Raw genomic sequence first — 461,373 nt, 5'->3', positions numbered from 1 at the left:
TTTTATATACTCCAAATGGTTTTGATGAAGAATATTTAATTGAAAATAATATAAAAGTTAAAAGATTTGAAGAAAAAGAAAATATAATGATCATCATTGGAAGAATAGGAACAGAGTAAAAAAACAATGAAATACTTTTAAAAGAGAAAAAATAATGAAAAAATATAGAATTTATTAAAGAATAGAACATTAACATAGTAGCTCATAGACTTATAACATTAAAAAATTGTGATAGAATATTTGTTATAAATAATGGAGAAATAGAAAGAATAGTAAAATCAATAGAAGAATTATAGAAAGTAAATAATAATGAAAAAAATTTTTTCTTATAACCAAAACAATAGTTATGGTTGAAGAAGTAAAGTTTAAGGATAAGGGACACTTTAACTTTTAAAAAGAAAAAATGGAAAATCCAATATCAAAAAAAGTAAGAAAAACAGTTTCTAAAAAATATTAAAGTGCTAAAAAGGGGAAAAAATTATGAAAAAAATATTGAGATTATTTTTGGTAGGAGTTTTGAGTATAGTTTTTATTTCATGTGGAAGTAAGTCAGAAGAAAAAGAAATAACAGTTTATTCTTCATTTGAAGAAAATTATATTTCAGAATATATTCAAGCTTTTAATGAAGAATATCCAGAAATAAAAATAAATTTAATTAGGGATTCTAGTGGAATTATTGCAGCTAAAGTAGAAGCAGAAAAAAATAATACACAAGCTGATGTTTTATGGGGAGTAGCTACCACAGGATTATTAATAAATCAAGAATCTTTTGAACCTTTTAACTATGATGTTAACAATATTGAATCTAAGTTTATAGACAAAGAAAGTAAAAATCCAAGATGGGTAGGGATAAGTGCATGGATGACAGCATTTAGCTATAATACTAAAGAGGGTAAAGATAAAGAAATACCTATTCCTAGAAGCTATGAAGATTTAATAAATCCAAAATATAGAGGAGAAATTATCATGTCTAATCCATCTTCTTCAGGAACAGGTTTTTTGACAGTTTCAGCATGGATTCAATTAATGGGAGAAGAGAAAGCTTGGGAATATATGGATAAATTAAATGAGAATATAAAAATGTATGTTCATTCAGGAAGTGCACCTACAAAAATGGCTTCTCAGGGAGAGATTGTTATTGGAATAGGAATGGGATTTGAAAGTTTGAGAGAGGAAAAAGAAGGGTTACCTATAAATACTATTTTTCCCTTAGAAGGTTCAGGCTGGGAAATGGAAATAGTAAGTATAATGAAAAAACCTAAAATAAAAGAAGAAGCTAAAATATTTGCTCAATGGGCAATATCTGAAAGAGCTATGAAGTTATATGCTCAAAATAGAGGATTTGTTACTGATAAAAGAATAGTCCTGGTAGTAAAAGGATATCCTGAAGATATTAACAAACAAATGATAGCCAATAATTTATTATGGGCTTCAGAAAATAGAGAAAGAATATTGAAAGAATGGGAAAAAAGATATGGTAAAGGGGAATAAATTAGAGATTAAAAAAATTACTTAAGAATATCAGATTTGTAATAGAATTTACAAAAGTATAAAAAATCAAATCCAGAAAGACCTAAAAATCTTCTGGATTTTTTATATTGCAACCATCAATTGACAGAAAATAAAATACACTTGGTTGAGTGCAACTGATAGTTGTGGTAAAATATGAATATATAAAGCACATATGCAAGGGGGAAAATTATGAAACTGTTTGTAAAAATACAACAATTGAGGAAGCAGAATGGTATGTCACAGGAGAAGCTGGCACAGTTACTGGGAGTTTCAAGGCAGTCAGTTTCTAAATGGGAATCAGGACAGTCACTTCCAGAGATAGATAAAATAATACAGTTGAGTAATATTTTTGAAGTAACAACTGATTATTTATTAAAAGATGTAGCAGAAGAAAAATGTATTGATATATTAAGGAAAGAAAAAGAAAAGGATGTATTAGCTCATCATACTAGTTTAATGTTTAAAGTTGGATTTACAATGTTTTCAGTTGGGGTGGTAGCTATAGCAGTATTTTGGATACTGTCTATAGTCTATCCTACATATAGAGTAATGTGGGATGGAACACTGTTGACTGGATTTTCTGGTTTTTTGATATTGCATGAAGTAACACCTATTTTCATATTCTTTTGTGTAGTTGGAACAATAGGATTAGGGACGATGTTATTTGAAAAGAAGAAAAAGAAAGTAAAAGCCTAGGGGAGGAAAGATGAAAGAGATATTGAAACCATATTATGATTTAGATGAAGTATTTGAGAGTGAAAAATTTAAGATTGTGAACATAGGAGAGTTAAATGTAACATCTGGAAAGATAATATGCTGTGATCCTCTAGTAAGTTTGGTAAATGGTGAAGGAGAAGTTTTTGTAGAAGAGGTTCCTTCTGGAAAATATCCAGTAATTTTAGCAGTATTAGATGATAAAGACTGGGGAATTAGATATATGGGAGCAAGGCTTAATATATCTAATGAGAAAGCTGAGTATTATCAATTAGCTCTTCAAAAAAATGATGATATTTCAGAATTAAGTAGAGAAAATAAAGAATTTTTTGGATTTTTTATAGATGCTGGGATGGGATGTTTTGCAGATGTAGAAGCAGCAAAATTAACAGTGGAATTTACAAAGAAATTAGAAGAAGATTCAGATTTTGATAATATGTATGATGATTATTTTGCTTATTTATTAGAAGAGAGTTACAAAAAATATCCAGATTATCAAAGAGATGGTGGAGACTTTTTAAATTGGACTATTCCTGGAACTGATAAAAATGTTGTTATATTTGCTAGTGGATGGGGAGATGGAGTGTATCCTTGTTATTGGGGATATGATAGAAATGGAAAAATATGTTCTCTTACAATAAGCTTTATAGAGCCTAGTGAATTGGAAGAAGATGAGGATGAAGAAGAATAGAAAAATTTAAATTTGTTTTAGATATTGTAAAAATGGTATAATATTTCAACAGAGTTAAATTTTGAAAGAGAAATTTCAATATATAGGAGGGATTTGATGGCTGCTAAAGGAACTATTGAAAAAGAATTATCGTATATAATGGGAATACCAAGTTCAACAGAAGATATAGGAACATATGATGATTTAATTAAGAGATTAGAAGAAAATAGAGAATTTAGAGTAAAAGTTTTAAAAAATGATACAGAAAAATTTTTAAGAGTGGATTATAAAGATGAACAGTATATTGTTCAAATATTAATAGAAGAATTTGAAGTACCAGAACTTTTTACAGTGGCACATCAGATTAATGAAACAGATTATAATAAAATAATGGAAAGTAAACTGGGAGTGACAACTATTGTAGAGTTTGGAGAATCAAATATTGATTCCTATCATCTTCAATTAAAATTAATATCAGCTATGATGCCAAATCTTTTAGGAATAATGGATTTTTCTTCACAAAAACTATTATCAGGAAGATGGGCAAAAATGGCAGCAGAGAGCTATATTCAACCAGCACCTGAATATATTTATACTATCCAAGCTATAAATGATGATGATGGAAGTGTATGGCTTCATACTCATGGACTTAGAAGATGTGGTTCATTAGAATTAGAAATTTAGGCTCAAATACTGAAAGCTATCAAGATCATGGAACTGTAATACAGATGATTGCTAAAAATATAGTTACTAACAGGTATCTTGAAGAAGAAAAAGAGCCTTTCTATATAGGAGAAGGGATAGTTGGTACCTGGGTATCTTTGGAAGAAGTTTTGGATGGTTATCCAGCAGAGAGTCTGGGTGGAAGTGCTGGAAGAGATGATGAACATGGAGAGACAGCTGTATTATATGTTTATCTGACAGAGGAAGATTACAAGAATGGAAAATATACACATATATCAGCAGCAAATGAGACTATGCAGAATAATCCAGTTTATTTCATTTCTGATGAGGAAACAGCAAGAATGAAAGGATTGGCATTAGAAAGATGGGAATATTTTGCAGATGCTGTTACTAATCCAGAAAATAATGGATTGATAAAATTTGGAATACTAGTGGATGAACAGTATAGAACAGAGGGAGATGCTAATTTAGAGCATCTGTGGTTTCATATAGAAGGAATAGATGGAGATAATATAAGAGGAACTCTTATTAATCAGCCATATTATATAGCTAACCTTAATGAAGAAGATAAAATGACAATCAATAAGTCAGAGCTTACAGATTGGATAATATATACACCATTTGCAGAGATAACTCCAGATAAAGTGTATCTGCTTGATGAAAGAAAAAAATATTTTAATTAATATTCATAAAACGAGAATAACTAGAAAAGCTAGATTGGATTTTATCTGGTAAGTTATTCTCGTTTTTCTATTAAACAGATAAAGTATAAAAAAATTTAATAGAATGGAAGAAAGAAAATATAAAATTATATAACAAGATTTCAAAATTTTTGATATAATTATAAGGTAAAGATAATATGCAGGAGGAAAAATGTGCTTAGAAGATTAAAAGCTTTTATCTTATTTTTGAATCTTATTGGGATAGGGGCTACTATTTACTATAAAATGTATATGCTTACTTGGTTTACTTTCATTTTATTTTTTTATTTTTTGTATGTTTTTCTAAAAAGAGAAGAAATGGAAACAACTAATTTTTTTAATAAAAGAGCATTGCTCTCATCAAATATAATATTATTCTGCTTTATGCTTATACTTTTTAGATTAATACAAGTACAGATATTTGATAATGCCATGTATGTGGAAAAAGTGAATAATCAAACAATGACTATAAATAAAAATTCAGGAAATAGAGGAAGCATATATGATGCTAATGGAAAAAGTCTGGCTTTTAATAAAAGTATTTATGATTTAATAATAGATCCAAGCAGAGTATACGAAAAACCAGAGATATTAAAAGCGTTTGATGAAATAGCTAAAAAATCATATATAAAAATAAATAATAAAAAGTTTTTAGACGAATTGGATGAAGGCTATAAAACTAAAAAGAAATATAAGATTATAGCTAAAAATCTTGATGAAATAGAAAAAGCTGAAATTGATGAAATATTAAAAAAATATAAGTTGAATACTAATGAGATGTTTTATAGAAAAAATATAGAAAGAACTTACTATAAGAAAGATATATACAGCGATCTAGTAGGTCTTATTGGGTATACTGCAACTTCAAAAGATATAAAAACTGGTGTATTTGGAATAGAAAAGCAATATGAAAAATATCTTAAGGAAAAAACTATTGAGAGAAAAAATCCATATACTAGAAATAGAGGAATAAGGATACCTACATCAAAAGATGAAATAAGAACAAGTTTAAATGGAAGAAATGTTTATATGACAATAGATAATGATCTTCAATTTATACTTAATGATGAAGTTAAGAAAAAATTTGAGTCATCAAAATCAGATGAAGCATATGGAATAATTATGGATCCAAATACTGGAAAAATATTGGCAACTGCTGCATATACAAGAAAAAGAAGAGCATTGAGAAATCCAGTTTTTCAAGATCAGTTTGAACCAGGATCAACATTTAAACCTATTATAGTAGCTTCAGCTCTCAATGAAGGACTTATAAAAAGAAATACTAAATTTGATGTAAAAGATGGAACAATAAGAAAATATAACCATACAATAAAAGAAAGCAGCAGAAGTACTAAAGGAATACTAACAACAGAAGAAGTATTGAAAAAATCAAGTAATGTTGGAATGGTATTAATAGGAGATACATTTACTGAAAAAATTTATGAAGATTATTTAAGAAGCTTTGGACTGTATGAAAGAACAGGAATAGATTTCCCTGCTGAAATAAAACCATATACTACTCCATACAGAAGATGGGATAAACTTAAAAAAAGTACAATGTCTTTTGGGCAGGGAATAGTAATGAGTCCAATACAGCTGGCAACAGCTTTTTCTGCTGTTATAAATGGAGGAGTTTTATATAAACCATATTTAGTAGAAAAAATAACAGATGATAATAATGTTGTAATAAGAAGAAATCTTCCTACACCAGTAAGGCAGGTAATCTCTCCAGAAATTTCAAGAGAAATGAGAGATATACTGGAAAATGTAGTAAGAGATGGAACTGCTAAAAGAGGAGATGTAGAAGGATACAGAGTAGGAGGAAAAACTGGAACTGCACAGTTGAGTACAAAAGGTGGATATTTAAAGAGTGAGTATCTTGCTTCTTTTATAGGATTCTTTCCAGCAGATAAACCTAAGTATGTAGTACTTGTAATGTTTATGAAGCCTAAAGGAGAAACTATATTTGAAAAATATGGTGGAGCAACAGCTGCCCCAGTATTTGGAGAAATAGTAAGAAGGATAACAAAAAATAAAAATATTTTATCTCAGGATATTGCGAAAATATCTGAAATTAAAAATTTTGAAAGTATGAAACGTAATAATGAAGAAGTGAAAATAGAAATGCCTGATCTTACAGGATTAAGTCCTAAAGATGTAATTTATATATTTAAGAATGCAGATATAGATGTAAGAATTAAAGGAAAAGGTTTGGTAGAGAGCCAAAAACCAAAAGCAGGAACATCATTGGAAGGTGTAACTAGTATAGAGGTACAATTGAAATAGGAGTGAGTCATGAGATATTATAAAATATATGTAGATAACACCCAGTCCCTTTATACTTATTCAGATGAAAATGAAGAATATGAGATAGGAGATAGAGTGGTTGTTTCCTTTAGAAACAGGGATAAATCAGGCTTGATAATAGCTGAAGATAAAGCTGAAAATATAACATTCAAGGTTCTCCCTATAAAATCTAGGTTAGAAAATGAAATAAAATTATCTGAAAATTTTATAAAGCTTCTTAGATGGATAAAGACTTATTATATGAGCAGTTATGAGCAGGTAATAAATGCAGCTGTTCCAAGTGATTTAAAAGTTAAATATGACTCAATATATGTTTTAGAAGATATTAGAAATATTTTTCAAGATGGAGCAGAGGATATCTATTCAAAAGAATTAATAAAATTTTTTAAAGAAAGAATAACTATAACTAAGGCTACACTTAATAAAAAATTTACAAAAGAAGTTATAAATGAAATGATTGGGGATACTGTACTTTTTAATGAAAAAGGCAGTGTTAAATTAAACTATGATTTTGATTTTTCAATTTTGAAGAAAAATTTTGAAGAAGTTGTAATATATTTTCGAGGAAAAGAAGAAGTTCAAAAGAAAAACTTAGAAGTTAAATTTCCAAAAGAACTGATAAATAAATTAATTAAAGAAAAACTTTTGATTTTGAAAAAAAATATAAAAGAAGATGAAAGCCAAAGAGAACTGCAGGAAATATCTGATGAAGTATCAGAAAAAAATGTAGTTCTTAATGAGGAACAGGAAAGAGCTAAAAATATTATAAAAGATGGAGATAATAAATATTATCTTTTAAAAGGGATCACAGGTTCTGGAAAGACAGAGGTATATATTGAGCTTATAAAAGAAGCTTTTAAAAAAGGAAAAGGAAGCATATTTCTTGTTCCTGAAATATCTCTTACTCCACAGATGATCAATAGATTTAAAAATGAATTTAGAGAAAATATTGCTATACTTCATAGTAAACTTACTAATAAAGAGAGAGCTGATGAATGGTATAATATATATGCAGGAAATAAAAAAATAGTTCTAGGGGTAAGATCAGCTATCTTTGCTCCTGTGGAAAATTTAGAATATATTATATTGGATGAAGAACATGAAAATACATATAAACAAGATAGTAACCCAAGATATAATGCCAAATATGTAGCTATAAAAAAAGCTGAACTAGAAGGAGCAAAATTGATTTTAGGATCAGCTACTCCATCAATAGAAAGTTCTTACTATGCTGAAAAAGGTATTTATACACTGGTAACTATGGAGTCAAGATATAATAATTCTGTACTGCCAGAAATAGAAATAATAGATATGAAAAAGGAAGAGGACTTGTATTTCAGTAAAAAACTTTTAGAAGAGATGAAAACAACTCTTTTAAAAGGAGAACAGATAATATTGCTGCTTAATAGAAAGGGATATTCTACATACATTCAATGTAAGGACTGCGGCCATGTAGAGGAATGTTCTCACTGTTCTATAAAAAGCAGTTACTATGCAAGTCAAGGAATATTGAAATGTAATTATTGTGGTCAGACAAGGAGATATACAGGTCACTGCAGTGAATGTGGAAGTACTAATCTTATTCATAGTGGAAAAGGTGTAGAGAGAGTAGAAGAGGAAGTAAAAAAATACTTTGATGTAAAAATAATACGGGTGGATTCTGAAAGTTCTAAAAATAAAGACTTCTATGAAAAAATGTATTTTGACTTTTTAGGTGGGAAATATGATATAATGATAGGGACACAAATGATATCAAAGGGACTTCATTTTCCTAATGTAACTTTAGTGGGAGTTATAAATGCTGATACAATTTTGAACTTCCCTGATTTCAGAGCAGGAGAGAAAACTTTTCAGCTGGTAACACAGGTATCTGGAAGAGCAGGAAGAGGAGATAAAAAAGGAAAAGTTATAGTTCAAACTTATCAACCTGAAAATTATACTTTTAGAACAATAGAAAAAAGTGACTATAATGGATTTTATTCAGAAGAGATTTCAAATAGGGAATTACTTGAATATCCACCTTTTTCTAAAACTATTAATATTGGAATATCTTCTAAAAAAGAGAAAGAGCTGGAAATATTTGTCAAAGAATTTTTCAAAAGTATAGAAGATGAAAATGTAGAAATGTATGGTCCTATGAAAAGTCTTGTATATAGAGTGAAAGATAGATTTAGATATAATATTTTTATAAAGGGAAGCAAAAAGAATATAAGTATGTTTAAAAGAAAACTAAATAAAAAACTGATAGATTATAAAAAATCAGATGATTTTAGAATAGTTGTTGATGTAGATCCAATAAATTTAATTTAACAATAGAGGTGAGAAGAAAAAGTGATATACGAAATAAAAAAATATGGTGATCCAGTACTTAGGGAAAAAACTGTAGAAGTAGAAACTGTAGATGACAATATAAGAGAAATATTGCAGGATATGGCAGAAACTATGTATGATAAAAAAGGAGTGGGACTTGCAGCTCCTCAAATAGGAATCAGTAAAAGAATGTTGGTATTAGACTGGTCGGGAGAAGGAGAGGCTCTTAGAAAAGTGGTGAATCCTGTAATTACTCCATTGACTGAAGAGAAAATAGATTGGGAAGAAGGATGTTTAAGTATTCCTGGAATATATAAAAAAGTTGAAAGAGTAGCAAAAATAAGAGTTGACTACTTAAATGAAAAAGGTGAAAAGGTAACTGAAGAGCTGGAAGGTTTTCCTGCAATAGTTATGCAGCATGAATTTGATCACTTGGAGGCTGTATTATTTGTAGATAGAATATCTCCTATGGCTAAGAGAATGGTAACTAAAAAATTACAGGCACTTAAAAAAGAAACTTTAAAAGGGCCAAATGCTGAATAAGGAGCTGCAATATGGCAGTAGATAAAGGAAAATGGAGTTGTTGGATAATACTTGCTATAGTACTCTATGTATTCGTACCACAAATATATAGGAGTTATATAAAAGTAAACAAGCTAAAAAGTGAAAAAAAACAGCTTTTAAAAAAAATAGAACTGGAGAAAAATAAAATAGAAGAGTATAATAAACGTATCGAGGAACTTAAGGATGAATTTCATAGAGAGAAAATTTCCCGTGATGAACTACAGATGGTCAAAGAGGGAGAAGAAATCTATAGGTTGATCAACAAAAAGTAGGAGGAGAGATGAAAAGAGAATTAGCACTGGAATTTGCCAGAGTAACAGAAGCAGCAGCATTAGCAGCTTACAAATGGGTTGGAAGAGGAAATAAAGAGGCAGCTGACCAAGCAGCGGTAGATGCAATGAGAACTATGCTGAACAGAATAGCTATTGATGGAGAAATAGTAATAGGAGAAGGAGAAATTGATGAAGCTCCTATGCTTTATATAGGTGAAAAAGTTGGTAGAGCTTATCACAAATATGAAGAGGATGGAGAACCAGAAGATGATTACTGTTCACCAGTAGATATAGCTGTAGACCCTGTAGAAGGAACAAGGATGACTGCTCAAGGACAAGCTAATGCTATAACTGTTTTGGCTGTTGCAAATAAAGGAAGTTTCTTGAAAGCTCCAGATATGTATATGGAAAAATTAATAGTTGGACCAGAAGCAAAAGGTGCTATAGATTTAAATAAACCTTTAATGGAAAATATTCATAATGTTGCAAAAGCATTAAATAAAGAATTAAATGAACTTATGATTGTGGTTCTTGATAAACCAAGACATACTCAAATTATAAAAGATCTTCAAAAACTTGGAATCAAAGTTTATGCTCTTCCTGATGGAGATGTAGCTGGTTCCATTCTGACTTGTATAGTTGACTCTGATGTGGATATGCTTTATGGTATAGGAGGAGCTCCAGAAGGAGTTATTTCTGCTGCTGTAATAAGAGCTTTAGGTGGGGATATGCAAGCTAGATTAAAATTAAGAAGTGAAGTAAAAGGTGTAACTCTTGAAAATGATAAAATATCTAATTTTGAAAAAAGCAGATGTGAAAGTATGGGGCTTACAGTTGGACAAGTTCTTACAATGAGTGATCTTGTAAAAGATGATGAAGTTATATTCTCAGCAACTGGAATAACTGGTGGAGATCTTTTAGAGGGAATTAAAAGAAAAGGAAGTATTGCCAGAACACAAACTCTTGTAGTAAGAGGAAAAAGTAAAACAGTAAGATATATAAACTCAGTTCATAACTTAGATTTTAAAGATGATAAAATAACTCATTTAGTAAAATAAATAAAAATTATAAAGACTGTTCCTAATAAAAGGAGCAGTTTTTTTATGAAAATGAAAAAATATAGATAATGGTTGAAAAGGGAGAAAAGTCGTTAAAAATAAGAGAAAAGAACTTAGACTCTAAGATGATATGTGATTAAAAAATGCTTCATTTTTATAAACAGTTGAGGAAAATATGAAAGAATATTTCAATGAAAATAAGAAAATAAGGACTTTTTACAATATGCATGATTGTGATATAACAGTTTTGTCTTGAAACAGTTGCTAATATTCAGTTTTTATACTAAACTTATATCAAGAAGGAAAGGAATAAAGCAGGACAAGAAAAAATTACATCATAAACTTTCTGAACACCACTGATAATATAGAACATAATTAAATAGTATATAAATTTTTCTTAATGAAAAGAAAAAATAACTATAGAGTAAAAAAATTCAGGAGGTGCGTTAATGTTTGAAAGTTTAATTGGCTCAATTAAAAATATGGTACTTTCATTAAATGGGTTGTTATGGGGGAAGCTCATAACAGTAAATGTTGGAGAAACGATAGTGGAGCTTAGTCTTTTGGTAGTTATTCTTATCCCAATAGGGTTATACTTTACAGTGAGAACAAAATTTCTCCCATTTAGAATGTTTCCAGAAATGATAAAGTGTGTGCTGGAACCTAAAAGCTCCACAGATAAAGATTCTATATCTGGACTGCAGGCCTTATTCATAGCTACAGCTTCAAGAGTAGGAATGGGAAATCTGGCTGGAGTGGTAGCAGCAATATCCTTTGGTGGACCTGGAGCAATATTCTGGATGTGGCTGGCTGCATTAATAGGTGCTTCAAGCGCATTTATAGAATCAACTTTAGCTCAGATATATAAAGAGAAAGATCCATTATATGGAGGATTCAGAGGTGGACCTGCATACTTTATGGATAGAATGAGAATAATAACTTGGATAAAAGAAGAAGATGAGTTCGTTGATAATATAAAGGGAACTTCTAAGTATGTATCAGCAGATGGAAAAAAATATTATACTAGAGGGACTAGATTCAGACTTTTAGGAGTATTATTTGCACTTTCTGGATTACTTTGCTGGGCAGGAATAAGTCAAGTTATTGCTAACTCAGTAAGTCAATCATTTGCAAATGCTTTCAACTTTCCACCATTATATACAACAATAGCTTTAGTAGTTATATCAGGAATAGTGTTATTCAAAAATGCAGGAATAGTAGATGTACTTAATAAAGTAGTTCCAGCAATGGCAATACTGTATTTCTCAGTAACATTGTTTATAATAATAAAGAATATAGGGCTTTTACCTCAAATGTTTGAAAATATATTTGTACAGGCTTTTGGGTTTAGACAGGCAGTAGCAGGAGGATTTGGAGCTATATTGATGCAGGGAGTAAAAAGAGGATTGTTTTCTAATGAAGCTGGTTCAGGGTCAGCTCCATGTGCGGCAGCAGCAGCAGATGTTGCTCATCCAGTTAAACAGGGATTAATTCAAGCTTTAGGAGTATTTATAGATACATTGTTAATATGCAGCTGTTCAGCTTTCATAATGCTTCTTGCACCTGAAAGTGTAACAAAAGGACTAATGGGAATGGATCTTTTACAAGCAGCAATGAATCATCACATAGGACAGGCAGGAGTCATATTCATAGCAGTAATATTGTTCTTATTCAGTTTCAGTACTTTCCTTGGAATAATGTTCTATGCAAGAGGGAATGTAGCTTATGTTTTTGGAGATAACTGGAAATCACAGAACTTGTATAAAATATTTGCACTAGGAATGCTTTTTGCAGGAGGACTTGCACAATATACATTTGTATGGGAACTAGGAGATTTAGGAGTAGGACTTATGACAGTCTTTAATATGATGGCAATAATACCATTATCAGGGCAGGTAATAGAATCATTAAAAGATTATGAACTTAACTTTATGAACAAGAAAGATGTAAAAGTAGAAATAACAGAAGAAACAGTAGAGATACAGGAAACAATTTAAGAGATGAAAAATAGTTTATAAACAGATAAAATAAAATATCATATATCAAATGAGGAGGAAAATATTATGGAAAAAAGAAAATTTATGCCAGAGCCTTTTAAAATCAAAATGGTAGAACACATGGGAACTTTAGATAAAGAGGCAAGAAAAGTTGCAGTAAAAGAGGCTGGATATAATACTTTCTTATTGAGATCAGAAGATTGCTATATAGATCTTTTAACTGACTCAGGAACTAATGCAATGAGTGACAGACAATGGGCTGGACTTATGCTTGGAGATGAGGCATATGCTGGAAGTAGAAACTTCTTCCATTTGCAAGATGTAGTAAGAGAATATTTCGGATTTAAATATTTAGTTCCTACACATCAAGGTAGAGGAGCAGAAAATATTTTATCTACTTTAATGATTAAACCAGGAGATTATGTACCAGGAAATATGTATTTTACAACAACTAGATTTCATCAGGAAAGAAATGGTGCTATATTTAGAGATGTTATCATAGATGAAGCACATGATCCAGCAGCTGATTTGCCATTCAAAGGAAATGTAGATCTTAAAAAATTCCAAGCATTGATAGATGAAGTTGGAGGAGAAAAAATTCCTTATATCTGTCTTGCAGTAACAGTTAACCTGGCAGGAGGACAACCAGTATCAATGGCTAATATCAAAGCTGTATCTGAATTAGCTCACAAACATGGAATAAAAGTAATGTATGATGCAACTAGATGTGTTGAAAATGCCTATTTTATAAAAGAAAGAGAAGAAGGATATCAAGATAAAACTATAAAAGAAATAGTTCATGAAATGTTCTCATATGGAGATGGATGTACAATGTCTGGTAAAAAGGACTGTATAACTAATATTGGAGGATTCCTATGTATGAATGACCATGATCTATATGTAAGAGCAACAGGAATGGTAGTTCAATTTGAAGGAATGCCATCATATGGAGGACTTGCAGGAAGAGATATGGAGGCAATGGCAATAGGTATAACAGAATCAGTTCAATATGAATATATCAGTTATAGAGTAAATCAAATTAGATATCTTGGAGAGAAATTAGAAGCAGCAGGAGTGCCAATGGTAAAACCATTTGGAGGACATGCAATATTTGTAGATGCAAGAGCATTTTTAGATCATTTAACACAGGATGAATTCCCAGCGCAATCACTAGCAGCAGCATTGTATGAAACGTCAGGAGTAAGAACAATGGAAAGAGGAATCATATCAGCAGGAAGAGATGTAGTAACAGGAAAAGATCATCACCCTAAATTAGAAACAATCAGATTGACTATACCAAGAAGAGTATATACATATGCACACTTAGATTTTGTAGCTGATGCAGTTATTGATCTATATAACAGAAGAAAGGACATCAGTGGATTGAAATGGGATTATGAGCCAAAAGTATTAAGATTCTTTACTGGAACATTTAAAACTATCAACCCTGAATTAATAAAAGGATACTAAGATCACCCTGTATATTATGATATGGAAATTAAGGAGAGAGAGCCAAAAAGCTCTCTCTTTTAATATTTAAAAATCACAATGAATTAAAATATCCTTCATAATTTCTACTCCCTCTTCTAATTCTTCTAAAGAGGGAGAAATAAAACTCAATCTTATTTTACCAGAGGATCGTTTATCATGGTAAAAAATATTTCCTGGAAGGATAGAAACACCTCTTAATTTACATTTGTGATAAAATTTTTCTTCATTTATGTAATCAGCTAATTGTAACCAGATAAAAAATCCACCTTTAGATTTATTTAATATTGTTATATGAGGAACTCCAGATAATAATTCAAGTACTTTATGATGTTTAGCCTTAAATATTTTTTTTAAATTTTTTACATGATTATCAAGGTATTTATCAGCTATAAAATATTCTAATACTTTTTGATTGAGTCCAGAAGTGCTGTGATCTAAACTATACTTAGTTAAAATGGCTTTTTGCATAATAGCAGGAGGCAAGATCATATATGCAAGACCAATAGCAGGCATAAGAAGTTTTGAATAAGTTTTAATATAAATAACTTTTTCATTGCCGCTCTGATCCAATACTTTTAATGGTTCTACCCTTTTTGTATAATAAAATTCAGAAAAACAATCATCTTCAATAATATAAAAATTGTATTCATGAGCAAGTTTTAAAAGTTTTTTCTTTTTTTCTTCTGACCAACTTATGCCAGTAGGATTTTGGAAATTAGTCATTATGTATACAAAGTGAATTCTCTCTTTTTTTAAAACTTTTTCAAATTCTATTAGATTCCAACCATCATTTTTTAAATCAAAAGTTTTTATATTACACATATCTTTTAATAGATTTAAGGCGTTAGGGTATGTAGGGCTAGAAATAGCAACAGTTTTTAAAGAGGAACCACTAAAAGTTTTTAGTAAGATAACCAAAGATTGTTGAGTTCCTGATGTAATCATTATATTATCTTTATTAACGAAAATATCTTTTTCTTCCAAATGATCTGCTAAAAGGCTACGAAGACTTTCCAAGCCTTGTACATCCTGATATCCTAGCAGAGATGAACCATAGTTTTTCAAAGCTTTATCTATTAATTTTTGATATATTTTATCTGGAAAATAATCATTTGGAGGGCTTCCATTAGAAAAATTTATTCCTTCAGTATTAGTTTGACCAAAATGAAAACTTTCCATTATAGGGACTAATTCTTTGCTGATAGAAAGGTTTGAATGTTCCTTTATAAAAAATCCTTTTCCTTTTTCAGAAAAAATATATCCATCTCTTTCCAACATTTTAAATACTTTTAAAACTGTATTAATATTTGTATTATATTTTATTCCAATTTGTCTGATAGAATAAAATTTAGAATTGGGAGCATTTTTCTTTATTATTTCTGATTTAAGATTTTCATATAGCTGTATATAATAACTTACATCAATATTAGTATTTTTAGTCATTACTTTCTCCCTTTGGTTAAAAAATATAGAAAATTAAATAAGACAAAACTAAACCTATAATAAATTATATGATTTTTTTTATAAAAAAGCAATTACTATATAATAAAAGCTTAGCAATAAAGATACTAAATGAGGTAGAAATATAAATTGAACTAATAATATAAAAAAAGATGTTTGGAGATTCTATTTGTGATATAATATAGAAAATTGAGAGTAAAGGAGAGAAAAATAGATGCTGTTTTATGAAGATTTTGTAAAAAGTGTAAACGCTAAAAATAATATAGAGATGAAAGGAATTGAAAAGTTTTCTTTGGAGGTAAAAAGAATAGTTTCAGGAGCAGGAATAGGAATTCCTTTGATATTAGCAGGGCTTTTTCAGGGATATTTAGCAACTATAGAAAATGTAAAAGTTATGCCAGTTGTATTTGCATTAGTTTTCTTATTTCTAGGAATAAAGCAATTAAAAACTACTTTTTCATATAAAGTTGCAGTAGATACAGAAAAGAAAATATTAACTGGAGAGAAATTGAAATTATCATTAGATAATATAGAGAGCTGTACATTGGCAGAAACAAAAATAGGAAAAAATCTGCAGGTAGTTTTAGATATTATTACACTGGATAGAAAACAGATAATTATACCTCTATATATGAAAAATAAAGAGAGATTTGTTTTGGTTATGAGATCTCTTTTAAACGAGAAATTTTTTATAAAAAAGTAAAAAAAATATTTGACATAAAATGCAGATTATGGTATTATAATTCTTGTCTGCGGGAATAGCTCAGTTGGTAGAGCGTCAGCCTTCCAAGCTGAATGTCGCGAGTTCGACCCTCGTTTCCCGCTCCAGATGCGCCATTAGCTCAGTTGGTAGAGCATCTGACTCTTAATCAGGCGGTCACAGGTTCAAGTCCTGTATGACGCACCATAGAGATGCCCCGTTCGTTCAGTGGTAAGGACATCAGATTTTCACTCTGGCAACAGGGGTTCGATTCCCCTACGGGGTACCACCATAACCAAAAAGGTCGCATAGCTCAGTTGGGAGAGCACCTGCCTTACAAGCAGGGGGTCATAGGTTCAAGTCCTATTGTGACCACCAATTTAATAACAATAGTGGGGGTGTAGCTCAGTTGGTTAGAGCGCCTGCCTGTCACGCAGGAGGTCGCGAGTTCGACCCTCGTCACTCCCGCCATTATTATATATGCCGCTTTAGCTCATCTGGTAGAGCAACTGACTTGTAATCAGTAGGTGATTGGTTCGATTCCGATAAGCGGCACCACTAGTAAAACTAAATAGATATGCGAGGATGGCGGAATTGGCAGACGCGCTAGACTTAGGATCTAGTGTTCCAGACGTGAGAGTTCAAGTCTCTCTCTTCGCACCAAAATTAGTATACTTTTTTACTTTAAATAGATTTTAAATTTTAGCAGTTTGCTTGAAATTAAATCTATTTTTTTTATATTCACAACTTAAACATATTAGAAAGATATATCCTATCATTTATTCATAGAATGAAAAAGTTTATCTTAGAACTTTATATAAAAAAAGAATAAATAGATTTTCTTTAAGGAGAGTACTCTAAAGGAAGTCTATTTTTGTTATATAAACAAAAAAGCTCCCAGAAGAGCCTCTTTGTTTGTAGTAGTAATTTTTAAGTTAAGAAAGGTTAAAAAAATTATATGAATATAAGATAATCATATAATACCACAAATAATTTGAAAAGCAAATATTTTTATAAAGAATTATGAAATAAATTAAAAGAGAATAAAAAATAATAAGAATGTAAGAGAGAATTTAATCTTGCTATTTTTTTTGAAATATAGTATTATAGTGAAGTCTATTTTCATTGAGATGCATTGTATTTCACAATTATTTGAATAATGATATTTTAAATAGATTTTCTATCTAAGGTAATCTCTCGGTGGTAAATCTATTTTTTATTTCTTTAAATAATAAATAAAAAGAAAAAGTATATAAAAGCAGAATAAAGAGAATAGTAGATTTTTATATTATTGTATATGAATGGTATAGTAATTTAAGGAATATTGTATAGTTTAATTAGAGCTTGGGGGGAGTTATGAAAAAAATTATATTATTTTTTATATTTATATTGAATTTTTCTATTTTTGCAGAAAATCAAGTAATAATAGAGGGTGGAATAGTAAAATATGATAATCATAGTCATGTGGTAGGAATTTTTGCCAGTAGAGAAGAGGCAATTCAAATATTTAAAGACAGAGTTGAATATTTTGCCAAAGAATATGAAATTGTTAAGAGTGAAAAATTTACAGATGAAAATGGAGATGGAAAAATAACTATATTGATTCATAAAGAGAAGAAAGACCTTCAATGTTTTGTAATGTTAGAAGGAAAAAAGGTCATCTATGGAAATATGATTCCAGCAGGAGATTGTGCTATAATAAAAAAATATCTAAATTAAAAAAAGTCTGATTATTTAAATCGGACTTTTTTTAATTTACATAACATCTATATATTAAATGTTATTGAATACTGTCATATTCTTTTAAAAAACCATTAAGCTTTTTCTTAATACGTTGAATGCTGTTATCTACTGATTTAGGTTCTCTTCCAGTTTTTTTAGCTATTTCTGTATAAGTCATTTCAGAAAGCATATATTCAAATATTTCATTTTCCATTTTACTCAGGTTATTTTTTAAATATTGGTTTAAAAGCCTGAATCTTTCTTTACTAAGATATATTTCTTCTGGATTATAAAAATTAAAAGACTTTGTTTCATAAGCTATATTTGAGTTATCTTCAGTTTCAGGGCTATACATAGCCATATTTAAAATTTTGTTTTTACCAGAATTAGAACTTTTAATAGCTGTTATTATTTGACGTTTTATACATAAAATAGCAAAAGTAGTAAAAGATGCATTTTTAGTTTCATCATAAGCATTTATAGCCTTTAAAAGACCTATCATTGCTTCTTGAAGAACATCTTCTTTATCTCCACCATAGAAAAAGTAATTTTTTGTTTTTAATTGGAGAATGCTCTTGAAAGAAGAGAATATTTCCTGTATAGCGCTTTCATTACCAGCTTTAGCATTTTTGATTGTTTGTGAATTTATCATTTTTACCTCCTTGAAAATAAAAATAAATTTATTTTTTAGAAACTAAGATAAATTTGTATTCTAAGTTGTTAAAATAAAATCTATATAATATTTCTTTATAAGATTATTATAGCAACAAAATGTAATGATAACAAATTGAAAATTTCTATAAAAAAGAAAAAAGTACATTAAAATGATTTCAAAATATTAATTAATGATGCTTAGAGAAAAAAAGAGAAAAAATATTAATTTTAGCTTTTTTTTCGTTTCTAAACATGGTGAATATATTATGAACCAAGTATATTTAAAAATAATTTCTAAAAAGTCAAAAAATAATAAAATAACAAAAATAAAAATAAAAAAAGATGATAAAATACACCTGTTATTTAATTTGAGGAGAATATTTATAAAATAAAAAAACTTTTCTTTACAGGAAAACAAAGAAAAGTTTTTGAAAAAATCAATTATAAAATTTGATAAGACATATTTCAGAAGAACTTCCTATTCTTATAGGAGGACCCCAAGTTCCATACCCTGATGAAACAAGAATGTTACTGTCAGATATTTTTTTATATCCATAATCTATCAGAAAAATTTTTTTTGTGAAAAGGTTTCCAGGAAAGAATTGTCCTTTGTGAGTATGACCTGATACCTGTAAATCTATCTTATTTTCTACAGTTTCTTCAATAGTATCAGGAGTATGCTGGATTAATATGACAGGCTTATCTGAATGTTCACCTATAATATCTTTAAGAGGTTTTTTTGAAAAATTATCTCTCCCTGCTATGTATATTTCATTATTAACAAGTATTTTTTCATCTCTAAGGACAGTAACTCCTTCTGCTGTTAAAGTTTCAGTAAGAAGTGCAGCTTTTTTTCCATAAATATCATGATTACCTAAGGCAAAATATATTCCATATTTTGTTTTTATATCACTTAGCTCCTTAAGCATATTTTTTTCCATAACAGGTTCTAGATTCATATCTATAAGATCCCCTGCTATTAATACAATATCAGGATTAAGAGAATTTATAATATTTTTCATCTTTATAAAAGAGGAATTTCCGTTTATATAACCAAGATGAATATCAGAAACTAAAACAATATTGAGAGGTTCCATATCATAATTTTTATCAAGTTTGATATCATATTCTTTGACAATAGTGTGATGTTTAAAGAAAGTACCAGCTACTAAAATAATAGGAACTAATATTAAAGAAACTTTATAAAGATTTAAATTTAATTTATATCTGAAAATCATAGTAAAGATAGAGGCAAAAATAAATAATATTGAAGTATATATTAAAAATGCCAGATAATAATAAATAATGTAAGATACAAATTTATTGAGAGAATAAGAAAAATAAGATCCAAAAAATCTATATAAATAAAAAAGAAGTGCTAATGATAAAAAGAATATAAGGAAAAAAAATTTTTTATCATTTGGAACAACATATTTTAAGGTCTTTCTTATAACAAAAAAATTAAGTAAAAAGAAAAAAGTAGAAAATACTAAAAAAAAGTAATTCATTATCATCTCCAATTATAAAGTAGTTTTTTATATTATAAATTAAAATCTTAATATCTCAAAGAAAAAAATGTAAAAGAGTACTAAGAAAGCTGGTGAAAAAGAAAATAGAAATTTGTGTTTAAAAATAGAGATTTTTTCTGATAAGAATATTTATATAAAAAATAGTCTAGATTTTATAGAAAATTCTTATTATAATATATGGATAAAGTTTCAATAAAAAAGGAGAGTAAAAATGTTGATAAATAGAAAAGAAAAGTTGCTCATAGGCTCTTCAGTTTGCATCATTGGTTTAGGTATACTTTTGTATATATCCAAAGAAAAGATAATGGAAAAATTATCAAATAGCCCAAGTCTAGTGATGACATATAAAGAAAGCCAGAGTAAAAAATTAAAAAAAGAAATAGAAAAAAAGATTAATGACAAAAATTTTAATTCAATAATGAACAGATTATCAATGGAAAAACTGGAAATACTGAAAGAAAGTTTAGCCTTTCCAGAAGTAGTAGATGCATTAAACTCAAAAGATAAAAATAAATATAATTCAGATAAATATTTTTCTCCAGATATAACTCAGGAAGATGCTGTGAGAATCGCAAATATAGGTAAGGGATTTGGAGAAATAGAAGTTCTTTCAGTAGAATTTAAAAATTATTTGGAAAAAGAGTATCCAAATTTTAATTATAATGAAATAAATAAAAATGAAAATAAGATACCAGATATTTTAAAAATAAAAGATAAAGTTTTGAAATTGTTTCCAGATAAGGAAATGGCAGATATTATAAAAACTTTAGATGGAGAACAGCTAAATAAAATTAATAATATAATAGCTGGAAATGCTGAAGTAGTTTCTCTTATGGAATTTAAAGAAGAAGATATAAATAATTTTAAAAAATGTGAAGAAGACTTTTTTAATTCAAGACTTATATTAGATGATATGAAAAAAGTTGTGGTTACAAGTAAAGGAATTGATGAAATAACTCTTGTGTCACCAAAATTAAAAGAAATTGTAGATCAACATTTGAAAAATATAGATTATAAAAAAATGTCATCTTTTGGAGAATTTTACCTTTTAGATAAAAACAGCGATATAGAGCTTGAAAAACAATACAGAGAAAAATATTATACTTTTGACAGTCCTTTTATAAAATTAAATCCTTATGGAAGAACTCCCCTTTCAGCAATAGTAAAAATAGAAAATGAAGCTGTTGGAAAAGAGGTAACAATAACTATTGAAGGAAAAGAAGGAAGTCCAGATTATATTTACAAAACAAAAGTGAAATCTAATGGAGAAATTCCAATAATAGGATTATACCCTAAAGCTGTAAATAAAGTATCTTTAAAAATGGTTAACAATGGAGCTTTAAAAACTAAGAATATTGTAATAGAAACATCATTGATTGATGACAGTCTTCCAGCAGTTGTAATAGAAAAGAAAGTAGATGGAAGTATAGAGCAGGGAATGAATCTTGTATCTTTTAATACAAAAGATGAGTCACTTCCATTTATATTTGATTCAAATGCAAATATTAGGTATCTATTAATAGTTTCTCCAGTTATAAAAAAATCTCTTCTTGATAGAAATGAAAAGGGAAATTGGGAAGCGGTAGATGACAATCTTATTTTTGAATTTGATATGCTGGGGAAAATAGTAAATATTCAAGATAATAACAGAATAAAATTAGATGAAAACTGGAAAAATGGAGTGCTGTTTAGAAATAATCAATATCTTCCAAAGAAGAATAATATTCTTATAGTTTATGGATTTAGCGATAAAGCTTATCCTAGTGGGGTTTTTTCTGAGATAGGAAAAGATAGTGGAAATGAGCTTTTTAAAGCAAGACTTTACTATGATAAAAATAGCTTTGAAGACAACAGTATATTATCAGGAAAAAGAATAGAGCTTTTTCAAGAATAAAGGGAGATAAAAAATGGAACAGGAAAAAAGTACAACGTTAAAATTAATATATACAGTATTATTAGGAATAATATTTTTATTATGCAGATACTTCTTCATTTTTGAAATAGGGATACCTATTTATTCTTTAGGGGTATTTACATTTATTATTGTAGGATTATATATTACTGATAATATGGAATTTAAAAGATATCACTATAGCAATAAAAGATTTGTGATAATATTAATACTAAATTTTGTGGCATTTTTTATATGGTTTATTGATATATGGGATTTTTCAATAATACCATTTATTCTTATTTTTACAGCATCTCAAATATTAATAAGTACAATAATAAGTATAATTACTTTTGAAATAAAAAAAGTAACTACTTATGGTAACGGAGAAATGAGAAAAAGGATAGTAGAAAGCCTTTCTAAATTCTCAGAATATGAATATATTGATGAAAGTAAAAGAGAAGGATCACTTACAGAATTTATAAAGAATAATGGGATATCTATTTTGATACTTACTAAATTAAAGCTTACAAAAGAGGAAATAAAAGAAGTATTAGACTTAAAACTTTCAGGAATAGAAGTAAAGAGTTATTCTGATTATATGCTTGAAAATGAGGAAAAAATAGATGTGGAATTTATAGATGAAGAATGGCTTCTTCAGGCGTATGGATTTAAAATCCTTCATAGTCAAGTACAAAATAGAGTAAAAAAAGTATTTGATTTGGGGATGGCAGTAGCTATTGGAGTGATAACTCTTCCAATAATGGCAATAGCAGCAATTATTGTAAGATTGGAAAGTCCAGGGCCTATTATTTATAGCCAAGACAGAGTTGGAGAAAATGGAAAAGAATTTAAAGTACATAAATTCAGAAGTATGAGAAATGATGCAGAAAAAGATGGAGCAAAATGGGCACAGCAAAATGACCCAAGAGTTACAAAATTTGGAAATATAATGAGAAAAACAAGAATAGATGAACTTCCTCAGCTTCTTAATGTCATTAAAGGAGAAATGAGCTTTATTGGACCTAGACCTGAAAGAATGGTTTTTATTAAAGAACTTGAAAAACAGATACCATATTATAATTTAAGACATATGGTAAAACCAGGATTAACAGGTTGGGCACAGGTAATGTATCCATATGGTGCAAGTGTAGAAGATGCTAGAAGAAAACTTGAATATGATCTTTACTATATAAAACATCATAGTCTTTATTTAGATATAGTAATTATGCTTCTTACATTAAAAACAGTAATTTTTGGAAAAGGAAGATAATATGATTACAATTTTTACACCTTCGTACAATAGAAAAGATACACTTCCAAGACTTTATGAAAGCCTTAAAAGACAGACTGCAAAAGAGTTTCAATGGGTAGTAGTAGATGATGGATCTAATGATGAAACAGGAAAGCTTATAGCTGATTTTATAAATGAAGGAGTTATAGATATTATCTATGAATATCAGAAAAATAGTGGGAAAATGAGAGCTGTCAATCGTGGAGTACAGTTAGCACAGAGAGAATATTTCTTCATAGTAGACAGCGATGACTATATTACTGATAATTGCATAGAAACTATTATAAAAGAAGCTAAAGAACTTCCAGAAAGACTTGGAGGAATGATATTCAGAAAGATAGATATGGTAAGTGGAAAAGTTACAGGAAAACCTTATCCAAAATACAGGATAGATTCTTCTCCAATAGAAATAGTCTATAAGTTAGGAATAGATGGAGATAAAGCAGAAGTTTTTAAAACAGATATTCTTAAAAATAATCCATTTAAAGAATTTGAAGGAGAAAAATTTATTCCAGAAGCTAGTGTATGGGTTAAAATAGGAGAAAAGTATAAAATGAGATATATAGATGAGGGAATATATTTCTTTGAGTACTTGGAAGATGGTTATACTAAAAACTTTAATTCTCTTATGAAAAAAAACCCAAAGGGATTTGAATTTTATTATAAAGAGATGTTGAAATATAATATCCCATTTGTTAATAAAATCAAATTTATAATAAGGCTTGTTCAAAGTAAATATTACAAACTTATAGGAGGAAATAAATGAAAATACTTCATATAATAACCTCTTTAGAATTGGGAGGAGCAGAGAAACTTCTCACAGAACTGCTTCCAGCTCAAAAAAAATTAGGACATGATGTTGAACTCATGATATTAAGTGATATAGATGCAGTATTTAAAAAAGACTTAGAAGAGAAAGGGATAGAAATATATATATCTAAATACAATTCTAAAAAATCTCCACTGAATATTTTTGAAATAAATAAAAAAATTAAAAGAGAAAATTATGATATAGTCCATGTGCATCTGGTTCATGCTCAATATTGGACTAGAATGGCACGACTGCTGGATGATAATAAAAATAGAAAATATCTCACAACAGAGCACAGTACTTCTAACAGAAGAAGAAGCAATAAAATTTTAGGTATGATAGATAAATTTATTTTTAATGGATATGATGAAATAGTAAGTATATCTCATGCTACAGAAAACAGTCTGTATGACTGGGTAGGAGGAGAAAAGGAAAAGTACGCAGTTATTTCCAATGGAATAGATTTAAGTATATTTGAAAATTCTGTGGCTGTTCCAAGAGATGAACTTGGAATGGAAAAAGAAGATGTAATTTTAATGATGGTTTCAAGATTTCATCAGTCAAAGAATCAAAAAGGGGCAGCTGAAGCTTTGGAATACCTTTCTGAAAGGTATAAAATGATATTTGTTGGAGATGGAATCTTAGAAGAAGATGTAAAGAGCTATGTAAATGGAAAAAAACTAGAATCAAGAGTAAAATTTTTAGGAAAGAGAAAGGATATTCCTAAACTTTTAAAAACAGCAGATATAATTATTCAGTTTTCATTTTTTGAAGGATTTGGTATGACTGCAGTAGAGGGAATGGCATCAGGGAAGCCTGTAATAGCAAGTGATGTACCTGGATTGGCTGATGTAGTAGAAGGAGGAGGGATTATATGCCCAAATGATTCTAAAGAATTAGCTGAAGTAATATTAAGTTTGGAAGATAAAAAATTATACGATCATACAGTTGAGATGTGCTTGAGAAAAAGTAAAAAATACAGCATAGAAAATAGTGCAGAAGAATATATAAAATTATATAGGGAGATTTTAGAAAGATAAATGATGATATATTTTATAATATTAGGAATTTTAGGCATAGGCAGTTTGGTTGATATATCAGATTTAAATGAAAGAGTAAAAAAAGCATTGTACATTCTTTCAATATTGATATTGGTTGTATTCTTTGGAACAAGAGGTTATCTAGGTTATGACTGGTATTCATATAAACCTAATTTTGAAAAAACTGATGATATTTTACAGGTTCTTTCTGGAAACTATAAAAATATATTTTATTCAGGATATGAGATTGGATTTCAATTATATTCAAGTGTAATAAAGACTTTTTCATCTAATTATCTGATTTTTAATTTCGTAAATACAGCAACTGATTTTCTTTTGATATATTTTATATTTAAGAGATATTCAAAATATCCAATATTTGTATTATTTCTATATTTTGGAATACATGGAATAGCTTTGGAAATAGATATGATGAGAAATATAAAAAGTATACTGCTATTTTTATGTTCAATAGAATATATTGAAGACAGAAAACCAATAGTATTTATTGCTTTGAATATGCTGGGAATGATGTTTCACAGTAGCTCTTTAATATATTTTCCAATGTATTTTATACTGAATATAAAATGGAATAGAAAATTTATACTGGGACTTTTTGTTCTAGGAAATATTTACTATGTTTCAAATGTTAGATTAATAATTAATGGAGTAAGAATGTTTGGGAGCTATCTTCCAGGAGGAATAGGGCAGAAAATAGTTGGATATCTTTCTATAATACCAGGAGATTTTCCATTAGGATTCTCGCTTTTTTATGCTGAAAGAATAGTAATATTTTTATTAGTATATTTTGCAAGTTACCAATTAATGAGTAAAAGATATGGAAATATATTTTTAAACAGTACTTATATATCTGTATTTATGTTTTTATTTACTTCTGAACTTTCAGTTATATCATTGAGATTTGGAATACTTTTTGTTTATTCTTATTGGTTTGTAATACCTATGCTCATAGAGAGAGCCATGGCTCCTGCTGTAAAAATAGGAATTGTTGTCATAGCAGCTCTTATATGCTGTTTTAGAATAAATAATCAATTAAGTTTTATTGGAAATAAAGATATTTATATCTATGAAAATATATTTTTGAAACATAGAAGTGCTGCTGAGAAATGGCAGAAAATAGAGGATGCAGCAAAATATAAAGATGAAGGACATGGAAAAGAAATATCACTGCTATTTTAAGATTACTAAAGGATGGAAATATGAAGATACTTTTTGTAGCTAACTATATGTGGGACATATATATTTTTAGGGGAGGATTATTAAAAGCATTAATTGCTGATGGTCATGAAGTAGTGGCAGTAGCTCCAGATAATGGAAGAATAGATATGGAAAAAGCTATTCCAGGCCTAAAATCTGTATCTATCACTCTTAATAAAAGAGGGATAAATCCTATGGAAGACATGAAATTGACATATGATTTGTATAAACTATATAAAAAAGAAAAACCTGATATTATATTTCACTACACAATTAAACCTAATATATATGGAACGATAGCTGCTAGAATGGCTAAGAAGAAATCAGTAGCAATCTTGACTGGATTGGGGTATTCCTTTGTAAAAGGAGGGCTTATTTCAAAGGTAGCAATTGCTTTGTATAGATTTTCATTGAAGTTTTCAAAGGAGATATGGGTTTTAAATTCAGATGATAAAGAAACTCTTATTGAAAATAAAATTGGAAACAGAGAGAAAGTATTTATACTTCCAGGAGAAGGAACAGATTGTGAAAGGTTCAGACCATTGTCTATGGAAAGAAAAGATAGCAAAACTATATTTCTCATGGTAGCCAGAGCTTTCTTTGATAAAGGATTCAGAGAGTATGAAGAAGCTGCAAGAATATTGAGAAAAAAATATGGAGATAAAGTTGAATTTCAATTTTTAGGAGCATTGGGAGGAGAAGCTGTATCTGGAATTACTGAAGAATATATGAATAAGCTTCAGGAGGAAAAAGTCATAAATTATCTGGGAACAGTAGATTATCCTGAAAATGTAATAAAAGAGATAGATTGTCTGGTCCTTCCATCATATAGAGAAGGAATATCAAAAGTCCTAATGGAAGGTGCAGCTATGGAGAGGCCTATAATAGCTACAAATGTCACAGGATGTAAAGAGATAGTGGATGATGGAGAGAATGGCTATCTGGTAAATGTAAGGGACAGCAGGGATCTTGCTGAAAAAATAGAAAAATTCATTCACTTGTCTAAAGAAGAGAGAGAAGGAATGGGTAAAAAAGGTAGAGAAAAAATATTAAAAGAATTTGATGAGAAAATAATAATAGATATTTATAGAGATAAGATTTCAAAACTATAGAAGGAGAAAAGGATGGAGCTTAGTATAATTGTTCCTATATATAATGTAGAAGATTATCTGGAAGAATGTCTGGAGAGTTTGTACAATATAAAAAATATAGAACTGGAAATAATACTGGTAAATGATGGATCAAAAGACAACAGTTTTAAGATTATGGAAAAATTTAAAGATATATATCCTGAAAAAACTGTTTTGATAAATAAGAAAAATGGTGGACTTTCATCTGCAAGAAATACAGGGATGAAAGCTGCTGTTGGAGAATATATATCATTTATAGACAGTGATGATTTTATAGATGCTGATGAATTTGAAAGGTTTTTTAAAGAGGGGAAAAAAGATAAATTAGATGTTATAGTAGGAAATATGAGATATTATATTCCTGAAAAAACAGGAGCTCCTCTATTTAGGTCAGAAGTGGTAAAAAACAGTGGAATATTAAAAGGTGTTGATTTCTTCTGGGAACTTTTTCAAAAGCCTAAGTGTTTTAGAGAAGAAGTTGTAGATGATATATACAGAAGAGAGTTTTTATTAAAAAATAATATCTGGTTTAATGAAAATATTGTCCATGAAGACAGCGAGTTTACTCCTTTAGTGTATTTGAAAGCTGAGAAAGTCAGATATATAGACAGGGCATTTTATTTTTATAGACAGAGAACTGGAAGTATAATGAATAAAGTTTCAGAAAAAAGTATAGTTTCATTAGAGAGTATATGTGAAAGATTTTTTGATGAATATAAAAAGCTGGATTCTGTAAAGGGAAAAGACGGACTGTCTGCACTTATACTCAGTTTCTACTCTGTAGTTGTATATAAAAGATATAATGGAGCAGGGGATTGGAAAAGAGCTCATAAGAGATATAAGGAGCTTTACAAGGGTTTAAAAAATAGTAAAAAATTTGAATTTGAAGAATTTCTTTTGTCTTTTTCAGTTTTTATACCTAATACACTCAGAAAAATTTTAGGAAAACAGATAACAAATGTTCAGAAAATACCAAAATTCTAAGGGAAAGGAGAATGTATGATACCTAAAAAATTACATTATATATGGCTGGGAAATAATTCAAAGCCAAACTTGATGGATATATGTATCAACTCTTGGAGGGAAAAACTTCCAGATTATGAAATCATAGAATGGAATGAAAGTAATTTAGACTTTGAAAATGAAATAAACAATAATACTTTTTTAAAAGAGTGTTTAGATAGAAAGTTATGGGCTTTCTTATCTGATTATTTCAGAATGAAAGTTCTTTATGAAAATGGAGGTATTTATTTAGATACTGATATGCAGATTATAAAAAATTTAGATGAGTTTTTGAAAGATGATTTTTTTATTGGATTAGAAAGTGAAGATATGATAAGTGCAGGAATAATAGGGGCAGTCCCACATCATGAAGTGGTAAAAGATATATTGGATTTTTACAAAGAAGATATATGGAATGAGCCTATCTACACAATTCCAGCTATAATTACAAGAGTGCTGAAGAAAAAATATTCTTTTGAATTAAAAGATGAAATAATAAATATTAAAGATGGAAGTATAAAAATGTATCCATCTAATTATTTTTATCCTTATCATTTTACAGAGGAATTTCAATATTCTAACATAACTGAAAAAACTCATGGGATTCACTGGTGGGGGAAAAGCTGGGGAAAAAAGAAAGATTTAAAAAAACTGTATTTTCTTGAATTTAAACATTTTAAAGGAATTAAAAAAGTATTAGTAAATATTCTTATTTATACAAGAGTATTAAAATTTGTTAAAGAATGGAAAATATTGAAAATAGCTAATAAAAAAATTAATTTTTAGAGGAATGGAAAATGAATAGATTAAAAAATTTACTAGAAGATAAACTGGTAAGAAATTTTCTCAATGTATTCAGTGGAGATGCTATTGGATCAGTGCTTTCTATTATTTCTATATCTTTTATTACCAAGGGTATAGGTATGGAAAAATATGGATTTATTGTGTTGATACAAGGAATAACTTCATTGGTTGATGGAATATTTAATTTCCAGTCTTGGCAGGGATTCATTAAATTCTTTCCAGCAGCAAAAGGAAAAGAAGAAGAAATGAAAAAGCTTATAAAGTTTAGTTATATTTTGGATATAGTCACTGCTATAATTGCTTTTATTATTTTGAATTCAGCTGGAATACTTATAAAAAAAATATATAATTTTACTCCACAGGAAATGTTTTTATTGATGATATTTTCTGTCTATATAATTTTTAATATTCAAGGAACTCCTATTGGAATATTAAGGAGTTTTGATAGATTTGATATGTTGAGGAACCAAAGGGTAGTCACATCAATATATAATTTTATTATGTTGGGAGCAGGATTTTATTTTAAATTAAATTTATCTTATTTTGTTTTTGTATATCTTTCATCAAATATTTTAAATGGAATATTAATAAATATTCTTGCTTTGATAATTTTAAAGAAAAAAAATCTTCTTGGTTTTGCCTTTGTGAAATCAAGTTTTAATAAAGAACTCTTTAAATTTACATGTCTGACAAATATAAATTCAAGTATGGATATACCTGTACAGTATTTTGATAATCTTCTCATAGGAAAAATGCTGTCATTGGAGCAACTAGGAATATATAAAATCTGTAAAACTGTAGCCATAGTGCTTGATAAGATTGGAACACCAATTTATCAAACTTTGTATCCATATTTTTGTGAAACTATTGCAAGAAAAGATGTTAAAGAAGTATTTAGAAAATTTTTAAAAGTATCTGCACTCCTTTTAGGAGTCTGTACTGTGATGGTTGTGGGTTTGAATGTAATAGGATTTTATTTCTTTTCTAAATTTTTTAGTGAACTTGTATTAAATTATAAATTTGAAATAAATCTATATATTTTAATGAAATCTTTAGGAACAGTCTTTATTGCAGTACACCCACTTTTCCTTTCTTTAGGATATATAAAAGTGGAAACAAGAATAATATTCATAGCTAATTTGGTATATATAGCAGTGCTTTTTCCATTGATAAAAAGTTCTGGATTAAGTGGAGTCATAGCAGCATATGGAGTACAGGTAGTACTGATTGTTGGAATGAAAATGTGGTATATTCTTTCTAAAAGAGAAAAAATATCTTTTGAAAATCAGGATCAAGATATGAATAATGATTATTATAATTAAAATAAAGGATTAGTTCAAATAAAATTTAAGAATAAAAATGATTTTTTTTAGTTATAGCTTTGCTACAGTAGATATATAGTCTATTAATTTTGCTTACACCTCTAAATCGGCAAACTCACTGCGTTCAGACAGTATCGATTTTGACGAGGTGTTTCACTTCATTAATAACAACATTATCTCTAATTTTCGCAAAGCTATAACTAATATAGTCTTAAAGTAAAGACATTATTAAAAAGTTAGATTAAATTTTAGAAGTTTGGAAATTAGAAAGGTTCTAAATTTATATCTCAGCTAAGTTATAACTTACAAGATTTAAAAAATTAGAAAATTATTTTAGAGAAAAAGGAAGAGTAACATGTATAATAGTTCCTTTTCCTAATTCACTTTTTATTTCCAAATCTCCATTCAACACTTCTATTATACTTTTAACTATTGGCATTCCCAATCCATGACTTCCCATATTTCTGCTTCTTGCTTTATCTACTCTGAAGAATCTATCAAAAATATGTTCAAGATTTTCCTTACTTATTCCAATACCATGATCTTTGATAGTTACTGTAATATTTTTACTGTGTACAATAGAAATATCAATAGGATTTTCCAATCCATATTTAACAGCATTTTCTATTAGATTGAGAAAAAGCTGTTTTACAAGGTCAGAGTCAGAATATATTACTGCATTCTGAGAGGTAAAATTTATCTCTTGTTTTGGATAAGCTACTTTTAGGTGTCCTATTATATCTTCTAAAATTTTTGCTAGATGTATTTCTTTACAATCAAGACTATCTTTATTATCTTTAGCTAGAAATAAAAGTTTAGTAACCAGTGCATTCATATTTTTAGTTTCATCTTCAATAGAATCTAAAGATTCCATCAAAATATTTTTATCAGAAGCACCCCATCTTTTTATCAAATCTACATATCCTCCAATTATAAATATAGGAGTTTTTAATTCATGAGAAGCACTGTTAACAAAGTCTATTTGAGCATCAGTCTGATTCTTTAATCTTCTAAGCATATTTTTATAAGATTGAATAATGGAAATAAATTCAATAAAATTATTTTCTGTTTTTACATCAGTATCCAAAGAATCAAGATTGATTTTATTTGTTATTTCTTGAATGTTTCTTAAAGGAGGAATAAATTTATTGTAGAATTTTTTTGATATATAGATACCAATAACTAAAGTGAGGACAATCCATACACCTGCTATCCCTATAGCTCTAAAAAATATAAGCTTATCTCCCTTTAGATCTTTTATTATTTTTAAATCAATAGGATCAATTCCATCAATGTAAATTGTTCTATGAAGAGATTGATAATCATAGAAACCTATATTTTGTATTTCATCCTGATCTTTTAATTGTAATTCTTTTGGATAGATTTCACTGTTAGAGTATATTTTTCCCTGATAGGTGAATATAACAAAAACGTTATCTATTTTAGGACATTCTTCTAAAGCTCCTTTGAATAGTTCATCTATAGGAATATTTTTTTCTAATTTTTCACTAAATTCGTTTAATTCATAGTCTATGAATATGCTTGTTGTCGTTATATCTGCACTTGAAACTTTTATCATATATGAAGCAAATATATACAGAAGACCAAGACATGAAAAAGAGAATATAAATACAAGAATATAATAGCTTTTTTGGAGTTCATCTGATAATTTTTTCATCTCTAACCTCTCTTATCACTTTCTTTTTTTAATACATATCCAAAACCTCTTACTGTATGAATAAATTTATTTTCATTATAATCAATTTTTTTTCTTAAGGCATTGATATAGACATCTACAATTTTTTCCTCACCCATATAATCATATCCCCACACTTCATTAAGTATTTTTTCACGTGATACAACTAATTCTTTATTTAATAAAAGATAATGAAAAAGATTATACTCAGTTTTAGTGAGAGAAATTTCTTTTTCATTTTTGTATAGAGCATTAGTTTTAAGATCTAATTTTAATATATCATAATATATGTAATCTGTGTTAGTAAAATTAGATTTATTTCTTAAAGCAACCCTTATTCTTGCAAATAACTCTTCAATTTCAAAAGGTTTAGTAAGATAATCATCAGCTCCCATATCTAAAAGTTCTACTTTGTTAAGAATCTGATCTTTTGCAGTAAGAACTATAATTGGAATATCAGAAGTTTTTCTTATTATCTTGCAAACTTCTTCTCCAGAAAGTTTTGGCATCATAAGATCAAGAAGAATAAGATCATAGAAATTGCTTTTAAATTTTGCTAATCCCTCTTCTCCGTCCTGAGCAGTATCAACTGAATATTTTTCATGTTCCAGCTCTAATTGCAGATATCTTCTTATTTTCTTTTCATCTTCTATTATTAAAATATTTTTCAATGTTATGCACCTCATTTAAAATTATTAAATATATTCTATCACTAAAAAGTTAAGATTAAGTAAAAAAATATAAAAAAAAGTATTTGAAAATTGTTGAAAAAATAATTATTTATTTTAACCAAATTTTTACTTTTTAATTTTATTATTGAGATGAATAAAGAAACAAGGAGGAATTAAAAAATGGAAAGAATTTCAGTTATTGCCCCTGTATATAATGAGAAAGAAAATATAAAAAGATTTATAGAAAAGGTAGAGATAGCTTTGAAGAAAAGATTTGATTCTTATGAAATTATATTAATAGATGATGGGAGTACAGACGGGAGCAAAGAATTATTGGATAGGGAGGCAGAAAGAAACGGACATGTGAAAGTATATCATTTTACAAAAAATAATGGACAAACAGCAGCCTTAGCAGCAGGATTTAAAGTATGTACAGGAGATTTTGTAGTAACTATGGATTCAGATCTTCAGACTGATCCAGAAGATATCTATATACTTCTTGCATATATCAATGAATATGACATGGTAAATGGAAGAAGAGCTACAAGAGAAGATGGAATAAATAAAAAAATATCATCACTTATTGGAAATGGAATGAGAAATCTCATAACAGGGGATAATATAAAAGATACTGGATGCCCTCTTAAATTATTTAAAAAAGAAGTTGTAGAAACTTTTTACCTATATGAGGGGATGCATAGATTTCTTCCTACACTTTCTAAAATTAATGGATTTAAAGTGATAGAAGTGCCAGTAAGACACTATGACAGAGAATATGGACAATCAAAGTATGGAGTTTTCAATAGACTTTTCAAAGGATTAAAAGATGCCTTTGCAGTTAGATGGATGAAAAAAAGAAGACTTTCATATGAATTTGAAAAAGGAGAATAAGATGAACAGATTTTTAAATTGGGATTTCTTTATAATAATTGGAATGATAGGACAGGTATTTTTTTCAATGAGATTTATTGTGCAGTGGATAGCTAGTGAAAGAGCTGGGAAAAGTGTTATTCCATTTTCTTTCTGGATATTCAGTTTGGGAGGAAGTTCACTTTTATTAATCTATGCAATATACAGAAGAGATCCTGTGTTTATTCTTGGGCAGGCACCTAATCTGTTTATTTATTCAAGGAACATATATTTAATAAAGAAAAAAGGGAGTTAATAAAATGTCAAAAGAAGACAGAAAGTATATATTGATTATTTTTTTCTTGTCAATCTTGTCTTTTTTTTCAAATTTATGGGTAAAAAGTGCAGATTTGATGGAGGCAAGAAATTTCATAACAGCCAGAGAAATGGTACAGAGTGGCAACTGGATGATACCAACATTAAATGGAAGTTTAAGATTTGAAAAACCTCCACTTCCTACTTGGATAACAGCTGGAATGATGAAAATATTTCACAATACAACTGATGAATATTTGCTTAGAATACCAGTAGCAGTGATTTCTGTAATACTTATTTTTCTTATTTATTATCTCGTAAAATTGTTTACTGAAAAAAGTTTTTACAGCTTTATAACATCTTTTGTTGCACTTTCTACTTTTATGATAATCAAGACAGGAAATGAAAATAGCTGGGATATATACAGTTATGTATTTGCTTTTGGAGCAGTAGTTTTTCTGGTATCAGGAATGAAAAAGGAAAAGACAGTAGATTTTATTATAAGTGGTATATTTTTGGCAGCTTCTGTATTGAGTAAAGGACCAGTAGCTCTCTATGGAATAATTCTTCCATTTTTTATTGCCTATGGATATATTTATGGAATGGAAAAGTACAAGAAAAATTGGAAAGGAATTCTGATAGTGTTTGGAACTGGACTTGTTCTTTCGGGTATATGGCCAGTTTTGATGTTATTAAATTATAGAGGGACATTTTTAAATGTAATGGAAAAAGAAAAAGATACATGGACATCAAAGCATACTCAAGGAATATTATTCTATTTAGATTACTTTGTATATATGGGAATATGGATATTTTTTTCAGTATTTGGAATGATAAAAAAATGGAGCAGAGAAAGAACAGAAGATAAAAAATTTTTTGATTTTGCATTTATGTGGAATCTGCTGGTATTGGTACTTTTATCTTTGGTTAAAATGAAGAAAAAAAGATATGGAATACCAATATATATAACTTCAAGTTTAATGATTGGTTCTATATGCAGCTACTACTATCAAAAAGGATGGAATGAACTAAGAAAATCTGACAGAATACTTTTTAATATTCAAAATGTTTTTATATGGATAGTATCCTTAGGAATTCCAATATTTCTTTTCATAGGTGGTTATTTGAGAAAAAATATTTCACTTGGATATGTGTTTCTTGTGCTGGCAATGCTGATACCATTTTACTGTTGGATGTATCTTGGAAAAGAAAAGAATATGAGAATAAAAAATATAATATTAGGAAGTGGAATATTAATGCTTATAGCAAATAACAGTACCAACTGGTTTATTGAAAGAGAACTGAGAGAAAAAAGTGATAAAAACATTCCTAAAATAAGAATGGCAAAGAAGATGCATATTGAATGGGATATCTATTCAGAAGATTTTGAAATAGAAGATGTGTGGAATATGGGAAAAAGCATAAATAAGCTTGATGATAAAACAATATTAAAGGATGAGTTTGTTCTCTTGGAAAATCATGAATTGGACAGAGAAAGATTTAAGGATTATTTTGTAGTAGATGAAAAAATATTTACTAGAGGGAAAAATGATAATACAAAATTATTTTATTTAGAAAAATTGGAGGATACAGATGAAAATATTAGTAACAGGAGCAGTGGGATTCATAGGGTCGCATTTAATAGAGAGATTGCTGAAAGAAAATCACAAAGTGATAGGTATAGATAATTTTGATGAATATTATTCTTTGGATATAAAATGCAGAAATGTCTTAGAGTCTATAGAAAAAAGAGGAGAGCTAGCTTCTGTACTGAAATTAAAAAATAGAGAGGAGAAAATTGCATATCTTATAAAAATCACTTCAAGTGAAGACTACAAACTTTATTATTCTGATATAAGAGATAAAAAGAATTTAGAGGAAATTTTTAAAAAAGAAAAACCTGAGTTTGTAATTAATCTGGCAGGTTTAGCAGGAGTAAGACCTTCTTTAGAAAAGCCTTTAGAATATGAAGAGGTTAATGTCAGGGGAACTATGAATATTCTTGAAATATGTAAAAAATTAGGAATAAAAAAATTCATACAGGCTTCATCATCATCTGTATATGGAAATAATAAAAAGGCTCCTTTTAAAGAAACAGACATTGTAGATTTTGCTATTTCTCCATATGCAGCAACTAAGAAGAGCTGTGAAGTAATAGGGCATGTATATCATAAATTATATAACATAGATATGTTTCAATTAAGGTTTTTCACTGTATATGGTGAAAGGCAAAGACCAGATCTTGCAATTTATAAGTTCACAAAAATGATACTTGAAGGTGAAAAAATTCCTTTTTATGGAGATGGAAATACATTTAGAGATTATACATATATAAAAGATATTATACAGGGAATACAAAAATCTATTGATTATTTAAGGAGTAATTCTAATGTTTATGAAATATTGAATCTTGGTGAATCTAATACAGTATCTTTAAAAGAAATGGTAGAAACAATAGAGAATGAACTTAAAATAGAAGCAAAAATAAATAAACTTCCTATGCAGATGGGAGATGTAGATAAGACTTATGCAGATATTAAAAAAGCAAGAGAATTAATAGGATACAATCCAGAAACAGAGTTTAAAGAGGGAATAAAAAAGTTTGTTAAATGGTTTAAGGAAAATAATTAGAAAACAGAGGAGAGGATTATGAATATTGCAGTAATAGGGACAGGATATGTTGGACTTGTTCAAGGGGTAATAATGGCAGAATTTGGAGCTAAAGTAATATGTATGGATATAGATGAACATAAAATAGAAACATTAAAAGAAGGAAAAGTACCCATATATGAACCTGGACTTCAAGAACTTTTAATGAAAAATATAAAAGGGAAAAGAATCGAATTTACAACAGATATGGAATATGCTGTAAAAAATTCAGAAGTCATATTTATAGCTGTGGGAACACCTCCTGCTTTAGATGGTTCAGCTGACTTGCATTATGTACTGGATGTAGCAGCCAATATTGGAAAATATATAGACGAATATAAAGTTATTGTAGATAAATCAACAGTTCCTGTAGGAACTGGAAAAAAAGTAAGAGATAATATTCAAAAGGAACTAGATAAAAGAGGAGAAAATATAGAATTTGATATAGTTTCTAATCCAGAATTTTTAAGAGAAGGGAAAGCAGTTGGAGATTGCTTGAGACCAGACAGAATAGTAATAGGTTATGAAACTGAAAAAGCAAAGGAGATAATGAAAAAAGTATATGATGTACTCTTTATAAACGAAACTCCCTTTATATTTACTAACATAGAAACAGCAGAGATGATAAAGTATGCATCAAATGCTTTTCTTGCAGTAAAGATTTCATTTATTAATGAAATAGCTCTCTTATCTGAAAAAGTAGGTTCTAATTCACAGGAAATAGCAAGGGCAATGGGAATGGATGGAAGAATATCACCCAAATTTTTACATTGTGGACCTGGATATGGAGGTTCATGTTTTCCAAAAGATACAAAAGCTATTGTGGATATAGCTAATAAATATGGAGAGGAGATGTTTGTGATAAAAGCTGCTATTGAAGCAAATGAAAAACAAAAAAGAAAGATGGTAGATAAAATAATCAGTAAGATGAATGGAGTAAAAGGGAAAATAATTGGAATACTGGATCTTTCTTTTAAACCTGATACAGATGATATGAGAGAAGCTCCAAGTATAGATATAATAAGAGGACTTGTAAAAAATGGAGCAAAAATACATGCTTACTGCCCAGAAGGAATAAAAGAAGCAAGATGGAGATTAGCAGATATAGAAAAAAATATAATATACTGTGCAGATGAATATTCAGTAGCTAATGATGTAGATGGTATTGTTTTGCTGACTGAATGGAATCAATTTAGAGGAATGAATATGGACAACATTAAGGACAGAATGAAAGATAACTTTTATTTTGATATGAGAAATGTTTATACAAAAGATAGAAAAGTAAGAGAGATTTTTAAATATTATCCTATAGGACAAAATTAATTAAAAAAGCGAAGCAAACCCAAAAGGAAAGCTTCGTTATTTTTTATTTCTTAGGAAATTATAATTTGATAAATTTGTTGAAAAAATAAAAAATGTTAATTATTTTGTATTCATATTAGATATATTAATTGAATAAGATTAAAATTGACAGCACAAAAAAGCTGATTGTTAATCAGCTATTTAGCGATATTCTTTCCAGCAAATGGAGCCTGTATGTATATTAAAATATGATATTTTTTTAACTTTCATTCTGGTATTACATTTAAAACAATAAAAAGGATTTACTCCAAAAGCTTTCCATATTTCAAGCTGATAAAAAGTAAAATTGGAATATTTAGAGACATATTTTCTCATGAATTTCATGATGTTTTTAAGTTCTGATTTAATATTTCTAGAATAGATTCCAAAGCGCCTAATCATTTTGAAATGTTTAGGGGGAATGTGAATAATTAATTTGGAAAGAAATGTTTCTGCATCTAAAGTAAGCTCAATTCTTTGTTTATCATCAGCAAGACTTTCATAATAGAAAGTAACCTTATTATCATAAAAATCAATAATTTTATATTCTGCGATAGGAGCTCTTGCTAGATATCTGCCAATATATTTAATTGCATAAATATTATTATTTAAATCATTTTTTGCAACATTGAAAAAGAATCTTGTATTTTTGCGATAAAGGTAGTTAGCAGCAGCATAAGCTTTAGCTTTAATTTCAGGCTTGTCATAATTTCCAGATTTAACAATATCAATAACCATTTTTTTCCATTGTCCAGCAATGGAATTGACATGAAAATATTTTTTTTCAAGAAATTGGTAGTTTTTATTGAAACCACCTAAAGTAACAATAGCATGAATATGAGGGTTCCATTTAAGATCGCGTCCAAAGGTGTGAATAACAGTAATCAATCCATAATGAATGATATCTGAGTTAGTAAAGTATTTAGAAGAATATTTTGAAATTTTATGAATTCTTTGATTTTTTGCTTTAATGTTATGAAATTGATATTTAAAAACATCATTAACAGCATAAGCAAGCTTAGTTAAAAGATCTCTATCATAGAAGAAAAACATTCTAAGTTCTTCAGGAATAGTAAAAAGGACACTTCTATGTTTAACATCAATAAGAGAAGCGGAAGTTTTTTCAGTTCAAACAGCAGAATAACGTTTACCGCAGGAAGGACAAAATCTAGATTTACAAGTAACTTTAATTTTATGCGCATCATGACAATTAGGGCATTGAAGAGAGAGAAAAGATTTATCAATAGAACAAGCTAAGAATTTTTGAATAGTCTGTTTAACATCCTCAAAATGCTCATTTTTAAAATATTTCTTGATTTTACCTAAAAGATTTGTTATATTGATTTTAGAGATAATATGTTTGATTTGCATGTATGTCTCCTTTGTATAATTAGGGTGGTAACTATATTATACAAAAAAGAGAGCTGAGTAAAACATTTTTTTAAATGTTACTCAGCTTTTTTTATTAATTAATTTTAAAGAAATAATTCCATTTCATTGTCATTTTCCTTGAAGCCTAAAGATTTATATATCTCTTTTCCAGCTTCACTGGAGTTTAGCCATAGCTTTTTTATAGTTGAGTTTTTTGAAAAGGCTATTATTTCAGTTATAAGTTTTGAAGCAGCACCTTTTTTTCTAAATTCAGGAAGAGTGTATACATTTAATATATAACCTTCAAGTCCAACAGGATTTTGAAAATATGGTATTCTGCAAAAGATACACATAGAAGCCACAGCGACTATTCTGTCATTTATTTTGGCGAACCAGCAGAACAGATCTTTATCTATATGGGTAGTATAGTAAGTTCCAGTTTCTTTTACTAATTCATCAATTTCACTGTTTTCATCTATTTCTCCAAGTTCTTTAAATAAAGAAACTCTCATATTGATAAAATTTTCTTTATCATTTATGGTGCTTTTATATATTTCCATAAGCTCTCCTTATGAAGCAGAAATTATTTGTTGATAATTTTTTATATATCAGTAAAAATTAGAATTTATGTAAATTGTCCTTAATTTTATTTTAGTATATTTTATAAGTATTAATATTTTTAAATCTTTTGCTATTCCAGCAACAGTTATATTAATAGTCCAACATTATAAATTTTCTAAATAAGACAGCATAATATCTACTGGATCAATAATAGGATAATTACTTAGTTCCTGCATTTCTTTTTTTAAATATGGAAAATGTGTACAAGCGAGCAGAACAATCCTATTTTTATTTTCAGGTAAAGAGTTAAAAAAGTTAAAGAGTTTAGGTAAAGCACTCTCTTTTAGAATTTGTTCTTTATCTTGTAAATTTTCGATATTATGAACTAGATTTAAGTATCCTATTGAAAGAACTGATATTTCTGGATTTGCACTTTTTAAAACAGCTTCTACTTTTTGAGTTGCTATACTATTAGCTGCTAATAAAAGAATATCAGAATGTTTTAATCCAATTTTTTGATAACTGTCTAAAGGAGAAATAATAGGAATTTTTGTTTTTTCTTTCAATAGAGGAATATTGAGTGCTGAACTTAGAGAATTACAATAAATAAATAGGGCAGCAGCTCCTTTGTTTTTAGCTTCTTCAATTTTTTTTAAAACAATTGAAAATAACTTCTTTTGAGAAAGAAATTGTATTGCATCCTGTTCTTTTGATGTTCTGGAAATTGGACATGGAATTGCTGAAAATCCTCTTTTTTCTAATAAAATAACTCCCATTTGTGTATCAATAGGCGTTCCTGCCATAACAGCTATTTTCATAAATGCCTCCATATCAAAAAATTGATCCAAAAAATATTTGGACAATTTTTTATTAAAGTACAAAAGTAAATTTAACCAATTTATTAAAACACAATAGGTTAAAATATTTTGTATTCTAGTTTAAAGAAAGTAAGAGTCACCCATGCGACTTACTTAGAGTAAATTAACTGAAAACATTTCTTTATAATAACAGGAACAAGAGCATACAATAATATGCAAATATATTAGACTTTATAATATTGAGAAATATTTTCCAGCTTTCATAGTATTTTATATATGTTTATAAGCTTTTCTTATGAAGCAGAAATTATTTGCTGATAATTTTTTTATCTATTTTATTTATATCTTTAACTCCTGTAAGAATCATAGCTTGTATAAGCTGTCCTTTAAGTGTATCAAATATAGTTTTTACTCCTTCTTGTCTTCCTCCAATAGATCCCCAAGTAAGAGGTCTTCCTATAAGCACACCCTTAGCTCCAAGAGCCATATATTTAAGGATATCTACTCCTTCTCTTACAGAACCGTCAACAAGTACATTGATTTTACCTCCAACAGCTTTTACTATATCTTCTATTACATCACAAGGGGCAAGTGTTTCATTAAGTACTCTTCCTCCATGGTTAGAAACAACAATGGTATCTACTCCAGCTTCTACACAAAGTTTAGCTTCATCTACACTAAGTATACCTTTTATCATAAATGGAAGTTTAGTTGAAGCAACAAGTTCTTTTATTTCTTCGAAAGATTTTGGTCCTACAGGTTGCCCGAAAAGCTTCATAGTAATAAGTCCAGCTCCATCAACATCTACACCTACAGCAATGGCTCCAGCTTCCTCAGCTAATCTTATTCTTTTAATTATTTCTTCATTGCTTCTAGGCTTGATAACAGCAACTCCCATACCACCATTGGCTTTTATAGCTTCTAATCCAGCAATATAGCAGCTAGCATCTCCTGTATCTCCAATCATTCCAATAGTACCAGCGTCAATAGCTCCTCCTATTACATCAAGACAGTATTCTTCTTCTGTAACTCCCCCTCCCATGTTGAATTTAGTTCCAGTTATAGGAGCTCCAAGGCATGGAAATGAAAGTTCTTTTCCCAAAAGATTAGTAGTTAAAATCGGGTCAGTTGCATCATGAATTGTTCTCATTACGACTTTTATATTTTTCAATTTTAAATATGAGTTTTTAAAAGATTCTCCTGTTCCAGTTCCACCCATTCCTGGCACTTTCCCGGAACACCAAACACCATCACAAATTTTGCATAAATTACAAAAACCTTTCATTTTTTCCCTTGCATTTTCCTTAACAGTTTTAATATCCACACTAAAACCCCCTTATAATTCTAAATTTCCACTACTCTTTTATCTTATACCATACTTGCCTTATTGTCAATTAGATATGAAAATTTTCGTTTTTTTGGAATTTTAAGAAATAAAAGATATTGACAAAAAGTGTAAAATAAAGTAGTCTATTGATAATAAGAATAAATTTTTTATACAATTAATTTTTAGATAAGAGGGTGGAAAGAAACATGGCAAGTAAAACTGTTGAAATCAAAAATGAAACTGGACTACACACTAGACCAGGAAATGAATTTGTAAGTTTAGCTAAAACATTTTCTTCTCAAATTGAAGTAGAAAATGAAGCAGGAAAAAGAGTTAAGGGAACTTCATTGTTAAAATTACTTTCATTAGGAGTTAAAAAAGGTACTAAAATAACTGTACATGCTGAAGGAGATGACGCTGATACAGCTGTAGAACAATTAGCTCACCTTCTTGAAAATTTAAAAGACTAGGTTTTGTGGAAGGTACTGTATAAGTGCCTTCTATTTTTTTGACTAATTGTAATTATTGATAAAATGAATGAAGAAAGGGAAATGGTATGAGTAGACAAATAAAGGGTATTGATGCATCACCTGGTATTGCAATAGGAAAAATATTTTTATATCAGGAAAAAGAGCTTGTTATTGAAGAAGGGAAAACTTCTAATCCAGAAACTGAAAAAGAAAAACTGTTAGCTGGAAGAGAAAAATCAAAAGAACAATTATTAGTAATAAGAGATAAAACTGCAAAAAAACTAGGAGAAGATAAAGCGGCAATATTTGATGGGCATATCACACTTCTGGAAGATGAAGATCTTTTTGATGAAGTAACTGAAATCATAGAAGATGAAGGGATAAATGCAGAAGCAGCACTTCAAAGAGGGATAGATGATTATTGTGAAATGTTGTCTAACTTAGAAGATGAATATTTAAGAGAAAGAGCAGCAGACCTTAGAGATATTGGAAAAAGATGGCTTTACAACACAGCAGGAATGGAAATATTAGATTTAAGTTCACTTCCTCCTAATACAGTTGTAGCAGCAAAAGATCTTACTCCATCTGATACTGCTCAAATAGATTTAAATAATGTAGTAGCATTTATCACTGAAATTGGTGGAAAAACTGCTCACTCATCTATCATGGCTAGATCATTGGAATTGCCAGCAGTTGTGGGTACTGGGAATATATGTTCTGTTGTAAAAAGTGGAGAAACTGTAATAGTTGATGCATTAAAAGGAGATATTATACTAGATCCTTCAGCAGAAGAAATAGCAAAATATGAAGCTAAAAAAGCAGAATATTTTGAAGAAAAAGAACTTTTAAAACAGCTAAAAGATAAAGAAGCTATATCAAAAGATGGAATAAAAGTTGGAGCTTGGGCTAATATAGGTTCTCCTAAAGATGTGGATGGAGTACTTAGAAATGGTGGAACAGGAATTGGACTATACAGAACTGAGTTCTTATTTATGAATAATGACAGATTCCCAACAGAAGAAGAGCAGTTTGAAGCATATAAAGCTGTTGCTGAAAAAATGGAAGGAAAACCAGTTACAATTAGAACTATGGATATAGGTGGAGATAAATCTCTTCCATATATGCAGCTTCCAAAAGAGGAAAATCCATTCTTAGGATGGAGAGCTATAAGAGTATGTCTGGACAGACCTGAAATTCTTAAAACTCAATTCAGAGCATTATTAAGAGCATCAGCTTTTGGACATATCAAAATCATGCTTCCTATGATAATGGACATAACAGAAATCAGAAGATCAAAAGTTATCCTTGAAGAATGTAAAGCTGAATTAATAGCTGAGGGAGCTAAGTTTGATGAAAATATAGCTTTAGGAATAATGGTGGAAACTCCTGCTGTTGCCTTCAGAGCTAGAAACTTTGCTGAAGAGGTAGACTTCTTCTCAATAGGGACTAATGACTTAACACAATATACACTGGCAGTAGATAGAGGAAATGAAAATATTTCTCACTTGTATGATACATACAATCCAACTGTATTGGAAGCTATAAGACTTTCAATAAAAGGTGCTCATGAAGCTGGAATATCTATTTCTATGTGTGGAGAATTTGCTGGAGATGAAAAAGCAACTGCCCTTTTATTCGGAATGGGACTTGATTCATTCTCAATGTCAGCTATATCTGTACCAAGAATTAAGAAAAATATAATGTCTTTAGATAAGAAAAAATGTGAAGCTCTTGTAGAAGAAGTTATGGCATTAAATACATCTGAAGAGATTTTAGAAGTTATTAAAAAGTTTAATAAAGAAAACTTAAAATAATTTATATAAAATATGGGGAACTTATTAGTTCCCCATATTTGTTATTTAAAATCAGAATTATTTTGTTTGGATAGCCATAAGCCAATAGTGATTATTGTTCCAATCAAAAGTACCAGACTCTGTCATCTTAGCTTTCTTTGTATGAGCAGCATAAGAACGCGGATTGATCTGATTGATAAATGTAACCATATAAGGAAAACGATTAGCCATACTTTCAAGAGAAAGAGCAAAAAGTTTTTCAAATATACCTGTACCACGATATCTTTTATCTATACAGACAGGTCCATATTGATAAGAATTTTTGGCTGTCAGTGTTTCTCCATTTAACTTAAATTCCTCAAGATGTTCAATCATATGTGTAAACAATGGCCAAGGCTGCCAGAATTTCCAGCTTCCTGCAAGGGCAAATCCCACAATCTTATCATCATCTGCTGCTACTGTAATACCTTTTTCATTTTCCATTAAATTGTGTAATTGTTCTTTAGTAATGTTAGTAGTTACAAATCCATTTTTCTTTTCTTCTTCTGGGATTGAATTCATATGATAAGCTTTCAGTAGATCCAACAGTCCATCTAAATCATTAGGTACTGCATAACGAATTTCCATTTAAGATTACCTCCATTTAATAAAAATATTTAATTTTTAGATTTATGTAAATTTTTGAATTGAGAAACAATTGTATCAACTAAGATGTCAGCACTTTCTTTTCTAAGTGAAGAAACTCTTCCATGATAGATATAGTAAATAAGGTATGACCATACTACTTCATATCCTCCTTTGAGAAATTCTTCATAAGTGGGAAAGTAACCATTGCAGCCATTGGTATATCCACCAAGATATATATGATTATTTTTTAGTTTTTTTACAGTTTCTAAAGCTGTTTCACACATTATTTCCTCTGGTATACCACAAAAACAGCCATTATTTAAGATAAAGTATTGTATTTCAATGTCTGTATATTGCTCAGTAATTTTGCTGTTATTCAGTTTTTTAACTTCTTCCAACCAGCTGCTTCCATCTATTCCAGCTTCTTCTTTTGCTTCTATAAGAATTTTATTAGCTTTTTCAAGAGAAGGAACATCAGAATAGAATCTTTTTATTTTAGAAAACATCTTTATTCTATATATTTCTTCTGGAACAATGGAGTGGATAATTTTATCAATACCATTATATAATTCATAGACAGTTTTATTTATCATTTCTATTGCTTCGAAAGGAGGAATATTTTTATTTGATTGTACTAAAGATGCCTCATATGAATAAATTTCAAGAAAATCACTGTTTTTTTGTCTATATAGAGGTCTAACATTTCCAGAAGCTCCCTGAGTTATCATAATATTACAATTATATTTTTCTTTTAAAAATTTTCTTGCAGCTCCAAAATAGTCAGCAGAAATAAAGTAATTATCACTGCTTAAAATATTTGCATGGGCTGTAACTCTTAAAAGAATAAGTTTTGTATCTCCACTCTTGGAATCACTTATTTTTAATATTCCAGCTCTTTTATCTAAAATATTTTTTTCTCCTCTTCTGTTCTCTCCTATATTTGTTTCAAAACTTCCCCAGATTGCTTTTACAACATTCATATCAGCAGTTGCTTCATTTACAGCTTCAAGAGTTTTGCAGCAGATAAAATCAAAATAAGAGCGTTCTATCCCATTATTTGGAGCTGAGTGAGTATGTGAAAAGCATATCATTATTTTGTCTCTTGTAATTTTTAGAAATTTTCCTACAATATCTCGAAGATAATTAGAATCCTCAATAGTAAATCCAATACTGTCTATAGTGATGACACATGAATATTCATTATCATAACTAAATAATGCACATTGAGTATAGAGTTTGTCTAGAATTCCTTTAGATAAATTATCTGCTCTGTAAAAACCTATCATTGTTATAGGGCATTCAGGAGTAATATCCCTTTCTCCATATCCTATTTTCATTTGAAATCCTCCTGTTTTTTCTTAAAGAATAACAAATAAAAAAAGGAAAAACAATGTTATAAATGGTTCTGTAATATAAAGTATAAAGAAACTAAGACTTGGTTATTAAGTATTGGAAAATACTTAGATATATTTTATTATAAATTTATGTTCTGATTATTAAAAATCCTTTCATAAATTCAGTGTTATTATGAGCTTCATAGACAGTTTGAATCTCTGCATCTGTACATCCAATTAAGATTTTAATTTCTGAATCTTTTTTCTTTAAATCAATAGTGCATATTATTCCGTTTATTTTTTGAGCTGGATCAGTTCCTCTCCATATATCAATTCCTTCATTGTCTAAAGAAGTGGTATCAGATAAATAACCATAATCTATTTTATAAGTAAAATCTGCATATTTGGGATGAATGCTACCTTTGGGTCTGTCAATTATTATTGTTGAATTAGAAACTAAAGAATCAAGAGCATTCCAAAAATCTTTATCATACTTCATCTTAACCACCTATAATTATATTATAAATATTTTTGTGAATACTTATTTCTTATAAATTATTTTTCTTATAGCAGAAATAGAAAGATAGTATTTTTCAGCAAGAATTGAAGTGGATATTCCACTATGATATTCTTCAGTTATCTTTTTATTTCTTTCTTCTATTTCTTTTTTATAACCAGATACTTCTCCCCATTTTTTATGTTTTTCTTTTTTTACAGGGATATATATGTAATTTCCTTGAGTATATTTTTGAAGTTCTTCTATTAAATGATTTGGTAATATTATATCTGCATTTATATATTTCATTCTGGTTTCACTCCTTAGTTTTTTTTAATTCTAAGTTACAGAACCAGTATATCCAGTAAATTTTACTCTATGCAAATACCATTGGAAGCACTGATTCTGCATAGAGTAAAACAATATTTCTTCTTTCTGTTTTCATTATTTTCACCACCTCTTATAATGTTTATTCATGATTCTATTATATTTTAAAATTATAAGTCAGGCAAGTAAAATAAAAAAAACGCTTCTTAAATTTTAAGAAGCGTTAAATACAAGTGGTGCCTAGAAATGGATTCGAACCATCGACCGTACGGGTATGAACCGTATGCTCTAGCCAACTGAGCTATCTAGGCATGGTGGAGATAAGCGGGATCGAACCGCTGACCTACGCAGTGCAAGTGCGTCGCTCTCCCAACTGAGCTATATCCCCAGTATTTTGGAGCGGGAAACGAGGGTCGAACTCGCGACATTCAGCTTGGAAGGCTGACGCTCTACCAACTGAGCTATTCCCGCTTGACACAAGAATTATGATATCATAAAAGATATTTTCTGTCAATAATTTTTTTGATATTTTTTAGCTCAAATTTAAGTATAAAAAATAAAAAAAACACTTCTTAAAATAAGAAGTGTTGAATACAAATGGTGCCTAGAAATGGATTCGAACCATCGACCGTACGGGTATGAACCGTATGCTCTAGCCAACTGAGCTATCTAGGCATTGGTGGAGATAAGCGGGATCGAACCGCTGACCTACGCAGTGCAAGTGCGTCGCTCTCCCAACTGAGCTATATCCCCAAATGTTCAAAAGCTGGAAGGAAAGATCAAACTTACTATATTTAGATTGAAAGAATGACAATTTTCATCTAAATCATTCCTGCTTGACACAAGAATTATAATACCATATATTTTCTTTTTGTGCAACACTTTTTTTAAAAAACTAAATATTTTTAAAATCTGAAACTATATTTTTAAGAGTATTAATAGCATAAGTGATATCTTCTTCTGTATTAAAGTACCCAAAAGAAAATCTAACTCCTCCATTTTCTCCAGAGTGCATAGACTCATGAGCCAAAGGAGCACAGTGAATACCTGCTCTGGTAAGTATGCCATATTCTTCATCAAGATAGGCAGCAAGATCTCCAGAATCTACACCTTTTATATTGATTGTAACTACTGGGCCTCTTTTTTCTGGACCATAAATTATTATTTCTTCCATATCTTTTAAACCTTCTATAAATTTTTTAGTAAGATTATTTTCATGCTTTCTTATATTTTCTAAACCAACAGAATTAAGGAAATCTATTCCTGCTGCAAGACTCACTATACCAGGAGTGTTGAGAGTCCCAGCTTCAAGAACTTCTGGCATAGAAAGAGGCTGTCTTTTCATTTTCGAGAAACTGCCAGTACCTCCTTCAATTATTGGAGAAATTTTAATTTCATCTCTGATATATATTCCTCCAGTTCCCTGTATTCCAAATAAAGATTTATGACCAGTAAAACAAAGTACATCTATTTTTAATTTTTCTACATCTATATCTAAAAAACCAGCACTTTGTGAAACATCAACTATTGTTAAAATATTTCTTTTTCTTGCCTCGGCAGTGATTGGAAGCAAGTCAATTATAGCACCAGTGACATTAGACATATGAGTAAGAATAACTGCCTTTGTTTCAGAAGTCATAGCATTTATAACATTTTCAGAATGAATATTTCCGTCTTCAGAAGGAGAAATAATAGATATACGAGCATTGTTTTCATCTTTTTCATAAAAAACTGGTCTTAAAACAGAATTATGTTCAAGAGAAGTAGTAATTATGTGAGAATTTTTTGGAATAATGCCCTTTACTGCAAAATTTAAAGCATATGTTGAATTATAAGTAAAAGCTATCTGAAGTGGATTTTTAATATTAAAAAGGGCAGCTATTTTTTCTCTTGTTTCATAGATGGCTTTAGAAGCTTCAACGGCCATTCTATGACCTCCTCTTCCAGGATTAGCACCATAAAATCTGATAGCTTTTTCAAAACTTTTATAAACAGATTCAGGTTTAGGGAAAGAAGTCGCAGAATTGTCAAAATAATAAACTTTTTTATCTATGATAATCATCTCCATGAGTAATTGAATTATTTTTAATATTATATCATTATAAAAAAGAAAATGGAAATTATAATAAAGAAAAGGAAAAGGTTGTTTCAGATTGAATAATAAAAGAAAACATACATTAAGTGAGGGGATGTATTATGAAAAAAATAATAATAGTAGGAGGAGTAGCTGCTGGAATGAGTGCTGCTTCAAAAGCCAAAAGAGAGAAAAAAGACCTTGAAATAACAGTATATGAAATGACAGATATAATTTCTTGGGGAAGCTGTGGACTTCCATATTATGTAGGAAATTTTTATGATGATTCTCAAAGAATGATTGCTAAACCTTTAGAACAATTTCAAAAAGAGGGAATAATAGTTAAAATGGGACATGAGGTTATTGGAGTAGATAGTGAGAAAAAAGAGGTGTCAGTAAAAAATAAGGCAACTGGAGAAATATTCAATGATAAATATGATGAATTGATAATTACTACTGGAGCTTCTGCAGTAAAACCACCAATAAAAAATATAGAGCTGGAAAATGTATTTACATTAAAAGAATTTAGTGATGGGATAATTCTAAAAAAAGCAATGATGAAAGAAGAAAATAAAAAAGTAGTGATAATAGGAGCGGGTTATATAGGGTTAGAGGCAGCAGAAGCAGCTGTTAATTTAAAAAAAGAAGTAAGAATAATTCAATTGGGAGACAGAGTTATACCAGGTAGTTTTGATAAGGAAATAACTGATATAATGGAAGCTGAATTAAGAGGACATAAAGATGTAATTTTAAATTTAGATGAAGCTGTTTCTGAATTTGAAGGAAAAGATGGAAAAATTTCTGGAGTAAAAACTAATAAAGGTTCTTATCCTGCTGATATAGTTATTTTAGCAACAGGAGTAAGACCTAATACAAAATTTTTAGAGGGAACAGGAATTGAAACTTTAAAAAATGGAGCTATAATTATAGATGGCAGAGGAAGAAGCAGTATAAAAGGTATTTATGCTGCAGGAGATTGTGCAACAGTTTATCACAAGATAAAGAAAGAAAATGTATATATTCCATTAGCTACTACTTCAAATAAAATAGGAAGAGTAGTGGGAGAAAATCTTGCTGGAAAAGATAAAGAGTTTGAAGGAACATTAGGTTCAGCTGCAATAAAAGTATTAGACTTAGAAGCTGGAAGAACTGGTATATCATCAGATGAAGCTGAAAAAATGGGAATAAATTATAAATCTGTATTTGTACATGATAAAAATCAAACTTCTTATTATCCAGGACAGGAAGATATTTTTGTAAAACTTATATATGATGCAGATACTAAAAAAATCTTAGGAGGGCAGCTTATTGGAAAAAAAGGAGCTGTTTTAAGAGTAGATGTGCTAGCAGCAGCAATAGATAAAGGAATGACAACAGAAGAACTTGCTTACTTAGATTTATGCTATGCTCCACCATTTTCACTTACTTGGGATCCTTTAAATGTTGCTGGAAATCTAGCTAAATAAGTATATATAAAAGACAAAGCTGTCATAGATCAGTAACTACTAATTTATAACAGCTTTTTTTATTTCATAATATCCATTATAATAAACTTTGATACAAAATTTGATATATCATTATCATCTTAAAATTTGATTTTTTCTTTTAAAAATGTTATAATTTGTATATAGGATATAGTTATCATTTTTGAACTTTAATTCAAATTAGAAGGGATGGTGATGTGAGATAAAGAATATATTCTTTAGCAGAGTAACGCCTAAAAATGGATCAATATTATATCTTTGCTATGGCAAACCAAAACTTGGTTTGATGGTTATTAAAAATGATTCTAATGAATATTATATAACTGTAAATGAGCTTTTTTTTACTATTTTAAATCCTCAAAATATACCTGATAATGAGATTTTTGGAAATATAATTATATATAGTGATGATAAAATTTATAAATTATTTTATATGATAATTTATGAAAAATTTTTAGACAATACAAGTTTAGCTCTTTTTATCTAAAATTAATTTTTTGTAGGTGTAATTTTATTTTTTTCTTTAAAACGAATAAAATATACATTTTAAGATTCTAATTGACTTTTATTGTGTTTTTTGTTAAAATAATTAAAAGTTCTACCCCCAGTAGTTCTTTTAAAAATCTATCATCTGAATTAATATTTTAGATGACTGCCTATTTTAGCCCACATGGGCTTTTTTTGTAAACTAACATTTTTGTTTTGGTTTTCCTTCATATCTTTTTCTGTATTCAGCAATTTCTTTTTCTAGTCTTTCCAGTCTATCTTCATCTTCACGAGATTTGTCATACTCTTCATCAATATAGTGATTTATTATTTTTGCAAAACTTTCTCCAGCTTCTATTTCTTTTTTTAAAGTAGTAAATTCATAGTCATCTGGAACAAGTTTTAATCCAGCTTCTATAGCTTCAAAAGCCTTTTCTTTTTCATTAAATTTATAATACATTTTTGCTAAAAGCAGCCATCCCCAAGGATATTCAGGATCATTTTCAACAGCTTGTTTGCAGTATTTCAGTGCTAGATCATATTTTTTTAAAAAGAGAAGAGATGAAGCATAACGGTAGCACCAAACTCCCTTTTTTTCTCCCTGCTGCTCAACTCTTTTCAATAATCTTTCAGCTTTTAAATATGCAGGATAAGTATCATAATTAATATAGGCATAAGAAAGCCATAAAACCGCTTCAAGATCATTTTTCATTTCTTCCTCTGTATAAAGTCCTTTGTCTATTCCAGAATATACAGTTTTTAAAATATCTTCAAGATAGTCCATTTGCTCTAAAATATTTATTGTTTCTTGTGACAATATACTTTTCATAAGCTCCTCCTATTTAGATATGCTTTATAATAATCATATTCTACTATATTTAATAGTTGCATTCAACCGATTTCACTTTATATTTTGTCAAATTTAAGTTGCAAATAAAAAAACAGCTGCTTTTTGATGGCAGCTGTTAACGATTGAAATTAAATTTTAGCAAAGTGTTCTATTATATTGTAAATATGATCTGTTGCTCTTCTATAGTAGTTTAAAATATCCATATATCCAGTACTTAATTTAGAAGGCATTATATCATTATTTGTGGCTTCATTGGCAAAATGCTCATTTCTTGCTTCTTTATAAAGATTTTTTATAGCAGTATATTTTTTAATAGAAACAATAAATAATTCTTTGTTATTTGTATCATAAGCTTTGTTTATATCATCAAAGAAATCGAAAACCATACTATTGAGTTTTTGAAGAGTTTCTTTTTTTATGCTGGTAAGCTGAATATCATCAGTTTTTAATCTTTTTAAACCATTAGATACTCTGGCAAGGTAATCACTGATGGTTTCATACTCATCACATGTGATAAGATTTCCCCTTGTTTGCTCTACATAAGATGCTTGTAATCCTTTATTAAGAATAGAGAAATTTGCATCTGATACTTCTTTTTCATAGAGGTCAAGTTTATATTCAATTTCATTTATTTCTTCACAATATGTTTCTAGTTTGGAATCATCATAATAAAGTTCTTCCAGTTTAAAGAAAACTTCTTTAATATTAGAAGCCATAGCCAATACTTCAGTTTTAGTTTGACTAATAATAACACTAGGAAGAGTTACCATCAGAGAACTTAAACGAGTTACTTTTACAATACCATTATCATCATCCTTAACAATTTTACATAGGAACTTAGCAAGATATCCAATAAATGGAATAAATAAAATGACATTGACTATATTGAAAATTGTATGTGCAGTAGCTATTGCAGTAGACATATTTACAGCAGGATCGGAAAAATTTTCTAATAATTTTAAATATGGTTTGAATAAAATTGTTGCCCAAATAACTCCAACTATATTAATAAGAGTATGAGCATAAGCAGCTCTTTTAGCATTAGAGTTTGCTCCAATAGAAGCAAATAATGCAGTAACAGTAGTACCAACATTTTCTCCAAGTACAAGTGCTACAGCAGTAGGGTAATCAATAAGTCCTTGTACAGCCAAAGTTATAGTAATTCCCAGAGTAGCAGCTGAAGATTGGACAACACCAGTAAGAAGAGCACCAACAAGTGCCACTTTTATAACTCCTAAGAATGTATGTGCTTTGAATGAGTGAAATAATTCTATAAATTCAGGAAGTGTTCTCAGCGGACTTAATCCTGTGCTCATTAATTCAAGTCCTAAAAAGATAAATCCAAATCCCATTATTGTAAGAGCTCTTGTTCTGCTTTTTTCACCTTTTAGAAACATAAATGTGATGGCAGCAAATCCAACTATTGGCAGTCCATATTTACCAATGTTAAGGGCTAACAGCCAACCAGTAATAGTAGTTCCAACATTGGCTCCAAGAATAACTCCAAGTCCTTGCTGAAGAGTAAGAAGGGAAGCGTTTATAAAACCTATTGTCATAACAGTGCTTACTGATGAAGATTGTGCCATTCCTGTTACAAATATCCCCATAATGATAGCCATTATTCTGTTAGTAGTAAGAGCTGCCAGAGTTTTTTTCAATTTTTCTCCAGCTATTTTCTGCATTCCAGAAGACATATTTTCCATACCATAAAGGAAAAGGCCCAGTCCTCCTACCACCTTAAAAAAGACGTCTAAATACATTAATTTCCTCCTGAATTATTTAAATTTTTTATTTAACATAAGTCTAATGTAAAAATCATGTAAAAAAAATTTCAAGGATATCATAACATATTTTCTAAGATTCTTCAATTATACTCTTATTTATTTTTAATTTTAGCAGTTTTTTCGAAAAAGTTTTGGAAATTCTAGATAAAATATTTTAAAATATTCTCAACTATGGTATAATTAAGGATGTGATTTTTAATTAACATAATATTTAAGGAGAGGTATTGAAAATATTATAAAAAATATTAATTAAAACAGAAAATAGATCAAAAGTGGAGGTAAAAAAAGATTGGGAAAAAAAGATATTAAAATTGAAAATATCAATAAGAGCTATGATGGAGTTCAAGTATTAAAGAACATCAATTTAAATATAGAAGATGGAGAATTTTTCTCTATTTTGGGACCTTCAGGATGTGGAAAAACTACACTTTTAAGAATGATTGCTGGATTCATAGAACCTGACAGTGGAGCTATTTATCTGGGAGATGAAGATATAATATCACTTCCTCCTAATAAAAGAAATGTAAATACCATATTTCAGAAATATGCTTTATTTCCGCATTTAAGTGTATATGAAAATGTAGCATTTCCTCTAAGAATAAAAAAATTGGATGAAGCAACTATTGATGAAGAAGTAAAGAAATTTATTAAAATGGTGGGGCTGAGTGAACATATATATAAAAAACCAAATCAATTATCTGGAGGACAGCAACAGAGAGTTTCTATTGCTAGAGCTTTGATAAATAAACCAGGAGTACTTCTTTTGGATGAACCATTATCCGCTCTTGATGCTAAACTAAGACAAAATCTTTTGATAGAATTGGATACTATTCATGATGAAGTAGGAATAACATTTATTTTTATTACACATGACCAGCAGGAGGCACTTTCCATCTCTGACAGAATTGCTGTAATGAATGAAGGAAAGGTTCTGCAAGTAGGAACACCAGCAGAAGTATATGAAGCTCCTGCAGATTCTTTTGTAGCAGATTTCATAGGAGAAAATAATTTCTTTGATGGAAAAATAAAATCTATACAAGATGAAACATATGCAACTCTTGTAAATGATGATTTAGGAGAGCTTATTTTTGAAATGGATAAGCCAGCAAAAGTAGGAGATTATGTACAAGTATCGATAAGACCTGAAAAGATAAAATTATCTAAAACTATGCCTAAAAAATTACACGAAAATTATAATATATTGAAAGTATATGTAGATGAAGTTATCTATTCTGGATTTCAAAGTAAATACTTTGTGTGGCTGAATAATGATAAAAAAAATCCATTTAAAGTTTTTAAACAGCATGCTGTATATTTTGATGATAATGATGAAGGAGCTATTTGGTGGGATGAAGATGCTTACATATCTTGGGATGCAGATGATGGATTTTTAGTAGAGGTGAGAGCTGGTGAAGAAAAATAAACTAGGAACTTTGTATACTCTGCCAATAACTATATGGCTCATAATTTTCTTTATGATACCAATGGTTATTGTACTGGCATATGCTTTTTTGAAAAAAGGAACTTATGGAGGAGTAGAGTTAGAATTATCTACTGCTAGTTTTTATATCTTTACAGACAGAGTATTTCTGACTATACTTCTAAAAACTATATATATATCTGTAATGGTAACTATGTTTACGGTTCTTTTGTCTATACCTACATCTTACTACATAGCTAGATCTAAGTATAAAAAAGAGCTTCTGTTTCTAGTAATTGTACCATTTTGGACAAATTTTCTAATAAGAATATATGCATGGATAGCACTTCTTGGGAATAATGGATTCCTTAATTCTATTCTTATGAAACTGGGAATAATAAATGAGCCATTGCAGTTTCTTTACAATACAGGAGCTGTAATAGTAATATCAGTATATACAAGTCTGCCTTTTGCTATACTTCCTCTTTATGCAGTAATAGAAAAATTTGATTTTTCTTTAATGGAAGCTGCAAGAGATTTAGGAGCTACAAATGGACAGGCATTTTTCAAAATATTTATGCCTAATATAAAACCAGGAATAATAACAGCAGTTCTATTTACATTTATTCCTACATTGGGTTCTTATGCTGTTCCAAAATTAGTTGGAGGAACACAGGCTACTATGTTGGGAAATATAATAGCACAGCACTTAACAGTTACTAGAAACTGGCCTTTAGCATCAACTATATCAGGTGCTTTGATACTGGTAACATCTATTGCAATACTTATTTTTATGAAATTAAGCAATAGAAAGATGAGACTTGATGAAGGAGTTGGTGAAAATGAATAAGAGAAGAACTTCATTATTTTTCTTTTTACTTTCAATGCTGTTTTTCTATCTTCCATTGCTTATATTGATTGTTTACTCTTTCAATGAAGGAAAATCTATGGTTTGGAAGGGATTTTCTTTAAAATGGTATGAAGAGCTTTTTATGTATTCAGATAACATTTGGAAAGCATTTAGATACAGTGTATTTATAGCTGTATTGTCAGGGATAATTTCTACAGTGATAGGAACACTGGGAGCTATTGGACTTCAATGGTATGACTTTAAAGGCAAGAAAGCATTGCAGCTTTTAACTTATATTCCATTGGTGATACCTGAGATAATACTTGGAGTGTCACTTTTGATTTTATTTGCTACAATAAAATTTGAACTTGGTTTAACAACTATATTTATAGCACATACAACTTTCAATATACCTTTTGTGCTTTTTATTATTTTATCAAGATTAGAAGAGTTTGACTATTCAATAGTTGAAGCAGCTTATGATCTTGGAGCTACAGAGCTTCAAACTTTGAGAAAAGTAATAATACCAGCTATTCTTCCAGGAATAGTATCTGGATTTTTAATATCTGTTACTCTGTCTTTTGATGATTTTGTAACTACTTTTTTTGTGGCAGGGCCAGGATCTTCTACCCTCCCATTAAGAATATATTCTATGATTAGATTGGGAGTTTCACCAGTTATAAACGCACTTTCTGTATTATTAATAGGAATATCAATAATATTAACTTTGTCTACAAAAAGTTTACAAAAATATTTTGTTAAATAATTAGACTTGTAATAACATATGAAAGTATAGTATAATTATAACAGAGAATATAGAGAATAGTAATTACATTCAAATTACAGGAGGATTATAGACTGATATGAAAAATATATTTAAATTTTTATTAATGGGACTAATTTTTGTGAGTGCAGTTTCTTGTTCAAGTTTGAAAAAAATGATTAATAGTCAGGAAGTTGCAAGATACAATGATGTAAGAGCTACGTTTGTAACAACACAAGGGGAAATAAATTTTTATCTTTATCCAGAAGCAGCACCTATTACTGTTGCTAACTTTATTAATCTGGCTAAAAGAGGTTATTATGATAATACTAAAATACATCGTGCTGTAGAGAACTTTGTTGTTCAAGGTGGAGATCCTACTGAAACTGGAACTGGTGGACCAGGGTATTTTATTCCTGATGAAATAGTTAACTGGCTAGATTTCTTTCAACAAGGTATGCTTGCTATGGCTAATGCAGGACCTAATACAGGTGGATCACAATATTTCATGACTTTATATCCTGCTGAATGGTTAAATGGAAAACATACTATATTTGGTGAATACATAAGTGATTCTGATTTTGAAAAAATAAGAAAACTTGAAGTTGGAGATGTTATTAAAGAGATAAAATTCAGTGGAGATGTTGATCTTATCCTTTCATTACATAAAGATCAAGTTGATGAATGGAATGCAATATTAGATAAAGAATATCCAAACTTAAAACAATATCCTGTAAAAGATATTTCAACTTATGGGGGAAAAGTTGCTGAGTATAGAGAAGAATTAGAAAATATATATACTAGAAAAAATGATGATGCAGGAGAAGATAAAGAATATTTTATACCAAGATTAATAAGAGCTACTGAGAAAAAAATAAAAGGTGTGGTTTCTTCTGATGAAGAATCAACAGAATTCTAATAGTTAATATTGAATTAAAAGGTAACTTCTATAGAGATATAGAAATTACCTTTTTTTATTTTTTGGATAATAAATTCAAGTTAAACAAACTATATTTAAACAATTTGTTTTTTTTATAGATATATAACAAAGTATTATAGTTGCATAAAAAACGTTTAAAATTAGAAATAAAGAATATAATTGTAAAAAATAGCGAATTTGATAAAAAATTGATTATATGTTATAAATTAGATAAGAATGTAACTATTGTAGAAATTAAATTATTTTTAAAAAAGGAAGTGGAGAAATGGGCTATTTTATATCTAATGAAAAATTTGACCAGATTATCAATAAGATGAGAGAGGAGTATAGAATATATGCTCCAAAAAGATTTGAAGGTCAAGGAAGATATTCTGATACTGATGTAATAAGATATGATGAAATAAACTCAGTTAAAGAAATTATTTATGATGTTAAGTCAACTTATGCAGCCAAGGAAGTTTTTATGCCTCTTAATCAGACTATTATGTATTTTATTGAGGGAAAATATACAGAAAGTCAATTGAAAGATGAAAGAGATATCCTTATATTTGCAAGAGCTTGTGACATTAATGCAATAAAAAGATTTGATGATATCTATTTAAAAAATGGTAACTACGAAGATCCTTATTATAAGAGAATAAGAGAAAAAACAAAATTCATTCTTATGGAATGCCCAGCTAATGGATGGGATACATGTTTCTGTGTTTCTATGGAAACTAATAAAGCAGAAGAATATGTATTTGGAGTAAAATTCCTAGAAGAAGGAATAATGCTGGAAAATAAAGAGAATGAATTTAATGAATATTTTAGTGAAAATGAAAAAAATGATTTTGCTGTGACTCCAGTATCTCAAAATCAAAGAGAGGTAAGAATTCCAGAGATTAATTCCAAAGAAATAGAAAATAAGATAAAAACTTTAGATATGTGGAAAGAGTATGATAAAAGATGTTTGGAATGTGGAAGCTGTACAGTAGCTTGTTCAACTTGTACATGTTTCACAACATATGATATAAATTATTCTTCAGATACAGATGCAGGAGAAAGAAGGAGAATGCATGCCTCATGTCATATAGATGGATTTACATCTATAGCTGGGGGACATTCCTTTAGAAATACTCCAGGGGATAAAATGAGATTTAAAGTTTTACATAAAATACATGATCACAAAGCTCTCTTTAAAGAGTATCAGATGTGTGTAGGATGTGGTAGATGCGATGAAAGATGTCCAGTAGGTATCTCTTTTATTCATGCTGTTAATAGATTAGCTCAAGAGGTTGACAAACTTAATAAGGAGGTAAAATAAAATGGAAAATATTTTATTGCCTGAACCACATAAAATTTTAAATATAACAAAAATGACTGATTTAGAATGGTTGTTTCGTGTAGAATATAAAGATGTATCTAAAGTTCAATTTGGGCAATTTATGCAGATTTCTCTTCCTAAAGTAGGAGAATGTCCAATTTCTATAACAAATTTTTCTATTGAAGAAAACTGGTTAGAATTTCTTATAAGAAAAGTAGGAATTGTAACAGATGAACTTTTTAAATTAAAACCTGGATCTATTATGCCTATGAGAGGTCCTTATGGAAAAGGATTTAATTTGGAAAACTATAAAGGAAAAAATGTAATTGTTGTAACTGGAGGTTCTGGTCTTGCCCCTATTAGAAGTTTTATAAACTATATATATAAAAATTCTGAAACAGTAAAATCTTTAGAGCTTCTATTCGGATTTAAAGATATGGAATCTGTGTTGTTTAAAGAAGATCTTTTAAATTGGAGAGAGAAGTTTCAACTAACTTTAACTGTTGATAAAGGGTGTGGTATAGATGGAGAATGTGTTGGATTAGTAACTGAATATGTTCCACAATTACAGCTTTTATGTAAAGATTTTAATGATTTAGAAATAATAATTGTTGGTCCTCCTGTAATGATGAAATATACAGCTCTTGAATTTAAAAAAATAGGAATTCCTGATGAAAATATTTGGCTTTCGTTTGAAAGAAAAATGTCTTGTGCAGTTGGGAAATGTGGTCACTGCAGAATAGATGAAACTTATGTGTGTCTGGAAGGACCTGTATTTAATTATTCAAAAGCTAAAAATTTAGTTGATTAATTTTGAGGAGGAATAATCATGAAACATGATATGAATATAAATAAATTGAAGTTAAACTGTTTCCGCCAATCTAAAGTACCTGGAGAATTTATGCTTCAAATGCGTGTACCTGGAGGGCTTGTTAAGGCAAAATATTTGAGTACAATTCAATATATTGCAGAAACTTGGGGAAATGGGACTTTCCACTTAGGAATGAGACAGACATTAAATGCTCCTGGAATAAAATATGAAAGTATTCCTGAAGTAAATAAATATCTGGAAGAGTACATCAAAGATATTGAAGTAGAAATGTGTAATGTTGATATGGATGTCAATGAAGCTGGGTATCCAACAATAGGAGCAAGAAATATAATGGCTTGTATAGGTAATTCTCATTGTATAAAAGCAAATATAAATACTTTTGAGTTAGCTAAGAAAATAGAAAAAGAGATATTTCCAAGTCATTATCATATAAAAATAGCGATAGCAGGATGTCCTAATGATTGTGCTAAAGGACATTTCAATGACTTTGGTATACTTGGAGTTACAAAACCAATCTATCTGAAAGATAGATGTATTGGGTGTGGAAGATGTGTAAAAGTATGTGAACATGCAGCTACAAGAGTACTTAAATTAGTAAATAATAAGATAGAAAAAGACAGCTGCTGCTGTGTAGGGTGTGGAGAATGTGTAGAAGCATGTCCAGCTTCAGCATGGGTAAGACCTACTAAAAAATTGTATAGAGTACTAATTGGAGGAAGGACAGGAAAACAATATCCAAGAATGGGAAAAATGTTTTTAAACTGGGTTACAGAAGATGTAGTAATAAAAGTAATCCAAAACTGGCAAAACTTCTCAGCTAATGTTCTTCATCATAAACCAGTATATCTCCATGGTGGACATCTTATTGACAGAGCAGGATATGCAAAATTTAAAGATTTAATACTAAAAGATGTAGAATTAAATCCAGAAGCATTAGTAGCACAAAGAGTTTTATGGGCTGAAACAGAGTATAGAGCTAATATAAATCTAAGAGCTGTTAAAGATATTCCAAGTCCTGGAGAGGATTATACTAAATAAATAAAAAATGAAAAAGTTTTAGAACTGTATTAAAAGTTTTAAAACTTTTTTTATTTTTAGAGATAAAATATAAAAATTTAATAAAGTGTTTAAAGGAATTAGAAGAGGTTAATAGTAATAGAATAATATTGGATATAAAAATAATCTAAAATTTGTTTTAAAAGTATAGGTTGAGAATAGATTATTTTTATCATTCACATAAAATAAGATTATACACTTAATAACATATGTAATTGTAAAAAATATTCATATTAGAAAAATTGTATCTTACAAATAAGTAATGTTATATAAACTTAATAAAGGAGGAAAATAATATGAAAGATCTAGTAGATATTAAAGATATAAATGGCAAAGAATATTCATTTACTCAAAGTGGTAAAAAAACTTATTTAAAAGCATGGGCTTCTTGGTGTCCAATTTGTTTATCAGGTTTAGAAGAATTAAATGAAATGAGTAAAAATACAACAGAATTTGAGATAGCAACTATAGTTTTTCCAGGAAAGAATGGAGAAAAGGAAACAAAAGAGTTTAAAGAATGGTATAATTCTTTAGAATATAAAAATATTAAAGTACTTATTGATGAGCAAGGTCAGTTATTAAAAATAGTAGATATAAAAGCTTATCCTACATCAATATTTATAAATGAAAAAGGGGAAATAGAAAAATATTATCCTGGACAGCTTTCAAAAGTAGATATAGAAAAAGCTTTAAATATTAAAAATAAAATAACTATAGAAAATACAATAGAAGTAAATAAGAAAATGATAAAAGATTCAGAAAACATCAAAGAAATATATTTGGCAGGAGGATGTTTCTGGGGTGTAGAAGCCTATATGAAAAGAATATATGGTGTAGTAAATGCTGTACCTGGATATGCTAATGGAAAAATGGAAAATCCAAAATATGAAGATGTAGTATATAGAAATACAGGACATGCAGAAACAGTCCAAGTAACTTATGATGCAGATAAAATAAATCTTTCAACTTTGTTAAAGTATTACTTTAAGATTATTGATCCAACTACTTTAAATCAGCAAGGAAATGACAGAGGAAGTCAATATAGAACAGGAATATATTTTTTAAATGAAGATGATAAAAAAATAATAGATCAGGAATTAAAAGAATTACAAAAAGTATACACAAATAAAATTGTAGTGGAATCTGAAAGTTTAAAAAACTTTTTTGCAGCAGAAGATTATCATCAAGATTACTTAAAGAAAAATCCAAATGGTTATTGTCATATTGATCTTTCGAAAGCCAGTGAAATTATAATTGATAAAAATAGATATCCTAAATTAGATGAACAAGAATTAAGAGAAAAATTAACAGCACAACAATATAATATTACTCAAAATGCAAACACAGAAATGTCATTTTCAAATGAATACTGGAATTTTTTTGAAGATGGAATATATATTGATGTTACAACAGGAGAGCCTCTATTTTCTTCAAAGGATAAATATAATTCAATGTGTGGCTGGCCAAGTTTTACTAAACCAATAATTCCAGATGTTGTAACATATCATGAAGATAAAAGTTTTAATATGGTTAGAACAGAAGTAAAAAGCAGGTCAGGGGAAGCTCATTTAGGACATGTTTTCAATGATGGACCTAAAGATAAAGGGGGATTAAGATTTTGTATAAATAGTGCATCTATAAAATTTATACCTTTATCAGACATGGAGGCAGAAGGATATGGGTATTTAATTCCCCTAGTAAAATAAGTAGAGATAAAGAATAAACTTTTAATTAAAAATAGAAGTGAAATATTTGACTGACTTTAAATCTTTCAATAATAAAAAAGGTGACAAGCAAAATATAATTTTGACTTTTTGTCACCTTTAATATATTATTTATCTCTATTATATTCTTCAAGAGCTCTTTTTAAAACTATCATAGCATTTTCAATATCATCTACATTAGTACAAAAGGATAGTCTTACTTCTTGCTCTCCTTTACCTTCTGTCTTATAGAATCCAGGTCCCGGAGCTATAAGAAGAGTCTTGTTTTCATAAGAATAATCTGTAAGAAGCCATTTAGCAAATTTTTCAGCATTATCTACTGGAAGTTTTGCAAAGATATAGAAAGCTCCTTCAGGTTTAGAACAGACAACACCAGGTATTTTAGAAAGATAACCATAAATAAGATCTCTTCTGCTCTTATATTTTAATTTAACATCTTCTAAATAGTTATCCATAGTATTTATCAAGTTAGCAGCTGCATGCTGTTCTATAGTAGATACACAAAGTCTAGCCTGACAGAATTTCAAGATATAATTCATAAGATCATGATTTTTACTTGCAATAAGTCCTATTCTAGCTCCACAAGCACTATAGTGTTTTGAGATACTATCTACTAATACCACTCTGTCCTTAAGATCTTCAAACTGCATAACAGATGTATATGGAGTATCATCATATACAAATTGTCTGTAAACTTCATCAGCTATGATATATAAATCATATTTCTTAGCTATTTCTCCAATCATTTTTATTTCTTCTTCTGTGTATATAGTTCCAGTAGGATTTACAGGATTAGAAAACATTATAGCTCTAGTAGTAGGAGTAATCAATGCTTCTATTTCCTCTCTTGAAGGTAAATGAAAGTTATTTTCTATTGTAGTAGGAATAGGTTTTACATTTGCTCCTGAAAAAATAGAAAAACTTGAGTAATTTGAATAAAAAGGCTCTGGAACTAAAATTTCATCTCCTTCATTACAAATTGACATAAGTGTAAAAAGGATAGCTTCACTTCCACCTTGAGTGATAAGAATATCTTCTTTTTCAAGATTTATACCACTAGCTTTGTAGCTCTTTACAAAACTTTCGATAAGCTGAGGGATTCCCCTGGAATCAGAATAAGTAACGATTTTTTCCTTGTAGCTATGAAGCCCTTCAAAGAAAGAATCAGGAGTAACTATATTAGGCTGCCCAATGTTAAGCTTATATACTTTAATTCCTTTTTTAGATGCTTCATCCGCAAGGGGAATCAACTTTCTTATTGGTGAAAAATTCATGTCTAAAGCTCTTGTTGATATATTCATATTATCCCCTCCATCATATATATTTTTTATTTTAGTTAACTTTTTCATTTTATCATATTTATGAAAAAAATACTATTAAAATTAATAAATGGAAGAAAATTTTTTCAAAATCCTTGGAATAATCTCAACTAAATAAAAAAAATTGACCAGAAAATTCTCTGGTCAATAGGCATATATCATATATATTTAACTAAGCCTTTTGCTTATCTTTTTTAAATATACCATTTAAGATGAGAGCAAGAGCTCCATCTCCAACAACATTACAAGCAGTACCAAAACTATCTTGAAGAGCAAATATAGTAAGCATTAAAGCAACTCCATTTTCATCAAACCCCAGTACAGAGATGATGATACCAAGAGAAGCCATAACAGTTCCACCAGGAACTCCAGGTGCTCCTACAGCAAAAATTCCTAAAAGAATTATGAACAGAACCATTGTTCCAAATGCGGGAAGATGTCCATATAATACTTGAGAAACTGTCATTACAAAGAATACCTCTGTAAGAACAGAACCACATAAATGTACAGTAGCTCCCAATGGGATAGCAAAGTCTGCTATATCTTCATCTAAAGCACCAGATTTTTTAGCACAGCTCAATGCTACTGGAAGTGTGGCAGCAGAAGACATAGTTCCTACAGCTGTTAAATAAGCTGGTCCATAGAATTTCAAAAGACTGAATGGATTTTTTCCAGAAACAGCTCCTCCAATAGAGTAAAGAACTGTAAGCCAGATAAAATGTCCAATAAGAACTATTATAACTACTTTTAAGAAAACTGGAAGTTGTTTAGTAATTCCACCTTCATATGCAAGTGTAGCAAAAGTAGAAGCAATAAAGAATGGAAGTATGGGTATAATAATCATATAAACTATTTTAAGCATAATATTATTAAACTCGTCTAAAAGTCTTTCAAAGTTTTCAGATTGTGTCCAAACAACAGCAAGACCTAAGAAAAGAGCTAGAACTAAAGCAGTCATAACTGTGAATGGAGGTGGAATTTCCACTTTGAAAATAAGTTCAGGAAGATGTTTTAATCCCTCTACATTTGGAACTATATGCATTTTAGGTATAAGGATAAATCCTGCTACCATTGAAAATAATGCAGCTCCTACAGATGAAAAGTATGCAAGCATAAGCATAAGTCCAAGCATTTTGCTGGCATTAGATTTCATTTTAGTTATAGCTGGAGCTATAAATCCTAAAATAATTAGTGGAACAGTAAATGATATTAGCTGCCCAAGAATAAATTTAATAGATTGAATCACACCAATGACAGTTTCATTACAGTATAATCCAACTACTAATCCAATCCCTACTCCAAGGATCAATTTTAAAATCAGACTATCTTTGATTTTTCCCATGATATTCTCCTTTATAAATATTATTTTATAACAAAAACGCCAATAAAAAGAATATGTTGTATTGTTTTTGTTTGTCATAATTAAGATATCATATTTTATAGTAAAAATCAAATAAAATTTATTTAAAATATACTTTAAATGAAAGTATTTATAAAAAATGTGTGTTATATTTATAAAAGTTATTATTAAATGATATTTTTAATTAGAGGTAGGAGAAAATTAATATATGCTGTATATACCTTTAAATAAAAAAAGAGAGTCTGAAAAATCTCAGATCTCTCTTTTGAAAAAAGTTATAATTATGATTATTTTTTATATTTAATAAATTTAGATATTTGAATAATTAAAGTTGGAATGAATGCTAATCCATATATGTATAATAAATCATTAATATCTAAAGGTGCTACTTGGAATATTGAGTGGAAAACTGGGAAAATAAGAATTCCATTCAATAGTATAAACCCGATAACAAAAGCTGCTATAGAAAACATATTAGAAAATAATCCTAATCCGATTATAGAGCTTCCTCCTCTACAGTTAAATCCATGGAATAATCTAGCTAAACATAGAACACTAAAAGCCATTGTACTTCCTTTCAGAGTATTTCCACCTTGATATCCCATATAGAAAGCCAGCATTACAAATATAGCAATTAATAATCCTTCAATAAGTATTTTTCCAGCAAGTTCTTTTGTAAGAATAGGTTCCTTTGGATCACGAGGTTTTTCTGTAAGAACATCTCCATGAGAAGGTTCCATTCCAATAGCAATAGCTGGCAAGCTATCAGTAAGAAGGTTGATAAACAATAGATGTACTGGAGCAAAAATTACAGGAAGACCTGCAAGAGATGAATACAATACAGCTAGAATACCAGCAGTATTACCTGACAGAAGGAATCTTATTGAATTTTTAATATTAGAATAAATGTTTCTACCAGTAGTTACAGCTTTTACTATTGTAGAGAAGTTATCATCAGTAAGAATCATTGAAGCTGCATCTTTTGAAACTTCAGTTCCTGTGATACCCATAGCAATACCTATATCAGCTCTTTTTAATGCAGGAGCATCATTCACTCCATCTCCAGTCATAGCACATATTTTACCTAATGTCTGCCATGCTGTTACTATTCTTATTTTATGTTCTGGAGAAACTCTTGCATAGACAGAAGTAGAAGCAACTTTATTGATAAGTTCCTCTTCACTCATTTTTTCAACTTCAATACCTTCAAGTACATTATCTCCATCCTGATAAATTCCTATTTCTTTAGCAATAGTTGTAGCAGTAATTTTATGATCTCCTGTTATCATTACAGGTTTTATTCCAGCCATAATACATTTTTCAACAGCTGCCTTAGATTCTTCTCTAGGAGGATCAATCATTCCAACAAGTCCAATGAATATAAATTTATCTTCATCTTCTCTAGTGATTTCTCTTTTCTTATCCAATACTTTATAAGCAAAAGTCAATACTCTCAAACCAGTTTCAGCAAACATAGTGTTGATATTTTCTATATTTTCAATATCAGATTTAGTAATTTCTCTCACTTCATTATGAACAAGAATATGAGTAGTTTTAGGAAGAATTGAGTCTAAAGCCCCTTTAGTAAGCATTAATATCTCATTATCAATTTCATGAACTGTACTCATAAGTTTTCTGTCTGAATCAAATGGGATTTCTGAAATACGAGGATATTTTTCTTTTAATTCTTTACTGTTCATATTATAATTTATTTCAGAAAGATTTATCAGAGCAATTTCTGTAGGATCTCCTATTTCACTTGTAGCATCATTACATAGGATACTTTCCTTCAGTATAAGAGATTCTCCAGTATCTTGTATATTCATTCCTTTTTCATTGTAGACTTTGTTATTTATATATACCTGTTTTACAGTCATTTTGTTTTGTGTAAGAGTTCCAGTTTTATCAGAACATATTACAGAAACACAACCAAGGGACTCAACAGATTTTAGATTTTTTATAATAGCATTCTCTTTAGAAAGTTTTTGTGTACCAAGAGCCAGAACTATAGTAACAATAGAACTTAGAGCTTCTGGTATAGCAGCTACAGCAAGAGCCACAGCAAACATCAGAGAATCAAGCATTTTTACTCCATGAAATACATTTATTGCAAATACAATTATACAAAGAATGATTATTCCTATTGAAAGTTTTTTACCAAAATTATCAAGAGATACTTGAAGTGGTGTAGATTTTTCTTTTGTAGCCTCTAGAAGAGAAGCAATTTTTCCAAGTTCAGTTTTCATTCCTGTAGAGGTAACTATGACAATACCTCTTCCATAACTTACCAGACTTCCAGAAAAGACCATATTTTTTTGATCTCCAAGAGCAAGTTCTCCATCAGCCATTATATCACTTGTTTTTTCTACACTTTCAGATTCTCCAGTAAGAGAGCTTTCATTTACCAGAAGGGAGAAGCTTTCAATAATTCTTCCATCTGCTGGAACTAAGTCCCCTGCTTCAATGAAGACAATATCTCCAGGAACAAGATATTTAGATAATATTTCTACCTTTTCCCCATCTCTTAAAACTTTTGATTTAGGAGCTGAAAGACTTTTTAGACTACTGATAGACTCCTCAGCTTTCAGATGCTGTACAGTTCCAAGTATAGCATTAATAATGATAACAACTAAAATAACAATAGTACTTTCTTCATTACCTGAAATAAGAGAAATAATAGAAGCTATAATAAGAATGATAACTAAAAAATCTTTGAACTGAGAAATAAATACAGTAAAAGTACTTAGTTTCTTTTCTTCATTAAGCTGATTATACCCATATTTTTCGATAGAAGTTTCTACCTGACCAGTTGTGAGTCCCTTTTCATTTGAATTGAACTCTTTTAAGATTTCATCTTTCGATTTTGAAAAATAATTTTTCATGACACCCTCCATAAGACTATATATTAATATTCCTTAAATTATTATCAATTCCTGCTTTTACATAAAAAAAAGACTTCCAATACAGAGAATTGATAATCAATAATCTCTGTATTAAAAGTCTTGTTACCTTTAAGATAGGTATATAGTACCAGATAGTCTTATAGACTTCGTGATGTTGATACTATAATTTTCAACTACTCCCTTTTAATACTTATATACAGATCATATACTAAAAAAATACTTTTGTCAATAGAGAAAGAAATAATAATTTATCTTCCCCAAGTATCAGTATTTTTATTCCATGATGAAGCTATTTCTGCTTCTTCTTCAGTAAGATATTTTTCTTCTCTAGCTAATTCAAGAAGAGCAGAGAAGTTTGATAATGATTCCCATGGAATATTATTATCAGCAAAGTTTTTAAATGCTTTGTCAAATTCATAAGAGAATATAGCAACAACTTCAACAGAAGCAGCACCTTCATTTCTTGCAGCTTCCACAGCTTTGATAGAACTTCCTCCTGTAGAAATAAGATCTTCAATAACTATTACTTTTTTACCAACAAAGTCAGCACCTTCAATTTGTCTTCCAGCACCATGTGCTTTCTTTTCTCCTCTGATATAACTCATAGGTTTATTCATTTCCCAAGCTATAAATGCAGCCCAAGGAATACCAGCAGTAGCAGTACCAGCTACTACATCGAAATCTTTTTCAGATAATTTTTTTACAAATTCCTTAACAACAACTTTTCTTTCTGTAGAATATCCTATTATTTTTCTGTTATCACAGTATATAGGACTTTTGATACCAGATACAAATGTAAATGGTTCTTTTACATTTAACTTTACTGCTCCTGTTTGTAATAATGATTTAGCTACTTCTTTTGCTCTACTCATAATATTTTACTTCCCTCCCATATAATCCATTAAATTTACCATTTGAATAAACTATTTGACCTCTTAATATAGTTGTTAAAACTTTTCCACCTTTATTACGATTTTCATAAGGAGTCCATCCTGCTTTTGTTATTACTTTATCATTCCTTACAGGAGAATTATCAGTTATATCTATAATTACAAGATCTCCATCATAACCAATAGCTATTTTACCTTTATTTTTTATTTTAAAGATATCAGCAGGTTTACTGCACATTACTTCTATAAGTCTTTTTAAAGTTATCTTTCTATCTTTTACTCCATTGAGCATTATTTCAAGAGAATTTTCTACACTTGGAACTCCAAAAGTAAGTTTTGCAAGTTTTTCTTCAATAAGATGCGGAGCATGATCTGTACCAATAGTATCAAGAGTACCATCAGCAAGTGCAGCCCAAAGAGCATCATTATCAGATTTTTCTTTCAGTTCAGGCTTCATTCTAAGAAGAAGCTGGCTTCTTTCTGTTTTATTTACATCATCTGTATTCAGGAAAAGATGATGAGGAGTAACTTCACCAAATACCTTTGCTCCTCTTGCTTTAGCAGCTTTTAAAAGTTCTACTTCACTTGCTTTAGATAAGTGGCAAAGATAAAGTTCTTTGTCATACTTCTCACAAAATTCAATAGCCTTTGCTACCATTTCCTCTTCTGCATGTACAGATATTATTTTTGATTCTCTGAATATATTTTCAACCGTTTTTTCATCATCTATAAGCATATCCCCAGTAGACATATTAAGAAATATTTTAGTAGATGCTGTTTCATTTATTATATCTTTAATTTCACTGCTGTTATCTTTTTTACTTCCTCCAAAATGGAATCCATAATCAACATATGCTCTTCCTTTCATAAGGGCTTTTTTATCAGCAAGAGCCTCTTTTGTAACAGTTACTGGAATAGTATTAGGCATGTCTACAAATGTGGTTACTCCCCCTCTGGCACAGGCCATACTTCCAGTAGTAAAATCTTCTTTTTGAGTAAGACCAGGATCTCTCATGTGAGTGTGAACATCTACTATACCAGGAAGGACATATTTCTCTTCTGCATCTATTATTTCTTCAGCAGGAGCAGAGATATTCTTTTCTATTTTAGTGATAACTCCATTTTCAATCAATATATCAGTGATGATATCTTTTCCATCTTTATCAATGATTTTGCAGTTTTTGACTAACATAGTCCAGCCTCTTTCATTCCCTCTTCAATTTCAGCAGCTACTAATTTAGCAGCATTTGCTGGGTCTTCATTTTTAGTTATAGGTCTTCCAATAACTAAGAAGTCACATCCATTTACTATTGCATCTTTTGGAGTCATAATTCTTTCCTGATCATTTGTTGCTGACCATCTAGGTCTAACACCTGGACATACAGTTTTAAAATCATTTCCACAAGCTTCTTTTATAAGTTTAGCTTCCCAAGGAGAGCATACTACTCCATCAAGTCCAGCAGTTTTTCCTAATTTAGCCCAATTTAATGCTAATTCTGCTAGAGATAATTTAGAGTGAAAAGTTTCTTCTACATCTTCAGCAGAAAGACTTGTAAGAACAGTAACTCCAATAACTATATTATCAGGATTTACAGATTTTACTTCTTCAACAACTTTTGACATCATTTTTTTTCCACCACTTGCATGTACATTAAACATAAATACATTTTGTTTAGCAGCAAAAACTGAAGCCATTGCTGTTGTATTTGGAATATCATGGAATTTAAGATCAAGAAATATTTTTTTACCTTTAGAAGCAAGATAATCTATCATTTCACCTTTTGAGTTTAAGAAAAGTTCAAGACCTACTTTATAGAAAGTAGCTCCATCACCAATTTTTTCAACTAAATTTTTAGCAGCTTCCATAGTAGGAAAGTCAAGTGCTATTATCATTCTATCTTTTGCGTTCATTTTTCCCTCCAGAGTTTTTGTTTTTATTATCTGTGTGCTATACCAACTAATTCATTTATATTTTCAATATTATTTTCTTCACAATATTTTTGTAATCCTTCAGCTACTTCTACAGGAAGAACAGGATTAAAGAATATACCAGTTCCAAGTGATACCATAGAAGCTCCAGCCATTATGAATTCAAGAGCATCCTCTGTACTAGAAATTCCCCCCATACCAACTATTGGAATATTTACAGCTTTATATACTTGATATACCATTCTTAAAGCTACAGGCTTAACTGCAGGTCCTGAAAATCCACCAAAAGTATTTCCCAGCAAAGGTTTTTTAGTTTTCAAATCAATAGCCATTCCTAAAAGAGTATTGATAAGAGATACAGCATCTGCTCCATTTTCTTCTACAACTTTAGCTATATATGCAATATCAGTAACATTAGGAGATAATTTTACTACAAGAGGTTTAGTAGTTACTTTTCTTACTTCTCTTGTAACTCTTCCTGCAACTTCTGGATTAGCTCCAAAAGCCATTCCCCCATCTTTTACATTTGGACAAGATATATTCAGTTCTATTATATCCACTTCTTTTATTTTTTCTACTCTTTTAGCTATTTCTATATATTCCTCAACAGTTTTTCCATTGATATTTGCTATTATATTAGTAGTGATGCCAGCTTCTTTCATATCCTTTAAGATATGAGTTTCAAAATAATCAATCCCAGGGTTTTCAAGTCCAACACAATTGAGCATACCACCAGGAGTCTCTGCTATTCTTGTCCCATAATTACCATCTCTAGGCTCCATAGTAAGCCCTTTTACAACTATTCCACCAAGCACATTTGGATCAAAATAATCTATATATTCAAGTCCGAATCCAAAACATCCAGATGATGTGACAATAGGATTCTTAAAATCGACACCTAAGAATTTAGTTTCCAGTCTATTCATTTTTTTCCTCCAGATTAAATATTAATTACCACAACAAGTTTCTGTTCTTTCAGCAGGTTCAAGATCTACAATAGTTTCAGATTTGAAAACAGGGCCATCATGACATACTTTTTTCATTCCTTCTTTAGTTTTGATAGAACATCCTACACAAGCTTTTACTCCACAAGCCATTCTTTCTTCTAAAGATATTTCACATTCTGTATTATATTTTGATGAAGTTTTTGCCACTGCTTCCATCATTTTATGAGGACCACAAGTGAAAACCATATCGAATTTTTTGCTGTTCATAAGTTCTTCCATTTTAACTATAACAGTTCCCTTAGTACCAGCTGAACCATCATCAGTAGTTACATGAAGGTCTGTGTTATCAAAGTTGAAATTAGAGAGAATTTCAACAGCATCAGCATTTCTTCCTCCTGCTATTAAAGTTACTTCATTATTTTTCTTTAACATTTCTACAAGAAGCTTCATAGGAGCCATTCCCATTCCACCACCTACTACCAGAAGTTTTTTATCTATCATATCAGTAGAAAATCCATGACCAAGAGGACCTTGAATATTTATAGTTTCTCCAGCTTTCATTTCAGCAAATTCTTTTGTTCCCCCACCTTTTACTTCATAGTAAAATTCAAGTTCCATTTTATTTTTATCTACATAATGCAGACTTATTGGTCTTCTTAGTATATGAAGTTTATTTTTACATTGAATCATAAAGAACTGTCCAGCTTTTGATGCTGGAATGCTTTTTTCAGCTTTTAATCTCATAAGATAATTTTGTCCTGCAATATTCTTATTTTCTAAAATCAGACAATCTTCTAAAAACATTTTTCCTCCTACAAACTATATATTAAATTATTTTATTTCCTTACCACAATAGTAGCAGAATTTCCCATAATCCTTTACTATTACTTTATTAGGTGTTTCTTCAAAATGAGTCACACATTTATGATTAGAACATACAACTTTATCATTTGATACTACATTTTTTTCTTCTTTAACAGTAGCAGTGGATTTCTTTGCTCCCAGTGCAAGAGCATACATAGCTTCTCTTACTGGTACTCCATTAGCAGCCTGTTTAAAGTAAAGAGCATGTTTTGTATCATCTAAGTTCACACTTATCTCATCAACTCTAGGTAAAGGATGCATAACTATCATATGATCCTGACATTTTCCAAGTATTGTTTCCTTAGATATTTTATATACTCCACTGACTTTATTAAATTCTTCAATATCTTCAAATCTTTCTTTTTGTATTCTTGTCATATACAGAACATCTATTTCAGAAAGAATAGGCTCGTATTCAGAGTAGATATGATACTTCATTCCTTTTTCATCAAGTTCTTTTGTGATATATTCAGGTATCTGGATAGAATCTGGAGCTACAAAATAAAATTCGGCATCAAACATTTCTAAAGCTTTAGTAAGTGAATGGACTGTTCTTCCATATTTAAGATCTCCAACAAAAGCTATTTTTACACCTTCTATTTTCCCTAATTCTTTTTTTATTGTAAAAAGATCTAAGAGTGTCTGGCTTGGGTGTTCATTAGAACCATCACCAGCATTAATTACAGGATTTTTAGAAACTTCAGAAGCAAACTTAGGACCACCTTCTATGTTATGTCTCATAACAATAATATCAGAATATGCTTCTACCATTTTTACTGTATCTCTCAGAGATTCTCCTTTTTTTACAGAAGTAGCATCTGGAGAGTCAAAACCTAGAACCTTTCCACCAATTCTATATGCAGCAGATGTAAAAGATAATCTTGTTCTAGTAGATGGTTCAAAGAAAAGACTTCCTACTATTTTTCCATCTATTAAATTAGGTTCTGGTTTTTCAGATAATTCAAGAGCTAAATCTAGAACTTCTAAAACTTCCTCTTTTGTCAAATCTTTTATTGAGATAAAATCTTTCATATTACCTACCCTCCCATGAATATAAATAACATAAAAAAGGGAACGAAAATCACAAAATGATGTGAGTTCCATTCCCTATAATAAAAATGTTTTTTAAAATATTTAAAAATAGAAAAATAAAATAAAAGAAACCTAAGATAAAAATTGATATATTCAATTTATCATCAAATATCTTCATATATCTATGTCCTCCTTATATTTTTCTATATCTTGATTATGATATCACACTTTTTAGAAAAATTCAAGAGGAAATTTATGTTATTTTTTTAAAATTTCTATTAATTCAGCTTTATACTTAGCAAGGTTATTAACAAGGTCTTTTATTTGTTCATTGCTGAGCTTTACAGTATTTTCTGTAGTGGGAACAAATTTAAACTCTTCAGTAAGAGCAGTTTCAGTAACTGGGAACATATAGTTCTTTTTAGGAACCAGACTTTGAAACTCTTTACTGAGAATATATTCCATAAATTTTTTAGCTCCCTCTTTTGTTTCTTTTTTATTTACCAGAGATGCCCCCTCTAAATACATAAAAGTTCCATCTTCTAAAAGAAAACTGCTGAATCTGCTTTGTTCTTCATCTTGTGAAAAGAAAAGATTACTTGTAGCATATCCAACCATCATAGGAGCTTCTCCAGCTGTAAATTTAGCAAATGCTTCACTCCAACCAGGTTCAGCAGTATAGATGGCAGGTTTTAGAGCAGTCCAGAAATTTTTCCAGTTTTCTCCATATAGAGCTATACTCCACAGAAGAGCTTCTTCTCCTGTAGATGAAGTAGCAGGATTTTCAACTAAGAGCTGTTTCTCTAATTTTCCAAGTTCTGTAAGATTTTTTGGAGGAACAGGAATTTTCTTTGTGTCATAATTTATAGCAAGAAGTCCATAGTCAAAAGGAGTTACATATCCCTCTTTGTCCATTATAAAATTATTGCTTTTTATGTTAGAAATATTTTTAGGAATATAAGAAATAATAAGATTTTCTTTTTTTGCTATTTCAGTACTCAAAGAAGTCAGCCCAATAACTACATCAGCTTTAGGATTTTTTTCTTCAAGCTTAAGTCTTGATACAAGTCCATCAATAGATATGAATTTAATATCTACTCCAGTTTTTTCTTTAAATATTGGGGCAAAAGTTTTTCCTATCCACTTTGTAGAACTAGGACCATAAATTACTATTTCTTCTGAAAAAGAAGAAATAGATAGTAGTAAAAATAAAGATAAAATAAATTTTTTCATAACATCCTCCTAAAAATTTTGAGAGCAATAAAAAAAGCTGTCTGAAATAGATAAATAGACAACTTAAAACATTTCCTACGTTGGCATTATCCAAATCAGGTTTAACGGTCGAAATAAAATTTCCTCTCAGCTTTTCAGCTCCCGTATGATAATATTTTCTTAATATATATAAACTAAAGATACATTTGAATATAAAGTTTGTCAAATAACTACTTTATATTTTTTAACCTTTGATGTATAATCTAATATATCATATAAAAAATAAAAAGTAAAAGAATTTAAGGAGGATTTTATGAAAAAAATACTACTAATGATATTTTTTGCTGTTTCAATGTCAGCTTTTGCTGTAGATGGATACTTAAGAGTGGGAGCAATAACTGAAACTAATTCTTATAATCATGAAAGTGGATCTTTTGAAAATTATGCACCAACTTTTGGTTTTGAAGCAACTCAAGATTTTCTTCTTGCAGATTTAGGAGCAGGGATAGCATATAATGGAAAAACTGGAGGTACTGATATAGGAACAGTTCCAGTATATCTTGTAGCAAGATGGAATCTTCTTCCAGTATTTTTTGAACCATATATTGTTTTAAAAGCAGGAAGAGTGCTTATGACAAATGAAAGTGTAAGAAATTCAAGCCCTGATGGAAAAGGTTATATAGCTGGAGGATTTGGAGTAGATTTTATGCCATTCCAAGCAGAGCTTCTTTATTCTGAAACAAAAATAGATGGAGATAGAAGAGGATCAGATAGATTGAAACAATTATCTTTAGTTTTTGGATATAGAATATTCTAATCTGGAGGAAAAAATGTATAGAACAGAAATAAAGCTGAAAAGAGTGCCTATGGATGAATTGAAAAAAGATTTCTGTGACAGAGAGAAATTTGAAAAATTTTGTAGAGAATGCAGAAATTATGGAAGCACATGGTCATGTCCTCCTTATAACTTTGAGGTAGAAGATTATCTGAAAGGTTACAAGTATATATACCTTGTAGGTGTTAAAATTATTTTTGATGAAAAGACTTTAGAAGAAATAAATACAAAAGAAAAAATAAATGACTATACTACAGAAACTCTTAAATATATGAAAAATAAAATAATGACAGAGCTTTTGAGAGTGGAGAAAAGGTATGGAGGAAGTAAAAGTCTTTCAGCTGGAGGGTGTAAAATCTGTGATGACTGTTCTAGAAAAAATAATATTCAATGCCAGCACCCTGATATGATGAGATATTCTCTTGAATCAATGGGATTTGATGTAGGAGGAATTTCAAGTGAACTATTGGATTATGAATTGAGATGGGCAACAGAAACTCGTCTGCCTGAATATTTTTCTTTGGTGACAGGACTTATGACTAAAAGTGAAATTGAGGGATTTGAAAAGGAATTTAATATATAATTGAAAAATATTAAAAGATTTTGAGTTCATGAAATATCTAGAAAGAAAGATTCTAAATTCATGAACTCTTTTATTAAGAAAATATAGATTTAAAAATATAAAATAAATATTGATAAAAATAATTAAGAAGTTTTGAAATTATTTAGCAATTATGATTAATGCATCAATTTGAATTAAAAAAGAAAAAGTTAAAGAAAAAAGCTGCCAACTGCAGAGAACTCAAGTTCGCTAGAGATAGACAACTTTTTTATTAAAACTTATATTATTTTTATAACTGCAGATTGATTTTAATCAAACCATGAATCTACATCAGATTTAAGAATTTTTTTATTTGCTGCATCAATATCAAATTCATATTCTAATCCATCATGTACAAATTCTACCTCATAAACATATAAAGCAGGTCTATAATCATCTTCCTGATCTAATTTAATTTTAAAATATTTTACCTCACTTTCTTTGATCCCAACTGCTGAAAGTGCTGTCTGTTTTGCTTCTTCTGGACTTATTAATTTTATTCCATTATTAATAGCTTGATTTTGGATAAGGTTCATTTCAACTTCTCTAGCTCTTTTTTTATGTAATGAATCACTTGCAAAAGCCCCTGTTCCAACTAACATCATAAGTACAGCTGTAGATAATAATAGAGTTTTAATTCCCTTTTTTCCTTGGTTTAAATTTTCTTTTAAAATATTCACATTTAGTTTTTTCATATTTTTCTCCTTTTACCTATTTGATTTATACTTTGATTATATAGCTCAATTATGAAAGGAACATTAAAATTTTAATTTTTTTTTATATTTTTATTGGAAAAAATAAAGTGAATATACTTCCAGTGCCAAGAGTACTTTCAACTTCTGTATAGCCTTTATGCTTTTCAATAATCCACATAACCATTGATAATCCCAATCCCATACTTCCATTTTCCTGATTTGTTCTTGATTGATCTACCTGATAGAATCTATCCCATATTTTATTTAAATTTTCTTTACTTATTCCAATTCCATTATCTTTTATTTTTATGGCAATATAACTGTTTTTTTCATAAATTTCTATAGAAACATAACCATTTTCTTTTCCATAAATAATGGCATTTTGTATGACATTTTGAACGGCACGGCTGAAAAGCATTTTATCTACATAATACTCATGTACAGTTAGTTTATTTATCATATTTACAGCAATTTTTTTTGATTCTGCAGTAAATTGAATATCTTTTATAATATCTTCCATCAATTGTGGAATATTTGTTTTTTCATAATTTAATTGGATTTTTCCTTGTTCTGCTCTTGAGAAAAATAGAAGCTGATTAATGAGAGCAGACATTTTATTTACTTGATAATTTATACTTTCTATAGATTCTATTACTTCTTCAAATGAAGTTCCATGCTGGAGAACATATTCGCTTTCAGCCATAATAACAGCAACAGGAGTTCTTAATTCATGAGAAACATCTGATGTAAATTGTTTTTCTTTTTCAAAACTTTTTTCTAGTTTTTCAAGCATATTATCTACAGTCTTTCCCAGCATTGATATTTCATCTCTTCCATCAGGCAAACCTATTCTCAAATAAAGTTTGTTGCCCTCACTTATTTTCTGAGCAGTTTCTTGAATTTTTTTTACTGGGAGGAAAGCTTTTTTAGTAATAAAATATCCTATAAGACTTGATAAAATTACTAATACAGGGAGTAAAACAAAAGCTGCTCCAATAATGATTTTACTAAGCTGCATTATTTGGATATTGGGAACAACACCTCTTATCCAGAAAATATTATCATATTCATCTTTAATTTTTTTATCATATATATAAAATATTTCTCCATCTTTTTTCATTGATTGGACACGTCCTGATTCCAATGGAAAAGAAATAGGAAATTTATCTGGGATGCTTCCTTCAATATATTCCAATTGGATATTATATTTTAAAAGATAAACTCCATCATCATAAAAGTCAAAATCATCACCTTCTTCAATATCTTCAGCAGCATCTTCAACTACTTTTACAAGCTCATGTTTTTGATTATTAAGAATAGACATATCAGTAAATTCAACTATTATTCCAAGTATAGCTGTTACAAGTCCTATCATAAATAAGGTATACCATAAAGTAATTTTGGCACGAATAGTCAGAAATTTCATAGATTTTTCTCCTTGTCTTTAATCATATATCCTACTCCTCTTACTGTATGGATTAATTTATTTTCATAATCTTTATCAATTTTAATTCTGAGATAACGAATATAAACATCAATCATATTAGAAGCTCCTTGATAGTCATAGTTCCATATATGGGTTTCTAGTTTTTCTCGAGACAGAACAATTCCAGAATTTTGCATCATGTATTCTAAAATAGCAAATTCTTTTGCTGACAATTCGATAAAATTATTATTTCGTTTAACTGTATGTGCATTAACATCAAGAATTAAATCAGCAATCTGCAGTTGATTGCTGACTTTGCCATGACTTCTTCGAATCATTACTCTAATCCGTGCCATAAGTTCTTCAAAATGAAAAGGCTTTACAAGATAATCATCAGCACCAAGATCCAATCCTTTTACTCTGTCTTCTAGAGCATCTTTAGCTGTAAGAAATAGAACAGGAACAGAATTTCCTTCATAACGAATTTCTTTGAGTACCTCATATCCATTTTTCTGAGGCATCATAATATCCATAATAATAATATCATATGAAGTTGATTTTATATAATTCAGTGCTTCTTCTCCATCATAACATGAATCTACACTATAACCTTCAACTTTAAGTTTTTTACTGATAATACGATTCATATATTTTTCATCTTCAACAACTAGAGCTCTCATAATTTTCTCCTTTCCAGTATCAATACATTTTTTAATAGTATACAGTAAAAAAATGAAAAATACATTAAAATATACTTTTTATAAATAAAAAATATAGCTAAAATAATTATAGATAGAAATTTTTAATTGGGTAAGGAAATTTATTGATAAATAATTTTAGAAATATTAAAAATAATTTTATAAAATGGTATAATTAAATTAACAAAGTTAAAAATTAAAGAAAATTTGTTATAATTTTTTAGGAAAAAAATAGGTATATTATTTGTTGGTTGTGACTTACTTAAAAATAAAAAGTCAAAAAAATATTTTTCACTTAAAGGAAATAGGGAAAAATTTATCAAAATTTTAGAAAAATATGAGATTATAGTCAGACATTAAATAAAAATATAGATCCGCTAAAAAATGAGAATTGAAAGAAAAAATAGTTATTTGAAGATAAAGATTAATCGAAATAAAAATATTAAAAAATTTTAAAAAAAATAGAACATAATTATGGTAATTTATTATTAAGAAAGAACCGATTAAAAGAAACATCAGAAGAAATTCTGATGTTTTTTGTTTACTATTTTATTTTATTAATATTTCACTTTTTTAATTATATCTATATAAAATTATAGAATAGTGTGATAATATATCTTTACATAAAAAAAATTAATAATAATATTTAAAATTAGTTTATAAAGAGTATTAATAACTAAAAAATATAATTATATTATTATTAAAAAATTATAGGAGTGGAAAATGATTTTATCAACAGAAAAAAATGAAACAACAACAAATGCAATTAAAGTGAAGGGAGTATATAAGGAGGGGTATGGATTTATAGCAAAAAAGATAATGAAAGACAGAAGTTTAAATGTTATATCTAAAGCTATTTATGCTTATATATGCAGTTATACAGGAAAAGGACATAGCGCCTTTCCATCACAAAAATTGATATCTGCAGATCTAGGAATAAATAAAGGAACATTAGTAAAATATATTAAAGAATTGAAAGACAATGGGTATATAACTGTAATACAGCATAAAGAAAAAGGGAAGTTTGCACAAAATCTATATACTATAAATATTTTGCCGTATATGGTTTTACCATGTATGGCGACAACCGATATGGAAACTGCCAGATACGGTCAAAAGGACACTAATAATAACAATATAAATAATAACATAAAGATAAATAATATAATATACACAGAGAATCAAAATGAAATAATTGCAGAAGAAACAGAAGTTAAAAAAGAAAAAATGAAAGATATACCTGTAGAAATACAGCAGATATTAAAAAAATACAGAGATTTAGGACTGCCAGATTTTAAATATCCTCCAGAGAACTATATTATCTTAAAAGCATATAGGGAGTTGGGAATTGCAAAGCTGTATGAAGCACTGACATTGATGGCTCAATCTGAATTTGTAAAAAACAATATGAGTATAAATGCAATATTTAAAATTGAAAATCTTAAAAAAGCCCTCAATGGAAATTTTAAAGATAAAGCAAATAGAACAAAGAATACCTATGAGAACAAGAAAGAGTTTGAAAGACCAGCATATGAGAATACTACAGGGGACTTTATAAAAGACTTGCTCAATGGAGCAAATGGAGGAAAATAAGATGATAAAATGTCAATTTTGCGGGAAAGAGTATATGAAAAATCCATATAAGTATATGGATTCCCTTCCAGAGATTTTTAAAAAGAATCTGGAATATATACCAGCCTGTAATTGTCTGGAAGAAAATAAAACAAAGGAACTGGAGGAATTGGAAAGGAAGAGGATGCAGGAATGTATGAAAAACAAGATGAAAAAGTGTAAGGATATTTCTGTGACGGATGAAAAATTCACAAGAAGCAGATTTGAAAGCGCTGATATGAAAAATGATTATATGCAGCTGTCAAAAAGATATGCAGAGAGCTTTATTAGCAAGGACAAAAGAGAGGGAATGCTCCTGTATGGAGGAGTAGGAACAGGAAAGACATTTGCAAGTGCCTGTATAGCTAATTATCTCATGGAAAGAGGGAAGACTGTATTGGTAATTAATCTAGGACTGTATTTTAACAAACTGACTATGGAGTGGGGAGAAGCTGAGAAAGTAGTTCTGGAGCAGACAGAAAAATGCGACTTGATGATTATTGATGATTTCGGCAGTGAAAAAGGACTAGATAGAAATCAGACAGGATGGAGGGCTGAAAAGATATACAATCTCATTGATGGGAGATATAGAAGCGAGAAGCCCCTTATAATTTCAACAAATTTGAATTTCAGTGCAGATGAGGGAAAATGCGAGTTAAGTGAGAAATTCTCTACACAAGGGCAGAACAGGATAAGAGACAGAATAATAGATATGTGTTTTCCAGTAGAAGTAACAGGGAAGAGCAGAAGGGGAATGACCCAGAAGAGATTTGCAGAATTTATATCTTAAAAAATTCAAGAGGAAAAATGGGAAGAGAGTATACAAAAGAAAAACAAAGGGATATAAACCTAAAAGGAGAAGTGCAAAATGACTAGAGAAGATTATATGTGTCAAAAATTAGGAAGTCTTTCAAATTTTGATAAACTGCTGGTAGAGAAAATGGTGGAGCAACTTGGAGAATGGGCAACAATAGAGGAAGTAGCCAAGTATTTTAAAAGACATAAAAATACTATTTATGACAAAGTGGAAGGGGGAGAAGTTCTCAATAGAAGAATTGGAAATAAAATTTTAATTTATACAAGGAGCTTGATTTTTTTGATGGAATAATTTTGAGAGCTTCACAATTTGTAACAAATTGTAACAATTCGTCACTGTTTAATTGCTGTCATCCAGAGTATCATATACCTATGGAAACAACAAAAACATAGGAGGTAACAAAATGGCATCAGAAGAAAATCAAGTAATTTTAACAGTGGTACAAAAGGAAATTGTAAAGGTGGAAAATGCAATTAAGAGAGAAAAGGCTATATTGAAAAATATAGATGACATCACAGCAACTTTGGAGCATATAGGAGAATTAGTGGAGGCGGGAACAGCATTCCCAGAAAATTCAGCATATGAATCATACAGTGACTGGCAGGAAAGCGCAGAGAAAGAAATTAAGTCTTACAACACTTCACTGGGAACAATAGACAAGTACAGAAGTTTACTTGCAGCATACAGCTTTTATGTAAAAAATAATACACCAGAAGCATAGTAGAAGCTAGGAATCAGGAAAGGAGGAGCAAGTATAAAAACACTAGTACTTAAATTCTTAAAATACTTTATCTACAAATGGCTAGGGACTAAAACAGTGGAAAATATCTTGATAACTGCTATAGGAGAACTTGTGGAAAGAACTGAAAGCAAGGTAGATGGCAAGATATACGAAGCTGTATTTGGAAAACTGGAAGGGGAGAAAAGTGAATGAGAATGGAGAAATATATTTCAAGATAGTAACAACCATCATAACATTTCTTCTGGCCTATCACAAATATATCCTTTCACTCTTTGAAAAGAAAGTGGATAAAACAGACTGCGAGAAAGAAAGAATCTTTGCTGAGAAATTCAGAAAGGAGAATATAAAAACCCTTGCAGATGGAATAAACAGGATAGAAGAGAGAATGACAAGGATAGAGGAACAGTTGATAAAACAGAATAGAAGCTGAAAGAAAAAATAAAATGCAGAGAGTAAAATCTCTGTATTTTTTTATATTACAAAAAATTTTACTCAGTAAATAAAATAAAGAATGACAAAAATAAAGAGGGATTTTCTTATAGTTCTTCTTTATGTATAAATGCGAACCTTTTTAAGAAAAATTTCAAGCATACAAAATTAACTATAACATTCTTAATTCCTAATAAAAAAATGTATATTCTTAATGAGTATATAATATCTTTCTTAATGAATAATGTCAAGATTTTTTTTGAAAAAAAACAACTGGTATAAAGTAAAGTTCTTCAAAATAAACGTTCTTTTAATATAAAATTACAAAAATATTTTTGCAAGTGTTCGCATTTATACATAAACGAGAACACTTTAAAAAACGTGGAATAGAGAAAATAATAGAGAGGGGGAAAGATGAGGGAGAAAGATTTTTTAAGACTCTATGTAGATTTATATAGAGAAAAAGGTGAAAAAATAGCATCAGCAAAAGTAGCAAAACAGAAAATAGATTCTATATGGGAAACCCTTATAGAATCGCTTTTAAAAGAGAAAAAAGTAATTTTTAAGGGAATTGGAAAGTTTGAATTAAGAGAAACTAACCCAAGGAGAGTTGTTCTTCCATTTAAAAAGAAAGGGGAAAGTAGTTATATGCTTGAAAAGAAAATGATACCTCCAAAAAAAATAATAAAATTTGCTGCTGGGGATAATTTAAAAAAACTGCTTAATGAAAAGGAATGTGAAAGCTAATGAATAAAAAAAGTTTTATTAATGAATATAGAAAAAAAACTTCTCATAATGGAGAAATAAAAAATTTAAAAGAAGCTAGAATGGATTTAGAAGTTTTTTTTGAAACTTTAAAAGTTGGTTTATTAAAAGATGGAGAAGTAAAATTACAAAAAAAGGGAAAATTTAAAATATTACAAAAAAAGGAGAGGGTCATAAGTAATCCATCAACTAGAGAAAGAATGACAATAACTCCACCTAAAACAGTAAAATTTGTTATAGCTAAAAATATAATAAAGAAAATAAATGAAATGTCTAAATAATTTTAATTAAAGGAGAAAGAAATATGAAGAAATTTATTTTGTCAGTTATACCATGCTGTATTTTTTTTGTAAGTTGCTCAAGTCAAAATATAAATAAAGATGATCCCAGATATATACTAGAGCAGAGAAGAAAAGCCTATATGGAAACATCTAAAGAGAAAGAGGCAAAAACTATGACATATCAAGAAAAAAATGAACAACTAATGAATGAAATAAGAGGAAAGATAGATTAATAAGTACACATAAAAGGAGAAAAAATAGAAAATGTCAATGAAAATATTTAAGAGAATTATTTGTGTTTTTATACTTGGAGTAATAATGGTGGGATGTGATTCAACTAAGGATACTTCAGTGAAAAAAGAAGAAAAAATAACTTTAACAGATAAAGAAAAACAACTGGATAAAGATGAAATAGCGAAAATACTAGTGTATAAAGCATTAGTGATAGAAGCTGATAATGCGCAATATACACCAGAAGAGATAGAGAGTATAAAAAAGGCTCAGGAAAATCTAAAGGTTAATTACTTTGTAGAGAGAGAACTGAAATCAAAAACTGCTGTAACAGATAAAGAAGTACAAGATTATTATGAGAAAAATAAAGAAAGATATAACAGCAAGACATTAGAAGAGACACTTCCACTTTTGTATCAGAATTTAGCAAATGAAAAATTTACAAAAGCTCAAGTAGATTACTATAATTCTGTGATTGAAAAATATAAACTCAATGATATTTTAAAAGCAGAAGGAATCATAAAAGATGAAAAAGTAAATAAAGAAGAAGTAAAAAAAGATGAAAAAGCAAAAGATGAAAAAATAATGAAAGAAGAAGTAAAAGAAGAAAAAATAAAAAGTGAAAAAGTAGAAGAAGAAAATAAAAGTAATTAGCAAATGGAGGAAATGTCTATGAAAAAAGCAGTGTTAGCTTCTTTATTACTTTCTTTAATATTGATAGGATGTTCAAATCAAAACAGCAGACCAAGTGCAGAAAATATGGATCAAAATAGGCAGAGATTACTAAACCTGGCAATGGAAAAGAATAAATTAAAAGAACAAGAGAAGTTAAGAGAACAAGAAAAAATAAAAGAGCAGGAAAGACTAAAAGCTCAAGAAAGAGCAAGGGAAGAAGAAAAGTTAAAGGAACAAGAAAAAATAAGAGCACAAGAGAAGCTAAAAGAGCAGGAGAAATTAAGGGAACAAGAAAGAATAAAAGAAGAAAAAAGATTGAGAGAAGAAGCGAAGCTGAAAGAGGAAGCAAGACTTAAAAAAATGACAAAAGAAGAACTGTTTGAAGAGTTGAATAAAATGAATAAAGAACTTGGAAATAAGAATATAGGGGAAGAGAGAAGAAAAGAAATAATAGAGAAATTAAATTTACTAGAAGAACTTAATAAAAAATAAACTTTGGAGGGATTTATGAAAAAACTATTAGTACTAGGAACAATTGTATTATCAGCATCAATGATGGGAGCAGAAGTGGATAATCTTGAAGCGCGTTTCAAAGGTTTGGAACAGGAATACAATCTATTGATACAAAAAGAGCAGGAAAAATTTAATACAGAGAAAAAGATAGCAGAAGCAGCACAATCAACTTTGGCTAAACAAAGAGAAATATACAATCAATTATCAGAAAAAGTAGCAAAATTAAATCAAATGAAAGATGTGAAATTCTATAAAGAGCAATATGGAGAGCTTGCATCAAAATATCAAGCAGCTTTAAAAGATTTAGAAGCGCAAATGAAAGAGCAGGAAAATATAATTAATAGATTTAGACAATTAGAAGCATTAAAAACAAATAAAAGTAAATAAAAAAATATTTTAAATCAAAGGAGAAAGAATTATGCAAATTAAAAAAAGTATATTATTGGGATTAGGCGCAATATTAATATCAGCAAATCTAGCAGCAGCAGATATGACATTAGACAGTAAATTCTCACAACTTGAGGCAGAACTGAAGATGCTGGAGCAGAAGGAAAATGAGAGATTCAAGCAGGAAGAAATGATAGCAAAAACAGCACAGGAGAATTTGAATTTATTAACGACATTAAAAGGGAAGAGTAATGAAAGAACTCAAATGCTTATGAATATGGAAGGAAAAAGTATTTACAATGAAGAAGTAAAAAAAATATTAAAGCAATACCAAGTATTTGTAAGCGATATAGATAAACAGGTAAAAATAGAAGAGAGAAAAGTATTCGAATTTAACCAATTAAAAAGTTTAAGATAAACATTAAGTATTGAAAAGGTATTGTGCTCTTATTTCACAATGCCTTTATTTTTTATAAAAGCTTTATAAAAAACTAATCAATAATAAAGAAACAGAGGGAGGATTTATGAAAAAAATAATTGCAGGCATTTTTCTTTTGTCTATATTAGGAACAAGTCTTCATGCGCAAGAAATAAGTGAAAAAGAAGGAATGAAAGTTTTGGAAGAGATAAGAAGAGAGATAAAGGCAGAGGAAAGGGCAAAACAGAAAGCTATTGAAGATGCAAAGAAGGCAGAGGAAGAAGCTGAGAAAGCAAGAATTGCTGCTGCAAAGGAAGAAGAGAGAAAAGGGAAGAAAATAATTGAAGATATAAGAAGAAATCAGAATGAATCACTTGAGGAAAAAGTATTTAGAAGTGAGAATACACCTGAAGCAAGAATGGCAGCAGCAAAAGAAGCACTAAAAATAGGAAAAGACAGAATGACATTCTTAAGGGAAGAGGAAGAAGAAATCATGAAATTAGAAGAGGCAATAGGAATAAATCCAAATGAAAAAAGAGTATTCTTAAGTCAGAAATATGATGAAGTATATGATGAATTTGATTCTAATAACAGCGAGATTGAACTTCTATTACATGAAAATGAGAAGCTTAATGAATACTTGAGCAGACTAGATAAGATGGAACAAAAAATAAGAATAGGAAACTAAGGGGGAAAGATATATGAGAAAAGGCGATATTGAAAAATCTCTAAAAAGATTTCTAAAAAGAAAAGTGAGTTATTCTCTTGCACTCTTAATATCTTTCATGATAATAGGAGGAATATCATTAGGAGCAGAAATAACAGCAGAGGAGATACAGGAAAGTAAGGGAGATCTTTTAAGCAGAATACAAACAGAGCGGGAAGAAATAAAAAGAAAAATAGTAGAAAATGAGAGATTAATAAAAGAATACAACTCAAACTTTGTGGAACTTGTAAGAAAGGGAGATTTTTACTCTAAGCCTTTATTCAACAGTACACAAGTTTTTTTCAGCTATCAGCATTTAGATAGTGGAAAAATGAAAGATGTAACAGATAAAGAGTTTTCAGAAACAATAGATGCAATAAACAAGCATTATGAAACAAGAAGTGGAAGAAGTATATTAAAATCTACAGGAAACATAGGAAAAGATAAATTGATAGCAGGAAATGGAGTGGCTGTAGATACTGAGGTATTTAGAGAAACAATAGAAGTAGGAGCAAATATCAAACCAGTAGTGCCAGTACTTCCTGAAATAAATAAAGTAATTAATGTTTCAATAGGAATACCACAAATTACAGGAGTACCAAATATAACACCTAGTAGTCCAAACTCACCTACAGCTCCTCCTTCAATTATAACACCAACAATTAATGTGACTACACCTGGAGCAGTTGCCTCAATAAATGTAACAGCACCAACAGTAACAACACCAACAACACCAGCAGAAAAAAATATAACAGTAAGTGCCCCTACAGCACCTGGAGGATATGAGCCAACTATGATAAATCCTCCAAAAGCTCCTTCAATACAAGTAATAGTTCCAATAAATATTTCAACTCCATCAATAGCTGGAAGTGGAGCAAATCCGAGTGTACAATACTTCTGGTGGGATGGAAATGATGGAGTAATATCTCAAATAAGTTTAAAATCTGGAGAATATATTATAAATGGAAATTCAGGAAATTATAGTGTAGGAGTAACAGGTTATGATGCAGAAGCATTTTCTGGAACATCTCCTCAAGGTAGTAAACCAACAGATGGAACATATACTGTAAATGAAGATTTTTTTCATACTTTATTAAATGTACCATATTCATATTATGGAGAAAATGTAAAAATAACTTTTAATTCAAATAATGCTAAACTTATTGATCTTGAAACTGAGGGAATAGTAAATGGTAATTTAGATGATAGAGTTGCAGAAGGGCTAATAACTTCAGCAACACGTGATAGATTGAGAGAGTATCAGACATATACTGGAATTAAAGGCGAGGATAATACGGAGCTTTTATTTGTTAATAAAGGTAAAGTAGAAATAAATGGAACAAATTCGGCGTATTTTTTTACAACATCACATACAGATGGCGGACTTAGAACAAATTATTTAGATAATGAAGGAACAATTATAGTTAATGGAGATAAATCAGCTGTATATATGCATTCTCCAGATACACAACAATCCAAAGCATATATTTATTCAAATGGCCCAACTGGAAAGATATATGTAGATGGAGTAGGAGCTTCATTAATGCAATGGGTTTATAGTAATTTAGATGCTAATGAAGCTGCATTTGTAAATGAAGGAACTGCTGAAATAAGAGGAGCAGAGGCAATTGCTTTATATATGTCAGATAATAAGCAGTTTAAAAATGGACATGCAGCATATATAAAAAAACCAATCGAATTATTAGGAGATAAAAGTATTGGTTTAGTTGCACAAAATACCAATATAACAAATGAAAAAAATATAGTGAAGTTCAGTATTGGAAAGAAAAAACAAACTATAGCAAAAGGGAATTCTGTAAATAATATTTTTGTAGACAGAGAAAATGATCCTAATTTAGTAGAGCAAGCTATTGGAATACTGATGGACAATTTAAGTACAACAAAAACAGCAGCCCAAATAGAAATAGGAGAGTATTCATATGGGGGAATAGGAATATTTGCAAATAACGGAACAATTGAAATTTTAAAACCATATGGAGTTCCAGCAGAAAACAGTAGTATAAAAATATCTGGTGGAGAAGGAAATATTGGAATAATTGCTCAAGGGGGAGATGTAAAGTTTGAAGGAGATATTTTAATAGAAAATGGAAAAAACAACCAGATAGCAATTGCACAAAATGGGAAAAAAATAACTATAAATGGTAATGCGACAGCTGGAGATAATACTAAGAAAATTGAGGATAGTGTTGCCCTATATGCTAAAGACAGTGGAACAGCAATAAATATAGCAGAAGATAAATTAAGTTTGAATTTGTCAGGGGATAGTATTGCAATATATTCAACTGATAATGGAGAAATAACAGCTAATAGAAGTTCACTAGATCATTCAGAGACTGGATTTGGTGGTGGAATAATTGAACCAACAGCACCAGTAAATATTTATGTTGAAGGAACTACTGTATCAGGTTTAGTTAAAGGAGTAGGATTATTTGCTAACAATGGTGGAAAAATAAATACTAAAAACACATATGTAAAAGTAAAAGATGGGTCTGTTGGAATTGCATCTATTGGAAGTAATTCTAATGTAGATATAACAAATGGAATTGTAGATTATGAAGGAAATGGATATGCAGTCTACTCTGATGGGGTAGGAACTGTTAATTTAACAGATGGAGAAATAATTCTGAGAGGAAAAGCCACAGCTCTTGAATTAGATTTAAATAACGATTCTTCTCCTAATCCAATAACTTTGACTGGAGCTAAGATTGTAGTAATGTCTAATGATGCAGTAGGAGTTAATCTTAAAAATATAGGAGCTTTAAATATAGGAACACTTAAAACAGATATAGAAGCTAAATTAGGTGGAGTAAATATAGTTGCTGGAACAGATGGAAATCAAGTATTTGATAAATATAAAATAGCAGCTGTAGATGGAGGAACTTTAAACATTAATGCTCATATGAATAAATCAGATACTGATACAACTTCAACAGGGTTCTTTTACTATAGAAGATTTTTAGGTCAAAGACTTAATCTAAATGTTTTAGCTAATATAGAAGTAAAATCAGAAATTAATAGCTCTGATGCAGAAGCAAATTTTAAAGGACAGGTAGTTGGGCTTGAAATGAATTCAAGTAAATCAGCAGCAAGTGCAACAGATGCTCAGATAAATCTTGCAGCAGGGTCTAAAGTAATAGCAGATAGAACAGATACAGGTGTAGGAGCTATTGGTCTTTACATGAACTTTGGTAAAATAGATATTACAGCAGGTGCTGGAGTGGAAGTTGAAAAAGGGGCGAATACAGTTAATGACAAAGCAGTGGGAGTATATGCCGTAAATGGAAGTAAAGTTGATAATGCTGGAAATATAGAAGTAAAAGGAAATCAATCCATAGGTATTTTGGGAATGGCATATAGAGAAGATGATGAAGGAAATATACTAACAAATGAATTTGGAACTGGAGGCATTTTTGCTGAACAAGGGAAAGTAACTATTACAAATACAGGTAATATTGCTCTTGATGGAATAGGAACAATAGGAATCTATGCTAACAATAACAACACTGGCAGAGCAGCTGCAGATAATGTAGTAACTAATGATACTTTAGGAACAATAACAGTAGGAGATTCAGATAATTTTACTGCAGCTATAGGAATCTATGGAAAGAAAGCTACAATTGCAAATAAAGGAAATATAACAGTAGGAAGTGGCGGAGTAGCTATCTATGCAACAGAAGGAAGTAATGTTACAAAACTTGGAACATTAAAACTTGGTTCAGATGGAATAGGAGTAATGCTTGATGGAACATCAACTCTTGAAGCTACTACTGTTACTTTAGAAAGCAAAGAAAATACAGTGGATATTAATGGAAAAACAGGTATTTTCTATAAAGGTTCATCAACTGGAAGTGACAGCCAAGATATAGACTTAGATATAAATGCCTCAAATTTTGTAAAAGGAACAGCTATATATGTACAAGATATGAATGTCACTTCTTCTGGATCTTTAACAGTTGGAACAGAAGGAATAGGTATTTTTGTTGCAAAGACAGGAGCTGGGCCAGTAATAAGCAGAATAGGAACAAATCAGGGAACAATTGAACTTGAAGCAAATGAAAAAGCAATAGGGATGTATGGAAAAGATACAACCATCGCCAATGAAACAGGTAATGGAATAATTAATGTTGGGAATTCTTCTCAAATAGGAATGTATGCAGATGGAGCTAATGGTAAAGCAATAAATAAAGGAACAATTAAGCTAAAAGTAGATGGAGCTACAGGAATCTATGTTAAATCTGGAGCAACAGCTGAACTTGATACTAACAATAATATAGTATTTGATGGGAAATCAAGTATAGGAGTCTATGCAGAAGGTGCAAAAGTAAACTTCAAAGATAATTTGACTTTTGCAAATAATAATGAAAATAAAAATATCTATGTATATGGAAAAGATTCTGCTGTAGAAATTACTGATGGTAAAACAGTAACAGTAAATGGAATGGGAACTCCAACAACACTTGGAAATAAAACAGTAGGAATATATCTAGAAAATGCTGGAACAGGAAGTACAGTTAAAGGAACAGGAGAACTTAAGGTTGAAAATGGAGCAATAGGAATTTATTCTAAAGGAAATAATAGTTTAGATGTAAAAGTAACAGCGACTGGAGATAAAACTACAGGAGTATTCATAGATGGAGAATCAAAAATAAAAGGAACTGTTACAGCGACAGGAAATACAACATCAGGAGCAATAGGAGTATATGGAAGTGGAGGAGCTGTAAATATAGATACAGAACTTACTCTAAATATAGGAACTGTCAGTACAACTAACAAAGGAACAGGAATGTACCTTACAGATGGTGCATATGCAACTGGAGGAAAAATAACTGTAAATAATTCTTCAACTGGTAATAATATAGGAGTGTATTATAGTAAAGGAACTGCATCAGGACCTGTAACAAATAGATCTGAGATTGAACTTACAGGAAAAAATGGTGTAGGAATATATGCAGCAGATGGAATAACTTTAGTAAATAATTCTGACATTACATCAACAGCTGGGCAGAGTGACAGTATAGCTTCATATATAGGAGGAGGTTCTCAACTGACTTCAACAGGAATTATCACAATGAATGATAATGACAGTATAGGAATCTATGTAGAAGAAGGTAAAGGAATCAACTCAGGAACTATTACAATGAATGGGGCAGCAAGCGCATCAAGTAAATCAGTTGTAGGAATGATAGCTAAAGCTGTTGCAGGAAAAACAGCAACAATAGAAAATACAACTGGTGGCACAATAACAGCAGGTGCTAATCTTGGAATGTATGTAGGAGAAGATGGAACTAGTATAGGAATAAATGCAGGAAATATAAATGTAACATCAGGAACTGGAGTATTTGTAAAAGGAACAAGTGCAGGATTTAATGGTGCTGGTGGAACAATAAGTATAACTGGAAGTGGTACAGGTATCATTCTTGAAGGAACAGGAGCAGGAAAAATAACAAATGCAGGAACTATAGCTCTTGCTGCTGGTTCAGTAGGAGTATATGGAAAAAGCGGTGCAAAAATAGACTTCCCAGTTACTATTAATGGAACAGGGGGAACTGGAATATATGCTGAGAGTGGAACAGTAGTATCTGGAACTATAAATGCTGGAAATTCAAAAGATACTGTTGCAGTTTATCTTGCAGATGATACAGCTAGTGTAAATGGAGCAGTAATAACAGCTGGTGAAGTTACAAATATAGCTACTGGATCAGCTATAGGATTATACCTTGGTGGATCATCATCAAATCATACGGTAGGAAATTCTACAATAAATGCTTCTGCATCAGGAGCAGTTGGTATATATACAGAAGATGGAAATAGAATAGAGTATTCATCAACAACAAATGTAAAAAATGGAGCAGTAGGAATCTATTTAAAAGATCTAGGAACTACACTTAATGCTAATGCTGGAACTATTAATATAACAGGAAATGGAATAGGAGTATATGCTGGAACAGGTACTATTGCTAATTTAGGAACAACAGGAAATCTAACAGTAAACTTTAATGGAAATGGCGGAATACTTTCATATAATGATGGAGGTACAGTAAATCTTGGAGCTAATATAGTTATAGGAAGTGGAGCAGGAACACTAGCAGCAACAAAGGATGGAAGTCTTTCTAATTCAGGAACTATTACAGTAGGAAATGGATCAGCAGGGTTACTTGGAGAGTACAGTGGTGGAAGTGGATATAGCGTAAAAAATGATGTATCAGGAGTTATAAATGTACAGACTGGTGGTTTTGGACTAGCAGCAACAAAAGATGAAAATACTGCTGTAGGAAATTATGCTATTGTAGAGAATAATGGGGAAATAAATGTAAGTGGAAAAGATGCAGTAGGTATGTATAACGAGGTTGGAGATATTACTAATACATCAATTATAAATGTAACTGACAATGGTATAGGAATGTATCTGAAGGGTCAAGGAAATATTGATGTTGGAACTTTAAATGTTACAAAAGGTGTTGGATATGTAATTGAAGGAACATCTTTAGGAACACCATCAGGAACAATAACCCTTCATACTGGTGATAAAGATAATTATTCTATTGGAGGATATTATTTAAATACTTTAGGAACTATAAATCTTCCAACAATAACAGATGCTGACTATTCAATTAAGGCTGCTATTAAGGGTGGAACAAATACAGTCAATGGGGCAATATCAGTTACAGGAGGACAGAATAAAGTAGGAATCTTAACTTCAGATTCTACTACTGCATTAGGAGCTATAACTGTAGGAGGAAAAGAAAATATTGGAGTATTGGGAACAGGAAGCAATTTAAGCATAACTTCAATAACTGTACAGAATTCAAGTCTTACTGCTACAGAAGATATGTCTGTGGGAGTGGTACTGAATGGTGGAAGCTATAACGGAACTGGAAATGTTCTTGTTGGAAATAATGGAATAGGGCTATATGCTACTGGTATGCAAAATGGAAACATAAACTATACTGGAGGAAGTCTTCAAGTAGGAAATTCAGCTTTAGGATTCTATGGTGAAGGAACTAAGGAATTAAGTGTAAGTACTACTGGAATAACAATTGGAGATAACAATTCTATAGGAGTATATGCTAAAGGAATGAATACATCAGTAACAGGAGATATAGCAGTTGGCACAAATACAAGTATAGGTATTGTAAGTGAAGGAAATGGTAATGTAACACAGAATGGAGATATAATTATTGCTGATAAGGGAAATGGAAAAGATGATAAAGGTTCAGTTGGAATCTACAAATTGAATGGAGGAGGAATTATAGAAACAACAATGAATACCACTTTCAATGTAGGAGTCAGCGGATATGGAATCTTTGTGAAGCAAAATGCAGGACAGAAAGCATCACAGTCAGCAACAATTAACAATAAAGCAAATATGACATTAGGAATGGCAGCAGTAGGAATCTATTCTAGTGGAACAAATACAGTAAATAATAGTGGAACAATAACTGTAGGGAAAACAAATATAAATGGAGAGCCTAATAATAAAGAAAAACATCTAAACTCAGTAGGTATATATGTAACAAATGGAACTACAGTAAATAATACTGGAACTATAAATGTAAAAGAGGATTTTTCAGTAGGTATTTATGGAAGTGGAGAAGGAACACATATTACAAATGCATCAGGAGCAACTATCAATGTTGATAAAGGTGGAGTAGGAATCCTAGTACAAAATGGAGCTGTAGCTGTCAATGCAGGGACTATCAATTTAGGAAATGTAGATAGTGATTATGGAGCAATAACAGTAGGAATGGCAGCATATAACACTGCAGAAATAATTAATAATGGAGTTATTAAGGTAGATAAAGGTGCAGGAATGGTAGTAGGAATAAATGCAAAATTCCAAAATAATGGATATATAGAGGTAAAAAATGGAGTAGGAATAGAAGGTCAAGGAATTCTTGAAAATACAGGAAATATTGTAGTTATACCTGGATATTCAGGGACAAAAGTTGAAACTACAGGTGTAGGAAGTGCAGAAGTAGGAAGTATAAAAATTGACTCAAATGGAGATATACATATTAATGGTAATTACATAGGAAAAGGTGGAACAATTTCAACAGTAGGAAATCTGGTAGTAAATGGAGCATATGTAGATGTAACAACAGGAATGCCAGTATTCAATGCAGGAAACATAAGTGGAGAAGTAAATATTCTTCCAAACTTTGCACTAACAGGAAATGGAATCACATATGTAATACAGAATTTTGTAAATGCAGTAGCAGGAGCATTGGATGAAACAAAGTTTACTCCTATAACATCACCTCTATTTATTGCAAAAGTGACAGGAGATGGAGATCTTACTATTGCAAAAAGACCATATGCAGATTTGACAATAGGAACACAGTTTGATGCATTGGATAAAGGACTTGATAATATTCTTGCTAACAGTGGAGGAATAGGAAAAGATGCAGAGATATTAAAAGGATTGAATGCATACTTGGAAGGGCTTTCTGCAGATCAATTTGAAGGAGAAACATCTAGAAAACTTGCAGAAACAAGAGGAGACATCTATTCAACTATTCAAGGAAGAATGCAGGATATCAACAGAGCATTTGATAACTCTTTCTATGAGCTTGAATCATCATACAATCTAACTAAAGACAGCAGTAAGTATAGTGTAATCTATACTGATGGAGATTATAAAGATCCAACTTTAGGAATAGAAGATTATGATTACAAGATAATGGGTCTTCTTTACATGAAAGAAAAAGAAGGAACAGAGTATGGAAGCAAATATGGATATACACTAGGATTTACAGGATCGAGATTTGAATTTGAAAATGATTCAAAAGAGGATGTATATTCATTGAGAGCAGGAGTACATAGAGTTAAAAATCTAAGTGAAGAACATAAAGTATCATGGTTATCAAGAATAGAACTAGGATACAACAGACATATAGCTGAGAGAAAGCTTAATCTTCATGAAACATTTGAGAATAAGGGAGAGTACAATACTTACTCTGTAGCACTTGATAACAGAATAACAAAAGTTATCTATACAGATTTATCAAGGGAATTGGATATATATGCAGATTTAGATTTAGAGTATGGAAAAGTAGATGGTTTTACAGAAAGCGCAGGAAGCAATGGCGGACTTGAAGTACAGATTAAAGATAATGACTACTTAAGCGCACAACTGGGAGCAGGAGTGAAAGCATCCCAAAGAATCTATGCAGGAAATGATGTATCAGTAAAAGTAACAGCAGATGTAAAGTATGCATATGAACTTGGAGATAACTATGATGGAAACAAAGCAAGACTAAAAATGGAGGAGAAGGATACTACAGCTTGATTACTCAGATGAAAGAGAAGGAAAACTGATAGGAAAAGTAGGACTAACAGTGGAGAAAGCCAACTATATGGGAGTAACATTTGAAGTAGAGGCAGCAGATGAAGGAAACAGAGAAGATTCATCAGTAAAATATGGAGTAAGATTCAATTACAAATTCTAGTAATTAAAATAGTATGAGATCATTGAAAAATGGTCTCATACTTAAAAATAACAAAAAAAAGGGAAATAAATACTATGGATAAAGAGAAGATTATAGAATTTTTAATGACATGCAACAGAACTTACTTGATAGCAGTAGTTTTATTTTTCCTCATTTTCCTTATTTGCCTTTTAAATTTTATAAGAAACTATATCTCAGTAAGGAAATTAAAAAAAAACAGAAAGGAATAAAATTTTATTATAAATTTTTAGGAAATATTTACTGGTTAAGAGGAGAAATATTAAATAAAAGATATTTAGAATTAAAATATTTAAATTCAGTTGAAAGTAAAGAAGAAGCAAATGTAGTAATTCTACTGGAAAAAGTTTTAGAAAACAGCACTGGACTTATAAGCATCTATATAGAAAATTCAAAAGTTATTTTAAAAAGACTAAAGTTAAATAACGAACAATTAAAAGAAGTATTGGAAAACATACCATATACATTGGTAGAGAATGATGAAATAACAAAAGAAGAGAGTAATAGTTAAATAAATGAAAATTGAGCATAAAATGCTGGATTTAAAAGATAAAAAATATATAAAAGAATAAAAATATAATATAAATTGTTTATGTATTTTCCATAATTATAAAAAATATATAACTTAAGATAAATATTTAAAAAAATAAAAAATTGATATATTTGAAGATAGAGAAAAAATTCTTAAAATAAAGAATATATAGCAAAGTAAAGCTATTTTAAATTTTTTATCTCTCTATACTATTCAAAAACCAGTTTAATTATATAAACTTCCCCTCCAAATCAATCTCTATCTTTATTTATCAATTTTATTTTCCTATATATTATTGATTATGTGAAATAATGACATAATATGACAATGATTTTAATTTATATTATATTTTATCAAAACTAAAACTTAATAGAAATATTATTTACTCTTTATTTCTTAACTTTTTATGAAAGCTATATTTAATCAAGAGTAGAAATAGTTGAGAATATATAAATAAATTTATTGGAAAAAGTATTTAAAATGAAAATATAATTGCAATAAAAATAACAGGAGTAAAACCAGTTTTGAAATAGACAGAGAATTGTAAATTTGAAGAACTTTAGAAATATAGTTAAATGATAATGAAATATTTCTAAATCAGAAATTTGATGAAATATATTACAAGTTTAAATCTAGTAGTAGTAAAAGTCCGAGGGGGAAAAGATATATGAAAAAAATTGATATTGAAAAGTCTTTAAAAAGATTTTTGAAGAGAAAAGTAAGTTATTCGTTATCACTTTTGATAGTTTTCATGATAACAGGAGGAATATCAATAGGGGCAGAAATAACAGCAGAGGAGATACAGGAAAGTAAGGGAGATCTTTTAAGCAGAATACAAACAGAGCGGGAAGAAATAAAGAGAAAAATAGCAGAAAATGAGAGATTAATAAAAGAATACAATTCAAACTTTGTGGAACTTGTAAGAAAGGGAGATTTTTACTCTAAGCCTTTATTCAACAGCACACAAGTTTTTTTCAGCTATCAGCATTTAGATAGTGGAAAAATGAAAGATGTAACAGAAAAAGAGTTTTCAGAAACGATAGATGCAATAAACAAGCATTATGGAACAAGAAGTGGAAGAAGCATATTAAAGTCTACAGGAAATATAGGAAAAGATATGCTGATGGCAGGAAATGGAGTGGCTGTAGATACAAGTACATTTAGGGAAACAATAGAAGTAGGAGCAAATATCAAACCAGTAGAACCAGTATTGCCACAAATTAATCCAAATGTATCAGTAAATGTATCAGCACCAGAAGTAGTTTTGGGAGATTTACCAGAACCATTGACTCCAACAGCTCCAAAATTGCCAGTAGTTGGCGTACCAGGAGTAAATATTCCTTCAACACCTGGAGTAATAGAAGTTCCTATAACTATAACACAAAACAATCAAATAACAATAACAACACCAGATATAAAGACTCCAGTTTTAGTTCCACCAGAAGTTAATATAACTCCTGTGAAGATAAGTGTATCACTAAATGTAAAGACACCTGAGTCAATAACTTCTCCAGCTCCTGAAGAACCAGATAGAGTTTTAAATATAGTAGAACCAGATGCAAGTCCATTTTCAGATTTTGCATGGGCATGGATGAGTGGTACTAATCCAGTAGCTAATACTAATCCCTCAAGTTCTAGTGACCTTTCATTAGGAGATAATATTAATGTTACAGGGGGAACATTTTGGTCTGGAGTTACAACTGAGGGAGTAATAACTAATACAGCAGGATATACAGGGGCTGCACAAGATTCATATAGAGGACAGACTGCTTCTGGCTTTGATGGTGCTAGAAATTATGATAAAAGGCACTTAAGTATAATTAATTCATATAATGGAAGATGGACTGGGTTATCTGGAAATAGAATAACTGGCGGGACTTTCTATGTAGCAGGAAATGTTAATGGGATATCAGATGGAGCTCCAGCTACAGGAACAGAAGCATTTCATCTAGTGGCGGATGTTCATTTGGAAAATGTAACTGCCAACCTATATGGTAAAGCTGCCTTTATAAATGCTGAAGCTTTTAGAGGTGGTCAGACTACAATGAAAAATGTAACAATAAATGTGCTAAGAGATGAAAATACAGTTTTTCATCTGAAAGGAAGTGGCCCAGCTCAAGAAAATAAAAATTTTGGAGGAGAACAATTTGCTACAAAATTTGCAGGAAATGCAAATATTACTATTGATACTAAGACAAATAGTGTTTATGCAGTAAGAAATTTTGCTGGTGGATTAAAAATAGAAAATACAGGAAAGATTATATTTAATGGAGCATCTAATATAGGAGTTTCATTTCTTACATGGGTTCCTGATAAATCAAAGTATATAACAAAACCAGGAGCAGGCTCATTAGGAGAAGGATCAGTGGAAGCTTATATTCCTTATGTTAAGCTAGACCCTTCAAAACCCATGGAAATGTATGGAGATGAAAATGTTGGAATCTTTTTCAATAAAAAAATATCAGGATATGATGTGGGAATTCATCAGGGATATTTTGATTTATATTTTAATATTGGAACACAATTGAATTCAACAGGAGAGGCTACACAAATAGCTGGAGGACAACTTGAAAAAGATGGATATACAAATACAACTGTTGATGGAAATGTAGGTGTCTATGCTATATCAGGGCAAAGAGATGGAGTAGATGTTACCCAACTGTCAAATATATCATATTTTACAAATGACCCTATTCATAATTTAATAATGGATAAATTTGATATAAAGTTTGGAAAATATTCTAAAAATGGATTTATGTTCCTTGCTAAAAATGGAACTGTTATAGACATACAAGGAATAAAAACTACCACTTTTTCTGATGGAATAAATGGAACAAGTACATCAGAAGCTGATACAGGAATGGGAACTATTATTGCCTTTGCAGAAGGAAAATGGACAGCTGCAGGAACATCATTAGCTGGAAATAATTTAGAAGGAAAACCTACTGAAATAATAGTGGATAAAAACCTCAATATGATGAGTAAAGAAGGAATAGCATTTTTCGCAAAAGATGGAGGATTAATCACTGTAAAAAAAGCTGCTGAGGGATATGGATATGGCTCTATAATAGGTTATGCAGATAATGGAACTGTAAAAATCAATGCAGATATAAAAGCTATAGATAGTGGAGTAACTACTGAAAATAAAAAGTATAATAATATCGGAGGATATGCTATTGCAAATGGAACTATTACAGTAACAGGAAATGCAGAAATAAATGGATTGGGAGCTTTTGCAAATGGAGCAAATGCTAAAGTTTATTTAAGAGGAACAGGAAATAAGATAAAAACAGGAGTCAGTGGCGGGCTTGCAAGTCTTAAAGGTGGATATGTAGAATTTGGTGGGGGAACTATTGAACATAAGGATATTAAAGCAGGAGATCACTATCAAAAACTTCCTTTCTTTGCAGATGATACTTCAAAGATAAACTTTACAGGGGCAACTACAATAACAATGTATAATGGAGCAGTGTTTTCTGGAGAGAGAGATGACTATGCAAGTGAAGCAGGAACTTCAGCAAAATATAATGGTATGGGTAATGTTACAATAAGTCTGCAAAATAATGGAATTAATCTAGGTGTATTTAAAAATCAAAATATAACATGGAATGGAGAAACAGGATATCTAGGACATTTAGCAACTATTCCTAAAGTTGCAGCTATTCAAGAAAATGGGCACTGGTATAATAGTTATCTTGAAGGTGGAACAATGGTAATAGCTCAAAATATAGATTTAGATGCTAAGTCTGAAGGAGATACAAAAGGAGAAGATGCCTTTAATGATATTGGAATGGAAAGAGAACAAATAACTATTAATTCTGGTATTGAAATAACTTCTATCAATGGTAATGGATTAGTGCTTGGGTCAAATGTGACTGCTAATACTAGTGGAAAAAATAGTGATTCTGGATATATAAATAATGGTGAAATAAAAATAAGTGGAGGAAATCAAGCAGGGATATATGTAAGTTATGGACATATACAAAATAATGGTCTTATAGAAACTGATGGTGGAAGTGGAGCTGTAGGAGTAAATGGAAGTAAAATAGAAAATACAGCTACGGGAACTATTAATATTGGAACTGCTGAAACTGCAAATGGAGTAGGAATAGTTGGATTAGCAACAAAAATAAAACCTGATGGGAGTCCAGATACTCCTGAATCATATGGAACAGATGGTGGGGATACAACTACTAAAGTTTTAGAGATTTCTAACAAGGGAGATATAATTGTAAAAGGAACTTCAGGAGTGGGTATTTATGCTGAAAATAATGTAGCTTCTGTAGGAAAAGATAGAGCTTTTGTTGAAAATACAGGAAGTATAACAGTTGGAAATTCAGGAGTTTCTGCTGCAGTTGGAATTTATGGGAATAAATCTATAATTTCAAATACTGGTAATATTACAGTTGGAAGTGGTGGAGTAGCAATATATGCAACAAATAATAGTGAAATAACAGCACTTGGAACATTAAATCTTGGTTCTGGTGGAATAGGAGTAATGGTTGATGGAACATCAACTATTACAGCAGTAGCAGTTACTTTGGAAAATAATGAAGATACAGCTAAAACAGGTATTTTTTACAATGGATCAGATACTGGAATTGATGATAAAACTATAAATTTGGATATAGATGCATCTGAATTTAAAAAGGGGACAGCAATATATGTAAAAAATATGAATATTACATCTTCTGGTAATTTAAAAGTGGGTGGAAATGGAGTAGGTATTTTTATAGATGGAACTGTAAATAATAAAGCAAAAAATACAGGAACTATTGAGCTTACATCTGGTAAAAATGGTGCTGTAGGTATGTACACTACAACTGCTAATATTATTAATGATGCAACAGCAGGAATAATTGATGTTAATGATTTTTCTCAAATAGGAATGTATGCAGAAGGAGCTAGTGCTAAGGCAATAAATACTGGAAAAATTAATTTAAAAGCAAATAGTTCTACAGGAATTTATGTAAAATCAGGAGCAATAGCTGAAATTGCTGGAAATGGCATAACATTTGATGGAAATTCAAGTGTAGGAGTTTATGCTGAAGGCGCAGAAGTAAAATTTACAGATAATGTAAAATTTACAAGTGATAATATAAATAAAAATATCTATGTATATGGAAAAAATTCTGATGTAAAAATAGGAATAGGTAAAAAGGTAGAAGTAGATGGAGTTAATTCTACAGACGCTTCAGGAAATAAAACAGTAGGAATATATCTTGAAAGGACTGCAGATGGTACTGGAAGTACATTTACAGGGGATAAATATACAGAGGGGCAATTAAGTGTCATAAATGAAGCAATAGGAATATATTCTAATGGAAATAACACTTTAGAAGATATAAATATAACAGCAACTGGAGATAAAACAACAGGAGTATATATAGCTGGAGAATCAACTGTATCTGGAATTGTAACAGCTAGAGGAACAAATTCTGTAGGAGCAGTTGGTGTATATGGAAGTGGAGGGGCTGTAACTATAGGAACAGGAGGTCTTACTTTAAATACAGATACTGGTAAGGGAATAGGAATGTATCTTACAAATGGTGCTTCTACAGCTGGAGGAACAATAACTGTAAATAATACAGTAACTGATGTTAATAATATAGGATTATATTATAGTGTTGGAAATGCAACAAATAGTTCAGCTATTTCTCTCATAGGAAGTAAAAGTATAGGAATATATGCAGGAGAGGGGATAACTCTTACTAATAGTGCTGATATAACATCAACAGCAGGAAAAACTGAAAATATTGGTTCATATGTAGGAGGAGATTCAAAACTAACTTCAACTGGAAATATCACAATGGCTGATAATGACAGTATAGGGATATATGTAGAAGAAGGTAAGGGAACCAACTCAGGAACTATTACAATGAGTGGAACAGCTAGTGCCCAAGATAAAACAGTTGTAGGAATGGTTGCTAAAGCTGGTACAGGAAAAATAGCAATAATAGAAAATATATCTGAAAAAGAGATAATAGCAGGAGCTAATCTAGGAATGTATATAGCAGGAACAGGAACAAGTTCGGGTAAAAATACAGGAAAAATAACTACAACTACAGGAACAGGAGTATATGTAGATGGTGCTACTAACAGTTTTGATGGAACTGGTGGAACTATTACATCAGGAGGAGTAGGGATATCTCTAAATGGAACAGCTGCAGGACAAATAAAAACTGGAACATTAGATATAAAGCCAGATGGAGTTGGTGTATATGGAAATAATGCCAAAATAGATTTTGCAGTAAATGTAGAAGGAGAAGGAGCAGTAGGAGTTGCTGCCAAGGGACATTCAGTGATATCAAAAGATGTAACAACAGGAGTAGGTTCTGTAGGAGTATACCTTCTTGATGATACAGTTACATTTGAGAATGTAAATATAGAAACAGGAAATAATAAAGAAGAAACTACCAGTGGAGCAAATGATGGCAAAACATCAGTAGGAATTCTTTTAAATGCTGCTGGAGCATATACACTGGATAAAGTAAATATAAATGCAAAAAATGGAGTAGGAGTATATTTAGAAGATAGTACAAAACCTAATTCTGGAATAAAGACTCTTACACATAATGGAAAGATAACCATTGGAAATAATGGAGTAGGAATATATGTAAATAAAGGAAATATTCTTACAACAAAAACAACAGTTCTTGATATAAATGGAGGAACGGGAATATATTTAGATGGAGGTACAGCCAATCTAGGAACAACTGCAGAGAAACTTACATTTAATTTTTTAAATGGAGGAATAGGAGTATTTAACAGTGGTGGAACTCTTAATCTTGGAAGTAATTTTGTTGTAGAAGGATTAGGAACACTTATAGCAACTTCAAATGGAGACTTAACTTCAGCTGGTAATTTAGATGTAGGAGAAAAATCAACAGGGCTTCTGGGAACATATGACAATAAAACTATAGTGGCAAAAAGTATAAAAAATAATGGAGGGACACTAACAGTTCATAGTGGAGGAATAGGGCTTGCAGCAGTGAAAGGAACAAGTAATCCATTAGCAGCAGTTACAATAATAAATGATGGGATTATTAATGTAAGTGGAAAATCAAGTATAGATCCTTTTACGCCTTCTATAGGAATATATACAGATGTAGCTGATATAGTGAGTACAAAAAATATTAATGTAGGAGATAAGGGAATAGGAATATATTCAAACTATAATGCAGTATCTACATCAATACAAAATAATGAGATGACTATAACAGGAACAGAAGGAATAGGAGTATATCTGAAAGGGAGCATACATGATCTTTCAGTGAATAATATAACTTCAACTACTGCAGGAAATACAGGATTAGTTCTTGATGGAGTCACTTCAAACATAAATGCAGGAACTATTGCTTTAGGAAATGAAAGTGTAGGAGTAATGGCAACAGGAACAACTTCTTCTACAATAGATGGAAGTATTACAGTAGGAGATTCAGGTGCAGGTAAGAGTGCAATAGGAGTAGTAGCAAAAGATTCTAATATAATTTTAGCAGGAACAACAGCAATTACAGCTGGGGATAAAGGAATAGGAGTGTATGCTGAAGGAACTGGAACAGTTACAGTTACTGATACTGGAAATATAACAGTAGGTACAAATGGAATATATATGTATTCCAAAGGAACTGTATTGAATTTTACAGGAGATATCACAGCTGATAATCAAATAGGAATAGTAGCAGAAGGAGGAAGTGTAACTGCGAATGGAACTTCAACTATAATAGCTAAAGGTGGTGGAATAGGAGTATATGTACAAAACACAGCTCCATCATTTATAACAACATCAATTACAGTTCAAAATGGAATTGCTGAAACAGCTTTTGATCCAGCTAAATACTCTATAGGGGTTTATTATGATAGTGTAGCATCAATAGGAATAATGCCAACAATTACACAAATAGGAAACTATACAATAGGTGCAGTATTAAATAATTCAACAGGAAATATATCTAGTACAATTTCTCTTGGAGGAGCTGGAACAGCTAATCAAGTAGGAATAATGGCGAAAGGAAGTTCTAATCTTACTATAGGTGGAATATCTGTAGCTGGAGGAGACAACAATATTGGTATATATGGAGAAAATAGTACAATAAAAGTTACAGGAAATATATCAGTAGATGCACCAAGTTCATTAAATGCAGATGATCCAATGAAATACTCATCAATTGGAGTATTTTTAGATAGAGGAACATATACAGGAACTACAGGGAATCTTTCAGTAGGAAACAGCAGCATAGGAATCTATGGAAAAAATATGACTGGAAATATTAGCCAAAGTGGAACAACTATGAATGTAGGAGATAATGGAGTAGGTATCTATGGTTCAGGAAGTGGAGATATTGCTTTAACAATGTCAACAGGAATAACTCTTGGAAATAACAATTCTATAGGAGTATATGCTAAAGAAGGAATGAATGCATTAGTAACAGGAGATATGGCAGTTGGTACAAATACAAGTATAGGTATTGTAAGTGAAGGAAATGGTAATGTAACACATAATGGAAATATGATTATTGCAGACAAAGGAACTGGGGAAGGAGATACAGGGTCAGTAGGAATATATAAACTGAATGGAACAGGAACTATAACAACTACAGCAGGAAATGACTGGACTGTAGGAAACAGTGGATATGGAATTTATGTGCAGCAAGTTATAATTACTAAAGATGCAGGTGGAAATATAATTTCATCAACTGTGACTTCTAATTCTGCTACAATTAATAACAATGTTAATATGGATTTGGGAATGGCAGCAGTAGGAATCTACTCAAATGGAAAAAATATAGTAACAAATACAGGAAATATAACTGTAGGAGAAACAAATGTAAATGGAAACCATGATGATGCAACAAAACATGAAAATTCAGTAGGTATATATATTGGAGAAGGAACTGTGGCAACAAGTTCAGGAACAATAACAGTAAATCATGATCATTCAGTAGGAGTATATGGAACAGGAATTGAAACTAAGTTTACAAATACTGGAACAATAAATATAGATAATGGAGGAGTAGGAATCCTTGTAAGAGATGGAGCAGTAGCTGTCAATGCAGCAGGAGCCAATATTAATCTTGGAGGAACACTTGCAGACTGTGGAGCGATAACAGTAGGGATGGCAGCCTATAATGGTGCTAGAATAGAAAATTATGGGGATATAACTGTAAATGCAGGTGTTGGAATGCTTGTAGGAAATGGAGCAACATTTTTTAATGGTGGAACAATAACAGTAAATAATGGAGTAGGAATAGAAGGAATTGGAAATACAGTAAATGCAGGACATATTGTAGTAAATGGTGGAACAGGAACACAGTTAGCAGGATTAGCTAATGCACAAATGGGGTCTGTAGAAATTACTTCAGATGGAAGTATTAAAATCAATGGAAATTATGTTTCTGCAGGAGGAACACTTACAACAGACGGAAATCTGATAATAAATGGTGCGTATGTAGATGTAACAACAGGAGTACCTTTGTTTAATGCTCATAGTGTAAGTGGAGAAGTAAACATTCTTCCAAACTTTGCATCAACAGGAAATGGAATCACATATGAAATAAAAGATTTTGTAAATACAGCAACAGGAGTAATAACTGGAACAAAACTTACACCAGTAACATCACCTCTATTTGTAGCAAAAATGACAGATGGTGGAGATCTCATTATTGTAAAAAGACCATATGCTGATATCACAATAGGAGAGCAGTTTGATGCACTAGATAAAGGATTGGATAATATTCTTGCCAACAGTAATGGAATAGGTAGGGATGCAGAAATATTAAAAAATTTAAATGCATATCTTAATGAATTTGGTGGAGACCAATTTGGAGAGGAAGCTTCTAGAAAACTTGCAGAAGCAAGAGGAGATATCTATTCAACTATTCAGGGAAGAATGCAGGATATCAACAGAGCATTTGATAACTCTTTCTATGAGCTTGAATCATCATACAATCTAACTAAAGACAGCAGTAAGTATAGTGTAATCTATACTGATGGAGACTACAAAGATCCAACTTTAGGAATAGAAGATTATGATTACAAGATAATGGGTCTTCTTTACATGAAAGAAAAAGAAGGAACAGAGTATGGAAGCAAATACGGATATACACTAGGATTTACAGGATCGAAATTTGAATTTGAAAATGATTCAAAAGAGGATGTGTATTCATTGAGAGCAGGAGTACATAGAGTTAAAAATCTAAGTGAAGAACATAAAGTATCATGGCTGTCAAGAATAGAACTAGGATATAACAGACATATAGCTGAGAGAAAGCTTAACCTTCATGAAACATTTGAGAATAAGGGAGAGTACAATACTTACTCTGTAGCACTTGATAACAGAATAACAAAAGTTATCTATACAGATTTATCAAGGGAATTGGATATATATGCAGATTTAGATTTAGAGTATGGAAAAGTAGATGGTTTTACAGAAAGCGCAGGAAGCAATGGCGGACTTGAAGTACAGATTAAAGATAATGACTACTTAAGCGCACAACTGGGAGCAGGAGTGAAAGCATCCCAAAGAATCTATGCAGGAAATGATGTATCAGTAAAAGTAACAGCAGATGTAAAGTATGCATATGAACTTGGAGATAACTATGATGGAAACAAAGCAAGACTAAAAAATGGAGGAGAAGGATACTACAGCTTGATTACTCCAGATGAAAGAGAAGGAAAACTGATAGGAAAAGTAGGACTAACAGTGGAGAAAGCCAACTATATGGGAGTAACATTTGAAGTAGAGGCAGCAGATGAAGGAAACAGAGAAGATTCATCAGTAAAATATGGAGTAAGATTCAATTACAAATTCTAGTATTAAAATATTATAAAAAAAGTTTTTTAACAAAGAGAAATAAAAAAATCATAATAACTTGGAGGAGATAACAATGATTAAATTAACAAAAAAAGAATTGGAAACTTTAGGAGAAAATAAGGATGCTATTGCACAGCTTTTAGTAAGAAAAGCTATCCTTGCAGAAATGGAAAAGAAAGAATATACAGAGGAGGAAAAAAAGTATCTTGAGGAAATGAAACTTAATATGGAAATAGAATTCTATCTTAATTCAATAGCGCAGAAAACAGTAAAAATATATGATTACGAGTTATTAGAAGTATATAAAAATAATACAGAAATATTAAAAGATAAGAATACAGTAGAAGTATATCCACAACTTCAACAGGCATTATTTAATCAAAAACTAGGTGAAGAAAAGGTAAAAGTAATAAATGAATTAGTAGAAAAATATAAAATAAATGATACTTTAAAAGAATATATAAAGGTAGAAGATCCAAAGAAAAAAGAAGAGAACAAATAAGGAGGAAAGAAAATGAAAAAGATGTTAATAGGATGTATATTAGTAGTATCAGCAATATCATATTCAGCAACAGATGTAATGTCAACACTGGAACAGCTTGAACTCAATCTTCAAAAATTAGAGGCAGAAGAAAAAGCAATGTACAATCAAAGAAAAGCTGAAGCAGAAGAAGCAGAGAGAACACTAGCTTCACAAAGAAAAGTATATTCAGAAATAGTAGAAAAGGAAAAAATAATTCAAAATGTAAAAGAGAATAGATTTTATAAAGCACAATATCAAGAATTAGCAAAAAAATATGGACAGGCTAAAAAAGAACTAGAAGCAGATATGAAAAAACAGGAAGAAATAATTAGTATATTTGAAGCAATAAAATAAAAAATAATACTATAATTGAAGAAAATCAGCTGCCTATTGGCAGCTATTTTTTGCAATCGCATTAATAGAACAAAATAATAAAAGATTATAAATATAAAATTTAAAAAAGAATGGTTTTAAATTAAAAAAATTAGTAAAATAAATTTATAACAGCACTTAAAAACTAGTAAAAAAATTAAAAAAATGAATTAAAAATCTCTTTATTAAGAAATTATAAATAAATTTTAAAGGAGAAAATATTGGATAATACAGGTTTTTATGAAAAAAAGAAGAAAGAAATAATTAAGTTTAATAGTTTCAACATCTGGGAAAATAAAGAATATGAAGAATTTAAATCTAAAAATAAAGTAACACTGATTGGAAAATATAATATGGTTCTTGAAAAAAAATCATATTATTTTTTTGATGAATTAGAAGATGTTAATAAAAATAAAATAACTCTTTTAACTACTGAAGAAACTAGAAAGGATTTAAAAAATGGAGAAAATTATGAAATGACAGGAATATTGAAAGTATTTCCTGATAGATATTCTGTAAAATTAAAATTATACACTCAAATGAAATTAATTAAGGCTAAAAAAATTGAAAGTGCTGAAGAATATCCAGATTTCTTAAGTGCTATTCGATTAAAAGAAAGTTTACTTAAAATCAAAGCTAAGGAAAATAAAAAAGAAATTGATATAATTTATTCAAAATTAGAGAAAAAGGAAAAAGTAAGATTTTTAATTATAACAAGCTTAAAGGGAAATAATGGAACTAATGACACTGATATAATGAATGATCTTTATAAAAATGGAAATTATAAAAATGAAATTCAAAAGTTTTTTGGTTTTACACCAGTTGGTGATGAAAATATAATAAGAACTTCCTTCAATGATTATGAATTTATGAAAGAATATGAACTTGTAAAAGAAATTGAAAAAAAAATTAGTGAAGCTCAGAAACAAAATATTTCATATGATTACTTAGTTTTCATTAAAGGTGGAGGAAGTAAGATGAAACTTTTTGATGATATAGATTTTTGTAATGAAATAGTAAAATTAAATATTCCATTTATAACAGCTTTGGGGCATTCAGATGATAATTCTAGATTGTTGTGTCAATTAGCTGATATAGATTGCCAAACTCCTTCATATTTAGGACAGGATCTCATAAAAATAATAAATATTACTAAAAATAAACTAGAAAATAAAAATAATAAAATTATAAATGAAAGAATAGGAGAAGAGAGACAGAATAAAAAAGTAAAAGGGCTAGAGGAGAAAGTAAGAAAATTAAATTTAAAATTTGTAATATCTTTGTTTATTATAATATTTTTACTAGGATATATAGTTTTTTCTACCTTTTTTATGAAACAAAATATAGATATACCAACAACTCTTCCTAAAAAAATTTCAACAAAAAAATTGGTTTATTCAGAAGATGAGGTATTTACAGTATTGTTATGGAAAGGATATAAAGGAGAAAAAGCTATATATGCTTTTCAAAAAGATAATAAAATGCAGCAAACTGGAAAAGTTAATGAAGCACTATTAAAAAAATTAGGAATAAAAATAAAGTATAATGAATAAATTTTAAAATAAAAGAAAAAAGAGAAAGTTCTTCCTATATTTTCATAATTGAAGCAAAACTCACTTTCTTGATTTTTTTAACAAATTTTTTTGTTTTCAGATTTTTTCTTAAAGATAGTTTTATAATATCTTAAACTATTTCTTGTGCTGAAAGAAAAATGGAATATATACAGTATCCTTATTTTATGCTATACTGAATATATAACTAGTGAGAAATTTAGAGTCTTAAAGTAAATAATACCTACTTTAGATATCTAAAAATATTTAAAATATCAAAAAAAGAGAAAAATAAAATTGAGCTGAGAGGAACAAAGAAATTCTATCTTAGCTCTTTTCTTATACTTTTTAAAATATTAAATTTTTAATTGATTCATAAGATCTAGGGGGCTTTTATGAAAAATATTCAAAGACATTTCATTCTTGTAATTATGGTAGTTGTATGTGTTATTTTATGGAATCAAATTGTAGTTATGAAATACGGAACAACTCTTCCAACATATTTGAAGTATTCATCACCTATTACAGAAAAAGAAAGGGATTATTTGAAATTTCATAGCCCAATTAGGTTGGGAAGTGATATTACTGCCCCTCCAATTTCCTATTATGATAATACTGCAGGGGAGTATGCTGGATTGATTGTTGATTATGTAAACTTTTTGTCAATTGAAACAGCAACACCTATTACTATAAATATGTATACTTTTTATAATTTAATGGAAGCTTTGAGAGAGCATAAGATTGATGTGGGAGATATGTTTCCCAGTGAAAGCAGAGCAAAGGAATTTAATTTTTCTATCCCAATATATCGATTAAAAACTGTTGTTATTTCTCCAAAAGATGGGAGTAATATATTAGATATTATGGAATTGTCAGGGAAAAAGGTAGCAATTCCAAAAGGAGATTTAGCAGCAGAATATATCAATAATTTTTTAAAAGAAGAAAGAAAACCAATGGTTCAATTTGTTTTAGTAAATGATACAAAAACAGTTTTGGAACTTTTACAGCAAGGGATTGTTGATGCTGCAATTGGAGATGAAGTTGTTATTTCTACCTATTGGAAAGAGTATAATGTTTATGAAACTCAGAAATATAATGTGATTCTTTTATATGAAAAGGATGTAGTATTGGCAGTAAATAAAGATTCTGATTTATTGCTGTCCATACTTAATAAGGGTATTTTACAGATGAAAAAAAATCATATAGTGCCAAAGGTTCAACAGAAATGGTTTGGAATTTCTGAATCTATAAGAGGAGAAAAGAGGGAACTGGAATCATTTATCAATATTGCAATTATTTTGCTCATTTGTTTAATAGGCCTTTATATATGGAATTATTTTCTGAAAAGAAGAGTGTTGGAGAAAACAAAAGAAATTGAAGAAAATAAGAAAAATATCAGTATGATATTGAATAATCTGGACATAGCTCTGTTTATTATCAATGAAGCTTGTGTAGTGATAGAATGTAATCGTGCCTCTTTGACTTTGCTTTCTCAGAGTAGGAAGGATGTAGTGGAAAAAAGTCTTTTTGAATTCTCTTTTTTATCTGAATTATTGGAAATATCAAAATATCCTCAATGGAAGGAAGATCTTAGTCTTAAATTTAGAAATACATTAAAAAATAGATGTTATGAAGTTAAACTTTCTCCTTATATTTCAAGAGAAGAAAAACTTAGAATTTTAAGTATAGAAGATATAACAGAAAAACTTATTATAGAGAGAAAGCTTCATCAAGAAAATAAAATGATAACCATAGGTCAGATATCAGCTGGTTTGGCACATGAAATCAGAAACCCTCTGGGAACAATAAGGAATGGAATTTATCTTATTAAAATGAAAGTATCTAATAAATCACAGGAAAAAGCTATAAGTATGATGGAAAATTCAATTCAAAGAGTTAATAATCTGATTGAACATTTACTTAGATTTTCAAGAACAGCATCTGATAAATGTACTCAAGAAAACATTGAAACAATAGTAAGTAATATAATGACTTTAATGGAAACAAAATTAAAAGCTAAAAAAATCAAGTACCATGTCAACTTAGAGGGAAACCCTATGGTAACTTTAAATGCAGAAGCTGTTAATATTATTTTGATTAACCTTATTGAAAATGCAATTGATGCTTTTTCAATTACCAAAGATGATAATTTGATACAAATCTCTATTTCTTCTGCAGAGGATTCTCTTCACTTTTTAATTGAAGATAATGGAGTGGGAATATCAGAGGAGGGACTTCCTTATATTTTTGATCCTTTTTATACAACAAAAGGAGAAGGATATGGTACAGGGCTTGGGCTATATCTTGTATATAATGAAGTCAAAAAATATAATGGAGATATCTCTGTTGAAAGTCAATATGGGATGGGCACAAAGTTTTTTATTTCTATTCATTTTTAAAAAGGAGAATTAGATGCTTGCAGATTATAAAATTTTAATTGTAGATGATGAAGCAGATTATAGAGAGATGTTTTCTCTAATATTAGAGGAGAAGGGGTATTATGTTTATATGGCTTCCTGTATTGCAGAAGCAAGAGAAATCATCAAGGACCATAAAATTGACATGGTAGTAACAGATTTGATTATGAAAAATGAAACAGGGATAGAACTTCTTCACTGGATAAAAGATTATGATACTGAGGTAGGAGTTATTATTGTTACTGCATATGGAACAGTTGAAACAGCAGTTCAGGCAATTCAGAGTGGAGCATATAATTATTTTATTAAAAGCAATGATCCAGGTACTTTACTTCTGGATATTGAGAGGTTTTTACAGTTAAAGCAGCTCAAATTAGAAAATAGTTTACTAAAAAATCAAAATAAGGAAATATCTTTGCTTGAATCAAATAATACTGATATGCAAAATATATTAGATATATGTAAAAAAGTTGCTAGAAGTAATATATCTGTTTTAATTCTTGGGGAATCTGGAGTTGGAAAAGAAGTAATAGCTAGATATATACATGAAAAAAGTGAAAGAAATACTTTTCCATTTGTTCCAGTCAATTGTCAGGAATATTCAGAAGGAGTTCTTGAATCAGAGTTGTTTGGACATGAAAAAGGTTCTTTTACAGGAGCAATTAAACAAAAAATAGGAAAATTTGAAGAGGCCAGCCATGGAACATTGTTTCTTGATGAAATTGCAGATGTTTCAATGAATACACAGGTAAAGCTCTTAAGAGTACTGGAAGATAAAAAAATAGAGCGTGTTGGTGGAAGTAAAAAAATGGATGTCAATATCAGATTGATTTCAGCAACTAACAAAAATATTTATGAAGCTGTTAAGAGTGGAATTCTTCGAGAAGATTTTTTATACAGAATTAATGGAATTGTTATCCATGTTCCTCCTCTTCGGGAGAGACCAGAAGATATTGAAAGTTTTATTCATTTTTTTGTTAAAAAATTTGAAATGGAGTTGAAGAAAAAAATAGAATATATAGATGAAGAAACTATGAATTTTTTAAAAAACTATCATTATCCAGGGAATATCAGAGAATTAAAAAATATAATTGAACGTTTGATAGTTTTAGCAGAAGGTTCTGTTATATATTTTAAGAATGCAAAAAGATATCTGCAGCACACAGAAGAAGATGGAAGTCTACATTCTTATGAAAATTTGCGAGATGCAAGAAACCAATTTGAAATGGAATTTATACGTTCTAAAATCAGAGAGTGCAAAGGAAATTTATCTAAGGCTGCAGCTGCCTTGGATATCAGCAAACGTCAGTTAAATAATAAAATTTTAGAATATAATCTTAGAGAATGGATTCAATCTCTTAAAGAGTAATACTTCTTTCTTTGATACATAAAATATAATTTAAAAAATTTCAAATTCAATTCAAAAGAGAAAATTTATATTGCAAAAGTGTTTCATAGATCTAAAAATATTATTTTTTAAAGAATAAAGAAACAGGAAATATATTTCTCAAGTTGGGAAATATATTTCCTGTTTTTAATTAAATTTAATTGTATTTTCTCTGCTGTTTAAAGTAAAACATATCTTTTCTTATTGGCATAGTAATTGCTATATATTATATCAAATATCATGAAAATAAAGGGGGAAAGATATGAGGATAGCAAGAAAACCTAAAATTTGGGAGGCTTTGGTTCCTATTGTAGGAATGGCAGTAATCATTGTTTATTCTATGCTTGTATTAAAAGTAGATCCACATATTCCTATTGTAATTTCAACTATTCTTGCAGGAGCCATGGCATTGAAAGTAGGATGCAGCTGGCTTGAAATAAGAAGTGGAATGATTGAAAGTGTTTATAGAGCTGTAGAAGCTTTGATTATTGTTATGATTGTGGGAATGTTGATTGGTTCATGGGTTTTAGCAGGTTCTGTTCCAGCAATGATTTTTTATGGATTGGAATTGATTTCTCCAAAGTTTTTTCTGCCTACAGGATGTATTTTATGTGCAATTGTATCTGTTGCAACTGGAAGTGCTTGGACTTCTGGAGGGACAATAGGGGTAGCTCTTATGGGAATTGGAACAGGTCTTGGAATTAATCCTGCACTAACAGCAGGAATGGTTATTTCAGGAGCATATTTTGGAGATAAGATTTCTCCTCTATCAGACAGCACCAATGTTGCTGCTGCTACTGCAGAAACTGACTTATATTTACATGTAAGATCAATGATGTATACAACTGTTCCAAGTTTTTTAATAGCACTTTTGCTGTATCTGATTATAGGATTAAGATATGATACTTCATCAATAAATTTAGAGAATATAAGCTTAATAAAAGATGCACTTTCTACTACTTTTGTTATTAGCCCTTGGCTATTAATACCTCCAATAGTAGTATTGATAACAGCTGTAAAGAAGGTTCCTGCTATTCCTTCTCTGCTACTTGCAACAACAGTTGGAAGTATACTTGCCATGATTTTTCAGAAAGCAAGTCTTGTGGATGTTTTGAATGTTTTGCAAAATGGATATGTAGGGGAAACTAATGTAGAGATTGTAAATAAGCTGCTTACTAGGGGTGGAGTCAATGGAATGTTATGGACAATTTCTCTTATAATTTTTGCTCTATGTTTTGGAGGTATTCTGGAAAAGGCAAAATTTACTGAGGTAATTTTGGAAAAAGTAATAAAATATATTCATTCAGTTGGAAGCCTTGTAGCTACAACTATTGTGACTGGAATTTTGTGTGATTTTGTTCTTACAGATCAATATCTAGCAAATATTATTCCAGGAAGAATGTATTATAAAGTTTATGATGACATGGGACTGGAAAGATATTATCTATCTAGAACATTGGAGGATGGAGGTTCGCTTTGGTCTCCTATGTTTCCATGGAATGGTTGTGGAGCATATCAATCTGCTACTTTAGGTGTTTCTACTTTTGCTTATTTTCCTTATGCCTTTTTAAGTTTAATAAATCCAATTGTTTCTATTATTATGGCATACTTAGGAATAGCAGTATTCAGAAAGAAACTTCAAGATCAAGATGTTGAAGTTATTGATGTAGAAAATTTAAATGAACTAGATGCAATCAGAAATAAAATGGAATAAAAGAATAACTGGGGGAGTATTCATATATTCTTTAACTGCATCCCTTTCTACTATTAAAAGCTTAGGGATGCAGTTATATTTAAAAAGTTAAATGATTTTAATTAAAAAAACTTTGTAAGATATGTATTTATTTTCATTATAGTTAAAAAATATAGGACTAAAGATGCTTTAATTAATGGTTTAATCGGAATAAAAAAGCAGTTACTAGAGTTTTCTATAAAACAGAATATTAATCTTAGATAGTTGGCTGAGTATAGAATATTTTGAAAGAAATTGTAAATAAATATAAAAGTTATTTTTTAATTTTATTGTATATTTCTTTTCCTGTTTTTGTATTACATAAACCACCTTTGCAAGTACATTTTAATTCGTTAGGAAGCATTTTTCCAACTTCATACATTGCAGTAATGACTTCGTCTAAAGGAATAACTGCATCATAACCGCATTTTATCATATTAGCTGATGAAACCGCATTTATAGAAGCTAAAACATTTCTGCTTATACAAGGAACTTCAGTTAAGCCTCCTACAGGGTCACAAATTAATCCCAGCAGATTTTGCAGTGCCAATGAAGCTGCAGAAAAACATTCTTCAATATTTCCATCTAATAATTCAATAATTCCAGCTGCTGCCATACAGCTTGCTGCCCCATTTTCTGCCTGACATCCAGCAACTTCTGCGCTAAAAGTAGATTGATTAGCAATAAAGACACCAATAAGACCTGATGTTAACAGTGCTTTTATAATTTTATCTTCTTCAGCATTTATTTTTTCTCCACAATAAACAATTGTAGCAGGAATTACACCACAAGAACCAGCTGTAGGAGCAGCAACTATGATATTATGTTTACAATTATTTTCCATAGTTTTAACTGCTGAAAGCATAATTTTATTTAAAACCCCCATGTCAATTATATTTTCATTTTTTAATTTATCTTCTATTTTAGCAGAATTATTAGAAAGTATTTGAAATTCAGTATTTTTATCATTAATATCTATTAATAAAGATTTTTTCATAAAAAATAATATGTTTTTCATTTTTTCTACAATGTCATTTTTTGAAATATTACTTATACTACATTCATATCTGATTGCGAGCTCCCACAGATTTAAATTTTCACTTTTATTGTATTCAATAGCTTCTGCGGCATTAAAAAATAGTGGTATGTTTTCTTTGTTTAGTGCTACAGGCAAAATAACATCTGCTGTTCTATAAAAAATAATTCTATTATCATTTTTTAAATATTTAATTTTATTTTCAATTTCACTATTAATTATTAATATTTCAAAAAGAATTGTACTGTTTTTTTCCTGTAAATAATAATGATCTGGAGAAAGAATTTTTTTAATTTCTTGAATTAATGAATTTTCTTTTGTAGAAATATAAATTTTTTTATTTTCACCAGTTATTGATATGTCAAAATCATCCATATTAATTATTTCAAACATTCCCCCACCAGTAGAACGGGTAATAATTTTCATATCTAATTTTTTGTTTCTATATATTCTAATTTCAGCTTCATTGGGATGGTTCATTCCTAAATCTTCTGATTTAAAAGTTATTTTAAGATTACTTTCTTCAGCTATTTTTAAAGCGTGCTTTAGTCTTATATCATCAGGAGAAAATCCTAAAAGTCCTCCAACAAAACCATAATCTGTTCCTTGACCTTTGTAAGTACTGGGATAAGAACCATTTTTTTCAAATATAATTTCAGCTTCTTCTATATCATTTCCATATAAAATTCTTATCATTTTACCAATTCTTGCACATCCAGCAGTATGAGAACTTGAAGGTCCTGTCATTATAGGTCCTAAAACATCATTAAAGATGCTGTGATATTTTTTCATGTGTTCCCCCTTCTAAAAAATAGATGTTTTATTCATCTCTTTTTATGATTTTAACTTCTCCAGTATCTCCATCCATTTCTATAAAATCACCAGTTTTTATTAAAGAAAATAAATCTATGTCATCAGGAAAATCAGCAATAGTAGGAATTGATAAAACAGCTGAAGCTACTCCTGATCTTGAATCTATTTTAGAAAACAGCCAACCTGAAGGTTTAAAACCAGAAACTGCAGCAGAGTGAAAATGCCCAGACCATCCAGTAGATCCTTTTCCATATGGTAATATTAATATTTTTTTATCAATACATTTTCCTTTTTCAATATTTGAATCTTCTATTATTATCCCAGTTTTATCATCAACTCCTGCCCAACCTTGAATACTGTCAGGACATACTATTGCTTCTCCAGAAGCTTTTCCAGGAAATGCAGGTCTTCCCTTTAGAATAATTTCTTTCATATTAATCCCACCATCCTTTTATTGCAGCATCAATACATTTTTCAGTAGTTCCATAAAATATTTTTATATTTTTTAAATCACTGTGTAAATAGTGAGCTTGTTTTGCACCATCTGTTACAAATCCTGTTTTTACATTATCAAAAATAGTACGTCCACAAACTAGAGGACAAGAACTGTTTAAAAGATGCCCTCCTGCATTTTCAATAATTTCTGTATAACCATTAATATCAGCAAGTTTTTGAATAGCTAAATCTGTCCAGACCTGTAAAGAAACATTTTCATTGACTTTTTTATTTTTTAATAAATCTGCCACTTTTTTAATCTCATCTAAAGCATAATGTGGACATCCTAATACAACCATTTGTACAGCTTCACTACCTTCATCACATATTGTAGATAAAGCATCATCATACATTTTTTGAGTTATTGCAAAAGTTCCAAGAGGAGTATGTCCATTTAGGGCAGCTTCTAAAGTTGGAGCTTCAGCTGTACATCCAACAATATGGCATATTTCACATCCACTTGTAGTAGCAAGTGAAGCAAAGAGTCGTTTTAATTTATTGAGATTAGGATGTTTAAAATTTCCTGTTACAACAGGACGAGCATTTCCTGGTAATATTTTTCCTAAGATAATTCCAATTATATCCCAATCATATTCAGTATCACTTTTACATTGGATTTCAAAAATATGAGTGGCATGTCTATTTTCTAGTATATGATTCCCCCATTTTGGAGTTCTTCCACATATGGCAGACCAAGTTGAAGCCTCTAAACCATCTGCATTTCCACATGCTCCAAAAACAGAATTGCACATTAGGATATTACTTGATTCAGTTGAGACAAAATGTTCTCCTCTTATTGGAATCCATCCGCTTAGATATGGAGTACAAGAACCAACAATATTGACTCCTTTTGGTCTTGTGATTTGCAGATATTTTTTATTCTTTTCAAAAACTTCTTTTGATATATTTATAGGTTCATAACAATAATAATCACATCCACTGCAGCAGGTTTGGATAAAACATTCATCAGAGAAATCACCAATTTCATATATTTTATCATCACTACATAACATCATTTTTGAGAAGACTTCATTATAATCATCTGACTTTATAACATCTAGATAAGGATGAGCCCCATAATATACAGTAGCCTTTGTAACTTCGCATAATTCTTCAGCATTTAATACTTTTGCATATTCAATAATTTTTTCTAAAGCTTTTTGTTTAAAAGCACCCATTTCTCCATTCAGCATTTTTTTTTCGTAATCAGTTAATTTAAGCATTTTCTTCATCTCCTTAATTGTATTTTATAGATAACCAAATAGTTTTGGCAGGAATAGCCCAAAAGCAGGGATATAAGTAGTCAAAATTAAAGTAGGAAACCATGCAAAACAAATCAATGCTATATCTGGTCCCAGCATTTCTTTAACTTCTGCTTTGGAGATCCTTCCAGCTAAATATAATAATGGAGCTGTAGGGGGTGTTACATTTCCCATACCTATATTAACTCCAAGAATTGCTGCAAAATGTATAGGGCTGACTCCTAAAGCTACAATAACAGGAAGTAAAATAGGTGCTGCTAAAATAGTTGCTGAGCAGTCATCCATAATCATACCTAAAATTATCATAAATAAATTAATCATGATGAGAATGATTACTTTTTTTTCAGAAATGGATGTTAAAAATTGTAAAATCATATTTGGTAGATTTTCACTTACATATAGCCTGCTTAAAATCATAACAGAAAAAAGCATAGCCATAATGACTCCAGCAGTTTCTCCAGCTTGGATAAGAGCTGTTTTAAATGTTATTTTATCTATTTTTTTATAATAAAAAGCTCCAACCGGAACAGCGTATATTACAGATAAAGCTGCTGCTTCTGTAGCTGTTAATATTCCGCAATAAATAGAGCCTAAAATAATAACTGGCATTAATAAAGCAGGAACAGCACTATCATTTTTCTTTTTAAAATTCTTGTTTGTATTTATGTTTTCAACTACTTTATCGTAAACTTTTATGTTTGGATTTTTCTTAGCATACCAGCAATTAACCAAGCTTATAAGAATAATTAATAAAATTCCTGGTAAAACTGTTGCTAAAAAACATGCAAGAACTGACTGTCCACTTGACCATGCATATAAAATCATTAACATTGATGGGGGAATTAAAATTCCAAGAACTCCAGAACTTGCTAACAAAGCTCCTATTAATCCTTCAGGATATCCATTTCTTTTTAATCTTGGAGTCATTATAGAACCTATACAAGATAAAGTTGCAGATGAACTTCCAGAAACAGCTCCAAAAACAGCACAAGATACTACAGCAACTATTCCAAGGCTTCCTTTAACTTTTCCTACACGTTTTTCAACAGTTCCTATTAATTTTTCTCCAATTCCACCATTATCCATGATCGAACCTGCAAGAACAAATAATGGGATTGTAAGCAATAGAATAGAATTTATTTTATTATAACCATAAACCATTAAAAAAGATGGATCATAGTCACCTAAAAAACAAATACTTCCAGCAGAGGCTAAAAATGCTAATGGGATAGGCATTCCTATAATTAACATAATTAATAAAATTATTAAAGCAACAGCAATTATCATATATATTTCACCTCACTATAATCTTATGAAGAAAAAGTTTTTAAATTTTTAAAGTTATTTATTACATCTCTTATCAGGTATATATCCCATATAAAGAATGAAATAAAAATAGGAATTTGACCTATTATATTAGGTAATTTAAAAACATTAGATGCTGCTCCCATATCAGCAGACCATGAAACATATTTATAGCACCAAAAAGTGACAATAACTGCTATAAATAGAGCTATTAGATTTTTAATTAGGCTGAAAATTTGTAAAGTCTTTTGATTTTTGATAAAAATACTTAACATATTAGCATCAATATGGGAATTTTTTTTTGCTGCAACAGCACTTCCAGTAAAATATAACCAAAATGATATAAACAAAATTATTTCTTCAGAGCCATAAAAGTCAATTTTAAAAATGTAACGCATCATAGCACCAATAAAAATAAGTAAACACACTGCAATACCTGTAATGATAAGTATTATATTTTCTATATTTTCTAGGAAATTATCTAATTTTTTAAGCATATTTCCTCCTTTATAAAATGAAGATATAAAAATCTTTATTTTAAATTTATAATAAATTTATTTAAACAGTATAGATTAGTAGTTTTTTAATTGGCAAATTGATGTACTTTATTTTGTGAATTAGGTAGAAAGTAGAATGAGGATATATTTAGTAGAAAAATTTTATGAATGTTAAGTTTAAAAAAATAATTATTATACTTTTATCTGGCAAAACTTTTATAGACTATAGTCTTAAAATATATTTTTGATTTAATTATGTATACTGGGCTTGAATCTATTAATTTTAGCCTTAATTTTAATAATTCTGTATTGAATATTATTATTTTAGAACAAACCCAGCAGCATAAGTTTTTAATTAAAAACTATTGTAGATTATTAATAATTTTAGAATATTAAATTTATTTTTACTCCATGCTTTTCAAAAGATTGTCCATAAATTTTTTAGATGTATGTTTTGTAAGTTTTGGCCATACTTTTTCTCTAATAGTTTTAGCAAAATTAGCTCTTTCTTCATCACTGAATTTAATAACTTTTATTCCAGCATCTTCCATAAGCTTCATATATTTTTCTTCATCTGTTTTAGCAAGAACAAGACTTTCCTTACATTTATTTTGAATAATTTTTGTAATTGCTGCTTGATCTTCTGGAAGAAGAGAATTAAATTTATTTTCATTCATAAAAATTTGAGTAGCTTCTTGAGTCATTTGATAGTGATAATAATATTTTATAACATCACGGAAATATAGGTAGTTTAAATTAGGAGGTCCTCCTACCCAACCATTAACTGTACCAGTCTGCATAGAAGTATAAGTATCAGAATATGCAATAGTAGATGTTCTAAAACCTAATTCTTTAGCAGGTAATGCAAAGTTATCAAGGCCAGGAATACGAACAATAACATCTTTTTCTTTTCCAGGGATAGCTGGATCTTTTATTTCTTTAGTTACACCTATACCAGAAAATCCTTCACAGTAAAAACCAAAACTATGTAAACCTAATTTTTTAGCACTTTCAGATACAGTTTTAAATAGATAATTATCTGGGGCGTAAGCCTTTTCCAATTCTTCATAATTAGAACCTAAATAGGGAAGCATAGCTCCAGACATTTTAGGGTCATAGGTTTCAACAGCTGTAATATGAGCCATATCTATTGTTCCCATCATAGTTTCTTCGAATATACTAGTATAATCCCCCAAAGAGCTGTCTGTATAAAGTTCTACTTTCACTCTTCCTTCAGTCGCTTTATTTATTTCTTCGCATATTTCTCTGTCAGCATTTGAAGCTGTTGAGTCACTTGGATGTTGATTTGCGAATTTTAAAACAACTGGTTTAAAATTACCTGTATCTTTTGCATAAGTAAGAGAGCCTAAAATAAAAAAGCCAGTTAAAAAAATTGATACTGCATTTTTGAATTTCATTTTTTACCTCCTTGATATTTTAATAAAAGCACTTTAGTCATTAATAGTGAGTTCCATTTTCATAAAAAAGATTTCCTGGAAATTCACTATAATTAACTTGAATAAAATCATATCCTTTTGTTTTAAAAAAATTAGTTATTTCCATTGCTAATTTATCACATATTTCTTGAGGACGAGGCATCCAGTATATTTCTGCAATTATAATATTTTTTTCTTTACCAGAAATATATTCTATAGGATTATAAAAAACTTTAATATAATCAATAGAAGTATTAGAGATATTGGAAATGATATTAGTTAAGTTGCTGGAAAAGTCTATAATTTTTTCTTTGGAAATTCCACTTATTTTAAGATGTGGCATAGCAACCTCCTTTTTTATTATTATAAAATAAATTTTTATATATATAAAATCTTTTATAATTTATTAATACTATTAAAAATACAAAAAGTCAAGTAAATTAACTATTTTTTTATAAAACGAACATTTTAATATTGACAAAACGCTAAAAAATTTTTATATATATAAAATTTTTCTTTTTATTTTTAAAAGTATTTTTGGAATATAAAAAAATTAAAATGTGATATAATATATTTGAATAATTATAACAATATTAAAAAGGGGTAAAAAATGGATGAAAAAATAGGCGCTCTTTTAAAAAGAATAAGAAAACAACATAAAACTACATTGCAGGAACTGGCTTTTAAATCTGGGCTATCAATAAGTTATTTAAGCTTATTGGAAAGAGGTCTTAATAGTCCTACAATTGAAAGCTTGAATAAAATTTGTCAATGCCTTGGAATAACCCTTACGGATTTGCTTTTAAACTTAAATTCTGAAAAGCTTTTAGTTGAAAAAAAGGATAGAAGAATTATATTTGATAATGAAGGAGTACGTTATGAAACAATAACTGAAGGAAATAGGCATATGAAAGGGACTGCAATGATAGTATCAGACAAAGTTCTCCATATTTCAGAATCTCATATAGCAGATGAAATTGGATATATGGTACAAGGAGTTTTAGAGTTGAATTTAAAAGGAGTTATTTATGAGATGCATCCTGGTGATACAATTTATATACCTGCAAATACAAAGCACTCTTTTAAAAAATTAAGTGATGATGAATCCATAAGTATTTGGGTATATCACAATGTAGCTTTAGAAAGTGTACCAACTGTTTTTAAATAAAAATATATAAACAGGATGTAACAAAGAAATTAGGAAATAATATCATAGGGGATAAAAAAAGCTGCTCATCAGCAGCCATTTTTTATCTTTCTATTCCATCTCTAGCCATTATCCCTATATTATAATAATGTTTTATCTCTTTCATTTCAGTAACCAAATCAGCACGATCTATAATTATCTGTGGAGCATATCTTCCTGTAAGAACAAGCTCAACATTTTCAGGTTTTAATTCCATAAGAGCTAATATTTCATCTTCACTTACTAAACCAAAGAAATGAGCTACACAGATTTCATCTAAAATTACAAGTTCATAATCTCCACAAATAAGGGCTTCTTTAGCTCTTTTCAATCCAGCTTTAGCTTTGTCTATATCTATTTGTTGTACATGTTCTTTAGAAATTATACAATTTTCTGTTCCAAATCGTTCTATGATGATATTGTCTAATTTTGCAAATGTTCTGAGTTCTCCATACTCCTGTCCTTTCATAAACTGTCCTATGTAGACATGATATCCATTTCCAAGTGCTCTTACAGCCAAACCAAGAGCAGCAGTAGTTTTCCCCTTTCCGTTTCCTGTATATATTTGAGTGTATCTTTTCATAATAATTCCTCCTTTGGAAAAAGCTATATAGAAAATCTGCATATTTAAAGAATATCACAAAAAAGAAGACATAACAAGGGATTATATTGTTTTGACTTTTTGGAGGATAAATTATATAATTTTTCTATATAAGTCTTTAAAAAGGAGTGATGAAAATGACTAGAGAGAAATATTTTAAAGATTTAAAAAAGAGAATAGATGAGATTTATTTAGATTTCCATAAATCAGGAAAAGAAAAATTGGTGGAGCTTGAGGAAATAAAAAAGATACTTTTAGATGAAAGTGTAAGAGATGAATACTATGAAGATTTAAAAAAATATATCGAAATAAAACTTGAATCAATTGGAGTTTTATAAGAAGATGGAGCAGATGAAGGAAGTAAAACTCTAGCAATAGAAACAGATTCTAAGTCATTTGATTATGTAGCAGGAAAAACAGGAGTAGACCTTAAAAAAGTAATACCTCATGAAAAAGGTAAGAGTACACTATACAAAAATATTAGACAGAGCAGAAATATTAGATGGAGCAGATGAAGAATATATTACAGGAAGATTTAAAGGTGGAAACGACTTTGACATCTTAGTAGCTCATAAGAATGAACACAGCATAGAATTAAATGCTAAATATGCTCTTGAATTAGAAAATGGAATACTATTTGATATAAAAGGAACTTACTCAGTAGAAAGAGATTCTCATAATAATTCTGGCAAGAACAGAACTAAAGGAGAATGTATAGCAGGAGTTGGATTAGGGTATAAGTTTTAGAACGAGATATAAGGATTTCAAAAAATATAAAAAATTGTACAAAGTAAGATAGAATATATTTTAACTCATGTAACTTTAGAAATAAAATTACATGGGTTTTTTAGTAATAAAATTTCTAGAATGAATAATAAATCTTTTAATTATATATTTGTTGTAAAATATGTCCTATTATTGAATGATTAAGGTCAGGGTGTAGGATTTCTTTTTTTGATATAAAATTTCTTTGCTCATCACAAACATGTATGTAGATCCTATTTGAATTATTTTTTAATTTTTTATATAGAAAATTAATTATTTGCTCATTTAATTTTATTGGCATGCAAAATAAAAGCTCTTTATTTTTGTCAAAAACAGATAGAATTATATTTTTTTTACATTGTGATAAGGATAATTCCCAAAATATAAATTGAGTCATTTTAAATTTTAATGCATATTCTTTTGTTAGAGAAATGTATAAGTATAAGTCTTGAAACCCATTTTCGTGTATATTTAATTTAATTCCTTTGGATATTTCAGTAAAATTCTTAGAAGTATTTGAGTTTCTATCATATTCATATTCAGTATATATGTCTGTAATAATGTCAAAAACTATTTTAAATGAATCAATATTCATGCTATCAAATGGGGGAGTTTTTTCTAAGATATAGTTAGAAAATTGATTTTTAGATAATGCTAAATTATTTCCATTCTTCTTTTGCATAATTTCTGATTTATTTTCAATATCTGTATTAATAATAAAAACTTTATTATCAATAATATAGTTAGATTCTATATTGCTTGAAATTGGATGATATATATTTTGTATAATTTTATGTTGCCCAGTTTTCATATCAAATTCATTAGCTAAATATAATCTCCTACCATCACCATCTTCTTTTTTTATATCTTCATCTAAATATAAATTTTCTGTACTGATTAAAGGAGTATTTTTTCTATGATCTGGAACAGGAAGTATCATGGAGAAAACACTATTTCCATGATTAATATATTTTTTATTTATATAATTTTTATTTATGCTTTCATCATCAGAATCAAATAAAAATATTTTCAAAGCTTCATTATCAAAAATTGATACACTATTACAAAGTTTTTCTAAGGTTTTATTTCCCATATTCAATTCTTCGTATTCAAAAAAATCTATTTTCAAATTTCTATATTGTCCTTTTTCTTGAAATGTATTTAATGCATTTTTCAGATATTTCCAATCAGTTTTTCCTTCTGTTATGATTAAATTTTTATTATTGTTTTTTAACTCTAAAAATCTGTCATCAATATTTGGTGAAAAAAGCTTTAAAAAAATCTCTATATCTCCTTCAGGTCTTTTTAATAAGAGTTTTATTTCATCTTCATCAATGGTACTTTCTGTTTGAATAATTTCTTCATTTGATAATACTAATTTATCTTCATCATATCTTCCATATATAAAAATACTACTATCATCACTCTGAACAAATGATACTTTAAATTTTGTATAAACACTTGAAATATAGTTATTATTTTTAAAAAAACATGTATTATGAAATTTGATATATACCCATTTACCTTTCAAGTTATTTATCCAATTTATTGCTTCCTTTAAGCTAATATATTCCATTCTTATATCTTTTGGATATAAATTGTAATTTTTCATTATTAAACCTCCAGCTTTTATTATATAAAAATCTATTTTAATTGTACTATCGCATTGGAGCAATATCAAAATATTATTTTTATATTTTGTTTTAAAATCATCAAAAATTATTGATATAAACTTAAAAAATATTTAGTTTTATTTGCAGAATAGATGTTTAAAAAATTTCTAAGAAGTTAGGAAGTATCAGTATGGTGTGTTATAAGCTTTAAATATAAAATTTGGCAGCAAAAAAATATGATATAATATCACACAATATAAGGGAATAACCTTGTAAAAAGAATAATAAAACCTGGGAATTACGATAGTTCTTCGTTTGTTTTAAGAAAAAAACTTTACTGAATAGTCAAGTTTTTTTAATCAGAATACAAATTTTAAAGAAAAAATGAAAGAAGGCAGAAATCGATCTGCCCTCTTTTTTTAATAGATTGCTTCTTGTTTAATTATCTTATTATATGCAAGAATTACTTTGCTCCATTTATCAAATTTATTTTTTACAACATCTAATGTAAGTCTTTCTTCAGATAGTGCAATCAAGTGGAACAAAACAAAACCAGCTGTATCTGCCCAGTGAATATGATAATCTTTTAAATCAAAGTTGAAAAATGTTTCTGTTAATTTATCTTTTATTTCCTTTGCTGAATAGTCAGGAGAGTGATAATCTACATTAATGAGTTCTTCTCCCCAGATATTAGAGGATAATTTCCATCTGTACATAGATTTTTGCTCTATCTTGATAGTATAGTAATCTTTTTCCTGCCAATCCGTAAATCTCACTTCAAATTCTTTTGTCATAGCCATAACACCACCTCCTGTTATTATTTTATATACTTCATAAAGCATCTTCTGTCAATTAGAAATTTAGAGATAATTGGTATAATAAAAGAGAAAATATTCCTCTAAATACTTCTTAAAAATATAAAAATAAATTTATCAAGTATTTTATTTTTGATAAAAAATATTTTAAATATTCTTTTGAATTTTTTGAAGAAGAATAAAAAATATACATAGATTTATTACAATATATTTGTATAATATTGTTAATTAAATACAATAAGAAGATGGCAAAGGAAATTAAAAATGGATTTTTTCCATCAAAAGAACTTCAAGAAGATATATTGAAGAGATATATTGCAAGGGGAAGAAAAAAAGGGTTTATATTTTTGAGAAAAAGAGGTATTATATATAAGGGGAAATTGTCTATATATAGTTTAGTGATGAAAGGAAAATTGATGGATATAAATGAGAAAATATCTCTAAGTGTGAGAGAAATAATGAAACTAGAAATAGAAGAAGCTGGAGGAAATGAGGTATTTTTTAGAGGTATTCCAGATGAAAATGGAATAGTCACAGAAGTAGAAGTACTTGCAAGGGGAAATAAATATTCTGTACCAGCTATAATCAAAGCTATGAAAAAAGGAGAGGTTTTAATTCATAATCACCCCTCTGGTTTTTTATACCCATCTGATGCAGATGTGGAAATTGCTTCTATGTATTCCAACAGAATGGCAGGAGCATCATATATAGTAAATAATGGGCTTACAGATATCTATATAATTGTAGAACTTTTTTCTGACAGTAATGTAAAAATAGATATAGAGCCATATTTTGAAAAAACAGGACTGTTATCTCAAACTTTCAAAGGTTTTGAATATAGAGATGAACAGCTGCATATGGCTAAACATATAGAGGCTGGTTTAAATAATGAGAAGAAAGTAATAGTGGAAGCTGGAACTGGAACTGGAAAAACTTTAGCTTATCTTATTCCCAGTGTAGAATGGGCCATAAAGAATAAGAAGAGAGTAGTGATATCAACTAATACAATAAATCTTCAAGAACAGCTTTTAAATAAAGATATCCCCATAGCTAAAAAAGTAGTACAAGGAGATTTTAGATATATCCTTGTAAAAGGAAGAGGGAACTATCTTTGTAATAGAAAATATTTTAATCTGGCTTTAGGAGAGAATGTAAATTTTGAAGAGTTTTCAAATTCACAAAAGACTCAGTTTAAAGAAATAATAAGCTGGGGAAAGAAAACCGAAAAGGGGGACAAATCAGAGCTTCCTTTTGAGGTGGATAATAGTGTATGGGAACTATTTCAAAGTGAAACAGATATTTGTGCAGGAGCAAAGTGTCCATATAAAGGAGAGTGTTTTTTCTTAAAATCTCGTGAAGAGAAGAAAAATGCAGATATACTTATAACAAATCATCATATGTATTTTTCAGATTTAGCTATTAGAAAAGAGATAGGATTTAATACTGAATACTCAATACTTCCAGAATATGGATTGGTAGTATTTGATGAGGCTCATAATATAGAAAAAGTAGCAAGAGATTATTTTTCTTATGAGGCATCAAAATATAGTTTTACAAAAATAATGAATCAGATATTTGCAACAGAAGGAAAGAAAAAAAATACAGGAAGTCTGGATATATTATTAAATTATATAAAGAGCACCTCTCTAGACAGCAGAAGTATTCTGGAAAAAGAAATTAAAGATATAAAAATAAAACATAAATCTCTGTTTTTAGAGGGAAGAGAATATTTCAACCATATAATAGAAGTATTTTCAAAAGGGCAGATGGGAACATTTACCTTTAGAGCAAAGAAGGAAGAGATGGAAAATTCTCCTTTTCTTAGTAGTCTTATAGATTTTAGAGAAAAATTTACTTCTGAATATAATTCATATATGAGAAAAGTAAGAAGCTTAATAAAGGAAATAAGAGATGAAGAAGATGAACAGGGAACTATAAATGATTTTATAAAGTATACAGACAGACTGGAAAACTTTTTCAATAATTTTAGATTTATAAATGATTTTGATGATGAGGAATTTATCTACTGGATAGAAGTCAACAGCAGAAAAAGTAATTCTAAGCTTGTAGCTACACCTCTTAAAATAGATAATGAACTTCAAAAAAATCTATATATCAATTTAAAGCAGATAATATTTACATCTGCTACTATTGCTATTGGAAGCGATTTTTCTTATTTTAAGGAATCAATAGGTTTAGAAGAAGATACTCTGGATAAAGTAATACATTCTCCATTTGATTATGACAAGCAAATGAAGGTATATATACCAGATGATATTCCTAATCCATCTGATAGAGACTTTGTAGATGAAATTTCAGAGTTTTTAAAAGCTTTATTAATAAAGTCTAAAGGAAAAACTTTTGTTTTATTTACTTCATATTCAGCATTGAATTATGTTTATTATTTATTGAGAGAGGATTTGGAAGCTAATGGAATAGAATTATTTATACATGGGATGGCACCAAGAACTCATTTAGTAAATATGTATGTGAATGGGCGAAATCCTGTTCTTTTTGGAACTGATTCTTTTTGGGAAGGGGTAGATATCAAAGGAAAGCAATTAAGTTCAGTAATAATAGTAAAACTTCCTTTTAAAGTTCCTAGTGATCCTGTAACTGAAGCTATAATAGAAAATATAACAGCTCAAGGGAAAAATTCTTTTATAGAATATCAAATTCCAGAGGCTGTAATAAAGTTCAAACAGGGAATAGGAAGATTAATAAGAAGTAAGACAGACTATGGAACTGTCACTATATTGGATAACAGAGTTATTAATAAAAGGTATGGGAAATATTTTATGGAGTCTATTCCAACTAGAAACATTAAAGTTGTTGGGAAATCAGCTATATTAAAAGATATGGAAGCTGACATTAAAGGTGGTTACAATGAAAAAATTTAATTTATTTGGCTTGAAATTTATGTTTGAAATAAAGAGGAGCGATAGAAATGACGCAGAAATATATTCAAGTTCATACAGTTTAAGAGAAAAGATTCTGTATCTTACTCTTATAATGTTTGTTCTTGCTTTTAGTTCAAAGATATCTTTATTGTCACGTAATAATAACTATAAAGTAGGAGATGTGGTAATTTCAGATATATATGCTCCTAAAACTATAGTTTTTAGGGATCAAACTGCTAAAGAAAAAATAGTGGAAGAGATGATACTGAAAGCAGGAAAAGAATATATTTATTCAGCAGATGCAGGAAGAATATATCTTGAAACTTTTGATGATTTTTTTAATGATATATACTCAATGAAGGAAAAAGATCATAATGAGGTAGATTTTAAAAGTCTGGAAAAAAATACTGGAAGAAAAATATCTGAAAATATGATACAAGAAATACTTCGTTTAAATGTAAATGATATAAAAAAATTACAGAAGGAAACAAGAAGTTTTCTTGAAGGACTTTATGAGAATGGAATTGTACAGGAAAAATCAATTATTAAGTATAATCCTCCTTATGATGAAAGAGTGAAAAAACTGCCAGAACTAAAAAAACAGGTAGTTGAAACATTTGCAACACCTAATTTTATCTATGATGAAGATAAAACTAAAAGATCACTTCAAGAGAAAGTATCTCAGATAAATGATCAGTATATAGAGATCAAAGCAGGAACTTTGGTAGGTAAAAAAGGTGAAATTCTTAATGAGAGAAGAATAAAGATTTTAGAAGCATGTGGTGTTTATTCTTATAAGAAGAGTACAGTTATAATACTTGCAAACCTTACTTATCTCTCTATAATATCTACACTGTTTTATACAGTAATATTTAATAAACATAAAAAAGAGATATTGAATAAAAATTACTATAGAAGTGTTTTCTTGATAATAACAGCAGTTTTCTTGGTATTCAGATTTATAAATAATGATTTGATTTATCTGGTACCTGTTGATACAGCACTATTTTTATTAATCTTGCTGACAAATTCAAGATATGCAACATTGATGTTTTCATTTATGATGCTGTTCTTACTACCAATTATTGACTATGATCTCATATTCCTTGTGGTATATGTGGCTTCTTTGTCTTTTGGAGCATATCTGGTAAAGAAAGTGAATACAAGAGCAGGACTAATAGCAGTAGGGATTCAGCTTTCAGTGTTAAAAATAGCTTTGTTCTTCCTTCTTAGTGCATTCTCACAGGTGGAAACATTTGGAGCTGCTCTAAAATCAGGAGAAATGGTACTGTCAGGATTAATTTCAGGAATGATAACAATAGCTCTTTTGCCTTATTTTGAAAAGACATTTAATATACTTACTCTTTTTAAATTATTAGAGCTGGGAGATTTGTCACATCCATTGTTAAAGAAACTGTCTATGGAAGCTCCAGGAACATTCCATCATTCAATGATGGTGGCAACTTTGTCTGAAAATGCAGCAACAGCAGTTGGAGCAAATGCAATTTTTACCAGAGTAGCTTCATATTATCATGACATAGGTAAGTGTAAAAGACCAAAATTCTATGTAGAAAATCAACAGAATGGAGAAAACCCTCATAATAAAGTATCACCATTTATGAGTAATCTGATAATAACATCTCATACAAAAGATGGAGCAGAAATGGCAAAACAATATCAGATACCTAAAGAAATAAGGGATATAATGTATGAACATCAGGGAACTACATTTCTTGCATATTTTTATAATAAAGCAAAAAGTTTGGATCCAAGCGTAACTAAAGAGGAATTTAGATATAGTGGACCTAAACCAAGAACTAAAGAATCAGCTATCATTATGCTGGCAGACTCTATAGAAGCAGCTGTGAGATCAATAGATGATAAAACACCAAGAGCTATGGAAGAAATGATTAGAAAAATAATAAATAGTAAAATAGAAGATAATCAGCTTTCAGAAGCAGATTTAACATTTAAAGAGATAGAAATAATTATACAGACATTTATAAAATCTCTTGTAAGTATACATCATGTAAGAATAAAATATCCAGGTCAAAAATAATCAAATTGAAAATATAAGGAGAAAAGTATGGATTTAGTTGTGGATATGTCACTAGAAATAGAAGGATATAGTAATCTTGTTAATGAAGAAGAGATGAAAAAATATATAAAAGAAGCTCTTGAAAGTGAATTTGAAAGCGATAGACCAGTGTATCTCTCACTTCTTTTTACAGGAAATGATGAGATTCAAGTGATTAATAAACAATATAGAGGAAAAGATCAGCCTACAGATGTAATATCTTTTGCTTATCATGAAACAGAAGATTTTGACATTGGTCCTTATGATACTCTTGGAGATATAGTTATCTCTATGGAAAGAGTAGAAGAACAGGCAGCAGAATATAATCACTCTCTAAAAAGAGAATTATACTATGTATTGACTCATGGATTGCTTCATCTATTGGGATATGATCATATAGAGGAAGATGATAAAAAAGAGATGCGTACAAGAGAAGAGGAAATTCTTGGACAATTCGGTTATACAAGAGAGATGTGATATTATGAATAATGACTGGAAAAAAAAGGGAGTGACGGAAAGTTTTAATGTTGCTTTTGAAGGTTTATTTGAAGCTATAAGAAGTGAAAGACATATGAAGTTTCACTGTTTTTGTACAATAATAGTTCTTATACTTTCGTTATTTTTAGATTTGGGAAAATATGAAACTCTCTCTTTAATAATAAGTATAAGCTTGATGTGGGTAGCTGAACTTTTTAATACAGCAATAGAAAGCTGTGTTGATATGGTAACAAAAGAATATCATCCATTAGCTAAAAGAGCAAAAGATATAGCTGCAAGTGCTGTACTGGTTACAGCACTTAATGCCCTTCTTGTAGGATATATAATTTTTGAAAAGAAGATAACATTTCAGTTGAGAAATGCTTTCTATATATTTAAAAATTCATATCAGCATACAGCTCTTTCTATTTTTGTTCTTGTAATAATAATTGTAATATGTATGAAGCTTTTATTTAAAAAAGGAACTCCTTTGAGAGGAGGAATTCCAAGTGGACACAGTGCCCTTGCCAGTTCTATTTTTACAATAATCACATTTTTAACAAATAACCCTAAAATATTTTTTCTTTCTTTAATATTGGTAGTGCTTGTAATGCATTCAAGAATAGAAGGAAAAATACATACTCTTTTTGAAACTGTAATAGGGGCTCTTTTAGGATGGGGAATTACTTACTTAATATTATTACTTTTAAAAATGTAGGTGGTAAATATGCATACAGCAAAAGAATATATCATGCTCAGCATTTTATCTTATTGTAATTTCAATGAATCTGAATACGGAAAAACTATTCTTGAAATTTTTTATCAGGATACAGCAAAGAGCATTTTTAATGGAACATTTATTATACTGGAGCCTAAATATGATAGATTCTTTTTGGACTACTTTAAAGATATTTTAAATGATTGGAAGGTTTATTATGTAGATAACAGGACAGCACAAAATCCTTCATCTACAAATACAGGATTTTATTCTGTTGTATTTAAAAAACAAGATGATTATGTAATATCTTTCAGAGGAAGTGAAAAATATCCTCTTGAGGATGCTTATAAAGATTTCATAGAAACAGATCTTGCTCTAGGATTAGGAAAGATTCCCCAACAGTTTTATGAAGGGGTGGAAGTATATTATAAACTTATAAAAGATTTTAAAATACCTCATGATAAAATTTCTTTAACAGGACATTCTTTAGGTGGAGGAATAGCTCAATATGTTGTACTTATGGTAGATAAGTATTCCAAATATATTCCAAGAACATATATTTGGAATGGAGTGGGAATAAATAGAGATGGAATTATCTCAGTGTTGGATTTTATAGATTTGGATAGAATATTAGCAGAGAATACAGATTTAACTTTGGAAGAACGGGAAAAATTTAAAGAATTTGCACCTTCATATTTAGAATTTTTATCAAAAGAATTGAAAAAAATAGGTGCTATAAAAGATGGTAAGACAAGTCTAGTAAATAGATATGATGATGTCTATTTTAACATAGATGAAACTTTTGTAAAAAATCTTCTTAAAACAACAAATCTGGAAAAATGTTTTATGAAGCTGCCTCTATCAAGGAGAAGAGAACTATTACTTGAAAAGAATTTTTTTGATGGAGTGTTTCAGCTTGATAATATGGGTGAACTGTTGGAAAAGGCTGAAAAATTTATAGAAAGAGTAAGGAATAATACTGTTTATGAAAGCAGAGTATTTAATTTTGGACATTCTAAAGACCTTACCAATTCATTATTTAAACATGTAGGAGCTTCCTATCTTGTGGATAATAATTTTCATAAAAGAACATTTAAAAAATATAATTTTTTAAACAATCTTTTGTTATTGACAAAATCTATACAGGATCATCATTTTGAAGATGTATTTCTTCCTTTTTTAGAAGATGTTGGAGAAAATATTGGGAGTTTTTCAAATAGATTAAGTTTAAATTTTATAGCTAGTGCTATAAGAAAACTTATTACTATGGAGTATTGTCTGGCTAAAGAATTTTTGGCTGATTATTACAGTATGGTTAATATAAATGAACAAAATTTTACCAGATTAAAAAATCAAATGATACATGGTCTAGAAAATATGGGGGCTGAGCTTCCATATAAGAAACATATTATCAATCAGATAAATGAAATGGATATAAATACTTTTTCTAAAACTTGGGAAAAAACAAAGGCAAAACTTCCTAGTCCTTACAAACTTCAAGATATTTTTGATGTCTTTGTATTTGAACCATATTAATAAATAAAAATATTTTGTAACTTTAGGAGGATTTTTTTATGAAGTTTATTATTATCCTGTTATTTTCTTTGTTAATCTCTGCATGTAATGGAACTAAATCAGAAATTAATGTGAATAAAGAAGAAGCAAAAATTGAAAAGACATTGAAAGTAGCCTTTGGATATAAACCACGTTCTTTTGATCCACACAAACATACAGATAGTTCTACTTTAGCTGTTACAAAACAGATATACAGCAATCTTTTTTCACTTGATGAAAATGGTGAGTTAGTTCCTGAGCTTGTAGAAAAATATGAAACTTTACCAGATAATTCTATTATCCTTACTTTGAAAAAGGGAATATTTTTTCAAGATGGAAAGGAAATGAAAGCTGAAGATGTAGCAGCAAGTTTAAAAAGAAACTTAAATATACCAATATCAAAAGTATTAGTGGAATCTATTAAAGATTTGCAAGTATTAGACGACTACAGACTGAAAATAATTCAAAGTAATGCTCCAACAATTCTTCTTCATAACTTTGCTCATTCTTCAATAGCAATAGTAAAGGAAGTACCAGCTAATGAAGAGGGAATAAACATAGTAGGAACTGGAGCCTATAGAATAAAAAAATGGGGAATAGGAGAAAAGGTGGAATTAGAAGCTTTTGATAAATTCTTCATGGGTGAACCTAAAATTAAAAATCTGATATTTATGACTATTCCAGAAAATTCTAATAGATTGATAGCTCTTGAAACAGGAGAGATAGATATAGCATATGATATATCTTCAACTGATGTTAAAGGACTTTTAAAAGATGATAAGCTTAAACTTGTAAGCAAGTCTTCTTTAGGAACAGATTTTATATCTATAAATACTAAGAAAATAACAGATAAAAGAGTAAGACAGGCAATAGAATTAGGAGTAAATAAAGAGGACATATCTACAGCTGTTTTTGAAGGAATGACAGAGTTAGCTCCATCACTTTTAGCTCCAAGTGTGTTTGGTTATGATAAAAATGTAAAATTGAAACCTTATGATCCTGAGAAGGCTAAGGAACTTTTAAAAGAAGCTGGATATGAAAATGGACTTAAATTAGAATTATGGATATATGAAGAACCAACAAGAATGCAGATGGCACAGGTTATTCAATCTAATTTAAAAGAGATAGGAATAGATATTTCAATACAAGTACTGGAACTTTCTTCGTTTCTGCAGTTTACTGCAAATGGACAACATGACATGCTGATAGGTTTATGGTATGTGAGTACAGGAGATGCTGACTATGGATATTATCCTCTTCTCCATTCAACTTCTGCTGGAGCAGTTGGAAATAGAAGTTTCTTTTCTAATGAAAAATTTGATAATCTTTTAGATGAAGCTAGAGTAACATCATCAGTAGAAAAAAGAGAAAAAAATTATGGAGAGGCACAGGAGATAATATCAGAAGAAGTACCTCTTTTCCCATTGGATTATAAAGTTTATATTATAGGTATGAATAAAAAGGTAGATGGTTTTATATTCAATGCTAATGGGAATCATATTCTTTATAAAACAGATATCATAGAAGAATCAAAATAAAAAGTCAATAGATTAAAAATGAATCAAAAAAAATTATAATACTTGTGTTATTGTATAATTTATAGATATAAATGGAGAAAAAATAGATAAAATTAAAATTTTAAAAGAATTGATTAATTTTAGATAAAAAATTTTAAATATTTCAATAGAAAAATAATCTTTAAGATAGATAAACAGTTCTTTTATTAATAGAAATGTTAAAAATTTGGTCATTATACATTAAAAATAATCCATAACATAAATTTTATATATCTTCTTATTGCAAATAAAAAAACATTATGTTACTATTAAATTAAAGCTACAATAAAACTCAATTTATCAGAATCTGAGTTTTTACACTTGATGAATGAATGGAGGAATAAGATTATGGCAAAAAAAATAGTTTTAGCAGGAGCATGTCGTACAGCAATAGGATCTATGGGCGGAGCATTAAGCGGAGTTGCAGCAGCAGATTTAGGTGCACTAGTTATAAAAGAAGCTTTAAACAGAGCAGGGGTTCCTGCTGAGAAAGTAGATCATGTATACATGGGATGCGTAATTCAAGCAGGGTTAGGGCAAAACATAGCCCGTCAATCTTCTCTAAAGGCAGGGTTACCAATAGAAACTCCTGCAGTAACAATCAATGTAGTTTGTGGTTCAGGATTAAATGCAGTAAATATGGCAGCAGCAATGATTCAAGCTGGAGAAGCTGATATTGTTGTAGCTGGAGGAACTGAAAATATGTCAGCAGCTCCTTATTTATTAAATAAAGCTCGTTTTGGATACCGTTTAGGAAATGGAGAAATAGTTGACTCTATGGTAAATGATGCTTTATGGGATGCATTCAATAATTATCATATGGGAGTAACAGCAGAAAATATTTGTGATCAATGGGGATTAACTAGAGAACAATTAGATGAATTCGCAGCAGCAAGTCAACAAAAAGCTGTAAAAGCTCAGGAAGAAGGAAAATTTGATGCAGAAATAGTTCCAGTAGTTATAAAAGGTAAAAAAGGAGATACAGTAGTTACTAAAGATGAAGGACCAAGAGCTGGGACTACAGCTGAAGGAATTGCTAAATTAAAACCTGCATTCAAAAAAGATGGAATGGTTACAGCAGCTAATGCTTCAAGTATCAATGATGGTGCAGCAGCAATAGTTGTAATGAGTGAAGAAAAAGCTAAAGAACTTGGAGTAACTCCAATGGCTACTTGGGTAGCTGGAGCTCTAGGTGGAGTAGATCCAAAAATCATGGGAATTGGACCAGTAGCTTCTACTAAAAAAGTATTAGCAAAAACTGGAATGACAATAAATGATTTTGATTTAATTGAAGCTAATGAAGCTTTCGCAGCTCAATCACTTGCAGTAGGACATGATCTTGGATTTGATACAGCTAAACTAAATGTAAATGGAGGAGCTATTGCTCTAGGGCATCCAGTTGGAGCTTCAGGGTGTCGTATCCTTGTAACACTTCTTCATGAAATGGCTAAACGTGATGCTAAAACTGGTCTTGCTACACTTTGTATTGGTGGTGGAATGGGATGTTCTACTATTGTTAAGAGAGACTAGTCTTATTCTTAAATTAAAATATAACATTCAATTTTAAATAAGTGGATAAGGGCTTGAGTACGCTCTTATCCTAATTTAATGAAATTATGGGAGGTTTGTTTAATGAATTATATTACATATGAACAAGAAGGATTTGTAGGAATCATAACTATCAATCGTCCAAAAGCTCTAAATGCACTTAATAGTGAAGTTTTAAAAGAATTAGATGCTTGCTTAGACGGAGTAGACTTAGAAGCAACTAGAGCTCTTATACTTACTGGAGCTGGAGAAAAATCATTTGTTGCTGGTGCTGATATTGGAGAAATGAGTACTTTAACTAAGGCTGAAGGAGAAGCTTTTGGAAAAATAGGAAATGATGTTTTCAGAAAACTAGAAACTTTCCCTATTCCAGTTATAGCTGCTATAAATGGATTTGCACTTGGTGGAGGATGTGAAATTTCTATGAGCTGTGATATCAGAATTTGCTCTGATAATGCATTATTTGGACAGCCAGAAGTAGGATTAGGAATCACTCCAGGATTTGGAGGAACTCAAAGACTTGCTCGTATCATAGGTGTAGGAAAAGCTAAAGAAATGATATATGCTGCAACTAATGTAAAAGCTGATGAAGCTTTAAGAATTGGATTAGTAAATGCTGTATATCCTTTAGAAGAATTAATACCAGCAGCTAAAAAATTAGCTGGAAAAATAGCTAAAAATGCTCCTATCGCAGTTCGTGCTTGTAAAAAAGCTATAAATGAAGGATTAGATGTAGATATGGATAAAGCAATAGTTATTGAAGAAAAATTATTTGGAAGCTGTTTTGAAAGTGAAGATCAAAAAGAAGGAATGGCAGCATTCTTAGAAAAAAGAAAAGTAGAAGGATTCAAAAATAAATAGTTATAACTAAAGTCTTTAATTTTCAATTATAGAGTATATCTATACATAATTTAATTGAATTAAATATAATCGATATTAGGAGGATGTAATTATGAAAGTAGGAATAATCGGAGCAGGAACAATGGGATCAGGTATTGCACAAGCTTTTGCACAAACTGAAGGGTATTCAGTAGCTCTTTGCGATATCAATGAAGAATTTGCAGCAAAAGGAAAAGCTAAAATAGCTAAAGGATTTGAAAAAAGAGTAGCTAAAGGGAAAATGGAACAAGCAGCAGCAGATGCTATCCTAGCTAAAATAACTACTGGAACAAAAGAAATCTGTGGAGATTGCGATTTAATAATTGAAGCTGCAATTGAAAATATGGCTATTAAAAAACAAACATTTAAAGAATTACAAGCTATTTGTAAAGCAGATGCTATGTTCGCTACAAACACTTCTTCTCTATCAATAACTGAAATTGGTGCAGGATTAGACAGACCAGTTATTGGAATGCACTTCTTTAACCCAGCTCCAGTAATGAAACTTGTTGAAGTTATTGCAGGATTAAATACTCCAGCTGAAATGGTAGAAAAAGTAAAAGCTATATCTGAAGAAATTGGAAAAACTCCAGTTCAAGTAGAAGAAGCTGCAGGATTTGTAGTAAATAGAGTATTAATCCCTATGATCAACGAAGCTGTTGGAATCTATGCTGAAGGTGTTGCATCTGTAGAAGGAATCGATGCTGCTATGAAACTAGGAGCTAATCACCCAATGGGACCTCTAGCTCTAGGAGATTTAATTGGACTAGATGTATGTCTTGCTATTATGGAAGTTCTTCAATCTGAAACTGGTGACTCTAAATACAGACCTCATCCATTATTAAGAAAAATGGTTAGAGGTGGAAAACTTGGACAAAAAACTGGTGTAGGATTCTACGATTATACTAAATAATTAAATATAAATAAAAATGGCTCTGATTTTCAGAGCCATTTTTTTGTTAAAGCTATTTTTCTTCAAAATAACCTTTGTTATTATTTTTAGAAATATACAGGGCCTCATCAGCTTCCCTTAACATGCTTTCAAAAGTAGAGTTTTTATTATACCAAGAAAGACCTATTGACATAGAAATAACTCCGCTGCTACCATCAGGAAAATAAATTTTATTCTCTTTGAGATAAATATAAAAATTCTCAAGTATTTTTTTAACTTCATCTTTACTTGAAATACTATAAATAAATATGCAAAATTCATCTCCTGAGCGTCTGGCTACAATTCCTTTTTTTTCACAAAGTTTTGATAAAAAATATGCAGTTTCTTTTAAATATGTATCTCCATAGTCATGGCCATAGGTATCATTAACATCTTTGAAATTGTCTAAATCTATCATTAACATAGCCGCTGTAATTAATGGCCTATTTTTAATTATATTTTTTACCATCTCAGAAAAGCATTTATGATTCATTAACTTTGTAAGTGGGTCATGATCTCGTTCATATTGAATTTTTCTTTTATCCAATATTTCTTCTGTTACATCAGAAACTATTCCAAATAAGCTGTTAGAATTAAGAATTATATTTATTCTCACCCATTTTTGAGGATTTGAATTAATTAAATAAATATGATTTCCTTCATAAGGTTTCTCCATTAATAGATTTATTTTTTTTAGAAATATCGTTTTATCAGAATTAAATTCTTGTATCTCTTCTTTAGAGAAAGAGAGGATACTAGGAAGTTTTTCAGTTATGAAAAGATCATTAGATACTCCATGTTTATACTCAAAGACTCCAATAGGGAAGTCAACAGAGTTTAAAATATTAATAACTTTAGTATTAGCTTCTAAAATCCTGCTTACCATTTTATTTATTTCAGAACTTAACTTTTTAAATTCTCTATTTCCTTCAATATTAACTTCAGTATTGAGATTTCCAGCTGTTATTTCTTCAAGAGAAGAGATAATTTTGTTAATACCATTTATAATTTGGGTTTTAAGCAAAAGATTAATCATAAATATTACTATAAAGAAAATAAAAGTAAAAAATATAATAACAATAGAAATCTGCTTAAAACGTTCACGGTAAAGAGCATTTTCTTTTTGTCCAATTCCAAGCAGAAGATTATCATATTGTTTTATGAAATAATATTTTTTGATATTTCCTTCTATTGTAAAAAAGCATCCTTTTTCTAATGTTCTAGTATAATCAACGGGAAATCCAAGATTAAACATAGTATTTCCAAGATATTTTTTTTCTGAATGGGCAACAATTACACCAGTTTTTGCATCAACTGCAAATAGAGAACTTTCTATTTCAACAGGAAGATGAGAAAATATGTATTGAAGTTCATTTTGTTTCATTGCTTCCAATTGACGCTTAGGGGAAATACCAACTTGAACAAAACCAGGAGCATCTCTTCTTCCAGCTCCAACATATTTAAAAAGTTTTTTTTCTATTCCATTAGGCTGTACTTCCTGTGCAAAAGTAATAGTTGGATTGTCTATAAGTTTTAAAAATTCCTCAGTCTGTTTAGTACTTCTGAAATCCATACCAACATAAGAAACTATAGTACTATATTCTAAAATTCCATCTTTATTAATAACATGGAGTTCATCAACAGAAAGAAGGTTTTTAATATTTTGTAATTCTTTTGAACTTTGTAAAATGCTGGGATTTTTTTCTATTATATAGGCAAATGTTTTTGCTTTGGTAATATAATTATTATCTAGCATTTCATTTAATTCAGTTAAAGATTTTTTATTATTTTCTATAGTAAGAGCTATTTGATTTAATTTTAAAATTGAATTTTCTTTCATTCTATTTTGCGCATTGTGGTTTTGCAGAATATAGCTCACAGTTATCATAGAAATTATAGCTGCAGCCATAACTAATGATAAATATTTTATAAAAATTTTTTGCATTGAATCTCCCCTTGAAATTTAATGAAAGAGTGTTAATTGAATAAAGATGTTTTATAAAATATAGATATAAATAATAAAATAATATTATTTTTATCCAATTATATAACTTTATTAAAAAAAACGCAATACAAATTTGATTTAAAGGTAATAATTAGTAAAAAATAAAAAAAGACATAGAAAAAAGAAAAAAATAATAAATTTTATCCAATTAAGAATTATTATTTGGTATTGACAAGAATGAAAAGATGAGGTATATAGGTTATTAATAAAGGGTTAACTACAAAATAAAAAGGAGGGAAAGAATGGGGAAAAAAAGTTTTTTTAGTTTAATATTTTCTTTACTGCTGATATTGAGTGATACAATATTTTCAGCAGAAGCTGTTTTTAAGCCTGGAAAGTATCTAGGAAGTTCTGAAGGATATGGAGGGCCTGTAAAAGTAGAAGTAACTACATCAAAAGATAGAATTGAAAGTGTAGTTATTGTAGAACATAAAGAAAGCAAAGGGATAAGTGATCATGCTATTGAAAGTCTTCCAAAAGAAATTGTAGATAATCAGAGTATTTCTGTAGATTATGTAGCTGGAGCATCAAAATCGAGTAAGGCTATAATAGAAGCAACTAAAGAAGCATTAAAATTTTCTGGAGTATCTATAGCTGCTATATCTAAACCAGTTACAAAAAAAGTTGTGGAAAATATAATATTGGATAAAGAAGCAGAAGTAATAGTAGTAGGAGCAGGAGGTGCAGGGCTTGCAGCAGGGGTATCCGCTTATGAAAATGGTGCTAAATCAGTTATAATACTTGAAAAAATGCCAATAATAGGTGGAAATACTGTTAGAGCTGGTGGAGCTTATAATGCTGTTAATCCTAAAAAACAAAAAGCACAAGGAATAGAAGATTCAATTGATAAACATTTTACTCAAACTTATGAGGGTGGAAATAAAGTTGCTAATCAAAAATTAGTCAGAACTCTTGTAGAAAATGCTATGAGTGGAGTAGACTGGCTTGAGGGATTAGGAATGAAATGGAATGAAAAAATCGGTTCAGTTGTAGGTTCAATGTGGCCAAGAACTAATCAGGCAACTGACCCATTAGGAACAGGGTATATAAATACTCTTGAGAAAGCATTTTTACAACATGGAGGAAAAATATATACAAATACTAAAGTTATGGGAATAATAAAAAAAGATAATAGAGTAATTGGAGTAACTGCTGTGGGAGCAGATGGAAAAGAAGCAGAATTTATTGGTAAGAAAGGAATAATTCTTGCAAGCGGAGGTTATGCTGCTAACAGTGAAATGGTTCGTGAATTTTTATCTGATGGAGTATATACAAAAGATAAACTTCCAGCTGGAATAGAAAATACAAATCATCCAGGAGCAACTGGAGAGGTTATAAAAATGGCTTTGGATGCTGGAGCTGATGTTATAGATATGAAACATATTCAATTGCTTCCAATGCCAGCAGATAGATTTGGACCAACTATTAATGTAGAAAATGTTATTTTCGTTAATAAGGATGGAAATCGTTATGTAAGAGAAGATGGAAGAAGAGATGAAATAAGTTTGGCTACATTTGCTCAAAAAGATGGTCAATATTATATGATAAATGATTCTAAAATAATACCTCCAGACAGAAAAACTACTTCTGCTGAGGATTTAGATGAGCTTATTAGAAAAAATACAGTGGTTGAAGCTGCAACACTTGAAGAACTAGCAAAAAAAATAAATGTTCCAGCAGATGCACTAATTACAACTGTAAAAAAATTTAATGAATCTGTTGATAAAAAATCAGATGAATTTGGAAGAGATATATGGGAAAATAAAATAGATAAAGGACCTTTCTATGCAACATTACGTTTCCCTGCACTACATCATACTATGGGTGGAGTAAAAATAAATGAAAATGCAGAGGTAATAGGAAAAGATGGAAAGGCTGTTCCTGGATTGTTTGCAGCTGGAGAAGTTACTGGTGGAATACACGGTGCTAACAGACTTGGTGGAAATGCTATAGCTGATATCATTGTTTTTGGAAGAATTGCTGGGAAAAATGCTGCTAATGCAAAATAACAACTGAATAAAAAATTTAGATTAGTGGGTAACAAAAAAACTAGATTAAATTTTAGAAATTCGGAAATTAGAAAGATTTGTGAGTTCTTTCTACTGGAAAAGTTTTAAAATTATATTTCTATTTATAAGTTACCCACTTTCATATGCTTATTTTTGAAAATATTTATACTATTAAAATAAAAAATAAAAAAATACTTTAATTTTTTTTGGAAATATACTATACTTATCTTACAGAATATTTTTATCTATATATAAGCTCAAAATTTATTAATTTATAAAATGGAGGAATCAAATGGAAAAAGTTTATCAAGGAAAGACTAAAGATGTCTACAAATTAGAAAATGGAAATTTCTTACTTGAATTTAAAGATGACTGTACAGGAAAAGATGGAGTATTTGATCCAGGGGAAAACTCAGTAGGATTAAAAATAGAAGGAATAGGAAAAGCTAACTTGAAGATGTCTGTTCACTTTTTTGAAATATTGAATAAGGCAGGAGTAAAAACTCATTATATATCTGCTAATGTAGAAAAAGGAACTATGGAGGTAGTACCAGCAAGACCTTTTGGAAAAGGACTTGAAGTAATATGCCGTTTTAAAGCTGTAGGAAGTTTCTATCGTCGTTATAATGAATATGTAACAGAAGGTGGAGATTTACCTGCTTATGTAGAAACTACATTTAAAAATGATGCTTTAGGAGATCCTCTTGTAACTAAAGATGGATTAGTAGTTCTTAATGTAATGACTTCTGAGCAGTATGATTCAATGAAAGAAAGAACACAATTGATTTCTACAATAGTAAGAGATACTTTAGCTGAAAAAGGACTTGATCTTTATGATATTAAATTTGAGTTTGGAATAGATAAAGATGGAGAAGTTATACTTATAGATGAAATAGCTTCTGGAAATATGCGTGTATATAAAGCAGGGAAAATAGTTGATCCTATGGATTTAACAGAAATGGTATTTGCATAAAATAAATTAAAGAATGGGCAGTATGTTAGATTAAGTTTTATCTAGCAAGCTGCCCATTTTATATATTTAGAAATTATAAATTTAAAAATAATAAAGAAGCAAAACATGTTAAGAAAAAATAAAAAATCACAGATATTTCTGTGATAAAAAGAATATTAAATTAAACCTCAAAGAAGTAATATATCATATTTTTCATAAAAAAATACAATTAATTTAAAGCTGTCTGTTAATTTATTTAGTTCCAATTTTTTTAAAATAGGTGAATAAATAAATCGTTAAAAGGTAAGAAAGCCGCTCCTATAAGATTAGAAAAATCACCATATTTTGAAAATTCCAGAATTGATTTATCTTCAAAAAATATATTATTAAAAACTTTTTTTTCAAGAGATTCTTTTATATAATGACTATAGTTTGAAATAAGACCTCCAATAATAACTCTATCTAAGTCTAATAAAAATAATAAATTCCTTATACCAGAAGCAAGATAATCAGTATATTTCTCCAATATCCCTTTACCCTTTTCAGTATCTGCTAAATTCTTAGAAAAAATTTCAATAAAACTTAGATTAGAAAGATTAAATTCTTTTTCAAAAGCTTTTACCAGTGCTCTATTTGAACAATACATCTCAAGACACCCTTCATTTCCACAGTTACATTTCTTTCCATGATTTTCTACAGTAAAGTGTCCAAATTCTCCAGCTTTTGAAGAATGTCCTTTGTAAAGATTACCATCAATTACTATTCCGGCTCCCACTCCAGAATCTATAGAAATAAAAACAATATTCTGTTCTTTTAAAGTTCTATTCAGAAAGAACTCTCCAATAGCTCCTGCATTAGCTTCATTTATTAGGTATATTGGAAGTGAAAAGGTATTTTCAATTATTTCCATATTTTTTTCAAATAAGTTAAAGTTTGTTCCTATTTTTAATATTTTACTTTTATTATCAACTATACCTGAAAGAGAAATCCCTATTCCTGTTATTAGATTTTGATAAGGAAAATTTTTTAAAAATAACTTAAGCTCTTCCATAATATAAAAAACAAAATTTTCATCATTAAAAAAATTTTTTATAATAACAGTTTTTTTTATTTCATCTCCATTTAAATTTATTAATATAAAACTTACTGAAGAAAGTTCTATTTTAATACCAATAGAATAAAAAGAATTAGGATTATATTCATAAAGACTTGCTTTTCTTTTTATATTATTATCAGAATAACCCTTATCAATAACAATTTTTTTATCTAGCAAAAGATTTATTATTTTTGCAACAGTTGGAAAACTAATATCCAATGAATCAGCAATTTCTTTTTTTGTAAAAAATTTATTTTGAGAAATAAATTGATAAACTCTGTTTATATTTTTCATTTTTTCTTTTTTTTGATAAATAACATCTTTCATAAAGATGATTTCCCCCTTTCCTTAAAAATATATACAGATTAATTAAAGCATATTTTATAATTCAATCTGTATAATATAATTTAACATCTTTTAAATTTAAGTCAATTTAATTAAAAATATTAAAAACATATATATAATAATGTGTTATTTCAGTTTGAAAGCAACTGTTTTAATTTAAAATAAATTTAATATTGACAAAATACAAAAAATATTTTAATATTATATTAAAATAAATTTAAGTCAATTTAATTAATGGAGGATAAAAATGGAATTTTTCAAAGAGATAGGAAAAATAAAATATGAAGGAAAGGAAACTAAAAATGAATTGGCCTTTAGGTATTATAATCCTGATGAAATAATACTTGGTAAGCCAATGAAAGAACATTTAAAATTTGGAATGTCGTATTGGCATACATTAACTGCTGCTGGGAATGATCAATTTGGTGAAGGAACAATTGTAAGAGAGTGGGATTCCCTAGAACCTATGGAAAGAGCAAAAGCAAGAGTGAAAGCTGGATTTGAAATTATGGAAAAATTAGGAATGGAATATTTTTGTTTTCATGATAGAGATATAGCACCAGAAGCTGATACTTTAGCTGAATATCAAAAAAATCTTGATGAGATTGTAGATTTAATTGAAATTGAAATGAAAAGAACAGGAATAAAACTTTTATGGGGAACAACAAATATGTTCAGTCACCCAAGATTTGTTCATGGAGCAGCAACTTCATGTAATGCAGATGTATTTGCATTAGGAGCTGCACAAGTAAAAAAAGCTCTTGAAATTACTCATAGATTGAATGGAGAAGGATATGTTTTCTGGGGAGGAAGAGAAGGGTATGAAACTCTTTTAAATACAGATATGAAATTAGAACTTGATAACCTTGCAAAAATGCTTGGGATGGCAAAAGACTATGCAAATAAAATTGGTTTTAAAGGACAATTCTATATTGAACCAAAGCCAAAAGAACCAACTAAACATCAGTATGATTTCGATTCTGCAACAGTAATAGGTTTTTTAAAGACTTATAATCTTGATAAAGATTTTAAGTTAAATATAGAAGCTAATCATGCAACTCTTGCATATCATACATTTCAGCATGAATTACGTTTTGCAAGAATAAATGGGATGCTTGGAAGTGTAGATGCAAATATGGGAGATATGCTTTTAGGATGGGATACTGATCAATTTCCAACAAATATATATGATGCAGTTCTTGCTATGTATGAAATTTTAAAAGATGGAGGATTTAAAACAGGAGGACTTAACTTTGATGCAAAAATAAGAAGAGCTTCAATAGAGCTAGATGATATTTTCTATGCTTATATTGCAGGAATGGATACATTTGCCAAAGGTCTAAGAGTAGCTGCAAAATTAATAGAAGATAATGTTTTTGAAAATATAATAGAAAAAAGATATGCAAGCTATAAAGAAGGAATAGGAAAAGAGATAATTGAAGGAAAAGTAGGACTAAAAGAATTGGCAGACTATGCTTTAAAATTGGATGGAATTAAAAATAAATCAGGAAGACAGGAAAAGTTAGAAACAATCTTAAATAATTATATTTTTGATTAGGAGGTTTGTTTGATGTATATAGGAATAGATTTAGGAACATCCTCTGTAAAACTTCTTTTAATGGAAAAAAATGGGAATGTTATAAAAACAATAAGTAAAGATTACCCATTGAATTTTGTAAAAGAAACATGGATAGAGCAAAATCCTGAATATTGGTTTAACAGTGTTTATGATGGATTAAAAGAAATAATAATAGGTTATGAAAAATCTATACTTGCTTTAAGTTTTAGTGGACAGATGCATGGACTTGTTCTACTAGACAATGAAGATAGGATAATAAGACCTGCAATACTATGGTGCGACCAGAGAACAGAAAAAGAATGTATTTATTTAAATGAGCATATAGGAAGAAAAAAATTGCTGGAAAATACAGGAAATATAGCTCTTACAGGTTTCACCCTTCCAAAAATTCTATGGATGAAAGAAAATGAACCTGAGAATTTTTTAAAAATTTCAAAAGTAATGCTTCCAAAAGATTATATAGCATATAGGCTAAGTGGGGTTTTTGCAACAGATGTGAGTGATGCTTCAGGAATGTTGCTGTTAGATGTAAAAAATAGAAAATGGTCTGCTGAAATGATAAAAATCTCAGGATTGAAAGAAGAAAATTTTGCAAAGATATATGAATCTCATAAAAATATAGGATGTATAAAAAAAGAATTTTCAGAAAAATTAGGACTGAATGAAAATGTAAAAATTATAATTGGAGGTGGAGATCAAGCAATAGGAGCTATTGGTGTGGGAGTAGTAAATGATGATTATATTTCTGTTGCTTTGGGAACATCTGGAGTGGTTTTTGCAAATAATTCAGAATATATTCATGATAAAAAGGGAAGACTTCATTCTTTTTGTCATGCAAGTGGCAGATATCATCAAATGGGAGTGATTTTATCTGCTGCCTCATGTTTGAAATGGTGGGCAGAAGAAATAAATAAAACATCTGATTATGAAACTCTTATAAAAGAAGCAGAAAAATCAGAAGCTAAAGATTTATACTTTCTGCCATATCTGGTTGGAGAGAGAACTCCTCACAATGATGTAAATGTAAGAGGGTCATTTATAGGTCTTAATATAAACCATAAAATAGGAGATATGACAAAGGCATTATTGGAAGGGGTGGCTTTTGCTCTCAGGGATTCTTATGAAATTTTAAAAGAAATGAATATAAAATCTAAAACTATAAGATTAAGTGGAGGTGGAGCAAGGAATATTCTTTGGAGAGAGATTATATGTAATGTTTTCAATTTAAAAACAGAAGTAGTAAATTCATTGGAAGGACCTGCATTTGGTGCAGCAATAATAGCAGCAGTAGGAGATGGAGTTTACAAAGATGTTGATGAGGCATGCAGCACTATTATTAAACCTTTGGAAATGCTTTATCCAAGTGATGAGATGGTAAAAAATTATAATGAAAAATATAGCCAATTTAAAAAACTTTATCCAATATTAAAAGAATTTTATAATTAATAAGGAGGGAAATATGAAGAAAAAACCTAGTTTTATTGAAGCAGTGATTCCTATAATATCAATGGTTCTGTTATTAGGAATAGGGTATGGGGTTTATGGACTTAGAGCAGAGATATTAATGCTGATTTCAGCAGGGATAGCAGGTGTTATAGCTTATAGACTTGGATATACATGGGATGATATGATGAACTCTATTGTCGGGAAATTATCTAAAACAATGCCTGCAATTTTGATTTTAATAATAGTTGGAGTTTTGATAGGAAGTTGGATGATTGGTGGAACAATACCAATGATGGTTTATTATGGATTGAAAATAATTAATCCTAAATTAATAGTAATTACTTCTTTTTTAGTTACATCTTTTGTTTCTATATGTACAGGAACATCATGGGGGTCAGCAGGAACAATTGGAGTTGCATTAATAGGAGTTGCTGCTGGAATGGGAATACCTCTTCCAATAGTTGCAGGAGCAATAGTTTCAGGAGCGTATTTTGGAGATAAAATGTCACCATTATCAGATACAACCAATCTTGCCCCAATAGCTGCTGGAACTACTTTATATGAACATATAGGCCATATGGTTTTCACAACAGGGCCAGCATTTATACTAGCTGGAATAGTGTATATTATAGCAGGATTTAAAATGCCAGCAGTAGCCATGGCAACACCAGAAAAAGTAGAAATTATCTTAAAAACATTGGATCAAATGTTTAAATGGAACCCACTTGTAATACTGCCTCCAATAATTGTTTTATATGGATCAATAAAAAAGAAACCTACTATACCAGTAATGCTTATTTCAAGTTGTATAGCATTATTTAACGCTATTATTTTTCAAGGATTTACTTTACAGCAGGCTTTTGAAGCAACAATCAGTGGATTTAATATTTCTATGATGAATAATATTGATACAGCCAATATAATTTCAGATATTCCGAGATTATTAAATAGAGGTGGAATGAATTCTATGCTTGGAACAGTTTTAATAGCATTCTGTGCTTATGGCTTTGCTGGGATTATTGCTGTAAATGGATCATTAGATATAGTTCTTGAAAGACTAATGAAAAATGTTAAATCAACAGGAAGTTTAATATTAGTAACATTAATTTCTTGTTTTACTGCAGTATGTGTAACTTCTAATGGTCAATTGTCGATTTTAATACCAGGAGAAATGTTAAGAAACAGTTACATTGCTAGAAAACTGCATCCTAAGAATCTTTCAAGATCATTAGAAGATGGTGCGACAGTAATTGAACCATTAGTTCCATGGACAGCAGCAGGAGTTTATATGGCAACAACTTTAGGTGTACCTACATTAGAATATCTACCATGGGCAATTTTATGTTATTCTGGATGGATATTTGCTGTAATTTGGGGTTATACTGGAAAGTTTATAGCTAAATTAGATGAGAAAAGTCCTATTTATCAAGACTATTTAAAAGAACAACAGTCTAATATATAGGAGTAAAATATGAAAGAATTTGATGAGATAATAAATAGATATGAAACTAATTGTGCAAAATGGGATGGATGCAGAGAGATATGTGGAAAGGATGTAATGCAGCTGGCAGTAGCAGATATGGATTTTAGGTCTCCAAAAGAAATACTAAATGTCATGCATAAAATTGTAGAACATGGAATATTTGGATATACAATTTTATCTAAAAAATATTATCAGTCTGTAATTAATTGGTATAAAAAAAGGCATAATTGGAATATTTCTGAAGAATGGATTATGTACTCACCAAGAGTTGGAATAGGTACCAGTCTTATAATTCAAAATATGACAAAGAAAGGGGATGGAATTATACTACAAACACCTGCTTATCCAACATTAAGGGATGTAGTTGTAAAAAATAAAAGAAATTTAATTGAAAATCCTTTAATTTTAAAAAATGGAAAATATAAATTAGATTTAAGTAATTTGGAAAAGCAGATTGATAAAAACACTAAAATATTCATTTTATGTAATCCTCACAACCCTACAGGAAGAGTATTTACATTAGATGAATTACAGGAAATTGTAAACTTTTGTAAAAAACATAATTTAATAATACTTGCTGATGAAATTCACAGTGATTTAGTATTTAAACCTAATAAACATATTCCTGTAGCTAGTATAAGAGAAGCACAGGAAATAAGTATAATATGCACTTCTATTACAAAAACATTTAATGTTCCAGGAGTTATTACTTCTAATCTGATAATTCCTAATGAAAAAATAAGAAATGAAGTAAAAGAAATATTAGATGTAGCAGTGATCCATAATCCAAATATTTTTGCTGCAGCAATAACAGAAGCAGCATATAATGAATGTGATTATTGGCTGGATGAAGTGTTAGAGTATGTCCATTCAAATAAGATTTATTTAAAAGAATATTTAAAAAAACATATTCCTAAATTGAAATTAATAGACTCTGAAGGAACCTATCTTTCTTGGATAGACTATAGAGATTTAAAAGTAAGTGGTGAAGAATTAAAAAAATTATTTATTGAAAAGGCAGGAGTAAATGTTTACATGGGAGAACATTTTGGAGATTCAGGTAAGGGATTTATAAGAGTGAATCTGGCAACTCCCAAATCTAATATAGAGAAATTTTTAATAAATATAAATGAAACTTTAAAAGAAAAATAAAGTGAATCTTAGCAATTTACCTCAAGATATGTTAGTTTTATGAGAAATATTTTTAATTTAATGAAAAAATATTTCACATATAAAAAAGATAATTAAGAATTTATACTAATAAAAGTTGTAAAAAATTAATAAGTCTATTCTGAATTATCTAAAAAAGATAATATTATTAAAAAAATTAAAAATCTGCTTTTATTTTTTCGGAGAATATGTTAAAATAATTATGGTCCATTGTACAAGAAGATGTGTCTCTTTTGTAGCTTAACTTAAACAAATTAAAATTACTTCTTGTCATCACTAGGTTGACATTTTGTTTAATTTATGATATCATCTTATGGAAAAATATAATTTTTAAAATTTCTAGGAGGTTTTTAATTTGGCACATTCAAGATCAGCTAAAAAGAGAATATTAGTAGCAGAGAGAAACAGAGAAAGAAATCAAGCAGTAAAATCTAGAGTTAAAACTATGACTAAAAAAGTTTTAACAACTGTAGATACTAAAGATTTAGAAGCTTCAAAAACAGCTTTATCAGTAGCTTATAAAGAGTTAGATAAAGCAGTAAGCAAAGGAATCATGAAGAAAAACACAGCATCTAGAAAGAAAGCAAGATTAGCTGCTAAAGTAAACGCACTATAATTACTAGTATGTTTGAGGATATCCAGATGTGGATATCCTTTTTTCTTTATAAAAAATATTCAGAAGGAGCAGAGAATGATAAAATTAATTGTATTAGATGTAGATGGAACTTTAACTAATGGTAAGCTCTATATGGATGATAAAGATAATAGCTTGAAAGGGTTTGATGTAAAAGATGGATTTGCAATAGCTCAATGGATAAAGTATGGAGGAATTACTGCTATTATCACTGGAAAGACTTCTGTAATAGTAAAAAGAAGAGCAGAGGAATTGGGAATACAGGAATTAGTACAGGGAGCTGGAAATAAGGTAGCTGAATTAAAAAAGATATTAGATAAATACAAGATAACACTAGAGGAAACTGCTTATATGGGTGACGATATAAATGATTTAGGAGTTATGTCTGTTGTGGGAATGTCAGCAGCTCCTAAAAATGCAGTAAAAGAAGTTTTGGACAGAGTAAACTTTATCTCTTCAAAAAATGGTGGAGATGGGGCAGTAAGAGAATTTTTTGAAAAGATAATGAAAGAAAATGGTATGTGGGAAAAAGTAGTAGAAAAATATCTTAATGAAGGAAAATAAAAAATGGAGTATAAATAAAAACAGAACTCAATGGAGAGTTCTGTTTTTTAATATCTTTAAATTTATTTTTAAGCTGTTATAACATCCAAGTGCGAGAATTTTTCACAAAGTTCTTTGTAATTTTGTTTTAAGTATTTGAATTCTTCTTTTAGCTCCTTAGAAGCATTTTCAACTGATACAAGGCTTTTTACATCTTTACCACATTCTTTTACTATATTAGAGAAAAGAACATAAAGGAAAGCTAATGTGGTAGCTTTTATACCATTGAAGTCTATAACAACACTATCTCCTTTTTTGATTTTCCTAGCAACCATAGAACACAATTGTAGAGCTTTCTTAGGAGATACAAGGACAGAAGTTTCAAAAATTTTGCTTAATACAAGATTCATGATAGAACCCTCCTTTGTTATTATTATAATAAATCTTCCCTCACCTATATTATATATAGAAATTATAAAAAAGTCAAACTATAAAAATATATACTTTACTATAAAATAATATCTTTGTCCTAATCTGGGTAAACAGCTTTTCCCTTTAACTTACCATCTGGATGATAATATTTCCAAGTACCAGAAGGAACACCATTTTTAAAATATCCTTGTACTTGAAGATTTCCATTTTCATGATAAAGAAAATATTCACCATTGTCATTTCCGTTGATATAAGAAGTTTGCATAACCTTTAAACCATTTTCTTGATAAATAACATATTTTCCGTTTAATTTTCCATTTTTCCAGTTCTCTATAGATTTTAAAGCTCCATTAGGAAAAAAAGTTACCCACTTTCCATCAGGCTTTCCATCAGTGTAATAGTTTCTATCTTTTTTATCTATTACCTTTCCTGTAAAAGGGGTATCTTCATTAAAATAATATGTAATACCATTTTCTTCTCTCATTCTTGAAGTATCTGCTGTTTTAGGAGCAGAAAAACTAACTAAAGATATTGCTAAAAGCATTGATAAAATTAAAGTTTTTTTCATTATCGATCACCTACTCTTCTATTTTACCGTGTTTTTAAAAAAAATCAATAGATATTTGCATTGAAATAAAAAAAATAAAGTGGTAGACTAAAAGGAAGATAGTCAATTTATTGAAATGGAGGTATAAAAATGAGTTTAGAGATAATAGAAAAGATAGAAAAAATTTATTCAAAGACAGTAAATCTTGTTAGTGAAGGTGATTTAAGACTTTGTGAATATATTTCAGATAAAAATAAAGTATTTATTGAAAAAATGATGGAAAAAAATTCTTTTACAGGAAAGAAAGGAGAAAAATTAGAGGTTTCATTTTTAGAAGGAGATTCTTTAATAACAATATTATTTTTAGGAATAGGAAAAAAAGAAAATATAAATAGAGATGTTATGAGAGATGTAATATATAATGGATTAAAAAATATAAATGGAGATATTCTTATTGGCAGTGAAGACAGTGACTTAATAGATCTTGAAATAATTGGAGAAGTGACAGAACATATAGACTATAAGTTTGATAAGTATATGAGTGAGAAAAAAGATAAAAAATTAAATCTATATTATTTTATAGAAAAAAATAACATTGATATTATTGAAGGAAAAGAATTAGGAAAAATAGTTAATATAGTAAGAGATCTAATAAATGAACCAGCCTGTGTAATAACTCCAGAAAAATTAGCAGAAGAAGCAGAGAAATTAGGTAAAGAATTTGGATTTGAAATAGAAATACTTGATGAAAAAGAAGCTGAAAAATTAGGGATGAAAGCATTTTTAGCTGTAGGAAGAGCATCTGTCAATAGACCAAAAGTTATTATAATGAGATATAAAGGAGATGCAGAAAGCAAAAAGAGAATAGGATTGGTAGGGAAAGGACTTACTTATGATACTGGAGGACTTTCTTTGAAACCTACTTCAAGTATGCTTGATATGAAAACAGATATGGGTGGAGCAGCTACTGTAATAGGAACTATGTGTGCTCTTAGTAAAATGAAAATAAAGAAAAATGTTACTGCAGTAATAGCAGCTTGTGAAAATGCAATAGGTTCTAATGCTTATAGACCAGGAGATATTATTGGAAGTATGAATGGAAAAACAATAGAGATAACTAATACAGATGCAGAAGGAAGACTAACTTTGGCTGACGCTTTAACTTATATAATAAGAAAAGAAAATGTAGATGAGGTAATAGATGCAGCTACTTTAACAGGAGCAATAATGGTAGCTCTTGGAGATAATGTAACTGGAGTATTTTCAAATTCAGATGAAAACTATAAAAAGTTGGAAAGTGCTGGAAAATATTGGGGAGAAAAATACTGGCAGATGCCTATTTTTGAAGAATATAAAGAAATAATAAAATCAGATGCAGCAGATTTAAAAAATAGTGCAGGAAAATTAGCAGGGTCAATTACAGCAGCTAAATTTTTACAGGAGTTTATAGAAGATAAACCTTGGATGCATCTAGATATAGCAGGAACAGCATTTAGTGAAAAAAATGGAAAGTATTTTAAAAAGGGAGCAACTGGTCAAGTAGTCAGAACATTATATTCATATATAAAAGGATAAAAAAGTATTTAACAACAAAAGATAAATATGATATAATGAAAAAAATATCTAAATATAAAATAAAAATATGCAATATATTGTGGGAACTTTGGAGGAAAGGATGGAAAATAGTTATTCTTTGCAGCTTATGATTGTCATTACATTAATGATGGTCTATAAGATTTCGTTTATGATTTAAAAATGTAAAAAGGAAGAAACAAGAAGGAAAGAAATCCTGTTTTGTATCTTCCTTTTTCTTTTATTTATTTTACATAAAATAAATTTAAATTGCTAAAAGTGAAAATATAAAAAATGTAAAAATTATATTAACCTGTATGGAATAGATGAAACTTTTTCTCCTGAATGATAAATAACACTTCTTAATATGGATAGTATCTGCTCCTTTAGAACTTTTTTAAAATTAGGAGGATAATAGCCAGTTTTAGCTTTTTTTAGAGCTTCTTTTTGGATATCGTTAGGGGAAACAAGAGGATAAAAACCAATTACAAAACAACTTAGTATTTCTAAAAATTTTCTGATTTGAACTTCTTCTAAGCTTGGAAATGCAGTTTTTATAATTTTTATAAATTTAATTTGACAGTAACTAAGTTCTTCTTTGAATTGTATAAGTTTTTCTTCAGAAGCATTTTTTTCAAGATTAGTATATAAGATTGAAAATAGTTTCAAAAATCTATTTTGTTTTTCTATTTCTTTAGCTAATATTTCAGAAAATTCATCAGTTTTTTTTGAAAAATCTCTATTTATTTTTATTTTTAATTCAACTAATAATTTATTGAATTCATCTATAGTGACTAATAAATATATTTCTTCTTTAGAAGAGATATATTTATAAAGATTTCCTCTTGTAAAATTAGTTCCCTTAGCAATGTCAGCTAAAGTAATTTCATGAAAATCATGAATATCAAATAACTTAATAGCAGCATCTTTTATTTGCTGAATTCTAATTTTTCTCTGTTCTTCAGTTTTAACTCTTTCAAAATCCATTTTACGCTCCTTAAAGTATTTTAAATTTCATTATAATTATAACATATATTTTAAATTTTAAAAAAATATGTTTGTTATTAATACGAATGGTATATATTTTATATGATATAATTGCTAAAAAATCATAATTATCCTTGAAATAAAAAAAATTATGTGTTATTATAAAACAACTAAGTAACACGGTGTTACTTATAAAATGAAAAAAGGAGATTTTTAATTATGAAAGATTTGTGGCATGGAAGATTTGATAGTAATGAAGAGATTGACTTGAGAATTTGGCAAATTGTTAAACCTTTTGATAATGTTAGCAAAGAATATGGAATCTGCCTTGTAGGATATGATACAGATGATGGAATAAAAAGAAATCAAGGAAGAATAGGCGCTGAAAAAGGATCTAATGCAATAAGAAAAGCTATGCAATCTTTCCCAATAGTGGAGAATTTAAGGATTTATGATTACCAAAACTTAAAAAATAAAGTTCTAGAGGAAGCACAAAAAGAGTATTCATTAAAAATTTATAATGTTATAAAGAAAGAACTTTTTCCAATAGGACTGGGTGGAGGACATGATATAGCTTTTGCTTCTTATAGTGGAATTAGAAAAGCTTATCCTGACAAAAAAATAGGAATTATAAATTTTGATACACATTTAGATATGAGATCTTATGATAATGGAGCTACTTCTGGGACTTCATTTAAGCAGATATTAGATAGTGATAAGAATGTAAAGTATTCAATAGTTGGTTTTAAAAAACAGGGAAATACTAAAAGATTAATAGATACAGCTAAAAGTTATAATGTATTAATTTTGGATGAAGAAAATGATGAAAAATTTATAAATGATGAATTAAAAAAATATCTTGCAGATACAGATATTCTATATGTAACTTTCTGTATGGATGTGTTTAATGCTTCTGATGCTCCAGGAGTTTCAGCTCCAACAATAATGGGTCTTGACCCTAAAAAAGGAAAAAGAATTTTAAGGGAAATTATGAAGAGTAAAAAAGTTGTATGTGTAGATTTTGCAGAAGTAAATCCAGAATATGATATAGATAGTAGAACTGCAAAACTTGCAGGAAGTCTTATATATGATATTATGAATAATTTAGCAAAATAATAAAATATGAAATTTAGGAGGAAAAATATGGAATTTAGTTTGAATGATTTAGGAGTACTTTTTAAATTTGATATGGTTGGAACAATAGCAATGGGATTAATATCTCTTTATATTGGAAGAAAACTAAAGGAAAGACTTTCATTTCTTGATAGATTTGGAATACCAGCAGCAGTTTTAGGAGGATTATTATTTGCTCTCATTCATTTATTAATGAGAACTATTCATATTGGAAGCATTACCTATGATACAACACTTCAAACACCTTTTATGGTAGTTTTCTTTACGACTATTGGGTTAGGTTCTTCAATTGAGGGATTAAAAAAAGGTGGGAAATTATTAATAATATTTTGGCTTTTAAGTGGAGTTATGACTTTTATGCAGACAGTTATTGGAGTAGGAGTTGCTAAAGCAACTGGGATCAATCCATTACTAGGAGTTTTAGCAGGGTCAGTATCAATGTCTGGTGGACATGGGTCAGCAGGAGCTTTTGGACAAACAGTGGAAGGATTAGGGGTAACAGGAGCATTAACAGTTGCACTTTCTGCTGCAACATTTGGTCTTGTAGCTGGAGGACTTTTAGGCTCACCTCTTGCTATACATTTAATAAAGAAATTTGATTTAAAACCTAAAGATGTTGTTAATGAAGATGAAGTTGGAATAAAAATTGATATAGAAAAAAGAGAAATAAATCTTAATTCAATGCTGCAGCATATATTGATGCTGTCAATTATAATGACAATAGGAATTTCTTTAAGCGGACTTTTAAAAAGTAAGCTGGGAATAGCTCTTCCTTCATATGTAGGAGCTATGTTCTGTGCTATTATCTTTAATAATCTTAATTTAAAAGCTAAATGGGTTGATATTGATAGAAATCTTGTAAATATATTGGGAGAAGCTTCTCTTAACATATTTTTATCTATGGCCTTAATATCATTAAAATTGTGGGAACTTGCAGCACTTGCAATACCAATGGTTATAATATTAGGTTGTCAGGTAATATTTATGTGGCTATATACAAGATTCATAGTATTTAAAGCAATGGGAAGCGATTATGATGCAGCAGTTATGGTTTCAGGAATGTGTGGTTCTGGATTGGGAGCAACAACAAATGCTATGATAAATATGGGAGAGGTAAGTGGAAAATATGGATACACAGTTAATCCCTATTTAGTAGTCCCATTGACAGGAGCTTTTCTAATAGATATTTTTCAAATGCCAGTTATACTAACAGCAATTAATCTCTTTAAATAGAATATTTTTAGTTTCATACATCCTTAGGTTTTTAATGATACCTAAGGATGTATTTTTAATTTTTATTTTTTAGGATATAATATCATTTGAGTACATCTAAAAAGTGCAATTTTCTTTCCAGTTGCCTCATCTGTAACAACTGCATCCCATACTTGAGTGGTTTTTCCAAGATGCTGAGCAGTAGCAGTACAGCAGATTCTCCCTTTTGTAGTAGTTCCAAGATGGTTGCTTTTCAATTCAATAGTTGTTAAACTTTCTGCTCCCTCTGGAAGATGAGCAAAAGAAGCATATCCACAAGTAGTATCAGCTAAAGTAATAACAGTTGCAGCATGAAGATAACCATTTGGCGCAATATGATATGGTTTTATAGCCAATCTGCTTCTTAAAAACTTTTCTTTTAATTCAAGAATTTCAACTCCCATAAATTCAGGTAAGAATCCTTTTCCTTTTTCATTTAATATTTCTATAGTTATATTTTTGTTTAAATTACACATTTGTTCTTTGGCCTCCCTATTTAAAGTTCATTTTCATCTTTTACATTTGCAATTTTAATAATCTCTAGGATTATTGCAATTATCATCAGCCAGTACATATTAGAGTATAGCAAATTAAAAAATGGTAAATTTATAAATTCATAAAATAACCACGAAGCATGCATATTCCCAAGAATAAAGAGAGATATACTTAAAAAATTAAAAATAAGATAGATTATCATTAAGATATTTTTTCTGAAGATTAATATTCTTAATAGAGTTGATATAAATCTGAAAATATTTGAAAGTAAAAGTGAATAACTGAAAGAAGGGATTATCAAAGAGAATATAATGAAAATAAAACCTTCTGATTTTCTTCTTCTAATTCCATATAATCCTATCAACATATTTAAAAGTAGTCCTCTAACTCTACTGATATTTCTTAAAATATCAGCTATAAAAGGAGAACCTAAAGAAATTCTTCCATTATAAAGTATACTACGAATAGGTTCAGCTTTAAAGAAGAAATAAAAAAATATTGAGATGATAAGATAAGAAATTAAAATAAACATTCCCTCTTTACCAATGCTCAAAGCTTCTTTTTTTGAATTATAAGAGTTATTCTCATAATCATCTTCATTTCCTTTACTAAAAACTGCAAAATCTATTATGAATATAATTATACTCAAAATAGCTGCTTCTAAAATTATAATTAACTGCATTTCTTTCCCCTTTCAATAAAAACAAAGCAGAAATTATTTTTAATATTTTGCAATATTTTTCTGCTTATATTTTAGTTTAACATAAAAAATAGTTTAAAAACAAATAAAATATTTTCTAAAAATCTTACAATATTTATTTTCTATCTATAAATTTAAAAAGAAATAGTATATATTTATTTGAAATTTGATGGAGAAATAAATTTCATATAAAACTCAATAACTTTTTGAATTTTTATTCTTAATGGAATAGAATTATTACAATAAAAAATTTATTAAATATTAAAGAAAAAAATCGTTTTAAAAATAAAATGCGAATATTTAAGAATGGAAGATTAAAAGGAAAAAGTTTAGTATCCACTTCTGAAAATATTGATGAAATTGGTGTTTCTACCGTTAAGCTAAAATCCGGTAATGGGAGGACCATTAATGGTTTTTTGCTTACATCAGAAGATATTTATCTTTTAGAAGATAATAAAAGAATAGAAGACATAAATAATACACACACATAGGAGAAATGAAAAAAGTAATTAAGAAAAAAGAAAGAAATGTAAATAATGCACTTTCAGAAAAAGGTACAGGGAATATCTCTGTATTTTTTTATATTACAAAGAATTTTTTCAGATAGTCTCTAAAAGAAATTTTATAAAAAGTTCCTTTGAAATTGAAAATATTGAGAATTTAGCAGTAGAAAAAGGGTATAAAAAAAGTTCTCTTTTATACATAAAAGAGAACACTAACTATTTTCTTGTTGCTAAAAAACCTTTAATCCATGTTTTAGCTACTTGATATCTATGATAGATAATACCTTAAATTTAATAAAAAGTCAATGTTTAATCTGCAAATAATATTCTTTAAAATTGAAAAATATTAGCAAGTACACCTTTATGTATAAATACGAACATTTATTGAATATGATTATGAAGTTTTTATATGGATTTGAGAAAATTATACAGTATTTTTTTAAAAAATAGAATTAAATTTCATGGAGGGGAAAATGATAGAAAAAATTATGAAATCAATAAAAAGTGGGAATAAAAAAACGGGAAGAAATATAACGATAGGGACAGTAGTGGGAATGCTTTTATCATGTACAGCAGTAATGGGAGCAGATAAATATCTGTGGATAAAAGAAAATGGAGAAACAGTAAAATTTAATACAGTAGCTACTACTGATGCTGAAGGAACTGGGGGAAACTGGAATGAGGAACATCCATATGATGATGAAAATATTTGGAATGCAGATACTAAAACTTATATAAATAATATGACATTATTATCAACTGGAATTAATATAACAACAGATGGATATGCAAGGAATGCAAGTTGTGCCTTAAAATTGAGTGGTGATTTAGGTGGAGTTATAAATAATAGTTTAATAATGGGAGCAGATATAAGTAATGTTGTTAGAGAAAGCAGTGGAATTTATATTTATAATTCCAGTAATGTAGAAACTATAACGAATAATGGCTTAATTGCTGCATCAGCTGGAGGTAGTGCTGGAATTTATAATTTTAGTGCTGTGGAAACTTTGACTAACACTGGTTCGATAATGGGGACAGGACAAACAGGAGGGTATGGAATTCGTACTCTAAATATCCCAATTTCTCCAGCTTCTCTAGCTAACTTAACAAATACTGGTTTAATAGCAGGAGTAACTTCAGGAAGTGATGGAATTGGAGTTGCTTATATAAATGCCAATATGGAAGTCTTAACAAATTCTGGGTTAATAAAAGGAACAGGAAGTGAAAAAGGTTGGGGGATTTTAATTGGAGGACTGGGAGGAACAAGTGGTTCAATAGTAAATAATGGTTTAATAACAGGAACAGGAGGAAGTGATGGTTTTGGAATTGCTAATAGAGCTAGGGGAACTCTGGAAACTATGACAAATACAGGAGTTATTTATGGGAAAAAATTTGCTGTAGATAATGATAATGCAACAATAACATCTTTAAATAACTATGGAATATTAGCAGCACAAACGTCAGCGGTTATAAGCCTTTATGGAACACAAACATTAAATAATTATGGATTGATGTTTAAAGGATATAGTGGAAATTATACAGCAAAAGATGATACTGATTATGGAAAATTTGGAACAACTACTGAAATAAATAGATATACAGTAATAAATACAAAAGCAGAAGGAACGAATAAAGACAAGATAACAGGGACTGAAAGTCTAGAGCTTGAAAATGGAGGATTAACATATAATGATTCTATTGGAAATCCTCAAACAGAAAATGTTTCTTTAGATAAGAAATATATTTTAAATGGAATAACAGATACATTGCTTGTATCAATAGGAGATAATAAATTTAATAATTCAGTAATCAATGCTTATGAAACAGCAGTAAAATTTGATACAGCTGGAGGAATACTTACTTTAACAGGAACAATAGTAAATGGTGGAGCAGATGGAATAAGTGATACTGTAACAGGAAGTGATAATGAAGATACTTTAACGTTGCAAAGTGGAAATATAGTTAATGGAAATATAAGTATGGAAAATGGAAATGATATCTTTGTTATTGGCAGTGGAGCAACAATTAATGGTAACACAAATATGGGAGATAATGATGATATCCTTACAGTAGAAGCGGAAAGCATTATCAATGGAACTCTTAATGGTGGAATGGGAAGAGACACTCTTAATTTTGATTCACCAATAACAAGAGATGCAGCTAATGGTGGAATAAATATTTATCATAACATATCAGGATTTGAAAATATGAATACAAATACAAATGTAACTCTATTTGAAAAAACTGTTAAAGATGATGGAAGTGTGGGAGATTTAACAGTAACAGATGCAGAAAATATAACAATAGGAGCAGATGGGATACTTACTTTAAGAATAGATATAAGTAAGTTAGGTACTTTAGGGGATGCAAGTAAGATTGTAGGTCATGCACTGTATGGAAATACAGGAATAATAAAATCTGAAACTGGAGGAAAACTTCTGCTTGCTGTCAATGGAGCAGGAAATGAAAGTATAATAAGTTTTGGGGGTACTAAGTTAGATAACAGCTTAATAACAGGAAGTAGAGGAAATTTTGATACTACATCAAAACTTCATACTATAGAAAGTATAGATGGAGCAAATAATGAAGTAAAGGTTGTTGCCAGATGGATTATACCAGAAATATTTAAATACAAACAGCTTAATAAAATATATCATGGAATACTTTCAGTAGATGGATTAGGAAATTTTATTGTAGATGATGATGAGAGATTATCAACATTCATAGGATACTTAAATGATATCTATGCAGGAAATCCATATTCATATTCTAGTGAGTTATCAAGAAAATCTGCTGGAATGTTCAGAGATATAGTTACTGAAAATATTTTCAAACCAGAAGCAAATAAATGGATGATTTATGGTGGACTTACTCATGTAGATGGTGGAACAAAAGATACATATTATGGAAAAGGATATTACACATATGACATAGGAAGTTCAGATATGGACGCAGATACAAAAATCACTGGAGCATATATGCTTGGAGAGTATGGAGTATCTGATACACTAACTTCTGGAGTAGTAATTGGAGGAAATAAATTAAAATCTGACTTGTCTAATGGATCGAAAGTAGATGGAAGCGCATTGTATCTTGGAGCATATGCTAAAAAGTATATTGGAAATCTAAAAGTAACAGCAGGAACAGGATTCCAGTACGGAGATTATGACGCAGACAGGATGATAATAAATAAAGTGGCTTTTGATGAAACAAAATCAGTAATGAAATATTCAGATAATTACAATGATATGACATATGATATTTATTTGAATGGAAGATATTCACTTAATATTGGAGAAAATCTATTCCTAGAACCTTATGGAACATTGTCATATACATATATAGATCAAGATGGTGCAGATGAAGGAAATCAAACTCTAGCAATAGAAACAGATTCAAAATCATTTGACTATACAGTAGGAAAAGTAGGGTTAGACTTGAAGAAAGTTATACCTCATGAAAAAGGAAAAAGTACACTTTCAGCAGGAGTAAGCTACACAAGAATACTTGATGGAGCAGATGAGGAGTTTATCACAGGAAGATTTAAAGGTGGAAGGGACTTTGATATACTGGTTGCTCATAAAAATGAACATAGTATAGGACTAAATGCAAAATATGCTATTGAACTTGAAAATGGAGTACTATTTGATGTAAAGGGAACTTATGCAGTAGAAAGAGATTCACATAACGGAGCAGGAAAAAACAAGGCTAAAGGGGAATGGATAGTAGGAGCAGGATTAGGGTATAAGTTCTAAAGGTTACAAAGTGAAAGGGGCTATTTTAAATTTGCAACAGCCCCTTTTTTAGTATATAAAAAACAAACTTTTCATTTTTATAAATCTTAGACTTATTATTAAAAATCAATTTATATTTTGATAAGTTTTCTGTATTTATTTTCATTCTAATTGCTTAACTATCTTTTTTTCTGAGATTTTTTTCATTTTTTACAACGCATTTCTCATAAATTTCAATTTTGTAATCAAGTCTATTAAGTGTTTGCTTCATTTCATCTATTCTTCCAGCCAGTAGTTTTCTCTGTTCAGTTAAAATTTCTTTACGAGCTTCTATAGTTTTTTCACCTTGTTGAAATAGTCCAACATATTCGATTAATGCTTCAACAGGAAGTCCAGCACCTCTCATACATTTGATAAATTCTATCCAGTTGCATTCATTTTCACCATAATCACGGATTCCTCCCTTTGTTCGTGGAACTGAAGGAATTAAACCTATACGTTCATAATAACGCAATGTATCAATAGTCAATTCAAATTTTTTACTTACCTCTGCAATTGTCATATTATTACCTCCTATTAATAATAGTTTAGCACCTAGAGTTAACTTTAGGTCAAGATTTTTTTATTTTTTATTTCTATGAATTAAAAAATATAGTAAATAGAAAAGAATTACAGCAAAGAATAAAAAAGAATTTTAAAAATAGAAATTATGTAAAATTTTATAATTTAAAGAAAGCTGGTAAAAAAATAAACAGCTTTAGCTCTATGGAATATAGAACTTCAGCTGTTTAAAAATTTTATATTATTTAAAATTTTTATCTGTTTAGACTTTAAATCTTTATTTTATTGTTCAGCAGGAACAGGGTCCTTGCATACATCTACCCATTCTCCTTGAGTTATACTTTCCAACATATCAACAGGAACTTTAACAGCAGAATGATCAGAACCTCCAGCAGGATAAACTATTTCAAATTCTTTTAAAGTCTTATCAAGATAGACTTTTAAAGGTCTTTTTAATCCAAATGGACAAACTCCTCCAATAGGATGACCAGTAGCTTCCAGTACTTCATCATGAGGAATCATAGTAGCTTTTTCTTTAAATTTATCCTTAAATTTTCTGTTGTCAAGTCTTGCTCCACCTTTGGTAAGAATAAGGATATACTCTCCACTTTTTAATTTGTATCCCATTGTTTTAGCAATTTGATCTTCTTCCACTCCCCAAGTTGCAGCAGCAGTCTTTACAGTTGCAGTATCTCCTTCTGTTTCTTCAACTTTTAAGGGAAGATTGTTGTCTTCAAAAAATTTTTTTACACTTTCAACGCTCATAACTATCATCTCCTTAATTTTAACTATGAGTATACCAAAAAAAAAGAAAAATTTAAAGTTATTTTTCACAAATTTCTAAAGGAAGATTATCAGGATCTCTAAAAAAAGTATATTTTTTACCAGTTATTTCATCTGTTTTTATAGGTTCAGTAACTATATTTTTTTCATTTAGATATTTTACAGAATTTTCAATATCATCTACCTCAAAAGCAAGATGTCTTAATCCCCTAGCTTCTGGTGAAGTTATTCTTTCAGGAGGGGCTGGAAAAGAGAAAAGTTCAATTTGATATTCTCCAGCTATTTCAAGATCAAGTTTATATGATTTTCTTTCACTTCTATATGTTTCGTTTAGAATTTTAAATCCTAAAATATTTACATAAAAATCTTTAGATTTTTTATAGTTTGAACAGATAATTGCTATATGATGAATTTTATTAATAAGCATAAATTCTCCTATTTGTTAAAATTAAAATCTGTCTGTCTTAAAGCTTCATATAAAATGATAGCAGCAGAGTTGGAAAGGTTTAGAGAACGTCCCATGTCTATCATTGGAATAGTAATGCAGTGATCAGCATTTTTATTTAATATCTCTTCTGGGATTCCTCTTGATTCAGGACCAAACATAACAAAATCATTTCTTCCAAATTTTATATCTGTATATTTCTGCTTTGTTTTAGTAGTTGCATAATATATTATGGCATTAGGATTTCCAGTTATAAAGTCCTCATAAGATTCCCATACTTTTAAATCAACAAGATGCCAGTAATCAAGTCCAGCTCTTTTTAATTGCTTTTCATCTAAAGAAAATCCAAGAGGTTTGATTAAATGCAGAGTTGTATTAGTAAGTACAGCACTTCTTCCTATATTTCCTGTATTATATGGTATTTCAGGGTATAATAAAACTATATTCAATTTGTTTCCTCCTAAATAAAATATTTACCAGTAGATTATACACCAAAGAATGAAAATAGTGTATCCCTTTTTAAAGATATCTGATAAAAGAGAAATATGTGCTTTTTTGGAAGAGGAAACACCTATAATATGTTGTTATTGATAATTTAGGTAGACAAAATTAGTGAAACTGAAGTATAATTAAAGATATGGTATGAATTCTATTGAGAATTTAAGGAGGAAAACTGAAAAATGATGAATATAAAAACATTTTACTTAGGTTCAATGATGGCAAATTGCTATCTAACTTGGAACGATGACAAAAATGCTTATCTTTTTGATTGTGGTGGAGAAAATATAGATAAAATAATAACTTTTTTGAAAGTTAATGGACTTACATTGAAATATTTAGTTCTTACACATGGGCATGGTGATCACATTGCTGGAATAAATAGATTGATAGAAGAATATCCAAATGTTGAAGTATACATAGGGAAAGAAGATGCAGCTTGTCTTACTGAACCAGAATTGAATTTGATGAGATATATTACAGGAGTAAATTTTGTTTTTAATGGAGAATTCCATACAGTAAAAGAAGGAGATATGGTAGGAGAATTTAAAGTTTTAGATACTCCAGGTCATACAATTGGGTCAAAAAGTTTTTATTGCTCAGAAGCGAAAATGCTGATTTCTGGAGATACTATGTTTAGAAGAAGTTATGGAAGATATGACTTGCCTACAAGCAGTGGAGAAATGCTTTTTAACAGCCTTGCAAAATTATGCAGACTTCCTAGTGATACAAAAGTATATAGTGGACATAGTGATGAAACATCTATAGGAGAGGAAAAAGAATTTCTATCTATGCAGGGAATAATCTAAAGACTAAGGAGGTTATTTATATGAATGAAAAAATATATGATGTTATAATAATTGGTGGTGGACCAGCAGGTCTTACAGCAGGGATATATATAGGAAGGTCAAAACTGAATACATTAATAATTGAAAATGAAGGTATAGGAAGTCTTCTTATGGCTCATAAGATAGACAACTATCCAGGATTTCCAGAAGGTATATCTGGAAAAGAACTTTATGCTTTGATGAAAAAACAGGCTGAAAAATTTGGAGCTAAATTCCTAAATGCAACTCTTTTAGGTTTTGATGTGTATTCAGATACTGAAAGTAAAATAGTAAAAACAGATAAAGGTAATTTTAAAGCAAAAGTTGTAATAATAGCAACAGGAACTGGAAAAAATGGAAATAAAAAATTAAAGGGAGAAGAGGAATTTTTAGGAAAGGGAGTATCATATTGTGCTACTTGCGATGGAGCTTTTACTAAAAATCTAAATGTATCTCTATTAGGTCAGGGAGAAGAAGTTGCAGAGGAAGCACTTTTCCTTACAAAATTTTCTAAAACTATAAAAATATTTGTGAATGAAAAAGAATTTAAATGCCATAAGGACACTTTAGATGCTTTGACTGCTTCTGGAAAAGTGGAGATAATAACAGATGCAAAACTTCTTGAAATAAAAGGTGGAGAATATGTAGAGGAGCTTGTAATAGAAAAAGATGGAGAGATAAAAAATTACCCATCTGACTTTGCATTTCTTTACTTAGGAACTAAAAATAATACAGAGATGTATGGAGAATTTGCTCAATTAGATAACCAAGGTAATATTATAACAAAAGATGGATTGAAGACTAATGTAGAAGGAATGTATGCAATAGGAGATATAAGATCAGGAGTGGTGAGACAAGTTACAACTGCTGTTGCTGATGGGACTATTGCTGCTATGGAAGCTATTAAGGAAATTCTAAAAAAGAAATAAAAAAAGAGGAAATTTAAAAAAAGTCTGGTATCTTATAATAAGCTGAAATGTAGTCCTGAATAGGATTTTAAAAAAGGAGCTGATTGCATATGAGAAAGACATTCATACTAGATACCAATATACTTATTCATGATCCTTATTGTATTTATAATTTTAGAGGTAATGATGTTATTCTGCCTATCTATGTTATAGAAGAGATAGATAAGCTTAAAAGAAATCAGAATACAGCTATTCAAGCTAGACTAGCTTCAAGAGTTCTAGATGAAATTAGAAAAGAGGGAAGTCTTTTCAAAGGTGTAGAACTAAAAAATGATATATTTTTTAGAGTTGAAATAAAAAATGATATGAAACTTCTTCCAGAAGTTTTAAAAAAAGATGTTGTAGATAATTATATTATTTCAGTTACATTGGGAATAAAGAAAGAAAATCCAGATAAAAGAGTTATAATAGTAACAAAAGATATAAATATGAGAATAAAAGCTGATGCTTTAGGATTGGAAGTAGAAGATTACTCAACAGATAAAGTTGATTATACAGAGTTATATGATGGATTTTTTGAAGTAGAAGTTGACAGTAAAACTTTTGGACAATATGAAAAAAATGGCAAGATGGATTTTGCAGATTTAGGGAGAGAGGATATTGTTCCTACTCCAAACTGTTTCTTTAAATTAAATTGCAAGGGAAATATACTTACTGGAAGATATGAGAATGGAAAAATTAAAAAGTTTCTTCTTGGAGATAGTAGTGCATGGGGACTTAGAGCTAGAAATGATGAGCAAAGATTTGCTATGGATCTTTTAATGGATGAAAATATAAAGATAGTTACTCTTGTAGGAGGAGCTGGAACAGGAAAGACACTTCTAGCAATAGCAACAGGACTTGAATTAGTAGTTGAAAGAAAAAAATATAAAAAATTATTAATAGCAAGACCTATAATTCCTATGGGTAAAGATCTTGGATATTTACCAGGAAGTGAAAAAGAAAAATTAAAACCATGGATGCAGCCTATTTTTGATAACATAGATTTTTTAAGTGAAGCTAAAGATGATAAAACTGGAGAAAAAGTTGTAGAAGGCTTGGAAGCTATGGGGATATTGAAAATAGAGGCATTGACATATATCAGAGGAAGAAGTATACCAAGAGGACTTATCATAGTTGATGAGGCACAAAATCTTACTCCATTGGAAATAAAAACTATAGTTACAAGAGCAGGAGAAAATACTAAGATGATCTTTACTGGTGATCCTCAGCAGATAGATAATCCTTATCTTGACTCTAATACAAATGGTTTGACATATTTAGCTGACAGACTGAAAGGTGAAGAAATTGTAGGACATGTTACTTTGAAAAAAGGTGAAAGATCAAAACTTGCTGAAATAGCAGCAAAATTATTATAGAATAAATATAAAATATTAGGGCAGTCAATTTGACTGCCTTTTCCTTTATCTTAATTATTTAAGAATAAAAAGACACTTAAAAATCAATATTTTTTTAAGACAAATTTATAATTCTATTGTATAATTACTACATATATAAAAAAGTTTCAGGAGGAAAAAATGACTAGTGATTGCCGAGAGATACTGAGATTTTTAAATTGTAAGTATGAAATATTTGAAAACGAAGAAGACAGCAGTGTAATAATGGACAGATATAAAGAATTGAAAGAGATAGGAAGGAAAGAAAATTTCACTCCATTGGTAATAGTTCCAAATGACATATTAGCAGAGACTCTTAGTTTTGTATATGAAGATTATGATGTAGAAGAATCCCAAAAAGGTATAGAAGAATTTCGCGAAAAAGCTTTAGAAGAAGCTGAAAGTATAGATGTAGCTGAATTTTTGAAAGAACGTTTTGATGAATACAGTGATATGCATGATAAAGATGATGTAACTGGAAATTTTAAGTACAGTGAGCCATCTAATGAGTTTATAACATTTGCAGAAGCTAATGGAATTCCATTTCCAGAAGTTGTAATAGTAAAAATACCTGAAAGTGAACCTTGGAAAGCAGCAGTATGGCTTCCTATGGGTGGGTTTAATGACTGTCCAACACCAGCAGAACAGGCAGCAGTATTTAAATTTTGGTATGAAAAATATGGTGTTGTGCCAGGAGCAGTGACATATGATAATTGGGAACTGTATGTAGATGAACCTTTAAAAGAAAATGGGGAACTTGAAGAATTAGCAGAAGAGCAGTTTGCTTTTTGTTATGATATAGTTATGCAGGGATGTGGGGATATTCGCTCTCTTGCAAGCTGTTTAAGAAATTCTCATGTGTGGTATTTCTGGTGGGATTAAAATAAAAGTTTATACTTTAATATTTTAACTATCTGTGATATAATTTATTGTATTTAATATAAGAGAAGAAGTTTAGGAGGAGAGCTATGGAAACATTATTTACAATAATGCTTTTTATATTTGCGATAGCGCTTATAATATTAGTGCTTATACAGCCTGATAGGAGCCACGGAATGTCAGCAAGCATGGGAATGGGAGCTTCAAATACTGTGTTTGGAATATCAAAAGACGGTGGGCCTTTAGCTAAGGCAACTCAAGTAGTTGCGGTACTATTTATTGTCAGTGCACTTTTATTATACTTAGTAAAATAGAAGGAAGAGGCGTATTGTTATATCAATACGCTTTTTTTGTCAAAAAATAAAATGGTTGTGATGAGATGAATCTATTTGAAAGTAACTATGATAAAATAAAACCTTTGGCCCTAAGACTTAGACCTACCAGTTTAGATGACTTTATAGGTCAGGAAAAAATATTGGGAAAAGGTGGAGTTTTAAGAAAATTAATAGAGAAACAGAGCATATCAAATTCTATTTTTTTTGGACCTCCAGGATGTGGGAAAAGTTCATTGGGAGAGATAATTTCTAAAACTCTGGACAGTAACTTTGAAACTCTAAATGCAACAGTTGCCAGTCTTAATGATTTGCGTGAGATTGTAGAGAAAGCCAAGAAAAATCTTGAATTTTATGGAAAAAAAACTATCCTGTTTTTAGACGAGATACATAGATTCAACAAACTTCAGCAGGATGCACTTCTTTCTTATTGTGAGTCAGGAATACTGACTCTTATAGGAGCTACTACAGAGAATCCTTATTACAGTCTAAACAATGCCTTGTTATCAAGAGTAATGATATTTGAATTTAAGCCTTTGAGCAGAGAGAATATCAAACAGATACTTGAAAGAGGGGTTAAATATATAGGGCTGGAAGAAAAGATATCCAAAGAAATAATAGAGTGTATACTGGATATTTCACAAGGGGACAGCAGAATAGCAATAAATTACTTGGAGCTTTATCAGAATAGCTGTATGGACTTAGAAGATAATGAAGTATTAGAAATATTCAGACAAAGGCAATCTTCATATCATAAAGCAGAAGATAAATATAATCTCATTTCTGCTTTGATTAAGAGCATGAGAGGGAGTGATCCAGATGCAGCTCTTTACTGGTTAGGGCGTCTTTTACATGGAGGAGAAGATCCAAGATATATAGCAAGAAGAGTAATGATACATGCCAGTGAAGATATAGGAATGGCAAATCCTGAAGCCATGCTTGTAGCCAGCAGTGCAATGGCAGCGAGTGAGAAAATAGGTATGCCAGAAGTAAAGATAATACTTGCTCAGGCAGTAATATATCTTTCTATATCTACAAAGAGTAATTCATGCTACATGGGAATAAATAAAGCAATGGAAGATATTGAAAAAGGTGATATGGAAACAGTTCCTTTGACTATATGCCATAATGCAAAAGGATACAAATATCCTCATGACTATACAGGAAACTTTGTAAAACAGAATTATACTGCTAAAAAAAGAGAGTACTATATACCAGGGGATAATAAAAATGAGAAACTTATAAAAGAAAAAATGGAAAAACTATGGGGAAAATAATATAAGAGGTGAGAATAATGAAGCTTATTAAAGCTGTTAGAGGAACTAGAGATATCTATGGAGAAGAAGCAGTAAAATATACATATATATCTAAAATGGCTCAGGAAGTATTTGAAAGTTATGGGTATACATATATAAAAACTCCTATATTTGAAGAAACTGATCTATTCAAAAGAGGAATTGGAGAAGGAACTGATGTTGTAGAGAAAGAGATGTATACATTCAAAGACAGAGGAGAAAGAAGTATAACTCTAAGACCAGAAAATACTGCATCAGTAGTAAGATCATATCTTGAAAATGGTATCTATGGAAAAGAAGATGTAACAAGATATTATTATAATGGATCAATGTTCAGGTATGAGAGGCCACAAGCTGGAAGGCAGAGAGAATTCAATCAGATAGGAGTAGAAGTATTAGGAGAAAGTTCTCCTATATTAGATGCAGAAGTAATAGCAATGAGTTATACACTTCTCGAAAAATTAGGAATAAGCGATCTCGAAGTTCATATTAACTCAGTTGGAACAACAGCTTCTCGTACACAGTACAGAGAGAAACTGTTAAATTTCCTTAATCCTATTAAAGAGGAGCTATGTGAAGACTGCCAAATGAGAATGGAGAAAAATCCTCTAAGAGTTCTTGACTGTAAAATAGAAAAATGTAAAGAGCTTACAAAAGAAGCTCCTAGTATAATAGACTCTCTTACAGAAGAGGAGAGAGCTCATTATGAAGAAGTAAAAAAATATCTTGATATTTTTGGAATAAAATATGTTGAAGATTCAAAATTAGTAAGAGGGCTTGATTATTATTCAAGTACAGTTTATGAAATAGTTACTAACAAACTTGGAGCACAGGGAACTGTGTTAGGAGGAGGAAGATATGATAATCTTCTGAAACAGTTAGGAGATAAAGATATACCAGCAGTAGGGTTTGCCGCTGGAGTGGAGAGAATGATGATGTTACTGGAAGAATATCCTAGCAATAGTCCTGATGTATATGTAGCATGGCTTGGAGATGAAGTTAAAGATTTTGGTATTAAAATAACTAAGGTATTGAGAGATGCAGGAATAAAAACTTTTGTAGATTTTAATTCTAAAGGAATGAAATCACACATGAAAAAAGCTGATAAGCTGGGAGTAAAATATTGCATAATAGCTGGAGAAGATGAAATTAATAAAGGAACAGTTCTTTTAAAAGATTTTACTAATAGAACTCAGGAAGAATTATCATTTGAAAAAGCAATGGAAATAATTAAAGAATCTAGATAGAGGAAAAATTTTAAGGAGAGGATAGTTATGATTTATAAAACTCATAATTTAGGTGAATTGAGAAAAGAAAATATAGGACAGGAAGTTATTCTTTCTGGTTGGGTAGACACAAAGAGAGACCTTGGAGGATTGACTTTTGTGGATATGAGAGATAGAGAAGGAAAAACACAAGTTATCTTTGATATAGATGTAGCTCCAAAAGAAGTAGTTGAACAAGCTCAAAAACTTAAAAATGAATCAGTTATAAGAATAGTTGGAGAAGTAAAAGAAAGACAAAGTAAAAATCCAAATATGCCTACAGGGGATATAGAAATTTTTGCTAAGGAGCTTACAGTATTAAACAGCTGTGATGTTCTTCCTTTCCAAATTTCAGGAATAGATGATAATCTTAATGAAAATATCAGATTGAAATATAGGTACCTTGATATCAGAAGATCAAGGATGCTTCATAACCTTAAAATGAGACATAAAATGATTATGGCAATAAGAAACTATATGGATAAAGAAGGATTCTTAGATATAGACACTCCTTTGCTTACAAAATCTACTCCAGAAGGAGCTAGAGATTTCTTAGTTCCATGCAGAATAAGTCCAGGGGATTTTTATGCACTTCCTCAATCACCACAATTATTTAAACAATTATTAATGATTGGTGGAATAGAAAGATATTTCCAATTAGCTAAATGTTTCAGAGATGAAGATCTTAGAGCAGACAGACAATTTGAATTTGTACAATTGGATATTGAGATGTCTTTTGTGACTATGGATGATGTAATGAGAACTATTGAAGGGCTTGCTAAAGATGTATTTACTGCAATTACTGGGGAAGAGGTTAACTATACTTTCCAAAAAATGCCTTATGCAGAAGCAATGTCGAGATTTGGTTCTGATAAACCAGATATTAGATTTGGTGTAGAACTTAAAGATTTAACTGAAATAGTAAGAAATTCTGGATTCAAAGCTTTCCAAGAAACGGCAGCAAATGGTGGAATAATAAAAGCTGTAGTTGCACCTCAGGGAGCAGAGAGATTCTCTAGAAAAATAATTGGAGAATATGAAGAGCATGCTAAGAGATATTTTGGTGCTAAAGGAATGGCTTACATCAAAATAACTGAAGAAGGTATAAATTCTCCAATAGCTAAATTCCTTTCAGAAAATGAAATGAAAGCTATTGTAGAAACAACAGGAGCTGTAAAAGGAGATATCATCCTTATTATAGCTGACAAAGCAAAAATAGTATATGGAGCTTTAGGAGCTATCAGAACTAGAATAGGAAAAGAGTTTAATCTTATTAATCCTGATGAATTTAAGTTTCTATGGGTAGTAGATTTCCCTATGTTCCAATATGACGAAGAAGAACAAAGATATAAAGCTGAACATCACCCATTCACTTCAATAAAAGATGAAGATTTAAATGCTTTCTTAAATGGACAAACTGAAAATATCAGAACTAATACATATGATATGGTACTTAATGGGTTTGAAATAGGTGGAGGTTCTATCAGAATATTCAATCCAGAAATTCAATCTAAAGTATTTGACAGATTAGGGCTTACACCTGAAGAAGCTAAAACTAAGTTTGGATTCTTCTTAGATGCATTTAAATATGGAGCACCACCTCATGGAGGACTTGCATTTGGATTAGATAGATGGCTGATGGTAATGCTTAAAGAAAATTCAATAAGAGATGTTATTCCATTCCCTAAAACAAATAAAGGGCAATGTCTGATGACAGAAGCTCCTGGTGGGGTAGATGAAGGGCAGTTGGAAGAATTATACCTAAAGAGTACTTATGTAGAAGAAAAAAATCAATAATTATAGAAAAAACGAATTATTGGATAAAAAAGAACTTTAAAATGTTGAAAAAAAAATAAAATAATGATATAATTCCATTATAAGAATAAATGTTTCTGACCTACTCGCTATTTTCACGAGGTTTTGGGCCTAATGTCGTCATGGGGTTGGCGCTGTATATAGTAACTCAGCAAAGTCACGATCATCTTAAAGCTTAAGTTGTTTTACGGACTCTGTATGCTATATATATCTGACTGCCACTTTTGGTTTTGGCGACTAAAACCGTACTGAAGGCGGTAGGTTGGAGTTATTCTTTTGGGACTTTATGTCCCTTTTTTATTTGATTAATATTTTGAAGGCAAGTAAATAAAATGCGAGGTGGAATAGTGCTTATCATAGATAGAGAGATAGCAAAAATTTTTGAAAATACAATAAAAAAATTATATAGTGAAAAAGAAACAAAAAAAGTAGAAATATCAGTTGCTACAAATGAGAAATATGGAGATTTCCAAACAAATTTTGCAATGATGAATTCTAAAATAATCGGAAAAAAACCAAGAGATATAGCTCAAGAGGTTCTTGATAATCTTGAAGAAAATAATGTTATAGAAAAATTAGAAATAGCAGGACCCGGATTTATCAATATATTTTTAAAAAGTGAATATCTAGGAGAGCTTTTAAAAAAATCAAGAACAGAGGAATATGATTTTTCTTTCTTAAACAGAGATGGAGATGTAATAATAGATTTTTCTTCTCCCAATATAGCTAAGAGAATGCATATAGGGCATTTAAGATCAACAATAATAGGAGATTCTATTACAAGAATTTATAAATATTTAGGATACCATATGATAGCTGATAATCATATAGGTGACTGGGGAACACAGTTTGGGAAACTTATCATTGGATACAGAAGATGGCTGAATAAAGAAGCTTACAAGGAAAATCCTATTGAAGAGTTAGAAAGAGTTTATGTAGAGTTTTCTAAGCTGGCTGAAACTGATCCAGAGCTTGAAGAGGAAGCAAGACTTGAACTAAAAAAACTTCAAGATGGAGATGCAGAAAATTTTGCTCTATGGAAAGAATTTATAAAAGTATCATTAGATGAGTATGATAAACTTTATAAAAGATTAGATGTTCATTTTGATACATACTATGGAGAATCTTTCTATCATCCTATGATGCAGGGGGTAGTGGAAGAACTTGTAGAAAAAGGATTAGCAGTAGAAGATGATGGGGCAAAGGTTGTATTTTTCCCAGAAGAAGAAAATCTTTTTCCATGTATAGTACAGAAAAAAGATGGAGCCTTCCTTTATTCAACATCTGATATAGCCACTATTAAATTTAAAAGAGATACTTATAAAATAAATAAACTTATATATCTTACAGATGAAAGACAGCAGGACCATTTTAAGCAATTCTTCAGAATTACAGATATGCTTGGATGGAATGTGGAAAAACATCACATTTGGTTTGGTATAATGAGATTTGCTGATGGAGTATTTTCAACTAGAAAAGGAAATGTAATAAGACTTGAACAACTTCTGGATGAAGGAAAAAAGAGAGCTTATGACATAGTACAAGAGAAAAATCCTAATCTATCAGAGGAAGAAAAAGATCAAATTGCAGAAATAGTTGGAGTAGGAGCAATAAAATATGCTGATCTTTCTCAGAACAGACAAAGTCCTATTATATTTGAATGGGATAAAATATTGACTTTTGAAGGAAATACAGCTCCTTATCTTCAATATTCTTATGCAAGAATCCAATCTATATTAAGAAGGGCTGAAAGCGAAGGGAAAATTATAAATTATGATAAAGAGATAAAAATAGAAGATAAACTGGAAAGAGCATTAGCAGATCATATAGCAGCATTCCCAATGGCTGTATTGAAAGCTTCTGAAACATTTAAGCCTAATATAATTGCAGATTACCTATTTGAACTTTCTAAGAAATTTAATAGTTTCTATAACAGCTGTCCAATCTTAAACCAAGAAGATGATATTTTATATTCAAGGGCACTTATAGCTAAGATAACAGGAGAAACTATTAAAGATGGGTTATCTTTGCTTGGAATAAAAACTTTAGACAGAATGTAGAGAGAATTCTATAAACTTGATTTACTTTTCTATTTTTAAAATAGAAGGTGTTTTGAAAAAAAAAGAAATGGCTTAGAATTAAAATCTAAGTCATTTTTTTGTACTGATAAAAGAAAAAAAGGTTAAAAATGTAAAGAATGTTGTTTTTGTGATATAATAAGAATAGAAGAGAATTGTTGTACAGAAAAAATTAAATTCTAAGGATTAAAAAATATCAAATAAAAAGTATGGTGAAGGTATGGGGAAAAATAAAATTGTAATAGTAACTGGATTAAGCGGAGCAGGAAAAACAACAGCATTAAATACTATGGAAGATATGGGATATTATGTTGTTGATAATCTTCCCTGTGAAGTAGGAAGTTTTTTTATTAATACTTCTATTGAAAAATTAGGATTAGGGATAGATATACGTTCGTTTAAAAAGGCAGATGAGCTTTTTCATCTCTTAGATGAAATGAAAAAAGCAGATATTGATTATTCCCTTATTTTTATTGAAGCTTCTGAAGAAATCATACTTAATAGATATAACCTAACTAGAAGAAAACACCCATTAGAAGCTGATACACTTTTAGAAAGTATTCAAAAAGAAAGAGAGATAATGTTTTCTATAAGAGAGGCAGCAACTGGGATAATAGATACAAGTTATATAAAACCTAAAGAGCTGTCAGAGAGAGTTAAAGAAATATTGATGGTAGATGGAGAAACAAAAGATATAAATATCCATGTACAGTCATTTGGATTTAAATATGGGATTCCTATTGATCTTGATCTTCTTTTTGATGTGAGATTTCTTCCTAACCCATACTATGTAGAAGAATTAAAAGAGAAAACAGGGGAAGATGAAGCAGTGTCTTCTTATGTAATGGGATATAATGTATCACAGGAATTTGCTTCAAGACTTTTAGATTTGATGGAATTTCTGATCCCTAATTATATAAAAGAAGGAAAGAAGCACTTGACTATAGGTATAGGATGCAGTGGAGGTAAACATCGTTCAGTAACTTTAGCTTCTTTATTATACAAAGAACTTTCTAAAAAAGATAAACTGAATGTATATATCAGCCATAGAGAGAAAGAGAGAGGAAATTGGTAGAAAGTAAAATAGATATTAAAAAGATAGATATACCTGAAAATCCAGGAGTATATCTAATGAAAAAAAATGGTAAAATAATTTATGTAGGAAAAGCTAAAAATTTAAAAAATAGAGTGTCTTCATATTTCAATAGAGAGCATGAAAGTGAAAAAACTAGAGAATTAGTAAAAAATATAGAAGATATAGAATTTATCATATGTAATAGTGAAATAGATGCCTTTGTCCTTGAAAATAACCTTATAAAAAAGTATAGCCCTAAATATAATATAGCTTTAAAAGATGAAAAGACATATCCATATATAAGAATCAGCAGAGAAACATTTCCAAATATTAAGATGATCAGGACTACAAGGGCGCTTGATACTAAGACTGGAATGTATTTTGGTCCATATCCTCAAGGGGGATGGAATCTGAAAAAAAATATTATAAAAATATTTAAAATCAGAGACTGCAACAGAGATATGAATAAAGTATATACAAGACCATGTCTTAAATACTTTATGAAGATGTGTCCTGGACCATGTACTTACAAAAATATAAAAGAAGAATATGATGAACTTGTCAATGGGGCTAAGCAGCTTTTAAAAGGACAGGGAAGAAGTGTAATAGAAGAATTAAAAAATAAAATGGAAAAGGCTTCTGAAGACATGAAGTTTGAAGAAGCAATAATGTATAGAGAGCAGATAAAAGAAATAGAAAATACTGTAAATAATCAAGTAACTGAATATGGAAAAGAATTGGATGAGGATATATTCAACATAAAAGAAGAAAATAACAGAGTATTTCTTTGTGTCTTAAATGTGAGAGATGGTAAAATTTTGGGAAAAATCTCGACAAATATAGATTTAAAAGATAAAATATATGAAAACATACTTGAAGTAGTTGTAATGGCATTTTATAATAAACATCCGATACCTCAAAATATAGTGTTTTCAAGTGAATATGAAAATGAAAGCAGGAGAATACTTGAAGCTTTAGAAAAGGTTAAAAATAAAAAAATAGAATTCTTTTTTCCAAAAATTAAAAGCAGAAGAAAAGAACTTTTGGAAATGGGAGAACTTAATCTGACAAGAGATATAGAAAACTATTACAGAAAGAAATCTGTTGTAGAAGAAGGGCTTTACAAGCTGTATACCACTTTAGAATTAAAAAGATATCCTAGAAAAATTGAGTGTTTTGATATATCTAACATCCAAGGAAAAGATGCAGTTGCTTCAATGAGTGTATCAGTAGAAGGTAAAGCTTCAAAACAGGACTACAGAAAATTTAAAATTACTTGTAAAGATACACCAGATGACTTTGCAATGATGAGAGAAGTAATAACAAGACGTTATGGAAAACTTCCAGAAAATGAATTTCCAGATATAATACTTATAGATGGAGGTTTAGGACAGATAAATGCTGCTGGAGAAGTTTTTAGAGAATTGGGTAAGGATGGTATATCAGATCTTCTCAGCTTAGCTAAAAGAGATGAAGAAGTATATAAATATGGAGAAAATATACCATATGTTTTTTCAAAGGATCAAGAAGCATTGAAAATATTTCAAAGAGTAAGAGATGAGGCACATAGGTTTGGTATAACATATCATAGAAAGCTTAGAAGCAAAAGAGTTCTCTCTTCTGAATTAGACGAAGTAGAAGGTATAGGAGAAAAGAGAAAAGCTATTCTTTTAAAAGAATTTGGATCAGTATCAAAAATAGTAAAAGAAGATGTAGAAACGCTTTCAAGGTTTGTACCTAGAAATGTTGCTGAGAATATTTTGGAAAAATTAAGAAAAAAGTAAACTGGAGGAAATGATGAAGAGAAATGCTTTTGCAGTATTTTTACTAGCTATGTTGCTGTTAGCTGGATGTCAAAAACTTGTTGCAAGGAGAGATGAAAGTCAAGTTGTAGAATTTGCAAACAAAATGCCAAAAGGAGAATATACGCTTAAAATATACAGACTTGATTATCCAGAAACACCTTCAGACAGAGATGCTTTTTATGAAAAATTCAGCATTCTTATGTCAAAGATGGTAGCTCATAACAAAGACATAAATCTGATAATACCTTTTGAGTTGTACCAAGATATAAAAAATATAGGAAAAAGAGATGTTAGAGAGGCAGAAAAAATTTATTATAAACCTGCTTCTGAACTGACAGAGGATGAAAAAGAATTTATATCTTCAAAAATAAATGTAGATTATCCAGAAAATGCAGGGATTTTTCAGGAATACCTAAATAAACAGGTATATTACTGGCTAAGTTACTTAAAGAGAGAAAATGATTACAATCCTGCCAACTATTATACAGAACTTGATAAGATGAAAATGGTAGAAGAAATATATGAAAATAGAAAAATGATATCAAAAACTTTTGAGCCAATAGAAAATGATTTTATCATAGAGGTTAATAGCTCTAATATAGAGGAAGCTGGAAAAACTGGACTTCCGCTATATACAGACAACACTTTTGAAAAAGAGGAGAGTATTTTATCTCCAGTAATTATTTTGAAAAAAGCTATTTGGGAAACGCTTATATCTGATAAAATAGTTCTGACTGAGGGAATGATTACTGAAAATATAAAAGATTATGAATTTGGAGTACGTATCATAAATATTGCTGATCCAACATCACTTGTGGAGAATCTGGAGAGTGAAGAAAAAGGGTTAAAAATAAAAGATTTGAAAAATTTTAAAGTAATAAAACCTAAAGAAGTAATTTTAAAAAAAGCAAGTGTTAAGGAAAATGAAAGAGGAAGAGATATTTTAAAGATTGAAAATGGGAACACTCAATGGAGGATCAATTAATGTTATATATATTTTTTCTGATTCTGTTGTTAATACTATTTTTTTATGTTTTAAAAAGACAGGAGAAGGAACATTTTGGAGATATAATCAGGATACTTACAAGCCTGAGAGCTAAGAAAGATATAGAGGACATTCCAGATATACTAAAAGATGAATATACAGAAACATTGAACAAAATAATTAAACAGGAATTAGAATTGGAAAATTCCATAGAGGAATTAAGAGAATACAGAAAAGAGCTGGAAGTTACATATGATGCACTTGTTACAAAATCAACTCAGTTGGAATATAGTAATCACATACTGGAGAGAAGGGTTGAAAACTTGTCTAATTTGAATTCTCTTTCCAGAGCAGTGCTTTCTATACTCGAAGTAGATAAAATTATTAATATAATTCTTGATGCATATTTTGTACTTACAGGAGCAAAGAGAATATCCCTTTATCTTTGGGAAAATGGTAAATTGAAAAATAAAAGAATAAAGGGAGCAATAAAATTTAAAGGGGAAATTTCGTACCCAGAAGAGATATTGAAAGAATATACAAGAAATGATTTTAAGAAAATATATGAAGAGCTGTCAGTAGGATTTGCAGTACAAAAGGACGAAGTAGTTGTTATTTCACCTCTGGTAGTAAAGGGTAAAGAACTCGGAGTTATTTATGTCATTGAAGATAAAAATAAGCTTATTGATTTAGATGAAGAAACTATATCGGCTCTTGTGATACAAGTTTCCATAGCAATAAATAATGCTCAGATATATTCTGATCTTATTGTTAAAGAAAGAATGTCAAATGAGTTGGAAGTTGCAGCAAGAATTCAAAAGAAAATACTTCCAGAAGATATTGATGAAGTTTTTGGACTGGAGATTGCAAATTACTTTGAACCTGCAAAAGAGATAGGTGGAGATTATTATGACTACACTATTCTTGATAACGATACTTTCTCTATAACAATAGCAGATGTAAGTGGTAAAGGGGTTCCAGCAGCATTTCTTATGGCCTTAGGAAGATCAGTATTAAAAACTTTAACAATAACAGGTGACACAGGGCCAGATGAAAATCTGAATGAGTTGAACAGAATAATATATCCAGATATAACAGAAGATATGTTTATTACAATGATGCACAGTAAATATAATAAAAATACAAAAACTCTGCATTACTCAAATGCAGGACATAATCCTTTAGTAATATACAGAGCAGAAACTGATACTGTGGAACTTCATACAGTAAAAGGGGTTGCAATTGGATTTTTGAAGGAATATAAATATAAACAAGGTGAAATTAAATTAAGTAAGGGAGATATAGTAATCTTCTATACAGATGGAATAAATGAAGCAGAAAATAAAAATAAAGATATGTTTGGTATAAATAAACTTAAAGAAGTAGTTTATCAAAATAAATTAAAAAGACCTGAAGAGATAAAAACAGCTATTCTTGAAGAATTAAATAAATTCAGAGGAGACTACGAACAGGTTGATGATTTGACATTTGTTATACTTAAAAATAATTTTTAAGAAAGGTGATAAAATTGGCAGAAAGAGTTAGCATAGGAGGGCAGGCAGTCATTGAAGGTGTAATGATGAGAAGTCCTGAATGGCTGGCAACAGCAGTAAGAAAACCCTCAGGAGAAATAGTATATAAGAAAATAAAAGTAGGTGGAAAAAGAAATAAACTTGCAAAAATACCTTTTGTGAGAGGGGCAGTGACTTTATTTGATGCTTTGGTATTAGGTATAAAAGAACTTACATTCTCTGCAAATCAGTCAGAAGAAGAAGAGGAAAAACAACTATCACAAAAAGAAGCAGTAATGACAACAGTGGTATCGTTGGGGCTAGGAATAGGGTTATTTGTAGTATTCCCATCTCTTATCAGCAGTTTTGTTTTTGCAGATAATAGAATATATTCTAATTTACTAGAAGCAGTATTAAGACTTGCATTTTTTGTTTTTTATATATGGGTAATATCATTTTCAAAAGATGTAAAAAGAGTGTATGAATATCATGGAGCAGAGCATAAATCTATTTATGCTTATGAAAATAAAATGGAACTTACACCAGAAAATGCAAAAGGATTTACAACACTTCACCCAAGATGTGGGACAAGTTTTCTATTGATAGTAATGCTTATATCAATTATTGTATTTTCATGTATGGATTTTATACTGCCAGTTCCAGCAAATGGAATAGAAAGAATAATAATAAAAGTAGTATTAAGAGTAATATTAATGCCCCTTATAGCTGGAATATCTTATGAAATACAGAGATATAGCAGTAATCATTTAGATAAAATATGGGTGAGAGCTTTAGCATTCCCAGGGTTATCTCTACAAAGAATTACCACAAAAGAACCTGATTTATCGCAATTAGAAGTTGCTATTGTAGCAATAAAGGCTGCTTTGGGTGAAGAAGTAGAAAATGCTACTGAAGTTGAAGGATAAGACAAAGAAAAATTATTGTTATTATGCAACTAGTATGATATAATTATGAGGTATAGTGTGCAAAAATCAGTATATAAATTTACTTATAGAACCATAGGAGACTAAAATGAGACTAAAGAATGAAATTGAATATGTATTTAGAATACTACTGTATTTAACAATAAATGGAGAGAATAGAATTATATCCTCAAATGAAATTTCAGAGAAGGAAGAAATTCCTCATTTATTTAGTTTGAGAATACTTAAAAAATTAGAGAAAGCTGATCTTGTTATAATTTTCAAAGGTGCTAAAGGTGGGTATAAATTGAAAAAAGACAGCAGTGAAATAACTTTAAAAGATGCAATAGAATCAATTGAAGGTGATATCTGTATCAAAGATTGTTTAGAATCCCCAGAAAGCTGTACTTTAAGAAAAGGAAACTGTGGAGTGCATAGAGTATTAAAAGATATAGAATCTCAATTTATATCTAGATTACAAGATGTAAACTTTAGAGATTTAGCAGATGGAAAGTATTAATAAAAAATCAGAAACAAAGGCTGGCTAAATTTGGTCAGCCTTGTTTTACATTAGGAGATAAGTATATGAGATATGGAAAATTAATTTATGAAATAGGAATAGATAAAAGAGGAAAGTTTGTAGAAAGACCAAATAGATTTGTGGCAAATATTAAACTTGCAGATAATAACATTGTAACATGCCATGTTCATGATTCAGGAAGGATAAGAGAGCTTCTTTTTCTGGGTAACAGTGTGGGGATAAAAAAAGCTAAAGATGGAAGCGAAAGAAAAACTCAATGGGATGTAATATCAGCATTATCAGATGATAAAGAAGATATTTTAATTAATTCATCTTATCACAGGTATATATCGGAAAAGTTTTTAAGAGACAAAAGCTTATCTCCCTTTGAAGATTATACTAATATAAAAGCTGAAGTAAAATATGGAGATAGTCGTATAGATTATCTTATTGAAAAAGATAATAAAAAAATCTGGGTAGAAGTAAAAGGAGTTTCACTTTCATTAAATAAAAAGGCAATGTTCCCAGATGCTCCAAGTACAAGGGCTCAAAAACATTTAAAAGAATTGATCAAATTAAAAGAAAGTGGAGATAGAGCAGCAGTGCTTCTTCTTGTTTTTAGAGAAGCAGATACTTTCAGACCTAAATGGGAAACTGATCCGAAATTTTCAGAATTATTCTATGAAGCTATGGAGAAAGGAGTAGAAATATATCCAGTTCAATTTTTTTTGAAAGATGGAAAGATAATGTATGAGAAAAAAGAAATTAAAATACTCTCAAAAGAAGAAAGATAGAGTTAAAAGATGACTTTTTATATTCATATGAAGAAATAAAAAAATTATTAAATATTGTATTAAAAAGCATTTTATAGGAATGTTTTTCTTGATTTAATCACTTAAAAAGGTTATAGTTAAGGTAAGAAGTAAATAGGAGGTATTTTCAATGAATAATTATAAATTTATACATCATAAAGAATGTGAATTTTTTCCATGTCATGAAATAAAGAATATAGAAGACTTCAACTGTATGTTCTGCTACTGTCCTTTATATATGATGGGAGAAGAATGTGGAGGAAATTTTAAATATACTCCTCATGGAATAAAAGATTGTTCAAACTGTACTCTTCCTCATATTAAAGAGGTTGGATATGCTCATATTCAAAAGAAGATGCTTGATGTAATAGAAAGAGTACAGAATGAATATTTAGAAAAGAAAAAGAAAGAAGACAAATAGTAAAAAAATTGATAAATAAAATAAAAACAGTATTTTCAACAACTAAATTGTAGAGAATACATTAGCTTATTGGGAAGAAAGTAATAAAGGTGACTATTCAATATAGGTGGTAATATGAATCTGGGAAACTTAAAAACAGAAAGTGTGTATAAAGCTTTTTTGAATTTGGGAAAAATGTTAAAAAAAGATGAATATGCATATTCAGAAAAGCTAAAAATGTTAGAAGATTTAAAGAAAGAATGCGATATTTCTTTGCTTAATGTAATTATATTAAATGAAAGAAAAGAGATTAGAAGTGATTTTTTTTGGAATGATTGTGATATAAACAATACTACAATGAAAAAATTTTTATATAATAATCTTTTTAAGTTATTTGAAGAGTCTATGAAGGCTAAAGAGTATCTTTTCTTGGATAGTAATGAAAAAATATATAAGATAAAAAATACAGCACAAAATAGCTTTATGTTTCTTCCTGTAAAAAATATTCAGGAAGATTTTTGCATTGGTGGAATACTGGTTGGAAGAAAAAAAGAAAATGGAAATTGGACTAAAGAAGAAACTACCTTATTAAAAACCTTTTCTTTAATTATGGAGATATATTATACAAGTAAATTAAAATATGATAAATTTTTTATACAATCTTGGATATTCAATGAAATTTTGGATAACATGAATACAAATCTTTATGTAACAGATATAAAAAATGATAAAATATTATTTATGAATAAAAAGATGAAAGAAAGCTATAATATTGCTGAACCAGAAGGAGAAAAGTGTTGGAAAATTCTCCAGAAAGGTATGAGCAAGAGATGTGATTTCTGTCCTATACCAAAGCTTCTAGAAAAAAAGGATGAACAATCAAGTATGATATGGAGAGAAAATGGAGCTATAACAGGAAAAACATATGAAAATTATGACAGTTTAATAAGATGGATAGATGGTTCTATCGTCCATTTTCAAGAATCTACTGATATAACTGATACAATTGCTTTGAAGCAAAATGTTATTCAAGATATTTTATGCAATGATGCTTTGAACTGGAGAGCTGGAAAAGTTGAAATGGCTAAATCTATTCAGGAAGCTAAGAAAAATAAGAAGAGTTTAGTAGTAGCTTCTGTAGATATGGATGACTTGAAAATGATCAATGAAAAATATGGTCATAATGAAGGGGATTTAGCAATTATAGAAACTATAAAAATGATAAAAAGCTATCTAAACAAGAAAGAATTTATATTTAGATTAGAAGGAGATAATTTTATAGTTGTTTTTGAAGATAGAAGTGAAAAAGAAGTCATAAAACTGCTGTTTGGATGTATAGATAAATTAAAAATAAAGAAGAAAGAACTGAAAAAAGAATTTGAGTTTTCTTTCTGTTTTGGAACTGTAGAAACTAAGCCTGAAGAAGAAATTTTTGAAAATGATGTTATAGCAAAAGCTGACAAAAAACTTTATTTTCAAAAATTGAAATATCATAAAAATAAAATAGATGATTCTGGTGAAATAAACAATACTAAATTTGCCATAACTGAAAAAGATTTTATATATGATAAGGACCTTTTATATGAAGCTTTAGTAATGAGTACAGATGATTTTATTTATATATGTAATATGAAAACAGGTAGATTTAAATATACCCCTGCAATGGTAGAAATGTTTAATCTTCCTTCTGAAATAGTCCAAGATCCAATTTATCTCTGGAAAAATATAGTTCATGAAGATGATTGGGAAAAATTTTATCAATCTAATATGGAGATAGGAGAAGATCAGACAGATTATCATCTTGTAGAATTTAGAGCTAAAAATAAAGATGGAGAATATGTATGGCTTAAATGCAGAGGGCATTTAATGCGTGATGAAGTTGGAAAACCAAGTATTTTTGCTGGGATAATGACATTACTGGGAAAACAAAATAAAATTGATATTGTAACAAGATTATTAAATATAAATGAGTTTTCTAAATCTTTTGAAGAAAAAGTTAAAAATTATGCTGTGGAAACTATTGGAATGATGATTTTAGGAATAGATGATTTCAAACAGGTAAATGAAATGTATGATAGAGAATTTGGAGATGGAATTTTAAAAATGACAGCTCAGATAATTCAGTCATCTCTTCCAAGAAATGCTTTAGCTTATAGATTGGATGGAGATCAATTTGGTATTTTAGTAGAAAATACAGATCAAGATGAACTGCAGAATATATATGATAAAATAAAAATGAAATTTTCTCGTCAGCAGCTTTTTGAAAGATCAAAAACATTTGTAACCATTTCTGCAGGATGTTCTCTTTATCCACAAGATGGAAATAAATATCAAGAATTATATAAATATACAGACTATTCATTGCAATATGCAAAAAAGAGTGGAAAAGATAGAATAGTATTTTTCTCTAATGAGATATTGGAGCATAAATCGCGTTTCTTAGAAATACTTCGTCATATCAGAGAAAGTATAGAAAATGGATTTGAAGGATTTGAAGTATACTATCAACCACAGGTATTTTCTAAAACTACAGAACTAAAAGGTGTAGAAGCTTTGTTAAGATGGAAATGTGAAAAGTTTGGGAGTGTTTCTCCTAATGAATTTATTCCAATATTAGAAGAAAGCGGCTTAATAATCCCAGTTGGTAAATGGGTAATGAAAGAAGCTGCAAAGGCTTGTAAGGAAATGTTGAAATATAATAAAGATATCACTGTGAGTGTAAATTGTTCCTTTATACAACTTTTAGATGAAAATTTTTTAAATGATGTAAAAACTATAATTACAGAAGAAAAGATTCCACCTGAAAATATTATTTTGGAATTGACAGAAAGCTGTATAATTAAGAGTATTGAAACATTGCATGAAATGTACAGTCAAATGAAAGATATTGGAATAAAAACAGCAATGGATGATTTTGGAACGGGATATTCTTCACTTGGTATACTAAAACAGGTTCCTGCTAATATAGTAAAAATAGATCGTGCTTTTGTAAAGGATATACTAAAAAGTAGATTTGATATCACTTTTATTGAGTTTATTACAAGAATTTGTCATGCAGTAAATATTAAAGTATGTCTAGAGGGAATTGAAACTAAAGAGGAATTTGATCTTGTAAGTAATTTAAAAATAGATTATATACAAGGATATTATTTTGGAAAACCTCAGCCCAAAAACAATATATTTGAAAATTTTTTAATTGATAGGAATTGATATTAAGATCAAGAAGTTGCTGTTTTATAAAAATAAAAAAACAAAAGCTGGCTAAAAATAATATTTAGTCAGCTTTTTTCATAGGATTATCTTAAATATAGTACTATAATCCATTTTCTCTTTCCAGTCTACTTGAGATTTTTTCGTTTTCTAGATATACTTCATTTAATTCTGTGTATATCTTTTGATAATTATCAGCTAGTTTTTCTTTTTCATCTTCACAATTACTTGCTTTAAGTTTGATTTTGATTTCTTCGATTTGTTCTTCAAGTTCTTTGATTAGATTAAGATTTTTTTCTGTCATAAAATATCACTCCTTTAAAAAATAAAATTAATAAATTTCTTAAAAACTAAATGAAATTTATTTTTTATCATTTTACTTTTTAAAAACAAAATTGTCAAGATATTTTTTACAAGCATTTAAATATTTGTTTTTAAACCATTCTCGTAGACTTAGAGGTTCTAATATCTCAATTTCGTCCAAAAAGTATGTAAAGTATCTTTTAGCCTTTTCTTCCGAGCATTGAAATTCATAAAAATTCTCTTTTTTAGAGATAATTTCAGGACGATTTAATTTTACTTCTTTTAAAATTTTTTCTCCTTCTGGAGTTAAAATAGCTTTTATCTTTTTTCCTTGTGAAAGGAAAGGATCAAAATCTTGTATCACTTTTTCTACAAATTTCATATCTTCCCAAATTTTTCTTTCTTTAGTAATAAAAATAGTATCTATATTACTGATTCTATAGTTTCTATATTTTTCTTCTTCCATATCATAGCAAAAAAGATAATTAGATAGCTCCAGCTTAGAACTTCCAATATAGAAAGGCAGTACAGAAGTTATTCTTTTATCTTTAAAATGTATTTTTATAAGTTTTTTATCTTTTATTGCTGATTCTATTCTTTCTATTATAGAATGAAAGATAAAAAGTTCTCTGTTCTTCCTTGATTGATTAGCATATTTATAAATAAGTTTTCTTATGAAATCTGCCTCTACCTGTATATTTTTTTCCATTAAAAAATCATAATATGTACTCAAATTTTTTTTATTTAAATTAAATTGTATGATAGTTTTTTCTCCATCAAAGAAAAAACTATCATTTATTTTTTCATTTTTCATATATTCAAATATATAATTCAGAAGATAGTTTTTTGTTATTTTAAAATTATCTAGATCAGACTCAATTATTTCCATGACTTGCTTTAGGAGAGTTATTCTTATTTTTTTTTCCATTATCTAAAACCTGCTTTCTATTTTTTAGTATTATAAAATATTTTATCATAAAAAATCTCAATAATACATAGTACTTTAAATATTTGGAATTTTGTGATATATTTGAATGTAGAGAAATTTTTTAAAAGTATAAAAAGGAGCTACTTAAAATCGTGAAAAACTTTATTAAAAATATAAAAGAAAAAATCTTAAGAGTGGTAAAAAGATGATTGAGGGGGAAGGGTATGAATTTAAATAAAGGTTATTTTGTAATAGGGACAGATACAGGTATTGGGAAAACCTATGTGAGTACTCTTCTTTATCAGGGAGTAAAGAAAATAAATGGAGGGTACTACAAACCAGTTCAAAGCGGAGCTTTTGAAATGTTAGGGAAATTGATTTCTCCAGATGTGGAATTTTTATGTGAGTATAATAAAATACCATATGATACAGATATGACAACATATTTATTAAGAGCTGAAGTATCTCCACATTTAGCTGCTGAATTAGATAAAGTAGAAGTAAAACCAGAAAAAATAAAAAAACATTGGGAAAAGCTGTGTAAAAAATATGATACTTTAATTGTAGAAGGAGCAGGTGGACTTTTTGTTCCAATAGTTAGAGGAAAATATTATATGTATGATTTAATAAAAACATTGAATATACCAGTGATAGTAGTTACTGGAAATCGTGTAGGAAGTATAAATCATACAATGCTTACAGTAAATGCTCTGCAGAACATGGGAATAAAAATACAAGGCTTTATATTTAATTCTATAGAAAGATCATATGACAGAACTGGTTACGAAGAAGATAACAGAGAGATTGTGATGCATATGAGTGGAATAGAAAATTATTTATTATTAAAATATGGGCAAGAGGCAATAGATCAAATGGATCTTTTAAAGTTTTTAGAAGCAGAGGCAAAGTAATTTATTTTAAAAAGAGAAATAACAAATAAAGAGAAGAGGCCGAAGAAAAAATTCTTTTAAGCCTCTTTATTTATAATAAAATAAAATTAAATTGTTGTATAATAGTATTGACTAAGTAGAATAAAATAAGTTTTAGGAGGGATTATGAAAGAATTCACAGAAAAGCACCATGCTTTCATAGCAGCTTCATTTTATAAAGAACTTGTAGAAATTTATGGAGAACAAGGGGAGCAAGCTTTTATTATGGCAACACAGCGTTATGCTGAACAAAGAGGTTCTAGAATGGCTCAAAGAGCAATAAGAGATAATAAGCAACTTACATTTGCTGTATACAGAGAATATGGAGAATGGATAAGTAGTGAAACATTAAAAAGAGAAGGAGCAATTAATCAAGTTGAGGAAGTAACATACTCTCCAGACTATGAAATAAAAATATTACAATGTCCTTGGGCAGAACAATTTAAAAAAATGAACTTAGATAAAGCAGGAATTGTTTATTGTAGTCATTTAGATAAGGCCATTGTGAGGGGATTTAATCCATATTTAATTTTTGAAGTTCCACAGAGTATGTATGAACATGAGTGTTGTATTCAAATTATGAAAGGAGCTGATTTTAAAAAAGAACAGAAATTTATAAGAAGTCTGGAAAATATAAAAAAATTTGATTATCATTGTGGACATTGTTATAAAACTTTTAAAGATATAACAACAGCTATTTTTAAAATAAATGGAGAAGAAATAGCTTTGAAAGTTTTAAAAAATTTTGCTGAAGAATATGGAGAGGAAATGGCAGAGGTACTGCTTTCTTATTTAAATATAGATTTTAATTTAATCTAAAATATAATTATAAATGGGCTGTTGCAAATTAGTGAGTTATAAACTAATTTGTATAGCCTCTTTTATTTTACATAAAAAAAGGGCTGTTTTAAATTTGCAGCAGCCCCTTTTCCAGCCTTTATGCAATCTTTTCTTTTAAATCTGCTGTTTGATAATATTTTTTCCATTTATGACGATATACAATGAAAATAATGATAGCCTCTATTATCCATTGAAGAGCTGTTATCTTCCAAAAATAAGTGACAGAACTTCTTCTTAAATAAATAAAGTAATACACAAGAGGAAGTCTTCTAACCCAGTTTGTAAATAAAACTATTTTGAATGGAGTCTTGCTATCTCCAGTACCTTTCAAAGCTCCCCCTAATACCATTGAGATGGCTATAGGGATCTGTTCAATTGAAGCAAGCATCAGACAGACAGTCCCCAGAGCTATAACTTCAGTTTCACTGCTCTTTATAAAAAGAGAAATGAGTTTTTCTGGAAAGATAAGAAATATTATAGAAAAGAATCCCATGATACCAGAAGCGAGGTATATAGAATAATTTATATATGTTTTAGCCTTGACATAATCTTTTTGACCTATAGAATATCCTGTAAGAGATGTGCATGCTATGGCAAATCCCCAGCCAGGCATAAAAGAGATACTTTCAATTGTAATAGCTATCTGATTAGAAGCAAATGATAAGCTCCCAAGAGTCATAATAATAGCTACATTTATCAATTTATTTATACTAAAAGCCCCTTCCTGTAGAGAAGAAGGAATTGTTAATCTCACTAGTTCTTTAAAATATTCTTTATTAAATGGAGCTAATGGACTTAATTTAAATGGTATTTTCTTTAATTGGCTCAATGTGAATAATAGGCCACATACATTTCCAATAACAGTAGCAATAGCTCCTCCTACGACTCCTAGTTCTGGAGCACCAAATTTACCAAATATAAGAATATAATCAAGAGATAAATTTACTATATTTACTATTATAGCTGTATAGAGAGGTGTTTTAGTATTTTTGCATCCTCTGAATATTCCATTGAATGTATTTGTTGTCATATTGCACATTACAGCAATAGAGCATATTCTCATATATTTAGTTGCAAGAGATAAAATATCTTTTTCAGCTCCTACAATTGTTAAGATTTTCTGGGGGAAAAGAAAGAATATTCCACCCATTAAAAAGGCAAATATGAGTCCCAACCTTAAAGCAATATCAGAAGTCAATCTTGCTTTTTCATAGTTTTTTCCACCAATAGCCCTTGAGATTATTGAAGTAATAGAAATTGATAATCCCATAGCCACAATTATATTTGAAAATGTGTACATTACCTCTGAACTAAGTCCAACAGCTGAAACTCCAAGCTGTCCACTATGTTTTCCAACCATTATGGTATCAAGTACCCATATCATCATATAAAGAATCATTTCCCCAACTGCTGGAAGAGCTAGTCTTAAAATTTCCAGTATTATTTTTAACATATATTCTCCTCAATCATGAATTTTTTACATTTGTTGTATACTTCATCATTGACTACGGCAATTATTTTTACACCTTCTCCTTCATATTCTTCTTCTTGAATTATAGAATTTCTATGAAGAAAAGCTCCCATAGAAGTATCACTGTAAGGTATTAAGTAAGTACATTTTCTAGTAGTTTGTGGTAAAAGAGATACAGTCATCTGTAAGAATTCATCAATATTTTTATTTTCTTTAGCACTAATTTCTATCATTTGATATCTGCTGAATTTTTCTTTTATGGCAGCTATCTGTTCTGATGAAGCCATTTCAAATTTATTTAATGCAAGGAAAGAAGGTTTTTCCAAAGCATTTAATTCCCCTAACACTTTTTCAACAGCTAAAATTTGTTCTGGAGCAGTTTCACTTGATACATCTACAACATGGATGATTAAGTCAGAAAAACTTACTTCTTCAAGAGTAGATTTAAAAGCTTCTACAAGATCATGAGGAAGTTTTCTTACAAATCCAACTGTATCAGTAAGAGAAGCTACTCTTTTATCAGGAAGAACTATTGCTCTTGTAGTAATATCCAAAGTAGCAAAAAGCATATTTTCAGCAAAAACAGCTTCTTTTTTAGAAGTATTGTCAGCTGCATACATATCTACAAGGAGATTTCTAAGAGTAGATTTTCCAACATTTGTATACCCAACTAAAGAGATTTTTGGTATACCAGATTCATCTCTTTTTTCTCTTTGGGTTACTCTAGTTTTTCTTATTTTTTCTAATTCCTGTTTTAAATCATATATAGTTTCTCTTATTCTTCTTTTATCAATTTCAAGTTTCTTTTCTCCAGGTCCTTTAGTACCTACTCCACCACCAGTTCTAGACATTGTAGAACCAAACCCCAAAAGTCTGCTGCTTCTATATTTAAGCTGTGCAAGTTCTACCTGTATTTTTGCTTCTCTGGTTCTGGCTCTTGTAGCAAATATTTCAAGAATAAGAATAGTTCTGTCAATAACTTTACAGCTTGTAAGTTCTTCTAAATTCCTTACCTGCATACCACTTAGCTCTTCATCAAAAATGATAAGATTAGCTTTTTTTAATTGTTTAAAAACAGCAAGTTCTTGTGCTTTTCCTGGTCCAATAAAGTAGCATGGATCGATTCTTGTTTTTTTCTGGAAAAATTTAGCTACAACTTTAACATTACATGCTCTGGCTAATTCAGCTAGTTCATCAAGACTTTCATTATCATCTAAACCTACAAGAATCGCATATTCATCATCATTTTCACTAATTTCTCTCTTTCTAAGAAATCCTTCTATCTCTTCAATTTTAGAAAGAAAATCATAATTTACAACTTCTTCTACTGAGAGAGGTCCTAGAACTTCATGAGAAAGATCATTGCCATCTATACTGCAAAATCCAATGCTCATTCCTGTTATATAATCTTCATTTATTCCAATAGCAACTATACAGTCTAATTTTAATTTTGTAAGAGCGGATATATCTATATTAGAAAGACTAGAACTTCCACTAGGATGAGTATGAATAACTCTTACCCCACTCAATCTTTTTTCCTGGACATTCAAAAAAGGAAGCTGTACGCTGCTGCTATCTCCAATGGATATTTCAGTAACATTTCCTTTTCTGTCAATAGCAATATTAATTTCTCTGTTTATTCTGCTGCTCACTGAAGCTATAAGAGCAAGCATTTCTGGTTCTATTATTTTATTTTTTTCAACTGTTATATCATGAAGAGAATCCAATTCATTTAAAATAAAATCCTTGATTCCATCTGTATTTCCTTTTATCATAAAAATCACTCCGTTTTATCTCTATATTTAGCAACATATTATATCATAATTTTATTAAAAGTGAAAATTACTCATTTATCTCTTTAAAAAATAAATTTTTATTTTATTAAAAGCATGCTTCAATGTATTGAAAATACAGAGATATATAATTGGAATATGTTTCAAATATAAAAATTTTATCTTATTTTCGGAATAAAGAGTTGATTAAAAGATAAAATTATGGTATATATTCTAATAGAGAAAAATCACTAAAATTTAATGAGGTGGAAAAAATGAAAAAACTCGGTTTACTACCAAAACTTATTGTAGGTTTGATAGCAGGTATCATTGTAGGTAAAATAGGATTTATTCCATTACTAAGAGTTATGCTTACATTTAATGGATTATTTGGAAACTTTTTACAGTTTGTAATTCCATTAATAATCTTAGGATTTGTAGCACCTGGTATTGGAGATTTAGGTAAAAAAGCTGGAAAACTATTAGCAGTTACTACAGTTCTTGCATATGGTTCAACAATCGTATCTGGATCATTAGCATTTTTTACAAATTCTATCTTGCTTAAAAAGATACTTCCAACAGGAGCTGCTTTAGTAGAAGGAAGCCATCCAGAAGCAGGACTTTTAAGTGGTTATTTAACAGTTGAAATGCCTCCAATCATGGGAGTTATGACAGCATTGTTAATGGCATTCATCATAGGTATTGGAATTGCAGTAGTTGAAGGAACAACTCTTAAAAACCTTATGAATGAAGTACAGACAATAGTTGAAAAAATAATAACAAATATTATTATTCCATTCTTGCCTCTATACATAGCAGGTATCTTTGCAAATATGACTTATGCTGGAGAAATAGTAAAAATCATGTCAGTATTTGCAAAAGTATTTGGAATAATTATAATTCTTCACTTTGTTATCCTATTGGTTCAATATACAATAGCTGGAACTTTAGCAGGAGCTAATCCATTATTATTAATAAGAAAAATGCTTCCTGCATATTTCACAGCAATTGGAACTCAGTCATCTGCAGCAACTATTCCAGTTACTCTTAACCAAACTAAAGAAAATGGAGTAAATGAAGGGATCGCAGACTTTACAATCCCATTATGCGCTACTATCCATCTATCAGGAAGTACAATAACACTTGTAAGCTGTTCAATGGCAGTAATGATGTTAAATGGAATGCCTATCACATTTTCAGGAATGTTTGGATTTATTCTTATGCTGGGAGTAACAATGGTAGCAGCACCAGGAGTACCAGGTGGAGCAGTAATGGCAGCACTTGGATTATTAGAAAGTATGCTTGGATTTGGTCCAGAACTTACATCTTTAATGATTGCTCTATATTTAACTCAAGACAGTTTTGGAACTGCTTGTAATGTAACTGGAGATGGGGCTATATCTATAATGGTTAATAAAATTGCTGGATTTAAATTAATTCCTCCTACTAAAGAAAAAATATAAAAGTATCAGAATGGCTGCTGATATTCAGAAATAGTAGAAGAGAAAATATAACATTAGAATAAAATAGGGGTAAATTATGGAGAGTGGATAATATTCCACTCTCTTTTTATATAAAATTAATTCTTAATGTAAAAATATTTTACTTTTTATAAAATTTTATGTTTATCAAAAAATGGGTAAATGTGTTATAATAGTATATAAGGGAAAAATTAGTTTTAAGAATAGGAGGTTAAAAAATGAATGATATCATATTGACGGTGGAAAATTTTGGATTAACTATAAAAAACAGAAAAGTTCTGGAAAATATTTCTTTCAATATTGAAAGAGGGGATTATCTTGCTATTGGTGGAGTTCCAGGTTCTGGTAAAAGTAGTCTGATAAAAGGGCTGTTAGGGTTAGTAAATGCTGGAATAACTGGAAATATATCTTATCATAATATAGGGAAAGGTGAGGTTAGTTATATACCACAAAATATAATGCAGTTAAAGGAAGAGTTTCCAGGAACTGCAAGAGAAATTGTTGCTATTGGAATGATTTCTAGAAAAAGAGGAAGATGTTTAGAAGATGGTGACTGGGAAAAAGTAGATGAACTTTTAAAACTTTTTAATTTATATGAATTAAAAGATAAAAAAATAAATAAACTTACAGCACTTCAGCAATTAAAAATAAATGCGGCAAAACATCTTATTACTGAGCCTAAATTGATATATATAGATAATCCAAGTTCAGCTCTTGATTTAAAGAGTAAAATAGATTTTTATAGTACAATAAAAAGAATATGTGATGAAAAAGAGATTACAGTTATTTTCATAACTCATAATATAAAAGAGATATCTAATTTTGCAAATAAACTTCTGTTTTTAAGAAGAAAAGAGAAAACTTTCTATTTTGGAGATTGCAAAGATTTTATAAAAGATAAAGAATAATGAGGGATAAACATGAAAAAAACAATAATAGCTCTATTTATGATGCTTTTTTTTATTACAGCAGTATATTCAAAAGATACTGTCAAATTTACATCTCCTAATGGTCTGCCAGCTCTTAGTGTGGTGAAAATGATAAATGATAATAAAGAAATATCTGGTAAGAAAATAGAATATAAACTGGAAAAGATTTCTGAATCTCTTGTAATGAATTTTTTTAAAAAAGAGAGTGATATTGGAATAGTACCCTCTAATCTTGCAGGTCAACTATATAATAAAAATCTTAATTATAAAATAATTGGAACTGTTGGATGGGGTTCTTTTTATGTGATAAGCAGAGAAAATCTAGAGGATATAAAAGATTTAAAAGGAAAAGAAATATATACTATTGGAAAAGGGCTGACACCAGATATTATGCTGCAAACTATATTAGAAGAAAATGGAATCAATCCAACTAAAGATTTAAAAATAAATTATTTATCAGGTGGAAATGAGCTTGCTCCTTTATATCTTGCTGGAAAAGTAAATATAGCAATGGTTTCAGAACCTGTTTTAAGTAAAATAATGTCAAAAGATAATAAGACTAAAATCAACTTTAATATGAATGATGAATGGAAAAAAATTTTTAAAAACAATACAGGATTTCCTCAATCTACTCTGATTGCAACAGAAGAACTTGTGGAAGAAGATCCAGAGTTTGTATCAAAATTTATAACTGAACTGAAAAATAGTATAGAATTTATCTATAGTGAAAATTCAGATAAAGAAAAATATATAGCTGAATCAAAAATAACTATAGATATAAGTATTTTAAATGAAGTAATAAAAAGGGCGAATATAAAATTTGTACCAGCTAATGATAGTAAAGAAGTATATAAATTATATTTTGAAAAGATAGAAAAGACAAACAGTAAGGCAATTGGAGGAAAAATTCCAGATGAGAAAATATTTATGTCAAAGTAGATGGATGCTTATCTCTCCTTTATTGTTTATAGCTGTATGGGAAATTATATCAAGAATAATAGGAAATGATTTGATATTTCCAAGTATACCAAGTATTTTCAAAGCATTCATAGATATAATAAAAGGAAAAGAGTTTTTATTAATAATTTTCCATACTTTAAAGAGAACTGTGGTAAGTATAGGTATATCATTAATAATAGGAATTTTATGTAGTATTCTTTCATACAGATATAAGTTTTTTTATATTTTATTTTTTCCATTTTTTTCATTTCTAAAATCTATTCCTACAATAGCTGTAATAATACTAGTTCTTATTTGGAGCAATGTAGAAGTTGTCCCAATAATAACTGGAATAATGATACTTCTTCCATTAATATATGAAAATATACTTGGAGGTATAGATTCAATAGACAGGGATTTATTAAAAATGGCAGATATATATAAAGTGGCAAAAATGGATATCCTAAAAGGAATATATATTCCAGGAGTATATTATTTTTCATCATCTGGAATACCTGCTTTGATAGCTTTAACTTTAAAAGTAGTTATAGCAGGAGAAGTTTTATCACAAGGTTCTCTTTCTATTGGGGGAGAAATATTTATGGGGAAAATATATTTAGAAAGTCCTTCTATTTTTGCATGGATAATTATTGTTATTTTGATAAATTTTTTCTTGGATATATCTTTAAAGAAAATAAATACAGAACTTACAAAATGGAGGAAACTGTAATGAAGCTTATGAATATAGTTAAATCCTATGGAAATAAAAAAGTACTGGATGGAATAACTTTAGATATTGAAGAAGGAAAAGTTACTGCTATACTAGGAGAATCAGGTTCAGGAAAAAGTACTCTTCTTAATATAATAGCTGGGAAAATAAAAGACTTTAAAGGGGAAATAATTTTTGAAGCTGAAAATAAAAATGGGATGTCATATATATTTCAGGAAGATACTCTTATTCCTTGGAAAACTGTTTATGATAATTTAGAATTTGTATTAAAGAAAAAAATATCAAAAGAAGAAATCAACTTGAGAATAAAAAAATATCTTGAAATGGTTGGTTTAAATGGAATAGAAGGAGAATATCCCAATTCTCTTAGTGGTGGAATGAAAAGAAGAGTAGGAATAGCAAGAGCTTTTTCTTTTCCTTCAAGTTATCTTTTTATGGATGAGCCATTTGAATTTTTAGATATAAAAATAAAAAATGAAATAATGGAGTATTTTATAAAACTTCAAAATCTGGAAAATAAAACAGTAATTTTTATAACTCATGATATAGAATCTGCTGTTTCTTTGGGAGAAAAGATAGTAGTATTTAGTAATAAACCAACAAAAATAAAAAAAATATTTAAAAATCCTTATCCAAAAGAAAAAAATAAAGAAAAAAAAGAAAAATTAAAAGTTGAAATAGAAAAATTATTCTTGTAATTATTTAAAATTAAAGATATAATACAGGATAGTATTGTTTAAGGAGAGATAGAATTTATGATAAAAATAGGAAAAAGACAAAAAATGATCATCAATAATTTTGCAAGTGTAGGAGCATATTTACATGGTGGAACTGATGATGATAAGGATAATATACTTCTTCCAAATAATGAATTAGAAGGAAGAGATCTTAAAGAAGGAGATGAAGTAGAAGTACTGATATATATGGATTCAGAAGATAGACCAGTAGCTACTTTTAGAAAAACTGAAGCTTTAGTTGGAAATTTAGCAAAATTAGAAGTAACAGATATTCATCCAACTTTAGGTGCTTTTATGGATTGGGGATTAAAAAAAGAACTTCTTCTTCCAAAAAGTCAGCAGGTAGGAAAAGTAGAAATAGGAAAAAAATATCTTGTAGGAATATATGAAGATAGCAAAGGAAGACTTTCTGCTACTATGAAAATATATAATTTTCTTCTTCCCTCAACTGAAATGCAGAAAAATGATATAGTAAGTGGAACTGTTTATGGAATTAATTCTGAGATAGGAGTCTTTGTAGCTGTAGAAGATAGATATTTTGGACTTATACCTAAAAATGAATACTTCAAAGACTATAAAGTTGGAGATGTAATAGAAGCAAGAGTAATAAGAGTGAGAGAAGATGGAAAAATCGATCTTACTCCAAGAGAACTTGCATATATTCAAATGGACAAAGATGCAGAACTTGTATATGAAAAAATGAGACTTCTTGGAGATAGCTTTGGATTTACTGATAAAAGTAATCCTGAAGAAATTATTAATTATTTTAATATGAGTAAAAAAGCATTCAAAAGAGCAGTTGGAAACCTATTGAAAAACGGAAAAATTGAAAAGAATGAAAATGGATATTTCAAAATAAAAAAAGAAAAAAAAGAGTCAGAAGAATAGCAAAAGTTATATAAAGTTTTGGGAAATCTATTACAGAAATCTCAAAACTTTTTTATATAAAAAATAATTTTAGCAACTAACAGGTTTACATATGTACATACATGGTTAAACATCTGAATTAAAGAATAATATAAACGTTTGAAAAAGTGTGATGGAATTTATTAATTTTTTTTAATTTTCATATAAGGAGGCAAAATAAAATTATATTAAAAATTTTGTTGATTCAGCTTTATAACAGTAATAGAAAACTATATTATTCTTTTTTATAATTAGAAGTAAAAAAGAAATAAAAAAAATAGCAATCAAAATATTTTGTTTTGAAGAATTAAAATAGAAATCATATAAAAAATATATTATTCTTTTCTTTTTAGTTAGTATATAGTAATGAAGTATCAAGAACAACTTAAGATTTTCAAGGAGGAAAGATGATAGGATTAATTTTAATGATTCTTGCTTTTGCAGGAATGTGGAAAACTTTTGAAAAGGCTGGAATGGAAGGATGGAAAGGTATTGTTCCTGTTTATAACATGTATCTTTTAATCACTGAGATTGCAAAAAAACCATGGTGGTATCTATTACTATTATTTGTGCCAATTGCAAATATAGTTATCATGATTATTGTTAGTATTGAAATTGCTAAAGCATTTGGAAAAGGGACAGGATTTGGAGTAGGACTTGCTCTGCTTTCATTTGTATTCTATCCATTATTAGGATTTGGAGATGCAGTATATACAGAGCTTGGGACAGTTGTAGAAACTGCTGCTGATTCAGAAGAAAAAAATGAAAAACTAGATTACGATCTATAGTAACATTCTGGGGGGAATAATATAGATGCAGATTAAAATATATCTTTATAGACATATTTTAATCTGTGTAATTATAGTCATAAAAAGAGCCTGACAAAAATAAGAAATGTTTCTTATTTTATAACAGGCTCTTTAAATTATAATTTATTTGGTTTTTCAATGAGAATATTTTTTTCATTCTCATAAGTGACAAACCCAGGTTTACTGCCTTTAGGCTTGTTTATATATCTTTTCTTAGTATAATCTACACTGATTTTATCTCCAGCAGAACTTTTAGAAAAATATGCTGCTACTTCGGCACCCTTTAAAAGTATTTCTTCTGTGATTTCATTTGCTTTTATAATTACATGAGAACCTGGAATATTTTTAGAATGCAGCCATATATCTTCTTTAGAAGCAATTTTAAAAGTTAAGTTATCATTTTCAATGTTGTTTCTTCCATAAAGTATCTTGAAGTTTTTAAATTCGAGCACTCCATATCCAATTTCCTTTACTTGTTTTTTCCTATTTCCCTTTTTCTGCTGTACTTTTATGTACCCCTGAGATATGAGCTCTTCTTGTATAAGCTTTAGATTATCTGTACTAGGACTATTATCTATAAAAAGTTTGATACTATTTAAATAATCCAAATCTTCATTTATTTCCAGAAACCTTCTTTTATTAGCTTCCATACCTCTTTTTAATTTGTTATATTTCTTATAAAGTTTTTCCAGATTTTCTTGCGGAGTTATCTGTGGATCAAGAGAAATAGATATTTCTCTATTATTATAAAAATCATAAGTTTCAAGAGAACTCATTCCTCTTTTAAGAGAATAAATAGATGCAGCAAGAATATCTCCTTGTTCCTTATATTTTATAAAATCCTGTTTCTCTATTACTTCTTCCTCTAGAAGAGAAAGTATTCTCATATTTTTTTTTATTCTTTTATTTATATTATCAAGAAGCTGAGTTTTTAATGTATCAAAACTACTGGATAGATTTTCTGAACTTATATAGAAATTTATAACTTCTCTAAAACTGTCAAAAGAAACTACCTCATCATATTCTTTTCCTTTAGGAACAATATTAAGGACACTTCCAAGAACTATTCTTCCTTTGTTCAAGAAAATTTTTGGCTGAGATGGAGTATTCAACAGATGAGTAAAACTATTAAAATCAGTTATATTTTGAACAGTTAATTTTCCCAATCCTTCTATATTCTTTAAAAGAGAATTTTCATTTTTAAATTTATTAAATTCTTCTTCTGTAATATTTAAAGGAGAGATTTTTTCTTCAATAACAGGCTGTTCATATTTTAACCCAGGAAAAAGAGCCCTTAAACGGTTTTCTTCCAGAGAAAATCGTTTAAGTAAATCAATTATTTTATCTTCTTCATCTGTAAAAATAAAGTTTGAATATTTTCCCATTATTTCAAAATATATAGAGTAATTTTTTATTTCACCAAGTTCATTTATTTTGGCAAACTTAAAACATAATATTCTATCAAATCCTAATTGCTGAACATCAGTTAGCATAGCATTGAGCAGATGTTTTCTCATGTTTGCAGCAAGACCAGTGGTGTTTTCCAAGATGCTTTCTTTAGAATCTGCAATATAGCAGATAGGAAAAGAAGGGTTACAAGAAAATACAAGTTCAGTTTTTCCAAAATAGATAGATAAAGAAACTTCTGTATTTTTTGTTATCTTGTTTATTTTTTTTCCTGAAAGATTTTCTCTCAGTTCATCTTTTATTTTATTCAATGATATACCATCAATGTAAAACATTATTATCTCCTATTGAGCTTTTATTCGTTCTTTATACCAATTAAGTTTTTAGCATCAAGGATGTCTAAAACTAAAAGATCTCCATCTGTTTTTTTCAAGATAAAGTTTTCTTTATCATTACTTTCCATTATTTCAAGTACAGTAAAGTTTTCGATACCATGACTTGCAAAGAAATTTTGTACAATTGGAGTTCCCTTTATTTCCACTACAGAAACTTTTGTCCCTACTGGAAATTCAGTGATAAGAAGAGGTTTGAAATAATCTGTTTTTCCTCTTAGGGCATTTAAAATTACTTCAAAAACTTCAATAAAATGAGTAAGGTCTTTGTCAGCAATATCTTCAGTAAGTGTAGACATTATCATTTTATGATAATTATTATGATATGCTAAAGCTTTAGCTCCCTTAGGAGTTAAAGATACAAAAACTTTTCTTCTGTCAGAGTTTGATCTTACTCTGGCAATAAATCCTTTTTCTGTAAGTTTAGAAACAGCTACTGTAGCAGTTCCCATAGTTATACCAATTCTTTCAGCCAGTTCATTCATAGTAAGAGAATCTTGTCCAATAGCTTCTATTAGATGAAGTTCAGTATGAGTAAGGCACTTTATACCTCTTTTAAGAGCCATATCTTCTGTTTTAAAAAATAATTTGTAAAAATCTTCTAATACTTCATTAACTTTTTTTATGTTTTCATTCATAAAATTAACCTCTCTTTAAAGAATTTATTCTTTCTTCATAATCCCCAGAAAAAACATATGAACCAGCAACAAAAATATTTGCTCCAGCTTCAATACATTTTCCAATAGTGTCAGCTGTAATTCCACCATCAACTTGAATATCCACATTTTTACTAAGTTCTCTTACATCTTTTATTTTATCTATTGCACTGTTAATAAACTTTTGTCCTCCAAAACCTGGATTAACACTCATAACCAATACCATGTCTATGTCATCAACAACATATTTAAGAACATCTACAGGGGTAGAAGGATTAAGAGATACACCAGCTTTTATTCCATGGGCTTTTATTTGTTGAATAACTCTGTGAAGATGTACTGTAGATTCAGCATGTACAGTAATTATGTCAGCTCCAGCTTTAACAAAATCATCAATATATCTTTCTGGTTTTTCAATCATTAGATGTACATCAAATATAAGTTTAGTTTTATTTCTTATAGCTTTTATAACAGGAGCTCCAAAAGTTATATTAGGAACAAACATCCCATCCATAACGTCTATATGAACATAATCAGCCCCAGCTTTATCTATTGCTGTTACTTCTTCTCCAAGTCTGCTGAAATCAGCTGACAGGATAGAAGGAGCTATCTTAATATCATTATTCATACCTATTCCACCTCTCACTTTTTAATTTTTCATATGTTTTTTTATAGAAATCATATCTTACAGGAGAAATTTCTCCATTAGTAACCATATCTTTAATTATACAATTTGGTTCGTTCAAATGCAAACAATTATAAAATTTGCAATTTTTATCAGTTTTGAACTCAGGGAATAATGAAATTAATTCCTGAACATCTTTTATGTAAGGTAGTTCTACAGATGAAAATCCAGGAGTGTCTATTATGAAGCCTCCACCTGGAAGAGGGAGAAGATTAGTATCTTTAGTTGTGTGTTTTCCCCTTCTTAATCTTTTACTTGTTTCACCAGTTTCAAGAACTTTGGCATTTTGTAAAAGATTTATAATACTTGACTTTCCTACACCACTGGGACCTCCAAAAGCAGTTATTCTATTTTGAATAAAAGCTTTTAACTGGTCTATACCAATATTTTCTCTTTCTGAAATGAGGAAATAAGGTATTTCCAGTTTCTTAAGAAAATCCAGATTTCTTTTGATTTCTTCAATTTCATCTTGGGAAAGCAGATCAATTTTATTTACAACAATTATTGGATCTATTTTATAATAAAAGCTGTTAAGAATAAGAGTATTGAGTCTTTCATAGTCAATTACTGGGTCCTTTCCAGCGAACTGAATGACAATATAGTCTATATTTGCAACTAAAGGTCTTTCTAAAAGGTTTTTTCTTTTTTCTACTTTAGTTATAGAATTATCTTCTGAAAACTCAACAATATCTCCTACTACACAATTATGTTTATTATCTTTTCTTTTTAGAATTCCTCTCAATTTACATTCATACACTTTTTCATTAGATTTTACATAATAAAATCCTTGTATTTTGTTTATGACTATTCCTCTAATTTTTTATTCCTCCTCAAAGCATATTACTCGTTTTCCTTATTTACAGTTATATCAATAACTGTACCAGCTGAAACTCTTCTTCCAGCTAAAACACTTGTTTCAATAACTAAATCTTTTTCTATCTCTGGAAGAGATACATAAGTTATTTTACCAATTAAAAGAGAACTCGCTGTAAGAATTTCTTTAGCTTGGTTTATCTCTACACCTATGATATCAGGAACTCTTACATCCATAAGCTGTTCAGAACCATTGATAAGAAAAGATATTTTTTGTCCTCTTCTAAGAAGTGTACCAGTTGCAGGATCAGTTGATATAACCTCATTATATGCAATGTTAGCTTTTGTAGTGGCTACTCTGTCTATGATAAGCCCTTTTTGTTCAGCAATAGCTTTAGCATCCAGAAAATTCATTCCCTTTAATTCAGGAACTTCTACAAGAGCCTCTCCTTTACTTATCCATACTTTGATGTTTCTATTTTTCTTTACAATGTTTCCAGATTCTGGTTCTTGAAGAAATATCTCCCCAACAGGAAGTTCAGAAAATTCTTCACCCATATTTCTGATATTCAGTTCGTTATTTTCCAACATTTTTTCAGCTTCAGCCAAAGTTAGAGTTTTTAAATCTGGAACAGAATAGAAAGTTTCATTAAAGTATATTTTTTCAAATATCTTGAATGAAAAGAAAGCTATCAAAACAATAGCTGTTACAGTAAGAAAAGAGAAACATATTGACTTTTTATTCATTATTCCTCCTTGAAAATTTAATCCCATATTAATATATATAGATACTATTTGATAATAACATAAGAAGCACAAAATATCAATAATTACTTGATAAATGCTGGAGTAAATGTTAAAATACAGTGAATGATTTTGTTTTAAGATATATGCTTTGGGCATAGGATTTTAGGAGGAGAGAAGATTGGATTATACAATTGAAACATTGATACCAAGAGAAGCAGTGGAAAAAAGGATAAAGGAACTTGCTTCTGAAATAGAAAAAGATTACAAAGGCAGAGAGGTAATAGTTTTAGGATTATTGAAGGGCTCTGTTATTTTTATGAGTGATCTTATAAAGGAGATAGATATACCATTAGTAATAGATTTTATGAGTGTATCGAGTTATGGGAACGGAACTGACAGTACAGGAGTAGTAAAAATCTTAAAAGATACAGATTTTGAGTTAAAAGGAAAAGAAATATTGATTATAGAAGATATTATTGATACTGGTCTTACTCTAAAATATGTAAGAGAGTTTATAGAATCTAAAGGAACAAAAAGTGTTGCAATTTGTACTCTTCTTGATAAACCAAGTAGAAGAAAGGTAGATATCAAAGGGGATTATGTTGGATTTGAAATTCCTGATGAATTTGTAGTAGGATATGGTTTAGATTATGCTCAGCATCATAGAAATCTGCCATATGTAGGAATGGTAGTAAAAAAATAGATGGAGGAAAGGATGTCCTTTAAGCATAAAAAGAAGTTTGGTCAGAATTTTCTTACTGATCAAAAAGAAGTTTTAAGAAAAATATTGGAAGTATCAGCTGTAAATGAAAATGATACTGTATTGGAAATAGGTCCAGGAGAAGGAGCACTCACAGCATTGCTTCTAGATACAGCTAAAAAAGTTGTTACAGTTGAGATAGACAGAGATTTAGAAAAAATATTAAGAAAGAAATTTGATGGGAATCCTAAATATACTCTTGTAATGAATGATGTCTTAGAAACTGATTTAAAAGAGTATGTAGAAGCTGGAACGAAAGTTGTTGCAAATATTCCATATTATATAACTTCACCAATTATAAACAAACTTATTGAAAATAGAGATGTAATAGATGAAATATATATAATGGTTCAAAAAGAAGTTGCAGAAAGAATTTGTGCTAAAAAAGGCAAGGAAAGAAGTGTTCTTACTCTTGCAGTAGAATATTTTGGAGAGGCTGAATATCTGTTTACTATACCTAAAGAGGCATTTACACCTATTCCTAAAGTAGATTCTGCTTTTATGTCTATAAAACTTTATAAAGATGATAAATATAAAAAGCTTATAGAGGAAGATTTGTTTTTCAAATATGTAAAGGCAGCTTTTGCCAATAAAAGAAAAAATCTATTGAATAATTTTACTGCTTTAGGAATGTCAAAGGATGAGTTGAGAGTAGTTTTAGATGAAGCTGGTATCAAAGAAACTGAGAGGGCAGAAAATCTTACTATAGAAAATTTTATAAATTTAATAGCCGTATTTGAAAAAAAATAAAGTGAGTAAAATGAGGGTAAAATGAGAGTTAGAAAATAGTGGAAGCTTGCCCTCATTTTAGCTTTTAAATTGGAGGAAAAATGCTGGGAAGTTATGAATATCTGATTCAAAGCAGAAAAGAAGATATAGATTTCATTAATAAGATAATGGAAGCTTATGAAGGAGCTGGAGTTGTAAGAACTGTAGATCCTCATAAAGGGCTTATTAATATAATTACTACTTATGATTTTAAAGATTTTGTAAAAGAAATTATTGAGGATTTAGATAAGAATGAAGTAGTTGCTGAAATAGTGGAAGAGGGTCCTTGGAAAGGATCTTTATATATCAATAAATAGAATATAATGGAGGATGAAAAATGGAAAAATTAGAAAAACTTATAAGTTACATCATAAAAGAATTAGTAGACACTAAAGAAGAAGTAAGAATAGATTATGATGCTATAGATGATACTATTATCTTTAAAGTAAGTGTAGCTAAAGGAGAAATGGGGAAAATAATAGGTAAAAATGGACTTACAGCTAATGCAATAAGAGGAGTTATGCAGGCAGCTGGAGTAAAAGATAAATTAAATGTAAATGTAGAATTTTTAGATTAGGAGGGGTAATGGAACTTTTAACAGTTGGTAAGATTTCTGGAACACATCACTTAAAGGGAGCAGTTAAGATAATAGCTAATATAGGAGATGCTGAAATTCTTGAAGGAAATAGAGTAATAGTAGAACTTCCTGGAGGAGAACAGAAAATATTTACTGTAACAAGTGTAAATCCTTTAGTTGGGAATAAATGGGTGGCAGAATTTCAGGAAATAACTAATAAAACAGAAGCTGGAAAATTAAAAAATTCACTTATAAAAATTAGAAGAGAACTATTGGGAATTGGAGAAGATGAATATCTTTTAAATGACCTTTTAGATATGAAAGCTGTAGATGCTGATAATGGAGATATACTTGGGAAAATAACTGATATATTTGAAACAGCAGCTCATGATATTTTGGTGATTGAGGGAGAAAATACAGAAATAATGGTTCCTGATGTAGATGAGTTTGTAAAGAAAATAGATTTTGATAAAAGAGAAATCTTTATTCATCTTATAGAAGGAATGAAAGAAGTAAAAGGTCAAAAATTAAAACAAGATGATGGGATAGATGAAGAGCTTGAGGAAAATGAGGAGAAATAGATGAAGATCAATATTTTGACTCTGTTTCCTGAGATGTTTTCTGGATTCAAAAGTGAGAGCATAATAGGAAGAGCTATTGAGAAAGGCAGTCTTGAAATAAATATAATAGATATTAGAGATTTCTGTTATGATAAGCATAAGCAAGCTGATGATACTCCTTTTGGAGGAGGAGCAGGGATGGTAATGAAACCTGAACCTCTTATGAGAGCATTGGAAACAACAGCTGGAAAAGTGATATATACTTCCCCTCAAGGAGTAAAGTTTGATCAGCAGCTGGCTGTAGAGCTTGCTCAGGAAAAAGAGATAACAATAATAGCAGGACATTATGAAGGAATAGATGAAAGAGTAATTGAAAAGAATGTAGACATGGAAATATCTATAGGAGATTTTGTTCTTACAGGAGGAGAATTACCAGCTATGGTAATGACTGATTGTATTGCAAGACTTATCCCAGGAGTTATAAAAAAGGAATCCTATGAGAATGACTCTTTTTTTAATGGATTATTAGATTATCCTCATTATACAAGACCTGCTGAATATGAAGGAATGGAAGTTCCAGAAATACTGCTGTCAGGACATCATAAGAATATAGAACTTTGGAGACTTAAACAGAGTCTTAAAAGAACATATTTAAGAAGAAGTGATTTACTAGAGAAAAGAGAGTTCAGCAAAATAGAGAAAAAACTTCTGGCTGAGATAAAAGCAGAGCTTGGAAAGGAACAAAAATGATATATAAATTAAAAAATCTTGTCCCTAAAATAGGGAAAAATAACTATATAGCAGACAGTGCAACTATTATTGGAAATGTAGAAACAGGAGATAATGTTTCTATATGGTTTTCAGCTGTACTGCGAGCAGATATGAGCAAAATAACTATTGGAGATAATTCCAATGTTCAGGATAATTCAACTCTTCATGGAGATACAGAATTTCCTACTACTATTGGAAAAGGAGTAACTATTGGGCATAACTGTGTAGTTCATGGATGTACTGTGGGAGATAATTCTATAATAGGAATGGGAAGTCAGATACTCAATGGGAGCATTATTCCTAAAAACTGCATTGTATCAGCAGGCTCAGTAGTAAACAGCAAGTTAAAAGCAGAAGAGGGAGACCTTATAGCAGGTGTTCCAGCTAAAGTTATTAAGAAATTATCTGAAAAGAATTGGGAATATTTAACTTATGCAAAAGAGGTATATCTTACAGAGATAAAAAAATATTCAGAAGACTTGGAAGAAATAATTATAAATGAAAAAGACTAGATTTTAATAAGAAAATCAAGAAAAGAGGATTGAGTAATAAATGAGAGAAAAAATTTATCTAGGGTTAGTTCATTATCCTGTATATAATAAAAATAATGATGTGGTATGTACTTCAGTTACAAATTTTGATATTCATGATATATCAAGAAGCTGTAGAACTTATGATATAAAAGGTTATCGTCTGATAGTTCCAGTGGATGCTCAAAAAATGCTTACAGAAAGAATAATTGGATACTGGCAGGAAGGTACTGGAGGACAATATAATAAAGATAGAGAAAATGCTTTTGCTATAACAAGAGTAATGGACAGTATAGAGAAAACTATCAAAGAAATTGAAGAAAAAGAAGGACAGAAACCAGTTATAATAACTACATCTGCCAGAATATTTTCTAATACAATAGGGTATAAAGCACTTTCAGAAAAAATATTTGAAGATGACAGACCATATCTTCTATTATTTGGAACAGGATGGGGTCTTACAGATGAAATAATGGATATGTCAGATTATATTCTTGAACCTATAAGAGGAAATACTAAATATAATCATCTTTCTGTAAGAGCAGCAGTGGCTATTATTTTAGATAGATTATTAGGAGAAAATTAATAGATAAATTCTGGAGGTAAGATGAATAGAAATGAGATCAGAATAAAACCTCAGGACAGCATTTTCAGACAGATGGGAATAAACTCTGTAGATATTAAAGAGATAATTTTCAGTGAAAGAAATAAGAAAATGAAGTTTATGTGTTCCGTTCCATGCGTAAAAGACCTCTGTGAACTTGATATAATCTATGAAAATATAAAAAAGAATTTTGGAAAAGAGTTAGAAGTAGATTTTAGAGTAGAATATACAGAGAAAGAAATGATGAAGGAAGAGCTGATAGTTATAGTGGAAAGAGCCATAACTAGACTTAAAGCAAGAAATGCTATTTCTAAATCTTTTCTTTATTTTTATAGAATAAAAATAGAAGAGGCTGCTGTAGATATTGAACTTAATGAAAAAACAGCAATTGAAATTCTTATGAGTTCTGGAATAGATGATAGGCTTGAAGAGATATTGGAAAATTATGGAATATATAATTTTAAGGTTAAATTTATACTAGGAGATTTTTCTAAAGAATTAACAGAAGTAGAGAAGCAAAAACAAAAAGATATAATAACTTTATCAGCTAAAATAGATTCAGATAATTCTAAAGCAGCAGCATCAAAGCCTCAGAAATCAAATGAGGTTTTTGTTAAACAAGGATTCTCAAAACAGGGATATACAAGCAACAAAACAAAAGAAATTAAAGGAAACTCTATTTCTATTGAAGAATTTGGAGAACTTTATGAAGATGAACTCTGTATAGTTGAAGGAGAAATATTCTCTCTTGAGAGCAGAGATGTCAAAAATGATAAAGTTATAATGACAATAAGAATAACTGATGAAAGAAGCTCTTTAACAACAAAAGTATTTCTGGATAAAAATAAAAAACTTGAAGTAGCTATTGGAGATTTTGTTAAAATCAGTGGAAAAAAACAAATTGATAAATTTTCTGATAATGAAGAGATAATAATGATAAATTCTATCAATAAATTAGAAAAAGTAAAAACTCAAAAAACAGACAATGCTTCAGAAAAAATGGTAGAACTTCATACACACAGCAAAATGAGTGAGATGGTGGGAGTAGAAGATATCTCAGACCTCATAAAACAGGCAATAGCATATGGACATAAGGCCATGGCTATAACAGACTATGCTGTAGTGCATTCCTTTCCATTTGCATATAAGGCTGCTAAAGGAAAAGATTTCAAAGCTATCCTTGGATGTGAAATGTATATGGTAAATGATAATGCTGAAATGGTAAGAAGCAGTAAAGATATATTGATAGAAGAAGAAAGCTTTGTAGTTTTTGACTTGGAAACTATGGGACTTAATTCACATGAGCATGAGATAATAGAAATAGGAGCTGTAAAGCTTCAGGGAACAAGAATAGTAGAAAGATATTCTCAATTAGTAAATCCTAGAAAACCTATTCCTAAAAAGATACAGGAACTTACAAATATATCTCAGGATATGGTGGATAATATGCCAACAATAGAAGAAGTACTTCCTAAGTTTATGGAATTTGTTGGAAATTCTACAATGGTAGCACATAATGCTCCCTTTGATATGGGATTTATAAGAAGAGATGTCAAAAAGTTTATGGGGTATGATTATAAGCCAGCAGTAATAGATACATTGCAGATGGCTAGAGATTTGTATCCTGAACTTAAAGCATATGGATTGAAAAATCTGAATAAGGTATTGGGATTATCACTGGATAATCACCATAGAGCTGTTGATGACTCTCAGGCAACTGCTAATATGTTTATTATATTTATTGAAAAATATATGGAGAAGGGGATAACTAATCTTAATGAAATAACAGGAGCTCTTCCAATAAATGTAAAAAAACAAGATACAGCTAATATAATAGTACTGGTAAAAAACCTTCAAGGGCTTCATAATATGTATAGACTGGTATCAGAGGCTCATGTTGACTACTATGGAAATAAGAAACCAAGAGTTTTAAAATCACATATAGAAAAATATAGGGAAGGTTTGATAATAGGAAGTTCTCTTTCTTCACATTTTATGAATGATGGAGAATTATCTAACTATTATATGAGATATGATTATGAAAAAATAGAAAAAAATATAGATTTTTATGATTATATAGAACTTCTTCCAAGAGGAGCATATTCAGAATTATATGAAGATGATGGAACTGGAACTATTTCATCTTTTACAATGATTGAAGATATGAACAAATATTTTTATAATTTAGCTAAAGAAAGAGGAAAATTAGTAACAGCAAGTTCTAATGTACACTATATAAATGAAACTGACAGTAAAATAAGAAGTATTCTTCTCTATGGAAGCGGAAGTGTCTATAGAGCTAATCAATATAAAACAGACAACAAATTCTATTTTAGAACTACAGAAGAACTTATAGATGAATTTGATTATATGGGAAAAGATATTGCAAAGGAAATAGTAGTATCAGGAACAAATGCTATAGCTGATATGACAGAAGTTATAAAGCCAGTTCCAGATGGGTTCTATCCTCCTAAAATAGATAATGCTGAAAATATAGTAAAAGAGATGACATATGAAAAAGCATATAGAATATATGGAAATCCTCTTCCAGAAATAGTTAAAGCAAGATTAGAAAGAGAACTTGGAGCTATTATAGGTAATGGCTTTTCAGTACTTTATCTTTCAGCTCAAAAACTTGTTAAAAAATCACTGGATAATGGATATCTAGTTGGGTCCAGAGGATCAGTGGGTTCTTCTCTAGTTGCTTATATGATGGATATTACAGAAGTTAACGCTCTTTATCCACATTATATATGTACAAATCCAGAATGTAAAAATTCTGAATTTATAGAAAGAGAAGGAGTAGGAATTGACCTTCCAGAAAAGATATGTCCTAAGTGTGGGCAATTATATAAAAGAGATGGATATTCAATTCCATTTGAAGTATTTATGGGATTTAATGGAGAAAAGGTACCAGATATTGACCTTAACTTCTCAGGGGAATATCAGTCTGAAATTCATAGATATTGTGAACAGCTTTTCGGAAAAGAAAATGTATTTAAAGCTGGAACTATATCTACACTGGCAGAAAAAAATGCTGAAGGTTATGTAAGAAAATATTTTGAAGAGCATGAAATAAAAGGAAACAGAGCAGAAATAATCAGGCTTGCCAAAAAATGTGAAGGAGCTAAAAAAACTACTGGACAGCATCCTGGAGGAATGGTTGTAGTCCCAAGAGATCATTCCATATATGAATTTTGTCCTGTACAAAAACCAGCAAATGATGAAAAAAATGATTCTATCACTACACACTTTGACTATCATGTAATGGACGAACAGTTAGTAAAACTGGATATACTAGGACATGACGATCCTACTACCATAAAAATGCTTCAGGAGTATACAGGGGTAGATATTTACACTATTCCTATTGCTGATCCAGAAACATTAAAAATATTTTCAGGAACTGAATCTTTAGGAATTACTCCTGAGGATATAAATTCAGTAGTTGGAACTTTTGGAGTGCCAGAGTTTGGAACACCATTTGTTAGACAAATGCTGATAGATACTATGCCAAAAACTTTTGCTGAGCTTGTAAGGATATCAGGGTTGTCGCATGGTACTGATGTCTGGTTGAATAATGCTCAGGAGTTTATAAGACAGAAAAAAGCAACACTTTCTCAAGTAATAACAGTACGGGATGATATAATGAACTATCTTATTGACCAAGGACTTGAAAAAGGAACGGCATTTAAAATAATGGAGTTTGTAAGAAAAGGAAAACCTTCAAAAGATCCAGAAGGATGGGAAAAATTCTCAAATGAAATGAAAGAGCATGATGTTGCTGAATGGTATATAGAATCATGCAGAAGAATAAAATATATGTTCCCTAAGGGACATGCAGTTGCTTATGTTATGATGGCTATGAGAATAGCCTATTTCAAAGTACACTATCCTTTAGCTTTCTATGCAGCATATTTATCAAGAAAAGCTGAAGACTTTGACTATGAGATAATGAGTGACCCTAAAACAGCAAAAGAACATCTGGCAACATTAAGCAAAGAACCAAAACTTGATGTAAAGAAAAAAGCCGAAATGGCAATATGTGAAATTATAGTAGAAATGTATGCCAGAGGATATGAATTTCTTCCAATAGATGTATATACATCTGATGGATTTAAATTTACAATAGAAGATGGAAAGATAAGAATTCCTCTTATAGCTCTGAATGGATTAGGTGGAGCAGTAATAGAAAATCTGATAAAAGAAAGAGAAATAAGTAAATTTTTATCTTATGAAGATCTTAAAAGAAGAACAAAGATATCACAGACAATAATTGAAAAACTTAAATCTATAAATGCAGTAGATTCATTGAGTGAGACAAATCAGATATCCTTGTTTTAGGAGGAAAAATGTTAATTGAGAAAAAAGAAACCATGGGAGCAATACTTGTGTGTCTTGCAGCTACACTCTGGGGATTTGATTCTATAGTGCTGACACCAAGGCTATTCAAATTGAGTGTACCTTATGTGGTTTTTATGCTGCACCTTCTTCCTTTCATAGGAATGACTTTGATATTTGGAAAAGATGAAATAAAAAATGTAAAAAAATTAGATAAAAGAGATTTAATGTTTTTCTTTCTAGTAGCCTTATTTGGAGGAAGTTTAGGAACTCTTTCAATAGTAAAAGCTCTATTTCTAGTAAATTTTCATCACCTTACTGTAGTTACACTTTTACAAAAATTACAGCCTGTTTTTGCTATTATATTAGCAAGGATGATATTGAAAGAAAGAGAGGGAAAAGGATTCTTATTCTGGGCAGTGATGGCTCTTATAGGAGGATATCTTCTTACATTCCAATTTAATATGCCTCAGATGGTATATAATGGAAATATGCTGTTAGCATGTTTATATGCTTTATTAGCAGCGTTTTCTTTTGGTAGTGCTACTGTATTTGGAAAAAGAATTTTAAAAAATGCATCTTTTAGAACAGCTCTATATCTCAGATATGGATTAACAACTTTTATAATGTTCTTTATAGCTTCTTTTAATGGGAGTCTTGGTTATATAAGTCATACTACTCCTACTCAATGGATTATATTTATTGTAATAGGACTTACAAGCGGAAGTGGAGCAATACTTTTGTATTATAGAGGTCTTAGATATATCAAGGCCAATGTAGCAACAATGTGTGAGCTATGTTTTCCTGTATCAAGCATATTATTTGACTATATATTTAACAGAAATGTTCTGTCAATGATTCAAATATTAAGTGCAGTATTAATGCTCTATTCCATCTATAAAATAACTAAAAATAGAGTAAATGAGTAAAAAAATATAAAATGATTTGTAAATTTTTAAAAGTTATGGTATAAAGAATATAGCTAAAAAATTAAGGAGGAATTATAATGACTAAAAAAGAGTTTATTGATTTATATTTTGAAAAAGGGGAATTCGCAACTAAAATTGATGCTGAGAAAAAAGCTGCAGCTTTTTTAGCAGTTATTGAAGAAGGTTTAGTAAATGGAGAAGATGTTACTTTCCTAGGATTCGGAAAATTTGAAGTTAACGAAAGAGCTGCTAGAACTTGCAGAAATCCACAAACTGGTAAAGAAATGGAAGTTGAAGCTAAAAAAGTAGTAAAATTCAAGGCTGGAAAAGGGTTATCTGAAAAAGTAAATCAATAATTCCTAAATTAATTTAAATGTAAAAGTGGAGAAGCTGTTTATCAGTATCTTCACTTTTTTATTTTCATATACAGTAAAAAAATATGATATTTTCACATTAAAAATGTTGAAAATTCGAAAGAAAAGTTCTATAATATAGACATAAAGAGTTGATTGATTATCAATTTAAAAGTAAAAATAAAATTTTATTGCAAAAAAAAATTAAAAGAAATTATCAAAATTAAACTCATAATATAAGGGGGAATAATCATGGCAGTAACATTAGAAACCATCAAGAAAGCAAAACAAACTATTGAGCATTCAATTAAAAGAACACCATTAATAGAATGTCCTACTTTAGAAAAAGCACTTGGTGGTAAAGTATTGTTCAAGCTAGAAAATCTTCAAAAGACAGGATCATTTAAAGTAAGAGGAGCTCTAAACAGAATAGCTAACCTTACAGAAGAAGAAAAGAAAAAAGGTGTTATTGCATCATCAGCAGGAAATCACGCACAGGGAATAGCTTTGGGAGCAACAGCACAAGGAATAAAATCAACAATAGTAATGCCTGAAACTGCACCAATAGCAAAAGTGGCAGCAACAAAAGGCTATGGAGCGGAAGTAGTATTATGTGGAACTGTATATGATGATGCTTTTGCGAAAGCATGTGAAATTCAAAAAGAAACAGGAGCAATATTCCTACATCCATTTGATGATGACTATGTAATTTCAGGGCAAGGAACTATAGGATTAGAAATATTAGAAGATGCAATTGATATAGATACAGTACTAGTACCAATTGGAGGGGGAGGAATTCTTGCAGGAATAGCAACAGCAATAAAATCAATCAATCCATCAGTAAGAATCATAGGAGTAGAATCAGCAAATGCCGCATCAATGACAGAAGCTTTGGCAAAGGGAGAATGTTGTGAAGTATGCGCAACACCAACAATAGCAGATGGAATAGCAGTAAAAAAAGTAGGATGCAAAACTCTTGAACTTGTAAAACAATATGTAGATGAAGTAGTAACAGTAACAGAAGATGAAATAGCAAGAGCAATATTATTCTTAATGGAAAAAAGCAAAGTAGTGGCTGAAGGAGCAGGGGCAACACCTTTAGCAGCAATTTTGGCAGGAAAAGTTGACTGTAAAGGTAAAAAGACATGTGCAGTAGTGTCTGGAGGAAATATAGATGTAAATCTTATAGAAAGAGTATTGAACAGAGCTTTAATCAATGCAGGAAGAAGATATGAATTCAAAGTAAAAGTACATGACAGATTTGGAGAAACAGAAAAATTATTAAGTTTGATTACAGAAAACAGAGCCAATATTCTATTTATAACACAAAGTATGTATAATGTTGAATTAGGAATAACAATGCAGGAAGTAACATTGGTAATAGAATGCAGTGATATGACACATAGAGATGCAGTAAGAGCTAAAATAATAGAGGCTGGATATGAAATTTATTAGTATTCAAAAATAGTTAGTATTGAAAAAAAATGATAATTGAAGTAGAATATCTATTATGAAGTTGTTTGGAGGAGAAAGATGAAAAAGATAATAGGAGTATTAATGATTCTTGTATTTTCTATCTCTTATGGAAAATATGAGTATCCTTTTCAAAATCCATATATGGCAACTATACTAGGAAGTTCTACTTTAATGATAAATGGAGTGAGTGAATCTGTTCCAACTAAAGTATATAAAACTAAACTTCCTGGTAGTATAGAAGTGCCAGAGAATTTATGGTATAATGATAAGTTTGAATTTTCTTTAGTTCCACAGAAAGGAAAAGCACCATTGATATTTCTTTTAGCAGGAACAGGATCAGATTATCATGCAGCAAGAATGGTATTTTTTCAAAGAATATTTTATGATGCTGGGTATAGTGTAATATCAATTACCTCCCCAATGCATTCCAATTTTATTATCAATGCATCTAGTAACAGAATGCCTGGAATGATAATGGATGATGGAAAAGATATTTATAATGTTATGAAAGAAACATATAAAATTGTAAAGGATAAAATAAATGTTTCTGATTTCTATGTTGTAGGTTATAGTTTAGGTGCTACTGAAGCAGCAGTAGTTTCTTATATTGATGAAACAGAAAAAGCATTTAACTTTAAGAGAGTATTTATGATCAATCCTGCAGTGGATATCTATGAATCAGCAGTAAAACTTGATAAAACTTTGGATGTACCTACAGAAGGAAAAGTTGAGAATTTAGAGAAACTTATTAATAAGGTATTTAATAAACTTTCAGATTCTTTAAAAAATGGTTATACAGAGATAACAGAAGAGCTTATCTATAGCATGTTTGCAAAAGATCAGATGTCTGATGAAGAAATGGGAGAACTGATAGGGCTTGTGTTTAGACTAACAGCTATTGATATTAATTATGTAACTGATTTAATAAATAACAGAAAAGTTTATGTAGACAAACCAGTTGGAAAGTTCACAAATATGTTTCCATATTTTGAAAAAATAGATTTTGCAGGATTTGAAGACTATATGTATAGACTTGCCTATCCTTATTTTAATGAAAAAATGGGTGGTGGGGTAAGCCTTGAGGAGCTTTTACAACACACAAAACTCCATCAAATAAAAGATTATTTAAAAAATACTGATAAAATAGCAGTAGTGACAAATAGAGATGAGATTATATTAGGAGAAAGGGATTTTGAATTCCTAGAGGATACTTTCAATAAAAGATTAATAATATATCCTTATGGAGGTCATTGTGGAAATATGTATTACAAAACTAATGTAGATGTAATGCTTAAGTTTCTAAAGGAGGGAGTACTTGACTATGAGAACTAAGAAAAAATTTATTATACTCCTTATGATGATTTCAGTTTTTACATTTTCTTTTGCTGATATAAATGAAAAACCAAAAACTAAAAATGATAATGGTGAAATAGCAGAATATTTTGGTGTATATGACCCATGGGAGCCTTTAAACAGAAGAATATATTATTTTAATTATACTTTTGATAAGTATGTATTTTTACCAGTAGTAGATGCTTACAATCTTGTAACACCTACTTTTGCACAAAAAGGAATAAAGAATTTTTTTAGGAATACACAAAATATAACAATAACTGGAAATTCCCTACTGCAATTTAAGATAAAAAAAGCTATGAGGGCAATAGGAAGATTTTCAATAAATACTGCATTAGGAGCAGGAGGATTATTTGATACAGCTTCTTCTTTGGGAATGCCTAAACCATATGAAGACTTTGGACTTACTCTAGCTCATTATGGTGTAGGAGAGGGACCATATTTGATTCTTCCTTTCTTAGGGCCAAGCAATTTGAGAGATGCAGTAGGAACAGGAGTAAATGCAGTAGCTTTAGGAGCTTTAGATCCTTATGAAGCAGCTGATCTATTTGATATAGACAGTCCAGAAGTATTTGCACTTAATTCAGTGGACAAAAGAAAAAATACAAAATTTAGATATTATGCAAGTGGGTCACCATTTGAATATGAATATCTAAGATTCTTCTACAAAAAATATAGAAAGTTGCAATCAGAAACAGGAGTACAAGTTTTTTAAAAAAAGAAAAATGGAGGATATTAAATGGATTTACAAAAAAAAGTGTTGGACTATAAGGAAGAAGTTATAAAAGGGATACAAGGTGCTGTACAGATAAAAAGTGTTCAGGAACCTGCAAAAGAAGGGAAACCTTTTGGTGATGGTCCAGCAGAAGCTTTACAATATTTCTTAGACCTGGGAAAAGAGTTAGGATTTAAAGTTGAAAATTTTGACAACTATGCTGGTACTATAGAATTTGGTGAAGGTGAAGAAACAGTAGGGATACTAGGACATGTGGATGTGGTACCTGAAGGTGAAGGATGGACTTATCCTCCATACAGTGCAACTATAGCTGATGGGAAAATTTTTGGAAGAGGAACATTAGATGATAAAGGACCTTCTATGGTTTGCCTTTATGCTATGAAAGCAATAAAAGATTCTGGAGTTAAATTAAATAGAAAAATAAGAATGATAATAGGAGCTAATGAGGAAACTGGAAGTCTTTGCATGGAGCATTATTTTAATACATTGAAAATGCCTCAGCCTACATTGGCATTTACACCTGATTCAAGTTTTCCAGTAACATTTGCTGAAAAAGGAATAGTTCGTGTAAAACTTTCAAATTCTTATAAAACTTTAAATGATGTAGCTATAAAGGGTGGAAATGCATATAATTCAGTTCCTGATAGAGCAGAGGCAGTTCTTCCTGTAGAGTTTATTGATGGGCTTGCAGAAAAAGTTGTTCCTTTCAATGAAGGAAAAGAATATAAAGTAGAAGTTGAAGTAAAAGATGGAAGATATCATGTAACTTCTTTGGGAAAATCTTCACATGCAGCTAGACCAGCAGAAGGATATAATTCTATCAGTGCATTATTTACATTTTTAGGAACAGTAGATATTAAAAATGAAGAGTTAAAAGAATTGGTAGAATTCTTTAAAGAATACATAAAAATGGAAAATAATGGGGCTTCTTTTGGAATAGATTTTAAAGATGAAGAGAGTGGAAGCCTTACTCTTAATCTAGGAAAAATGTCCCTTGAAAATGGAAAATTAGAATTATGTATAGACATGAGATGCCCAGTTCTTGTACCTAATACAAATGTTATTGATACATTAAAAGAAAAAACTGCTGGGAAAATGGAACTTGAAGTAACTGGAAATTCAGCTCCTCTATATGTAGCTAAGGACAGCTTCCTTGTATCTACTCTTATGGATATTTACAAAGAAATAACTGGTGATGTAGATGCTCAGCCAGTAGCTATTGGTGGAGGAACTTATGCAAGAGAGGTAACTAATGGGGTTGCTTTTGGAGCTCTTCTATCATCACAAGAAAATAATATGCACCAAAAAAATGAATATCTTGAAATTGATAAAATAGATACATGGTTAAAAATATATGTGGAAGCTATTTATAGACTTGCAAAATAAAAAAAAGGAAAAAGACTGGTAAAAAAGTATATTTTCTAGTATGATATTATGGTAATGAAATATAATATAGACTAAGGAGATATACAAATTATGGACTGGAAAAAGTTAACTATTGAAGATAAAGAAACAATAGATGAATTTACTAAGGGAAAATTTTCAACTTGTGATTATAACTTTACAAATCTTTTTTTATGGAGTCAGGGGGAGAATCTTCATTACAAAATAGAAAACAATGTATTAGTTATACATGGAACATTTGTAAATGATGAATACTGTTTCATGCCTGTTCCTAAAGATGATAGTGCAATAGGAGCAATGAAAGATATAGTAAGAGATTTACTTCAAAACAATAAAAAAATAGTACTTGTTCCTGAGGAATGGAAAGAAAAACTTGAAGATACCTTTATACTTGAAGAGAGAAGAGATAGTTATGATTATGTTTATTCTATAGAGAGCCTGGCTTATTTAAAAGGAAGAAAATATGCTAAAAAGAAAAATAGAGTACATAATTTTACAAAAAGTTATGATTATAAATATGAGTCAATAAATTCTGAAAATATAGATGAAGTTATATATTTCCAAAGTAACTGGTGCCATGACAAAGAATGTGAAGATATTCCAGTATTAAAAAATGAAAATATGGGAATACTGAATCTGCTTCATAATTTTAATATACTTGGAATAAAAGGCGGAATGCTGAAAGTAGATGGAAATATAGTAGCTTATACACTAGGTGAAGCTATAAATGATGAATATGTAGTGATACATATTGAAAAAGGTTTAAATAACTATACTGGAAGCTACCAGATGATAAATATGACTTTCTTAGAAAAAGAGTTTACAGATTATAAATATGTAAACAGAGAAGATGATTTTGGAGATGAGGGGCTGAGAGAAGCAAAAGAATCTTACCATCCATTGGAACTTCTAAAAAAATATGAAATAACTGGAATAAAATAAAATATTGGCTGAGACTTAGAAATAGGTCTCAGTTTTTATATATATAATTTTTTATTTTTATACAAAATAAATATATAAACAAGAAAATTTAAGAGTAAAATATACCTTTAAATATGATATAATATAAATAATTATGAAGGAGGATTTTATGGGACAAAAATATGAATTAGATTTTTTAAATGAGAATGATATAAAACTTTTAATAAAAGAGTCTGAAAAAAAAGCTGAAGATAAAAAATTGGTAAGAGAAATATTGGAAAAAGCTATTGAGGCTAAAGGTATTACTGATGAAGAAGCAGCTGTTCTGTTAAGTATAAATAATCCTAAACTTCTTGAAGAGATTTTTGAAACTGCAAGAAAAATAAAAGAGAAAATATATGGAAAAAGAATAGTAATGTTTGCACCTCTTTATATAAGTAACTATTGTGTAAATAATTGTGAGTATTGTGGATATAAACATGATAATGGTGAATTGAGCAGAAAAAAATTAAATAGAGAAGACTTAATAGAGGAAGTAAAATCATTAGAAAAATTAGGACATAAAAGAATAGCTTTGGAAGCTGGAGAAGACCCTCTTAATTGTTCTTTAGATTATGTATTGGAATGTATAAAAGACATATACTCGATAAAATTTAAAAATGGAAGCATTAGAAGGATAAATGTAAATATTGCTGCTACAACAGTTGAAAATTATAAAAGACTGAAAGAAGCAGAAATAGGAACATATATATTATTCCAAGAAACATACCATAAACCTACATATGAGAGGGTACACTTAAATGGACCTAAAAGAGATTATGAATATCATACAACAGCCATGTTCAGAGCAAGGGAAGCTGGAATAGATGATGTCGGTATAGGAGTTTTATATGGCTTATATGACTTTAAATATGAAACTATATCTATGATAAGATATGCTAATGCTCTGGAAAGAATAACAGGAGTAGGACCCCATACGATATCTGTCCCAAGACTTAGAGCAGCAGAAAATGTATCCTTGAAAGATTATCCATATCTTGTATCAGATGAGGACTTTAAAAAGCTGGTAGCAGTACTAAGACTTGCTGTACCATATACAGGACTTATTCTTTCTACTAGAGAGGAAGCTGAACTAAGGGATGAAACAATTAAATTGGGAATATCTCAAGTAAGCAGTGGATCATGTACTGGAGTAGGAGGATATTCTGAAAGAGAAAAAGATACTAAAGAAAAACCACAATTTGAACTTGGGGATGACAGGTCACCTTTAGAAATGATAGAAAGCCTAATGAAAGGAGGATATGTACCAAGTTATTGTACAGCATGCTATAGAAATGGACGTACAGGAGACAGATTTATGGAAATAGCAAAAAGCGGACAAATAAATGTAATGTGTGAAGCAAACGCTCTAATGACTCTGAAGGAATTTTTAATAGACTATGCAAATGACAGATTGAGAGAAATAGGAGATAGAGTTATAATGGAAACTCTAAGTAAAATGCCTGATGAAAATTTTAAAAATAAAATAAAAGAAAATTTAAAAGCTATAGAAAATGGAGTTAGAGATATAAATGTATAAATAAAATAAAAGCTGATCAAAGAATGAATTTCTTTTTATCCTTTGATCAGCTTTATTTTTTAATGTTATAATATAGATAACATTAAAATTTTTCTTGTAAAAAATTTGTAAACTCATTAAGATTTTCAGTACTTTCTATAGAAGCAAAAGCTAGACTTCCAAGGGTATTCCATTCAGAAGGACTAAGCTTAATCTCTTCAGTTTTAGCTTTTTCGTCAACTAGATTAAAGAAAGCATTCAGATTTTCTTTAAGTTCTTTGTCAAGCTCTTGTCTTTTTTTCAAATTTTCAAATAGATTCTGAATTTCTTTTTTTAGTAAGCAATTTTGCACTTTTAACTTCTCCTTTAAAAAAAATTTACATGATATTATCATATTTTTTTTTGAATATGTCAATAGATTTTTCATAATCAGTAAATTCGACTAAATACTTTTCAAAAATAAAATTTAGTTAAATTTAGTTAAATAAAATTATATTTCATTTAACTATTTTGAAATAAAAACTTTTTAAGTTTGAAGAATTCTTTTAGATGAGAACTTAATTTGTTATTGACTAATAAAAATTAATTCTATATTATATATAATAAGTAAGAGCATCGGAGGAATTTCATGGAAAGATTTTTTGATATGTTTGTACTAAAGTTAGGAATATGCGTGAATATACTTGGAGTGATATTTGTTTTGGTAGTTCTTAATGAAAAATCAAGAGATTCCATGCTGATAGTGACATATGTATCATGTTTAAGAAATATCTTGATATTTACTAGATGGATAGAGGATGACAGATTTGTATTAAAGTATTATATTCCTTGTGTCATAGCAGATTTTTCTTTAGAAATGCTGATTAGGATATTCATGGAAACTTTTTTGATTAATAAAGAGATGAAAGAAGCTATGTGGATAGTTATAATAATGGGAATAGGAATGTCTTTTGCAGGAGCATATTTTTACCAGTTTTTTAAATTAAAATCATATAAATATAATTAATTATAATTTAATTTCAATATAAAAACCTCCTGAAATTAATCATTTGAGGAGGCCTATTTTACTATAATAAAATCATAAATTGTTCTGCTATGAGTTCACCGTTTTTATAAATCCCTTTCCATTTCAAACTTCCATTTTCATAATATGTCTTCCATTCTCCAGTTCCCAAACCATTGTCATATTCTTTTTCAGATTCTAATTTTCCATTATAATAATATGTTTTCCATTCTCCATGTGGTTTACCATCTTTGTATATTCCTTTTAAAGCTAAATTTCCATTAGGATGATATTTTGTGAATAAATTATTTGGAAGTCCATTTTTAAATTCAGTATTAATATTTAAATTTCCATTTTGATAATAAGTTTTGAAATGGCCATCTTCTATATTGTTTTTATAATTTCCTTCTAATTGAATCTTTCCATTTTCATAATAGATTTTTTCTAATCCATTTTTTGTTCCATCTTTATAAGATGTAACTTTTTTTAACTGTCCATTGCTATATTTTTCTGTAAGTATACCAGAAAAGTGATTACTTATTCCCAAAACACTTTCTTTTTTATAAAATGATGTAGAGTTTTGGGGTACTGGTGTATCGTATTTTTCATTATTACAGCTCCATAAGAAAAATATTGCTGAAATTAATAATAATATTTTTTTCATAGATTCTTCCCCCTTTTATAAGTATTGCATTTTATTATAACATAAATATGAGAAAAATTATAAAAATATATATAAAAATTAGCTTTTTAGACGAGAAATGATATATGTTTTTTGTGCATATAAATAAAAAAATAAAATTAAGAATACTAATTTTCTTGTTAAACTTTTAATTTTGACATTTATAGAAAAAAGCTTATAATATAAACAAAAAGAATATAAAAATAACTTTTTTAGTGAATTATAAAAAAATTATTTTAGGAGGTACCAAATGTGGAATACTTTAAATAGATATGTATTGATAGTAGGAATATTATTTCATATAGTTGGAACAGTTTTTTTTACTGGAGTAATACTTGATGGAAATAAATACTTATTACAGATAATTCAATATACTTCTTTAAGTAAAAGTGTAATAATTTTCAATCATTGGATAGGTGATGACAGATATAAATTTAAATACTATTTTTTATATTTTATTTTAAATTTTACTGCTTTAATTTCCTCAGGAGTATTTATAAAAGTCATTATAAGTCCTAATGTAAAAAATGTAATGTTTCTAACTCTTGTTATATTTTTAATTGGTTTTGTTCTTACATTAGTTAATGCCTTTTTATATCAGTATTTTAAATTAAAATCATATAAGTATAATTAATATATTTATAATTTAGGAAATATAAATATATAGTAAAATTTTATATTAGTTTTTTATGCTAATCATCTCAATAATTTGACAAAGAAATAAAAAAATTATATCATAAAATATAGTTTTTATTTCTATAAAGCGTGTATCTTTATAAAATTTAATATTGCAAAATAGATAAAATGAGGAGGGAAGTATGAAGAAAGTGCTGTTTTTATCTCTATTTTTATCACTGCTGAGTTCGTGTGCTAATATTGATGAAAGAGGTTTTTATACTGATGGGGAAAATGTAAGAAAGCATAAAGTGACAAAAACATACTATGATCCAAATGGATATGATATAGACAATCATGATAAAGATGGGTATGACCCAGATGGATATGATCATGATGGTTATACAAAGGAAGACTATAAAAAAATATTAAAATCTAAAAAGAAGTAATAAAAAACTGATGAGAGGAGAAAAAATCTCCTCTTTAACTTTTTATAAATTAATTTTGAAAAAAGATAAGAGAGAGTTAAACAGTATAATATAATTAGAAAATTAATATATTTAAAAATAAATAGAAGTAATTCAAATGAAGAAAGGAGAAGGATTATTATGATAGAAACTGGAAATGTAACAATGGCTTTTACTCTCACTTTATTAGCTGGGCTAGCTATGGGGGGAGGAAGCATTATTTCTTTTATAGGGAAGAATACAAATAAAAAATTTCTTTCAGCCTCATTGGGATTTGCAAGTGGAGTAATGATATATGTTGCATTTGTAGAAATTTTTATGGAGTCAAGAGAATCTTTAGTTGAGGTTTATGGAGGGAGCAAAGGGTTATGGGTGGCAGTTATTTCATTTTTTCTTGGGATGATTTTTATGGTTCTTACAGAAAAATTTTGTCTGAAAGAAAATCAGGAAGAGAATGAAGAAAAATCTGTATATAGAATGGGAGTAATGACAGCTATCGCAATAGGAATTCATAATTTTCCAGAGGGAATGGCAATTTTTACCTCTGTATTAAAGACTCCAGCTTTAGGTTTTTCTGTAGCAACAGCTATTGCAATACATAATATCTCAGTAGGTATAGCTGTTTCAGCACCTATATACTATGCAACTGGAAGCAGAAAAAAAGCTTTTATTTTTTCTCTTATTTCAGGATTAGTAGAACCATTGGGAGCTTTAGCAGGATATGTTCTTTTTAAAAGCTATTTAAATGAGAAAGTATTTGGAATATTATTAGCAGCAGTGGCAGGAATTATGGTTTATATAGCATTAGATGAACTTCTTCCATCAGCACAGAATGATGAGAATCATCACATAGCTACTTACAGTATGATTTCTGGAATGATAGTTATGGCAGTTAGTTTAATGGTAATTTAGAAGGGAAACTTTTATTAGAATAATAAATTTTATAAGATATATGGATGACTAAAAAGTTAGATTAAATTCCAATTAATTACTTAGTTAGTAATTAATTATTAATGGAAATATTGTAATCTTTGTATTCTTTTTATGAGTTATCCATTTTTTTATTACATAAAATTAAAATAATGTGTTAATATATAAGAGGTAAGATAAAATATATTTATAAGGAATAATATATTAACAAAAATAATAATCTTATTTTTAAGATATTGAGATATTAAAAGATAACAGGAGGGAAAAGATATGGCAAAAAGGATATCAATTTATAACTATAAAGAGAAAATAGGAAAAACCACTTCAGCATATTATATGGCAAAAGCTCTTTCGGAGGAAGGAAAGAGAGTCTTGATGATAGATGCAGACCCACAATGCAGTTTGACGAAATTATCTTTAGATTTAAATAATGATAGTTTGAAAGAAACAGTTGTTGATTTACATAAAGCAGTTTTAAAAGCCTTTGAAGGTCAGCCTATACCAATAACTGCTGTACCTCCTCAAATGATTTCTAATACCTTGTTTTTAATTCCTGGTAGTAATGAAATACTAAAATTGGAAGTCACACTTTCTTTTGCCCATAAAAAAGATAATAATATGAAGATATTTGGAAATATAGCTGGAGCATTTAATGAATTTTTTAATAAAATGGAAGAAGAGTATAATTTAGATTATATTATAATAGATTTTCCATCTACTATGAAAGAAATAAGTAAAAATTTATTGATGGTATCAGATTATATAGCTATACCTACAATAATTGATTTATTTATGAATGATACTTTTATACTTTTAATTAAAGAGTTTCATGATTTGAATGAATTAAGAAATAATATGCTTAGTAAATATAGTGATTCATATTATTCTTTCCCAGATAAACAGCCTAAATTTATTGGATTTATAAAACAGGATTATTTATTTGATAAAAAAATAGAAAATAAAAATGTAAAAGAAATAAGTATGTTCACAAGAAATATAAAAATAATTGGAATGCTTTTGGAGAATGGAAAATTAGGTGCTAATGATTATATTTTATCTCAAATCCCAAATTTAACTAAAAATAAAGAGCTGTTTAATATTTTTATAAAAGAGATGGCTGAAAGAATAATTAGTTTAGAATAGAAAAATAAAATAAACACACATAATATATCTAAGAGTATGATTCTTTTAGAATTATTTAAAATACATAATGAAAAAATGAGAGTTTATAGATGAAAAGGTGTAAATAATTTATTATTTACACCTTTTAGGTTTAAAATTAAACTAATTTATTTCTGAATAACCAAACAGCAAGAGGTAAAGTCACTGCTGCAACTACAGCCATAGGTATAAAATTATGAGCAATTTGGGCTAAGCTACTGCCTTCCAGATAAATTCTTCTTATGGCTTCTACTCCAAAACGTAAGGGATTAGCATAAGTAGCAATTTGAAGAATTCTAGGCATATTATGTATAGGAGTTGCTAATCCAGATAATAAAACCATTGGCATTATAAGAACAAAAGTGTATACCATAACTTGCTGCATACTATTTGAAACAGCTGAAATAGACAAACCTATTCCAATACAGCTGGTCATAAATATAAAAACAGTAAAGTATAGGGTGAATATCGAGCCACTCATAGGTATTTTAAACCAAAATACACAGATAACTATAATAAATGTTACTTGAAGCATTCCTATAATCATTGGTGGAACAGCCTTACCTATCAAAATCTCAATTGAAGAAAGTGGAGTAACTAACAATTGGTCAAAAGTTCCCTGCTCTCTTTCTCTGGCAACTGATAAACCAGCAAGCATCAATGTCTGTATCAAGCTTAAAGTTGCTATCATTCCTGGAAGAAAACTCCATCTTGTTATAAGATTGGGATTATACCATGATCTTGTTTTTATATTGATCAGTTGTTTTCCTCCATTTCTTTCATTATTAAATTCTGCAACAATATCATTAATGTATCCTGATGCTACAGCTGCTGTCATAGTGTTACGACCATCTGTAATTACTTGAATTGGAGCTGACTCTCCCTTTGACAATTTTTTTTCAAAATCAGAATCAATATTTATTACCAACATTGCTTTATCAGAATCAATACTCTGAGCTATTTCGTTAGAATTCATTAAAGTCTGTACTCGCTTGAAAACATTTGTTCCATCAAGCTTTGAAATAAATTCAATAGAAGTTTTACTTTTACTATTATCAAGATAAGCATAGGGAACTTTATCAAGGTTATATGTTGCTGCATATCCAAATAAAAAACTTTGTATAATAACTGGAATAAAAAGTACTGTTCTTGTAGCAGGATCCTTCAAAGTGGTCAAAAGTTCTTTTTTACATATACTTTTTAATTTTAATAAAAATGTCATAAAGTTATTCATATACCATCTACTCCTATTCAAGGCTTTTTTTAGTTACTTTCAATGCTAAAGAAATAAAGAATACTGCATAAAAAAATAATATTATGCAGTTTTTATAAATCAAATGCCAATTATTTCCAGCAAGGAAAAGTGATTTAAGTAGTTCTAAATAATATGTTGCAGGTAATATTTGTCCAACATTACGAATAAAAGCGGGAACACTACGTAAATCATATAAAAATCCTGTTAACATCATAGCAGGTAAAAAACTTACAAGTAAAGCTAACTGACTGGCTAGAAATTGATTTTTTGTAATAGAAGATATTGTAAGTCCCATTCCCAAAGTTACAAGTAAATAGAGCATGGAGCACAATATTATAATAGCCAGAGAACCATAGATAGGAACTTCAAATAGAAAACGTGCTGCTATAAGACAAAAAATAAATCCAACCATAGCTACGCAAAAATATGGAACCATTTTTGATAATAATATTTCCAATGGTTTTACAGGGGAAATAAACAAAGATTCCAATGTTCCTCGTTCCCACTCTCGTGCCATAACTAAGGAAGTTAAAAAAACTCCAACAATAGTTATTATAAGAACTATAAGCCCAGGAATAAAATACCAAATACTTGAATTTGCATCATTGAACCACATTCTATTTTCAACAGTTATATTTCCAATAGAGGAATCATTTATAAATTTAGATATATTTAATGCTTCCCATTGCTTTATAGAACCTTCAATATATCCTTTTACAAGTGTAGCAGTGCTGGAATCTACCCCATACAAAATTAATTGTATTGAACTTTCCTGTCTATATAAACTTTCTGAAAAATCAGAAGGAATCCTTAAGATTGCATCAACATGTCGCTCATCTATCATTTTTTCTGCTTCATGCATAGATGTTACATAAGTTGGTGAAAAATATTCCGAACCATTTAAAAAGCTTAAAACATTATAAGTTGTGGGGGAGGTATCTTCAAGAACTACTGCTATAGGAACATTTTTTACATCAAGTGATACTCCATAACCTATGATAAATATTAAAAGAATAGGTAAAAATATTCCAATTAAAATACTGCTGTTATCACGAATCAATTGACGGAATTCTTTGGTTACCAATGCAGTAAGACGTTTTATAAAACCATTTTTACTCATAACATTCTCCTTAATTAATCTATTTGTGCCTTTGAACGATTTTGTTCAACTATCTCAATAAAAGCCTGATTCATTGTTTTTATATTTTCACCAGCATTTTTCCGTATATCTTCTGGAGCACCAATTACCAGCATTTTCCCCTGATCCTGTATCATAATACGATCACAGTATTCAGCTTCTTCCATAAAGTGTGTAGTGATAATTATTGTAGTTCCACCTGCAGCCAGAGATGTTATCTGGCGCCAAAAAGTACGCCTTGCTAGAGGATCAATACCACTTGTAGGCTCATCAAGAAAAAGAATTTTAGGCTCATGTAAAAGTGCTACAGCCATGGATAAACGCTGTTTGAATCCTCCAGGAAGATCACCACTAGGTTTAGTTTCTTGACCTATCAGACCAAACTGTTTTTTTACTTCTTCCATTCTATTTTCTAATTCTTCTCCTTTTAAACCATAAACACCACCAAAAAACATTAAATTTTCATCTACAGTTAAGTTTGAATACAAAGAAAATTTTTGTGCAACATATCCAATATTTGTTCTGGCTTGAGTTCTTGATTTTCGTAGATTAACACCTGCTACAGATAAAAATCCACTTGTTGAAGGCAATAAACCACACAGCATTCTAAATGTAGTTGTTTTGCCTGCTCCATTTGGACCTAATAATCCAAATATTTCTCCTTTATATACCTGAAAGGAAGTATTAGCTACAGCTGTAAAATCTCCAAATTTTCGCACAAGATTTTTGACTTCTATATCTACCTGACTTGATATTTCAAATTTATCTGAAAATTTTATAGGGAAGATTTTTTTTTCTGTTTGTGTATGTTTACTTTCATAATCGTGTAATAAAATCATAAAGCCATCTTCTAAAGTGGAATTAACTTTTTGAATTTCTATATTAGCTTCAATTTCTTTTATATTATTGAAAGCTTCATCTGATTGAGTAATGAATCTTACCTCTCCCCCTTCTGGAACAGCATCAACAATATTTTTTTTATCATCAAGTAATTTTGTTTGCAAGATACGAGAAGGCATTCCAGCTGGAGGCTGAATTTTATAACATCTGTTTTCTCCTATCAAGGCTAGTTCTTTAGGCGTTCCTGTAGCTAATATACTGCTTTTATGTATCACTATTACCTTATGACAAAGTTCAGCTTCATCCATATAAGCTGTATTTACTAAAACTGTAAGATTTTCATCTTTAACAAGATTTTTTAAAATTTCCCATAATTCTCTTCTAGAAAGAGGGTCAACTCCTACTGTTGGTTCATCTAATAATAAAAGTTCTGGAGAACGAACCAGCGTACATGCTAATCCCAGTTTTTGTTTCATTCCTCCTGATAATTTTCCTGCCTGTCTTTTAGTAAATTCTTCTAATCCTGTCATCTTTAAAAGGCGTTCAAAACGTTTATCACGTACATCTTTAGGAACTCCATATAAATCAGCATAAAGATTAAGATTTTCTTGAATACTCAAATCTTCATAAAGTCCAAAACGCTGAGGCATGTAACTTATTCTATCCTGAATTCCCTGGGGATTTTCTTTTGTATTTATTCCAAGTACTGTTATATTCCCTTCACTTGGCATCATGAGTCCACATACCAGACGCATAAAAGTTGTTTTCCCTGCTCCATCTGGCCCAATTAATGCAGTAAGTTTTCCTGCTGGAACTTCTATATTAATATCTGTAAGTGCATCTACTTTTTTCTTTCCTGGCTTAACGATAAAATGTTTATACAAATTTTCTGAAATAACTACATTTTCATTATTCATAAAAGTTACTCCTTGGTATTCATATTTATAGTATCAATTTTTACTGTGGCAGGCATACCCATACGCAATATATCTTCTTTATCATCTACATATATTCTAATTTCATATAGTAAAGAGGTTCTTAATTCTTGAGCCTGAACTGTTTTAGGAGTAAATTCAGCAACTGAAGAAACAAAACCAATCTGTCCATTTATTGATTTATTTGGATAGCTATCAATAGAAACTGCAACATTCATTCCTGGTTTAATAAAACCAAGTTGTGTTTCCTGAATATATGCTCGTACCCATTTTTTATCATTTAATGCTAAAAGATATGTAGCACGTTGTGGAGAAGCCATATCTCCTGGCTCTTGTAAACGTGAACGTACAACTGCATCACTTGGTGCTATCAACTGAGTTTGACTTAGTAGATATTCTTGTATTGCTAGTTCTGCCTTTAATGTTTTCAGTTGAGCTTCAGCTTCAGCAATATCTTCAACACGAGGGCCAATACTTGCTAATTGATAGCCTTCATATGCTTCCTTCACTTGAGCTGTAGTTATTTTAACTCTTGATTCTGCATCATCTTTCTCCTGCCTGCTTATTGAACGACCAGCAGAATTATTATAAGCATTTTGAATTCTTTGCAACTGTATTTTTGCATTTTTTGCTTCTGCCTCTGCTCCATTTAATTTGGCTAATTTTTGTGATATTTCTTCAGGTCTTGAACCATTTTTTAAACGTAATACTGCATTTTCCTGTACTTCTATTTGTGCCTTGTTTTTTTCTATTTGAAGCTTTAAACTTCTAGTATCTAAAGTTGCCAAAACATCACCTTTTTTTACAGGATCCCCTTCTTCTACATACATTTTTTCTATTCTTTCACTGGCATTAAAAGCTAAAGCAATTTGTCTGATATCAACATTTCCATATAATACTACATTTTCATCTTTCTTTATTTTATTATATATACATCCTCCACTAAAAATTACTAAAATGAGGATTATTAATAAAACTATTTTATAATTACTTTTTAAAGTTGAAAGAATTTTTTCTTTATTCATTACCTTGACCTCCTAATAAAAAATGCTCTATTCTAGGTTATTTCACTTGTTCTGAAGTTAATGGTTCCCAGCCACCACCTAATGCTTTAAATAAACTAACTAAATTTGAAATTTTCTGTCCTTTACTTATTGCATATTGATCTTCTAATGAGAGCAATGCTCTTTGTGCATCAAGAACATTTTGAAAATCAATCAATCCATTGTTATATTTTTCCTGTGATATCTCTAAAGCAAGTGATGCTGTTTGAACTCCTTCTTTTAGAGAAATATTTTTTTCTGTTTCCTGGTTTATTGCTGTTAATGAATTTCTTACTTCAGCTACAGCATTTAATATTGTATTTTCATAAGCTGCAAGATATTGTTCCTCTCTAGCAGTTTGTACTTTAATATTTTTTCTTATGGCACCTGCATGAAAAATTGGTAAACTAATTTGAGGACCAATTGAAAATCCTTTACTTCCAGCAGACAACAGTGAACCACTACTGATACTTTCTAAGCCTATTGAGCCAAATAATATCAATTTTGGTTTTAAATCAGTTTTTGCTGACTTTGTACGAGCAATTTGAGCTTCTAACTGGTATTCAGCTGCTTGTATATCAGGTCTTTGTCTTAAAGTTTCAGCAGGAATTCCTACATATATCGTTTCATTTATATTTGGGAGAGATTTTTTCTCTATTAGTTTTTTTTCAAGACTTCCTGGTAGTTGTCCTGTAAGAACTGCTAAATTATTTAATGTTTCTTCTATACTTATTTTAATAGTAGGAATAGTAGATTTAGTTTGGCTTGCTGTATACTTAGCCTGATTTAATGCCAATCCATCTATTAATCCATTATTATATTTAGACTGCAATAATTGAACGGTATCTTCTTGTAAAGCTAGATTTGCTTCAGCTATTGATAATCGTTCCTGTAAAGTTCTTAGAGATAGATAATTAATTGCCACCTCTGAAGTTAAAGTCACCCATGCTGAATGAAGCTGGGCATGTTGTGTCTGTAAATCAGCTGTTGCAGCTTCTATTTTATACTGATTTCCACCAAAAATGTCAATTTCCCATGAAGCATCTATTCCTAATTTATAAACATTAGCTATTCCACTTGGGTTTGGAGAATTATCAGATGTTTTTTTTCTTTCCCAGCCATTATTACTATCAAGCCATGGAAGCAACTTTGCTTGGCTTATTCCTAATGCTGCTCTTGCTTCATTAACTCTTGCTCTCGCTTCCTGTAAACTTTTATTATTATTTAAGGATAAATTTATAAGCTGAGTGAGGGTATCATCTTCTAAAACTAACCACCAATTAGATAAGACATTTAAGGAAAGGTTTTTTTGAATTTCATTATCAGAATATGAATTTTCATATTTTGATGATAATTCTGTCCATTTATGTTGTTTTGACTGAGAAAATTTTTCTGATGTAGTTGATTGAGAATTACTACAAGAAACAGTCAGCAGAATTATTGGTACATAGTAGAGTATTTTTTTGATTTGTTTTCCCATGAGGTCACCTTCCATTTTTTTATTCAAAATAAAATTTAATTGCTGAGATTAAAAAAAGTTAGAGTATCCTTTATAATATAATTTTAAATATACCATCCTAATTAAATTTTTTATCACATAGCAAAAATTATTTTTATTTTTTCAAATTAATAATCTTATTCTTTAAATACAATGCATCTTATGAAATACCTTTATTTTTTTATTATTTTTATAGTAAAGTAAATTAAAATGTTATTAATTATGAAGCTGTCCTCATAAATAGATCTTGATTTTACTGATAAAATTAAATAATTGGTGCAAAATAACAAAAAAATTAACATGAGGTTTTAAGAAATGGAAACAGTATATTCTACAATATAAAAAATGGCTACCAGCAGGCAGCCATTTTTTATTAGTTAAATAATTCCTTTAGTTTATTGTAATCTTCTAGTAAAATTTCAGAATTTTCATTAAAGTCATACTCTAATACAATATTAGCAGAAGGAGTATATACTTTTATTAATTCAACCATATCAAAATAATTAATTTTTCCATGAGAAATTGGTTTATGTTCATCATGTAATCCATTATTATTATGAAAGTGATATCCTAATATGTTATTTTTTAATTTTTTTATTAATTCATTAATATTCCATCTGTTTAAATAAGCATGCCCAATATCAATCAAACATTTATAATTATTTTTTAATATCATATCTTCATATTCTTCTTGTGAGAATACCATATTTTTACCTATTCCTACATTTTCAATGACTACATCAATGTCATATTTTATTCCTAATTTTACTAATGAGTCAATTTTTTCTGAAATTTTATTTTTTAATTCCTCATCTATTTTCTGAGAAGGAATTCCTTCGTTACTGTGTAAAACCATAAAAGAAGGATTATACTTTTTCGAAAGCTTGAAACTTTCTTCATAACTATATAAAGTTTTTTCCAATGAATCCTTTGTCATGTCTGCTAAATTACATTTTCTGAAAGGACCATGAAAAGAAATTGATTTAAATTCATAGTTTTCAAGAATTTCCAGCATTTTCTTTGTGTAATCTTCATCTAATGGTTCAATAAAAAATTCTAAGTTTTCTATTTTATTTTTTCTTAAAAACTCTAATATATCCTTAGAACTTTTTTTATAAAATATCAAATCACTGATATGCACTAAATTTTTGTTCAATATTTTATCCTCCTTAACTTTCTATTTAACTCAATAAATTTGGTAAAAACAGTACTATATCAGGAATATAAGTCAATATAAATAATACCAGTAACAGAGCTATAATAAAAGGTGTTATTTCTTTCATAAATTCTTCTAATTTTATATTTAATAATGAACATGTTAGAAACATCATTGAGCCAAATGGAGGAGTTACTCCACCAATCATGATATTAACTACCATTACTATTCCAAGATGCAGTGGATCAATTCCTAATTTTAAAGCAGCAGGAATCAACAAAGGAGCTAAGATTATCATTGCTGCTCCACCATCTATAAACATACCTACAAAAAGAAGTATTAAATTAATTAATAATAATAAAGACCATGGACTTGTACTGAATTCCAATAGGATATTAGTTAATTTAAAGGGTATTCTCTCCCAGCTTAAATAAGCTCCAAATACATTTGCTGCAATAATAATAAACATTACTGTACTTGTTCCATAAACAGTTTCTTTTAGAATTTCAGGAAACTTTGTCAATTTTAATTCTTTGTATATGAAGATACCAATTAATGTTGTAATTACCACAGCTATTGCTCCAGCTTCAGTAGGAGTGAAGATTCCAATTCTCATACCTAATATTATTACAAAAGGCAGAATTAATGCCCATATAGATTCTTTAAATTGTTTGAAAACTTCTTGCAGAGATGCTCTTTTTTCTCTTACAGGAACATATTTTCTCTTTTTAGATATAATAGCAACAGTTATCATAAGAGAAATTGCTATTAATGCCCCTGGAACATATCCTGCTATAAACATTTTTGTAACAGAAACATTAGAAAGCAAAGCGTATATTATTAATACAATTCCTGGAGGAATAATTGGACTTACTATAGAAGAGGCTGCTGTTATTGCAGCTGAAAACCCTTTTGAATATCCTCTGTTTACCATTTCAGGAACTAAAACTTTACACTGCATAGCAGCATCAGCATTAGCAGAACCTGAAATTCCACCCATTAGAACACTTAATAATATGTTAACTTGAGCAAGTCCTCCAGTTAAATGTCCAGTCAAAACTTCTGCCATTCCCATTAGTCTTTTACTTATACCAGAATAGTTCATAATTGACCCTGCCATTATAAAAAATGGTATTGCTAACAGTGGAAATGATTCAGCACTTCTTATAAAATGCTGCATTATTAAATCCAGATCCATACTTGTATCTAAAAATCCAAAGAAGAATAATGTAGCTCCCATTAAAGCGAAACATATTGGAATATTTAAAAAGAAGAAAATAAATAATATTAAAATAGGTAAGAAACTATACATTTTCATCTCCTTTTTTTCCTAATATGGTTTTTATATTTTTAAAAATTTCCAGAATGGAATATACAAAGATTAATCCAAAGCCTATGATTAATGAAGAATTAACATACATAGATGAAATTCCTAATACAGCAGTAGGCTTTACCCTAGAAATTATTGTAAATTTTAAACTTAAACAGAAAAAAGTTCCATTCATTAACATTACTATTATATTGATTAGTAATTCAACATAAATTTTAAACTTTTCAGGTAATGATTGAGTTAAGATATCAATTCCCATATGCATTTTTTTTCTATAGCAGCTAGCTCCTCCTACAAATACTGACCATATAAAGCATATTGTTGCTATTTCTTCAGCACTCTTTATAGGAGAATTGAAAAAGTATCTCATTCCAACATTTAAAATTACTATAATTATAGTAAAACTTAAAAATGTACAAGATATCAGATCATCTATATAAATTTTCTTCATGTCTTTCTCCTATACTATTTTTTTATCTCATTTTGAATTTTTTCATATATATCTGGTGAGAATCCTGGGAACTCATCAAATACTTTTTTTGCTCTTTTTTGGAATTCTTCTAAATTAACTTCATTTAAAATCATACCATTTTTAACTATATCTTTTTTGAAGTCTTCATCTAGTTCATACATTTTTTTATTGTTATCTATAGCAGCTTGTGTAATTTCTTCTTGAATAACTTTTCTTTGTTCATCAGTAAATGAATCCCAAACTTTAGTTGAAATATATACTCCTCCAGTTCCTAAAAAGTGTCCACTTAAAGCAACATTTTTTCTCAAATCATAAAGTTTACTATTTGACATAAAAGAAAAAGTAGTTTCAGTTCCATCAATAACTTTTTGCTGTAATGCACTTACAGTTTCACTCCATGGCATTGCCACTGGATTAGCTCCTAGAGCATTAAATGTATCTATCCACAATTTACTTGCTGGAACTCTAAGTTTAAGCCCTTTTAAATCTTCGGGATTAGTTATAACTTTATCAGTAACTATGTGTCTGAATCCAAAAATAAAATCTAAAGATAGTACTTTTATTCCTTTTTCTTCAGCTTGTTTCTCCAATTGTTTTACAAAATCACTGCCTGTAACATTTGTATAATCTTCATATGTTGTATATAACATTGGTCCTACTAATGCTGTAAAATCAGGAACATAATCACCAATATAGCTAGGATCAACTACAGAAATAAAGTCACTTCCTCTTAAAACCTGCTCAATGGCATCTTTGTATGAAGGTAATTCTCCATTTGGATAAACTTGTAATTCTATTTGTCCTTTTAGTCTTTCATTAATTTTATCTGCGGCCTGTGAAATATAAATATGTGTAGGTTCATTAGTTTGAAAAACATGACTTACTTTGATAACCCTAACTTTCTTTTCTTCTTTCTTACCACAACCTGCAATTAAAAATAAAATCCCCAACATTAAAAAAAATGCTAGTCTAAAATAATTCTTCTTTCCTTTCATCTAACCCTCCTAAAGTATTTTTATTTATTTCATAGGTTTATTTGACAAACCTTAAAATACCTATTTAGCCTTTATATTTAAAACACTCCCTCGTTCTATAACTCTAATTTCGGTATTTTCAATAACTCCTTGCTCCCCTTTTAAAATATTCATTAATTTTACTAATGCTTTTTCTGCAATAAAATCATCTAAATGATTTATACTGGTTATTTTTGGAGTAGTATATTCACAAAGTTCCATGTTGTCATAACCGATTATTGAAACTTTTTTAGGAACATCTATTCCATGTTTTGCTAAAGCTCTCATAGCTCCTAAAGCGATATAATCATTTCCTGCAAAGATAGCAGTATAATCAAAAGCTTTATTTTTCTTAATGTATTCATCAATTATTTTATATGAGCTTTCTTGGGTAAATTTTCCAGATATAATCTTTTGTTTTTCTATATTATTGTCTTTTAAGCACTTTAAATAACCTCTAGCTCTTTTAATTGAGGTTTTCCTTCTTATTTCTCCTGTGAGATGTAAAATATTTTCATGACCATTTTCAATAAGATATTGAGTAGCTTTATATCCTCCTTCAAAATGGTTTGGATTAATTACAGAAACTGTAGAATTAGCTATATTCTTTTCATAGTCTAAAAGGACTATTTTATTTTTGGAATTTATTAGATTTTCTATTTCCTTGAATTTCTTTCCCCCAGAGATAACAAGAGCTCCATCTATAATTCCATTGGCAAATATTTTTTCCCAAGTAGTTCCTTTTTTATTGATATACGAAACTAATACTAGATAACCTAGATTTTCTGCTGCATCAATAATCTTTGATATTAGTTCAGAATAGTATAGAGATTCAGATATTTTTTTGTAATTTTTTTCATTTGTACTAGATTTTCCAGTATAAACAAGCAATCCAATAATTCCAGATTTTTTACCAGCTAATTTTTGTGCAGATAAATTTGGATAATATCCATTTTCCTCTATAACCTTTAGAACTTTTTCTTTTGTTTCAGGTGAAATATCTGGATAATTATTTATAACTCTTGATACTGTACTTCTAGAAACTCCTGCAAGTTGGGCTATAATTTTACTATTAATTTTTTTCACCTCTTAAATTATTGACTTATAATAAAATTTACTAACGCGCGTTCGGAACTTTATATTCAAACTATATAATTTTTTTTAGTGTTAGTCAATTTTAAAAATTATATCTTTGTAATATTTTTTATATATTTTTATAATATTTTTTATTGAAAGAGTACACTAAAACCATTTTTAGAATAAAGATATTTAGAAATATAATGAGAATTAAAAGAAAAAGCCAAAAATTTATTAAAATTTCTGGCTTTCTATTTAAAAAAATTATTAAGTTTAAATTTGTTTAAAACTATTTCCTCTAACATCTACAGGGATGCTTTTTACTGCATTACCATCTTTCATAACTGTATAATAGCTGCATAAATTAGCTGTAGAGCAAGAGTGGTTTGGAATAATTTCTATTTTGTCTCCCACTTTTAAATTAGTTTCTCCATGGATATGAAGTTTTCCAACTTCTTCTGACAGAGAGGCAACTATTGCCTCAGGATGCCCAATTACAGTTCCAAAACCTACTATAGAACTATTTCCATGAGCTCCTTGATCTAGACCTAAACATTTAGCACCAGCATCACATATAAATAAATCTTCTTTAGGATGAGAAATTATTGTAGTATATACAGTTAAAGCACAATCTTTTATTTCAGCTTTTTTTATAGATAACTGAATAGTATCTAAAAATACATAATTTCCTGGATGAAATACATTTATATTTTTATCTTTTACAGCTTCACTGAATGTCGGAGTTGAACCACTTGTTATATATTCAAGCTCATAGCCTGCATCATTCATATATTTTTTAGCAGCAGCTATAGTCTGACATTCATCAGCAATATATTTAGGAACTTCATTTTCACAAGTTGCAGAATATACATGACCAGGATGAGTAGATAAGCCTCTAAGTTTTAAACCTTTCATATCTTTTAATTTATCTGCAAATTCAACAATCTTATCTACAGGTAATCCAAAACGATGCAGACCACTATCAACTATAATTGTATAACCTACAACTACACCAGCTGCAATAGCCATATCATTTATCATTTTAGCAGCTTCTAAATTGTCCAGTCTCACTATGAAATCACTTTTTTTAGTAAGTTCTATTATCCTTTTAATACTTTCTTTGCTGGCTGCTGGATATGCATACATTATCTTTTTCAAACCTATTCTACAGCAAGCTTCAGCTTCATCTAATGTTCCACACAAAGCCCCAGTTGCCCCAGCCTCTATCTGAAGTTTTAAAAGCTCCATACTTTTGTGAGTCTTTATCATAGGCCATAATTCTTTTCCATTGTCATTGCACATCTTTTGATATGTTTTAATATTGTTTTCTAATGCATCTAAATTTAGTAGAATCACTGGAGTTTTAAGATTTTCTTTTTTCATAATTTAATCCCCCTTATTTTAAATGAGTTTCTAAAAATTTTTCCATATCTTCTTTTGGGACCATTCTTCCACCAGTTGCCCAGCAGATATGATAAGCATTTTCTATATTTTTTCCAATTTTCTGTTCAATATAGTTTTTTGTTTCTTCATACTTTAATAAAGACACTGGGCCTTCAAAAGCAGCACATGATGATGGTTCTATTCTTATATTTTCTGATTCATTCAGGCATCTTAAATAGTCATAAAGCTTGTAGTCTTCTACAGTAAATTCTCCACTTAGAATAGAATCCATCATTCTTCCTACAAGTCCAGAAGGTCTTGCAACTGCAAGTCCATCAGCATGTGTTATTCCATTTATCCCAATGTCACGAACACTGATTTGCTCATGAAGTCCACTTTCCATTCCTAAAACCATGCAAGGAGCTAAAGTTGGCTCAACAAAGAAAATATATGCATTTTCTTTAAAGATTCTTTTTAAACCATAAGCAACTCCTCCAGGAGCTCCTCCTACACCACATGGAATATGCACTAATAGAGGATGCTCACTATCAATCATTATATTTTTTTCATCTAATTGTTTTTTTAATCTTGAAGCTGCAACAGTATATCCTAAGAATAGATTTAATGATTTTTCATCATCTACAAAATAGCTTTTAGGATCTGCATCTGAATTTTTTCTTCCTTCTTCAACAGCTTTTCCATAGTCATCTGTATATTCAACAACTTTTACACCTTTTGATCTCAGCATATCTTTTTTCCATTGTTTTGCATCAGCTGACATATGAACAATAACTTCAAATCCTAAAGCTGCACTTGTTATTCCAATGCTTAAACCTAGATTACCAGTTGATCCTACTTGAATTTTATATCCTGAGAAGAATTTTTTAAACTTTTCATCTGCTAAAATTGAATAATCATCATTAATAGAAAGCATTCCAGCTTCAATGGCTAATTCCTCAGCATACTTTAAAACTTCATAAACTCCACCTCTAGCTTTTATTGAACCAGCTACAGGAAGATGACTGTCCATTTTTAAATATAGTTTTCCAGGAATTGAAGTATTATATTTTTTTTCTAAATCTTTCTGCATTGAGAATATTGGTTCTAGTGGAGATTCTATTATTCCATTTGTATCTTCTGTTTCAGGAAAAGATTTTTTTATAAATGGAGCAAATCTCTCTAAACGCTCTTCAGCATCTCTTAAATCATCATCAGAAAGAGGAAGATTTTTTTCATATTCATTGTATGGAATTTCTTTTTTATTAATCCATCCTATCTCTTCTCTATCTGCTAATTTTTTAATAACAATATCATTTTTTATTAATTCTTCTGTGTTCATTTTATTCTCCTTTGATCATTAAATATATTTTAATTTTATTATGTATTTTACAAGAAAATCATTTTTAATATTATAACACAAATTAGTGCTGTAACAGATTGAAAAACACTTATTATTGGAAATACTTTATAAGCAATTTCAGGTTTCATTCCTGATGTAGAAGTAACTACCCAGAAGAAATCGTCATTTCCGTGGAATACCATGAATCCTCCAGCTGCACATGCCAACATTGCTATAACCAGACCTATTGGAGAATTAAATCCAAGAACATCTACCAATGGTAATAACATTGAAGCTGCTGTAATCATTCCTACAGTACCTGAACCAATTGCAGTTCTAAAGATAGCACCAATTATATATGGAACTATTATTCCTATTGATATTCCAGAGAATAGACTTACTACTATCTCTTGAAGATTAGACAGTTTTAGAATAGTAGCAAAAGCCCCACCTGCTCCGACGATTAAAACAATTTGTCCAGCAGTTTTTAATGCTTCTCCAAATATTCCCTCAAATGTCCAAACTTCTTTATCTTCAGGATGAACAGACTTGTATGTGAAGAACGCAATTATCAATCCTATAAAAAGAGCAACTATTGTCTGACCTAAAGAATCAATAATATTATACACCATTCCTTTGCCTAAAGGAGAAGATTCTAAAGTTGCAACAGTTCTCAACAACATTAAAAATATTGGTAATAAAATAGGTAAGAAACTCATAAGAGGAGTAGGAAGTTTTCTTCCCCCATTCTCTTCTATTATTTTACTTGCTTCTTCTATTTCAGGTAAGAAATGATATTTTTTTCCAAAGAATCTACCTGCTAAGATAGCAACAAGTGTAACAGGAATAGAAACTAACATTCCAAGTAAAATAACTAATCCTAAATTAGATCCTAAGATTCCTGCAACTGCTAATGGGCCAGGTGTAGGAGGAACCAGCATATGTGTAGCATGTAATCCCATTGCCAGAGCTACTGCCATTGTTGTCATACTTGTTCCTGTGTCTTTACTCATTCTTTTAGCAAGTGGTGATAATAGAACAAATGCTGAATCACAGAATACAGGAATAGATACAAAATAACCAGTAACAGCTAATCCAATATCTGCATTTTTCTTTCCAGTGATTTTTAAAATTGTTTCAGCCATTGTTTCTGCTGCTCCACTATGTTCTAGCAGAGCTCCCATAACAGTTCCTATTGCAATAACTACTCCAATTCCAGCAATAGTTTCCCCTAATCCTCCAGAATAAGCTCCAATGATAGCTGGAATTGAATGTCCTGAAATAATTCCAAAAAAGAAAGCACTGATGCTTAAAGCGAAAAATGGATGTAATTTCACCTTAACTGTTAGTATTATCAATAATATTATTGATAATGCTATTGTTACAATAACAAATGTTGAACCCATAAAAAATACCTCCTACTTTTTTTATTATATGTTGCTTTATATAAGTTCTTTTAAATAAAGAAATTTATTACCTTGATATATAAAAAATAATTAGTAATAATATATTTTTTGTTTTTTAAGTTAATGAAATTAAATTTTTATGAAATATTTTTTTAGATGCAATAAATAAATTTTTGAATTTATTAAGTATTAATTAATTTTATATATAATAAAAATTTTATTTCCGAATATAATGTATATTAAACAGTCTATATGTTTTTATATTTGATTGAATTATACTTTATAAAAAATAATATGTCAATAAAAAATTAAATATAATTAAATTTAATTATATTTAATTAAATGACGCTGAATAAAACATAGTAGAGAAAATTTTTTAAATAGTATATAATTGTAATATATTAAAATAAGAAAGGATTAAAAATGGATAAAGAAATAAATGTAGGAGCCATAATTAAAAGAATTAGAATAGAAAAAGGATTGCTGTTAAAAGATGTTGCTGAGAAATGTGAAATTTCTTCCTCTATGCTTAGCCAGATCGAAAAAGGAAATGCTAATCCTTCTTTAAATACAATAAAATCAATTGCACAAGCTTTGGAAATTCCCTTATTTAAATTTTTTATAGAACCTGAAAAAGAGGATATAAGCATTAATATTTTAAAAAAAGAGGACAGAAAAATAATAAATACTAAAAAGGTAAGATATGAGCTTTTGTCTCCTGAAGGGCCTACTAATATTGAATGTATGAAAATGATTTTTACTGAAAAGAATGCTGAAACTTCAATAGAGCCAATGGCACATAAAGGAGAAGAGATAGCACTCCTTCTAAGTGGTAAAGTAAAAATTACTATTGGAAATCAGTCTTGTGAAATGGAACCAGGGGATTCAGTTTATATTCCAGCATTAAAACCTCATAAGTGGACTAACTTATATGATGGAGAAAGTGTTGTGCTTTTTTCTGTAACACCTCCTGAGTTTTAGAGTTGTTGTGAAAGAGGGACAGAAAAATATCAATTAATTGAAGAAAATAACAAGATATTTTCTTTAATTTTGTGTTACAAAGATCATGTTTTTATAGATGAGAAAAGAATAAAAAATGTAAAAAAAGCCTCTTAGAATAAATCTAAGGGGCTTTTATAGTTTTAAATTATTGTCATTTTATTATCACGAAGGTTTTTTAGTTCTTTCAAACTATTTTTAAATAATAGTTTGAGAGAAATCCATCTACTACTCCCACTCGATAGTTGCAGGTGGTTTTGATGAAATATCATAAGTCAATCTATTGATTCCTTTAACTTCATTTAAGATCCTATTAGAAACTCTTTCTAAGAACTCAAATGGAAGGTGTGACCAAGTAGCAGTCATGAAGTCAATAGTATTAGCAGATCTCAATACAGCAGTATATTCATAAGTTCTTTCATCTCCCATAACTCCAACAGATTTAACTGGAAGAAGAACAACAAATGCTTGACTTACTTTAGTATAAAGGTCAGCAGCTCTTAATTCTTCGATAAATATATCATCAGCTTCTCTTAAAATATCAGCTTTCTCTTTATCTACTTCACCAAGGATTCTGATTCCAAGTCCTGGACCTGGGAATGGATGTCTGTCAACCATGTGATCAGGAATTCCAAGCTCTCTTCCTACTTTTCTTACTTCATCTTTGAAAAGTTCTCTTAAAGGCTCAAGAAGTTTAAATTTCATATCTTCTGGAAGGCCTCCAACATTGTGGTGAGATTTAATAGTCATTGAAGGTCCTTTTACTGACATAGACTCAATAACATCTGGATATATAGTTCCTTGAGCAAGGAATTCTACATCTTCAAGTTTTTTAGCTTCTTCGTCAAATACTTCAATGAATTCTTTTCCAATTATTTTTCTCTTAGTTTCTGGATCAGATACACCAGCTAATTTAGAAAGGAATCTATCTTCTGCATCAACACATTTAATATTCATATGGAAGTTTTCTCCATATATTTCCATTACTTTTTTAGCTTCATCTTTTCTTAATAATCCAGTATCAACGAAGATACAAGTAAGTTGATCTCCAATAGCTTTGTGGATAAGAGTAGCAGCAACTGATGAGTCAACTCCTCCTGAAAGTCCAAGAAGAACTTTTTTATCTCCAACAGTTTCTTTGATGCTTTTTACAGTTTCTTCAATGTAGTTACCCATTGACCAATTTTGCTCACATTTAGCAACATTGAAAACAAAGTTTTTAAGGATTTGAGTTCCATATTCTGAGTGAGTAACTTCAGCATGGAATTGAATACAGTAACTATTAACTTCAGGCAGATGCACAGCAGCTACACATGAATCAGTATGACCAATTTGAACAAATCCAGGGGCCATTTTAGTAACATGGTCATTGTGGCTCATCCATACTTTAGAATTGTTAGGAATACCTTGGAAAAGTGGACTGTCAGCAGAATCAATTAAAAGTTCAGCTTTACCAAATTCCTGTTTATCAGCTCTAGCAACTTCTCCACCCATTAAGTGAGTAGTAAGCTGCATACCATAACAGATACCTAATACAGGGATACCTTTGTAGAATAATTCTTTGTCTATAGTAGGAGCTCCTTCTGCATACACAGAGGAAGGTCCTCCTGAAAGGATTATTCCTTTAGGCTTTCTAGCAAGTATTTTTTCTAAAGGTTCAAAATATGGAACAACTTCAGCATAAACACCCATTTCTCTGACTCTTCTGGCAATCAGTTGATTGTATTGAGAACCAAAGTCCAGTATTACAATACTATTTTCTTTCATAAAAACCTCCAAATTTAAAATAAAAGGAGCGAAATGCTCCTTGTTAAACAACTTGAAAACAAATATCAACCTTTATATGATATTTATTTGATTATAGAATTCTATCATAAAATCTAAATGGTGTCAAAAGAAAAATTTCTTTAAAAATTTGGCTACACCATTATTATCATTAGTATCAGTGATATAATTAACCCTTGATTTTACTTCATGAGGAGCATTTCCCATAGCTACTCCATATTTTACAGAAGTAAGCATTTCTATGTCGTTTACAGCATCACCAAAAGCTGCACATTCTTCAGGAGTAATACCATAAGTTCTGAGAGTTCTTTCCAGTACAAGACCTTTATTTACCTCTCTGTTTAATACTTCATATAGGGTATCCATAGATTTAGCTTTGTACACTTTATTACCTAATATTTTTTCTACTTCTCTATTTACTTCATCAAGAATATCAGGTGCACCCATGAACACAGTTTTAGTCATTTCATAGTTATCAAAGCTGTAGAAATCTTTTTCAATAGGGATAAGATCTCTTTCTTTAGCATATTCAAGAACTTCTTTTCTGCTTGAATCCTCTACATACCATTTATTGTCCTGATAAAGGTTAAGAGGAACTCCCATTCTTCTAGCGATTCTTATAACCTCTTTTACATATTCTTCCTGCAAAGGCAGTTCAAATACAACTCTATCACTTTTATATTCAACGACCTTAGCTCCATTATATGATATCACAACACCACCAAGACCCAGATATTCTGCATAAGGCTTAGCAGCATTGTAAGTTCTTCCTGTAACTATAAATATTTTTACACCTTGCTGTTCCAATTCTTTAAGAACATCCCTATTAATATCTGAAATTTTTTTGTCAGTTGTTAAGAGTGTTCCGTCTAAGTCCAGAGCAACTGCTTTTATCTTCATTTTATCACCTCAATTGAATAAAAATATTGCTAAACTAGTATGCATAGATTATAATACAGATTAAGGAAAATATCAAATTTTATAAAAAAGAGGTATGAAATGATAAAAAATATTATATTTGATTTAGGAAATGTGCTTATCAAATACACTCCTGAGAATTTTTTAGAAAACAATGTAAAAAAAGAGAGACAGGAAAAGTTTATAGAAATTGTTTTCAAAAGCAAGGAATGGCTGGAGTTAGACAAAGGAACTTTATCATATGAGAATGCAATAGAAAAATTTGCTGAAATAATTCCAGAAGAAAGGGAGAATCTAGAGAAGCTTTTTAAAAATAATATAATGGAATGTCTAATGCCAATAGAAGAAAATATTCAGGTGTTAAAAAAATTAAAAGAAAAAGGATATAATTTGTTTGTTCTTTCAAATTTTCATAGACCAGCATTTGAACAGGTACAAAATGATTGGAAGTTTTTTAATGAGTTTGATGGGGGAGTTATATCTTGTTACTGTCATCTTCTAAAACCAAACCCAAGAATATATGAATTGCTTCTAGCTAAATATGGACTTACTCCTGAAGAAACATTATTTATAGATGATACTAAAGTTAATGTAGAAGGAGCAGAAAAAATAGGAATAGATGGAATTCACCTTGATTTACCAGAAATGTTAGAGAGTCTCTTAAAAAATAAAGGAATAGAACTGTAAAATTACTGAATGATGTTTACGAAAGAGAGTGCGATTTTCATCTTGAAGATTAATAAAAAAAAGATTGAATCTTAAAAATAAAGTGAAAGGCATATAAATAAGGAAAAATTAGATAAAATAATTTAAAATATATCATTATGAATTAATTAAATACTCTTTTTAATTACTTAAATATCTTTTGTTGAAGTTATTATTGGGGATACTTAAAAAAAATTTTAAAAAATTGAAATTTTCAATACACAAATAAGAAAATTTGTAGTATAATACGATAAAGTCGTATGAGATTAAAAAGCCAGGAATAAAGTTGGTTTTTTGATAGAGAAATTTTTATAACCAATAACAGACAAAAGGGGGAAAAGGAAATGTTTTTGTCACCAGAAGAAAAATTGTTAGCCTTTAGAAAAAAGCATAAAATAACTCAGGGAGAATTAGTGGGGGATGATATTACCAGAGTTTTTTTAGGTATGATTGAAATAGGTAAAAGATCACTGACAGAAAAAACAGCTAAATTACTTTGTAAAAACTTTACTAAAATATTAGGTGAGAGAGGAATAAAAGATTCTATCAAACTAAGTGACCTTATGAAAACAAAAGAAGAGCAAGCTTTGGAATACTTAGAAAATATAACTAAAGATACAACTTCAGATCTTAAAGAAAATATCTGGGAAATAGAAGAAGCTTTATTTGAATTAAATGATAATGATAGAAGTGAATATTGCATGAAACTTTTTGCAAGATTTGAAAATGAAGAAAATTATCTAGATGCAAGAGACTATATTCTTAAATCTCTTCATGGTATTAGAAAAATAGTTGATCTTAAAGAGAAATTATTAGAAATCATGAAGCTTAATAAAATATTAGGAGATTATAAAAATAGTGTATTTACTTATAGAAAATTTGAAGACAGACTTTCAAAGGAAAAATGGAGCAAAGAATATGAAATGCTTCAATATAAATATGCTGAAGCTTTAGTTGAAACTGAAGGATATACAGAAGCTTTAAATATACTAAAATTTTTGTTTAAAAAATGTAAGAATGAAGATTTCTTATTTGAAGTAAGAAAAATGATAGCAAGAGCTTATAGAAACATGGGTGAATATGAAGAATCATCTAGAGAATATGTATCTTTAGCTAAAGGAAGAAGTTCTGAAGAAAAAGCAGAAGCATACAGTAAACTTATTGAAATAGGAATAATTATAAAAGATAAAGCATTTTTAAAAAAATTCTATGAAAAATGTAAGGATAATTATGAAATAAATGGAATAAAAGAAGAATGTATTAATTTTGATGTACTTGTTTTATTAGCAAAAGGAGCAAAAGAATTAGGTAAAACAAAAGATAGCAGATCTTTCTACATGGAAGCATTAATGGTAGGAAAAAATTCTGGCTGTGAAATAGAAGAAAGAATGGAAATAATAACTGAATTATTCAAAATGTTTGAAAAAAGTGATTTCTATTCTGTACAAAGTATAGAAAATGAATATATAAATTTATTAGAATTGAAAAAAGATTATAAGCCAGCCATAAAAATATTAGAATATTATCAAAAAAATATGCCTAGTGAAGTTTTGAAAAAATTTGAAATATTTTAAAAATATTGATGACTCTCTTCTTTGAAAAAAGGAGAGAGTTTTTTATATAATAAAAAACCACCATTTTATAATGGTGGTCAATAGTTAATTAATTATTTTTTTAATTGTACTCTCATCAAAAGATCTCCAACTTTCACATCTTTACCTTTTGCTACAACATCAATTTTTTCTATCATATCCATGTTATTGATAATAACAGGAGTTTTTACTGAAGGTACTTTGCTTTTTATAAATTCAAGATCATATTCAACTAATTTATCTCCAACTTTCACTTGACTTCCAGCAGCTACTCTTTTGAATCCTTCACCTTTTAGAGTAACAGTGTCTATTCCAAAGTGAACTATCATTTCAAGTCCATTAGGAGTTTCAAAACTTACAGCATGGTTGGTTTCAAAGATATCTATTTCACCATCTACTGGAGCACACACTACCCCTTCAGCAGGATCAATAGCACATCCGTCTCCTACCATTTTTTGAGCAAAAGCTTCATCAGGAACTTCTGATAAATCTATAACTTTTCCATTAAGTGGAGAATATATATCAAACCATTCCTCTTCTTTCTTTTTCTTAAACATGTCAAATAATCCCATATTTTCCTCCCTATTTTTTTAAGATTTAGAAATTATAAACAATGTATATAAGATATTATTTCACACTTTTCCAAATAAATCAAATTATTATTTGAGAAATTTTGAACCATAAACAGTAATGTTTCTAAACTACAATGTGATATAATAAAAAGATAAATAAAGAGGAAAAATATTTGAAAAGAGTATAATATAAATATGAAAGAAAATTTATTTTTAAACTGAGTAATAAAATATGAAATAAATGTAATAAAAAAAGAATAAGAAAATTTTTTGTCTTAAAATGGTTGACAAAATTAAAAAAGTGTTCTATAATCAAAATACGAGGAATAGATATTGTAATAAATTAATTTTAATATAGATATTGATAAAGGAGGTTGGTTATATGAATCCAAACAAATTTACTGAGAATTCATTACTTGCTTTAAACGAGGCTCAAGCATTAACTATGAGAGCTAAACAACAAACTATAAAACCTGAATTTTTGGCATTGGCACTTTTAAAAAATACAGAAGGACTTATTCCAAGAATTATGGAAAAGCTTGAATTAAATCTCAACTACATTATAGGGCAGATAGAAAATGAAGTGAATAAATTTCCTAGAATAGAAGGAAGCAGTTTAGGAGATGTCACTTTAGATCAATCTACTCATAGGATTTTAATAGAAGCAGAAAATATTATGGAAAAGATGGGAGATTCTTATGTCAGTGTAGAACATATCTTTTGGGCACTAATAAAAGAGATGCCTCTATTGAAAAAATTAGGAATAGATGAAAAAAAATATGAAGCAGCAGTGAAAGAGGTAAGAGGAAATCAGAAAGTAGATTCTCAAAATCCAGAAGCAACATATGAAGTTCTTGAAAAATATGCAAGAGATCTTGTTGAGTTAGCAAGACAAGGGAAAATAGATCCTATTATAGGAAGAGATAGTGAAATAAGAAGAACTATACAGATAATATCAAGAAGAACTAAAAATAATCCTATATTAATAGGAGAACCTGGAGTAGGGAAAACTGCTATAGCTGAAGGACTTGCTCAAAGAATACTTAATGGTGATGTTCCAGAATCATTGAAAGGTAAAAAACTTTATTCATTAGATATGGGAGCATTGATAGCTGGAGCAAAATTTAGAGGAGAATTTGAAGAAAGACTTAAAGGTGTGCTAAAAGAAGTAGAAGGTTCAAATGGAAATATAATATTATTTATAGATGAGATACATACTATAGTTGGTGCAGGTAAAACTGATGGAGCAATGGATGCAGGAAATATTTTAAAACCTATGCTTGCTAGAGGTGAAGTAAGGGTAATTGGAGCTACTACTATAGATGAATACAGAAAATATATTGAAAAAGATGCTGCTCTTGAAAGAAGATTTCAGATAGTAATGGTTGATGAACCTACTGTTGAAGATACTATATCTATCCTAAGAGGACTTAAAGAAAAATTTGAAATGTACCATGGAGTAAGAATATCTGACTCAGCAATAGTTTCAGCAGCAACTTTGAGTAATAGATATATAGCAGACAGACAGCTTCCAGATAAAGCTATTGACCTTATAGACGAGGCAGCAGCTATGATAAGAACAGAGATAGATTCAATGCCAGCAGAGCTTGATGAGTTAACTAGAAAAAGTATGCAACTGGAAATAGAAAGAGAAGCTTTGAAAAAAGAAACAGATCAAGGTTCAAAAGACAGATTGGAAATACTTGAAAAAGAACTTGCAGAAATGAATGCTAAAAAATCTTTGTTGAAATCACAATGGGAATTGGAAAAAAGAGATATAACAAAAGTAAAACAACTTAAAGAAGAAGCTGAAAAAGTTAAACTTGAAATGGAACAAGCAGAAAGAAATTATGATTTAAGCAGATTATCAGAATTAAAATATGGAAAATTAGCTGGGATTGAAAAAGAAATACAGGAACAACAGGAAAAATTGGATGAAACTTATGGAAACAGTGGACTATTAAAACAAGAGGTCAATGCTGATGAGATAGCAGATATTGTTTCTAAATGGACAGGAATTCCAGTATCTAAATTAGCTGAAACTGAAAAAGAAAAAATACTTAATCTTGAAAATACTTTGAAAAATAGAGTAAAAGGTCAAGATGAAGCTGTAAGAGCAGTAGCAGATACTATGATTAGATCAAGAGCTGGATTAAAAGATAAAAACAGACCTATGGGATCATTTATATTCCTAGGACCAACAGGAGTAGGGAAAACTTATCTTGCAAAATCTCTAGCTTATAATTTGTTTGATAATGAAGATAATGTCATAAGAATAGATATGAGTGAATATATGGATAAATTCTCTACTACTAGATTGATAGGAGCACCTCCAGGATATGTAGGTTATGAAGAGGGAGGACAGCTGACAGAAGCTGTAAGAACAAAACCTTATTCAGTAATACTGTTTGATGAAATAGAAAAAGCTCACCCAGATGTATTTAATATCCTTCTTCAAGTGCTTGATGATGGTAGACTCACAGATGGACAAGGTAGAATGATAGACTTTAAAAATACATTGATAATTATGACATCTAATATAGGAAGTCATTTAATACTTGAAGATATTAATTTAAAAGAAGAAACAAAAGAAAGAGTACTTGATCAATTAAAAGCTAATTTCAGACCTGAGTTCTTAAACAGGGTAGATGAAATTATTATATTTAAAGCTTTAGATTTAGCTTCTATAAAAGATATTGTAAGATTATCACTAGAATCTGTACAAGAAAAAGTAAAAGATAGATATATTGAGTTGTATTTTACAGAACCAGTTGTTGAATATTTGGCAACTAATGCATATGATCCTCAATATGGTGCTAGACCACTTAGAAGGTATATTCAAAAACAACTTGAAACATCACTTGCTAAGATGATACTTTCTAATAGGATTAAAGAAAGAGATAGAGTAGATGTAGAACTTGTAAATGGACAGATAGAATTTAAAGTAAGAGAGAAATAATAAAAAATAAAGGGTATCTTCAATTATGAAGATGCCCTTTTCTTATATTTATAAAAATTTATTATTTAGAATTTTTAACAAAATCAGCTGCATTTTCTCCAGCTATTTTACCAAAAACAGTAATATCAGTTACAGCATTCCCACCAATTCTGTTACCTCCATGTACTCCACCAGTGATTTCACCAGCAGCATACAGTCCAGGAATAACTTTTCCTTCAGGAGTAAGAACTTGAGTATCAGTATTGATACGAACTCCTCCCATAGTATGATGAATAGCAGGAGATACTTCAATAGCATAGAATGGAGCTTTTACTAATTCTCTAGGAAGTCCTTTCTTACCAAAATCTTTATCTTCACCAGCTTTTACATATCCATTATAAGTTGTAATAGTTTCAACAAAAGTTTTAGGTTCTATTCCTACTTTTCCAGCTAATTCTTCTAAAGTAGAAGCTTCAACTGCAAATCCTTGTTTAACATATCCATTTATAGCAGAAAGATTTTCTCTTGTACCTTGATCAAATACAAGGAAAGCACTTGCACCTTTTTGAGCAAGTTCAGCTTTAGAAACAACATCTCTAGTTTCAAGTTCATTGATAAATCTTTTACCATCTCTGTTGATTAAGATAGCCCCTTCTCCTCTTACACTTTCAGTAATCATAGCAGTATTGTTATGAACTACTGTAGGGTGAGTTTGAATTTCAGGCATATCTACAAGGTCAGCACCAACAGCTTTAGCCATTTTGATACCTTCACCAGTAATAGCAGGGCTGTTAGTAGAACCAAATCCTTTAAGAGCAGGATTATATTCCTCTATCATAGCAGGGTTAGCACCAAATCCACCAGTAGCCATAACTATAGCTTTAGCAGAAATAATGTAAGTTTGTCCTTTGTGTTTAACTTCTACACCAGTAACTTTGTCACCAGTTTTTATTAATTTAGTAACTTCACTTTCAGTTCTGATTTCAATTCCTAATTTATCAGCAGTATCGCTAAGAGCAGCTACAACAACAGGACCAACAGCTTTTCCACCAGTAGGTCTATGAATTCTTTTTACACTTTGACCCCCAGAGAAAGAAACTTCTGTAAGATCAGTTCCTTTTGAAATAAGCCAGTCAATAATATGTTTAGATTCTTCAGTCATTTTTTTAAGAAGCTCAGGATTGTTTTTATTTTTTCCACCTTTCATAGTATCATTATAGAAAAGCTCTTCTGAATCTTCAATACCTAATTTCTTTTGAAGAGAAGTATTAGCAGCATTTATACCACCAGTTGCATAGTTAGTATTTCCACCTAACATAGCCATTTTTTCAAGAAGGATAACATTAGCTCCCTTTTCTTTTGCAGCAATAGCAGCAGTAAGTCCAGCTCCCCCTCCTCCAACTACAACAATGTCAGTAGAGATATCAGTAAGAATTGCATCAGCTTTTTTAGCAGGCGCTTTGCTTACTAATTTAATACCAGCTTGAGTTACAGCAGCACCAACAGCTTCTTTTATTCCTTCAGAAGTGTAAGTAGCTCCAGCTACATTATCAACTTCTACACTTTGATTTTCCACGATTTCTTTAGTAACCTGCTCCATAGCTTTTTTAGTGAAAGCAGTTTCCTCATGTTTAAGTATTTCTACCCCTTTAATCTCATTTCCCTCATAAGTAACATTAACTTTAATTTCTCCCTTATAACCTGCTCCAACCCCTTCAATAGTCTTTGCACTAGCTACAGAAGAGATCATGATAGTTAAGGCAGACAATAAGCATAACAGTTTTTTTCTCATATTTCACCCCTTATTAGAATATATAGTGTATTTTTTATGCATAAAATGATGCATACCATTACCATTATATTATATATTATATATAAAAAGAATGTCAAACATTTATTTTAAAAAATATATTCTTTGCTTTTAAGAAAAAAAAGAGTAACTAAAAAAGTCACTTTCAAGTTTAATATTAGTTATTTAAGATTATTTAGAATTTTTAGCAAAATCAGTAATATTTTCTATAGTAGTTTTACCATAAACTATGATATCAGTTACAGTATTTCCACCAATTCTATTTGCTCCATGTACTCCAGCAGTAGTTATAACAGTTTTTTCTTTATTTTATAACTCATATAATTAATATATTTGTTATTTTATGTTCAATATGATGTATAAATTAACAAATTTATTATATTTTATTAGGAGAAAAGAAATAGATTGTTTTCTAAAAATATGAAATAAAAAAGAGATTGTATAAATTTTCTGCACAATCTCTTTATAAAAAATTATAATTTAATTTTATTTAAGACCAAATTTTACTAAATCATTTTCTACATCAGATATTCCTGCAAGTCCAAAAGTATTTACTAATACATTCAGTACATTAGGAGAAAGGAATGCTGGAAGAGTAGGACCAACATGAATATTTTTTACTCCAAGAGATAATAGAGCAAGAAGCACAATTACAGCTTTTTGTTCATACCATGCAATATTATATACTATTGGAAGTTTGTTGATATCATCAAGTCCAAATATTTCTTTTAATTTCAAAGCTATAACAGCTAATGAATAAGAGTCATTACATTGTCCAGCGTCAAGTACTCTAGGAATACCATTTATATCACCTAAAGGAAGTTTATTATATTTATATTTTGCACATCCAGCAGTAAGAATAACAGTATCTTTAGGAAGAGCTTTTGCAAAATCAGTATAGTAGTTTCTGTTAGGCATTCTTCCATCACATCCACCCATAACTATAAATCTTTTGATAGCTCCAGATTTTATAGCTTCTACTACTTTATCAGCTAAAGCAAATACTTGATTATGTGCAAATCCACCAACAATTTCACCTTTTTCTATTTCAGTAGGAGCTTTGCAAGTTTTAGCAAGTGCTATAACTTCTGAGAAATCTTTTTTTCCATTTGCTCCAACAGGAATTCTTTTCCAACCTGGGAATCCAGCAGCATTTGTAGTAAATATTCTATCATTATATGTTGCTTTTTCTAATGGAGGAACTATACAGTTAGTTGTAAATACAACTGGTCCATTGAAAGTTTCAAATTCCTCTTTTTGTTTCCACCATGCATTTCCATAATTACCAAAGAAATGAGAATATTTTTTTAATTTTGGATAATAATGTCCTGGAAGCATTTCAGAGTGAGAATAAATATCTACTCCGCTGTCTTTACTTTGTTCAAGTAATTGTTCTAAATCATTAAGATCATGTCCACTGATCAGTATACCAGGTCTAGTACCTACTCCAATATTTACTTTTGTTATTTCAGGGTTTCCAAATGCTGAAGTGTTAGCCTCATCAAGAAGGGCCATTGTTTTTACTCCAAATGCTCCACAGTCAAGAACTAAAGCTGTTAATTCATCTCCAGAAAGAGAGTCATCTAAGGTTGCTAAAAGAGCTTTTTCCATGAATATAAATATTTCTTCATTAGTTTTATTAAGATTCATTGCATGTTCTGCATAAGCAGCCATACCTTTTAATCCATAAGTCAGTAATTCTCTTAAAGACCTCACATCTTCATTGTCTGTTCTGAGCACTCCAATGTCGTGATGTTTAGAAAATTTCATTAATTCTTCATCTGATGTATAAGACCATGTAGTAAGCTGAGTATTTTCAAATTTTGGATCTAAAGCAGCACCTTTTTTTATAAGAGCATTTTTTACTTCACTCCTTAATTTTAATCCATGTTTAATTTCATTGATGATAGCTTCATTGTCAAAATTTGCATTTGTAATAGTTATAAATAAAGAATTTATAAGATATTTATCTGTAGCTTTTAATAATTGATCTGAGTTAGAAACTTTTCTCAACTGAGAACTATATGCAGCTACCCCCTTTAAAGTATAAATCAATAAATCTTGAAGAGATGCAGTGGCAGGTTTTTTACCACATACCCCAGCTATTGTACATCCAGTTCCTTTCATTGTTTCTTGACATTGAAAACAAAACATTTCATTACACATATTAATTCCTCCTTTTTTAAAGTAGATCATTTTTGTCATAGGTAAATGATACAATATTTCTTTTAGAGAAACAGTAACATATGTTACATTTTTTATAAATTTCTCTTATATGACTTTACGGAAAGAAAATGTATTTCTTTTTTTCTTTAATAGGAAATTTTTAATAAAAAAACTGACCTGATAAACAGATCAGTTTTATAATTTAAATTTAAATGAATATTTCTGGCTCTTTTCTTTCACTGCATTTTGTTTCAAGAAAATTAACAATATCCTTAAGAGGATTACCAGGAATTTCTCTTCCATTGAAAGTACATATTTTAACACAAGCATAACAGTGAATACATTTTTCTACATCAACCAATTCTGGATCTTTTTTATCTATAGCTCCTACAGGACATACCAAGTAACATTTTCTGCAGTAGATGCAGTTTTTATTTGCCATAGGAGAAAATACTCTTACTGGCATATCAGCTTTATATGGGAAGTTACCTTTAATATCTATATTTTTTGTATAAGTATCAGAATCTATTTTAACTCTGATATTTTTACCAAAAGATACAGCTTTAGCAATATCTTCATCATCAGGTCTTCTTGCAGCAACTTTTCTAGTATAAGAATGTTCTCCAATAAATGCTCCACCTGCAATTACTGAAAAACCATTTTCTGAAAGAATATCTTTTAATTCCAGTAAAGCATCATCATAATCTCTGTTGCCATAAACAGCTACAGCCACAGCTAAACTATTATCTCCATGTATCTTTTTTAGCATATTTCTTGTAATAATGGGAGTTCTCCCACCATATACTGGGACTCCTACAATGGCGATCTCATCTTTTTGAAGATAGAATTCTTCTTCACTCTCAAATGAAAAAGTAAGATCATGTTCTATGAAACCAGCACCTATACCATCAGCAATAGCTTTTACTATTTTTTTAGTAGTATAAGTAGGGCTGAAATAAAAGAGATGAACATTTTTGATAACCATAAGCATTTCCTCCTAAGTTATGTATTATATTATAAATCCGCTTCCAAGGACTTTGTGATCTTCATCATAAAAAACCACTCCCTGTCCAGGAGTTACAGCTCTTACTTGATTGTCTATAAAATTAACTTTAATATTTCCACTAGAAAGTACTTCAAGTTTACATTTGTGAAGCTGATCTCTTGAACGTGTCTTTGCCCAGCATTCTATTCCATTTAACCCTTCTATATTATCAAGAGATATTAAATTGACACTTTCAGCAATAAGACTGCTTTTGAAAAGCATTTCATTTGGACCAACTACTACACAATTTTTTTTACTGTCTAATTCAATAACATAAAGAGGAGTTTCCAGAGCTATTCCCAGTCCTTTTCTCTGACCAATTGTATAAAAAGAAAGTCCTTTATGTTTTCCAAGTACTTTTCCATTTACATCAACTATATTTCCTGGTTTTCCAGCTTTTCCATTACTCATTTCCATAAGAAATTCTTTAAGTTTGCCATCTTCAACAAAACATATTTCCTGAGAATCTTTTTTAGCATAAACTCTTACTCCTAAAAGCTGAGCCAATTCTCTAACTTTTGGTTTTTCAAGATTTCCAATGGGAAATTTTAAATATTTTAAATTATCTTTTTTCATTTGAGAAAGGAAATATACCTGATCTTTACCAGCGTCATCACCCATAGACAGAACTCCATCCTTCATTTGAGTATAATGTCCAGTTGCCATAAAATCTGCTCCTTTAGAACGAGCAAAATCTATGAGCAATCCTAATTTTATATATTTATTACAAACCATACATGGATTTGGAGTTTTTCCTTTTAGGTATTCATCTACAAAATAGTCCATTACTTTTTCTTTAAATTCTTTAGTTACATCTAAAAGATAATATGGAATTCCTAAATCGTCACATACTTTTTTAGCATCAGAATCTTCAGGTTTACAAGTCTTCATTGTAACACCAAAAACATTGTAACCTTGCTTTTTTAACAAATAGGCAACAGTAGAACTGTCAACGCCTCCACTCATAGCTACTGCTATTGTTGTATTTTTATTGTTTTCATCATATTGAAGGTATTTTGAAAACTCATTGTTTATTGTATTCATAAAAACCACCTTTATTTTGTAAAATTAATGTTTAAAAGAAAATTTTATTAAAAGAATGGAATAAAGTAATTATTCCAAAAATAAATATAAGTCCACCTGATATTCTTGATATCTTAATCAGATTTTCTTCAGTAATTGTCCTTCGCCAGTGAGAAAGAAGAAAAGTAGTGAAGAACCACTCAGCAGCTCCTCCTGCAAATATACCACAAGAAACTTGAAAAGGGACAGCATGTCCTTCAGATTCAAATATTCTCAAAGTAGTGAAAATAACCATTATAGTGAAGATACTTGAAACATTTGCTAAAGCTACAGCAAATGTAGTGAAATAATTTTGGATAATCCCAACAGGATCAAGTTCTATTTTTTTTACTTTTATTTTTCTGCTCATTTTTTTTAAACCAACAACAAGTAAAAAAATGCTTATACCAATTTCGAGAAAATATTCATATTTTATAATGACATTTTCTATTTTATTGATAAATAGAAGTGCTGTCAATCCATAGATGACATCTACAGTAACCATTCCAAGAGAAGATACATATCCTTCTTTCTGTCCTTCTACTAAAGTTTTTTCCATACAATAAATCCCTACTGGGCCAAAAGGAAGTGATAGGATAAGTCCAGTAATCATTCCTTTGAAAAATGTTAAATCCAAAACAGTACCTCCAATAAATAAATATTAAAGCTCTTTGCCGCAATTTGGGCAGCAAGATGGGGCTTGTCTATAAGGTGTATCACAATATGGACAGATTCCTCTTTCTATTAAAATAGATTCAATATCATCATAACTGGCAGCTTTCTTCCTATAAACCTGTATTGCAGAGTCATTTTTAATTTCATATAGACTGTTGCATTTTTGACAATGTATAACATGGTCAACTTTAAATTTATAGATAGGAAAAGAAAATAAAACAAATATATTTTGAAGTCTGTGAAATCTGGTTTTATTACTAGTACATCCTACACATTTAAAATGGACTTCACCTAATTTGTAGTCAGCACTTTTGACTCCAAAATTTTTTAAAAAACTCATTACATCTCCTTTATTTTAATTACTTACACCATAGTAATTCGCATATTTAGAAAAAATCTTTTTTTATTTTTGAAAAGTTTTTACTGGTATACAACTTTTCCTTATTGATTATATCATATATTCCATTGAATTTCTATTTATAAAACAAAATATTTTTCTGTATTAAATATTTCAAAGTTGCACAATATGGGGTATAATATAAATATATTAAAAGTAAAGAAAAAATCAGCTAATGATGAAGGGAGAAACTATTGAAGAAAGTCTTAACTGAACAAGAAATAGAAATGCAAATGGAAAAAGCTTTAGACAGGATTCCATTTGAGATAAAAAAGATAAAGTTTGCTCTTGGAGTAATAAAAAGAATAAAGAAATTAAAAATGATTTTTAAATTTAAATAGGGGGAACAATGATATCAGAAAAGTTAGTGAAAAGAATAGGAACTATATCGAAAGAATTTGAAAAATTAGGATATAATTTAGAAGAAGATTTATTAGAATTAGTGGAAATGAGAGAAGATATAGCTGAAAGACTGGAAAATACTAAATATAAAAAAATAGAGTTTTATGAAGATAAAGAACTACATTCTGTGGGAATGACTTTAGAAGATGTTCAAATAGAATTTTTTATAACTGAAGGAGAAGATGAAGAGGGACCTTGGTATGAAGCAGAGGCTGAAATAATATTCTTTTAAAATAAATTAAGGAATAAGGGGGAACAAGAGATGAAAATATTTGATGGGCATGCAGATATATGGTTTGATGTTTCTGCAAAAAGAAAAAATGGAGAAGAGTATATTGTAAGAGATCATCATCTTGAAAGATTTAAAGCTGGAAATATAATGGGTGGTATATTTATAGCTTATCTTGATGAAAATGCTGTTGATGAAGAAAAAGAAATGATGTGGATGATAAATTCCACTATTCATGAAATTAAGCAAAATGAGGATTTATATAATATAATAAAAAACTCAGGAGATTTTAACAAGGGAATAATAAGCGGAAAATTGAATGTTCTTATGGGAATAGAAGGACTTAGAGCAATAAAGAAAAACTTGGATTGGCTGGATACTTTTTATCAGCTAGGTTTTAGACATGCCTCACTTACTTGGAATGAAGAAAATGATCTTGGAACAGGAGCAAAGGGCGATGAAAACAGAGGTATAACAGAAGTAGGAAAAACAACTATAAAAAAAATGAACGAATTGGGAATGGTAGTAGATGTATCTCATGCCAATGAAAAAACTTTCTGGGGAATCTATGAAACAAGTACTAAACCAATAATTGCTTCCCATTCAAATGCAAGAAGTCTTTGTGACCATGTAAGAAATTTAACTGATGAGCAGATTAAAGCAGTAGCAGAAACTGGTGGATTAGTAGGAGCTGTTGCATATAAAGGATTTGTAGATTTGGCTAAAGAAAAACAAACAATAGAAAGATATGTTGATCATATAGACCATATGGTATCATTAGTTGGAGTGAAACATGTTGGAATAGGATTTGATTTCTGTGAATATCTTCATGCTAACAGAACTGGAAAAGATATGAATCCAAGTGGTTTAGAAGATGCTTCTTATGCACAGAATGTTATAGAAGAACTAAGAAAAAGAGATTATTCAGAGGAAGATATAAGAAAAATAGCATATGAAAATTTTATGAGGATAATAGAAGTAACTTTGGAAAAATAATTTTGAGTGAAAGGATGGAAAATGGAAAGAAAATTATTGATATATGATTCATTTACAACAGAGGTTTTTAAAGGAAATCCAGCTGGAGTTTTATTAGGAGCAGATGGATTGAAAGATGAAGAAATGCAGAATATAGCTAAAGAATTGGGATATCCTGAAACTGTATTCCTATTTTTAAGTAAACCTGAAAAAATAAAGGTAAGATTTTTCACTCCAAAGGAAGAAATAGATTTATGTGGGCATGCAACTATAGCCTATGGGACAGCTCTTGTAGAGTGTGGAATAATCCAAGTTGCAGAGGGAGAAAATCAAATAGGGATAGAAACTAATTTAGGAATACTTCCTATTGTTATAAAAATGAAAAATAACAAGGTAGAGAATGTAATGATGTATCAGGCTTCACCTAAAATAGATCAAAATTTCATTATAAACAAAAATGAATTGGCAGAGGCATTAAATATATCTTCTGATAGTTTTGAAGATGGTATAGAAATAGTGAAAGCTTATACAGGTGTATGGGATTTGATGATACCTCTAAAAAGAAAAGAGATATTGAATGAAATAAATGGGAATATGGAAAAAATAAGAAAAATTAGTGAGAAGTTAGATATAATCTCTCTTCATCCATTTTATATAGAAAAAATTGGAACTGAAACAAAACTTTATGCTAGAAATTTTGCTCCAATAGTTGACATAGATGAAGAGGCAGCAACAGGAACTTCAAATGGAGCATTAATATATTATCTTTATACAATAGAAAAAATTGAATCTGGAAAAATTATTGTAGTAACTCAAGGAGAGAAATTAGGAAGAAAAAGTGAAATTATGGGTAAAGTTCAAATTAAAGATGAAAAATTAGATGTTCTCATTGGGGGGACAGCAGTAAAATTTGTGGAAGGAAAAATAGAAATATAATTTAAATTAAAAAATGGCTGTTGTAAATTAAAAAAAATTTCTACAGCCTTTTTATTTTTTCACTTTAAACTAGCTGAAAATGTCGAGTCCAAACCACTCGAAAATATCGAGTTGAACCACTCGACATTCTCGAGTCTAATAAGACTATTAATTAATAAAGACTACTACTAGTAAAAAGAAAAATTTTTTAAGAACTTTTCTGAAAAAATAGTAGTAGCACTTTTCACCTAATCTAACTTTTATATTATATGTGAAATTTATATTATTCTGCAATCACATTCATCTTCTACAACCATAAGATTATCAAGATGTTTTCTGGAAAAATATAAAATGCTTCCCATTGTAAAAAGTATTACAGCAAGAGAAAGAAAGATAGTAAGAAATCCCATATCTTGTGTAAAACCAGCAACTTTTCCAGAAATAATACTTGCAAAGAACATAGTCATATACCATAATCCCATAAAAAATGTAGAATATCTCTTAGGAGAAAGACAGTTAAACATAGCAATACCAATAGGAGCAACACAAAGTTCAGATAAAGTGTTGAATACATATGCAAGAATAATGAAAATTATATTTGCTTTCATACCACCAGATGTAAGAACAGAGATAGTCATAAAAGCAAAAGCTATCCCCATTGAAAATATCCCAATAGAAATTTTTACAGGAATAGTTATATTTCTTTTTCTAAGCTGACTCCATAGCATTGCTAATATTGGAGAAAAAAGTATTCCAAGTATAGCATTTAAAGCAGCAAACCATGGAACAGGAACTATAAAACCAAATAAATTTCTATCAACATAATCTCTCGCATACAAAGTTATAGAGCTAAAAGATTGATAAAAAGATGTCCAGAAAAGAATAACAAATATTGAGATTATACCCATAGCTTTTATTCTTTTTATTTCATTTTCAGTAAAGTCAAAGGAAAAAATTGATTTTTTTTCAGTTTTACATATATAACATGGTGATTTTCCAATATCTTTAAGATATTTAGGAGCGAGATACAAAAAAGCAGTTGTCCAAGTAATTCCTATGATACTACAGATAAGAAACATAGGTTTATACCCAAAATGGGTAATTTCTCCTGTGATAGTTCTTACAGCAAAAAATTTATCAGATATCAGTCCAGCTGTAAAAGGAGCAAGGAAAGAACCTAAGTTTATAAACATATAAAAAAGGCTATAAGCAACTTCTCTTTCCAGAGTACTTTTATGTGAATAGATATTTCCTACAAGATTAGTTCCATTAGCTTTGAAGAATCCATTCCCTATGATGACAGAAAGAAGTCCAAAATATAGTTGATAAATATTAGAACTTGTAAATAAAAGAAAATTTCCAAAAGATATAAAGGTTCCACCTAAAATTATAGACTTTTGTTGTCCTAAATATCTGTCAGACAGCCATCCTCCAATGAGGGGAGTAAGATGCAATATTCCTACATAAAGTCCATAAAGAGATGTAGCTTCTTTAGGAGAAAGGCCAATACCTCCTTTAATGACAGAAGTAGTAAAATAAAGTACAAGCAGTGTAGATATCCCATGGTATGAAAATCTTTCCCATGTAATGGTAAAACACATGAGCCAAAAAGAACTAGGATATTTTTTTTTGAGATTATTTATAAAATCCAACAACATGAAAATCCTCCAAAACATTCAATAGCAATTATTTATTCTGCTATTATATAGCATTTCTTTTCAAAATAAAAGTAAAATAAAAAAAGGCACAGAAATGTTCTGTGCCAAAAATATTTTAATTAATATTCAAGTTTTCTAAATGCATGTTTATCAGCACCGCAAGGAGGACAAGTCCAATCTTCAGGAAGAGCATTGAAAGAAGTTCCAGCTTTGATACCATGATCAGCATCTCCAATAGCGGGATCATAAACATATCCACAAACTTCACATATAAATTTTTCAGTTTCATTTGTGTCATGTCCTTTTAATTCAGCAAAAGCATGTTTATCAGCACCACAAGGAGGGCAAGTCCAGTCTTCAGGTAACTCACTAAAAGAAGTTCCAGCTTTGATACCATGATCTACATCTCCAATAGCAGGATCATAAACATATCCACAAACTTCACATATATATTTTTTCATAAGTAAAACCTCCAATAAATTTTTCTAAATCATCTACAAGGATTATATCATGATTTTTACAATGGGTAAATACGGAATTATAAAATTGAATTATTAAGTTTTGAATTTTCTTCAAGAGCATTAACAAGTTGTTTATCAATTGTATAAAGCCTTCTGCAAACTTCACGAGATATATTAAAAAGAAATTTATTAAATAGTATTATATTTGTTTTAGACAACTTATGTAAAGATATCTTTGAGAACTGCAGCACTGAGAGTTCACACATAGCAATAGCGGTTCCTATATAGGGAAGAATACCAATGAGAGCAACTTCTCCAAAACAATTTCCAGTAGTAAAAGTTCCAATGTCAAAGTCTATATCATCTTTTTTATGAAAAAGTTTTACTATTCCATTTTCAATTATATAAATATTATTAGGAGAACTATCTTGTTCAAAAATAATTTCACCTTTTTTATAATTTTTTAAAGTCATTAAAGAAAGCATTTCTCTTATTTCTTCTTTGCTGAGAGCGCTGAATAGAGGAGTTTTTTCAATTACTTTAAATATAGTAGAGTATTCATTCATAAATTGATTATTCATAAAAATTCCCCTCCTGAATTTATTAAAATCTTAATTCTAAAATAAAATATTATTATAATATACTAAATAAAGTTTAAAAATCCTTTAAAAAATGGAGATACATTGAAAATACAGGTACTTTGATAAGTGTTAGAGAGAATATTTTAAAAATAAAAAAAAATTTTAGAATTTCTATTGACTTTTAAAAAAAGTCAAAGTATACTTATATTGAAAGAAGTGTGTTATATTTTTAGAAAAAGCATACATATATATCATAAATATTGCTTATCTAAGAATTCTATGACATAGCAAGCGTATAAGACAATTGAATATTTATATATAAAATAGAGGTGCATTTATGGAGGTAGTATGGAGATGCTAAGAGAAAAAGCTCTCAATGCTTCATACGAAGGACGTAGTTGCCGAAAGGAAAAAGATTGCTTATGGTTTTTTTTCTTGGGGGTTGCAGGAATATGCAACAACTGTCACATTTATTGTGGAGAGCTATTTTGGGTTGAGTAAAATCAAGATCAAATCTGCTTACAGTTTAACTATGTCTATTATCACATGCATCTTTTTTAATTTTTTGAAAATTTGAATTTAAAGAATTAGGAGGAAAAAATTATGAAATCAATGATCAGATTAAGAATGAGTTCTCATGATGCACACTATGGAGGAAACTTAGTTGATGGTGCTAGAATGTTACAATTATTTGGAGATGTTGCTACTGAACTTTTAATCCAAATGGATGGAGATGAAGGATTATTTAAAGCTTATGACAGTGTAGAATTTATGGCTCCTGTATTTGCTGGAGACTTTATAGAAGCTGTTGGTGAAATAGTAAGTTCTGGAAACAGTTCAAGAAAAATGGTTTTTGAAGCTAGAAAAGTTATTGTTCCTAGACCAGATATCAATGATTCAGCAGCAGATGTTTTAACAGAGCCAATAGTTGTATGCAGAGCTAGCGGAACTTGTGTAACTCCTAAGGACAAACAAAGAAAAAAATAGAAATAACTTGATTTAATTGAAAGGAGATGGAAATGGAAAAATTAATAATTACAGCAGCTATATGCGGAGCTGAAGTAACTAAAGAACAAAATCCAGCAGTTCCTTATACTGTAGAAGAAATAGTAAGAGAAGCATATGGAGCATACAAAGCAGGAGCTTCAATAATTCACTTACATGTAAGAGAAGATGATGGGACTCCTACTCAATCTAAAGAAAGATTCAAACAATGTATGGATGCAATAAGAGAAAAATGTCCAGATGCAATAATCCAACCATCTACTGGTGGAGCAGTTGGAATGACAGATCTTGAAAGATTACAGCCTACTGAATTAGGACCAGAAATGGCAACTCTAGATTGTGGAACTTGTAATTTTGGTGGAGATGAAGTTTTCACTAATACAGAAAACACTATTAAAAACTTTGGAAAAATAATGATTGAAAGAGGAGTAAAACCTGAAATTGAAGTATTTGACAAAGGAATGGTAGATTATGCTATAAAATATGCAAAACAAGGATTCATAAAAAAACCTATGCATTTCGACTTTGTTTTAGGAGTACAAATGGCAGCAAGTGCAAGAGACCTTGTATTTATCAGTGAAAGTATTCCAGAGGGTTCTACATGGACAGTCGCTGGAATAGGAAGACATGAATTTCCAATGGCAGCAATGGCTATCACTATGGGAGGGCATGTAAGAGTTGGATTTGAAGACAATGTATATATTGAAAAAGGTGTACTTGCTAAATCAAATGGAGAACTTGTAGAAAAAGTTGTAAGATTGGCTAAAGAATTAGGAAGAGAAATTGCTACTCCTGATGAAGCCAGAGAAATTTTAGGATTAAAAAAATAATTTAACTTGAATGATAGAAACTAAAATATAATTTAAGGAGGAGATTTTAAATGATAAAAGGATGTAAATATGGAACACACAGAGTTATAGAACCACAAGGAGTTTTACCACAACCAGCTTTAAAAATAAATAACGATATGAACATATACTCAAATGAGATATTAATAGATGTAATGGCATTAAATGTTGACTCAGCTTCATTCACTCAAATTGAAGAAGAAGCAGGACACGATGTAGAAAAAATCAAAGCTAAAATAAAAGAAATTGTTGGTGAAAGAGGAAAAATGCAAAACCCTGTAACTGGATCAGGTGGAATGCTTATTGGAACTATCGAAAAAATTGGAGACGATTTAGTTGGAAAAACTGATCTTAAAGTTGGAGATAAAATAGCTACTTTAGTTTCTCTATCTCTTACTCCATTAAGAATAGATGAAATTGTTGATGTAAAACCAGATATTGATAGAGTAGAAATCAAAGGTAAAGCAATACTTTTCGAAAGCGGAATTTATGCTGTATTACCAAAAGATATGCCTGAAACTTTAGCTCTTGCAGCTTTAGATGTAGCTGGAGCACCTGCACAAGTTGCTAAATTAGCTAGACCTTGTCAATCAGTTGTTATCCTTGGATCAGCTGGAAAATCAGGAATGCTTTGTGCTTATGAAGCAGTAAAAAGAGTAGGACCTACTGGAACTGTAATTGGATTAGTAAGAAATGAAAAAGAAGCTGCTCTATTAGCTAGAGTAAGCGACAAAATAAAAGTAGTTATTGCTGACGCTACAAAACCAATCGAAGTATTAAATGCTGTATTAGCTGCTAACGATGGTAAAGAAGTAGATATTGCTATCAACTGTGTAAATGTACAAAATACAGAAATGTCAACAATTTTACCAGTTAAAGATTTAGGAATAGCTTACTTCTTCTCTATGGCAACTTCATTCACTAAAGCTGCACTAGGTGCTGAAGGTGTAGGAAAAGATGTTACTATGATCGTAGGAAATGGATACACTAAAGACCATGCTGCAATCACTTTAGAAGAATTGAGAGAAAGTGCTGTATTAAGAGAAATATTCAACGAATTATATGTTTAATCTTTTGCCTTAAAAATAACTTAAAAACTAAGACATGAAATTAAAATTAGAGGAGATGATAAAATGAACACAGTTAACACTAGAGCAAAGTTTTTCCCAAATGTAACAGATGAGCAATGGAACGATTGGCATTGGCAAGTAAAAAATAGAATAGAAAGTTTAGAAGACCTTAAAAAATATATCACTTTGAGTGCAGAGGAAGAGGAAGGAGTTAAGAAGACTCTTGAGACTTTAAGAATGGCTGTTACTCCATACTATTTCTCATTGATGGATAATAATGACCCTAACTGTCCAGTTAGAAAACAAGCTATTCCTTCAATAAAAGAAATTCATCAAGCAGAAGCAGATCTTTTAGACCCATTACATGAAGATGAAGATTCTCCAGTTCCTGGATTGACTCACAGATATCCAGACAGAGTACTTCTATTAATAACTGATATGTGCTCAATGTATTGCAGACACTGTACTCGTAGAAGATTTGCTGGAGCAAGTGATGATGCAATGCCTATGGACAGAATAGACAAAGCTATTGAATATATAGCTAAAACTCCACAAGTAAGAGACGTATTATTATCAGGAGGAGACGCTTTATTAGTTTCTGATGAAACTTTAGAATATATCATCAGTAAATTAAGAGCTATCCCTCACGTTGAAATAGTAAGAATTGGATCAAGAACTCCAGTTGTTCTTCCTCAAAGAATAACTCCAGAGTTAGTTGAAATGTTGAAAAAATACCACCCAATCTGGTTAAATACACACTTCAACCATCCAAAAGAAGTAACACCAGAATCTAAAAAAGCTTGTGAATTACTAGCTAACGCAGGAATCCCTCTAGGAAATCAATCAGTTCTTTTAAGAGGAATAAATGACTGTGTACATGTAATGAAAAAATTAGTTCATGAGTTAGTAAAAATGAGAGTAAGACCTTACTATATTTATCAATGTGACCTTTCAATGGGATTAGAGCATTTCAGAACTCCAGTTTCTAAAGGAATTGAAATTATTGAAGGTTTAAGAGGACATACATCAGGATATGCAGTACCTACATTCGTAGTTGATGCACCTGGTGGTGGAGGAAAAACTCCTGTAATGCCTCAATATGTAATCTCTCAAGCTCCACATAAAGTTGTATTGAGAAACTTTGAAGGAGTTATCACTACTTATACTGAGCCAGAAGAATATCATGAAGAATGTCAATGTGAAGATTGTAAAGCTCACAGAACAAACACTGGAGTATCTAAACTTCTTAGTGGTGGAGCTATGGCAATAGAACCAAAAGAGCTTGACAGACATAAAAGAAACGAAAAATAATTGATTATGAGGTAGCGATATGATGGATACTTATGATCTACTAAGAGATTATAAAAGAGTGTCAATAATAGGAATGGAAAAAAATGTAGGGAAAACAACTGTTCTTAATCAATTAATAGAGGATATAGGCACAAAAAAAGTAGTTGGTCTTACTTCTATTGGAAGAGATGGAGAAGATACAGATGTTGTGACTAATACTCATAAACCTAGAATATATGTTTTTCCAGGAACATTAGTAGCTACTGCAAGAGATTGTTTGAGAAACTGTGATATTACAAGAGAAATTTTGTATACCACAGATTTCTCAACCCCTATGGGGAATATTGTAATAATGCGGGCAATTTCAGCAGGTTATGTAGACATAGCAGGTCCTTCTTATAATGCTCAAATAAAAAAAATTTTAGATATAATGGAAAATTTTGGGAGCGAACTATCTTTAGTAGATGGAGCTTTAAGCAGAAAAGGAAGTGCAGTAGGAGATGTAACAGAAGCTACTATATTGGCAACTGGTGCAGCATTATCTCTCGATATGGGAAAAGTTATTGAAGAAACAGCTAATACTGTATCGCTTCTTACTTTACCTAGTTTGGAGAATAATGAACTAAAAGATAAAATCAATGAAATTTTCCAAGAAGCTAGAGTTGGAATAATATATAATGATGGTGAGATAAAGACTTTGGAAGGCATGGGACCTCTTGAGTCAAATGATGAGATAAAAAATTACCTTAATGACAGAATACAAGTGATAGCTGTTAGGGGAGCTGTTACGAAGAAATTCATTGAGATTCTGATAAAAAACAGAGGTAATTTTAAAAATATAAAATTGATAGCAAAAGATGGAACAAAGGTTTTCATAGATTTTTTAACTCAAAAGAAATTAGAGGTCAGTGGTGTAGAGCTAAGGGTCATGAATACTATAAATCTTCTTTTTGTAACATGCAATCCACGTTCTCCTCTTGGATATGAATTTCCAAAGGATAAGTTTAAGAAATTTTTAGAGGAAAAAATAAAATATAAAGTCATAGATGTGGTAGGTGAGCGAAATGAGATTTATAGATGATAAAAGTCTTGAGAGATTAGGATTTAGAAAACTTTTAACAAGAGTTGAAACTCTTTCTCCTTATGGTAAAGCTAAACTGAAAAAGTTAAAGAACTACTTAAGAGGAGAGGAGCAACTTCTAAAAGAAGAATTTATAAAAATGGAAGTTTTTATGAGTTTTTCAGAAGAAAATAAGAATCTGGTAAGAGATATCGAAGGGATAATTCACAGATTAAAGGACATTAAAACAGTTGTAAATAATTGCTTAAAAGAAAATATATTGGATGATGTAGATCTTTTTGAGATAAAGGTACAGGCACTATTAATGGAAGAATTAAATCTTTTATTAAAAAAATTGCCAGGGGAACTGAAAAATTTTGATTTGGAAAGCATGGAAGAGATGATTGACGCTCTAGATCCAGATAAAAACAGACTGCCTACCTTTTATGTTTATGACAGTTACTCACTTGAACTTAAAATGGTGAGAGATAAGAAAAAAGATGTAGAAAAAAGAATATTCGCTGCAAAAAGTTTTGAAGAAGTATCTCAATTAAAAGAAGAGAGATTGGATATACTTGTAGAAGAAGAGAAAGAAGAGCTGAAAGTGAGAAAACAGCTTACATCAATCTTGTTAAAAAAAGCAGAGGGATTTTTAGAAAATATAGATAAAATAGGGAATCTAGATTTTTTAATGGCTAAGGTCAGATTTGCAAGAACTTATGGAGGTATCAGACCTGAGATATCTATGAATAATGAAGTAGATGTTACTGGACTGGTAAATATAGAAGTGAGAGAAATGTTAGAAGCTAAAAGCAAGACTTTTACTCCAATTGATGTGAAATTAGGATCAGGAGTTACCATAATAACAGGAGCAAATATGGGAGGAAAAAGTGTTGCGTTAAAAACTATAACTGAAAACCTTTTACTTTTCCATATGGGATTCTTCGTTATAGCTGAAAAGGCAAAATTCCCACTTGTAGATTTCGTATTTTTTATATCAGATGACATGCAGGATATCTCTAAGGGTCTAAGTACTTTTGGAGCTGAAATAATGAAGCTTAAAGAAGTAAATATATTTTTAGATTTAGGAACAGGCTTTGTAGTTTTTGATGAGTTTGCTAGAGGAACTAATCCAAAAGAGGGACAAAAGTTCGTAGAAGCTTTAGCTAAATATTTAAATGATAGACCTACAATATCTCTTATGACCACACATTTTGATGGAATAGTAAGAGATGATATGAATCATTATCAAGTAGTAGGGTTAAAAAATGTAGATTTTGAAAACTTGAGGAGAAAAATAGAGTTAAGCAAAAATTCTATGGAACTTATTCAAGAATATATGGACTTCAGACTTGAAAAGGCGGACAAGGCAGAAGTACCAAAAGATGCTCTGAATATAGCAAAATTAATAGGAATAGATAAAAGATTTACAGAAATAATACTTGAAGAGTATATTAAGGAGGATTAAAAGAGATGAATAGCAAACTAAATCTTAACTGGAATTTAGTAGATGAAGCTCGTAAGTCAGCTAAAAAAATTGCTGCAGATGCACAAGTATTTGTTGATGCACACAGTACTGTTACTGTAGAAAGAACAATATGTAGATTACTTGGAATAGATGGTATTGATGAATTTGAAGTACCATTACCAAATGTGGTGGTAGATTTTATTAAAGAAAATGGAAATATTTCTCTTGGAGTTGCGAAATATTTAGGAAATGCAATGCTTGAAACTGGATTAAAACCACAAGAAATAGCAGAAAGAATTGCAAGAAAAGAATTAGATGTTACAAAAATGAAATGGCATGATGATTTTGAAATTAAATTAGCTCTTAAAGAGATTGCAGAGGCTAATGTAGAGAGAATCAGATCTAACAGAGCAAAAAGAGAAGAATATTTAAATGTATATGGAGATAAGAAAGGTCCTTACATTTATGTAATAGTTGCTACTGGAAATATCTATGAAGACGTTACACAAGCTGTAGCTGCAGCTAGACAAGGTGCAGATGTAATAGCCGTTATCAGAACTACTGGACAATCTTTATTGGATTATGTTCCATATGGAGCTACAACTGAGGGGTTCGGAGGAACAATGGCTACTCAGGAAAACTTTAGAATTATGAGAAAAGCTCTTGATGAAGTTGGAGTAGAATTAAAAAGATATATAAGACTTTGTAATTACTGTTCAGGACTTTGTATGCCTGAAATAGCTGCAATGGGAGCTCTTGAAAGACTAGATATGATGCTGAATGACGCATTATATGGAATCTTATTCAGAGATATAAATATGAAAAGAACTTTAGTTGACCAATTCTTCTCAAGAGTTATCAATGGATTTGCAGGAGTTATAATTAATACAGGAGAAGATAACTACTTAACTACAGCTGATGCTATTGAAGAAGCTCATACAGTTTTAGCTTCACAATTCATCAATGAACAATTTGCATTAGTTGCTGGATTACCAGAAGAACAAATGGGGTTAGGTCATGCATTTGAAATGCATCCAGATACTAAAAATGGATTCTTGCTTGAATTAGCTCAAGCTCAAATGGCTAGAGAGATATTCCCTAAAGCACCATTAAAATATATGCCACCTACAAAATTTATGACAGGAAATATTTTTAAAGGTCATGTACAAGATGCTTTATTTAATATGGTAACTATAATGACTAATCAAAAGGTACATTTATTAGGAATGCTGACAGAAGCTATCCATACTCCATTTATGTCAGACAGAGCACTTTCTATAGAAAATGCTAAATATATTTTTAATAACATGGAAGATTTTGGTAATGATATTGAGTTCAAAAAAGATGGTATAATGGTAAATAGGGCTAAAGAGGTTCTTGAAAAAGCTGCTGAACTATTAAAAACTATAGAAGGAATAGGAATATTCAAGACTCTTGAAGGTGGAATTTTTGCTGGTATAAAAAGACCATTAGATGGAGGAAAAGGACTGGCTGGAGTATTTGAAAAAGATTCTAGTTACTTTAATCCATTTATAGAATTAATGCTTGGAGGTAATAGATAATGTCTGGAGGTTTATATTCTACTGATAAAAAAGAATTTGATAAAACACTTGATCTTACGCAGTTAAGACCATATGGAGATACAATGAATGATGGTAAAGTTCAAATGAGCTTTACTCTTCCAGTACCTAATAATGAAAAAGGTGTGGAAGCTGCTATACAATTAGCTAAAAAAATGGGATTTATAGATCCAGCTGTTGCTTTTTCAGAAGCACTGGATAAAGAATTTTCATTTTATGTAGTATATGGAGCTACATCATATAATGTTGACTATACTAATATAAAAGTACAGGCTTTAGAAATAGATACAATGGATATGCATGAATGTGAAGAATATATTGCTGAAAATATAGGAAGAAATGTAGTAATGATAGGTGCAAGTACAGGAACAGATGCTCATACAGTTGGAATAGATGCTATCATGAATATGAAAGGATATGCAGGACACTATGGACTTGAAAGATATAAGGGAGTAGAAGCATACAATCTTGGAAGTCAAGTTACTAATGAAGAGTTTATCCAAAAAGCTATTGAATTAAAAGCTGATGCTTTGATAGTTTCACAAACTGTAACTCAAAAAGATGTTCATATTCACAATTTAACTAATTTAGTTGAATTACTAGAGGCTGAAGGATTGAGAGATAAAGTTATCTTAATAGCTGGAGGAGCTAGAATAACTAATGAGTTGGCAAAAGAATTAGGATACGATGCAGGATTTGGTCCAGGAAAATATGCTGATGATGTTGCAACTTATATTGTAAAAGAAATGGTTCAAAGAGGAATGGTTAAGAAATAAAATAAACAGTTTTGAGTTTTAACAAGCTCTGAATGAAAATTTGCTTGAATCACTAGTGATTTAATGCTAAAATATCATTCAGGGCTCTCTTTAATTTATGAGAGAATAATGAAAAGGGTGAGGGAGAAAATGAGACTTTTAAAAACAGCGTTGATTTCATTATTTATGATTGGAACTGCAGCTTTTTCTTTTGAGGGAGATGCTAGTTGGACTACAGTTGCAATATATGACAATGAGATGCCAGAGAACATTATTTTAAATGAAAAATATAATGGTGGTCATCCAAAAGTGTTGGATTATGTCTTTGTAAGGACAAGAACAGCGAATTTAAGAGAGCTACCAAGTACAAAGGGTAAAATCATAAAAAAATTTAATTATGATACTAAATTAAAGGCTTTAGAAAAAATATATGATTATGGTAACTACTGGTATAAAGTAGAAACTGATAAAGGTGAAATAGGATATATTTCTTCTATGGTAGTAAGAAAAAGAGTTTTTAGGTTTGAAAAAGCTATAGATAAAATAAAAGAGCTTGAAAACTTTATTGCAAAAGAAATGGAAGAAGGAAGAGAGGTAGTCAGTACAAATTCATATGTTCCTAATCCAAATAATGTGGATTTTAAAAGAGAAAAGGATAAATATGGAACTTCTCTTGATCAGAATATAGTTGGATGGTATGGAAAAGAAAAAATATTTGTGCCAGATAGGTCAGTACTTTCTATAGTAGAGCCTGGAGATAAAACTTCAAAAGTACATGTAGCATCAATAAAAGAACCTCTTGTTATTGAAAATAAGAGAATATCTAGAAATCCTAAAATAGATAAAAATTTTAGGAAAGTTATAGCTATAGATATAGAAAATCAAAATGTTATGGTCTTTGAAAAAAATGAAGATAATAAATGGGAAGTTATATCTTATGTATATAGCAAAACAGGAATAGAAAGTGAAGTGGGATTTGAAACACCAAAAGGATTTTTTATAGCTCCAATGGTAAAATATATAATGCCATATAATAGTGAAGTAGGAGAAAAGCAAGGATATGCAAGATATGCTATCAGATTTTCTGGTGGAGGATATCTTCATGGAACTCCTCTAAATTATGATGAGGATGCCAATAGAGAATTTTTTATGAAACAAAAGGAAAAAACTTTGGGAACATTTACAGGAACTAGAAAATGTGTAAGAACTACAGAACCTCATGCAAAATATCTTTTTGAATGGATGGTTAAAAGTCCAAATAAAAGCAGAAATGAGCAAGTCCCTGATGAAAATGTAATGTTTGTTATTTTCTAAAATAGTTTTGAGGAGGAAAAATGAAAAAAGTATTACTTATGATATCTGTTTCATTTCTTATTATTTTGACGGGGTGTTCTTCTGTAGATAAACAACCTTTAAAAGAATTGGTTATTGAAGAAACTGAAAATGAATTTGTAATGGAAGATATAGATGTTTCTAAAAAAACTCTTGAAGAAATCATAGTATTTAATGAAAAGGGTGTCACAATAAGAAGAGAAGGAAATAACTTAGTACTTTCTATGCCTGAACTTGTACTTTTTGATTTCAATAAATATGAAGTTAAAAATAAAGTTAAAGGAAGCTTAAATGCATTGGCAAAAGCATTGGAAGAGAACCCAGATATTAGAATTAAGATAGATGGGTATACTGATTTTATAGGAAGTGAAGGATATAATCTTGAGCTTTCTGTGAAAAGGGCTGATGCTATAAAAGACTATCTTGCTAATAGAGGAGTAAAACTTTCTAATATTTCTATTGAGGGGTATGGAAAACAAAATCCTATTGCTTCTAACCAAACTGAAAAAGGAAGAGCAAAAAATAGAAGAGTTGAATTTATAATTTCAAGAGATAAATTTTAGTATAAAAAACAGTTTTTTTATATGAAAAGATAAATTGTGATATATTATATGAGTATTAAAGATATACTTGCATATAATCTGTATAGATATAAATCTAGCTTTAAAAGCGTGTAATCTAAAAGCATTAGTTGCTTAGGTTACACGCTATTTTTTGCTGGAGGAAAGAAAAATGAATGAAGCAAAAGAAAAATAAGGTTCTGTAAGAGAACCTATTAAAGTTACAATACTTTCATTTTCTAGAGATATGGGATTTTTTATTTTATTTTTTATAGTTTAATCATACAATTTTGGTACCAGTGAGATGCTATGGGCAGTACCAATAGCAAGTATACTGGCTTTTCTTCTTGCTCCTATAATGATTTCAGGAGAATATAAAACATTGAAAATTTTAGAGAAAACTAATATATTAAATAATATAAGAATTTATAAGAAAGAATAACAAAAATAAGGTTGTAAAAACTTTCTATTTTTGTTATCCTTTCTTCATTTATTGGTTGGGAGATATTAAGATTATATACTTTAATTTTTAATATACCAAATATGTAATTTTAGATATATAAATTGAGAAGAAATTGAGGTATAATTATTATAGAAAAACAATCATAAAAAGGGGAAAAATATGAAAGTATTAATAACTGGGGCAACAGGAGGCATAGGAAGAGCTTTAATAAAAGTGTTTTATAGAAACGGTTGGGAAATATTAGCTGTTGGAAGAAATCAAAATATGTTAACAGAACTAAAAGAAAAATATAAAGAAAAATTAAATATATATTCTTTAGATATAGAAGTTGAAAAAAATATTGATGAATTATTTAAAAGTTTAGAAGGACAGCATATAGAGCTTTTAATAAATGGAGCTGGAATAGGAGAGCTAGGTTATTTTGAAGATATTTCTTATGGAGTCGAAAAGAGAATGATAGATATAAATATTATTGCTCTTATTAAATTTACAAAATATTTCTATGGAAAAACAGAGGGGATAATAAATATATCTTCTACTGCTGGGTTTCAATATGGAGGGCCATTAATGACTGGATATTATGCTACAAAATCTTTTATAAATAGTTTTACATTTGGATTAATGGGAGAAGGGGGAAAAACAAGGATGATGTTATTATGTCCAGGGCCTACTCTTACAAATTTTAAAGGAGTAAATAAAGAACTTAAAGGATTGGCAAAATTCTATACTACAACTCCAGAAGAGGTAGCAGAAAAATGTTATTCTGATTATCTAAAAGGAAAGAGAATTTCAATTCCAGGAAAAATAAATAAAATATTGTATTTTTTTAATAAAATGATGCCTATTATGTTTCAATTAAAGGCGATAAAAAAAATCCAAGAGAAAAAAACGAAAAAATAGTTTCGTTTTTCTGTAAAAATGGTATAATAATTTTTATCACGAGGGGGATACAAATGAAGAAAAAACTTATATACCTATTTATAATTATGTTGCTTTTTACAGGATGTACATATTTTAAAGTAAGGGAGGCTTTTAAAGAGGCTGATAAAGGAGAATATACAAAATCTCTGTATAATCTTGCAGCTATACTAAAAAATAATAGTGAAGATAGAAGAACTCTTGATGCTTTTGAACTTATATATCCAATGGGGGAGAAAGAATATTATGACAAACTTGATATGACAAGAAATAGAGATCTTACAGGATATACAAAAGCCCTTTTAAATCTCTTAAGAGTACAGGAAATATATTATTCTTTGCCTGAGGAAAGTAGAAATTCAATAGCTATTATAACTCCACCATCAGAAGAGAGAAATAAAGTAAGACAAGAAAGTGCAGAGAGCTTCTTCAAATTAGGAAATGGATTTCAAGCTGAAACTATAGAAGATAAACTTAGAAAATTTGGATTTTATTCAGAAGCTAAAAAATATGATATTGATAATAGAAAAGATATAAATAAAAAATATTCAGAAAGTATGGAGGATGCAAGAGTAAGATTTAATCTAGTAGTGAATGTATTAGCTGGAAGAAAAAATTTTAGTGATGATTTTAAAAAGTATACAATCAGCAATATAGGAACTTACCCTCTTTTTACAGTAAATGATAAAAGCAAAGCGAATGTAGATTTAGATATATCATTAAGTAATTTTTATTATTTCCCTCCTTCAGTAAATGTAATAAGTGGAATAGACAGTTATTTTGAAACTAGAATAAGAAGAGTAATGAAAAAAGTGGTCATTACTGAAATGGTAAATGGAAAAGCTGTGGAAAGAGTAAAATATGTTCCAGTAGATGAAGAATATGAAGTTGAAATATTCTATAAATATGAAAAATATATAAAAACAACATATGCAGAATATGATTTAGCTTATATATTGAAAGAGAAAAAGGATAATAGAGTAATAGCAAAAGATAGTAATAGAATAAGATATACAGATGAAGTAGTATGGATGAGATTTTATCCAATAACACATATAAAAGGAGGATATCATAGATTTCCTATAAGTGAAAATGAAAAATATGTATTAGATGAGGCTACTGTTGTAAGAAGAGCAATGTTAAAAGGAACAGATCAAATAAACTCAGAGTTGAAAACACTTGATTCTAATAGAATAATTGGATGGTAAAACTTTGGAGAAAATAAAATAACAGGGGAGGAAAATTTATGTTAGCAAAAGGAATGGAAAGTAGAAATCTAGTGGATAAAGTTTTTAGTGTAGCCAAAAAGGCTAAGGAAGCTGCTGAAAAACTTGGAGATGAGAAAGTAGTAAATGCAACAATAGGGTCACTTTATAATGAAGAGGGGAAATTAGTAGTATTAAAATCAGTAACAGAAACTTACAAAGAACTGCCACCTGAAGAAATAGCAGGATATGCTTCAGCCTTTACAGGAAGTCCTGAATATAAGGAAAGTGTAAAAAGATCTATTTTGGGAGATGACTATAAAGAAGAATTTAAAAATTATTATATGGAGGTAATAGGAACTCCAGGAGGAACAGGAGCAGTAAGTAATAGTGTAAAAAATTATCTCAATGAGGGAGATACTCTTCTTCTTCCAAAATGGTTATGGAGTCCATATATTCTTATGGCTTCTGAAAGAAAGGGAAACTGTGAATATTATACAATATTTGATGAAAATGGAAAGTTTGATCTTAATGATTTTTCAGAAAGAATATTTAAACTTGCAGAAAAACAAGATAATGTAGTAGTTATTATAAATGATCCATGCCAAAATCCTACTGGATATAAATTAACTATAGATGAATGGAAAAATGTTTTAAATATATTTGAAAAAGCAACTGAAAAAGCTAATATAATTTTAATAAATGATATAGCTTATATAGATTTTGATGACAGAAATGAAGAGGAAAAGAAAGAGTACAGAAATCTTTTTAAAAATCTTTCTTCTAAAATTCTTGTGATATTTGCTTTTAGTATTTCTAAGGCATTAACTAGTTATGGCTTGAGAGTAGGAGCACAATTAGCTCTTTCAAGTGATAAAGAAGTAATTAATGAATTTGAAAAAGCTAATTCATATTCTTGTCGTTCAACATGGTCAAATATCTCTAGAGGAGGTATGAAAATGTTCAGCGATATTATACTTGATAAAGAAAAATATAAAGTATTAAAAGAAGAGAGAGAAATGTATAGATTGCTTATTAAAGAAAGAGCAGATATATTTTTAAAAGAAGCAGAAGAATGTGGATTGAAACTTTTACCATATAAAACTGGTTTTTTCTTAACAATACCTATAGGAGAATTGACAGATAAAGTTGCTGAAGTACTGGAGAGAGAAAATATATATACAGTGGTACTGGATGAAGGAATAAGAATTGCTGTCTGTAGTGTAACAAAGAAAAAGATAACAGGACTAGCTGGAAGAATAAAGAAAGCGATAGATAAAGTTTCAAAATAATATTAAATAAAATTTATATTTTATATTGATAAAATATATTTAATGAAGAGTTAACATTTTAAATTTCTATTACAAAGACTATTCAATAATTGGATGATATGTGGTATTATCTTATTATAGAAACATAAATTTGTACCTTTTAAAATACTCAAGGAAGGGTGATAGATAATGAAAGAATTAGATTTAAGAAAAGTGACTGATGAAGTAGAAAGAATGTGTATAGAAGGAAATTACTTTATCGGAAAAGAAGTTTTAGACAAAATTAAAGAAGCTTATGCTAAAGAAGAATCAGAAGTAGGAAAGAATATTCTTGGACAAATCATTGAAAATGATGAAATAGCAGCTAATGAACAAGTACCTATGTGTCAAGACACAGGAATTGTAGTAGTGTTCTTAGAGATAGGAACTGAAGTAAAAATTCCTGGAGACATATATGAAGCTGTTAATGAAGGAATCAGAAGAGGATATGAAAAAGGATATTTGAGAAAATCAGTTGTAAAAGATCCTTTAGACAGAGTAAATACTAAAGATAACTCACCTGCTGTTATTCATACTACTCTTGTTCCTGGATCAGATAAAGTTAAAATAATAGTAGCTCCTAAAGGTGGAGGCTCTGAAAACATGAGTGTTCTAAGAATGTTAAAACCATCTGATGGAATAGAAGGAATCAAAAAATTAGTTATCGAAACTATAAAAAATGCTGGAGGAAATCCATGCCCACCTATTATAGTAGGAATAGGTATAGGAGGAAATTTTGAAAAATGTGCAATTCTTGCTAAAGAAGCACTAATGAGAGATATTAATGATAAGAGCAGCAGCCCTATCAATGCTAAATTAGAAGAAGAGTTACTAGAACTTATAAATAAAACTGGAGTTGGACCACTAGGACTAGGAGGAAGAACTACAGCTTTAGCAGTTAAAGTTGAAACTTATCCATGTCATATAGCAGCTCTTCCAGTTGCTATCAATCTTAACTGCCATGCAGCTAGACATAAAGAAGTAGAATTATAATTTTTAGTTTAAGCTGAACAATAATAAATGTAAGTTTTAGGAGGGATCGATAATGGAATATAAAATCACAACACCATTGAAAGAAGAAGATATAGTAAAATTAAATGCAGGAGATACAGTAAAAATTACTGGAGTTATATATACAGCAAGAGATGCAGCTCATGCTAGACTTGTAAAATTACTAGAAGAAGGAAAGGAACTTCCTATAGATGTAAGAGGACAAGTAATATATTATGTAGGACCTACACCAGCTAAACCAGGAAAACCAATTGGAAGTGCAGGGCCAACTACAAGTTATAGAATGGATGCTTACGCACCTAGACTTATAAAAGAAGGATTAAAAGGAATGATAGGTAAAGGAGCTAGATCAAAAGAAGTTAAAGATGCTATTGTTTCTGAAAAAGCTGTATATTTTGCAGCAGTAGGGGGAGCAGCAGCTCTTATAGCAAAATCTATCAAAAAAGCTGAAATCATTACTTATGAGGATTTAGGGGCTGAAGCACTAAGAAGATTAGAAGTTGTAGATTTCCCAGCAATAGTTATTAATGATATCTATGGAGGAGATCTTTACCAAGAAGGACAACAACAATGGAATGAGTTAGATAAATAGCTCTAAATAAATTAAAAATTAAAGGCTCTCTTTAATAAGGGAGTCTTTTTTAATTTTTAATATACTCTAAAATTTTTTCTATGAAATTTTTCTTTCTTTTAGTTTTTACTCTTTTTTTTATTTCATTTTTTAAATATTTTTTATTTTTATTGTTGGAACATAACATACACATTTTAGCTTTACATATGGAACAATTTTTTTCTATTTTTTCAAGTTTTTCTGTACATTCTTTTAATTTGTCCATTCATATCTCCCAAAATTTTTTCTTTTTTTAATTATACCATAAGAAGTGGTAAAAATTACAACAGACTAAATAAAAATATTATATGAATCAATAAATTTTTTTCAAGTATAAGTAATTTAATAAATAGGTTGAATTTCTTAAATAAATGTAAAAATAAAAAATTTTGAGTATAATATTATCTTTTTTTTAGTACTTTAAAATTTTTTAGATTTTAAGATAATAAAACACAATATCTCTATTGACATTTTGAGAAAAAAAAGGTATCCTTAATTAATAAATATAAAAGGAAAATTTGAATTTAAGAGATATTATAATTTGTTTTTTAGTATATATATTACAAAGTGAAAGTAATAAAAATGGTATATTTAATATATATGCTTTATTGAAAATATAAAACAAAATATAAAACAAAATATAAATTTTGGAGGATGGTATGAAAGAAATAGATTTCATTAGACTTTATTCAAAGAAAAACAAAACTAAAAATCTGAAAATATCAAAACAAAAAATAAAATTGATATGGGAATCCATCTATGAAGCAATAGATACTGATGGAAGTTTGACATTATTAAATATGGGAATGTTTGAAAAAAAGGAATTGAAGGCAAGAAAAATATATATTCCAGTAAATGGAAAAATATCAGTTTCAAAGCCTAAAAGTGTAATAAAATTTAAAGCAGGAAAAGGGTGGATAAAACTGATAAATGAAAGTAGTGATAGATATGAATAAAAAAGATCTTATAGAAATTTATAAAAATAAATCAAATATTGAAAGTACAATAGAAGCTAAGACAGATATTAATGATTTTATAGAAGTTCTAAAGAAAGCTATATTAAAAGATGGGGAAGTAAAGTTTCATGACAATGGAATATTTGAAATTTTAGAAAGAAAACCAAAAATAATATCTAATCCCGCAACAAGAGAATTAATAACAATTCATCCTAAAAAAACAGTGAAATTTAGAATGTCAAAAGGGACAAAAGAATTATTTAACAATAAATAAAAATGTAAGTACATCATTGAAATATGATATATGGTGTACTTTTTTATTTGTATATAAATATAATAAAATTTAGTGAAAATATGTATTAAAATAATATTTTTTATTTTAAATATTAAGATTTGATATTTTTTATTGTCAAAATCTTATTAATATAGTATTATTTTAAGTAAGAGATAAATTCAAGATAGGTGGTCGAAATGAAAATCAGAGAAGTTTTAGAAAGGAATCCTGTTATTCCAGCAGTCAAAAATGATACATATTTAGAAGAAGCTAAAAACAGTAGCAGTGAAATAGTTTTTGTTATAATATCAAATCTTCTTAATGTAACAGATATAGTTGCAGAGTTAAAAAAAGCTGGAAAAATAGTTTTCGTTCATGTGGATATGATTGAAGGATTATCAAGTTCAGCATATGGTGTAGAATATATAATAAAGAATACTGGTCTAGATGGAATAATAACTACTAAACATAATGTTGTAAGTCTTGCAAACAAAAATGAAATTCCTGTAATACAAAGATTTTTTATACTTGATTCATTTTCATTTAAAAATACAATTGCTCATATTCGAGAAAATAAGCCTAGTGCTGTTGAAATTCTACCTGGAATAATGCCTAAGGTAATAAAAAAAATAAAAAATTTATTAAATATTCCAATAATAGCTGGAGGGTTAATTGATGAGAAAGAAGATGTAATTAATGCCTTGAAAGCTGGAGCAGAAGGAATATCTACCACTGATAAGAACTTATGGGAAAGTTAGTGCTGAAATGGTACTTATTGAAAAAAAATAGTTGACAAAGTGTTAAAAATGGAGTAACCTTATATTAAGTTAATAAAGCTTGGAGAAGTGAGAAGCTTAAAATAATTATCTTTCTAAAAAGAAGGGTAAGTATTTTAAGTTTTTTTTATTTCAAGTTTTATTAAATAATTAAATTAACAACAAGGAGGATTTTATGACACCAAGTTCAATGTATCTAGCAGAATTTATTGGAACAGCTTCGTTACTGCTTCTAGGAAATGGAATTAATATGACTCTTAGTTTAAGGAAAAGTTTTGGAAAAGGCGGAGGATGGATGGTAACATGTTTTGGATGGGGACTTGCTGTATCTATGTCAGCATATTTGACTGGATGGGTAAGTGGAGCTCATCTTAATCCAGCATTATCTATATCTCTTGCACTTAGTGGAAGATTGGCACTTAATCTTTTGCCAGGATACATAATTGCTCAGTTATTAGGGGCAATGGCAGGGGCTACGCTAGCTTATCTTACAAATAAAGATCTTATGGATGATGAGCCTGATGCTGGAACTAAATTAGGAGTATTTGCAACTGGACCAGCAATTGAGAACAAACCTTGGAATTTAGTAACAGAAATAGTTGGAACGACTATTCTGGTAGTTGGTATCCTTGCAATAGGATATGGAAGTAATGAAGTTGGGTCAGGAATGGGACCTTTCTTGGTAGGAATGCTTATTTGCGTTATTGGAATGGCAACTGGTGGAGCAACAGGATTTGCTATCAATCCAGCTAGAGATTTAGGACCTAGAATGGCTCATGCTCTTCTCCCTATAAAGGGAAAAGGTGGATCAAATTGGCAATATGCTTGGGTTCCAATTGTAGGACCAATAATTGGTGCAGTTTTAGGAGTATTATTTTTTGATGCTTTTGTTGGTAAATGCATAGCTTGTATAATATAATATAAATGTAGAGAATTTGATTTAGGTATATATTTTATAGGAGGTTATTTCATGGAAAAAAAATATATTGTAGCTTTAGATCAAGGAACAACAAGTTCGAGAGCAGTTGTATTTGATAGTGATCAAAAAATAGTAGGTGTGGCACAAAAAGAATTTACTCAGATATATCCAAAAGAGGGATGGGTAGAACATGATCCAATGGAGATATGGTCAAGTCAGAGCGGAACTCTTGCAGAAGTAATAGCTAAAGAAGGAATATCACAACATGATATAATAGGAATTGGGATAACAAATCAAAGAGAAACTACAATAGTTTGGGATAAAAACACAGGAAAACCTGTATATAATGCAATAGTATGGCAATGTAGAAGAACAGCTAAAATATGTGATGATCTTAGAAAAATTGAAGGACTTGAGGAATATATTAAAGAAAATACAGGATTGGTGCTTGATGCTTATTTTTCTGGAACTAAAATCAAATGGATACTTGATAATGTAGAGGGAGCAAGAGCAAAAGCTGAAAATGGAGAGCTTTTATTTGGAACAGTAGATACATGGCTTATATGGAAACTGACTAATGGAAAAGTACATGCTACTGACTATACAAATGCTTCTAGAACTATGATATACAATATAAAAGAATTGAAATGGGATAAAAAACTTCTGGATATTTTAGGAATTCCTGAATCAATGCTACCAACAGTAAAAGATAGCAGTGGTACATTTGGATATGCAAATCTTGGAGGAGCAGGAGGTCACAGAATACCTATTGCAGGGGTAGCAGGAGACCAGCAGTCAGCTCTTTTTGGACAGGCTTGTTTTGAAAAAGGAGATTCAAAAAATACATATGGAACTGGATGTTTCCTTCTTATGAATACAGGAGAAGAAATGGTAAAAAGTCATAATGGACTTATAACTACTATTGCTATTGGATTTGAAGGAAAAGTTGAATATGCTCTTGAAGGAAGTATATTTATGGGAGGAGCAAGTGTTCAATGGTTAAGGGATGAATTGAAACTTGTAGGAGAGTCAAAGGATACAGAATACTTTGCAAGAAAAGTAAAAGATAATGGTGGAGTATATGTAGTACCAGCATTTGTAGGACTGGGGGCTCCATATTGGGATATGTATGCAAGAGGAGCTATATTAGGACTTACTCGTGGAGCAAATAAAAATCATATAATCAGAGCTACTCTTGAATCTATAGCATATCAAACAAGAGATGTAATAGAAGCTATGCAGGAAGATTCAGGAATTAAGTTAAATCATCTGAAAGTAGATGGAGGAGCAGCAGCTAATAATTTCTTAATGGAGTTTCAAGCTGAAATACTTGGTACATCTGTAAGAAGACCAGTGATACTAGAAACTACAGCTTTAGGAGCAGCTTATCTTGCAGGACTTGCAGTGGGAATTTGGGAATCTAAAGAAGAAATTAAAAAACAATGGATATTAGACGAAGAATTTACTTGTAAAATGCCTGAAGAAGAAAGAGAAAGTAAATATAAAGGATGGAAGAAAGCTGTAGGAAGAGCTATGAAATGGGAGGAAGAAGAATAGCAAAAAGCTTGACAAAATTCTAAAAATGAGAGATAATAGAAAAAAAGAAAATATTGACTAGAGATGATAGTGGGTCAAGCATATAGTGGGAGAAAAATCCTACTTATTTGCTTGACCCTTTTTTCTTAAAAAGATAGGAGGGTACAATGGTAGATGTTGTTGTAATAGGAAGTGGAATAATGGGAGCAGCAGCGGCCCGAGAATTATCTAAATATAATTTGAATATAATAGTTTTGGAGAAAGAGCATGATGTATCTAATGGAACAACAAAGGCTAATTCAGCTATAATTCACGCTGGGTATGATGCACAAAACGGAACACTTATGGCAAAGTATAATGCATTAGGGAATGCTATGTTTGATGACCTTTGTAAAGAAATAGATGCACCTTTCAGAAGATGTGGATCATTTGTTCTTGCTTTCTCAGAGGAGGAAAAAGAACATTTAAAAGTTCTATATGACAGAGGGATCAAAAATGGGATTCCTGGAATCGAGATATTAGAAGGAGTAGAGGTATTAAAAAGAGAGCCTAATATAAATAAAGAAGTAGTTGCAGCTCTTTATGCTCCAACAGCAGGGGTAATAGGTCCTTGGGAATTTACTATAAAATTATTAGAAAATGCTGCTGAAAATGGTGTAGATGTACAAACAGACAGCAAAGTTTTAGATATAAAAAAATTGGAAGAGGGGTATCTTGTAAAACTTGAAGATAGAGAAATACTTACTAAAACTATTATTAATGCCTCAGGGGTATTTGCTGATGAATTAAATGCAGTGATAAGTAATGATCAATTTAAAATAATACCAAGAAAAGGAGAATATTTTCTTTTAGATAAAGTACAGGGAACTCTTACAAACAGTGTAATATTTCAGTGTCCAACTGCCCTAGGAAAAGGTGTATTGGTAGCACAGACTATCCATGGAAATCTTATAACTGGACCTACAGCTTTAGATATAGATGATAAAGAAGATGTATCAAATACTGTAATCGAAATGGACGTTATAAAAAAACAATCTGTAAAGAGTATACCAGAAATAAATTTCAGAGATAATATAAGAAACTTTGCTGGACTTAGAGCAGAAAGTGACAGAGGAGATTTTATAATAGGAGAAGCTCCTGATGCACAAGGATTTTTCAATATTGCTGGAACAAAATCACCAGGATTGTCATCTGCTCCAGCAATAGCATTAGAAATAGCTACACAAGTACTTAATAGATTAGGAGATGTAACCAAAAAAGAAGTATTTAAACAAAACAGACCTCAAATACATTTTATGGAACTTGCACCTGAAGAAAAAGCTAAGGTTATAGCTGAAGATCCTAGATATGGAAGAATAATATGCAGATGTGAAAATATCACTGAAGGAGAGATCATTGATGTTATTCACAGAATGGTAGGAGCTAAGACAGTAGATGGTATTAAAAAGAGATGCAGACCTGGATCAGGAAGATGTCAAGGTGGATTCTGCGGACCTAGAGTACAGGAGATACTGGCAAGAGAGTTGGAAACAGAATTAGATGAAATAGTATTAGATAAAAAAGGTGCATATATTCTGACAGGAAAGACAAAATAGGGAGGAAATGCAGATATGAAATATGATTTAGTTGTAATAGGCGGAGGACCAGGAGGTCTTGCTGCTGCAGTAGAAGCTAGAAAAAATGGAATAGAAAGTATATTAGTTATAGAGAGAGATAAAGAACTTGGAGGGATACTCCAGCAATGCATTCATAATGGATTTGGATTGCATGAATTTAAAGAAGAGCTTACAGGACCTGAATATGCTCAAAGATTTATAGAAAAACTTTATGAAATGAATATTGAATATAAATTAGATACAATGGTACTTGATCTTACAGAAGATAAAAAGATACATGCTATAAATACTAAAGATGGATATATGATAATAGAAGCTAAAGCAGTTATACTTGCTATGGGATGCAGAGAAAGAACAAGAGGAGCTATATCTATACCAGGAGACAGACCATCAGGGATATTTACAGCAGGAGCAGCACAAAGATTTATCAATATGGAAGGATATATGGTAGGGAAAAAAGTACTTATCTTAGGATCTGGGGATATTGGACTTATTATGGCTAGAAGACTTACGCTAGAAGGAGCAGAGGTTAAAGCAGTTGTTGAACTTATGCCTTTCTCAGGTGGATTGACAAGAAATATAGTCCAGTGTCTAGATGATTATGATATTCCATTATATTTAAGTCATACAGTTGTAGATATTATAGGAAAAGAAAGATTAGAAAAGATAATCATAGCAAAAGTAGATGAAAACAGAAGACCAATACCTGGAACTGAAATGGAATATGAATGTGATACACTTCTTCTTTCAGTAGGACTTATTCCAGAAAATGATATTTCAAGAAAAACTGGGTTGGAAATTGACAGAAGAACAAATGGACTTGTAGTAAATGAAATGATGGAAACAAGTGCTGATGGAATCTTTGCTTGTGGAAATGTAGTACATGTTCATGACTTAGTGGATTTCGTAAGTGCAGAAGCTAGAAGGGCTGGAACAGCAGCAGCAAAGTATATAAAAAATGAAGCTAAAACTGGAGAATACAAAGAAATAAAAAATGGAAAAGGGATAGTATATACAGTTCCACAAAAATTTAGAGCTGAAAATGTTGATAAAGCTCTTGAGGTTTTTATGAGAGTAAATAATATATATAAAAATGTAAAACTTGAAGTAAAAGATGAAAACAAAATTCTTATTAGTCTAAAAAAACAACATCTAGCTCCAGGAGAAATGGAAAAAATAATGATACCCAAAAAAATACTTGATACAGCAGAAGGAAAAGAATTGACTGTAGAAATAACAGGTGGTGAACAATAATGAAAAGAAATATGATATGTATAGTTTGTCCTTTGGGATGTCATCTTACAGTGAATACAGATACTCTTGAAGTAACTGGGAATAGCTGTCCAAGAGGAGAAAAATATGGTAAAGAAGAACTTACAGCTCCTAAGAGAGTAATAACATCAACAGTAAAAATAATAGGGGGAATTCACAATAGAGTTCCTGTGAAAACTAATGATTCTATTCCAAAAGAATTGAATTTTAAATGTATGGAACTTTTAAAAGATGTGGAATTAAAATCTCCAGTAAAAAAGGGAGATGTTGTTATAAAGAATATATTTGATACAGGTGTAGATGTAGTAGTAACAAGAGATATGTAAAAATACTAATATTGAGTGATTAAAGACCAGTTTATAAAATAATAAACTGGTCTTTTTATATTTATAAAAAATTAATATCATTTTAATATCTTTAATTGTATCAAATTAATACTGGATAAAAATTATATATTTAAAACAAAACGATTATATGATATAATTTTCTTAAAAACTATCTTTTTGTTCTCTTTTTAAACGAATTTTATTATGGATTAAGAAGGTTATAATTTCGTAATATAGAATATAAAAGATTTTTTTGTATGTCTGAAACTTCAAAACTATTATAAAAAAAGGAGGGAAAGAGGTCATTGTAAATGTAATTTTTAATTAATTCTAAATAGTTTATTTAAACAAAAAATATAAGAGTAGTATCTAGGAACCAAAGTATAAATATATACCTGATAATACTAGAAGAAATTACTAAAAATTTAACTTGGGGAGGATATCTATGAAAAAAAATGAGATTGAGAAATCTCTAAAAAGATTTTTAAAAAGAAAAGTCAGTTATTCAATTTCACTTTTGGTAGCATTTATGATAACAGGCGGAATAGCTGCAGGAGCAGGAATAACAGCAGAAGAGATTCATGAAACAAAAGAAGAGCTGCTGACAAAGATTCAGAGGGAGAGAGAAGAGATAAAACAGAAATTGCTGGAGAATGATTCTAAATTGAAAGCATTGAATCTGGATTCAAGAATCCTTTTAAAAGAAGCAGATTTTTATTCAAAACCAGTAGAGCCAGCTTATGGTTTTACAATGATAGGAGGATTTAAAAAAGCTGATAGTGTAGGGAAAGACTGGAAAGGGAGTGTAAGAGGAGATACTCCAATGGATAAAATGAGAAAAAGATTTAATGAGGTACATGGAAACTCTACAGAAAATGGAGAAAAGGGAACACTTTTGGAAGCAGCCCAATATACACATAATAATAGAGCAGGAGGATATGCATCAAGTGGCTGGATAAATATGAATGGAAATTATCATTTAAATACTAATGTATATGATGCAGAGGCAAAATTATTTATTCTTCCAGTAGTAAAGGCACCAGTAGTAATAGAACCTACAATACCAAATGTATCATTTACAGTACCAACAGCTCCAACAGTAATACCAGTGACATCACCAGCAATAGCATCAATAACAGTAGGAGCAGTAAATGTAACAGCTCCAACAGTAGTAACCCCAACAGTGACACTGCCGACAACTCCAGCAGCACCAGGAGATATAACAGTAACAGTAAATGAACCAAATATAAATGTGAACATAGGGGCAATAAATGTAGCAGGACCAGGAGCATTAAATATTCCAACTTTATCAACTCCAAGTTTGAGTATATCAGTTCCATTAAATCTACCACCTAGAGTAGAGGATCCTAATCCAGTAGTAACAGTCCCAACAGCTCCTCCAGTTCCAACTTTTACTGCATTTACTCGTGGAAGAGGAGACTGGATGGGAGGGTTTACTTTTATTCAGGGAAGAATGGACTGGAATAGAAGTATATATGCATGGGAACAAGGAAGTCCCAGACCTAGTTTGCGTGGAGTGAATAGCCAGCCTATGTTTAATGTAGGAGGAATAATATCGGGAAAAGGAAAGGCAAGCACAAGTAAAATAACAGCATATACAGCTTCAAATGGGGTTGTAACTAATAGTTATACAGATATAAAAGCTTCGGTTACAGTTTCAGGAGGAAATCCAAATAATCAATATGGGGCAATTCCATATCCAACATTTGAAACAAGTATTGGAGCCATTCCAGGAATGACAGCAAATACATACTATAGTGCTGTAGATACTGGAGCATTACCAACAAATTTACCAAGTGGAATTACAAATAATGGAACTACAAGTAATCCAAATTCAATACGTTATCAACAATCATGGATATTTCAAGGAGCACCAACAGTCCAAGATATGGCAATAAAAATAGGAGGTTCTCCAACATACTCTACAGCAGTATTTGCACAAACTGGTGGAATTGTAATGAATAGAGTAGCCTTAGAATTAGCAGGAAGAACAATAATAGGTCAGTTAAGCACAGCAAATGTGTATAATGTAAAATTTACTGATGTAGATATAAACATAACAGGAAATGAAAATAGTATTCTTACAACACAAGTATTTCCAAATACTCATGTTTATTGGGCTTCAACAAATGCCAGTTTAAGCACAGTATGGGGAAGAAGTTTAACAGATAATATTGCAAGTACAACTGCTGTTGATTTTGGGGGAACTAAATTAGCTTCTAGCACTAGTAAAAATACAATTTTTTATATAGCAGCTTCTTCAATGCATAGATGGAATGGCTATTCAAACATGGTACCATTACCTGGTCAAAGTACACCTGCATATGATGAAAACTCAGAATCATATTTTATATATGCCCCTGTATTTGGCAATATGAAAGTACAAAATACAGGAGGAAATGTTACTTATACAGGAAGTGGAAATGTTGGTGTATGGGTGGCAGGATATGTACCTGATAGAACAAAATGGGTAGTTGGAAGTTCTCTGGCTCCTTCATTGGATCTGGGAACTATCTATTTACAAGGGGATAAAAATGTGGGGTATTATCTTGCAGGAAGTGATGCAAGACCTGATGCTAATGGAGTGTTTCAAGGAAATGTAGCAGTAGATACTAAAATAGGAACAGATCTAGATGGAAGCAGTGGAAACTCTCAAGTAGGTACTGGAAATATTGCTGGAAATGATAATAGTAAAAGTGAAGATAATGTTGCTATTTATATAGCATCTGGACAAAGAAGTGAAATGAATAATTTAATAAATGGTTATAAGCAATATTTTCCTGCAACTTTAGGATTCCAAGTAAATACAGTATCAACTCCAAGCCTTGTAGGTATTGCAAATGGATCAGAAATAGGATATCCTTATTTAAATGCTGATCCTATAAAAAACCTTACAGTTTCTAATTTCAAAATTGAATTAGGTAAATATTCAAAAAGAGGAATTGGAATGATTGCTAAAAATGGAAGTGTAGTGGATGTTAATATCGGAACAACAATTTCTGACAATGCTGGAACTGGAATTGACAGAGCAACAGAAAGTATATTGTTTTATGCTGAAGGAGTGTGGCAAAATCCTAGAAAAGCATTAACTGGGGGAATATATGATAAAGAGGCCTATGGAAGAGGAGAAAGTATAACAGGAAAAAAATATATTTCTAATTTTAATTCAACTATTAATGTAAATAATAATATAGTAATGAATAGTTATAATTCAATTGCTCTATTTGCAAAAAGCGGAGCAAAAATAACAGGAAAAGATATAACTATGAATGGATATGGTTCTAAAGGTGTTTTTGCACATGGAGTATATAATTATGCAGCAGGAACTATAGTAGATTCAAATGGGGCAAGTGCCAATGTTCAGCCTGACACAACTATTACAGTAGATAATATTACTGCTAAAGCAAATGGAATCGTTTCTGCTGATAAAAATAATAATATAGGAGCAGCTGCCATATCAGGAGAAGGAGCTTCAAAAGGACTAGGAAATACCAATGTAATGGTAACAGGAAAAGTAGATGTTACAGGTTTAGGAGCTTTTGCAAGAGGAGATAAAGCAACTGTTACTATATCAGGAGCAGGTAGTAATATTGTAAGTGGAGATAATGGGGCATTAGTTGCAAAAGAAGGTGGAAAAATAAATTTTGGTGGTGGAACTATAGAGCATGAAGTAGAAAATAAACTTGCTTTTTTCTCTGAAAAAATAGGGGCCCAAGTTTCCAATATAAATTTTACAAATAATACAACTCTAAATATAAGTAAAGGTGTAGTTTTCTATGGAGATTCAAATGATTATTCAACAGTAGGAAAGATTGGAGCAGAAACAGGAAGATATACAGGAATGGGAAAGTTGACAGTAAATTTAACTGGTCATGGAGTAAATCTTGGTGTATTTAGAAATATTGATGTAACATGGGATGGATCAGCAACATATGTAAATGGCTTGAAAACTATTCCTAAAGTTGCAGCTATAAATACAGGAACATATTGGTATAAAAGTAGTTTAGATGGAGGGAAAATTTCAATTCAAACTAATGTAAATAGAGATAATATATCAAGTGGAGGAACTTCAGGAGATGGATTTAATGACATAATTATGGAGAGAAAAGAAGTTACTTTAGAATCTGGATATACAATAACTTCTGCTAATGGAAATAGTATGTTGTTAGGATCAAATTCAACAGCAGCATTGAATACTGAATCTGGTTATACAATAAAAGGAATTATTGATATCAGTAATACATTAGGAAGTTCAACAACAGCAGCATATACAAGTTTTGGATATATTGATGTTGATACTTCAGGAGAGCTTAAGGTTTCAGAGGGAATTGGAGCTTATGGTGTTAATGGAAGTAAAATGATAAATAATGGAATAATAGAAGTTACAAACTCAAATAATATAAATTCTGGAATAGGAATGGCTATACTTGCAACAAATGCTTCTGGAACTCAAGATACCTATGGAAAGAATACAGGGAAAGCTGGACTATGGGGAGAAGTTATTAATAAAGGAATTATTGATATAACTGGTACTCATGGAATAGGTATCTATATGGAAAATAATCATAATAGTGCACTTAAGACCCAAATGGCTATATATAATGAAGCTCCTATTACATTGGGAGGTAATGGAAAAGGTATTGTAATAAGAAGCACTAATACAACTGGAGCTGGAGGAACTCTTACTTTGAAAGATTCTGGAAGCGGAAAAGATATCAAAGTTGGTAAAAATGGAATAGGTATCTATGCTCAAGGTTCAGATGTAAAAATGGATGGAAATTATGGAATAGAAATCCAAGAGGGAGGAGTAGCGCTCCAATCAGAAGGAAATAGTATAATATCTCGCACTAATGCAGCAGATAAACTTACAGTGGACTATGCAGGAACTTCTGGAACAGGGAACACAGCTATCGGAATAGCTTTTAAAGGAGTGACAGGAAATACATTTAATAATAATATGAATATGGATGTATTGAATACTAATGGTGCAGAAACTATAGTAGGTATCTATGGATCAGGAGCAGGAACTCTTACTAATAGTGGAAATATAACAGCAGAATCTACAGGTTCTTATGGAATAATTTCAGAGGGAGTAGATGTAGTAAATACAGGACTAATAACAGTTGGAGATAGTGGACTGCCAGTAAGTAGCGCAATAGGAATTTATGTAAAAGATGCTTCTGTAGATGCAGTTGGAAAAGATATTGTGATACAAGGAAATGGAGACAGCTCAACAAGTACACACCCTATAGGAATATATGCAAAGAGTAGTATTGCAGGGAACAGAGAAATAAAAGTTACTAATGGAGCATCACCAATGAGTATTGCAGGAAAAGCTGGAATAGGAATATATGTAGAGGATACTGTTGGAACAGCTTTGAAATTAAATAATTCATCAAATATAGTTTTAGGAGATTCATCAGCAGTAGCAGACAGAAGATTTGGAATATTTATGACAAATGCTAAAAATACTGCAAATGAAACAAGTGGAATAATAACTGTAGGAGAAAATAATATAGGTATCTACAGTAAAGATTCTATACTTAAAAACAGTGGAACAATAAATGTGACACATAATGCATCTGGAACAGAAAATATAGGGATACATAATGTAACAGATAATGAAAACTTTACATTTAGTAATTCTGGAACAATAAATGTAAATGGAGTATCAAATATAGGTATCTCTGCTAAAACAACAGGAACTCACCAAGGTTCAATAGAACTAAGTGGAGGAACATTAAATGTAACAGCAGCAAGTCTTGCTGATGGAGATATTCCATTAGGAATATATGCATCAGGAAATAATATAACAATATCTTCAACAGCTTCAAGTAATATAACTGCAGATCCTAATGCTGTTGGAATATACATAGATGGAGATAATACTTCAAAAACAAGTGGATTAATAAACCTTTCTCTTTCATCTGATACAGGTGGTAAGATGGGAATAGGAGCCTACTATAAAGGTGGCGCTTTTGCAGATGCGGGAACAATAAAACTAAACAGTACATCTACAGCGCTAAGTGGATCAGATCCAGTAAGACCTATTGGGTTATACTATGGAACAGGTTCTACACAAAATAAAACTGATATAGAAATTATATCAGGAAGCAATGAAATTATAGGAATGTATGGTTCAACTTTAGCACCATTTACTAACAGTGGAAATATAACATTGAATGCTAAAGGAATAGGGGCATACTTCATAGATACAGATGTAACAAATAGTGGAAATGTAACAGTAAATGCCAATGATGGATATGGAATGTACTTCAAAGGGGGAGATTCTTCATCAACAGGAACTATAACAGCCACAGGAAGTAATTCTGCTGGAGTTATTGTAACTCAGGCAGGAGCTGAGTTTACAAATAGTATAGGAGGAATAATAAATTCTGGAGGAACATCATCAATTGGTGTCTATGCAGAAAACGGAACAACATTTACAAATGCAGGAACTCTGAATTCTACTCTTGCAGGAGGAAGTATAGGAGCCTTTGCTAAAGGTTCTACAATAGAAAATACAGGAACAATTGGGTCACATAATCTTGGACTATATGGAAAAGATGCTTCAACTATTAACTATACATCTGGAACAATGACTATTAACAGTGGAGTAGGAATACTTGTTGATGGACTGACATCAACTGTTAATCTTAATGGTGGAACTATAACAGGAACTGCTAATAATACTACATCAGTAGTGGGAAAAAATACTGGAATAGTAAATCTAAATGGAACAAATATATCTCAGAGTGGTTCTGGAACAGTAGGAATAGTTATAGAGAATGGAAGTTCAACTCTAACAAGTGGAAATATATCTGTAGGAGCTGGAGGAACTGGAGTATATGCAAAAAACAGTGCAATAACTTTATCTGGATATAGTGGAAATATCACTATGGGAAATCAGGGAATAGCTATGTATTCTGAGGATTCAGCGCTGTCTTCAGGAACATTGAATGTAAACTATACTAATACTGCTAAAGGAGTAGGTATATACTATGAAGGAACAAATCCAGTAACAAATAACATAACAATAAATCATACAGGAGATAATCTTGTAAGTATATTTGCTGATGGAATCTCTCTTACAAATACAGCAGCTCAAACTATCAATGCTGATGGAATTGGAATATATGGAGACAATGGAGCAGCAGTTTCTAATCAAGGAACACTGACTTTATCTGGAGATGATACAATAGGTATCTATTTAGATGGAGCAAGTTCTACAGTAACAGATATGGGAACTATAATAGGAACTCCATCAACAGTTGGTAATAAGATAGGAGTTTATGTAAATAGTGGAGATATAATAGGAAATACAGCATATAACTTTGATATTGATGGAGGAATAGGAATCTATCTGAAAAACAATGACATAAGCTATACAGGAACTATGACTGTAACAGGAGATTCTACAATAGCAAACAGAACAATAGGTATATATGTAGATCCAGGTATAACAGGGACTCTTGGAGCAAAAATAAATGTAACAGGAGAAGATGCATTAGGTATATATCTTGCTGAAAACATGGGAGTAGCAGCAAATATAACGTATAATGGAGAACTTAATATTACATCTTCAAGTACAGCAAACAAAGGAATAGGGGCTTTACTTGAACAGGGAAGCACATTCACTTTAGGTGCTGGAGGAAAAGTAGATATAGGTGGAACAAATAACATGGGATTCTATGTTAAAAATGGAGCTAACCTTAATGTATCAGGAGGAACAGTAACAAATACAGCAGCAGGTATTTTTGCATACTTAGATAATGGAAATCTTCATTTTACATCGGGAACTCCTGTAAATATTAATTTTGCCAATGTAATAGTATCAGGAGTAGCAGGGAATATACTTAATGATACTGCTATAACTGTAGGAACAAGTGGACTGCAAGGAGATAGTGGAGCAACAATAACTAACTCTAACCTAGGAACTATCAATGGAAATGTAGTAAATGCAAAGGCTATGGTAGGAACAGGAGTGGGAACTACTCTTGTAAATGCAGGAACAATAAATCTTACAGGGGATACATCAATAGGAATGTATACTGAAGATTTTGCTGTTGGAACATCAACAGGACATGTATCAGTAGGGGATAAGTCAGCAGCATACTATGTTGGAACTGATGGAACTATGAATATAAGCGGAACAGCTTCAGTAGGAGAAGACTCGACTTTACTATTTGGCGCAGGAGGAACAATCAACTATACAGGTGCTGATATAGTTATGAGCAATAAAAGTATAGCTCTTACACTTTCTGATTCAGCTGCTTCAGTAGATTTCAACACTAGAGAAGTTACAACAGGAACAGAGGGAACGGGAATATTCCTTACAGGAACAGGAGATATTTCTAAAGTGACAAATCTTGCTAAATTAAATGTACATAATAAAGCAACAGGAATATTTATGGATAATAATGTAGCATTGAATACAGGAATGGCTATAAATATCATAGGAACAGAAGCTATAGGAGTATTTACTACAAATAATGGTAATATAAATTATTCTGGAAATATGAGTTCCTCAACTATAAAAAATAAAGGAATAATCAATACAGGAACAGGAACTACTGTAAATAGTGGAACTATTCAACTTACAGGAGATTCTAGTATAGGTATGTATGGTGAGAATGGAACTATGATAAACAACTCATCAATAGAAGTAGGAAATGGAGCATATACAGGACTGATACTTAATTCAGCAGTAGCTATGTATGGTAAAAATGTAACTTCTGTATCAAACAATGGAAATATAAAAATAGGAAAAGATGCAGTAGGTATATTTGGAGAAAATACTGTTGTAACAAACAGTAATTCTATTCAAAGTACAGGAGCAAAGAGTACAGGAATTTATGGACTTCAGGGAAGTGCTTCAAATACTGGAAGTATAGTGTTAGGAGATAGCTCTAATGGTATATTTGTAAAAAATGGAACTACAATAACAAATACAGGAAATATAACAGTGGGAAATACTAATTCAGCTGGAATCTATGGAGCAGGAACTACTTCAGTAGATCATAACAGTGGAACAATAACTGCTGGAAAAGAATCTGTTGGAATAGCTACGGAAAATGGAAACATAACAGTAGCAAATGGCACTGTTATCAATGTAGGAACAGATTCATCATATATATATTCTGCTTCAGGAACAGGAACAAATAATACTAATCTGTCATTAAGCGATCATAGTATAGGGATGTATACAAAATCAGGAACTATGATAAATAATGCTAATATAATAGTAGGTAAATCAACTGTAGTATCAGGACTACCTCCAAAGATTTCAGTAGGAATGGCAGCAGAATCAGGAACTGTGGAAAATTCTTCTTTGGGATATATACATGTACCTGATAATCATGGAGTAGGAATGGTAGCAAATGATCTAGGACATGGAATAAACAGAGGAACTATTCGAGTAGATGGAAATCTTGCTTATGGAATGCAGGCAACTAAAGGGTCAACATTGGAAAACCATGGAGCAATTATAGTAGATGGAGCAAATTCAAGAGGAATGGCAGCTACTGATTATTCAATAGTAAGAAATCATACTACAGGAACTATTACAGTAAATGGAGCAGACAGTGAAGGAATTTATGTAGACTATGGAGCAACTGCTGAAAACTATGGAACAATAAATGTAAATGGAGCAGGAAGAACAGGAATATATTTAGGTACTGATGGAGTTCTTCTTAATAAAGGAACAATAAATCTATCAGGAGAAGCAGATGGAGTTATAACAGGTAGTGGAAGTCTGACAAATGTAGGAGATATAACTATCAATGGACCAACAGCTTCAATAGATGGAATAACTATTACAAATACAGGAACAATAACAGTAAATGGAGCTCTTGATTTTGGAACTATAACTTTAGGAAGTACAGCAGGACATATAGGAACAATAAATGCTGATTCATTTAATAAAGGACAGTTTATAGTTCTTCCAAATGTAACTCAGGGAAGCAATCATGATATGTATACAGTACAATATCTAAATGGAATTACAAATGTACCAAATCATGGATCTATAACAGCAATATCTCATTCAGTTTCATTTATAGCAGATGTACAAAAAGATGATACTGATCCTAATTTAATAAGAGTAGTATTGGTAAGAATACCATATAAGAAACTTCTTGCTGGAACAGATGCTATAGAGTTTGGAAAAGGACTGGATGAAATTTTTGCAGGAGCGGCAGATAAAGAACTTGAAATGTTTGATGCATTAAAAAATATATCAGATAAAGATGAATTGGGAGCTACATTTGATAATGAGCTTAGAGGAAATGTATATGCAAATATCCAAACTAGAATGCTGGATATTAATGAAGTATTTACTACATCATATGAAAATCTGAGAAACAACAGACTTTATTCAAGAGAAACTCTTAAAATAGGAGCTATCATGACTGGAGGAGAAACAAAGAGCAGAAGAGCAGGGGTTGAAGATTATGAATCTAAATCTCTTGGAACAATGATATTAAAAGAGTATGATCATATGAAATATGGAAGAGTATCTAACTGGAGTGTAGGATTTACACAGACTAAATTTGATTTTGATCCTGGATCAAAAGAAACAGTTTACTCACTGAATGCAGGAGTAGGATTTGAAGACTACATAAAAGACAGCAAGAATCTGAAATACTACACAAGAGGAGAGATAAGTGTAAATCATCATGAAACAGACAGAAAGATACACTTAAGCAGTGGAACATATGAGAATACAGGAAAATTCTGGTCAGGAACAGTAGAATGGAAAAATAAACTAAGATATGATATTCCATTGGATAGTGAAAAGATAAATATAGGATTATTTGGAACATTCAACTTAGGATATGGAAAGTTTGAAGATTTCAAAGAAAGTGGAGATGGAATAGAACTGGATATAGAATCAAAAGATATGTACATAGTAAGACCAGGAGTAGGAGCAGATATAGCTTTCAACAAATATGCGCAGTCAGGAAAATATAGTCTGATAGGAAAGGCAACAGCAGAGTATGAACTGGGGAAAGTATATGATGGAGCAAATAAGGCGAAAATTAAAAATACAGATGCAGGATACTATGACTTGGAAAAACCTAAGAAAGTAAAAGATATAATAAAAATAGGTGCAGAGCTGAAATATGAGACAAGAGAAGGACACAGCATAGGATTTGAAGTAACAAGACAAGAAGGAAGTGTAGATGCAACTAGATATGGAGTAAATCTAATGTATAGATTCTAAAAAACAGGGAGCTAAGTGTAGTGAACCCTTTTTCTTAGACAACTTATTTTAAGCATTGATTAATAAGGATTGATTCCTATATTGCATAGGAGTTAATCCTTTTAATTTTGCCTTTATTCTTTTAGTATTGTAATAATCTATATATTCATCTATTGCTGATTTTAATTCTTCTATTGTTCTATAGTTATTTTCTTGTCCATAAAACATTTCTGATTTCATTATACCAAAAAAACTTTCCATTAATCCATTGTCTAGACTATTTCCTTTTCTTGACATACTTTGAATTACCTTTCTTTTTTCTAAACTTTTTGTATAAAAGTTATGTTGGTACTGCCACCCTTGATCACTATGCAGTATTAAACTTTTGATATTAGAATTAGTTTTAAATGCTTGAGTTAACATATCTATTATTTGATAAGAGTTAGGAGAGGAAGATACATTGTATGAAATTATATATCTTCCATAAGCATCTAGTATTGGAGATAGATACAATTTATTCCTTCTTAAATTAAATTTTGTTACATCTGTAAACCATTTTTCATTTGGTTTATTTGCCTCAAAGTTTCTTTTAATGTGGTTATCAGCTACTTTTCCAATTTCACCTTTATATGAAGAATATTTTCTCTTTTTGCGCATAATACTATGTAAATTTAATTTATTCATAAGCCTTAAAATATTCTTATGATTGACTTGTAATCCTTGATTTTTAAGTTCTAATGTGATTCTACGATAACCATATCTTCTTTTATGCACATAAAATATATCTTTGATTTTATCAATAATATCTTGATTCTTTATATCTATATCTTTTTTATTTATGTAGAAATAGTAAGTTGCTCTTGCTATACCTGAAATTTCAAGCAAGATTTTGAAAGGATACTTTGCTCTAAGTTCAGCTATTACTCTGATTCTTTCTTCTTTTGTAGCTCCTTTTTTTGAACCAGAGCATTCAACTTTTTTAAATATTCTATCTCAGCTTCTAAGTATAGATTTTTCTCTTCCAACTCTTTTATTTTTTCTTCTAAAGTCAAATTGGCATCATTTTTTTTCTTAATTTTCTTTGTCATAGATTTTTTTCTCCCTTTAGGTTTCTCTATGATATTATAGCAGTTTTCTTTATACTTTTTAATCCAATTTGCTAAAATTCCACGCGAAGATAAGCCAATATCAATAGCGACAGATATAGCTGACTCAAAATTTATTAGTACTCTATTAATGGACTGTAATTTAAATTCCTTAGAATAATATCTATTTTTATCGTTCCTAAGTATGGAATATCCATGTTTTCCAATTAACCTAAAAAGGTATTCTACTGTATGAACATTGATATTGAAATTTAGAGCTATTGCTGCAATAGTCTCTCCTTTTAATCTTCGTTCATAAATTTCTATTCTTTGCTCTCTTGTTAATTTAGCCATAAAAAATACACCCTCCATCTTATTTGTCTAAGATTTTGGGTGCACTTCAAAGCTCCCTGTTTTTATTTTACTATAGATATTTCATCTCCAACTTTTACTGCTCCACCCTTTAAAACAATAGTAAAAATTCCCTCTCTAGGCATGATACAATCTCCTACAGCATGAAATATAGCACAATGTGAATGGCATTCTTTTCCTATTTGAGTTACTTCAAGCAAGATACCTTCATTGATTTTTAATTTTGTTCCAACAGGAAGTTTTGCTAAATCAATTCCTTCAACTATAAGATTTTCTCCAAAATCTCCTTGATCAACATTTCCACCTTTTTTTATAAAATCAGATATTTTTTCATTTGAAAGAAGGCTCACTTGCCTGTGCCAATTACCAGCATGAGCATCATTTTTAAGTCCATGATTTTCTATTAATATTCCTTCTTTTATGTTTATTTTTTGAGTTCCTTTTTTCTCACTAATACATACAGCTAGAATTTTTCCCATTTAAAAATTTATCCTCCTATTTGATTCATTTTTCTTTTATCTATGTTTTCTTTGATATCTTCATCCATACTATGATGTTCAGGTTTATTGTATATAGCATTAAAAATAATTTTTTCCAGTTCTTCATCAGTTGTTCCACTTCTCATGATTCTTTTTAAATTAATCCCTTTGTTCCAATGGAGACATAATTTTAAAAATCCATCAGGAGTCAGTCTTATTCGATTACATTTGTCACAAAAACTATGTGATAATGGAGTTATAAATCCTATGTTTCCTTTGGAAAAACTACTTTTAAAATATTTAGCAGGGCCAGAGCCGATTTTTTCATTAATAGGAAATAGTTCTCTCTCTTTTTGAATTATTTTGATAACTTCATCATTAGAAACAGAAACAAAGTTTTTTCCTTCACCAATAGGCATAAGTTCGATGAAGCGAATATCTACTGGATAAGTTTCACTGAATTTGACAAAATCCATAATCTCATTATCATTTTTTTCTTTGATAAGTACTATATTTAGTTTTATTCTTTCCACACCTAATTCTATTGCTTTAAAAATATTTTCAAGAACTTTCTCAAGGGAACCCCCTCTTGTAATTTCTTTGTACAGAACAGGATTTAAAGTATCCAAACTTATGTTTATTTTTTTTAATCTATTTTTCATAAGTGATTCAAAATGTTCTCCAAGAAGTAATCCATTAGTTGTTAAACTTATCTCTTCAATTTCTTCAACAGAACTAATATTTTTTAGTATGTCAGTGAAATTTTTTCTTACTAAGGGTTCTCCACCAGTAAGACGTATTTTTTTTATTCCAATTTTACCAAGAATTTTTACTGTTCTTTTTATTTCTTCAAAAGTAAGAAGTTCTTCTCTTGGAAGAAAATTCATATTTCTTTCGCTCATACAATATTGGCATCTAAGATTACATCTGTCAGTAATGGAAAGCCTCAAGTATTCTATTTCTCTTCCTATTTTATCTATCATAATATTCCCTCATTTTCTAAAAAATAACTGTAATTTCTTTCATTATATAATAGCATACTTTTAAGATTTTTATAAAAATAATTTTGATTGACAATAACTGGATTCTGGATTATCCTTTAAATAAAGAAATTTAAAAAATATAAGGAAGAGAATAACTATGGAAAAAGTAAATGATATCATTGTAGTAAGAGGCGGAGGAGATATAGCCAGTGGAGCTATCCAGAAGCTTCATAGAAGCGGATTCAAAGTTCTTGTCTTAGAAATAGAAAAACCATCAGCAATCAGAAGAAAAGTAGCTTTTTGTGAAGCTGTTTATGAAAAAGATATTGAAATAGAAGGAATAAAAGCTCAATATGCAGGAACAGAAAAGGAAGTAAGGGACTGCTGGGAGAAAGATGTAATTCCAGTAATGGTTGATTCAAGAGGTAAAAGTATAGAGATATTTAAACCAATAGCAGTGGTTGATGGAATACTTGCCAAAAAGAATTTTGGGACTAAAAAAAGTATGGCACCAATAACTGTAGCTTTAGGACCAGGTTTTTCTGCACCTGAAGATGTAGATATAGTAATAGAAACTATGAGAGGACATAACTTGGGAAGACTTATTACAGAAGGGACAGCAAGTGTAAATACTGGAGTTCCAGGAATAATAGCAGGAATAGGAAAAGAACGAGTAATCTATAGTGAATTTAATGGATATATCAAAAATATAGAAAAAATTGGAAGTGTGGTAGAAAAAGGAGATATAGTTGCTGTAGTAGAGGAAAATTATATCTATTCTCCAATTTCTGGAGTTTTAAGAGGAATAATAAGAGATGGATATAAAGTTACAGAAGGATTAAAAATAGCTGATGTAGACCCAAGAATAGAAGAAAAAGAAAATTGTTTTACAATTTCAGATAAGGCTAGAAATATAGGTGGAGCTGTATTAGAAGCTGTTCTTTATTTGAGAAAGATAAAGGGAGTATAATATATGGAAGATAAAATATTAAATGAAATATCTAAAAGAACATCTCAGGGAAAAAAAGCAGCATTAATTATGATAACAGAAGCTATTGGTTCGACTCCTCGTAAATCAGGAGCTATGATGGGAGTATTTGAAGAGGATATCATAGGGACTATAGGTGGAGGAAGTATAGAATATAAAGTTATTCAAACAGCTAGAGAGCTTATGAAGAGTGGAGAAAGTCAAGAATTTTCATATAATCTGACAACTGATGATGAGCTTCGTATGAATTGTGGTGGAAGTATGAAAGGATTTATAAAAATTTTTTCACCTTCTCCTAAACTGTTGATATGTGGGGCAGGTCATATTGGCCAAAAGCTTTTTAATATAGGTAAAAATCTAGAATTTGATATAAAAATAATAGATGACAGAGAAGAACTGAAAATAGATGTACCTGAACTTACTTTAGGGAGTTTTGATGAAATACTTAAAAATGAGGAAATAACTGAAAATACTTATATAGTTATAGCTACAAGAGGTCATGTACTTGATGAAAAAGTACTTGATTTAGTAAAAAATAGAGGAGCTAAATATATAGGAATAATAGGGAGTAAAAGAAAAATAACAAATTTAAAAGAAAACCTTGAAAAAAATTCTAAAATCAGAGATAATATATATGCGCCTATAGGACTAAAAATTTCCAATGGAACACCAGAAGAAATTGCAATTGAAATACTTGCTGAAATATTGCAAGTAAAAAATGGAGGAGAATTGATACATAGGTCACTTTTTTAAATTAAAGGGCATTAATATGTTCTCATATTAAAATAAAAAATATTTAGGAGGAAAAATCAATGAAAAAAATAATTCACACTGAAAAAGCACCTGCTGCTTTAGGACCATACTCACAAGCTATTGAAGTTAATGGAACTCTTTATGTATCTGGACAAATTCCATTTGTTCCTGAAACAATGACTCTAGTTTCTGACTGTGTAAAAGCTCAAACTAAACAATCTCTAGAAAATATTAAAGCTATACTTGAAGCTGCTGGATATACTTTTAAAGATGTAGTAAGAGCTGGAGTATTTATTAAAGATATGAATGATTTCGCAGCTGTAAATGAAGTTTATGCTGAATATCTTGGAGATGTAAAACCTGCAAGAGCATGTGTAGAAGTTGCTAGACTTCCAAAAGATGTAAAAGTTGAAATAGAAGTTATTGCTGTAAAATAGTGATATATGATTAAAATGGGGAGAAGTTCAACAGTTGGATTTCCTCCATTTTTTTATAATTAAAAAACCTAGTTTTAGTGGAATAAAAAATACAAATATGTTAGAATAAAGTGTATACAATAAAGGGGGGAGATTTTTAATGTTGGAAGAACTTTTAACCAGTCAATTTATTATTTTGGCCTGTTTATGCTTTATAGGAGCATTTATTGATTCTGTAGCAGGAGGTGGAGGATTGATTTCACTGCCAGCTTATTTAGCATCTGGACTACCACCTCATATTGCATTGGGAACAAATAAATTATCAAGTTTTTTTTCTGGAGTAGGAAGCAGTGTAAACTATGCAAGGTCAGGAAAAGTCAACTGGAATCTTATGAAAAAACTAGCTCCATTTTCTTTTGTAGGAGCATTTATTGGAGTAAAACTTATAATAGGAACAAAACCACAATATATTAATTATATAGTATTTACTGCTTTGATAGTGGTACTTGCATATACACTGACTAATAAAAAGATGGGTCATGAAAGTACATTTACAGATTTGAATAAATCAAATATTACCAAAGGAATGATAATGGCTTTAATCATAGGATTCTATAATGGATTTTTAGGCCCTGGAACAGGTTCATTTCTAGTATTTTTTCTGATGAAAATATATGGATACGATTTTGTAGAAGCTAATGGAGATTCTAAAATTTTAAATTTAGTTGGAAATTTTACAAGTCTTTTAGTATTTGGAATCAGTGGAAAAGTATATTTTCTTTATGGTATACCTATTTCAATAATAATGCTGCTGGGAGCTCAATGTGGTTCAAGATGTGCAATAAGTAAGGGAAGCAAATTTATAAAGCCTGTATTTCTTATTGTAACCACAGTAACTGCTTTAAAAATGTTAAAGGAAATGTTTTAAAATATCAAATACGTTGACAAAGAATTAAAAATAGATTAAAATTTAATAAATGAATAAAGCTATGTGAATGGAGAAGCTTAGAATAATTTTCTTATAGAAATATAAGAGAATTATTTTGAGCTTTTTTTAATAAAAATTTGGGAGGTAAATTTTATGAAAAAAATGATTAACAAACCAGAGAACATTGTAGAAGAAATGGTTAGTGGAATGCTTAAAGCTTATCCAGAGTATCTAAAAAAAGTAGAAGATTTACCAGTTATAGTAAGAAAAGATAAGAAAATGGGGAAAGTAGCTTTAATTAGTGGCGGAGGAAGTGGACATGAACCTTCACATGCTGGATTTGTTGGTTATGGAATGCTGGATGGTGCAGTGGCAGGAGAAGTATTTACATCACCTAGTGCTGATAAAGTCTATGAGGCAGTAAAAGCTGTAAATAGTGGAGCTGGAGTTCTATTGATAATAAAGAATTACAGTGGAGATGTAATGAATTTTGAAATGGCAGCTGAAATGGCTGCAATGGAAGAAATAGAAGTGAAAAAGATAGTGGTTGATGATGATATTGCTGTAGAAAATAGTACATATACTGTTGGAAGAAGAGGAATAGCTGGAACAGTTTTAGTACATAAAATGGTAGGAGCAGCAGCTGAAAAGGGATACTCTTTAGAAGAACTTGAAAAACTGGGAAATAAGGTTATTGGAAGAACCAAAACGTTAGGAATGGCATTAGAACCATGTATGGTACCAACTACAGGAAAGGTAAGTTTTGAGTTAGCAGATGATGAGGTGGAAATTGGACTTGGAATTCATGGGGAGCCAGGAACACATAGAGAAAAGATTCAACCAGCTGATGTACATGTAGACCATATTTTAGAAAAAATATTTAAAGAATCAGATTTAAAAGAAAATGATGAGGTTGCTGTATTAGTAAATGGATTGGGAGAAACTACTTTAATGGAGCTTTTTATAATTAATAATAGAGTATCTCAAGTCTTAGAAGAAAAAAATATTAAAATTGCTGATACAATTGTTGGTAATTATATGACATCTTTAGATATGGGTGGATTTTCAATCACTTTAACGAAATTAGATAAAGAAATGAAAGAACTTTTAAAAGATAAGGCAGATACTCCAGCATTTAAAAGATTTTAGGAGATGAGAAATATGGAATTATTAAGAATAATAAAAAAAGTAAGTGAAAAAATAATAGAAAATAAAGATTATCTTACAGAGTTGGATAGGGAAATAGGAGATGGAGATCATGGTGTAAACCTAGCCAGAGGATTTGAAAAAGTAGAAAAAGAACTTTCTAGTATGGAAGCTATACAGCCTTTTGAAGTATTTAATAAGATAGCAATGCTGTTGATATCTAATGTAGGAGGAGCATCAGGAGCACTCTATGGAACTGCTCTGATGAAAGGAGCAGCTTACCTTAAAACTAAAGAAGAAATAACTCCAGAAATAATAGCTGAAACATGGAATGAAATGATAAAGGGGATAGAAATGAGAGGAAAGGCTGTATTAGGAGAAAAAACTATGCTGGACACTCAAATCCCTGCCTATGAAGCCTTTAAAATAAAAGCTGATACTGGAGCAAATATTAGAGAATGTTTTGAATTTGCAGAACTTAAAGCAAAGTCTGGAATGGAGTCTACAAAAGACATAGCAGCTACAAAAGGAAGAGCAAGCTATCTGGGAGAAAGAAGTATAGGACATCTTGATCCAGGAGCTGTCTCATCATATTTGATTATAAAAACTGTAAATGATGAATTGAAAGGATAGTGATTATTGTGGTAGGGATGGTAATTGTATCTCATAGTAAAAAGCTTGCTCATGAAATAATTGAATTATGTAATGAAATGAAAAAATATGATTTTCCTGTTATAAATGGAAGTGGGACAACAGGAAATCATCTAGGTTCAGATCCTATGATTATAAAAGAAGCTATTGAAAGTGCTTATTCAGAAGATGGAGTTTTAATATTTGGAGATATAGGGAGTTCAATTTTAAATAGTGAGATGGCTATGGAATTTTTGGATGCAGAATATGACAGAGCCAAAATAAAGATAGCTGATGCACCAATAGTAGAGGGCACTCTTATAGCAATGGCCATAAATGATGGAAAAACTTCTTTAGAAGAAATATTGGAAGAATTAAAAGATTTGAAGGAATTTAATAAAGTATAACTTTTTTATCATAGAAAATTATGATTTGTAAAAATTTTAATTATTTAATACTCTTATTAATTTTTACTGTAGTATAAATATTATATTTAAATAAAAAATCTCTCTTAGAATTAATTTAATTTCTAAAAGAGATTTTTATTTTGCTTTATAAATTTTAACTACTGTTTTTCAGCCATTTCTTTAACTTTTACATAATCTACTTTTCCTGTACCAAGTAAAGGTAATTTATCTACTGTAACAATTTTTTTAGGAACCCATAATTCACTGTAAAGTTTTTCTTTGAAATAGTTTAGCATTTCTTTACTGTTAATATCATTTTTTTCTGTGACTAGAACTAACTGCTCTCCTTTCTTTTCATCAGGAATGGCAGTAACAGCACTAGGAGAGTCTTTAAGATATCCATTTATTATTTCTTCTACAGCAGTAAGAGAAACCATTTCACCAGCTATTTTAGCAAATCTTTTAGCTCTTCCCAAAATAGTAACAAATTTATTTTCATCAATATCTACAATATCCCCAGTATCATACCATCCACCTTCTGGCTGGACTACTTTTCCATCTTTCAAGTAGCCAAGCATGATATTTTTTCCTTTTATCCATAGTCTTCCGCCTTTTTCTATTCCAGGAACAGCTTCCAGCTTATATTCTATATCAGGTAAAAGTCTTCCTACACTTCCTCTTTTTTGATACATAGGAGTATTTACAGCAATAACTGGACTGGCTTCTGTTACTCCATATCCTTCTAAAACTCTTACACCAAATCTTTCCATCCATTGATAGTAAGTAGAGTCTTTTAATTTTTCTGCTCCTACCATAGCATATTTTATATTATAAAAATCATAAGGATTAGCCTGTTTAGCATATCCATTAAAGAATGTATCTGTTCCACATAAAATAGTAGCATTAGAATCATAAACTAATTCTGGCACTATTTTGTAATGTACAGGAGAAGGATAGAAAAATACTTTTATTCCTGAAAGCAAAGGCAAAATAGTTCCTACTCCTAGTCCAAAAGAATGGAACATAGGAAGAGCATTAAACATAATATCCTGACTTGTAAATGAAAATAGTGAAGTCATTTGAAATCTATTAGCCTGTAAGTTTTCATGACTTAAAAGCACAGCTTTGGGAATTCCTTCAGATCCTGATGTAAAAAGAATAGTACAAGGATCATTATAATTTGTTTGTGGAGCTTTCTTTAAAAGATAATTAAAGAAACCAGATAATTTTGTAGCTATATTTATTTTTGATTGAAACTCTTCAAGATAGATAATTTTTACTCCATTTTCTTCTAAAGTTTCAACGAGATCTTCTAATTGAAGCATTTCTATCATTCTTTTAGCTGTAATAACTGTTGATATTTCAGCAGTTTTTATGCATGATAATATTTGGCTTTTTCCCTGAGTAAAATTAATCATAGCAGGAATCTTGCCAATAGACTGCATTCCAAAGAATACCAAAGCATTTATCATTGAATTTGGAAGAATCAATCCAATATTTTTTTCTTTAAAGTTTCTTTTTATAGCTTCTCCAATAACATATGATTTTAATATGAAATTTTTGTAGTTCATAGGCTGTCTGGAAATATCTTCCATAATCATATGTTTTTTACCATGTATTTTAACAGCATTTAACAGTGATTTAAAAATACTTTCTTTTACAGGAGAAGATTTAAAAATCATAGAAGTCATAATTTCATAAAGCTGATCTCCTATTTTTTCCCTCTTTACACTTCCTTTATCTCCTTCAGATAACTTTATTTTAGTAGGAGGAAGTATTGTAATTTTTATTCTAGGAAAAAGTTTAGTTTTAAATTTAGTTTTTAAATATGAAAATTTTGAATATTGAGCACCATCTATTCTGATAGGAAGAATATTAGCATTAGCTTTTAAAGCTACTACCCCTGCTCCCTCATATACTTTCATCAAAGAACCTGTTACAGTTATTCTTCCCTCAGGGAATATAATACACTTTTCATTGTTTTTTAATTCATTGATAAGCTGTTTTAATGCTAAAGGATTTGTAGGATCAATAGGGTAAAGTTTTACCACTGGTTTAAATATTCTTATCCACCATTTTTTAGCAATTGTTGTATTAATTGCAAATATCAATTTTTCTGGCATGAAAGAAGCAACAAGCAATCCATCTAGCAAAGAAGTATGATTTGCAATTATAAGGACCCTTTTTCCAGCTTTTTCATAATTTTCCAGACCAGTAACTTCCATCTTGAATATAAGGGCAAGAATACTCTGTGCCATAGATCTAGGAAGAGCATCTGGAATGATAGTAAGTATATATAAAGATACACATAAACAGATAATAGATATTAAGAAAAAGATATCTGATATAATAAATCCTATTTTAAAAAGTCCAAGAACAAGAGCAGAGAAAATTACTATTCCGACAGCATTCATTATATTATTTCCGGCTATGATGGTAGCCAGATATTTCTTAGGTGCTTTATTCTGTAAAAAGGCATTTAAAGGAACTATATACATTCCCCCAAAGAAAGCGAGAAAAAATAGAATAAAAGATAATTTTACCCCTGGTATTGATTTAAAAAATGCAACTGTTCTAATATGAGTTTCAGGAGTTACATAATCCTTAGTAAAAAGATAAAGGAAAAAAGTAGCAATACCTATTCCAATAGAACTTAATGGAACAAATGTAGGATGAACAATACCTCTCATTACTTTCGTACAAACAAAAGTTCCAGCAGCCATACCTAATGAAAAGATAAACATAAATACAGCCACAGCATTTCTGGAAAGTCCCAATAAATCACTGCACATAGGGTAGAGCTGAGTAAGGATAACTGCTCCAAGTGCCCAAAACCATGAGAGCCCTAAAATAGTTATGTATATACTTCTTATTTCAGATATTTTCTTTAGTGTTAATTTTATAGTTTTAAATATATTGAAACTCATAGATAAATCAGGTCTTGGAGCTGGAGCAGATGGTATCTTAAAACTACTCAGCATACCAAGGAGAGAACAGAAAACAAGTATTCCAACAGTTATCTCTGGTGATGTGATATGAGCTCCTAAAATAGTTCCAAGTAATATAGAAAAATATGTAGCTCCATCTATTATAGCATTTCCTTCTATTAATTCACATTCTTCAAGGTGCTGAGGAATAATAGAATATTTAACAGGACCGAAGAAAGCTGACTGAATACTCATAAAAAACAGAATGATGATAAGTCCATAATAAAATTTAAAGAAAACTGCAGCAGCAGTAAGTATCATTAATATAAACTCTGCACATTTTAAAACTTTAGCAATCTTATCCCTGTGATATTTATCAGCCAACTGTCCAGCAGTGGCAGATAAAAAGAAAAAAGGAAGAATAAAGAGAATAGAGATAAAATTCAGCAACATTCCTTCATGATCTCTATTTAATGTAAGATTGTAAGTAATAAAAGCCATGATAGCTGTTTTCAGCATATTATCATTAAAAGCTCCAAAGAATTGGGTTATAAATAAAGGTAGAAATCTTTTATTTTTTAACAGCATATATCCTCCAAAAATTGTAATTTATCTTTAAAATATAAAATGTTAATATCTATACAACAAGGCATATAGATATCTATTTAAGTATACATTATTTTTTCTTTTTTTCAAAGTATCTTTTATTAAGTACTACGCCTTATTATTTAGAATCTTTTTTCTTAATTTCCAGTCAGGCATATATTTTTCTACAAAATTCCAAAACTCTTTTTGATGATGAGGATATGGAAGATGTGAAAGTTCATGTAAAACCACATATTCAATAGCTGGAAGAGGTTTTTCTATAAGATGAAGATTATATGTGATTATTTTTCTTGTAGTATTACAAGAACCCCATCTGCTTTTCATGCTCCTTACTTTTATTTCTTTTGGAAGATATCCAACTTTTTCTCCTGTTTCCAGAGTAAGTTTTTCTAAAATAGATGATATTTTTTCTCTGAACCATTTCTCAAGAATTTTCTTTTTTTCATCAACTGATTCAGGTTTTTTACAATAAATATATATTTTTTCTTCATCTTGTTCTATAAAATTTTTCCCTGAAGGAATAATTTCTAAAATATATTTTTTTCCAAGATAGAAAATTTCATCACCATTTACATAAGAAATAGGTCTTCTATTAGAATAATATTGACTAATAGAATTAATTTTTTCTATTATCCATTTTTCTTTCTGCATAATCAGCTGCTCTATATATTTTTGAGGAACTCTTTTAGGAGCAGATACTAATACTTCGCCATTTGAGTTAATTTTTATTATAATATTTTTTATCTTTTTTCTTGTTATAGTTACTTTAAAGTTCATAAAATTCCTTTCTAAAAATAGGGTTTCATTAATTATACCACATAAGGAGCTTCGTTTTTAGTTGATTTTTTTTGGATAATCTTTTATAATGTTGTGTAAGCGATAAAATAATTAGGAGGAAATTTATGTTGCAAAAGCATAAGAGAAACTTTTCGATAATTGCTCATATAGATCATGGTAAATCAACAATAGCAGATAGATTGTTAGAGTTTACAGGAACTGTAACTAAAAGAGAAATGAAAGAGCAGCTTCTTGACTCTATGGATTTGGAAAGAGAAAAGGGAATAACAATAAAAGCTCAGGCAGTTACTTTATACTATAAAGCAAAAGATGGAATAGAATATGAATTAAATCTTATAGATACTCCAGGACATGTGGATTTTATTTATGAAGTATCTAGATCACTGGCAGCCTGTGAAGGTGCTCTTCTTGTAGTAGATGCAGCTCAGGGAGTGGAAGCACAGACACTTGCTAATGTATATCTGGCTATAGAAAATAATCTGGAAGTAGTACCAGTAATTAATAAAATTGACCTTCCAGCAGCAGACCCAGAAAAAGTAAGACATGAAATAGAAGATATAATAGGTCTTCCAGCTGATGATGCAGTAATGTGTTCAGGAAAGACTGGGATAGGAATAGATGACTTACTAGAAGCAATAGTAGCTAAAGTACCAGCTCCAGCATATGATGAAGAAGCTCCATTAAAAGCATTGATTTTTGACTCTAAGTTTGATGATTATAGAGGGGTCATTACTTATGTAAAAGTTTTAGATGGATCTATTAAAAAAGGAAACAAGATAAAAATTTGGTCTACAGAAAAAGAATTTGATGTACTGGAGGTTGGAGTATTTGCACCAACTATGAGACCACAAAATGAACTTACTTCAGGGTCAGTTGGGTATATTATTACAGGAGTAAAAACTATTCATGATACAAGAGTTGGAGATACTGTAACTAATGCTAAAGAGCCGTGTATGTTCCCATTAGAAGGATTTAAACCAGCTCAGTCAATGGTTTTTGCTGGAATTTATCCTTTGTTTACAGATGATTATGAAGATTTAAGAGATGCACTTGAAAAATTACAATTAAATGATGCTTCACTTACATATGTACCAGAAACTTCACTAGCTTTAGGATTTGGATTTAGATGTGGATTCCTTGGACTTCTACATATGGAGATAATTGTTGAAAGATTGAGAAGAGAGTATGATATAGACCTCATTTCGACTACTCCATCAGTTGAATATAAAGTAAATATGGATAAGGGAAATGTTCTTGTTATAGATAACCCTTGTGAATTTCCAGATCCAGGAAAAGGAAGATTATCTGTAGAAGAACCTTTTATAAGAGGAAAAGTAATAGTACCAAAAGAATATGTAGGAAATGTAATGGAGCTTTGTCAGGAAAAAAGGGGAATTTTCATAGGTATGGACTTTATAGATGATACTAGATCACTTCTTACTTATGAGCTGCCTCTTGCTGAAATTGTAATTGATTTTTATGATAAATTGAAATCAAGAACTAAGGGTTATGCTTCATTTGAATATGAACTTGTAGGATATAAAGAATCTGATCTTGTAAAAGTTGATATACTTGTATCTGGAAAACCAGTGGATGCCTTTTCATTTATAGCTCATAGAGATGGAGCTTATTCAAGAGGAAGAGCTATCTGTGAAAAACTTAGAGAAGTCATTCCAAGACAGCAGTTTGAAATACCTATTCAGGCAGCATTGGGATCAAAAGTTATAGCAAGAGAAACTATAAAAGCTTTTAGAAAGAACGTTATAGCTAAATGTTATGGTGGAGATATCACAAGAAAGAAAAAACTTCTTGAAAAACAAAAAGAAGGAAAGAAAAGAATGAAGAGTATAGGAAATGTTGAAATTCCTCAGGAAGCATTCGTTTCAGTTCTCAAGTTAAATGATTAATTAATTGAATAAAAAGAGTCTGGCATCAGCTAGGCTCTTTTTTGAAATAAAAGGGGGAGAATACTTTGAATATAGGAAAAGAAATATTGGATAAATTAAATGAATTGAGCAAGATAAGTGAGCCTTCTAATGGGGTAACAAGATTGTATTTAACAAAAGAATATTTAGAAGCAAGGGATATTATAGAAAATTGGATGAAAGAAGCAAGACTTTCAACTAGAATAGATGGAGTGGGAAATCTTATTGGAGAATATAAAAGTCAAAATCCAAAAGCAAAAACTCTTGTGTTGGGATCACATCAGGATAGTGTAGAAGATGGTGGAAAATTTGATGGAATATTAGGGGTAATACTTCCAATAGTATGTATAAAAAATTTGCTTAAAGAATATGGAGAGCTAAATTGTAATGTAAAAATAATATCATTTGCATATGAGGAAGGAACTACATATGGAGCAGCTTGTTTAACAAGTAAAGCAGTAGCTGGGACATTTAAAGAGTATCTTTTAGAATTAGAATACAGAGGAAAAAAGCTTAGAAATGCTATGAAAGAATGTGGATTTAATCTTGAAAAAATAGATGAATGTAAAATGAAAAAAGGAGAGATAGACACTTTTCTAGAGATTCATATAGAACAAGGACCTGTACTTGAATTTGAAAATCTAGCTGTGGGAATAGTAACTGCTATTCAGTCATGCAACAGATATCTTGTAAATGTAAAAGGACAGGCAGGACATTCTGGAACTATACCTATGAAAATGAGAAAAGATGCTGGAAGTGCAATGGCTGAAATAATATATAAAAGTACAAAACTTGCAGAAGAACTTGGAGAAATGGTTTTGACATTTGGAAAAGTAGCAGTCCTCCCAGGAGCAGTAAATGTGATACCAGGAGAAGCAGAGTTTACTATTGATATAAGAGCTATGAAAAATACAATTTTAGTAGATACTATGGAAAAAATAGAGAATATTATAAAAGAAACAGTTGAAAGAAGAGGGATGTCATACTCTATTAAAATGACAAATAAAATAATGGAAACAGCTTGTAGTCCATCAGTGATGGAAGCTCTGGAAAAAAGCTTTATAAGACAGAATATTTCCGTTTTTAAGCTTCCAAGCGGTGCTGGGCATGACGCTCAGGAGATGGCAAATATTGCTGATATGGGGATGCTTTTGGTAAGATGTATAGATGGAATAAGTCATAATCCAGCGGAAGATGTCAGAGAAAAAGACTTAGATATAGCTGGAAATATAATTATGGATTATATATATAATTTCTAAAGTTTGGTAAATAAAAATATAGGTGACTAAAAAGCGGAATTAAATTTCCTGTAATTAAGCAGTTAGTAATTTTAACTTCTAGAATTACCAAGTTACAACATTAAAATTGTTGTACTCTTTGTAGGTCACCTATATTTTTTATGGTTTTTATTTTTTCTTTTTTTTATGAAGTTTACTGTATAAATTCCATCTATCATGGAACCACATCCATTGTTCAGGATATTCTCTGATTACCTCTTCCATTTTACTTATGAGAAGCTGTGTATTTACCTGTACATCTTCTTTAAAATTATCAGTTCTGATAAATTCTATCTGTTCTACAACTTTTACTGTAGAAGAATTATCTTTATGCATAACATTGTATCCCCAGACAAATGGGATGTCATATTTCAGCGCAAGAGAAACAGCTCCAGTAGGTGCTTTAGTAGTTTCACCAAAGAAAGTAACAGTAGCTCCTTTATCTCTGTGGTCACTGAATAATGCAATTATTCCTTTGTTGTTAAGCCTTTCTATAAGCTCTCTGCTTGTTCTTTTGCTCTTTTTTAAAATTGTAAGATTAAGGTCATTTTTTCTGCTTTCAGTTATAAATTTATCAAGGTATGGGTTTCGTTGTTTTTTAGCAACAGTAGTAATATCATATCCCTCTCCAGCTTTAACAGTAGCTTCCATATTACCTAGATGAAGTGTAGAAACTACAACACCTTTATTTTCTGCAGCAGCTTTATGCAGAATTTCTATATTTTCTATATTTACCCTTCCTGGATCATGAAGATATTTTCCAAACCATAAAGTACATAAAAAAGCTTTCAGCATTACTTTGAAAGATTCAAGAGCAATTCTCTCTCTCTCTTTTTCAGTTTTTTCTGGAAAAGCAAGTTTAAGATTAGCAAGAGCAATTTCTCTTCTTTTTTTTACTATATGGTATCCTAACCAACCTAAAAATTCTGCAAATTTAAATCTGGTATTTTCAGGAAAAAGAAGAATAATAAATCTAAAAAACATGATTATCCAATATTGTATTCTATATATCATAAAGTTATCTCCTATATTAAAATTGTTCTTTTAGCAGAAATATTATAGCACAAAAAATCAAAATTTGGTATTATAATTGCCTAGAATAAGTTCATATGTTATAATTTTAGAGAAAATAGAATTAAAAAAATAATTAAAATCATAGAGGTGAAGTAATGAAAATAGGTATAATTGGTGCAATGAATGAGGAAGTAGTAGAGTTAAAAGCTGTAATGAGTAATATAAAATCTGAAAATATTGGAAATCTTGAATTTTTTGATGGAAAACTTTTAGGAAAAGATGTAATATTAGTTGAAGGTGGGATAGGAAAAGTAAATGCAGCTATTTGTGCTACACTTATGATAAACTATTTTAAAGTGGATAAAGTACTTTTTACAGGAGTAGCAGGTGGAGTGAATCCAGATATCAATATAGGAGATATAGTTATAGGTAAAGATCTTATAGAACATGACTTTGACAGCACAGCTTTTGGATATGAACTTGGACAAATACCAAGAATGGATACATATATATTCAAAGCAGATCAGCAATTAATTGATATAGCTTGTAATGTGGCAGAAGAAGAATTTGGAAAATCTAAAGTATGTGTAGGGCGTATAGTAAGTGGAGATGAATTTGTTGCTTCAGTAGAAAGAATAAAATGGCTAAGAGAAACATTTAATGCTGATTGCACAGAAATGGAAGGAGCAGCAGTAGCTCATGTATGTCATGTTTTCAATATGCCTTTTCTTATCATAAGAGCAATATCTGATAAAGCTAACCATGATGCAAAAGTTGATTTTCCTGAATTTGTAAAATTAGCAGCTAAAAATTCAAAAACTATAATAGAAGGTATTTTGAATAGAATTTAATGAAATTATTGGAGAGATGAAAATGGATATAAACGAATTATTAAATGAACTTTATTCATACTCAATGCATGGAATAAAATTAGGATTGGAAAATATAAAAAAAATATGTGAGAAATTAGGAAATCCACAAGATTCTTATAAAATAATTCATATAGCTGGAACTAATGGAAAAGGATCAACAGCTACAACACTAGAAACTATATTGCTTGAGGCTGGTTATAGTGTAGGAAAATACACGTCTCCACATATATTGAAGTTTAATGAAAGAATAAGAGCAGACAGAAAAGATATAAGTGATGAGGATATAGCTCGTTATTATGAAACAGTAAAAAAAGCTATAGAGAATGCTGGAGTAAAACCTACATTTTTTGAAGTGACAACTGCTATGATGTTCAAATACTTTCAAGACAAAAAGGTGGACTATGTAGTACTTGAAACTGGTATGGGGGGAAGATTTGATGCTACCAATATCAGTAAAGCAGATTTGTGTATAATAACTAATGTAACTTTAGATCATACTGAATACTTGGGAGATACTATTTATAAAATAGCTAGAGAAAAAGCAGGAATAATAAAAGAGTGCCCTAAAGTAATAGTAGCAGATAGTGACAGTGAATTTTTAAAAGCTGTAAATGAAGAAAAAGCAAAAGTAATTAATGTTTTAGAAAAGTATAAAGACGCTGAAGAGAAACTTGATTTTGAAAAATTTATAACAGAGATAAAAATAGATGGAGATATTTTTGAATTTTCTTTGTTTGGAGATTATCAATTTAAAAATTTTCTCTGTGCATATGAAGCTGCTTTGGAATTAAAAATACCTAAAGAGATAATAAAAAAGGCAAGTAGAAAAGTAGAGTGGCAGTGTAGATTCGAGAGATATAGTATTAATCCTCTTGTAGTATTAGATGGAGCTCACAATCCTGATGGAATGCTGGAATTGAAAAAAGTAATTGAAAAAGGGTATAAATCAGAAGAAGTAGTAGCCATAGTATCTATGTTAAAAGATAAAGATGTAAAAAGCATGCTGAAAATATTAAAAAGTGTATCCTCCACTTTAATATTAACATCTCTTGCTGAAAATCCTAGAGGAACTTTTGGAGATGAAATATATAATCAGCTTTCAGATGTAGAAGGATGCAGTGTAGAAAATGATTTGATGAAAGCTTATAAAAATGCTTTAGCTATGAATAAAAAAATAATTCTTATATGTGGTTCATTTTATCTTTTGAGTAAATTTAAAGAGGAAATAAATGAGTAGAAAGAGAAGTACTTTAGAAATTTTAATAAAAGCTTCATTATTAGGAGCTTTTATATTTTATGAGTATAAAATGTATGAAGAATATAAGAGAAGTAAAAAGAATATTGAATACAGCCAGAAAATTATCAATAAAGAAGTAAAAGATTCTTTTTTATCAAGAAAAGAAAACTTTTATTTAGATAAGGATTATCAGAAAAACTTTGATAAACTAAAGAAAACTGTACCTGAAAATGAAATACCAGAAGAATTTCAAGGGGGAATAGTCTTTGAATAGAGTAAGAAAATATAAGGAAAGCATTATTGTAAGAGATATAATGGAACATTTTAATATGGAACTTGTAAATGAAGGAGATCTCGACTTTGAAATAAATACACCAAGTCTATATCAAATAGGTTATGAATTAATAGGATTCTTTGATGAAGATGGAGATGAATTGAATAAATATCTTCATATTTTTGGTAAGAAAGAAGCTATGTTTGTAGATAAACTATCTTCAGAAAAAAAATCTGAGATGTGGAATAAATATTTTACATATAATTTTCCTGCTCTTATTATTACAGGGGAAACTAAAGTTACTAAAGAGATGGTAGAGGCTGCTAGAAAGAATAATAAAACTATTCTTAAAAGTCCTATGAGAACATCAAAAACTATAAGAGAGATAAAGTTTTTTTTATCTAAAGAATTAGCAGAAGAAAAGATGATTAATGGGTATATGCTTCTTGAAATACTTGGAGTGGGAGTATTGCTTACTGGATACGAAGATGCAAAGCTAGGAGTAACTATCGAACTTTTAGAAAGAGGACATAAACTTATAACTGATAATAATCTTATTATAAAAAGAGTGGCAGAGAATGATCTAGAAGGATATAACCGTTTTGACAAGACTATAATGGACAGTCATTTTTTTATAGTAAATAATAAAGATGGAAGTAAAATAGATGTAACTACTCAATTTGGAATAAAAGCAACAAGAAAAATGAAGAGAATAGATATGCTTGTAGTACTTGAAGAATGGGATGAAAAAAAGTTCTATGACAGATTAGGTTTAGATGAAGTATATGAAGAATTTTTAGGAGAAAAGATTCCAAAAGTGACTGTTCCTGTAAGAAAGGGAAGGAATCTTGCAATAATTTTAGAAACAGCAGCTTTAAATTACAGATTAAAAATGATGGGAGTAAATTCAGCAGAATACTTTATGCAGGAATCTAAAAAAATAATAGCTGCAAATAGAGCAAAACAAGGAGATAGTGATATGAATAATGATAAACTGCTTCCAGTTAGAAAATTAAAAAATGAATTTAACTTAAAGGTTTTACATGGAGAAGAAAAATTAGACAGTACATATGTAAAAACTACTGGGATACACAGACCATCTCTAGCGTTATCAGGATATGTTGATATGTATGAAGATGAAGGGTATACAGGAGTCCAACTTTTTTCAAAGGTAGAATTCAAATATTTGGAAAGTTTATCTGAGGAGAAGAGGATAGAAAATTTAAAAAGATATTTAGAATTCCATTTTCCAATAATTGTACTTACATCTGATGCTGAAATGCCAGAGTATTTTTTAAATTTAATAAAAGAAAAAGATTTGATACTCTGCAGAAGTCCATATAAAAAGTCATCTCAGTTAATAGCTAATTTTAATGGATTTTTAGAAACATATTTTACTCCTAATTTGTCACTTCATGGAGTATTTTTGGAGCTATATGGATTTGGAGTGCTTCTTGTAGGAAAAAGTGGAATAGGAAAAAGTGAAACTGCACTTGAACTTATTCACAGAGGGCATAGATTGATAGCAGATGATATGGTAAAATTTGTAAAAGATGTAAGTGGAGATATAATAGGTAAGGCAGCTAAACTTCCATATTTTATGGAAATAAGAGGATTGGGAATAATAGATATAAAAACTCTGTATGGATTAGGAGCTGTAAGAATAAATAAAAAATTAGATATCATAATAGAATTGAAAGAACAGGAGAGAGATAATTATCTTACATCAGTAGATTATCAAAGTACTTCATCAGAAATATTAGGAAATAAAATACCTAAGGTAATTTTATATATATCATCTGGAAGAAATGCTGCAGCAATGGTAGAAATAGCTGTTATGAATCTTATGGCAATAATGCTCGGTCATGACCCTGAAAAACTTTATGAAGAGGGAATGAAGAGAATGACTGAAGAGGAAAGAAAAATTTTAGAAGCATAGTCAGGAGGGAATTTTGGAAAGTTTTTTAGATATAAAAAATAAGATAATGGAAAGTAAAAAAATACTTATAACTGCTCATGTGAATCCAGATGGAGATGCAATTGGAGCAGGGCTTGCTCTTTTATCTGGAATTGAAAAATTTAATAAGAATTGTGAAGTGAAATTTGTTCTTCAGGATAAAACTCCTGACAGAGTAAAATTTCTGGAATTAGAAAAAAGAGCAGAAATGTATGATGCAGATAAAAAATATGATATAGATATTGCTATATGTGTTGATAGTGCTACTTTGACCAGAATAGGAGATGTGGAAAAAGCAATAAAGAATATATTTACAATAAATATAGATCATCATATCAGCAATCCAGAATATGGAGACATTAACTATGTGGAAAATGTTTCTTCTACAAGTGAAATAATATATAAGTTTTTAAAATTTTTGGATGTTGAAATTGATATAAATATAGGAGAGGCTCTGTATACTGGACTTGTAAATGATACTGGGAATTTTAAACATGATAATGTAACTGAAGAAACATTTAAAATGGCAGGAGATCTAGTTAAAATAGGAGTTAATAATTCTAAGATAGTTAGAGAGTTTTTAAATACTAAAAGTATGGCAGCTATAAAATTTTTAGGTCAGGCTATGTATGAAATGAAATTTGATGAAAAAAAGAAACTGGCTTATTTTTACCTTTCTAATGAAGATTTTATGAAAAATGGTGGAAGAAAAGAAGATACAGAAGAAATAGTAGAAAATTTGGTATCATATGAAAAAGCAGAGGTATCTTTATTTTTAAGAGAAGATACAACAGGGGTTATCAAAGGAAGTATGAGAAGCAAACATGATATAGATGTAAATGCTATAGCTGGAATATTTGGTGGTGGAGGACATTGTAAAGCTTCAGGTTTTACAAGTGAACTTCCAGCTGAAGAAATAGTTAGAATAATTTTAGAAAAGTTATAAGGAGAGTGAAAGATGAAATCAAGAAATATTGCAGGAATAGTTTTTATGACCCTTCTTTTTCTATCTTGTGGAAAAACAGGAGTAGAAAGCAATATAAAAAAAGATAACAAAGTAGTCAGTTTGAGAGAATATAATACTTTGAAGGAAACTAATCTTCCTAAAAGAAGAGTAGTTATAGGGAAGGTAAAAAATTATTCAAGATTTGGAACACAGAGAACTGATATAACAACAAAAGATATTCTTGCTTCTGAATTTTCAAACTCAGGAAGATTTAATGTGTTAGAAAGAAGCGATTTAGATTCTGTTATAGAAGAATTAGCATTTTCTAATACTTTAGGAGAAAAATCATTGCTATCAAAACAAAAGTTTTTAGATACAGATTTTGTAATAATAGGAAGTGTAACAAAATATGCACTAAATACTATTGGGAATAAGTCGTTATTTTCAAAAAGCAAAGAACAGAAAGCAGAAGTAGTTATTGAATTAAAAGTTATAGATGTAACTAATGGAAAGGTATGGATAGAAACAGGTGAAGGAAGTTCTAGTATTACATTTGGAACTGTACTTGGGGCAGGAACATATGGTTCGTATACTTCTTTGGAAGAGGAAGCATTTAGAGCTGCTGTAATACAGGGAGTAGAAAAAATAGTAAAAAAACTGGATTCAATGCCTTGGAGTGCGAGTATTGTAAAAAAATCTGGAGATACAATAATAATAAATTCAGGTGCTAATAGTAATTTGAAATTAGGAACTGAAATGGAAGTATATAAAATAGGAGCTTCAATAGAATATAGAGGAGAAATTCTAGGATATGAAGAGGAAAGAGTAGGAAGTGCAGTAGTGACAAATTATATTGGTGAAGAGGCTGCTTCTTTAAGATATGATGGAAAAAATTTCACAATTCCTGGCATTGTAAAAATAAAAAAATAAATAGGTTGAAAAAATATAAATAAAATAGTATCCTTAATATATAAGTACTAAATGAGTAAGAGGAGATAAATATGGATATGGATGTCAATATAGTTTTTATTAAACCAACTAAATTTGAAGACTGCATGAAATGTATAGAACATATAAAAAAAGATAGAATAGTTCACATAAATCTTTTTGATTTAGATGCAAATGATTCACAAAGAATATTAGATTATATTAGTGGAGCAGTATATATTCAAGAAGGACAGATAGTAAATCCGGGAGAAAAGGTATTTTGTACAATTCCTAAAAATAAAAAATTTGTTTTTGAATATAAAGATAGAAATAGCGTAATGGACTCAAGATATGATGAAGAGGAAGAAATAATTCCATCTTATAAAAAATAATTTATAAAAAACTGACTTGAAAACAGATAAAAAAATTTCAGGGCAGTTTTTTTATTTTAAAGATTCTAATAAAATCAAAGGGGAATTAAGACATTATAAAATACTTTTAAAAAAATAAAAAAAACTGTTGACGTGAATTGCTAATTATGGTATTATAATCCTTGTCCACGAGAAAAGGGGACAAAAAAGAAAAGCATTAAAAAAGGACATTAACAACAGAATAGAGAGAGAAGAAAAAATCAACAAACAATAAATGGTGTAAACGATCAGTTAAAAAACTGAGTAAATAGATTGAACGAAGAGTTTGATCCTGGCTCAGGATGAACGCTGACAGAATGCTTAACACATGCAAGTCTACTTGATCCTTCGGGTGAAGGTGGCGGACGGGTGAGTAACGCGTAAAGAACTTGCCTTACAGACTGGGACAACATTTGGAAACGAATGCTAATACCGGATATTATGATTGGGTCGCATGATCTGGTTATGAAAGCTATATGCGCTGTGAGAGAGCTTTGCGTCCCATTAGTTAGTTGGTGAGGTAACGGCTCACCAAGACGATGATGGGTAGCCGGCCTGAGAGGGTGAACGGCCACAAGGGGACTGAGACACGGCCCTTACTCCTACGGGAGGCAGCAGTGGGGAATATTGGACAATGGACCAAAAGTCTGATCCAGCAATTCTGTGTGCACGAAGAAGTTTTTCGGAATGTAAAGTGCTTTCAGTTGGGAAGAAGTCAGTGACGGTACCAACAGAAGAAGCGACGGCTAAATACGTGCCAGCAGCCGCGGTAATACGTATGTCGCAAGCGTTATCCGGATTTATTGGGCGTAAAGCGCGTCTAGGCGGCTTAGTAAGTCTGATGTGAAAATGCGGGGCTCAACCCCGTATTGCGTTGGAAACTGCTAAACTAGAGTACTGGAGAGGTAGGCGGAACTACAAGTGTAGAGGTGAAATTCGTAGATATTTGTAGGAATGCCGATGGGGAAGCCAGCCTACTGGACAGATACTGACGCTAAAGCGCGAAAGCGTGGGTAGCAAACAGGATTAGATACCCTGGTAGTCCACGCCGTAAACGATGATTACTAGGTGTTGGGGGTCGAACCTCAGCGCCCAAGCTAACGCGATAAGTAATCCGCCTGGGGAGTACGTACGCAAGTATGAAACTCAAAGGAATTGACGGGGACCCGCACAAGCGGTGGAGCATGTGGTTTAATTCGACGCAACGCGAGGAACCTTACCAGCGTTTGACATCCCAAGAAGTTAACAGAGATGTTTTCGTGCCTCTTCGGAGGAACTTGGTGACAGGTGGTGCATGGCTGTCGTCAGCTCGTGTCGTGAGATGTTGGGTTAAGTCCCGCAACGAGCGCAACCCCTTTCGTATGTTACCATCATTAAGTTGGGGACTCATGCGAGACTGCCTGCGATGAGCAGGAGGAAGGTGGGGATGACGTCAAGTCATCATGCCCCTTATACGCTGGGCTACACACGTGCTACAATGGGTAGTACAGAGAGCTGCAAACCTGCGAGGGTAAGCTAATCTCATAAAACTATTCTTAGTTCGGATTGTACTCTGCAACTCGAGTACATGAAGTTGGAATCGCTAGTAATCGCAAATCAGCTATGTTGCGGTGAATACGTTCTCGGGTCTTGTACACACCGCCCGTCACACCACGAGAGTTGGTTGCACCTGAAGTAACAGGCCTAACCGTAAGGAGGGATGTTCCGAGGGTGTGATTAGCGATTGGGGTGAAGTCGTAACAAGGTATCCGTACGGGAACGTGCGGATGGATCACCTCCTTTCTAAGGAGATCATTTCTCTTTCTCTATTCTATTGATGGTGTTCTTGTGATAACGGCAGTTATCATCTAAAAATAGAACAGTATCTTTATGAATGCGTTTGTAGCTCAGCTGGTTAGAGCACACGCCTGATAAGCGTGAGGTCGGTGGTTCGAGTCCACTCAAACGCACCATATGGTATGGGGATATAGCTCAGTTGGGAGAGCGACGCACTTGCACTGCGTAGGTCAGCGGTTCGATCCCGCTTATCTCCACCAAATTTTTTTTCGATTTTTTTATGGACATTGGAAACTATATAGTAGATAAAATACAATTTTAACTCTTGTTTATATAAACAGAGTTAGCTGTCAATCAAATTAAACAAAAACAAAATAGGTTAAAATAATTAAGGGCACACAGGGAATGCCTAGGTAGTAAGAGCCGATGAAGGACGTGGTAAGCTGCGATAAGCTTGGGTTAGCTGCAAACGAGCGCCAACCCCAAGATTTCCGAATGGAGCAATCTGCTAAGATGGAGTCTTAGCACGAAAGAGGGTACCGAGTGAACTGAAACATCTAAGTAACTCGAGGAAAAGAAAGTAAAAACGATTCCCCAAGTAGCGGCGAGCGAACGGGGATGAGCCTAAACCATATAAGTGTCAAGGATACAGCCGTTGCTTATATGGGGTTGTGGGAAGAACGTTTGAAGAACTGTAAGATATTCAACATATCTAATGACCGAACTGGAACTAGTTGGAAAGCTAGATCGTAGAAGGTGATAATCCTGTACAGGTAAACTCATTAGAATGTATGTTCTCTCCCAAGTAACATGGAACACGAGGAATTCTGTGTGAATCTGCGAGGACCATATCTCGTAAGGCTAAATACTCTTACTAACCGATAGCGTATAGTACCGTGAGGGAAAGGTGAAAAGAACCCCGGGAGGGGAGTGAAATAGAACCTGAAACTGTGTGCTTACAAGCGGTCAGAGCTCTTCGGAGTGATGGCGTGCCTTTTGGAGAATGATCCTGCGAGTTACGTTCAGTGGCGAGGTTAAGTATAACGGAGCCGAAGGGAAACCGAGTCTGAATAGGGCGACATAGTCGCTGGGCGTAGACGCGAAACCTGGTGATCTAAGCCTGTCCAGGGTGAAGCTGTGGTAAGACACAGTGGAGGCCCGAACTCACCGCCGTTGAAAAGTTGGGAGATGAGGTAGGTTTAGGGGTGAAAAGCCAATCGAACTAGGAGATAGCTCGTTCTCTCCGAAATGCATTTAGGTGCAGCCTTGAGTGTTTAATTATGGGGGTAGAGCACTGAATGAACTAGGGGGCATATTGCTTACTGAATTCAATCAAACTCCGAATACCATAATTCAAAGCTCAGGAGTGAGACTATGGGAATTAACTTCCATTGTCAAAAGGGAAACAACCCAGACCACCAGCTAAGGTCCCTAATTATAACTAAGTGGGAAAGGAGGTGGAGATTCACAAACAACCAGGAGGTTGGCTTAGAAGCAGCCATACCTTTAAAGAGTGCGTAATAGCTCACTGGTCGAGAGTCTCTGCGCCGACAATGTAACGGGGCTAAGTTATAAACCGAAGCTGTGGAATTGCGCAAGCAATTGGTAGGAGAGCGTTCTGTAGGCCGTTGAAGGAGAAGCGTAAGCAACTCTGGAGGTATCAGAAGTGAGAATGCAGGAATAAGTAGCGAGAAAGGGGGCGAGAATCCCCCTCGCCGGAAGACCAAGGTTTTCAGGGTAAAGCTTGTCTTCCCTGAGTAAGCCGGGACCTAAGCCGAGGCTAAAATGCGTAGGCGAATGGAAAACAGATTAATATTTCTGTGCCAGTTATATTTTGTGATGGAGGGACGCAGAAGGGTATGTGCGCGGGAGAACGGAAGTTCCCGTAAAAGCATGTAGAGTGGTCTAGTAGGAAAATCCGCTAGATTAGACTTGAGGTGTGATATATAGTCGTAAGATGAATGCACAAATCCCACGCTGCCGAGAAAAGCTTCTAACGTTAAGGTATAACTGCCCGTACCCGAAACCGACACAGGTGGTCAGGATGAGAAATCTAAGGCGGACAGGCTAACTCTCGTTAAGGAACTCTGCAAAATTGCCCCGTAACTTTGGGAGAAGGGGTGCCCCTGGATGTTAGTAATTACGCATTATGAAGCATTTGGGGGTCGCAGTGAAGAGGCTCAAGCAACTGTTTAACAAAAACACAGGTCTATGCTAAGCTGTAAGGCGATGTATATGGGCTGACACCTGCCCAGTGCCGGAAGGTTAAGAGGAGGAGTGAGAGCTCCGAATTGAAGCCCCGGTGAACGGCGGCCGTAACTATAACGGTCCTAAGGTAGCGAAATTCCTTGTCGGGTAAGTTCCGACCTGCACGAATGGTGTAATGATTTGAGCGCTGTCTTGACGGGAGGCCTGGTGAAATTGTACTACCGGTGAAGATACCGGTTACCTACAGTAGGACGGAAAGACCCCATGGAGCTTTACTGTAGCTTGGTATTGGGTTTTGGCATTGCATGTATAGGATAGTTGGGAAACTATGAAGATATGGCGCTAGCTGTATTGGAGTTGTCGGTGGAATACCAACCATTCAATGTCGAAATTCTAATCTGTGGTTTGCAGCCACGGAAACAGTGCTAGGTGGGCAGTTTGACTGGGGCGGTCGCCTCCGAAAGAGTAACGGAGGCGTTCAAAGGTTCTCTCAGGTTGGATGGAAATCAACCGCAGAGTGCAATGGCATAAGAGAGCTTAACTGCGAGACTGACGGGTCGAGCAGGTGCGAAAGCAGGACATAGTGATCCGGCGATTCCGAATGGAAGGGTCGTCGCTCAACGGATAAAAGCTACCCTGGGGATAACAGGCTGATTTTGCCCGAGAGTCCATATCGACGGCAAAGTTTGGCACCTCGATGTCGGCTCATCGCATCCTGGGGCTGGAGAAGGTCCCAAGGGTTGGGCTGTTCGCCCATTAAAGCGGTACGTGAGCTGGGTTCAGAACGTCGTGAGACAGTTCGGTCCCTATCCACTGTAGGCGTTAGAATATTGAGAAGATCTGTCCTTAGTACGAGAGGACCGGGATGGACAAACCTCTGATGTACCAGTTGTCACGCCAGTGGCACAGCTGGGTAGTCACGTTTGGAACGGATAACCGCTGAAAGCATCTAAGCGGGAAACCAGCTTCAAGATAAGTATTCTTTAAGACTCCTTCGAGACTAGAAGGTTGATAGGTTGGGGGTGTAAGAGCTGCGAGGCTTTTAGCTGACCAATACTAATAAGTCAAAGTTTTAACCTAAAGATTGAAAGCGCGAAAGCGTATGCTACTATATAGTTTCAAGTGTCTATTAGAAAAAATAAAGACACAGCTTGGTAAGAATAGCTGCGGGGGTACACCTGGTCCCATTCCGAACCCAGAAGTTAAGCCCGTAAACGCTGAAAGTACTTGGAGGGAAGCCTCCTGGGAGGATAGGAACTTGCCAAGCTTTTTTTATAATATTTTTTAGAACTCTCCATTTGGGGAATATTTTTTTATTTTTTGGAGTTTATAGTGGAGGACAAATGGCTAATGCAAATATAGATGATAAAAATATTTACCACAAAATAAATGTTCTCAAAAAAGGACAAAAAGAAAAAGAAGAGAGAAAAAGAAAGAAAAGACGAAATATGACTATGATGGGTTCTATTCTTATTTTAATTATATTAAGTGTATTAAATATGCTTAGTGCAAGTTTTTATACTATCTACACAAGAGGTATAGGAATTTTCACTAATTATCTTGTATATATGTTCATTGCTTTTATTGCTTTAATGATTACTGGAAATATAAATTATAAACAATATAATAGAAATGGATTTAATTTATTTCTTTTAATAATAACTGTGGTTTTATTTTCATTTATTTTAATAGGAGCTCGAATGTTTCCTGGAATAGTTCCAAGAATAAATGGAGCCATAGGATGGATACGTATATTTGGATTTAGTTTGCAGCCAGCAGAATTATTGAAACTTCCTTTTATAATCCTTATTGCACACATTCTGGAGAGATGTGAAAGAGATGGAGCTAAAAATCTTTCAATAGTTTTTTCTGTTATGCCAATAATGCTTTTATTTGGATTCTTTATAATGTTTCAAGATGATTTGGGAACGATGATACATTATATAGCTATACTGCTTTTTATGCTTTTTATGACAAAAATAGATACTAAGTGGATAGTATCAGTAGTAATGGCAGGAGTAGTTGGAATGGCTAGTATATGTTTGTATGTTCATCATTTAGGTGATGTTTCAGAAAAAGGATATAAGATGAGAAGAATAGGAAGTTTTTTAAATGGGCTTCTTAATAATGAATATGATAATGCTATAGGATATCAGGTGGGACAATCTCTTCTGGCTTTTGGAAGTGGAGGTATTTTAGGAAAAGGATATGCAAATGGAGTGCAAAAATATAGCTATCTTCCAGAAATAAGAACAGATTTTATTCTGGCTTCATATGGAGAAGAACTTGGATTCATTGGAATGTTTATTATAATGATATTTTTCTTTTTGATATTTAATCTTATAAAAAGAACTGCTATGGAGTGTAAAAGTTACTTTGGAAAATATCTGGCAATTGGTATTGGGGGGTATCTGATAACACAAGTATTGATAAATATATATGTTGCATTAGGTATGCTTCCAGTATTTGGAATACCTATGCCAATATTCAGTTATGGGGGAACTTCACTTATAACCATATTTTCAGCCTTTGGAATAATAGGAAATATAAACTCTGAAGAGTAAAAAAAATAGATTTAAGTATAAATTTTTATAAAAAATGGATAACTTCTAAAAGAGGGACTTTAATTCCTATCTTATATATGATATAATGACTTTATTAATTTTTTATTTTAAGAATTAAGCATTTTATAAGGGAAAGAAAATAAAATAATTAATGAGGAGATAAATAATATGGAAATGAATAAAATAATAGAGAAAATAAACTATTTTACAAGGCTTTCAAGAGAAAGAGAACTGACTTCTGAGGAGAAAAAAGATAGAGAATTATTTAGAAAAATGTATATGGAGCAATTTAGAGCTCAAGTAAAAGGACATTTAGATAATATAACAATAGTAGATGGAGAAGTTGAAAACAGTACAAAAATAATATAAAGTTTTACGGGGGTAAAAATGGAAAAAGTAACAGTAAAATCTCTATACAGAGATAAAGAAAAATTTATTGATCAAGAAGTAGAAATTTCAGGATGGATAAAGAAAATCAGAGTTCAAAAGAATTTTGGTTTTATAGAAATCAATGATGGATCATTTTTCAAAGGAATCCAAATAGTATTTGATACAAAATTAGATAACTTTGATGAAGTTTCACGTTTATCTATAATTTCTTCAATAAAAGTAAATGGAAAATTAGTAAGATCTCAAGGGGCTGGACAAGATATAGAAATAGTAGCAGATGGTGTAGAAATATATCAAAAAGCAGACTTAGATTATCCTTTACAAAATAAAAGGCATACTTTTGAATACTTGAGAACAAAAGCTCATTTAAGACCTAGAACTAATACATTCTCAGCTGTATTTAGAGTAAGATCAGTTATAGCTTATGCTATTCATAAATTTTTCCAAGAAAATGGATTTGTATATGTACATACTCCAATAATAACTGGTTCTGATGCTGAAGGTGCTGGAGAAATGTTTAGAGTAACTACTTTAGATTTAAATGATTTGCCTAAAGGTGAAGATGGAAAAGTAGATTCTTCAAAAGACTTCTTTGGAAAAGAGACTAATCTAACTGTAAGTGGACAGCTAAGTGGAGAAACTTATTGCGCTGCTTTCAGAAATATATATACATTTGGTCCTACATTTAGAGCTGAGTATTCTAATACTGCAAGACATGCTTCAGAATTCTGGATGATAGAACCAGAAATAGCCTTTGCTGATCTTGAAGCTAATATGGAACTTGCTGAAGCCATGGTAAAATATATAATTAAATATGTTTTAGAACAATGTCCTGAAGAAATGGAATTCTTCAATCAATTTATTGAAAAAGGTTTATTTGATAAACTTAACAATGTATTAAATAGCGACTTTGGAAGACTTACATATACTGAAGCTATAGAAATACTTGAAAAATCAGGAAAGAAATTTGATTATCCAGTAAAATGGGGAATCGACCTTCAAAGTGAACATGAAAGATATTTAGCAGAGGAACATTTCCAAAAACCAGTTTTCCTTACTGATTATCCAAAAGATATAAAAGCTTTTTATATGAAACTTAATGAAGATGGAAAAACTGTAAGAGCAATGGATTTACTGGCTCCTGGAATAGGAGAAATAATAGGTGGTTCTCAAAGAGAGGATAATCTTGAAATTCTTGAGGGAAGAATGAATGAACTAGGAATGAATATAGAAGATTATGGATTCTACTTAGACTTGAGAAAATATGGAAGCTTCCCACATTCAGGATATGGATTAGGACTTGAAAGAATAATTATGTATGTAACAGGAATGACAAATATTCGTGACGTACTTCCATTCCCAAGAACGCCTAATAATGCAGAATTTTAATTTGAAGATTAATTAAGGGGATCAGAATGGTATTGAAATTTTTTTTGCTCTGGGGAATGATTATATTAGGGATATTTTATATAATAACTTATCCTTATAAATCAAAACTTGCCAGAAAATTAAAAAGAGTTAACAGTTTTGAAGAAATTGAATTTATAAAAAATTCAGATGAAAGTTATTCAAATATATCTCAAGTTGAAATTGATGAGTATGTAACTCTAGAAGAAAGAAATATTAAAAGCTCTTTTGTTGATGAAGAGATGAAATATACTATTATTACCCCTAAAGATAATATAAAAGATGGAATTCCTTGTCTTTTTCTTCTTCATGGGCTAAGAGATGAAAATAAAGATTGGCTGGAAAAAGGAAAATTATTAGAAAACTATCTATCTCTTTTGAAAAAAGGAGATATAGAACCAATGATATTTATTTTGGCAGGTTCTGGTGAAGAAGGGCAAAGCTGGTATTCTAATTTTTCTGCAGAAAAAGGTTATCAGTATGAAAATTATATAATTAGTGAGCTTATTCCAGAGATAAAAAGAAAAGTTCCCAAATCACCTTTAGGAATAGTTGGATTTTCTATGGGAGGTTATGCAGCTTTTAAGCTGGGACTTAAATACATAGACATATTTAAAGTTATTGGAAGTTTTTCAGGAGCAATAAATCTTGTAAGAATGAGTGTCAATAGAAGAGTTATAAGATTGTTTAAATTCATGTATATACCAAAATTTCTTTTTAATGATGTTGATAAAAGACAGTTTATAAGAGTTTTTGGGTCATGGGGTTATAAGATATTAAAAGAAGATCCATACAGCATGATAAAATATATGGAAGCTGAAAAACTGAGTAATAAATATTTTTATGCCAGTGTTGGAATAGAGGATAGAGTAAATCATTTGATGCTTCAGCAATGGCTGGATGTAATGGGAAGAATGAAAAAGAATAAGTATAACTTTAAAGGGTACTTATGTGATGGAGAAACACATACATGGGATTATGTAGCCAGGGATATGACTAATTTCTTAAAATTCTTCAATGAAAAAATAAATAAGTAGTATGTACATAAAACTCTTTGTTGATATTAAAAAATCTTCAGAGAGTTTTTTTATTAAACTCTATTATTTTTCTGTTATTTCTGTTACAATATATAGGTTGATAAATCAAGATAAAGAGATATTTGAGAGGTAATGATGAAAAAAAGTATAAAAGAAATAATAGTTGTAGAGGGAAGAGATGATATATCAGCAGTAAAAGCTGCTGTTGATGCTGAAATAATACAAGTAAATGGATTTGCAGTGAGAAAGCAGGGAACTATTGAAAAAATAAGAGTAGCAGATCAAAATAGAGGAATAATAATTCTTACTGATCCTGATCATGCTGGAGAGGAAATCAGAAAATATATACATAAATTTTTTCCAGAGGCAAAAGATGCATACATTAGAAGAATAGAAGGAACAAAAGATGGAGATGTAGGTGTAGAGAATGCATCTCCTGAAGCTATTATCAATGCTTTGGAGAAAGCTAGATGCAGTGTGCTGGAAGATAAGGATGCAATCTTTACAATGGATTATTTGATGGATTGTGGGCTTGTAGGAAGTGGAGATGCAAGTGTTAGAAGAGAAAAAGTTGGTGGAAAATTAGGAATAGGATACTCTAATGGGAAGCAATTCTTATCGAGATTAAATAGATATGGAATATCTAAAGAAGAATTTGAAGAAGCTCTAAAAAATATTTAGAATATTGAAGAAGGCTTATAAAATATAAAATTTAAGTTAATTTATGTTTATAAGCTATTCTTTTCCATTAAATTAGTATTGACTTTTTATTGAATTACATATAAAATATGTTGTTAAATTAAATAAATCACTAAATCCTCTATGTGAGGGAGATGTCCTAGCGTGAACCAACCATCTATAAAAAACTAGTCTTTTTTTATTTATGCAGGGTTTCTACTCTGCTTTTTTTTTGAAAAATTTTAGATTAAGGAGTAAAAATGGGAATAAGATACAATAAAATCATTGATAAACATCAAAGAGAGATAGTTCTTTTAAAAAGCTTTCCATGTAAATATGGCAAATGCAGTTTTTGTAATTATATAGAGGATAATTCTTTGGATGAAAAAGAAATAGATAATGTAAATATGGAAGTTTTAAAAGAGATAACAGGAGAATATGGAGTTTTAGAAGTCATAAATTCTGGCTCAGTTTTTGAATTGACGCCAAAAACTTTAGAAGAAATAAAAAGAATAGTTGTAGAGAAGAATATAAAAATTCTTTATTTTGAGATTTATTATGGATATATAAAAAGACTTGATGAAATTAAGAGATATTTTCCAGATGTAGAAATACGATTTAGGATGGGAGTAGAAACATTTGATAATGACTTTAGAGTAAAAGTATATAATAAAAACTTTGTTATGAGGGAAGAGGAAATAGTAGAAGTCAGCAAGAAATTATTTTCTGTATGCTTGTTAGTATGTGTAAAAGGACAAACTAAGAAAATGATAGAAAATGATATCAAAATTGCTTTAGAGAATTTTAAAGGGGTAACAATAAATATTTTTATTAATAATGGAACTGTAATAGAGAGAGATGAGGAACTGGTAAAATGGTTTGTAGGAAAATATTCGTATTTAACATCTGATGACAGAGTGGAATTACTTCTTGATAATAAAGATTTAGGAGTTTTTGAACAATAAATATATTTGGAGGAGGAAAAATGAGAAATGAATTTTTATGGGCAATAATGCTGCTGGTAAATTTTTTAGCAATAATATTTGCTTATTCTAAATTTGGGAAAATAGGGTTGTATGCATGGATACCAATATCTACAATACTGGCTAATATTCAAGTGGTTATGTTGGTTGACTTATTTGGTTTTGGAACTACTTTGGGAAATATACTTTATGCTGGAGGATTTTTAGTAACTGATATACTTGCAGAGAATTATGGAAAAGAACATGCTAAAAAAGCTGTAAAAATAGGTTTTTTCTCATTGCTAGTAATGACATTGATAATGCAGATAGCTGTGGCTTTTACTCCTTCAAATGTAGAAGAAGGACTGCTTACTTTTAATGGAGTAAAAAGAATATTTGATTTTATGCCAAGAATAGCAATAGCTTCTCTTGTTTCATACTGGATATCTCAAAGTCATGATATATGGGCGTATGAGATGTGGAGGAAGAAATTTAGTGAAAGAAAGCATATCTGGATCAGAAATAATATGAGCACAATGATAAGCCAGCTTATAGATAACAGCATTTTTACATTAATAGCTTTCTGGGGTGTATATCCAAGAGAGGTGCTGATAGAAATATTCATTACTACTTATTGTATGAAATTTATAGTGGCAGTATTTGACACACCATTTGTATATATTGCCAATCATTTAAAATTAAGTGGGAAAATAAAAGAAGCAGAGTTGTAATTAAAAAGAGATTGACTAATGGGAAAATTAAAAATTTAAGACTTTTTCAGCAGAAAGGCTATACATATCTTTCTAAATTTAGAAAATGCTAAAATTTATTTTAATTTTGAGGGTCAATCTCTTTTTCTATATATTATTATATTAAATTTTCATCAATGCAAAGACTAACTTTATTTTCAAGCTTTTCTCTTATTTCATTTGAAACAGGAATACTTTTAATTTCTCCATTTTGAATATAATAAAAAAGCTTCATATCCTCTTTTACAGAAATTATATTATTAGTATATACTTTTATTAAATCTTTCCATTCTTCCATATCATCACATACTTTTTTTAAAAGCTGAACTTCTCTGAGAAGAATATCAAATATTTCTAATGGGAAATCATGCTCATTTTCACTAAATAAAAATTTAACAACAAGGTTATTATTATCTTCAAGATAATTTATTAAAGTATTTACATCAAATTTTTCAGCTAACTCTTTCTTTTCAAATTCAGTCATGTTTTCACCTCTAAAATTATGATATTTATAGTAAAATTATAACATTTTTATTTTTAAATTAAAATTTTTTAATTTAATATTTATAAATAAAAAACATTATCTAATAGCTAATAAAATCATTTTAAAATTATACACCTTTGTGACAAAAATTTCATATGAATAGAGAGAGAAGAGAAATTTTTACAGTTAGAAAATTTTATGAATTAAAAATTAATTTTAAAGAAATAAATAAGATAAATAAAATTATAAAAGCATAGAAATTAGTTTTAATAAAATATCATCATACAGAAAAAAATAAAAAAATTTTTTTATTGAAATTTTTTAAAGTTATAGAATAGTATTTGCTTATTTATTTTCTTATAAAATGTTGAATTAATATTTTTTGTGTTATAATAATTATGTGTTACTAAAATTGTCACACAAAAAACAAACAAATAATTTAAAAAAATCAAATAGTGAATCAAAAGGAGGGAGATTAAAAAAATAAGATATAAAAAAATTAATAGTTAAATAAGATTTGGGGGATAAAGTATCAAAAACTATTGTATTGATTTTTTAACAGAAAAGAATTGTATAAATATTATATTGATATGAAAGCTTCAGATAGGTAAAAAACAAAATATCTAAGGAGGAAAGATGATAAGATTAACAGAAAAAGAATTAGAAAGCGTAAAGGAAAATAAGGATGCTGTAGCACAATTACTTGTGAGAAAAGCTATATTAGCTGAAATGGAAGCAAAAGAATATAATGAAGAAGAAAAAAAATATTTAGAAGAATTAAAGTTAAATATGGAAATTGAATTTTATTTAGGAACTCTAGCACAAAAAAATATTACAATATCAGATTATGAGCTTTTAGAAATATATAAGAATAATGCTGAAGTTTTAAAAGATAAAAATATAACAGAAATATATCCACAATTACAGCAGTCTTTGATAAATCAAAAAATTGGAGAAGAAAAACTTGTAATAATTAATAGCATAGTTGAAAAATACAATTTAAATGAAACTTTAAAAGAGTATATTAATGAAGATAAAAATGAGAAAATTGAAAAAGAAGTATAATAAATTTAGGTTAGATTTACATAAATAAAAGCCTGACTTTAAAAACTAGTCAGGCTTTTCTAATAAGGGTTCAGAACTTCTTGTTCACATAGGACATTATTGATTTTTAAAAAATCCAGATAAAAAAATCGATCCTTTTTATTAAACTGCATCTAAACGTAAAAAGAAAATTTTAAAAGTTTAAATATGTTTAAAAACGTCTTTTATATAAAAAATTCTTATTTTTATTTAAAAAATAAAGTTTTTTAAAAGGAAAAAAGTGTTTTTTCTGTAATATCTAGTATATAAGAGATATAAAGTAAATAATGGTTAATATAAATATCTTATATTAACCATTTCTCTTTTTTATAATATCGTATTTTTGAAAATAAATCAACTATTTTTTTTAAATAAATTAACTATTTTCTTTCTATAAACTTAAAAAATTGAACTTATATCTTGAATTTATCATACACTTTGTTAATCATTTCTTGCTCTATTCCTATATACTTTAATGTTTGTTCTGCAGAGGAGTGATTGAATATAGACATAACTAAGGCTATATCCAAAGTTCCTCTATAAACTGTATGCCCCCATGTTTTTCTTAAAGAGTGAGTCCCAATTGGGTAAGCAATGTTCAAATCTGCTTTAGCCTGATTCAAATATTTACTTATTGATACAGTAGAAATAGGCTTATCAAAGAGTTCTTTCACATACTTTCTATTTAAAGATTTAAATAAAAATCCTCTTTCTCTAGAATACCCCAAAGATTCGTAATAGTTCTTTAATTCTTCTATTGACCTTTGACAGACAGTATTTAATTTAATCTCTCTCATCTTTTTAGTTTTCTTTTCTTTTAATTTTACTACATATTCAGAATTTATATCTTCAAATCTTATTTTTGACAAATCAGAAATTCTTAGCCCAACATTTACCCCTATATTTATTAATGCTAGGATTACTACTTTATCATTTAATTTGAAATATTTTCTTAATTTTTTTAAATCTTCCTTACAGATGTATTTTACTTCTTGTCCTCTTTTATCCATTTTTTTCTCCTTTTTTGATTTTTTCGAAAATCGTGATAATTTCATTAATAGATCGCTTTTAATGGTTAATATAAGATATTTTTATTACCTAATGAAAAAGCGTAATTAAATAAAAGGATTGGCAGATCCTTTTAACTATTATAAGTTACGAATAAGATGAAATTGGGAGGGAATTATGAAGAAACTAAGTTTTTTATTTCTATCAGCCATTTTAGTAGTTAGCTGTTCAAATACAAAAGAGAGCAGTGATGACCCTTTAGATATTCTTAATCAAAGAAGGAGAGAATATTATGAAAAAGAAAGGGAAAAAGAAGCAGAGCAAGCTAGAAAGGCTGCTGAAATTTCTAGAATGACAGAAAAGGAAAGAAATGAGTACGAAATTCAGAGAATAAAAGAAAAAATTAAAGAGATGAAATAGTAATTTTCTTTAAAACAAAATACTGGGAGGATTTTTAATGAAAAAAATTTGTGGAATAGTTTCTATTATCGCAGCGGGGATGCTGATAGTAGGTTGTAATGATACAAACAAAACTAATACTAATGTTCCAACAAAAATAACTTTGACAGAACAAGAAAAAAAGAAAGATAAGGATGAAGTAGCAAGATTATTAGTTTATAAAGCATTACTGGAAGAAGTAAAAAAAGCTGAATTTACACCTGAGGAATTAGAAAACATCCAAGTAGCTCAAAATCAGCTTAAAATAAATTACTTTATTGAAAGAGAATTAAAAAATAAAACACAAATTACTGATGATGAAGCAGCGGATTTTTATAAAAGACATAAAGATCAATTTGATGATAAACCTTTAGAGGAAATGCTTCCAATATTGTATAAAAGTTTAGCTATAGAAAAGTATAATCAAGCACAAGTTGAGTACTATAATTCTATAATCGAAAAATATAAATTGAATGATATCCTGAAAAAAGAGGGAATTATTAAAGATGAACAAGTAGAAAAAATTGATGGGAAGGAAGTGGAAAAAATATGAAAAAGGTACTTATAATTTTGAGTTCTTTACTATTAATAAGCTGTTCTAACAACAATACTGCAAACACATCTAATATGTCTGAGAAAGATATGCAAAGAGAAAGACTAGTTAGATTGGCAATAGAGAAAAAAGAAAAAGAAGAAGCAGCAAAAAGAGAAGAATTAAGACAAAAAGCATTAGCTGAAGAAGCTGCAATGAAGCAGAAGGAAGCTGAAATGAAACAAAAAGCAGCAGCTAAAGAAGCTGAGATGAAGCAACAGGCTTTAGAAAATAAACAAAAAGCTGAAGAAGCAAGAAGACAGGAAATATTAAAAGCTCAGGAAGCTAAAGAAAAAGCATTAGCTGAAGCAGCTGCAAAAGAACAGGCTCTAAAAGATCAAAGAATGTCTAGAGAAGAGATATTTAGAGAGATTATTAATATAAATAATGAATTAGATGGAAAAAATGTAAGCAAGGAAAGAGTAAAAGAATTAGAAAAGAGACTTGCTGAACTGGAAAAATTGAACAAATAATAACGTTAAAAAAGTTTTCTAAACAAAACTATATTATAAACTTGGAGGTAAACATGAAAAAATTATTAGTAGCAGGAACAATTTTATTATCAGCAACAGCATTTTCTACTGGGGTGACTGCGGAATTTGAAAGCCGTTTCAACACTTTAGAGCAAGAATATAAAATGCTTATGCAAAAAGAGGACGAGAGATATAACTCTGAAAAACAAATAGCTGAAACTGCAAAAGCAACTTTAGCTAAACAAAGAGAATTATATAATCAAATCTCAACTAAATCAGCAAAATTAGGACAAATCAAAGATGTTAAGTTCTACAAAGAGCAATATGGAGAATTAGCTAAAAAATATCAAGATGCCCTTAGAGAATTAGAAGGACAAATGAAAGAGCAAGAAAGCATCATTAACAGATTCCAACAATTACAAGCAGTAAAAGAAGGAAAATAATAAGCGTTTTAATTACTAAAGAAAATAAAACTAGGAGGAAAGTATTATTATGAAAATAAAAACAACTATGTTATTAGGAGCAGCATTATTACTAGTATCGAGCGTATCATTAGCAGCACCAGCAGCAGGAGTAGATTCAAGATTTTCTCAACTAGAGGCAGAATTAAAAATGCTTGAGCAAAAAGAAAATGAAAGATTTAAAGAAGAGGAGCAAATTGCAAAATCAGCTCAAAATAATCTTAATGCACTTACAAATCTTAGAAATAAATGTGGAGAAAGAATCAACTATATGACTTCTATGGAAGGAAGAAGCATTTATTCTAATGAAATGAAAAACTTATTAAAACAATACCAAGGATTCCTTACAGAAATTGACAAACAATCTAAAGTAGAAGAAAGAAAAATATTCGAATTTAATCAATTAAAAAGTTTAAGAGCAGAGTAATTTGTTTAACTATATTCTCTTAGGTATAGTTAAATGAGAGAGGAGTTAAGAGTTTACTCTTAATTCTCTCTCATTGATTAAATAGAGATAGAGAAAGTGAGATATAAAAATGAATTATTTAGACTCAAAATTGATTTTATATTTGGTAGTTATATTTTTAACAGTATTTATCTTTATCAAATTAAAAACTGCTTTGGTAATAAGGAATTTGAGTAATAAAGTTGGAGTGAGATTCTATTATAAATTCTTAGGAAATATACAATGGCTGAAAGAACAGATACTTATGGGCAAATATTTAGAAATGAAATATTTAAACGCAGTAGATGATAAAAATAATTCAAATATAATAATACTATTAGAGAAAAAAGAAGAACAAAATATTGTAAATATTTATTCAGCTAAAAGTAAAACAGTAATAATTAAGAATTTAAGATTAAATGATCAAAGATTTAAAAAATTTATTGAATTTCTTCCTAGAACACTAGCAGAAGATGATTTTTCTAAAGAAAGCGAAACAAACGACTTAGGGAGGGAATAATGAAAGAGAAAGATTTTATAAAAGTTTACAAGGAAGAAAGAAATCTGAAGAACTTGAAAGAAGCTCAAAACAGAATTTCAACTTTTTGGGAAACTGTAGAAGAAATATTACAAGAAGATAAAAAACTAGTATTTAAAGGATGGGGGATATTTGAAATAAAACCTGTAAGAGCTAGAGAATACTGTGATCCTAGAATAAAGAAAATTAAGAAAACTTTACCAAAAAATAAATTGGTTTTCAGACAGGGAAAAATACTTAAAGAAAATATCAATGTTGACTAGAGGAGTACTATGAATAAGAAAGATTTTATTAAACTATACAGAAAAAAATTAAATAATTTAACTATTGCAGAAGCAAAAGATGATGTAGAAGCAATCCTAGAAATTATAGAAGCTGGTTTAAAAAAAGATGGTAAAGTACAATTCTTCAATAAAGGAGTATTTACTGTTGGAAATATAAAACCAAAAACTATAAGTAATCCAAAAACAAGAGAGCTTATGCAAACAACTGAAATGAAGAAAGTAAAATTTAATGCTTCATTCAAGTTAAAAGATAAAATACAAGATAAAAAATAATATTTTTTATCTCTAATTATGAGTTTAACGGTAAAGATAAGAAATATATTGCATTTCTAAGACAAGTAATGTAATTGAAAAGAGACAAACTGAAAATTAAATCAGATTTGTCTCTTTTTTTATTAATTAAGCTCTTTTTACTTGAATACTGTAGATTATAAATAATATTCCCATAAATAAAAGATAAAAGCCAATAATTATAGGCAGAATATATCCCATTAAAAGTGGACATACTACTAATAAAATACCAAAGATAATATCTAGAATACCTCTCATTATTAAAATTGATCTGATATTGTGTACTTCTGGTATTTCATCAGCAACAGCTTTTCCTCTTGTGAATATAAGAGAGAAACCTCTGAACAACATGAGTATACCTAAATATATAAGAAGTATTACAGCACTTTCAAAAGGATTATAAAATATTGAGAAAGCAGCAAGAATATCAATTATACCACTCACCAATACTATTCCCCAATGGAAATACTTGTTTTTTCTTCCCTGATAAGCATAATAAATATTAAGAAGCCCCATTAATAAGAAACTCCAGCTTAATACATAAATAAGGGAAATAGAAAATCCAAGGGGATTAAATATTCCAATCAATCCTGTTATTGCAAGAAGGATACCAATAATTAGGTAATAATACCATAATTTTTTTAAAGAACCTCCTAAATCAAACATATCAATATAAAACTTTTCATTAGTCATAAGACTACCTCCCAGTAAAATTATTTGTCTAATCTAGGTATTCAAATTTAATAGAATTTTCCTTTTTAATCAGTAAAAAAATTTAAAATAAGACTTTCCACTGCTATTTCATCATCCAATGTTCCACTTTTAATATTATATTCAGCATATAAAAGTTCTTCTAATTTTTTTTCTATAAATTCTGATTTAAAAATATCAATATTTTTAAACTTTAGAAATATTTGATATGGATGAATAAATCCATTGTCTCTTTTAAAATATTTTTTTGTATTTTCAAAAATAGAATCATTAAATTTTTTGTAAGAGGTATTTTTAGTTATTATTGATTCTTTTGAAAGATAATTAAGCTTAAGATTAAGCAAAAGTTCTTCTGTAGTTATATAAAGGAATCCCATATACTCTTTTTCTTTTTGAAGAAATTCCAGAAGAGGAGCGGAATTTTTATTATAGAGAAAATCTTCTATGAGAGTTTTGAGATTATATTCTTTAGTAATTGAAAGTATAGGCATAATCTTAGTAAGATTAAATGTATCCCCATCTAAATAATTCTTAACCTTTTCAACTTCATTTTTTATTTTAAAAAAGTCATCTCCAATAACTTCTACAAATTTTTCAGCTTCATATTCTGATATATTTAATTCATGCTGTAAGTAAAAAGTAATAGCTTTCTTTTCATTTTCTTTTCTGTAGCAGATTACCTGTGCTATTTCCCCAATAGAATCCATAACTTTTTTGGATAACGGATTTTTAATTTTTCCATAATCATTGAGAAACTCTTCATACACTATGATGATCTCTTTTTGAGAAAGATTAAAAAGATTGAGAGATTTAAAAAAACTTTCTATATTTTTTATTTCCTCTGCTCTTCTCAAAATTAATAGTTCTTTTGGATTGAAAATAGAGTTTGTAGAAACAGTTTGAAGAAACAATTCATCTTCTTTTTGAGAAGCATCAAAATATTTTTCTGGTATATTTGGAAATTCATTCTTAATTTTATTTAATAACTCTTCATATTTTATTTGAAGAGGAGAAGTGTCACCATGTAAAAAATAAAGCATTTTTCCTCCTTGGAAATGAGTTGTATTAAAAATTTATCATATAGTTAAGTATATCATAAGAAAAAAAGATTATAAAGGGATTATTAAAGAGAGATTGAGAGAAACTTGATATAATGCTATAATAGATTAGAAAGTGAAATTTGAAAGGAATACAGAATGAAAAACAAAGAAAAAACAAAAGTTTATATAAATGTATTTTATGCTTTGGTATGGTTTATACCTTTATATTTTTTTATGAGAGATTTTTTTAAAATAGAAGATACAGGGATTTTTTTTGAAAGGAAAACTCTTGATATAATTTTATTTTCAATAAAGCAGGGACTATATTCAACAATAGCAGCTCTTCTTATAGCAATTATACCAGCATATTTTGCGGCTTATGAAAAAGGGATAGTAAGCAGGCTTCTTCATGGGCTTCTTTTTATCCCATTCTTTTTTCCTATAATATCTACAGTAACAATATTTTCAATTATTTTTAATATGGAATTTTTTAAAGGGTTGGGAATATTGTATTCTCTTAAAGCTATCATAATAGCCAATGTATTTTATAACTCACCTATATTTATCAAGTACATCAGCGAAGGGCTGAAAAGAGTCCCTAAGGAACTCACAGAGGCATTAAAAATGGAAGGAGCAGGGAATATAAGGATATTTTTTTCAGGACAGCTTCCTTTGATACTCCCACAAATATTCAGAGGGTTTATCTTAGTATTTACATATTGCTTCACAGGATTTGGAATAATTTTATCTCTTGGAGGAATAAGATTTTCTACTTTAGAAGTGGAGATAGCCTCTACCCTCATGGGAGAGCTTAATTTTTCAAAAGCTATGATATTTGGAATAATTCAGTTTTTTATATTGATTATACTCAATTTCGCTGGAGTATTTGTAAGAGAATATGAATTAGAAGGAGAAGAGGAGTATAAAAAACAGAATATACTTTTTAGAGGATATTCAATAATTTATCTGCTTTTACAATATTTAATTGTTGCTTCAAGCTTTCTTTTTTCTTTCTATAATTATTATACTGGAGAATTTTCGATTAAAGCATATATGAGAATATTTTCAAAGAGTTTTAATGAAGATTATGAAGTAATCAGAGGGATAATGAATTCTATTGGAATATCAGCAGCAGTAAGCTTTATTTCAATAATAGCTATCTATTTTATAATAAAAAACTACAGCAGAATAACAGATGTGATAATTTTTTCAAATCTTGGAATATCAGGAGCTTTCTTAGCAGTGGCACTTTTTTATCTCAATGTGCTTTTCAATATTCCTCTGCTCCTGCTTTTAGGAATAGGATATATTTTGGTAAGTATTCCAATAGGGTACTCCTTTATGTATCAATATATAAAAAAATTTCCTGTAAATCTTCTTGAAAGTTCATTGCTGGATTGCAATAATGGATTCGAAAGATTTATATATATAGAGTTTCCAATTTTAAAAAATATTTTTTTATCAGCATTTTTACAAATATTTGCAATTGTATTTGGAGAATTTACAATAGGATACACTATGCAGTTAGGAGATATAGTTCCTGTTGCTTCACTGGTAAACTATTCTCTGGTATCTAATAAAAAATATCTGGAAAGTGCAGCTTTCAGTTCAATAATACTTTTAATAGTATTTTCATTATTTATTATAGGTGAATATTTAAAAGATAGAGATTAATAACAAATATATAATTCATGGAGGGAAAAGATGGTAAGATTTGGAATAATAGGAACAAGTTCAATAAGCGATAAATTTGTAGAGGCACTGAAAACTATAAAAAAATGTGAAGTAACAGCAGTATATTCAAGAAGTGTAGAAAAAGGAGACTATTTTGCTACAAAACATGATATAAAAACAATATATCTTTCTTTGGAGGAAATGGCTGAAAGTCAAAAAGTAGATGCAGTATATATTGCTTCTCCAAATGGGCTGCATCCATCACAAGCTATAAAAATGATGAAAAGCGGAAAGCATGTAATATGTGAAAAAGCTATTGCACCAACTGTAAAAGAATTAGATGAGATGATAAAAACTGCAAAGGAAAATAATGTAGTATTGATGGAAGCTATGAGACCTACATTAAATCCAAATTTTAATATAATAAAAGAGAGTTTAGAGAAAATAGGTCCAGTGAGAGGAATATCAGCCAGTTATTGTCAGTATTCTTCAAGATACGATAACCTGAAAAAAGGAGAGCTTACAAATATATTTGATCCTAAATTTTCTGGTGGGGCATTATATGATATAGGAGTTTATCCACTGTATTTTACTATTGGTATGTTTGGAATACCAGAGGAATATATGGGAAAAAACTACCTGGTAAGCAGCGGAGCAGATGGGTATGGAAGTATAATCTTAAAGTATAGTGATAAAATAGCAAGTATTACATATTCAAAAATAACTGACTCAAAAACACCTTCAGAAATACAGGGGGAAAAGGGTTCGATAATAATTGGAAAACTTTCTACTGTAAATGATATAAAAATAGTATATAGAGATGGAAGAGAAGAGAAAATAGAGATAGATATTCATAAGAATGATATGGTATATGAAGCAATGGAGTTTATAAATCTCATTAAGAAAGGAAAACTTGAATCTGATGTAAACAGCCATAAGAATTCAAGGAAAGTAGTTGAAATTATGGAAAATCTAGCTAACAAAAACTAGGAGGAGAGTAAAATTTTTGGAGCATTTTTTAAGGGATTCCATAAGTCAAAAGAAAAAGAAGAAATAAAATTTTTCAGAAAAGGTGAAGATAGCAAGGAAAGCAAAAAAGAAGAGGAATTGAAATATCTCATAAAAAAACTGGAAAAGTGTGAGATAAAAGATTTTAATAAAGACATCTTAAATGAGAAATACAGAATAAATTATATGAAAGAACTGAATGAAGAACAATTAAGAGCATTGACTTCTTTGAAAGGACAGTATTTGGTAATAGCTGGGGCAGGATCAGGAAAGACTAGAACTGTAGTCTATAGGACTGCTTTTATGATAGAAAAGGGAATAGCAGAAGAAAATATTTTAATGCTTACATTTACTAAAAAAGCTGCTTTAGAAATGAAAAAAAGATTAGAAAACATTCTTGAAAAAGGAGAAATAGAAGTAACAATTTCAACTTTTCATTCTCTTTGTGCTGAATTACTTATTAAATATAAGAATATATTTGGAATAGATAAACTAAATATAATAGATGAAAACAGAAATAGAACTGTTATAAGTCTTCTTATTCGTGAATATTCATTAAAAAATAAAAATAAAGGTGACTTTCTTTCTGAAAAAAGAGTAGTTGAAATATTTGGAGCTGCAAGAAGCCGAAAAAAAGATATATCAGAATTTTTAAATGAAAAAGAAAAAGCTTATCTGGAAGATTTGGAATTTTTAAAAATAAAGTACAGGAGATTCAAAAAAGAGTTTCAGATGTATGATTTTGAAGATTTGGTAGAAAAAGTATTAAGAAAATTAAAAGCAGATAAAATATTTCTTGGGATATTGAGAGAGAAATATAAGTATGTAATAGTAGATGAATATCAGGATACTAACTCTATACAAAGGGAACTATTAAAAATATTGATTGGAGCAAATGGAAATATAATGGCAGTGGGAGATGACTATCAAAGTATATATGGATTCAGGGGAGCAGATTTTGAAAATATACTTCGATTTGGAAAAGATTTTCCTGGAAGTCAAATGATAAAACTAGAAAAAAACTATAGAAGCAGTGACGAAATAATAGAATATACAAATAAAATATCTAAAGATTTTCTTTTGAAATATAATAAAAATGTAAAAGGAACTAAGAGAAGAGGGGAAAATCCTCATACTGCCAGTTTTCTTAATGAGGAAAAACAAGGAGAGTTTATTTGCAGAAAGATAGTGGAATTGAAAGAAAAAGAAATTCCTTATGAAGAGATGGCAATTCTTTATCGCAATAAATACATAGTTTATAAACTGAAAAAAATAATGAAAGAGAAAAATATACCCTTTAATTTACAAGAGGAAAGAGAAATTTCTTTTGGAAGTCCTATTGATATTTATCTTAAAATATTGGAAGTGTGGAATGATAAAGATGATATTTTAAAGTGGGAGGAATTGGTTAAGATACTCCCAAGAAGTTATTCCTATTCTGTATTAAATATAATGAAAAGAAAAGATACAGAAAATAAAGTTCTAAGTAAAATAATAAGAATAAGTGATAAAATAACAGATTATTCTTTAAATGAAATATTAAACAAATGTGAAAAATTAGTATTTGAGATAATTAAAGAAAAAACAATTTTCACTATTGAAGAAGTAGAGATGCTCCAAAAAGTAAAAGGCAGTATAAAGGAAAATGAAAATTTAGAAATGTATATAAAAGAGTTAAAAAATATTTTAGTAAGGGGAGAGAAAATAACAAAGAATAAAGTGTCATTGCTCTCTGTCCACAGCTCTAAAGGACTGGAATGGGAAGCAGTATTCATACCAACTTTATTAGAAGGAGTTTTTCCAAGCAATATTGGAGAAGAAAAAAATCTGGAAGAGGAAAAAAGGTTATTCTATGTAGCTTGTAGCAGAGGAAAAAATTATCTATATCTTTTGTATCCAAAGTATTTTTATGAAAAAATTGGATATTTTGATAAAAAATCTTCTTTTTTAAAGGGGGACAAAATAAAAATATAGAATAAAAATTAATTGAAATATATAAAAAATTAATTTTTAAAATATGAAGATATTTTCATAAAAAAGAATGAAAAGATACTTTTACTTTTTGAATATACTGTTATAAATAAAATAGATTAATACCTTTCTGTACAGTTATTTTCTGCATAGTTCCTATTGATTTAAGCATTTAAAAAGCTTGACTAAAGTATTAATAATTTGTATAATTGGTATGTGAAAAATAAATTTTTTAGGGTTTGCATATTTGCGATTAAAAGGGAAGATAAGTGAGAAACTTACACGGTCCCGCCACTGTGAAGATGACGAAAACAGAGTAACCACTGAAATATTTCGGGAAGGGCTGTTAGTAGAATGAGTCTGAGTCAGGAGACCTGCCTTAAAAATTTTAAACTATCCTGCGGGGACGGGAAGTGTATATTTACTATACTTCTCTCCAGTATTAAATTTGGAGGAGAAAAAAGTGTTCAAATATTTTATAATGGATAATAATATATTGAAGATTACAGTATCAATTTTTTAATTGATACTTTTTTTAGTATAAATATATTCATAAGGGAGTAGGTTATGAAACATAGAAATCTAATGGTAGTTGGAACATCATCAGGAGCTGGAAAAAGCATAACTGTAACAGGATTATGCAGAATTTTCTATAATGATGGATATAGTGTAGCTCCTTTCAAATCACAGAATATGGCATTAAATTCATTTATAACAAAAGATGGAGATGAAATGGGGAGAGCTCAGGTAGTCCAGGCTATGGCTGGAAAAATTGAACCTCAAGCTTTTATGAATCCAATTTTACTGAAACCTACAACTGCTAAGAAAATACAGGTTATAGTAAATGGAAAATCTATTGGAAATATGAGTGGATTGGAGTATGGGAAATTTAAACTTACTTTGAAACCAGAAATAATGAATTCATACAATAAAATCAGAGAAAACTTTGATATATGTGTGATAGAAGGAGCAGGAAGTCCAGTAGAAATTAATATTAAAGAAGAGGATATAGCTAATATGGGAATGGCTGCTATGGCAGATGCACCTGTAATTTTGGTTGCAGATATAGATAGAGGTGGAGTATTTGCTTCTGTATATGGAACTATAATGCTTATGGCACCAGAAGAAAGAGCCAGAGTAAAAGGTGTAATAATAAATAAATTCAGGGGAGATGCAGAGATACTAAAACCGGGATTGAAAAAACTAGAAGAACTTACAGGAGTCCCAATAGTAGGAGTACTTCCATATAGCGATGTAGATATAGAAGATGAAGACAGCTTAACAGATAAATTTAAAAAATCAAAAGAGACTAAGGGAATAAAAGCTTCAGTTATAAAACTAAAACATATTTCTAACTTTACTGATATAGATGCTCTAAGTATACAGGAAGATGTAAGCATAAATTATGTAACTTCAGCAGATGAACTGGGAGATGAGGATATAATTATCATACCTGGTTCTAAAAATACAATAGATGATCTGAAAGATTTGAAAGACAGAGGAATAGCTGTTGAGATTATAAAAGCTTCAAGAAAAGGAACTGTAATAATAGGAATATGTGGTGGATTCCAAATGCTTGGTGAGAGGGTAAAAGATCCATATGGAATTGAAAGTGACATTAAAGAGATACCAGGACTTGGTATACTTGATATGGAAACTATAATGGAAAAAGAAAAAAATACTACTCAGTATTCTGGAGAGCTTAAAAATACAACTGGAATTATTTCAGGACTAGATGGAGTAAAAATAAAAGGATATGAGATACACCAAGGAGTCACTGCTGGAAATGAAAAAGCAGTAACTGATGATGATCATACAGTTGCAGTGGTAAAAGATAATGTATTTGGAACATATCTTCATGGAATATTTGATAATGAAGAGGTAACAAGAAATATACTGAATAAGATAAGAGAGAAAAAAGGCTTGGAGAAAATGGAAGCTGGAATAACTTTTGACGAGTACAGAGAACAGGAATTTGATAAACTTGAGAAGATATTCAGAGAGAATTTAGATATGAAAAAAATATATGAAATACTAGGTGAGTAGAAAATGAATTTTATAATGAAATATGGAATTGCATATGTAATGGATTTAATATTTGGAGATCCCCACTGGTTTCCACATCCTGTGAGAATTATAGGAGTGTTTATCAGTTTTTTAGAAAAAATATTATATAAAGCTTCTAATAAAAAAGTATCAGGAGCATTTCTTACTATAATGGTAGTGGGAGCTACATTTATTGTTTCTTACTATATATCAGCTATTTCATATATTTTAGAGATATTCTTTCTATACACTACTCTTGCTACAAAAAGTCTGGCAGATGAAGGATTCAGAGTATGTAAAATACTTACAGAGGGAGATTTGGAAAAGGCCAAGAAAGAACTTTCTTATCTTGTAAGCAGAGATACTGGAAATATGGATATTGGGCAGATTACAAGAAGCGTCCTTGAAACAATAAGCGAAAATAGTGTAGATGGGGTAATAGCACCAATGTTCTTTGCTTTTTTAGGAAGTTTTATTCATATAGATGGAGTTTCTCTTGCCCTGCCTTTTGCCATGGGATATAAGGCAATAAACACTCTTGATTCTATGGTAGGTTACAAAAATGATAAGTATATGGATTTTGGAATGGTATCTGCAAAAACAGATGATGTAGCTAACTTTATACCTGCAAGAATAGCAGGGGGATTCATCATACCTCTGGCAGCAATGGTATTGAGATTAGATTATAAAGGTGCATGGAAAATATTTTCAAGAGATAGATTGAATCATTCAAGCCCTAATTCTGGGAACTCAGAAGCAGCATTTGCTGGAGCATTAGGAGTGCAGTTTGGAGGAAAAACAAGCTATTTTGGAAAAATACATGAAAAGCCAACTATTGGAGATAAAAAGAAAAGTTTTGATTTGAGAGATATTATGAAGGCTATAAAGCTTTTATATGTATCTTCATGGGTGGGAATAGTATTCTTTACAATGATTACTTATCTGATGGATTTATTACTAAAAAAGATGTAGAAGGAGAAGAAGATGGATTTGCATGGAGGAAATATCTACAGATTGAAAAGAGAGGGAAAAGGAGAGCTATTAGATTACAGTTCTAATATAAATCCACTGGGAGTACCTGAATCTTTCAAAAAAGCAATAATAGAAAACTTTGACATTCTTGAAAAGTATCCAGACCCTGACTACATAGAGTTAAGAGAAAATATAGGAAGATATAACAAGGTTGATGTTAAAAATATAATAGCTGGAAATGGGGCAACAGAAATTTTGTTTCTATATATGAAAGCTATGCAGCCTAAAAAAACTTTAATAGTATCTCCAAGTTTTGCTGAGTATAAAAGAGCATTAGAAAGTGTAGGAAGTGAAATAATTTATTACCCATTATTGGAAGAAAATAATTATAACTTAGATATAGAAAATTTTCTAAAAGAAGTACCTCAATGTGATTTGGTAGTTATATGCAATCCAAATAACCCTACTGGAAGCTTTATTTCTTTGGAAAATATAAAAAAGATAAATGATGTTTTATCTGAGAGAGGAATAAAGTTGTTTGTAGATGAAGCTTTTATAGAATTTATAAGAGGCTGGGAAAAGATGACAAGTGTACTTTTAAAAGATAAAAATATTTTTATAATGAGAGCACTGACTAAGTTTTTTGCAGTACCAGGAGTAAGATTAGGGTATGGAATAACTTATGATGAAGAGATAATGAAAAAAATGGAGAAATATAAAGAACCATGGAGTGTGAATAGTTTTGCTGATATAGCTGGTAAAATTATGCTGTGGGATAAAGAATATATAGAAGCAACTGAAAACTGGATAGAGGAAGAAAAAAAATGGTTTTATGAAGAAAGCTGTAAAATTAAAAATATAAAAATCTTTAAGACGAATGTAAATTTTATTTTGGTAAAACTTTTGAAAAAAAATTCATCTACTGTAAGAGATGAAATGATAGAAAAAGGTATAGTTGTAAGAGATGCTTCTAATTTTAAATTTTTAAATAATCAATATGTAAGACTTGCAATAAAAAGTAGAGAAAATAATATAAAAGTGTTACAGGCTCTTAAAGAGGTGATGGAATGAATGCCTTTATGCTTGCAGGAATAAGCAGCGGGATAGGAAAAACGACAGTTTCTATGGGACTTATGTCTCTTTTTGAAAACGTATCACCATTTAAAACAGGACCTGACTATATAGATCCCGGATTTCATCAGTTTGTAACAGGAAATAAAAGCTACAATCTGGATTTATTTATGATGGGAGAAGAGGGAGTAAAATATAGTTTCTATAAACATCAAAAAGATATATCAATAGTAGAAGGGGTAATGGGGCTGTATGATGGAATAGATAATTCTCTAGATAACAACAGTTCGGCACATCTGTCAAGAGTTCTTGGAATTCCTGTAATATTAGTAGTAGATGGAGTGGGAAAAAGTACAAGTATAGCTGCTCAGGTACTGGGGTATCAATTATTAGATAAAAGAGTAAATATAGCTGGTGTTATTATTAATAAAGTTTCAAGCAAAAAAACTTATGATATCTTCAAAGAAGCAATAGAGATGTATACAGATATAAAATGTCTGGGGTATGTACCTAAAGATGAAACTCTTCATATAGGAAGCAGGCATTTAGGACTATTGCAGGCAGAAGAAATTGGAGATTTGAAATCTAAGATATTATCTCTTGCTGAAGTGTTAAAAGAAACAATAGATGTAGATGGAATATTGGAAATAGCATCTAAAGTGGAAATAGAACCTGTAGAAAATCCTTTTAAGAATGAAAAAGATAAGTATAAAGGATTGAAAATAGGGATAGCAAAGGATAGAGGATTCAGCTTTTATTACAATGACAACATAGAATTGTTAGAATATTTAGGAGCAGAAATAGAATATTTTTCCCCTGTGGCTGATAAAAAGATACCTGAAAATATAGACATATTATATTTTGGTGGAGGGTATCCTGAAAACTTTGCAAAGGAGCTTTCTGAAAATAGAGGTTTGATAGAATCAGTGAGAGAATTTTATCATAACAATGGAAAGATATTCGGTGAGTGCGGAGGATTTATGTTTTTATCAAAAGAGATAGAAACGCTTGATGGACTGAAATTTCCAATGTGCAATTTAATAGATTGCAGTATAAAAATGGGAAACAGACTTGATATCTCAAGATTTGGCTATATAAATCTATTGAAAGAAAATAAAGCTATTGGAAGAGGACATGAATTTCATTACTCAAAGATAAAAGAGATAGGAAATGATACAAGAAAATATACTGCTGTAAAAAAAGATGGAAGAGAGTGGAACTGTATATTTGAAGAAAAGGGATTAAAAGGAGGATATCCTCATATCCATTTCTTTACAAGCTTTGATCTGTTGAAAGATATATTAGAAAAGGAAGGTAAATAAATGAATACTTATATAAAAGTACCACAAGATATAGAAAAAAGAAGTTTTGAAATAATTGGAGAGGAACTTGGAGATAAAATCAATAAATTTGATGAAACAACTCTTCCTGTTATAAAAAGAGTGATACATACTACTGCTGATTTTGAATATGCAGACTTAATAGAATTTAAGAATGATGCAATAAACAGTGGAAAAGAAGCACTTAAAAATGGGTGTAAAATATACTGCGACACAAATATGATAGTTAATGGAGCAAGTAAAATGGTGCTCTCTAAATTCAACTGTGAAGCTTACTGTCTTGTAGCAGACAGCGAAGTAGCAAAAGAAGCAAAAGAGAGAGGGATTACAAGATCAATAGTAGGAATGGAAAAAGCAGCTAAAGATCCTTCTACAAAAATATTTCTTATTGGAAATGCTCCTACTGCTTTATATCAATTAAAAGAGATGATAGAAAGAAATGAAATAGAAAAACCTGCTCTTGTAGTTGGAGTTCCAGTAGGATTTGTTGGAGCTGCTGAGTCAAAAGAGGCTTTTAAATCATTAGGAGTTCCATACATAACGATAAATGGAAGAAAAGGAGGAAGTACAGTAGCAGTTTCTATTCTTCATGGTATACTTTATCAGATGTATCAAAGAGAGGGATTCTAATGACAGAAGAATTAAGAAGCGGTTATACTACTGGTACTTGTGCAGCAGCTGGAACAAAAGTAGCTCTAGAAGCTCTTCTTTATGGAAAGAAAGCTTCTGAAATAGATATAACTACTCTCAATGGAGTTGATCTTACTATTCCTGTGTTCAAGCTAAGAGTAAGAAACAATTTTGCAACTTGTGCCATAGTAAAATTTGCTGGAGATGATCCAGATGTAACTAATGGTATTAGAATATGTGCAAAGGTGGAGCTAGTAAAAGAACTTCCTCAAATAGAAAAAGGATATTATTTTGATAAATTTGTTCTTGTAGGTGGAAGGGGAGTAGGTATAGTAACAAAAAAAGGAGTACAAGTACCTTTGGGAAAATCAGCAATAAATCCTGGGCCGCAAAAGATGATATCAGAAGTGGTCAATGAATTGCTAGAAGATAAAGAAATAAAAGCTATAGTTACAATTTATGTTCCAGAAGGAAAAGCGAAATCTCAAAAAACTTTTAATCCTAAACTGGGAATAAAAGGAGGTATCTCTATACTAGGTTCTACTGGAATAGTAAAGCCTATGAGTGAGGAAGCCTTAAAAGATTCTATGTATGCAGAATTGAAAGTATTGAGAATGGATAAAGACAGAGATTGGGTAGTTTTTGCCTTTGGAAATTATGGTAAAAACTATTGTGAAAGACTAGGATTAGACTTGGAACAGATGATTGTTATAAGTAACTTTGTGGGATTCATGGTAGACTCTGCTGTTAAGCTAGGGTTTAAAAGAATAATACTTCTAGGACATATAGGAAAAGCTGTAAAAATAGCTGGAGGAATATTTAATACTCACAGTAGAGTGGCAGATGCGAGAATGGAAATAATGGGAGCAAATGCTTTTCTTGTTGGAGAAAGCTATGAAAATATAAGAAAAATACTGGAAGCTAATACAGTAGAAGAAGCCTGTGATTATGTAGAAAAAAAAGAACTTTTTACAGTAATAGCAGAAAAAGTAAAGAAAAAAGTTATGGAATACAGCAGAACAGATGATTTAAGATGTGAATCCCTAATATTTTCATTTAAGGGAGATACTTTGGGATATAGTGATGGATTTTACGAATTGGCAGGTGAGGTAGCTGAATAAAATAAAGGTAGTAGGATTAGGACCAGGAAATTTAGATTATCTTACTGGAGCTGGAGTAAGAGCTATAAAAGAGTGTGAAATCGCCGTTGGAGGAAAAAGACAGCTGGAAGAAATAGATGTACTTTTATCAGAAAATTGTGAGAGATATACCTTAGGAAAACTTCTGGAACTAATTGATTATATAAAAAATAATAGAGAAAAGAAAATAACAGTAGTTGTATCAGGAGATACAGGGTTTTACAGCCTTCTTCCATTTTTGAAGAAATATTTTTCAAATGAAGAACTGGAAGTGATTCCCGGAATTTCCTCTTATCAATATATGTTTTCAAGAATAGGAGAATGCTGGCAGAATTTTATTCTGGCAAGTGCTCATGGAAGAGATTTTGACTATGTAAAGGCAATGGATGAAAAAGATGGAGTAGTACTCCTTACAGATGAAAAAAATACTCCTTATACTATTGGAAAAAATGTCTATGAATCTGGAATAAGAGGGGTAGAGATAATAGTGGGAGAAAGACTTTCTTATCCTGACGAAATGGTAACAAGAGTAAATATAGAAAAATTTGAAGAACTGAACAGAGAATTTAAGATGAATATTGTAATATTGAAAAAAGGAGAAAATTATGCACATCTATGATGATGAATTTGTACATGGAGAACTTCCAATGACTAAGCAGGAAGTGAGAGCAGTATCAATTGCTAAACTTAGATTAAAAGAAGATTCTGTATTGATAGATGTGGGAGCTGGAACAGGTACTATTGGAATAGAAGCAGCTACATATTTAAAAGATGGTAAGGTAATAGGAATAGAAAAAGAAGAAAAAGGTCTTGAAGTAATAAGAGCAAATGTAAAAAAATTCAATCTGGAAAATTATTATCTAATACATGGAAGAGCACCACAGGATATTCCAGAAACAAACTATGACAGAATGTTCATAGGAGGTTCTACTGGTGGAATGAAAGAGATAGTAGAACATTTTATAAAGTATTCTAAACCTGATTCAAGATTGGTAATAAATGCAATAACACTTGAAACATTAAATAGTGCTATGATTATATTGAAAGAAAAAGGTTTTAATAATATAGAAGTTGTAAATATGTCAGTATCAAGAGGAAGGAAAGTCGGTCCATATACTATGATGTATGGAGAAAATCCGATCTATATAATAACAGCTGTGAAGGAGGAAATTGTAAATGAATAACAAATTTTATGGGATTGGAGTGGGAGTAGGAGACTCTGACCAAATCACATTAAAAGCAATAAAGACGTTAAAGAAATTAGATGTAGTAATATTACCAGAAGCAAAGAAAGATATGGGGAGTACAGCTTATTCAATAGCTAAAGAATATTTGAAAGAGGATGTAGAACTTATATTTATGGAATTTCCAATGCTGAAAAATCCTTTAGACAGAGTAGAGGGAAGAAAAGCTAATACAAGAATTGTAGAAAAATTACTTGATGAAGGTAAAAATGTAGGATTCCTTACTATAGGTGATACTATGACATACAGTACATATGTATATATATTAGAGCATCTTGATAAAAAATATGAAGTGGAAACTATTCCAGGAATCTCTTCATTTGCTGATATATCTTCAAGATTTAATCTGCCAATAGTAATGGGAGATGAATCATTGAAAATAATTGGTTTGAGTGAAACTACTGATATAGAAAAAGAGATAGAAGGAAGTGATAACCTTGTATTTATGAAAGTCAGCAGAAACTTTGATAGATTAAAAGCTGCTCTGGAAAAAACAGGAAATATGGAAAATGTAATACTGGTTTCTAACTGTGGAAAGGAAAATCAGGAAGTATATTTTGATATTTCTCACTTGGAAAAAGATGATATTCATTATTTCTCTACAATGTTATTAAAAAAAGGAGGAATTGAACAATGGAAAAAGTTTATTTCATAGGAGCAGGACCTGGAGATCCTGAACTAATAACTATAAAAGGGCAAAGAATAGTAAAAGAAGCAGATATCATTATATATGCTGGTTCTTTAGTACCAAGAGAGGTAATAGAATGTCATAAAGAGGGAGCAGAAATATATAACTCAGCTTCTATGACATTGGAAGAGGTTATGGATGTAACTGTAAAAGGAATAAAAGCTGGAAAAAAAGTTGCCAGAGTACATACTGGAGATCCTGCTATATTTGGTGCACACAGAGAACAAATGGATGTATTAGATGAAAATGGAATAGAGTATGAAGTTATTCCAGGAGTAAGCTCATTCCTTGCTTCAGCAGCAGCAGTAAAAAAAGAATTTACACTTCCATCTGTATCACAGACAGTAATCTGTACAAGATTAGAAGGAAGAACACCAGTTCCAGAAAAAGAATCATTGGAAAGCCTTGCAGCTCACAGAGCATCTATGGCAATATTCCTTTCTGTACATATGATAGGAGATGTAGTAAAAAGACTTGCTACTTCTTATCCAATGACTACTCCTATTGCAGTAGTGCAAAGAGCTACTTGGGAAGATCAGAAAGTAGTAATGGGAACATTGGAAACAATAGAGGAACTTGTGAAAGAAGCAGGAATATCTAAAACTGCTCAAATATTGGTTGGAGATTTCTTAGGAAATGAATATGAAAAATCTAAACTGTATGATAAAACTTTTACACATGAATTCAGAAAAGGGATAGAGTAAAATGAAACTGGCTGTGTGGACTGTTACAAGAGGAGCAGGTCATTTAGGAAAAAAATATGGAGAGATATTAAAAGCTGATATTTTCACACTGAAAAAATTTCAGATAGAAAATACATTGCAAATGGAAGATTTTACGAGTACTTTAAATGAAAAGTTCAATAAATACGATGGACATATATTTATTATGGCTACTGGGATAGTTATCAGAAAAATAGCTTCTCTGATAAAAAGTAAAGATGTAGATCCTGCAGTATTAGTTGCAGATGAAGGAGAGAATTTTATTATTTCTCTTCTTTCTGGGCATTTAGGAGGAGCTAATGAACTTGCAAATGAAGCTGCTGAAAAACTTGGACTTTTCCCTATAATCACTACCAGCTCAGATGTAACAGGAAAGATAGCTGTGGATACTCTTTCTCAAAAAATGCAGGGAGAATTGGAAAGTCTTGAAAAGGCAAAAAATGTTACTTCCCTTATAGTTGATGGAAAAGAGGTAAATATTCTTCTTCCTAAAAATGTAAAATTTAACAGTGACGCAAATGAAGAGGGAATAATAGTAGTTTCTAATAGAGAAAAAATAGAAACAGTAAGAATATATCCTAAAAATCTGATTCTTGGGATAGGATGCAGAAGAGGTATAGAAACAGAAGTGATAATGGAAGGAATAAAAAAAGCTATGGAAGCTCATAATCTTTCTGTTAAAAGTATAAAAAAAATAGCTACTGTTGATTTGAAAGCTGATGAGATAGGGATAATAGAAAGCAGTAAATTATTGAAAAAAGAATTGGTTATAATTTCCAGAGAAGATATAAAAAAAGTTGAAGATAGGTTTGAAGGTTCAGAATTTGTAAAAAAACAAATAGGGGTATCTTGTGTATCTGAACCTTGTGCACTTTTAGCTTCAAATGGAAAAGGGAAATTTATTGAAAATAAATTTATTTATAATGGAATGACAGTGTCTATTTATGAGGAGAGTTTTAATGATGAATAAAGGAAAAATATATGTAGTAGGAATAGGTCCTGGAAATATGGAAGATATCAGTGTAAGAGCTTATAATATACTTAAAAATGTTGATATAATCGCAGGATATACAACTTATGTAGATTTAGTAAAAGATGAATTTAAAGATAAAGAGTTTTATGTATCAGGAATGAAAAAAGAAATAGATAGATGCGAAAAAGTTCTTGAACTGGCAAAAGAAGGTAAAACAGTTGCATTAATCAGCAGTGGAGATGCTGGAATTTATGGGATGGCAGGAATCATGATAGAGGTAGCTGCTGACAGTGGAATAGAAGTAGAAGTAATACCAGGGATAACTGCATCAGTAGCAGGAGCAGCTCTTGTAGGGGCTCCTATAATGCACGATCAGGCTGTTATCAGTTTGAGTGACCTTTTAACTGACTGGGATGTAATTACTAAGAGAATAGACAGAGCAAGTGAGGGAGATTTTGTAATTTCTCTATATAATCCTAAAAGTAATGGAAGAACTACACAAATTGTTGAAGCAAGAGAAATAATGATGAAACATAAAGCTCCAACTACTCCAGTAGCTTTATTAAGACATGTAGGGAGAGAGGATCAGAACTATACATTAACTGATCTTGAACATTTCCTAGACCATGAAATAGATATGTTTACAGTGGTTATAATAGGAAATTCAAAATCTTATATAAAAGATAATAAAATGATTACACCTAGAGGGTATAAGTTATGATTTGGATTATTGGCGGAACAAAAGATTCAAGAATATTCCTAGAGAAATTTGCATCTGCTGATAAGAATATTGTAGTTTCAACAGCTACTGAGTATGGAGGAAAACTTTTAGAGGGACTTCCCGTGAAAGTAGTATCAAAAAGACTGCCTTTGGAGTTAATGAGAGAGTTTGTAGAAAAAAACTCTATAAAAACCATTGTAGATATAAGTCATCCATATGCTTTTGAGGTTTCTAAAAATGCAATGAAAGTTGCTGAAGAATTTTCTATAGCTTATTATAGATTTGAAAGAGAGGAAATACATATTATTCCTGATAGATTCAGTGAATTTCAAAATATAAATGATTTGTTAGAGTATTGTGATAAATTGGATGGGAATATTCTTGTAACACTTGGAAGTAATAATATAGAACATTTTTCTAAGCTAAAAAACCTAGAAAAATTTTATTTCAGGATACTTCCTAAATGGGATATGGTAAAGAAATGTGAAGACAATGGTATACTTCCCAAAAATATAATAGCCATGCAGGGGCCTTTTTCTTTGAATATGAACAAAGCCATGATAGAACAGCTGAATATAAAATATTTAGTGACTAAAAAAGGTGGAGATACAGGAGGAGAAAGGGAAAAAATAGATGCTTGTAATGAAAAAGAAATAGAAGTAATACTTTTGGAGAAACCTAAAATTCAATATCCTAACTGCTATAGAAATATAGATGACTTGATAAAAAATATTAAATTATAAAATTAAAGCAGCTTTTTATGTGTAACAACATGAGAAGTTGTTTTTTTTATGATAATATTTTTTTAAAAAATAAAAAAATAAAGAGTTTTCGCCACAAAGTTGTCACAAAAGAATGATATATTAAACACATAAAATCTTTCCCCAAGATGTTTTATAAAAAATCCTCCTAATTTTTTAGGAGGATTTTTAACATGTAGAATTAATCAATTTTTTCAATTCTTTCAAAATGATATATCTCATTCTTATTTTTCTCTTTTTCTCTGCACAAATAGATACAATCTTTTTCTATAAAAGTTTTGGGATTATCTTCTTTATTTACAGTAATTACTTTCAATCTAAAATATTTTTCCTCTTTTTTACTTATTTCTTCCTCTTCATCATAAAATAAATCAGCATCAAAATTTTTCTCTGGAATTCCAAGAAAATCCCTAAAAAAGAATAAATTATTTTTACAACTTTTTTCTCTCAGCATTTCCATTACAAATTTTTTAAGATTGGTTTCAAAATAAGGACTTCTATTATAGACTAAAGCATCTATACGTTTAGTATATTCAATATGCTTTATACTTGTAATACCTAAAGTGATATGTGCATCTGCTCCAATCATTTTAAGCAAACCAAGAGGTTTGCTGTCATCTTTTCCCTTAAAAGTTATTATAGTGATATCTGGATAAAGATTTTTGACTTTATGATAATTACACATAATTTTATCATAAGTAGTATCACTGATAAAAAGAAGTCCAGTACCATTGACAGAGGTAATCCATGGATCCTTTTCATCATATATATCTATTTTGTATGAAAATTCTGCTGAATTTTCTACAAGAAAATTTTCTAATGTTTTTTCTGAAAAATTGTATTTTTCATATAATAAACTTAAGGAGTTAATATCAAACTGCTGGATATTTTTAGCTGTTATTACAGCTTTTACTCCCATATCATTTGCAAGATATTCTCTTTCAGTAAATATTATTGTATTAGAAAGATATTCACATTTAGAAGGATTAAAAAAGTATCTTTTGAGCTCCTTAAGAAGTTCGAGATTTTCTTCAATATTATTTTTGAAAACTAAAAATATCAAATAATTTATATCTGAGGCTCTCAAAATGAGGGCTATAGAAGATTCAAAATTTGTTTTATCTACCAATATTATTTTTTTAGATTTAAGAAAAGTGGAATTTTTTTCCATAAAGTGACCTCAATTTTAGAATTAATTATGATAAAATTATTCTACCATTTTTTTATGTGAATTACAATGAAGTAGATTGGTAGTTGTTCAAAAAATGAAAAATGAAAATTTTGAATATTTTTTATAGTTAATTATTACGTAAATAAAGGCTGAGATTAAAAAAACTGAATAAAAATATTTGAATAAGTTCAGTTTATCATGTAAAATATTATAAATGATAATGTTAAAGATTAAAATGAAAGCGGGGATAAATTTGAAAATAGGAATAGTGATTTTAGTTTTTTTTGCAGTTTTTAACTTAGTGAATTTTAAGAAAAAAGTTTCTTTGAATAATTCAGAAGAAAAAATAAAATTAGAAAATCTGTATAATTTAAATAAAAAGGGGGAATTTAAAATATACTATGAAAATGGACAAATTTCTACTATAGGAAATTACAATGATTTTAAGTTAAATGGGAGTTATGTATCATTTTATGAAAATGGGGCAGTCGCAAGTGATGGTTTTTATAAAAATGGGCTTCTTGATGGTGAATGGAAATTTTATTCTAAGAATGGCTTTCTTGAAAAAATAGAGAAATATAAAAATGGAATGATAGTAGAAAATAATTAAAATTAAGGATAAGTAATAGGGAATTTTTTTATTACTTATCCTATTTTTATAATTTCGGAAAAATGCTTTAGTAAAAATAAAAACTAAATTATATTTATTGTATATTTAGATATAGAAATTTTTTAAGCCCATATAATTTTAGTTGTAAATATACTAAATTCTATATTTTTTATATTTAAAAGTTGATAAGGTTTTATATACTGTACAGTCTTGTTATTTATATTTTATTTCAATAATAATTGTATTAAAGAAAGAAAAGAAAATGTAAAAAATAATAAAAGAATAGGAGGGAATGAAGAGAATATATTAGATAGTCTGCTCTATAAATTAATAAAAATTGATTCCTATAGTTTGTAGGGAAGCAATTCTTTTATAGTGAAGAATTAAAAAAATAAATAAAAAAATTATTAATGATGAATTTTACTTTTAGAGTAAATTAATTAACCTAAATATAGTTTTGATTATTTATTTACCATAAAAAATAAAATAGTTTTTTAAATATTATTAAGCTGAAAAATTCTCTAGGAAAAAAAATTTCATTTTTTAATTTTTTGAAAACTAATATTTTAAATAGGAATTATGAGGCATTTAAAGAAAAATTTACTTTTAAATTTAAATAAAATATGCTATAAAATAGGTTAATGATATTTATATAATTAAAATATTCAAGGAGGAAATTATGATTAAGTTGATAGGAGTATTGATAATACTTTTAGGATTTGTATTAAAGTTTGATACTATAGCTGTTGTACTTATAGCTGGAGTTGCAACAGGTTTAGTTGCAGATATGGGATTTATTGAAATTCTTGAAGTGCTTGGAAAAGCCTTTGTGAGTACAAGATATATGACTCTTCTTCTTTTAACACTAGCAGTAGTAGGGATTTTGGAAAGAAATGGACTTAGAGAAAGAGCAGCAAAATGTATTTCTGAATTAAAAGGTGCTACATGTGGAAAAGTTTTAAGTATTTATGTTATTGTAAGAACAATCGCTGCAGCATTTTCACTTAGATTGAGCGGTCATGTGCAGTTCATCAGACCTCTTGTTTATCCAATGGTAAAAGGAGCAGCAGAAAAAGAAGGAACAGTAGATGCTAAAACTGATGAAAAATTAAAAGCTCTTGCTACAAGTATGGAAAACTACGGAAACTTCTATGGACAGAATGTGTTTATAGCTTCATCAGGAGTATTATTAATAGTTGGAACTCTAAAAGAATTAGGAATAACAAATGTTGAACCTTATGCTGTAGCAAAATGCAGTATTCCAGTTGCAGTAATTTCAATAGTTGTTTCTATTATAAGAAACTATATGTTTGATAAGAGTTTGAGAAATACTAAGAGATAATGGGGGAGAGCTAAATGAAAGAAACTATAAATTTAATTTTAGAAATAATGTATGTTATCTGTGGAGTAATCTCTATACTATGTGGAATATATGCTTTGAGAGATCAAAAAAATGATAAAAGAATTGGAAGTGCAGCATTCTGGATAATCTTTGGACTTGTATTTATATTAGGACCATATATAAATCCAGTTATAGTTGGAGCTTCTCTTCTTGTAATGGGGTTAATTACAGCTACTAAAAATATAAAAATAGGTTCACTGGCAAACAGCAGTGAAGAATTTAGAGAAAAGCAAGCAGCAAAATTAGGAAATCTTATATTTTTTCCTGCCTTATCAATAGGAATAGTAGCTTTTGCAATAGCTCAGTTCACTCCATTAGGTGGTCTTGTTGGACTTGGAGGAGGGGCATTAGCTGCTCTTGCTATATCGCTAATAGTAACTAAAGAATCACCTGCTATGATACCTCATGAGTCTTCAAGAATATTACAACAAATGGGAGCAACAGTTATTTTACCACAACTTCTTGGAGCATTGGGATCTGTATTTGCCAAAGCTGGAGTAGGAGAAGTTATTGCTTCATTGATGGGAGGAGTTATTCCAGATGGAAATAGATTATTTGGGGTAATAGGATACTGTGTGGCTATGGCAGTATTTACAATGATAATGGGAAATGCCTTTGCAGCTTTTGCAGTTATTACAGCAGGAATAGGAGTTCCATTTGTTATTAATTTAGGAGCTAATCCAGCATTAGTTGGAGCATTAGGATTGACAGCAGGATACTGTGGAACTTTAATGACACCTATGGCAGCTAACTTTAATATTGTTCCAGCTTCTATTTTGGAAATGGAAAATAAAAACAGTGTTATATTTGTTCAGGCACCAATAGCTATAGTAATGCTTATAATCCATATTATTATAATGTATTTATTTGCTTTCTAATTGGCAATTTAAATAGAGTAAAGAAAAACTGAGGAGGTAATATATGAAAGTATTAATAACTGGTTTTGATCCATTTGGAGGAGAAAAAGTAAATCCTGCATGGGAGGCAGTAAGAGCTTTACCTGATAATATTGATGGAATAGAAGTGATAAAACTTCAAATTCCAACTGTATTTAAAAAATCAGCAAAAAAATTATTTGAAAATATAGATTCTGTAAAACCTGATGTGGTAATATGTGTAGGTCAGGCAGGAGGAAGATATGAATTTTGTGTAGAGAGAGTAGCTATAAATTTAGATGATGGAAGAATACCTGATAATGAGGGATACCAACCTGTAGATACTCCTGTATTTGAAGATGGAGATACAGCATATTTTACTTCTCTTCCAATAAAAGGAATGGTAGAAGAATTGAAAAAAGCTTCTATTCCAGCAGCAGTATCAAATACAGCAGGAACATATGTGTGCAACCATATTATGTACTCTCTGCTATATTATTTAAATAAAAATAAATTAGATAATATCAGAGGTGGATTTATCCATGTTCCATATATACCTGAACAAGTAATAGATAAGAAAAATACACCATATATGGAATTATCAAGAATTACAAAAGCTCTGGAAGTATCAATAAAAGCAGTTAAAACTTATCAAAAAGATATAGTTGTATCTGGTGGAAAAGAATTCTAATTAAAAAATAAAAAAGAGGTCAGTACATTTGCTGACCTCTTTTTAAATTGACATGGGGAAAAAGAAAATGTATAATTAAAATATATTGCATAAGGAGAGTGCTTTATGTTTGAAATGTTATTAGGGAAGTTTTGTATATCAATAAGCTCTGACAATTGGATAGATGAAACATTGTGCAGAGCTGTTCTTATTATTCATCAAAAATAATCATTAAAAACATAGAATTTATATGTTTTATTTTGATATGTTTTTGAAAATATAGAGGCTGGGCAGATGTTTCCAAAGCCTTTTGTTACAAAAAACTTGAGCAGAAGGAATAGCTTCTGTTTTTTTATTTTTTGTAAAATTTAGAGTTAAGGAGATATCAAATGAAAAATACAAAAATGGATCTAACAACAGGAAATGTATCTGTACAATTGATAAAATTTGCCATACCATTATTTATAGCAAATTTACTGCAGGCATTTTATAATATTGCAGATATGGTAATAGTAGGAAGAATAATAGGAAGCAGAGGTGTCATAGCTATAAGTAATACTTCAATGCTGTGTTTTATAATAAATTCTATATGTATAGGAATAACTTTAGGTGGAACTGTATTAATAGCACAATATAGAGGGAAAAAGAATAATGAAAGCTGCAAAGAAGTTATAAATTCAATATTTTTTCTTATAATAATTATATCAATAGCAGTTACAGTACTAGGAGTACTGACATGCAGACATGTATTTGTTTTACTTAGAGTCCCTGAGGAAGCGTTACAGGAATCCATAGAATATATGAATATAATTTATCTGGGAAGTATTTTTGTTTTTGGTTATAATAGTGTGAGTTCAGTAATGAAGGGAATAGGTGATTCACAAAAACCATTATACTTTGTTTTAATAGCAGCAATCTTGAATATAGGATTGGATTTTTTTCTGGTAGGAAGTATGAATATGGGAACCAAAGGGGCAGCAGTTGCTACAGTTATTTCTCAAGGAGTATCTTTTTTATTAGCAATATTATATTTAAAAAGATATGAAAATATATTTGAATTTTCTTTTAAGCACATAAAAAAAGAAAAGATAAAGGACATTTTAAAAATTGGTATATCAGCAGCTTTGCAAATGATTATAATTAATATAGCATATTTGGTAATGACTGGATTATTTAACGGATATGGAATGGTAATATCAGCTGCATCAGGGATTGGATTGAAAATAAATACTTTTGCAGGAATGCCATGCTGGGCAGTGGGACAGACAGTTACAGCTATGGTAGGGCAGAATATGGGGGCTGGTAAATTAAAAAGAGTTAAAGAAGTAGTGAGAACTGGAATAAAAATAGGATTTTTATTAACAATAGTGACAGTTATATTTGTTCAATTAACAGCAGAGTGGTTAATAATGATATTTGAAAAAGAAAATCAGTCCATAATAACAGAAGGAGTAAAATATCTGAGAATCTGCTGTTCAGTAAATAGTTTGATATATTCAGCAATGTATATTTATGATTCTTTTGCAATAGGTGTAGGGAATTCTTTTTTAGCAATGCTAAATTCTTTTCTTGATTCAATAATTATAAAGTTATTTTTAAGCTTTCTTTTTACTTATTTTCTTTCATATGGGGTAAACAGCTTATATGTGAGTCAGGCAGTTTCACCTATAATTCCAGCAGTAATAGGATGGCTGTATTATAAAAGGGGAAATTGGAAAGATAAAATTGAAATATTATAAAAAATTAATTAAATGTGAGGAGATAGGAATGGTATTAGAAACGGATAGATTATATTTGAGAGAAATAAAAGATAGTGATTTAGAAAATTTATCAACGCTAATGGATATATATTTCATTATTTCTATAAAATAGAAAATAAAGAAGATAAATAAAAAAACTCAAAACAATTAGTTTTGAGTTAATGTACATAGTGGTACCCCGTAGGGGAATCGAACCCCTGTTGCCAGAGTGAAAATCTGATGTCCTTACCACTGAACGAACGGGGCTTTTGAACTAAGATATGGTATCATAAAATAGAATAAGTGTCAATTATTTTTTACTATAATTCTATATTTTTTATATATGATAGTATTTTAAAAGTGGCAAAAGTTCATAATAAGTTTTATCTTCTATTAAAATATTTTGATTATCTTCTACAGAGAATTTATTTATTCTCAGAAAAATAAAGGCAAGAGCCATTTTTAATATTCCCATATCCAAAAGAGATTTCTCTTCTGGAGAAAGTTTTCTCACACTTTCATAAGAATCTAAAAATACATCAACATATTTTTTTTCGATCTCTAGAGGGAAATTATTAATTCTTATCCAGTAATTTATAACTATTCCAAGATCAAAAATAAAAGGTGCATATGTAGAATCATTAAAATCAATAATTCCAGAAACAACTCCATCTTTAACAAAAATATTATCTGGAAAAATATCATTATGAATTATACCACAGGGAAGAGAAGAAAAATCTGTCATAGAAATTTTTTCGTAAAGAGATAAAAGAGTTTTTTTCTCTTCTTCTGTTATTGGAATCTGTTTCATATTTATTTTTGAAAAATAATACTTTTCATCTATTCTTGTTTTTCTGTTTAATATTTTATTTTTAGAAAAAAGATGCATTTTTCCAAGTAAATTCCCTATTTGAGTCAAAAAATTTTCATTTATTTCAGTAAGTTTCTCTCCTTCAATAAAATAAAAAAGGCTCATCATTCTTCCATTATATTTTATTAACACTTCACCATCTATAGTACTACAGGGAACAGAGCATGGAATTATTGTATTTAGTTCCAGAAGAAAATCTAATTCCTCTTTTTCTGCTTCATAACTGCGGTGACCTTCTAGTACTCTTAATACAAATTTTCCTTCAGAAGTAAAAATAAGGTAATTAGTATTTAATATCCCATCTTTTATACCTTCGTAATGCAGAGGGGTAAGATTATATTTAGCTAAGATAGTAGTGATGTCCTCTATATTAAGAACTGTATAAACAGCCATTTCTCCTCCCAATTATAAAAAATATTTCAATAAATTTTAACATTTTTAATAAGATTTTTCCACTTAAATAAATACTTTGAATATGTTTTTAGGGGTTATATATGATATAATTATACTATAGACTTATAATGTGAGGAGAAGAGATGAAATTTGATTTAATACTATTTGATATAGATGGAACACTTCTTGACTTTGATTTAGCTGAAAGGAATGCACTGGCTGAAACATTAAAAGAATATAATTTTATTTGCAATGATGAGATTTTAAATAGATATCATGAGGTAAATATTTTTTATTGGAAGCAGCTGGAAAAGGGTCTTATTGATAAAAAGCAGCTGGCATATAAAAGATATGAGCAGTTATTTTCAGAATATGGAATAGAAACTGATATAGAAATATTTAATTTTAAATATAGAGATAGACTAAAGGAAGGTGCCTATCTTTTAAATAATGCCATGGAGATATGTCATGAGCTTTATGAAAATAAGATAAAATTAGGAGTAGCTTCTAATGGAGGAAATGATATTCAAATAAGAAGAATAAAAAAAATAGGACTGGATAAATATCTTGATTATATGTTTGTATCAGAAGAAATAGGGTATAATAAACCTTACAAAGAATATTTTGAGTATATATTTCAAAAAATAGGAAATATACAAAAAGAGAAGATAATGATAGTTGGGGATTCTCTTACTGCTGATATACAAGGTGGAAAAAATGCTGGAATAAGAACATGCTGGTATAATCCAAATGGTGAAGCAGGTATGGAAAGTATAAGACCTGATTATGAAATAAAAGATCTTTTAGAATTAAGAAGGCTGATAGGTATAATTTAATAAAAAAAGAGATCAGTAGCATTAAACTATGATCTCTTTCTTTAGGATTAGGAATATCCTAAAATTGTATGGTTTATATAAATAAGCCCCAATCACAAAGCTTATTTTTGGTCATAAATTAAACAAAAATATTTATTTAAAATATATTTTGTTTATTAATAAGGGAAACCCCAACCTATGTAAGTCAGGGTTATATGGGTTGTTCACATGAGTGAACTATGGGTATTAGAAACAAACTGTCATTGTTCTACCTCCTTATGATATCACACTATAATTGTATAGTCAATCTTTTAATCAATTCATAGTTTATATGAAAAATATTTTTTATATAAATATGATTAAAAAATAATCCATAAATGAATATAAAGTATTCGAAAAAAAGTTTTCGTTATTAAAATAACTTGTATAAAAACAGTTTATTAGATAATATATAGACAGAGAATATAAAGCAGGAGGAAATAATGAGTGTAATAGTAAAATTCTTGGGGACAGCACAGGATGGAGGAATCCCACAAGTTGGATGTAAATGTGAAATGTGTACTGATATAAGGACAGGAAAAAGAAAAGAGATATTGCAGGCAGCAGTTGGGATAGAAAATACTGAAACAGGAAATAGATATATGATAGAGGCAACCCCTAATTTTTCTAAACAATATCAAAGTTTTATAGCGGATAAAAATGGAAGTTTAGATGGGATATTTTTAACCCATGCACATATGGGACATTATACAGGATTGATGTATCTAGGAAAAGAAGCTCTCAATTCAAAAGAAACGAAAGTATATGTGAGCAAAAAAATGGCAGAATTTTTAAGAAATAATGCTCCATGGAGTCAGTTGGTAAAGCTTAAAAATATGGAATTAGTAGAATTTGAAAGTGGAAAAGAATTAGCTTTAGATAATGATATAAAAATAATGCCTGTAGAAGTTCCTCATAGAAATGAATTTGCTGATACACATGGATTTATAGTAAAGAGTGAGAAAAGTTTTTTCTTTGTTCCTGATATAGACAGCTGGGAAGGATTTGAAGATCAACTAAATGATATTTTTAAACAATGTGATTATCTGGCAGTAGATGCTACTTTTTACACAAAAGAAGAAATAGGAAATATAAGAGGAAGAAATTTTAAAGAGATACCTCATCCTACTGTGGAAGAAACAATGAAATTTATAGAGGAAAATAATTGGGATTTAAAAAATAAAAAGGTTATACTGACTCATTTTAACCATACTAACCTTTTATTTACTAATAAAGAATTGAAAGAAAAAGTAGAAAAATCAGGAATAATAATATCAGAAGATGAAATGGAAATCACTCTTTAAGAGATATAATATTATTTAAAATTGATTTTATTTGAAATATATAGTATGATATAAGAGCAGAATAGATGTAAGGAGTGATAACTGTGCAGAAAAAGACTGTATGTAAAATTGCGTTGGTGTGTGTAGCAGCAACATGGGGTGGAGGATTTCCTATAACTAAAATAGCTTTAGACAGTGGAATGGCACCAAATGCTATTATGAGTCTTAGATTTTTAATAGCTTCTCTTCTCATATTTTTATTCCTTTTTATAAAAAAAGTGAAGATAACAAAAGAAGAAATGAAACTTGGACTAGGGGCTGGATTAGTGTTAGGAGCTGCTTTTTCATTGCAGACAGTAGGACTTATGCATACAACTTCTTCAAAAAATGCTTTTATAACTGGAGCATATGTGGTATGTGTGCCATTTATGCTGTGGATACTTACTAAAAAACGACCTAAATTGATAACTTATATTTCTTCAATAATATGTTTTGCAGGGATAGGATTTTTATCTTTAGATGGAGATTTATCAATGAATTATGGAGATGTATTAACATTGATTTGTGCTTTCTTTTTTGCTCTTCAGATATCTATTATAGGAGCAAAGATAGGAAATATGAATCCAGTTGTCATAAATGCTTTTCAGATGTTCAGTGGAGGGCTGCTTACTCTTTTATTAAATATAACTTATGAAAATTTTTCTATTGTAACTACAAAACTTACAAGTATACAAGTCATAGCAGTAGGGTTTTTGATACTATTTAATACTTTAATAGCATATTTAGTTCAGACAACAGCTCAAAAATATGTAGAATCTTCAACTGCTTCTCTTATATTATCCACAGAGATACTTTTTGGAGCTATAACTTCTGTTATTCTTTTGGGAGATCCAGTGACAATAAAGACTGTTATGGGAGGACTGCTGATATTTGCTTCAGTTGTCATAGCAGAAACAGAGTTGAAATTTTTTAATAAAAAATATATAGAAAGTTAAAAGAGAAAGGAGATCAAAAGATCTCCTTTTATTTTGAGTGTATATTAGAAATATTGAATTATAATTTTAATCAGAATAGGATAAAAAGCAATAACAGATACTAATCTGATAAACTGCATAACAGCAACTTTAGGAGTATCAGCACCTAACTCGCCAGCAATAATAGCTATATCTGATATTCCTCCAGGAGCAGCTGAGAACATAGATGTAGGGATATTAAAATCGCTTATCTTGTATACCATTATACCAAGGATAAGGTTCATAAGGCAGAAACCACTGATAACTATGATTACAGGAACTGCAATTGTTTTTAAACCAAGAAGGTCACCCATTGTCATTTTAGCTCCTATTAAAGCTCCTCCTAATACTTGAATAAACTGTCTTAATTTTATTGGCATAAAAGCTTTATTGCTTTTTATATTATATGCTGCTACTCCAGCCATAGATACACTCATAGCTCCAGCAGGGATTCCAGCAAAATATCCAATAAAACCAGAGATAATTCCAATCACCATTGTTATAACTATCTTTTTCAAATCTATCATAAAAGGAGTTTTTTCCTTTTCATTTTTGATAAATTTCTCTTCAACTGTTCTTATTATATCAATATTATCAGCAGGAGATTTAGACTTGTAATATCTGATAACTCCTTTTATAAGAACAGGAATAAGACACATAACAGAAATCAGACGCATCATCTGCATAACAGCAACTTTAGATGTATCAGCACCAAAATCATAAGCTATCAGAGTCATATCCATTATTCCTCCTGGAGCAGTACAGAAAAGAGCCGTTTTCATATCCATATCAGATGATTTATAAAGGAAGTATCCCATTATAAAATTGATGAGAGCCATAATAACTACCATTATAACAGCAGGTTTAAAAACTTTTTTTAATTCAATAATATCATTGTATTTTATTCGGGCCCCTATAAATGCACCAGTAGATATCTGAGCAATAACTTTATAGCTTTGAGGAAGATAAGCTTTTCCTGTAACAATACTGAAAATAGCAACTGCAAATAGAGAACCTATCATAGCTCCAGCAGGAACCTTATATTTTAAAGCAATTCCAGCTCCAATTAAACCAATGAAAAAAGTGATAAAAAACCACAAAATACTCTCCCCCTTTTATTTAAATAAACTTATGGATATATTATATCTTAAAATTAATATAAATAAAATCAAAATCAAAAATTTTCTAAAAATATGATATAATTGATGTAAACGATAATGAATGAAAGGAAAAGTTTATGGTAAAAATAGCAATTTTAACTCCTAAAAATTCTTATTCATATGTAAGAGATGCTTTAAAGGATGTCGAAGGAGAAAAGGAATATATTTTTTATGATAATCTTAACCAATTAAAGGATATATATAGAGAAAATGCTCATAAATTTGATGGAGTAGTTACCAGTGGGCCTATTGGTTTTGAGATTATAAGGAAAAATACAAAAATAACCACACCTGTGTATTATATAGAAATTGCAAAATATGAATTATATAAATGTCTATTTCAGGTATTATCAGAGAATCCAGGAATAGATTTTTCAAGAGTCTATATAGACTTTGTGTCTGAGGATGAAAAAGAATATTGGCTGGAAGATACTTTTACAAAAGGAAAAGAACCAATATTTCTTCCATTAGACTATAGTGATGTGAAATTATATGAAAATTTCAAAGAGAAGTATCTTAGACTGATAGCTGAGAATAAGATTGATTTAATTTTAACAAGGATAAGCAATATGCTTTCATTTTTAGATACTTTAGATGTGCCTCATATATTTCTGTTTCCATCTAAGAATACTATAAAAGAAACTGTTGAATTTGCTATAAGGGATATTAAAGCTTCAAAAGCTGACAGTAAAGAGATAGTAATGGGAAAAATAACTTCTGATGGAGATATAAATGAATTGAAAAACAGGCTTGGATATGATTTTAAAAACTTCATCACTCAAAAAGTAGATGATTATGTAGAAATATTTATGTTGAAAAAAGAATTTATTAATATTAATCCTAAAGAAATAATCAAAAAAGAGTATAAATCAAAAGTAAATATTGGCTGGGGTGGTGGCTCTAGTATTAGTGAAGCTAGATTTTATGCTGATGAATCATATAAAAAAAATGTGGAATCTAATGGGGAAGTGCTGTGTCTGACTGAAGCTGGTGGGACTACAATCCTCACTGGGACTTCAGAAGAGAGTAAAAAAGATTTAGATATAATAGAGAGATTAAAAGAGATAAATATATCTGGAGAAAAGGCAAGAGAGCTTATAGAATTATATAAAAGAGGAGAAGAAGTAACAATAGATAAATTGGCAAAATATCTTAATACTACTGAGAGAACAACAAGTAGAATACTTCTTAAACTTGAAGAGAATAAGATGGCAGATTATTCTATTGAGAAGATAACAAGAGGACGCCCTAAAAAAGTATATAAATTTATGTTTTAATAATAATTTATCAGGAAAATATCTTTAATTTACAGGAATTTCCAAAGGGGTACCTAGCAATTAACTATTTATGAAGCTAGCTTTGATATGCTGCTGAAATCCTTTTGAAGATAGATCCCATACCATTATTTGAAAATAATTAAAGAGAGAAGCACAACATACCATCATACAAGCGGCATTACCTGTTCCAAGTAGGAAAACAGGAATACCGCTTTTTTATACTTTCATAATTGCACAATAGGAGTAAAAAAAGCCTTGTTTATTCAGTTTCATAAACTGGAATTATTTTAATCAACAATAATTTTGATAGGAGAACACTTTCCACTATTGCACTTACTTTCAGAAACACTACAAGCAGCAACTCCTAATGTAATATCCATTAGTGCTTTTAATACAATCTTGTCACCTGCTTTGGAAATGGGTTCTTCTACTGAGATTTTACCATTGGTATTGATTTTTGTGTGCATGAACAAGTTGACAGGTGTAATAATAGCATGTTGTTTTTCAAGAGCCTTATTGATATTATCAAAGCAGTTTGGGTGTTCTTCGCCGTTATGGTAGAAGAAGTCATACATTTCAGTTCTGCAACATGGATGGAGCAGATCATGTTCTCCAACATCATCAGAAAGCACCTGCATCATGGGATGGTATAGGTTTGTATAGATAATATCTCCAATATTTAATTTCAAAGATTCGTTACAGTCAATCGTCACTCCAGTTGAAAGAAATTCATTTGCATTTCCATTCACTTCAGCAAAAAAATCTACCACTTGACCACCTTCAATATCAATCACTGTAATACTTTGACCTTGCTTAACATCAATTTTTATTCCAGAACAGGCTGGAATTATATACTCTTTACCCATTGCATTTGCCTCCCAAATTCTAATTTATTTATCTATCAATATAAAATTATCTTGTGGGAAATATTATATCATGCCATAAAATAAATGTCTATGACACTATTTATTCACATTTATATCCTAAAAATAAAATAGATAAATAAAAAAGTACAGTGAGCAAAATCTCTGTATTTTTTTGTATTAAAATTTTTTTAGATAATCATTTATGAAAACTTTTTGTGATATTTACCTTTGAAACTGAAATTATAGAGAATTCAGGAGAAGAAAAAAAATAAAAAAAGTTCTCTTTTATACATAAAAGAGAACACTAACTGCTTATTTGTTGCTAAAAAAACCTTTAACCCATGCTTTAAATACTTGATATTTATAATAGATAATACCTTAAATTTAATAAAAAGTCAATGTTTAATCTGTAAATAATATTCTTTAAAATTGATAAATATTAGCAAGTTCACCTTTATGTATAAATACGAACATTTATTGAATGTAATTATAAAAATTTTATACGGATTTAAGAAAATTATACAGGTGTTTTTGAAAAAATTGAATTAAATTTCATGGAGGGAAAAGATGATAGAAAAGATTATGAAAGCAGTAAAAAGTGGGAGTAAAAAAAGGGGAAGAAATATAACAATAGGAGCAGTAGTAGGATTTTTATTGTCATGTACAATAGTAATGGGAGCAGTAGAAGGAACAGGGCTAAACATAACAACAAATGGAGGAATAGAATTTAGTAAAGACAATATTTCATTTACACCAGGAGAGGAAGGGGATCCATATATTGACAACAGTTGGGATGAAAGTACAAAAACTTATACAAATAACTCTACAATATCTGAAGAAATTACTGATTCTGATTATATTAATTCTTATGGCTTGAATGTAGGTATCGCTGGAGAAGGAATAAGTAAGATTGTAAATAAAGGGATAATAAATGGATATGCTAAAGTAAGCAATACATTTTATGATGCTAAGGCCTATGGAATAAATATTTCACTTTCACAAAATGGTAATGTAAAAATGGAAAGTATTACAAATGATGGATTAATAAATGCAGAGACTATTAGTGGGAGTCGTATTTATAGTTATGGAATAAAAGTATCTTTAGAATATGGAGTAACTGGTAGTATAGGAGTAGATAATATAACAAATGATGGATTAATAATTGGTAATAGCAGGGATTCTAGTAATGAACCTTCTGTTTATGGAATAAGTATTGGAAACTCAGTGCAAGTAGGGAAATTAATAAATAATGGATTAATAAATACCTATATGCCTGGAGGAGCTTCAACTGGGACTGGAATAAGTGTTTCTGGAACGTTAAGTGAATTGATAAATAATGGACTGATAAATGAGACCTCTGTGGATAGTTATGCAATAACTATTGGCTATTATGGAGGAACAGTAGCTGTAACAAATATAACAAATAATGGGCTAATAAGCGGATATCTTCGTGGTTATAATGAATGTTCTGGAATAAGAATTGATTCTGCAACTTTAGCAGGAGCTTTAAAAAATATTGGAACAATAAAAGGGGATAATGGAATAAAGAATGGAGGGTATCTTAGTGGCTCTACAGTAAATAATTTAATAAATAATGGAGTAATTTATGGAAAAACTAATGCTGTAAAAAATGGTGGAACAATAACTAATTTTAATAACTATGGAATACTTGCATCAGGTAATAGTTCTGGTAGTGTGGTTGATGGCTTAACAATAGCGGCTCATAATGATTCTGGTGGTGAAAATAAAATAAAAAACTATGGATTAGCCTTTGCAGATACAGGTTCTGGTGACTATAAGAATTATGATAATAGTCCCAGTAATTTTGGAGCAATATATTTAGATGAAGATATTGCTGGAGTTCAGTATGATATCATAAATATTGGAGCAGATGTAGATGGTAGTTCTAAAGAAATAACAAATTGGAAGAGCCTGGGTATAAAAGATGGAAAGCTGTATTCTAATGCTGGTGATACTACTGGTGGTGAAATAAGTAGTTTTTCTTCAAATAAGCAATATATTTTAAATGGAATAGAAGATACTCTTAAAGTTATTGGAGCAAATGAGGGGAATAGATTAAATAATAGTATAATCAATGCCTATAAGACAGCAGTAAAATTTGCTGCTGCTGCTGAGGGAAAACTTACTCTATCAGGAACAACAGTAAATGGTGGAGCAGATGGAAGTGATGTAGTAGTAGGAGGCAGTAATTCAGATACTTTAATACTGGAAGATGCAAGTATAATCAATGGAAATATAAACATGGGAGCTGAGGTGGATAATCTTTCTCTGAATTCTGGAGTAATAGTTAATGGAACTGTGAAAATGGGAGATGGAAATGATGTTCTTGATATTGTTAGTGGAGGAAGAATAAATGGAACTCTTGATGGAGGAACAGATAATGATGTTCTTAATTTTAATCCAGCAGTAATGAGAGCTTCAAATAATGATGAAATAAAAATTTTTCATAATATATCAGGATTTGAAAATATGAATATAGGTACAAATATTACAGTCTATGAAAAAACTATTGGTACAGATGGAAAAACAATGGATGACTTAAAAATATCAGATGCAGAAGTAATAAATATAAAAACAGAAGGAACTTTAACTTTAAGAATAGATTCAACTAAGACAGCTAATTTAGGTGGAATAGATAAGATTATAGGTCATGCACTCTATGAAAATAATGGAACTATATCTTCAGAAGGAGGAAAACTGCTGCTGGCACTAAATGGAGCGGGAAATGAAAGTATAATAAGCTTTGGAACTACTACTTTAGGGGATGGATTAGATAGGAAAACTCTTGATACAACATCAAAACTTCATACTGTAGAAAAGCTAAATAATAAAGAAGTAGCAGTTACAGCTAGATGGGATCTGCCTAATTATTTAGAATACCAACAGTTGAATAAAATATATCAAGGTATTGTATCTGTTGAAGATTTAATAGGAAACTTTAATGTAGATGATGATGAAAAATTATCAACATTCTTAGGATATTTAAATGATATTTATGCAGGAAATCCATATTCTTATAGTTCTGAATTATCAAGAAAATCTACTGGAATGTTCAGAGATATAGTAACAGAAAACATTTTTAAGCCAGAAGCAAATAAATGGATTATATATGGAGGACTTACTCATGTAGATGGAGGAACAAAAGATACTTACTATGGAAAAGGCTACTATGCTTATGATATAGGAAGTTCTGATATGGATGCAGATACTAAGATAACTGGAGCATATATGCTGGGAGAATATGGAGTATCTGATACACTTACTTCTGGAGTAGTGATAGGAGGAAATAAACTTAAATCTGACTTGTCTAATGGCTCTAAAGTTGATGGAAGCGCGCTGTATCTGGGAGCTTATGCTAAGAAGTATGTAGGGAATTTAAAAGTAACAGCAGGAGCAGGATTTCAATATGGAGATTATGATGCAGATAGAATGGCGCTAGGAAGAGGAATTACAGAAACAAGAAGCTATAGTTCAAATTACAATGATATAACTTATGACATCTACTTAAATGGAAGATACTCACATAATATTGGAGATAACCTATTCTTAGAACCGTATGGAACATTGTCATATACCTATATAGATCAAGATGGTGCAGATGAAGGAAATCAAACTCTAGCAATAGAAACAGATTCAAAATCATTTGACTATACAGTGGGAAAAGCAGGGTTAGACTTGAAGAAAGTTATACCTCATGAAAAAGGAAAAAGTACACTTTCAGCAGGAGTAAGCTACACAAGAATACTTGATGGAGCAGATGAGAAGTTTATCACAGGAAGATTTAAAGGTGGAAGGGACTTTGATATATTGGTTGCTCATAAAAATGAGCATAGTATAGGAGTAAATGCCAAATATGCACTGGAACTTGAAAATGGAGTACTATTTGATGTAAAAGGAACTTATGCAGTAGAAAGAGATTCACATAACAGGGCAGGAAAAAACAAGACTAAAGGTGAATGGATAGTAGGAGCAGGATTAGGATATAAGTTCTAAAGATTATAAAGTGAAAGGCTGGCTGATAGATAATCAGCCTTTCAACAAATAATTACGATATTTTAAAGGAGAAGTTATGATAGAAGGGGAGTTTGTAAAATTTTATAAAAAGAGAAATATTTGAAATATTGGAAAGAAAACCAAGAATAATATCAAATCTAGTAACAAAAAAACCTATGAAAATCTATCCAAAGAAAATAGTAAGATTTAGAATATCTAAAAAAATGAAATAGTTAATTAAAAGGCAGAGAGAAATATTATATTTAAAATCTTAGAGATAAGATTGAAATAATAATATTTCTCTCTGATTTTTGTAAATTGTAAAAAACAAAAGGTACTATATACTGTAGCACCTTCTGTTTTTTAGGTATCATTTATTCCAAAGAGTTTAATCTGTCTAATACAAGTTTACATAAAATTTTTATTCCTACTTTTAGTGAATTTTCATCAGCCATAAATTCAGGATTATGAAGAATACATTTTCCTTTGTTAAAATCGGTTTCTGTTCCAAGCCATAAAAACACAGAAGGAACTTTTTTAGTCACAAATGAGAAATCTTCTCCTGCTGGTAGAGGATTAGGCTGAATAATGATATTATCTTTTCCCAATAGAGGATTTAAAGATTTTATAACCTCTTCAGAAAGAGCTAAATCATTAAACATAAAATCATATCCATCTTGATAGTCTAATGTTCCTATACATTCATAAGCATCAGAAATATCCATAACTATTCTACTAAGCCTTTTCTTTATAAGTTCAGCAGTACCAGTATCAAAAGTTCTAACTGTTCCTTCTAATTTCACATGATCAGAAACAACATTATATCTGCTTCCACCAGTTATTTTTCCTATAGTAACTACAGCATTTTCGCCAGGCCCCATATTTCTACTGATAATTGTTTGAATAGAAGATATGACATTTGCAGCTGTGACAATAGCATCTCTTCCTTCACCAGGAAGAGAACCATGACTGCTTTTTCCTTTAATTTCTATAGTTATTCTGTCTGATCTGGAATTTGCTACTCCAGGTCTAAAAGCAACAGTACCTGTAGGATTGCCAAAAACATGAAGAGCATAAGCTTCATCTACTTTTGGATTTTCTAAAAGTCCATCATCCATCATAGCTCTTGAACCACCAACTGGTGCAGATTCTTCATTAGGCTGAAACATAAATTTTACATTTCCTTTTATTTTATCTTTTAGTTCACTTAATACAATGGCAGTTCCAAGAACTATTGAAGTATGCATGTCATGTCCACATGCATGCATTACATCAGGAACTTTTGAAGAAAAAGAAAGAGTATTAGTTTCATTAATAGGAAGAGCATCCATATCTCCTCTTAATAAGATAGTTTTTCCTCCTTCAATTCCTGTAAGGTCAGCAATTACACCATGTCCACCTACGTTTTCCCTTATTTTTACAGGAAGTTTTTTTAATTGTTCAGCAACTTTAGCAGAGGTTCTGACTTCATTTCCACCAAGTTCAGGATGTTCATGAAGATCTCTTCTAAAGGCAATTATTTCATCTATATGTTTGTCTATTACATTTTCTATATCAGAAAATTTCATGCAGTAAGCCTCCAGTCATAAATTATTTATTAATTAAGATTAATTAAAGATAAAGTACTTCTCCTGGTCCTAAAGGGATACCTAAAGATATCCATATAATAGCCATGATTATCCACATAATAAGCATTGCTACTGTATATGGAATCATAGTAGAAATAACAGTACCCATTCCATATTCTTCATCATACTCTTGTGCTAATCCTAAGATAATAGGCATATATGGAAATAATGGAGAAATTATATTAGTAGTAGAATCTCCTATTCTGTAAAGCATTTGAGTAAGAGATGGAGCATATCCAAGCATATAGAACATAGGAACGAATATAGGAGCTAGTAAAGCCCATTTTGCAGATCCACTTCCTATGAATAGGTTAATAAATGCAGTAAGTAAGATAAACATTATGAAAAGAGGAATTCCTTTCAAGTTCATTGAGGTAAGCATTTCTGCTCCATTAACAGCAAGTATATATCCAAGTTTGCTCCAGTTGAAGTAAGCAACGAATTGTCCAATAATGAATACCAGAACGATATATGAAGACATATCTCTCATTGCAATAGTCATATATTTAGGAACATCTCCAGCAGATTTAATTTTTCCCATAGTAATACCATAAGTGATACCAGCTACTAAGAAAAGTATTAAAAGTATAGGGATGATAGCTTTTAAAAGTGGTGAGTCTAGTAAAGAACCAGTTTTTGCATTTCTAAGGAAACTATTTTGAGGAAAAACTGCTACAAATAGAATTATTAAATAAATAGCACTAGCTATTCCAGATTTTCTCAAAGCTTTTTTCTCCAAAGGAGAAACTTCTTCCTGTGTTATTATTTTTTTACCATTGTACTTTCCAAGTCTTGGTTCAATTATTCTTTCTGTAACAATAGTACCTACTATTGCAAGAAGAAAAGTAGAAGCAGCCATAAAGTACCAGTTACATACTACTGAAACTTGGAAATTAGGATTTACTATCTTAACAGCTTCTGTAGTAATACCAGCTAAAAGTGCATCTGTTCCAGCAACTAAAAGGTTAGCACTGAATCCTGCTGTAGTAGCAGCATAACCTACTGCAATACCTGCTAGAGGGTGTTTTCCTAAAGAAAGGAAAATAAAAGCTGATATAACTGGAATAACAACAATAGCAGCATCAGAAGCTAAGTTTCCACATATACCAATTATCATTATCATGAAAGTTATTATTCTAGGATAATCTTTTAATGTAAGGATACTGTTTCTCATGAAAGATGAAACAAGTCCAACATGTTCAGCAAGTCCAATACCAAGTGTCATAACAAGTACAAGACCTAATGGAGAGAACCCAGTAAAGTTTTTAACCATACTTTGGAGCATAAAGTTTATTCCTTCTGCTGATAAAAGACTTTTTGCTACTACTACTTTGTTAGTAACAGGGTCGATTACCTGTATATCAAATATTGTACATACTGCTGAAACAATAATAATTGCAGCAGCTAAGCAGCAGAAAAGAATAAAAGGATGAGGTATTTTATTTCCTACTCGTTCTACCCAATCCAGAAAACCATGTTTTTTTGCATTTGCATCTGCCATAATAAAACCTCCCTTAGTAAACAATGTTCCGATATTTTCAGACGTCTTTTTAGACACGGATATATTATCTTATTATATATTATATTTGAAAAAAAGCAACTTTTTTATATTAAAACAATATATAAAAAAGATATTTTTAAATTTATTTTGTATATATCGGTGAAATGAAACAGAAAATAAGATGAATATCGATTTTACAAGACTAACTTACTTTTTAAAAAAATTATCTGCTATTGCAACTAAAGTGAAAACACCAACAGCTATAGAATCTTCATTAGGATTAAAACAATTGGAATGCAGAGGATGATTTTTTTCATTTTCAAATCCACACCCCAATCTATACATTGCTCCTGGAATTTGTTCTAGGTAACAGGCAAAATCTTCTGATCCCATGGAAGGATAAGGATTGTAGATAACATTTTCTTTTCCTAAAATATTTTCACATGTGTCTTTTATCAAATTAGATATTTTTTCATCATTTATGACAACAGGAGTTCCCTTATTAATTTCAACAAATGCTTTTCCTCTGAAAGTTTTAGCGGTTCCTTCAGCTATTTCTGTTAATCTCTGGTGAAGAAAATTTCTTATTTCAGGAGAAAGTGATCTGATGCTTCCAATTATTTCAACAGTTTTAGGAATAACATTAGCAGCATTTCCACCATTGATAGCTGCTAATGTGATAACACCAGATTCCAATGGAGATACTTCCCTTGAAAGAATATTCTGAACTCCACAAATAATATTACCTGCAATCATTATAGGGTCTACAGCTTTATATGGATGAGCAGCATGTCCCTGACTTCCTTCAATAATAATTTTAAAGGTGTCAGAAGAAGCACTCATTTTACCTGAACGGTGAAAGATAGTTCCAGCTTTTGTATCAGGCCAGCAATGAAGACCAAATATAGCTTCAGGAACAGGATTTTCCAAAGCTCCATTTGCTATCATTGATTTAGCTCCTAATCCCTTTTCTTCTCCAGGTTGGAATAGGAGTTTAACAGTGCCATCAAAATCATTTTTATGTTTATTTAAAATATAAGCACATCCTAATAAACAAGTTGTATGTATATCATGCCCACATGCATGAGCAGCTCCATCATTTTTTGATGTAAAAGGAACAGGAGTATCTTCTTGAAATGGAAGAGCATCCATATCAGCTCTTATTGCCAAACAACGTGTTCCATTACCCTTAATTAAAGCAATTACACCTGTTTCTCCAGCTTTTTTTATATCTGTTATTCCAAAAGATTTTAATTTTTCAATTATAAATTCAGAAGTTTGATATTCAACCATGGATAATTCTGGATTTTGATGTATATGCCTTCTGATTTTTATAAGTTCACTCTCAAAGTTTTTTATTTCATTTTTTATAATATCTAAATTTAACATAATAATCCTCCTAATTAATTATTTAACAAAAAACACTAGCTCCTGGTCCTAATGGAATATTAAATGTAAACCATATAATAATAGCAATTGTTTGAACTACTAAAAGAGTAACCGTAAAAGGAAGTTCAAGTGAAATCATAGTTCCAACACCGATTTTTTTATTGTAATTATCAGGCTTATATTGCTCTAAAAGTCCTAAAATTACAGGAACAGCCCCAGCAATAGGTGAAATAATATTTGTGGAACCATCTCCTATACGATATGCAGCTTGTGTAAGTGCTGGAGAAAAACCAACCATTGAAAACATAGGAATAAATATAGGAGCCAAGATCAGCCATTTAGCTGAAGAGCTTCCCATTAAAAGATTCAATACTGTACAAAGACATATTAATAAAACAAGCAGTGGAATAGCTCCAATATCCAAATCTTTTATTCTGTCTGCACCTTTTACTGCAACTATAGTAGCAAGTTTACTTCTTCCAAAAAGATAAACAAACATAGAAGCAGGGAACATAGTAACAAATATTGAAGTCATACCCAATAATTCCTTTTGCATAAGTTTAGGAATATCTTCAAGCTTTGTAATTACTTTAGCTCCAACTCCATATGCAGTACCAGTAACAAAGAATACTGAAAATATTATTGGAAGCACAGAAGACATAAGTGGAGATTTCGGAAGAAATTGCCCATTGTCGTTTCTGAAAAAAGAATTTTCTGGAAGAGATAAAAATAAGAGAACAGCTATAGCTATTACTACAGCAATACCAGAGTATAAAAGACCTTTTTTTTCATCTTGAGTTAATTCATATTGTGATTTTTCATGTTCTTTCATTTCAATTTGATTATCATCAACTAATTTTGCCAGAACTTTTTCAGTAACAATTGTAAGAACAACAGTAAGGATAATAGTCATAGCAGACATGAAATACCAGTTTATAACTGGAGAAGTAGAACCAGTTATATTCATAGATTTGGCAGCACTTTCAGTTATACCAGCCAGAACAACATCACTTCCTGATATGAAAAGGCTTGCACTTAATCCACCAGAAGCAGCAGCATAACCTGCAATAACTCCTAGCCATGGATTTCTTCCAAGAGCCTTAAAAACAGCAGCTCCAATAGTTGGAGTAAAAAGTATACCTGCATCAGAGGCAATACTTGAATTGATTCCAACAAACATTAGAACAGCAGTTACCACAAAAGGTGGTGCCTGTAAAATCATCTTTCTTATTAGAGAAGAAAGAAGCCCAGTCTGTTCAATAAGACCTACCCCCATCATCATAACTAAAACCAAACCTAATGGTGGGAATGTAATATAAGTTTTTACAAGATTAGAAAGAAAATTTCTCATTTCAGGATAAGATAAAAGATTTTCTACTTTAACAGTAGTCATTGCAGCACCTGTTGCTTGTGCAGACATATATTCTACAGACACATCAAAGTAAGAAAAAATAGATGAAGCAACTAATGTGATAACGCATAGGAAAACAAATAACCAGAAAGGATGAGGCAGTTTATTTCCTAAAGATTCAATAATCTCAATAAAAATATTGATGATCCCAGTTTTTTTCGTTGTTGAATTAGCCATATAAATCCCCCTTTAAATATTTTAAGACATATTTTCAGACAACTTGTCCTTGTTAAAAAGTTATACACTAAAAATAAAAAAAAGTCAATATGTTTTATAATAATCTATAAAATTGAAAATAAAGAGAGCAGAAAAACATTTTTCTGCTCTCTTGTGAAAAAATTTTTTTAAATTATTTATCTATTCCTTCTACAAGCTCTCCATCTACTAAAACATAATTAGGAAGAGCAAAATTAGATAAAGGATAGTCACTCCACACAACTATATCAGCATCTTTTCCAACTTTGATACTTCCAACTCTGTGATCTTGCTTCATAAATGAAGCAGGATATAGAGATATAGCTCTCAAAGCTTCCCATTTATCCATTCCGGCTCTTACAGCAAGTCCAGCACAGACATTCAAATACTGCAATGGAACCACTGGGGCATCAGTAGTAATAGCTATTTTTTTCCCAGCATTGCTGAATAAAGCTACAGATTCAAATCCTTTTCCTTGTAATTCTATTTTTCCTCTATGCCCAAGAGAAGGACCCATAATCATAGGATAATCAACTTTCATAAGAGAATTAAATACATCTTTAGCACAAGTACAGTGATCAAGCGTCATATCTAAATCTAATTCTTTAGCAAGTCTGATGGCTGTCATAATATCATCTGCTCTATGTACATGGGCTTTTACAGGAATTTCTTTTTTTATTACTGGAATAAGGGCTTCCAGTTTCATATCAAATTTAGGATTTTTTCCAGCTTCTTTATCTCTTAAATATTCTTTTGTTTTTAAAATATATTCTCTGAATAAAGCAGCAATTCCCATTCTTGTCATAGGAGTTTTTTTCTTATCATTATATGTTCTCTTTACATTTTCTCCAAAGGCAGACTTCATAGCAACAGAATCACTTAAAAGCATATCATCAACACATTCTCCATACGTTTTTATACAAGCAAAAGTACCTCCAAATACATTTGTAGAACCAGGACCGCTTCCAACAGTAGTTACCCCATGAGCAAGAGCTTCATTAACAGTTACATCAAGAGGATTTATTCCATCCAATCCTCTCATTTGAGGAGTAACAGGGTCATTTTTTTCATTGTGGTCGATTCCTTCAAAACCTTGACTATCCCCTTTTAATCCCAAGTGTGTATGACAGTCTACCAATCCAGAAGTTACATATCTTTTTCCAGCATCAATAACTTTATCAGCAGGAACATCAATAGTTTTTTCTATTGCAGCTATTTTACCATCCTTTACTAAAATATCAGCTTCAATCTCTTTTTTTTCTTCTACATCCAAGATAGTTGCATTTTTAATTAATAAGATTCCATTAGTTTCCATTTTATACCTCCATTTAATTTAAATTTTATTTTATGAATAGGTATTCTCCAGGTCCAATAGGCAGTCCTAAGAAATACCAGATTATCATTAATCCTACCAGTGTAACAAAAATAACTATTGAATAAGGAAGAGTAAGAGAGAAGATTGTACCAAATCCTGCTTCTTCTTCTTTTGAAACTGTAATTCCTCTTTTTCTTCTTTCTTCATCATATTGAGCCATTAATCCTAAAATAACAGGGATGTCAGATCTCAATGGTGAAATTATATTAGTTGCAGAATCTCCTATTCTGAATGCAAGCTGAGCAAAAGCAGGAGAAATATTTAAAAATGCAAGCATTGGAACTATCATAGGAGATAGAAGTACCCATTTAGTAGAACCTGATACCATAAAAGGATTTATAAAGGCAGTAATAGTAGCTACCAATATAAGTAATGGAAGAGGACCTACATTAGCATTTTTTAATATAAATGAACCTTTTATAGCCATAATTTTAAAAATATTACTTCTATTTAGAAGTTCAATAAATAATGATGAACTTAAAATTGTAACTAACAATGGAACTGCTTTTGCAACTCCTTTTTGAAGATATTTAGGAACATCTCTTGAAGATGTTATTTTCTTAACTCCAATTCCAAATCCAATTCCAACTGAAACAAAGAGGAAGAATATTATTGGAACAAGAGAAGAAAGTAATGGGGAGTTAGGCAAAAAAGCTCCTTTATCATTTTTAAAAAAAGCATTTGCTGGAAAAGTAAGGGCAGCCATTATTACTGCAAAAACTAGAAATCCATAAAATGAATATTTTAATCCTTTTTCTTCATCTGCAGTAAGCTTATACTGATCAAGAGCTTCAGTATCTCCAAGACCGAAATTTTCTCCTCCAGTTATTTTTACCATAAATTTTTCTGTAACCCATGTAAGTGTCAAAGTTAGAAAAATTGTAGAAACAGCCATGAAATAATAATTACAAAGGGGTGTAATTGTAATATTTACTCCTACACTTGAAGCAGCCTGTTCTGTAATTCCAGCAAGAAGAGCATCAGTACCAGAAATAAGAATATTTGAAGTATAACCTCCACTACAGGCAGCAAATCCAAGTATAATACCAAGCTTTGGATTTCTTCCTATTGAAGCATAAAGAACTCCTCCAATAGTAAATGCAAGAATTACTCCAGCTCCTGACATAATATTAGAGTTTACACATACAAATACAAGAACAGCTGTGATAAGGCTTTTTGGAGCTTTTAAAAGGTATTTTCTCATAAGTACGTTGAAAAATCCAGTTTCCTCAACTACTCCAATTGCCATCATAACAATTAAAACTATTTTTAAAGATGGAAATCTGACATAAGTATCTGGGAGATTAACAATAAGTTTTCTCATATTATCAAAAGTAAGGAGATTTATAACCTTTACTGTAACCATTTTTGAAGCATCTCCAATTTTTTTACCTTCATCAAGATATGTAGCTTCAAAACCTAATTTAGATAAAACAAAAGAAATTAGAAGAGTAAATAAAATAAAGATTCCAAATAAAATAAAAGGATGGGGCAGTTTATTACCAGCCCTTTCAATAAATTTAATACACTTAGCAGCAATACCAGTTTTTTTAGCAGTAGATTCCATTAAAAATTCCCCCTTTTGTAAAATACATTGATTCATATAAAATTCTTTTGTACAATATTACTACAAAATATATATAAAGTCAATTGTAAAAATGAAAAAGTTTTTAAAAAATAAACTGATAAAAATCATAATGTTATTTAAGCGAAAAAAGAAAATAAATTTTTATAAAAATGATACATATTTTTCTAAAAAAGTTAAAAATGAAAATAATTATATTAAAATTTTAGAATAAATAAGAAAAGAATAGAAAATTAAAGGAAGTTTTGAAGGATAAAAAATAATTATAAAGAAAATTATTAAAAAGCTTTTCAATAAAAAGATATAAGGTTATATTTTTAGCAGTAGGAAATATCTTTATAATTTTGAACAGATAGTTGAAAAAAGAAAAAGACTGTTTCATAAATAGAAACAGCCTTATTTTAATTTAGAATTAATATTTATGATAGCAGAGGACCTAATTTTTTCCCTCCAAGAAGATGGAAATGAAGATGGAACACTTCCTGACCACCATATTCATTACAGTTAGTTATAACTCTGTAACCTTCTTCATCTATTCCTAAATCTTTAGCTATTTTACTGATAGCCAGATACATATCTCCTATTATTTCTTTATCTTCAGGGGCTATATCATTTACTGTAGGAATTTCTTTTTTAGGTACTACTAAAATATGTATAGGTGCGGCAGGATTAATATCTTTGAAAGCTAGAACACTATCTGTTTCATAGACAATAGCTGCTGGAATTTCTCTATTTATTATTTTTGTAAAAAGAGTAGCCATAAAATCATCTCCTAATTTAATATAAGTCTTATAAAATTAAATTAAATATTTTCTATTTTATTGATTCTATTCTCATGTCTTCCACCTTGAAATTCAGTAGTAAGGAAAATATCTACCATTTCAAGAGCAAGAACATCTCCAACAATTCTGCCACCCATTGCAAGAATATTAGCATTATTATGTTCTCTAGTCAATCTTGCCATAGTAGTATTAGTGCAAAGAGCTGCTCTCACACCAGGAACTTTGTTGGCAGCAATAGAGATACCTATTCCAGTTCCACAAACAACTATTCCAAATTCAGCTTTTTTATCAACAACAGCATGACCTACTGTATGACCAAATTCAGGATAATCTACAGAGTCAGTTGAATTAGTTCCAAGATCCAATACTTCATATCCTTTTTTTATAAGATGTGTTTTTACTTTTTCTTTTAGCTCAAATCCACCATGATCTGCACCTAAAGCAATTTTCATAATTATTACGCCTCCAAATTTTTAAAATTAAAGTACAAAAGAACAGGCTGGCAAAAATCTCACTTTTAGTCAGCCTGTGGTATTGCTATTGATTAGTCTTCAAAACCTTCAAAGTGAGGGTGTCCATGTTCTAATTCTTTTTCAGTAGCTTCTCTTACACCAGTTACTTCAACTTCAAATCTGATATTTTTTCCAGCAAATGGATGGTTTCCATCAGCAGTTACAATATCATCTTCAATAGCAGTAATAACATATTGCTGTTCAGTTCCATCATCCATATCAGCAATGAATTCAAGTCCTTCATAAATATCTTCAAATTCTTCAAAATCAGCTTTAGCCATTTCTTCAACAAGATCTGGATCATATTCTCCATATCCTTCTTCAGGAGTAAGAGTCATAATAGTTTTAAATCCTTTTTCTTGCCCTTCTAAAGTTTCTTCAATTTTTGGGACAAAATTTCCTAATCCATGGATATAGAAAAATGGTCCAACTTCTTTTGTATCCTCTAAAAGTTCATTTGTATCGTTATCATAAACTTTAAATTCTAATGTTACTACATTGCTTTCAGCAATTTTCATAAAAAATTCACCTCTTTAAAATAGTTTTTTCTAAAAATCTTCATATAAATAAGAATACCATAATTTCTAATAAATTTCATCAACTTTTTTTAAAATAATAAAATAATATAGAACAGAATAGTATTAGAACCAAAAATAAAAGAAAAATATATTAAAATAGAAAATATTTAAAGGATTTCTATTTATAATTTGGTAGGTTACAAGTATTGGAACATTTAAAATCCCATGTTGTATTTTACATTTTCCATATTCTCTTTGGAAGTTAATTTTTCAAGTAAAATAAATGCTGTTTCCAAAGCATTTTTAGGAGCAGAAGATGTAATTATATTGCCATCAATTACAATTTCTTCTCTTACAGGGATTGCTCCATAATTTGAAAGCTGTCTGAAATATCTTTCATTATCTAAAAGATAAGTAGTAGCTTTTCTATTTTTAAGAATACCACTTTCTCCTAGTGGAATGACTCCAGTGCATACACCAAGTATTATTTTATTTTGACTATGAAAATTTTGAATAATATTATGAAACTCTTCATTTTTCATGTCATTGAAAAAACCTGCTTTACCAAATCCGCCAGGGATTACTAAAGCATCGTATATTCCTAAATTTAATTTTGTATTTTTTAAATTTATTTCTGGTAAAATACTAATATTCCATGTACAATTGATTATATTATGGAAGCTGCAAGTGGTAACAAGAGTGTCCTTTTTTCCTACAACCATATTCCAGCCAAAAACGTCGATAAATGGAGATACTTCAAGAATTTCAACACCTTGTGAAATGAGTAAGAGTATATTTTTCATAATTTTCTCCTAAAAAAATAAATTTTATTGACTAATTAGATAAAAAGCTTTACAATACATCGTATTTAACTTTTTATATAAATATGTTATTTTCAACATTATATTATAAAAAGAAATAAATATCTATAACAAAAAAATTACTAAAGGAGGTAAGATGTCAAAGCTAGACCAAAATAAGACTCCACTATTCTCTGTGTTGAAAGATGAATATGTTGGAAGGGATATTCTTCCATTTCATGTGCCTGGTCACAAGAGAGGAAAAGGAGTAGACAAAGAATTTTATGATTTCATGGGGAATGGACCTTTCTCCATAGATGTAACTATTTTTAAAATGGTAGATGGACTACATCAGCCGAAAAGCTGTATAAAAGAAGCTCAGGAATTAGCAGCAGATGCTTATGGTGTTAAGAAAAGCTTTTTTGCAGTGAATGGAACTTCTGGTGCTATTCAAGCAATGATTATGTCTGTAATGAAAGCTGGAGATAAGATATTAGTACCAAGAAATGTACATAAATCAGTTTCTGCTGGTATCATATTAAGTGGTTCTGAACCAATTTATATGAATCCAGAGGTTGATGAGGAGTTAGGAATAGCCCATGGTGTCAGACCCCAAACTGTAGAAAATATGCTGAAACAGCATCCAGATATAAAAGCAGTATTAATTATAAATCCTACATATTATGGAGTAGCTACTGATATAAAGAAAATAGCTGACATAGTTCATAGCTATGATATACCTCTTATAGTAGATGAAGCACATGGGCCACATCTTCATTTCCATGATGAACTTCCTTTATCAGCAGTAGATGCAGGAGCAGATATTTGTACTCAAAGTACGCATAAAATAATTGGTGCAATGACTCAAATGTCACTTTTACATGTAAATTCAGATAGAATTGATACAAATAGAGTACAGCAAATACTAAGTCTTTTACATACAACATCACCTTCATATCCACTTATGGCGTCATTAGATTGTGCTAGAAGACAAATAGCAATAGAAGGGTATGAGCTTTTAGACAGAACTATAAAACTTGCTAAAAGATTCAGAAATGAAGTAAATAGAATACCTGGAATGTTCTGCTTTGGTGATGAAATAGTAGGAAGAGAAGGAATTTTTGCTTTTGATCCTACTAAAGTAACTGTTACAGCAAAAGAATTAGGACTTACAGGATTTGAGTTAGAAACTCTTCTTGTAGATGATTATAATATACAAGTAGAACTTTCTGACTTCTACAATGTATTAGGACTTATTACTATTGGAGATACAGATGAAAGTATAGATAAATTTATAGCTGCTTTGAAATCAATAAGTGAAAGATTCTATGGAAAAGTTACAAAGGTAAAAAGAAACTTTATAAAAATGCCTGCTGTTCCAGAGCAAGTACTGATACCAAGGGAAGCTTTCTACAGTGATAAAAACACTATACTTTTTGAAGAAAGTGCTGGAAAAATCTGTGGAGAAATGATAATGGCCTATCCACCTGGAATCCCTATTATCACTCCAGGAGAAAGAATCACAGAAGAAATAATTGACTATATAAAAGAATTAAAAGAAGCTAAACTTCATATACAAGGAATGGCTGACCCTGAACTTATAAATATCAATGTAATCGAAGAAGAAGATGCTATTTACTTATATACAGAAAAAATGAAGAGCATGATGTTTGGAGTTCCAATGAATCTTGGAGCAAACAAAGCTGGAATTGAATTTGGACCAGATACTCTTTGTGAATACTATCCAGATACATTTGATGAAATGGAAATCATAGAAGTTGAAAAACAAAAAGAAAATTTCAATGAATGGAATCTAAAATATAAAAATACTATTCTTAACACTTGTGAAAGACTTGCAGCTTCAGTAAATGAAGCAGTAAGAGATGGATATAGACCGATAGTAATAGGGGGAGATCACTCTATAGCGCTTGGAAGTATATCTGGAGTATCATTAGAAAAAGAAATAGGAGTAATATGGATAGATGCCCATGGAGATATGAATACTGATGAATCAACTATCACAGGAAATATTCATGGAATGCCTCTTGCACTTTTACAAGGAGCAGGGGATAGAGATTTAGTAAACTGTTTCTATGAAGGAGCTAAAATTGACAGCAAAAATGTAGTTATACTTGGTGCTAGAGATTTGGACTTCAAAGAAAGAGAGATAATAGATCAACTTGGAGTAAAAGTTATATATCATGATGAAGTTCTTCAAAAAGGATTAGAAAATATTCTTGAAGAGATAAAAGATTACTTGAAAATAGATAATCTTCATATAAGTTTTGATGTAGACTCTGTAAATCCTGAAATGGCTCCAGGGGTAAGTACACCAGTAAGAAATGGTTTCACTACAGATGAAATATTCCAAACATTTAAATACTTGTTTAAAAACTACTTTGTAACATCAGTTGATATAGTAGAATTTAATCCAGTAAATGATAAAAATGATAAAACATTGAAATTTGTAAATGAATTAACTGAATATGTAATAAATCCAGACTAATAATTTGGTAAATTTACGGGGTGATTAAAAATAAACTTTAATTGCCCCTTTTTTTTTCTGAAAATAAGAGTTATAATATATTATAGGGCAGAACACTTCTAAACAGGGGGGTAAGATTATGATTAAATTACTTATTGCTTTGATAATGATAACAACAACACTTTTTGGAGGAGATTTTATCAAAATAGATAATTTTGTTGTTGAAGAAGTTCCTATAAAAAGAAAATTGGAAAATCATAAGATAGTCAGAGTAATAGATGGAGATCGAGCTTCTATTGGACTATATGGAATAATTGATTCAAAGAATAATTTTATTACAAAGCCGAATAATATGCTTATAGCTATAAAAAGCAATTATATATATCTTGTTGACATAAACTATCAAGAAGGAATGATGACTAAAGATGGAAAATGGATAGGAGATATGGGAGTATATAATTATAAAGATAAGGAATCTCAGATGTATAGTGAGTTAAAAAGTGAAGTTGAGAGAGATCTTATCACAATTTATAAAAAAGATGGAAGAAAGTTTCTCTATGGATATCTGAATTTTGATGGAAAAGTACAGATACCAATGATATATGATGAGGTAAATTTCTTCTCTGAAGAACTTGCAGCAGTAAAATATAATGGTAAATGGGGATATATAAATAAAAATGGAGATAAAGTTATAGATTTTCTATATTCAAGTGCTAGTTCTTTTCAAAAAGGAGAAGCTCTAGTGAGATTAGATGGAAAAGAATTTTATATAAATAAACATGGAAATAAAAAGGTAATTAAAAGTTTTTTTAGAAATATAAAAGAAAATGTAAGTGGATTTTTTTATAGTGTAAAACATATGTTATCTTCTTTATGGAGTGAAAATATAAAAGAGAAATAACAGACAATATCTTGGGGAAAATATATAAGGAGATGTTGAAATGAACTTTTTTACAGTAATTACTTCTTTAGAAAATAGCGATGGAGAAAAAATATTTAAAGTTATTTTAAATGATGCTTTGATTTTTTTAGTCAAACTGCTTATTTTTTTACTTATTATTTATATTGGAAAAAAAATTACATGGGTGGTACTAAAATATATTGATAAAGTATCAAAAGACAGGATTGATCAAGGAGCAAAACAATTCAGCAAATCTTTTATTAAATTAGGATTATATATTATATTTTTTCTGTTTGGGCTTCTTGTATTTGGATTTAAGGAACAATCTATCATAACAATGATAAGTGCAGTAGGTCTTGGAGTAGGTATCTCGCTCAGAGGATTTCTTTCTAATTTTGCAGGAGGAGTGGTAATCTTATTTACAAGACCTTTTACTGTGGGAGAATATATTGAAGTAAATGGAGCTTTTGGTGAAGTATATAAAATAGATGTATTTTCAACTCATATAAATACATTAGACAGTAAAAGAGTAATAATTCCAAATAATGTTATGATAAACAGTAATGTAATTAATCATGATGTGAATGATTACAGAAGAATAAAATTGGTAGTTCCAGTTTCTTATGAATGTGATCAAAATAGGGCTGTGGAAGTATTGAAGAATATAAGTGAAACATTTGAAGGATTGGAAAAAGAAAGAAAAAACTTTATAAATATAATGAGTTATGGAGATTCATCTGTTAATATTTATTTTATTGTATGGACAAGGAGAGAACACTATTATAGTGTGAGAAGTAAACTAATGGCACATATTATAAAAGTTTTCAATGATGAAAATATTGAAATTCCATACAATAAATTAGAAGTGAATTTAAAAAATTAAAATAGGGGTGAGTAACATAGAAAAAAAAGTTTTGAGATTTTTAAAAGATTATTTTTTTATAACATTAGGTTGTTTTTTATATGCTTTTGCAGTAAATTATTTTTATGTAAGCAACCATTTGGCTGAAGGGGGAGTTACAGGAATTGCTCTTATTGTTTTCTATCTGTTTAAGACTCCTGTTGGAACAACTTATTTTATAATAAATATACCAATATTGATAATTGGTTGGAAAATACTAGGGAAAGATTTTATAGTAAAAACTCTTTATGGAACAGCTATGATGTCCTTTGCTCTGGATTTTACATCAGGATTAAACGGAGCTACAGATGATGTTCTTTTAGCTTCTCTTTATGGAGGTTTTATAGGTGGAATTGGACTGGGAATAATATTTATGTCTGGAGGTTCTACTGGAGGAACAGATGTTATTGCAAGAATAATGACAAAATATAGAGGCATATCAGTAGGAAGAGCTATGTTCATTTTAGATGTGGTGGTTCTTTCAGCAGTGGCATTTTTATTTGGAAAAGAAATCTTTATGTATACTTTGATAGCCGCTATGGTACTGACTAAAACTATAGATTTTTTACAAGAAGGACTTGATAAAGCAAAAGCTGTGACTATAATTTCAAAAAAATCAGAGGAATTAAGAATCAAACTCATGGATGAAACAGAAAGAGGAGTAACTATAATAGATGGGTCAGGAGGATATACAAGAGATTCTTTAAATATAATATATTGTGTTGTAAGTAAATTTCAGATAGTAAAATTAAAGAGAATAGTAAGAGATACAGATCCTGAAGCTTTTCTTACAATAACAGATGTATCAGAAGTTTTAGGAGAAGGATTTAAAGAACTGGGTAAGGAATAGAGAGTAAAAACATATCTGCACCTGAAAATTGACATAATGAAAAGTATAGTTGATTGTATATAAAGAATAGTTTATGGTAGAATATATAATACTAAATACAATTCATTCAAGGAGGATTTAGATGAATAAAGAATTAAAAGAGAAAATAGCACTTCTTAATGATGAGGATAAATATCAGGAAATTGTAGATATGGTTCTTGCAACAAAAGAAGAAGAAAGAGATTTTGAAATTATATCTGAATGGGGAAGAGCAGAAAATAATTTAGGAAATTATGAAAAAGCTTTGGAAATACTTTTTTCTATTGAAAAAGAGGGAAAAAAAGATGCAAAATGGAATTATAGAGTTGGGTATGCTTACAGTGGCTTAGAAAATTATGAGAAAGCTGCTGAATATTTTGAGAAATCCAAAAATTTAGATCCAGAGTATGTTTGGGCATATTTTGAACTAGGATGGAATCTTCAAAGAATAGAGCAAAATGATGAAGCATTGGATGCTTTGAAAAAAGCTATGAAATTAGAACCAGAAAATACTTTTGTTCTTACTGAAATTGGAGATATATATGAGAAATTGGAAGAGTATGAAAAGGCATTGGAATATTATAAAAAGATAGAAGAAGTAGGTGGAGATGACTACTATACACTTACTCATATAGGGTGGAGTTTAAATCAATTAGACAGAGATGAAGAAGCACTGGATTATTATATGAGAGCTCTTGAGGGAGAAGAGGATAATATCTGGCTTTTATCACAAATTGGAGTGACACTTGGAGCTATAAAGAGATATGAAGAAGGTGTAGAATATCTAAAAAAAGCAGAAGAGCTTGGAAGAAATGATGCATGGCTGAATTCTGAATTAGGATGGCAGCTGGCAAGAATGGAAAAGCATGAGGAAGCAGTAAATTATTTTAAAAAGGCAGAAGAATTAGGAAGAAATGACCCATGGCTTTATAATCAATTAGGGTGGAATCTTGGAGTTTTAGATAAATTTGAAGAGGAATTAGAATACCTTTATAAATCTAAGGAAATATCAGAAGATGATATATGGCTTGAGTCTGAAATAGGATGGACTTTGAGAAATATATCAAAACCAGAAGAAGCATTAGAATATTTAAACAGAGCAAAAGAATTAGGAAGAGATGATGCATGGCTTCATTTAGAAATGGGATTATCTCTGGGAGATTTAGGAAAAAATGAAGAGGCCTTAGTAGAATTAAAAAATGCAGAAGAAGCTGGAGATAAGAGCATCCGTCTTTATTCTACTATAGCATGGAATCTAGGACAGCTGAATAAAAATGAAGAGGCTTTAAAATATTTAGAAATAGTTGAAAAATTAGGAAGAAATGATATCTGGTTGTACTCAGAAATGGGTTGGAATCTTGATGCATTAGGAAGAACTGAAGAAGGGGAAAAGTATCTTCAAAAAGCTATTGAGCTTGGAAGAAATGACTCTTGGATATATTCAGAAATAGGATACAGCCTTTCAAGAAATCAAAAAGTGGAAGAAGGAATAGAGTATTATCTTAAAGCAAAAGAATTAGGAAGAAATGATATCTGGTTGAATTCAGAAATAGCCTGGTCATATGATATTATAGGAAAATATGAAGAGGCACTTTCATATCTTGAAACAACAGAAAAGTTAGGAAGAGAAGATGTCTGGTTGAATTGTGAATTTGCTATCTGCCTAGGAAGAACTGGAAAAAGTGAGGAAGCTATAGCAAGATTATTCAAAGCTCAAGAGCTAGGAAGAGAAGATGACTGGTTGTATTCAGAGATAGCTTACAATTATGGAAGACTTGATAGAGCAGAAGAGGCTTTGGTTTATTTGGATAAAGCAGAGAAAGCTGGAAGAGATGATATCTGGTTGTATTCAGAAATAGGTTGGAATCTAGGAACTTTAGAAAAATATGAGGAAGGGTTAAAATATTTTGAAAAAGTAATAGAAATGGGAAGAAATGATGAATGGATTTATTCACAGATAGGATGGACTCTTGCTAAGTTAGGAAGAAATGAAGAAGCTTCAGAAAACTTTAAAAAAGCAGTTGCACTTAATCCTTATGACAGCTGGATAGAATATAATCTTGGAAGAGTATTGAGAAAATGTGGAAAATATATTGAGTCTATGGAACATATAAAGAAATCAGCTGAAATAGGTGGATATGAAGGGTGGACAGATTTAGAATTAGCTTGGAACTATGCTGAAATAGATGAGAAAGAAGTGGCAAAAGAATATCTTGAAAATGTAGAGAAATATTTAGATATAAATTCTGATGCTGTTAAAGAGGATTATAATATAGTTAAATCACTGATAAATGCTATGCCAGTAATATTTTCTTAAAAGAATAATGTTAACAAGTGTATAATTATAAGTGTTGGTACTTCTTGAGTAAGTACTGACACTTTTTTTTGTAAAATTATTTTATACTAAATAGTATATGATATTAAATAAAAAATAGTAAAAAAATATGAAATAATTATAAAAAAATTTATAAGTAATATTTAATATTAGGAAAAATAAAAATAAAAAAGATAGAAAAATGTAAATGTAAAATTGAAGATTTACTTTTAATTTTTAACATGTAATAATTAAATCGTAAAAATTAAAATATAATTAAAAAAGGAGGATTTATAACTATGAAGCAATTAGAACAGTTTTCAATGAATTTCTTTTCATTAGAAGGAAAAACAGCAATTGTAACTGGAGGGAATACAGGATTAGGACAGGCATATGTAGCAGCATTGGCAAAAGCAGGAGCAGATTTATTTGTGGTGACATATGATAGAACATGGGATGAAACAAGAGAATTGGTAGAAAAACAGGGAAGAAAAATTTACTTTTTTCAAGCAGATTTAACAGATAGAACACAAGTAACATCATGTGTAGAAGAGTGTATAAAAGTATATGGAAAAATTGATATATTAGTAAATAATGCAGGAACAATAAGAAGAGCTCCACTATTAGAATATAAAGATTCAGATTGGGATGCAGTAATGGCAATAAATATAGATTCAGTATATCACTTAAGTCAAGATACAGCAAAAATAATGATAAATCAAGGATCAGGAAAAATAATAAATATAGCATCAATGTTATCATTTCAAGGAGGAAAATTTGTACCCCCTTATACAGCAAGTAAACATGCAGTAGCAGGAATAACAAAAGCATTTGCAAATGAATTAGCAAATAAAAATATTCAAATAAACGCAATAGCACCAGGATATATAAAAACAGCAAATACAGCACCAATAAGAGCAGATGAAAAAAGAAATGCAGAAATATTAGGAAGAATACCAGCTGAAAGATGGGCTGACCCATCTGATTTAATGGGAGCAGTAGTGTTTTTAGCAAGTAAAGCATCAGATTATATAAATGGACACATACTGGCAGTAGATGGTGGATGGCTGGTTAGATAATTTTAAGACTATAAAAATATATTGTGGTAAATAAGGAGAGATAAAAATGAAATTAGATGTAAGATATGCAAATCATCCAGAGGATTCTAAACATTATACAACAGAAGAATTAAGAAAACATTATTTTATAGGAACTATATTTAGAACAGATGAAGCAGCTTTAACTTATTCTCATGTAGACAGGATAATTGCTGGAGGAATTATGCCAGTAACTAAAGAAGTAAGATTAGAAGGAAGTAAGGAACTTGGTTCTGAATTTTTCTTAGAAAGAAGAGAATTAGGAGTAATTAATATTGGTGGAGCAGGGAAAATAACAGTAGATGGAGTAGAATATAAAATGAATTCAAAAGATGGACTTTATATAGGAATGGGTTCAAAAGAATTAGTATTTATATCAGAAGATTCACTTAATCCAGCTAAATTTTATATAAATTCAGCTCCAGCACATATGACTTATCCTATTGTAAAAATAGATATAGAAAAAGCTAATCCAGTAAAATTAGGAAGCATAGCAAACTCAAATGAAAGAACAATATTTCAGTATGTGCATCCAGCTGTATGTAAATCTTGCCAATTACTAATGGGAATGACAGTATTAGAACCAAATAATATGTGGAATACAATGCCTTGTCATACTCATGAAAGAAGGATGGAAGTATATTTTTATTTCAATATGGACCCAGAAACAAGAGTTTTTCACTTAATGGGAGAACCTACAGAAACAAGACATATCATTATGGCTAATGAGCAAGGAGTGATTTCTCCATCTTGGTCAATTCACTCAGGAGTAGGAACAAGTAACTATACATTTATCTGGGGAATGGTTGGAGAGAATCAAACATTTACAGATATGGACCATATAGCAATGGGAGATTTAAGATAGTTAATAAATATATTAAATTAATTTTGTAATAAATTATTTAAATGTTATAATTTATGAGAAAATTAGATTGCTATGGCATTTTAGGAGGAAGATTGAAAAGAAAAAGCTTATATATAATGGTTACTTTTTTATTTTTAATTCTAGGTTGTACAAAAGGCAAGAATGAAAATGAAATAAAAAATAAAAATAAATTTATTCTTTCAAAAGAACCAAAAGAATTTACTATTTTTGCTATACATATAGGAAAAGCTTTTAATGGAGATTTACCAGTTTATAAAAAAGCTGCAGAATTAACAAATATAAAATTAAAAGGGGTGGCGTCTAGAAATCAAAGTGATGAAGTTCAAGCATTTAATCTTATGTTGATAACAGGAAATATTCCTGATATTATAGGATATGAATTTCCAGAGGAGTTAGAAAAATTAGGAGCAGAAAAGAAAGTTATTCCTTTAGAAAATTTAATAGATGAATATGCTCCAAATATCAAAAAAATGTTTGAAGAAAATCCAGAATATAAAAAAGATGCATTGGCAGCTGATGGGCATATTTATATGATACCTAATTATAATGATTATAAAAAAATAAGAACATCACAAGGATATTATATAAGGAAAGATTGGCTAAAAAAATTAGAATTGAAAGAGCCTAAAACAATTGATGAGTTATATGAGGTATTGATTGCTTTTAGAGATAGAGATCCTAATAACAATGGGGTAAAAGATGAAATCCCATTTTTTGTTAGAGGAAATACAATAAATAAAGTGGTAAAATCATTAATAGATATATTTAAAGCTGAATTTACTTGGTATGTTGATGATAAGAAAATCCCTGTTTTTGGACCAGCACAACAAGAATACAAAGAAGCAATAAAAGAGATATCGAAATGGTTTAAAGAAGGTTTAATAGATCAAGAAGCATTTACAAGAAGTGTAGCTTCAAGAGATTATATTTTAAATAATAATATTGGAGGATTTACTTGTGACTGGTTTTCAAGTACTGGAAACTATAATAGTCGACTTGAAAAAGTTATTCAAGATTTTGAATTTTCAGTGATCTTACCTCCTGAATTTCGTGGAAAAAGGACAACTTCATTTGCAAGGCCAAATTATCTGGGAGGATGGTCCATAACTTCTATGGCAAAAGATCCTGTAACTATAATAAAATATTTTGATTTTTGGTATAGTAAAGAAGGAAGAAGATTATGGAATTTTGGAATTGAAGGAGAGGATTATACTTTAATAGATGGAAATCCACAATTTACAGACAAGATTTTAAAAGACTCACAAGGGCGGACTCCTTTAGCAGTTATAAGGGAAACTGGGGCACAGTATAGGCTAGGAATGTTCCAAGATGGAAATAATGAAAGGCAGTGGGCAGATCCACAAACAGTAAAAGACATAGACTTATATATAAAATCAGGGGTTGTTAAAGAGCCAATGCCTAAATTAAAATATACCAAAGAAGAAATAGAAGAATTATCGCAGATAGAGATACAACTTAATGCAATAACAGAAGAAATGGCTCAAATTTGGATATTAGGAGTATCAGATGTAGATAAAGATTGGCAGAATTATATGTATAGATTAAATAAAGCAGGGTTAGGGAAAGCTACTAAGATTCAAAAACAAGCATATGAAAGATTTATGAGCAGATAAAATAAAAAAATGGTTTCTAAATTAGTTTAGGAACCATTTTTTATTTAACAAAAAAGTTTAATAATATATTATTTTCTAGATTCACATATCACAATAAAAATTGGGATAGAAATAAAAAATAAATCCTTTTTTATACCAGACTCAAATAAAAATGTTTTTTAAATCTTATAAATATTTTTTTACAAAAAAATATAATAAAAAAATATTAAAAAATAAGTATTATAAAATAAAAAATAGTAAAAAAAATATAACCACAATTCTAGTTGAATAGTGAAGATTTACATTTTTTTTAATTCTGATATACTCCATGGTGTAAGAAAATGAGAAATATAGAAAGAATTTTGATGAAAGTGCAAGAATAATAACAAAAAACTAAAACTCAAAGGAGGAAATGATTTATGAATAAAAAGCCAAACTTATTGTTTGTTTTTGCAGATCAATGGCGTAGAGATGCTATGGGGTTTTTGGGAAAAGATGAAGTAATTACACCAAATATAGATAAGTTCTCAAAAGAGTCTTTAAGCTTTGATAATGCTGTAAGTGCATGTCCATTGTGTTCACCAAATAGAGCAACAATATTTACAGGGACTTATCCTGTAACTCATGGAGTATGGACAAACTGCAAGCCTGGGTTATCTAAGCTGGAACTAAGAGAAACAGATATAACTCTTATGGATATATTAAAGAAAAATGGATATAAAACAGGCTATATTGGAAAATGGCATTTAGACAGTCCAGAAATAAACTTTAATCATGAACCTATTTCAGGAGCTAGAGATTGGGATGCATTTACTCCACCTGGAAAAAGAAGGCATGGAATTGATTATTGGTATTCATATGGAACTTGTGATCAACATCTAAAACCACATTATTGGCATAATGACAATAAAATGATAAATATAGAACAATGGTCAGTTGAACATGAAACAGATAAAGCAATAGAATTTATTAATAATAATAAAGATGAAGTTTTTTCATTAATTTTATCATGGAATCCACCACATACACCTTTAGATCTGGTTCCACAAAAATATGTAGATATGTATAAAAATAAAAAATTTAAAATTAATCCAAATGTACTATTGACAGATGTAACAGATCATACAGAATGTGTAAATCCTAAACTTAATTTTACAGATGAGCAATATCAGGATGTAATGAGAAAATATTTTGCTGCTGTAACTGGAATAGATGAAAATTTTGGAAGACTTTTACAAAACTTAAAAGATAATGGAATATATGATGACACTATAATTGTATTGACAGCAGATCATGGAGAAATGTTATGTAGTCACAGACTTTGGAGTAAACATGTATGGTTTGAAGAATCAGTAGGAATACCATTCTTGATTAAATATGGAGATAGATTCATAAGAGGAAATACAAATGTAGTATTAAATGGTGTTGATATTATGCCAACAATTTTATCCCTTATGAATCTTCCTATTCCAGAAAGCATACAGGGAATAGATTTAAAAGAAGTTATCTTAAATGGAAATGATATAGAAAACTATGCTATTATGGCTGGATATCCAGGGCAAATAAGAGCAATAGAAGAATTTAAAAGCTATGGTAAAGATAATACAGCTTTTGGATGGAGAGCTATTAGAACGAAACAACATACTTATGTAATAAATAGAGGATATACAATAGCTCATGGAATAGAGAGATTATTATATGACAATATAAATGACCCATATCAAATGAATCCTATAAAATTAAATAATTGTTCAGAAAATGAAATAGCAACAGAACTAGAAGCTAAATTAAAAGAATGGGCTATTAAATATAAAGATAAGTTTGAATTTTAAGAATATAAAATAAATTGATAAGGAGAAAAAATGGAATTAAAAAAAGAAATTAGAGAAAGATTTTCACAAAAAATAGATCTTCCTAAAGAAATATTATATGGAGCATTACATGAAGCATTAAAGAAAATAGACGCTAATACAAGGACTTTTATAAATACTTTTCCAAGAGCATGTAGTACAAATTATATATATCCAGGAGTACTTAATGGTGGAGAATGGGATGATTGGACAAGTGGATTCTGGACAGGAATGTTATGGCTTGCGTATGAAATAACTGGAGAGGAAAGGTATAGAAAGACAGCGTTTTTTCAGATAAAAAGCTATGATGAAAGAATAACAAATAAAGTAGCAGTTAACCATCATGATTTAGGATTTTTATATACTCCTTCAGTAGTGGCAGGATATAAAATTACAGGAAATGAAAGAGCTAAAAATATAGGATTAAAAGCAGCAGATCATTTAATTAAAAGATATAAAGAAAAAGGAGAGTTCATCCAAGCTTGGGGGGACTTAGATGACCCAACAGCATATAGATTAATAATAGACTGTAACTTAAATGTACCTTTATTATTTTGGGCAACAGAAGTAACAGGAGATCTTAAATATAGAGAGATAGCAACAAAACATCTTTATACAGCAGCAAGTGTTGTAGTAAGAGAAGACAGTTCAACACATCACACTTTCTATTTTGATCCAGAAACAGGAAAGCCAGTAAAAGGGATTACAGCACAAGGAGCTTCGGATAATTCAGCTTGGGCAAGAGGGCAAGCTTGGGGAATATATGGATTTCCGCTGGCATATAGCTACTTAAAAGATGAAAAATTTATAGATTTATTTAAAAGCGTTACTAACTATTTTTTAAATCATTTACCAGAAGATAATATTTGTTGCTGGGATTTGATTTTTGATGAAGCTTCTGGGGAAGAAAGAGATACATCATCAGCTGTAATTGCAGTATGTGGAATTCTCGAAATGGTAAAATACCTTCCAGATTCTGATCCAGATAAAAAGATTTACTTAAATGCTGTGAAAGCAATAATAAAATCTTTAATAAAAAATTATACTACAAAAGATATAGATAGTTCTAATGGGTTATTGACAGATTCGGTATATAGTAAACCAAATGGTTCAGGTGTAAATGAATGTTGTATGTGGGGAGATTACTTCTATATGGAAGCACTTGTTAGAATTATGAAACCTGAGTGGAGAAAATATTGGTAAGAAACATTTTATAATTAAATAAATTTTAGGAGGAAAGAAAAAAGTGATGGGGCAAGGAAAAGAGATAAGACCTTTTGGTATAAGAGATAAAATTGGATATTTATTTGGAGATTTTGGAAACGATGTTATGCTAGTATTTGTAAGTCAATTTCTAATGGTATTTTACACACAAGTATGGGGAATGAAACCAACAGTAGTTGGAACAATGTTCCTTGTAGCAAGATTAATAGATGCATTTACAGATGTTACAATGGGAAGAATTATTGATATTACTCCTCAAGGGAAGGACGGTAAATTCAAAAAATGGATCAGAATAATGGCTGCACCAGTTGCAATAGCAAGTTTTTTAATGTATCAATCAGTTTTAAAAGATCAACCAATGACATTTAAGATTATCTATATGTATATAACTTATTTGTTATATGGAAGTATCTGTTTTACTGGAGTAAATATTCCATATGGAGCTATGGCTTCTGCTATTACTGATAAACCAGATGAAAGACAATCTCTTATCACATTTAGAGCGATGGGAGCTTATATTGGTGAATTTATAATTGGATTTTTTGGCCCTATCATCATTTATGAGCGTGTAATAAAAAATGGAACAACACATGTACTAATTAGAAATAATGGAGATATTTTTCCAATTGCAGCTGGAGCAATTTCATTAGTTGCTATTCTTTGCTATTATATTTGTTATCAATGCACAACTGAGCGTATTAAAGTTCCAGCTCTATCAAAAGAAGGACTTTCATTTACTAAATCAGTAAAAATGATTTTCAGTAATCGTGCTATGATTGGAATTTTAGGGGGAACTGTTTGTTTGATATTTGGTAATCTATTAACTGGAGGAGTTAATGCTTACCTATATGCTTACTATTTTAAAATGCCAGCAGCTCTATCAACTTATAATGCTATCAAATTGGTAATTGCATTAGGAATGGCAACGTTAGTAACCCTAGTTGTTAAAAAATTAGGAAAAAGAGAATCAATTAGTTTAGCAGTAGGATTTGCAGCATTAGTATTTGCCACATTAAGTTTTTTAAATATTAAGAATCCATGGGTTTATGTTTCCATTGCTTCAATTGGATTTTCAGGAGTAACATTTTTTGGGTATGTAATTTGGGGAGCAATTATTGATGTTATTGATGATTCTGAAATTAAAACTGGAAGGAGAGAAGATGGAACACTTTATGCTATTTACTCATTCTCAAGAAAAGTGGGGCAAGCTCTTGGAAGTAGTTTAGTAGGGTATTCACTTGCAATAATTGGATTCCAGGCAGGAACTAAAGAACAGACTCAAGAAGTTTTAAATGGCATTTATAAACTTGCAACAGTGGCACCTGCTACACTATTTACATTAGTTGTAATTATATTTATGTTGGTGTATCCACTATCTAAGAAAAAAGTTGATGCTAATGCTGAAACTTTAAGACTAAGAAGAGAAGAAAAGGAAATAAAATGATAAGATAATTCTTTTTGGAGGAGTTATGGAAAATATAAAGTATTTATTAGCAAAAGATAGATTAGAAAGAACAATTAAAAATTTGAAGAATAATGATTTTGAAGTAATATGTGTTGACACACTCAAAGAAGCTGAAAAAATAACTATAGATATTATTCCAGAAGGTAGCTCAATAAGCATGGGAGGCTCTATCACATTAAATATGACAGGTCTTCTTGAAAAATTTAGAAGTGAAAAGTATAAATTTTTTGAAAGATTTAAGCAGCCAACTTGGGAAAGAACAGTTAGAGTTATGAGGGAATCACTATTAAGTGATTTTCTTGTAACAGGGACAAATGCTGTTACAGAAGAAGGATTTCTTATACAAATAGACTCAGGGGGAAATCGTGTAGCTGGAATGGCATATGGTCCTCACAATGTTATAGTAATAACAGGAGTCAATAAGATAGTGAAAAATATAAATGAAGGATATAAAAGGCTTTACTATGCAGGACCTTTAAATTCTAAGAGGCTCAACCATAAGACTCCTTGTAATTTCAGTGGAAAATGTGAAAATTGTACTACTGAAATGAGAATGTGTAATTTTATTTCAGTAATCAAAAATGGGAAAAGAGTATGTGGAAAGATAAGAGTTATATTAATCAATGATAATTTAGGATATTAGGAGACTAAAAATGGAAGAAAATTTAAGATGGTATAAAGAAAAAAAATTAGATAGATTATGTAAAATTCTCTTAGATAAAGGCTATCTTATCCATAGAGTTTTTTCTGTGAAAGAAGCAAAAGAAAAAATACTAAAACTTCTAAATAAAAAGAAAACTATAGCTCTTGGAGATTCGTGGGAACTTACAAATGAGGAATTTATTAATGAATTGAAGGAATATAAATTTTATAATAGATTTAAAGAAACTTCTGAAGAAGCAAAAAGAGCTTCTCTTTTAGCACAAATAGCTATAATAGAAGGAGAGCTTGTTACAGAAGATGGACAAATTTTAGTGGTAGGAGATTACAATACCAGTTTATCACTATTTGGAGCAGAGAAGATTATTGTATTGATATCAGAAAATAAAGTTCTTAAGGATATAGATAGTGCTTTTAAAAGAATATCAGATTATGAAAAATACTATAGAATGAGAACAGAAAAATTAAAGAATAAAAATGATGGACTTAGTATAGGAATAATAGAAAATGGAAAGAAATTCAGTAAGAAAATATCGATTGTAATATCAACAGAAGATACAGGTCTAAGATAAATATTTATAAAAAGATAAAACTTTAACTTTGCTTTATAAAAACTATAAAAATTGATATAATGTATTTAGTGTTTAAATTGTTGAATCTATTTGAGAAGGGAAGAAAATTGTTGGATATATTAAAATTAAAAATGAAAAAAATATTGGGAAAAAAATCTCCAAAAATAAAAGTAATAATTATATTTTTAATTTCTTGTATAATTATAGCAATTACTTCCTATAAAGAAATTGTAAATATAAATTTAGGAGAAAAAATAAAGAGTCAAAGGCTATATAATGATTTAGAAAGAAAAGCTGAAGTTGTTACTATGACTTTATATGACTTTAAATCAAGTGATAAATATAAAAATTATGTTATAAGCTTAGCTAGTAATCAAAATATTCCATATAGTAAAACACAACTTTTTTTGGAATTGAAAAAAAGAAATAGTGTTTATGGAAAATTAGGATATCTTGTAAGTGTAGCAGATAATATTTCTGATTCAATAACAACATTGAATGGAACTACAAATAAAAAGGATTTCTATAATTCTGTTGGTTTTCCAAAGGATATAGAAAGTAAAGAAAAGTATATTAATTGTTTTGAAGAAGATATTAATATATATTTAAATGATGTAAAAACACAAAATAATATTATAGTAAGTTATATAATTTCTTTAGAAAAAAATAATTTTTTCTCTGAAATTATGTCTGAAGCAGATAAATGGTATATTTTTAGTAATGAAAAATTAATAAATTTAGGAAATAATAATAAAAAATTTTCTAAAATAGAGGCTCAATTAATAGAGATATTACAAAGTAAGAAAAGAAATACTATAAATAGGGATGGATATATTCAAAAGGAATTAGGAAAAAAATTTCATATATTCTACTTACCATCTTTTGATTTGACTCTATTGTATGTTCAACCATCAATAAATATACTTCAGATAATTTTTTATGAGAGCGCTAAGCTTTTACTTGTTTTAGGAATGGTTTATATTTTAATTTTAATCAGCAGATATTTCATAATAAATCCAATAAAGCAATTAGCAGAAAAAATGGGATATATAAAGAATAAAGATGAAAAAGAGTTAGAGTATATTGAAAATAAAATAGAAGAGATTCAAAATATAAATTTAACTTTACAAAATAAAATTTTAAGTTTGAGAAATTATCAAAAGCAAAAAAGAATAAAAGAGTTTATAACAGGAATAACAGAACACTTAGATATTTCGCTTTTAAATGAAATTTCAGAAATTTTTAAGGTAGATAGATATAGAGTAATAATAATGGAAGTTTTTGATATAGAATCTGTAGAGAATATATTTGATAAATTTAATTTATCAAAAGAGCACATTTTAAAATATTTTTCAGAAGAAGTAAAATGTGAAGTTGTAGGAATTGATTATAAAAGTATCACTTTTATATTGGAAGAGTGCCTATCAAAAGATGAACTAGAAGAAGTTTTAAAATGTCTTGTTTTTCACATAGATAGAAATTTTAATTTAAAATTTACTTTAGTGGTTACAAATATTTATAATGATGTCTTACAAATGCCAAAAGCATATAGAATGGCAAAAAAAATGCTTGATTATAAATATATTTACAAACAAAATAGTGTTATTTTTCAAGATAAGATAAAAGAAAATAGCTTTAATAAATATTATTATCCAATTGAAATTGAATCTAAACTTATATTAAGAACTTTGAGCTCTAATGAAATAAGTGTTAAAAGAATAATAGATGAAATGTTTAATCAGAAATCTGGACAAGTAATAGATAAAAAGTATATTCAAGAATTTGGAATACTATTATATAATACTTTAAATAGAGTTTTTATTCAATTAAAAGAAGTAAATGAAAATATTGATATAAAGGATTATAAAATAAATGAAATATTGGAGATTAATAATGCAGTTGAGCTAAAAAGAGTGTTTCAAGAAAAAATATTAGCCATATGCAAACTTACAAAATTAGAAGAAGAAAATGATATAGAATCTGTAAAAATGAAAATTGAGAGATATCTTGAAGAAAACTACATGATTGATATTTCATTAGAAAATTTAGCAGATCATTTAGGACACTCTTTTAAATATACAAGTGTATTATTTAAAAAAGTAATAGGGGATAATTTTAAAAATTATCTAAGTATTTATAGAATAGAAAAATCTAAAGAAATTATGCAAGAAAATAATGGTTTAAGAATAAAAGACTTAGCAGAGCTTGTAGGATACAATAGTTCAAATACTTTTATAAGAACATTTAGAAAATATGAGGGAATTTCTCCAGGAAAATATTTTGGAATAATAGAAGAATAATCCTTTAGGAGATATAATTTTTGATATTGACATTTTTAAAGTTGAGATTATGAAGCATATAAAAAATTTATTAAAATAGATGAGAAAGAAGTGGCAAAAGAGTATCTTAAAAATATAGAGAAATATTTAGATATAAATTTTGATGCTGTCAAAGAGGATTATAATATAGTAAAATACCTAATAAATGCTAAGCTAATAATATTTTCTTAAAATATAAATATTGACATATAGGTTCTTTAATGATAATATAAAAATAAAATTTAATGATGGAGGTGAAACACATGATAAATTCAATATTTAAAAATAGTTCAACATGGAAAAATATTGGTGAAGTCACAGCTCAAGACGGTAAAATGGCACTTTACATGTATAAGTCTGTCCAGTTTACGGCAAATAATGTGTTTTTACCAAGGAAAAAGATAGAGAAGTCATAAAAATTTTATGGCATTTTTAAAGTTTGTATCTAAATCCGGGAGCGCATTGTCGTATCCCGGTTTTTTTATGTCTAAATTTTAAGAAAGGAATTGAATTTATGAAATATAAATTTTTAAAATCCTACAGTGCAACTATGATGATGAGTGCAAAGCAGGTATTTGATGGAAATATATTAACAATAGGAGGAGAATATTTTATAAAATTTGTGCAGTTTATTATGCTTACTTTAATCTGGAAATCTTTGATAAAAGCTGGAAAAAGTTTTGATGGAGTAGAACTATCACAGATACTTACATACTCATTGATGGCTTCTATTTTAAAGCCGCAGCTGGATATTGTAACACCAGCTACTTCTGCTCTTTGGGAGGGATCAATTATAGGAAGATATACAAGACCAGTATCTGTCATAGGGAGTCTTGCAGCTGAAACAATTGGAAGATATTGGATACCAGTATTTTTATTTTATGGACTGCCTTTATGGGTATTATCTCCGTTGTTGGGAATAAATCCATTTCCTGCTTCAATCATTAATGGAGTATCAGCATTTATAAGCCTACTCTTAAGTGTGTCATTGGGATTTGCTTTAGATTTATTATTTGCTTCTTTTGCAATAAGATTGAAAAATGGATGCTGGGCTGCTACCAGAGCTAGAGAAAGTATATATTCTTTGCTCTCAGGAGCTCTTATTCCCTTTATATTCTTTCCTTGGGGGCTTGGAAAGATATTTGCCCTCCTTCCATTTGGTTCTGTGGGAAATGCTCCATTGACTATTTATACAGGAATGGAAAGTGAAATTATGAAAATAATAGGAATACAAATCTTTTGGAATATTGTCTTATGGATAGTTGGAATAAAAATTTTTATAAAAAGTGAAGAGAGGATGATTTCATTTGGTGGATAAAATAAGAACTTTAATAAGAATGTTTAAAATATATGGAAAAATGGATTTGTTATGGTTTTTGAGAGATACTAAATACTGCCTAATGTATATATTTTCAGATATGATATCTACACTGGCAGTTGTAGTGGGAGTATTTCTTTTAGCAGTAAAATTTGATGGTATTGGAGGAATGACTGAAAAAGAAATAATATTTATGCTGGGATATTCTGTCTTGGTGGAAGGGGTGTTTGCATTGTTTTTCATAAGTAATAATGCAGGGCAGATAAGCAGAACAATAGGAAGAGGACAAATGGATCATAAGATGATACAGCCAGTTCCTGTGTGGATGCAGTTAGCAGCAGAGGGATTTTCTCCAGTATCGGGAAATGGAGTGCTTCTATGTGGAATAGGACTGATATATTATTCAGTTTCCTCTTCTGGAATAAATTTTTCTGGAATATGGCTAGTGATGCTTTTAATAAACTTAGCAGCATCATGCACTATAATGATATGTACAATATATATATTATCATGTACAGCATTTTATGCTCCAGCAGCAGCTGAAGAGATAGCTTCAGTTGGAATAGGGATGTTTGAATCATTAAAAAACTATCCACTTGGGGGAATGAATAAATCAACACAGATTTTCTTTTGTTCATTGATACCAGTTGGGATGATAGCATGGTTTCCAAGCAGAATACTTTTAGGCAAATTTGATATTATGATATTTATGATGATGACAGCAACAATATTTCTTGTTTTAGCTGCATTAATTTTTAAAAAGGGGATGAGATATTATGCAAAATATGGTTCACCAAGATATTCCAGCTTTGGTCATAGATGATGTAAGTAAAATATATGTGCAATGGCAGAGAAGTGGAAAAATAAAAGATATAGTAAAAAATCTTTTTTCACCAGAGAAAAGAGAGATAAAAGCTTTGGATGGGGTATCTTTTAAAGTATCCAAAGGGGAATTTTTAGCTTATGCAGGAGCTAATGGAGCTGGAAAAAGTACAACTATAAAAATACTTTCAGGAATTTTACAGCCATCAAGCGGGAATATTTCTGTGTTAGGAATGTTTCCTGGAAAAGAACGTATAAAACTTATGGAAAATATAGGAGTATTATTTGGGCAAAGAACAGAATTATGGTGGGATCATCCTGTAATTACAAGTTATGAATGGAAAAAATCAGTTTGGAATATACCACAGGAGGTTTTTGATGAAAATCTAGCTATGGTGACTGAGCTTTTAGACTTATCTGATATATTGAAAACATTTGCCAGAGAGCTTAGTCTAGGTCAACGTATGAGAGCTGATTTAGGAATGCTTCTTCTCCATAACCCACAGATAATATTTTTAGATGAACCAACATTAGGACTTGATGTTCTTGCTAAGAAAAAGATGATAAACTTCCTAAAGAAATTAAATAGGGAGAAAGGGACAACAATAGTTGTAACAAGTCATGACATGGATGATTTGGAAGAGATGGCTGAAAGAATAATATTACTCTCTAAGGGACAGATAGCTTTTGATGGAAATTTTGAAGAGTTGAGAAAAGTACAGAATAATTCCTCTAGATTGATTATAACTTCAACTGGAGAAGCACCAGCCTTAGATGAAATGGAATTTACAGGTTCAGAAGAGGGAAAATATAGTTATAAGTTTGATAAAGAAAAAATTAAAATAAATGATATTTTTAAAAAGCTTTCTCAATATACAGAGATTGTTGATATAGAAATAATAAAAGCTCCAATAGAAGATATCATAGCTGATTTATATAACAGCTGGAAAAAATAAGTATTAAAAAAGGACAGGACTCCTTCTTAGGAAACCTGTCTTTTTTTCTTATTAACAATTATGTCTTTTATATTACCATTTTCCATTACAACAATTCTGTCAGAAATTTGATTAACAAAATCTATTTCATGGCTTACTATTACCATAGTAATATTACTTGATTCTCTAAGCTGTTCAATAACGTTCAATACTTCCTTTACCATATCAGGATCGAGAGCAGATGTAGGTTCATCAAAAAGCAAAACTTCTGGATTTCTTGCTAAAGCTCTGGCAATAGCTACCCTCTGTTTTTGACCTCCAGAAAGAGCTTTAGGATAAAAGTCAGCTCTGTCTTTAAGCCCAACTTTTTCTAAAAGATCATAAGCTATTTTTTTTGCTTCAGATTTATCCATTTTATCTACAACTATCAGTGATTCCATTATATTTTGAATAGCTGTTTTATGAGGAAAAAGATTAAAAGCTTGAAAAACCATTCCCATTTTCTTTTTATCAGGGACTTTTATATCTCCAGAATCTATTTCTTCTAAGCCGATAAGACATCTGAGAAGAGTAGATTTTCCACCTCCAGATGGACCTATTATAGAAACTACTTCTCCTTTTTCTATATCAAGATTGACACCTTTAAGTATAACATCTCCTTCTAAATATTGTTTAGATAAATTATTAACTTTAATAATCATATTATATCATCACCTTTTTTTCCATTCTTTTAAAGAATAAAACAACTATTGTAGAAAGTCCTAAATATACTACTGCACATATAAAAAATGGTGCTATTGAGAAATCACGAGTAACAATTTCTCTTGAATTTCTTAATATCTCAGCCATTCCAATAGCAGAAACTAATGAAGTATCTTTAATAAGAGAGATGGCCTCATTTGATAATGGTGGAAGTGCTGTAATAAGAGCTTGTGGAATTATTATTCTAATCATAGTCTGCCAGTACTTCATACCAAGTACTTTTGCAGCTTCATATTGTCCTGGATCAATTCCCAGAATGCTTCCTCTAAATATTTCACAGAAATAAGCTGTATAATTTATAACAAATGTAAGAGAAGCAGCAGCAAAAGGTGTTAAAGTAATACCAACTACTGGAAGACCATAGTACACAAAGAAAAGTTGAAGTAAAAGGGGGGTCCCTCTGAATATCCATGTGTATATTTGAATCATATTACTTAATGTTGTATTTTTTGAAACTCTCCCTAGGGATAATAATATCCCTAGAGGAAGAGAGAAAAGCATAGTTACAACATATAAATTAACTGTTAATTTCATACCTTTTAAAATAAATATTATATTTCCATCCATAAAGTTTATTCTCCTTATTATTTAGTTGTTCCTAGCCATTTTAATGAAATTTGATCGAATGTTCCATCTTTTTTCATTTCATCTAATAATCTGTTAATTTCATCTAATAGAGCTTTGTCATCTTTTCTTAAAGCTACGGCAAAGTATTCATCTGATAAAGATTCTTCAGAGAAGCTTAAAGTATTTTTCTTAGCATTGTAGTATTTTCCAGAGATAGCATCCATAACTACTGCATCTGTTCTTCCAGCTTCAAGATCAAGAAGTGCTTCTACATTTGTTGCATATTTTTTTATTTCTTTAAGTTTTGGAGCAATAGCATTTCTTTCAACTGCTTGTGATCCAGAGCTTCCTAATTGAACACCTACTACTTTTCCAGCAAGTTCACTGACTTTATTTATTTCATTACCTTTTCTAGAGAAAATGATTTGCCCATCTACAAGATATGGAGTAGTAAAAGCTGCCTGTTTGCTTCTTTGTTCTGTGATTGTCATTCCATTCCATACCATGTCAATATTTTTACTTCTAAGATCAAAGATGATTCCATCCCATTCACAAGGTTTGAATCTAGCTTCAACACCCATTCTCTTAGCAACTTCTTTAGCAAGGTCAATATCGAATCCAACTATTTCTTCGTTTTCATCTCTGAATCCCATTGGAGCAAATGTAGCATCTAATCCAACTATAAAATATCCATCTTTTTTTACTTTTTCTAAAGAACCATCAGCTGCAAATAAACTAATAGAAGCTAATACCGTAATAACTAAAACCGCCATAAATAATTTTTTCATAAAGATCTCCCTCCGTATTATTAAATTAAAATAAAAAAGCCATCTGACATAAGTATCCAGATGGCTTAACTAAATTAGAAAGCATTAAGTTCCACCATAGATACAGACTCGTTTGAATTACAACATGAGTCTGCATCTATGAATAAAATTCACAAAAACAAACTCTTATCTATGATGATGGTGATGTAATGTGTTTTTAAGAACGCTAATGACTTTCATAATTATCTCCTCTTAACTAAAATTTATTATGAACTTATAATACTCTCATAAAAAGAAAATGTCAATACTTTTTTTTATAAAATTTTTTTTTGATTAAATTATCTAAATTTAATAATACCATTTTCAAGTGAATCAACAACAGCAAGAGCCTCAACTTTAACACCATTATCAACTAATAGTTTTTCACCTTGCTGAAATCCTTTTTCTACTGCAATACCAGCTCCAATAACTTCAGCTCCAGCAGATTCAACTAATGATTTAAGACCTAATACAGCATTTCCCATAGCAAGGAAGTCATCTACAATAAGGACTCTATCATTAGGTGATAAAAATTCTTTAGCTACACAAATAGTGTAATCTTTATTCTTAGTAAATGAAAATACATTAGCTGTGTAAAAATCTCCCATAGTAGAAGGAATTTTCTTTTTAGCAAAAACAAGAGGTACATTAAAGGCATAAGCAGCAGCTAAACCTATTGCAATTCCAGAAGCTTCTATAGTAAGTATTTTATTAACTCCCTGATCTTCAAATCTTCTTTTAAACTCTTCTCCCATAGCCATCATTAGGTTAGGGTCTATTTGATGGTTTAAAAAACTATCTACTTTTAGAATATTCGTTCCAATGGCTTTACCATTTTTCTCTATATATTCTTTTAATAATTTCATATAAAAATTCCTCCAACAAATTATGATTGCTTATTTAATAGTAAGTAACATATATAATAGCATATTTTCAAGAAAAAACCAGCAAAATTTTAATTATTTTGAGTGAATTTCCCAAAATAATTTTTCACTTGTAATTGGAAGACTTCTTACTCTAGCTTTTGTTGCATTATAGATAGCATCAGCAATAGCTGGAGAAGCTGTGTTGATAACTACTTCACCAATAGATTTAGCTCCAAATGGTCCAGTAGGTTCATTTGAATAACTGAATATAACATTTATATTTCCTAAATCTTTTCTAGAAGGAATCTTATACTGCATAAGTGTGTCATGCTTAACTTTACCTCTATCATCAAATTGAATATCTTCATAAAGAGCAAGGCCAATACCCTGAGCAATTCCTCCTTCTACCTGTACCTGAGCCAGAGCAGGATTGATAGGAGTACCACAGTCCACTACAGAAAGGAAATCTATAACTTCAGTATTTCCAGTGAGAGTATCTACTTCCACTTCAGCAAAACTTGCAATAAATGGAGGAGGTGATGTAGATCCACCCCAAGTTGCACTTGTAATAATCTGATTTTTACCTTCAAAAGATACAGCTCTTTCACCAATATCTCTTAAAGAAAGTTTATTTCCATTTTTATCCTGTACTGATTCTCCAAGATATTCTAATTCTTCAACAGAAGTATTCATTAACTTAGAAGCTATGTCAAGAACTTCTTTTTTCATTTTTTCAGCAGCTAAAATTACAGCATTTCCAGTAACATAAGTACCACTTGAAGCATAAGCACCTGGATCATATGGCGAAGTATCAGTATCAGCAGTATTTACTATAATTTTTTCTACAGGTACTTCAAGTATCTCAGAAGCCATTTGAGCAAGAACAGTATCACATCCTTGTCCCATATCTGTAACTCCTAAATAAAGTGTGTAATCTCCACTATCATGAAGTTTTAGAGTGGCAGAGGCAGTATCTACATTGGCAATACCTGATCCCTGCATTGTAACAGCCATTCCGCTGGCTCTTACTTTTCCATTTCCCATATCTTTTACAGTTCTGTTTTCCCAATCAAAAGCTTCTTTACCAATAGAGATACATTTTTTAATATCTCCACTGACTTTGTCAGATTGGTCTACAAGATTTTTCATTCTGATTTCTGTTGGATCTATTCCTAGTTTGTGAGCAAGTTCATTGACAGCAGACTCCACAGCAAAAGTTCCCTGAGTAGCTCCATATCCTCTAAATGCAGCACCTACCATAGTATTAGAGTAAACTATATCAGCTTTACATCTCATAGGAACTTTAGCATATAAAGGAAAAGTCTTGTACACTACAAGAGAAGTAACAGTTGGAGCATGTTCTCCATAAGCTCCTGTATTAGATAAAACATTTATATCAATAGCTTTTATATTTCCTTCTTTATCTGAACCGATTTTTACTTTTAGTCTCATAGCATGTCTTGTATTAGAGTATGCTTGAGTTTCTTTTCTTGAATAAATTATCTTAGAAGGTTTTCCAGTTTTCATAGTAACAAAAGCTGGGTATATTTCACAAACAGAAGTCTGCTTTCCTCCAAAACCTCCACCTATTTTAGGCTTGATAACTCTTATTCTGCTGCTTGGCATTTCAAGAGCTCTAGCCAGATGTCTTCTCACATGGAAAGGAATTTGAGTAGATGAAACTACAGTTAATCTTCCATGAGCATCTAAATAGCATGCAGTCCTGTAAGTTTCCATCATTGCATGTATTTGAGGCTGAGTATAGTAAGTTTTTTCTATGATTACATCACTTTCTTCAAATCCTTTTTCTACATCTCCCTTAGTTTCAAGATATGAAGAAGCAAGGTTTCTTTTATTGTCAAATCCTATTGGGAAGTTTATATGTATATCTTCAGGATGAACTAATATATCTGAGTCTAAAGCTTTTTCATAATCAATGACAGCTTCAAGGACTTCATATTTTACTTTTATAAGTTTCATTGCTTTTTCAGCAGTTTTTTCATCAACAGCAGCAATAATTGCAACAGGATCTCCCACATATCTTACATACTCAGATAATATTTTCCTATCATATGGAGATGGTTCAGGATAAGATTGCCCAGCAAGAGTAAACATAGTTTTTGGCACATCATGGTGTGTATAAACAGCTTCTACCCCAGGAACTCTTTTGGCAATGCTTGTATCTATATCTAATATTTTTGCATAGGCATGAGGTGATCTTAAAAGCTTTACAATAAGAGAGTTGTTGTTTATAACTAAATCATCTGTATATAGAGGTCTTCCTGTTATTATTCCAATACTATCTATTTTTTTTATAGATTTATTTACTATTTTCATTAGATTTTTCAGCCTCCATAAAGTTTTTTATTGCTCTAAGCTGTGAAACATATCCACTGCATCTGCATAGGTTTCCATTTAGATAATGAAGTATCTCTTCATCTGTTGGATTTTTATATTCCTTCATCATAGCAAGAACTGTCAAAGTAAATCCAGGAGCACAGTAACCACATTGCTCTGCTCCTTCATCAGCCATAAAATTGGCAAATTTTGCAGCTTCTTCCTGACATCCTTCGATAGTAGTTATTTTTTTATTATTCATTCTGGCAGCTAGTGTACTACATGAAAGAACGGGCTTATCATCAACAAGGACAGTACAAAGTCCGCAAGACCCAGTGTCACATCCTCTTTTTACACTTAAATATCCAGCTTTTCTCAATGTATCAAGAAGGTATTCGTCCTCTGATATTAATAACTCTCTTTTTAGTCCATTTACAGTTAAAGTTAAAAGCATTATAATACCTCCTTTATAGCTCTCTTAGTCATAACTTTAGATATTGCAGCCCTATATTCACTGCTTCCTCTCATATTAGAACCAAAAGTAATTTCTTCAGTTATAATGCTGCATGCTTTATCAATAACTTCATCAGTGATATTGTCAGAATGATTTAATAACTCCATTGCTTTACAAGCTAGCTTAGCTTTTCCTGGTCTTACACCAATGGCAATTCTGAAGTTTCCTTTTTCATTTGTAACAGCTGTATTAGTTATAGCATAGTCAGTTTTACTTTTTCTGATACTTTGAAAAGATCCTTTTCCAATAGCTTTTCTTATTTTTATTTCAACAAGGATATCTTTTGTCTTTCCTTCTGTAGACAAATATTCTTCCAGAGAAATTGCTCCTCCATTGAAAAGAACAACAGTAGTATCAAGAGATAAAAGTGTAGGGATAAGGTCAGAAAAACCATATTTAGAAAAAACAGTAGCTCCAACAGTAACATTATTTCTGAATTGAACTCCTATTATATTTTCTACAGATTTTGAAAGAATTCCATTAAATAAATTTAAAATAATAGAGTTAGTTTCTATTTCTCTAAATGAAGCCATAGCTCCAATGTGAATATATTCTTCATCTTCTTTGATGTAATCAAGGGAAAGAGAAGAAAGATCTATAGCAGTATTATATGAAGTATTTTCCATTCTAAGATAAGAAGTTCCTCCAAGTATAATATTTTTTTTACTTTTTAAAAGTTCGTCATAGGCTTCCTGCAAAGATTGAGCAGGAAAATATTTAGAAAAACTAAACAAGTTTTACCTCCTGTGTTATTGTATTATTTATATTATACCACGAAAAGACAGCAGAGTATTAATAAGAAATCCTCAAAAGAAGACTGCTTATATACCTGCTCTGCTGTGTGGTAATTTATTAATTTTATTGAGAAACTTTTTCAGTCTTTAATGATTTTTTTATCTTTTCATCTAAAGGCAGAATGATATTAAGAAGAACAGCAATAGAACCAGAAACAACTATTCCAGAACCACCAAATATAAGCTGAATACTTTCAGGAAAATATTTAAGGGCAGCAGGAACACTTCCAAGTCCATAACCTAAACCTAAAGATACAGATAAAATAACTGCATTTCTGCCTACAAGAGGTTCTTTAGTGATAAGATTTATACCACTTATAGAAATCATAGCAAAAATCATTACTAAACTTCCACCAAGAACACTAGCAGGAACTATTGAAAGAATAGCACCTATTTTTGGAAAAAAAGCCCCAGCTACTAGGAAAGCCGCTCCAGTACCAACAACAAATCTGCTCATAATACCAGTCATTGCAACTATACCAGTATTTTGACTGAAAGATGTAGTAGGCAGAACAGAGAATATAGAAGCAAGTGCACTTCCAAATCCATCAGCTAAAATACCACCAGAAAGTTCTTTATCAGTAACTTCTCTGTTAGCTCCTCCCATTGTGACTCCAGACATATCTCCAACAGTTTCAACAGCAGAAACAATAAACATCATTATCATAGCTAAACATGCATCTGCATGAAAAGTTACTCCATAAGTGAAAGGTGTTGGGAAACTTATAAAAGCAGCATTTTTTACAGGAGTAAGATCAACTTTTCCCATAAAGAAAGCAACAATAAATCCAACAACTGTTCCTACAAATATAGAACCTGTACTTGTAATACCTTTAGTAAATTGTTTAAAGAATATTACTGTTATAAGAACTACCATACCTATAAAAAGATTTGGGAAAGAACCAAACTCAGGAGATCCAACTCCACCAGCAAAGTTACTTACTCCAACTGGTAAAAGAGAAAGACCAATAGAAAGAACTATTACTCCAGTTACTACTGGTGGAAAATATCTTCTTATTTTCTTTATAATAGCACCAATAAATATCTCAAATATAGCACCTATCAGAGCAGCCCCAAGGATACCTTCATATCCATATTTACTTCCAATAGACAATGCAACAGGGACAAAAGCAAAGCTTGTACCAACAACAATAGGAAGTCTTGCTCCTATAGGTCCAATACGATATGCCTGAATCAAAGTATTTACTCCAGCTACAAGCATAGTACATTGAATAAGGAAAGTTTTAGTTTCACTTGGCATTTTCATAGCCCCAGCTACAATAATTAATGGAGTGATGTTACTTACAAACATAGCAAGAATGTGTTGAAGCCCAAGAGGAATTGCTTCCCTTAGAACTGGGATACCATCAAGATCGTATGGTGATGTGTTTCTCATTTTTTTAAATACCTCCAAGATTTTACTTCATAGATCTTTGGAATAGGAAAGAAGGGCAGGGAAATAAAAAAAGACTATTTCCTTTCTCAAAAACTATAATGTGAAAGAAAATAATCCTATAATAATACTAAAGAAGGACTATTAAATTCACTCATAGCGGCTTGTTAAGTGGCAACCCGTAGAGACTCCTGACCATATTACAGGGATATATGAGTAATTTATTTTTAATTAATTTAATGACTTTATGAGATATATGCATTCATTATGCATTTGAAATATTTTGTAATATTCCCTCTATGTTTCTTAAAAAATCTGCATAGAAATAATATCATAATTTCTGCAACATTTCAACAATTTTTTTACCTGCATATGAGTAAAAGCGGGAATGTGTGTTTAATATCATATTTGTGTTTTATAAAAATTTTTTCTTGCTTCCAACTAAAAAATAACTATCTGTAGGATAAATAAATTGACATATAGGCAGTATAGTTATTTTAGATAAAGGGTTTAAGAATATATAAAAAAGGCGAATAAATCGCCTTAAAATTAATATTCTTCTTTGTATTCATAAATTTGAAGAATAAGGTTTTTATTTAAAATATGCTGTTGATGATTAGCATATTGAGAATAATCAGTAATGATTTCAATAAAATTATCAAATTCATCAATTATTTTTCCATCAAAACTAATTTTGTCAGTTGTATTTAAGATTATATGAACTTTTTTATCTTTAAATTTTTTTAATAAAGTCATATTAATTCCTCCTTTGATGATGTATTGCTGTAAAGATATTATAACTTTTTGAAAGATTAAATACAAGAAATTTAAAAAACAGAATATAATTTTCCATAATAAATATTCTTTTATAATAAAATTTAAAAACTTATCAGTTGATATTCAATCTATTGTTCTTGTAAAAAAAGGCTTCAAACTTAATTTAAAAACTTATCAGTTGATATTCAATTTCTCTTCTTGAGAGATTAATCTGTTACTTAATGCAATTTAAAAACTTATCAGTTGATATTCAATCCATCATTATTCCATGCATAATCATCATATCTTTTTCATTTAAAAACTTATCAGTTGATATTCAATGTTATCAAGCTCGTTAAATTCTTCATAAACTTTTATTTAAAAACTTATCAGTTGATATTCAATTTTTCTAGTTTTTTCCACTATATTATTTAATTTTTCATTTAAAAACTTATCAGTTGATATTCAATGTGTCATAAAGCTGGAAGTATAGGAAAAAAACATGCATTTAAAAACTTATCAGTTGATATTCAATAGAAAAACCAGAAGAGATTATATTTTTAGGAGGAAAATTTAAAAACTTATCAGTTGATATTCAATGGTCATAAATTCAGACTTTAATAATTCCTTATTCTTTTCTAACATTCTAATTATAGCATATTTGATAGATTTTTTCCAACCAAGTATGTATAAAAAGCTATATGTATGAAGCATCGCCTATTAAAGGATATTATTGATAAAATACAATTTTTAACTTGGAAAATAAAATGATATATTACTAGAATATATAATTAATTTATTTTTTATATGTCAGAATAGTTGTGCTGTAATTACCAAACTATGACAGGGAAATTTTAAAAAGTTTTAAAAAATTTGTTTGTTTTTTTAAGAAAAATATAGTATTTTAAAAATACAGGATATTTGAAAAAGATGGATTTAGAATAATTTATAATTGTAGGTTGTAAAAACTTTCGCTAAAGAGTATATTATATAGTAGAATGTAATAGAACAAAGAGATGTTGAGGAGGAAAATTAATTGAAACCAATAATAGGAATAACTACTTTTAGAGAGATGAGAGAAAAAGGGGAATATAACTCTATAAATTATGGATATGCTGAAGCAGTACTTGCAGCTGGAGGACTTCCACTTTTTATTCCAATAGTTTCTGAAGGAATAGCAAAGGAATATTTAGAAGATTACCGTTTAGATGGAATAATATTTAGTGGTGGGGCAGATGTGGCTCCTAGATTTTATGGAGAAGATCCTGGGCTTCAAATTCCTGGAATAGATACTAAAAGAGACATAATGGAATTTGAATTATTAGAAGAAGCAGTTAAAAGAAAAATACCAGTATTAGGAATATGCAGAGGGCATCAATTAATAAATGTAGCTTTTGATGGAACTCTTTATCAGGATATAGATACTCAGGTTCAATCAGCTATGGGTCACCACCCAACTCATATTAATAGAGATGAATTATTTCATAGTGTAAATATAAAGAAAGAAAGTGTTCTTCATGATATTTTTGGAGATGAAAAAATATATGTTAACTCTTTTCACCATCAGGCAGTAAAAAAATTAGGTAAAGGACTAAAAGCTACTGCTTTTTCTTGTGAAGGAATAGTGGAAGCATTTGAAACTGTAGATATGAATGAAAGATTTGTATTGGGAATACAATGGCATCCAGAGAACCTTGTAAATAGATATAATGAGTTTTTAGGGATCTTTAAACTGCTGGTAGATAGAGCAAAAGAAAAATAGAAAGAAATTATTTTAAAGGAAAGCCCTTAGATAAATTGAAAATTATAGAAAATTCACTTCAAAATAAATTTTAATTTATTTCTGATAATATCAGAAAGGAATTAAGTGAAAATATACTATAAAACAGATTAAAATTATTGAGGAGGTTTAATTTATGAAAAGATTATCAACAATAGTAGCCACTTTCTTACTTTCTTTAACAACAATTTTTGCAGCAGGAGAAAAGGAAACAGGTCATCTTCTTATTTATGCTGGATTGATGGAAGACCATGCAATAGCAGCAGTAAAAGAATTTGAAAAAGAAACTGGAATAAAAACTGAATTTGTAAGAATGAGTAGTGGGGAAACATTAGCTAGAATAAGAGCAGAAAAGGCTAATATGACAGCTTCTGTATGGTTTGGAGGTCCAATAGATGCCTTTGTTGCAGCTAATGAGGAAAACCTTATTGAACCATATATATCGCCAGTAGCTAAAGACATTCCTGATAAATTTAAAGATCCAAATGGAATCTGGACAGGAATATATGTAGGATATCTTGGATTTGTAGGTAATAAAGAAGTATTAGAAGAAATAGGAGCGGAAATGCCTAAATCTTGGGCTGATCTTTTAAAACCTGAATATAAAGGAGAAATAGTTACAGCTCACCCAGGGTCATCTGGAACTGCATTTACAATGCTTGCAACTATCATTCAATTAAAAGGTGAAAAAGATGGAATGGCTTATATGCAAAAATTAAATGAACAAGTAAGACAATATACTAAATCAGGAACTGCACCTGGAAGAATGGTAGGATTAGGAGAAACAGCTATTGGAATTACATTCCTTCATGATGCTATAAAATATAGAAAAGAAGGATATGAAGATATTATAATCTCTGCTCCAGAAGAGGGAACAGGATTTGAAATAGGTGGAGTTGCAATTCTTAAAAATGGTCCAGATCAGGCATCAGCTAAGAAATTTGTAGACTGGGCACTTTCTAAAAAAGCACAGGAATTAGGACAAACAGTTGGTTCTTACCAATTCTTGACTAATCAAACTGCAAATGCTCCAGAAGATGTAAAAGAGATTGCTGGAACAAAACTAATAGACTATAATTTTGACTGGGCTGGAAAAAACAGAAAAGATTTACTAGATAAATTCAGTACTGCAACAAAAACAACAGCACCTACAAAATAGTAAAGGTGGAATCATATGTCGAATTTACAACTTAAAATTAATACGGAATTAAAGAATATGAAAAAGATATTCAATGATCCAATACTATTTTCAACAATAACATTTATACTAGTTATTCTTATAATGTTTATACTTTTCCCTATGTATAATATTTTGAAGGAAAGTTTTACATATAAAGGGGAATTCTCATTAATTCATTATAAGAATATAAAAGCAATGCAGGAAAATTTTATCATAATATTGAATACCTTAAAATTAGGAGTAGTGACTTCTGTAATATCTACAGCTATTGGATTTTTCTTTGCATATGGAATGACTTATGTAAAGCTGCCATTCAGAAAATTTTTCAGCTCTATTGCTATACTTCCAATAGTATCTCCTCCATTTGTTATAGCTTTATCGGCTATACTTTTGTTAGGAAGAAGAGGCTTTATAACTAGAAATTTGCTAGGAATAAGAAATGCTGAAATATATGGATTTCATGGACTAGTTTTAGTACAGGTATTGACATTCTTCCCAGTTGCATATCTGATGCTGGTAGGACTGCTGCAGAAAATAGACCCTTCTGTTGAGGAAGCTTCAAGAGATTTAGGAGCTTCAAGATGGGATGTTTTCAGAACTATAACATTTCCTTTAATGATACCAGGATTGGCAAATGCTGTTCTTGTAATATTTATACAAGCAATAGCTGATTTTGGAAATCCAATGGTAATAGGAGGAAACTTTACAACAGTAGCAGTTCAGATATATCTTCAAGGGATAGGAAATTATGATATGGGAAGTGCAACAGCTCTTGCAGTTGTTTTAATACTTATGTCTATTTCAATATTTGTAACACAGAAATATTATATCAGTAAAAAATCTTATGTTACAGTTACAGGAAAAGTTTCAAGGGAAAGAGAAAAAATCAGTGAAAAAAATATAACAATGCCGATTTTTATTGTCATGGCATTCCTTACTTTCTGGGTATTTCTTATGTATGTAATGATACCAATAGGTTCATTTGTAAGACTTTGGGGAGTAAAATATGATTTTTCTCTGGAACACTATAAATATGTATTTGCTTTAGGAATGAAGCCAATATGGGATACAACATTCCTTTCTATAATATCTACACCTATTACGGGAATATTAGCCATGATAATAGCCTTCCTTATAGTTAGAAAAAAATTCTTAGGAAAAGGATTTATTGAATTTATTACTATGATGGCTATTGCTATACCAGGAACAATTGTAGGACTTGGATATATTATTACATTTAATACAAAACCTTTAGTTCTCACAGGTACAGCAACTATTTTGATAATAGCATTCATAATGAGAAATATGCCTATAGGAATAAGATCAGGAATAGCTGCTCTTCAGCAGATAGATCCATCTATTGAAGAAGCTGCCACTGTATTAGGAGCAAATAGTAAAAAGGTATTTACTTCTGTAACTCTTCCAATGATAAAACCTGCTTTTTTCAGTGGTTTGGTTTATGCTTTTGTTAGAAGCATGACTTTGGTAAGTACGATTATCTTCTTAGTTTCTGCTAAGTATAATCTATTGACAGTTGCTATCATGAATCAGATAGATGTTGGTAAGATAGGAGTAGCTTCAGCATATTGTACTATTCTTATCATCATAGTATTTTTCGTAATAGGAATAATGACATACATATTGAAAAAAATGGGAATAGATAGTATTTCAGAATAGTAAGGAGAGAGTTATGGGAGCTAAAAGAGTAAAATTTGAAAATATAAATAAAACATTTTTAACAGGAGATAATAGAAGGGTTCAGGCAGTAGCTGATCTTAATCTTGATATAAAGGCTGGAGAATTCGTTTGCCTTTTAGGACCAAGTGGATGTGGAAAAACTACTATATTGAGAATGCTGGCAGGATTTGAAGTTCCTACTGAGGGACATATCTATATAGGAGATGAAAATGTAGAAAGAATCACACCAGATAAGAGAGATACAGCAATGGTTTTCCAGAATTACGCTCTGTTTCCTCATATGAATGTATATGATAATATTGCTTATGGATTGAAACTTCAAAAACTGCCAAAGAGCGAGGTAGATGAAAGAGTTCATAGAATATTAAAAATGATGAATATGGAGGATTTTGCTGAAAGAGTTCCTTCACAGATGTCTGGAGGACAACAGCAAAGGGTATCTCTTGCTAGAGCGTTGGTAATGGAGCCAGGAGTTCTTTTATTTGATGAGCCTCTATCTAACCTGGATGCAAAGCTAAGAATACATATGAGAGATGAAATCAGAAAGATTCAGCAGCAGGTAGGAATAACTTCAATCTATGTAACACATGATCAGGCAGAAGCTATGGGGCTTGCAGATAAAGTTATAATAATGAAAGAAGGAAGAATACAGCAGGCAGGATCACCTATTGAAGTATATCAAAATCCTGTAAATGAATTTGTTGCTAACTTTATAGGAAGAGCAAACATATTTACTGGAAAATTGGTATATAAGACTGACAGTAAATGTACAATAGATGTGTATGGAGTTAGATATGAAGTCCCACAGAAGGTAACTCATAATATAGGTGATGAAATAAAAATAGTAGCAAGGCCTGAAAGTATTATCATATCTAAAGATGATTTTAAAGGAAAGGTAACTAAAAGTATGTTCATGGGAGCTTATCATGAATATGAAGTAATGTTTCAGGATTTAAAAGTAGAGATATCAGTAAGTAATCCAAGAGGTAAAAAAAGTTATGCCTTAGATTCAGAACTTGATTTTTCTTTAGATGTTGAATCAATACATATACTATAAAAATTGAAGAGAGCAATTTATTAAGTAAATATGATTTCAGAACTTTTCAATAAAAATATTTATTATTGATTTTGTTCGCATATCAGCTTTTTAGTTGCTCTTTTTTTATGCAAAAAAATAGCCTTTCAAGTGATGAAAGGCGGAAAAAACTTACTAAAATATTCTTTTTTTCTTTTTCTTACAGATTCTATTAACTATTATTACTAAAATTAAAGGAATAATAGAGATAGAAGCTATAGCTAAAAATATTGAGAGCTTTACATGCATTCCTGTTACATAAGCTATGGAATAAGCAATAGACCCAACTATTTCTATTGGATTAAGATATACTATCGTTCCAAAAGGAGGCATTAGATATTCCAAACCAAAAACAACAAGTAAAAATGTCAAAGCAAAAATTATAAGACTTCTAAACATTTTTAATCACCTCAACTAAGTTTAACTAATTATAACTAAAAATTGCCCTAAAATGCAACCTTTTATTTCCTGATATGATTAAAAAAAAGATTTAAAGAATAGTTGTGATGTTAAAAAAATAACTGAAATAAAAATTAATATCTATGTAAAAGATAAAAAAAGATTGAATTTAAAATATTGGTTATAAAATTTAAAAAATTAATTTAAAGGAGTATATTCTCTTATTATCTCTGGGCAATTTCCAAGCCAAGATTTTTTAGTTTTAAAACCAAATTTAGAAAAAGTTTCTATGAGATGTTTTCTATTTCTCAGAGCTAATTTCATAACTAATGTTATTGCATATTTGTCAGCAACCTTACAGATTTCCTCAACAGCTTTAACTTCAGCAGCTTCGTCTTTAGGTTTTGATTTTAACTTAAAGATTTGAACAGAATTAGGGTAGTTAAGCACATTTCTAAAAACAACCACCACATAAGGAATATTTAATTTTTGACATTCTATACTTAAAATACCAGCCTTACCTGTAGTACTTCCTAGTTTAAAGTTAATGTTCATGAGACCTCCATAGAAATAATTTATTATATGGTTTTATTATACCTTATTTTTTTAGAAAAAAGCTAGTTGTCTAACAGATTTTTTTGTTAAATTTCCAAAAGAGATACCTAAAAGCCTTATACTATTTGTCAGATTAACATTTTCTAAAAGATCATCTGAAATTTTTTTTAATTTTTCATAAGAATCAGTTGGAATTTCTAAAGTTTTTGATCTTGTGATAGTTTCATTAGAAGAGAAACGAATTTTCAGTATAACTGTTTTGCTTATAAAGTCTTCTTTTAAAAGTCGTTTATATGAATGTTCAAAAAGATCATCAAGTTCTCTTCTTATTTCTAAATCAGTATTCAGAGGATATTTAAATGTATTTTCATTTCCTATAGAATGAGTAGGTTTCTTATATTCCACTTCTCTGTAGTCTATTCCTCTAGAAAAAGAGTATAGAAGTTCTCCACGAGATTTTCCATATGAAGAACAAAGTGAAGATAAAGAATAGGAATAAATATCCTTTACTTTCAAAATAGAATTCTTTGCCAATAGAGCTGAAAGTTTTTTTCCAACTCCAGGAATTATTCCAATATTTTTATCTGAAATATATTTTGTAAAATCTAAAGGAGAAAGAAAAATAAACTGCCCATAAGGCTTATTTATATTACTTGCCATTTTTGCACTGAGTTTATTAAAGCCTATTCCAACAGAACAGGTAAGTCCAGTATGATATTTGATTCTTTCTCTGAATTTTTTAGCAAAAAACTCTTTAGATGGATATAAGTCTATGATTTCTGATATATCTATATATCCTTCATCTAGAGCTATAAATTCTATTTTATGTGTGAGCCTAAGAACAAGGCTCTGTATTTTTCTTGATATTTCACTGTATTTTTCTTTGTTTACTGGGACAACTAATAAAGAAGGACAAAGTTTTTTTGCATCAGAAACTTTCATGGCAGAATGTATGCCAAACTTCCTTGCCTCATAGCTGGCAGTGGTTACTATACTTCCAGCAACAACTAAAGGTTTATTAAGCAATCTGGGATTATCTCTTATTTCAATTGAAGCATAGTAAGAGTCCATATCATAATGTAGAATAACTTTATCTTTCTTCATATATAACCTCTTAAAACTGTATTTGACTTTATTATATCATGTTTTATGAAGATAGTAAAATCTAGTTATCTTTTTTTAAAGATAGCTAAAAATATCAAGAAATTAATGATAATATTTTTAGGATAAATTATTAATAGAATAAGCATCTCTCATTTCATTTAAATTATTTTTAACTTTATTTATATCTTTATCAAAATATTTTAATGATAGTTCTAAGCATAAAGAAGAATAGTCGTTAAATGGCATCTGTCTTACATTAACAACTGATTTCGTAACAATATATGATAAATTACTTTGAACCTTATTTCTGATTTTTTTAGAATTTAAAGATTTATTGTAAAATATTAAATCATATTTGATGATGCTCATACTTTCTAAAACCAGAAAAGAAAATACAATTTCTTTATCATTTTCCTGTATGAGTTTAATTAAAGCTTCTCCTACTTCTTTTACTATACTGCCAGAGATATCCTTATTACAATAAAATATGTCATTTAAAGAGGTAAGAACATCATTAATAATAGCATTTTCATTTTCTGAATTTTTAATTATTTGTCTGGAATTTTCTGAGATAATATGTGAAATAGGAACTTTAAAATTTGAACCTACAAAATTTCCAGAGATTAAATTTTTCTCAATCTCTTTTTTCATAATAGACATTTTTAAATTGGAAAAGTCTAAAAGAAGTTCAAGAGCTTCTTTAATTGCCTCATCATTTTCATCTGCTGAGTTTAAATCATCAATAATACTTTTTAAATTTTTCATAAGAATCCTCCACAAGTATGAAATTAAAGATAGTAATTTATTACAATATACTTCTTTGTTTGTCAATAGGGCATTTTATATCAACTTAAATTAATAAATTGAAAAATAAACGGACTTTATGATATAATTAAATAGAGCAAAAAAGTTGGAAGGAGACTGATATGAAATTAATTTCATGGAATGTAAATGGTTTAAGAGCAGCTGTACAGAAAGGTTTCTTAGATTATTTTAAAAATGAAAATGCAGATATTTTTTGTGTTCAGGAAACAAAATTACAAGAGGGACAGATAGACCTTGATTTAGAAGGGTATTATCAATATTGGAATTATGCTGAAAAAAAAGGGTATTCAGGAACTGCTATATTCACAAAGAAAAAACCAATAGAAGTATCTTATGGGTTAGGAATAGACGAGCATGACAAAGAGGGAAGAATGATAACTCTTGAATATGATGATTTCTATATGATAACTGTTTATACTCCCAACTCTCAAGAAGAATTAGCCAGACTTAATTACAGAATGAGCTGGGAAGATGAATTCAGAGATTATGTGATGAAATTAGATAAAACAAAACCTGTTATTATATGTGGTGATTTAAATGTAGCTCATGAAGAAATAGATTTAAAGAATCCAAAATCAAATAGAAAGAATGCTGGATTTTCTGATGAAGAGAGAGCAAAATTTACAGAATTGTTAAAAAATGGGTTTGTGGATAGTTTTAGACACTTTTACCCTGAATTAACTGGAGCATACTCTTGGTGGTCATATAGATTTAATGCCAGAAAAAATAATGCTGGATGGAGAATTGACTATTTTGTTGTTTCAGAAAGATTAAAAGATATTATGGAGGGAGCAGAGATTCATAATGAAATTTTAGGTTCAGATCACTGCCCTGTAGTTTTAAAATTAAAGAAAGAGTTTTAGGAGGACAAATGGCATCAGAGAATTTTACAAAATTTTGTGAAGTATGGGATAGGGAACAACCTGTACCAGAAGATAGATATAGATTTTTTGAAATAATGAATTGTGTTATGATATTTTTTTTAACACCAGAAGATGTAAAAAATATTAATGAGTTTTTCAGGAAAAATGGAAGTTTTGATGAGAAAAGACCTATACATGAAGAAATAGTTGTAGATGAAATTCATTATAATGGAAATTATATGATAAAAATAGGTGAATAAAAGAAGGTGGTCAGACAAGGTTAACTTAAAAGTAAATTATATTTTAATTTCTTTTGTTATACTTATATAGTACTGACCATTTTTTATTGCCTTTGGAGGAAGAATGAAAAAAGTATTGACGATAGCAGGGTCAGACAGCAGTGGCGGAGCTGGGATACAGGCTGATATTAAAACTATGAGTGCCATGGGAGTCTATGGAATGAGTGTAATAACTGCTGTAACAGCTCAGAATACGATGGGAGTATCTAAAGTACTTGAAATGTCAAAGGATATAGTTGAAGAGCAGCTCAAAGCTATATTTGAAGATATAGAAGTAGATAGTGTAAAGGTAGGAATGCTTTCAGGTATAGAGATAATAAAAATTGTTACAGGCTCTCTAAAAAAATATAAGGCAAAAAATATAGTTATTGACCCAGTAATGCTGTCAAAAAATAAGTATAAACTATTAAAAGAAGAAGCTTTTACAGAGATGCAAAGATTTATAGGAATAGGAACGCTGGTAACTCCTAATATTCCAGAAGCAGAGGTGCTGGCTTCTATGAAAATAAAAAATGAAGAGGATATAATAGAGGCTGCAAAGAAAATACAGAAGTTTGGAGTAAAAAATGTTCTTGTAAAAGGAGGACATAGGGAAGACAATTGTACTGATATTCTCCTTTTGGAGAATGGGAAAATAATCAGATTTTTTGGAACAAGAATTGATGCAGTAAATACTCATGGTACAGGGTGTACTCTTTCTTCAGCAATAGCTTCTCAACTGGCTAAAGGGAATTCTATTGAGGAAAGTGTAAAGATTGGAAAAGAATATATAACACAGGTAATAAAAGATTCCTTTTCCATAGGGAAAGGAATAGGTCCATTAGGACATTTTATAGAAATATACAAAAAATCTGGGATAGACTTTTAATAAAATCTTTTTAAAATAATTAGAAAGGGGAAGAGTAATATGACATTTTTGATAAAAAAAGGGTGGTTGGAAAATTTTGTAGTAGAGATAAAAAAGGGATTTGAAAATAGAATTGAATTTATAGGATTGCAGGGAAGTCACGGAAGAGGGGAAGCTTCAAAAGAGAGTGACATAGATATAGTTGTAATTTTGGATAAAGTAGAAATGAAAGATTTGGAAAAATATGATGAAATTATTTCTAAAATGGAAGATAGAGAAAAAATATGTGGTTTCATTTCAGGAAAAGAGGAATTGAGCTGTTGGGAAAAAGCTGATGTATTTCAATTTTACTATGATACAGAACCTTTAGTTGGAAATTTAGATTTTATTTTACCAACAATAAAAAAGAGTGATGTAAGAAGAGCAATATTAGTTGGATGCTGTAATATATATCATATGTGTGGGCATAATATTATTCATGAAAAAGACTTGAATATATTATTTTCTCTATATAAAGCAGCCTCTTTTGTATTGCAGGCAAAATATTATTATGAAACAGGAAGATATATTAAGAAAAAAGCAGATTTATTACCTAAATTACCAGAACAAGATGGAAAAATTTTGGAAATATACATGGAGATTAAAGAACTTGAAAATACTTCTAAAGAGAAATTTTTAAATTTTTCTGAGGAACTTTTTAATTGGTCAGGAACACTGATTAAAGAATATAAAATGGAAGAAGAAAATTGATTATATTGAAAACTATACAGAGATGTATTGATTTATACAGTAATTTATTTAGATATTTATTATAAAGATCAAAGTAAAAAGGGATAGCTAAACTTCTAAAATTAATTTTAGTCTTTTAGTTTCCCTTTTTCATTTATGAATATTATATATATTAGAAATTTCTATTTCAAATAAACTATATTTCAATTTTTGTCCAGTAACCACTGTTAAAACGCATTTTACTTAAAATATATCTTATTGTCTGATCTGCAAAGAGAGCTACCCATGCTCCCATCAAGCCCATATTCATAGGAAAACACAATATCCATGCTAAGATAGGTCTTACAGCAGCTACACTTATAAATGATATTAAAGCCACAAATTTAGTATCTCCAGCTCCACGAAGACATCCAAGATAAACAGTCTGTGAAGTCTGAACATGAGTAGTAAAAGCAATTATTATCATAATCATAGCTCCAAGAGAAACTATATGTTCTTCAGAATTGAATAGAGTGATTAAAAATCTTCTTCCAAAAAAGAAAAACAGGAATAATGCTGTCGAAACTATAAATGACATCCTCTGCCCAGTTTTTCCATATATTATAGCTTTATCTGGTCTTTTTGCACCTAGATTCTGTCCTACTAGAGAAGATGCTGCAACTCCTAATCCATCTCCAAAACAGAAAGAAAGATTTATAATATTCATACATATCTGATGAGTGGCAAAGGCAATAGTTCCAAGTGCTGCGACTATTTTAGCAAAAGAGAAGAATCCAATACGCATAAATACCTGCTCAACAACAGAACTTCCACTGATATTTAAAAAAGCTTTCATTGTTTTTTTATCAAATTTCCAACTGGCTTTAGCTTTCATTTCAAGAAAATTAGTATTGTAGTAAAGAGAAAAGATAGACATAAGGCATCCAACTATACTTCCAATGGTAGTTGCAATAGCAGCTCCTCTGACTTCTAATCTGGGAAATATCCATATTCCATTGATAAGAAGGTAATTGAATATAAGATTAAAGATATTAGCTGTAACATTAGTTTTCATAGATATCCTAGTATTTCCTACTCCTCTTTGAGCAGCATTTATAGTAAGGCTTAAAGATGTAAAAACTATACTTACCATGAGAATTTTATAATAAGCTACAGATTCTAAAATTACATCATCTCCAGCTCCAGCAAATTCCAATATTTCATAAGCAAAAAAGTAACCAAGAAAAGCCATTATCATTGAAATACTTAAAGATAAGACAATTGACTGTCTAAGGCAGCTGTTAGCGCCATAATAGTCCTGTTCTCCCTTTCTCCTTGCAACAATAGCAGTAACTCCTACATTTAATGAAAAAATCATAGCAAGAAGTATAAACTTAGGTTGATTAGTAAGTCCTACAGCAGCAATAGCATGAGCTCCAAGTCCTCCTACCATCATTATATCGATAGATCCAACAAGGCTGACCAGAACAGTTTCCAGTGCACATGGCCATGAAATATTAAAAGAAGTCTTATAAACTTCTTTTGTAGTAGGTATATCCCCAAGCACTTGTTCAGGATTGAGCATATACTCTACCCAAAAAAGTTTTTTTAATAATTGAAACATCAAATCCTCCCCCTTTGTAAATATGATGATCAATAAATCTTAAATATCATTATACATCAAAAAAGGCAGTCTTTCAACTGCCTTCAAATAAGGAATATATTATTTTAAATCTTCTCTCTCCTGCATTTCAATAATAAGTATATGAGATTTTCCAAGAGCTTTTATTTTCAAGCTTTCTCCAATAGTTTCCAGCCCATCTTTTGTGTTGAGTTCCAAACCATTTATTGAAGATTTACCCTCTATCTGTACAACATAAGCCTGTCTTTTAGGTTTTACTTCAAATTTTTCCTCTTTTCCATCATCAAGTTCCAAGGCATAGAAATTAATATCTTGATTAATTTTTATTGGAGCATCTCCAGATTTACTTGAAACAAAATGTAAAAATTTATTTTTTCTTTCATCCCATCCAAATTTATATTCTCCATAGTTAGGAGTATGTCCTTTTCTATCAGGAAGTACCCATATTTGAAGCAATCTAAGTTCTTCAGAATGATTATTGTACTCAGAATGTCTAACTCCAGTTCCAGCACTCATGTACTGTACCTGTCCTCTTGAAAGTGTAGATTCATTTCCCATACTGTCTTTATGAGTAAGATATCCATGAACTACATAAGTAATTATTTCCATATCTCTGTGAGGGTGAGTATCAAAACCTGTACCTGCTGAAATGTGGTCATCATTAATTACTCTTAGTACACCAAAGTTTATATTATTTTCATTAAAATATTCTGCAAAAGAGAAGTGAAATTTACTTCTCAACCAACCAAGATTAGATTCCCCCATTTTTTCTACTGGTAATCTTCTTATCATATATATCATCTCCTGTGATTTTTCACTAAATTATAGAAAACATATTTTTTATTTATATTTTCTTATATTATATTATTCGGTATGTTGACAGGATTCCTTTTTCCATAGAAAATAAAAAATATTTATATCTGGAGAGACAGTGCCTTTAAAATGGAATATATAGCATGAGAGCTAGAGAGGAAAGAGAAAACTTAATTGAAAAAGTATATAAAATATGATATAAGGGAATTAGAAATTTTTAATTGTTGGGGGAGATTATGACAAAATTTATTGAAAAAGATATCAAAAAAGCATGTAGGAAAAAAGTTTCATTTTTTATAAATGAAAGATCCTTAAACAATATAAAAAGTTTAACTATTTGGGTTACTGAAGACAGTATTTCATTAAAAGATTTAGAGATGCTGCCTAATTTAGAAGATTTATATATAGATAAATATGATGGAACTTATGAGATAAATGATTTAGATGTTATATATAAATGTGGAAAGTTAAAATCATTAATGCTTTCTAAGTGTAAATCTTTTTATATGCCTATTAATTATTTTCAAAATTTAGAAGAATTAGATTTTTATGATACAGAGATAGATGATTTTTATTTTTTGAAAGGAATGCCTAAATTAACGGATTTGATTTTAGCAGGAACAAGTGTAAAGGATATTGGATTTTTAAGAAATCTTCCATCACTTAAATATTTATCTTTAGAGGGAACAAGTGTGAGAGATATATCACCAATGGAATATTTGAATAAACTTGAAGAGGCAGACTTTGAAGACAATGAACTGATAGAGGATTACAGCATTATGAAAAATCTTCCATCACTTTTAAATTATTATATAGATGGAGATTATTATGATAAAGAGGCTGGATATATAGAGGACGAAGATGAGGAAGAAGAAAGTGATGGTTATGAAATAAATGGACATTATGAAAAAAACAAAACAACTGACAGCCCAAAACTAGGTTTTAAAGGTAGAATGCTTCTAATTTTAGCTCCGATACTTTATCTGATGGCTTTTTTTGCAATAATGCTTGGAATAATGAAACTGCCTAATATTGTACCTGGATTTTTTAAAAGCTCAAAAGTAGGTTATGTGGAATCAATATTATATCCTACTATTATCTGTAACGGGGCTTTAGCAGGAGGACTTATTCTTGGATCGATAGGAGTTCTTATTGGTAATATAAAATGGTTTAGGAAGTTAATCAAAATTGCAAAGAAGGATAATCAATCAGAGAAACTTGGATTTAATGGACAAAGTATTTTTGCCTTAGCTATTTTGGGAATAATAAGTGTAGTATTCTCAATTGGTTTCAGCATTGCTCTGTTAGGTACAGAAGAAATATTTGATATAATTTCAAGAAATAGAAAAGATCTGAAAATATACAAATCAGGAAAGAGTGCTGAATATTATGGAACTCTTCAATTGGGAAAATCTTATAGAAGAATGGAAGGAATATATTATACTGGAAAGTACAGCCAGTTTACAAAATCTCTTACTGGTGTGGAATATCCACATCAAGGGTGGAGAGCAGGAAAGAATTTCTTTCTAGTTTGTCCTATAGCTTTATCAAGAAATTTAAAACTTGAAAAAAATACAGATTATCTGGTTCACTATCTTCCTAATACTAAAGTAGTCTATTCAATTGAAAAATTGAATAGATGGGATTATATAAATGAAGTTTTGAAGAAGGATGTATTTAATGATAAAATGGATATTTCAACTGATGATATGTTGGTTGAGATTTATTCAAGAGGGCAGTATCTGGAAAAAAATTATCTTGCATTGAAGGAAATATTATCAACAAAAGAGAAGGCTAAGATAGAATATTCAAAAGTAGATTTAAATAGAGATGGAGAAAAGGACTACTTAGTAACTTTAGAAAACAAGAGTGGGAAAAAAGCAGTGATGGGAATAATAGTAATAAATGGAAAATACCAGGAAGTTTTTCTTCCTGAATTAGCAGGAGATAAAAATGTTACTGTTTCAAAATTAAATACAAAAACATATTATCTTCATGACTTAAAAGTAGTTTCTAGAGTAACTGGAGAAGAGAGTATTCTTCAGTATGATGGAAAAAAAAGCTATGCAAGAACTTCAAGAAAAAAATAATTATTTACTTTTTTTGAAAAATCAAGTATACTATACCAAATAATTTTTATAATGTTTGACAATAGAAAGGAAGTGTTGATGAAGATTAAAAAATATTTGTTTTTAGGATTGTTTATTATGGCTATACTATTTAAATATAGTGATAAAAAAGTTGATGATAATATTCTGAAAAAAGTAGAGTATAAAAAGATTGAAGTAAATGATGTAGCTGAATTGTATGAAGAGAGAGATAATGAAGGATTGTATGTTTATTCTAATTCTGATTTAGATTTAAGAGAGCTTTCCTCAGAAGAGAGAAAGGATGCTTTTGTACAGCTTCTTCTTCCAGCGATAACTGTTGTTCATGAAGAAATAAGAAATGATAAAGAGATAATAAAAAAGCTGAAGGAGAAACCTGAGCTTACTGAAGAAGAGAAAGAATATAGTGAGAACATTTTCAGTAGATATAAAGTAAAATATGGCAACTGGCAGGAATTAGAATCAAAGATGATAATATATCCAGCTTCTCTTATTTTGACTCAAGGAGCATTGGAAAGTGCTTGGGGAACATCAAGATTCTTCAGAGAGGGAAATAATATATTTGGTATGTGGTCAAGTAATCCTAATGAACCAAGAATGGCAGCCAAAGGAGTAAGGGATAATGGATTTGTACCTCATTTAAAAAAATATGATACAATAAAGGACTCAGTAGCAGATATAGTGTTAACTATTTCCAGAAATGATGCTTATAAAAAAGTCAGAGAATCAATAAATAATGAAAAACCAGCTCCTGAAATAGCTTATGGATTAATAAAATATTCAGAAGAGGGAGAGGAATATATCAGAAAGATAAGAACTACAATGGCTAAAAATAATTTTATGAAATATGATATAAATTAGTTTTTCTGCTGGCTCAACTAGAGTAAAAAATATTTAGATTATCCTATAATAACTTTAACTTTTGGATATAAATTTAATTTTTAAAAAATACAATAATATAAAATAATTGTCAGGAAGATTAATTTCCACCTGATTTTCTATATATAATTTTTTATCAATAAACCTTCTTAAAGATTGGAAAGATTAACTGTAATGATCTTCAAAAATATAATATTCATTGAAATAAAAGAATAAATATGATATAAGAAGTTAAGAATTAAAATTTGAAACAATGTAGATTTGGGAGGAAGAAATGAAAAAATTGGTTTTAGTTTTAGGATTATTAATATGTATTGTATCTTATTCAGAGGAAAAATCTTCTGTGACTGATGCAGTGTCATCTGTAGTATCAGGAGCAGTATCTACTGGAAAAAATATCTTGAAAGGGGTAAAAGATGGAGTGGATACAGGAAGAAAAGAAGGTGGAAGCTTAGATGAAGCTGTAATAATTTATGATAAGGAAGCTTTTGAAAAATATATAAAGAGTTCTGTATTGTCAGTAACAAAAGATGAAACAGAATACAAGGTAACTGTTGGATTAAAAAATGATACTGAACAAATGATAAGATTAACTAATCTTCATGAGCAAAAATCATTACAACTTTTAGATACTGATGGATTTGCAGTTTTTTCTTCTGGTCCATTTGGAGATATCAACATACCAGGAAAAGCAGCAATAAAAAGTACTTTTAGATTTCCTATTGATGGAAAACCAGGAATAATAAAAATATATGAAAGTGAAATAAAAATAAATGAAGAGGTAATTAAGTAAAAGTATATTAGATAAAAGAAAGAACATTGGAAGAAATTCTGGTGTTCTTTTATTTTTGCTGAAATATTTTTCAGATAATTCTCTTAAGATAATTTTTTGTGATATTTTCTATAAAGGATGGAAAAATTAAAATTTTATAGATATAAATAATAAAGAAAAAAGTTCTCTTCTATATAAAAATTAATTTAAACTATAGAAAACTTTTCACTCCAATATTAAAAAGATATAAATAATAATATTTTTTTAAAAAAATAGTAAGGAAGAAAAATTGGATTATAGAACTTAAATGACTTCTAAAAAAGTTTTTCTTTGCATAAGAATATTGATTTTTTTTAGAATGTGAGGTAATATACATGTATATATAAAAAACAAAACAGGGGAGTGATTTTGTGGAAAGAAAAATTATAGGGATGTTAGGAGCAGTTATGATAGCATTAGCTACATTCTGTCCTTTAGTAAAAGTTCCATCATTAGAAAAAATAAATTTCTATTCAATGAATGCAAGAGAATTAAATGGAATAATTTTAGTTCTATTGGGAGTGCTGTTATGTTATCTTTTCTATAAGGAATATATAATTATTGTAAGGATATTTTCAGCTATTACAGGATTATTAGCTTTGAGAGATTTGATATTTATTGTTGGATATGCAAAAAATATAGATAATGGATTATTTATGAGTTTTCAAAGTGATCCTATGCCTCTATTAAAAAGCTTAGGAATGGAGATGACAAGTTTGTCATATGGGGGAATAATGCTTATTGGAGGAGTTTTTCTTATGCTTGTTACAGCTTTTACTATGAGAAAACGTCTTGAAATGAATTTATGGAGTTTTTAAGTAATATTCATCTAGACAGAAAAAGCTTGTACCATTCTTTCAATAGAGTCAGAGATGATATTGCTTGATGAGTCTTCTGCAGATATTGATCCTTGTGACAGAGGAATTTTCATATTAAAGGGGAAAGATAATAAAAGATGGAAAAATAGAAAATATATTGTCAGACAAAAAACTGCTGGAAGAGAATGGCTTGGAGTTATCTTTATCTTTAGGAAGAAATTAAATAGACAAACAAAAAAATTTTAGAGAGAAATTATTTAGTTTAAAGAAAGAAACCGATTAAAGAAAAATTTGAGTGAAAGAAAAAGCTTGTAATACCACGTTAAATGTAGTATTATTTACTCAAGTTGTTAATTAAATGTTTATTTTGTGAAAAAATGAACAAAATAAAATGACTTATATGAATGTGTTTACTCCAGAAACTACATTCTTACTTCTGAGAAAAAATATAGTTTAGAAAAAAGAGAAGCTATTGTAAAAATGGCTTCTTTTTTTATTGTAAAAAGATAAAATCTAAAAAATAAAAAAGGAAAGTTTTTTTTATTTCTAATGACCTAAATATCAATCCCTGTTTGTTCACAATGAAAAGATGTTGTAAGTAAAATAAAAACAGAAAATAAAATCAGGGTATTTGATAACTATTTTTGAATTGATAAAAAAATAAAATTTAAATAATGGAGGTAAAAATTTTTTATGAAAAAGAAGATTTTAATCTTATTTGGAGTATTTCTCTGGAATTTGTGCATTTTTGCAAAAGATTTGAATGTTGGTATTATATTTGACAGCAATTCAAATTTTTCTAGAAATACAGTGGAAGTCTTGCAGAAAGAGCTGGCTAAAAATTTTTCGAAGACTGGATATATTCCTAAAATATCCAAGGTAGATTATCTTGGTAAGAATAATTTGGAACAGGCATTAAAAGAAATGGGCAAGAATAAGGAGCTTGATTCTATTTTTATATTCAGTAGTTCAAAGCTTGAAAATTATAAAGTGCTGAATAGAAATAAACTGTATTTTTTTCCATTGAATTTTGAGAAAAGTCAAAAAGTTGTACCTAAAAATGTGAGCTATATATATGGAGAATTAAATCTGGATAAAGGAATAGGAATAATAAAGGAAATACCAGGAGTTTCTGAAATAAACATAGCTGTATCTAATCTATCTGATAATGATATGAAAAAACTTGAAGAAAAATATCAAAATAATTTTATCAAAATAAATATTCAAAAGGCAAGTAGGGAATTTTTAGAGAAATCTGAAAGAGAGGATATTCCGACTTTCCTTGCTGACTATGAAAAGTCTTTAGATAAGTATGCTTTTATTGGATATGACATGAATGACGAACTTGGAAAGAGAATTAAAGCTTCTGTACTTAATTATATTTATTTCAAAACAGGAGAGGGAATCAATAAGATAGAAAAAATAACTTCTCCAGAGGGAGAACTATTTTACAATGAAGATGTTGGAATTCAAATAGGATATAGCCTTCCTTTAAGTGTAATACAGGAAGTTTCTGTTATAAATAAAAAGAAAGTGGAATTAAAGAAATTAGATTTAAAAAGTGCTGTAGAAATTGGATTGAAAAACAATCTTGAAATTCTGAAAAAGAATCAGGATTTAACTACAAGCAAATATGATGTAAATGTTAGCAATTCATATAGATTACCTCAGTTATCAGCAAATATAGATGGGACATTCCTAGATAAAAAGAGTAATGATGTTGTATTTAATAAGGCTCAACAGAACTCAGCAAAATCATATTTGCAGCTATCTCAAGTGATTTATAGCGAGCAGTTGAATACAAATGTATATCTTTCAAAATTAGCTATGGAAAGTAAAAGATCAAACTTGGAACAGCAGAAATTGGATGTTATCTATTATGTGTCTTCTACCTATCTGAATATTCTGCAATTAAATGCACAGTTGAAAATACAGGAGAGCAACTATGATCTCCTTAAAGAAAGTCTGAAAATAGCAAATATAAATTATAAAGTAGGAGCAGGGGGAGTACAGGATATCTACAGATTGGAATCAAGTGTTTCTGAAGCTTATTCAAATATTGTTTCAGTAAAAAATCAGATAAAGCAATCAACTATTCAATTAAATACTTATCTTGATTTACCTAAAAATCAACAATATAGTTTTGAGGAGTTGGAAAATATATCAAGATATTTTGTATTTAATAGAAATTTTAGTAGCTTTTTTGTAAACAGTGAAAAAAATGATGCTATTGAACAGTTTCTTTTTGAGGGAGCATTAAAAAATTCAAATAATCTGAATATCATAGAAAATGAGATAAAAGGAAAGAAAAGAGAATATTCAGCAGCAGGAAGAGAGAGAGTAATTCCTACTATAGAAGCCTTTGCTCAATATAACAAAGATAACATGATAGAACCATGGGGGAAAAATAGAAATTATCCACCTAATGGAGAAGATGAGTACTGGCAGGCTGGAATTAAAATAACTCTTCCTCTCATTTCTGGTGGTGAGATTCATTATAAGAGAAAATCTCTTCAAAGTGAGATAGAGTCATTAAATTACAGCAAAAAGATGACAGAATCTCAATTGTCACAAGCAGTATCTCAATCTTTCAATGAATTTCTCACTAACTATATACAAACTTATGCTTCCAAGCAGGCAGCAGAAGCAGCAGCTAAAAATATGAAGATAGTAAAAAATCTTTATTCAAATGGAAGTATAACTATTACAGATTTTTTAGATGCTCAAAATAATGCACTATCTCAATCTTTAGAAAATACAATAAAAAATTACAGTCTTTTTAATTCTATATTAAAATTGGAAAATCTATATGGAAAATCGTCTTTGACAATGAGTCAGAATGAAAAAGAGCAGTTGAGAAATCAATTATCCAGTATTTTAAAGGAGTATAAATAATGAAAAGAAAAATATTAATAATATCAATTTTAACATTAGTAATAAGTGCTTGTGGAAAAAAGGAACAGGAATATAAATACGATATGGCTGTAAGACCTGTTGTGTATAAAATTGCAAAGAAAACAGATGAGAATATTCCTAAAAATTATGTAGGAGTAATAAAATCTCAAGCATTATCCAGTCTTAGCTTTAGAGTATCTGGAACTATTGAAAAAAGAATGGCACAACTTGGAGATCATGTGAAAAAAGGAGATATATTAGCAGAACTTGACCCTACAGAATATAAAGTAAATTATCAAAAAGCTCTGGCAGAGCTGGAAAAAGGAAAAGCAGGATATACAGAAGCAAGATCAAGTTATGAAAGAGCACAGGCTCTGTATCTCGAAAACAGTATATCAAAAGCCAGTTATGATAATGCAGTAGCTTCATATAGATCAGCAGCTGCAACAATGAATGCTTTAAAGAATAGTGTTGATTTAGCAAAAATTCAATTGGGATATACAGAACTTAAAGCACCAGCTGAAGGAACTATAGGAGAGGTAAAAAGTGAAGTCAATCAATCAGTAAATCCACAGACACCAGTATTTATACTAAATACTTCTGGAGATAAGACAGTGGAATTTAATGTTTCTGAATCAGCAGTGCCTACTTTGAAAGAGGGAGAAAAGGTATTAGTGACTATAGATTTTATTCCAGGAGCTCTTATTACTGGGAAAATAACTAATATAGGAACTGTGTCAAATGAATTTGGGAATACTTATCCTGTAAAGGCAAAATTGGAAGATGTTCCAGAAAATGTAAGAGTTGGAATGACTGCCAATGTACTTTTAGAATCAAAAGAGAAAGAGAATATAACAGTTCCATTTGAAGCAATACTAAAAGATTCAGAGAACAGACCCTATGTCTATATAATAACTGATATAAATGATGGAATAGGACATACTGCAAGAAGATTGATAAAAACTGGAGAGATAAATCAAAATGGAATAGAGATACTTGATGGAATACAATCTGGAGAATATATAGTTATAAAAGGAGTTTCACAGATTCAAAATGGTCAGGAAGTTTCTCTGGTGGAAGGAGTGAAAAATTAGATGAAACTTACAGATGTCGCTTTAAAAAACAAAGTAACTACTTATTTGATATTTATAACTCTTCTTTTTGTGGGATATATGTCATATGAGAAATCAGAAAAATCAGAAGATCCAGGATTCACTGTAAAAGTAGCTCAGATAACAACTAACTGGCCAGGGGCAACTTCTAAGCAGATGGCTGATTTAGTAAGTAAAAAAATAGCAGATCAGATCCAGAATATAGAAACTTTAGATTATGTAGACTCAAAGAATATACCTGGACAATCAAATGTTTATGTAAATATTAAAAGTGGGAACAGAGATTTAGTTCCAATCTGGCAGGAGCTGAGAAACAGAATAAATACCTTTGTTGTTCCTGCTCTGCCAGAAGGAGTACAGACACCAATAATTAATACATATTTTGGAGATATATATGGAACCCTTCTTACAATCAGTGGAGATAGTTATTCCTATGAAGAATTATATAAGACAGCTGAAAATCTGAAAGCGAAGCTTCTGTTTTCAGTGCCTCAGATAGGAAGAATAGATATAAGCGGGGTGCAGAGTGAAGTTATTTATGTAAAGGTGGATAATGAAAGACTTTCACAATCTAAAATATCCATGAGCAATATAATAGAAACGCTTCAAAATGTCAATGTAATAGAAAATGGAGGAGATGTAGTATCTGATGATTACAGAATAAAAATATCTCCAACAGGAAATTTTAAAAATATAAAAGATATAGAAAATACTATAATAACAGATTCAAATGGAAAAAATGCTATATATTTAAAAGAGATAGCAACAGTGGAAAAGACATATAAAGAACCTTCAGACTACATGATTTCATACAATGGAGATAAAGCTATAACATTGGGAGTATCTCTTGGAGATAAAGAAGATGTTTTGGTAATGAGTAAAGGAATAAAAAGTGTCTTGAAAGACTTTAAGAGTAAACTTCCTATTGGAATAGAAGTTGGACAGATTTACTATCAGCCAGATCTGGTACAGGATAAAGTAACATCTTTTATAGCTAACTTAGTACAAGCAATAGTGACAATAGTAATTGTAATGCTTCTGTGCCTTGGGCTTCGTTCTGGATTAATAGTGGCAGCACTGACACCAACATCTATAGCATTTACTATAATAGGATTATATTATCTAGGCTATGGAATAAATCAGATAACATTGGCAGGATTAATAATTGCTTTGGGAATGCTGGTAGATAATGCAGTAGTAATGTCAGAAAATATAATGGTGCTGATGCAGGAAGGAAGAAGCAGAATGGATGCTTGTCTGGAATCTGGGAAAACATTAGCTGTACCCCTTCTTGTAAGTTCGCTTACTACAATAGTAGCCTTTTCTCCCATTATATTAAATAAAGAAAACATGGGAGAATATGTAGGACCTCTTACAATTGTTGTATTACTTGCACTTCTTGGTTCTTGGCTTATCAATCAGACATTGATTCCTTTATTATGTTATGATTTTCTGAAAGTGAAATCTGGAAGCAAGCAGAATATGGATTCTAAACCTTACCTTATTTACAGAAAAATTCTTACAACATTGTTAAAGAATAAAAAGATATCCATATGTATAACAATAGGAGCTTTCTGCCTTGGACTTGTACTTTTGGGAATAGTACCAAAAAACTTTATGCCTGATTCTACAGACCCTGTAATGTCTACATATATAAGAATGCCAAAAGGAACAGATATTAATCGTACAGCGGAAGTGGTAAAGGATTTAAATGAATTTGTAAAGAAAAATTACAGTACTGGAGAACAGGAACCTCTTTCGCCTTCTTTGTGGAACTATATAACTACTGGAGGTACAGATAAAAAATATAGGAAACAAGGAATATTGAGCTGGGGAATATTTATAGGTGGAGGAGCTCCTAAATATTCTACAAGTTATCAGCCTGAAACAAGGCTTCCAGAATATGCCTATGTAATGTATAATGTCACAGATTATAGAATAATAAAAAAACTAAGTTCTGAAATTAACCTGTATATGCAGAGTAAATATCCAGGAATAGATATAACCACTAAAGGGATGGGAAGTGGAGTATCTTTAGAGAAAGATTTAGGATATGTATTTGTTTCTGATAATATAGAACTTTTGAAAAAAGTATCAAAAGAGTTTGAAGAAAAGATAAAAACAGTAAAAGGAATAAGAGCAGTAAGTAATAACTGGGGAAATGATGTTCCTAGAATAACAATAAATATAAATCAGGAAAAAGCTAAAAAAGCAGGATTATCAAATAGTGTAGTTGGAAAAACACTTCAATTTATATTACAGGGAACAAATGCTACTGTATATAGAAATTTTGAAGCACCGCCAAAAAGTACTACTATTCCTATAATGCTTAAAGGAAGAAGATCATATAAAGATGATATTACGAATATAGAAACTATACAGTTTATGACTCCATCAGGAGTATCAGTGCCACTTAATCAAATAGCAGATATTAAAGTGGAATATGTGCCAGATTTTGTATATACAAGAGATATGTCATATGGAATAGAAGTAGATGCAGGAATACAAGATGGATATACGCCCCCAGAAGTGAATGATGAAATAATTCCTTGGCTTACTGAGAAATTAAAAGAATGGGGACCAGAAATTAAATACTATCCAGCAGGTATAATGAAAACTTCTTCTGAAAATGAGGGAGCATTGTTTCAGGCTGTTCCAACAGCATTATTGGTTATGTTTTTACTGGTAATAGGACAGTTTAATTCTATAAAAAAAGGATTATCAATAATGCTTGTAATTCCTTTATCTATACCAGGAATAGCAGTAGGACTTTTATGTACAAATACTCAGCTTGGATTTATGGCTATTATAGGAATAATTTCACTGGCAGGGGTAGTTTTGAATCACGCTATTATTCTTGTGGATAAAATGACTATAGAAAAAGATGATATAGGAAGAAATGATCAAGATGCAATAGTATTTGGGTGTCAGTCAAGACTAAGACCAATATTTTTAACAGTTGCCACTACACTTATGGGACTTATGCCCCTATATTTCTTTGGAGGACCTTTGTTTCAGCCATTGGCAGTAGTATTGATATTTGGGCTGGCAACTGATACCGTACTGGCTCTTGGAATAATTCCTGTAATATATGCACTATTCTTTAAAGTAGATTTTAATGATTATGTGTATGATGGAAAAAAATTAGAGATAGAAAGTAAAAAATAGAGAATTTCTAAAATTATATTTCTAATTATAAAATATCCAAAGAAAAATTAAAAAATGAGAATGTTTTTTAAGCAGAAAAAATAACTCTGCTCTTAAACATTCTCATTTTCATATACTATTAAAATTATCTAACTTATTTTTATTAATTTTATAGAGTTGGTAGTTCCAACTTTAAATATAGATTCTCCACAGTTTGCTATTATAATATCATCTTTTGTAGCCAGTTTCAGGTCTACAGAGACTTTTTCTGCCAATTGGAAGAATGAATCCAGACTTTCAGGCTGTCCATCAATAAAAGGAGTAATTCCTCTTACAATAAGAAGCTGATTAGCAGTTTTTTCATTATTAGTAATTGCTACAATTTCAGCTTTAGGGAAATATCTTCTCATATCTCTAGCTGCTCTACCTGACTGAGTTGCAACAACTATAACTTTTGTATCAAGAGATTCACTTATTTCAGCAGTACCTTTAGTGACAGCAGTAGTGATTGTCATATCCTCTGTAAAATAATTTTTCTTAGAAACAAGAGGATCAATTTTTTCTGATATTCTAGTCATTACTCTAACTGCCTCCACTGGATATTTACCATTAGCAGATTCACCAGAAAGCATAATACAGTCTGTACCATCAAGGATTGCATTAGCCACATCATTTACTTCTGCCCTTGTAGGTCTAGGATTTTTAATCATAGAATCAAGCATTTGAGTAGCTGTAATAACTACTTTTCCAACAGCATTGCATTTTTCTATCATCATCTTTTGAGCAATAGGCACATCTTCAATAGGTATTTCTACTCCAAGATCTCCTCTTGCTACCATGATACCATCAGACACTTTTAATATTTCATCAAAATTATCTATTCCTTCTTGAGTTTCTATTTTAGATATTATAAGAATATCTTTTCCACCATTTTCATTTAATACTTTTCTTACATCTTTTACATCATCAGCTTTTCTGATAAATGAAGCAGCGACATAATCAACACCTTGCTGGCAACCAAAAATAAGATCATTTTTATCTTTTTCAGATATAGCAGGAAGGCTTACTTTAGCTTTTGGGAGATTGACACCTTTATTTTCTCCAAGTTCTCCATTATTCAAAGCTATACATATTATTTTATTTCCAATGATTTCTTTTATACTGAATTGTAAAAGTCCATCATCAATAAGAAGTTTTTCTCCAATTTTAACATCCTGTATAATATCTTCATAAGTAACAGCTACCATTTTTTCATCACCAATTACAGATTTGTCAGTAGTGATAATGAATTCCTGTCCAGATACTATATTTACATTTTTTCCATCTTTAAGTTTAGTAGTTCTTATTTTAGGACCTTTAATATCAAGCATAAGAGCTGCTCTGATACCAGTTTCTATTTGTGCTGCCCTGAAATTATCTATTTTTTCTTTGTGTTCTTCATAGTTACCATGAGAGAAGTTTAGTCTCATCATATTCATTCCTGATTTAAGAAGTTCTTTCAAAGTTTCTTTTGTTTCAGAGCTTGGTCCAATGGTACATATTATTTTTGTTTTTTTCACAATAATACCTCCTGAATATATCTTTTCTTCTAAAAAGTTACTTTTATGATGAATTTAAAATACTATTATATTATACCCTTAATCTTGAAATTTTACAAAATATATATGAAAATACCTTGTCAAAGTTCAATTAATATTATATTATACTAGAATCTAATATATTAAAATATCTAAGGAGGAAATGATGAAAAATTTATTCAAAAAAGTTTTATTGCTGATGGTGCTTTCAGTTTCGACAGTTTATGCACAAGTTAAAAGTGTAACTGTACCATCACATTCAGTACCAAAGCAGCCTATAATAATTCAAGGACCTATGCCTATTGAAGCTCAAAATTTAGCTGCAAGACTTGAAAATGTAAGAGAGGAAAGAACAGGAAACTATATTTTCTACATAGGGACATTAGAAGGATATCCTGTAATTGTTACTAAAACAAGCAAGGGAATGGAAAATACTGCTGCTGCAACTGCTATTGCAATAGAAAGATTCAAGCCAGCAGCTATAATAAATCAGGGAACTTCTGGAGGACATGACAAGTCTTTAAATGTTGGAGATATTGTTCTAGGAAAGAGAACATTCAATGCTGGAAACTTTAAAACTCTAACTAGAAATGAAAAAGAAGGAAGTAATCCTTTTGAATGGCTGCCTATGGATGTAATGGCTTCTGAAGGAAGCGCTGGAGAAGGAACAGATGCAGAAAAAGTTCGTTATTATGAAGGAAATCCTATGCTTTTAAAAGCTGCAAATGCAGTAAAAAGTCAATATAAAAGAGGAAAAGTTGTAGAAGGAACTGTGGCATCAGCTAACTTCTGGAATAATGAAATTGATAGAATAAATTGGCTTCATGAAGAATTTGGATCAAGTGTAGAGGAAATGGAAGCTGCCAGTGCTGCTTTGATTTGTGAAGCATATAAAGTACCATTTCTTACAATCAGAGTTTTATCAAATAATAAAACAAATGGTGGAAAATATGATCCCAGTACAGCAAAAGATTGTCAGGATTATGTAGAAAAAATAGTTAAAGAATATATAAAAATGCTTGAAAAATAATATTATTAATATAGAGTGGATGACCAAAAAGCTAGATTAAATTTTAGAAACTTGGTCATCCACTTTTAAATTTTAAATAATTTTCCATAAAAGCATATTATTTTTAAAAATAATATTAGCTCCCATATTTTCTATAAGATCAAGAGTATTTAAAAAAGCAGCAACATCATAGATAAAAGTTATCTGAAAATATATAAAAAAATATTATTTAAATATAAAAATATATAATTTTATTTTATTAATGTTTTGTGCTAAAATTAACTTGAAAATAAGTAATTAAGTAAATAATATAGATGGAGGAATAATATGGATTTCAGAATTGACAAAGAACATGAGGATTTTATTTTGAAAGTAAAGGAGTTTACAGAAAAATATGTAAAACCAGCAGCAGCAGAGGTAGATAGAAAAGCAAAAGCACCAATAGAAAATTTAATAAAAATGGGTAAAAAAGGATTTATGGGAATACCTTTTGATAAGAAATATGGCGGAGCTGGACTCAATAATAAAATATATATAGCAGCTGTAGAGGAAATTTCAAAAGGATGTGCAGCAACAGGTGTAATAATGTCAGCTCACACATCTCTATGTGCATGGCCTATATATCAATATGGAAACGAAAAACAAAAAGGAGAATTTTTAGCACCATTGGCAAAGGGAGAAAAGCTTGGAGCATTTGGATGGACAGAAACTCAGGCAGGAACAAGAGTGACAGCAGTATTAGATGGAGATAAATACATATTGAATGGAGAAAAAGTTTTGATAACTAATGCTCTTGAAGCAGAAACATATGTAGTATTTGCTAAAACAGATATGGAAAAAGCTGAAAACAATTTATCTGCGTTTATAGTAGAAAAAGGAACAAAAGGTTTTTCAATAGGAGAACCAGAAGATAAGATGGGAGTAAGAGGTTCGTCTACTTGCAAGCTTATATTTGAAAACTGTGCAGTGCCTAAAGAAAATTTATTGGGAAAAGAGGGAGAAGGATTCAAAATAGCTATGAGTACACTGAATGGTGGGAGAATAGGAGTAGCAGCACAAGCTGTGGGACTAGCTCAGGGTGCTTTAGATGAAGCAATAAAATATGTAAAAGAAAGAGAAGTTAATGGAAAAAAAGTATCTCAATTTCAAAATACACAATTTTTAATAGCTGATTTACAAACTAGAATAAATGCGGTTAGACTTTTGGCTTATCAGGCAGCTGATATGAAAGACAGAGGAGAAGATTATGGGTATATGGCTTCGATGGCAAAGTTCCTTGCTTCAGAAACAGCAATGCAAGTAACAGAAAAAGCAGTACAGCTTCTTGGTGGTAATGGATATTTAAAGAAATACCCTGTTGAAAGAATGATGAGAGATGCTAAAGTTACTGAAATATATGAAGGAACTTCAGAAGTTCAAAAAATTGTCATAGCAAATTGGATGGGAATTAAATAATAAAAAATAAATGATAGAAAAATATAGAAATTGATATGTAAAAAACTGTAAAAATTTATTGAGATTTAAAAAAAATATATTGATAGAATTTATTTAAAAAAAATATTTATAAGAAATAGGAGAAATTCTCCTATTTTTTTGTTGCCAAAAAAAGGTCAAAAATTACTAGTGTACTAAATAAATGAACAAAACAATTTTTTAAATTTTTGTAATGTAATGTTATTACTAAAGTATATTTATCAATGGGTTTATTAATATTTTAAATAGAATTATTTATAATTTTAAAAAAAGTGTAGTAAAAAAAAATGAACTTTGACTATTCTGTAATTTAAATTAAATATAATAATCATATATAATATATTACTTTCATCAATAAAAAAGAGTTGACTAAATATAACCATAGTATTATACTTGAGTCGTATTAAGGGATAAAGTTTCAGGACTTAATATATTAATTTAAAACATAAGGAACTGTTTTATATTATATTAGAATTAAAAAAAGAAATTATAAAAAGGTTAATTTTAATAAAATATGAATCAGAAAGATTAACAAAAGAAATGATTTATTAAATCAGGTTAATACCGAGGAGGAAAGTCATGGCAGTAACATTAGAAACAATCAAAAAAGCAAAGGAAACCATTGAGCATTCAATCAAAAGAACACCTTTAATAGAATGCCCTACACTGGAAAAAGAACTGGGAGGGAAAGTATTATTTAAATTGGAAAACCTTCAAAAGACAGGATCATTTAAAGTGAGAGGGGCTCTAAACAGAATAGCTAACCTTACAGAAGAAGAAAAGAAAAAAGGTGTTATTGCATCATCAGCAGGAAATCACGCACAGGGAATAGCTTTGGGAGCAACAGCACAAGGAATAAAATCAACAATAGTAATGCCTGAAACTGCACCAATAGCAAAAGTGGCAGCAACAAAAGGCTATGGAGCGGAAGTAGTATTATGTGGGACTGTATATGATGACGCTTTTGCGAAAGCATGTGAAATTCAAAAAGAAACAGGAGCAATATTCCTACATCCATTTGATGATGACTATGTAATTTCAGGACAAGGGACTATAGGATTAGAAATATTAGAAGATGCAATTGATATAGATACAGTACTAGTACCAATTGGAGGGGGAGGAATTCTTGCAGGAATAGCAACAGCAATAAAATCAATCAATCCATCAGTAAGAATCATAGGAGTAGAATCAGCAAATGCCGCATCAATGACAGAAGCTTTGGCAAAGGGAGAATGTTGTGAAGTATGCGCAACACCAACAATAGCAGATGGAATAGCAGTAAAAAAAGTAGGATGTAAAACTCTTGAACTTGTAAAACAATATGTAGATGAAGTAGTAACAGTAACAGAAGATGAAATAGCAAGAGCAATATTATTCTTAATGGAAAAAAGCAAAGTAGTAGCTGAAGGAGCAGGAGCAACACCTTTGGCAGCAATTTTGGCAGGAAAAGTTGACTGTAAAGGTAAAAAGACATGTGCAGTAGTGTCTGGAGGAAATATAGATGTAAATCTTATAGAAAGAGTATTGAACAGAGCTTTAATCAATGCAGGAAGAAGATATGAATTCAAAGTAAAAGTACATGACAGATTTGGAGAAACAGAAAAATTATTAAGTTTGATTACAGAAAACAGAGCCAATATTCTATTTATAACACAAAGTATGTATAATGTCGAATTAGGAATAACAATGCAGGAAGTAACATTGGTAATAGAATGCAGTGATATGACACATAGAGATGCAGTAAGAGCTAAAATAATAGAAGCAGGATATGAAATTCACTAATAAAATAGGGTTAATTAGGAATTAAAAAGCAGGTTAATAAAAATAAGTATATAAAAAACTAAAAAGGGAAGTGGAATTTATGAAAAAATTAGGATTATTACCAAAGCTTATAATAGGTTTGATAGCAGGTATTATAATCGGAAAAATTGGATTTGTACCATTACTAAGAATAATGATGACGTTTAATGGATTATTTGGAAACTTTTTACAGTTTGTAATTCCATTGATAATCTTAGGATTCGTAGCACCTGGTATTGGAGATTTAGGTAAAAAAGCTGGAAAACTATTAGCAGTTACTACAGTTCTTGCATATGGTTCAACAATTGTGTCTGGATCATTAGCATTCTTTACAAACTCTATTTTACTTAAAAAGATACTTCCAAGTGGAGCTGCTTTAGCAGAAGGAAGCCATCCAGAAGCAGGACTTTTAAGTGGTTATTTAACAGTTGATATGCCTCCAATCATGGGAGTTATGACAGCATTGTTAATGGCATTCATCATAGGTATTGGAATTGCAGTAGTTGAAGGAACAACTCTTAAAAACCTTATGAATGAAGTACAGACAATAGTTGAAAAAATAATAACAAATATTATTATTCCATTCTTGCCTCTATACATAGCAGGTATCTTTGCAAATATGACTTATGCTGGAGAAATAGTGAAAATCATGTCAGTATTTGCAAAAGTATTTGGAATAATTATAATTCTTCACTTTGTTATCCTATTGGTTCAATATACAATAGCTGGAACTTTAGCAGGAGCTAATCCATTATTATTAATAAGAAAAATGCTTCCTGCATATTTCACAGCAATTGGAACTCAGTCATCAGCAGCAACTATCCCAGTTACTCTTAACCAAACTAAAGAAAATGGAGTAAATGAAGGAATTGCAGACTTTACAATCCCATTATGCGCTACTATCCATCTATCAGGAAGTACAATAACACTTGTAAGCTGTTCAATGGCAGTAATGATGTTAAACGGAATGCCTATCACATTCTCAGGAATGTTTGGATTTATTCTTATGCTGGGAGTAACAATGGTAGCAGCACCAGGAGTACCAGGTGGAGCAGTAATGGCAGCACTTGGATTATTAGAAAGTATGCTGGGATTTGGTCCAGAACTTACATCTTTAATGATTGCTCTATATTTAACTCAAGACAGTTTTGGAACTGCTTGTAATGTAACTGGAGATGGGGCTATATCTATAATGGTTAATAAAATTGCTGGATTCAAATTAATAAAAAGAGAGAAAAAAGAAACTGTAGAAGCATAAAATATTAATTATTAATATTACAATAAATACTTAAAGGAAGGTAATTATGAAAGAAATTTTTGAAATAAGATGGCATGGAAGAGGTGGGCAAGGAGCCAAAACGGCTTCTTTACTTTTGGCAGATGCAGCATTCAGTGGTGGAATGTTCGTTCAAGGGTTCCCAGAGTATGGACCTGAAAGAATGGGAGCTCCGATTACTGCTTACAATCGTATCTCTAAAGATAGAGTTACTGTTCACTCTAATATCTATGAACCTGATTTTGTAGTTGTTGTTGATGAAACTCTTATTGAAAGTGTAGATGTTACTAAAGGTCTTAAAGAGGATGGAGCTATCATTATCAATAGTTCTAAGCCTGCTTCTGAATTTAAAGCTCTTTTAAAAGGATACAAAGGAAGAGTATGTACTTGTGATGCAAGAACTATTTCTGAGGAAACTCTTGGGAAAAACTTCCCTAACACTCCTATGCTTGGAGCAGTTGTAAAAGTAAGTGGAGTTATGGAAGAAAAAGCTTTCCTAGAAGCAATGGAAAACTCTTTTGCGCACAAATTTGCAAGTAAACCAGAAGTACTAAAAGGAAATATGGCTGCATTAGTACGTTCTATGAATGAGGTGAAAGAATAATGAAAAATAAAGCTGGTGTACCAATTACTGAAGATATTAGCTGGAGAGATATAACTCCTGGTGGAGTAGTTTATGAAGCTGGAAGTGCTCAGCACTTCAGAACAGGGGACTGGAGATCAATGAAACCAGTTCTTTTGAGAGATAAATGTATTGACTGTCTTCTATGTGTTCCTTGCTGCCCAGATTCAGCAATACCTGTAAAAGATGGAAAAAGATTAGAGTTTGATATGGATCATTGCAAAGGATGTGGAATTTGTGTTAAAGCATGTCCATTCAAAGCAATAGAATTGATAAAAGAGTAGTTCGGAGGTAGAATTAATGAGTATAAGAGAAAGAATGTCAGGAAACGAAGCTATTGCAATAGCAATGAGACAAATAAATCCAGATGTAGTACCTGCTTTTCCAATCACTCCATCAACAGAGATACCACAATATTTCTCTCAATATGTTGCTGATGGATCAGTAGACAGTGAATTTATTCCAGTAGAATCAGAGCACAGCGCTATGTCGGCTGCAATGGGATCACAAGCAGCAGGAGCTAGAACTATGACTGCTACTTCATCATGCGGACTTGCATTGATGTGGGAAATGCTTTATGTTGTAGCTTCTGCAAGACTTCCTGTAACTTTAGCATGTGTTAACAGAGCTCTTACAGGACCTATCAATATCAATGCAGACCATAGTGATTCTATGGGTGCAAGAGATGCTGGATGGATTCAGCTATACAGTGAAACAAATCAAGAAGCTTATGACAATATGCTTCAAGCTAACAGAATAGGAGAACATCCAGATGTTCAACTTCCTGTTATGGTATGTCAGGATGGATTCATCACAAGCCATGCTGTTGAAAATATAGAATTATTAGAAGACGACAAAGCTAAAGCTTTTGTTGGAGAATACAACCCAGAAGATTATCTTCTAAATGCTAAAAGACCTACAGCAGTAGGACCATATGATATTGTTTCTTACTATATGGAACATAAAGTAAGCCAAGCTCATGCTATGATGAATGCTAAAAAAGTAATTCTTGAAGTAGCAGCAGAATATGAAAAACTTACTGGAAGAAAATATGGACTGTTTGAAGAATATAAATTAGATGATGCAGAAGTTGCAATAGTGGTTATCAACTCAACTGCTGGAACAGCTAAAGCAGCTATAGAAGAAATGAGAAAAGAAGGTAAAAAAGTTGGACTTCTAAAAATCAGAGTATTCAGACCATTCCCAATGGAGGAAATAGCACAAGCGCTTAAAAATGTAAAAATGGTAGCAGTAATGGATAAATGCGAAGGATTCTCAGCAGCTGGAGGACCAGTATTTGCAGAGGTAAGATCAGCTCTTTATGACTGCAGCCCAAGACCAAAAATGATCAACTATGTATATGGACTTGGAGGAAGAGATATAACTGTAAATCATATAAAAGAGATCTTTAATACTCTATTGGCAGAGAAAGATCAAGAAGTAAAAGATACATATAGACATTTTGGTGTAAGAGGGTAGGAGGAAAGGAATATGGCATATAATTTCAAAAAAGAAATGGAAAAACCTGAAAGACTTACTGGAGGACACAGAATGTGTGCAGGGTGTGGAGCACCAGTAGCAGTAAGAGGAGTATTAAGAGCATTAAAAGAGGAAGATGAGGCAGTAATATGCAGTGCAACAAGCTGTCTTGAAGTATCAACTTTCCTTTATCCATATACAGCATGGAAAGATTCATTTATTCACTCAGCATTTGAAAATGCAGCAGCAACAATAAGTGGAGCCCAGACAGCATACAAAGTATTAAAGAAAAAAGGAAAAATAGATGAATCATATAAATTCATAGCTTTTGGAGGAGATGGAGGAACTTATGATATAGGATTCCAATCACTTTCAGGAGCAATGGAAAGAGGACATGATATGGTTTATGTATGTTATGACAATGAAGCATATATGAATACAGGTATCCAAAGATCATCAGCAACACCTATAGGAGCAGATACAACTACAACTCCAATAGGAAAAGAAAGCGCAGGAAAACCACAGGGAAGAAAAGATCTTACAGATGTAATATCAGCCCACAATGTGGCATATGTTGCTCAAACAACATTTATAGGAAACTTCAAAGACCTTCATGAGAAAGCAGAAAAAGCAATCTATACAGAGGGAGCAGCATTCCTAAACATATTAGCACCATGCCCAAGAGGATGGAGATATGAAGGTGAAGACCTGATGGAAATGTGTAAACTGGCAGTAGAAACTTGCTACTGGCCACTATTTGAAGTAATAGATGGAGAATGGAAATTAAGCTACAGACCAAAAGTAAAACTGCCTGTAGAAGAATTCTTGAAAAAACAAGGAAGATTCAAGCATCTATTTAAACCACAAAACAGACATATCATAGATAGAATCCAAAAAGATGTGGATTTGAAATGGGAAAGACTTCTTAAGAGATGTGGAGAAGAAATTTAAGAATAATAAAATATTGTCTGCAAACAATAGAACCTATACAAAGGAGCTGCCAAAAGGCAGCTTTTTTGTTGAAATTAATAAAAAGAAAAATATCTAATTTTAAGAGAGGAATATTTTGTTTGATAATATTTATTGACTTTTTTAGAAATAAAATCAATAAGTTATAATACTTATAGAAAAGTATTGGAAGATGAATTTGATTTAAATATTTTTTTGACAGATAAAAATGGTAAATCTTTTTAAAATTGAAAAACTTTCTAAAATAAAATATGATATTTTTGCAGAGTACTCAAATGCCAAAATCTATTGGTATGGAAAAAATAAAATATATAGTTGTTTAATTGTGCAGTATATATCAAATCTTGAACGGTATTTAGTAGTAGAAAAGAATACTCAAGTTATAAGAGGTTCGTTCCATTCTTTTCTTAAAAATGATATAATTATATTTTCTTTAATACTTGTATTGTTTATGTATTAAGTAGTCATACTATTAAAAGGTATAGTCATAAACTTTTTATTTTAAAAAGGATATAGAAAGATTGATTAGAATACCCATTATGTGATATAATGGCAGAAGAATAAGTGGAAACCTGTAACTCTGCCGCCGGGTAGAGAATGAATCAGGCGTTCGATTTTCACATCTTTAGGCCTTAGTAGATGTGGATAGTCGGACGCTTTTTTATTTGGAGGTAGAAATGGAAAAAAATGTTGTGCTTAAATCTTTTATCAAGTATGTGACTTTAAATGTAATGGGGATGATAGGATTCTCCTGCTATATTCTTGCAGATACTTATTTTATATCCAAAGGAATGGGAGCAGATGGACTTACATCTTTGAATCTGGCTATTCCTGTTTATACTTTTATTAATGGAACAGGATTGATGATAGGAATAGGTGGTGGAGCAAAATACGCAGTGCTGAAAGCTAAAGGAAATAATGAAGAAGCAGATAATATGTTTAACTATTCAATAAAAAGTGGAATTTTAACAGGAGTTATTTTCTTTTTAGCAGGAATATTTTTAGGGGACAGGATAAGTCATATGCTTGGTACAGATAATGTAACATTCAATATGACAAGTACTTATCTTAAAACAATTATGAGCTTTGCTCCTTTATTTATATTGAATAATATCTTTTTAGCTTTTGTGCGTAATGATGGAGATCCTAAACTTTCCATGGGTGCAATGGTTATTGGGAGTCTTTCAAACATAATTTTAGATTATGTATTTATATTCCTTTTAGATTTGGGAATGTTTGGAGCTGCTTTTGCTACTGGGCTTGCTCCAGTGATTAGTATGGGGTTTTTATCAATTCATTTACTAAGAAAAAGAAACAAATTTCATTTAAAAAAGATAAAAATAAAATTTGAGAAAATAAGAGAGCTATGTGGAACAGGAGCTTCCTCATTTATTACAGAAATTTCTTCAGGAATAGTACTGATAATATTTAATATGGTAATTTTGGAATTGAAAGGGAATATAGGTGTAGCTGCATATGGAGTAGTTGCAAATCTTGCTCTAGTAGTAATAGCAGTATTTACAGGTGTAGCTCAAGGAATACAGCCACTGGTAAGTAAAAGCTATGGAAGTAAAGACAAAGAACAGCTATATTATATTTTAAAATATTCATTGATTCTTTCTGTGGTCATAGCTGTAGTTATTTATGGAGTGGTATTATCATCAGCAGATACTTTAGTTTCAATATTTAATAAGAAAGAAAATAAAGAACTTGCATTATTAGCAATAAATGGGCTTCATATATATTTTACAGGTTTTATATTTGCAGGAATAAATATAGTATCAGCAGTATTTTTCAGTTCTATTGAGCATTCAAAAACAGGTTTTTTAATATCAATAGTAAGAGGATTTGTTGCTATAATACCATCAGTATGGATACTGGCACATATTTTTGGAATGACAGGGGTATGGTTGTCTTTTCCAACAGCAGAAACTTTTGCTGCAATATTAGTGCTTTATTTCATGTTCAACAATAGAAAATTATTTAAGAAATAAAACTAAAAGAGGAACTAGATTT

The 461,373-nt window shown here is 29.9% G+C and carries 397 protein-coding genes, 15 tRNA genes, 3 rRNA genes, 4 pseudogenes, 1 CRISPR repeat array and 4 riboswitches; of the genes and pseudogenes, 285 read left to right on the top strand and 134 right to left on the bottom strand.

Annotation, left to right across the window (positions count from 1 at the left end):
• Nucleotides 1–480: 480 nt before the first annotated feature.
• The 12 genes and pseudogenes from E0E45_RS09075 to E0E45_RS09025 all read left to right on the top strand — a co-directional run bounded on the left by E0E45_RS09075 (nucleotide 481) and on the right by E0E45_RS09025 (nucleotide 14,259).
• Nucleotides 481–1,491: a putative 2-aminoethylphosphonate ABC transporter substrate-binding protein gene (locus tag E0E45_RS09075; protein ID WP_130890862.1), complete on the top strand. Its 1,011-nt coding sequence runs from the start codon at nucleotides 481–483 to the stop codon at nucleotides 1,489–1,491.
• 210 nt (nucleotides 1,492–1,701) lie between these two features.
• The gene (locus tag E0E45_RS09070; RefSeq protein WP_130890861.1) at nucleotides 1,702–2,208 is read left to right on the top strand and encodes a helix-turn-helix domain-containing protein; all 507 of its coding nucleotides are present in this window, start codon (nucleotides 1,702–1,704) and stop codon (nucleotides 2,206–2,208) included.
• Nucleotides 2,209–2,218: 10 nt separating this feature from the next.
• Complete coding sequence (locus E0E45_RS09065; protein ID WP_130890860.1) at nucleotides 2,219–2,917, top strand: DUF4241 domain-containing protein; 699 nt, start codon at nucleotides 2,219–2,221, stop codon at nucleotides 2,915–2,917.
• A gap of 96 nt (nucleotides 2,918–3,013) precedes the next feature.
• Nucleotides 3,014–3,738 (top strand): annotated as a pseudogene (locus E0E45_RS17860) (DUF4026 domain-containing protein); the annotation flags it as partial.
• 135 nt (nucleotides 3,739–3,873) lie between these two features.
• Nucleotides 3,874–4,263 (top strand): DUF2314 domain-containing protein, encoded by a 390-nt coding sequence (locus E0E45_RS18085; RefSeq protein WP_420026342.1) that lies wholly within the window; start codon nucleotides 3,874–3,876, stop codon nucleotides 4,261–4,263.
• A gap of 192 nt (nucleotides 4,264–4,455) precedes the next feature.
• Nucleotides 4,456–6,567, top strand: a complete 2,112-nt coding sequence (locus E0E45_RS09055; protein ID WP_130890859.1) for a penicillin-binding protein — start codon at nucleotides 4,456–4,458, stop codon at nucleotides 6,565–6,567.
• Nucleotides 6,568–6,576: 9 nt separating this feature from the next.
• A complete protein-coding gene (gene priA, locus E0E45_RS09050) occupies nucleotides 6,577–8,898 on the top strand; it encodes a replication restart helicase PriA (protein WP_130890858.1) in 2,322 nt (773 codons plus the stop codon).
• A 21-nt stretch (nucleotides 8,899–8,919) separates the two neighbouring features.
• On the top strand, nucleotides 8,920–9,441 hold the full coding sequence (gene def / locus E0E45_RS09045; protein WP_005976425.1) for a peptide deformylase: 522 nt from the start codon (nucleotides 8,920–8,922) through the stop codon (nucleotides 9,439–9,441).
• 11 nt (nucleotides 9,442–9,452) lie between these two features.
• Nucleotides 9,453–9,734 (top strand): FtsB family cell division protein, encoded by a 282-nt coding sequence (locus E0E45_RS09040; RefSeq protein ID WP_005976427.1) that lies wholly within the window; start codon nucleotides 9,453–9,455, stop codon nucleotides 9,732–9,734.
• 8 nt (nucleotides 9,735–9,742) lie between these two features.
• A complete protein-coding gene (gene glpX / locus E0E45_RS09035) occupies nucleotides 9,743–10,792 on the top strand; it encodes a class II fructose-bisphosphatase (protein ID WP_130890857.1) in 1,050 nt (349 codons plus the stop codon).
• Between the two features lie 449 nt (nucleotides 10,793–11,241).
• Complete coding sequence (locus E0E45_RS09030; RefSeq protein ID WP_130890856.1) at nucleotides 11,242–12,789, top strand: alanine/glycine:cation symporter family protein; 1,548 nt, start codon at nucleotides 11,242–11,244, stop codon at nucleotides 12,787–12,789.
• Between the two features lie 66 nt (nucleotides 12,790–12,855).
• Complete coding sequence (locus tag E0E45_RS09025; protein WP_130890855.1) at nucleotides 12,856–14,259, top strand: tyrosine phenol-lyase; 1,404 nt, start codon at nucleotides 12,856–12,858, stop codon at nucleotides 14,257–14,259.
• Between the two features lie 66 nt (nucleotides 14,260–14,325).
• Here the strand turns inward: E0E45_RS09025 and E0E45_RS09020 are convergent, their stop codons facing one another.
• On the bottom strand, nucleotides 14,326–15,723 hold the full coding sequence (locus tag E0E45_RS09020) for a PLP-dependent aminotransferase family protein (protein ID WP_130890854.1): 1,398 nt from the start codon (nucleotides 15,721–15,723) through the stop codon (nucleotides 14,326–14,328).
• Between the two features lie 232 nt (nucleotides 15,724–15,955).
• Here E0E45_RS09020 and E0E45_RS09015 point away from each other — a divergent pair, with 232 nt between their 5' ends.
• The 9 genes from E0E45_RS09015 to E0E45_RS08975 all read left to right on the top strand — a co-directional run bounded on the left by E0E45_RS09015 (nucleotide 15,956) and on the right by E0E45_RS08975 (nucleotide 18,160).
• A complete protein-coding gene (locus E0E45_RS09015; protein ID WP_130890853.1) occupies nucleotides 15,956–16,444 on the top strand; it encodes a hypothetical protein in 489 nt (162 codons plus the stop codon).
• Nucleotides 16,445–16,493: 49 nt separating this feature from the next.
• Nucleotides 16,494–16,569, top strand: a tRNA-Gly gene (locus E0E45_RS09010).
• A gap of 3 nt (nucleotides 16,570–16,572) precedes the next feature.
• Nucleotides 16,573–16,648: transfer RNA gene (locus E0E45_RS09005), tRNA-Lys, on the top strand.
• A gap of 7 nt (nucleotides 16,649–16,655) precedes the next feature.
• Nucleotides 16,656–16,730: transfer RNA gene (locus tag E0E45_RS09000), tRNA-Glu, on the top strand.
• A gap of 13 nt (nucleotides 16,731–16,743) precedes the next feature.
• Nucleotides 16,744–16,819, top strand: a tRNA-Val gene (locus tag E0E45_RS08995).
• A gap of 16 nt (nucleotides 16,820–16,835) precedes the next feature.
• A tRNA-Asp gene (locus E0E45_RS08990) sits at nucleotides 16,836–16,912 on the top strand.
• Between the two features lie 11 nt (nucleotides 16,913–16,923).
• Nucleotides 16,924–16,999, top strand: a tRNA-Thr gene (locus tag E0E45_RS08985).
• A gap of 21 nt (nucleotides 17,000–17,020) precedes the next feature.
• A tRNA-Leu gene (locus E0E45_RS08980) sits at nucleotides 17,021–17,104 on the top strand.
• Between the two features lie 693 nt (nucleotides 17,105–17,797).
• On the top strand, nucleotides 17,798–18,160 hold the full coding sequence (locus tag E0E45_RS08975; protein WP_130890852.1) for a hypothetical protein: 363 nt from the start codon (nucleotides 17,798–17,800) through the stop codon (nucleotides 18,158–18,160).
• 61 nt (nucleotides 18,161–18,221) lie between these two features.
• On the opposite strand, the gene E0E45_RS08970 is transcribed toward E0E45_RS08975, so the two are convergent.
• Both E0E45_RS08970 and E0E45_RS08965 read right to left on the bottom strand, forming a co-directional pair.
• The gene (locus E0E45_RS08970) at nucleotides 18,222–18,815 is read right to left on the bottom strand and encodes a sigma-70 family RNA polymerase sigma factor (RefSeq protein ID WP_130890851.1); all 594 of its coding nucleotides are present in this window, start codon (nucleotides 18,813–18,815) and stop codon (nucleotides 18,222–18,224) included.
• Between the two features lie 439 nt (nucleotides 18,816–19,254).
• Nucleotides 19,255–20,055 carry a metallophosphoesterase gene (locus E0E45_RS08965; RefSeq protein ID WP_232044084.1) on the bottom strand — a complete coding sequence of 267 codons (801 nt, stop codon included), beginning with the start codon at nucleotides 20,053–20,055 and terminating at the stop codon, nucleotides 19,255–19,257.
• Between the two features lie 502 nt (nucleotides 20,056–20,557).
• On the opposite strand from E0E45_RS08965, the gene E0E45_RS08960 reads away from it, so the two are divergent.
• From E0E45_RS08960 to E0E45_RS08920, 9 genes are read left to right on the top strand one after another with little or no spacing between them, the layout of a single operon-like run.
• A complete protein-coding gene (locus tag E0E45_RS08960) occupies nucleotides 20,558–22,240 on the top strand; it encodes an aryl-sulfate sulfotransferase (protein WP_130890849.1) in 1,683 nt (560 codons plus the stop codon).
• Between the two features lie 13 nt (nucleotides 22,241–22,253).
• On the top strand, nucleotides 22,254–23,510 hold the full coding sequence (locus tag E0E45_RS08955) for an exopolysaccharide biosynthesis polyprenyl glycosylphosphotransferase (RefSeq protein WP_130890848.1): 1,257 nt from the start codon (nucleotides 22,254–22,256) through the stop codon (nucleotides 23,508–23,510).
• A 1-nt stretch (nucleotide 23,511) separates the two neighbouring features.
• Complete coding sequence (locus E0E45_RS08950; protein WP_130890847.1) at nucleotides 23,512–24,297, top strand: glycosyltransferase family A protein; 786 nt, start codon at nucleotides 23,512–23,514, stop codon at nucleotides 24,295–24,297.
• Nucleotides 24,294–25,382 carry a glycosyltransferase gene (locus E0E45_RS08945; RefSeq protein ID WP_130890846.1) on the top strand — a complete coding sequence of 363 codons (1,089 nt, stop codon included), beginning with the start codon at nucleotides 24,294–24,296 and terminating at the stop codon, nucleotides 25,380–25,382. Before E0E45_RS08950 ends, E0E45_RS08945 begins: the two co-directional genes overlap by 4 nt.
• Nucleotides 25,383–26,582, top strand: a complete 1,200-nt coding sequence (locus E0E45_RS08940; protein ID WP_130890845.1) for an EpsG family protein — start codon at nucleotides 25,383–25,385, stop codon at nucleotides 26,580–26,582.
• Between the two features lie 20 nt (nucleotides 26,583–26,602).
• Nucleotides 26,603–27,712: a glycosyltransferase family 4 protein gene (locus E0E45_RS08935; protein ID WP_130890844.1), complete on the top strand. Its 1,110-nt coding sequence runs from the start codon at nucleotides 26,603–26,605 to the stop codon at nucleotides 27,710–27,712.
• A gap of 12 nt (nucleotides 27,713–27,724) precedes the next feature.
• Complete coding sequence (locus E0E45_RS08930; RefSeq protein WP_130890843.1) at nucleotides 27,725–28,714, top strand: glycosyltransferase; 990 nt, start codon at nucleotides 27,725–27,727, stop codon at nucleotides 28,712–28,714.
• 15 nt (nucleotides 28,715–28,729) lie between these two features.
• Nucleotides 28,730–29,518, top strand: coding sequence for a glycosyltransferase (locus E0E45_RS08925; RefSeq protein ID WP_130890842.1), 789 nt, complete (start codon nucleotides 28,730–28,732; stop codon nucleotides 29,516–29,518).
• Nucleotides 29,519–29,529: 11 nt separating this feature from the next.
• The gene (locus E0E45_RS08920; protein ID WP_130890841.1) at nucleotides 29,530–30,858 is read left to right on the top strand and encodes a lipopolysaccharide biosynthesis protein; all 1,329 of its coding nucleotides are present in this window, start codon (nucleotides 29,530–29,532) and stop codon (nucleotides 30,856–30,858) included.
• Nucleotides 30,859–31,186: 328 nt separating this feature from the next.
• On the opposite strand, the gene E0E45_RS08915 is transcribed toward E0E45_RS08920, so the two are convergent.
• Together E0E45_RS08915 and E0E45_RS08910 are read right to left on the bottom strand one after the other, a co-directional pair.
• Nucleotides 31,187–32,536, bottom strand: coding sequence for a sensor histidine kinase (locus E0E45_RS08915; RefSeq protein WP_130890840.1), 1,350 nt, complete (start codon nucleotides 32,534–32,536; stop codon nucleotides 31,187–31,189).
• 2 nt (nucleotides 32,537–32,538) lie between these two features.
• Entirely contained in the window at nucleotides 32,539–33,225 is a 687-nt protein-coding gene (locus E0E45_RS08910) for a response regulator transcription factor (RefSeq protein WP_130890839.1), read from the bottom strand.
• Between the two features lie 180 nt (nucleotides 33,226–33,405).
• Between E0E45_RS08910 and E0E45_RS08905 the strand changes: the two genes are divergently transcribed.
• The 5 genes from E0E45_RS08905 to E0E45_RS08885 are packed head-to-tail and all read left to right on the top strand — an operon-like array spanning nucleotide 33,406 to nucleotide 38,361.
• Nucleotides 33,406–34,116, top strand: a complete 711-nt coding sequence (locus E0E45_RS08905) for a glycosyltransferase family 2 protein (RefSeq protein ID WP_130890838.1) — start codon at nucleotides 33,406–33,408, stop codon at nucleotides 34,114–34,116.
• A 1-nt stretch (nucleotide 34,117) separates the two neighbouring features.
• The gene (locus tag E0E45_RS08900; RefSeq protein WP_130890837.1) at nucleotides 34,118–34,390 is read left to right on the top strand and encodes a lipid-A-disaccharide synthase N-terminal domain-containing protein; all 273 of its coding nucleotides are present in this window, start codon (nucleotides 34,118–34,120) and stop codon (nucleotides 34,388–34,390) included.
• Between the two features lie 4 nt (nucleotides 34,391–34,394).
• Entirely contained in the window at nucleotides 34,395–36,077 is a 1,683-nt protein-coding gene (locus tag E0E45_RS08895) for an ArnT family glycosyltransferase (RefSeq protein ID WP_130890836.1), read from the top strand.
• A complete protein-coding gene (locus E0E45_RS08890) occupies nucleotides 35,983–37,020 on the top strand; it encodes a GDP-mannose 4,6-dehydratase (RefSeq protein ID WP_130890835.1) in 1,038 nt (345 codons plus the stop codon). The genes E0E45_RS08895 and E0E45_RS08890 overlap by 95 nt, the downstream gene beginning before the upstream one ends.
• Before the next feature lie 18 nt (nucleotides 37,021–37,038).
• Complete coding sequence (locus E0E45_RS08885; protein WP_130890834.1) at nucleotides 37,039–38,361, top strand: UDP-glucose dehydrogenase family protein; 1,323 nt, start codon at nucleotides 37,039–37,041, stop codon at nucleotides 38,359–38,361.
• A 180-nt stretch (nucleotides 38,362–38,541) separates the two neighbouring features.
• On the opposite strand, the pseudogene E0E45_RS08880 reads toward E0E45_RS08885, so the two are convergent.
• The 5 genes and pseudogenes from E0E45_RS08880 to E0E45_RS08860 all read right to left on the bottom strand — a co-directional run.
• Nucleotides 38,542–39,492 (bottom strand): annotated as a pseudogene (locus E0E45_RS08880) (IS91 family transposase); the annotation flags it as partial.
• Nucleotides 39,493–39,507: 15 nt separating this feature from the next.
• On the bottom strand, nucleotides 39,508–39,750 hold the full coding sequence (locus E0E45_RS08875) for a transposase zinc-binding domain-containing protein (protein ID WP_130889764.1): 243 nt from the start codon (nucleotides 39,748–39,750) through the stop codon (nucleotides 39,508–39,510).
• A 104-nt stretch (nucleotides 39,751–39,854) separates the two neighbouring features.
• Nucleotides 39,855–40,310, bottom strand: coding sequence for a GNAT family N-acetyltransferase (locus E0E45_RS08870; protein ID WP_130890833.1), 456 nt, complete (start codon nucleotides 40,308–40,310; stop codon nucleotides 39,855–39,857).
• Between the two features lie 165 nt (nucleotides 40,311–40,475).
• Nucleotides 40,476–41,129, bottom strand: coding sequence for an aspartate/glutamate racemase family protein (locus tag E0E45_RS08865; protein ID WP_172604180.1), 654 nt, complete (start codon nucleotides 41,127–41,129; stop codon nucleotides 40,476–40,478).
• Nucleotides 41,130–41,436: 307 nt separating this feature from the next.
• Nucleotides 41,437–42,453, bottom strand: coding sequence for an alpha-hydroxy-acid oxidizing protein (locus E0E45_RS08860; RefSeq protein ID WP_130890831.1), 1,017 nt, complete (start codon nucleotides 42,451–42,453; stop codon nucleotides 41,437–41,439).
• 209 nt (nucleotides 42,454–42,662) lie between these two features.
• On the opposite strand from E0E45_RS08860, the gene E0E45_RS08855 reads away from it, so the two are divergent.
• Nucleotides 42,663–42,926 carry an HPr family phosphocarrier protein gene (locus tag E0E45_RS08855; RefSeq protein ID WP_005947934.1) on the top strand — a complete coding sequence of 88 codons (264 nt, stop codon included), beginning with the start codon at nucleotides 42,663–42,665 and terminating at the stop codon, nucleotides 42,924–42,926.
• 86 nt (nucleotides 42,927–43,012) lie between these two features.
• On the top strand, nucleotides 43,013–44,740 hold the full coding sequence (gene ptsP, locus E0E45_RS08850) for a phosphoenolpyruvate--protein phosphotransferase (RefSeq protein WP_130890830.1): 1,728 nt from the start codon (nucleotides 43,013–43,015) through the stop codon (nucleotides 44,738–44,740).
• 57 nt (nucleotides 44,741–44,797) lie between these two features.
• Here ptsP and E0E45_RS08845 read toward each other — a convergent pair whose 3' ends face one another.
• The 10 genes from E0E45_RS08845 to E0E45_RS08800 all read right to left on the bottom strand — a co-directional run bounded on the left by E0E45_RS08845 (nucleotide 44,798) and on the right by E0E45_RS08800 (nucleotide 49,571).
• Nucleotides 44,798–45,346 (bottom strand): GNAT family acetyltransferase, encoded by a 549-nt coding sequence (locus E0E45_RS08845; protein ID WP_130890829.1) that lies wholly within the window; start codon nucleotides 45,344–45,346, stop codon nucleotides 44,798–44,800.
• A 29-nt stretch (nucleotides 45,347–45,375) separates the two neighbouring features.
• Nucleotides 45,376–46,683 (bottom strand): alkaline ceramidase, encoded by a 1,308-nt coding sequence (locus E0E45_RS08840; protein WP_130890828.1) that lies wholly within the window; start codon nucleotides 46,681–46,683, stop codon nucleotides 45,376–45,378.
• A gap of 145 nt (nucleotides 46,684–46,828) precedes the next feature.
• Entirely contained in the window at nucleotides 46,829–47,179 is a 351-nt protein-coding gene (locus tag E0E45_RS08835) for an inorganic pyrophosphatase (protein ID WP_130890827.1), read from the bottom strand.
• A gap of 42 nt (nucleotides 47,180–47,221) precedes the next feature.
• Nucleotides 47,222–47,485 (bottom strand): CD3324 family protein, encoded by a 264-nt coding sequence (locus E0E45_RS08830; RefSeq protein WP_130890826.1) that lies wholly within the window; start codon nucleotides 47,483–47,485, stop codon nucleotides 47,222–47,224.
• Nucleotides 47,486–47,737: 252 nt separating this feature from the next.
• Nucleotides 47,738–47,814, bottom strand: a tRNA-Met gene (locus E0E45_RS08825).
• A gap of 1 nt (nucleotide 47,815) precedes the next feature.
• Nucleotides 47,816–47,891: transfer RNA gene (locus E0E45_RS08820), tRNA-Ala, on the bottom strand.
• A gap of 7 nt (nucleotides 47,892–47,898) precedes the next feature.
• A tRNA-Gly gene (locus E0E45_RS08815) sits at nucleotides 47,899–47,974 on the bottom strand.
• 127 nt (nucleotides 47,975–48,101) lie between these two features.
• A tRNA-Met gene (locus tag E0E45_RS08810) sits at nucleotides 48,102–48,178 on the bottom strand.
• A 2-nt stretch (nucleotides 48,179–48,180) separates the two neighbouring features.
• Nucleotides 48,181–48,256, bottom strand: a tRNA-Ala gene (locus E0E45_RS08805).
• A 142-nt stretch (nucleotides 48,257–48,398) separates the two neighbouring features.
• On the bottom strand, nucleotides 48,399–49,571 hold the full coding sequence (locus tag E0E45_RS08800) for an aminotransferase class V-fold PLP-dependent enzyme (protein WP_232044083.1): 1,173 nt from the start codon (nucleotides 49,569–49,571) through the stop codon (nucleotides 48,399–48,401).
• 128 nt (nucleotides 49,572–49,699) lie between these two features.
• Here E0E45_RS08800 and E0E45_RS08795 point away from each other — a divergent pair, with 128 nt between their 5' ends.
• Nucleotides 49,700–51,043, top strand: a complete 1,344-nt coding sequence (locus E0E45_RS08795) for a CoA-disulfide reductase (RefSeq protein WP_130890824.1) — start codon at nucleotides 49,700–49,702, stop codon at nucleotides 51,041–51,043.
• A gap of 706 nt (nucleotides 51,044–51,749) precedes the next feature.
• Here E0E45_RS08795 and E0E45_RS08790 read toward each other — a convergent pair.
• Nucleotides 51,750–52,376, bottom strand: a complete 627-nt coding sequence (locus E0E45_RS08790; RefSeq protein ID WP_130890823.1) for a tetratricopeptide repeat protein — start codon at nucleotides 52,374–52,376, stop codon at nucleotides 51,750–51,752.
• A gap of 149 nt (nucleotides 52,377–52,525) precedes the next feature.
• Nucleotides 52,526–54,157, bottom strand: a complete 1,632-nt coding sequence (locus E0E45_RS08785; RefSeq protein WP_130890822.1) for a Na/Pi cotransporter family protein — start codon at nucleotides 54,155–54,157, stop codon at nucleotides 52,526–52,528.
• A 313-nt stretch (nucleotides 54,158–54,470) separates the two neighbouring features.
• Here E0E45_RS08785 and E0E45_RS08780 point away from each other — a divergent pair, with 313 nt between their 5' ends.
• The 8 genes from E0E45_RS08780 (at nucleotide 54,471) to msrAB (ending at nucleotide 63,051) form a co-directional block, all read left to right on the top strand.
• Complete coding sequence (locus E0E45_RS08780) at nucleotides 54,471–55,604, top strand: ABC transporter ATP-binding protein (protein ID WP_130890821.1); 1,134 nt, start codon at nucleotides 54,471–54,473, stop codon at nucleotides 55,602–55,604.
• The gene (locus E0E45_RS08775; protein ID WP_172604230.1) at nucleotides 55,588–56,451 is read left to right on the top strand and encodes an ABC transporter permease; all 864 of its coding nucleotides are present in this window, start codon (nucleotides 55,588–55,590) and stop codon (nucleotides 56,449–56,451) included. Before E0E45_RS08780 ends, E0E45_RS08775 begins: the two co-directional genes overlap by 17 nt.
• Entirely contained in the window at nucleotides 56,444–57,217 is a 774-nt protein-coding gene (locus E0E45_RS08770; protein ID WP_130890819.1) for an ABC transporter permease, read from the top strand. Before E0E45_RS08775 ends, E0E45_RS08770 begins: the two co-directional genes overlap by 8 nt.
• A gap of 97 nt (nucleotides 57,218–57,314) precedes the next feature.
• Nucleotides 57,315–58,133 carry a peptidylprolyl isomerase gene (locus E0E45_RS08765; protein WP_130890818.1) on the top strand — a complete coding sequence of 273 codons (819 nt, stop codon included), beginning with the start codon at nucleotides 57,315–57,317 and terminating at the stop codon, nucleotides 58,131–58,133.
• A 286-nt stretch (nucleotides 58,134–58,419) separates the two neighbouring features.
• Entirely contained in the window at nucleotides 58,420–59,457 is a 1,038-nt protein-coding gene (gene asrA / locus E0E45_RS08760) for an anaerobic sulfite reductase subunit AsrA (RefSeq protein WP_130890817.1), read from the top strand.
• 1 nt (nucleotide 59,458) lies between these two features.
• Nucleotides 59,459–60,268 carry an anaerobic sulfite reductase subunit AsrB gene (gene asrB / locus E0E45_RS08755; protein WP_130890816.1) on the top strand — a complete coding sequence of 270 codons (810 nt, stop codon included), beginning with the start codon at nucleotides 59,459–59,461 and terminating at the stop codon, nucleotides 60,266–60,268.
• Nucleotides 60,269–60,286: 18 nt separating this feature from the next.
• Entirely contained in the window at nucleotides 60,287–61,327 is a 1,041-nt protein-coding gene (gene asrC, locus E0E45_RS08750) for a sulfite reductase subunit C (protein WP_130890815.1), read from the top strand.
• Nucleotides 61,328–61,641: 314 nt separating this feature from the next.
• Nucleotides 61,642–63,051: a bifunctional peptide-methionine (S)-S-oxide reductase MsrA/peptide-methionine (R)-S-oxide reductase MsrB gene (gene msrAB, locus E0E45_RS08745; RefSeq protein WP_130890814.1), complete on the top strand. Its 1,410-nt coding sequence runs from the start codon at nucleotides 61,642–61,644 to the stop codon at nucleotides 63,049–63,051.
• Nucleotides 63,052–63,176: 125 nt separating this feature from the next.
• Here the strand turns inward: msrAB and E0E45_RS08740 are convergent, their stop codons facing one another.
• The 10 genes from E0E45_RS08740 to E0E45_RS08695 all read right to left on the bottom strand — a co-directional run bounded on the left by E0E45_RS08740 (nucleotide 63,177) and on the right by E0E45_RS08695 (nucleotide 75,546).
• The gene (locus E0E45_RS08740; protein ID WP_130890813.1) at nucleotides 63,177–64,370 is read right to left on the bottom strand and encodes a pyridoxal phosphate-dependent aminotransferase; all 1,194 of its coding nucleotides are present in this window, start codon (nucleotides 64,368–64,370) and stop codon (nucleotides 63,177–63,179) included.
• A 190-nt stretch (nucleotides 64,371–64,560) separates the two neighbouring features.
• Nucleotides 64,561–65,730 carry a dicarboxylate/amino acid:cation symporter gene (locus tag E0E45_RS08735; RefSeq protein WP_130890812.1) on the bottom strand — a complete coding sequence of 390 codons (1,170 nt, stop codon included), beginning with the start codon at nucleotides 65,728–65,730 and terminating at the stop codon, nucleotides 64,561–64,563.
• A 305-nt stretch (nucleotides 65,731–66,035) separates the two neighbouring features.
• Nucleotides 66,036–68,630, bottom strand: coding sequence for a cation-translocating P-type ATPase (locus tag E0E45_RS08730; protein ID WP_130890811.1), 2,595 nt, complete (start codon nucleotides 68,628–68,630; stop codon nucleotides 66,036–66,038).
• A gap of 269 nt (nucleotides 68,631–68,899) precedes the next feature.
• Nucleotides 68,900–69,523, bottom strand: a complete 624-nt coding sequence (gene pyrE, locus E0E45_RS08725) for an orotate phosphoribosyltransferase (protein WP_130890810.1) — start codon at nucleotides 69,521–69,523, stop codon at nucleotides 68,900–68,902.
• Nucleotides 69,516–70,733, bottom strand: a complete 1,218-nt coding sequence (locus E0E45_RS08720) for a dihydroorotase (RefSeq protein ID WP_130890809.1) — start codon at nucleotides 70,731–70,733, stop codon at nucleotides 69,516–69,518. The genes pyrE and E0E45_RS08720 overlap by 8 nt, the downstream gene beginning before the upstream one ends.
• Nucleotides 70,727–71,452, bottom strand: a complete 726-nt coding sequence (gene pyrF, locus E0E45_RS08715; protein WP_130890808.1) for an orotidine-5'-phosphate decarboxylase — start codon at nucleotides 71,450–71,452, stop codon at nucleotides 70,727–70,729. Before pyrF ends, E0E45_RS08720 begins: the two co-directional genes overlap by 7 nt.
• A 26-nt stretch (nucleotides 71,453–71,478) precedes the next feature.
• A complete protein-coding gene (locus E0E45_RS08710) occupies nucleotides 71,479–72,396 on the bottom strand; it encodes a dihydroorotate dehydrogenase (RefSeq protein WP_130890807.1) in 918 nt (305 codons plus the stop codon).
• A gap of 21 nt (nucleotides 72,397–72,417) precedes the next feature.
• Nucleotides 72,418–73,221 carry a dihydroorotate dehydrogenase electron transfer subunit gene (locus E0E45_RS08705; protein ID WP_130890806.1) on the bottom strand — a complete coding sequence of 268 codons (804 nt, stop codon included), beginning with the start codon at nucleotides 73,219–73,221 and terminating at the stop codon, nucleotides 72,418–72,420.
• Between the two features lie 27 nt (nucleotides 73,222–73,248).
• Nucleotides 73,249–74,313: an aspartate carbamoyltransferase gene (pyrB, locus tag E0E45_RS08700; protein ID WP_130890805.1), complete on the bottom strand. Its 1,065-nt coding sequence runs from the start codon at nucleotides 74,311–74,313 to the stop codon at nucleotides 73,249–73,251.
• Nucleotides 74,314–74,571: 258 nt separating this feature from the next.
• Nucleotides 74,572–75,546: a thiamine ABC transporter substrate-binding protein gene (locus E0E45_RS08695; protein ID WP_130890804.1), complete on the bottom strand. Its 975-nt coding sequence runs from the start codon at nucleotides 75,544–75,546 to the stop codon at nucleotides 74,572–74,574.
• 55 nt (nucleotides 75,547–75,601) lie between these two features.
• Nucleotides 75,602–75,701: riboswitch (TPP riboswitch) on the bottom strand.
• Nucleotides 75,702–75,838: 137 nt separating this feature from the next.
• Between E0E45_RS08695 and E0E45_RS08690 the strand changes: the two genes are divergently transcribed.
• Nucleotides 75,839–76,342, top strand: a complete 504-nt coding sequence (locus tag E0E45_RS08690) for a hypothetical protein (protein ID WP_096402277.1) — start codon at nucleotides 75,839–75,841, stop codon at nucleotides 76,340–76,342.
• Between the two features lie 13 nt (nucleotides 76,343–76,355).
• The gene (locus E0E45_RS08685; protein WP_130890803.1) at nucleotides 76,356–76,943 is read left to right on the top strand and encodes a DUF2284 domain-containing protein; all 588 of its coding nucleotides are present in this window, start codon (nucleotides 76,356–76,358) and stop codon (nucleotides 76,941–76,943) included.
• A 287-nt stretch (nucleotides 76,944–77,230) separates the two neighbouring features.
• Here E0E45_RS08685 and E0E45_RS08680 read toward each other — a convergent pair whose 3' ends face one another.
• The 3 genes from E0E45_RS08680 to E0E45_RS08670 all read right to left on the bottom strand — a co-directional run bounded on the left by E0E45_RS08680 (nucleotide 77,231) and on the right by E0E45_RS08670 (nucleotide 79,762).
• Nucleotides 77,231–77,656, bottom strand: coding sequence for a PepSY domain-containing protein (locus E0E45_RS08680; protein ID WP_130890802.1), 426 nt, complete (start codon nucleotides 77,654–77,656; stop codon nucleotides 77,231–77,233).
• An 82-nt stretch (nucleotides 77,657–77,738) separates the two neighbouring features.
• Nucleotides 77,739–79,082, bottom strand: coding sequence for a sensor histidine kinase (locus tag E0E45_RS08675; protein WP_130890801.1), 1,344 nt, complete (start codon nucleotides 79,080–79,082; stop codon nucleotides 77,739–77,741).
• Nucleotides 79,079–79,762 (bottom strand): response regulator transcription factor, encoded by a 684-nt coding sequence (locus E0E45_RS08670; RefSeq protein ID WP_130890800.1) that lies wholly within the window; start codon nucleotides 79,760–79,762, stop codon nucleotides 79,079–79,081. Before E0E45_RS08670 ends, E0E45_RS08675 begins: the two co-directional genes overlap by 4 nt.
• Before the next feature lie 741 nt (nucleotides 79,763–80,503).
• Here E0E45_RS08670 and E0E45_RS08665 point away from each other — a divergent pair.
• The 22 genes from E0E45_RS08665 to nhaC (E0E45_RS08555) all read left to right on the top strand — a co-directional run bounded on the left by E0E45_RS08665 (nucleotide 80,504) and on the right by nhaC (E0E45_RS08555) (nucleotide 116,151).
• A complete protein-coding gene (locus E0E45_RS08665; protein WP_130890799.1) occupies nucleotides 80,504–81,373 on the top strand; it encodes a helix-turn-helix domain-containing protein in 870 nt (289 codons plus the stop codon).
• 1 nt (nucleotide 81,374) lies between these two features.
• Nucleotides 81,375–82,181, top strand: a complete 807-nt coding sequence (locus tag E0E45_RS08660) for an ATP-binding protein (RefSeq protein ID WP_130890798.1) — start codon at nucleotides 81,375–81,377, stop codon at nucleotides 82,179–82,181.
• A 78-nt stretch (nucleotides 82,182–82,259) separates the two neighbouring features.
• Nucleotides 82,260–82,499 (top strand): helix-turn-helix domain-containing protein, encoded by a 240-nt coding sequence (locus E0E45_RS08655; protein WP_130890438.1) that lies wholly within the window; start codon nucleotides 82,260–82,262, stop codon nucleotides 82,497–82,499.
• Between the two features lie 112 nt (nucleotides 82,500–82,611).
• The gene (locus E0E45_RS08650; RefSeq protein WP_130890437.1) at nucleotides 82,612–82,929 is read left to right on the top strand and encodes a hypothetical protein; all 318 of its coding nucleotides are present in this window, start codon (nucleotides 82,612–82,614) and stop codon (nucleotides 82,927–82,929) included.
• 205 nt (nucleotides 82,930–83,134) lie between these two features.
• The gene (locus E0E45_RS08640; protein WP_130890796.1) at nucleotides 83,135–83,380 is read left to right on the top strand and encodes a hypothetical protein; all 246 of its coding nucleotides are present in this window, start codon (nucleotides 83,135–83,137) and stop codon (nucleotides 83,378–83,380) included.
• Between the two features lie 413 nt (nucleotides 83,381–83,793).
• Nucleotides 83,794–84,126 (top strand): HU family DNA-binding protein, encoded by a 333-nt coding sequence (locus E0E45_RS08635; protein ID WP_130890436.1) that lies wholly within the window; start codon nucleotides 83,794–83,796, stop codon nucleotides 84,124–84,126.
• A complete protein-coding gene (locus tag E0E45_RS08630; protein WP_130890435.1) occupies nucleotides 84,126–84,425 on the top strand; it encodes an HU family DNA-binding protein in 300 nt (99 codons plus the stop codon). The genes E0E45_RS08635 and E0E45_RS08630 overlap by 1 nt, the downstream gene beginning before the upstream one ends.
• A gap of 23 nt (nucleotides 84,426–84,448) precedes the next feature.
• Nucleotides 84,449–84,658, top strand: a complete 210-nt coding sequence (locus E0E45_RS08625; RefSeq protein WP_130890434.1) for a hypothetical protein — start codon at nucleotides 84,449–84,451, stop codon at nucleotides 84,656–84,658.
• Between the two features lie 31 nt (nucleotides 84,659–84,689).
• Nucleotides 84,690–85,310 carry a hypothetical protein gene (locus E0E45_RS08620; protein ID WP_197730050.1) on the top strand — a complete coding sequence of 207 codons (621 nt, stop codon included), beginning with the start codon at nucleotides 84,690–84,692 and terminating at the stop codon, nucleotides 85,308–85,310.
• An 18-nt stretch (nucleotides 85,311–85,328) separates the two neighbouring features.
• Complete coding sequence (locus tag E0E45_RS08615; protein ID WP_130890433.1) at nucleotides 85,329–85,823, top strand: hypothetical protein; 495 nt, start codon at nucleotides 85,329–85,331, stop codon at nucleotides 85,821–85,823.
• Nucleotides 85,824–85,838: 15 nt separating this feature from the next.
• Nucleotides 85,839–86,231, top strand: a complete 393-nt coding sequence (locus E0E45_RS08610) for an adhesion protein FadA (protein WP_130890432.1) — start codon at nucleotides 85,839–85,841, stop codon at nucleotides 86,229–86,231.
• A gap of 31 nt (nucleotides 86,232–86,262) precedes the next feature.
• On the top strand, nucleotides 86,263–86,649 hold the full coding sequence (locus E0E45_RS08605; RefSeq protein ID WP_130890431.1) for an adhesion protein FadA: 387 nt from the start codon (nucleotides 86,263–86,265) through the stop codon (nucleotides 86,647–86,649).
• Between the two features lie 106 nt (nucleotides 86,650–86,755).
• Nucleotides 86,756–87,337: a hypothetical protein gene (locus E0E45_RS08600; protein WP_130890795.1), complete on the top strand. Its 582-nt coding sequence runs from the start codon at nucleotides 86,756–86,758 to the stop codon at nucleotides 87,335–87,337.
• Between the two features lie 13 nt (nucleotides 87,338–87,350).
• Nucleotides 87,351–96,665 (top strand): autotransporter-associated N-terminal domain-containing protein, encoded by a 9,315-nt coding sequence (locus E0E45_RS08595; RefSeq protein ID WP_232044082.1) that lies wholly within the window; start codon nucleotides 87,351–87,353, stop codon nucleotides 96,663–96,665.
• 323 nt (nucleotides 96,666–96,988) lie between these two features.
• The gene (locus tag E0E45_RS08590; RefSeq protein ID WP_172604179.1) at nucleotides 96,989–97,354 is read left to right on the top strand and encodes a hypothetical protein; all 366 of its coding nucleotides are present in this window, start codon (nucleotides 96,989–96,991) and stop codon (nucleotides 97,352–97,354) included.
• Nucleotides 97,355–98,042: 688 nt separating this feature from the next.
• Nucleotides 98,043–108,188, top strand: a complete 10,146-nt coding sequence (locus E0E45_RS08585) for an autotransporter-associated N-terminal domain-containing protein (RefSeq protein WP_130890793.1) — start codon at nucleotides 98,043–98,045, stop codon at nucleotides 108,186–108,188.
• A gap of 73 nt (nucleotides 108,189–108,261) precedes the next feature.
• Nucleotides 108,262–108,690, top strand: coding sequence for a hypothetical protein (locus tag E0E45_RS08580; RefSeq protein ID WP_130890428.1), 429 nt, complete (start codon nucleotides 108,262–108,264; stop codon nucleotides 108,688–108,690).
• Between the two features lie 12 nt (nucleotides 108,691–108,702).
• A complete protein-coding gene (locus E0E45_RS08575; protein WP_130890792.1) occupies nucleotides 108,703–109,065 on the top strand; it encodes an adhesion protein FadA in 363 nt (120 codons plus the stop codon).
• Between the two features lie 239 nt (nucleotides 109,066–109,304).
• Nucleotides 109,305–110,636 (top strand): peptidoglycan-binding domain-containing protein, encoded by a 1,332-nt coding sequence (locus E0E45_RS08570; protein WP_130890791.1) that lies wholly within the window; start codon nucleotides 109,305–109,307, stop codon nucleotides 110,634–110,636.
• A 392-nt stretch (nucleotides 110,637–111,028) separates the two neighbouring features.
• A complete protein-coding gene (locus E0E45_RS08565; protein WP_130890790.1) occupies nucleotides 111,029–113,032 on the top strand; it encodes a transporter substrate-binding domain-containing protein in 2,004 nt (667 codons plus the stop codon).
• 13 nt (nucleotides 113,033–113,045) lie between these two features.
• On the top strand, nucleotides 113,046–114,419 hold the full coding sequence (locus tag E0E45_RS08560; RefSeq protein ID WP_130890789.1) for a sigma-54-dependent transcriptional regulator: 1,374 nt from the start codon (nucleotides 113,046–113,048) through the stop codon (nucleotides 114,417–114,419).
• A 280-nt stretch (nucleotides 114,420–114,699) separates the two neighbouring features.
• The gene (nhaC, locus tag E0E45_RS08555; protein WP_130890788.1) at nucleotides 114,700–116,151 is read left to right on the top strand and encodes a Na+/H+ antiporter NhaC; all 1,452 of its coding nucleotides are present in this window, start codon (nucleotides 114,700–114,702) and stop codon (nucleotides 116,149–116,151) included.
• A gap of 292 nt (nucleotides 116,152–116,443) precedes the next feature.
• On the opposite strand, the gene E0E45_RS08550 is transcribed toward nhaC (E0E45_RS08555), so the two are convergent.
• The 7 genes from E0E45_RS08550 to E0E45_RS08520 all read right to left on the bottom strand — a co-directional run bounded on the left by E0E45_RS08550 (nucleotide 116,444) and on the right by E0E45_RS08520 (nucleotide 123,356).
• A complete protein-coding gene (locus E0E45_RS08550) occupies nucleotides 116,444–117,997 on the bottom strand; it encodes an L-serine ammonia-lyase, iron-sulfur-dependent, subunit alpha (protein ID WP_130890787.1) in 1,554 nt (517 codons plus the stop codon).
• A gap of 28 nt (nucleotides 117,998–118,025) precedes the next feature.
• On the bottom strand, nucleotides 118,026–118,451 hold the full coding sequence (locus E0E45_RS08545) for an aconitase X swivel domain-containing protein (protein ID WP_096402333.1): 426 nt from the start codon (nucleotides 118,449–118,451) through the stop codon (nucleotides 118,026–118,028).
• 1 nt (nucleotide 118,452) lies between these two features.
• Nucleotides 118,453–119,736 (bottom strand): aconitase X, encoded by a 1,284-nt coding sequence (locus E0E45_RS08540; RefSeq protein WP_130890786.1) that lies wholly within the window; start codon nucleotides 119,734–119,736, stop codon nucleotides 118,453–118,455.
• Between the two features lie 24 nt (nucleotides 119,737–119,760).
• The gene (locus E0E45_RS08535) at nucleotides 119,761–121,062 is read right to left on the bottom strand and encodes a TRAP transporter large permease (RefSeq protein WP_172604178.1); all 1,302 of its coding nucleotides are present in this window, start codon (nucleotides 121,060–121,062) and stop codon (nucleotides 119,761–119,763) included.
• Nucleotides 121,063–121,085: 23 nt separating this feature from the next.
• Nucleotides 121,086–121,577 (bottom strand): TRAP transporter small permease, encoded by a 492-nt coding sequence (locus E0E45_RS08530; RefSeq protein WP_130890784.1) that lies wholly within the window; start codon nucleotides 121,575–121,577, stop codon nucleotides 121,086–121,088.
• Nucleotides 121,578–121,981: 404 nt separating this feature from the next.
• Nucleotides 121,982–122,995, bottom strand: a complete 1,014-nt coding sequence (gene dctP / locus E0E45_RS08525) for a TRAP transporter substrate-binding protein DctP (protein WP_130890783.1) — start codon at nucleotides 122,993–122,995, stop codon at nucleotides 121,982–121,984.
• Between the two features lie 40 nt (nucleotides 122,996–123,035).
• On the bottom strand, nucleotides 123,036–123,356 hold the full coding sequence (locus E0E45_RS08520; protein WP_130890782.1) for a DUF1904 family protein: 321 nt from the start codon (nucleotides 123,354–123,356) through the stop codon (nucleotides 123,036–123,038).
• Between the two features lie 267 nt (nucleotides 123,357–123,623).
• Here E0E45_RS08520 and E0E45_RS08515 point away from each other — a divergent pair, with 267 nt between their 5' ends.
• Nucleotides 123,624–124,181 carry a helix-turn-helix domain-containing protein gene (locus E0E45_RS08515; RefSeq protein ID WP_130890781.1) on the top strand — a complete coding sequence of 186 codons (558 nt, stop codon included), beginning with the start codon at nucleotides 123,624–123,626 and terminating at the stop codon, nucleotides 124,179–124,181.
• 82 nt (nucleotides 124,182–124,263) lie between these two features.
• Here E0E45_RS08515 and E0E45_RS08510 read toward each other — a convergent pair whose 3' ends face one another.
• Nucleotides 124,264–124,782: a cob(I)yrinic acid a,c-diamide adenosyltransferase gene (locus E0E45_RS08510; protein ID WP_130890780.1), complete on the bottom strand. Its 519-nt coding sequence runs from the start codon at nucleotides 124,780–124,782 to the stop codon at nucleotides 124,264–124,266.
• A gap of 155 nt (nucleotides 124,783–124,937) precedes the next feature.
• On the opposite strand from E0E45_RS08510, the gene E0E45_RS08505 reads away from it, so the two are divergent.
• Both E0E45_RS08505 and E0E45_RS08500 read left to right on the top strand, forming a co-directional pair.
• The gene (locus E0E45_RS08505; protein WP_130890779.1) at nucleotides 124,938–125,138 is read left to right on the top strand and encodes a hypothetical protein; all 201 of its coding nucleotides are present in this window, start codon (nucleotides 124,938–124,940) and stop codon (nucleotides 125,136–125,138) included.
• A pseudogene (locus tag E0E45_RS08500) lies at nucleotides 125,139–125,547 on the top strand (autotransporter domain-containing protein); the annotation flags it as partial. It abuts the gene before it with no gap.
• 136 nt (nucleotides 125,548–125,683) lie between these two features.
• Here the strand turns inward: E0E45_RS08500 and E0E45_RS08495 are convergent.
• Nucleotides 125,684–127,177: a hypothetical protein gene (locus tag E0E45_RS08495; protein ID WP_130890778.1), complete on the bottom strand. Its 1,494-nt coding sequence runs from the start codon at nucleotides 127,175–127,177 to the stop codon at nucleotides 125,684–125,686.
• A 420-nt stretch (nucleotides 127,178–127,597) separates the two neighbouring features.
• Entirely contained in the window at nucleotides 127,598–127,978 is a 381-nt protein-coding gene (locus E0E45_RS08490) for a hypothetical protein (RefSeq protein WP_130890777.1), read from the bottom strand.
• A gap of 260 nt (nucleotides 127,979–128,238) precedes the next feature.
• Here E0E45_RS08490 and E0E45_RS08485 point away from each other — a divergent pair, with 260 nt between their 5' ends.
• The 9 genes from E0E45_RS08485 to E0E45_RS08445 all read left to right on the top strand — a co-directional run bounded on the left by E0E45_RS08485 (nucleotide 128,239) and on the right by E0E45_RS08445 (nucleotide 140,615).
• The gene (locus E0E45_RS08485; RefSeq protein WP_232044081.1) at nucleotides 128,239–130,893 is read left to right on the top strand and encodes a helicase C-terminal domain-containing protein; all 2,655 of its coding nucleotides are present in this window, start codon (nucleotides 128,239–128,241) and stop codon (nucleotides 130,891–130,893) included.
• Nucleotides 130,880–132,952: an HD family phosphohydrolase gene (locus tag E0E45_RS08480; RefSeq protein WP_130890776.1), complete on the top strand. Its 2,073-nt coding sequence runs from the start codon at nucleotides 130,880–130,882 to the stop codon at nucleotides 132,950–132,952. The genes E0E45_RS08485 and E0E45_RS08480 overlap by 14 nt, the downstream gene beginning before the upstream one ends.
• 45 nt (nucleotides 132,953–132,997) lie before the next feature.
• On the top strand, nucleotides 132,998–133,447 hold the full coding sequence (ybeY, locus tag E0E45_RS08475; RefSeq protein WP_420026341.1) for an rRNA maturation RNase YbeY: 450 nt from the start codon (nucleotides 132,998–133,000) through the stop codon (nucleotides 133,445–133,447).
• 4 nt (nucleotides 133,448–133,451) lie between these two features.
• Complete coding sequence (locus E0E45_RS08470) at nucleotides 133,452–134,165, top strand: diacylglycerol kinase (protein WP_130892333.1); 714 nt, start codon at nucleotides 133,452–133,454, stop codon at nucleotides 134,163–134,165.
• A gap of 9 nt (nucleotides 134,166–134,174) precedes the next feature.
• Nucleotides 134,175–135,701, top strand: coding sequence for a hypothetical protein (locus E0E45_RS08465; protein ID WP_130890774.1), 1,527 nt, complete (start codon nucleotides 134,175–134,177; stop codon nucleotides 135,699–135,701).
• 38 nt (nucleotides 135,702–135,739) lie between these two features.
• Nucleotides 135,740–137,257 carry an ABC transporter substrate-binding protein gene (locus E0E45_RS08460; RefSeq protein ID WP_130890773.1) on the top strand — a complete coding sequence of 506 codons (1,518 nt, stop codon included), beginning with the start codon at nucleotides 135,740–135,742 and terminating at the stop codon, nucleotides 137,255–137,257.
• A 366-nt stretch (nucleotides 137,258–137,623) separates the two neighbouring features.
• Nucleotides 137,624–138,805 carry an acetyl-CoA C-acetyltransferase gene (locus tag E0E45_RS08455; protein WP_130890772.1) on the top strand — a complete coding sequence of 394 codons (1,182 nt, stop codon included), beginning with the start codon at nucleotides 137,624–137,626 and terminating at the stop codon, nucleotides 138,803–138,805.
• A 102-nt stretch (nucleotides 138,806–138,907) separates the two neighbouring features.
• Nucleotides 138,908–139,684: an enoyl-CoA hydratase-related protein gene (locus E0E45_RS08450; RefSeq protein ID WP_130890771.1), complete on the top strand. Its 777-nt coding sequence runs from the start codon at nucleotides 138,908–138,910 to the stop codon at nucleotides 139,682–139,684.
• Nucleotides 139,685–139,775: 91 nt separating this feature from the next.
• Nucleotides 139,776–140,615 (top strand): 3-hydroxyacyl-CoA dehydrogenase NAD-binding domain-containing protein, encoded by an 840-nt coding sequence (locus E0E45_RS08445; RefSeq protein WP_005976586.1) that lies wholly within the window; start codon nucleotides 139,776–139,778, stop codon nucleotides 140,613–140,615.
• Between the two features lie 52 nt (nucleotides 140,616–140,667).
• On the opposite strand, the gene E0E45_RS08440 is transcribed toward E0E45_RS08445, so the two are convergent.
• Nucleotides 140,668–142,578: a sensor domain-containing diguanylate cyclase gene (locus tag E0E45_RS08440; protein WP_130890770.1), complete on the bottom strand. Its 1,911-nt coding sequence runs from the start codon at nucleotides 142,576–142,578 to the stop codon at nucleotides 140,668–140,670.
• Nucleotides 142,579–142,880: 302 nt separating this feature from the next.
• Between E0E45_RS08440 and E0E45_RS08435 the strand changes: the two genes are divergently transcribed.
• The gene (locus tag E0E45_RS08435) at nucleotides 142,881–144,647 is read left to right on the top strand and encodes a flavocytochrome c (protein WP_130890769.1); all 1,767 of its coding nucleotides are present in this window, start codon (nucleotides 142,881–142,883) and stop codon (nucleotides 144,645–144,647) included.
• A gap of 292 nt (nucleotides 144,648–144,939) precedes the next feature.
• Entirely contained in the window at nucleotides 144,940–145,620 is a 681-nt protein-coding gene (locus E0E45_RS08430; RefSeq protein ID WP_130890768.1) for a phosphoribosylaminoimidazolesuccinocarboxamide synthase, read from the top strand.
• A gap of 250 nt (nucleotides 145,621–145,870) precedes the next feature.
• On the opposite strand, the gene E0E45_RS08425 is transcribed toward E0E45_RS08430, so the two are convergent.
• Complete coding sequence (locus E0E45_RS08425; RefSeq protein WP_130890767.1) at nucleotides 145,871–147,022, bottom strand: ROK family protein; 1,152 nt, start codon at nucleotides 147,020–147,022, stop codon at nucleotides 145,871–145,873.
• Between the two features lie 265 nt (nucleotides 147,023–147,287).
• Here E0E45_RS08425 and xylA point away from each other — a divergent pair, with 265 nt between their 5' ends.
• The 6 genes from xylA (at nucleotide 147,288) to E0E45_RS08395 (ending at nucleotide 153,916) form a co-directional block, all read left to right on the top strand.
• On the top strand, nucleotides 147,288–148,598 hold the full coding sequence (gene xylA, locus E0E45_RS08420) for a xylose isomerase (RefSeq protein ID WP_130890766.1): 1,311 nt from the start codon (nucleotides 147,288–147,290) through the stop codon (nucleotides 148,596–148,598).
• A 12-nt stretch (nucleotides 148,599–148,610) separates the two neighbouring features.
• Nucleotides 148,611–150,065, top strand: coding sequence for a xylulokinase (xylB, locus tag E0E45_RS08415; protein ID WP_197730051.1), 1,455 nt, complete (start codon nucleotides 148,611–148,613; stop codon nucleotides 150,063–150,065).
• Between the two features lie 13 nt (nucleotides 150,066–150,078).
• Nucleotides 150,079–151,527 (top strand): Na+/H+ antiporter NhaC, encoded by a 1,449-nt coding sequence (gene nhaC / locus E0E45_RS08410; RefSeq protein ID WP_172604177.1) that lies wholly within the window; start codon nucleotides 150,079–150,081, stop codon nucleotides 151,525–151,527.
• Between the two features lie 9 nt (nucleotides 151,528–151,536).
• On the top strand, nucleotides 151,537–152,700 hold the full coding sequence (locus tag E0E45_RS08405; protein ID WP_130890763.1) for a MalY/PatB family protein: 1,164 nt from the start codon (nucleotides 151,537–151,539) through the stop codon (nucleotides 152,698–152,700).
• 373 nt (nucleotides 152,701–153,073) lie between these two features.
• Nucleotides 153,074–153,334: a 30S ribosomal protein S20 gene (rpsT, locus tag E0E45_RS08400; RefSeq protein WP_005951467.1), complete on the top strand. Its 261-nt coding sequence runs from the start codon at nucleotides 153,074–153,076 to the stop codon at nucleotides 153,332–153,334.
• A 75-nt stretch (nucleotides 153,335–153,409) separates the two neighbouring features.
• Nucleotides 153,410–153,916 carry a KdsC family phosphatase gene (locus tag E0E45_RS08395; protein ID WP_130890762.1) on the top strand — a complete coding sequence of 169 codons (507 nt, stop codon included), beginning with the start codon at nucleotides 153,410–153,412 and terminating at the stop codon, nucleotides 153,914–153,916.
• Between the two features lie 68 nt (nucleotides 153,917–153,984).
• On the opposite strand, the gene E0E45_RS08390 is transcribed toward E0E45_RS08395, so the two are convergent.
• Entirely contained in the window at nucleotides 153,985–154,305 is a 321-nt protein-coding gene (locus E0E45_RS08390) for an STAS-like domain-containing protein (RefSeq protein ID WP_130890761.1), read from the bottom strand.
• 119 nt (nucleotides 154,306–154,424) lie between these two features.
• Nucleotides 154,425–154,895 carry a toxin-antitoxin system YwqK family antitoxin gene (locus tag E0E45_RS08385; RefSeq protein ID WP_130890760.1) on the bottom strand — a complete coding sequence of 157 codons (471 nt, stop codon included), beginning with the start codon at nucleotides 154,893–154,895 and terminating at the stop codon, nucleotides 154,425–154,427.
• A gap of 129 nt (nucleotides 154,896–155,024) precedes the next feature.
• Between E0E45_RS08385 and E0E45_RS08380 the strand changes: the two genes are divergently transcribed.
• Nucleotides 155,025–156,449, top strand: a complete 1,425-nt coding sequence (locus E0E45_RS08380; RefSeq protein ID WP_130890759.1) for a leucyl aminopeptidase — start codon at nucleotides 155,025–155,027, stop codon at nucleotides 156,447–156,449.
• A gap of 300 nt (nucleotides 156,450–156,749) precedes the next feature.
• Here the strand turns inward: E0E45_RS08380 and E0E45_RS08375 are convergent, their stop codons facing one another.
• Entirely contained in the window at nucleotides 156,750–157,433 is a 684-nt protein-coding gene (locus E0E45_RS08375) for a TetR family transcriptional regulator (RefSeq protein ID WP_130890758.1), read from the bottom strand.
• Between the two features lie 219 nt (nucleotides 157,434–157,652).
• Here E0E45_RS08375 and hutG point away from each other — a divergent pair, with 219 nt between their 5' ends.
• Nucleotides 157,653–158,549 carry a formimidoylglutamase gene (gene hutG / locus E0E45_RS08370; RefSeq protein ID WP_130890757.1) on the top strand — a complete coding sequence of 299 codons (897 nt, stop codon included), beginning with the start codon at nucleotides 157,653–157,655 and terminating at the stop codon, nucleotides 158,547–158,549.
• A gap of 27 nt (nucleotides 158,550–158,576) precedes the next feature.
• Entirely contained in the window at nucleotides 158,577–159,800 is a 1,224-nt protein-coding gene (gene gltS, locus E0E45_RS08365) for a sodium/glutamate symporter (RefSeq protein WP_130890756.1), read from the top strand.
• A gap of 62 nt (nucleotides 159,801–159,862) precedes the next feature.
• On the opposite strand, the gene E0E45_RS08360 is transcribed toward gltS, so the two are convergent.
• Entirely contained in the window at nucleotides 159,863–160,294 is a 432-nt protein-coding gene (locus E0E45_RS08360; protein ID WP_130890755.1) for a PaaI family thioesterase, read from the bottom strand.
• A gap of 20 nt (nucleotides 160,295–160,314) precedes the next feature.
• Nucleotides 160,315–160,995 (bottom strand): hypothetical protein, encoded by a 681-nt coding sequence (locus E0E45_RS08355; RefSeq protein WP_130890754.1) that lies wholly within the window; start codon nucleotides 160,993–160,995, stop codon nucleotides 160,315–160,317.
• Between the two features lie 308 nt (nucleotides 160,996–161,303).
• On the opposite strand from E0E45_RS08355, the gene E0E45_RS17685 reads away from it, so the two are divergent.
• On the top strand, nucleotides 161,304–161,504 hold the full coding sequence (locus E0E45_RS17685) for a hypothetical protein (RefSeq protein ID WP_172604176.1): 201 nt from the start codon (nucleotides 161,304–161,306) through the stop codon (nucleotides 161,502–161,504).
• A 485-nt stretch (nucleotides 161,505–161,989) separates the two neighbouring features.
• Nucleotides 161,990–165,271, top strand: coding sequence for an autotransporter outer membrane beta-barrel domain-containing protein (locus tag E0E45_RS08350; RefSeq protein WP_130890753.1), 3,282 nt, complete (start codon nucleotides 161,990–161,992; stop codon nucleotides 165,269–165,271).
• 154 nt (nucleotides 165,272–165,425) lie between these two features.
• Here the strand turns inward: E0E45_RS08350 and E0E45_RS08345 are convergent, their stop codons facing one another.
• From E0E45_RS08345 to E0E45_RS08330, 4 genes are all read right to left on the bottom strand, one after another.
• Nucleotides 165,426–165,812: a MerR family transcriptional regulator gene (locus tag E0E45_RS08345; protein WP_130890752.1), complete on the bottom strand. Its 387-nt coding sequence runs from the start codon at nucleotides 165,810–165,812 to the stop codon at nucleotides 165,426–165,428.
• A gap of 281 nt (nucleotides 165,813–166,093) precedes the next feature.
• Nucleotides 166,094–166,576, bottom strand: coding sequence for a YbaK/EbsC family protein (locus tag E0E45_RS08340; RefSeq protein WP_130890751.1), 483 nt, complete (start codon nucleotides 166,574–166,576; stop codon nucleotides 166,094–166,096).
• Nucleotides 166,577–166,634: 58 nt separating this feature from the next.
• The gene (locus E0E45_RS08335) at nucleotides 166,635–167,021 is read right to left on the bottom strand and encodes a VOC family protein (RefSeq protein WP_130890750.1); all 387 of its coding nucleotides are present in this window, start codon (nucleotides 167,019–167,021) and stop codon (nucleotides 166,635–166,637) included.
• 8 nt (nucleotides 167,022–167,029) lie between these two features.
• Entirely contained in the window at nucleotides 167,030–167,488 is a 459-nt protein-coding gene (locus E0E45_RS08330) for a tRNA (cytidine(34)-2'-O)-methyltransferase (protein WP_130890749.1), read from the bottom strand.
• Nucleotides 167,489–167,722: 234 nt separating this feature from the next.
• Between E0E45_RS08330 and E0E45_RS08325 the strand changes: the two genes are divergently transcribed.
• The 18 genes from E0E45_RS08325 (at nucleotide 167,723) to E0E45_RS08240 (ending at nucleotide 189,613) form a co-directional block, all read left to right on the top strand.
• Nucleotides 167,723–168,346: an MBL fold metallo-hydrolase gene (locus E0E45_RS08325; RefSeq protein ID WP_172604229.1), complete on the top strand. Its 624-nt coding sequence runs from the start codon at nucleotides 167,723–167,725 to the stop codon at nucleotides 168,344–168,346.
• 20 nt (nucleotides 168,347–168,366) lie between these two features.
• Entirely contained in the window at nucleotides 168,367–169,293 is a 927-nt protein-coding gene (locus tag E0E45_RS08320) for an NAD(P)/FAD-dependent oxidoreductase (protein WP_130890747.1), read from the top strand.
• A gap of 89 nt (nucleotides 169,294–169,382) precedes the next feature.
• The gene (locus E0E45_RS08315; protein ID WP_130890746.1) at nucleotides 169,383–170,690 is read left to right on the top strand and encodes a PhoH family protein; all 1,308 of its coding nucleotides are present in this window, start codon (nucleotides 169,383–169,385) and stop codon (nucleotides 170,688–170,690) included.
• A 159-nt stretch (nucleotides 170,691–170,849) separates the two neighbouring features.
• Entirely contained in the window at nucleotides 170,850–171,590 is a 741-nt protein-coding gene (locus tag E0E45_RS08310) for a DUF4253 domain-containing protein (protein WP_130890745.1), read from the top strand.
• An 86-nt stretch (nucleotides 171,591–171,676) separates the two neighbouring features.
• On the top strand, nucleotides 171,677–171,901 hold the full coding sequence (gene secG, locus E0E45_RS08305; protein ID WP_005976631.1) for a preprotein translocase subunit SecG: 225 nt from the start codon (nucleotides 171,677–171,679) through the stop codon (nucleotides 171,899–171,901).
• Between the two features lie 65 nt (nucleotides 171,902–171,966).
• Complete coding sequence (locus E0E45_RS08300; RefSeq protein WP_130890744.1) at nucleotides 171,967–173,196, top strand: replication-associated recombination protein A; 1,230 nt, start codon at nucleotides 171,967–171,969, stop codon at nucleotides 173,194–173,196.
• 17 nt (nucleotides 173,197–173,213) lie between these two features.
• Nucleotides 173,214–174,461, top strand: coding sequence for a histidine--tRNA ligase (hisS, locus tag E0E45_RS08295; protein ID WP_130890743.1), 1,248 nt, complete (start codon nucleotides 173,214–173,216; stop codon nucleotides 174,459–174,461).
• A 27-nt stretch (nucleotides 174,462–174,488) separates the two neighbouring features.
• Nucleotides 174,489–176,276, top strand: a complete 1,788-nt coding sequence (gene aspS / locus E0E45_RS08290; protein ID WP_130890742.1) for an aspartate--tRNA ligase — start codon at nucleotides 174,489–174,491, stop codon at nucleotides 176,274–176,276.
• Between the two features lie 365 nt (nucleotides 176,277–176,641).
• Nucleotides 176,642–178,354, top strand: coding sequence for an arginine--tRNA ligase (gene argS / locus E0E45_RS08285; RefSeq protein ID WP_130890741.1), 1,713 nt, complete (start codon nucleotides 176,642–176,644; stop codon nucleotides 178,352–178,354).
• A 238-nt stretch (nucleotides 178,355–178,592) separates the two neighbouring features.
• Nucleotides 178,593–179,447, top strand: a complete 855-nt coding sequence (gene rapZ / locus E0E45_RS08280; protein WP_130890740.1) for an RNase adapter RapZ — start codon at nucleotides 178,593–178,595, stop codon at nucleotides 179,445–179,447.
• 8 nt (nucleotides 179,448–179,455) lie between these two features.
• On the top strand, nucleotides 179,456–181,231 hold the full coding sequence (gene uvrC, locus E0E45_RS08275) for an excinuclease ABC subunit UvrC (RefSeq protein ID WP_232044160.1): 1,776 nt from the start codon (nucleotides 179,456–179,458) through the stop codon (nucleotides 181,229–181,231).
• A gap of 13 nt (nucleotides 181,232–181,244) precedes the next feature.
• The gene (locus E0E45_RS08270; RefSeq protein ID WP_130890738.1) at nucleotides 181,245–182,237 is read left to right on the top strand and encodes a hypothetical protein; all 993 of its coding nucleotides are present in this window, start codon (nucleotides 181,245–181,247) and stop codon (nucleotides 182,235–182,237) included.
• Complete coding sequence (locus tag E0E45_RS08265; protein WP_130890737.1) at nucleotides 182,237–183,751, top strand: PP2C family protein-serine/threonine phosphatase; 1,515 nt, start codon at nucleotides 182,237–182,239, stop codon at nucleotides 183,749–183,751. Before E0E45_RS08270 ends, E0E45_RS08265 begins: the two co-directional genes overlap by 1 nt.
• Nucleotides 183,752–183,813: 62 nt before the next feature.
• The gene (locus tag E0E45_RS08260) at nucleotides 183,814–184,674 is read left to right on the top strand and encodes a DUF1385 domain-containing protein (protein ID WP_172604228.1); all 861 of its coding nucleotides are present in this window, start codon (nucleotides 183,814–183,816) and stop codon (nucleotides 184,672–184,674) included.
• Nucleotides 184,675–184,780: 106 nt separating this feature from the next.
• The gene (locus tag E0E45_RS08255) at nucleotides 184,781–185,191 is read left to right on the top strand and encodes an RrF2 family transcriptional regulator (protein ID WP_130890735.1); all 411 of its coding nucleotides are present in this window, start codon (nucleotides 184,781–184,783) and stop codon (nucleotides 185,189–185,191) included.
• A 65-nt stretch (nucleotides 185,192–185,256) separates the two neighbouring features.
• Complete coding sequence (gene sfsA, locus E0E45_RS08250; protein WP_130890734.1) at nucleotides 185,257–185,985, top strand: DNA/RNA nuclease SfsA; 729 nt, start codon at nucleotides 185,257–185,259, stop codon at nucleotides 185,983–185,985.
• Nucleotides 185,986–186,133: 148 nt separating this feature from the next.
• The gene (locus E0E45_RS08245; RefSeq protein WP_130890733.1) at nucleotides 186,134–186,424 is read left to right on the top strand and encodes a cysteine-rich small domain-containing protein; all 291 of its coding nucleotides are present in this window, start codon (nucleotides 186,134–186,136) and stop codon (nucleotides 186,422–186,424) included.
• 114 nt (nucleotides 186,425–186,538) lie between these two features.
• Nucleotides 186,539–189,613 (top strand): EAL domain-containing protein, encoded by a 3,075-nt coding sequence (locus E0E45_RS08240; protein WP_130890732.1) that lies wholly within the window; start codon nucleotides 186,539–186,541, stop codon nucleotides 189,611–189,613.
• Between the two features lie 103 nt (nucleotides 189,614–189,716).
• On the opposite strand, the gene E0E45_RS08235 is transcribed toward E0E45_RS08240, so the two are convergent.
• Both E0E45_RS08235 and E0E45_RS08230 read right to left on the bottom strand, forming a co-directional pair.
• Nucleotides 189,717–189,917: a hypothetical protein gene (locus tag E0E45_RS08235; RefSeq protein ID WP_130890731.1), complete on the bottom strand. Its 201-nt coding sequence runs from the start codon at nucleotides 189,915–189,917 to the stop codon at nucleotides 189,717–189,719.
• Between the two features lie 72 nt (nucleotides 189,918–189,989).
• Nucleotides 189,990–190,844, bottom strand: coding sequence for a WYL domain-containing protein (locus E0E45_RS08230; RefSeq protein WP_130890730.1), 855 nt, complete (start codon nucleotides 190,842–190,844; stop codon nucleotides 189,990–189,992).
• A gap of 224 nt (nucleotides 190,845–191,068) precedes the next feature.
• On the opposite strand from E0E45_RS08230, the gene bioD reads away from it, so the two are divergent.
• Nucleotides 191,069–191,755, top strand: coding sequence for a dethiobiotin synthase (gene bioD, locus E0E45_RS08225; protein ID WP_130890729.1), 687 nt, complete (start codon nucleotides 191,069–191,071; stop codon nucleotides 191,753–191,755).
• A gap of 144 nt (nucleotides 191,756–191,899) precedes the next feature.
• Nucleotides 191,900–192,592, top strand: a complete 693-nt coding sequence (locus E0E45_RS08220; protein WP_130890728.1) for an L-2-amino-thiazoline-4-carboxylic acid hydrolase — start codon at nucleotides 191,900–191,902, stop codon at nucleotides 192,590–192,592.
• A gap of 118 nt (nucleotides 192,593–192,710) precedes the next feature.
• Here the strand turns inward: E0E45_RS08220 and E0E45_RS08215 are convergent, their stop codons facing one another.
• Nucleotides 192,711–194,066: an MATE family efflux transporter gene (locus tag E0E45_RS08215; RefSeq protein WP_130890727.1), complete on the bottom strand. Its 1,356-nt coding sequence runs from the start codon at nucleotides 194,064–194,066 to the stop codon at nucleotides 192,711–192,713.
• Entirely contained in the window at nucleotides 194,060–195,859 is a 1,800-nt protein-coding gene (hflX, locus tag E0E45_RS08210; protein ID WP_130890726.1) for a GTPase HflX, read from the bottom strand. The genes E0E45_RS08215 and hflX overlap by 7 nt, the downstream gene beginning before the upstream one ends.
• 272 nt (nucleotides 195,860–196,131) lie before the next feature.
• Here hflX and E0E45_RS08205 point away from each other — a divergent pair, with 272 nt between their 5' ends.
• The 7 genes from E0E45_RS08205 (at nucleotide 196,132) to E0E45_RS08175 (ending at nucleotide 202,366) form a co-directional block, all read left to right on the top strand.
• A complete protein-coding gene (locus tag E0E45_RS08205; RefSeq protein ID WP_130890725.1) occupies nucleotides 196,132–197,319 on the top strand; it encodes a dicarboxylate/amino acid:cation symporter in 1,188 nt (395 codons plus the stop codon).
• A 236-nt stretch (nucleotides 197,320–197,555) separates the two neighbouring features.
• Entirely contained in the window at nucleotides 197,556–198,245 is a 690-nt protein-coding gene (locus E0E45_RS08200; protein WP_130890724.1) for an ATP-binding cassette domain-containing protein, read from the top strand.
• Between the two features lie 12 nt (nucleotides 198,246–198,257).
• Nucleotides 198,258–199,205, top strand: coding sequence for an ABC transporter substrate-binding protein (locus E0E45_RS08195; RefSeq protein WP_130890723.1), 948 nt, complete (start codon nucleotides 198,258–198,260; stop codon nucleotides 199,203–199,205).
• On the top strand, nucleotides 199,180–199,935 hold the full coding sequence (locus E0E45_RS08190; protein WP_130890722.1) for an ABC transporter permease: 756 nt from the start codon (nucleotides 199,180–199,182) through the stop codon (nucleotides 199,933–199,935). Before E0E45_RS08195 ends, E0E45_RS08190 begins: the two co-directional genes overlap by 26 nt.
• Nucleotides 199,935–200,633, top strand: a complete 699-nt coding sequence (locus E0E45_RS08185) for an ABC transporter ATP-binding protein (RefSeq protein WP_130890721.1) — start codon at nucleotides 199,935–199,937, stop codon at nucleotides 200,631–200,633. The genes E0E45_RS08190 and E0E45_RS08185 overlap by 1 nt, the downstream gene beginning before the upstream one ends.
• A gap of 57 nt (nucleotides 200,634–200,690) precedes the next feature.
• Entirely contained in the window at nucleotides 200,691–201,560 is an 870-nt protein-coding gene (locus E0E45_RS08180) for a S1 RNA-binding domain-containing protein (protein WP_130890720.1), read from the top strand.
• Nucleotides 201,561–201,985: 425 nt separating this feature from the next.
• A complete protein-coding gene (locus E0E45_RS08175) occupies nucleotides 201,986–202,366 on the top strand; it encodes a DUF5684 domain-containing protein (protein ID WP_130890719.1) in 381 nt (126 codons plus the stop codon).
• A 137-nt stretch (nucleotides 202,367–202,503) separates the two neighbouring features.
• Here E0E45_RS08175 and E0E45_RS08170 read toward each other — a convergent pair whose 3' ends face one another.
• From E0E45_RS08170 to E0E45_RS08150, 5 genes are read right to left on the bottom strand one after another with little or no spacing between them, the layout of a single operon-like run.
• A complete protein-coding gene (locus tag E0E45_RS08170) occupies nucleotides 202,504–204,129 on the bottom strand; it encodes an Rqc2 family fibronectin-binding protein (RefSeq protein ID WP_130890718.1) in 1,626 nt (541 codons plus the stop codon).
• 20 nt (nucleotides 204,130–204,149) lie between these two features.
• On the bottom strand, nucleotides 204,150–204,824 hold the full coding sequence (locus E0E45_RS08165) for a MarR family winged helix-turn-helix transcriptional regulator (RefSeq protein WP_130890717.1): 675 nt from the start codon (nucleotides 204,822–204,824) through the stop codon (nucleotides 204,150–204,152).
• A 4-nt stretch (nucleotides 204,825–204,828) separates the two neighbouring features.
• Nucleotides 204,829–205,470: a ribulose-phosphate 3-epimerase gene (gene rpe, locus E0E45_RS08160; RefSeq protein ID WP_130890716.1), complete on the bottom strand. Its 642-nt coding sequence runs from the start codon at nucleotides 205,468–205,470 to the stop codon at nucleotides 204,829–204,831.
• On the bottom strand, nucleotides 205,463–206,329 hold the full coding sequence (gene rsgA, locus E0E45_RS08155) for a ribosome small subunit-dependent GTPase A (protein WP_130890715.1): 867 nt from the start codon (nucleotides 206,327–206,329) through the stop codon (nucleotides 205,463–205,465). Before rsgA ends, rpe begins: the two co-directional genes overlap by 8 nt.
• A 38-nt stretch (nucleotides 206,330–206,367) precedes the next feature.
• Entirely contained in the window at nucleotides 206,368–207,087 is a 720-nt protein-coding gene (locus tag E0E45_RS08150) for a PASTA domain-containing protein (protein WP_130890714.1), read from the bottom strand.
• A gap of 178 nt (nucleotides 207,088–207,265) precedes the next feature.
• Here E0E45_RS08150 and hpt point away from each other — a divergent pair, with 178 nt between their 5' ends.
• The 17 genes from hpt (at nucleotide 207,266) to hydG (ending at nucleotide 224,749) form a co-directional block, all read left to right on the top strand.
• On the top strand, nucleotides 207,266–207,790 hold the full coding sequence (gene hpt / locus E0E45_RS08145) for a hypoxanthine phosphoribosyltransferase (RefSeq protein ID WP_130890713.1): 525 nt from the start codon (nucleotides 207,266–207,268) through the stop codon (nucleotides 207,788–207,790).
• A gap of 12 nt (nucleotides 207,791–207,802) precedes the next feature.
• Entirely contained in the window at nucleotides 207,803–208,597 is a 795-nt protein-coding gene (gene rsmA / locus E0E45_RS08140) for a 16S rRNA (adenine(1518)-N(6)/adenine(1519)-N(6))-dimethyltransferase RsmA (RefSeq protein WP_130890712.1), read from the top strand.
• 80 nt (nucleotides 208,598–208,677) lie between these two features.
• Nucleotides 208,678–208,932 carry a DUF4911 domain-containing protein gene (locus E0E45_RS08135; protein ID WP_130890711.1) on the top strand — a complete coding sequence of 85 codons (255 nt, stop codon included), beginning with the start codon at nucleotides 208,678–208,680 and terminating at the stop codon, nucleotides 208,930–208,932.
• Between the two features lie 20 nt (nucleotides 208,933–208,952).
• Entirely contained in the window at nucleotides 208,953–209,192 is a 240-nt protein-coding gene (locus tag E0E45_RS08130) for a KH domain-containing protein (protein ID WP_005951557.1), read from the top strand.
• A gap of 8 nt (nucleotides 209,193–209,200) precedes the next feature.
• Complete coding sequence (rimM, locus tag E0E45_RS08125) at nucleotides 209,201–209,773, top strand: ribosome maturation factor RimM (RefSeq protein WP_130890710.1); 573 nt, start codon at nucleotides 209,201–209,203, stop codon at nucleotides 209,771–209,773.
• A complete protein-coding gene (gene trmD, locus E0E45_RS08120; RefSeq protein WP_130890709.1) occupies nucleotides 209,774–210,502 on the top strand; it encodes a tRNA (guanosine(37)-N1)-methyltransferase TrmD in 729 nt (242 codons plus the stop codon).
• On the top strand, nucleotides 210,499–211,035 hold the full coding sequence (locus tag E0E45_RS08115; RefSeq protein ID WP_130890708.1) for a gamma carbonic anhydrase family protein: 537 nt from the start codon (nucleotides 210,499–210,501) through the stop codon (nucleotides 211,033–211,035). Before trmD ends, E0E45_RS08115 begins: the two co-directional genes overlap by 4 nt.
• 40 nt (nucleotides 211,036–211,075) lie before the next feature.
• On the top strand, nucleotides 211,076–211,639 hold the full coding sequence (locus E0E45_RS08110; protein ID WP_130890707.1) for an RNA methyltransferase: 564 nt from the start codon (nucleotides 211,076–211,078) through the stop codon (nucleotides 211,637–211,639).
• A 21-nt stretch (nucleotides 211,640–211,660) separates the two neighbouring features.
• Complete coding sequence (locus E0E45_RS08105; RefSeq protein ID WP_130890706.1) at nucleotides 211,661–216,001, top strand: PolC-type DNA polymerase III; 4,341 nt, start codon at nucleotides 211,661–211,663, stop codon at nucleotides 215,999–216,001.
• A gap of 8 nt (nucleotides 216,002–216,009) precedes the next feature.
• Entirely contained in the window at nucleotides 216,010–216,927 is a 918-nt protein-coding gene (locus E0E45_RS08100) for a DMT family transporter (RefSeq protein ID WP_130890705.1), read from the top strand.
• A 77-nt stretch (nucleotides 216,928–217,004) separates the two neighbouring features.
• Nucleotides 217,005–217,283, top strand: coding sequence for an HU family DNA-binding protein (locus E0E45_RS08095; RefSeq protein WP_130890704.1), 279 nt, complete (start codon nucleotides 217,005–217,007; stop codon nucleotides 217,281–217,283).
• Nucleotides 217,284–217,532: 249 nt separating this feature from the next.
• The gene (gene ilvA, locus E0E45_RS08090) at nucleotides 217,533–218,735 is read left to right on the top strand and encodes a threonine ammonia-lyase (protein WP_130890703.1); all 1,203 of its coding nucleotides are present in this window, start codon (nucleotides 217,533–217,535) and stop codon (nucleotides 218,733–218,735) included.
• 78 nt (nucleotides 218,736–218,813) lie between these two features.
• Nucleotides 218,814–220,088 (top strand): serine/threonine protein kinase, encoded by a 1,275-nt coding sequence (locus tag E0E45_RS08085; protein ID WP_130890702.1) that lies wholly within the window; start codon nucleotides 218,814–218,816, stop codon nucleotides 220,086–220,088.
• The gene (locus E0E45_RS08080) at nucleotides 220,078–220,824 is read left to right on the top strand and encodes a VacJ family lipoprotein (protein WP_130890701.1); all 747 of its coding nucleotides are present in this window, start codon (nucleotides 220,078–220,080) and stop codon (nucleotides 220,822–220,824) included. The genes E0E45_RS08085 and E0E45_RS08080 overlap by 11 nt, the downstream gene beginning before the upstream one ends.
• A 24-nt stretch (nucleotides 220,825–220,848) precedes the next feature.
• Entirely contained in the window at nucleotides 220,849–222,231 is a 1,383-nt protein-coding gene (pepV, locus tag E0E45_RS08075) for a dipeptidase PepV (protein ID WP_130890700.1), read from the top strand.
• A gap of 90 nt (nucleotides 222,232–222,321) precedes the next feature.
• The gene (locus E0E45_RS08070) at nucleotides 222,322–223,191 is read left to right on the top strand and encodes a DUF2156 domain-containing protein (RefSeq protein WP_130890699.1); all 870 of its coding nucleotides are present in this window, start codon (nucleotides 222,322–222,324) and stop codon (nucleotides 223,189–223,191) included.
• A gap of 148 nt (nucleotides 223,192–223,339) precedes the next feature.
• On the top strand, nucleotides 223,340–224,749 hold the full coding sequence (gene hydG / locus E0E45_RS08065) for a [FeFe] hydrogenase H-cluster radical SAM maturase HydG (RefSeq protein WP_130890698.1): 1,410 nt from the start codon (nucleotides 223,340–223,342) through the stop codon (nucleotides 224,747–224,749).
• 82 nt (nucleotides 224,750–224,831) lie between these two features.
• On the opposite strand, the gene E0E45_RS08060 is transcribed toward hydG, so the two are convergent.
• The gene (locus E0E45_RS08060) at nucleotides 224,832–225,080 is read right to left on the bottom strand and encodes a hypothetical protein (protein WP_232044080.1); all 249 of its coding nucleotides are present in this window, start codon (nucleotides 225,078–225,080) and stop codon (nucleotides 224,832–224,834) included.
• 276 nt (nucleotides 225,081–225,356) lie between these two features.
• On the opposite strand from E0E45_RS08060, the gene E0E45_RS08055 reads away from it, so the two are divergent.
• Nucleotides 225,357–225,734 carry a hypothetical protein gene (locus E0E45_RS08055; RefSeq protein ID WP_130890697.1) on the top strand — a complete coding sequence of 126 codons (378 nt, stop codon included), beginning with the start codon at nucleotides 225,357–225,359 and terminating at the stop codon, nucleotides 225,732–225,734.
• A gap of 61 nt (nucleotides 225,735–225,795) precedes the next feature.
• On the opposite strand, the gene E0E45_RS08050 is transcribed toward E0E45_RS08055, so the two are convergent.
• Nucleotides 225,796–226,395 (bottom strand): toxin-antitoxin system YwqK family antitoxin, encoded by a 600-nt coding sequence (locus E0E45_RS08050; RefSeq protein WP_130890696.1) that lies wholly within the window; start codon nucleotides 226,393–226,395, stop codon nucleotides 225,796–225,798.
• A 268-nt stretch (nucleotides 226,396–226,663) separates the two neighbouring features.
• On the opposite strand from E0E45_RS08050, the gene E0E45_RS08045 reads away from it, so the two are divergent.
• The 4 genes from E0E45_RS08045 (at nucleotide 226,664) to E0E45_RS08030 (ending at nucleotide 229,568) form a co-directional block, all read left to right on the top strand.
• On the top strand, nucleotides 226,664–227,047 hold the full coding sequence (locus E0E45_RS08045; protein WP_130890695.1) for a hypothetical protein: 384 nt from the start codon (nucleotides 226,664–226,666) through the stop codon (nucleotides 227,045–227,047).
• A 184-nt stretch (nucleotides 227,048–227,231) separates the two neighbouring features.
• Nucleotides 227,232–227,477 carry a hypothetical protein gene (locus E0E45_RS08040; protein WP_130890694.1) on the top strand — a complete coding sequence of 82 codons (246 nt, stop codon included), beginning with the start codon at nucleotides 227,232–227,234 and terminating at the stop codon, nucleotides 227,475–227,477.
• A gap of 159 nt (nucleotides 227,478–227,636) precedes the next feature.
• The gene (gene zupT, locus E0E45_RS08035) at nucleotides 227,637–228,407 is read left to right on the top strand and encodes a zinc transporter ZupT (RefSeq protein ID WP_130890693.1); all 771 of its coding nucleotides are present in this window, start codon (nucleotides 227,637–227,639) and stop codon (nucleotides 228,405–228,407) included.
• A 288-nt stretch (nucleotides 228,408–228,695) separates the two neighbouring features.
• Complete coding sequence (locus tag E0E45_RS08030) at nucleotides 228,696–229,568, top strand: ParA family protein (protein WP_130890692.1); 873 nt, start codon at nucleotides 228,696–228,698, stop codon at nucleotides 229,566–229,568.
• Nucleotides 229,569–229,704: 136 nt separating this feature from the next.
• Here E0E45_RS08030 and E0E45_RS08025 read toward each other — a convergent pair whose 3' ends face one another.
• The 13 genes from E0E45_RS08025 to E0E45_RS07965 all read right to left on the bottom strand — a co-directional run bounded on the left by E0E45_RS08025 (nucleotide 229,705) and on the right by E0E45_RS07965 (nucleotide 245,471).
• Entirely contained in the window at nucleotides 229,705–230,820 is a 1,116-nt protein-coding gene (locus E0E45_RS08025) for an ABC transporter permease (protein WP_130890691.1), read from the bottom strand.
• A 13-nt stretch (nucleotides 230,821–230,833) separates the two neighbouring features.
• Nucleotides 230,834–231,961: an ABC transporter permease gene (locus E0E45_RS08020; protein WP_130890690.1), complete on the bottom strand. Its 1,128-nt coding sequence runs from the start codon at nucleotides 231,959–231,961 to the stop codon at nucleotides 230,834–230,836.
• Between the two features lie 14 nt (nucleotides 231,962–231,975).
• Complete coding sequence (locus E0E45_RS08015) at nucleotides 231,976–233,736, bottom strand: ATP-binding cassette domain-containing protein (protein ID WP_130890689.1); 1,761 nt, start codon at nucleotides 233,734–233,736, stop codon at nucleotides 231,976–231,978.
• A gap of 5 nt (nucleotides 233,737–233,741) precedes the next feature.
• The gene (locus E0E45_RS08010) at nucleotides 233,742–234,779 is read right to left on the bottom strand and encodes an efflux RND transporter periplasmic adaptor subunit (protein WP_130890688.1); all 1,038 of its coding nucleotides are present in this window, start codon (nucleotides 234,777–234,779) and stop codon (nucleotides 233,742–233,744) included.
• A gap of 37 nt (nucleotides 234,780–234,816) precedes the next feature.
• A complete protein-coding gene (locus tag E0E45_RS08005; protein ID WP_130890687.1) occupies nucleotides 234,817–236,277 on the bottom strand; it encodes an efflux transporter outer membrane subunit in 1,461 nt (486 codons plus the stop codon).
• 391 nt (nucleotides 236,278–236,668) lie between these two features.
• Entirely contained in the window at nucleotides 236,669–237,451 is a 783-nt protein-coding gene (locus tag E0E45_RS08000) for a sugar phosphate isomerase/epimerase family protein (protein WP_130890686.1), read from the bottom strand.
• Between the two features lie 25 nt (nucleotides 237,452–237,476).
• On the bottom strand, nucleotides 237,477–238,763 hold the full coding sequence (locus E0E45_RS07995) for a TRAP transporter large permease (protein WP_130890685.1): 1,287 nt from the start codon (nucleotides 238,761–238,763) through the stop codon (nucleotides 237,477–237,479).
• The gene (locus tag E0E45_RS07990) at nucleotides 238,756–239,232 is read right to left on the bottom strand and encodes a TRAP transporter small permease (protein ID WP_130890684.1); all 477 of its coding nucleotides are present in this window, start codon (nucleotides 239,230–239,232) and stop codon (nucleotides 238,756–238,758) included. The genes E0E45_RS07995 and E0E45_RS07990 overlap by 8 nt, the downstream gene beginning before the upstream one ends.
• A gap of 14 nt (nucleotides 239,233–239,246) precedes the next feature.
• Nucleotides 239,247–240,248 (bottom strand): C4-dicarboxylate TRAP transporter substrate-binding protein, encoded by a 1,002-nt coding sequence (locus E0E45_RS07985; RefSeq protein ID WP_130890683.1) that lies wholly within the window; start codon nucleotides 240,246–240,248, stop codon nucleotides 239,247–239,249.
• A gap of 60 nt (nucleotides 240,249–240,308) precedes the next feature.
• Entirely contained in the window at nucleotides 240,309–241,352 is a 1,044-nt protein-coding gene (locus E0E45_RS07980; RefSeq protein ID WP_130890682.1) for a LacI family DNA-binding transcriptional regulator, read from the bottom strand.
• Between the two features lie 264 nt (nucleotides 241,353–241,616).
• Nucleotides 241,617–242,726, bottom strand: a complete 1,110-nt coding sequence (locus E0E45_RS07975; protein WP_130890681.1) for an alanine racemase — start codon at nucleotides 242,724–242,726, stop codon at nucleotides 241,617–241,619.
• A 13-nt stretch (nucleotides 242,727–242,739) separates the two neighbouring features.
• On the bottom strand, nucleotides 242,740–244,065 hold the full coding sequence (gene dsdA, locus E0E45_RS07970) for a D-serine ammonia-lyase (protein ID WP_130890680.1): 1,326 nt from the start codon (nucleotides 244,063–244,065) through the stop codon (nucleotides 242,740–242,742).
• Nucleotides 244,066–244,112: 47 nt separating this feature from the next.
• Nucleotides 244,113–245,471, bottom strand: coding sequence for a GntP family permease (locus tag E0E45_RS07965; protein ID WP_130890679.1), 1,359 nt, complete (start codon nucleotides 245,469–245,471; stop codon nucleotides 244,113–244,115).
• Between the two features lie 423 nt (nucleotides 245,472–245,894).
• Between E0E45_RS07965 and E0E45_RS07960 the strand changes: the two genes are divergently transcribed.
• On the top strand, nucleotides 245,895–246,452 hold the full coding sequence (locus E0E45_RS07960) for a cupin domain-containing protein (RefSeq protein WP_130890678.1): 558 nt from the start codon (nucleotides 245,895–245,897) through the stop codon (nucleotides 246,450–246,452).
• Nucleotides 246,453–246,698: 246 nt separating this feature from the next.
• Here E0E45_RS07960 and guaA read toward each other — a convergent pair whose 3' ends face one another.
• Nucleotides 246,699–248,237: a glutamine-hydrolyzing GMP synthase gene (guaA, locus tag E0E45_RS07955; protein ID WP_130890677.1), complete on the bottom strand. Its 1,539-nt coding sequence runs from the start codon at nucleotides 248,235–248,237 to the stop codon at nucleotides 246,699–246,701.
• Between the two features lie 123 nt (nucleotides 248,238–248,360).
• The gene (locus tag E0E45_RS07950) at nucleotides 248,361–249,155 is read right to left on the bottom strand and encodes a Cof-type HAD-IIB family hydrolase (RefSeq protein ID WP_130890676.1); all 795 of its coding nucleotides are present in this window, start codon (nucleotides 249,153–249,155) and stop codon (nucleotides 248,361–248,363) included.
• Nucleotides 249,156–249,254: 99 nt separating this feature from the next.
• On the opposite strand from E0E45_RS07950, the gene E0E45_RS07945 reads away from it, so the two are divergent.
• Together E0E45_RS07945 and E0E45_RS07940 are read left to right on the top strand one after the other, a co-directional pair.
• Nucleotides 249,255–249,860 (top strand): HAD family hydrolase, encoded by a 606-nt coding sequence (locus tag E0E45_RS07945; RefSeq protein ID WP_130890675.1) that lies wholly within the window; start codon nucleotides 249,255–249,257, stop codon nucleotides 249,858–249,860.
• 362 nt (nucleotides 249,861–250,222) lie between these two features.
• The gene (locus E0E45_RS07940) at nucleotides 250,223–251,452 is read left to right on the top strand and encodes a hypothetical protein (RefSeq protein ID WP_130890674.1); all 1,230 of its coding nucleotides are present in this window, start codon (nucleotides 250,223–250,225) and stop codon (nucleotides 251,450–251,452) included.
• 92 nt (nucleotides 251,453–251,544) lie between these two features.
• Here E0E45_RS07940 and E0E45_RS07935 read toward each other — a convergent pair whose 3' ends face one another.
• Nucleotides 251,545–252,042 (bottom strand): PTS sugar transporter subunit IIA, encoded by a 498-nt coding sequence (locus E0E45_RS07935; protein ID WP_130890673.1) that lies wholly within the window; start codon nucleotides 252,040–252,042, stop codon nucleotides 251,545–251,547.
• 382 nt (nucleotides 252,043–252,424) lie between these two features.
• On the opposite strand from E0E45_RS07935, the gene clpB reads away from it, so the two are divergent.
• On the top strand, nucleotides 252,425–255,001 hold the full coding sequence (gene clpB / locus E0E45_RS07930; protein ID WP_130890672.1) for an ATP-dependent chaperone ClpB: 2,577 nt from the start codon (nucleotides 252,425–252,427) through the stop codon (nucleotides 254,999–255,001).
• Nucleotides 255,002–255,062: 61 nt separating this feature from the next.
• On the opposite strand, the gene E0E45_RS07925 is transcribed toward clpB, so the two are convergent.
• The 6 genes from E0E45_RS07925 to E0E45_RS07900 form a co-directional block, all read right to left on the bottom strand.
• A complete protein-coding gene (locus tag E0E45_RS07925) occupies nucleotides 255,063–256,772 on the bottom strand; it encodes a flavocytochrome c (protein ID WP_130890671.1) in 1,710 nt (569 codons plus the stop codon).
• A 504-nt stretch (nucleotides 256,773–257,276) separates the two neighbouring features.
• Entirely contained in the window at nucleotides 257,277–258,956 is a 1,680-nt protein-coding gene (gene hcp / locus E0E45_RS07920; RefSeq protein ID WP_130890670.1) for a hydroxylamine reductase, read from the bottom strand.
• Nucleotides 258,957–259,164: 208 nt separating this feature from the next.
• Nucleotides 259,165–259,941: an EFR1 family ferrodoxin gene (locus E0E45_RS07915; RefSeq protein ID WP_130890669.1), complete on the bottom strand. Its 777-nt coding sequence runs from the start codon at nucleotides 259,939–259,941 to the stop codon at nucleotides 259,165–259,167.
• Nucleotides 259,942–259,965: 24 nt separating this feature from the next.
• Nucleotides 259,966–261,054 carry a tRNA 2-thiouridine(34) synthase MnmA gene (gene mnmA, locus E0E45_RS07910; protein WP_420026334.1) on the bottom strand — a complete coding sequence of 363 codons (1,089 nt, stop codon included), beginning with the start codon at nucleotides 261,052–261,054 and terminating at the stop codon, nucleotides 259,966–259,968.
• Nucleotides 261,055–261,076: 22 nt separating this feature from the next.
• Nucleotides 261,077–261,700, bottom strand: a complete 624-nt coding sequence (locus E0E45_RS07905) for a LysE family transporter (RefSeq protein ID WP_130890667.1) — start codon at nucleotides 261,698–261,700, stop codon at nucleotides 261,077–261,079.
• 24 nt (nucleotides 261,701–261,724) lie between these two features.
• Entirely contained in the window at nucleotides 261,725–262,078 is a 354-nt protein-coding gene (locus E0E45_RS07900; RefSeq protein ID WP_130890666.1) for a zinc-ribbon domain-containing protein, read from the bottom strand.
• Between the two features lie 251 nt (nucleotides 262,079–262,329).
• On the opposite strand from E0E45_RS07900, the gene E0E45_RS17680 reads away from it, so the two are divergent.
• Genes E0E45_RS17680 through E0E45_RS07885 form a run of 4 tightly spaced genes read left to right on the top strand, consistent with a single transcriptional unit; the run spans nucleotide 262,330 to nucleotide 264,677 of the window.
• Nucleotides 262,330–262,476, top strand: a complete 147-nt coding sequence (locus tag E0E45_RS17680) for a hypothetical protein (protein ID WP_172604174.1) — start codon at nucleotides 262,330–262,332, stop codon at nucleotides 262,474–262,476.
• A gap of 8 nt (nucleotides 262,477–262,484) precedes the next feature.
• Nucleotides 262,485–262,769: a hypothetical protein gene (locus E0E45_RS07895; RefSeq protein WP_130890665.1), complete on the top strand. Its 285-nt coding sequence runs from the start codon at nucleotides 262,485–262,487 to the stop codon at nucleotides 262,767–262,769.
• 30 nt (nucleotides 262,770–262,799) lie between these two features.
• Nucleotides 262,800–263,762 (top strand): dipeptidase, encoded by a 963-nt coding sequence (locus E0E45_RS07890; protein WP_130890664.1) that lies wholly within the window; start codon nucleotides 262,800–262,802, stop codon nucleotides 263,760–263,762.
• Nucleotides 263,763–263,783: 21 nt separating this feature from the next.
• Nucleotides 263,784–264,677 (top strand): PhzF family phenazine biosynthesis protein, encoded by an 894-nt coding sequence (locus tag E0E45_RS07885; protein ID WP_130890663.1) that lies wholly within the window; start codon nucleotides 263,784–263,786, stop codon nucleotides 264,675–264,677.
• A gap of 257 nt (nucleotides 264,678–264,934) precedes the next feature.
• Here E0E45_RS07885 and E0E45_RS07880 read toward each other — a convergent pair whose 3' ends face one another.
• From E0E45_RS07880 to E0E45_RS07870, 3 genes are all read right to left on the bottom strand, one after another.
• Nucleotides 264,935–266,314 carry a peptide MFS transporter gene (locus tag E0E45_RS07880; protein ID WP_130890662.1) on the bottom strand — a complete coding sequence of 460 codons (1,380 nt, stop codon included), beginning with the start codon at nucleotides 266,312–266,314 and terminating at the stop codon, nucleotides 264,935–264,937.
• A 119-nt stretch (nucleotides 266,315–266,433) separates the two neighbouring features.
• A complete protein-coding gene (locus E0E45_RS18075; RefSeq protein ID WP_130890661.1) occupies nucleotides 266,434–266,775 on the bottom strand; it encodes a rubredoxin in 342 nt (113 codons plus the stop codon).
• A gap of 77 nt (nucleotides 266,776–266,852) precedes the next feature.
• Nucleotides 266,853–267,356, bottom strand: coding sequence for a Crp/Fnr family transcriptional regulator (locus E0E45_RS07870; RefSeq protein ID WP_130890660.1), 504 nt, complete (start codon nucleotides 267,354–267,356; stop codon nucleotides 266,853–266,855).
• A 316-nt stretch (nucleotides 267,357–267,672) separates the two neighbouring features.
• A riboswitch (Lysine riboswitch) is annotated at nucleotides 267,673–267,850 on the top strand.
• A 109-nt stretch (nucleotides 267,851–267,959) separates the two neighbouring features.
• Here E0E45_RS07870 and kal point away from each other — a divergent pair.
• From kal to E0E45_RS07795, 16 genes are all read left to right on the top strand, one after another.
• Nucleotides 267,960–268,343 (top strand): 3-aminobutyryl-CoA ammonia lyase, encoded by a 384-nt coding sequence (gene kal, locus E0E45_RS07865; protein WP_005979942.1) that lies wholly within the window; start codon nucleotides 267,960–267,962, stop codon nucleotides 268,341–268,343.
• A gap of 32 nt (nucleotides 268,344–268,375) precedes the next feature.
• Complete coding sequence (gene kce, locus E0E45_RS07860) at nucleotides 268,376–269,191, top strand: 3-keto-5-aminohexanoate cleavage protein (RefSeq protein ID WP_130890659.1); 816 nt, start codon at nucleotides 268,376–268,378, stop codon at nucleotides 269,189–269,191.
• Between the two features lie 50 nt (nucleotides 269,192–269,241).
• Nucleotides 269,242–270,279, top strand: coding sequence for an L-erythro-3,5-diaminohexanoate dehydrogenase (kdd, locus tag E0E45_RS07855; protein ID WP_008697305.1), 1,038 nt, complete (start codon nucleotides 269,242–269,244; stop codon nucleotides 270,277–270,279).
• A 63-nt stretch (nucleotides 270,280–270,342) separates the two neighbouring features.
• The gene (kamA, locus tag E0E45_RS07850) at nucleotides 270,343–271,590 is read left to right on the top strand and encodes an L-lysine 2,3-aminomutase (protein WP_130890658.1); all 1,248 of its coding nucleotides are present in this window, start codon (nucleotides 270,343–270,345) and stop codon (nucleotides 271,588–271,590) included.
• 19 nt (nucleotides 271,591–271,609) lie between these two features.
• Nucleotides 271,610–272,650, top strand: coding sequence for a hypothetical protein (locus E0E45_RS07845; protein ID WP_130890657.1), 1,041 nt, complete (start codon nucleotides 271,610–271,612; stop codon nucleotides 272,648–272,650).
• Entirely contained in the window at nucleotides 272,634–274,097 is a 1,464-nt protein-coding gene (locus E0E45_RS07840) for a MutS-related protein (RefSeq protein ID WP_130890656.1), read from the top strand. The genes E0E45_RS07845 and E0E45_RS07840 overlap by 17 nt, the downstream gene beginning before the upstream one ends.
• Nucleotides 274,098–274,102: 5 nt before the next feature.
• Complete coding sequence (gene kamD, locus E0E45_RS07835; RefSeq protein WP_130890655.1) at nucleotides 274,103–275,659, top strand: lysine 5,6-aminomutase subunit alpha; 1,557 nt, start codon at nucleotides 274,103–274,105, stop codon at nucleotides 275,657–275,659.
• Nucleotides 275,659–276,453 carry a lysine 5,6-aminomutase subunit beta gene (kamE, locus tag E0E45_RS07830; protein WP_096402525.1) on the top strand — a complete coding sequence of 265 codons (795 nt, stop codon included), beginning with the start codon at nucleotides 275,659–275,661 and terminating at the stop codon, nucleotides 276,451–276,453. Before kamD ends, kamE begins: the two co-directional genes overlap by 1 nt.
• Before the next feature lie 129 nt (nucleotides 276,454–276,582).
• Nucleotides 276,583–277,746 (top strand): L,D-transpeptidase family protein, encoded by a 1,164-nt coding sequence (locus E0E45_RS07825; protein ID WP_130890654.1) that lies wholly within the window; start codon nucleotides 276,583–276,585, stop codon nucleotides 277,744–277,746.
• A gap of 20 nt (nucleotides 277,747–277,766) precedes the next feature.
• Nucleotides 277,767–278,327, top strand: a complete 561-nt coding sequence (locus tag E0E45_RS07820; RefSeq protein ID WP_130890653.1) for an OmpA family protein — start codon at nucleotides 277,767–277,769, stop codon at nucleotides 278,325–278,327.
• A 301-nt stretch (nucleotides 278,328–278,628) separates the two neighbouring features.
• Nucleotides 278,629–278,766 carry a hypothetical protein gene (locus E0E45_RS17840; RefSeq protein WP_176891557.1) on the top strand — a complete coding sequence of 46 codons (138 nt, stop codon included), beginning with the start codon at nucleotides 278,629–278,631 and terminating at the stop codon, nucleotides 278,764–278,766.
• A gap of 180 nt (nucleotides 278,767–278,946) precedes the next feature.
• Entirely contained in the window at nucleotides 278,947–279,687 is a 741-nt protein-coding gene (locus E0E45_RS07815; protein ID WP_130890652.1) for an SDR family NAD(P)-dependent oxidoreductase, read from the top strand.
• A gap of 53 nt (nucleotides 279,688–279,740) precedes the next feature.
• A complete protein-coding gene (locus E0E45_RS07810) occupies nucleotides 279,741–280,913 on the top strand; it encodes a hypothetical protein (protein WP_130890651.1) in 1,173 nt (390 codons plus the stop codon).
• A 38-nt stretch (nucleotides 280,914–280,951) separates the two neighbouring features.
• Complete coding sequence (locus E0E45_RS07805; RefSeq protein ID WP_130890650.1) at nucleotides 280,952–282,202, top strand: pyridoxal phosphate-dependent aminotransferase; 1,251 nt, start codon at nucleotides 280,952–280,954, stop codon at nucleotides 282,200–282,202.
• Nucleotides 282,203–282,370: 168 nt separating this feature from the next.
• A complete protein-coding gene (locus E0E45_RS07800) occupies nucleotides 282,371–283,213 on the top strand; it encodes a fumarate hydratase (RefSeq protein ID WP_130890649.1) in 843 nt (280 codons plus the stop codon).
• A gap of 52 nt (nucleotides 283,214–283,265) precedes the next feature.
• Nucleotides 283,266–283,823 (top strand): Fe-S-containing hydro-lyase, encoded by a 558-nt coding sequence (locus tag E0E45_RS07795; RefSeq protein WP_130890648.1) that lies wholly within the window; start codon nucleotides 283,266–283,268, stop codon nucleotides 283,821–283,823.
• Between the two features lie 49 nt (nucleotides 283,824–283,872).
• On the opposite strand, the gene E0E45_RS07790 is transcribed toward E0E45_RS07795, so the two are convergent.
• Nucleotides 283,873–284,067, bottom strand: coding sequence for a hypothetical protein (locus tag E0E45_RS07790; protein WP_130890647.1), 195 nt, complete (start codon nucleotides 284,065–284,067; stop codon nucleotides 283,873–283,875).
• Nucleotides 284,068–284,500: 433 nt separating this feature from the next.
• Here E0E45_RS07790 and E0E45_RS07785 point away from each other — a divergent pair, with 433 nt between their 5' ends.
• The 9 genes from E0E45_RS07785 to E0E45_RS07745 all read left to right on the top strand — a co-directional run bounded on the left by E0E45_RS07785 (nucleotide 284,501) and on the right by E0E45_RS07745 (nucleotide 302,761).
• Complete coding sequence (locus E0E45_RS07785) at nucleotides 284,501–284,797, top strand: HU family DNA-binding protein (protein WP_130890646.1); 297 nt, start codon at nucleotides 284,501–284,503, stop codon at nucleotides 284,795–284,797.
• The gene (locus E0E45_RS07780) at nucleotides 284,790–285,071 is read left to right on the top strand and encodes an HU family DNA-binding protein (protein WP_130892331.1); all 282 of its coding nucleotides are present in this window, start codon (nucleotides 284,790–284,792) and stop codon (nucleotides 285,069–285,071) included. The genes E0E45_RS07785 and E0E45_RS07780 overlap by 8 nt, the downstream gene beginning before the upstream one ends.
• A gap of 197 nt (nucleotides 285,072–285,268) precedes the next feature.
• Nucleotides 285,269–285,829 (top strand): glycerol-3-phosphate responsive antiterminator, encoded by a 561-nt coding sequence (locus tag E0E45_RS07775; protein WP_130890645.1) that lies wholly within the window; start codon nucleotides 285,269–285,271, stop codon nucleotides 285,827–285,829.
• A gap of 193 nt (nucleotides 285,830–286,022) precedes the next feature.
• Complete coding sequence (locus E0E45_RS07770; protein WP_130890644.1) at nucleotides 286,023–286,766, top strand: MIP/aquaporin family protein; 744 nt, start codon at nucleotides 286,023–286,025, stop codon at nucleotides 286,764–286,766.
• 51 nt (nucleotides 286,767–286,817) lie between these two features.
• Entirely contained in the window at nucleotides 286,818–288,323 is a 1,506-nt protein-coding gene (gene glpK, locus E0E45_RS07765) for a glycerol kinase GlpK (protein WP_130890643.1), read from the top strand.
• A gap of 146 nt (nucleotides 288,324–288,469) precedes the next feature.
• Nucleotides 288,470–289,897, top strand: coding sequence for an NAD(P)/FAD-dependent oxidoreductase (locus tag E0E45_RS07760; RefSeq protein ID WP_130890642.1), 1,428 nt, complete (start codon nucleotides 288,470–288,472; stop codon nucleotides 289,895–289,897).
• 15 nt (nucleotides 289,898–289,912) lie between these two features.
• The gene (locus E0E45_RS07755) at nucleotides 289,913–291,172 is read left to right on the top strand and encodes an NAD(P)/FAD-dependent oxidoreductase (protein WP_130890641.1); all 1,260 of its coding nucleotides are present in this window, start codon (nucleotides 289,913–289,915) and stop codon (nucleotides 291,170–291,172) included.
• The gene (locus E0E45_RS07750; protein ID WP_130890640.1) at nucleotides 291,172–291,516 is read left to right on the top strand and encodes a DUF1667 domain-containing protein; all 345 of its coding nucleotides are present in this window, start codon (nucleotides 291,172–291,174) and stop codon (nucleotides 291,514–291,516) included. The genes E0E45_RS07755 and E0E45_RS07750 overlap by 1 nt, the downstream gene beginning before the upstream one ends.
• Nucleotides 291,517–291,961: 445 nt before the next feature.
• Entirely contained in the window at nucleotides 291,962–302,761 is a 10,800-nt protein-coding gene (locus E0E45_RS07745; RefSeq protein WP_130890639.1) for an autotransporter-associated N-terminal domain-containing protein, read from the top strand.
• Nucleotides 302,762–302,809: 48 nt separating this feature from the next.
• Here the strand turns inward: E0E45_RS07745 and E0E45_RS07740 are convergent.
• From E0E45_RS07740 to moaA, 3 genes are all read right to left on the bottom strand, one after another.
• A protein-coding gene (locus tag E0E45_RS07740; protein ID WP_130890638.1) for an IS3 family transposase occupies nucleotides 302,810–304,179 on the bottom strand; the annotation gives its coding sequence in 2 pieces (ribosomal slippage) (nucleotides 302,810–303,672 and nucleotides 303,672–304,179; 1,371 coding nt in all).
• 62 nt (nucleotides 304,180–304,241) lie between these two features.
• On the bottom strand, nucleotides 304,242–304,676 hold the full coding sequence (locus E0E45_RS07735) for an MOSC domain-containing protein (RefSeq protein ID WP_130890637.1): 435 nt from the start codon (nucleotides 304,674–304,676) through the stop codon (nucleotides 304,242–304,244).
• A gap of 8 nt (nucleotides 304,677–304,684) precedes the next feature.
• Nucleotides 304,685–305,659 carry a GTP 3',8-cyclase MoaA gene (moaA, locus tag E0E45_RS07730; RefSeq protein ID WP_130890636.1) on the bottom strand — a complete coding sequence of 325 codons (975 nt, stop codon included), beginning with the start codon at nucleotides 305,657–305,659 and terminating at the stop codon, nucleotides 304,685–304,687.
• 157 nt (nucleotides 305,660–305,816) lie between these two features.
• On the opposite strand from moaA, the gene yqeB reads away from it, so the two are divergent.
• The 7 genes from yqeB (at nucleotide 305,817) to dhaM (ending at nucleotide 310,927) form a co-directional block, all read left to right on the top strand.
• On the top strand, nucleotides 305,817–306,629 hold the full coding sequence (yqeB, locus tag E0E45_RS07725) for a selenium-dependent molybdenum cofactor biosynthesis protein YqeB (protein ID WP_172604173.1): 813 nt from the start codon (nucleotides 305,817–305,819) through the stop codon (nucleotides 306,627–306,629).
• Nucleotides 306,630–306,632: 3 nt separating this feature from the next.
• The gene (locus tag E0E45_RS07720) at nucleotides 306,633–307,400 is read left to right on the top strand and encodes an XdhC family protein (RefSeq protein ID WP_130890634.1); all 768 of its coding nucleotides are present in this window, start codon (nucleotides 306,633–306,635) and stop codon (nucleotides 307,398–307,400) included.
• Between the two features lie 59 nt (nucleotides 307,401–307,459).
• A complete protein-coding gene (locus E0E45_RS07715) occupies nucleotides 307,460–307,837 on the top strand; it encodes a RidA family protein (RefSeq protein ID WP_005949528.1) in 378 nt (125 codons plus the stop codon).
• Nucleotides 307,838–307,976: 139 nt separating this feature from the next.
• A complete protein-coding gene (locus E0E45_RS07710) occupies nucleotides 307,977–308,744 on the top strand; it encodes a sulfite exporter TauE/SafE family protein (RefSeq protein WP_130890633.1) in 768 nt (255 codons plus the stop codon).
• A gap of 153 nt (nucleotides 308,745–308,897) precedes the next feature.
• The gene (gene dhaK, locus E0E45_RS07705) at nucleotides 308,898–309,893 is read left to right on the top strand and encodes a dihydroxyacetone kinase subunit DhaK (RefSeq protein ID WP_130890632.1); all 996 of its coding nucleotides are present in this window, start codon (nucleotides 308,898–308,900) and stop codon (nucleotides 309,891–309,893) included.
• A 12-nt stretch (nucleotides 309,894–309,905) separates the two neighbouring features.
• Nucleotides 309,906–310,523, top strand: coding sequence for a dihydroxyacetone kinase subunit DhaL (gene dhaL / locus E0E45_RS07700; protein WP_130890631.1), 618 nt, complete (start codon nucleotides 309,906–309,908; stop codon nucleotides 310,521–310,523).
• 8 nt (nucleotides 310,524–310,531) lie between these two features.
• On the top strand, nucleotides 310,532–310,927 hold the full coding sequence (gene dhaM, locus E0E45_RS07695) for a dihydroxyacetone kinase phosphoryl donor subunit DhaM (RefSeq protein ID WP_172604172.1): 396 nt from the start codon (nucleotides 310,532–310,534) through the stop codon (nucleotides 310,925–310,927).
• Nucleotides 310,928–311,085: 158 nt separating this feature from the next.
• Here dhaM and E0E45_RS07690 read toward each other — a convergent pair whose 3' ends face one another.
• Both E0E45_RS07690 and E0E45_RS07685 read right to left on the bottom strand, forming a co-directional pair.
• Nucleotides 311,086–314,442 carry an acyl-[ACP]--phospholipid O-acyltransferase gene (locus E0E45_RS07690; protein ID WP_130890629.1) on the bottom strand — a complete coding sequence of 1,119 codons (3,357 nt, stop codon included), beginning with the start codon at nucleotides 314,440–314,442 and terminating at the stop codon, nucleotides 311,086–311,088.
• Between the two features lie 126 nt (nucleotides 314,443–314,568).
• Nucleotides 314,569–315,237, bottom strand: coding sequence for a M48 family metallopeptidase (locus E0E45_RS07685; RefSeq protein WP_130890628.1), 669 nt, complete (start codon nucleotides 315,235–315,237; stop codon nucleotides 314,569–314,571).
• A gap of 125 nt (nucleotides 315,238–315,362) precedes the next feature.
• Here E0E45_RS07685 and lepA point away from each other — a divergent pair, with 125 nt between their 5' ends.
• Both lepA and E0E45_RS07675 read left to right on the top strand, forming a co-directional pair.
• Nucleotides 315,363–317,165 carry a translation elongation factor 4 gene (gene lepA, locus E0E45_RS07680; protein ID WP_130890627.1) on the top strand — a complete coding sequence of 601 codons (1,803 nt, stop codon included), beginning with the start codon at nucleotides 315,363–315,365 and terminating at the stop codon, nucleotides 317,163–317,165.
• A gap of 65 nt (nucleotides 317,166–317,230) precedes the next feature.
• Entirely contained in the window at nucleotides 317,231–318,442 is a 1,212-nt protein-coding gene (locus E0E45_RS07675) for a M20 family metallo-hydrolase (protein ID WP_130890626.1), read from the top strand.
• A gap of 147 nt (nucleotides 318,443–318,589) precedes the next feature.
• Here E0E45_RS07675 and E0E45_RS07670 read toward each other — a convergent pair whose 3' ends face one another.
• Nucleotides 318,590–319,474 (bottom strand): lysophospholipid acyltransferase family protein, encoded by an 885-nt coding sequence (locus E0E45_RS07670; RefSeq protein ID WP_130890625.1) that lies wholly within the window; start codon nucleotides 319,472–319,474, stop codon nucleotides 318,590–318,592.
• Nucleotides 319,475–319,629: 155 nt separating this feature from the next.
• On the opposite strand from E0E45_RS07670, the gene E0E45_RS07665 reads away from it, so the two are divergent.
• From E0E45_RS07665 to E0E45_RS07575, 19 genes are all read left to right on the top strand, one after another.
• Nucleotides 319,630–320,325: a 5'-methylthioadenosine/adenosylhomocysteine nucleosidase gene (locus E0E45_RS07665; protein ID WP_130890624.1), complete on the top strand. Its 696-nt coding sequence runs from the start codon at nucleotides 319,630–319,632 to the stop codon at nucleotides 320,323–320,325.
• 22 nt (nucleotides 320,326–320,347) lie between these two features.
• Entirely contained in the window at nucleotides 320,348–321,583 is a 1,236-nt protein-coding gene (locus E0E45_RS07660) for a bifunctional folylpolyglutamate synthase/dihydrofolate synthase (protein WP_130890623.1), read from the top strand.
• A complete protein-coding gene (locus E0E45_RS07655) occupies nucleotides 321,576–321,857 on the top strand; it encodes a hypothetical protein (protein ID WP_130890622.1) in 282 nt (93 codons plus the stop codon). Before E0E45_RS07660 ends, E0E45_RS07655 begins: the two co-directional genes overlap by 8 nt.
• Nucleotides 321,858–321,897: 40 nt before the next feature.
• A complete protein-coding gene (gene hprK / locus E0E45_RS07650) occupies nucleotides 321,898–323,796 on the top strand; it encodes an HPr(Ser) kinase/phosphatase (RefSeq protein ID WP_172604226.1) in 1,899 nt (632 codons plus the stop codon).
• A 13-nt stretch (nucleotides 323,797–323,809) separates the two neighbouring features.
• The gene (locus E0E45_RS07645) at nucleotides 323,810–324,760 is read left to right on the top strand and encodes a DHH family phosphoesterase (RefSeq protein ID WP_130890620.1); all 951 of its coding nucleotides are present in this window, start codon (nucleotides 323,810–323,812) and stop codon (nucleotides 324,758–324,760) included.
• A 12-nt stretch (nucleotides 324,761–324,772) separates the two neighbouring features.
• Nucleotides 324,773–325,690 carry a CsgG/HfaB family protein gene (locus E0E45_RS07640; protein ID WP_130890619.1) on the top strand — a complete coding sequence of 306 codons (918 nt, stop codon included), beginning with the start codon at nucleotides 324,773–324,775 and terminating at the stop codon, nucleotides 325,688–325,690.
• 71 nt (nucleotides 325,691–325,761) lie between these two features.
• Nucleotides 325,762–326,079 (top strand): cell division protein SepF, encoded by a 318-nt coding sequence (locus tag E0E45_RS07635; RefSeq protein WP_005982340.1) that lies wholly within the window; start codon nucleotides 325,762–325,764, stop codon nucleotides 326,077–326,079.
• 292 nt (nucleotides 326,080–326,371) lie between these two features.
• A 16S ribosomal RNA gene (locus tag E0E45_RS07630) occupies nucleotides 326,372–327,879 on the top strand.
• Nucleotides 327,880–327,972: 93 nt separating this feature from the next.
• Nucleotides 327,973–328,049 (top strand) — tRNA-Ile (locus E0E45_RS07625).
• A gap of 8 nt (nucleotides 328,050–328,057) precedes the next feature.
• Nucleotides 328,058–328,133 (top strand) — tRNA-Ala (locus tag E0E45_RS07620).
• Nucleotides 328,134–328,250: 117 nt separating this feature from the next.
• A 23S ribosomal RNA gene (locus E0E45_RS07615) occupies nucleotides 328,251–331,161 on the top strand.
• Between the two features lie 70 nt (nucleotides 331,162–331,231).
• Nucleotides 331,232–331,348 (top strand): 5S ribosomal RNA (gene rrf, locus E0E45_RS07610).
• The 16S, 23S and 5S rRNA genes sit together here with 2 tRNA genes alongside, the layout of an rRNA operon.
• Before the next feature lie 76 nt (nucleotides 331,349–331,424).
• On the top strand, nucleotides 331,425–332,645 hold the full coding sequence (locus E0E45_RS07605) for an FtsW/RodA/SpoVE family cell cycle protein (RefSeq protein WP_232044079.1): 1,221 nt from the start codon (nucleotides 331,425–331,427) through the stop codon (nucleotides 332,643–332,645).
• Nucleotides 332,646–332,813: 168 nt separating this feature from the next.
• Nucleotides 332,814–333,014: a DUF896 domain-containing protein gene (locus E0E45_RS07600; protein WP_130890618.1), complete on the top strand. Its 201-nt coding sequence runs from the start codon at nucleotides 332,814–332,816 to the stop codon at nucleotides 333,012–333,014.
• Nucleotides 333,015–333,032: 18 nt separating this feature from the next.
• Entirely contained in the window at nucleotides 333,033–334,424 is a 1,392-nt protein-coding gene (gene asnS / locus E0E45_RS07595) for an asparagine--tRNA ligase (RefSeq protein ID WP_130890617.1), read from the top strand.
• A gap of 26 nt (nucleotides 334,425–334,450) precedes the next feature.
• Complete coding sequence (locus tag E0E45_RS07590) at nucleotides 334,451–335,479, top strand: alpha/beta hydrolase (protein WP_130890616.1); 1,029 nt, start codon at nucleotides 334,451–334,453, stop codon at nucleotides 335,477–335,479.
• 135 nt (nucleotides 335,480–335,614) lie between these two features.
• Nucleotides 335,615–336,160 (top strand): ribonuclease M5, encoded by a 546-nt coding sequence (rnmV, locus tag E0E45_RS07585; RefSeq protein ID WP_130890615.1) that lies wholly within the window; start codon nucleotides 335,615–335,617, stop codon nucleotides 336,158–336,160.
• 257 nt (nucleotides 336,161–336,417) lie between these two features.
• The gene (locus E0E45_RS07580; protein ID WP_130890614.1) at nucleotides 336,418–337,122 is read left to right on the top strand and encodes a radical SAM protein; all 705 of its coding nucleotides are present in this window, start codon (nucleotides 336,418–336,420) and stop codon (nucleotides 337,120–337,122) included.
• 20 nt (nucleotides 337,123–337,142) lie between these two features.
• The gene (locus E0E45_RS07575; RefSeq protein WP_130890613.1) at nucleotides 337,143–337,850 is read left to right on the top strand and encodes a queuosine precursor transporter; all 708 of its coding nucleotides are present in this window, start codon (nucleotides 337,143–337,145) and stop codon (nucleotides 337,848–337,850) included.
• Between the two features lie 136 nt (nucleotides 337,851–337,986).
• On the opposite strand, the gene E0E45_RS07570 is transcribed toward E0E45_RS07575, so the two are convergent.
• Nucleotides 337,987–338,352, bottom strand: a complete 366-nt coding sequence (locus tag E0E45_RS07570) for a hypothetical protein (protein WP_130890612.1) — start codon at nucleotides 338,350–338,352, stop codon at nucleotides 337,987–337,989.
• Between the two features lie 636 nt (nucleotides 338,353–338,988).
• Between E0E45_RS07570 and E0E45_RS07565 the strand changes: the two genes are divergently transcribed.
• On the top strand, nucleotides 338,989–339,417 hold the full coding sequence (locus E0E45_RS07565) for a hypothetical protein (RefSeq protein ID WP_130890611.1): 429 nt from the start codon (nucleotides 338,989–338,991) through the stop codon (nucleotides 339,415–339,417).
• Nucleotides 339,418–339,848: 431 nt separating this feature from the next.
• Here E0E45_RS07565 and E0E45_RS07560 read toward each other — a convergent pair whose 3' ends face one another.
• Nucleotides 339,849–340,445, bottom strand: coding sequence for a tyrosine-type recombinase/integrase (locus tag E0E45_RS07560; RefSeq protein ID WP_130890610.1), 597 nt, complete (start codon nucleotides 340,443–340,445; stop codon nucleotides 339,849–339,851).
• 175 nt (nucleotides 340,446–340,620) lie between these two features.
• Here E0E45_RS07560 and E0E45_RS07555 point away from each other — a divergent pair, with 175 nt between their 5' ends.
• The 8 genes from E0E45_RS07555 (at nucleotide 340,621) to E0E45_RS07520 (ending at nucleotide 343,947) form a co-directional block, all read left to right on the top strand.
• A complete protein-coding gene (locus E0E45_RS07555; RefSeq protein WP_130890609.1) occupies nucleotides 340,621–340,863 on the top strand; it encodes a hypothetical protein in 243 nt (80 codons plus the stop codon).
• Between the two features lie 37 nt (nucleotides 340,864–340,900).
• Entirely contained in the window at nucleotides 340,901–341,434 is a 534-nt protein-coding gene (locus tag E0E45_RS07550; RefSeq protein WP_130890608.1) for a hypothetical protein, read from the top strand.
• Nucleotides 341,431–341,946, top strand: coding sequence for a hypothetical protein (locus tag E0E45_RS07545; RefSeq protein ID WP_130890607.1), 516 nt, complete (start codon nucleotides 341,431–341,433; stop codon nucleotides 341,944–341,946). Before E0E45_RS07550 ends, E0E45_RS07545 begins: the two co-directional genes overlap by 4 nt.
• 53 nt (nucleotides 341,947–341,999) lie before the next feature.
• Complete coding sequence (locus E0E45_RS07540) at nucleotides 342,000–342,389, top strand: adhesion protein FadA (protein WP_130890606.1); 390 nt, start codon at nucleotides 342,000–342,002, stop codon at nucleotides 342,387–342,389.
• A 49-nt stretch (nucleotides 342,390–342,438) separates the two neighbouring features.
• Complete coding sequence (locus E0E45_RS07535) at nucleotides 342,439–342,834, top strand: adhesion protein FadA (RefSeq protein WP_130890605.1); 396 nt, start codon at nucleotides 342,439–342,441, stop codon at nucleotides 342,832–342,834.
• Nucleotides 342,835–342,943: 109 nt separating this feature from the next.
• Nucleotides 342,944–343,372: a hypothetical protein gene (locus E0E45_RS07530; RefSeq protein ID WP_130890604.1), complete on the top strand. Its 429-nt coding sequence runs from the start codon at nucleotides 342,944–342,946 to the stop codon at nucleotides 343,370–343,372.
• Nucleotides 343,372–343,653, top strand: coding sequence for an HU family DNA-binding protein (locus tag E0E45_RS07525; RefSeq protein ID WP_130890603.1), 282 nt, complete (start codon nucleotides 343,372–343,374; stop codon nucleotides 343,651–343,653). The genes E0E45_RS07530 and E0E45_RS07525 overlap by 1 nt, the downstream gene beginning before the upstream one ends.
• Before the next feature lie 9 nt (nucleotides 343,654–343,662).
• A complete protein-coding gene (locus tag E0E45_RS07520) occupies nucleotides 343,663–343,947 on the top strand; it encodes an HU family DNA-binding protein (RefSeq protein ID WP_130890602.1) in 285 nt (94 codons plus the stop codon).
• Nucleotides 343,948–344,073: 126 nt separating this feature from the next.
• On the opposite strand, the gene E0E45_RS07515 is transcribed toward E0E45_RS07520, so the two are convergent.
• Nucleotides 344,074–344,658: an HdeD family acid-resistance protein gene (locus E0E45_RS07515; protein ID WP_130890601.1), complete on the bottom strand. Its 585-nt coding sequence runs from the start codon at nucleotides 344,656–344,658 to the stop codon at nucleotides 344,074–344,076.
• 65 nt (nucleotides 344,659–344,723) lie between these two features.
• Entirely contained in the window at nucleotides 344,724–345,716 is a 993-nt protein-coding gene (locus E0E45_RS07510; RefSeq protein WP_130890600.1) for a hypothetical protein, read from the bottom strand.
• Between the two features lie 156 nt (nucleotides 345,717–345,872).
• Between E0E45_RS07510 and E0E45_RS07505 the strand changes: the two genes are divergently transcribed.
• From E0E45_RS07505 to E0E45_RS07430, 16 genes are all read left to right on the top strand, one after another.
• Nucleotides 345,873–347,390, top strand: coding sequence for an ABC transporter permease (locus E0E45_RS07505; RefSeq protein WP_130890599.1), 1,518 nt, complete (start codon nucleotides 345,873–345,875; stop codon nucleotides 347,388–347,390).
• A gap of 30 nt (nucleotides 347,391–347,420) precedes the next feature.
• Nucleotides 347,421–348,380: a Gfo/Idh/MocA family protein gene (locus E0E45_RS07500; RefSeq protein WP_130890598.1), complete on the top strand. Its 960-nt coding sequence runs from the start codon at nucleotides 347,421–347,423 to the stop codon at nucleotides 348,378–348,380.
• 204 nt (nucleotides 348,381–348,584) lie between these two features.
• Complete coding sequence (locus tag E0E45_RS07495) at nucleotides 348,585–350,372, top strand: ATP-dependent helicase (RefSeq protein WP_232044078.1); 1,788 nt, start codon at nucleotides 348,585–348,587, stop codon at nucleotides 350,370–350,372.
• Between the two features lie 215 nt (nucleotides 350,373–350,587).
• Nucleotides 350,588–350,766: riboswitch (cobalamin riboswitch) on the top strand.
• A gap of 170 nt (nucleotides 350,767–350,936) precedes the next feature.
• The gene (locus tag E0E45_RS07490) at nucleotides 350,937–352,415 is read left to right on the top strand and encodes a cobyric acid synthase (protein WP_130890596.1); all 1,479 of its coding nucleotides are present in this window, start codon (nucleotides 350,937–350,939) and stop codon (nucleotides 352,413–352,415) included.
• Nucleotides 352,416–352,418: 3 nt separating this feature from the next.
• Nucleotides 352,419–353,387, top strand: coding sequence for an adenosylcobinamide-phosphate synthase CbiB (gene cbiB / locus E0E45_RS07485; RefSeq protein WP_130890595.1), 969 nt, complete (start codon nucleotides 352,419–352,421; stop codon nucleotides 353,385–353,387).
• Between the two features lie 12 nt (nucleotides 353,388–353,399).
• Nucleotides 353,400–354,458, top strand: a complete 1,059-nt coding sequence (locus E0E45_RS07480) for a pyridoxal phosphate-dependent aminotransferase (protein ID WP_130890594.1) — start codon at nucleotides 353,400–353,402, stop codon at nucleotides 354,456–354,458.
• Complete coding sequence (locus E0E45_RS07475; protein WP_130890593.1) at nucleotides 354,455–355,780, top strand: cobyrinate a,c-diamide synthase; 1,326 nt, start codon at nucleotides 354,455–354,457, stop codon at nucleotides 355,778–355,780. Before E0E45_RS07480 ends, E0E45_RS07475 begins: the two co-directional genes overlap by 4 nt.
• A complete protein-coding gene (locus E0E45_RS07470) occupies nucleotides 355,781–356,428 on the top strand; it encodes a precorrin-8X methylmutase (RefSeq protein WP_130890592.1) in 648 nt (215 codons plus the stop codon).
• Nucleotides 356,428–357,549 (top strand): cobalt-precorrin-5B (C(1))-methyltransferase CbiD, encoded by a 1,122-nt coding sequence (gene cbiD / locus E0E45_RS07465; RefSeq protein ID WP_130890591.1) that lies wholly within the window; start codon nucleotides 356,428–356,430, stop codon nucleotides 357,547–357,549. The genes E0E45_RS07470 and cbiD overlap by 1 nt, the downstream gene beginning before the upstream one ends.
• Entirely contained in the window at nucleotides 357,542–358,186 is a 645-nt protein-coding gene (cbiE, locus tag E0E45_RS07460) for a precorrin-6y C5,15-methyltransferase (decarboxylating) subunit CbiE (RefSeq protein ID WP_130890590.1), read from the top strand. Before cbiD ends, cbiE begins: the two co-directional genes overlap by 8 nt.
• The gene (cbiT, locus tag E0E45_RS07455; protein WP_130890589.1) at nucleotides 358,173–358,751 is read left to right on the top strand and encodes a precorrin-6Y C5,15-methyltransferase (decarboxylating) subunit CbiT; all 579 of its coding nucleotides are present in this window, start codon (nucleotides 358,173–358,175) and stop codon (nucleotides 358,749–358,751) included. Before cbiE ends, cbiT begins: the two co-directional genes overlap by 14 nt.
• On the top strand, nucleotides 358,744–359,466 hold the full coding sequence (cobI, locus tag E0E45_RS07450) for a precorrin-2 C(20)-methyltransferase (protein ID WP_130890588.1): 723 nt from the start codon (nucleotides 358,744–358,746) through the stop codon (nucleotides 359,464–359,466). Before cbiT ends, cobI begins: the two co-directional genes overlap by 8 nt.
• Nucleotides 359,445–360,203, top strand: a complete 759-nt coding sequence (gene cobM, locus E0E45_RS07445) for a precorrin-4 C(11)-methyltransferase (RefSeq protein ID WP_118006778.1) — start codon at nucleotides 359,445–359,447, stop codon at nucleotides 360,201–360,203. Before cobI ends, cobM begins: the two co-directional genes overlap by 22 nt.
• A gap of 1 nt (nucleotide 360,204) precedes the next feature.
• Nucleotides 360,205–361,191, top strand: coding sequence for a cobalt-precorrin 5A hydrolase (cbiG, locus tag E0E45_RS07440; RefSeq protein WP_130890587.1), 987 nt, complete (start codon nucleotides 360,205–360,207; stop codon nucleotides 361,189–361,191).
• Nucleotides 361,184–361,915, top strand: coding sequence for a precorrin-3B C(17)-methyltransferase (gene cobJ / locus E0E45_RS07435; RefSeq protein ID WP_130892329.1), 732 nt, complete (start codon nucleotides 361,184–361,186; stop codon nucleotides 361,913–361,915). Before cbiG ends, cobJ begins: the two co-directional genes overlap by 8 nt.
• Nucleotides 361,912–362,658 (top strand): cobalt-precorrin-6A reductase, encoded by a 747-nt coding sequence (locus tag E0E45_RS07430; RefSeq protein WP_130890586.1) that lies wholly within the window; start codon nucleotides 361,912–361,914, stop codon nucleotides 362,656–362,658. Before cobJ ends, E0E45_RS07430 begins: the two co-directional genes overlap by 4 nt.
• A 199-nt stretch (nucleotides 362,659–362,857) precedes the next feature.
• Here E0E45_RS07430 and E0E45_RS07425 read toward each other — a convergent pair whose 3' ends face one another.
• Complete coding sequence (locus E0E45_RS07425; RefSeq protein ID WP_130890585.1) at nucleotides 362,858–363,847, bottom strand: hypothetical protein; 990 nt, start codon at nucleotides 363,845–363,847, stop codon at nucleotides 362,858–362,860.
• A 301-nt stretch (nucleotides 363,848–364,148) separates the two neighbouring features.
• Here E0E45_RS07425 and E0E45_RS07420 point away from each other — a divergent pair, with 301 nt between their 5' ends.
• From E0E45_RS07420 to E0E45_RS07400, 5 genes are all read left to right on the top strand, one after another.
• Nucleotides 364,149–364,457, top strand: a complete 309-nt coding sequence (locus tag E0E45_RS07420; RefSeq protein WP_232044077.1) for a toxin-antitoxin system YwqK family antitoxin — start codon at nucleotides 364,149–364,151, stop codon at nucleotides 364,455–364,457.
• A 679-nt stretch (nucleotides 364,458–365,136) separates the two neighbouring features.
• On the top strand, nucleotides 365,137–365,799 hold the full coding sequence (locus E0E45_RS07415; RefSeq protein WP_130890583.1) for a DUF969 domain-containing protein: 663 nt from the start codon (nucleotides 365,137–365,139) through the stop codon (nucleotides 365,797–365,799).
• A gap of 14 nt (nucleotides 365,800–365,813) precedes the next feature.
• Nucleotides 365,814–366,737, top strand: a complete 924-nt coding sequence (locus E0E45_RS07410) for a DUF979 domain-containing protein (protein WP_096402620.1) — start codon at nucleotides 365,814–365,816, stop codon at nucleotides 366,735–366,737.
• A 43-nt stretch (nucleotides 366,738–366,780) separates the two neighbouring features.
• Nucleotides 366,781–367,425: a pyroglutamyl-peptidase I gene (pcp, locus tag E0E45_RS07405; protein WP_096402621.1), complete on the top strand. Its 645-nt coding sequence runs from the start codon at nucleotides 366,781–366,783 to the stop codon at nucleotides 367,423–367,425.
• Nucleotides 367,426–367,793: 368 nt separating this feature from the next.
• A complete protein-coding gene (locus E0E45_RS07400; RefSeq protein ID WP_130890582.1) occupies nucleotides 367,794–369,143 on the top strand; it encodes an MATE family efflux transporter in 1,350 nt (449 codons plus the stop codon).
• Nucleotides 369,144–369,335: 192 nt separating this feature from the next.
• Here E0E45_RS07400 and E0E45_RS07395 read toward each other — a convergent pair.
• Both E0E45_RS07395 and E0E45_RS07390 read right to left on the bottom strand, forming a co-directional pair.
• Nucleotides 369,336–369,410: transfer RNA gene (locus E0E45_RS07395), tRNA-Glu, on the bottom strand.
• A 70-nt stretch (nucleotides 369,411–369,480) separates the two neighbouring features.
• Nucleotides 369,481–370,407 (bottom strand): homoserine kinase, encoded by a 927-nt coding sequence (locus tag E0E45_RS07390; RefSeq protein WP_130890581.1) that lies wholly within the window; start codon nucleotides 370,405–370,407, stop codon nucleotides 369,481–369,483.
• Between the two features lie 143 nt (nucleotides 370,408–370,550).
• On the opposite strand from E0E45_RS07390, the gene E0E45_RS07385 reads away from it, so the two are divergent.
• From E0E45_RS07385 to E0E45_RS07375, 3 genes are all read left to right on the top strand, one after another.
• Nucleotides 370,551–371,243 (top strand): YjjG family noncanonical pyrimidine nucleotidase, encoded by a 693-nt coding sequence (locus E0E45_RS07385; protein WP_130890580.1) that lies wholly within the window; start codon nucleotides 370,551–370,553, stop codon nucleotides 371,241–371,243.
• 461 nt (nucleotides 371,244–371,704) lie between these two features.
• Nucleotides 371,705–372,565 carry an MBL fold metallo-hydrolase gene (locus E0E45_RS07380; RefSeq protein WP_130890579.1) on the top strand — a complete coding sequence of 287 codons (861 nt, stop codon included), beginning with the start codon at nucleotides 371,705–371,707 and terminating at the stop codon, nucleotides 372,563–372,565.
• An 83-nt stretch (nucleotides 372,566–372,648) separates the two neighbouring features.
• The gene (locus E0E45_RS07375; protein ID WP_130890578.1) at nucleotides 372,649–373,539 is read left to right on the top strand and encodes a DMT family transporter; all 891 of its coding nucleotides are present in this window, start codon (nucleotides 372,649–372,651) and stop codon (nucleotides 373,537–373,539) included.
• Nucleotides 373,540–373,583: 44 nt separating this feature from the next.
• Here the strand turns inward: E0E45_RS07375 and E0E45_RS07370 are convergent, their stop codons facing one another.
• Complete coding sequence (locus tag E0E45_RS07370; RefSeq protein WP_130890577.1) at nucleotides 373,584–374,657, bottom strand: AbrB family transcriptional regulator; 1,074 nt, start codon at nucleotides 374,655–374,657, stop codon at nucleotides 373,584–373,586.
• 137 nt (nucleotides 374,658–374,794) lie between these two features.
• On the opposite strand from E0E45_RS07370, the gene E0E45_RS07365 reads away from it, so the two are divergent.
• A complete protein-coding gene (locus E0E45_RS07365; RefSeq protein ID WP_130890576.1) occupies nucleotides 374,795–375,994 on the top strand; it encodes a hypothetical protein in 1,200 nt (399 codons plus the stop codon).
• Nucleotides 375,995–376,281: 287 nt separating this feature from the next.
• On the opposite strand, the gene E0E45_RS07360 is transcribed toward E0E45_RS07365, so the two are convergent.
• Nucleotides 376,282–376,860: a DUF1989 domain-containing protein gene (locus tag E0E45_RS07360; protein WP_130890575.1), complete on the bottom strand. Its 579-nt coding sequence runs from the start codon at nucleotides 376,858–376,860 to the stop codon at nucleotides 376,282–376,284.
• Nucleotides 376,861–377,427: 567 nt separating this feature from the next.
• Between E0E45_RS07360 and E0E45_RS07355 the strand changes: the two genes are divergently transcribed.
• Together E0E45_RS07355 and E0E45_RS07350 are read left to right on the top strand one after the other, a co-directional pair.
• Entirely contained in the window at nucleotides 377,428–380,874 is a 3,447-nt protein-coding gene (locus tag E0E45_RS07355; RefSeq protein WP_130890574.1) for an autotransporter domain-containing protein, read from the top strand.
• Nucleotides 380,875–380,975: 101 nt separating this feature from the next.
• Nucleotides 380,976–381,107: pseudogene (locus tag E0E45_RS07350) on the top strand (HU family DNA-binding protein); the annotation flags it as partial.
• A gap of 141 nt (nucleotides 381,108–381,248) precedes the next feature.
• Here the strand turns inward: E0E45_RS07350 and E0E45_RS07345 are convergent.
• From E0E45_RS07345 to E0E45_RS07300, 10 genes are all read right to left on the bottom strand, one after another.
• Nucleotides 381,249–382,442, bottom strand: coding sequence for a M20 metallopeptidase family protein (locus E0E45_RS07345; protein ID WP_130890573.1), 1,194 nt, complete (start codon nucleotides 382,440–382,442; stop codon nucleotides 381,249–381,251).
• Between the two features lie 43 nt (nucleotides 382,443–382,485).
• The gene (locus E0E45_RS07340; protein ID WP_130890572.1) at nucleotides 382,486–384,003 is read right to left on the bottom strand and encodes an AbgT family transporter; all 1,518 of its coding nucleotides are present in this window, start codon (nucleotides 384,001–384,003) and stop codon (nucleotides 382,486–382,488) included.
• A 207-nt stretch (nucleotides 384,004–384,210) separates the two neighbouring features.
• A complete protein-coding gene (locus E0E45_RS07335) occupies nucleotides 384,211–385,392 on the bottom strand; it encodes a M20 metallopeptidase family protein (RefSeq protein WP_130890571.1) in 1,182 nt (393 codons plus the stop codon).
• Between the two features lie 22 nt (nucleotides 385,393–385,414).
• A complete protein-coding gene (locus E0E45_RS07330) occupies nucleotides 385,415–386,980 on the bottom strand; it encodes an AbgT family transporter (RefSeq protein WP_130890570.1) in 1,566 nt (521 codons plus the stop codon).
• Between the two features lie 172 nt (nucleotides 386,981–387,152).
• On the bottom strand, nucleotides 387,153–388,313 hold the full coding sequence (locus tag E0E45_RS07325; RefSeq protein ID WP_130890569.1) for an amidohydrolase: 1,161 nt from the start codon (nucleotides 388,311–388,313) through the stop codon (nucleotides 387,153–387,155).
• 25 nt (nucleotides 388,314–388,338) lie between these two features.
• Entirely contained in the window at nucleotides 388,339–389,940 is a 1,602-nt protein-coding gene (locus E0E45_RS07320; protein WP_130890568.1) for an AbgT family transporter, read from the bottom strand.
• 437 nt (nucleotides 389,941–390,377) lie between these two features.
• Nucleotides 390,378–390,719 carry a histidine triad nucleotide-binding protein gene (locus tag E0E45_RS07315; RefSeq protein ID WP_130890567.1) on the bottom strand — a complete coding sequence of 114 codons (342 nt, stop codon included), beginning with the start codon at nucleotides 390,717–390,719 and terminating at the stop codon, nucleotides 390,378–390,380.
• Nucleotides 390,720–390,760: 41 nt separating this feature from the next.
• Nucleotides 390,761–391,192 carry a ribose 5-phosphate isomerase B gene (rpiB, locus tag E0E45_RS07310; protein ID WP_130890566.1) on the bottom strand — a complete coding sequence of 144 codons (432 nt, stop codon included), beginning with the start codon at nucleotides 391,190–391,192 and terminating at the stop codon, nucleotides 390,761–390,763.
• Nucleotides 391,193–391,284: 92 nt separating this feature from the next.
• Nucleotides 391,285–391,770 carry an FKBP-type peptidyl-prolyl cis-trans isomerase gene (locus tag E0E45_RS07305; protein ID WP_130890565.1) on the bottom strand — a complete coding sequence of 162 codons (486 nt, stop codon included), beginning with the start codon at nucleotides 391,768–391,770 and terminating at the stop codon, nucleotides 391,285–391,287.
• Between the two features lie 215 nt (nucleotides 391,771–391,985).
• Complete coding sequence (locus E0E45_RS07300; RefSeq protein WP_130890564.1) at nucleotides 391,986–392,573, bottom strand: DJ-1/PfpI family protein; 588 nt, start codon at nucleotides 392,571–392,573, stop codon at nucleotides 391,986–391,988.
• Between the two features lie 154 nt (nucleotides 392,574–392,727).
• Here E0E45_RS07300 and E0E45_RS07295 point away from each other — a divergent pair, with 154 nt between their 5' ends.
• From E0E45_RS07295 to E0E45_RS07215, 18 genes are all read left to right on the top strand, one after another.
• Nucleotides 392,728–395,076, top strand: coding sequence for an aminotransferase class I/II-fold pyridoxal phosphate-dependent enzyme (locus E0E45_RS07295; RefSeq protein ID WP_130890563.1), 2,349 nt, complete (start codon nucleotides 392,728–392,730; stop codon nucleotides 395,074–395,076).
• Nucleotides 395,077–395,194: 118 nt separating this feature from the next.
• On the top strand, nucleotides 395,195–395,956 hold the full coding sequence (locus tag E0E45_RS07290) for a WG repeat-containing protein (RefSeq protein ID WP_130890562.1): 762 nt from the start codon (nucleotides 395,195–395,197) through the stop codon (nucleotides 395,954–395,956).
• Nucleotides 395,957–395,996: 40 nt separating this feature from the next.
• Nucleotides 395,997–396,839, top strand: a complete 843-nt coding sequence (locus E0E45_RS07285) for a mechanosensitive ion channel family protein (RefSeq protein ID WP_130890561.1) — start codon at nucleotides 395,997–395,999, stop codon at nucleotides 396,837–396,839.
• 31 nt (nucleotides 396,840–396,870) lie between these two features.
• Complete coding sequence (locus E0E45_RS07280) at nucleotides 396,871–397,707, top strand: YitT family protein (RefSeq protein WP_232044076.1); 837 nt, start codon at nucleotides 396,871–396,873, stop codon at nucleotides 397,705–397,707.
• Between the two features lie 121 nt (nucleotides 397,708–397,828).
• Nucleotides 397,829–400,042 (top strand): tetratricopeptide repeat protein, encoded by a 2,214-nt coding sequence (locus tag E0E45_RS07275; protein WP_130890559.1) that lies wholly within the window; start codon nucleotides 397,829–397,831, stop codon nucleotides 400,040–400,042.
• Nucleotides 400,043–400,338: 296 nt separating this feature from the next.
• Complete coding sequence (gene kduD, locus E0E45_RS07270; RefSeq protein ID WP_130890558.1) at nucleotides 400,339–401,118, top strand: 2-dehydro-3-deoxy-D-gluconate 5-dehydrogenase KduD; 780 nt, start codon at nucleotides 400,339–400,341, stop codon at nucleotides 401,116–401,118.
• 46 nt (nucleotides 401,119–401,164) lie between these two features.
• Complete coding sequence (kduI, locus tag E0E45_RS07265; RefSeq protein ID WP_130890557.1) at nucleotides 401,165–402,001, top strand: 5-dehydro-4-deoxy-D-glucuronate isomerase; 837 nt, start codon at nucleotides 401,165–401,167, stop codon at nucleotides 401,999–402,001.
• A 92-nt stretch (nucleotides 402,002–402,093) separates the two neighbouring features.
• The gene (locus E0E45_RS07260) at nucleotides 402,094–403,656 is read left to right on the top strand and encodes an extracellular solute-binding protein (protein WP_232044075.1); all 1,563 of its coding nucleotides are present in this window, start codon (nucleotides 402,094–402,096) and stop codon (nucleotides 403,654–403,656) included.
• A 398-nt stretch (nucleotides 403,657–404,054) separates the two neighbouring features.
• Nucleotides 404,055–405,467, top strand: a complete 1,413-nt coding sequence (locus tag E0E45_RS07255) for a sulfatase (protein WP_130890556.1) — start codon at nucleotides 404,055–404,057, stop codon at nucleotides 405,465–405,467.
• Between the two features lie 30 nt (nucleotides 405,468–405,497).
• A complete protein-coding gene (locus tag E0E45_RS07250) occupies nucleotides 405,498–406,688 on the top strand; it encodes a glycoside hydrolase family 88 protein (RefSeq protein WP_130890555.1) in 1,191 nt (396 codons plus the stop codon).
• A 46-nt stretch (nucleotides 406,689–406,734) separates the two neighbouring features.
• Nucleotides 406,735–408,153 (top strand): MFS transporter, encoded by a 1,419-nt coding sequence (locus tag E0E45_RS07245; protein WP_130890554.1) that lies wholly within the window; start codon nucleotides 406,735–406,737, stop codon nucleotides 408,151–408,153.
• A gap of 25 nt (nucleotides 408,154–408,178) precedes the next feature.
• Complete coding sequence (locus E0E45_RS07240) at nucleotides 408,179–408,817, top strand: lactate utilization protein (protein ID WP_130890553.1); 639 nt, start codon at nucleotides 408,179–408,181, stop codon at nucleotides 408,815–408,817.
• 10 nt (nucleotides 408,818–408,827) lie between these two features.
• Nucleotides 408,828–409,406, top strand: a complete 579-nt coding sequence (locus E0E45_RS07235; RefSeq protein ID WP_130890552.1) for an LUD domain-containing protein — start codon at nucleotides 408,828–408,830, stop codon at nucleotides 409,404–409,406.
• Nucleotides 409,407–409,537: 131 nt separating this feature from the next.
• On the top strand, nucleotides 409,538–411,706 hold the full coding sequence (locus E0E45_RS07230; protein WP_172604171.1) for a helix-turn-helix transcriptional regulator: 2,169 nt from the start codon (nucleotides 409,538–409,540) through the stop codon (nucleotides 411,704–411,706).
• Between the two features lie 281 nt (nucleotides 411,707–411,987).
• On the top strand, nucleotides 411,988–412,140 hold the full coding sequence (locus tag E0E45_RS17675) for a hypothetical protein (protein WP_172604170.1): 153 nt from the start codon (nucleotides 411,988–411,990) through the stop codon (nucleotides 412,138–412,140).
• 98 nt (nucleotides 412,141–412,238) lie between these two features.
• Nucleotides 412,239–413,042, top strand: a complete 804-nt coding sequence (locus E0E45_RS07225; RefSeq protein ID WP_130890550.1) for a hypothetical protein — start codon at nucleotides 412,239–412,241, stop codon at nucleotides 413,040–413,042.
• Nucleotides 413,035–413,865 carry an ABC-2 family transporter protein gene (locus tag E0E45_RS07220; protein ID WP_232044074.1) on the top strand — a complete coding sequence of 277 codons (831 nt, stop codon included), beginning with the start codon at nucleotides 413,035–413,037 and terminating at the stop codon, nucleotides 413,863–413,865. Before E0E45_RS07225 ends, E0E45_RS07220 begins: the two co-directional genes overlap by 8 nt.
• Nucleotides 413,819–414,820 (top strand): ABC transporter ATP-binding protein, encoded by a 1,002-nt coding sequence (locus E0E45_RS07215; RefSeq protein ID WP_130890548.1) that lies wholly within the window; start codon nucleotides 413,819–413,821, stop codon nucleotides 414,818–414,820. The genes E0E45_RS07220 and E0E45_RS07215 overlap by 47 nt, the downstream gene beginning before the upstream one ends.
• 26 nt (nucleotides 414,821–414,846) lie before the next feature.
• Here the strand turns inward: E0E45_RS07215 and E0E45_RS07210 are convergent, their stop codons facing one another.
• The 9 genes from E0E45_RS07210 to E0E45_RS07170 all read right to left on the bottom strand — a co-directional run bounded on the left by E0E45_RS07210 (nucleotide 414,847) and on the right by E0E45_RS07170 (nucleotide 423,594).
• Nucleotides 414,847–415,500, bottom strand: coding sequence for an amino acid ABC transporter ATP-binding protein (locus tag E0E45_RS07210; protein WP_130890547.1), 654 nt, complete (start codon nucleotides 415,498–415,500; stop codon nucleotides 414,847–414,849).
• A gap of 1 nt (nucleotide 415,501) precedes the next feature.
• Nucleotides 415,502–416,128, bottom strand: a complete 627-nt coding sequence (locus E0E45_RS07205) for an amino acid ABC transporter permease (RefSeq protein ID WP_130890546.1) — start codon at nucleotides 416,126–416,128, stop codon at nucleotides 415,502–415,504.
• A gap of 17 nt (nucleotides 416,129–416,145) precedes the next feature.
• Nucleotides 416,146–416,916, bottom strand: a complete 771-nt coding sequence (locus E0E45_RS07200; RefSeq protein ID WP_130890545.1) for an amino acid ABC transporter substrate-binding protein — start codon at nucleotides 416,914–416,916, stop codon at nucleotides 416,146–416,148.
• 317 nt (nucleotides 416,917–417,233) lie between these two features.
• Entirely contained in the window at nucleotides 417,234–417,800 is a 567-nt protein-coding gene (locus E0E45_RS07195) for a xanthine phosphoribosyltransferase (protein WP_130890544.1), read from the bottom strand.
• A gap of 93 nt (nucleotides 417,801–417,893) precedes the next feature.
• Nucleotides 417,894–420,137, bottom strand: a complete 2,244-nt coding sequence (locus E0E45_RS07190) for a xanthine dehydrogenase family protein molybdopterin-binding subunit (RefSeq protein ID WP_130890543.1) — start codon at nucleotides 420,135–420,137, stop codon at nucleotides 417,894–417,896.
• The gene (locus E0E45_RS07185; protein WP_005977215.1) at nucleotides 420,121–420,591 is read right to left on the bottom strand and encodes a (2Fe-2S)-binding protein; all 471 of its coding nucleotides are present in this window, start codon (nucleotides 420,589–420,591) and stop codon (nucleotides 420,121–420,123) included. Before E0E45_RS07185 ends, E0E45_RS07190 begins: the two co-directional genes overlap by 17 nt.
• Nucleotides 420,591–421,385, bottom strand: a complete 795-nt coding sequence (locus E0E45_RS07180; protein ID WP_130890542.1) for an FAD binding domain-containing protein — start codon at nucleotides 421,383–421,385, stop codon at nucleotides 420,591–420,593. Before E0E45_RS07180 ends, E0E45_RS07185 begins: the two co-directional genes overlap by 1 nt.
• Nucleotides 421,386–421,509: 124 nt before the next feature.
• Nucleotides 421,510–422,841, bottom strand: a complete 1,332-nt coding sequence (locus E0E45_RS07175) for a uracil-xanthine permease family protein (RefSeq protein WP_130890541.1) — start codon at nucleotides 422,839–422,841, stop codon at nucleotides 421,510–421,512.
• Nucleotides 422,842–422,975: 134 nt separating this feature from the next.
• A riboswitch (purine riboswitch) is annotated at nucleotides 422,976–423,074 on the bottom strand.
• Between the two features lie 313 nt (nucleotides 423,075–423,387).
• On the bottom strand, nucleotides 423,388–423,594 hold the full coding sequence (locus tag E0E45_RS07170) for a hypothetical protein (RefSeq protein WP_130890540.1): 207 nt from the start codon (nucleotides 423,592–423,594) through the stop codon (nucleotides 423,388–423,390).
• Nucleotides 423,595–423,714: 120 nt separating this feature from the next.
• A CRISPR array of direct repeats spans nucleotides 423,715–424,194; the repeat unit is 29 nt; unit sequence ATTTAAAAACTTATCAGTTGATATTCAAT.
• Between the two features lie 436 nt (nucleotides 424,195–424,630).
• Here E0E45_RS07170 and E0E45_RS07165 point away from each other — a divergent pair.
• From E0E45_RS07165 to E0E45_RS07150, 4 genes are all read left to right on the top strand, one after another.
• A complete protein-coding gene (locus E0E45_RS07165) occupies nucleotides 424,631–425,356 on the top strand; it encodes a gamma-glutamyl-gamma-aminobutyrate hydrolase family protein (protein ID WP_130890539.1) in 726 nt (241 codons plus the stop codon).
• Between the two features lie 154 nt (nucleotides 425,357–425,510).
• On the top strand, nucleotides 425,511–426,533 hold the full coding sequence (locus tag E0E45_RS07160) for an ABC transporter substrate-binding protein (RefSeq protein WP_130890538.1): 1,023 nt from the start codon (nucleotides 425,511–425,513) through the stop codon (nucleotides 426,531–426,533).
• A gap of 15 nt (nucleotides 426,534–426,548) precedes the next feature.
• A complete protein-coding gene (locus E0E45_RS07155) occupies nucleotides 426,549–428,231 on the top strand; it encodes an ABC transporter permease (RefSeq protein WP_130890537.1) in 1,683 nt (560 codons plus the stop codon).
• A 13-nt stretch (nucleotides 428,232–428,244) separates the two neighbouring features.
• On the top strand, nucleotides 428,245–429,309 hold the full coding sequence (locus E0E45_RS07150) for an ABC transporter ATP-binding protein (RefSeq protein ID WP_130890536.1): 1,065 nt from the start codon (nucleotides 428,245–428,247) through the stop codon (nucleotides 429,307–429,309).
• Nucleotides 429,310–429,462: 153 nt separating this feature from the next.
• On the opposite strand, the gene E0E45_RS07145 is transcribed toward E0E45_RS07150, so the two are convergent.
• From E0E45_RS07145 to E0E45_RS07130, 4 genes are all read right to left on the bottom strand, one after another.
• Nucleotides 429,463–429,726 (bottom strand): hypothetical protein, encoded by a 264-nt coding sequence (locus E0E45_RS07145; protein WP_130890535.1) that lies wholly within the window; start codon nucleotides 429,724–429,726, stop codon nucleotides 429,463–429,465.
• Nucleotides 429,727–429,924: 198 nt separating this feature from the next.
• Complete coding sequence (locus E0E45_RS07140; protein WP_130890534.1) at nucleotides 429,925–430,281, bottom strand: hypothetical protein; 357 nt, start codon at nucleotides 430,279–430,281, stop codon at nucleotides 429,925–429,927.
• Between the two features lie 51 nt (nucleotides 430,282–430,332).
• Nucleotides 430,333–431,385 (bottom strand): DNA polymerase IV, encoded by a 1,053-nt coding sequence (gene dinB, locus E0E45_RS07135; protein WP_130890533.1) that lies wholly within the window; start codon nucleotides 431,383–431,385, stop codon nucleotides 430,333–430,335.
• A 117-nt stretch (nucleotides 431,386–431,502) separates the two neighbouring features.
• Nucleotides 431,503–432,150, bottom strand: a complete 648-nt coding sequence (locus tag E0E45_RS07130) for a hypothetical protein (protein WP_130890532.1) — start codon at nucleotides 432,148–432,150, stop codon at nucleotides 431,503–431,505.
• Nucleotides 432,151–432,311: 161 nt separating this feature from the next.
• On the opposite strand from E0E45_RS07130, the gene E0E45_RS07125 reads away from it, so the two are divergent.
• The 4 genes from E0E45_RS07125 to E0E45_RS07110 all read left to right on the top strand — a co-directional run bounded on the left by E0E45_RS07125 (nucleotide 432,312) and on the right by E0E45_RS07110 (nucleotide 434,969).
• Nucleotides 432,312–433,073, top strand: a complete 762-nt coding sequence (locus E0E45_RS07125) for an exodeoxyribonuclease III (RefSeq protein ID WP_130890531.1) — start codon at nucleotides 432,312–432,314, stop codon at nucleotides 433,071–433,073.
• A gap of 8 nt (nucleotides 433,074–433,081) precedes the next feature.
• Nucleotides 433,082–433,333, top strand: a complete 252-nt coding sequence (locus E0E45_RS07120; RefSeq protein ID WP_130890530.1) for a hypothetical protein — start codon at nucleotides 433,082–433,084, stop codon at nucleotides 433,331–433,333.
• 103 nt (nucleotides 433,334–433,436) lie between these two features.
• Nucleotides 433,437–434,240, top strand: coding sequence for a bifunctional hydroxymethylpyrimidine kinase/phosphomethylpyrimidine kinase (gene thiD, locus E0E45_RS07115; RefSeq protein WP_130890529.1), 804 nt, complete (start codon nucleotides 433,437–433,439; stop codon nucleotides 434,238–434,240).
• A gap of 39 nt (nucleotides 434,241–434,279) precedes the next feature.
• Complete coding sequence (locus E0E45_RS07110) at nucleotides 434,280–434,969, top strand: nucleotidyltransferase domain-containing protein (protein ID WP_130890528.1); 690 nt, start codon at nucleotides 434,280–434,282, stop codon at nucleotides 434,967–434,969.
• 175 nt (nucleotides 434,970–435,144) lie between these two features.
• Here E0E45_RS07110 and E0E45_RS07105 read toward each other — a convergent pair whose 3' ends face one another.
• Both E0E45_RS07105 and E0E45_RS07100 read right to left on the bottom strand, forming a co-directional pair.
• Nucleotides 435,145–436,551 (bottom strand): MATE family efflux transporter, encoded by a 1,407-nt coding sequence (locus E0E45_RS07105; protein WP_130890527.1) that lies wholly within the window; start codon nucleotides 436,549–436,551, stop codon nucleotides 435,145–435,147.
• Between the two features lie 99 nt (nucleotides 436,552–436,650).
• Nucleotides 436,651–437,361 carry a pirin family protein gene (locus tag E0E45_RS07100; RefSeq protein ID WP_130890526.1) on the bottom strand — a complete coding sequence of 237 codons (711 nt, stop codon included), beginning with the start codon at nucleotides 437,359–437,361 and terminating at the stop codon, nucleotides 436,651–436,653.
• A 257-nt stretch (nucleotides 437,362–437,618) separates the two neighbouring features.
• Here E0E45_RS07100 and E0E45_RS07095 point away from each other — a divergent pair, with 257 nt between their 5' ends.
• From E0E45_RS07095 to E0E45_RS07060, 8 genes are all read left to right on the top strand, one after another.
• Nucleotides 437,619–439,472, top strand: coding sequence for a leucine-rich repeat domain-containing protein (locus E0E45_RS07095; protein WP_130890525.1), 1,854 nt, complete (start codon nucleotides 437,619–437,621; stop codon nucleotides 439,470–439,472).
• A gap of 78 nt (nucleotides 439,473–439,550) precedes the next feature.
• Nucleotides 439,551–440,351 (top strand): glucosaminidase domain-containing protein, encoded by an 801-nt coding sequence (locus E0E45_RS07090; protein ID WP_130890524.1) that lies wholly within the window; start codon nucleotides 439,551–439,553, stop codon nucleotides 440,349–440,351.
• A 292-nt stretch (nucleotides 440,352–440,643) separates the two neighbouring features.
• Entirely contained in the window at nucleotides 440,644–441,162 is a 519-nt protein-coding gene (locus tag E0E45_RS07085; protein ID WP_130890523.1) for a hypothetical protein, read from the top strand.
• A gap of 389 nt (nucleotides 441,163–441,551) precedes the next feature.
• Entirely contained in the window at nucleotides 441,552–441,998 is a 447-nt protein-coding gene (locus E0E45_RS07080; protein WP_130890522.1) for a hypothetical protein, read from the top strand.
• Nucleotides 441,999–442,052: 54 nt separating this feature from the next.
• Nucleotides 442,053–442,244: a hypothetical protein gene (locus E0E45_RS07075; protein WP_232044073.1), complete on the top strand. Its 192-nt coding sequence runs from the start codon at nucleotides 442,053–442,055 to the stop codon at nucleotides 442,242–442,244.
• A 447-nt stretch (nucleotides 442,245–442,691) separates the two neighbouring features.
• Nucleotides 442,692–444,893 (top strand): TolC family protein, encoded by a 2,202-nt coding sequence (locus E0E45_RS07070; protein ID WP_130890521.1) that lies wholly within the window; start codon nucleotides 442,692–442,694, stop codon nucleotides 444,891–444,893.
• Complete coding sequence (locus E0E45_RS07065; protein WP_130890520.1) at nucleotides 444,893–445,987, top strand: efflux RND transporter periplasmic adaptor subunit; 1,095 nt, start codon at nucleotides 444,893–444,895, stop codon at nucleotides 445,985–445,987. The genes E0E45_RS07070 and E0E45_RS07065 overlap by 1 nt, the downstream gene beginning before the upstream one ends.
• Nucleotides 445,988–449,173, top strand: coding sequence for an efflux RND transporter permease subunit (locus tag E0E45_RS07060; RefSeq protein WP_130890519.1), 3,186 nt, complete (start codon nucleotides 445,988–445,990; stop codon nucleotides 449,171–449,173). It abuts the gene before it with no gap.
• A gap of 128 nt (nucleotides 449,174–449,301) precedes the next feature.
• Here E0E45_RS07060 and pykF read toward each other — a convergent pair whose 3' ends face one another.
• Nucleotides 449,302–450,711 (bottom strand): pyruvate kinase PykF, encoded by a 1,410-nt coding sequence (gene pykF / locus E0E45_RS07055; protein WP_130890518.1) that lies wholly within the window; start codon nucleotides 450,709–450,711, stop codon nucleotides 449,302–449,304.
• Between the two features lie 184 nt (nucleotides 450,712–450,895).
• Here pykF and E0E45_RS07050 point away from each other — a divergent pair, with 184 nt between their 5' ends.
• From E0E45_RS07050 to E0E45_RS07010, 10 genes are all read left to right on the top strand, one after another.
• Nucleotides 450,896–451,759, top strand: coding sequence for a 5'-methylthioadenosine/S-adenosylhomocysteine nucleosidase (locus tag E0E45_RS07050; protein WP_130890517.1), 864 nt, complete (start codon nucleotides 450,896–450,898; stop codon nucleotides 451,757–451,759).
• Between the two features lie 306 nt (nucleotides 451,760–452,065).
• A complete protein-coding gene (locus E0E45_RS07045) occupies nucleotides 452,066–453,193 on the top strand; it encodes an acyl-CoA dehydrogenase family protein (RefSeq protein ID WP_130890516.1) in 1,128 nt (375 codons plus the stop codon).
• A gap of 597 nt (nucleotides 453,194–453,790) precedes the next feature.
• Nucleotides 453,791–454,993, top strand: coding sequence for a threonine ammonia-lyase (gene ilvA / locus E0E45_RS07040; RefSeq protein WP_130890515.1), 1,203 nt, complete (start codon nucleotides 453,791–453,793; stop codon nucleotides 454,991–454,993).
• A gap of 79 nt (nucleotides 454,994–455,072) precedes the next feature.
• Nucleotides 455,073–456,269 (top strand): dicarboxylate/amino acid:cation symporter, encoded by a 1,197-nt coding sequence (locus E0E45_RS07035; RefSeq protein ID WP_130890514.1) that lies wholly within the window; start codon nucleotides 455,073–455,075, stop codon nucleotides 456,267–456,269.
• 46 nt (nucleotides 456,270–456,315) lie between these two features.
• The gene (locus tag E0E45_RS07030; protein WP_130890513.1) at nucleotides 456,316–456,891 is read left to right on the top strand and encodes a 2-oxoacid:acceptor oxidoreductase family protein; all 576 of its coding nucleotides are present in this window, start codon (nucleotides 456,316–456,318) and stop codon (nucleotides 456,889–456,891) included.
• Nucleotides 456,891–457,193 (top strand): 4Fe-4S binding protein, encoded by a 303-nt coding sequence (locus tag E0E45_RS07025; protein ID WP_130889507.1) that lies wholly within the window; start codon nucleotides 456,891–456,893, stop codon nucleotides 457,191–457,193. Before E0E45_RS07030 ends, E0E45_RS07025 begins: the two co-directional genes overlap by 1 nt.
• Nucleotides 457,194–457,209: 16 nt before the next feature.
• The gene (gene porA, locus E0E45_RS07020) at nucleotides 457,210–458,388 is read left to right on the top strand and encodes a pyruvate ferredoxin oxidoreductase (protein WP_130889506.1); all 1,179 of its coding nucleotides are present in this window, start codon (nucleotides 457,210–457,212) and stop codon (nucleotides 458,386–458,388) included.
• 12 nt (nucleotides 458,389–458,400) lie between these two features.
• On the top strand, nucleotides 458,401–459,339 hold the full coding sequence (locus E0E45_RS07015) for a thiamine pyrophosphate-dependent enzyme (protein WP_096403785.1): 939 nt from the start codon (nucleotides 458,401–458,403) through the stop codon (nucleotides 459,337–459,339).
• A gap of 226 nt (nucleotides 459,340–459,565) precedes the next feature.
• The gene (locus E0E45_RS17670) at nucleotides 459,566–459,817 is read left to right on the top strand and encodes a hypothetical protein (protein WP_172604169.1); all 252 of its coding nucleotides are present in this window, start codon (nucleotides 459,566–459,568) and stop codon (nucleotides 459,815–459,817) included.
• A gap of 217 nt (nucleotides 459,818–460,034) precedes the next feature.
• Nucleotides 460,035–461,351, top strand: coding sequence for an MATE family efflux transporter (locus E0E45_RS07010; protein WP_130890512.1), 1,317 nt, complete (start codon nucleotides 460,035–460,037; stop codon nucleotides 461,349–461,351).
• Nucleotides 461,352–461,373: the final 22 nt, after the last annotated feature.

The sequence above is a fragment of the Fusobacterium ulcerans ATCC 49185 genome, from assembly GCF_900683735.1.
GTDB lineage: Bacteria > Fusobacteriota > Fusobacteriia > Fusobacteriales > Fusobacteriaceae > Fusobacterium_A > Fusobacterium_A ulcerans_A.
This window is presented reverse-complemented; position numbering and strand designations above follow the sequence as displayed.

Coding starts and splice junctions, on each gene's coding strand:
- E0E45_RS07195 (WP_130890544.1), bottom strand. CDS start 417,800: ATGAAATTATTAAAAGAATATATAGAGAAAAATGGTAAAGCCATTGGA.
- E0E45_RS08935 (WP_130890844.1), top strand. CDS start 26,603: ATGAAGATACTTTTTGTAGCTAACTATATGTGGGACATATATATTTTT.
- E0E45_RS08505 (WP_130890779.1), top strand. CDS start 124,938: ATGACTAGAGAGAAATATTTTAAAGATTTAAAAAAGAGAATAGATGAG.
- E0E45_RS08580 (WP_130890428.1), top strand. CDS start 108,262: ATGATTAAATTAACAAAAAAAGAATTGGAAACTTTAGGAGAAAATAAG.
- E0E45_RS07315 (WP_130890567.1), bottom strand. CDS start 390,719: ATGGCTACTCTTTTTACAAAAATAATAAATAGAGAAATTCCAGCAGCT.
- hutG (WP_130890757.1), top strand. CDS start 157,653: ATGAAAGATTTGTGGCATGGAAGATTTGATAGTAATGAAGAGATTGAC.
- E0E45_RS08325 (WP_172604229.1), top strand. CDS start 167,723: ATGAATATAAAAACATTTTACTTAGGTTCAATGATGGCAAATTGCTAT.
- nhaC (WP_172604177.1), top strand. CDS start 150,079: ATGAAGAAAAAACCTAGTTTTATTGAAGCAGTGATTCCTATAATATCA.
- E0E45_RS07880 (WP_130890662.1), bottom strand. CDS start 266,314: ATGTTGTTGGATTTTATAAATAATCTCAAAAAAAAATATCCTAGTTCT.
- E0E45_RS08495 (WP_130890778.1), bottom strand. CDS start 127,177: ATGAAAAATTACAATTTATATCCAAAAGATATAAGAATGGAATATATT.
- zupT (WP_130890693.1), top strand. CDS start 227,637: ATGATAGAAACTGGAAATGTAACAATGGCTTTTACTCTCACTTTATTA.
- E0E45_RS08235 (WP_130890731.1), bottom strand. CDS start 189,917: ATGACAGAAAAAAATCTTAATCTAATCAAAGAACTTGAAGAACAAATC.
- pyrF (WP_130890808.1), bottom strand. CDS start 71,452: ATGAACGCAAAAGATAGAATGATAATAGCACTTGACTTTCCTACTATG.
- E0E45_RS08635 (WP_130890436.1), top strand. CDS start 83,794: ATGAGGGAGAAAGATTTTTTAAGACTCTATGTAGATTTATATAGAGAA.
- E0E45_RS08515 (WP_130890781.1), top strand. CDS start 123,624: ATGGATGAAAAAATAGGCGCTCTTTTAAAAAGAATAAGAAAACAACAT.
- E0E45_RS07545 (WP_130890607.1), top strand. CDS start 341,431: ATGAAAAAGGTACTTATAATTTTGAGTTCTTTACTATTAATAAGCTGT.
- E0E45_RS08100 (WP_130890705.1), top strand. CDS start 216,010: ATGTTAATTGAGAAAAAAGAAACCATGGGAGCAATACTTGTGTGTCTT.
- E0E45_RS07140 (WP_130890534.1), bottom strand. CDS start 430,281: ATGAACATTAACTTTAAACTAGGAAGTACTACAGGTAAGGCTGGTATT.
- secG (WP_005976631.1), top strand. CDS start 171,677: ATGGAAACATTATTTACAATAATGCTTTTTATATTTGCGATAGCGCTT.
- E0E45_RS07580 (WP_130890614.1), top strand. CDS start 336,418: ATGGGAATAAGATACAATAAAATCATTGATAAACATCAAAGAGAGATA.
- E0E45_RS07825 (WP_130890654.1), top strand. CDS start 276,583: ATGAGACTTTTAAAAACAGCGTTGATTTCATTATTTATGATTGGAACT.
- E0E45_RS07790 (WP_130890647.1), bottom strand. CDS start 284,067: ATGGACAAATTAAAAGAATGTACAGAAAAACTTGAAAAAATAGAAAAA.
- E0E45_RS07365 (WP_130890576.1), top strand. CDS start 374,795: ATGGTAAAAATAGCAATTTTAACTCCTAAAAATTCTTATTCATATGTA.
- E0E45_RS07975 (WP_130890681.1), bottom strand. CDS start 242,726: ATGAAAAAAGAAAATCTTAAAACTCCAGTGATTCTACTAAATTTAGAT.
- E0E45_RS07205 (WP_130890546.1), bottom strand. CDS start 416,128: ATGGATGGAAATATAATATTTATTTTAAAAGGTATGAAATTAACAGTT.
- E0E45_RS08430 (WP_130890768.1), top strand. CDS start 144,940: ATGGAAAAAGTTTATCAAGGAAAGACTAAAGATGTCTACAAATTAGAA.
- E0E45_RS07795 (WP_130890648.1), top strand. CDS start 283,266: ATGGAATATAAAATCACAACACCATTGAAAGAAGAAGATATAGTAAAA.
- hydG (WP_130890698.1), top strand. CDS start 223,340: ATGGGACAAAAATATGAATTAGATTTTTTAAATGAGAATGATATAAAA.
- E0E45_RS08720 (WP_130890809.1), bottom strand. CDS start 70,733: ATGTTAGTCAAAAACTGCAAAATCATTGATAAAGATGGAAAAGATATC.
- E0E45_RS08670 (WP_130890800.1), bottom strand. CDS start 79,762: ATGAGAGCTCTAGTTGTTGAAGATGAAAAATATATGAATCGTATTATC.
- E0E45_RS08165 (WP_130890717.1), bottom strand. CDS start 204,824: ATGAATGAAAACATAAAAAAAGTTAATGAAGTATTAGAAGATTTTTAC.
- E0E45_RS07565 (WP_130890611.1), top strand. CDS start 338,989: ATGATAAGATTAACAGAAAAAGAATTAGAAAGCGTAAAGGAAAATAAG.
- glpX (WP_130890857.1), top strand. CDS start 9,743: ATGAAAAGAGAATTAGCACTGGAATTTGCCAGAGTAACAGAAGCAGCA.
- E0E45_RS07550 (WP_130890608.1), top strand. CDS start 340,901: ATGAAAAAAATTTGTGGAATAGTTTCTATTATCGCAGCGGGGATGCTG.
- ilvA (WP_130890703.1), top strand. CDS start 217,533: ATGGCAGTAACATTAGAAACCATCAAGAAAGCAAAACAAACTATTGAG.
- E0E45_RS09065 (WP_130890860.1), top strand. CDS start 2,219: ATGAAAGAGATATTGAAACCATATTATGATTTAGATGAAGTATTTGAG.
- E0E45_RS07600 (WP_130890618.1), top strand. CDS start 332,814: ATGGAAATGAATAAAATAATAGAGAAAATAAACTATTTTACAAGGCTT.
- E0E45_RS07960 (WP_130890678.1), top strand. CDS start 245,895: ATGGATAAAGAAATAAATGTAGGAGCCATAATTAAAAGAATTAGAATA.
- E0E45_RS07275 (WP_130890559.1), top strand. CDS start 397,829: ATGAATAAAGAATTAAAAGAGAAAATAGCACTTCTTAATGATGAGGAT.
- E0E45_RS08535 (WP_172604178.1), bottom strand. CDS start 121,062: ATGATAATTGCTGTTGCTTTAATAATTTTATTAATTATGTTAATTATA.
- trmD (WP_130890709.1), top strand. CDS start 209,774: ATGAAGATCAATATTTTGACTCTGTTTCCTGAGATGTTTTCTGGATTC.
- E0E45_RS08965 (WP_232044084.1), bottom strand. CDS start 20,055: ATGATTTTCAGATATAAATTAAATTTAAATCTTTATAAAGTTTCTTTA.
- E0E45_RS08240 (WP_130890732.1), top strand. CDS start 186,539: ATGAATCTGGGAAACTTAAAAACAGAAAGTGTGTATAAAGCTTTTTTG.
- E0E45_RS07715 (WP_005949528.1), top strand. CDS start 307,460: ATGAAAAAAATAATTCACACTGAAAAAGCACCTGCTGCTTTAGGACCA.
- E0E45_RS08445 (WP_005976586.1), top strand. CDS start 139,776: ATGAAAGTAGGAATAATCGGAGCAGGAACAATGGGATCAGGTATTGCA.
- E0E45_RS07990 (WP_130890684.1), bottom strand. CDS start 239,232: ATGAAGAAAATTTATATAGATGATCTGATATCTTGTACATTTTTAAGT.
- E0E45_RS07915 (WP_130890669.1), bottom strand. CDS start 259,941: ATGGTTATCAAAAATGTTCATCTCTTTTATTTCAGCCCTACTTATACT.
- E0E45_RS07225 (WP_130890550.1), top strand. CDS start 412,239: ATGAAATATAAATTTTTAAAATCCTACAGTGCAACTATGATGATGAGT.
- E0E45_RS08855 (WP_005947934.1), top strand. CDS start 42,663: ATGGCAAGTAAAACTGTTGAAATCAAAAATGAAACTGGACTACACACT.
- E0E45_RS08735 (WP_130890812.1), bottom strand. CDS start 65,730: ATGGGAAAAATCAAAGATAGTCTGATTTTAAAATTGATCCTTGGAGTA.
- E0E45_RS08610 (WP_130890432.1), top strand. CDS start 85,839: ATGAAAAAACTATTAGTACTAGGAACAATTGTATTATCAGCATCAATG.
- E0E45_RS08765 (WP_130890818.1), top strand. CDS start 57,315: ATGAAAAATATATTTAAATTTTTATTAATGGGACTAATTTTTGTGAGT.
- pepV (WP_130890700.1), top strand. CDS start 220,849: ATGGATTTACAAAAAAAAGTGTTGGACTATAAGGAAGAAGTTATAAAA.
- E0E45_RS08695 (WP_130890804.1), bottom strand. CDS start 75,546: ATGAAAAAATTTATTTTATCTTTATTTTTACTACTATCTATTTCTTCT.
- E0E45_RS09040 (WP_005976427.1), top strand. CDS start 9,453: ATGGCAGTAGATAAAGGAAAATGGAGTTGTTGGATAATACTTGCTATA.
- E0E45_RS08025 (WP_130890691.1), bottom strand. CDS start 230,820: ATGAATAACTTTATGACATTTTTATTAAAATTAAAAAGTATATGTAAA.
- E0E45_RS08540 (WP_130890786.1), bottom strand. CDS start 119,736: ATGCTTAAATTAACTGATTACGAAAAAAAAATGCTGAATGGAGAAATG.
- E0E45_RS07235 (WP_130890552.1), top strand. CDS start 408,828: ATGGAAGAAAATTTAAGATGGTATAAAGAAAAAAAATTAGATAGATTA.
- E0E45_RS08690 (WP_096402277.1), top strand. CDS start 75,839: ATGAAAAAAATACTACTAATGATATTTTTTGCTGTTTCAATGTCAGCT.
- pyrE (WP_130890810.1), bottom strand. CDS start 69,523: ATGAGTAGAGCAAAAGAAGTAGCTAAATCATTATTACAAACAGGAGCA.
- E0E45_RS07255 (WP_130890556.1), top strand. CDS start 404,055: ATGAATAAAAAGCCAAACTTATTGTTTGTTTTTGCAGATCAATGGCGT.
- E0E45_RS08450 (WP_130890771.1), top strand. CDS start 138,908: ATGAATTATATTACATATGAACAAGAAGGATTTGTAGGAATCATAACT.
- E0E45_RS07495 (WP_232044078.1), top strand. CDS start 348,585: ATGAAAGAACTGAATGAAGAACAATTAAGAGCATTGACTTCTTTGAAA.
- E0E45_RS07090 (WP_130890524.1), top strand. CDS start 439,551: ATGAAGATTAAAAAATATTTGTTTTTAGGATTGTTTATTATGGCTATA.
- E0E45_RS08970 (WP_130890851.1), bottom strand. CDS start 18,815: ATGATAAATTCACAAACAATCAAAAATGCTAAAGCTGGTAATGAAAGC.
- E0E45_RS07230 (WP_172604171.1), top strand. CDS start 409,538: ATGAAAAAAATATTGGGAAAAAAATCTCCAAAAATAAAAGTAATAATT.
- E0E45_RS09070 (WP_130890861.1), top strand. CDS start 1,702: ATGAAACTGTTTGTAAAAATACAACAATTGAGGAAGCAGAATGGTATG.
- E0E45_RS08405 (WP_130890763.1), top strand. CDS start 151,537: ATGAAAGAATTTGATGAGATAATAAATAGATATGAAACTAATTGTGCA.
- aspS (WP_130890742.1), top strand. CDS start 174,489: ATGATTTATAAAACTCATAATTTAGGTGAATTGAGAAAAGAAAATATA.
- E0E45_RS08380 (WP_130890759.1), top strand. CDS start 155,025: ATGAGTTTAGAGATAATAGAAAAGATAGAAAAAATTTATTCAAAGACA.
- xylB (WP_197730051.1), top strand. CDS start 148,611: ATGTATATAGGAATAGATTTAGGAACATCCTCTGTAAAACTTCTTTTA.
- E0E45_RS08180 (WP_130890720.1), top strand. CDS start 200,691: ATGATAAAAATAGGAAAAAGACAAAAAATGATCATCAATAATTTTGCA.
- E0E45_RS08050 (WP_130890696.1), bottom strand. CDS start 226,395: ATGAAAAAAATATTATTATTAATTTCAGCAATATTTTTCTTATGGAGC.
- E0E45_RS08740 (WP_130890813.1), bottom strand. CDS start 64,370: ATGAATATATCAACAAGAGCTTTAGACATGAATTTTTCACCAATAAGA.
- E0E45_RS07805 (WP_130890650.1), top strand. CDS start 280,952: ATGTTAGCAAAAGGAATGGAAAGTAGAAATCTAGTGGATAAAGTTTTT.
- E0E45_RS08395 (WP_130890762.1), top strand. CDS start 153,410: ATGATAAAATTAATTGTATTAGATGTAGATGGAACTTTAACTAATGGT.
- E0E45_RS08950 (WP_130890847.1), top strand. CDS start 23,512: ATGATTACAATTTTTACACCTTCGTACAATAGAAAAGATACACTTCCA.
- E0E45_RS08680 (WP_130890802.1), bottom strand. CDS start 77,656: ATGAAAAAACTAAATGTGAATATTTTAAAAGAAAATTTAAACCAAGGA.
- E0E45_RS07030 (WP_130890513.1), top strand. CDS start 456,316: ATGAAAGAAATTTTTGAAATAAGATGGCATGGAAGAGGTGGGCAAGGA.
- E0E45_RS07355 (WP_130890574.1), top strand. CDS start 377,428: ATGATAGAAAAGATTATGAAAGCAGTAAAAAGTGGGAGTAAAAAAAGG.
- asrB (WP_130890816.1), top strand. CDS start 59,459: ATGGAAAATATTTTATTGCCTGAACCACATAAAATTTTAAATATAACA.
- E0E45_RS07285 (WP_130890561.1), top strand. CDS start 395,997: ATGAACTTTTTTACAGTAATTACTTCTTTAGAAAATAGCGATGGAGAA.
- E0E45_RS07240 (WP_130890553.1), top strand. CDS start 408,179: ATGGAAAATATAAAGTATTTATTAGCAAAAGATAGATTAGAAAGAACA.
- E0E45_RS08845 (WP_130890829.1), bottom strand. CDS start 45,346: ATGGAAATTCGTTATGCAGTACCTAATGATTTAGATGGACTGTTGGAT.
- E0E45_RS07320 (WP_130890568.1), bottom strand. CDS start 389,940: ATGGAATCTACTGCTAAAAAAACTGGTATTGCTGCTAAGTGTATTAAA.
- E0E45_RS07170 (WP_130890540.1), bottom strand. CDS start 423,594: ATGACTTTATTAAAAAAATTTAAAGATAAAAAAGTTCATATAATCTTA.
- E0E45_RS08785 (WP_130890822.1), bottom strand. CDS start 54,157: ATGTATTTAGACGTCTTTTTTAAGGTGGTAGGAGGACTGGGCCTTTTC.
- E0E45_RS07925 (WP_130890671.1), bottom strand. CDS start 256,772: ATGAGAAAAAAACTGTTATGCTTATTGTCTGCCTTAACTATCATGATC.
- E0E45_RS08205 (WP_130890725.1), top strand. CDS start 196,132: ATGAAAAAACTCGGTTTACTACCAAAACTTATTGTAGGTTTGATAGCA.
- E0E45_RS08175 (WP_130890719.1), top strand. CDS start 201,986: ATGATAGGATTAATTTTAATGATTCTTGCTTTTGCAGGAATGTGGAAA.
- E0E45_RS07720 (WP_130890634.1), top strand. CDS start 306,633: ATGGAAGATAAAATATTAAATGAAATATCTAAAAGAACATCTCAGGGA.
- E0E45_RS08575 (WP_130890792.1), top strand. CDS start 108,703: ATGAAAAAGATGTTAATAGGATGTATATTAGTAGTATCAGCAATATCA.
- E0E45_RS08470 (WP_130892333.1), top strand. CDS start 133,452: ATGAATAATGACTGGAAAAAAAAGGGAGTGACGGAAAGTTTTAATGTT.
- E0E45_RS08040 (WP_130890694.1), top strand. CDS start 227,232: ATGAAGAAAGTGCTGTTTTTATCTCTATTTTTATCACTGCTGAGTTCG.
- E0E45_RS08510 (WP_130890780.1), bottom strand. CDS start 124,782: ATGAAAAGATACACTCAAATATATACAGGAAACGGAAAGGGGAAAACT.
- E0E45_RS17840 (WP_176891557.1), top strand. CDS start 278,629: ATGCTATGGGCAGTACCAATAGCAAGTATACTGGCTTTTCTTCTTGCT.
- E0E45_RS08790 (WP_130890823.1), bottom strand. CDS start 52,376: ATGAAAAGTATATTGTCACAAGAAACAATAAATATTTTAGAGCAAATG.
- E0E45_RS08265 (WP_130890737.1), top strand. CDS start 182,237: ATGTTATATATATTTTTTCTGATTCTGTTGTTAATACTATTTTTTTAT.
- E0E45_RS08705 (WP_130890806.1), bottom strand. CDS start 73,221: ATGTTTTTAGAAGATTGTCTGATTTTAGAAAATAAGAATATTGCAGGA.
- E0E45_RS07890 (WP_130890664.1), top strand. CDS start 262,800: ATGAAAATATTTGATGGGCATGCAGATATATGGTTTGATGTTTCTGCA.
- E0E45_RS08245 (WP_130890733.1), top strand. CDS start 186,134: ATGAATAATTATAAATTTATACATCATAAAGAATGTGAATTTTTTCCA.
- cobI (WP_130890588.1), top strand. CDS start 358,744: ATGAATAACAAATTTTATGGGATTGGAGTGGGAGTAGGAGACTCTGAC.
- E0E45_RS08260 (WP_172604228.1), top strand. CDS start 183,814: ATGATGAGAAGTCCTGAATGGCTGGCAACAGCAGTAAGAAAACCCTCA.
- E0E45_RS08605 (WP_130890431.1), top strand. CDS start 86,263: ATGCAAATTAAAAAAAGTATATTATTGGGATTAGGCGCAATATTAATA.
- E0E45_RS08355 (WP_130890754.1), bottom strand. CDS start 160,995: ATGCAGTTAATTATAATTTTAGAAGCAGCTATTTTGAGTATAATTATA.
- cobJ (WP_130892329.1), top strand. CDS start 361,184: ATGAATAAAGGAAAAATATATGTAGTAGGAATAGGTCCTGGAAATATG.
- E0E45_RS09030 (WP_130890856.1), top strand. CDS start 11,242: ATGTTTGAAAGTTTAATTGGCTCAATTAAAAATATGGTACTTTCATTA.
- E0E45_RS08215 (WP_130890727.1), bottom strand. CDS start 194,066: ATGTTAAAAATAATACTGGAAATTTTAAGACTAGCTCTTCCAGCAGTT.
- E0E45_RS08615 (WP_130890433.1), top strand. CDS start 85,329: ATGAAAAAAGCAGTGTTAGCTTCTTTATTACTTTCTTTAATATTGATA.
- E0E45_RS08310 (WP_130890745.1), top strand. CDS start 170,850: ATGACTAGTGATTGCCGAGAGATACTGAGATTTTTAAATTGTAAGTAT.
- hprK (WP_172604226.1), top strand. CDS start 321,898: ATGGAACATTTTAATATGGAACTTGTAAATGAAGGAGATCTCGACTTT.
- E0E45_RS08080 (WP_130890701.1), top strand. CDS start 220,078: ATGAGAACTAAGAAAAAATTTATTATACTCCTTATGATGATTTCAGTT.
- E0E45_RS07330 (WP_130890570.1), bottom strand. CDS start 386,980: ATGGCTAATTCAACAACGAAAAAAACTGGGATCATCAATATTTTTATT.
- E0E45_RS07685 (WP_130890628.1), bottom strand. CDS start 315,237: ATGAACTTTAAAGTAACTATAACAAGAAAAAAGATAAAAAATATTATA.
- E0E45_RS07335 (WP_130890571.1), bottom strand. CDS start 385,392: ATGTTAAATTTAGATATTATAAAAAATGAAATAAAAAACTTTGAGAGT.
- E0E45_RS08520 (WP_130890782.1), bottom strand. CDS start 123,356: ATGCCACATCTTAAAATAAGTGGAATTTCCAAAGAAAAAATTATAGAC.
- E0E45_RS07380 (WP_130890579.1), top strand. CDS start 371,705: ATGAGTGTAATAGTAAAATTCTTGGGGACAGCACAGGATGGAGGAATC.
- E0E45_RS08795 (WP_130890824.1), top strand. CDS start 49,700: ATGAAAAAAATAATAATAGTAGGAGGAGTAGCTGCTGGAATGAGTGCT.
- porA (WP_130889506.1), top strand. CDS start 457,210: ATGAGTATAAGAGAAAGAATGTCAGGAAACGAAGCTATTGCAATAGCA.
- E0E45_RS07800 (WP_130890649.1), top strand. CDS start 282,371: ATGAAAGAATTAGATTTAAGAAAAGTGACTGATGAAGTAGAAAGAATG.
- E0E45_RS07590 (WP_130890616.1), top strand. CDS start 334,451: ATGGTATTGAAATTTTTTTTGCTCTGGGGAATGATTATATTAGGGATA.
- E0E45_RS07570 (WP_130890612.1), bottom strand. CDS start 338,352: ATGACTGAATTTGAAAAGAAAGAGTTAGCTGAAAAATTTGATGTAAAT.
- E0E45_RS09025 (WP_130890855.1), top strand. CDS start 12,856: ATGGAAAAAAGAAAATTTATGCCAGAGCCTTTTAAAATCAAAATGGTA.
- E0E45_RS08550 (WP_130890787.1), bottom strand. CDS start 117,997: ATGAAAAAATATCACAGCATCTTTAATGATGTTTTAGGACCTATAATG.
- E0E45_RS07810 (WP_130890651.1), top strand. CDS start 279,741: ATGAAGAAAAAACTTATATACCTATTTATAATTATGTTGCTTTTTACA.
- E0E45_RS08335 (WP_130890750.1), bottom strand. CDS start 167,021: ATGCTTATTAATAAAATTCATCATATAGCAATTATCTGTTCAAACTAT.
- E0E45_RS07665 (WP_130890624.1), top strand. CDS start 319,630: ATGAAAATAGGTATAATTGGTGCAATGAATGAGGAAGTAGTAGAGTTA.
- E0E45_RS07660 (WP_130890623.1), top strand. CDS start 320,348: ATGGATATAAACGAATTATTAAATGAACTTTATTCATACTCAATGCAT.
- E0E45_RS08685 (WP_130890803.1), top strand. CDS start 76,356: ATGTATAGAACAGAAATAAAGCTGAAAAGAGTGCCTATGGATGAATTG.
- thiD (WP_130890529.1), top strand. CDS start 433,437: ATGAAAAAAGTATTGACGATAGCAGGGTCAGACAGCAGTGGCGGAGCT.
- ptsP (WP_130890830.1), top strand. CDS start 43,013: ATGAGTAGACAAATAAAGGGTATTGATGCATCACCTGGTATTGCAATA.
- E0E45_RS08660 (WP_130890798.1), top strand. CDS start 81,375: ATGATAAAATGTCAATTTTGCGGGAAAGAGTATATGAAAAATCCATAT.
- E0E45_RS08620 (WP_197730050.1), top strand. CDS start 84,690: ATGTCAATGAAAATATTTAAGAGAATTATTTGTGTTTTTATACTTGGA.
- E0E45_RS07250 (WP_130890555.1), top strand. CDS start 405,498: ATGGAATTAAAAAAAGAAATTAGAGAAAGATTTTCACAAAAAATAGAT.
- E0E45_RS07995 (WP_130890685.1), bottom strand. CDS start 238,763: ATGTATAGTTTCTTACCTATTTTAATATTATTTATTTTCTTCTTTTTA.
- E0E45_RS07105 (WP_130890527.1), bottom strand. CDS start 436,551: ATGTTTCAATTATTAAAAAAACTTTTTTGGGTAGAGTATATGCTCAAT.
- E0E45_RS08115 (WP_130890708.1), top strand. CDS start 210,499: ATGATATATAAATTAAAAAATCTTGTCCCTAAAATAGGGAAAAATAAC.
- ybeY (WP_420026341.1), top strand. CDS start 132,998: ATGTCACTAGAAATAGAAGGATATAGTAATCTTGTTAATGAAGAAGAG.
- E0E45_RS07780 (WP_130892331.1), top strand. CDS start 284,790: ATGAATAAAAAAGATCTTATAGAAATTTATAAAAATAAATCAAATATT.
- E0E45_RS07410 (WP_096402620.1), top strand. CDS start 365,814: ATGAAAGAAACTATAAATTTAATTTTAGAAATAATGTATGTTATCTGT.
- E0E45_RS07415 (WP_130890583.1), top strand. CDS start 365,137: ATGATTAAGTTGATAGGAGTATTGATAATACTTTTAGGATTTGTATTA.
- E0E45_RS07950 (WP_130890676.1), bottom strand. CDS start 249,155: ATGAAGATAAAAGCAGTTGCTCTGGACTTAGACGGAACACTCTTAACA.
- E0E45_RS08925 (WP_130890842.1), top strand. CDS start 28,730: ATGATACCTAAAAAATTACATTATATATGGCTGGGAAATAATTCAAAG.
- E0E45_RS07155 (WP_130890537.1), top strand. CDS start 426,549: ATGTCGAATTTACAACTTAAAATTAATACGGAATTAAAGAATATGAAA.
- E0E45_RS07840 (WP_130890656.1), top strand. CDS start 272,634: ATGAGATTTATAGATGATAAAAGTCTTGAGAGATTAGGATTTAGAAAA.
- E0E45_RS08945 (WP_130890846.1), top strand. CDS start 24,294: ATGAAAATACTTCATATAATAACCTCTTTAGAATTGGGAGGAGCAGAG.
- rapZ (WP_130890740.1), top strand. CDS start 178,593: ATGGGGAAAAATAAAATTGTAATAGTAACTGGATTAAGCGGAGCAGGA.
- E0E45_RS07845 (WP_130890657.1), top strand. CDS start 271,610: ATGATGGATACTTATGATCTACTAAGAGATTATAAAAGAGTGTCAATA.
- E0E45_RS07635 (WP_005982340.1), top strand. CDS start 325,762: ATGGATATGGATGTCAATATAGTTTTTATTAAACCAACTAAATTTGAA.
- E0E45_RS07430 (WP_130890586.1), top strand. CDS start 361,912: ATGATTTGGATTATTGGCGGAACAAAAGATTCAAGAATATTCCTAGAG.
- E0E45_RS07900 (WP_130890666.1), bottom strand. CDS start 262,078: ATGAGTTTTTTAAAAAATTTTGGAGTCAAAAGTGCTGACTACAAATTA.
- E0E45_RS07305 (WP_130890565.1), bottom strand. CDS start 391,770: ATGAAAATTGCTGAAAGCAATGTAGTAACATTAGAATTTAAAGTTTAT.
- E0E45_RS17670 (WP_172604169.1), top strand. CDS start 459,566: ATGGTAAATCTTTTTAAAATTGAAAAACTTTCTAAAATAAAATATGAT.
- E0E45_RS07985 (WP_130890683.1), bottom strand. CDS start 240,248: ATGAAAGGAAAGAAGAATTATTTTAGACTAGCATTTTTTTTAATGTTG.
- E0E45_RS08300 (WP_130890744.1), top strand. CDS start 171,967: ATGAATCTATTTGAAAGTAACTATGATAAAATAAAACCTTTGGCCCTA.
- E0E45_RS08020 (WP_130890690.1), bottom strand. CDS start 231,961: ATGAGTAAAAATGGTTTTATAAAACGTCTTACTGCATTGGTAACCAAA.
- E0E45_RS08105 (WP_130890706.1), top strand. CDS start 211,661: ATGAATAGAAATGAGATCAGAATAAAACCTCAGGACAGCATTTTCAGA.
- E0E45_RS08960 (WP_130890849.1), top strand. CDS start 20,558: ATGTTGATAAATAGAAAAGAAAAGTTGCTCATAGGCTCTTCAGTTTGC.
- E0E45_RS07075 (WP_232044073.1), top strand. CDS start 442,053: ATGATATTGCTTGATGAGTCTTCTGCAGATATTGATCCTTGTGACAGA.
- E0E45_RS08600 (WP_130890795.1), top strand. CDS start 86,756: ATGAAAAAAATAATTGCAGGCATTTTTCTTTTGTCTATATTAGGAACA.
- E0E45_RS08095 (WP_130890704.1), top strand. CDS start 217,005: ATGACTAAAAAAGAGTTTATTGATTTATATTTTGAAAAAGGGGAATTC.
- E0E45_RS07520 (WP_130890602.1), top strand. CDS start 343,663: ATGAATAAGAAAGATTTTATTAAACTATACAGAAAAAAATTAAATAAT.
- E0E45_RS08185 (WP_130890721.1), top strand. CDS start 199,935: ATGAAGCTTATGAATATAGTTAAATCCTATGGAAATAAAAAAGTACTG.
- E0E45_RS07690 (WP_130890629.1), bottom strand. CDS start 314,442: ATGCTGTTAAAAAATAAAAGATTTCTACCTTTATTTATAACCCAATTC.
- kduD (WP_130890558.1), top strand. CDS start 400,339: ATGAAGCAATTAGAACAGTTTTCAATGAATTTCTTTTCATTAGAAGGA.
- moaA (WP_130890636.1), bottom strand. CDS start 305,659: ATGATAGATAAAATAGGAAGAGAAATAGAATACTTGAGGCTTTCCATT.
- E0E45_RS08650 (WP_130890437.1), top strand. CDS start 82,612: ATGGCATCAGAAGAAAATCAAGTAATTTTAACAGTGGTACAAAAGGAA.
- lepA (WP_130890627.1), top strand. CDS start 315,363: ATGTTGCAAAAGCATAAGAGAAACTTTTCGATAATTGCTCATATAGAT.
- E0E45_RS07490 (WP_130890596.1), top strand. CDS start 350,937: ATGAAACATAGAAATCTAATGGTAGTTGGAACATCATCAGGAGCTGGA.
- E0E45_RS08435 (WP_130890769.1), top strand. CDS start 142,881: ATGGGGAAAAAAAGTTTTTTTAGTTTAATATTTTCTTTACTGCTGATA.
- kamA (WP_130890658.1), top strand. CDS start 270,343: ATGAACACAGTTAACACTAGAGCAAAGTTTTTCCCAAATGTAACAGAT.
- E0E45_RS07160 (WP_130890538.1), top strand. CDS start 425,511: ATGAAAAGATTATCAACAATAGTAGCCACTTTCTTACTTTCTTTAACA.
- E0E45_RS07190 (WP_130890543.1), bottom strand. CDS start 420,137: ATGAAAATAGTAAATAAATCTATAAAAAAAATAGATAGTATTGGAATA.
- cbiB (WP_130890595.1), top strand. CDS start 352,419: ATGAATTTTATAATGAAATATGGAATTGCATATGTAATGGATTTAATA.
- E0E45_RS08135 (WP_130890711.1), top strand. CDS start 208,678: ATGCTGGGAAGTTATGAATATCTGATTCAAAGCAGAAAAGAAGATATA.
- E0E45_RS07070 (WP_130890521.1), top strand. CDS start 442,692: ATGAAAAAGAAGATTTTAATCTTATTTGGAGTATTTCTCTGGAATTTG.
- E0E45_RS08460 (WP_130890773.1), top strand. CDS start 135,740: ATGAAGTTTATTATTATCCTGTTATTTTCTTTGTTAATCTCTGCATGT.
- kal (WP_005979942.1), top strand. CDS start 267,960: ATGAAATCAATGATCAGATTAAGAATGAGTTCTCATGATGCACACTAT.
- E0E45_RS08030 (WP_130890692.1), top strand. CDS start 228,696: ATGGCAAAAAGGATATCAATTTATAACTATAAAGAGAAAATAGGAAAA.
- dhaK (WP_130890632.1), top strand. CDS start 308,898: ATGAAAAAAATGATTAACAAACCAGAGAACATTGTAGAAGAAATGGTT.
- guaA (WP_130890677.1), bottom strand. CDS start 248,237: ATGAAAGAAAATAGTATTGTAATACTGGACTTTGGTTCTCAATACAAT.
- E0E45_RS08545 (WP_096402333.1), bottom strand. CDS start 118,451: ATGAAAGAAATTATTCTAAAGGGAAGACCTGCATTTCCTGGAAAAGCT.
- E0E45_RS08895 (WP_130890836.1), top strand. CDS start 34,395: ATGTCAAAAGAAGACAGAAAGTATATATTGATTATTTTTTTCTTGTCA.
- E0E45_RS08320 (WP_130890747.1), top strand. CDS start 168,367: ATGAATGAAAAAATATATGATGTTATAATAATTGGTGGTGGACCAGCA.
- E0E45_RS07385 (WP_130890580.1), top strand. CDS start 370,551: ATGAAATTTGATTTAATACTATTTGATATAGATGGAACACTTCTTGAC.
- msrAB (WP_130890814.1), top strand. CDS start 61,642: ATGAAAGATCTAGTAGATATTAAAGATATAAATGGCAAAGAATATTCA.
- E0E45_RS07760 (WP_130890642.1), top strand. CDS start 288,470: ATGGTAGATGTTGTTGTAATAGGAAGTGGAATAATGGGAGCAGCAGCG.
- rpe (WP_130890716.1), bottom strand. CDS start 205,470: ATGAATAATGATATTAAGATAGCTCCTTCTATCCTGTCAGCTGATTTC.
- E0E45_RS08975 (WP_130890852.1), top strand. CDS start 17,798: ATGAAAAAAATTATATTATTTTTTATATTTATATTGAATTTTTCTATT.
- E0E45_RS07295 (WP_130890563.1), top strand. CDS start 392,728: ATGTCAAAGCTAGACCAAAATAAGACTCCACTATTCTCTGTGTTGAAA.
- cbiT (WP_130890589.1), top strand. CDS start 358,173: ATGCACATCTATGATGATGAATTTGTACATGGAGAACTTCCAATGACT.
- rsmA (WP_130890712.1), top strand. CDS start 207,803: ATGTCCTTTAAGCATAAAAAGAAGTTTGGTCAGAATTTTCTTACTGAT.
- E0E45_RS07670 (WP_130890625.1), bottom strand. CDS start 319,474: ATGATATATAGAATACAATATTGGATAATCATGTTTTTTAGATTTATT.
- E0E45_RS08885 (WP_130890834.1), top strand. CDS start 37,039: ATGAATATTGCAGTAATAGGGACAGGATATGTTGGACTTGTTCAAGGG.
- E0E45_RS08045 (WP_130890695.1), top strand. CDS start 226,664: ATGTGGAATACTTTAAATAGATATGTATTGATAGTAGGAATATTATTT.
- E0E45_RS07745 (WP_130890639.1), top strand. CDS start 291,962: ATGAAAAAAAATGAGATTGAGAAATCTCTAAAAAGATTTTTAAAAAGA.
- pyrB (WP_130890805.1), bottom strand. CDS start 74,313: ATGAAAGATTTTATCTCAATAAAAGATTTGACAAAAGAGGAAGTTTTA.
- E0E45_RS08940 (WP_130890845.1), top strand. CDS start 25,383: ATGATGATATATTTTATAATATTAGGAATTTTAGGCATAGGCAGTTTG.
- E0E45_RS07535 (WP_130890605.1), top strand. CDS start 342,439: ATGAAAATAAAAACAACTATGTTATTAGGAGCAGCATTATTACTAGTA.
- E0E45_RS07770 (WP_130890644.1), top strand. CDS start 286,023: ATGACACCAAGTTCAATGTATCTAGCAGAATTTATTGGAACAGCTTCG.
- E0E45_RS07300 (WP_130890564.1), bottom strand. CDS start 392,573: ATGAAAAATATACTCTTACTCATTTCACAAGGTGTTGAAATTCTTGAA.
- E0E45_RS08170 (WP_130890718.1), bottom strand. CDS start 204,129: ATGTTTTACATTGATGGTATATCATTGAATAAAATAAAAGATGAACTG.
- E0E45_RS17675 (WP_172604170.1), top strand. CDS start 411,988: ATGATAAATTCAATATTTAAAAATAGTTCAACATGGAAAAATATTGGT.
- E0E45_RS07150 (WP_130890536.1), top strand. CDS start 428,245: ATGGGAGCTAAAAGAGTAAAATTTGAAAATATAAATAAAACATTTTTA.
- E0E45_RS07025 (WP_130889507.1), top strand. CDS start 456,891: ATGAAAAATAAAGCTGGTGTACCAATTACTGAAGATATTAGCTGGAGA.
- E0E45_RS08930 (WP_130890843.1), top strand. CDS start 27,725: ATGGAGCTTAGTATAATTGTTCCTATATATAATGTAGAAGATTATCTG.
- E0E45_RS07870 (WP_130890660.1), bottom strand. CDS start 267,356: ATGAATAATCAATTTATGAATGAATACTCTACTATATTTAAAGTAATT.
- E0E45_RS07340 (WP_130890572.1), bottom strand. CDS start 384,003: ATGGCAGATGCAAATGCAAAAAAACATGGTTTTCTGGATTGGGTAGAA.
- kduI (WP_130890557.1), top strand. CDS start 401,165: ATGAAATTAGATGTAAGATATGCAAATCATCCAGAGGATTCTAAACAT.
- E0E45_RS08220 (WP_130890728.1), top strand. CDS start 191,900: ATGAAAGAATTCACAGAAAAGCACCATGCTTTCATAGCAGCTTCATTT.
- ilvA (WP_130890515.1), top strand. CDS start 453,791: ATGGCAGTAACATTAGAAACAATCAAAAAAGCAAAGGAAACCATTGAG.
- E0E45_RS07475 (WP_130890593.1), top strand. CDS start 354,455: ATGAATGCCTTTATGCTTGCAGGAATAAGCAGCGGGATAGGAAAAACG.
- E0E45_RS08830 (WP_130890826.1), bottom strand. CDS start 47,485: ATGAAATATATAAATGCAGATATAATATTACCAAATCATTTAATAGAA.
- E0E45_RS08655 (WP_130890438.1), top strand. CDS start 82,260: ATGACTAGAGAAGATTATATGTGTCAAAAATTAGGAAGTCTTTCAAAT.
- E0E45_RS07125 (WP_130890531.1), top strand. CDS start 432,312: ATGAAATTAATTTCATGGAATGTAAATGGTTTAAGAGCAGCTGTACAG.
- pcp (WP_096402621.1), top strand. CDS start 366,781: ATGAAAGTATTAATAACTGGTTTTGATCCATTTGGAGGAGAAAAAGTA.
- cbiD (WP_130890591.1), top strand. CDS start 356,428: ATGACAGAAGAATTAAGAAGCGGTTATACTACTGGTACTTGTGCAGCA.
- E0E45_RS08905 (WP_130890838.1), top strand. CDS start 33,406: ATGGAAAGAATTTCAGTTATTGCCCCTGTATATAATGAGAAAGAAAAT.
- E0E45_RS07605 (WP_232044079.1), top strand. CDS start 331,425: ATGGCTAATGCAAATATAGATGATAAAAATATTTACCACAAAATAAAT.
- E0E45_RS07390 (WP_130890581.1), bottom strand. CDS start 370,407: ATGGCTGTTTATACAGTTCTTAATATAGAGGACATCACTACTATCTTA.
- E0E45_RS07710 (WP_130890633.1), top strand. CDS start 307,977: ATGTTGGAAGAACTTTTAACCAGTCAATTTATTATTTTGGCCTGTTTA.
- E0E45_RS07755 (WP_130890641.1), top strand. CDS start 289,913: ATGAAATATGATTTAGTTGTAATAGGCGGAGGACCAGGAGGTCTTGCT.
- E0E45_RS08595 (WP_232044082.1), top strand. CDS start 87,351: ATGAGAAAAGGCGATATTGAAAAATCTCTAAAAAGATTTCTAAAAAGA.
- E0E45_RS07200 (WP_130890545.1), bottom strand. CDS start 416,916: ATGAAAAAATTATTTATGGCGGTTTTAGTTATTACGGTATTAGCTTCT.
- E0E45_RS07035 (WP_130890514.1), top strand. CDS start 455,073: ATGAAAAAATTAGGATTATTACCAAAGCTTATAATAGGTTTGATAGCA.
- E0E45_RS08875 (WP_130889764.1), bottom strand. CDS start 39,750: ATGCAAATCAAACATATTATCTCTAAAATCAATATAACAAATCTTTTA.
- E0E45_RS08015 (WP_130890689.1), bottom strand. CDS start 233,736: ATGAATAATGAAAATGTAGTTATTTCAGAAAATTTGTATAAACATTTT.
- kamE (WP_096402525.1), top strand. CDS start 275,659: ATGTCTGGAGGTTTATATTCTACTGATAAAAAAGAATTTGATAAAACA.
- E0E45_RS08055 (WP_130890697.1), top strand. CDS start 225,357: ATGGAAAGATTTTTTGATATGTTTGTACTAAAGTTAGGAATATGCGTG.
- E0E45_RS08485 (WP_232044081.1), top strand. CDS start 128,239: ATGGCAAAGGAAATTAAAAATGGATTTTTTCCATCAAAAGAACTTCAA.
- E0E45_RS07750 (WP_130890640.1), top strand. CDS start 291,172: ATGAAAAGAAATATGATATGTATAGTTTGTCCTTTGGGATGTCATCTT.
- E0E45_RS08190 (WP_130890722.1), top strand. CDS start 199,180: ATGAGAAAATATTTATGTCAAAGTAGATGGATGCTTATCTCTCCTTTA.
- E0E45_RS09075 (WP_130890862.1), top strand. CDS start 481: ATGAAAAAAATATTGAGATTATTTTTGGTAGGAGTTTTGAGTATAGTT.
- E0E45_RS07820 (WP_130890653.1), top strand. CDS start 277,767: ATGAAAAAAGTATTACTTATGATATCTGTTTCATTTCTTATTATTTTG.
- E0E45_RS07425 (WP_130890585.1), bottom strand. CDS start 363,847: ATGGAAAAAAATTCCACTTTTCTTAAATCTAAAAAAATAATATTGGTA.
- asnS (WP_130890617.1), top strand. CDS start 333,033: ATGGAAAAAGTAACAGTAAAATCTCTATACAGAGATAAAGAAAAATTT.
- E0E45_RS07100 (WP_130890526.1), bottom strand. CDS start 437,361: ATGATAAGAAGATTACCAGTAGAAAAAATGGGGGAATCTAATCTTGGT.
- E0E45_RS08010 (WP_130890688.1), bottom strand. CDS start 234,779: ATGAATAAAGAAAAAATTCTTTCAACTTTAAAAAGTAATTATAAAATA.
- E0E45_RS08480 (WP_130890776.1), top strand. CDS start 130,880: ATGAAAAAATTTAATTTATTTGGCTTGAAATTTATGTTTGAAATAAAG.
- cobM (WP_118006778.1), top strand. CDS start 359,445: ATGGAAAAAGTTTATTTCATAGGAGCAGGACCTGGAGATCCTGAACTA.
- E0E45_RS07145 (WP_130890535.1), bottom strand. CDS start 429,726: ATGTTTAGAAGTCTTATAATTTTTGCTTTGACATTTTTACTTGTTGTT.
- E0E45_RS08200 (WP_130890724.1), top strand. CDS start 197,556: ATGAATGATATCATATTGACGGTGGAAAATTTTGGATTAACTATAAAA.
- E0E45_RS08770 (WP_130890819.1), top strand. CDS start 56,444: ATGAATAAGAGAAGAACTTCATTATTTTTCTTTTTACTTTCAATGCTG.
- E0E45_RS07400 (WP_130890582.1), top strand. CDS start 367,794: ATGAAAAATACAAAAATGGATCTAACAACAGGAAATGTATCTGTACAA.
- E0E45_RS07470 (WP_130890592.1), top strand. CDS start 355,781: ATGAATACTTATATAAAAGTACCACAAGATATAGAAAAAAGAAGTTTT.
- E0E45_RS08585 (WP_130890793.1), top strand. CDS start 98,043: ATGAAAAAAATTGATATTGAAAAGTCTTTAAAAAGATTTTTGAAGAGA.
- E0E45_RS08110 (WP_130890707.1), top strand. CDS start 211,076: ATGAGAGAAAAAATTTATCTAGGGTTAGTTCATTATCCTGTATATAAT.
- E0E45_RS07010 (WP_130890512.1), top strand. CDS start 460,035: ATGGAAAAAAATGTTGTGCTTAAATCTTTTATCAAGTATGTGACTTTA.
- E0E45_RS08865 (WP_172604180.1), bottom strand. CDS start 41,129: ATGAAAATAGCTGTTATGGCAGGAACGCCTATTGATACACAAATGGGA.
- E0E45_RS07525 (WP_130890603.1), top strand. CDS start 343,372: ATGAAAGAGAAAGATTTTATAAAAGTTTACAAGGAAGAAAGAAATCTG.
- E0E45_RS07530 (WP_130890604.1), top strand. CDS start 342,944: ATGAATTATTTAGACTCAAAATTGATTTTATATTTGGTAGTTATATTT.
- sfsA (WP_130890734.1), top strand. CDS start 185,257: ATGAGATATGGAAAATTAATTTATGAAATAGGAATAGATAAAAGAGGA.
- E0E45_RS08070 (WP_130890699.1), top strand. CDS start 222,322: ATGGACTGGAAAAAGTTAACTATTGAAGATAAAGAAACAATAGATGAA.
- E0E45_RS08955 (WP_130890848.1), top strand. CDS start 22,254: ATGGAACAGGAAAAAAGTACAACGTTAAAATTAATATATACAGTATTA.
- kce (WP_130890659.1), top strand. CDS start 268,376: ATGGAAAAATTAATAATTACAGCAGCTATATGCGGAGCTGAAGTAACT.
- E0E45_RS08270 (WP_130890738.1), top strand. CDS start 181,245: ATGAAGAGAAATGCTTTTGCAGTATTTTTACTAGCTATGTTGCTGTTA.
- E0E45_RS07640 (WP_130890619.1), top strand. CDS start 324,773: ATGAAATCAAGAAATATTGCAGGAATAGTTTTTATGACCCTTCTTTTT.
- E0E45_RS07290 (WP_130890562.1), top strand. CDS start 395,195: ATGATTAAATTACTTATTGCTTTGATAATGATAACAACAACACTTTTT.
- rimM (WP_130890710.1), top strand. CDS start 209,201: ATGGAACTTTTAACAGTTGGTAAGATTTCTGGAACACATCACTTAAAG.
- E0E45_RS17685 (WP_172604176.1), top strand. CDS start 161,304: ATGCGAATATTTAAGAATGGAAGATTAAAAGGAAAAAGTTTAGTATCC.
- E0E45_RS07045 (WP_130890516.1), top strand. CDS start 452,066: ATGGATTTCAGAATTGACAAAGAACATGAGGATTTTATTTTGAAAGTA.
- dhaL (WP_130890631.1), top strand. CDS start 309,906: ATGGAATTATTAAGAATAATAAAAAAAGTAAGTGAAAAAATAATAGAA.
- E0E45_RS07945 (WP_130890675.1), top strand. CDS start 249,255: ATGATAAAAAATATTATATTTGATTTAGGAAATGTGCTTATCAAATAC.
- E0E45_RS07655 (WP_130890622.1), top strand. CDS start 321,576: ATGAGTAGAAAGAGAAGTACTTTAGAAATTTTAATAAAAGCTTCATTA.
- xylA (WP_130890766.1), top strand. CDS start 147,288: ATGGAATTTTTCAAAGAGATAGGAAAAATAAAATATGAAGGAAAGGAA.
- E0E45_RS07555 (WP_130890609.1), top strand. CDS start 340,621: ATGAAGAAACTAAGTTTTTTATTTCTATCAGCCATTTTAGTAGTTAGC.
- E0E45_RS07815 (WP_130890652.1), top strand. CDS start 278,947: ATGAAAGTATTAATAACTGGGGCAACAGGAGGCATAGGAAGAGCTTTA.
- E0E45_RS07050 (WP_130890517.1), top strand. CDS start 450,896: ATGAAAAATTTATTCAAAAAAGTTTTATTGCTGATGGTGCTTTCAGTT.
- E0E45_RS08315 (WP_130890746.1), top strand. CDS start 169,383: ATGAGAAAGACATTCATACTAGATACCAATATACTTATTCATGATCCT.
- E0E45_RS08800 (WP_232044083.1), bottom strand. CDS start 49,571: ATGGAGATGATTATCATAGATAAAAAAGTTTATTATTTTGACAATTCT.
- E0E45_RS07785 (WP_130890646.1), top strand. CDS start 284,501: ATGAAAGAAATAGATTTCATTAGACTTTATTCAAAGAAAAACAAAACT.
- kdd (WP_008697305.1), top strand. CDS start 269,242: ATGATAAAAGGATGTAAATATGGAACACACAGAGTTATAGAACCACAA.
- E0E45_RS08730 (WP_130890811.1), bottom strand. CDS start 68,630: ATGAAAAATTATTTTTCAAAATCGAAAGATGAAATCTTAAAAGAGTTC.
- E0E45_RS08915 (WP_130890840.1), bottom strand. CDS start 32,536: ATGAAAAAATTATCAGATGAACTCCAAAAAAGCTATTATATTCTTGTA.
- hisS (WP_130890743.1), top strand. CDS start 173,214: ATGAAGCTTATTAAAGCTGTTAGAGGAACTAGAGATATCTATGGAGAA.
- E0E45_RS08425 (WP_130890767.1), bottom strand. CDS start 147,022: ATGAAAGATGTTATTTATCAAAAAAAAGAAAAAATGAAAAATATAAAC.
- kamD (WP_130890655.1), top strand. CDS start 274,103: ATGAATAGCAAACTAAATCTTAACTGGAATTTAGTAGATGAAGCTCGT.
- E0E45_RS08375 (WP_130890758.1), bottom strand. CDS start 157,433: ATGGATTTTGAAAGAGTTAAAACTGAAGAACAGAGAAAAATTAGAATT.
- E0E45_RS07345 (WP_130890573.1), bottom strand. CDS start 382,442: ATGAAATTTTCTGATATAGAAAATGTAATAGACAAACATATAGATGAA.
- E0E45_RS08085 (WP_130890702.1), top strand. CDS start 218,814: ATGAAAAAGATAATAGGAGTATTAATGATTCTTGTATTTTCTATCTCT.
- E0E45_RS08630 (WP_130890435.1), top strand. CDS start 84,126: ATGAATAAAAAAAGTTTTATTAATGAATATAGAAAAAAAACTTCTCAT.
- E0E45_RS08150 (WP_130890714.1), bottom strand. CDS start 207,087: ATGAATAAAAAGTCAATATGTTTCTCTTTTCTTACTGTAACAGCTATT.
- rnmV (WP_130890615.1), top strand. CDS start 335,615: ATGAAAAAAAGTATAAAAGAAATAATAGTTGTAGAGGGAAGAGATGAT.
- E0E45_RS08255 (WP_130890735.1), top strand. CDS start 184,781: ATGAGACTAAAGAATGAAATTGAATATGTATTTAGAATACTACTGTAT.
- cbiG (WP_130890587.1), top strand. CDS start 360,205: ATGAAACTGGCTGTGTGGACTGTTACAAGAGGAGCAGGTCATTTAGGA.
- E0E45_RS08625 (WP_130890434.1), top strand. CDS start 84,449: ATGAAGAAATTTATTTTGTCAGTTATACCATGCTGTATTTTTTTTGTA.
- clpB (WP_130890672.1), top strand. CDS start 252,425: ATGAATCCAAACAAATTTACTGAGAATTCATTACTTGCTTTAAACGAG.
- glpK (WP_130890643.1), top strand. CDS start 286,818: ATGGAAAAAAAATATATTGTAGCTTTAGATCAAGGAACAACAAGTTCG.
- E0E45_RS08565 (WP_130890790.1), top strand. CDS start 111,029: ATGAAAAATATTCAAAGACATTTCATTCTTGTAATTATGGTAGTTGTA.
- dctP (WP_130890783.1), bottom strand. CDS start 122,995: ATGAAATTCAAAAATGCAGTATCAATTTTTTTAACTGGCTTTTTTATT.
- E0E45_RS08130 (WP_005951557.1), top strand. CDS start 208,953: ATGGAAAAATTAGAAAAACTTATAAGTTACATCATAAAAGAATTAGTA.
- E0E45_RS08890 (WP_130890835.1), top strand. CDS start 35,983: ATGAAAATATTAGTAACAGGAGCAGTGGGATTCATAGGGTCGCATTTA.
- dsdA (WP_130890680.1), bottom strand. CDS start 244,065: ATGAACACAGAAGAATTAATAAAAAATGATATTGTTATTAAAAAATTA.
- nhaC (WP_130890788.1), top strand. CDS start 114,700: ATGAGGATAGCAAGAAAACCTAAAATTTGGGAGGCTTTGGTTCCTATT.
- E0E45_RS07775 (WP_130890645.1), top strand. CDS start 285,269: ATGAAAATCAGAGAAGTTTTAGAAAGGAATCCTGTTATTCCAGCAGTC.
- E0E45_RS07480 (WP_130890594.1), top strand. CDS start 353,400: ATGGATTTGCATGGAGGAAATATCTACAGATTGAAAAGAGAGGGAAAA.
- E0E45_RS08665 (WP_130890799.1), top strand. CDS start 80,504: ATGATTTTATCAACAGAAAAAAATGAAACAACAACAAATGCAATTAAA.
- E0E45_RS08390 (WP_130890761.1), bottom strand. CDS start 154,305: ATGAATCTTGTATTAAGCAAAATTTTTGAAACTTCTGTCCTTGTATCT.
- E0E45_RS09015 (WP_130890853.1), top strand. CDS start 15,956: ATGCTGTTTTATGAAGATTTTGTAAAAAGTGTAAACGCTAAAAATAAT.
- E0E45_RS18075 (WP_130890661.1), bottom strand. CDS start 266,775: ATGAAAAAATATATATGTGAAGTTTGTGGATATGTTTATGATCCTGCT.
- asrC (WP_130890815.1), top strand. CDS start 60,287: ATGAAACATGATATGAATATAAATAAATTGAAGTTAAACTGTTTCCGC.
- E0E45_RS07015 (WP_096403785.1), top strand. CDS start 458,401: ATGGCATATAATTTCAAAAAAGAAATGGAAAAACCTGAAAGACTTACT.
- E0E45_RS07360 (WP_130890575.1), bottom strand. CDS start 376,860: ATGGGTAAAGAGTATATAATTCCAGCCTGTTCTGGAATAAAAATTGAT.
- E0E45_RS07515 (WP_130890601.1), bottom strand. CDS start 344,658: ATGACTAATGAAAAGTTTTATATTGATATGTTTGATTTAGGAGGTTCT.
- E0E45_RS08675 (WP_130890801.1), bottom strand. CDS start 79,082: ATGAAATTTCTGACTATTCGTGCCAAAATTACTTTATGGTATACCTTA.
- E0E45_RS07895 (WP_130890665.1), top strand. CDS start 262,485: ATGATATCAGAAAAGTTAGTGAAAAGAATAGGAACTATATCGAAAGAA.
- E0E45_RS07120 (WP_130890530.1), top strand. CDS start 433,082: ATGGCATCAGAGAATTTTACAAAATTTTGTGAAGTATGGGATAGGGAA.
- dinB (WP_130890533.1), bottom strand. CDS start 431,385: ATGAAGAAAGATAAAGTTATTCTACATTATGATATGGACTCTTACTAT.
- E0E45_RS08900 (WP_130890837.1), top strand. CDS start 34,118: ATGAACAGATTTTTAAATTGGGATTTCTTTATAATAATTGGAATGATA.
- E0E45_RS08530 (WP_130890784.1), bottom strand. CDS start 121,577: ATGCTTAAAAAATTAGATAATTTCCTAGAAAATATAGAAAATATAATA.
- E0E45_RS08360 (WP_130890755.1), bottom strand. CDS start 160,294: ATGTGTAATTTAAACAAAAATATAACTATAGAAATATTAAATGAAAAA.
- E0E45_RS08840 (WP_130890828.1), bottom strand. CDS start 46,683: ATGAAAATAGGATATGGAGAAAGGGATATTACTCCTGAATGCCCTATA.
- bioD (WP_130890729.1), top strand. CDS start 191,069: ATGAATTTAAATAAAGGTTATTTTGTAATAGGGACAGATACAGGTATT.
- E0E45_RS08560 (WP_130890789.1), top strand. CDS start 113,046: ATGCTTGCAGATTATAAAATTTTAATTGTAGATGATGAAGCAGATTAT.
- E0E45_RS07935 (WP_130890673.1), bottom strand. CDS start 252,042: ATGGGATTATTTGACATGTTTAAGAAAAAGAAAGAAGAGGAATGGTTT.
- hflX (WP_130890726.1), bottom strand. CDS start 195,859: ATGATAAAAGGAAATACAGATGGAATCAAGGATTTTATTTTAAATGAA.
- E0E45_RS09020 (WP_130890854.1), bottom strand. CDS start 15,723: ATGACTAAAAATACTAATATTGATGTAAGTTATTATATACAGCTATAT.
- E0E45_RS07505 (WP_130890599.1), top strand. CDS start 345,873: ATGAAAAACAAAGAAAAAACAAAAGTTTATATAAATGTATTTTATGCT.
- gltS (WP_130890756.1), top strand. CDS start 158,577: ATGGAATTTAGTTTGAATGATTTAGGAGTACTTTTTAAATTTGATATG.
- E0E45_RS08870 (WP_130890833.1), bottom strand. CDS start 40,310: ATGGAAATATATAAAAGCACCATAAATGATAAAGAAAATTTTATCAAT.
- E0E45_RS07500 (WP_130890598.1), top strand. CDS start 347,421: ATGGTAAGATTTGGAATAATAGGAACAAGTTCAATAAGCGATAAATTT.
- E0E45_RS08195 (WP_130890723.1), top strand. CDS start 198,258: ATGAAAAAAACAATAATAGCTCTATTTATGATGCTTTTTTTTATTACA.
- E0E45_RS08455 (WP_130890772.1), top strand. CDS start 137,624: ATGGCAAAAAAAATAGTTTTAGCAGGAGCATGTCGTACAGCAATAGGA.
- E0E45_RS07510 (WP_130890600.1), bottom strand. CDS start 345,716: ATGCTTTATTTTTTACATGGTGACACTTCTCCTCTTCAAATAAAATAT.
- E0E45_RS08835 (WP_130890827.1), bottom strand. CDS start 47,179: ATGAAGTATGATAAAGATTTTTGGAATGCTCTTGATTCTTTAGTTTCT.
- E0E45_RS07965 (WP_130890679.1), bottom strand. CDS start 245,471: ATGGGTTCAACATTTGTTATTGTAACAATAGCATTATCAATAATATTA.
- E0E45_RS07885 (WP_130890663.1), top strand. CDS start 263,784: ATGGAAAGAAAATTATTGATATATGATTCATTTACAACAGAGGTTTTT.
- E0E45_RS08710 (WP_130890807.1), bottom strand. CDS start 72,396: ATGAATAGACTGGAAACTAAATTCTTAGGTGTCGATTTTAAGAATCCT.
- rpiB (WP_130890566.1), bottom strand. CDS start 391,192: ATGAAAATTGCTTTAGGTGCAGATCATGGTGGATTTGAGCTAAAAGAA.
- E0E45_RS07245 (WP_130890554.1), top strand. CDS start 406,735: ATGGGGCAAGGAAAAGAGATAAGACCTTTTGGTATAAGAGATAAAATT.
- E0E45_RS07210 (WP_130890547.1), bottom strand. CDS start 415,500: ATGATTATTAAAGTTAATAATTTATCTAAACAATATTTAGAAGGAGAT.
- E0E45_RS08345 (WP_130890752.1), bottom strand. CDS start 165,812: ATGACAATTGCAGAGGTAAGTAAAAAATTTGAATTGACTATTGATACA.
- E0E45_RS08490 (WP_130890777.1), bottom strand. CDS start 127,978: ATGGCTATGACAAAAGAATTTGAAGTGAGATTTACGGATTGGCAGGAA.
- E0E45_RS08350 (WP_130890753.1), top strand. CDS start 161,990: ATGATAGAAAAAATTATGAAATCAATAAAAAGTGGGAATAAAAAAACG.
- asrA (WP_130890817.1), top strand. CDS start 58,420: ATGGGCTATTTTATATCTAATGAAAAATTTGACCAGATTATCAATAAG.
- E0E45_RS08465 (WP_130890774.1), top strand. CDS start 134,175: ATGCATACAGCAAAAGAATATATCATGCTCAGCATTTTATCTTATTGT.
- E0E45_RS07540 (WP_130890606.1), top strand. CDS start 342,000: ATGAAAAAATTATTAGTAGCAGGAACAATTTTATTATCAGCAACAGCA.
- E0E45_RS07085 (WP_130890523.1), top strand. CDS start 440,644: ATGAAAAAATTGGTTTTAGTTTTAGGATTATTAATATGTATTGTATCT.
- E0E45_RS07110 (WP_130890528.1), top strand. CDS start 434,280: ATGACATTTTTGATAAAAAAAGGGTGGTTGGAAAATTTTGTAGTAGAG.
- E0E45_RS08005 (WP_130890687.1), bottom strand. CDS start 236,277: ATGGGAAAACAAATCAAAAAAATACTCTACTATGTACCAATAATTCTG.
- E0E45_RS08440 (WP_130890770.1), bottom strand. CDS start 142,578: ATGCAAAAAATTTTTATAAAATATTTATCATTAGTTATGGCTGCAGCT.
- E0E45_RS07185 (WP_005977215.1), bottom strand. CDS start 420,591: ATGCTTTTAACTTTAACTGTAAATGGACTAAAAAGAGAGTTATTAATA.
- hcp (WP_130890670.1), bottom strand. CDS start 258,956: ATGTGTAATGAAATGTTTTGTTTTCAATGTCAAGAAACAATGAAAGGA.
- E0E45_RS07175 (WP_130890541.1), bottom strand. CDS start 422,841: ATGAGAAACACATCACCATACGATCTTGATGGTATCCCAGTTCTAAGG.
- E0E45_RS08230 (WP_130890730.1), bottom strand. CDS start 190,844: ATGGAAAAAAAAATAAGAATAACTCTCCTAAAGCAAGTCATGGAAATA.
- E0E45_RS07060 (WP_130890519.1), top strand. CDS start 445,988: ATGAAACTTACAGATGTCGCTTTAAAAAACAAAGTAACTACTTATTTG.
- E0E45_RS07325 (WP_130890569.1), bottom strand. CDS start 388,313: ATGGAAACTAATGGAATCTTATTAATTAAAAATGCAACTATCTTGGAT.
- E0E45_RS08385 (WP_130890760.1), bottom strand. CDS start 154,895: ATGAAAAAAACTTTAATTTTATCAATGCTTTTAGCAATATCTTTAGTT.
- E0E45_RS08920 (WP_130890841.1), top strand. CDS start 29,530: ATGAATAGATTAAAAAATTTACTAGAAGATAAACTGGTAAGAAATTTT.
- E0E45_RS07095 (WP_130890525.1), top strand. CDS start 437,619: ATGACAAAATTTATTGAAAAAGATATCAAAAAAGCATGTAGGAAAAAA.
- E0E45_RS07215 (WP_130890548.1), top strand. CDS start 413,819: ATGCAAAATATGGTTCACCAAGATATTCCAGCTTTGGTCATAGATGAT.
- E0E45_RS07575 (WP_130890613.1), top strand. CDS start 337,143: ATGAGAAATGAATTTTTATGGGCAATAATGCTGCTGGTAAATTTTTTA.
- E0E45_RS07940 (WP_130890674.1), top strand. CDS start 250,223: ATGTTTTTGTCACCAGAAGAAAAATTGTTAGCCTTTAGAAAAAAGCAT.
- E0E45_RS07560 (WP_130890610.1), bottom strand. CDS start 340,445: ATGGATAAAAGAGGACAAGAAGTAAAATACATCTGTAAGGAAGATTTA.
- E0E45_RS07735 (WP_130890637.1), bottom strand. CDS start 304,676: ATGGGAAAAATTCTAGCTGTATGTATTAGTGAGAAAAAAGGAACTCAA.
- yqeB (WP_172604173.1), top strand. CDS start 305,817: ATGGAAAAAGTAAATGATATCATTGTAGTAAGAGGCGGAGGAGATATA.
- E0E45_RS07130 (WP_130890532.1), bottom strand. CDS start 432,150: ATGAAAAATTTAAAAAGTATTATTGATGATTTAAACTCAGCAGATGAA.
- priA (WP_130890858.1), top strand. CDS start 6,577: ATGAGATATTATAAAATATATGTAGATAACACCCAGTCCCTTTATACT.
- E0E45_RS08340 (WP_130890751.1), bottom strand. CDS start 166,576: ATGAGCGTTGAAAGTGTAAAAAAATTTTTTGAAGACAACAATCTTCCC.
- E0E45_RS18085 (WP_420026342.1), top strand. CDS start 3,874: ATGCAGAATAATCCAGTTTATTTCATTTCTGATGAGGAAACAGCAAGA.
- E0E45_RS07065 (WP_130890520.1), top strand. CDS start 444,893: ATGAAAAGAAAAATATTAATAATATCAATTTTAACATTAGTAATAAGT.